Annotated in this window: 458 protein-coding genes, 1 tRNA gene and 1 pseudogene (2 of these 460 running past the window's edge); 249 read left to right on the top strand and 211 right to left on the bottom strand. The window is 43.7% G+C overall.

The window, feature by feature from the left end; all coding sequences use genetic code 11:
* Both ACVW2L_RS06435 and ACVW2L_RS06430 read right to left on the bottom strand, forming a co-directional pair.
* Positions 1-510, bottom strand: partial view of a family 43 glycosylhydrolase gene (locus ACVW2L_RS06435; RefSeq protein ID WP_457127141.1) — the start only. It extends 1,452 nt beyond the left edge of the window; the window shows 510 of its 1,962 coding nt (coding positions 1-510); its start codon is at positions 508-510; its stop codon lies off the left edge, out of view.
* A 185-nt stretch (positions 511-695) separates the two neighbouring features.
* The gene (locus tag ACVW2L_RS06430; RefSeq protein WP_457127140.1) at positions 696-3,416 is read right to left on the bottom strand and encodes a ThuA domain-containing protein; all 2,721 of its coding nucleotides are present in this window, start codon (positions 3,414-3,416) and stop codon (positions 696-698) included.
* 129 nt (positions 3,417-3,545) lie between these two features.
* Between ACVW2L_RS06430 and ACVW2L_RS06425 the strand changes: the two genes are divergently transcribed.
* Positions 3,546-4,340 carry an NAD(P)H-binding protein gene (locus ACVW2L_RS06425; protein WP_457127139.1) on the top strand — a complete coding sequence of 265 codons (795 nt, stop codon included), beginning with the start codon at positions 3,546-3,548 and terminating at the stop codon, positions 4,338-4,340.
* 34 nt (positions 4,341-4,374) lie between these two features.
* Here ACVW2L_RS06425 and ACVW2L_RS06420 read toward each other — a convergent pair whose 3' ends face one another.
* Positions 4,375-5,034, bottom strand: a complete 660-nt coding sequence (locus ACVW2L_RS06420) for a bifunctional 4-hydroxy-2-oxoglutarate aldolase/2-dehydro-3-deoxy-phosphogluconate aldolase (protein WP_457127138.1) — start codon at positions 5,032-5,034, stop codon at positions 4,375-4,377.
* 188 nt (positions 5,035-5,222) lie between these two features.
* Between ACVW2L_RS06420 and ACVW2L_RS06415 the strand changes: the two genes are divergently transcribed.
* Entirely contained in the window at positions 5,223-6,236 is a 1,014-nt protein-coding gene (locus ACVW2L_RS06415; RefSeq protein WP_457127137.1) for a PfkB family carbohydrate kinase, read from the top strand.
* Positions 6,237-6,341: 105 nt separating this feature from the next.
* Complete coding sequence (locus ACVW2L_RS06410; protein ID WP_457127136.1) at positions 6,342-6,794, top strand: YhcH/YjgK/YiaL family protein; 453 nt, start codon at positions 6,342-6,344, stop codon at positions 6,792-6,794.
* Between the two features lie 384 nt (positions 6,795-7,178).
* On the opposite strand, the gene yidC is transcribed toward ACVW2L_RS06410, so the two are convergent.
* The 6 genes from yidC to trpS all read right to left on the bottom strand — a co-directional run bounded on the left by yidC (position 7,179) and on the right by trpS (position 13,810).
* Positions 7,179-8,984, bottom strand: a complete 1,806-nt coding sequence (gene yidC / locus ACVW2L_RS06405) for a membrane protein insertase YidC (protein ID WP_457127135.1) — start codon at positions 8,982-8,984, stop codon at positions 7,179-7,181.
* 23 nt (positions 8,985-9,007) lie between these two features.
* Entirely contained in the window at positions 9,008-10,618 is a 1,611-nt protein-coding gene (locus ACVW2L_RS06400; protein ID WP_457127134.1) for a CTP synthase, read from the bottom strand.
* Positions 10,619-10,848: 230 nt separating this feature from the next.
* Positions 10,849-11,574, bottom strand: coding sequence for a 3-deoxy-manno-octulosonate cytidylyltransferase (gene kdsB, locus ACVW2L_RS06395; RefSeq protein WP_457127133.1), 726 nt, complete (start codon positions 11,572-11,574; stop codon positions 10,849-10,851).
* A 61-nt stretch (positions 11,575-11,635) separates the two neighbouring features.
* Entirely contained in the window at positions 11,636-11,944 is a 309-nt protein-coding gene (locus ACVW2L_RS06390) for a hypothetical protein (RefSeq protein ID WP_457127132.1), read from the bottom strand.
* A gap of 85 nt (positions 11,945-12,029) precedes the next feature.
* The gene (locus tag ACVW2L_RS06385) at positions 12,030-12,644 is read right to left on the bottom strand and encodes a deoxynucleoside kinase (protein ID WP_457127131.1); all 615 of its coding nucleotides are present in this window, start codon (positions 12,642-12,644) and stop codon (positions 12,030-12,032) included.
* A 170-nt stretch (positions 12,645-12,814) separates the two neighbouring features.
* Positions 12,815-13,810: a tryptophan--tRNA ligase gene (trpS, locus tag ACVW2L_RS06380; RefSeq protein ID WP_457127130.1), complete on the bottom strand. Its 996-nt coding sequence runs from the start codon at positions 13,808-13,810 to the stop codon at positions 12,815-12,817.
* Between the two features lie 38 nt (positions 13,811-13,848).
* Between trpS and ACVW2L_RS06375 the strand changes: the two genes are divergently transcribed.
* The 4 genes from ACVW2L_RS06375 (at position 13,849) to ACVW2L_RS06360 (ending at position 16,401) form a co-directional block, all read left to right on the top strand.
* Positions 13,849-14,577, top strand: a complete 729-nt coding sequence (locus ACVW2L_RS06375) for a lysophospholipid acyltransferase family protein (protein WP_457127129.1) — start codon at positions 13,849-13,851, stop codon at positions 14,575-14,577.
* Between the two features lie 3 nt (positions 14,578-14,580).
* Positions 14,581-14,868: an Asp-tRNA(Asn)/Glu-tRNA(Gln) amidotransferase subunit GatC gene (gene gatC, locus ACVW2L_RS06370; protein ID WP_457127128.1), complete on the top strand. Its 288-nt coding sequence runs from the start codon at positions 14,581-14,583 to the stop codon at positions 14,866-14,868.
* A 66-nt stretch (positions 14,869-14,934) separates the two neighbouring features.
* Positions 14,935-15,726, top strand: a complete 792-nt coding sequence (locus tag ACVW2L_RS06365; RefSeq protein ID WP_457127127.1) for an ABC transporter ATP-binding protein — start codon at positions 14,935-14,937, stop codon at positions 15,724-15,726.
* A gap of 51 nt (positions 15,727-15,777) precedes the next feature.
* The gene (locus ACVW2L_RS06360; RefSeq protein WP_457127126.1) at positions 15,778-16,401 is read left to right on the top strand and encodes a hypothetical protein; all 624 of its coding nucleotides are present in this window, start codon (positions 15,778-15,780) and stop codon (positions 16,399-16,401) included.
* On the opposite strand, the gene ACVW2L_RS06355 is transcribed toward ACVW2L_RS06360, so the two are convergent.
* Complete coding sequence (locus tag ACVW2L_RS06355; protein ID WP_457127125.1) at positions 16,398-17,402, bottom strand: chitinase; 1,005 nt, start codon at positions 17,400-17,402, stop codon at positions 16,398-16,400. The genes ACVW2L_RS06360 and ACVW2L_RS06355 overlap by 4 nt on opposite strands.
* A 102-nt stretch (positions 17,403-17,504) precedes the next feature.
* Between ACVW2L_RS06355 and ACVW2L_RS06350 the strand changes: the two genes are divergently transcribed.
* From ACVW2L_RS06350 to ACVW2L_RS06340, 3 genes are all read left to right on the top strand, one after another.
* Complete coding sequence (locus ACVW2L_RS06350) at positions 17,505-18,062, top strand: cob(I)yrinic acid a,c-diamide adenosyltransferase (protein WP_457127124.1); 558 nt, start codon at positions 17,505-17,507, stop codon at positions 18,060-18,062.
* A gap of 83 nt (positions 18,063-18,145) precedes the next feature.
* Positions 18,146-18,367 (top strand): DUF2795 domain-containing protein, encoded by a 222-nt coding sequence (locus ACVW2L_RS06345; RefSeq protein ID WP_002996718.1) that lies wholly within the window; start codon positions 18,146-18,148, stop codon positions 18,365-18,367.
* Between the two features lie 120 nt (positions 18,368-18,487).
* A complete protein-coding gene (locus ACVW2L_RS06340; protein WP_457127123.1) occupies positions 18,488-18,637 on the top strand; it encodes a lmo0937 family membrane protein in 150 nt (49 codons plus the stop codon).
* A gap of 114 nt (positions 18,638-18,751) precedes the next feature.
* Here the strand turns inward: ACVW2L_RS06340 and dprA are convergent, their stop codons facing one another.
* On the bottom strand, positions 18,752-19,849 hold the full coding sequence (gene dprA / locus ACVW2L_RS06335) for a DNA-processing protein DprA (RefSeq protein WP_457127122.1): 1,098 nt from the start codon (positions 19,847-19,849) through the stop codon (positions 18,752-18,754).
* Positions 19,850-20,009: 160 nt separating this feature from the next.
* Here dprA and ACVW2L_RS06330 point away from each other — a divergent pair, with 160 nt between their 5' ends.
* From ACVW2L_RS06330 to ACVW2L_RS06320, 3 genes are all read left to right on the top strand, one after another.
* Positions 20,010-20,387 carry a BlaI/MecI/CopY family transcriptional regulator gene (locus ACVW2L_RS06330; protein WP_457127121.1) on the top strand — a complete coding sequence of 126 codons (378 nt, stop codon included), beginning with the start codon at positions 20,010-20,012 and terminating at the stop codon, positions 20,385-20,387.
* 108 nt (positions 20,388-20,495) lie between these two features.
* The gene (locus ACVW2L_RS06325; protein ID WP_457127120.1) at positions 20,496-22,295 is read left to right on the top strand and encodes a M56 family metallopeptidase; all 1,800 of its coding nucleotides are present in this window, start codon (positions 20,496-20,498) and stop codon (positions 22,293-22,295) included.
* A gap of 6 nt (positions 22,296-22,301) precedes the next feature.
* Positions 22,302-23,093 (top strand): hypothetical protein, encoded by a 792-nt coding sequence (locus ACVW2L_RS06320; protein WP_457127119.1) that lies wholly within the window; start codon positions 22,302-22,304, stop codon positions 23,091-23,093.
* Positions 23,094-23,191: 98 nt separating this feature from the next.
* Here the strand turns inward: ACVW2L_RS06320 and ACVW2L_RS06315 are convergent, their stop codons facing one another.
* Together ACVW2L_RS06315 and ACVW2L_RS06310 are read right to left on the bottom strand one after the other, a co-directional pair.
* The gene (locus tag ACVW2L_RS06315; protein ID WP_457127118.1) at positions 23,192-23,548 is read right to left on the bottom strand and encodes a hypothetical protein; all 357 of its coding nucleotides are present in this window, start codon (positions 23,546-23,548) and stop codon (positions 23,192-23,194) included.
* A complete protein-coding gene (locus tag ACVW2L_RS06310) occupies positions 23,526-24,224 on the bottom strand; it encodes a hypothetical protein (protein WP_457127117.1) in 699 nt (232 codons plus the stop codon). The genes ACVW2L_RS06315 and ACVW2L_RS06310 overlap by 23 nt, the downstream gene beginning before the upstream one ends.
* A gap of 73 nt (positions 24,225-24,297) precedes the next feature.
* Between ACVW2L_RS06310 and ACVW2L_RS06305 the strand changes: the two genes are divergently transcribed.
* From ACVW2L_RS06305 to ACVW2L_RS06255, 11 genes are all read left to right on the top strand, one after another.
* Positions 24,298-24,867 carry an acyl-CoA thioesterase gene (locus tag ACVW2L_RS06305; protein ID WP_457127116.1) on the top strand — a complete coding sequence of 190 codons (570 nt, stop codon included), beginning with the start codon at positions 24,298-24,300 and terminating at the stop codon, positions 24,865-24,867.
* 127 nt (positions 24,868-24,994) lie between these two features.
* Positions 24,995-26,083: a fatty acid desaturase gene (locus ACVW2L_RS06300; protein WP_457127115.1), complete on the top strand. Its 1,089-nt coding sequence runs from the start codon at positions 24,995-24,997 to the stop codon at positions 26,081-26,083.
* A gap of 146 nt (positions 26,084-26,229) precedes the next feature.
* A complete protein-coding gene (locus ACVW2L_RS06295; RefSeq protein ID WP_457127114.1) occupies positions 26,230-27,774 on the top strand; it encodes a hypothetical protein in 1,545 nt (514 codons plus the stop codon).
* Positions 27,775-27,873: 99 nt separating this feature from the next.
* Positions 27,874-29,025 carry a Gfo/Idh/MocA family protein gene (locus ACVW2L_RS06290; RefSeq protein ID WP_457127113.1) on the top strand — a complete coding sequence of 384 codons (1,152 nt, stop codon included), beginning with the start codon at positions 27,874-27,876 and terminating at the stop codon, positions 29,023-29,025.
* A gap of 6 nt (positions 29,026-29,031) precedes the next feature.
* Entirely contained in the window at positions 29,032-30,087 is a 1,056-nt protein-coding gene (locus tag ACVW2L_RS06285; protein WP_457127112.1) for a sugar phosphate isomerase/epimerase family protein, read from the top strand.
* Positions 30,088-30,236: 149 nt separating this feature from the next.
* On the top strand, positions 30,237-31,445 hold the full coding sequence (locus ACVW2L_RS06280) for an MFS transporter (protein WP_457127111.1): 1,209 nt from the start codon (positions 30,237-30,239) through the stop codon (positions 31,443-31,445).
* A gap of 338 nt (positions 31,446-31,783) precedes the next feature.
* Positions 31,784-32,542 carry an ABC transporter ATP-binding protein gene (locus tag ACVW2L_RS06275; RefSeq protein ID WP_457127110.1) on the top strand — a complete coding sequence of 253 codons (759 nt, stop codon included), beginning with the start codon at positions 31,784-31,786 and terminating at the stop codon, positions 32,540-32,542.
* Positions 32,543-32,627: 85 nt separating this feature from the next.
* Positions 32,628-34,586, top strand: coding sequence for a M1 family metallopeptidase (locus ACVW2L_RS06270; protein ID WP_457127109.1), 1,959 nt, complete (start codon positions 32,628-32,630; stop codon positions 34,584-34,586).
* Positions 34,587-34,645: 59 nt separating this feature from the next.
* The gene (locus ACVW2L_RS06265) at positions 34,646-34,882 is read left to right on the top strand and encodes a hypothetical protein (RefSeq protein WP_457127108.1); all 237 of its coding nucleotides are present in this window, start codon (positions 34,646-34,648) and stop codon (positions 34,880-34,882) included.
* A gap of 96 nt (positions 34,883-34,978) precedes the next feature.
* Positions 34,979-35,497, top strand: coding sequence for a hypothetical protein (locus ACVW2L_RS06260; RefSeq protein ID WP_457127107.1), 519 nt, complete (start codon positions 34,979-34,981; stop codon positions 35,495-35,497).
* Between the two features lie 31 nt (positions 35,498-35,528).
* Positions 35,529-35,897 carry a chorismate mutase gene (locus ACVW2L_RS06255; protein ID WP_457127106.1) on the top strand — a complete coding sequence of 123 codons (369 nt, stop codon included), beginning with the start codon at positions 35,529-35,531 and terminating at the stop codon, positions 35,895-35,897.
* On the opposite strand, the gene ACVW2L_RS06250 is transcribed toward ACVW2L_RS06255, so the two are convergent.
* Positions 35,894-36,286, bottom strand: coding sequence for a DUF2784 domain-containing protein (locus ACVW2L_RS06250; protein WP_457127105.1), 393 nt, complete (start codon positions 36,284-36,286; stop codon positions 35,894-35,896). The genes ACVW2L_RS06255 and ACVW2L_RS06250 overlap by 4 nt on opposite strands.
* Before the next feature lie 121 nt (positions 36,287-36,407).
* On the opposite strand from ACVW2L_RS06250, the gene ACVW2L_RS06245 reads away from it, so the two are divergent.
* The 9 genes from ACVW2L_RS06245 (at position 36,408) to ACVW2L_RS06205 (ending at position 45,328) form a co-directional block, all read left to right on the top strand.
* Positions 36,408-37,967, top strand: a complete 1,560-nt coding sequence (locus ACVW2L_RS06245; protein ID WP_457127104.1) for a M20/M25/M40 family metallo-hydrolase — start codon at positions 36,408-36,410, stop codon at positions 37,965-37,967.
* A 100-nt stretch (positions 37,968-38,067) separates the two neighbouring features.
* Entirely contained in the window at positions 38,068-38,895 is an 828-nt protein-coding gene (locus ACVW2L_RS06240; RefSeq protein WP_457127103.1) for an MOSC domain-containing protein, read from the top strand.
* 3 nt (positions 38,896-38,898) lie between these two features.
* Positions 38,899-39,189, top strand: coding sequence for a SelT/SelW/SelH family protein (locus ACVW2L_RS06235; protein WP_457127102.1), 291 nt, complete (start codon positions 38,899-38,901; stop codon positions 39,187-39,189).
* A gap of 63 nt (positions 39,190-39,252) precedes the next feature.
* Positions 39,253-39,684: an RrF2 family transcriptional regulator gene (locus tag ACVW2L_RS06230; protein WP_457127101.1), complete on the top strand. Its 432-nt coding sequence runs from the start codon at positions 39,253-39,255 to the stop codon at positions 39,682-39,684.
* 202 nt (positions 39,685-39,886) lie between these two features.
* Positions 39,887-41,980, top strand: coding sequence for a nitrite reductase (locus ACVW2L_RS06225; RefSeq protein WP_457127100.1), 2,094 nt, complete (start codon positions 39,887-39,889; stop codon positions 41,978-41,980).
* 6 nt (positions 41,981-41,986) lie between these two features.
* A complete protein-coding gene (locus ACVW2L_RS06220; protein ID WP_457127099.1) occupies positions 41,987-42,658 on the top strand; it encodes a precorrin-2 dehydrogenase/sirohydrochlorin ferrochelatase family protein in 672 nt (223 codons plus the stop codon).
* Between the two features lie 32 nt (positions 42,659-42,690).
* Positions 42,691-43,404 carry a phosphoadenylyl-sulfate reductase gene (locus tag ACVW2L_RS06215; protein ID WP_457127098.1) on the top strand — a complete coding sequence of 238 codons (714 nt, stop codon included), beginning with the start codon at positions 42,691-42,693 and terminating at the stop codon, positions 43,402-43,404.
* A gap of 164 nt (positions 43,405-43,568) precedes the next feature.
* Complete coding sequence (locus tag ACVW2L_RS06210) at positions 43,569-44,492, top strand: Nif3-like dinuclear metal center hexameric protein (protein ID WP_457127097.1); 924 nt, start codon at positions 43,569-43,571, stop codon at positions 44,490-44,492.
* Positions 44,493-44,509: 17 nt separating this feature from the next.
* Entirely contained in the window at positions 44,510-45,328 is an 819-nt protein-coding gene (locus tag ACVW2L_RS06205; RefSeq protein WP_457127096.1) for a Nif3-like dinuclear metal center hexameric protein, read from the top strand.
* A 486-nt stretch (positions 45,329-45,814) separates the two neighbouring features.
* Here the strand turns inward: ACVW2L_RS06205 and ACVW2L_RS06200 are convergent, their stop codons facing one another.
* The gene (locus ACVW2L_RS06200) at positions 45,815-48,421 is read right to left on the bottom strand and encodes a M1 family metallopeptidase (protein ID WP_457127095.1); all 2,607 of its coding nucleotides are present in this window, start codon (positions 48,419-48,421) and stop codon (positions 45,815-45,817) included.
* A gap of 290 nt (positions 48,422-48,711) precedes the next feature.
* Here ACVW2L_RS06200 and ACVW2L_RS06195 point away from each other — a divergent pair, with 290 nt between their 5' ends.
* Both ACVW2L_RS06195 and ACVW2L_RS06190 read left to right on the top strand, forming a co-directional pair.
* Complete coding sequence (locus ACVW2L_RS06195) at positions 48,712-50,025, top strand: cytochrome ubiquinol oxidase subunit I (RefSeq protein WP_457127094.1); 1,314 nt, start codon at positions 48,712-48,714, stop codon at positions 50,023-50,025.
* A 158-nt stretch (positions 50,026-50,183) separates the two neighbouring features.
* Positions 50,184-51,197, top strand: coding sequence for a cytochrome d ubiquinol oxidase subunit II (locus ACVW2L_RS06190; protein WP_457127093.1), 1,014 nt, complete (start codon positions 50,184-50,186; stop codon positions 51,195-51,197).
* Between the two features lie 55 nt (positions 51,198-51,252).
* Here ACVW2L_RS06190 and ACVW2L_RS06185 read toward each other — a convergent pair whose 3' ends face one another.
* The 7 genes from ACVW2L_RS06185 to ACVW2L_RS06155 all read right to left on the bottom strand — a co-directional run bounded on the left by ACVW2L_RS06185 (position 51,253) and on the right by ACVW2L_RS06155 (position 62,237).
* Positions 51,253-52,737, bottom strand: a complete 1,485-nt coding sequence (locus ACVW2L_RS06185) for a TonB-dependent receptor (protein ID WP_457127092.1) — start codon at positions 52,735-52,737, stop codon at positions 51,253-51,255.
* A 298-nt stretch (positions 52,738-53,035) separates the two neighbouring features.
* Positions 53,036-55,381, bottom strand: a complete 2,346-nt coding sequence (locus tag ACVW2L_RS06180; RefSeq protein ID WP_457127091.1) for a hypothetical protein — start codon at positions 55,379-55,381, stop codon at positions 53,036-53,038.
* Between the two features lie 151 nt (positions 55,382-55,532).
* Complete coding sequence (locus ACVW2L_RS06175) at positions 55,533-56,738, bottom strand: DUF4249 domain-containing protein (protein ID WP_457127090.1); 1,206 nt, start codon at positions 56,736-56,738, stop codon at positions 55,533-55,535.
* A 71-nt stretch (positions 56,739-56,809) separates the two neighbouring features.
* Positions 56,810-59,575 (bottom strand): TonB-dependent receptor, encoded by a 2,766-nt coding sequence (locus ACVW2L_RS06170; protein ID WP_457127089.1) that lies wholly within the window; start codon positions 59,573-59,575, stop codon positions 56,810-56,812.
* Positions 59,572-60,294, bottom strand: coding sequence for a hypothetical protein (locus ACVW2L_RS06165; protein ID WP_457127088.1), 723 nt, complete (start codon positions 60,292-60,294; stop codon positions 59,572-59,574). The genes ACVW2L_RS06170 and ACVW2L_RS06165 overlap by 4 nt, the downstream gene beginning before the upstream one ends.
* A gap of 349 nt (positions 60,295-60,643) precedes the next feature.
* On the bottom strand, positions 60,644-60,964 hold the full coding sequence (locus ACVW2L_RS06160) for a hypothetical protein (protein WP_457127087.1): 321 nt from the start codon (positions 60,962-60,964) through the stop codon (positions 60,644-60,646).
* Between the two features lies 1 nt (position 60,965).
* Positions 60,966-62,237 (bottom strand): serine hydrolase domain-containing protein, encoded by a 1,272-nt coding sequence (locus ACVW2L_RS06155; RefSeq protein ID WP_457127086.1) that lies wholly within the window; start codon positions 62,235-62,237, stop codon positions 60,966-60,968.
* A gap of 192 nt (positions 62,238-62,429) precedes the next feature.
* On the opposite strand from ACVW2L_RS06155, the gene ACVW2L_RS06150 reads away from it, so the two are divergent.
* Entirely contained in the window at positions 62,430-63,032 is a 603-nt protein-coding gene (locus ACVW2L_RS06150) for a class I SAM-dependent methyltransferase (RefSeq protein ID WP_457127085.1), read from the top strand.
* Here the strand turns inward: ACVW2L_RS06150 and ACVW2L_RS06145 are convergent.
* Positions 63,029-64,090: an LLM class flavin-dependent oxidoreductase gene (locus ACVW2L_RS06145; RefSeq protein ID WP_457127084.1), complete on the bottom strand. Its 1,062-nt coding sequence runs from the start codon at positions 64,088-64,090 to the stop codon at positions 63,029-63,031. The genes ACVW2L_RS06150 and ACVW2L_RS06145 overlap by 4 nt on opposite strands.
* 171 nt (positions 64,091-64,261) lie before the next feature.
* On the opposite strand from ACVW2L_RS06145, the gene ACVW2L_RS06140 reads away from it, so the two are divergent.
* Positions 64,262-66,079, top strand: coding sequence for an AAA domain-containing protein (locus ACVW2L_RS06140; RefSeq protein WP_457127083.1), 1,818 nt, complete (start codon positions 64,262-64,264; stop codon positions 66,077-66,079).
* Between the two features lie 48 nt (positions 66,080-66,127).
* Positions 66,128-66,448, top strand: coding sequence for an RNA recognition motif domain-containing protein (locus ACVW2L_RS06135; protein ID WP_457127082.1), 321 nt, complete (start codon positions 66,128-66,130; stop codon positions 66,446-66,448).
* A 62-nt stretch (positions 66,449-66,510) separates the two neighbouring features.
* Here the strand turns inward: ACVW2L_RS06135 and ACVW2L_RS06130 are convergent, their stop codons facing one another.
* Positions 66,511-68,943 (bottom strand): TonB-dependent receptor, encoded by a 2,433-nt coding sequence (locus ACVW2L_RS06130; protein WP_457127081.1) that lies wholly within the window; start codon positions 68,941-68,943, stop codon positions 66,511-66,513.
* A 113-nt stretch (positions 68,944-69,056) separates the two neighbouring features.
* On the opposite strand from ACVW2L_RS06130, the gene ACVW2L_RS06125 reads away from it, so the two are divergent.
* A complete protein-coding gene (locus ACVW2L_RS06125) occupies positions 69,057-69,710 on the top strand; it encodes a metal-dependent transcriptional regulator (protein ID WP_457127080.1) in 654 nt (217 codons plus the stop codon).
* A gap of 27 nt (positions 69,711-69,737) precedes the next feature.
* Here ACVW2L_RS06125 and ACVW2L_RS06120 read toward each other — a convergent pair whose 3' ends face one another.
* Positions 69,738-72,098 carry an endonuclease MutS2 gene (locus ACVW2L_RS06120; protein ID WP_457127079.1) on the bottom strand — a complete coding sequence of 787 codons (2,361 nt, stop codon included), beginning with the start codon at positions 72,096-72,098 and terminating at the stop codon, positions 69,738-69,740.
* A gap of 6 nt (positions 72,099-72,104) precedes the next feature.
* On the bottom strand, positions 72,105-72,590 hold the full coding sequence (locus tag ACVW2L_RS06115) for a DUF4296 domain-containing protein (RefSeq protein WP_457127078.1): 486 nt from the start codon (positions 72,588-72,590) through the stop codon (positions 72,105-72,107).
* 40 nt (positions 72,591-72,630) lie between these two features.
* On the opposite strand from ACVW2L_RS06115, the gene ACVW2L_RS06110 reads away from it, so the two are divergent.
* The 4 genes from ACVW2L_RS06110 (at position 72,631) to ACVW2L_RS06095 (ending at position 75,920) form a co-directional block, all read left to right on the top strand.
* Complete coding sequence (locus tag ACVW2L_RS06110; protein WP_457127077.1) at positions 72,631-73,320, top strand: YggS family pyridoxal phosphate-dependent enzyme; 690 nt, start codon at positions 72,631-72,633, stop codon at positions 73,318-73,320.
* 67 nt (positions 73,321-73,387) lie between these two features.
* Entirely contained in the window at positions 73,388-73,861 is a 474-nt protein-coding gene (locus ACVW2L_RS06105; protein ID WP_457127076.1) for an N-acetyltransferase family protein, read from the top strand.
* A complete protein-coding gene (locus ACVW2L_RS06100) occupies positions 73,858-74,664 on the top strand; it encodes a DUF3298 domain-containing protein (protein WP_457127075.1) in 807 nt (268 codons plus the stop codon). Before ACVW2L_RS06105 ends, ACVW2L_RS06100 begins: the two co-directional genes overlap by 4 nt.
* A complete protein-coding gene (locus ACVW2L_RS06095) occupies positions 74,664-75,920 on the top strand; it encodes an aspartate kinase (RefSeq protein ID WP_457127074.1) in 1,257 nt (418 codons plus the stop codon). Before ACVW2L_RS06100 ends, ACVW2L_RS06095 begins: the two co-directional genes overlap by 1 nt.
* Positions 75,921-75,927: 7 nt before the next feature.
* Here the strand turns inward: ACVW2L_RS06095 and ACVW2L_RS06090 are convergent, their stop codons facing one another.
* The 6 genes from ACVW2L_RS06090 to ACVW2L_RS06065 all read right to left on the bottom strand — a co-directional run bounded on the left by ACVW2L_RS06090 (position 75,928) and on the right by ACVW2L_RS06065 (position 84,164).
* A complete protein-coding gene (locus tag ACVW2L_RS06090; RefSeq protein ID WP_457127073.1) occupies positions 75,928-76,905 on the bottom strand; it encodes a Kelch repeat-containing protein in 978 nt (325 codons plus the stop codon).
* 145 nt (positions 76,906-77,050) lie between these two features.
* On the bottom strand, positions 77,051-77,509 hold the full coding sequence (locus ACVW2L_RS06085; RefSeq protein ID WP_457127072.1) for a hypothetical protein: 459 nt from the start codon (positions 77,507-77,509) through the stop codon (positions 77,051-77,053).
* 115 nt (positions 77,510-77,624) lie between these two features.
* The gene (locus ACVW2L_RS06080) at positions 77,625-78,152 is read right to left on the bottom strand and encodes a hypothetical protein (protein WP_457127071.1); all 528 of its coding nucleotides are present in this window, start codon (positions 78,150-78,152) and stop codon (positions 77,625-77,627) included.
* Positions 78,153-78,467: 315 nt separating this feature from the next.
* A complete protein-coding gene (locus tag ACVW2L_RS06075) occupies positions 78,468-81,638 on the bottom strand; it encodes an efflux RND transporter permease subunit (protein WP_457127070.1) in 3,171 nt (1,056 codons plus the stop codon).
* A gap of 21 nt (positions 81,639-81,659) precedes the next feature.
* On the bottom strand, positions 81,660-82,802 hold the full coding sequence (locus ACVW2L_RS06070) for an efflux RND transporter periplasmic adaptor subunit (protein ID WP_457127069.1): 1,143 nt from the start codon (positions 82,800-82,802) through the stop codon (positions 81,660-81,662).
* Positions 82,803-82,838: 36 nt separating this feature from the next.
* A complete protein-coding gene (locus tag ACVW2L_RS06065; RefSeq protein WP_457127068.1) occupies positions 82,839-84,164 on the bottom strand; it encodes a TolC family protein in 1,326 nt (441 codons plus the stop codon).
* A 355-nt stretch (positions 84,165-84,519) separates the two neighbouring features.
* On the opposite strand from ACVW2L_RS06065, the gene spt reads away from it, so the two are divergent.
* From spt to ACVW2L_RS06010, 11 genes are all read left to right on the top strand, one after another.
* Entirely contained in the window at positions 84,520-85,731 is a 1,212-nt protein-coding gene (gene spt, locus ACVW2L_RS06060; RefSeq protein WP_457127067.1) for a serine palmitoyltransferase, read from the top strand.
* Between the two features lie 86 nt (positions 85,732-85,817).
* Complete coding sequence (locus ACVW2L_RS06055; protein WP_457127066.1) at positions 85,818-86,936, top strand: hypothetical protein; 1,119 nt, start codon at positions 85,818-85,820, stop codon at positions 86,934-86,936.
* Positions 86,933-87,919 (top strand): NAD-dependent epimerase/dehydratase family protein, encoded by a 987-nt coding sequence (locus ACVW2L_RS06050; protein ID WP_457127065.1) that lies wholly within the window; start codon positions 86,933-86,935, stop codon positions 87,917-87,919. The genes ACVW2L_RS06055 and ACVW2L_RS06050 overlap by 4 nt, the downstream gene beginning before the upstream one ends.
* A 27-nt stretch (positions 87,920-87,946) precedes the next feature.
* Positions 87,947-89,269: an inositol-3-phosphate synthase gene (locus ACVW2L_RS06045; RefSeq protein WP_457127064.1), complete on the top strand. Its 1,323-nt coding sequence runs from the start codon at positions 87,947-87,949 to the stop codon at positions 89,267-89,269.
* 318 nt (positions 89,270-89,587) lie between these two features.
* Positions 89,588-92,140, top strand: a complete 2,553-nt coding sequence (locus ACVW2L_RS06040; RefSeq protein ID WP_457127063.1) for a DUF5686 family protein — start codon at positions 89,588-89,590, stop codon at positions 92,138-92,140.
* Positions 92,141-92,155: 15 nt separating this feature from the next.
* Positions 92,156-92,884 (top strand): CDP-alcohol phosphatidyltransferase family protein, encoded by a 729-nt coding sequence (locus ACVW2L_RS06035; protein ID WP_457127062.1) that lies wholly within the window; start codon positions 92,156-92,158, stop codon positions 92,882-92,884.
* A 38-nt stretch (positions 92,885-92,922) separates the two neighbouring features.
* Positions 92,923-93,453, top strand: a complete 531-nt coding sequence (locus ACVW2L_RS06030) for a DUF4833 domain-containing protein (RefSeq protein ID WP_457127061.1) — start codon at positions 92,923-92,925, stop codon at positions 93,451-93,453.
* A 7-nt stretch (positions 93,454-93,460) separates the two neighbouring features.
* Positions 93,461-94,081, top strand: a complete 621-nt coding sequence (locus tag ACVW2L_RS06025) for a sterol desaturase family protein (RefSeq protein WP_457127060.1) — start codon at positions 93,461-93,463, stop codon at positions 94,079-94,081.
* Positions 94,082-95,020, top strand: coding sequence for a phosphatase PAP2 family protein (locus ACVW2L_RS06020; RefSeq protein ID WP_457127059.1), 939 nt, complete (start codon positions 94,082-94,084; stop codon positions 95,018-95,020).
* 170 nt (positions 95,021-95,190) lie between these two features.
* A complete protein-coding gene (locus tag ACVW2L_RS06015) occupies positions 95,191-95,979 on the top strand; it encodes a hypothetical protein (RefSeq protein WP_457127058.1) in 789 nt (262 codons plus the stop codon).
* Positions 95,980-96,082: 103 nt separating this feature from the next.
* Positions 96,083-96,634, top strand: coding sequence for a CAP domain-containing protein (locus ACVW2L_RS06010; RefSeq protein WP_457127057.1), 552 nt, complete (start codon positions 96,083-96,085; stop codon positions 96,632-96,634).
* A 129-nt stretch (positions 96,635-96,763) separates the two neighbouring features.
* Here the strand turns inward: ACVW2L_RS06010 and ACVW2L_RS06005 are convergent, their stop codons facing one another.
* The 6 genes from ACVW2L_RS06005 to ACVW2L_RS05980 form a co-directional block, all read right to left on the bottom strand.
* On the bottom strand, positions 96,764-97,015 hold the full coding sequence (locus tag ACVW2L_RS06005; protein ID WP_457127056.1) for a DUF1456 family protein: 252 nt from the start codon (positions 97,013-97,015) through the stop codon (positions 96,764-96,766).
* A 19-nt stretch (positions 97,016-97,034) separates the two neighbouring features.
* Positions 97,035-97,298 carry a hypothetical protein gene (locus tag ACVW2L_RS06000; protein ID WP_457127055.1) on the bottom strand — a complete coding sequence of 88 codons (264 nt, stop codon included), beginning with the start codon at positions 97,296-97,298 and terminating at the stop codon, positions 97,035-97,037.
* An 828-nt stretch (positions 97,299-98,126) separates the two neighbouring features.
* Positions 98,127-98,804: a pseudouridine synthase gene (locus tag ACVW2L_RS05995; RefSeq protein ID WP_457127054.1), complete on the bottom strand. Its 678-nt coding sequence runs from the start codon at positions 98,802-98,804 to the stop codon at positions 98,127-98,129.
* 3 nt (positions 98,805-98,807) lie between these two features.
* The gene (locus ACVW2L_RS05990; RefSeq protein ID WP_457127053.1) at positions 98,808-99,287 is read right to left on the bottom strand and encodes a pyrophosphohydrolase domain-containing protein; all 480 of its coding nucleotides are present in this window, start codon (positions 99,285-99,287) and stop codon (positions 98,808-98,810) included.
* Positions 99,288-99,365: 78 nt separating this feature from the next.
* Positions 99,366-100,559 (bottom strand): chromate efflux transporter, encoded by a 1,194-nt coding sequence (chrA, locus tag ACVW2L_RS05985; protein WP_457127052.1) that lies wholly within the window; start codon positions 100,557-100,559, stop codon positions 99,366-99,368.
* A gap of 9 nt (positions 100,560-100,568) precedes the next feature.
* Positions 100,569-100,907: a tetratricopeptide repeat protein gene (locus tag ACVW2L_RS05980; RefSeq protein WP_457127051.1), complete on the bottom strand. Its 339-nt coding sequence runs from the start codon at positions 100,905-100,907 to the stop codon at positions 100,569-100,571.
* 48 nt (positions 100,908-100,955) lie between these two features.
* Between ACVW2L_RS05980 and ACVW2L_RS05975 the strand changes: the two genes are divergently transcribed.
* The 5 genes from ACVW2L_RS05975 to ACVW2L_RS05955 all read left to right on the top strand — a co-directional run bounded on the left by ACVW2L_RS05975 (position 100,956) and on the right by ACVW2L_RS05955 (position 105,998).
* Entirely contained in the window at positions 100,956-101,693 is a 738-nt protein-coding gene (locus tag ACVW2L_RS05975) for an electron transfer flavoprotein subunit beta/FixA family protein (RefSeq protein WP_457127050.1), read from the top strand.
* 17 nt (positions 101,694-101,710) lie between these two features.
* Positions 101,711-102,688, top strand: a complete 978-nt coding sequence (locus ACVW2L_RS05970) for an electron transfer flavoprotein subunit alpha/FixB family protein (RefSeq protein WP_457127049.1) — start codon at positions 101,711-101,713, stop codon at positions 102,686-102,688.
* A gap of 30 nt (positions 102,689-102,718) precedes the next feature.
* Positions 102,719-103,318 carry a bifunctional nuclease domain-containing protein gene (locus tag ACVW2L_RS05965; RefSeq protein ID WP_457127048.1) on the top strand — a complete coding sequence of 200 codons (600 nt, stop codon included), beginning with the start codon at positions 102,719-102,721 and terminating at the stop codon, positions 103,316-103,318.
* 198 nt (positions 103,319-103,516) lie between these two features.
* On the top strand, positions 103,517-104,776 hold the full coding sequence (locus ACVW2L_RS05960) for a nucleoside permease (RefSeq protein WP_457127047.1): 1,260 nt from the start codon (positions 103,517-103,519) through the stop codon (positions 104,774-104,776).
* A 49-nt stretch (positions 104,777-104,825) separates the two neighbouring features.
* Positions 104,826-105,998 carry a DUF3667 domain-containing protein gene (locus ACVW2L_RS05955; RefSeq protein ID WP_457127046.1) on the top strand — a complete coding sequence of 391 codons (1,173 nt, stop codon included), beginning with the start codon at positions 104,826-104,828 and terminating at the stop codon, positions 105,996-105,998.
* Here the strand turns inward: ACVW2L_RS05955 and ACVW2L_RS05950 are convergent.
* The 3 genes from ACVW2L_RS05950 to ACVW2L_RS05940 all read right to left on the bottom strand — a co-directional run bounded on the left by ACVW2L_RS05950 (position 105,995) and on the right by ACVW2L_RS05940 (position 109,053).
* Complete coding sequence (locus tag ACVW2L_RS05950) at positions 105,995-106,567, bottom strand: outer membrane beta-barrel protein (RefSeq protein ID WP_457127045.1); 573 nt, start codon at positions 106,565-106,567, stop codon at positions 105,995-105,997. The two genes, ACVW2L_RS05955 and ACVW2L_RS05950, sit on opposite strands and share 4 nt — an antisense overlap.
* A gap of 95 nt (positions 106,568-106,662) precedes the next feature.
* Complete coding sequence (locus ACVW2L_RS05945; protein WP_457127044.1) at positions 106,663-107,700, bottom strand: LacI family DNA-binding transcriptional regulator; 1,038 nt, start codon at positions 107,698-107,700, stop codon at positions 106,663-106,665.
* Positions 107,701-107,742: 42 nt separating this feature from the next.
* Positions 107,743-109,053 carry an MFS transporter gene (locus ACVW2L_RS05940; protein WP_457127043.1) on the bottom strand — a complete coding sequence of 437 codons (1,311 nt, stop codon included), beginning with the start codon at positions 109,051-109,053 and terminating at the stop codon, positions 107,743-107,745.
* Positions 109,054-109,377: 324 nt separating this feature from the next.
* On the opposite strand from ACVW2L_RS05940, the gene ACVW2L_RS05935 reads away from it, so the two are divergent.
* The 8 genes from ACVW2L_RS05935 to ACVW2L_RS05900 all read left to right on the top strand — a co-directional run bounded on the left by ACVW2L_RS05935 (position 109,378) and on the right by ACVW2L_RS05900 (position 118,605).
* The gene (locus ACVW2L_RS05935) at positions 109,378-110,001 is read left to right on the top strand and encodes a YhcH/YjgK/YiaL family protein (protein WP_457127042.1); all 624 of its coding nucleotides are present in this window, start codon (positions 109,378-109,380) and stop codon (positions 109,999-110,001) included.
* A 129-nt stretch (positions 110,002-110,130) separates the two neighbouring features.
* Entirely contained in the window at positions 110,131-110,838 is a 708-nt protein-coding gene (locus ACVW2L_RS05930; protein WP_457127041.1) for a 3'-5' exonuclease, read from the top strand.
* On the top strand, positions 110,838-112,529 hold the full coding sequence (locus ACVW2L_RS05925; RefSeq protein ID WP_457127040.1) for an ABC transporter ATP-binding protein: 1,692 nt from the start codon (positions 110,838-110,840) through the stop codon (positions 112,527-112,529). The genes ACVW2L_RS05930 and ACVW2L_RS05925 overlap by 1 nt, the downstream gene beginning before the upstream one ends.
* Before the next feature lie 80 nt (positions 112,530-112,609).
* Positions 112,610-114,748: a ribonuclease R gene (rnr, locus tag ACVW2L_RS05920; protein ID WP_457127039.1), complete on the top strand. Its 2,139-nt coding sequence runs from the start codon at positions 112,610-112,612 to the stop codon at positions 114,746-114,748.
* 20 nt (positions 114,749-114,768) lie between these two features.
* A complete protein-coding gene (locus tag ACVW2L_RS05915) occupies positions 114,769-115,743 on the top strand; it encodes a polyprenyl synthetase family protein (protein ID WP_457127038.1) in 975 nt (324 codons plus the stop codon).
* 12 nt (positions 115,744-115,755) lie between these two features.
* On the top strand, positions 115,756-116,169 hold the full coding sequence (locus ACVW2L_RS05910) for an energy transducer TonB (protein ID WP_457127037.1): 414 nt from the start codon (positions 115,756-115,758) through the stop codon (positions 116,167-116,169).
* 56 nt (positions 116,170-116,225) lie between these two features.
* Positions 116,226-116,660 carry an energy transducer TonB gene (locus ACVW2L_RS05905; RefSeq protein WP_457127036.1) on the top strand — a complete coding sequence of 145 codons (435 nt, stop codon included), beginning with the start codon at positions 116,226-116,228 and terminating at the stop codon, positions 116,658-116,660.
* 76 nt (positions 116,661-116,736) lie between these two features.
* Positions 116,737-118,605, top strand: coding sequence for a M1 family metallopeptidase (locus ACVW2L_RS05900; RefSeq protein WP_457127035.1), 1,869 nt, complete (start codon positions 116,737-116,739; stop codon positions 118,603-118,605).
* A gap of 85 nt (positions 118,606-118,690) precedes the next feature.
* Here ACVW2L_RS05900 and rpmA read toward each other — a convergent pair whose 3' ends face one another.
* The 5 genes from rpmA to ACVW2L_RS05875 form a co-directional block, all read right to left on the bottom strand.
* On the bottom strand, positions 118,691-119,116 hold the full coding sequence (gene rpmA, locus ACVW2L_RS05895) for a 50S ribosomal protein L27 (RefSeq protein ID WP_457127034.1): 426 nt from the start codon (positions 119,114-119,116) through the stop codon (positions 118,691-118,693).
* 48 nt (positions 119,117-119,164) lie between these two features.
* Positions 119,165-119,473, bottom strand: a complete 309-nt coding sequence (gene rplU, locus ACVW2L_RS05890) for a 50S ribosomal protein L21 (RefSeq protein ID WP_457127033.1) — start codon at positions 119,471-119,473, stop codon at positions 119,165-119,167.
* Between the two features lie 72 nt (positions 119,474-119,545).
* Entirely contained in the window at positions 119,546-120,232 is a 687-nt protein-coding gene (locus tag ACVW2L_RS05885; RefSeq protein ID WP_457127032.1) for a tetratricopeptide repeat protein, read from the bottom strand.
* A gap of 7 nt (positions 120,233-120,239) precedes the next feature.
* A complete protein-coding gene (locus ACVW2L_RS05880; RefSeq protein WP_457127031.1) occupies positions 120,240-120,662 on the bottom strand; it encodes a hypothetical protein in 423 nt (140 codons plus the stop codon).
* A gap of 303 nt (positions 120,663-120,965) precedes the next feature.
* Positions 120,966-122,357, bottom strand: coding sequence for a dicarboxylate/amino acid:cation symporter (locus tag ACVW2L_RS05875; RefSeq protein ID WP_457127030.1), 1,392 nt, complete (start codon positions 122,355-122,357; stop codon positions 120,966-120,968).
* 63 nt (positions 122,358-122,420) lie between these two features.
* On the opposite strand from ACVW2L_RS05875, the gene ACVW2L_RS05870 reads away from it, so the two are divergent.
* From ACVW2L_RS05870 to ACVW2L_RS05835, 8 genes are all read left to right on the top strand, one after another.
* Positions 122,421-122,948 (top strand): hypothetical protein, encoded by a 528-nt coding sequence (locus ACVW2L_RS05870; protein WP_457127029.1) that lies wholly within the window; start codon positions 122,421-122,423, stop codon positions 122,946-122,948.
* Positions 122,949-122,995: 47 nt separating this feature from the next.
* A complete protein-coding gene (locus ACVW2L_RS05865) occupies positions 122,996-123,493 on the top strand; it encodes an RNA polymerase sigma factor (RefSeq protein ID WP_457127028.1) in 498 nt (165 codons plus the stop codon).
* On the top strand, positions 123,480-124,070 hold the full coding sequence (locus ACVW2L_RS05860; protein WP_457127027.1) for a hypothetical protein: 591 nt from the start codon (positions 123,480-123,482) through the stop codon (positions 124,068-124,070). The genes ACVW2L_RS05865 and ACVW2L_RS05860 overlap by 14 nt, the downstream gene beginning before the upstream one ends.
* Positions 124,071-124,302: 232 nt before the next feature.
* Positions 124,303-125,715, top strand: a complete 1,413-nt coding sequence (locus ACVW2L_RS05855) for a glycoside hydrolase family 27 protein (RefSeq protein ID WP_457127026.1) — start codon at positions 124,303-124,305, stop codon at positions 125,713-125,715.
* 94 nt (positions 125,716-125,809) lie between these two features.
* Positions 125,810-126,217, top strand: coding sequence for a Dabb family protein (locus tag ACVW2L_RS05850; RefSeq protein ID WP_457127025.1), 408 nt, complete (start codon positions 125,810-125,812; stop codon positions 126,215-126,217).
* A 243-nt stretch (positions 126,218-126,460) separates the two neighbouring features.
* Positions 126,461-129,070 (top strand): DNA mismatch repair protein MutS, encoded by a 2,610-nt coding sequence (mutS, locus tag ACVW2L_RS05845; protein ID WP_457127024.1) that lies wholly within the window; start codon positions 126,461-126,463, stop codon positions 129,068-129,070.
* A gap of 111 nt (positions 129,071-129,181) precedes the next feature.
* Positions 129,182-129,763 carry a C40 family peptidase gene (locus ACVW2L_RS05840; RefSeq protein WP_457127023.1) on the top strand — a complete coding sequence of 194 codons (582 nt, stop codon included), beginning with the start codon at positions 129,182-129,184 and terminating at the stop codon, positions 129,761-129,763.
* Positions 129,756-130,178 (top strand): DinB family protein, encoded by a 423-nt coding sequence (locus ACVW2L_RS05835; protein WP_457127022.1) that lies wholly within the window; start codon positions 129,756-129,758, stop codon positions 130,176-130,178. Before ACVW2L_RS05840 ends, ACVW2L_RS05835 begins: the two co-directional genes overlap by 8 nt.
* Before the next feature lie 26 nt (positions 130,179-130,204).
* On the opposite strand, the gene ACVW2L_RS05830 is transcribed toward ACVW2L_RS05835, so the two are convergent.
* The 3 genes from ACVW2L_RS05830 to ACVW2L_RS05820 form a co-directional block, all read right to left on the bottom strand.
* Entirely contained in the window at positions 130,205-130,918 is a 714-nt protein-coding gene (locus tag ACVW2L_RS05830; protein WP_457127021.1) for a TMEM175 family protein, read from the bottom strand.
* 142 nt (positions 130,919-131,060) lie between these two features.
* Positions 131,061-132,974 carry a DUF3857 domain-containing transglutaminase family protein gene (locus tag ACVW2L_RS05825; protein ID WP_457127020.1) on the bottom strand — a complete coding sequence of 638 codons (1,914 nt, stop codon included), beginning with the start codon at positions 132,972-132,974 and terminating at the stop codon, positions 131,061-131,063.
* Complete coding sequence (locus ACVW2L_RS05820) at positions 132,971-134,947, bottom strand: transglutaminase domain-containing protein (RefSeq protein WP_457127019.1); 1,977 nt, start codon at positions 134,945-134,947, stop codon at positions 132,971-132,973. The genes ACVW2L_RS05825 and ACVW2L_RS05820 overlap by 4 nt, the downstream gene beginning before the upstream one ends.
* Positions 134,948-135,070: 123 nt before the next feature.
* Between ACVW2L_RS05820 and ACVW2L_RS05815 the strand changes: the two genes are divergently transcribed.
* The 3 genes from ACVW2L_RS05815 to ACVW2L_RS05805 all read left to right on the top strand — a co-directional run bounded on the left by ACVW2L_RS05815 (position 135,071) and on the right by ACVW2L_RS05805 (position 137,897).
* Entirely contained in the window at positions 135,071-136,096 is a 1,026-nt protein-coding gene (locus tag ACVW2L_RS05815) for an exonuclease domain-containing protein (protein ID WP_457127018.1), read from the top strand.
* Between the two features lie 68 nt (positions 136,097-136,164).
* Positions 136,165-137,418: a nucleoside recognition domain-containing protein gene (locus ACVW2L_RS05810; protein ID WP_457127017.1), complete on the top strand. Its 1,254-nt coding sequence runs from the start codon at positions 136,165-136,167 to the stop codon at positions 137,416-137,418.
* A gap of 80 nt (positions 137,419-137,498) precedes the next feature.
* Entirely contained in the window at positions 137,499-137,897 is a 399-nt protein-coding gene (locus ACVW2L_RS05805; RefSeq protein ID WP_457127016.1) for a hypothetical protein, read from the top strand.
* A 197-nt stretch (positions 137,898-138,094) separates the two neighbouring features.
* On the opposite strand, the gene ACVW2L_RS05800 is transcribed toward ACVW2L_RS05805, so the two are convergent.
* The 6 genes from ACVW2L_RS05800 to ACVW2L_RS05775 form a co-directional block, all read right to left on the bottom strand.
* A complete protein-coding gene (locus ACVW2L_RS05800) occupies positions 138,095-138,709 on the bottom strand; it encodes a TetR/AcrR family transcriptional regulator (protein ID WP_457127015.1) in 615 nt (204 codons plus the stop codon).
* Positions 138,710-138,807: 98 nt separating this feature from the next.
* Entirely contained in the window at positions 138,808-139,293 is a 486-nt protein-coding gene (locus ACVW2L_RS05795; RefSeq protein ID WP_457127014.1) for a DUF4126 family protein, read from the bottom strand.
* A gap of 103 nt (positions 139,294-139,396) precedes the next feature.
* Positions 139,397-142,813, bottom strand: a complete 3,417-nt coding sequence (locus ACVW2L_RS05790) for an efflux RND transporter permease subunit (RefSeq protein WP_457127013.1) — start codon at positions 142,811-142,813, stop codon at positions 139,397-139,399.
* Between the two features lie 24 nt (positions 142,814-142,837).
* The gene (locus ACVW2L_RS05785; protein WP_457127012.1) at positions 142,838-143,938 is read right to left on the bottom strand and encodes an efflux RND transporter periplasmic adaptor subunit; all 1,101 of its coding nucleotides are present in this window, start codon (positions 143,936-143,938) and stop codon (positions 142,838-142,840) included.
* 28 nt (positions 143,939-143,966) lie between these two features.
* Positions 143,967-145,322 carry a TolC family protein gene (locus ACVW2L_RS05780; RefSeq protein WP_457127011.1) on the bottom strand — a complete coding sequence of 452 codons (1,356 nt, stop codon included), beginning with the start codon at positions 145,320-145,322 and terminating at the stop codon, positions 143,967-143,969.
* Between the two features lie 72 nt (positions 145,323-145,394).
* Positions 145,395-146,006 (bottom strand): TetR/AcrR family transcriptional regulator, encoded by a 612-nt coding sequence (locus ACVW2L_RS05775; RefSeq protein WP_457127010.1) that lies wholly within the window; start codon positions 146,004-146,006, stop codon positions 145,395-145,397.
* A gap of 146 nt (positions 146,007-146,152) precedes the next feature.
* Here ACVW2L_RS05775 and purB point away from each other — a divergent pair, with 146 nt between their 5' ends.
* Both purB and ACVW2L_RS05765 read left to right on the top strand, forming a co-directional pair.
* Positions 146,153-147,496, top strand: a complete 1,344-nt coding sequence (gene purB / locus ACVW2L_RS05770; RefSeq protein ID WP_457127009.1) for an adenylosuccinate lyase — start codon at positions 146,153-146,155, stop codon at positions 147,494-147,496.
* 187 nt (positions 147,497-147,683) lie between these two features.
* On the top strand, positions 147,684-148,232 hold the full coding sequence (locus tag ACVW2L_RS05765; RefSeq protein ID WP_457127008.1) for a NifU family protein: 549 nt from the start codon (positions 147,684-147,686) through the stop codon (positions 148,230-148,232).
* 65 nt (positions 148,233-148,297) lie between these two features.
* Here ACVW2L_RS05765 and ACVW2L_RS05760 read toward each other — a convergent pair whose 3' ends face one another.
* Genes ACVW2L_RS05760 through mtaB form a run of 4 tightly spaced genes read right to left on the bottom strand, consistent with a single transcriptional unit; the run spans position 148,298 to position 152,055 of the window.
* Positions 148,298-149,092, bottom strand: coding sequence for an inositol monophosphatase family protein (locus ACVW2L_RS05760; protein ID WP_457127007.1), 795 nt, complete (start codon positions 149,090-149,092; stop codon positions 148,298-148,300).
* Positions 149,058-149,543 (bottom strand): GtrA family protein, encoded by a 486-nt coding sequence (locus tag ACVW2L_RS05755; protein ID WP_457127006.1) that lies wholly within the window; start codon positions 149,541-149,543, stop codon positions 149,058-149,060. The genes ACVW2L_RS05760 and ACVW2L_RS05755 overlap by 35 nt, the downstream gene beginning before the upstream one ends.
* The gene (locus tag ACVW2L_RS05750) at positions 149,536-150,708 is read right to left on the bottom strand and encodes a prolipoprotein diacylglyceryl transferase (protein WP_457127005.1); all 1,173 of its coding nucleotides are present in this window, start codon (positions 150,706-150,708) and stop codon (positions 149,536-149,538) included. The genes ACVW2L_RS05755 and ACVW2L_RS05750 overlap by 8 nt, the downstream gene beginning before the upstream one ends.
* A gap of 27 nt (positions 150,709-150,735) precedes the next feature.
* The gene (gene mtaB, locus ACVW2L_RS05745; protein ID WP_457127004.1) at positions 150,736-152,055 is read right to left on the bottom strand and encodes a tRNA (N(6)-L-threonylcarbamoyladenosine(37)-C(2))-methylthiotransferase MtaB; all 1,320 of its coding nucleotides are present in this window, start codon (positions 152,053-152,055) and stop codon (positions 150,736-150,738) included.
* Positions 152,056-152,259: 204 nt separating this feature from the next.
* Here mtaB and ACVW2L_RS05740 point away from each other — a divergent pair, with 204 nt between their 5' ends.
* Positions 152,260-154,497: an ATP-binding protein gene (locus ACVW2L_RS05740; protein WP_457127003.1), complete on the top strand. Its 2,238-nt coding sequence runs from the start codon at positions 152,260-152,262 to the stop codon at positions 154,495-154,497.
* Between the two features lie 3 nt (positions 154,498-154,500).
* Here the strand turns inward: ACVW2L_RS05740 and ACVW2L_RS05735 are convergent, their stop codons facing one another.
* The 3 genes from ACVW2L_RS05735 to ppk1 all read right to left on the bottom strand — a co-directional run bounded on the left by ACVW2L_RS05735 (position 154,501) and on the right by ppk1 (position 158,165).
* Positions 154,501-155,061: a UbiX family flavin prenyltransferase gene (locus ACVW2L_RS05735; protein ID WP_457127002.1), complete on the bottom strand. Its 561-nt coding sequence runs from the start codon at positions 155,059-155,061 to the stop codon at positions 154,501-154,503.
* A gap of 168 nt (positions 155,062-155,229) precedes the next feature.
* Positions 155,230-156,114, bottom strand: coding sequence for a Ppx/GppA phosphatase family protein (locus ACVW2L_RS05730; RefSeq protein WP_457127001.1), 885 nt, complete (start codon positions 156,112-156,114; stop codon positions 155,230-155,232).
* Positions 156,111-158,165, bottom strand: a complete 2,055-nt coding sequence (gene ppk1, locus ACVW2L_RS05725) for a polyphosphate kinase 1 (protein ID WP_457127000.1) — start codon at positions 158,163-158,165, stop codon at positions 156,111-156,113. The genes ACVW2L_RS05730 and ppk1 overlap by 4 nt, the downstream gene beginning before the upstream one ends.
* 166 nt (positions 158,166-158,331) lie before the next feature.
* Here ppk1 and ACVW2L_RS05720 point away from each other — a divergent pair, with 166 nt between their 5' ends.
* The gene (locus ACVW2L_RS05720) at positions 158,332-158,823 is read left to right on the top strand and encodes a YajQ family cyclic di-GMP-binding protein (RefSeq protein WP_457126999.1); all 492 of its coding nucleotides are present in this window, start codon (positions 158,332-158,334) and stop codon (positions 158,821-158,823) included.
* 113 nt (positions 158,824-158,936) lie between these two features.
* Here ACVW2L_RS05720 and recQ (ACVW2L_RS05715) read toward each other — a convergent pair whose 3' ends face one another.
* Entirely contained in the window at positions 158,937-161,129 is a 2,193-nt protein-coding gene (gene recQ, locus ACVW2L_RS05715; RefSeq protein WP_457130180.1) for a DNA helicase RecQ, read from the bottom strand.
* Between the two features lie 337 nt (positions 161,130-161,466).
* Here recQ (ACVW2L_RS05715) and ACVW2L_RS05710 point away from each other — a divergent pair, with 337 nt between their 5' ends.
* Both ACVW2L_RS05710 and ACVW2L_RS05705 read left to right on the top strand, forming a co-directional pair.
* Entirely contained in the window at positions 161,467-162,552 is a 1,086-nt protein-coding gene (locus tag ACVW2L_RS05710) for a mannose-1-phosphate guanylyltransferase (protein WP_457126998.1), read from the top strand.
* Between the two features lie 229 nt (positions 162,553-162,781).
* Positions 162,782-163,126, top strand: a complete 345-nt coding sequence (locus tag ACVW2L_RS05705) for a DUF1761 domain-containing protein (RefSeq protein ID WP_457126997.1) — start codon at positions 162,782-162,784, stop codon at positions 163,124-163,126.
* A gap of 153 nt (positions 163,127-163,279) precedes the next feature.
* Here ACVW2L_RS05705 and ACVW2L_RS05700 read toward each other — a convergent pair whose 3' ends face one another.
* Together ACVW2L_RS05700 and gltB are read right to left on the bottom strand one after the other, a co-directional pair.
* A complete protein-coding gene (locus ACVW2L_RS05700; RefSeq protein WP_457126996.1) occupies positions 163,280-164,764 on the bottom strand; it encodes a glutamate synthase subunit beta in 1,485 nt (494 codons plus the stop codon).
* 3 nt (positions 164,765-164,767) lie between these two features.
* Positions 164,768-169,285 carry a glutamate synthase large subunit gene (gene gltB, locus ACVW2L_RS05695; RefSeq protein ID WP_457126995.1) on the bottom strand — a complete coding sequence of 1,506 codons (4,518 nt, stop codon included), beginning with the start codon at positions 169,283-169,285 and terminating at the stop codon, positions 164,768-164,770.
* 353 nt (positions 169,286-169,638) lie between these two features.
* On the opposite strand from gltB, the gene ACVW2L_RS05690 reads away from it, so the two are divergent.
* From ACVW2L_RS05690 to ACVW2L_RS05680, 3 genes are all read left to right on the top strand, one after another.
* The gene (locus ACVW2L_RS05690) at positions 169,639-170,130 is read left to right on the top strand and encodes a D-glycero-alpha-D-manno-heptose-1,7-bisphosphate 7-phosphatase (RefSeq protein ID WP_457126994.1); all 492 of its coding nucleotides are present in this window, start codon (positions 169,639-169,641) and stop codon (positions 170,128-170,130) included.
* A gap of 93 nt (positions 170,131-170,223) precedes the next feature.
* A complete protein-coding gene (locus tag ACVW2L_RS05685) occupies positions 170,224-171,753 on the top strand; it encodes a hypothetical protein (RefSeq protein WP_457126993.1) in 1,530 nt (509 codons plus the stop codon).
* A gap of 135 nt (positions 171,754-171,888) precedes the next feature.
* Positions 171,889-172,350 (top strand): hypothetical protein, encoded by a 462-nt coding sequence (locus ACVW2L_RS05680; protein WP_457126992.1) that lies wholly within the window; start codon positions 171,889-171,891, stop codon positions 172,348-172,350.
* Positions 172,351-172,659: 309 nt separating this feature from the next.
* On the opposite strand, the gene ACVW2L_RS05675 is transcribed toward ACVW2L_RS05680, so the two are convergent.
* Both ACVW2L_RS05675 and ACVW2L_RS05670 read right to left on the bottom strand, forming a co-directional pair.
* Complete coding sequence (locus ACVW2L_RS05675; RefSeq protein ID WP_457126991.1) at positions 172,660-174,357, bottom strand: GH39 family glycosyl hydrolase; 1,698 nt, start codon at positions 174,355-174,357, stop codon at positions 172,660-172,662.
* A gap of 136 nt (positions 174,358-174,493) precedes the next feature.
* Positions 174,494-176,083 (bottom strand): aldehyde dehydrogenase (NADP(+)), encoded by a 1,590-nt coding sequence (locus tag ACVW2L_RS05670; protein WP_457126990.1) that lies wholly within the window; start codon positions 176,081-176,083, stop codon positions 174,494-174,496.
* A 210-nt stretch (positions 176,084-176,293) separates the two neighbouring features.
* On the opposite strand from ACVW2L_RS05670, the gene ACVW2L_RS05665 reads away from it, so the two are divergent.
* A complete protein-coding gene (locus ACVW2L_RS05665; protein ID WP_457126989.1) occupies positions 176,294-177,178 on the top strand; it encodes a hydroxypyruvate isomerase family protein in 885 nt (294 codons plus the stop codon).
* 9 nt (positions 177,179-177,187) lie between these two features.
* Here ACVW2L_RS05665 and ACVW2L_RS05660 read toward each other — a convergent pair whose 3' ends face one another.
* From ACVW2L_RS05660 to ACVW2L_RS05650, 3 genes are read right to left on the bottom strand one after another with little or no spacing between them, the layout of a single operon-like run.
* Positions 177,188-177,886 carry a LytR/AlgR family response regulator transcription factor gene (locus ACVW2L_RS05660; protein ID WP_457126988.1) on the bottom strand — a complete coding sequence of 233 codons (699 nt, stop codon included), beginning with the start codon at positions 177,884-177,886 and terminating at the stop codon, positions 177,188-177,190.
* Entirely contained in the window at positions 177,883-178,734 is an 852-nt protein-coding gene (locus tag ACVW2L_RS05655; protein WP_457126987.1) for a TlpA family protein disulfide reductase, read from the bottom strand. The genes ACVW2L_RS05660 and ACVW2L_RS05655 overlap by 4 nt, the downstream gene beginning before the upstream one ends.
* A gap of 21 nt (positions 178,735-178,755) precedes the next feature.
* A complete protein-coding gene (locus ACVW2L_RS05650) occupies positions 178,756-179,805 on the bottom strand; it encodes a sensor histidine kinase (protein ID WP_457126986.1) in 1,050 nt (349 codons plus the stop codon).
* Between the two features lie 338 nt (positions 179,806-180,143).
* Here ACVW2L_RS05650 and hisG point away from each other — a divergent pair, with 338 nt between their 5' ends.
* From hisG to ACVW2L_RS05595, 11 genes and pseudogenes are all read left to right on the top strand, one after another.
* Complete coding sequence (hisG, locus tag ACVW2L_RS05645) at positions 180,144-180,995, top strand: ATP phosphoribosyltransferase (RefSeq protein WP_457126985.1); 852 nt, start codon at positions 180,144-180,146, stop codon at positions 180,993-180,995.
* 71 nt (positions 180,996-181,066) lie between these two features.
* Positions 181,067-182,368, top strand: coding sequence for a histidinol dehydrogenase (hisD, locus tag ACVW2L_RS05640; protein WP_457126984.1), 1,302 nt, complete (start codon positions 181,067-181,069; stop codon positions 182,366-182,368).
* 83 nt (positions 182,369-182,451) lie between these two features.
* Entirely contained in the window at positions 182,452-183,498 is a 1,047-nt protein-coding gene (gene hisC / locus ACVW2L_RS05635; RefSeq protein ID WP_457126983.1) for a histidinol-phosphate transaminase, read from the top strand.
* Complete coding sequence (gene hisB, locus ACVW2L_RS05630) at positions 183,495-184,643, top strand: bifunctional histidinol-phosphatase/imidazoleglycerol-phosphate dehydratase HisB (protein ID WP_457126982.1); 1,149 nt, start codon at positions 183,495-183,497, stop codon at positions 184,641-184,643. Before hisC ends, hisB begins: the two co-directional genes overlap by 4 nt.
* Positions 184,644-184,730: 87 nt before the next feature.
* Positions 184,731-185,321, top strand: a complete 591-nt coding sequence (hisH, locus tag ACVW2L_RS05625; protein ID WP_457126981.1) for an imidazole glycerol phosphate synthase subunit HisH — start codon at positions 184,731-184,733, stop codon at positions 185,319-185,321.
* 5 nt (positions 185,322-185,326) lie between these two features.
* Positions 185,327-186,076, top strand: a complete 750-nt coding sequence (locus ACVW2L_RS05620) for a 1-(5-phosphoribosyl)-5-[(5-phosphoribosylamino)methylideneamino]imidazole-4-carboxamide isomerase (RefSeq protein ID WP_457126980.1) — start codon at positions 185,327-185,329, stop codon at positions 186,074-186,076.
* A 40-nt stretch (positions 186,077-186,116) separates the two neighbouring features.
* A pseudogene (locus tag ACVW2L_RS05615) lies at positions 186,117-186,458 on the top strand (endonuclease domain-containing protein); the annotation flags it as partial.
* A gap of 66 nt (positions 186,459-186,524) precedes the next feature.
* Complete coding sequence (hisF, locus tag ACVW2L_RS05610; protein ID WP_457130179.1) at positions 186,525-187,274, top strand: imidazole glycerol phosphate synthase subunit HisF; 750 nt, start codon at positions 186,525-186,527, stop codon at positions 187,272-187,274.
* A 106-nt stretch (positions 187,275-187,380) separates the two neighbouring features.
* Positions 187,381-187,968, top strand: a complete 588-nt coding sequence (gene hisIE, locus ACVW2L_RS05605; RefSeq protein WP_457126979.1) for a bifunctional phosphoribosyl-AMP cyclohydrolase/phosphoribosyl-ATP diphosphatase HisIE — start codon at positions 187,381-187,383, stop codon at positions 187,966-187,968.
* Between the two features lie 71 nt (positions 187,969-188,039).
* Positions 188,040-188,942 (top strand): WD40 repeat domain-containing protein, encoded by a 903-nt coding sequence (locus tag ACVW2L_RS05600; protein ID WP_457126978.1) that lies wholly within the window; start codon positions 188,040-188,042, stop codon positions 188,940-188,942.
* A gap of 69 nt (positions 188,943-189,011) precedes the next feature.
* A complete protein-coding gene (locus ACVW2L_RS05595) occupies positions 189,012-190,001 on the top strand; it encodes a hypothetical protein (protein WP_457126977.1) in 990 nt (329 codons plus the stop codon).
* On the opposite strand, the gene ACVW2L_RS05590 is transcribed toward ACVW2L_RS05595, so the two are convergent.
* Complete coding sequence (locus ACVW2L_RS05590) at positions 189,998-190,759, bottom strand: C40 family peptidase (RefSeq protein WP_457126976.1); 762 nt, start codon at positions 190,757-190,759, stop codon at positions 189,998-190,000. The genes ACVW2L_RS05595 and ACVW2L_RS05590 overlap by 4 nt on opposite strands.
* 120 nt (positions 190,760-190,879) lie before the next feature.
* Positions 190,880-191,233: a 4Fe-4S dicluster domain-containing protein gene (locus ACVW2L_RS05585; RefSeq protein WP_100341686.1), complete on the bottom strand. Its 354-nt coding sequence runs from the start codon at positions 191,231-191,233 to the stop codon at positions 190,880-190,882.
* 99 nt (positions 191,234-191,332) lie between these two features.
* On the opposite strand from ACVW2L_RS05585, the gene ACVW2L_RS05580 reads away from it, so the two are divergent.
* The 6 genes from ACVW2L_RS05580 to ACVW2L_RS05555 all read left to right on the top strand — a co-directional run bounded on the left by ACVW2L_RS05580 (position 191,333) and on the right by ACVW2L_RS05555 (position 196,146).
* On the top strand, positions 191,333-192,358 hold the full coding sequence (locus tag ACVW2L_RS05580) for an acyl-CoA reductase (RefSeq protein ID WP_457126975.1): 1,026 nt from the start codon (positions 191,333-191,335) through the stop codon (positions 192,356-192,358).
* 92 nt (positions 192,359-192,450) lie between these two features.
* Positions 192,451-192,654, top strand: coding sequence for a fructose-6-phosphate aldolase (locus ACVW2L_RS05575; protein ID WP_457126974.1), 204 nt, complete (start codon positions 192,451-192,453; stop codon positions 192,652-192,654).
* Positions 192,655-192,660: 6 nt separating this feature from the next.
* A complete protein-coding gene (locus tag ACVW2L_RS05570; RefSeq protein WP_457126973.1) occupies positions 192,661-193,350 on the top strand; it encodes a cell division ATP-binding protein FtsE in 690 nt (229 codons plus the stop codon).
* Between the two features lie 203 nt (positions 193,351-193,553).
* Complete coding sequence (locus ACVW2L_RS05565) at positions 193,554-194,126, top strand: nucleotide exchange factor GrpE (protein WP_457126972.1); 573 nt, start codon at positions 193,554-193,556, stop codon at positions 194,124-194,126.
* 131 nt (positions 194,127-194,257) lie between these two features.
* Positions 194,258-195,421, top strand: coding sequence for a molecular chaperone DnaJ (gene dnaJ / locus ACVW2L_RS05560; protein ID WP_457126971.1), 1,164 nt, complete (start codon positions 194,258-194,260; stop codon positions 195,419-195,421).
* Between the two features lie 89 nt (positions 195,422-195,510).
* Complete coding sequence (locus ACVW2L_RS05555; RefSeq protein ID WP_457126970.1) at positions 195,511-196,146, top strand: hypothetical protein; 636 nt, start codon at positions 195,511-195,513, stop codon at positions 196,144-196,146.
* A gap of 38 nt (positions 196,147-196,184) precedes the next feature.
* On the opposite strand, the gene ACVW2L_RS05550 is transcribed toward ACVW2L_RS05555, so the two are convergent.
* The 5 genes from ACVW2L_RS05550 to ACVW2L_RS05530 form a co-directional block, all read right to left on the bottom strand.
* A complete protein-coding gene (locus tag ACVW2L_RS05550) occupies positions 196,185-196,685 on the bottom strand; it encodes a DinB family protein (RefSeq protein WP_457126969.1) in 501 nt (166 codons plus the stop codon).
* 79 nt (positions 196,686-196,764) lie between these two features.
* Positions 196,765-197,904 (bottom strand): glycerate kinase, encoded by a 1,140-nt coding sequence (locus ACVW2L_RS05545; protein ID WP_457126968.1) that lies wholly within the window; start codon positions 197,902-197,904, stop codon positions 196,765-196,767.
* A 3-nt stretch (positions 197,905-197,907) separates the two neighbouring features.
* Positions 197,908-199,254, bottom strand: coding sequence for a GntP family permease (locus tag ACVW2L_RS05540; RefSeq protein WP_457126967.1), 1,347 nt, complete (start codon positions 199,252-199,254; stop codon positions 197,908-197,910).
* Positions 199,251-201,398, bottom strand: coding sequence for a glycoside hydrolase family 20 zincin-like fold domain-containing protein (locus ACVW2L_RS05535; RefSeq protein ID WP_457126966.1), 2,148 nt, complete (start codon positions 201,396-201,398; stop codon positions 199,251-199,253). Before ACVW2L_RS05535 ends, ACVW2L_RS05540 begins: the two co-directional genes overlap by 4 nt.
* Before the next feature lie 191 nt (positions 201,399-201,589).
* Positions 201,590-202,603 (bottom strand): amidohydrolase family protein, encoded by a 1,014-nt coding sequence (locus tag ACVW2L_RS05530; RefSeq protein WP_457126965.1) that lies wholly within the window; start codon positions 202,601-202,603, stop codon positions 201,590-201,592.
* A 206-nt stretch (positions 202,604-202,809) separates the two neighbouring features.
* Here ACVW2L_RS05530 and ACVW2L_RS05525 point away from each other — a divergent pair, with 206 nt between their 5' ends.
* Positions 202,810-203,397, top strand: a complete 588-nt coding sequence (locus tag ACVW2L_RS05525; RefSeq protein ID WP_457126964.1) for an REP-associated tyrosine transposase — start codon at positions 202,810-202,812, stop codon at positions 203,395-203,397.
* A gap of 263 nt (positions 203,398-203,660) precedes the next feature.
* Here the strand turns inward: ACVW2L_RS05525 and ACVW2L_RS05520 are convergent, their stop codons facing one another.
* Both ACVW2L_RS05520 and ACVW2L_RS05515 read right to left on the bottom strand, forming a co-directional pair.
* Positions 203,661-203,864: a winged helix-turn-helix transcriptional regulator gene (locus ACVW2L_RS05520; protein WP_457126963.1), complete on the bottom strand. Its 204-nt coding sequence runs from the start codon at positions 203,862-203,864 to the stop codon at positions 203,661-203,663.
* Positions 203,865-204,986 (bottom strand): AAA family ATPase, encoded by a 1,122-nt coding sequence (locus ACVW2L_RS05515; protein ID WP_457126962.1) that lies wholly within the window; start codon positions 204,984-204,986, stop codon positions 203,865-203,867.
* A gap of 366 nt (positions 204,987-205,352) precedes the next feature.
* On the opposite strand from ACVW2L_RS05515, the gene ACVW2L_RS05510 reads away from it, so the two are divergent.
* From ACVW2L_RS05510 to recQ (ACVW2L_RS05500), 3 genes are all read left to right on the top strand, one after another.
* Positions 205,353-206,054: a 3'-5' exonuclease gene (locus ACVW2L_RS05510; protein ID WP_457126961.1), complete on the top strand. Its 702-nt coding sequence runs from the start codon at positions 205,353-205,355 to the stop codon at positions 206,052-206,054.
* Positions 206,051-207,958 carry a DUF294 nucleotidyltransferase-like domain-containing protein gene (locus tag ACVW2L_RS05505; protein ID WP_457126960.1) on the top strand — a complete coding sequence of 636 codons (1,908 nt, stop codon included), beginning with the start codon at positions 206,051-206,053 and terminating at the stop codon, positions 207,956-207,958. The genes ACVW2L_RS05510 and ACVW2L_RS05505 overlap by 4 nt, the downstream gene beginning before the upstream one ends.
* A 77-nt stretch (positions 207,959-208,035) precedes the next feature.
* The gene (recQ, locus tag ACVW2L_RS05500; protein ID WP_457126959.1) at positions 208,036-210,201 is read left to right on the top strand and encodes a DNA helicase RecQ; all 2,166 of its coding nucleotides are present in this window, start codon (positions 208,036-208,038) and stop codon (positions 210,199-210,201) included.
* An 87-nt stretch (positions 210,202-210,288) separates the two neighbouring features.
* Here the strand turns inward: recQ (ACVW2L_RS05500) and ACVW2L_RS05495 are convergent, their stop codons facing one another.
* The 8 genes from ACVW2L_RS05495 to ACVW2L_RS05460 form a co-directional block, all read right to left on the bottom strand.
* The gene (locus tag ACVW2L_RS05495; RefSeq protein ID WP_457126958.1) at positions 210,289-211,095 is read right to left on the bottom strand and encodes a 3-keto-disaccharide hydrolase; all 807 of its coding nucleotides are present in this window, start codon (positions 211,093-211,095) and stop codon (positions 210,289-210,291) included.
* Positions 211,096-211,159: 64 nt separating this feature from the next.
* Positions 211,160-213,109, bottom strand: a complete 1,950-nt coding sequence (locus ACVW2L_RS05490) for a c-type cytochrome (protein WP_457126957.1) — start codon at positions 213,107-213,109, stop codon at positions 211,160-211,162.
* Between the two features lie 11 nt (positions 213,110-213,120).
* Complete coding sequence (locus ACVW2L_RS05485; protein WP_457126956.1) at positions 213,121-213,861, bottom strand: hypothetical protein; 741 nt, start codon at positions 213,859-213,861, stop codon at positions 213,121-213,123.
* A 265-nt stretch (positions 213,862-214,126) separates the two neighbouring features.
* Positions 214,127-215,644: a tagaturonate reductase gene (locus tag ACVW2L_RS05480; RefSeq protein ID WP_457126955.1), complete on the bottom strand. Its 1,518-nt coding sequence runs from the start codon at positions 215,642-215,644 to the stop codon at positions 214,127-214,129.
* A gap of 12 nt (positions 215,645-215,656) precedes the next feature.
* Positions 215,657-216,667 (bottom strand): zinc-binding alcohol dehydrogenase family protein, encoded by a 1,011-nt coding sequence (locus ACVW2L_RS05475; RefSeq protein WP_457126954.1) that lies wholly within the window; start codon positions 216,665-216,667, stop codon positions 215,657-215,659.
* A 5-nt stretch (positions 216,668-216,672) separates the two neighbouring features.
* Positions 216,673-217,509 carry an amidohydrolase family protein gene (locus ACVW2L_RS05470; protein WP_457126953.1) on the bottom strand — a complete coding sequence of 279 codons (837 nt, stop codon included), beginning with the start codon at positions 217,507-217,509 and terminating at the stop codon, positions 216,673-216,675.
* Between the two features lie 10 nt (positions 217,510-217,519).
* On the bottom strand, positions 217,520-218,548 hold the full coding sequence (locus ACVW2L_RS05465; protein ID WP_457126952.1) for an aldo/keto reductase: 1,029 nt from the start codon (positions 218,546-218,548) through the stop codon (positions 217,520-217,522).
* A 209-nt stretch (positions 218,549-218,757) separates the two neighbouring features.
* Positions 218,758-219,642, bottom strand: a complete 885-nt coding sequence (locus ACVW2L_RS05460; protein ID WP_457126951.1) for an AraC family transcriptional regulator — start codon at positions 219,640-219,642, stop codon at positions 218,758-218,760.
* 267 nt (positions 219,643-219,909) lie between these two features.
* On the opposite strand from ACVW2L_RS05460, the gene ACVW2L_RS05455 reads away from it, so the two are divergent.
* The 4 genes from ACVW2L_RS05455 (at position 219,910) to ACVW2L_RS05440 (ending at position 226,101) form a co-directional block, all read left to right on the top strand.
* Positions 219,910-223,026 carry a SusC/RagA family TonB-linked outer membrane protein gene (locus ACVW2L_RS05455; protein ID WP_457126950.1) on the top strand — a complete coding sequence of 1,039 codons (3,117 nt, stop codon included), beginning with the start codon at positions 219,910-219,912 and terminating at the stop codon, positions 223,024-223,026.
* Between the two features lie 10 nt (positions 223,027-223,036).
* Positions 223,037-224,734: a RagB/SusD family nutrient uptake outer membrane protein gene (locus ACVW2L_RS05450; RefSeq protein ID WP_457126949.1), complete on the top strand. Its 1,698-nt coding sequence runs from the start codon at positions 223,037-223,039 to the stop codon at positions 224,732-224,734.
* A 704-nt stretch (positions 224,735-225,438) separates the two neighbouring features.
* On the top strand, positions 225,439-225,798 hold the full coding sequence (locus ACVW2L_RS05445) for a nuclear transport factor 2 family protein (protein WP_457126948.1): 360 nt from the start codon (positions 225,439-225,441) through the stop codon (positions 225,796-225,798).
* Between the two features lie 90 nt (positions 225,799-225,888).
* Complete coding sequence (locus ACVW2L_RS05440; RefSeq protein ID WP_457126947.1) at positions 225,889-226,101, top strand: ATP-binding protein; 213 nt, start codon at positions 225,889-225,891, stop codon at positions 226,099-226,101.
* A gap of 157 nt (positions 226,102-226,258) precedes the next feature.
* Here the strand turns inward: ACVW2L_RS05440 and ACVW2L_RS05435 are convergent, their stop codons facing one another.
* Entirely contained in the window at positions 226,259-227,113 is an 855-nt protein-coding gene (locus tag ACVW2L_RS05435; RefSeq protein ID WP_457126946.1) for a PAS domain-containing protein, read from the bottom strand.
* A gap of 144 nt (positions 227,114-227,257) precedes the next feature.
* On the bottom strand, positions 227,258-227,839 hold the full coding sequence (locus ACVW2L_RS05430; RefSeq protein ID WP_457126945.1) for a DUF892 family protein: 582 nt from the start codon (positions 227,837-227,839) through the stop codon (positions 227,258-227,260).
* 243 nt (positions 227,840-228,082) lie between these two features.
* Here ACVW2L_RS05430 and ACVW2L_RS05425 point away from each other — a divergent pair, with 243 nt between their 5' ends.
* From ACVW2L_RS05425 to ACVW2L_RS05395, 7 genes are all read left to right on the top strand, one after another.
* Positions 228,083-228,448 carry a response regulator transcription factor gene (locus ACVW2L_RS05425; RefSeq protein ID WP_457126944.1) on the top strand — a complete coding sequence of 122 codons (366 nt, stop codon included), beginning with the start codon at positions 228,083-228,085 and terminating at the stop codon, positions 228,446-228,448.
* 10 nt (positions 228,449-228,458) lie between these two features.
* A complete protein-coding gene (locus ACVW2L_RS05420; RefSeq protein WP_457126943.1) occupies positions 228,459-228,974 on the top strand; it encodes a DUF892 family protein in 516 nt (171 codons plus the stop codon).
* 11 nt (positions 228,975-228,985) lie between these two features.
* Positions 228,986-229,315: a hypothetical protein gene (locus tag ACVW2L_RS05415; protein WP_457126942.1), complete on the top strand. Its 330-nt coding sequence runs from the start codon at positions 228,986-228,988 to the stop codon at positions 229,313-229,315.
* Between the two features lie 153 nt (positions 229,316-229,468).
* Positions 229,469-229,831 carry a response regulator gene (locus ACVW2L_RS05410; RefSeq protein ID WP_457126941.1) on the top strand — a complete coding sequence of 121 codons (363 nt, stop codon included), beginning with the start codon at positions 229,469-229,471 and terminating at the stop codon, positions 229,829-229,831.
* An 18-nt stretch (positions 229,832-229,849) separates the two neighbouring features.
* A complete protein-coding gene (locus tag ACVW2L_RS05405) occupies positions 229,850-230,386 on the top strand; it encodes a DUF892 family protein (protein WP_457126940.1) in 537 nt (178 codons plus the stop codon).
* A 210-nt stretch (positions 230,387-230,596) separates the two neighbouring features.
* Positions 230,597-230,896, top strand: coding sequence for a type II toxin-antitoxin system TacA family antitoxin (locus tag ACVW2L_RS05400; protein WP_457126939.1), 300 nt, complete (start codon positions 230,597-230,599; stop codon positions 230,894-230,896).
* Positions 230,896-231,393: a GNAT family N-acetyltransferase gene (locus tag ACVW2L_RS05395; RefSeq protein ID WP_457126938.1), complete on the top strand. Its 498-nt coding sequence runs from the start codon at positions 230,896-230,898 to the stop codon at positions 231,391-231,393. The genes ACVW2L_RS05400 and ACVW2L_RS05395 overlap by 1 nt, the downstream gene beginning before the upstream one ends.
* Positions 231,394-231,714: 321 nt before the next feature.
* On the opposite strand, the gene ACVW2L_RS05390 is transcribed toward ACVW2L_RS05395, so the two are convergent.
* The 6 genes from ACVW2L_RS05390 to ACVW2L_RS05365 form a co-directional block, all read right to left on the bottom strand.
* Complete coding sequence (locus ACVW2L_RS05390; protein ID WP_457126937.1) at positions 231,715-232,638, bottom strand: helix-turn-helix domain-containing protein; 924 nt, start codon at positions 232,636-232,638, stop codon at positions 231,715-231,717.
* A gap of 16 nt (positions 232,639-232,654) precedes the next feature.
* Positions 232,655-233,581, bottom strand: coding sequence for an NAD(P)H-binding protein (locus tag ACVW2L_RS05385; protein ID WP_457126936.1), 927 nt, complete (start codon positions 233,579-233,581; stop codon positions 232,655-232,657).
* Positions 233,582-233,584: 3 nt separating this feature from the next.
* A complete protein-coding gene (locus tag ACVW2L_RS05380) occupies positions 233,585-234,475 on the bottom strand; it encodes an SDR family oxidoreductase (RefSeq protein ID WP_457126935.1) in 891 nt (296 codons plus the stop codon).
* A gap of 153 nt (positions 234,476-234,628) precedes the next feature.
* Positions 234,629-235,570, bottom strand: a complete 942-nt coding sequence (locus tag ACVW2L_RS05375) for an NAD(P)-dependent alcohol dehydrogenase (RefSeq protein ID WP_457126934.1) — start codon at positions 235,568-235,570, stop codon at positions 234,629-234,631.
* Between the two features lie 22 nt (positions 235,571-235,592).
* Complete coding sequence (locus ACVW2L_RS05370) at positions 235,593-236,660, bottom strand: alkene reductase (protein WP_457126933.1); 1,068 nt, start codon at positions 236,658-236,660, stop codon at positions 235,593-235,595.
* Between the two features lie 76 nt (positions 236,661-236,736).
* On the bottom strand, positions 236,737-237,720 hold the full coding sequence (locus ACVW2L_RS05365; RefSeq protein ID WP_457126932.1) for a helix-turn-helix transcriptional regulator: 984 nt from the start codon (positions 237,718-237,720) through the stop codon (positions 236,737-236,739).
* A gap of 138 nt (positions 237,721-237,858) precedes the next feature.
* Here ACVW2L_RS05365 and ACVW2L_RS05360 point away from each other — a divergent pair, with 138 nt between their 5' ends.
* Both ACVW2L_RS05360 and ACVW2L_RS05355 read left to right on the top strand, forming a co-directional pair.
* Complete coding sequence (locus ACVW2L_RS05360) at positions 237,859-238,308, top strand: MarR family winged helix-turn-helix transcriptional regulator (protein ID WP_457126931.1); 450 nt, start codon at positions 237,859-237,861, stop codon at positions 238,306-238,308.
* Between the two features lie 36 nt (positions 238,309-238,344).
* Entirely contained in the window at positions 238,345-239,211 is an 867-nt protein-coding gene (locus ACVW2L_RS05355) for an alpha/beta fold hydrolase (RefSeq protein WP_457126930.1), read from the top strand.
* Between the two features lie 103 nt (positions 239,212-239,314).
* On the opposite strand, the gene ACVW2L_RS05350 is transcribed toward ACVW2L_RS05355, so the two are convergent.
* The 8 genes from ACVW2L_RS05350 to ACVW2L_RS05315 form a co-directional block, all read right to left on the bottom strand.
* Complete coding sequence (locus tag ACVW2L_RS05350; protein WP_457126929.1) at positions 239,315-240,085, bottom strand: type 1 glutamine amidotransferase domain-containing protein; 771 nt, start codon at positions 240,083-240,085, stop codon at positions 239,315-239,317.
* 152 nt (positions 240,086-240,237) lie between these two features.
* The gene (locus tag ACVW2L_RS05345) at positions 240,238-240,603 is read right to left on the bottom strand and encodes a winged helix-turn-helix transcriptional regulator (protein ID WP_457126928.1); all 366 of its coding nucleotides are present in this window, start codon (positions 240,601-240,603) and stop codon (positions 240,238-240,240) included.
* A gap of 29 nt (positions 240,604-240,632) precedes the next feature.
* The gene (locus ACVW2L_RS05340; RefSeq protein WP_457126927.1) at positions 240,633-242,444 is read right to left on the bottom strand and encodes a CDGSH iron-sulfur domain-containing protein; all 1,812 of its coding nucleotides are present in this window, start codon (positions 242,442-242,444) and stop codon (positions 240,633-240,635) included.
* Positions 242,445-242,696: 252 nt separating this feature from the next.
* Positions 242,697-243,002 (bottom strand): putative quinol monooxygenase, encoded by a 306-nt coding sequence (locus tag ACVW2L_RS05335; protein ID WP_457126926.1) that lies wholly within the window; start codon positions 243,000-243,002, stop codon positions 242,697-242,699.
* Between the two features lie 276 nt (positions 243,003-243,278).
* The gene (budA, locus tag ACVW2L_RS05330) at positions 243,279-244,127 is read right to left on the bottom strand and encodes an acetolactate decarboxylase (protein ID WP_457126925.1); all 849 of its coding nucleotides are present in this window, start codon (positions 244,125-244,127) and stop codon (positions 243,279-243,281) included.
* Between the two features lie 4 nt (positions 244,128-244,131).
* The gene (locus ACVW2L_RS05325; RefSeq protein WP_457126924.1) at positions 244,132-245,139 is read right to left on the bottom strand and encodes a zinc-dependent alcohol dehydrogenase family protein; all 1,008 of its coding nucleotides are present in this window, start codon (positions 245,137-245,139) and stop codon (positions 244,132-244,134) included.
* Between the two features lie 68 nt (positions 245,140-245,207).
* The gene (locus ACVW2L_RS05320) at positions 245,208-246,113 is read right to left on the bottom strand and encodes an AraC family transcriptional regulator (RefSeq protein WP_457126923.1); all 906 of its coding nucleotides are present in this window, start codon (positions 246,111-246,113) and stop codon (positions 245,208-245,210) included.
* A 97-nt stretch (positions 246,114-246,210) separates the two neighbouring features.
* Complete coding sequence (locus tag ACVW2L_RS05315; protein ID WP_457126922.1) at positions 246,211-247,455, bottom strand: hypothetical protein; 1,245 nt, start codon at positions 247,453-247,455, stop codon at positions 246,211-246,213.
* A gap of 109 nt (positions 247,456-247,564) precedes the next feature.
* Between ACVW2L_RS05315 and ACVW2L_RS05310 the strand changes: the two genes are divergently transcribed.
* The 10 genes from ACVW2L_RS05310 (at position 247,565) to ACVW2L_RS05265 (ending at position 260,133) form a co-directional block, all read left to right on the top strand.
* Positions 247,565-248,566: a sensor histidine kinase gene (locus ACVW2L_RS05310; protein WP_457126921.1), complete on the top strand. Its 1,002-nt coding sequence runs from the start codon at positions 247,565-247,567 to the stop codon at positions 248,564-248,566.
* Positions 248,551-249,243 (top strand): LytR/AlgR family response regulator transcription factor, encoded by a 693-nt coding sequence (locus tag ACVW2L_RS05305; RefSeq protein ID WP_457126920.1) that lies wholly within the window; start codon positions 248,551-248,553, stop codon positions 249,241-249,243. The genes ACVW2L_RS05310 and ACVW2L_RS05305 overlap by 16 nt, the downstream gene beginning before the upstream one ends.
* 267 nt (positions 249,244-249,510) lie before the next feature.
* Positions 249,511-249,855: a YciI family protein gene (locus tag ACVW2L_RS05300; RefSeq protein ID WP_457126919.1), complete on the top strand. Its 345-nt coding sequence runs from the start codon at positions 249,511-249,513 to the stop codon at positions 249,853-249,855.
* A 5-nt stretch (positions 249,856-249,860) separates the two neighbouring features.
* Entirely contained in the window at positions 249,861-250,433 is a 573-nt protein-coding gene (locus ACVW2L_RS05295) for a dihydrofolate reductase family protein (protein ID WP_457126918.1), read from the top strand.
* 71 nt (positions 250,434-250,504) lie between these two features.
* On the top strand, positions 250,505-250,978 hold the full coding sequence (locus tag ACVW2L_RS05290; RefSeq protein ID WP_457126917.1) for a DinB family protein: 474 nt from the start codon (positions 250,505-250,507) through the stop codon (positions 250,976-250,978).
* A 29-nt stretch (positions 250,979-251,007) separates the two neighbouring features.
* On the top strand, positions 251,008-251,475 hold the full coding sequence (locus ACVW2L_RS05285; RefSeq protein ID WP_457126916.1) for a YybH family protein: 468 nt from the start codon (positions 251,008-251,010) through the stop codon (positions 251,473-251,475).
* 77 nt (positions 251,476-251,552) lie between these two features.
* Positions 251,553-251,909, top strand: a complete 357-nt coding sequence (locus ACVW2L_RS05280) for a YciI family protein (RefSeq protein ID WP_457126915.1) — start codon at positions 251,553-251,555, stop codon at positions 251,907-251,909.
* Positions 251,910-251,939: 30 nt separating this feature from the next.
* Positions 251,940-253,214 carry an RNA polymerase sigma factor gene (locus ACVW2L_RS05275; RefSeq protein ID WP_457126914.1) on the top strand — a complete coding sequence of 425 codons (1,275 nt, stop codon included), beginning with the start codon at positions 251,940-251,942 and terminating at the stop codon, positions 253,212-253,214.
* A 245-nt stretch (positions 253,215-253,459) separates the two neighbouring features.
* Positions 253,460-254,347: an ion transporter gene (locus ACVW2L_RS05270; protein ID WP_457126913.1), complete on the top strand. Its 888-nt coding sequence runs from the start codon at positions 253,460-253,462 to the stop codon at positions 254,345-254,347.
* A gap of 14 nt (positions 254,348-254,361) precedes the next feature.
* Positions 254,362-260,133: a DUF3320 domain-containing protein gene (locus ACVW2L_RS05265; RefSeq protein ID WP_457126912.1), complete on the top strand. Its 5,772-nt coding sequence runs from the start codon at positions 254,362-254,364 to the stop codon at positions 260,131-260,133.
* Positions 260,134-260,320: 187 nt separating this feature from the next.
* Here the strand turns inward: ACVW2L_RS05265 and ACVW2L_RS05260 are convergent, their stop codons facing one another.
* Positions 260,321-260,782 (bottom strand): Lrp/AsnC family transcriptional regulator, encoded by a 462-nt coding sequence (locus ACVW2L_RS05260; RefSeq protein WP_457126911.1) that lies wholly within the window; start codon positions 260,780-260,782, stop codon positions 260,321-260,323.
* Between the two features lie 111 nt (positions 260,783-260,893).
* Between ACVW2L_RS05260 and ACVW2L_RS05255 the strand changes: the two genes are divergently transcribed.
* From ACVW2L_RS05255 to ACVW2L_RS05245, 3 genes are all read left to right on the top strand, one after another.
* The gene (locus tag ACVW2L_RS05255; RefSeq protein ID WP_457126910.1) at positions 260,894-261,283 is read left to right on the top strand and encodes a RidA family protein; all 390 of its coding nucleotides are present in this window, start codon (positions 260,894-260,896) and stop codon (positions 261,281-261,283) included.
* A gap of 4 nt (positions 261,284-261,287) precedes the next feature.
* Positions 261,288-262,535 (top strand): aminotransferase class V-fold PLP-dependent enzyme, encoded by a 1,248-nt coding sequence (locus tag ACVW2L_RS05250; RefSeq protein WP_457126909.1) that lies wholly within the window; start codon positions 261,288-261,290, stop codon positions 262,533-262,535.
* Between the two features lie 344 nt (positions 262,536-262,879).
* The gene (locus tag ACVW2L_RS05245; RefSeq protein WP_457126908.1) at positions 262,880-263,323 is read left to right on the top strand and encodes a GNAT family N-acetyltransferase; all 444 of its coding nucleotides are present in this window, start codon (positions 262,880-262,882) and stop codon (positions 263,321-263,323) included.
* A 113-nt stretch (positions 263,324-263,436) separates the two neighbouring features.
* On the opposite strand, the gene ACVW2L_RS05240 is transcribed toward ACVW2L_RS05245, so the two are convergent.
* The 9 genes from ACVW2L_RS05240 to ACVW2L_RS05200 all read right to left on the bottom strand — a co-directional run bounded on the left by ACVW2L_RS05240 (position 263,437) and on the right by ACVW2L_RS05200 (position 270,082).
* Positions 263,437-264,363, bottom strand: a complete 927-nt coding sequence (locus ACVW2L_RS05240) for an alpha/beta hydrolase family esterase (protein WP_457126907.1) — start codon at positions 264,361-264,363, stop codon at positions 263,437-263,439.
* A 91-nt stretch (positions 264,364-264,454) separates the two neighbouring features.
* A complete protein-coding gene (locus ACVW2L_RS05235; RefSeq protein WP_457126906.1) occupies positions 264,455-265,225 on the bottom strand; it encodes a LytR/AlgR family response regulator transcription factor in 771 nt (256 codons plus the stop codon).
* Positions 265,226-265,239: 14 nt separating this feature from the next.
* Entirely contained in the window at positions 265,240-266,307 is a 1,068-nt protein-coding gene (locus ACVW2L_RS05230) for a sensor histidine kinase (RefSeq protein ID WP_457126905.1), read from the bottom strand.
* A 64-nt stretch (positions 266,308-266,371) separates the two neighbouring features.
* A complete protein-coding gene (locus ACVW2L_RS05225) occupies positions 266,372-266,746 on the bottom strand; it encodes a hypothetical protein (protein WP_457126904.1) in 375 nt (124 codons plus the stop codon).
* 37 nt (positions 266,747-266,783) lie between these two features.
* A complete protein-coding gene (locus tag ACVW2L_RS05220; RefSeq protein ID WP_457126903.1) occupies positions 266,784-267,014 on the bottom strand; it encodes a hypothetical protein in 231 nt (76 codons plus the stop codon).
* Between the two features lie 194 nt (positions 267,015-267,208).
* A complete protein-coding gene (locus ACVW2L_RS05215; protein ID WP_457126902.1) occupies positions 267,209-267,811 on the bottom strand; it encodes a short chain dehydrogenase in 603 nt (200 codons plus the stop codon).
* 56 nt (positions 267,812-267,867) lie between these two features.
* Entirely contained in the window at positions 267,868-268,731 is an 864-nt protein-coding gene (locus ACVW2L_RS05210) for a helix-turn-helix domain-containing protein (RefSeq protein ID WP_457126901.1), read from the bottom strand.
* A 113-nt stretch (positions 268,732-268,844) separates the two neighbouring features.
* Complete coding sequence (locus ACVW2L_RS05205; protein ID WP_457126900.1) at positions 268,845-269,243, bottom strand: nuclear transport factor 2 family protein; 399 nt, start codon at positions 269,241-269,243, stop codon at positions 268,845-268,847.
* 14 nt (positions 269,244-269,257) lie between these two features.
* Positions 269,258-270,082, bottom strand: a complete 825-nt coding sequence (locus tag ACVW2L_RS05200; RefSeq protein WP_457126899.1) for an alpha/beta fold hydrolase — start codon at positions 270,080-270,082, stop codon at positions 269,258-269,260.
* 67 nt (positions 270,083-270,149) lie between these two features.
* On the opposite strand from ACVW2L_RS05200, the gene ACVW2L_RS05195 reads away from it, so the two are divergent.
* Positions 270,150-271,136, top strand: a complete 987-nt coding sequence (locus ACVW2L_RS05195) for a helix-turn-helix domain-containing protein (RefSeq protein ID WP_457130178.1) — start codon at positions 270,150-270,152, stop codon at positions 271,134-271,136.
* A gap of 55 nt (positions 271,137-271,191) precedes the next feature.
* Here ACVW2L_RS05195 and ACVW2L_RS05190 read toward each other — a convergent pair whose 3' ends face one another.
* The 3 genes from ACVW2L_RS05190 to ACVW2L_RS05180 form a co-directional block, all read right to left on the bottom strand.
* The gene (locus ACVW2L_RS05190; RefSeq protein ID WP_457126898.1) at positions 271,192-271,479 is read right to left on the bottom strand and encodes a putative quinol monooxygenase; all 288 of its coding nucleotides are present in this window, start codon (positions 271,477-271,479) and stop codon (positions 271,192-271,194) included.
* 8 nt (positions 271,480-271,487) lie between these two features.
* Positions 271,488-272,489 (bottom strand): aldo/keto reductase, encoded by a 1,002-nt coding sequence (locus ACVW2L_RS05185; RefSeq protein ID WP_457126897.1) that lies wholly within the window; start codon positions 272,487-272,489, stop codon positions 271,488-271,490.
* Between the two features lie 77 nt (positions 272,490-272,566).
* The gene (locus ACVW2L_RS05180) at positions 272,567-273,436 is read right to left on the bottom strand and encodes a helix-turn-helix domain-containing protein (protein ID WP_457126896.1); all 870 of its coding nucleotides are present in this window, start codon (positions 273,434-273,436) and stop codon (positions 272,567-272,569) included.
* A gap of 190 nt (positions 273,437-273,626) precedes the next feature.
* Here ACVW2L_RS05180 and ACVW2L_RS05175 point away from each other — a divergent pair, with 190 nt between their 5' ends.
* From ACVW2L_RS05175 to ACVW2L_RS05160, 4 genes are all read left to right on the top strand, one after another.
* Positions 273,627-274,637, top strand: coding sequence for a GlxA family transcriptional regulator (locus ACVW2L_RS05175; protein WP_457126895.1), 1,011 nt, complete (start codon positions 273,627-273,629; stop codon positions 274,635-274,637).
* Positions 274,638-274,655: 18 nt separating this feature from the next.
* The gene (gene gap, locus ACVW2L_RS05170; RefSeq protein ID WP_457126894.1) at positions 274,656-275,633 is read left to right on the top strand and encodes a type I glyceraldehyde-3-phosphate dehydrogenase; all 978 of its coding nucleotides are present in this window, start codon (positions 274,656-274,658) and stop codon (positions 275,631-275,633) included.
* Between the two features lie 443 nt (positions 275,634-276,076).
* A complete protein-coding gene (locus ACVW2L_RS05165; protein ID WP_457126893.1) occupies positions 276,077-276,922 on the top strand; it encodes an amidohydrolase family protein in 846 nt (281 codons plus the stop codon).
* 84 nt (positions 276,923-277,006) lie between these two features.
* Positions 277,007-277,993, top strand: coding sequence for an NAD-dependent epimerase/dehydratase family protein (locus ACVW2L_RS05160; RefSeq protein WP_457126892.1), 987 nt, complete (start codon positions 277,007-277,009; stop codon positions 277,991-277,993).
* On the opposite strand, the gene ACVW2L_RS05155 is transcribed toward ACVW2L_RS05160, so the two are convergent.
* A complete protein-coding gene (locus tag ACVW2L_RS05155) occupies positions 277,990-278,883 on the bottom strand; it encodes a helix-turn-helix domain-containing protein (protein ID WP_457126891.1) in 894 nt (297 codons plus the stop codon). The genes ACVW2L_RS05160 and ACVW2L_RS05155 overlap by 4 nt on opposite strands.
* Before the next feature lie 86 nt (positions 278,884-278,969).
* On the opposite strand from ACVW2L_RS05155, the gene ACVW2L_RS05150 reads away from it, so the two are divergent.
* The 3 genes from ACVW2L_RS05150 to ACVW2L_RS05140 all read left to right on the top strand — a co-directional run bounded on the left by ACVW2L_RS05150 (position 278,970) and on the right by ACVW2L_RS05140 (position 281,052).
* Positions 278,970-280,049: an alkene reductase gene (locus tag ACVW2L_RS05150; RefSeq protein ID WP_457126890.1), complete on the top strand. Its 1,080-nt coding sequence runs from the start codon at positions 278,970-278,972 to the stop codon at positions 280,047-280,049.
* A gap of 151 nt (positions 280,050-280,200) precedes the next feature.
* Positions 280,201-280,551, top strand: coding sequence for a SnoaL-like domain-containing protein (locus tag ACVW2L_RS05145; protein WP_457126889.1), 351 nt, complete (start codon positions 280,201-280,203; stop codon positions 280,549-280,551).
* A gap of 24 nt (positions 280,552-280,575) precedes the next feature.
* Entirely contained in the window at positions 280,576-281,052 is a 477-nt protein-coding gene (locus ACVW2L_RS05140; protein WP_457126888.1) for an acyl-CoA thioesterase, read from the top strand.
* Between the two features lie 23 nt (positions 281,053-281,075).
* Here ACVW2L_RS05140 and ACVW2L_RS05135 read toward each other — a convergent pair whose 3' ends face one another.
* The 5 genes from ACVW2L_RS05135 to ACVW2L_RS05115 are packed head-to-tail and all read right to left on the bottom strand — an operon-like array spanning position 281,076 to position 284,210.
* Entirely contained in the window at positions 281,076-282,197 is a 1,122-nt protein-coding gene (locus ACVW2L_RS05135) for a serine hydrolase domain-containing protein (protein ID WP_457126887.1), read from the bottom strand.
* A gap of 25 nt (positions 282,198-282,222) precedes the next feature.
* Positions 282,223-282,516: an isochorismate lyase gene (locus tag ACVW2L_RS05130; RefSeq protein WP_457126886.1), complete on the bottom strand. Its 294-nt coding sequence runs from the start codon at positions 282,514-282,516 to the stop codon at positions 282,223-282,225.
* Between the two features lies 1 nt (position 282,517).
* On the bottom strand, positions 282,518-283,033 hold the full coding sequence (locus tag ACVW2L_RS05125) for an anthrone oxygenase family protein (RefSeq protein WP_457126885.1): 516 nt from the start codon (positions 283,031-283,033) through the stop codon (positions 282,518-282,520).
* Positions 283,033-283,347 carry a c-type cytochrome gene (locus ACVW2L_RS05120; protein ID WP_457126884.1) on the bottom strand — a complete coding sequence of 105 codons (315 nt, stop codon included), beginning with the start codon at positions 283,345-283,347 and terminating at the stop codon, positions 283,033-283,035. The genes ACVW2L_RS05125 and ACVW2L_RS05120 overlap by 1 nt, the downstream gene beginning before the upstream one ends.
* A gap of 53 nt (positions 283,348-283,400) precedes the next feature.
* Positions 283,401-284,210 carry a DUF6597 domain-containing transcriptional factor gene (locus ACVW2L_RS05115; RefSeq protein ID WP_457126883.1) on the bottom strand — a complete coding sequence of 270 codons (810 nt, stop codon included), beginning with the start codon at positions 284,208-284,210 and terminating at the stop codon, positions 283,401-283,403.
* Positions 284,211-284,666: 456 nt separating this feature from the next.
* On the opposite strand from ACVW2L_RS05115, the gene ACVW2L_RS05110 reads away from it, so the two are divergent.
* A complete protein-coding gene (locus ACVW2L_RS05110; protein ID WP_457126882.1) occupies positions 284,667-287,117 on the top strand; it encodes a TonB-dependent receptor domain-containing protein in 2,451 nt (816 codons plus the stop codon).
* Between the two features lie 70 nt (positions 287,118-287,187).
* Here ACVW2L_RS05110 and ACVW2L_RS05105 read toward each other — a convergent pair whose 3' ends face one another.
* Complete coding sequence (locus tag ACVW2L_RS05105; protein WP_457126881.1) at positions 287,188-287,988, bottom strand: DUF6597 domain-containing transcriptional factor; 801 nt, start codon at positions 287,986-287,988, stop codon at positions 287,188-287,190.
* 120 nt (positions 287,989-288,108) lie between these two features.
* Between ACVW2L_RS05105 and ACVW2L_RS05100 the strand changes: the two genes are divergently transcribed.
* Entirely contained in the window at positions 288,109-288,741 is a 633-nt protein-coding gene (locus tag ACVW2L_RS05100) for a TetR/AcrR family transcriptional regulator (protein ID WP_457126880.1), read from the top strand.
* Positions 288,742-288,931: 190 nt separating this feature from the next.
* On the opposite strand, the gene ACVW2L_RS05095 is transcribed toward ACVW2L_RS05100, so the two are convergent.
* Together ACVW2L_RS05095 and ACVW2L_RS05090 are read right to left on the bottom strand one after the other, a co-directional pair.
* Positions 288,932-292,546, bottom strand: a complete 3,615-nt coding sequence (locus ACVW2L_RS05095) for a hypothetical protein (RefSeq protein ID WP_457126879.1) — start codon at positions 292,544-292,546, stop codon at positions 288,932-288,934.
* On the bottom strand, positions 292,515-293,438 hold the full coding sequence (locus tag ACVW2L_RS05090; protein ID WP_457126878.1) for an ABC transporter ATP-binding protein: 924 nt from the start codon (positions 293,436-293,438) through the stop codon (positions 292,515-292,517). The genes ACVW2L_RS05095 and ACVW2L_RS05090 overlap by 32 nt, the downstream gene beginning before the upstream one ends.
* A 245-nt stretch (positions 293,439-293,683) precedes the next feature.
* Between ACVW2L_RS05090 and ACVW2L_RS05085 the strand changes: the two genes are divergently transcribed.
* Both ACVW2L_RS05085 and ACVW2L_RS05080 read left to right on the top strand, forming a co-directional pair.
* Positions 293,684-294,700 (top strand): sensor histidine kinase, encoded by a 1,017-nt coding sequence (locus ACVW2L_RS05085; RefSeq protein ID WP_457126877.1) that lies wholly within the window; start codon positions 293,684-293,686, stop codon positions 294,698-294,700.
* On the top strand, positions 294,693-295,421 hold the full coding sequence (locus ACVW2L_RS05080; RefSeq protein ID WP_457126876.1) for a LytR/AlgR family response regulator transcription factor: 729 nt from the start codon (positions 294,693-294,695) through the stop codon (positions 295,419-295,421). Before ACVW2L_RS05085 ends, ACVW2L_RS05080 begins: the two co-directional genes overlap by 8 nt.
* 169 nt (positions 295,422-295,590) lie before the next feature.
* Here ACVW2L_RS05080 and ACVW2L_RS05075 read toward each other — a convergent pair whose 3' ends face one another.
* Genes ACVW2L_RS05075 through ACVW2L_RS05060 form a run of 4 tightly spaced genes read right to left on the bottom strand, consistent with a single transcriptional unit; the run spans position 295,591 to position 297,679 of the window.
* On the bottom strand, positions 295,591-295,827 hold the full coding sequence (locus ACVW2L_RS05075; RefSeq protein ID WP_457126875.1) for a hypothetical protein: 237 nt from the start codon (positions 295,825-295,827) through the stop codon (positions 295,591-295,593).
* Position 295,828: 1 nt separating this feature from the next.
* Positions 295,829-296,203 (bottom strand): hypothetical protein, encoded by a 375-nt coding sequence (locus ACVW2L_RS05070; protein ID WP_457126874.1) that lies wholly within the window; start codon positions 296,201-296,203, stop codon positions 295,829-295,831.
* A gap of 4 nt (positions 296,204-296,207) precedes the next feature.
* Positions 296,208-297,281: a DUF932 domain-containing protein gene (locus tag ACVW2L_RS05065; protein ID WP_457126873.1), complete on the bottom strand. Its 1,074-nt coding sequence runs from the start codon at positions 297,279-297,281 to the stop codon at positions 296,208-296,210.
* Between the two features lie 38 nt (positions 297,282-297,319).
* Positions 297,320-297,679: a single-stranded DNA-binding protein gene (locus ACVW2L_RS05060; RefSeq protein WP_457126872.1), complete on the bottom strand. Its 360-nt coding sequence runs from the start codon at positions 297,677-297,679 to the stop codon at positions 297,320-297,322.
* Between the two features lie 471 nt (positions 297,680-298,150).
* On the opposite strand from ACVW2L_RS05060, the gene ACVW2L_RS05055 reads away from it, so the two are divergent.
* The 7 genes from ACVW2L_RS05055 (at position 298,151) to ligD (ACVW2L_RS05025) (ending at position 304,049) form a co-directional block, all read left to right on the top strand.
* The gene (locus tag ACVW2L_RS05055) at positions 298,151-298,477 is read left to right on the top strand and encodes an ArsR/SmtB family transcription factor (protein WP_457126871.1); all 327 of its coding nucleotides are present in this window, start codon (positions 298,151-298,153) and stop codon (positions 298,475-298,477) included.
* On the top strand, positions 298,474-298,953 hold the full coding sequence (locus ACVW2L_RS05050) for an SRPBCC family protein (protein WP_457126870.1): 480 nt from the start codon (positions 298,474-298,476) through the stop codon (positions 298,951-298,953). The genes ACVW2L_RS05055 and ACVW2L_RS05050 overlap by 4 nt, the downstream gene beginning before the upstream one ends.
* The gene (locus ACVW2L_RS05045; protein ID WP_457126869.1) at positions 298,950-299,789 is read left to right on the top strand and encodes an alpha/beta fold hydrolase; all 840 of its coding nucleotides are present in this window, start codon (positions 298,950-298,952) and stop codon (positions 299,787-299,789) included. The genes ACVW2L_RS05050 and ACVW2L_RS05045 overlap by 4 nt, the downstream gene beginning before the upstream one ends.
* 104 nt (positions 299,790-299,893) lie before the next feature.
* The gene (locus tag ACVW2L_RS05040) at positions 299,894-300,289 is read left to right on the top strand and encodes a TraR/DksA family transcriptional regulator (protein WP_457126868.1); all 396 of its coding nucleotides are present in this window, start codon (positions 299,894-299,896) and stop codon (positions 300,287-300,289) included.
* Between the two features lie 4 nt (positions 300,290-300,293).
* A complete protein-coding gene (locus ACVW2L_RS05035) occupies positions 300,294-301,055 on the top strand; it encodes an HAD-IIB family hydrolase (RefSeq protein WP_457126867.1) in 762 nt (253 codons plus the stop codon).
* A gap of 145 nt (positions 301,056-301,200) precedes the next feature.
* Positions 301,201-301,368 (top strand): hypothetical protein, encoded by a 168-nt coding sequence (locus ACVW2L_RS05030; RefSeq protein ID WP_457126866.1) that lies wholly within the window; start codon positions 301,201-301,203, stop codon positions 301,366-301,368.
* Positions 301,369-301,421: 53 nt separating this feature from the next.
* A complete protein-coding gene (gene ligD / locus ACVW2L_RS05025; protein WP_457126865.1) occupies positions 301,422-304,049 on the top strand; it encodes a DNA ligase D in 2,628 nt (875 codons plus the stop codon).
* Here the strand turns inward: ligD (ACVW2L_RS05025) and ACVW2L_RS05020 are convergent.
* Positions 304,044-304,469: a hypothetical protein gene (locus ACVW2L_RS05020; RefSeq protein WP_457126864.1), complete on the bottom strand. Its 426-nt coding sequence runs from the start codon at positions 304,467-304,469 to the stop codon at positions 304,044-304,046. The genes ligD (ACVW2L_RS05025) and ACVW2L_RS05020 overlap by 6 nt on opposite strands.
* A gap of 69 nt (positions 304,470-304,538) precedes the next feature.
* Between ACVW2L_RS05020 and ACVW2L_RS05015 the strand changes: the two genes are divergently transcribed.
* Genes ACVW2L_RS05015 through ACVW2L_RS05005 form a run of 3 tightly spaced genes read left to right on the top strand, consistent with a single transcriptional unit; the run spans position 304,539 to position 307,274 of the window.
* Positions 304,539-304,730: a hypothetical protein gene (locus tag ACVW2L_RS05015; protein ID WP_457126863.1), complete on the top strand. Its 192-nt coding sequence runs from the start codon at positions 304,539-304,541 to the stop codon at positions 304,728-304,730.
* Complete coding sequence (gene ligD / locus ACVW2L_RS05010) at positions 304,730-306,484, top strand: non-homologous end-joining DNA ligase (protein WP_457126862.1); 1,755 nt, start codon at positions 304,730-304,732, stop codon at positions 306,482-306,484. The genes ACVW2L_RS05015 and ligD (ACVW2L_RS05010) overlap by 1 nt, the downstream gene beginning before the upstream one ends.
* Positions 306,485-306,497: 13 nt before the next feature.
* Positions 306,498-307,274 (top strand): HAD-IIA family hydrolase, encoded by a 777-nt coding sequence (locus tag ACVW2L_RS05005; RefSeq protein ID WP_457126861.1) that lies wholly within the window; start codon positions 306,498-306,500, stop codon positions 307,272-307,274.
* A 16-nt stretch (positions 307,275-307,290) separates the two neighbouring features.
* Here ACVW2L_RS05005 and ku read toward each other — a convergent pair whose 3' ends face one another.
* Positions 307,291-308,061, bottom strand: coding sequence for a non-homologous end joining protein Ku (gene ku / locus ACVW2L_RS05000; protein ID WP_457126860.1), 771 nt, complete (start codon positions 308,059-308,061; stop codon positions 307,291-307,293).
* Positions 308,058-308,330: a hypothetical protein gene (locus tag ACVW2L_RS04995; RefSeq protein ID WP_457126859.1), complete on the bottom strand. Its 273-nt coding sequence runs from the start codon at positions 308,328-308,330 to the stop codon at positions 308,058-308,060. The genes ku and ACVW2L_RS04995 overlap by 4 nt, the downstream gene beginning before the upstream one ends.
* A gap of 348 nt (positions 308,331-308,678) precedes the next feature.
* On the opposite strand from ACVW2L_RS04995, the gene ACVW2L_RS04990 reads away from it, so the two are divergent.
* Positions 308,679-309,092, top strand: coding sequence for a VOC family protein (locus ACVW2L_RS04990; protein WP_457126858.1), 414 nt, complete (start codon positions 308,679-308,681; stop codon positions 309,090-309,092).
* 409 nt (positions 309,093-309,501) lie between these two features.
* Positions 309,502-309,711, top strand: a complete 210-nt coding sequence (locus tag ACVW2L_RS04985; RefSeq protein ID WP_457126857.1) for a helix-turn-helix transcriptional regulator — start codon at positions 309,502-309,504, stop codon at positions 309,709-309,711.
* Positions 309,712-310,193: 482 nt separating this feature from the next.
* Here the strand turns inward: ACVW2L_RS04985 and ACVW2L_RS04980 are convergent, their stop codons facing one another.
* Positions 310,194-310,916: a LytR/AlgR family response regulator transcription factor gene (locus ACVW2L_RS04980; protein WP_457126856.1), complete on the bottom strand. Its 723-nt coding sequence runs from the start codon at positions 310,914-310,916 to the stop codon at positions 310,194-310,196.
* On the bottom strand, positions 310,913-312,019 hold the full coding sequence (locus ACVW2L_RS04975) for a sensor histidine kinase (RefSeq protein ID WP_457126855.1): 1,107 nt from the start codon (positions 312,017-312,019) through the stop codon (positions 310,913-310,915). Before ACVW2L_RS04975 ends, ACVW2L_RS04980 begins: the two co-directional genes overlap by 4 nt.
* A 195-nt stretch (positions 312,020-312,214) precedes the next feature.
* Here ACVW2L_RS04975 and ACVW2L_RS04970 point away from each other — a divergent pair, with 195 nt between their 5' ends.
* Genes ACVW2L_RS04970 through ACVW2L_RS04960 form a run of 3 tightly spaced genes read left to right on the top strand, consistent with a single transcriptional unit; the run spans position 312,215 to position 314,497 of the window.
* Positions 312,215-313,060: an ABC transporter ATP-binding protein gene (locus ACVW2L_RS04970; protein ID WP_457126854.1), complete on the top strand. Its 846-nt coding sequence runs from the start codon at positions 312,215-312,217 to the stop codon at positions 313,058-313,060.
* A complete protein-coding gene (locus ACVW2L_RS04965) occupies positions 313,057-313,818 on the top strand; it encodes a hypothetical protein (RefSeq protein WP_457126853.1) in 762 nt (253 codons plus the stop codon). The genes ACVW2L_RS04970 and ACVW2L_RS04965 overlap by 4 nt, the downstream gene beginning before the upstream one ends.
* 1 nt (position 313,819) lies before the next feature.
* Positions 313,820-314,497, top strand: a complete 678-nt coding sequence (locus tag ACVW2L_RS04960; protein ID WP_457126852.1) for a hypothetical protein — start codon at positions 313,820-313,822, stop codon at positions 314,495-314,497.
* A gap of 176 nt (positions 314,498-314,673) precedes the next feature.
* On the opposite strand, the gene ACVW2L_RS04955 is transcribed toward ACVW2L_RS04960, so the two are convergent.
* Positions 314,674-315,186: a lipocalin-like domain-containing protein gene (locus tag ACVW2L_RS04955; protein WP_457126851.1), complete on the bottom strand. Its 513-nt coding sequence runs from the start codon at positions 315,184-315,186 to the stop codon at positions 314,674-314,676.
* A gap of 93 nt (positions 315,187-315,279) precedes the next feature.
* On the opposite strand from ACVW2L_RS04955, the gene ACVW2L_RS04950 reads away from it, so the two are divergent.
* Together ACVW2L_RS04950 and ACVW2L_RS04945 are read left to right on the top strand one after the other, a co-directional pair.
* Entirely contained in the window at positions 315,280-316,119 is an 840-nt protein-coding gene (locus ACVW2L_RS04950) for an AraC family transcriptional regulator (protein ID WP_457126850.1), read from the top strand.
* 116 nt (positions 316,120-316,235) lie between these two features.
* A complete protein-coding gene (locus ACVW2L_RS04945; RefSeq protein ID WP_457126849.1) occupies positions 316,236-319,382 on the top strand; it encodes a DUF3427 domain-containing protein in 3,147 nt (1,048 codons plus the stop codon).
* 18 nt (positions 319,383-319,400) lie between these two features.
* On the opposite strand, the gene ACVW2L_RS04940 is transcribed toward ACVW2L_RS04945, so the two are convergent.
* Positions 319,401-319,781 (bottom strand): (deoxy)nucleoside triphosphate pyrophosphohydrolase, encoded by a 381-nt coding sequence (locus ACVW2L_RS04940; RefSeq protein WP_457126848.1) that lies wholly within the window; start codon positions 319,779-319,781, stop codon positions 319,401-319,403.
* Positions 319,782-319,838: 57 nt separating this feature from the next.
* On the opposite strand from ACVW2L_RS04940, the gene ACVW2L_RS04935 reads away from it, so the two are divergent.
* The gene (locus tag ACVW2L_RS04935) at positions 319,839-320,936 is read left to right on the top strand and encodes an HNH endonuclease domain-containing protein (protein ID WP_457126847.1); all 1,098 of its coding nucleotides are present in this window, start codon (positions 319,839-319,841) and stop codon (positions 320,934-320,936) included.
* A gap of 132 nt (positions 320,937-321,068) precedes the next feature.
* Entirely contained in the window at positions 321,069-321,326 is a 258-nt protein-coding gene (locus tag ACVW2L_RS04930; protein ID WP_457126846.1) for a hypothetical protein, read from the top strand.
* A gap of 9 nt (positions 321,327-321,335) precedes the next feature.
* Here the strand turns inward: ACVW2L_RS04930 and ACVW2L_RS04925 are convergent, their stop codons facing one another.
* Genes ACVW2L_RS04925 through ACVW2L_RS04890 form a run of 8 tightly spaced genes read right to left on the bottom strand, consistent with a single transcriptional unit; the run spans position 321,336 to position 332,176 of the window.
* Positions 321,336-323,969 (bottom strand): GAP1-N1 domain-containing protein, encoded by a 2,634-nt coding sequence (locus tag ACVW2L_RS04925; RefSeq protein WP_457126845.1) that lies wholly within the window; start codon positions 323,967-323,969, stop codon positions 321,336-321,338.
* A 4-nt stretch (positions 323,970-323,973) separates the two neighbouring features.
* Positions 323,974-324,816, bottom strand: a complete 843-nt coding sequence (locus ACVW2L_RS04920; protein WP_457126844.1) for a TRAFAC clade GTPase domain-containing protein — start codon at positions 324,814-324,816, stop codon at positions 323,974-323,976.
* Positions 324,813-325,832, bottom strand: a complete 1,020-nt coding sequence (locus ACVW2L_RS04915; protein WP_457126843.1) for a TRAFAC clade GTPase domain-containing protein — start codon at positions 325,830-325,832, stop codon at positions 324,813-324,815. Before ACVW2L_RS04915 ends, ACVW2L_RS04920 begins: the two co-directional genes overlap by 4 nt.
* A complete protein-coding gene (locus ACVW2L_RS04910; protein ID WP_457126842.1) occupies positions 325,832-326,860 on the bottom strand; it encodes a GTPase-associated system all-helical protein GASH in 1,029 nt (342 codons plus the stop codon). Before ACVW2L_RS04910 ends, ACVW2L_RS04915 begins: the two co-directional genes overlap by 1 nt.
* Before the next feature lie 4 nt (positions 326,861-326,864).
* Entirely contained in the window at positions 326,865-328,181 is a 1,317-nt protein-coding gene (locus ACVW2L_RS04905; RefSeq protein WP_457126841.1) for a metallophosphoesterase, read from the bottom strand.
* Positions 328,182-328,240: 59 nt separating this feature from the next.
* Entirely contained in the window at positions 328,241-330,466 is a 2,226-nt protein-coding gene (locus ACVW2L_RS04900) for an nSTAND3 domain-containing NTPase (RefSeq protein WP_457126840.1), read from the bottom strand.
* A 16-nt stretch (positions 330,467-330,482) separates the two neighbouring features.
* Positions 330,483-330,962 (bottom strand): hypothetical protein, encoded by a 480-nt coding sequence (locus ACVW2L_RS04895; protein ID WP_457126839.1) that lies wholly within the window; start codon positions 330,960-330,962, stop codon positions 330,483-330,485.
* A gap of 5 nt (positions 330,963-330,967) precedes the next feature.
* Positions 330,968-332,176 carry an ImmA/IrrE family metallo-endopeptidase gene (locus ACVW2L_RS04890; RefSeq protein WP_457126838.1) on the bottom strand — a complete coding sequence of 403 codons (1,209 nt, stop codon included), beginning with the start codon at positions 332,174-332,176 and terminating at the stop codon, positions 330,968-330,970.
* 91 nt (positions 332,177-332,267) lie between these two features.
* On the opposite strand from ACVW2L_RS04890, the gene ACVW2L_RS04885 reads away from it, so the two are divergent.
* Together ACVW2L_RS04885 and ACVW2L_RS04880 are read left to right on the top strand one after the other, a co-directional pair.
* Positions 332,268-333,953 carry a hypothetical protein gene (locus ACVW2L_RS04885; protein ID WP_457126837.1) on the top strand — a complete coding sequence of 562 codons (1,686 nt, stop codon included), beginning with the start codon at positions 332,268-332,270 and terminating at the stop codon, positions 333,951-333,953.
* Between the two features lie 449 nt (positions 333,954-334,402).
* Entirely contained in the window at positions 334,403-335,065 is a 663-nt protein-coding gene (locus ACVW2L_RS04880) for a TetR/AcrR family transcriptional regulator (protein WP_457126836.1), read from the top strand.
* A gap of 7 nt (positions 335,066-335,072) precedes the next feature.
* Here the strand turns inward: ACVW2L_RS04880 and ACVW2L_RS04875 are convergent, their stop codons facing one another.
* A complete protein-coding gene (locus ACVW2L_RS04875) occupies positions 335,073-335,462 on the bottom strand; it encodes a helix-turn-helix domain-containing protein (protein WP_457126835.1) in 390 nt (129 codons plus the stop codon).
* A 4-nt stretch (positions 335,463-335,466) separates the two neighbouring features.
* Positions 335,467-335,877, bottom strand: a complete 411-nt coding sequence (locus ACVW2L_RS04870; RefSeq protein ID WP_457126834.1) for a helix-turn-helix domain-containing protein — start codon at positions 335,875-335,877, stop codon at positions 335,467-335,469.
* Positions 335,878-336,023: 146 nt separating this feature from the next.
* Here ACVW2L_RS04870 and ACVW2L_RS04865 point away from each other — a divergent pair, with 146 nt between their 5' ends.
* The 4 genes from ACVW2L_RS04865 to ACVW2L_RS04850 all read left to right on the top strand — a co-directional run bounded on the left by ACVW2L_RS04865 (position 336,024) and on the right by ACVW2L_RS04850 (position 342,207).
* The gene (locus ACVW2L_RS04865; protein WP_457126833.1) at positions 336,024-336,305 is read left to right on the top strand and encodes a hypothetical protein; all 282 of its coding nucleotides are present in this window, start codon (positions 336,024-336,026) and stop codon (positions 336,303-336,305) included.
* A gap of 140 nt (positions 336,306-336,445) precedes the next feature.
* Positions 336,446-337,738 (top strand): TlpA family protein disulfide reductase, encoded by a 1,293-nt coding sequence (locus ACVW2L_RS04860; RefSeq protein ID WP_457126832.1) that lies wholly within the window; start codon positions 336,446-336,448, stop codon positions 337,736-337,738.
* A 19-nt stretch (positions 337,739-337,757) separates the two neighbouring features.
* Positions 337,758-340,829: a SusC/RagA family TonB-linked outer membrane protein gene (locus tag ACVW2L_RS04855; RefSeq protein ID WP_457126831.1), complete on the top strand. Its 3,072-nt coding sequence runs from the start codon at positions 337,758-337,760 to the stop codon at positions 340,827-340,829.
* Between the two features lie 10 nt (positions 340,830-340,839).
* Positions 340,840-342,207: a RagB/SusD family nutrient uptake outer membrane protein gene (locus ACVW2L_RS04850; protein ID WP_457126830.1), complete on the top strand. Its 1,368-nt coding sequence runs from the start codon at positions 340,840-340,842 to the stop codon at positions 342,205-342,207.
* 215 nt (positions 342,208-342,422) lie between these two features.
* Here ACVW2L_RS04850 and ACVW2L_RS04845 read toward each other — a convergent pair whose 3' ends face one another.
* The 6 genes from ACVW2L_RS04845 to ACVW2L_RS04820 all read right to left on the bottom strand — a co-directional run bounded on the left by ACVW2L_RS04845 (position 342,423) and on the right by ACVW2L_RS04820 (position 348,238).
* Positions 342,423-342,986: a DUF1572 domain-containing protein gene (locus ACVW2L_RS04845; RefSeq protein WP_457126829.1), complete on the bottom strand. Its 564-nt coding sequence runs from the start codon at positions 342,984-342,986 to the stop codon at positions 342,423-342,425.
* Entirely contained in the window at positions 342,983-344,443 is a 1,461-nt protein-coding gene (locus tag ACVW2L_RS04840) for an amino acid permease (protein ID WP_457126828.1), read from the bottom strand. The genes ACVW2L_RS04845 and ACVW2L_RS04840 overlap by 4 nt, the downstream gene beginning before the upstream one ends.
* 12 nt (positions 344,444-344,455) lie before the next feature.
* Entirely contained in the window at positions 344,456-345,367 is a 912-nt protein-coding gene (locus tag ACVW2L_RS04835) for a ketopantoate reductase family protein (protein WP_457126827.1), read from the bottom strand.
* 3 nt (positions 345,368-345,370) lie between these two features.
* Positions 345,371-345,880: a YbhB/YbcL family Raf kinase inhibitor-like protein gene (locus ACVW2L_RS04830; protein WP_457126826.1), complete on the bottom strand. Its 510-nt coding sequence runs from the start codon at positions 345,878-345,880 to the stop codon at positions 345,371-345,373.
* 80 nt (positions 345,881-345,960) lie between these two features.
* Entirely contained in the window at positions 345,961-346,803 is an 843-nt protein-coding gene (locus ACVW2L_RS04825; protein WP_457126825.1) for a helix-turn-helix transcriptional regulator, read from the bottom strand.
* 10 nt (positions 346,804-346,813) lie between these two features.
* A complete protein-coding gene (locus ACVW2L_RS04820; RefSeq protein WP_457126824.1) occupies positions 346,814-348,238 on the bottom strand; it encodes an aminotransferase-like domain-containing protein in 1,425 nt (474 codons plus the stop codon).
* A 66-nt stretch (positions 348,239-348,304) separates the two neighbouring features.
* Here ACVW2L_RS04820 and ACVW2L_RS04815 point away from each other — a divergent pair, with 66 nt between their 5' ends.
* The 3 genes from ACVW2L_RS04815 (at position 348,305) to ACVW2L_RS04805 (ending at position 350,384) form a co-directional block, all read left to right on the top strand.
* Positions 348,305-348,754 carry a DinB family protein gene (locus tag ACVW2L_RS04815; RefSeq protein ID WP_457126823.1) on the top strand — a complete coding sequence of 150 codons (450 nt, stop codon included), beginning with the start codon at positions 348,305-348,307 and terminating at the stop codon, positions 348,752-348,754.
* A gap of 95 nt (positions 348,755-348,849) precedes the next feature.
* On the top strand, positions 348,850-349,302 hold the full coding sequence (locus tag ACVW2L_RS04810) for a GNAT family N-acetyltransferase (RefSeq protein WP_457126822.1): 453 nt from the start codon (positions 348,850-348,852) through the stop codon (positions 349,300-349,302).
* Positions 349,299-350,384, top strand: coding sequence for a branched-chain amino acid aminotransferase (locus tag ACVW2L_RS04805; RefSeq protein ID WP_457126821.1), 1,086 nt, complete (start codon positions 349,299-349,301; stop codon positions 350,382-350,384). Before ACVW2L_RS04810 ends, ACVW2L_RS04805 begins: the two co-directional genes overlap by 4 nt.
* Positions 350,385-350,574: 190 nt before the next feature.
* Here ACVW2L_RS04805 and ACVW2L_RS04800 read toward each other — a convergent pair whose 3' ends face one another.
* The 3 genes from ACVW2L_RS04800 to ACVW2L_RS04790 all read right to left on the bottom strand — a co-directional run bounded on the left by ACVW2L_RS04800 (position 350,575) and on the right by ACVW2L_RS04790 (position 352,129).
* Entirely contained in the window at positions 350,575-350,895 is a 321-nt protein-coding gene (locus tag ACVW2L_RS04800; RefSeq protein WP_457126820.1) for a hypothetical protein, read from the bottom strand.
* A gap of 140 nt (positions 350,896-351,035) precedes the next feature.
* Positions 351,036-351,464: a MauE/DoxX family redox-associated membrane protein gene (locus tag ACVW2L_RS04795; RefSeq protein WP_457126819.1), complete on the bottom strand. Its 429-nt coding sequence runs from the start codon at positions 351,462-351,464 to the stop codon at positions 351,036-351,038.
* 95 nt (positions 351,465-351,559) lie between these two features.
* On the bottom strand, positions 351,560-352,129 hold the full coding sequence (locus tag ACVW2L_RS04790; protein WP_457126818.1) for a Crp/Fnr family transcriptional regulator: 570 nt from the start codon (positions 352,127-352,129) through the stop codon (positions 351,560-351,562).
* A 206-nt stretch (positions 352,130-352,335) separates the two neighbouring features.
* On the opposite strand from ACVW2L_RS04790, the gene ACVW2L_RS04785 reads away from it, so the two are divergent.
* The 17 genes from ACVW2L_RS04785 (at position 352,336) to ACVW2L_RS04705 (ending at position 365,520) form a co-directional block, all read left to right on the top strand.
* A complete protein-coding gene (locus ACVW2L_RS04785; protein ID WP_457126817.1) occupies positions 352,336-353,592 on the top strand; it encodes an aminotransferase class I/II-fold pyridoxal phosphate-dependent enzyme in 1,257 nt (418 codons plus the stop codon).
* Positions 353,589-354,446 (top strand): RteC domain-containing protein, encoded by an 858-nt coding sequence (locus ACVW2L_RS04780; protein WP_457126816.1) that lies wholly within the window; start codon positions 353,589-353,591, stop codon positions 354,444-354,446. Before ACVW2L_RS04785 ends, ACVW2L_RS04780 begins: the two co-directional genes overlap by 4 nt.
* A gap of 55 nt (positions 354,447-354,501) precedes the next feature.
* On the top strand, positions 354,502-354,822 hold the full coding sequence (locus ACVW2L_RS04775; protein WP_457126815.1) for a hypothetical protein: 321 nt from the start codon (positions 354,502-354,504) through the stop codon (positions 354,820-354,822).
* A gap of 211 nt (positions 354,823-355,033) precedes the next feature.
* The gene (locus tag ACVW2L_RS04770) at positions 355,034-355,543 is read left to right on the top strand and encodes a hypothetical protein (RefSeq protein ID WP_457126814.1); all 510 of its coding nucleotides are present in this window, start codon (positions 355,034-355,036) and stop codon (positions 355,541-355,543) included.
* Positions 355,540-355,833, top strand: a complete 294-nt coding sequence (locus ACVW2L_RS04765) for a DUF4134 domain-containing protein (RefSeq protein ID WP_457126813.1) — start codon at positions 355,540-355,542, stop codon at positions 355,831-355,833. Before ACVW2L_RS04770 ends, ACVW2L_RS04765 begins: the two co-directional genes overlap by 4 nt.
* Positions 355,830-356,138 carry a DUF4133 domain-containing protein gene (locus ACVW2L_RS04760; RefSeq protein ID WP_457126812.1) on the top strand — a complete coding sequence of 103 codons (309 nt, stop codon included), beginning with the start codon at positions 355,830-355,832 and terminating at the stop codon, positions 356,136-356,138. The genes ACVW2L_RS04765 and ACVW2L_RS04760 overlap by 4 nt, the downstream gene beginning before the upstream one ends.
* Entirely contained in the window at positions 356,125-358,584 is a 2,460-nt protein-coding gene (locus ACVW2L_RS04755) for a TraG family conjugative transposon ATPase (RefSeq protein ID WP_457126811.1), read from the top strand. Before ACVW2L_RS04760 ends, ACVW2L_RS04755 begins: the two co-directional genes overlap by 14 nt.
* Entirely contained in the window at positions 358,581-358,877 is a 297-nt protein-coding gene (locus ACVW2L_RS04750; RefSeq protein WP_457126810.1) for a hypothetical protein, read from the top strand. The genes ACVW2L_RS04755 and ACVW2L_RS04750 overlap by 4 nt, the downstream gene beginning before the upstream one ends.
* Positions 358,878-358,935: 58 nt before the next feature.
* Complete coding sequence (locus ACVW2L_RS04745) at positions 358,936-359,538, top strand: conjugal transfer protein TraI (protein WP_457126809.1); 603 nt, start codon at positions 358,936-358,938, stop codon at positions 359,536-359,538.
* Positions 359,498-360,196, top strand: a complete 699-nt coding sequence (locus tag ACVW2L_RS04740) for a hypothetical protein (protein WP_457126808.1) — start codon at positions 359,498-359,500, stop codon at positions 360,194-360,196. Before ACVW2L_RS04745 ends, ACVW2L_RS04740 begins: the two co-directional genes overlap by 41 nt.
* Positions 360,183-360,827 carry a TerB family tellurite resistance protein gene (locus ACVW2L_RS04735; protein ID WP_457126807.1) on the top strand — a complete coding sequence of 215 codons (645 nt, stop codon included), beginning with the start codon at positions 360,183-360,185 and terminating at the stop codon, positions 360,825-360,827. Before ACVW2L_RS04740 ends, ACVW2L_RS04735 begins: the two co-directional genes overlap by 14 nt.
* Positions 360,828-360,833: 6 nt before the next feature.
* A complete protein-coding gene (gene traJ, locus ACVW2L_RS04730) occupies positions 360,834-362,039 on the top strand; it encodes a conjugative transposon protein TraJ (RefSeq protein WP_457126806.1) in 1,206 nt (401 codons plus the stop codon).
* A gap of 4 nt (positions 362,040-362,043) precedes the next feature.
* Positions 362,044-362,658, top strand: a complete 615-nt coding sequence (gene traK, locus ACVW2L_RS04725; protein WP_457126805.1) for a conjugative transposon protein TraK — start codon at positions 362,044-362,046, stop codon at positions 362,656-362,658.
* A complete protein-coding gene (locus ACVW2L_RS04720) occupies positions 362,655-362,837 on the top strand; it encodes a hypothetical protein (protein ID WP_457126804.1) in 183 nt (60 codons plus the stop codon). The genes traK and ACVW2L_RS04720 overlap by 4 nt, the downstream gene beginning before the upstream one ends.
* A 2-nt stretch (positions 362,838-362,839) precedes the next feature.
* Positions 362,840-363,859, top strand: coding sequence for a conjugative transposon protein TraM (traM, locus tag ACVW2L_RS04715; protein WP_457126803.1), 1,020 nt, complete (start codon positions 362,840-362,842; stop codon positions 363,857-363,859).
* 16 nt (positions 363,860-363,875) lie between these two features.
* On the top strand, positions 363,876-364,634 hold the full coding sequence (locus ACVW2L_RS04710) for a hypothetical protein (protein ID WP_457126802.1): 759 nt from the start codon (positions 363,876-363,878) through the stop codon (positions 364,632-364,634).
* Positions 364,635-364,767: 133 nt separating this feature from the next.
* The gene (locus ACVW2L_RS04705) at positions 364,768-365,520 is read left to right on the top strand and encodes a DNA/RNA non-specific endonuclease (RefSeq protein ID WP_457126801.1); all 753 of its coding nucleotides are present in this window, start codon (positions 364,768-364,770) and stop codon (positions 365,518-365,520) included.
* A 1-nt stretch (position 365,521) separates the two neighbouring features.
* Here ACVW2L_RS04705 and ACVW2L_RS04700 read toward each other — a convergent pair whose 3' ends face one another.
* From ACVW2L_RS04700 to ACVW2L_RS04680, 5 genes are all read right to left on the bottom strand, one after another.
* Entirely contained in the window at positions 365,522-365,746 is a 225-nt protein-coding gene (locus ACVW2L_RS04700; RefSeq protein ID WP_457126800.1) for a hypothetical protein, read from the bottom strand.
* Complete coding sequence (locus ACVW2L_RS04695) at positions 365,743-366,144, bottom strand: DUF5655 domain-containing protein (RefSeq protein WP_457126799.1); 402 nt, start codon at positions 366,142-366,144, stop codon at positions 365,743-365,745. The genes ACVW2L_RS04700 and ACVW2L_RS04695 overlap by 4 nt, the downstream gene beginning before the upstream one ends.
* Before the next feature lie 160 nt (positions 366,145-366,304).
* Entirely contained in the window at positions 366,305-366,574 is a 270-nt protein-coding gene (locus ACVW2L_RS04690) for a DUF3072 domain-containing protein (protein WP_457126798.1), read from the bottom strand.
* 133 nt (positions 366,575-366,707) lie between these two features.
* On the bottom strand, positions 366,708-367,286 hold the full coding sequence (locus ACVW2L_RS04685; protein ID WP_457126797.1) for a YdeI/OmpD-associated family protein: 579 nt from the start codon (positions 367,284-367,286) through the stop codon (positions 366,708-366,710).
* A gap of 351 nt (positions 367,287-367,637) precedes the next feature.
* Positions 367,638-367,832: a hypothetical protein gene (locus ACVW2L_RS04680; protein WP_457126796.1), complete on the bottom strand. Its 195-nt coding sequence runs from the start codon at positions 367,830-367,832 to the stop codon at positions 367,638-367,640.
* A 389-nt stretch (positions 367,833-368,221) separates the two neighbouring features.
* Between ACVW2L_RS04680 and ACVW2L_RS04675 the strand changes: the two genes are divergently transcribed.
* The 6 genes from ACVW2L_RS04675 (at position 368,222) to ACVW2L_RS04650 (ending at position 375,138) form a co-directional block, all read left to right on the top strand.
* On the top strand, positions 368,222-368,605 hold the full coding sequence (locus ACVW2L_RS04675; protein ID WP_457126795.1) for a DUF4267 domain-containing protein: 384 nt from the start codon (positions 368,222-368,224) through the stop codon (positions 368,603-368,605).
* On the top strand, positions 368,583-369,080 hold the full coding sequence (locus ACVW2L_RS04670) for a hypothetical protein (RefSeq protein ID WP_457126794.1): 498 nt from the start codon (positions 368,583-368,585) through the stop codon (positions 369,078-369,080). The genes ACVW2L_RS04675 and ACVW2L_RS04670 overlap by 23 nt, the downstream gene beginning before the upstream one ends.
* A gap of 113 nt (positions 369,081-369,193) precedes the next feature.
* Entirely contained in the window at positions 369,194-369,775 is a 582-nt protein-coding gene (locus tag ACVW2L_RS04665) for a Crp/Fnr family transcriptional regulator (protein ID WP_457126793.1), read from the top strand.
* An 86-nt stretch (positions 369,776-369,861) separates the two neighbouring features.
* A complete protein-coding gene (locus ACVW2L_RS04660) occupies positions 369,862-370,239 on the top strand; it encodes a response regulator (protein WP_457126792.1) in 378 nt (125 codons plus the stop codon).
* Between the two features lie 249 nt (positions 370,240-370,488).
* Positions 370,489-373,470 (top strand): PAS domain-containing protein, encoded by a 2,982-nt coding sequence (locus tag ACVW2L_RS04655; protein WP_457126791.1) that lies wholly within the window; start codon positions 370,489-370,491, stop codon positions 373,468-373,470.
* Positions 373,471-373,731: 261 nt separating this feature from the next.
* Positions 373,732-375,138, top strand: a complete 1,407-nt coding sequence (locus ACVW2L_RS04650; RefSeq protein ID WP_457126790.1) for an ATP-binding protein — start codon at positions 373,732-373,734, stop codon at positions 375,136-375,138.
* A gap of 66 nt (positions 375,139-375,204) precedes the next feature.
* On the opposite strand, the gene ACVW2L_RS04645 is transcribed toward ACVW2L_RS04650, so the two are convergent.
* The 8 genes from ACVW2L_RS04645 to ACVW2L_RS04610 all read right to left on the bottom strand — a co-directional run bounded on the left by ACVW2L_RS04645 (position 375,205) and on the right by ACVW2L_RS04610 (position 380,756).
* On the bottom strand, positions 375,205-375,795 hold the full coding sequence (locus ACVW2L_RS04645; RefSeq protein ID WP_457126789.1) for an SOS response-associated peptidase: 591 nt from the start codon (positions 375,793-375,795) through the stop codon (positions 375,205-375,207).
* 53 nt (positions 375,796-375,848) lie between these two features.
* Positions 375,849-376,379: a YceI family protein gene (locus ACVW2L_RS04640; RefSeq protein WP_457126788.1), complete on the bottom strand. Its 531-nt coding sequence runs from the start codon at positions 376,377-376,379 to the stop codon at positions 375,849-375,851.
* Positions 376,376-377,287, bottom strand: coding sequence for a hypothetical protein (locus ACVW2L_RS04635; RefSeq protein WP_457126787.1), 912 nt, complete (start codon positions 377,285-377,287; stop codon positions 376,376-376,378). Before ACVW2L_RS04635 ends, ACVW2L_RS04640 begins: the two co-directional genes overlap by 4 nt.
* A gap of 68 nt (positions 377,288-377,355) precedes the next feature.
* The gene (locus ACVW2L_RS04630; RefSeq protein ID WP_457126786.1) at positions 377,356-378,444 is read right to left on the bottom strand and encodes a helix-turn-helix domain-containing protein; all 1,089 of its coding nucleotides are present in this window, start codon (positions 378,442-378,444) and stop codon (positions 377,356-377,358) included.
* A 42-nt stretch (positions 378,445-378,486) separates the two neighbouring features.
* A complete protein-coding gene (locus ACVW2L_RS04625; RefSeq protein ID WP_457126785.1) occupies positions 378,487-378,912 on the bottom strand; it encodes a hypothetical protein in 426 nt (141 codons plus the stop codon).
* Positions 378,909-380,129, bottom strand: a complete 1,221-nt coding sequence (locus ACVW2L_RS04620; RefSeq protein ID WP_457126784.1) for a Y-family DNA polymerase — start codon at positions 380,127-380,129, stop codon at positions 378,909-378,911. Before ACVW2L_RS04620 ends, ACVW2L_RS04625 begins: the two co-directional genes overlap by 4 nt.
* A 16-nt stretch (positions 380,130-380,145) precedes the next feature.
* Positions 380,146-380,577 carry a LexA family protein gene (locus ACVW2L_RS04615; RefSeq protein ID WP_457126783.1) on the bottom strand — a complete coding sequence of 144 codons (432 nt, stop codon included), beginning with the start codon at positions 380,575-380,577 and terminating at the stop codon, positions 380,146-380,148.
* On the bottom strand, positions 380,571-380,756 hold the full coding sequence (locus ACVW2L_RS04610; RefSeq protein WP_457126782.1) for a hypothetical protein: 186 nt from the start codon (positions 380,754-380,756) through the stop codon (positions 380,571-380,573). Before ACVW2L_RS04610 ends, ACVW2L_RS04615 begins: the two co-directional genes overlap by 7 nt.
* Positions 380,757-380,832: 76 nt before the next feature.
* Here ACVW2L_RS04610 and ACVW2L_RS04605 point away from each other — a divergent pair, with 76 nt between their 5' ends.
* Genes ACVW2L_RS04605 through ACVW2L_RS04595 form a run of 3 tightly spaced genes read left to right on the top strand, consistent with a single transcriptional unit; the run spans position 380,833 to position 381,943 of the window.
* A complete protein-coding gene (locus ACVW2L_RS04605) occupies positions 380,833-381,120 on the top strand; it encodes a hypothetical protein (protein WP_457126781.1) in 288 nt (95 codons plus the stop codon).
* Positions 381,080-381,667, top strand: a complete 588-nt coding sequence (locus tag ACVW2L_RS04600; RefSeq protein ID WP_457126780.1) for an alpha-ketoglutarate-dependent dioxygenase AlkB family protein — start codon at positions 381,080-381,082, stop codon at positions 381,665-381,667. The genes ACVW2L_RS04605 and ACVW2L_RS04600 overlap by 41 nt, the downstream gene beginning before the upstream one ends.
* Positions 381,668-381,694: 27 nt before the next feature.
* Positions 381,695-381,943 carry a hypothetical protein gene (locus tag ACVW2L_RS04595; RefSeq protein WP_457126779.1) on the top strand — a complete coding sequence of 83 codons (249 nt, stop codon included), beginning with the start codon at positions 381,695-381,697 and terminating at the stop codon, positions 381,941-381,943.
* A gap of 51 nt (positions 381,944-381,994) precedes the next feature.
* Here ACVW2L_RS04595 and ACVW2L_RS04590 read toward each other — a convergent pair whose 3' ends face one another.
* The 5 genes from ACVW2L_RS04590 to ACVW2L_RS04570 all read right to left on the bottom strand — a co-directional run bounded on the left by ACVW2L_RS04590 (position 381,995) and on the right by ACVW2L_RS04570 (position 385,917).
* The gene (locus ACVW2L_RS04590; protein ID WP_457126778.1) at positions 381,995-382,609 is read right to left on the bottom strand and encodes a YdeI/OmpD-associated family protein; all 615 of its coding nucleotides are present in this window, start codon (positions 382,607-382,609) and stop codon (positions 381,995-381,997) included.
* A 63-nt stretch (positions 382,610-382,672) separates the two neighbouring features.
* Positions 382,673-383,563 carry a helix-turn-helix domain-containing protein gene (locus tag ACVW2L_RS04585; protein ID WP_457126777.1) on the bottom strand — a complete coding sequence of 297 codons (891 nt, stop codon included), beginning with the start codon at positions 383,561-383,563 and terminating at the stop codon, positions 382,673-382,675.
* Positions 383,564-383,638: 75 nt separating this feature from the next.
* A complete protein-coding gene (locus ACVW2L_RS04580; protein WP_457126776.1) occupies positions 383,639-384,622 on the bottom strand; it encodes a hypothetical protein in 984 nt (327 codons plus the stop codon).
* A gap of 97 nt (positions 384,623-384,719) precedes the next feature.
* Positions 384,720-385,124 (bottom strand): nuclear transport factor 2 family protein, encoded by a 405-nt coding sequence (locus tag ACVW2L_RS04575; RefSeq protein WP_457126775.1) that lies wholly within the window; start codon positions 385,122-385,124, stop codon positions 384,720-384,722.
* Between the two features lie 259 nt (positions 385,125-385,383).
* Complete coding sequence (locus ACVW2L_RS04570) at positions 385,384-385,917, bottom strand: YceI family protein (RefSeq protein ID WP_457126774.1); 534 nt, start codon at positions 385,915-385,917, stop codon at positions 385,384-385,386.
* A gap of 240 nt (positions 385,918-386,157) precedes the next feature.
* Here ACVW2L_RS04570 and ACVW2L_RS04565 point away from each other — a divergent pair, with 240 nt between their 5' ends.
* From ACVW2L_RS04565 to ACVW2L_RS04545, 5 genes are all read left to right on the top strand, one after another.
* A complete protein-coding gene (locus ACVW2L_RS04565; RefSeq protein ID WP_457126773.1) occupies positions 386,158-386,736 on the top strand; it encodes a Crp/Fnr family transcriptional regulator in 579 nt (192 codons plus the stop codon).
* Between the two features lie 161 nt (positions 386,737-386,897).
* Positions 386,898-387,290, top strand: coding sequence for a hypothetical protein (locus tag ACVW2L_RS04560; protein WP_457126772.1), 393 nt, complete (start codon positions 386,898-386,900; stop codon positions 387,288-387,290).
* A gap of 102 nt (positions 387,291-387,392) precedes the next feature.
* On the top strand, positions 387,393-388,463 hold the full coding sequence (locus ACVW2L_RS04555) for a SphA family protein (RefSeq protein WP_457126771.1): 1,071 nt from the start codon (positions 387,393-387,395) through the stop codon (positions 388,461-388,463).
* Between the two features lie 181 nt (positions 388,464-388,644).
* A complete protein-coding gene (locus ACVW2L_RS04550; protein ID WP_457126770.1) occupies positions 388,645-389,547 on the top strand; it encodes an NmrA family NAD(P)-binding protein in 903 nt (300 codons plus the stop codon).
* 3 nt (positions 389,548-389,550) lie between these two features.
* Positions 389,551-390,468, top strand: a complete 918-nt coding sequence (locus tag ACVW2L_RS04545) for a helix-turn-helix domain-containing protein (protein WP_457126769.1) — start codon at positions 389,551-389,553, stop codon at positions 390,466-390,468.
* An 88-nt stretch (positions 390,469-390,556) separates the two neighbouring features.
* Here the strand turns inward: ACVW2L_RS04545 and ACVW2L_RS04540 are convergent, their stop codons facing one another.
* Both ACVW2L_RS04540 and ACVW2L_RS04535 read right to left on the bottom strand, forming a co-directional pair.
* Positions 390,557-391,357, bottom strand: a complete 801-nt coding sequence (locus ACVW2L_RS04540; RefSeq protein ID WP_457126768.1) for a helix-turn-helix domain-containing protein — start codon at positions 391,355-391,357, stop codon at positions 390,557-390,559.
* A 52-nt stretch (positions 391,358-391,409) separates the two neighbouring features.
* Positions 391,410-392,444 carry an SDR family oxidoreductase gene (locus ACVW2L_RS04535; protein WP_457126767.1) on the bottom strand — a complete coding sequence of 345 codons (1,035 nt, stop codon included), beginning with the start codon at positions 392,442-392,444 and terminating at the stop codon, positions 391,410-391,412.
* Between the two features lie 265 nt (positions 392,445-392,709).
* Here ACVW2L_RS04535 and ACVW2L_RS04530 point away from each other — a divergent pair, with 265 nt between their 5' ends.
* The 6 genes from ACVW2L_RS04530 (at position 392,710) to ACVW2L_RS04505 (ending at position 399,888) form a co-directional block, all read left to right on the top strand.
* On the top strand, positions 392,710-393,567 hold the full coding sequence (locus ACVW2L_RS04530) for an SDR family oxidoreductase (RefSeq protein ID WP_457126766.1): 858 nt from the start codon (positions 392,710-392,712) through the stop codon (positions 393,565-393,567).
* A 67-nt stretch (positions 393,568-393,634) separates the two neighbouring features.
* Positions 393,635-394,894: an epoxide hydrolase family protein gene (locus ACVW2L_RS04525; protein ID WP_457126765.1), complete on the top strand. Its 1,260-nt coding sequence runs from the start codon at positions 393,635-393,637 to the stop codon at positions 394,892-394,894.
* Positions 394,895-395,176: 282 nt separating this feature from the next.
* A complete protein-coding gene (locus ACVW2L_RS04520; RefSeq protein ID WP_457126764.1) occupies positions 395,177-396,043 on the top strand; it encodes a helix-turn-helix domain-containing protein in 867 nt (288 codons plus the stop codon).
* A 58-nt stretch (positions 396,044-396,101) separates the two neighbouring features.
* Positions 396,102-396,989, top strand: coding sequence for a hypothetical protein (locus tag ACVW2L_RS04515; protein ID WP_457126763.1), 888 nt, complete (start codon positions 396,102-396,104; stop codon positions 396,987-396,989).
* Between the two features lie 276 nt (positions 396,990-397,265).
* A complete protein-coding gene (locus tag ACVW2L_RS04510; protein WP_457126762.1) occupies positions 397,266-398,357 on the top strand; it encodes a hypothetical protein in 1,092 nt (363 codons plus the stop codon).
* A 112-nt stretch (positions 398,358-398,469) separates the two neighbouring features.
* Positions 398,470-399,888, top strand: coding sequence for a hypothetical protein (locus tag ACVW2L_RS04505; protein ID WP_457126761.1), 1,419 nt, complete (start codon positions 398,470-398,472; stop codon positions 399,886-399,888).
* Positions 399,889-400,160: 272 nt separating this feature from the next.
* On the opposite strand, the gene ACVW2L_RS04500 is transcribed toward ACVW2L_RS04505, so the two are convergent.
* On the bottom strand, positions 400,161-400,790 hold the full coding sequence (locus tag ACVW2L_RS04500; protein ID WP_457126760.1) for an FMN-dependent NADH-azoreductase: 630 nt from the start codon (positions 400,788-400,790) through the stop codon (positions 400,161-400,163).
* A 113-nt stretch (positions 400,791-400,903) separates the two neighbouring features.
* Between ACVW2L_RS04500 and ACVW2L_RS04495 the strand changes: the two genes are divergently transcribed.
* Entirely contained in the window at positions 400,904-401,272 is a 369-nt protein-coding gene (locus tag ACVW2L_RS04495; RefSeq protein WP_457126759.1) for a winged helix-turn-helix transcriptional regulator, read from the top strand.
* A 184-nt stretch (positions 401,273-401,456) separates the two neighbouring features.
* Here the strand turns inward: ACVW2L_RS04495 and ACVW2L_RS04490 are convergent, their stop codons facing one another.
* Positions 401,457-401,852, bottom strand: a complete 396-nt coding sequence (locus ACVW2L_RS04490) for a winged helix-turn-helix transcriptional regulator (protein ID WP_457126758.1) — start codon at positions 401,850-401,852, stop codon at positions 401,457-401,459.
* 96 nt (positions 401,853-401,948) lie between these two features.
* Between ACVW2L_RS04490 and ACVW2L_RS04485 the strand changes: the two genes are divergently transcribed.
* Together ACVW2L_RS04485 and ACVW2L_RS04480 are read left to right on the top strand one after the other, a co-directional pair.
* Positions 401,949-402,569 (top strand): NAD(P)-dependent oxidoreductase, encoded by a 621-nt coding sequence (locus ACVW2L_RS04485; protein WP_457126757.1) that lies wholly within the window; start codon positions 401,949-401,951, stop codon positions 402,567-402,569.
* Positions 402,570-402,678: 109 nt separating this feature from the next.
* Positions 402,679-403,482, top strand: a complete 804-nt coding sequence (locus ACVW2L_RS04480; protein ID WP_457126756.1) for a GNAT family N-acetyltransferase — start codon at positions 402,679-402,681, stop codon at positions 403,480-403,482.
* A 157-nt stretch (positions 403,483-403,639) separates the two neighbouring features.
* Here ACVW2L_RS04480 and ACVW2L_RS04475 read toward each other — a convergent pair whose 3' ends face one another.
* Both ACVW2L_RS04475 and ACVW2L_RS04470 read right to left on the bottom strand, forming a co-directional pair.
* The gene (locus tag ACVW2L_RS04475; RefSeq protein ID WP_457126755.1) at positions 403,640-404,971 is read right to left on the bottom strand and encodes a hypothetical protein; all 1,332 of its coding nucleotides are present in this window, start codon (positions 404,969-404,971) and stop codon (positions 403,640-403,642) included.
* 105 nt (positions 404,972-405,076) lie between these two features.
* Positions 405,077-405,997 (bottom strand): EamA family transporter, encoded by a 921-nt coding sequence (locus ACVW2L_RS04470; RefSeq protein ID WP_457126754.1) that lies wholly within the window; start codon positions 405,995-405,997, stop codon positions 405,077-405,079.
* A gap of 119 nt (positions 405,998-406,116) precedes the next feature.
* Here ACVW2L_RS04470 and ACVW2L_RS04465 point away from each other — a divergent pair, with 119 nt between their 5' ends.
* Positions 406,117-406,710, top strand: a complete 594-nt coding sequence (locus tag ACVW2L_RS04465) for a CGNR zinc finger domain-containing protein (RefSeq protein ID WP_457126753.1) — start codon at positions 406,117-406,119, stop codon at positions 406,708-406,710.
* A gap of 169 nt (positions 406,711-406,879) precedes the next feature.
* Here the strand turns inward: ACVW2L_RS04465 and ACVW2L_RS04460 are convergent, their stop codons facing one another.
* Positions 406,880-407,464, bottom strand: coding sequence for a MarR family winged helix-turn-helix transcriptional regulator (locus ACVW2L_RS04460; protein WP_457126752.1), 585 nt, complete (start codon positions 407,462-407,464; stop codon positions 406,880-406,882).
* Positions 407,465-407,583: 119 nt separating this feature from the next.
* Here ACVW2L_RS04460 and ACVW2L_RS04455 point away from each other — a divergent pair, with 119 nt between their 5' ends.
* The 4 genes from ACVW2L_RS04455 (at position 407,584) to ACVW2L_RS04440 (ending at position 409,719) form a co-directional block, all read left to right on the top strand.
* Complete coding sequence (locus ACVW2L_RS04455; RefSeq protein ID WP_457126751.1) at positions 407,584-407,964, top strand: nuclear transport factor 2 family protein; 381 nt, start codon at positions 407,584-407,586, stop codon at positions 407,962-407,964.
* Between the two features lie 11 nt (positions 407,965-407,975).
* Positions 407,976-409,034: an alpha/beta fold hydrolase gene (locus ACVW2L_RS04450; RefSeq protein ID WP_457126750.1), complete on the top strand. Its 1,059-nt coding sequence runs from the start codon at positions 407,976-407,978 to the stop codon at positions 409,032-409,034.
* A gap of 2 nt (positions 409,035-409,036) precedes the next feature.
* On the top strand, positions 409,037-409,354 hold the full coding sequence (locus ACVW2L_RS04445; RefSeq protein WP_457126749.1) for a DUF1330 domain-containing protein: 318 nt from the start codon (positions 409,037-409,039) through the stop codon (positions 409,352-409,354).
* An 86-nt stretch (positions 409,355-409,440) separates the two neighbouring features.
* Entirely contained in the window at positions 409,441-409,719 is a 279-nt protein-coding gene (locus ACVW2L_RS04440; protein WP_457126748.1) for a hypothetical protein, read from the top strand.
* Between the two features lie 18 nt (positions 409,720-409,737).
* Here the strand turns inward: ACVW2L_RS04440 and ACVW2L_RS04435 are convergent, their stop codons facing one another.
* A complete protein-coding gene (locus ACVW2L_RS04435; RefSeq protein WP_457126747.1) occupies positions 409,738-410,637 on the bottom strand; it encodes a glycoside hydrolase family 43 protein in 900 nt (299 codons plus the stop codon).
* 67 nt (positions 410,638-410,704) lie between these two features.
* Here ACVW2L_RS04435 and ACVW2L_RS04430 point away from each other — a divergent pair, with 67 nt between their 5' ends.
* A complete protein-coding gene (locus ACVW2L_RS04430; RefSeq protein WP_457126746.1) occupies positions 410,705-411,058 on the top strand; it encodes a cupin domain-containing protein in 354 nt (117 codons plus the stop codon).
* A 196-nt stretch (positions 411,059-411,254) separates the two neighbouring features.
* Here the strand turns inward: ACVW2L_RS04430 and ACVW2L_RS04425 are convergent, their stop codons facing one another.
* On the bottom strand, positions 411,255-411,377 hold the full coding sequence (locus ACVW2L_RS04425) for a hypothetical protein (RefSeq protein ID WP_457126745.1): 123 nt from the start codon (positions 411,375-411,377) through the stop codon (positions 411,255-411,257).
* A 91-nt stretch (positions 411,378-411,468) separates the two neighbouring features.
* Here ACVW2L_RS04425 and ACVW2L_RS04420 point away from each other — a divergent pair, with 91 nt between their 5' ends.
* The 6 genes from ACVW2L_RS04420 to ACVW2L_RS04395 all read left to right on the top strand — a co-directional run bounded on the left by ACVW2L_RS04420 (position 411,469) and on the right by ACVW2L_RS04395 (position 417,228).
* Positions 411,469-412,032 carry a Crp/Fnr family transcriptional regulator gene (locus tag ACVW2L_RS04420; protein ID WP_457126744.1) on the top strand — a complete coding sequence of 188 codons (564 nt, stop codon included), beginning with the start codon at positions 411,469-411,471 and terminating at the stop codon, positions 412,030-412,032.
* A gap of 92 nt (positions 412,033-412,124) precedes the next feature.
* Complete coding sequence (locus tag ACVW2L_RS04415) at positions 412,125-413,510, top strand: DJ-1/PfpI family protein (RefSeq protein ID WP_457126743.1); 1,386 nt, start codon at positions 412,125-412,127, stop codon at positions 413,508-413,510.
* A gap of 250 nt (positions 413,511-413,760) precedes the next feature.
* The gene (locus ACVW2L_RS04410; RefSeq protein ID WP_457126742.1) at positions 413,761-414,744 is read left to right on the top strand and encodes a haloalkane dehalogenase; all 984 of its coding nucleotides are present in this window, start codon (positions 413,761-413,763) and stop codon (positions 414,742-414,744) included.
* Between the two features lie 5 nt (positions 414,745-414,749).
* Complete coding sequence (locus ACVW2L_RS04405; protein WP_457126741.1) at positions 414,750-415,313, top strand: ester cyclase; 564 nt, start codon at positions 414,750-414,752, stop codon at positions 415,311-415,313.
* A gap of 235 nt (positions 415,314-415,548) precedes the next feature.
* On the top strand, positions 415,549-416,319 hold the full coding sequence (locus ACVW2L_RS04400) for a helix-turn-helix domain-containing protein (protein WP_457126740.1): 771 nt from the start codon (positions 415,549-415,551) through the stop codon (positions 416,317-416,319).
* Between the two features lie 249 nt (positions 416,320-416,568).
* Positions 416,569-417,228, top strand: coding sequence for an NAD(P)-dependent oxidoreductase (locus tag ACVW2L_RS04395; protein ID WP_457126739.1), 660 nt, complete (start codon positions 416,569-416,571; stop codon positions 417,226-417,228).
* Positions 417,229-417,382: 154 nt separating this feature from the next.
* Here the strand turns inward: ACVW2L_RS04395 and ACVW2L_RS04390 are convergent, their stop codons facing one another.
* Positions 417,383-418,291, bottom strand: coding sequence for an NAD-dependent epimerase/dehydratase family protein (locus tag ACVW2L_RS04390; RefSeq protein WP_457126738.1), 909 nt, complete (start codon positions 418,289-418,291; stop codon positions 417,383-417,385).
* 107 nt (positions 418,292-418,398) lie between these two features.
* On the opposite strand from ACVW2L_RS04390, the gene ACVW2L_RS04385 reads away from it, so the two are divergent.
* Complete coding sequence (locus ACVW2L_RS04385) at positions 418,399-419,268, top strand: sigma-70 family RNA polymerase sigma factor (RefSeq protein WP_457126737.1); 870 nt, start codon at positions 418,399-418,401, stop codon at positions 419,266-419,268.
* A complete protein-coding gene (locus ACVW2L_RS04380) occupies positions 419,240-419,674 on the top strand; it encodes a GNAT family N-acetyltransferase (RefSeq protein ID WP_457126736.1) in 435 nt (144 codons plus the stop codon). Before ACVW2L_RS04385 ends, ACVW2L_RS04380 begins: the two co-directional genes overlap by 29 nt.
* Before the next feature lie 138 nt (positions 419,675-419,812).
* On the opposite strand, the gene ACVW2L_RS04375 is transcribed toward ACVW2L_RS04380, so the two are convergent.
* On the bottom strand, positions 419,813-420,565 hold the full coding sequence (locus ACVW2L_RS04375) for an SDR family NAD(P)-dependent oxidoreductase (protein WP_457126735.1): 753 nt from the start codon (positions 420,563-420,565) through the stop codon (positions 419,813-419,815).
* Positions 420,566-420,660: 95 nt separating this feature from the next.
* Between ACVW2L_RS04375 and ACVW2L_RS04370 the strand changes: the two genes are divergently transcribed.
* The 3 genes from ACVW2L_RS04370 to ACVW2L_RS04360 all read left to right on the top strand — a co-directional run bounded on the left by ACVW2L_RS04370 (position 420,661) and on the right by ACVW2L_RS04360 (position 422,746).
* Positions 420,661-421,017, top strand: coding sequence for a winged helix-turn-helix transcriptional regulator (locus ACVW2L_RS04370; RefSeq protein ID WP_457126734.1), 357 nt, complete (start codon positions 420,661-420,663; stop codon positions 421,015-421,017).
* A 20-nt stretch (positions 421,018-421,037) separates the two neighbouring features.
* Positions 421,038-421,961, top strand: coding sequence for a helix-turn-helix domain-containing protein (locus ACVW2L_RS04365; protein WP_457126733.1), 924 nt, complete (start codon positions 421,038-421,040; stop codon positions 421,959-421,961).
* A 74-nt stretch (positions 421,962-422,035) separates the two neighbouring features.
* Positions 422,036-422,746, top strand: a complete 711-nt coding sequence (locus ACVW2L_RS04360; protein ID WP_457126732.1) for an SDR family oxidoreductase — start codon at positions 422,036-422,038, stop codon at positions 422,744-422,746.
* Between the two features lie 52 nt (positions 422,747-422,798).
* Here the strand turns inward: ACVW2L_RS04360 and ACVW2L_RS04355 are convergent, their stop codons facing one another.
* From ACVW2L_RS04355 to ACVW2L_RS04345, 3 genes are all read right to left on the bottom strand, one after another.
* Positions 422,799-423,602, bottom strand: a complete 804-nt coding sequence (locus tag ACVW2L_RS04355) for a helix-turn-helix domain-containing protein (RefSeq protein WP_457126731.1) — start codon at positions 423,600-423,602, stop codon at positions 422,799-422,801.
* 1 nt (position 423,603) lies between these two features.
* A complete protein-coding gene (locus ACVW2L_RS04350; protein ID WP_457126730.1) occupies positions 423,604-424,485 on the bottom strand; it encodes an oxidoreductase in 882 nt (293 codons plus the stop codon).
* A gap of 457 nt (positions 424,486-424,942) precedes the next feature.
* Complete coding sequence (locus tag ACVW2L_RS04345; RefSeq protein ID WP_457126729.1) at positions 424,943-425,983, bottom strand: FAD-dependent oxidoreductase; 1,041 nt, start codon at positions 425,981-425,983, stop codon at positions 424,943-424,945.
* A gap of 72 nt (positions 425,984-426,055) precedes the next feature.
* On the opposite strand from ACVW2L_RS04345, the gene ACVW2L_RS04340 reads away from it, so the two are divergent.
* Complete coding sequence (locus ACVW2L_RS04340) at positions 426,056-426,949, top strand: helix-turn-helix domain-containing protein (protein WP_457126728.1); 894 nt, start codon at positions 426,056-426,058, stop codon at positions 426,947-426,949.
* Between the two features lie 158 nt (positions 426,950-427,107).
* Here the strand turns inward: ACVW2L_RS04340 and ACVW2L_RS04335 are convergent, their stop codons facing one another.
* Positions 427,108-428,007 carry a hypothetical protein gene (locus ACVW2L_RS04335; RefSeq protein ID WP_457126727.1) on the bottom strand — a complete coding sequence of 300 codons (900 nt, stop codon included), beginning with the start codon at positions 428,005-428,007 and terminating at the stop codon, positions 427,108-427,110.
* 112 nt (positions 428,008-428,119) lie between these two features.
* Between ACVW2L_RS04335 and ACVW2L_RS04330 the strand changes: the two genes are divergently transcribed.
* Together ACVW2L_RS04330 and ACVW2L_RS04325 are read left to right on the top strand one after the other, a co-directional pair.
* Positions 428,120-428,719 carry a hypothetical protein gene (locus tag ACVW2L_RS04330; RefSeq protein WP_457126726.1) on the top strand — a complete coding sequence of 200 codons (600 nt, stop codon included), beginning with the start codon at positions 428,120-428,122 and terminating at the stop codon, positions 428,717-428,719.
* 101 nt (positions 428,720-428,820) lie between these two features.
* Positions 428,821-429,279: a hypothetical protein gene (locus ACVW2L_RS04325; protein WP_457126725.1), complete on the top strand. Its 459-nt coding sequence runs from the start codon at positions 428,821-428,823 to the stop codon at positions 429,277-429,279.
* 12 nt (positions 429,280-429,291) lie between these two features.
* On the opposite strand, the gene ACVW2L_RS04320 is transcribed toward ACVW2L_RS04325, so the two are convergent.
* Both ACVW2L_RS04320 and ACVW2L_RS04315 read right to left on the bottom strand, forming a co-directional pair.
* Positions 429,292-429,666 carry a hypothetical protein gene (locus ACVW2L_RS04320; protein ID WP_457126724.1) on the bottom strand — a complete coding sequence of 125 codons (375 nt, stop codon included), beginning with the start codon at positions 429,664-429,666 and terminating at the stop codon, positions 429,292-429,294.
* Between the two features lie 22 nt (positions 429,667-429,688).
* On the bottom strand, positions 429,689-429,994 hold the full coding sequence (locus ACVW2L_RS04315) for a hypothetical protein (RefSeq protein WP_457126723.1): 306 nt from the start codon (positions 429,992-429,994) through the stop codon (positions 429,689-429,691).
* A gap of 131 nt (positions 429,995-430,125) precedes the next feature.
* Here ACVW2L_RS04315 and ACVW2L_RS04310 point away from each other — a divergent pair, with 131 nt between their 5' ends.
* From ACVW2L_RS04310 to ACVW2L_RS04275, 8 genes are all read left to right on the top strand, one after another.
* Positions 430,126-430,593, top strand: a complete 468-nt coding sequence (locus ACVW2L_RS04310; protein WP_457126722.1) for a hypothetical protein — start codon at positions 430,126-430,128, stop codon at positions 430,591-430,593.
* 193 nt (positions 430,594-430,786) lie between these two features.
* Positions 430,787-431,113 (top strand): hypothetical protein, encoded by a 327-nt coding sequence (locus ACVW2L_RS04305; RefSeq protein ID WP_457126721.1) that lies wholly within the window; start codon positions 430,787-430,789, stop codon positions 431,111-431,113.
* Between the two features lie 5 nt (positions 431,114-431,118).
* Positions 431,119-431,382 carry a hypothetical protein gene (locus tag ACVW2L_RS04300; protein WP_457126720.1) on the top strand — a complete coding sequence of 88 codons (264 nt, stop codon included), beginning with the start codon at positions 431,119-431,121 and terminating at the stop codon, positions 431,380-431,382.
* 61 nt (positions 431,383-431,443) lie between these two features.
* Positions 431,444-431,836 (top strand): hypothetical protein, encoded by a 393-nt coding sequence (locus tag ACVW2L_RS04295; RefSeq protein WP_457126719.1) that lies wholly within the window; start codon positions 431,444-431,446, stop codon positions 431,834-431,836.
* Between the two features lie 43 nt (positions 431,837-431,879).
* Positions 431,880-432,818, top strand: coding sequence for a hypothetical protein (locus ACVW2L_RS04290; protein ID WP_457126718.1), 939 nt, complete (start codon positions 431,880-431,882; stop codon positions 432,816-432,818).
* Positions 432,819-432,896: 78 nt separating this feature from the next.
* Positions 432,897-433,586 carry a hypothetical protein gene (locus ACVW2L_RS04285; protein WP_457126717.1) on the top strand — a complete coding sequence of 230 codons (690 nt, stop codon included), beginning with the start codon at positions 432,897-432,899 and terminating at the stop codon, positions 433,584-433,586.
* 17 nt (positions 433,587-433,603) lie between these two features.
* On the top strand, positions 433,604-433,996 hold the full coding sequence (locus ACVW2L_RS04280; protein WP_457126716.1) for a hypothetical protein: 393 nt from the start codon (positions 433,604-433,606) through the stop codon (positions 433,994-433,996).
* 16 nt (positions 433,997-434,012) lie between these two features.
* On the top strand, positions 434,013-434,540 hold the full coding sequence (locus ACVW2L_RS04275; RefSeq protein WP_457126715.1) for a hypothetical protein: 528 nt from the start codon (positions 434,013-434,015) through the stop codon (positions 434,538-434,540).
* A gap of 25 nt (positions 434,541-434,565) precedes the next feature.
* Here the strand turns inward: ACVW2L_RS04275 and ACVW2L_RS04270 are convergent, their stop codons facing one another.
* Both ACVW2L_RS04270 and ACVW2L_RS04265 read right to left on the bottom strand, forming a co-directional pair.
* On the bottom strand, positions 434,566-435,081 hold the full coding sequence (locus ACVW2L_RS04270) for a hypothetical protein (protein WP_457126714.1): 516 nt from the start codon (positions 435,079-435,081) through the stop codon (positions 434,566-434,568).
* 18 nt (positions 435,082-435,099) lie between these two features.
* Positions 435,100-435,927, bottom strand: coding sequence for a hypothetical protein (locus ACVW2L_RS04265; RefSeq protein WP_457126713.1), 828 nt, complete (start codon positions 435,925-435,927; stop codon positions 435,100-435,102).
* Positions 435,928-436,053: 126 nt separating this feature from the next.
* On the opposite strand from ACVW2L_RS04265, the gene ACVW2L_RS04260 reads away from it, so the two are divergent.
* Complete coding sequence (locus tag ACVW2L_RS04260) at positions 436,054-436,824, top strand: hypothetical protein (RefSeq protein ID WP_457126712.1); 771 nt, start codon at positions 436,054-436,056, stop codon at positions 436,822-436,824.
* 31 nt (positions 436,825-436,855) lie between these two features.
* Here the strand turns inward: ACVW2L_RS04260 and topB are convergent, their stop codons facing one another.
* Genes topB through ACVW2L_RS04240 form a run of 4 tightly spaced genes read right to left on the bottom strand, consistent with a single transcriptional unit; the run spans position 436,856 to position 442,193 of the window.
* Complete coding sequence (gene topB, locus ACVW2L_RS04255; RefSeq protein ID WP_457126711.1) at positions 436,856-438,643, bottom strand: DNA topoisomerase III; 1,788 nt, start codon at positions 438,641-438,643, stop codon at positions 436,856-436,858.
* Positions 438,644-438,699: 56 nt separating this feature from the next.
* The gene (mobC, locus tag ACVW2L_RS04250) at positions 438,700-440,595 is read right to left on the bottom strand and encodes a conjugal transfer protein MobC (protein WP_457126710.1); all 1,896 of its coding nucleotides are present in this window, start codon (positions 440,593-440,595) and stop codon (positions 438,700-438,702) included.
* Between the two features lie 3 nt (positions 440,596-440,598).
* Positions 440,599-441,816 carry a relaxase/mobilization nuclease domain-containing protein gene (locus ACVW2L_RS04245; protein WP_457126709.1) on the bottom strand — a complete coding sequence of 406 codons (1,218 nt, stop codon included), beginning with the start codon at positions 441,814-441,816 and terminating at the stop codon, positions 440,599-440,601.
* Complete coding sequence (locus ACVW2L_RS04240) at positions 441,783-442,193, bottom strand: plasmid mobilization protein (protein ID WP_457126708.1); 411 nt, start codon at positions 442,191-442,193, stop codon at positions 441,783-441,785. The genes ACVW2L_RS04245 and ACVW2L_RS04240 overlap by 34 nt, the downstream gene beginning before the upstream one ends.
* A gap of 380 nt (positions 442,194-442,573) precedes the next feature.
* Here ACVW2L_RS04240 and ACVW2L_RS04235 point away from each other — a divergent pair, with 380 nt between their 5' ends.
* Positions 442,574-443,572: an IS110 family RNA-guided transposase gene (locus ACVW2L_RS04235; protein ID WP_457126707.1), complete on the top strand. Its 999-nt coding sequence runs from the start codon at positions 442,574-442,576 to the stop codon at positions 443,570-443,572.
* Positions 443,573-443,755: 183 nt separating this feature from the next.
* Here the strand turns inward: ACVW2L_RS04235 and ACVW2L_RS04230 are convergent, their stop codons facing one another.
* The 11 genes from ACVW2L_RS04230 to ACVW2L_RS04180 form a co-directional block, all read right to left on the bottom strand.
* A complete protein-coding gene (locus ACVW2L_RS04230) occupies positions 443,756-444,034 on the bottom strand; it encodes a hypothetical protein (RefSeq protein ID WP_457126706.1) in 279 nt (92 codons plus the stop codon).
* A gap of 165 nt (positions 444,035-444,199) precedes the next feature.
* Entirely contained in the window at positions 444,200-444,817 is a 618-nt protein-coding gene (locus ACVW2L_RS04225; RefSeq protein WP_457126705.1) for an AAA family ATPase, read from the bottom strand.
* Between the two features lie 25 nt (positions 444,818-444,842).
* Entirely contained in the window at positions 444,843-445,157 is a 315-nt protein-coding gene (locus ACVW2L_RS04220; RefSeq protein WP_457126704.1) for a hypothetical protein, read from the bottom strand.
* Between the two features lie 50 nt (positions 445,158-445,207).
* Positions 445,208-445,525, bottom strand: coding sequence for a helix-turn-helix domain-containing protein (locus ACVW2L_RS04215; RefSeq protein WP_439697469.1), 318 nt, complete (start codon positions 445,523-445,525; stop codon positions 445,208-445,210).
* Positions 445,526-445,678: 153 nt separating this feature from the next.
* Positions 445,679-446,077 carry a helix-turn-helix domain-containing protein gene (locus ACVW2L_RS04210; RefSeq protein ID WP_457126703.1) on the bottom strand — a complete coding sequence of 133 codons (399 nt, stop codon included), beginning with the start codon at positions 446,075-446,077 and terminating at the stop codon, positions 445,679-445,681.
* An 82-nt stretch (positions 446,078-446,159) separates the two neighbouring features.
* Complete coding sequence (locus ACVW2L_RS04205; RefSeq protein WP_457126702.1) at positions 446,160-446,321, bottom strand: hypothetical protein; 162 nt, start codon at positions 446,319-446,321, stop codon at positions 446,160-446,162.
* Positions 446,322-446,354: 33 nt separating this feature from the next.
* Entirely contained in the window at positions 446,355-446,660 is a 306-nt protein-coding gene (locus ACVW2L_RS04200) for a helix-turn-helix domain-containing protein (RefSeq protein WP_457126701.1), read from the bottom strand.
* On the bottom strand, positions 446,644-446,982 hold the full coding sequence (locus ACVW2L_RS04195; RefSeq protein WP_457126700.1) for a type II toxin-antitoxin system RelE/ParE family toxin: 339 nt from the start codon (positions 446,980-446,982) through the stop codon (positions 446,644-446,646). The genes ACVW2L_RS04200 and ACVW2L_RS04195 overlap by 17 nt, the downstream gene beginning before the upstream one ends.
* Before the next feature lie 36 nt (positions 446,983-447,018).
* On the bottom strand, positions 447,019-447,384 hold the full coding sequence (locus ACVW2L_RS04190) for an ORF6N domain-containing protein (protein ID WP_457126699.1): 366 nt from the start codon (positions 447,382-447,384) through the stop codon (positions 447,019-447,021).
* Between the two features lie 2 nt (positions 447,385-447,386).
* Complete coding sequence (locus tag ACVW2L_RS04185) at positions 447,387-448,676, bottom strand: site-specific integrase (protein WP_457126698.1); 1,290 nt, start codon at positions 448,674-448,676, stop codon at positions 447,387-447,389.
* 302 nt (positions 448,677-448,978) lie between these two features.
* A tRNA-Pro gene (locus ACVW2L_RS04180) sits at positions 448,979-449,052 on the bottom strand.
* A gap of 249 nt (positions 449,053-449,301) precedes the next feature.
* Between ACVW2L_RS04180 and ACVW2L_RS04175 the strand changes: the two genes are divergently transcribed.
* The gene (locus ACVW2L_RS04175) at positions 449,302-450,348 is read left to right on the top strand and encodes a hypothetical protein (RefSeq protein WP_457126697.1); all 1,047 of its coding nucleotides are present in this window, start codon (positions 449,302-449,304) and stop codon (positions 450,346-450,348) included.
* Positions 450,349-450,458: 110 nt separating this feature from the next.
* Here the strand turns inward: ACVW2L_RS04175 and ACVW2L_RS04170 are convergent, their stop codons facing one another.
* From ACVW2L_RS04170 to ACVW2L_RS04155, 4 genes are all read right to left on the bottom strand, one after another.
* On the bottom strand, positions 450,459-451,043 hold the full coding sequence (locus tag ACVW2L_RS04170; protein ID WP_457126696.1) for an LOG family protein: 585 nt from the start codon (positions 451,041-451,043) through the stop codon (positions 450,459-450,461).
* Between the two features lie 74 nt (positions 451,044-451,117).
* Positions 451,118-452,587 (bottom strand): IMP dehydrogenase, encoded by a 1,470-nt coding sequence (gene guaB / locus ACVW2L_RS04165; RefSeq protein ID WP_457126695.1) that lies wholly within the window; start codon positions 452,585-452,587, stop codon positions 451,118-451,120.
* A 190-nt stretch (positions 452,588-452,777) separates the two neighbouring features.
* Positions 452,778-454,067 carry a M16 family metallopeptidase gene (locus ACVW2L_RS04160; protein ID WP_457126694.1) on the bottom strand — a complete coding sequence of 430 codons (1,290 nt, stop codon included), beginning with the start codon at positions 454,065-454,067 and terminating at the stop codon, positions 452,778-452,780.
* Complete coding sequence (locus tag ACVW2L_RS04155) at positions 454,060-455,304, bottom strand: M16 family metallopeptidase (protein WP_457126693.1); 1,245 nt, start codon at positions 455,302-455,304, stop codon at positions 454,060-454,062. Before ACVW2L_RS04155 ends, ACVW2L_RS04160 begins: the two co-directional genes overlap by 8 nt.
* 106 nt (positions 455,305-455,410) lie before the next feature.
* Between ACVW2L_RS04155 and ACVW2L_RS04150 the strand changes: the two genes are divergently transcribed.
* The 3 genes from ACVW2L_RS04150 to ACVW2L_RS04140 all read left to right on the top strand — a co-directional run.
* Positions 455,411-455,962, top strand: a complete 552-nt coding sequence (locus ACVW2L_RS04150; RefSeq protein ID WP_457126692.1) for a hypothetical protein — start codon at positions 455,411-455,413, stop codon at positions 455,960-455,962.
* A 57-nt stretch (positions 455,963-456,019) separates the two neighbouring features.
* Complete coding sequence (locus ACVW2L_RS04145) at positions 456,020-456,406, top strand: group III truncated hemoglobin (RefSeq protein ID WP_457126691.1); 387 nt, start codon at positions 456,020-456,022, stop codon at positions 456,404-456,406.
* A 312-nt stretch (positions 456,407-456,718) separates the two neighbouring features.
* A protein-coding gene (locus ACVW2L_RS04140) for an outer membrane protein assembly factor BamB family protein (RefSeq protein ID WP_457126690.1) crosses the window boundary here: on the top strand, positions 456,719-457,908 show its 5' portion. 1,147 nt of this gene lie beyond the right edge of the window; 1,190 of the gene's 2,337 nt are visible here — the first part of the coding sequence; it begins with the start codon at positions 456,719-456,721; the stop codon falls past the right edge of the window.

The raw sequence follows: 457,908 nt of genomic DNA, 5'->3' as shown, positions 1-457,908 counted from the left end.
CTTGCCGTCATCATCTACAAAAATAGAGTTGTCATACCCAAGGTTGCCTGTTTCAGGGTTAGTATTAACCTTTACAGGTGTTGACCATGGGCCTTTAGGCGAGCTTGCTTTTGAGAACCACTGCCCGTTTGCCGAGAAATAGATCCAGTAAGAGCCATAGAAATAAGTTATGGCGCCCTGCCATATTCCATTTGACGGACGATCGGTAACAAATCCTGCACCTGCGGCAGGTAAAACTCTGCTTATTATTTCCCAATTTACGAGATCTTTTGAATGATAAATTGGTAAATATGGGTTGAAATGAAAACTGGAACCGCAATGATAAAAATCATCACCAACTTTCAACAGCGTAGGATCGGGATGGTCTCCTGGTAATGCCGGATTAACGTAAGTTTGAACGGTTTGATAAAATAAGGCGGAATCGACCTTTGTCGCCTTTTGCGCTTGAGCAGACATTACGCCTGCCAGCACAATAACTGCAACTGCCGAAATCCGGTAAAACTGCTTCATGATGGGTTGTTTTATAATTGAGCTGCAAAATCGCATTTTTTTTAATTGTTTATATAACAATTAAAAAAAATGTTGCCGTAAAGGCCGAACGTATCTAAAAAGTTGCTAAGTACTCACCTACCCATAAATTCATCGTGTTGTAGAAACAAAAGGCTGAAACTTGTATTGTTTCAGCCTTTAAATATTTACTTTTTGGCGGGTGCTAATGAGAACACCCAATTTACTATTAACCTGGCTTGATCTGGCTTAAGCGCCGGATGCGGTGGCATCGCGACATCACCCCATACGCCACTTCCACCACTTATAATCTTTTGCGATAGCTTAGTAGTATTAGTTGCATTATGCGCATATTTTTTTGCCACCTCTGTAAAAGCAGGACCAATTGATTTTTCATCAGCTTTATGACATGCCGGGCAATCAAGACTCATCATTAATGTTCTGCCCGGAGCATTTAGTTTAGCCGTATTGGCGGCTGCAACAACAGCCTGGCTGCTGCCGGCAATAACATTGGTACTTTTGCTTTTTCCGGTCCCTGTGGCATCACTCGCGGTTACAAACACCGTATAGTTTCCTTTTGTAGTATAAGTATAAGTTAGGGTAGGCAACGTTGTTACGCGTTTAAGCCCATTACCCAAATTCCAGTTATAGCGCACTATTTTGTTATTTTCTGCATCGTTAGCTTTCACAGTGAAGGTTACTGTAAATGGTATATTTCCGGCAGTTTTGCTGGCACTTATAGCAGTTATTTGCGGCGCTAAGTTGCCCGTACTATAATCAATTCTGGAAAGTGCCGCATCCTGATTTTTAGCAAACCAGCCATTACCATATTCAAGTACATATAATTTACCATCTGGCCCAACCTCCATATCAACCGGAGCGTTAAACTTAGTGCTGTCCATAAAAGGTTCCATGTTATCATAATCCCCTTCCGGTGTTAATGTAACTGCTTTTATCCAGCCACGCATCCACTCGTATATAAGCAGCTTGCCGTTGTAATAGGCGGGCAGGCCGGGTTTTACATAACGGTCGCCATAATAAACCGGGCCGGCCATTGCGGTACGACCACCGGCTCCTGTTTGAGGGAAATCAGCCGAGGCGGTGTACGGATACCATATAAATGCCGGTTGCGCCGGTGGTAATTCGGTTAAACCTGTATTATTCCGCGAGTTATTAATAGGTTTTATAGGATCAAACGCTGCGCCCGATTTGCCCGTGCCGTAATCATAATCATGATAAGCCAGGTTAGGGCCGATAAATAGTGGCCAGCCAAAATTCCCGGCTTTACGTGCCTGGTTAACTTCATCATATCCTTTTGGACCGCGCGTTGCCATGCTGTCTGCCTGCGCATCAGGCCCAACTTCACCCCAATATAAATATCCGGTTTTAGCATCAATAGAAATACGGTACGGGTTTCTATTACCCATTACATAAATTTCAGGACGTGTTTTAGGTGTTCCATTGGCAAAAAGGTTGCCGTCTGGTATTTCGTAGGTTCCGTCAGGCATAATTTTTATACGAAGTATTTTTCCGCGTAGATCATTGGTATTACCCGCCGCTCTCCTATCATCATTGGTTTCAAAACCAGGGCGCTGATCCAGCGGAGCAAATGAATTGGTATTAGGCGCACCTTTAGGCACATTTTCCTCGTCAAATGGAGATGTATTGTCACCTGTAGATAAGAACAATTCGTGGTCTTTGCCAAATGCTATTGACCCACCTGTATGGCAGCAGGTTTCCCGATCTGTTTTAACTTCTAAAATTCGCTTTTCGCTTTTAAGATCAAATACATTGTTCTTAAAAGTAAAGCGCGATAAATAATTAACAGGTTTGTTTTCCGGGCTGGCGGGGCTATAATAAACGTATAAGTAATTATTGGTTTTAAAATCAGGATCAAGTTGTATACCCAATAAACCATCCTCTATAGGATGCGTGGCCTTTTTAAGTTCTTTAAAATATACATCCAGCTTTGCCACCTGGTTAAGGGTTTTTGTTGCCTGGCTGTATTTTAGTATTTCTCCTCTACGTTGTACTACCAAAATATCCAGATTAGGCAGTATTGCCATTTCTGTAGGTTCAGTAAATTTCCCTATTGAAAGTACATTTTTGTTAAAACGAGTTTCGTCAGGCGCATGTTGGGCTTTAACTTTTGTATAATCTAATGCCGGATGATCCATAGCATAGTTAATACCGCCTAATATGTGCTTCACCATCAGGTCTTCGGTATATGACTCTTTGGTGTGACCTAAACCAGTATAAAAAACCTTTCCACCATCAAACTGGTGATACCAGGCTATGGGGTGATTGGCGCCCATTTTAAAACGGGTAAAATTGGCGTTATAAGTCAGGCTCGATTCTTCCAGATTAATCAGCACTTTAACGTCTTTATTCAGTAATTTGTAATGATACCACTCATCCTTACGTTTCCATTCTGTTGGCAACATATTGGTTGATGGGTGATTTTTGTCAACCACTGACATTGTAGCCATCTGCTGGGCCGGATGGGCTGCAAAATAGGCCCCTATCATACGCCCATACCAGCGCCAGTCGTATAGAGCATCAGAAGTGGCGTGTATGCCTACAAAACCACCTCCTGCTTGTATATACCTTTGCAAGTCAATACGTTGGTACGGATCAAGAAAAGAACCCGTTGTGCTTACAAAAACAACAGCGGCGTATTTTTTAAGATTACTTTCTGCGATCTTATCGGCGTTTGAAGTAGTATCTACGCCGAAATTATTTTCCTTGCCCATTTTCATGATTGCTTCGGCTGCTGCCTGTCGCGAATCATGCGGAAAGGCCGCTACTTTAGTGAAAACCAGCACGCGTTTTTGTGCTGACGCGGTGAATGCTACAATAAACAGACAGATAAGCGTTAGCTTAACGGTGCCGAAAAATTTAAAGGTCATAATGTATTTGTTATAATCGGTTGAGCAAATTTTGCCTAAAACAAATATGCAACATTTTAGATATAATTCATTAACGCAAGTCAGCACTAAAAGTTTAAATTCTTACCTAAAAAGCGGCATATTTGTGCCATGGTGATAAGTATTTTAGGCTGCGGATGGTACGGTAAAGCGTTGGCTATTGAATTCTTAAAAAAAGGTATTATTGTAAAGGGTTCTACCACTTCGCCGCAAAAATTACAGGTGCTTGATGCTGACGGCATAATGCCTTATTTAATTGACCTGGCACCAGAGAACGAAATAATTGATCCTGATTTTTTTAAATGCGATATTTTGTGGGTATGCATCCCACCCAAAGCTCGAGCAGGTAAAGGTTTAGCATATATTGTTCAAATAAGGGAGTTGATCAACATTATAAAAGACCAACACATTAGCCAAGTTGTATTAATCAGTTCAACGGGCGTTTATGGTGATAGGAATACTGTCGTAACCGAAATGGATGAACCCATGCCAGACAGCGAGGCAGGTAAAATTCTGCTTGAGGCAGAAGAGTTACTGAAACAAGAAACGAGTTTTACCACCACCATTATCCGCTTTGCAGGTTTAATAGGCCCAGACAGGGACCCGGGCAGGTTTTTTGCAGGAAAAACTAATATTCCCAACGGTGATGCTCCTGTTAACCTTATACACTTACATGATTGCTTGAGCATAAGCTATTCAATAATAGAAAAGCAAGCTTTTGGCAATACTTATAATGCTGTCAGTCCGCAACACCCTACAAGGGCAGAATTTTACACCAAAGTAGCAGCGCGTTCCGGCTTAGAAAAGCCACAGTTTATTGATGAAAAGAATAGCTGGAAGATAATTGAAAGTGTAAATGTACCCAGCAGACTGGGTTATACATACAAGGTAAATTTAACAGAATAGCGGTCCCGAAAACCGAGGCCGCTATAATGCAATATTATCTGCTCGCGTTAACTATCGCGATAGCATATTTTGTAGACTCAGTTAGTTCGGTATATTTTTTACCATCCATCACATCTTTGCTTACTAACTGGCTGCCCATACCAACAGCGCATACGCCCGCTTTGAACCAACCGCCAATGCTTTCCTGAGTTAACTCAACCCCGCCGGTTGGCATAAACAATAAGTTAGGGAACAATACTTTTATGCTTGATAAAAACGCCGGACCCAATATATTGCCAGGAAACAACTTGATAAATTTTGCACCAAGGTTCTCGGCCCTGATAATTTCAGATGGCGTCATACAACCGGGCACCCAAAGCAAATCGTTTCTCTCTGAAGCTTCAACAACTTCTTCTACCAATCCAGGGCTAATGATATAATCGGCACCAGCATCAGCAAAGGCTTGTGCGGCTTTGGCATCTTTTATTGTGCCTACTCCAAGGTACATGCCACCTAATTCCCTGTTACAAACCTCGCGCAGCTTAGCAAAGTTTCTTAATGCGGCTTCGCCGCGGTTGGTGTACTCAATGGTTTTTATACCGGCCGCGTATAAGGCGCGTAAAATATTTACACTAACTTCTTCATCCTGATGAAAAAATAAAGGCAGTATACCCTGCTCCGGTATTAGTTTTAATATGGTAGCTTTCTTATCCATTGATTGGTATTATTGAAAGTGTAAAATTAACAAAAGATGTATCGATATAGGCACATCAACCACAAATAACCTATATCATTTACGCAAACGTTGGCGAAATTTTTAAAAAATCCGGCGTCATTTCTTAGCTTTAAACTGTAGCTTTGGCAAGCACATACACTACATTTAAAAAGAATTTACACACAAAGATGTCAAAAAAAGTGGTTACGCTTGGGGAGATAATGATGCGGCTATCAACCCCTGATTATAAGAGATTTGTACAGGCCGAAAGCTTTGATATAACTTATGGCGGCGGCGAAGCAAACGTTTCGGCAGCATTATGTAATTACGGACTTGACAGTTCATTTGTTTCAAAAGTGCCCGATAATCCGCTTGGGCAGGCTGCTATTAACCACTTACGCAGATTTGGTGTTGATACACAATTTGTAGTGCGTGGCGGCAACAAACTGGGTATATATTTTGTAGAACCCGGCGCTTCTATGCGACCCACTCAAGTAATTTATGACCGCGCAGGCTCGTCTATAACAGAAGCTGAGGTTACGGAATTTGATTTTGATAAGATATTTGAGGGCGCAGACTGGTTTCATACAAGTGGCATTACCCCAGCCATAAGCGATAAAGCCTTGGCGCTAACAGAAGCTGCACTTAAAGCAGCAAAAGCTAAAGGCATTACCATCAGCATAGATGTTAATTACCGCAAAAAGCTATGGAGCTCAGAGAAAGCTCAAGAGGTTATGACCCGCCTTTGTGCCTACGCCGATATATGCATAGGTGCCGAAACGACGCTTGGTTTTAAGAGCCTGACTAACAATTATATCGACGGTAGACTTGATCTTACCGAGTATCAAACTGCATTTGAGCAGATGACGGAAAAGTTTGATTTTAAATACATTGCCACTATTTTAAGGGAAAGCCACAGCGCATCTGATAACAGCATGAGTGCGCTTGTTTACGGTGGCACAGAAATGTACAAAACCAAAGAATACAACATTCGCATTGTTGACCGGGTTGGTACCGGTGATTCGTTTGCCAGCGGATTTATATATGGCTTGATAACGGGCATGGCAATGAAAGACGCCGCAGAGTTTGGCGCTGCCGCCGCCTCGCTTAAACACACCATCCCAGGCGATTTTAACCATGCCACAGTTGCAGAGATTGAGACGTTGGTTAGCGGCGACGGTACAGGTAAAGTGCAGCGGTAATTTAGTTGATGGGTGGTGGATCATAGATCATTGCTATTTATGTGAATAACCTCACCTACGAAAGAAAAACGCCCATGAACAATGATCTAAAAACTATGAACCAATATGATAATAGACACTTTAGATAACGCAGCAAGATACCACACCCTGCATCCCGGTTTTAAAACCGCCTTTGAGTACCTGGCTTCAGTAGATTTGAATAAGCTTGAGCCAGGCACAATTGATGTTGCCCCGGGCATTAAAATTATAGTGGCCCAAGGCGAGGCACGCACAGCCGAAGCGGCCGTTAAAACGTTTGAGTGCCATAACCAAAACATTGATATACAATTGCTGATTAACGGCACAGAAACAATGGGCTGGAAACCCCGCAAGGATTGCAGCAATGTACAGGGTGATGGCTACAATGAAGCCAACGACATCTTGTTTTTTGAGGAAGCCGCCGATACGTTTTTTACATTGAACCCACTCCAATTTGTGATCTTCTATCCGGAGGACGTACATGCACCTATGATAGGCGAAGGCCTTATCAAGAAGTTAGTGGTTAAAGTAACCATATAGTACCCTTAAAATATTAGGTTAATGGCTCGCTAATAGCAGGCTTTTTATGTTAGATGTGCAGGTGTTGCACAAAATATACATTCCACCTTTTCGTAAAATATAATTGTCTTATTTTCAACATTTTAATTTTTTAAGTACAATAACTTATTCGTAGGGACAATTAGCTGTAAAATACCTTTAATGTATTAATTATCAAACAATTGTGAATTGACAAAATTTGCCATTTTTAGCAAAATTCTGCAACAGAATAGCAACACAAAAGCAACAGTTTAGCAACACTTTTGCAACAGGCTAAAAAAGCTAATTGTGTAAATTTAACCAACAAAAAAGGGCTGCATTTGCAACCCTCTATTATTAATTTTATAATTAACTAATAATCAATCCCTACTTTTTCTTTTGAACTTGTTGCTGTGCGCGCATCATTTCTTCCATTTTAGCGCCGAAGCCTGATTTCTTTTTGGTGGACTCCGGTTTCTTTTTGTTTTCCTGTATTTGCGCGTGGATCTTCTTGTCATCAACCATTAAGCGAATTATGTATTGCTGTAAGAACGTAAACATGTTAGCCAGGAAGTAGTAATAGTTTAAGCCTGCCGGATAAGCATTCAGGGCGCCTAAGAAAATTATTGGCGTTATATAGCCTATGTACTTCATTTGACCTGTAACGCCCGAGATCTGGTTGTTAAAATATGTGTAGATCAATGTGGAAATGGTCATCAAAACACACATCAAACTCAAGTGGTTACCAATAAACGGAAGCGTGAAACCAAATTGGATAAAAGGATCATACGTTGACAGATCGTGCATCCACAAAAAGCTTTCACCTCTCAACTCAAACAAACTCGGGAAAAACCTGAAAAATGCAATAACTATCGGCATTTGCAGCACCAGTGGCAAACATCCGCCAAGCGGATTTACTCCCGCTTTTTTATAGAGCTTAAGATACTCCTGTTGTAACAAAGTTGGGTTGTCCTCTCCTACTTTCCCTTTTATTTCATCCATCTCCGGCTTAAGCACACGCATTTTAGCCATTGATAGATAAGATTTGTAGGTAAGCGGCGACAATACCAATTTCAATATCACTGTGAGGGCTAAAATGATCAAACCATAGCTCCAGTTAAACTTCTCCAGGAAATGGAACACAGGCAATACAGCAAAGCGGTTAATATATTTAAGCGGTCCCCAACCCAGGTTAACCTGTTTTTCAAGATCGTAACCTTGTTTTTGCAGCAGATCAAACTTGTTCGGGCCGAAATAAAACTCCATTGGGAAAGTGCCATCGGTTTCGCGGTTTACTGCAAGGGTAGCTTTCATGTTTTTAATATCAACATGATCTGCCGTATCCAAGCTCACCGCCAGGTTGGCTTTGCTAATACCTTTTTTAGCCACCAATACACTCGAAAAGAAATGCGCCTTAAAAGAAACCCATTGTATTTTATGGTCTGCTACTTCCTTCGCGTCGTCTTTGGTTTCACTTAACCAATCTACGCCATCATCAAACGTATTATAATAAACTGTTGTATACTGGCGCTCCAGGTTCATATCCATTTCCTGTTTACGAACGCTGGTTTCCCAATTTAAATTAAAGAGGTTGCTGTTGGCTACAACATTGTCTAACCCTACAGGTTTAACGGTAAAACCTACCTTATACCCCTCGGCAGCAATTGAGTAAACATAATCTATATACTGTGTTGGGCTATAACTTAAACGCAGGGTAACGGTATTTGAGCCCTGTGAAGCTATCTGTGTGAAGTACCTTTCATTAGTGTTAACAATGGTTGATCCGGCAGTTAAAGTGGTACCAAATTTGTTATCGGTGCCGTCAAATAACATTAAAGGCTTCTTGTCAAAAGTCTTAAAGTTCTTAAGCTCAGCAGAATAAATGCGGGCGCCACGGGTGCTTAATTTAAGGCGGACGTCCTTGTTCTCCAAAGTGATCAGTTGCTCGCTTCCTGCTAATGAGGCTCCGAAAGGGCTTTTTAATGCGGCAGAATCAATTGCTGGTTGCTTTGTTGTTGTTGTGTCTGCTTTTACAACCGCCGCTGCAGGTGCCTTACCCGCTTTTTTCAAAGAATCCAGATGTACCCTTAGTTTTTCTTTTTGGATCTCAGCGTCAGACGGTTTCATTAAATAAACCGAACCGGCAATGATGATCATGATCAGGAATAATCCTGTAAACGTATTTCTATCCATTATATCGTATCTCGTACAAATTCTTACTTCTTGCGGGCATAAGCCATTGAAGCGGCGACAAAGTTAATAAAAAGTGGATGCGGATTAGCAACCGTTGATTTTAATTCGGGATGGAACTGTGCACCCAAAAAAAACGGATGATTTTTTAACTCGACAATCTCCACTAAATTATTTTGAGGGTTAAAACCCGATGGTACCAAACCTGCAGTTTCGTATTGCTTTAAATATTCATTGTTAAATTCATATCTGTGGCGATGGCGTTCGGTTATATGTAATTTACCGTAGATGGCAGCAGCTTTGGTGCCTTTCTTTATATCGCAAGGATATGCGCCTAAACGCATGGTACCGCCTTTATTTACCACCTTTTTTTGTTCTTCCATCATAGCAATAACGGGGTTAGGGGTATTTGGGCTCATCTCGGTACTGCTTGCGCCTTCTAAGTTTAAAACATTACGGCCAAACTCTACCACCGCGCATTGCATACCCAAACAAATACCAAAAAACGGTATATTATTTTCGCGTACATATCTAATAGCGGCTATTTTACCTTCAAAACCGCGTTCGCCAAAACCGGGCGCTACCAATACGCCATGTAAGCCTTGTAGCTTTTCAATAGCGTTTTGAGGGGTTAACTCTTCTGATGGTATATACCTTACCTTTACCTTGCACTCGTTTTTAGCACCTGCGTGTATAAACGATTCTATTATTGATTTATAAGCATCGGGCAGTTCAACATATTTACCTACAAGGCCAATGCAAACATCAGAGGTAGGGTTCTTTAAACGCCCCAAAAAGTCCTTCCAGCTTTCCAGATCAGGCTCAACCTTATGTGGCAACTTTAATTTTGTTAATACCGTTTTATCCAATTGCTCTTTCAACATCAGCAACGGTACATCATAAATTGATGGTGCGTCTATAGATTCGACAACAGCATTGATGTTAACGTTACAAAATAATGCGATTTTTTTTCTGAGGTCAGCATTTAAATGATGCTCCGTACGGCAAACCAGTATATCCGGCTGAATACCGTATTCCAGTAACATTTTAACAGAGTGCTGGGTAGGCTTGGTTTTTAACTCGCCCGCTGCAGCCAGATAAGGTACCAAAGTAAGGTGAATAACAATTGAATTACCCGAACCGGCTTCCCATTTAAACTGACGAACAGCTTCGATATAAGGTAAGGATTCAATATCACCAACGGTACCACCTAATTCGGTTATTACAATATCATACTCACCGCTTTCGCCAAGTATGCGCATGTTTCTTTTTATCTCATCAGTAATGTGTGGCACCACCTGCACGGTTTTTCCTAAAAAGGCCCCTTCGCGTTCTTTGTTGATGACATTTTGATAGATGCGGCCGGTTGTAATATTATTAGCCTGAGAAGTTGGCGTATTTAAAAAGCGCTCATAATGACCAAGGTCCAGATCAGTTTCGGCACCATCCTCAGTAACATAACATTCACCGTGCTCGTAGGGATTTAATGTTCCCGGATCAATGTTAATATATGGATCGAACTTTTGGATGGTTACGCGATAACCGCGCGATTGAAGCAATTTAGCTAAGGAAGCTGATATAATACCTTTTCCTAACGAAGAGGTTACACCGCCCGTAACAAATATGTATTTGGTCATGTTTTTTGTTTGTGTACGGGATACAAAAGTAGAAATTTTTTCGGGAGTTTGGGACATTATAAAACATTTGCCAAACAGCCTGATAATGAATGGTTGCTGACGGTTTTTATTGTGTTTTCTAAAAATCGAAGTTATGCCGAACTTGTTTCGGCACCTCACAGAAAGGTATAAAGCGATAGGTTGGCCGGCTACTTAGTGCGTGGGGTGCCGAAATAAATTCGGCATGACGACTAAGGCAAAAGTTCCAAATCTGCCGGTGTATCTACTGCATACGTTTCAAACTCAGTTTCTGCCACTTTTATGCGATAACCATTCTCTATCCAACGCAATTGCTCTAATGCTTCGGCTTTTTCTAATTGGGAGACTTCCAACTTTGTTATCTGCTGCAAAACATCAGCGCGGTAAGCGTAAATGCCTATATGTTTATAATAAGTATAAAACTCCAACCAGTTTTCCGGCTGCTCTCCCCTTATATGTGGTAAAGCTGAGCGCGAAAAGTAAACAGCCTCATTCATTTTATTTACCACCACCTTAGGCGAGTTGGGATTATGCAGTTCCTGCTCGCTTTTAATACGTTTTATCAGTGTAGCTATCTGTACATCCGGCGAGTCAAAACAAGTGGCCAGTTTGCTTATCTGTTCAGGCTCAATATAAGGCTCGTCGCCCTGGATATTGATAATAACATCATAATCAATATGGATAGCAGCCACTTCGGCACAGCGGTCTGTACCGCTTTGGTGATTATCAGCTGTCATTAAAGCCTTGCCACCGAATTGGATAACATGGTCAAATATGCGGTCATCGTCTGTAGCCACCAAAACATCTGTAAGGTCGGCGCACTTAGCGGCCTGCTCATACACACGCTGTATCATACTTTTACCCGCAATATCTACCAAGGGCTTCCCGGGGAAACGAGACGATGCGTAACGTGCCGGTATAATGCCGAGAATATTCATTTTTTAAAAGTGATGGTTTTGAAAGCAGCTAAGGCTAACTTTTGATTTGCTTGCGATAGATTCATACATGCATTTGAAAATTAAAATATGACGAACGAGTATGAGCATATATGCCCGTAATACCTCTGCCTGTAACTTTAGGATAAATTAATTTTATAATATAACCTTGAGTAGTATCAACTTTTATTACATGGTATTTATCGTCCGCTTCATCAAGATGATTTGCATATCCTCTATCACTGCAGTCAAAACTCAAATCAACTTTGGGTCCAACAATCTCTCCAATAAATGAATCTTCACCTCGTTGTTTCTTATAACTCCAATTGCGAGGTACTTTGATAGAAAACTCACTTAAATCAAGTTTCTTCAAGTCAGGTTGAATGAAGCTAAGTAATATAATTTGCGACAGAACAACAATTAAGATTTTTATTGATCGCATATCCTTCACCTAAAACTCAAAATAGCCCATTTACTTCCCGCTCAATAGCCTCTACAATGGTGGCCATATCTTCAGTGTTATTGGCAAAATCCAGATTGTCTTTGTCCAATATCAACAGCTTGCCCAGGTTATAACCGGCTATCCATTTATCATACTTTTCGTTAAGCTTTGATAAATAATCTATACGGATACCTATCTCATACTCCCGCCCCCGGCGCTGAATATTGTTAACCAAAGTAGGTACGGATGCTTTAAGGTAAACCAGCAGATCGGGCGGTTTAATGTACTCAGTAATATTATCAAATATTGACGTGTAATTTTCGTAATCGCGGGTAGTCATCAGGCCCATATCATGCAGGTTCTCTGCAAAAATGTAGGCATCTTCATAAATGGTTCTGTCCTGTAAAATGTTGCGCCCGCTTTTTTGTATTTCTATGATCTGACGATAGCGGCTGTTGAGGAAATAGATCTGGAGATTAAAGCTCCAACGCTTCATATCGCTGTAAAAATCTTCCAGGTAAGGGTTATTGTCAACAGCTTCGTAAAGGGGATCCCAGCCATAGTTTTTGGCCAGCATTTCGGTGAGCGTGGTTTTGCCGGCTCCGATATTTCCAACAATAGCAATATGCATTTTAGTTCATGGTTGTTAGTTCATGGTTCATGGATGACAGTGATGAACAATGATAGCTTCTTAAATTAATTTCCGACTAATATACATTAACAACTACCAACTACCAACCAAGAACCAACAACTATCGGCACAAAAAACGCTATGAACTATGATCTATGAACCAATAACCATCAAAACCTACGAAAACCAATTATTTCGCGAACATCTTTAATAGTTCGCGATGCGCTTTCACGGGCCTTTTCAGCGCCCATTTTAGCCACTTTGCTTAAGTAATCTGTATCAGCGGCAATAGCATTTATACGGTCGCGGATGGGTGCGGTAGCAATGATCATATCCTCGGCCAGTTGCTTTTTAAGATCACCGTAACGTACCTGGCAAGTGTTATATAAGTTGTTAAAATGATCATAGGTATCCTGCGTGGACACCACTCTCATCAAGTCGAATAAGTTTTGAATCTCGTCGGGCTTTTGCTGATTTTCAACTGTAGGGCCGCTATCTGTAACGGCGCGCATTACCTTTTTGCGGATAACTTCGGGCGCATCACCTAAAAATATTGCGTTCCCCTCTCCTTCTGATTTGCCCATTTTTCCTTTACCATCCAGTCCGGGTATTTTAACCAGGTTATTGCTAAAGTTAAAAGCATAAGGCTCAGGGAAATATTTGTTGTTATATAACCTGTTAAATCTGTTACCAAAAGTGCGGGCCATTTCCAAATGCTGTTCCTGATCTTTACCTACCGGTACTTTGGTAGCTTTATGGATCAGTATATCTGCAGCCATTAACACCGGATAGGTTAACAAGCCCGCATTTACGTTTTCAGGATTTGCGCGTACTTTATCTTTAAATGATGTGCTGCGCTCCAATTCGCCCAAATAGGCGTTCATGTTAAGATATAAGTACAACTCGGCAATTTCGGGCACGTCAGACTGTACATATATAGTAGCTTTCTCCGGATCAATTCCCGCAGCAAGGTATTCAATCAGCACACTTTTAACATTGGTGTGCAGGCTGGCAGGTGTTGGATGCGTTGTAAGCGAGTGCAGATCAGCAATAAAGAAAAAGCAATTGTATTCGTGCTGCATTTTCACGAAGTTTTGTATCGCACCGTAGTAATTTCCAAGGTGCAGATTTCCGGTAGAGCGAATACCACTTACAACAATTTCCATAGCGGCGAAAGTAAGTATTTTTTCTATTTTTGGTGGCGATGAAAATAATATTGAGGAGGTTTCACTGCTTTTTATACGCAGTATCGGTGGGCCTCACCTACGCCTTATGTTTTCCATTTATTTACCTTTTATCGCGCAATCCCGGCAATTACAAATACATGAATGCCATTAGGCGTACATGGGGTTTTGTAAGTTCAATGTTAGTGGGTATAGTTTATAGTTTTAAATACCAAATAGGTATTGATTGGAGTCGCACTTATATCATTTGCCCCAACCATACCTCTAATCTGGATATTACCGCCATGACCATACTGGTTAAAAACAACCACCATTGTTTTATGGGCAAAGAGGAATTGTTAAATCATTTTGTAACCCGCCTGTTTTTTAAAACAGTAGATATCCCGGTTAACCGCGAAAGCAAAATGTCGTCGTACCGCGCCTTTAAAAAAGCATCAGAAGCGCTGGCAAATGGTACATCTGTTATTATTTTTCCGGAAGGAAAAATTGCCGACGAGTATCCGCCTCGGTTACAAGAGTTTAAAAATGGCCCTTTCAGGTTGGCAATTGAATTAAAAGTGCCCATAATTCCGGTTACATCTTTAAATACCTGGAAAGTTTTATGGGATACCGGCTTACAGTATGGCAGCAAACCAGGTATTTGTAATATATTTGTACATGAGCCGATAGAAACGGCGAATTTAACATTAGATGATGCTGACGCTTTACGCGATAAGGTACACGGCATGATCAAACAAAAATTTGAATAAAAAATGAATATTGATAAGGAAACCGTTGACAAGATAGCCCACCTGGCCCGATTGGATCTGCATGAGAACGACAAACAGGAAATGATTGGCGATATGAACCGGATACTTGATTTTATGGCCAAATTGAATGAGGTGGATACGTCGGGCGTGGAGCCTTTGGTATATATGTCAAACGAGATAAATGTTGTAAGGGAGGATGTAGCAAGACAAGACATAACCACACAGCAAGCACTTGAAAACGCACCTAAACATAATGATCAATACTTTTTGGTGGCTAAGGTTATTGGATAGCAATACAATTTATCAGCACGCGTAACATTTTTAACTATTCGCCGTCAAAGCAATAAAACATAATATATGAAGCCACTCATCACCATTAAGGACATCGGAAGAAAATATGTAATAGGCTCCGAAGTAATTCATGCCATAAAATCTGTGTCCTTAACTATAAATAAAGGTGAATTTGTGGCGCTAATGGGACCTTCAGGCTCCGGCAAATCAACCCTGATGAACATATTGGGCTGTTTGGATACGCCTACCAAAGGAGAATACATCCTGAATGGGATTAATGCCAGCCACATGACCGATAACGAATTGGCAGAAGTGCGTAACACCGAGATAGGCTTCGTTTTTCAAACTTTTAACTTATTACCCCGTAACAGCGCTTTAGATAACGTTGCTTTACCATTGGTTTATGCCGGTATAAACAAGGAGGGCCGAATAGAACGGGCACGCCAGGCATTAATTAATGTTGGGCTGGGCAACCGTATTGACCACAGGCCTAATGAGCTTTCGGGCGGGCAGCGCCAGCGTGTTGCTGTGGCAAGGGCGCTGATAAACAACCCTTCAATAATTTTGGCTGATGAGCCTACAGGTAACTTAGATACAAAAACCTCAATAGAAATAATGGGGCTTATTGAAGATATACATGCTAAGGGCAATACCATTATATTGGTTACGCACGAGGAGGATATTGCACAGCACGCCCACCGCATTGTACGTATGCGCGACGGTTTAGTTGAAAAAGACTACATAAACCCCAATATAGTTACTGTAGACAGAAGCAAAATAGTTAAACCCGGGGCAGAGACGGAGGAAGTTAAAGAGACCGCGGCCGAACCTAAATCAAAGGTAAAGCTAAGCAAATAGGTCTTGCGGAGAGCTCCCAGACATATGGCTTCGTTAATTTTGTTACGCTAAATGGAGAATTTACCTTTTGATGATAGCGGGCTCAATAGCGCAACTATTGATAATTTTAAAGCCATTTACTCAACCGTTAAAAGCCGTTTTAACCTGCAATTTACCGGGCATATTAATTTTCATCTGGAAGATTTCGAAGCTTTCAGAAATTGCATTGAAATTAACCAGCGGGCATCATACGTTATCAAACATGAGCGCAGCGACTCGTATTTATTGTTTATAGAAACCAAACATGCAGATAGTTCAAGCAGAGGCCACGTTACAGAAGAGCATTATCTGTATCATACCTGGGCCTTAGCTTACCTGAAAAAAGATTTTGGAAGAATCGTAATTCGCCCGGAAACGCTGAGGGATAAAATCATTGAGCTTATACATCCCCTTGAGCTTGATTTTGACGATGACAAGGCTTTTAGTAATACGTTTTACGTAATTGTTAGTGATGTGCAAAAAGCTAAAATATGCATGGATCGTAAATTCAGAAATGCGGTGATGGATATCCGCGATAACGATTTTATTATAGAGATAGTAAACCATACCCTGATAATTGGCAGCCACCACCCCATGCAACCAGAAAAGGCCATTGAAATAGCCGATTTTGTTAACCAATTGGCCGGTTTTTGTTAATTGGTATAAGTATAAAACTGCATCTTCCCGCAAGAGCAGGCGCAATCCGCATCAGTAACACTAAGTTTAGTTAGAAAATGCTGATAAAAGCCTATCCTGTCGTTCATTCCTTCATTTTCCCCTTTACTACACTCCACCGCGCCATTAATGATGTTTATGGTCATGCCAAAACCGGGTGTGCGGTTGTTTGCATTATCAACTGCGTTGGGCTGCCATTTGCCTATCATAACATCATGTGCCGATGGTTTATGCGTTTCGGGCATCATCCAAAACCATATGGCAACTTTAAAGGCTACAACGGGGTCGTTCTCCACTTTGTCCGGATCATTAAGCAAAACTTTCTTATCACCAAAAATACAGTCAGAAGCCTTACCATAATTGCCGTTATAGCTTAACTGCATGGGCCCGCGACCGTAATACTTTTTCCCCTGCACCTGCGGATACTCGTCACTCTCGCCGTAGTAATCCAGTGATGTATTGTCCTCATGGCGCAGCATTAAACCGTCAGTGTAAGTTCCGTTTTCGCCATGTCTTGTTTCGTGCGCTATATGCGCAAAAAAGGCTGCCAGTTCTTTTTTATTTGTTGATGAATCGGCAGCGGTGCAAAAGTCGCCATAGTCAACAGTGAAAATGCTATCGGGTTTTACCTTGGCCCACGGCTCTTCCCAATCTATATCCTGTCTTACAATTGATGCCTTATTTGTTTTTTTATCTGTGCGAACTATTTGGTAAACCGACAAGGATCTGCGCGACACCTGTACTTTTATATCTGCCAATTGTTTAACAGCCTGCATAAAAGCAGCGTATGTATAAAATTTATCCCGTTGCGGAAAAAGTTGGTTAAACTGTTTTTCTGTGATTAGATCAAATTGCTGTTGAGAAGGAGATATTGTATTGGACTTTTCTTTAGTTTCTGTAGCGCTACCACATTTAAAGCTTAATAAGGTTAAAGCAAATATGATGACTAAGAATAATCTGGTAGAAAACAACACAGGCTTCATAACTGATGCAGAATTTAATTTGACGGTAAAAATACCGTTGTTTATTTTACATATAAAATATTGTACCAATTATTACCTAAGTTTAGCTGCGACATTAAACACATGAAGATATATACCAAAACAGGCGACAAAGGCTTTACTTCTCTTATTGGCGGAACGCGTGTACCTAAACATGACATCCGAATAGAAAGTTACGGGACAGTTGATGAGCTGAACTCATGGATAGGTTTGATACGCGACCAACAAATAGATGCCGACCATAAAGAAATATTAAAACAAATACAGGAAACGTTGTTTGTAATAGGCTCGCACCTGGCAGCGGATCCTGAACGTTCTAAAATGACGCTCCCGGACCTAAGCAGTAACGAAGCAGAATTATTAGAAAAGACAATTGATAAAATGAACGAACAATTGCCGGCCTTAACTCATTTTATATTACCTGGAGGTAGTACAGTTATCTCCTATTGCCACTTGGCCCGTTGCGTTTGCCGCCGGGCAGAACGTACGGTAACTCATCTGGCCGAAATTAGTATAGTAGATGAGCGGATAATTATTTATCTGAACAGGCTTAGTGATTACATTTTTGTTTTAGGCCGAAAGCTAGCAAACGAACATAACATTACTGAAAATCAATGGATTCCGCAGGTTAAAAAAAATTAAAAAAATATCTTGATAAACGATATAAAAATGTTATACTTTTGCGAAAATTGAAAATCATTCAAAAACTAAAATATCTATAGAATATGTACTGGACACTTGAATTGGCATCTCACCTGGAGGATGCACCCTGGCCTGCCACAAAAGACGAATTAATTGACTATGCTATACGCTCAGGCGCACCTGTTGAGGTTATTGAGAACCTGCAGGCATTAGAAGACGACGGCGAGCCATATGAGAATATTGAAGAAATATGGCCTGATTACCCTACAAAAGATGACTTCTTTTTTAACGAAGACGAATATTAAAAGGTAATAATGCAATAAAAAAGCCGCTTTGATAGCTATCAAAGCGGCTTTTTTTGTTTACTGCATAGTTTGGAATGGTTTTAGTGTACAGTGACATTATTCACTAAAAAACTTACAACCATGAGAAGCTTACTTTACATTATTGCCGTTATTTTGGTAATTGGCTGGATATTAGGATTTTTTGTATACCCTACGGGAGGAAGTATAATACACGTACTATTAGTTATAGCAATTATTGCCCTGCTATTAGGTGTTATTAGAAGAGCTTAGTTTTTTTAAGAGACAAGAATCAAGAGCCAAGAGTTAAGACTCTTTTTTGACGATTGACTTTGGTTTTTTTTAATTAAACTATCGTCTTGGTTCTTAACTCTTGATTCTTGGCTCTTATAAAATTTTATACGTCTTGCCCGGTAACGAGCGGATGTAGCCCTGCATTTCCATATTTAATAAGCCCATGGCTATCTGGCTCATGGGCATATTTATTTTAAGGCTAAGGTCATCAATGGCAACAGGCGTTTTATGTTGCTGTATTACATTAAATATGGTCTGCTCATCTGCCGATAGATCAAATGGCAGCATAAATTGCTCCACCACTTTGTTTTCTTCACTCCGTTCCCAGCCCATGCTATAAGCCAGATCTGGGGCGCAGGTTAGTAATGCGGCTTTATTGTTGCGAATAAGGAAGTTGCATCCTTCAGAATAAACATCGTCTACCCTACCCGGGAAGGCAAAAACATCACGATTGTATGAGTTAGCAATTTCTGCAGTAATTAAGGCGCCGCCTTTTATACCGGCTTCAATTACTACTGTGGCATCAGCCATACCGGCCACAATACGGTTACGCTGCGGAAAATTTTCCCTGTCTGGTATGGTTCCGGATGGATATTCTGTTAACAAGCCACCGTTGTTCAGCATTTTATCTGCGGTTGTTCGGTTGGCCGCAGGATACAACCTGTCTAACCCGTGCCCAACCACTCCAACTGTTGGTACGTTGTTTTTTAGGCAGTCTTTATGTGCTGCAACATCAATGCCCAGGGCCAGGCCGCTTAATACTAATACATTATACTGCGTTAAATCTTCTACTAATTGGCGGCAAAGGTTTTTTCCATATTCGGTAGCGTTGCGTGTGCCAACAATACTTACCACGCGCTTATTATTTAAATCTGCATTACCCTTACTATATAATAACACAGGGGCATCTACACAATTCTTTAAACGCTTAGGGTAACGCGTGTCTGTATAAAAAATAACATCGATCGCGTTTTTCTCTACAAATTTCAATTCAACCTCTGCTCTTCGCAAAGCCTCATCAAAATTTAGCGTTGAAATTCTTTTTTCCCCAATGCCGGGCACTTTCAATATTTTACTTACCGGTGCTTTAAATACGGCTTCTGCGTCGCCAAAATAACTCATAAGCGCCCTTGCATACGCGGTGCCAATATTCTTTAAAAAAGTTAATGCTATTTGATGTTGCTGTGACATGGTGTAAATGTGCAGATATGCGGATGGGCAAATGTGCGGATGTGAATATATAAAAATGTGCAGATTATAGGGTCAAAAAAATAATTTTAGAAAACTACTAAAATAGTTTGCAAACTATTAAAATAGTTCTACCTTTATTCAACTACATAAATAGTTTGTGATGAATGTTAAAGAATTAACCAAAGCCGAAGAACAGATAATGCAGATCCTATGGACCTTAAAGGAAGGGATAGTAAAAGATATCCTGGAACAAATGCCCGAGCCCAAGCCCGCCTACAACACCGTATCTACGGTTGTAAGGGTATTGGAGGGCAAAGGTTTTATTGATCATAAGGCATATGGCAACTCGCATGTTTATTTCCCAGTCATTAGCGAAGCTGCTTACCGAAAGTTCACATTTGATAAAATGATGACCAATTATTTCAGCAACTCTTACCAAAGCCTGGTATCGTTTATTGCCAATGAAAAGAAATTAGGTGTAAATGAACTGGATGAACTGACCAAATTAATTGAGGACCTAAAAAACAAAAAGAAATGAACTGGCTGTATTACCTGGCAGAAGCTAATTTATACCTGTGCGTATTTTATCTGGCCTACTGCATCTTATTGGTTAAAGAAACTCATTATCAATTATAACCGCGCCTACTTGCTGTTAAGCTGCGTAATGGCTTTTGTGCTGCCTGTTTTACAGGTGGGGGTGTTACGCCCGGCCCTGGTTGATAGTGGCCCGGTGGCTTCCTATGTGGTCACCCACCCGGATCAATATATGCAACCCTCAAACATTATAAGTACACCTGTCGAGGCCACCGCTCCGGCTTTTAGTATTGATGATTATTTGTGGTTGGTTTATGTGGCCGGTACAGTAGTAGTGTTGTTGTTACTAACGCTGAAATTATACTCGGTATTTAAGCTGACACGGAATAATAAAGCCAAACTGGGTAGCTACAAAATGGTATATCTGATAGATACCGATGTGGCTTTCTCGTTTTTTAACTACCTGTTTATAGGTACACGTGCCGCAGGCGCTGATACCATTATTACACATGAGCTTGTGCATATCCGCCAAAAACACTCTGCAGATATTATGTTTTTAGAATTGCTTAAAGTGATTTGCTGGTTTAATCCCTGTATTTATCTATTGCAAAACAGCCTGAAAACAGTACACGAATATATTGCCGATGAGCAAACCGCCGCTACCGAGGTTGATGCGCTAACCTATTCATCTTTTTTAGTGAATAACGCTTATGGTGCGGGTGGCTCTTCTATAACTCATTCATTTTTCAATTATAACCTGTTAAAAAAGAGAATTATCATGTTAAACCAACAACGCTCGGGTAAATTAACCAGGCTAAAATACCTTATTGCGGTTCCTGTTTGCGCAGGCTTGCTTTGTGCCTCAACGCTGGCGTTTAGTAAAAGCTACGGATGGATAGTTATTGCCCCTGCTGAAAAAGCGATTTCATTACCGGATACTTTAACAACCTCAAAGGGCTTTAAGTACAAAGAAAAAATCTATTCAAAAAATGGCTATAAGTATTGTGATGTTATTTTTTTTGAAGCTGATGGACAAACCAAGACCTTTAAGTCTGACCCAATGACCGCGAATAAGCTGAATCTGTTAAAACAACACTACGGTTATGAGTTCCCTGAAGGAACCGTCCCTCCTCCTCCGCCCCCAATGCCTCCTAAACCTAAAGTAGATCAGGTTAAGTTTCCGCCGGTTGTTAAGCCTAAAAAAACTGATGTGGTTAAATTTCAGCCAAAGCCTAAGGTAGATCAGGTTAAATTTCCTTCACCAGCAGTAAAATGGCAAAAAAGTAAACTTTCGCCCCCGCCGCCAGAACCACCTAAACCTAAGGTAGATCAAGTTAGATTTCCTCCATTGGTAGTAAAACCGGATGCTGGGAACACTGTTACGGGCCAAACAAAAGTAACACCTAAGGGCTACATTTATGAAGAAGGCGCGTTCATAGCTGATAAAAAGGGAGACATGTTTGTTATAATATATGAAAAGGGCGAGGGTCAGCAACCTATTTATCGAAGTTCGGCTACAGCAAAGCAGATCAGTACGTTGAAGAATAAATACGGGTATAAGTTTCCGGATCTGAAAGTATATCCAGGAATGCCGCCACCGCCGCCGCCTATGGCCCCTGTTGAACAGCCCGCTAAACCTACAAGTAGTTTGTTAAATAAAAGAACCAGTACGAAAAATACCGCAGCCAACCGCGTCAATGCAAGGCAGTTGCTAATAGTAAACGGTAAACCTTTTATACCAAGCCAACAACAAAGAGATAGGTTAAAGTCAGGAGGTGATGTTTTAACTACGGCTTCGGATTCGATAATTACTTATGGCAAAAACGACCCTTACGCGTTATCTAAATGGGGACCTGACGCCGCCAATGGAGTAGTTGTGCTTTTTGGAAAAACATCTGTTACTGTTAAATAGATAAACATGAGCATCACAGCAAAAACAATATCACTGAGTTTGATCATAATGTTTGTGGCAGCATTAGCTTATGCCCAAAAACTTCCCAACATTCAAAAAGAAAGCGTTAGGGCACCTGCCAATATTAAAGTAGACGGCAAAGCCACAGAATGGGACAATAAGTTTAAAGCGCAGAACAATGCCACCGAGCTGTTTTACACCCTGTCTAACGATGATGAAAACTTGTATTTTACGGCAAACACAGGGCTAAAGGATATAATGATCAAGATTATGCGGGGAGGAATAACGCTGAGCATTAACCCAACGCACAATAAGAAAACCGACGGGGCGATGGCTTTCACTTATCCTTCATTTGAACTGGAAGGGATGTCAAGGGTGGCTAACATGATAGTGTTAACAGACAAGCGTAATCTGGAAAAAAACCCAGGCAAGGAGCTTGTTACTGCCGCAGAATTAACAAAAGTGTTTAGTGGAAATGCCAAGACCATTAGTTTATCAGGAATTAAAGAGATAACCAATAAAGAGCTCGCAATATATAACGAAAACGGAATACAGGTAGCAGCGCAATTTGACGACAAGTTAGGTTACATATATGAATTAGCGGTTCCTTTAAAATACCTTTCCTTACCTGATGGAGGTACTGAAGCCTTCAGCTATCAGATTAAAGTAAACGAACCTAAGCCATTGGCACCAAAATTTGATGGCAAGGGCCTTCCGCCACCACCACCGCCGCCAATGGGTATTAATACGGTAGCAACTACTGATGTTTGGGGTGAATACACGCTGGCAAAAAAATAATTAAAATGGAGGTTGACATTTGTTAAACTCCATTTTTCAATGCTCAAAACTTGTATACAACAAAACCGTTAAAAACTTGTTATAGTAGTATTGCTTAATTAAAAACATAAAGCTATGCCATCATCCAACAAAAAAAGTGGTAAGAAAATCTTAAGATATATTGCAGCAGGAGTGCTGTCTTTTGGTTTGGTACATGCAACCAACATCGTAAAAGCACAGGGTCCGCCACCACCACCGCCGCCACCTGGTGAATTGTTTAAAAAAGCAGGCGATGGGTTAAAGAAAATAAATCCGTTTAAGAAAAGCCGGAAAACAGTACGCAGGCGTAACAACGCCGGCCTGCCTGCTCCAGGAACGCCACCACCGGCGCCAGGTGGTCCGTTAAATTTAAAACGACCACCAGCTCCACCAAAACCACCCGGATTATAGCGTTTAGTTTCCAGTGTCCATATCAAGCTCGCCGTGTTTATTTATATAACAAGATATAAAAATGTGGCTTGATATGGGCTCATTGTTGTAAGTGGCCGGCTTAAACGTTCTATCTTCGGGATATAACTTTTCCGGATCAACTGAAAAAGCTTCATTGTAATAAGACGCTATTACATGTATCTTAAATTCGGCCAATTGCCCCATTGAGCTTATAAAAAGTTCAATTACTACTTTTACGTCGTCGGTATTATAACCCTGCAGCTCTGAGGGTAATTTAAAAAATCGTAGATAAGGTAAATATCCAAAGTAACGCCCACCTTGCTTTATGGGCTTTGTTATTGTTATTGAATCAGTAATTTTGGATTCTATTTGATATTTAAAGTTTGAGGTTTCATCTTCAGGTGCTTCAAAAACCAACTTGCCTGTGTCATAATTAAATATCTGCGTAGGTCTTTGCTTTTTATCAAAAAAACGCCATAGCCCCACGCGCTTGTCATTAGCGTATTTACCCTGCGCCAAAACAACCTTTTTGTTATACAGGGCTTGATACGGTCCTTCTTTTAACTGCCTGTCGGCGGTAATAACGGTGTTGTATTTTTCCGTTACAACAGATGTTATTTTGTTTTTGCGTATCACTTCTGTTTGCGCCAGGCAAACCTTCACACCGCAAAACATCATTGCTAAAATAAAAAACTTGCTCACTTCACTAATTTTTCACAATATTATAAATTATTATGCAACACTACGAACACCTGGCCCGAAACTAAACGCTATAATGTCTGCCTTAAACAACAACGACCAGCCCTATAAATCAGTTACTTTCTCTGAAACGGTCATTACCGAACTGATGATACCCTCCTATTCTAATTTTGGCGGCAAGATACACGGGGGAATTTTGCTTTCGTTAATGGATAAGGTGGCCTACGTTTGCGCAGCAAAGCACGCAGGTAATTATTGTGTAACAGCCTCTATTGACACTGTAGATTTTTTGCAGCCTGTAGAAGTTGGCGAATTGGTATCATTAATGGCATCAGTAAATTATGTAGGTAAAACATCATTGGTGATTGGCATACGGGTAATATCCGAAAATATAAAAACCAATACTGTACAGCACACCAATACCAGTTACTTTACCATGGTTGCCAAAGATGATGACAATAAACCTGTTATGATACCTGGGTTAATTTTGGAGAACCGCGATCAGGTGCGGCGTTTTATTGAGGCGAAGCGTCGTAAAGAAATAAAACAGAGTTACAAGCAAGAGGTAAACAATATAACCGTCCCCGAAAATTATGAGCAATGCCAGGCCCTCCTAATAGGTGAGCGCTGCCAGATTACGCAATAGTGTTAATTTAAAAATCAATAAAAAAAGTTTCCTTAACATTAAAAAAGCACTCAATTTAATTAATTTGCATATATTACACTCCGATTACAAAACCTAATTATTCAAATTAATTTTTAAGACGATCTTAATGGCTTTTTTAAATACTGTACTGGAACCACCTGCGTATGGCTGGAGTGATGAGCGTGGTGACCTGGCGAAGCCAACCCCAAAACAAATTTTTTCCGAGTTTTTTTCAAGACTGAATGTTTTTCGGGATAAAAAGAACTGGCTTTCTTTTTTAAGCTGGATGATGATAGTGGTGCTTGCGCCGTTCCTTTTTATTTTCATTTTTAAATATTTTTCATTCAAATTATTACTGGCAGCCTTTTTTTACAGCATGATTGTAATGGGCACGCACGGTACTATTTGGCATCACAGGTATTGCACACATGGGGCTTATCAGTTCAGCAATAAATTCTGGCGTTTTTTTACGCAAAATCTTACCCTTAAAATAATTCCCGAGGAGATCTATGCCGTATCGCACCACGTGCATCATGCCTTGTCTGATCAGCCGGGCGACCCGTACAATGCAGGCGGTGGCTTTTTATATTGCTTTTTGGCAGATGTAAATCACCAACCCATTAACCGCAACATGAGCGAAGCTGACTATGCCAAATGCGTAAATTTAATGAAGCATACAGGGGTAAACGTTAATACTTATGCGCAATATAAAAAATGGGGTACGCTGGCTAACCCAACCCGTACGCTAATTAGCGTTGCTTTAAGCTGGGGATTTTGGTTTACTGCTTTTTACCTCATGGGCGGTATAGGTTTGGCTTGTGCCCTATTTGGTGCTGCGGGCTTTTGGGCCGTAGGTGTACGTACCTTTAACTACGAGGGCCACGGTAAAGGGGAAGATAAGCGTAAAGATGGTGTTGATTACAATCGCAGTGATATGTCTATCAATCAGCTATGGCCTGGTATTGTTGCCGGCGAATGGCACAACAATCACCACTTGTTTCCAAAAAGCGCCCGCTCGGGTTTCAAACCACATCAGGTAGATAGCGCATGGTATTATATAAAATTTATGAGCATGATAGGCGCTGTAAAATCGTATAACGATTCAAAAAAACAGTTCTACCTGCAATATTGCGATGCTCCTGCTATTGTATGCAATACTGAGATAAAGGAAGAAGTAAAAGAAGAACAAACAGAGGAAGTTGCAGTACCTGCTTAACTCGGAAATAACGACGATTGATATTATCATATTAAAAAAAGGAGGCAAAGGAAACTTTGTCTCCTTTTTAATTGATTAGTAGCCTGTTTATTAGTAGAATTTTTACCTTTAGTGAACCGATTATTTCTAAAAAAATCATAATCATCATGATCAGGAAAGTATTTTATTTTTCCGCGTTCGTAATTTGTCTAAGTTACAACGCGAACGCACAAGGTATTGGCATATTTGAGGGTCAGGGCGATGTAGGCAATGTAAAACCCAGAGGTACGGCCACCTATAACCCACAAACGCAGCAATATACGGTAACAGCATCTGGTGCAAATGTGTGGGGCACTACAGATGCATTTCACTTTTTGTGGCGAAAAATAAAAGGCGACTTTATTTTAACTGCAAACGTGCGCTTTTTGCCACGCAAAGGTGCCAGCGAATACCGTAAGGTGGGCGTAATGGTACGTTCCAATTTAAATGCCGGTTCAAAACATGTGGATGTGGCTACGCATGGCGGCAAATTGGTTGCCATGCAGTATCGCTTAGCCGAAAATGACAGCACTAAACAGCTCATATCAAAAGTAGAGAACGCCAACGTTATACAATTAGAGCGCAGGGGTAATGTGTACAGAATGTGGGTAGCAAAACAAGGTGATCCTTTTACGCTGGACACCTTAAAAATTACCGACATGGATGATGATGCTTATGTGGGCATATTTTTATGCGCTCACAACGCACAGGCAGTTGAAAAGGCAATATTCAGCAACGTCAGAATTACTGTTCCTAACAAAGTTGATTTTAAACCTTACACTGACTACATAGGCAGTAACATTGAATTACTGGATCTGGCTACCAAAAACAGGCGGGTAATTTACCAGTATAATAAATCCATACAAGCGCCAAACTGGACAAGAGACGGGAAAAAACTGCTATACAACCAAGATGACCTGCTTTATACATATGAACTGGCTACCAATAAACCTACCCTTTTAAACACCGGTGATGTTAAACGAAATAATAACGACCACGTTATATCTTTTGATGGTAAAAGATTAGCGATAAGCAGTTTTGGTGTGCGAGGCGGACCGGACAATGGCCGCTCTATAGGCTATGTAGTGCCTATTACCGGTGGGCAGCCTAAGCGTATTACTACTGTCGCTCCTTCCTATATTCATAGCTGGTCGCCCGATGATAAAGCCATTGTATTTATGAGCACACGCGACGGAAATTCTGACATTTACAGCGTTTCGCCGGATGGTGGTACAGAAACCAGGCTAACCACAGATCCTGCTTACGATGATGGTTGTGAATATACCCCGGATGGCAAATACATTTACTTTAACTCGGTACGCACGGGGCACATGCAAATTTGGCGTATGAAACCGGACGGCAGCGAACAAACTCAGATCACGCACAGCGATTTTAATGATTGGTTCCCCCACATATCGCCGGATGGAAAATTTATAGTCTATATCTCCTTCCTGCTAAACGAGGTAGGCCCTCAAGATCACCCTTTTTACAGGCACGTTTATCTGCAACGCATGCCTATAAGCGGAGGCAAACCCGAGGTTATTGCTTATTTATATGGCGGCCAGGGCACCATCAATACACCTTCGTTTTCTCCTGATGGTAAACAAGTAGCATTTGTAAGCAATACGGATCTTTTGTTTCCATTATTTCCTATTGAGTATCAAAAAAAATAGTATAATTGTTACCTTGCATTGCAATGGCTGAGCTTACACTTTAAACAAAGTGCAGGCTTTGCCATTGTTACCAATTAAACTAAAAATCAGAACTAAAAAATGAAATTAAGACTTGGAATGGTGGGTGGCGGACAAGGTGCCTTTATTGGTGCAGTACACCGTATTGCCGCCCGCATTGATGACGACTATGAACTGGTTTGCGGAGCGTTTAGCAGCAACGCAGAAAAATCTAAAGCAAGTGGTGTTGCGCTTGGTATTGCAGCCGACAGAGCTTATGGGTCATACGAGGAAATGATCGAAAAAGAAAAGCAGCTTGCGGAAGACGAACGCGTACAAGTGATAAGTATTGTTACACCAAATCACGCCCACTTCGGCCCTACCAAGTTGGCTTTAGAAAACGGTTTCCATGTTATTTTAGATAAGCCAATGACTTTCTCTTTAGCTGAAGCCAAAGAACTGGAGCAAGTAGTTGCCGCAAGCGATAAATTATTTTGTCTTACCCATACCTACACAGGCTATCCTATGGTTAAAGAGGCCCGTCAGCTGGCGCTTACCGGTAAATTAGGTACCATTCGTAAAATATATGTTGAATACCCGCAGGGTTGGTTAAGCAGCTTCCTTGAGGGCGAAGATAATAAGCAAGCTTCATGGCGCACTGATCCGGGTAAAAGTGGCATAGCGGGTTGTATGGGCGATATTGGCACCCATGCCTTTAACCTTTGCGAATATGTTACCGGCTTACAGGTTACCCAACTTTGTGCTGATTTAAACATAGTAGTTGAAGGCCGTAAATTAGATGATGACGGTTCTGTTTTAATGAAACTTAACAACGGCGCAAGTGCTGTTTTAACAGCGTCGCAGATAGCTATTGGCGAAGAAAACAACGTTAAGATAAGAGTGTATGGCGATAAGGCGGGTTTAGAGTGGGAACAATGGGATGCCAACACTCTTAAAGTGAAATATGCTGATAAGCCAACCGAAATTTGGCGCACAGGCGCAGGTTATTTAAGCTCGTGCGCCAGCCATAATACCCGCACACCTGGTGGCCACCCCGAAGGTTATCTGGAAGCCTTTGCCAACCTTTATCACAACTTCGCTTTAACCATTAAAGCCGGCATTGAAGGCAAAGAAGCTCCGGCAGAAGCAAAAGACTTTCCGGGTATTAGCGACGGGTTAAGAGGTATGGCATTTATTGAGAATGTTATAGCCTCAGGTAAATCAGATCTTAAATGGACTAAATTCACTGTATAAAATTCTATGAAAACTATTAAAGGACCTGCTATATTTTTAGCACAGTTTTTAGGTGATAAACCACCTTTTGATACTTTAGATGATATTTGCAAATGGGCTGCTGGCCTGGGCTTTAAGGGTGTACAAATACCTACCTGGGCAGGTAATTATTTTGACCTTAAACAAGCAGCTGAAAGTAAAACATATGCTGACGAGATAAAAGGCAAAGTTGCAAGTTACGGATTAGAAATTACCGAATTATCTACCCACTTACAAGGTCAATTAGTAGCAGTGCACCCGGCTTACGATGACTTGTTTGATGGCTTTGCTCCTTCAGGATATCATAAAAATCCAAAAGCACGCCAGGAATGGGCAGTGCAGCAATTGAAGTATGCCGCACAGGCGTCAAAAAACTTAGGTTTGAATGCCCACGTAACCTTTAGCGGTGCCTTGCTTTGGCCTACTGTTTATCCATGGCCACAACGCCCCGCAGGTTTAGTTGAAACAGGTTTTACCGAGTTAGCAAACCGCTGGAAACCGATACTGGATGTATTTGATGAGAATGGCGTTGACGTTTGTTACGAAATTCACCCGGGCGAAGATCTGCACGATGGCATAAGCTACGAGATGTTTTTAGAAAAGGTAAACAATCATAAACGTGCATGTTTATTGTATGATCCATCGCACTTTGTATTGCAATGCCTTAACTACCTGGAATTTATTGACATTTACCACGAACGTATAAAAATGTTTCACGTTAAAGATGCTGAGTTTAACCCAACCGGCCGCCAGGGAGTATACGGCGGTTACCAGAACTGGGTTGAACGCGCGGGTCGTTTCCGTTCTTTAGGCGATGGTCAGGTTGATTTTAAATCTATCTTTAGCAAAATGGCACAATACGACTTTGACGGATGGGCCGTTATGGAGTGGGAATGCGCTTTGAAACATCCTGAGGATGGCGCAAGAGAAGGCGCTACCTTTATTAAGGATCATATTATCCGCGTAACAGAAAAAGCCTTTGATGACTTTGCAGGCACAGGCTCTGACGAGGAATTTAATAAAAAAGTATTGGGAATTAGTTGATTAGGTGAATGGTTGCTTAAGGAGTAGTTGGTTTTTAAGAAAAAACTGCTCACTTAAGCAACCATTCACCAAAAAAACTTAATCACCTAATAAACTACCCACCTAATCAACTAAACAAAACCGATTATAAACCTAAAATTAAAAGAAGAATGCAAATTAACCGACCACAATTATTTACGGCAAGCTGCCTTGCCTTAATGGTAACCGGCCTTTCCTTTGGCATAAGGGCAGGTACCTTAGAAACTATGGGGGCGCAGTTTAGCCTTGATAAATCTCAGCTGGCATCAATTGCTTCTACAGCTTTCACCGCCTTTTCGGCCGTAATAGTATTAGGCGCATTTATTGTGGACCTTATTGGCATGAAACGCCTGCTTGTTTTTGCTTTTTTGTTCCACATTGCGGGTATAGCGCTTACTATCTTTGCTAAAGATTTTACGCAGTTATACATTGGCACTTTACTGGTAGGTTTTGCCAACGGCACAATTGAAGCTGCATGTAATCCATTGGTTGCTGGTATGTATACTGATAATAAAACAACCAAGCTTAACCATTTTCACTTGTGGTTTCCCAGCGGTATAGTAATTGGTACGCTGATAGTGGTATTGCTTAACAAATTGGGCGTTACAAGCTGGCAGATACAAGTTGGTACCATGTTAATACCGACTGTAATCTACGGATTCTTATTTTCTAAGCTTGATTTCCCTGTTACTGAGCGCGTTGCATCAGGAGTTAGCTATTCAGGCATGTTTAAAGCAGTTCTTAACCCGCTGTTTATTTTCATGATAATTTGCATGGTGGGTACTGCCACAACCGAGTTGTTTACCGGTACATTTATAGACGTACTTTTAAGAAACGTATCAGACAACGCTTTGCTATTGTTAACTTTAGAAACAGGCGTAATGATACTTGGAAGGGCTTTTGCCAAGCCAATACTTAAAAAGGTTAGTCCTGAAATATTGTTACTGACATCTGCAATATTAGCTGCTTTAGGATTGTATATGTTTACTACCGTGAGCGGCCCAATGTTGTACCTTGCCGCGGTGATATTTGGCATGGGTGTAACCTTTTTCTGGCCTACCATGCTTGGTTTTGTAAATACGCATATCCCGGAAACAGGCGCGTTAGGCTTAAACCTGATGGGTGGCGCAGGCATGTTTTCAGTGGGTATATTCATGTTATTTATGGGCAGTTACTATGATAAAGTTCAGAAAAGTGCCGGTGATGATCCACTTGCTGCCGGGCAGGCCGTATTAAATGCCACGCTAATAATACCCATTGTATTGATAGCAGCGTTCACGGGCTTATTATTTTATATGCGTGGCCGCAGCAAAAAAACAGCGGCCGCAGTGCAGGTTTAATACACTATTAATTAAATATGAGACGCGATGGGTTTGAAGTCCATCGCGTTTTTTGCTAGATCATGTTCTGAATTTGTGTTTCATTTATTGCCAAAAATACCCGTTTTCACAATTGACCTACTATCAATTGGTTAATAGTATATTAAAGCTAAAAAAACTTACTTAAAAGTAGTTTCATACTGTTTCATACCACATTGGTAATGTCATGATAGTAAACACAATAGCAAAATATTCGTTTCACACGTTTCGCCTGTGTGTATATTATTGTGAAACAGCACGCCCACATCTTTCTAACACTTAAGGTTTGAAACCCACCGCTATTTTTGCTTAATTGCAACATGCAAACAGCTATCAAGCTCTCTAATATTTCCAAAACCTTTAACCACGGCAAACCCACCCAGGTTGACGCTGTTAAAAAAGTTAGTTTGGATATAAAAAGCGGCGAGTTTGTTGTTATTGTTGGTTCAAATGGCTCCGGTAAAACCACTTTGCTTAACCTTGTATCGGGCAGTGCCTCTCCCTCTTCGGGCACTGTCAGTATAAGCGGTACCGACGTTACCAACCTTGCAGACCATGAGCGAAGCAAATGGATAGCACGCGTTTTTCAAAACCCATTGAGCGGCACCGCATCAGAGTTAAGTATTTTAGATAATTTTCGCCTGGCAGCAATACGCACCAAGGCAAAAGGGCTAACTATCGGTGTTAACAAGGCATTTAAGGGCATCGTGCAGAATAAAGTGGCAACACTCGGCATGGGTTTAGAAAGTAAAATAGAACAGCCTATGGGTACCTTGTCGGGCGGACAGCGGCAGGCCTTAACATTGCTAATGAGCGTTATGGATGAGTGCAAGGTGCTTTTACTTGACGAACCTACCGCAGCGCTTGATCCCCGCTCTGCAGAAATTGTGATGCAAACTGCCCATAAAATAAGCATGGAGTTCAATTTGACAACCATATTGGTTACCCACAATCTGAAGGATGCCTTTAATTACGGCAACCGGATCATCCAAATGGCCGAAGGGCAAATAATAAAAGACCATAGTGCAGAAGTTAAAAGCAAGTTAACACAAAATGACCTTTTTGACTGGTTTAGCTAATCCATTTGTCAACGCACTGATAGTCAACGTTGGCAGTCTATAGATTTTTGCTTAATTTGCAATAAATTAATATTGATTAAACTGAATGTTGTCTTTTAGAATATCTTTTATAGCAGCTTTTTCCTTGGCTGCTTCGTTTTGTTATGCTCAGCCTGCGGCCAATACAGAATACAATCACCAGGAGCTTTTTGGCCCAATAAACTGGCCGGTACCGGGCGAAACCCGGACAGCGAGCGGCAAGCCATCTGACCGCTACTGGCAAAACCGTGCTGATTATCAAATACGCGCCACCCTTTATGAGGGCCAACGCGACACTACCATCACGGGTGAGACAACTATCAGCTACACTAATAATAGTCCTGATGAGTTAGAATATCTTTGGTTACAATTGGATCAGAACCTCTTCAGGCCTGATTCCCGGGGTGCGGCGACCACTCCTGTAACGGGAGATCGTTTTGACGTAAAGGGTTTCAACCGCGGTGGCATCCGCATAACGTCAGTAACCATTAATTACAAAGGGCAAACGTACACGGTAAATCCATTAATCACTGACGCACGCATGCAACTACGCCTTAATAAGCCCCTTGGGTCTAAAGGCGACAAAATACAGATCAAGATAGATTACAATTTTTCCATTCCGTTATATGGGGCCGACCGTATGGGTCGTAAAAAATTCAGTCAGGGTTATGTTTATGAAATAGCCCAGTGGTATCCGCGCATGTGTGTTTATGATGATGTCGAGGGATGGAATACGCTTCCGTATATGGGTTTGGGAGAATTTTATTGCGACTATGGCGATTTTGACTATTACATTACTGTTCCCGGCGATATGGTAGTTGTAGGATCGGGTGATCTGCAAAATGCTTCAGAAGTGTTAACTCCCTTGCAATTAAAACGTCTTGCTGATGCTAAAAACAGCGATAAAACGGTTACGCTGATAACAGAAAGGGAGGTTGGTGATGAATCAACACATTTGGGTAAGCAATCCCTGACGTGGCACTTCAAAATGGAAAACAGTCGTGATATTGCATGGGCCGCGTCAAAAGCATTTATTTGGGATGCTGCCAGGGTAAACTTGCCATCGGGACGTAGAGTGATAGCCATGTCAGCTTATCCAAAAGAGAGTGCGGGTAACAATGGCTGGGGCCGCTCAACCGAGTATTTGAAAAACAGCATGGAGATCTATTCTAAAAAATATTTTGAATATCCATGGAATTCGGCAGTAAACGTTTCGGGTGTAGCTTTAGGAATGGAGTATCCGGGCATTATATTTTGCCTTAGCAACTACAAAAACGGCAAATTATGGGGTGATGTTACGCACGAGATAGGCCATAACTGGTTCCCGATGATAGTTGGCTCAAACGAACGTAAATACATGTGGCAGGATGAGGGCTTTAACACTTTTGTTAATGACTACGCCGCTAAGGAATTTAACAACGGAGAATATTTTAATGAAACTGAACTTAATGCACAGGGAATTTTGCAACAATACAAAAACAGCAAGGATCCGTTGATGACACCTCCCGAGGCGATAGGCTTAAATGACTACGGACAATACTATGTTAAAACCGCGCTTGGGCTAAAAATGCTAAGAAATGTAGTGCTTGGATCTGACAGGTTTGATTATGCTTTTAATCAATACATTAAAAACTGGGCCATGAAACACCCTACGCCGTATGATTTTTTCAGGGCGATAAATAACGCGGCTGGCGAAGATCTTAACTGGTTTTGGAAAGAGTGGTTTTTTACCACATGGAAGTTAGATCAGGCTGTTGGTGGTGTTAAATATGAAAATGATGATCCGGCGGACGGCGCGTTTATAACCATCTTTAATAAAGAAAAAATGGCTATGCCCGTTAGCTTAAAAATTACATTAACTAATGGCAGATCGGAAATTGTAGAGTTACCTGTAAACATTTGGCAACGAGGCGGCACATGGACTTTTAAATACGCATCTAAACTGCCTGTAAAAAGCATAATTATAGACCCAAATGGTGCGCTGCCCGACTCAGACCTGCGAAATAACGAATGGAAAGCAAATTAAAATCCTGCAACAATATACCCGGATAATAGTTTAGTTTTAAAAGCAAGCTATTATCAGGTATGGAAAAATTTGAAATATCGGTCAAAACCGCGGATGGAACCCACCACTTTGAAATTAAGGACTATATGCACCACGATGGAGAAAGCTGCAAATATGAAGTATTTGAGAATGGGCAATTTATTGGCAGTTTTGAACCTGATGGTCATCACCATTTGCACATATGTAAAAATGCGGGGATACTTAAACCCGATGTGCTGCACACAATAGCAGAACAACTGGAACGGTATAACATTTAGCAGGTATTGTTATTTTTCAATTAGAACAGGCAGCAATTGTTTTTATTAAGGATTTTACATAAATTTAGTAATCCTTTCACTTTTAACGTAGCTGCCATGCCTAATCATCTTTCTACGCTGGGTATCATCCATACCGCTGTAAGTATTCTCGCCTTGTTCGCTGCCTTTTATTGTCTTTTTAAAGACGGCCGTATATTACCCTCAAATGATCGGGGAAAGTTGTACATAGTGCTTACTACCGTAACATGTTTAACTGCCTTCCCCATTATGAAAACTGGCCATTTTACAGGCGCACATGGCTTAGGCGTTTTTGTTTTGGTTTTAATACCACTGGGAATGTATGCTACTTACATCAGGTTTTTTGGCAAGGCTGCAGAATATTTTCGAACAGTTATTATGTCAACCACGCTTTTTCTCTCGTTTATACCTGCCATTGTTGAAACGCTAACCCGCCTGCCAATTAGCCACCCCATAGCTGCCGACCCTAATGATAATATTATAAAGACCGGTCTGTTAACCTTATTTTTATTATTTGTATTAGGGGTAGTGTATCAATTAAGAAAATTAAAACAAGCTCAAAAAACAGTAATTCCTGTTGACGGCGCTATGTCTTAGGTTAAAAACTATAATTTAACTTTTAATATTCATGAAAAGCAGTTTTTTGTCAGTTCTTTTTGGAATTTTATTAAAAGGCGCCGGAGTTGCCTATAGCCAAAGCGCCCCCGCTCCTGCCGTTGATGCAGCCTTAAAAATTCATCGCCAAAAAATTGATAGTCTTGATAATCAGTTATTAAAAATAATTGGGTTAAGGGAAAAAATTGTAAAGGAGGTAGGCATTTACAAAGCTCAAAATAATGTTCCTCCTTTACAGGCCGCACGCTTTCAGCAGATATTGGAGAAAAACATTGCACTTGGCAAGCAAATGGGCCTATCTGCGGAGTTTATTACTGAGTTAATGAACGCCATTCACAAAGAAAGTTTGCGAATTGAAGAGTCAGTAAAGGCGCATAATTAAGTTTTACCAGCGGCGTTTTTCTTCCGCTTCGCAAAAAAATTAAGATATATCGCTATGAGTAATGCGGCGGCAAAGCAAACCGCAGTTAAAACATCTATAAACTGAGTATTTACATTGGTACCGGTTAACTTATCTGCCCAGTATTTAATAAATGAGTTTGGCAAATTGCGCTCCCCTAATTTTTCTTTGATCTGCCATTGCCAGTCGGTAACGGGGCAATAACCTATACCGTACCAAATTCCTAAAATAAACCAGCATGCCGCTGTTATCATTATTCCAACAAAATGGGCAAGGCGGGTCTTTCGCCATATCCAGCCAAAAAGGTTAAACCCCACAATTAGCAAGTGGCAGATTGTAAGCAAAAAGTCGAGCAACCACAGGCCTGTCATAAAATAATATTAATCGAAATGAAGGTAAGATTTTTATGTAAATCATAACAGGTTATTCAAATTCTTACGCTATTTTAAAAATTGATTAGCTATTGCCGAGCGCTTTTTTTAAATTGGGGTCATGAAATTAACTGATATATTGATTCGATTAAAAGCTGGATACAAAGCTACTACCTTTGTTGCCGGCGTAGTGCTATGCAACAGCATGGCTATGGCACAAACACCCAATAAGGCCGTGATTGATGCTATAATGAAAGAAGGCACCCAAAACTCTCAACTGGAAAAGTTGGGGCACGAACTGATGGACGGTGTTGGCCCTCGCCTGATAGGAACACCTCAAATGAAAAACGCGCATGACTGGGCTGTAGCCAAATACGCTGGTTGGGGTATTTCTGCACGTAATGAGCAATGGGGAACCTGGCGGGGCTGGGAACGCGGCGTTTCGCATATAGATATGATTTCCCCGCGTGTAAAATCTTTAGAGGGTACACAATTGGCCTGGAGCCCGGGCATGGGTAAAAAAACCGCTACCGCACAAGTAGTGATATTGCCTGACTTGGCAGATTCTGTTGCTTTTAAAAATTGGCTGCCCACCGTTAAAGGAAAATTTGTTATGGTATCAGTTTGTCAGCCTACCGGGCGCGACGAAAACAATCTGAAAACTTTCGCACTACCATCAACCTACACAAAAATAAAAGCTACCAGAGACACGCTGGTAAAACAATGGGCGGCCCGCATAAAAAAAACAGGATTGACCGCACGCACGCTCCCGGTAGCTTTAGAAAAGGCTGGAGCGCTCGCAGTACTCACCAACAATTGGTCCAGCGGTTTTGGTGTGGATAAGATATTTGAGGCCTACACAAAAAAGATACCTACGGTAGACATCGGCATGGAAGACTATACGTTGGTTTATCGTTTAACCGAAGGTGGAAATCCACCCACATTAAAGATTCACACTGAATCAAAAGAATTAGGCGAAGTGCCAACATTCAATACTATTGCAGAAATAAAAGGGACTGAAAAGCCAAACGAATATGTGATGCTATCTGCACATTTTGATTCATGGGACGGCGGTACGGGAGCTACTGATAACGGCACCGGAACGTTAACCATGATGGAAGCTATGCGGATATTAAAAAAGGTATACCCTAACCCAAAACGCACCATATTGGTGGGTCATTGGAGCAGCGAAGAGCAGGGGCTTAACGGATCGCGCGCGTTTGTTGAAGATCATCCTGAAATTGTGGCTAATTTGCAAGCTCTGTTTAACCAGGATAATGGCACTGGCCGTGTAGTCAATCTTGCCGGCCAAGGCTTTGTTGAACCCAAAGATTATTTAACGCGCTGGCTGGCAGCTGCTCCTGATACAATTAAAAACGGGGTAAAAACCAGCTTCCCGGGGCAACCAGGCAGTGGTGGTTCAGACTTTGCTTCATTTGTAGCGGTGGGCGCGCCTGGTTTTTCAATAAGTTCGTTAAGCTGGGATTACAGCACGTATACCTGGCATACCAATCGGGATACTTACGACAAGATAATTTTCGACGACGTGCGTAACAACGCTTTGCTGGCGGCAATCCTTGCTTATATGGCAAGTGAAGACCCAGCTAAAACAATAAACACCAAAACCCCCGGAATAAAATGGCCCGCCCAAACTAAAGCAACAAGAAGAGGTGGGTTTTGATTGATGATATTATTTAAAACAATAAAGCCATCTTTTTAAAAAGGATGGCTTTATTGTTTTTATTTTGTGAAGAATCCTATCCACCATTAAAACAGTAGTTATGCTTAACGTAAGCGAATTATATATCTATCCTATAAAATCATTAGCCGGTGTAAAATTAAACCGCGCCGAGATAAGCGACCGTGGCTTTAAACATGATCGCAGGTGGATGCTTATTGACGAGCATAACCGCTTTATTTCACAAAGAGAAGTTGCTTTAATGGCACTATTTAAAGTGGAAATTGATGAAGACAGTTTGTTAGTTACATACAATAACACTTCAATATATGTACCATTTGTATTTGAAAATAAGGATATTATAAAAGTTACAATCTGGGACGACACATGCGAGGCGCTTCTGGTTGACGAGAAAATAGATCTGTGGTTTAGCGAGCATATGAATATGAACTGCCGACTTGCTTATATGCCTGACTCATCATTAAGAGTTATAGATGCAAGGTACGCGCCCGAGGGTTCCGTTACGTCTTTTGCTGATGTTTATCCTTTCCTGTTGATAAGTCAGGCATCACTTGATGATGTGAACAGTCGTCTGGAATTAACGATGTCGATGGACAGATTCAGACCGAATATTGTGATATCAGGTGGCGAACCCTACCAGGAAGACCTGATGAATGAATTCACTATTAACGATATTACTTTTTTTGGCGTTAAGTTGTGTGCCCGGTGTAATATTCCAACTATTGATCAGCAAACTGCAAAGAAGGGAAAAGAACCTTCAAAAACTATGGCCAGATATCGATTTAAAAACAATAAGATATATTTTGGTCAAAATTTAATCCATTCAGGCATCGGATTCATTTCCGTAGGTGCCGAGGTTAATGTGTTATCACAACATACCGAAGAACGGTTTTTTATCCCCAAGAAATAATTTATGAAACCAATTATTACTATTGAATATTGCCCCAAATGCCATTGGCTATTGCGCGCAGCTTATATGGCCCAGGAGCTGCTAACAACTTTTGAGGAGGATCTGCATGGTGTTACGCTAAAACCCAGCGAGATATCCGGAAGATACACTATCACCATAGATGATAAAACTCTGTTCGATAGAAAACGAGAGGGAAGGTTTCCTGAAATTAAAGAATTAAAACAGTTGGTACGGGATATTGTTCATCCCGGAAAAAGCCTTGGGCACTCGGATAAACCAACCGCCAAAGTATAGTAAATAGGTATTTTTTATTGATTTACAATTCTTTACTATATTTGTTGTTATTAACTGTAAAACATGCTGTCTAAAAAAACCAAATATGCCATTAAGGCATTAGTTATTCTTGGAAAACACATGGATCAGCCTCCTATGCAGATCTCAAAGATAGCAGAGCTTGAAAAGATCCCGAAGAAATTTCTTGAACAAATACTCCTTGATATGCGTAACGCTGGCTTTTTATATAGTAAAAAGGGCGCAGGCGGTGGTTACGCTTTAAATAAAGATCCTAAAGACATTTACCTGGTTAGCATTATGCGCATAACTGACGGGCCTATTGCTATGGTTCCGTGCGCAAGCCTTAACTTTTATCACCGTTGCGACGAATGCCATCAGGAAACAACCTGCGGTATTCGCGATGTTTTTATTGAAGTACGCGATGCGACGCTTAAAATACTTACCGAGACCAGCATTGCCGATGTGATAGCAAGGGAAGGCCATCTTATAATTTAAATCTCATTTTTAGGTAACACTGTCAAGTTTTTTAACCTAAATTCTACTACTTCCGTATAGTATGTATATCTTTGGGTAATAAATAAAGCGACAGAACTGCTGGTTTATCGATCGAAAAAAAGGTAAATTCGGTTAATACCATTTAATATACTTCTTAGGTTACCAAAAAGAGGTTTTTTTGAATATATAATTTATAACGCCCATGCAAAGCTTCAGAACAGAACTGGAGAATCCAATTGTTGAGAAGGATATCATTGACCTTGAAAAAAAGATACGTGCTTTTAGGGAAGGTAAGATACACGATGAGAAATTTAGAAGCCTGCGTTTGGCACGTGGAGTTTACGGACAGCGCCAGCCGGGCGTGCAAATGGTGCGTATTAAGTTACCGTTTGGAAAAGTAACCTTTAAACAATTGCTACGCATAGCTGATGTTTCAGACGAGTATGCGAGCAGAAATTTGCATTTAACCACACGCCAGGATATACAGATACACTATGTAAGCTTGGATAGAACGCCCCAACTTTGGGCAGATCTGGAAAAAGATGATGTTACCTTACGCGAAGCGTGCGGAAATACTGTACGGAATGTTACGGCCTCTCCTACTGCAGGCATTGATCCCAAAGAACTTTTCGATGTATCCCCCTATGCTCAGGGTGTTTTTGAATACTTGCTGCGCAACCCGGTAAATCAGGATATGCCGCGTAAATTCAAGATCGCTTTTTCAGCTTCAGAAGAGGACACCGCTTTTTCATTCGCACATGATCTTGGTTTTATTCCGAAAGTGAACGCCAACGGCGAACGAGGTTTTAAGGTAATGCTTGGAGGCGGATTAGGTGCTCAACCTATATTGGCATTTATTGTAGACGAGTTTTTACCTGAAGATCAGTTAGTTCCTTATATCGAATCAACGTTACGTGTATTTGATCGTTACGGCGAACGTAATAACCGCAACAAGGCCAGGTTTAAATACATTATACAAAAGCTTGGCATTGACGAGGTGTTACAGTTGATCAAGACAGAACGCACTGCCAACAAAGTAAAATCATATAAAATAGATACTAATAATGTACCTGTACCTACTTTGCCGCAGCCAATAGCATTTGGTGATGTAATGATAAGCAATCCGTTAGGTTACGAGCAATGGTTAGCAACCAATATATTTGAGCAAAAGCAAAAAGGTTTCTTTGGCGTGTACATCAAAGTATTAACCGGCGATATACCTACTGATAAGGCGCGCAAATTGGTTGCTTTATTACAGCCATTAGCAGGCGATGAGATACGTATCACACAAAATCAGGGTCTGTTGCTGAAGTATGTACGCCCGGAAGCTTTCCCTACCCTATACAACGGGCTGGCAGAGATTGGTATGGCAGCACCAGGTTTTGATAGCGTTGCTGATGTTACAACCTGCCCGGGCACAGATACCTGTAATTTAGGTATATCAAACAGCATGACGTTTGCACGTGTATTGGAAGACCTGATATATAACGAATACGAGGACCTGATATATAACCGCGATATTAAGATCAAAATAAGCGGCTGTATGAATTCATGCGGACAACATAGTATGGCGCATATTGGGTTTCACGGCAGTTCATTAAAGGCCGGGGCAAAAGTATTACCCTCAATGCAGGTTATGCTGGGTGGTGGAGTTGTTGGCGATGGCGTTGGCCGTGCCGGCGATAGAGTAATAAAGATCCCTGCCAAACGTGCTACCAATGTTTTAAGGATGTTGTTAGACGATTATAAAACCAATTCTATCGCGGACGAAGTTTTCCATAACTACTATGACAGGCAGGGTAAAGATTATTTTTACCAGATGTTAAAGCCACTGGCTGACTTGACCACCTTAACCGATGAAGATTTTGTTGATTGGGGTCACGTAGAAGATTACGAAAAGGCGATTGGCGTTGGTGAGTGCGCAGGTGTTGTGATTGACCTGGTAGCTACGTTGTTGTTTGAGAGTGATGAGAAAATGGAATGGGCAAATGAGTCGTTTAACGGCGGAGCATGGGCAGATGCAATTTATCATTCATATAATGTGTTCATCAACTCGGCTAAGGCCTTGTTGCTGGATAAAGGCATAAATAGCAGCACACAAGCCGGAATTATCCGCGAGTTTGATGCGCAATATATAAACACCGGCGAAATGCTATTAGATGGTAGTTTTAATGATCTGGTTTTAGAGATCAACAAAAATGAACCATCAGAAGAGTTTGCGGCGATGTATAAAGCCAAGGCGACAGTATTTCTTGAAGCAGTAAAAGTAAAAAGAGAGGCTGTATTGCAGTCGTAATTTATAATGACATCAGTTAGCGGCACCGGTAAAAGCTCTGTTGAGAATAAGGAAAACTTAGGGAATCAATTATTTCCGGTTTTTCTTAAACTGAATGAATTGCATACGGTGTTAGTTGGAGCGGGCAACGTTGGTTTGGAGAAGTTAACAGCTATTTTGATTAACAGCAACAGCGCAAAAATTACAGTTATAGCTCGTGAGGTTTCGCCCGATGTTTTCGGGTTGACTGAAAGCTATGCTGGAGTAACCATCCTTCAGAAATCATTTGAAGCAACTGATTTGGACGTAGCGGATATTGTTGTTGCCGCCACTGATGATAGCGAACTAAACAAGCAAATAAGACAAGCGGCAAAGGCACGTAAACTACTTATAAACGTTGCCGACAAACCCGAGCTGTGTGATTTCTATTTAGGATCAGTAGTCAAAAAAGGTGATCTTAAATTGGGGATCTCAACCAACGGAAAATCGCCGACAGTTGCCAAACGGATAAAGGAAGTATTAAACACTGCCCTACCTGACGAATTAGATACCACCTTGCAACAGTTAAATAATTTACGAAACACCCTTATCGGCGATTTTGCATACAAAGTGAAAGAACTGAACAGAATAACGGCTGTGTTGTCGGCTAAAGATAACGGTAACCAACAAGACACATCCTTGCCGGAAAGTACAACATAATAAAGACATTAATTTTTGAGAGATTTATAACGATGGATCTGTTTAGCGACGAAGTAAAATCATTAACCAACGGCCTTAATCCGGTTGAAGCATTAACAGCACTGGCTAACCGCTTTCCGGGTAAGGTTATTTTTTCTACCAGTTTTGGCTGGGAAGATCAGGTTATCTCTCATATGATATTTGAAAACAACCTGGACATAAAGGTTTTCACTTTAGAAACCGGCAGATTGTTCCCGGAAACTTATTATGTGTGGAACCGCACAATGGAAAAATACGGCAAAACTATACATGCTTATTATCCTCAACATGAATTGGTTGAGCAGATGGTTACCACTAAAGGCCCTAGCAGCTTTTACGAGTCTGTAGAGAACAGAAAAGAATGCTGCTACATCCGTAAAATAGAACCGCTTAAACGTGCTTTACAGGGCAACGATGTTTGGATAACCGGCATACGGGCAGAGCAATCAGCCAACAGGCAGTTTATGGACAATGTTGAGTGGGACGAATCGAACGACCTTGTTAAATATCACCCCATATTTAGCTGGAGCCTGGACAGTGTAAAAGAATACATACGTCAGTACAATATCCCTTATAACCCGCTTCACGATAAAGGCTTTCCAAGCATAGGCTGTATGCCTTGCACACGTGCCGTTGCAGAAGGCGAAGATTTCCGTGCCGGACGCTGGTGGTGGGAAGATCAATCTAAAAAAGAGTGCGGCCTGCACGAGGTGGCAAAACAAGACTAATTACCACGCTTTCTTAACGTAAATTTCTTCTATTCATCTTGTTGCGGCGTCATACGGCATACTTTTTTTCTGTGTAACAATTGCGTTTACGCAAACGTGTGAGGTGATTGTTGTTTGTTAATTGCAAGGCAATTAGTTACTTTTAGCATAACCGATTATACACTATGCAGAAAGACAAATCTAACCTATCCGGCAGGCGGGAGTTCCTTGCCGGCGTTGGCGTACTGGCGGGTGCGTCAATAATTACCGGCTTACCCGGTATCAGCTTTGCTAAGAATTTTGGGGCGACCCCTGCTACTTTCACAGTGAAGCAGGTGATAGACATCGCCCTTAGCGAAACGCCTGGTGCACCCCTGGCCAGAACAGTAGATCAAATACGAGCGGGCAGTGTAGACCAAGAGGTTACCGGCATTGTAACTACTACCTTCCCTACTATTGATGTTATCAACAAGGCTATTAAAGCGGGTGCTAATATGATCATTAGTCATGAGGCAGCGTTTTACAACAATGATGATAACCTTGCCCGCGTAAAGGACGACGACATTATCAAATACAAAACCGAATTGCTTGAAAAGAATAAGATAGCCATATGGCGTTTTCACGATAGCTGGCATGCCCAAAAGCCCGATGGTATAACCTGGGGAACTTTGGTTAAGTTAGGTTGGGAAAAATACTACAATCCGGCCACACCGAAGATTATAACGCTGCCTACCCCTATCACTTTACAACAGGCCGTTACGCTTACCAAGACAAAGTTGGGCGCTCCGCAGGTACGTGTTATAGGCGATCTGAAAAAGCCTGTTAAAACCGTTTATCTCGCTTTAGGTTCGGCAGTGAGCGCTGAATTGATACCGCTTATACAGAGTGAGAAGCCCGACCTGATATTAAGCGGCGAATCTCGCGAGTGGGAAGTTGGGCTGCGCGTGCAGGATGCTGCTTATATGGGCAAAAACACCAAGCTTATTGTACTGGGCCACGCCATAAGCGAAGAAGCTGGCATGGAATACGCAGCCAACTGGCTGGCGCCGAAGGTACAGGGACTTAAAGTGACCCACTTTGCCGCCGGCACTCCTTTTAAATACGTTTAACGTTTTACATTACTCAAATGGAAATCACCACTTACTATATAGAACCAAATGCTCCTGCCACTTTCACGGTGCAGGACGTAATAAAACTGGCCCTAAGCGAAAATGAGCGGGTATCTGAACGCACAGTCGACAAGATACGCTCTGGTAGTCCAGACCAGGTGGTTACCGGCATTGTTACTACTATGTTCCCAACGCTGGATGTTATTAACAAGACCGCCCAGGCCGGTGCCAATATGATAATAGCGCACGAAACTCCTTATTTTAACCAGGCTGACGAGACCGAGTGGCTTAAAGACGATGAGGTTTATAAATACAAAAGGGAATTGTTAGATAAGTATAAAATAGCCATATGGCGCTTTCACGACCACTGGCACAGCCACCGCCCCGACGGTATTATCTATGGCTGTTTGTTAAAAATGGGCTGGGAGAAATTCTATAAAAATGATGACCGCCAGCTGCTTACCTTGCCCCAACCCGAAAAGCTAAGTTCAATCGTAGCAAGATTAAAAAAAGCGCTGGATATCCCTTCTATACGCCTGGTGGGTAATATGGACGCCGAGATTAAAACCGTATACTTTTGCCTGGGCTTCACCGGCATTGGCAACATATCAACGCTCAAACCCGACCTGGTTATAAACGGCGAGACCCGCGAAACCGAAAACACTGAGCAAATACGCGATGGTTTAAGTATTGGGCAAAAAACCAACCTGTTAACCCTGAGCCACTCTGTAAGTGAGGAGCCGGGCATGGTTTATTGCGCCCAGTGGTTAGCGCCAAAAGTACCTGGTGTTAAAGTAACCAGCATACCCAGCGGTACGCCTTTTCAGTATTTGTAAGTTAATCTTAAGGCACGAAGACCCTATTTTTACAGGCAATGTACGAGTGTTGCAAAAAATACGCGTTACCCTGCAACAAAAATATATTTAATTGACTATTAGGTGGTTAACTTTTTATAGTTCACTACTTAATAGTCAGAAAAAATAGCTGTGAGTTAGGCGTAAATTTTTGATTATGAAAGTGTTGTAAAAGTACATATTTAGCTGTTTTTTGCCATTTTTTGCAACAGAATAACAACACATTAGCAACATGGGAGGCATTGTTGTGCCAGCCTATAGATCCGCAATCTATTTACTATCCTCTGTCGTCATCACGAGCGCAGCCTGGTGATTTCCTGTGGAGATTCCCAGCGGACCGAGGATATGGCTCAGCTTAAAGAGATATCCACACATCGCTCTTTATAACGTGTAATCGCACTACAGCGAACGTTCTCCGTGCGATTGCTTCTGACCTGCTAATGACAATTAAATCATGGACACCTTAACCTACTTAAACACCTCTGCCCCAACCCCACTATTCACCTTCACCTCTTTCACCTCAAAATCTACCGGCTGGCCCATTAGACTGGTGCTTACTTTATAAGGCACTTTAATCCCCGCCGGTGTGTCGCGGTAATCGGTCCACTCGGTTATGCTGGCGCCCTCAACATCGGTGTATTGCCTTACCTTTAAGCCTGTTTTCTGATCAAAATAAGCTTTAACCACTGTGCCGCCAGGATAGGCGATATTTACCAGATAAGCCAGGTCTTTACCTACCACCTGCATTGCCGGATCAAGCGTTACACTGTAACCGGGTTTATCAAATTGCAATTCGGGAAAAAATGAATAGCGCGCTTTTACCTGTTCGGCTGTAGCATTGTCAACAGGGTATTCTTTTCCTGTCTGGCTTACCTTCAAGCTATCGCGGTTGTTGGCAATTTGCAGCACGGGCGCATTATTATAAGCAGGTACCGTTACATTATAAACATATTGGGCAGGCGCATTATAAATGCTTACCAGTTTTAAGGCAGCGCCTTGTAAGCTTCCTTCGGCGGTAATACTTATGTCTTTCAGCGCTTTAACCTTTTCTGTACCACCAACGGCATCCAAATATTTTTTTATTACGGCGGCAGCGGTAACTCCGGCTTCAACTGTTTGTCCGCTAAAATAGTTGTTGTTGGTGTTGATGTCGGGTAAAGTGTGTTCCGGATCTATAGTAACCATTTTAAGCTTGGCGGTTGACGGATATAAAAACGTCCAGATGCCGCCGCGCTGCCAAATTTCTGCCGGCAGATTTATAGTACCCGTCTTACCATTATCCTCAACTACTTCAATCGTTACGGGCAGGGCCATTTCTTCAGCGTTTTCAATCGTTATCAACGCTCCTTTTTTAGGATCTTCTTCCACATAATCTATTTGCCGCACCGCCTGATCCAATTTCCATGTCGTTAAAAACCACTCGTTCCAAAACCAGCTCAAGTCCTCGCCTGCGGCGTTATCCATCGTATGGAAAAAATCCCAGGGTGTAGGGTGCTTAAAGGCCCAGCGCTTTATGTATGTATTAAAGGCGTAATCGAAGCGTTTCTCACCTAATATCTGTTCGCGTAAGATGGTAAGGCCCAAAGCAGGTTTATTGTACGCGGCATTGCCTAAGTAACTCTCCTGTATCACATCAGGTAAACTCATAATAGGCTCTGCCTCTTCGCCGAACATACCCGGAGCTTGTTTCTGAACATCTTCCTTTTCAAAATATTCTCCCTTATTAAACTGTTTGGTATCTAAATTATTAATAAAGGTGTTAAAGCCTTCGTCCATCCAGGCATACTTGCGCTCGTTAGAACCAACTATCATCGGGAACCAGTTATGCCCAAACTCATGGTTGGTTACGTTCCACAACGAGCTTCCTAAGCTCCCGGCGCCGCAAAACACAATGCCCGGGTACTCCATACCGCCTACAACGCCAGCTACATTGGTAGCAACCGGGTAACTATATTCAAACCATCTTTTTGATGACTGCTCTATGGTGGCCTTTACATATTCGGTAGACCGGCCCCAACTCTCCTGCTTACCATTCTCCGCCGGGTAAACAGATTGCGCCAAAGCTTTTCTTCCGCTTGGCAGATTAATCCGTGCCGCATCCCATACAAAAGCCTTTGATGCTGCCCAGGCCACATCGCGGGCGTTTTTGCATACAAAGTGCCAGGTAAGGTTAGATTTAGCAAGGCCGAACTTAGCGCCGCTGTTAATATCTGCCTCGCTGCGTATCATCAGCGTTTTGTCGCTGCCTTTTGCAGCGTTTAGTTTAGCAATAGTGACTGGTGTATAAACCTCGGCCGGATTAACCAACTCGCCTGATCCGACTACCAGCATGTTGCCCGGTGCGGTTATGGTATAGTCAAAATCGCCATACTCCAGGTAAAACTCTCCGGCCCCTAAATAGGGCAGGGTGTTCCAACCGCTTACATCGTCATAAACTTCCATGCGCGGGTACCACTGCGCAACCTCGTAAAGCCAGCCGTTAACAGTTTCCATGCGGCCCATCCTATCTGTACCGTACTCGGGTATTTCAAAAGCGTAATCAATTTTTATCTGGATCTTCGCGCCGGTAGGTTTTAGTGCCGATGCCAGTTTTATCTGCATACGGGTATCGGTAACTATATAATCAACTTTCGTAACCTTGCCGTCTGCAATAATGCTTACGGCCTTAATTTCGTCGCCCTGAGTATAAGTTCGGTTAGCAAATCTGCCACCATTAACATTACTTGTTTCCTGCGCGCGCGAATCCTCGCGGAAAATATTCTGATCCAGCTGCAACCATAAAAATGGCAAAGCATCGGGGCTGTTATTGGTGTAGGTTATTAACGCACTACCGCTGACGCGATTTTTAGCCGTATCCAGCGTAATGTTCAAATTATAATCGGCGCGGTTTTGCCAGTATTTAACGCCGGGTGCGCCACCCGCGGTGCGATACTCGTTTGCCTTATCAGGATAAAACAAAGGTTTAAAAACCTGATGCTGATCGTACTTTGGTGCTGCCGGTGCAGGGGTTTGGGCATTTGCTGCAAAAGTGGGCGCGGTAAGCGTTATGGCTAAAAGGATTTTGTTAAACTTCATATTGTGGACTATTTGTCTGAACTATTATTTGAACCAGGATTCGTGGGATTAAAAGACTACAGGATTAACTTTTATACCGGTATAATATTATGCTAAATATTGCAATTTAATATCAAGGTTCCATTTTCTAATAGACAAATTCACCAATTTCTATGATCTTTAAATTATATAAATCCTACAAATCGTAGTTTAAAATCATTATATATTATCTGTAATAGACGCAGAATAATATTACGTGTAACAGTGTTTATACACTTTGGCCTATCTTAGCACTGTTTATTCGCCTTTAAATGGATGATTTTTTAGCCGCCCGTTCACAAATGGCCCTGTCGCTGGGCTTCCACATCATCTACTCGTGCATCGGGATGGTGATGCCTGTTTTTATGGCAATTGCGCATTACAAATACATTAAAACAGGCAACATAGTTTATAAAAACATTACCCAGGCCTGGAGCAAAGGCGTGGCTATCTTCTTCGCAACCGGTGCCGTATCCGGTACTATGCTATCTTTTGAGTTGGGCCTTTTATGGCCCAAATTTATGCTGCACGCGGGGCCTATATTCGGTATGCCCTTCTCTTTAGAGGGTGTAGCGTTTTTTATTGAAGCAATAGCTTTAGGTTTCTTTTTATACGGATGGAACAAGTTTAATAAATGGTTTCACTGGCTTACGGGTGTATTGGTTGGCGTAAGCGGGATACTATCCGGCATATTAGTGGTATCTGCCAATGCGTGGATGAATAGTCCGTCGGGTTTCGATTACAAGGACGGCAAATACACCAATATAGACCCTATAAAAGCCATGTTCAATGGCGCCTGGTTCAGCGAGTCGCTGCACATGACGATTGCAGCCTTTGCGGCAACAGGCTTTGCGGTTGCGGGTATACACGCGCTAATGATCTACCGTAAACAAAACATATCTTTCCATACGCGGGCTTTTAAAATTGCTATTGTGTTTGGCGCTGTTGCCGCGCTGTTACAACCTATAAGCGGCGATATATCTGCCAAGCATGCTGCAAAACGTCAGCCTGCTAAACTGGCCGCTATGGAAGCCTATTTTCATACACAGGAATACGCGCCCCTTGTTATTGGCGGTATACCAGATACTGCTACTAAGAAGGTAAACTATGGTATTGAAATACCCGGTATGCTTAGTTTTTTGGTGCATGATGATTTTAAAACAGCGGTTAAGGGTTTAGACCAGATCCCTGTTAATGAGCAGCCGCCGGTAGCAATTACCCACTATGCCTTCCAGATAATGGTGGGTTTAGGAATGATAATGATGGCGATGGGTATCACCTACCTGTTTGCCATTTGGAAAAAGCATAATTGGCTGTTTAAGCCCTGGTTTTTAAGGTTATTTATCTTTGCTACACCATTGGGATTTATCGCGCTTGAGGCCGGATGGACAGTGACAGAAGTTGGCCGCCAACCCTGGATAATTCAGGATATAATGCGCACTGCCGACGCGGTTACACCAATGCCCGGCATTCAGTATTCGTTTTACCTGTTCACCTTTATTTATTTTACCTTAAGCGTGGCGGTAATTGTATTACTGCAAAGGCAAATAAAAATGGTGCCGGTGGTGTATGACGTGAAGGAATGAGTGAATTAGCGAATGGGTGATTGGGTGAACTATTGATTGGCTTTAAAGATTGACGATTAAAGATTAGTAAATAAATACAAAACAACTATGGTATGGGCCATCGACTATGGACTAAACAACCCCATGATCTATGAACCATCAACCATAAACTAAAAAAGATGCTAACTATTGTAATCCTTTTTCTGTGTCTCGCTATCCTGCTATACTTTTTGTTGGGCGGGGCCGATTTTGGCGCGGGTATAATTGAGCTGTTTACGTCCGAGGCTAACAGGCAGCGTACGCGCTCTACCAGTTACCAGGCTATCGGCCCGGTTTGGGAGGCTAACCACATGTGGTTAATTATTGCAGTGGTAATTTTGTTTGTTGGCTTTCCCGAGATCTACAGTGCCATGTGTACCTATCTGCATATACCAATTTTAGCTATGCTTATGGGTATTATTGCACGCGGTACAGCCTTTACTTTTAGGCACTACGATGCTATTAAAGGTTATCGTACCCAAACGCTTTATAACAGGATCTTTGTTTACTCCAGCTTTTTAACGCCACTGTTTTTAGGCATTATCGCCGGAAGTGCGTTATCGCGAAAAATAGATCCCGGCGCAACCAATTTTGCCGACGCGTATGTTTTTAGCTGGTTAAACTGGTTCTCAGTAGCCGTGGGTTTATTTACCGTTGCGCTCTGCGGATTCCTGGCCGCCATTTATTTAATAGGCGAGGCTGAAGATGATTTTGACATAAAGCGCTTCATTAAAAAGGCCAAAGTGCTAAACATAGTGGCGTTCTTCTGTGGCGGATTGGTGTTCCTTGCCGCAGAAACAAACGATATCCGCATGGCTAAATGGATCTTTGGAAACCCGGTTAGTTTAACGGCGGTTATCCTGGCGTCAATTTCTCTCGTGTTGCTGTGGGTCAGCATTAATAAGGGTAAAAAAAACATTGTTCGTGTTTACGCAGCATTTCAAGTAAGCATGATATTGCTATCCGTGGGCTTTACACACTACCCCTCTTTTATCACAGTAAAAAACGGCGAACATTTATCATTGCTATCCAATCACGCACCTGCCGGCACTATCAATACACTGGGCGGTGCCTTACTAATTGGCAGTCTGTTTATTCTTCCCGCTTTGGGCTACCTGTTTTACAGCTTCCGCGGCCATACAGACCACGATTGACCACCTGGATAACACCGGTAGCTAACCGGCCATAACTGTCGTTATATTACGGCAATTATTTAATCGTTTCCTGGCCGGAACCTTCTGCAATTATAGTCGCAGCAGTTTTAGGCGCATCGCAGGCAAAACCAAAAAGACATCTATCCTTTATCATTACAGCAACCTCGGCCGGGACATATTCTTCCCAACCTGCTGCGCCCTGCTTTATCATTTGAAGCACCTTGTCGGTTTGCACATTAAGGTTGCTCTCTTTGTAATGTCTTATATCTTCTATTTTATTGTTGGCTATAAGGTAGCGATACAAGTCTATCAAATGCGGAGGCGGATAAAACCGAAGGCAGTTGTATATAACACCATCGCGCAAAGTGGGATAAATAAACAATTTTACCTTACGACTGAACAATGTAGCAAACGACTCCAATATCCCGCCTTGCAGGTCCTGGTAGTGCTCCTCAGCAAAAATATACTCCAGGTTAGGATAACCTAATACAACGCCCAATTTAAGCTTGGTTATTTTAGATAAGTAGGCCACCAATTTATAGTACTCATGAAAATTGGATATCATAACGGTTTGCCCAAGCGAGCAAAGTATATCAACCCTATCCAAAAAATCTTTTTCATCAATTTCTGCCAGCGGATCGGCATCACGTTCTTTTAGCGACTGCAGCGTAAGTTCGGCAACTACCATCACATTATCTTTATCAACATCGGCTTCCTGCATAAACTGCTTTACACCAGTATTAAGCATGTCCAGGTGGACATTAATAACCGGCCTGAAACGCCCCCTGATAACTACTGCATGTTTTTTATACAGCGCTTCTGATGGTTGCATGTTTTTACCATCCGCGCCAAATACTGCCGCATCAGAAAAACCATATTTTACCAAATGAAGACTCATTAACCGGTTATCTACCTTAACAAAATCAGGCCCCTCAAAACGGATCATGTCAATCTGAATCCGATCAGGCGAGAGGTCATCCATAAGAGATAACAGGAACAATGGCGGATTTTCGTGATAATAAAAACAGGCGTAAAGCAAGTTTACACCCAAAACACCAACCGCTTGCTGCTGCAAATTATTATCATTATCCAATAATTTTACGTGCATTATAACATCATTAGAAGGACCATTAGGTTTCAATTGAAATCTAAGACCCATCCATCCATGCCCCTCATTGGTTTTGTGATAATTAAGAGCCGATATTGTATCGCATAAGGCAAAGAAGGTAGTGTTATCACCACGTTGCGCTGCCAATCGCTCAACAATTAAACCATATTCGTGCTGCAGCATGGCCATTAAACGCGGCTCACTGACATACCTGCGCACTTTCTGAGTGCCGTATATGGCATCAGAAACCACCATATCATAAGCCGACATAGTTTTAGCTATGGTACCAGAAGAGGCCCCTGCTTTAAAAAAATTAGCCGCAACATCCTGTCCCGCCCCTATTTCGGCAAATGACCCGTATATGCGCGAGTCTAAATTTACAGCCAGGGCTTTTTGTTTGGTTCCGAGGTCTTTGTTGTAACTAACAGCCATATTTTCAGGGGTTTTTAAAGAATGCCGTTAACGTATCTTCTTTTAGATGAATATAAAAATACGATTTTTTTAATATTGAACAGCCTAAATTAAAAAAAACGCAAAGAAATAAATCCTTTTATATAATAAAGGCACTAACCATAAAATTGTTTTTATGTGCCGTAATGCCGCGTGTTTCATTTGATATGCAAAGGCGTAAATGGTTTATTCAAAACGCTTTAAAAAGCAAAACCGGCTTTAATTGCTGCTCAATTAAAACCGGCTATTTATTATGATCCTTTTTAGGAAATATTCATTACTATTTTACATCGAACGAGAAATAAGCAGATCCGGTGCGGCCATTGTTGCTAATACCTTGTAATACGCCAATGTATTTGCCTGTTACATCAGATGTAAAATAGCTCACACCCGCTTTACCATCCGGCCCTGTGGGTAAGTCCGGGTTCCAATAAAGCGCATTTCTAAAATCAGGCAAGCGCGATACCCTCTCGTCACTGCTATCATATACAGGAGAATAAAATTGCCTTTGCTGTTGCAAACCCTCATAATCAAGCAAAACAGCTTTAGGGTTTAGCTCAAAGCTGGCCATGTCGCCTTTGTAAGTAGAAAAATTTATCAGTCCTTCAAACACAGTGGCGCCTTTAAATACACGTTCAGGTAATACCTCAACCGTTTTTATTTTCAAAGGATCCACCTCAAAAATTTTATTATTGTCAAACAAAGGCACCCCATCAACCATAACTAAGGGGTCATTATTAAGCACCCTACGCTCATTAAAGGCCTTCAGGTATAGTTTTTTGTCCTTTCTCACTAAAAAAATCTGGGATATAAATTCCCGTATCACTTCCTCCATAGTTGTAAAACGGGTAAACTGATCTAATGCGAATGTTGCCGCAGGCGCACCATAAAACGATGTAGAATCGGTGTCTGTGGAATAAAAGCGCTTCATACCTGCTGTTTGATAAGTGTTCTGAACCTGCATACTCAAGCTATGTTCTGTTAACAATGGCTTATGCGCTGTGCTTATATTAAATGCGGGTATTTGCGTAGTGGAGAACTTATCAGAAAACGGACTTACCAGGTCTATTTTGTAGGCTGTACTATCTATATAATGGTTAGCCTGCAATACTACCTCACTGGTGCCATATATAAAGCCTGAGTTGAAGCTAAAATGTCCCTTAGCATCAGAACGAGCTGCGAATAACCTTGCCTTTTTACCCGGAAACGAAATATAAGTTATAGTGTTAGGTGCAGGGAGTCCGGAAATACTATTGCTAATGGTTCCGGACAGAATTTGACCGTCATATTCTGGAGGAAATTTAAATGTAGGTTTTTGACCGGAAGTTGCGTCAGTCCAGTTAAAGGCCCGCCATCCCTGCGCGAGTAAAAGATTGTCAATCGCGGTATTTGTTTCTTTGCTATCGTCTTTAAAATAGTAATCGGGCGATTCCACTATACCTTTTATATCAGCGCTTAACCACAAAAAGCTGTTAATGCCGGCTTCATCCGTTCTCTGGAGCGAATCGAGGCGGTAAACCGAAATTGAAAGCGAAGCCGCCTCAGCTTTTGATGCCTCATCAAGCGTACTTACATCAAGACTTACCTTTTGGCGCTTATCATAAGATGCAGCATCCGGTTTTGCGTCTATCTTTAACAGCTTGCCCGGTCGCTTAAATATAAGTCGCTCACAAACCGGCTGGCGTTGCGCGTTAAATACCGTAAGCTGATTAACACCTTCTGTAAGTTTACTTTTTTCGATAGAATAGCGCCCTAAGCTATTAGTCATCACTAATTCTGTAGCAGCTTGCACACTCGTACTGGTATGCAGTAAAGCGTATAAATTCTCTGACGGGTTGCCGCCTCTCGTACTTACAGTTACGTCCCACGCTGCGCCTTTGTCTTCTGCCTGTAAAACGTATCCATTAGTATTTACAGCGGGTAAGATTTTAGTTACCGTCTTATTGCCAACTTTTACTATTGCTTTATAAGTTTTGCCGGCAGCCGGCGTAAAAAGGAACGTTCCTATCCCCATTTTTAATGGACTAAACCTGGCTACCGTATCATTATTTTGATCTACTATTTCGCCCCTGTAATTTACACCTCTTCCATGATGGTCGCTAACTTTTACGGCCACTTTGCTGCTCAGATTCGCCACCAGATTGCCCCCTTCAGGCATAAACTGCACATCAAAATCTGAGGCTGATAAAGTTGCCCTTTCAGGCTGTTGAGATAGATTTACTACTGTTATGGCCTTTTCAAAAAAACTATCAGCATCAAAATTTTTCATCCAGGCCGTATAAGCCCTGATCAGATAGTTTCCGTTCGCTATAGATGCTGGGAGATAAACAGAACCGCTGCCTTGCCCGTTTTTAAGGGTAACCTTTGTTTGCAATACTGATACATGCTTACTGTCTAAAAGTTCTATATAAGCAACTTTGCTCAAATCAAGCGGAACATGCGATGCTCCCTCAACATTATACACTTTAAACCATAGTATCTCGCCTGTAATAAAAAAGTCTTTGTTTACGTGCAGGTATAATTTTTCATGTAAAACATTTTTCTTGTAATTTTCAATGTTGGTTTTAAGTTCAATTAAGCCTTGTGCTTTGGCCCCAAGAGTTGCGATAATTGAAAATACTATCATAAGAATTCTCTTTGATAAAAGGCATTGGTTCACTCTTCTCATATTTTAATACCAATAAAATGGTGTTACATTCATTTTGTTCTGCGCAGTTCTATTTTTAAACATATTGCAATCATTTTTCCGTTATCACCAAGCACATTTTTTCAACGTTTTATCTCCAGTAAGATGGCCGTTTATTAGTTCCCCCCTGTGTACGGCAATCTACACACGGAAGCACGTCTGTAGCTTTGTAACCAATCAAACCAACCATTGGGGCATAAATCTCTTCAATAGGTGTAAAAACAGGCCTATCGGGGCCTGTTAAAAATTCTTTCACCGGCGCTCCCAACAGAATACTTCTAGTTGCTTTAATACAGGTTGAATCAATATTACGTCGAATATAGAAATCTGTCGGTATATCTTGTGTGCTGATGAAAATCCGCTTTTCTGCTACTGTGCCTGCGCTTATAAAACCAATAACAACTGCTGTTGGATTTGTAGTTGACCGGATGTTACCGAACAATTGCGACGGTTGGGCATCAAAAATGCTTCCTACACTCTCTGTATTTTTTTTCAGCGCATCCCAAAATTCAAATCCTTCTTTTGTTAAAACGGTTTGCCTGATTAATAAACTATACCCTAGATAGAGTTTAGTATTACCTTTTGCTAAAGAATATACTGGTTTATCTGCCACCCTATCCTCTGTTAGTTTGGTTGTAGAAGCTAAAACTATATCCTTCGAGTTTGCTGTTTGATAACAATTAAAAAGATCGTCTTCCGGATAAACCCTTTGCTTGATCTGATGGTTTTCCACCTTAAAATCAGAAAGCAAATCTGCCCTGTATTGCCAGGTTTCTATATAATTATAACGGTAATAGCGACTTTTAGCTGATGGGTCATGGGCATTCACATATATATTTACCGCCTCATTTTTATAATCAAAAGTAACGTTATCAATAGGTGGTGCAGTGCGACTTTCTACGAAGTCAGACAGATACTCTTTATTGTCCTTGGTGCGTATGCGTAGCCGGTATTTTTTTGTTTGATCAAGGTTTAGCGCTGGCCTGCCGTATGTTCCGCTTTTAACAAGTTCGGGCAGCACATAGGTAATACCTGCCTCGCTTTCTACTTGTAAAACAGCTCCCTTTTCGGGGGTAACAACTGCATTTTTTTCTAATTTAAATGTACGGCTTATAGTAAATATTGTTGAATCGGTACCGGTGTTTATCAGGCCCTCAACAACAATATAATTGGGATTTACGTCATCTAATACAGGCGTGAACTGTTGTTTACAACCATATAGCGTTATAAAACCAAATAAAGCTGCAACCAATAAATATTTGCCTGTTTTTATACTATTTACAATATGTTTCATCATAGTTGTGTTGGTAATAATTGCTTTCTCCGATAGGTGATATGTTTTTCTCGTAATCTCATGTACAGATTCATCTAAAATCGTATGTTATAATTTACAAAAGGTATAGCTGAAGCAAAAATTGAAAGTTGATAACCGTTTACTTTACCACCTTCTGATACGTAATAAGTAGAATATGGATTGTGCCTGCCGGTAACATTATATACACCCACTGTCCATGAACTGTGGAAACGCTGGTTAATACGGTGGTTAGGCTCAAATGTAGCAGATAAGTCAAACCTGAAATAATCAGGTATGCGGTATTGATTACGATCAGAATAAAAAATACGATCAGAACCCGCATAGGAAAAACGGGTGATGGGCAAAGTTATTGGCCTGCCCGTGCTGTACACTCCGTTAAAAGATATACTATAACGGTGCGAAAATCTGTAGTTACCGATAAGATTAACAGCGTGGGGCTTGTCGTAATTAGCCGGATACCATTCTCCCCGGTTAATTAGTTCGCCTAAATTTTTATCGTTTTGCTGAAGTAAAATGCGCGAATAGGTATAGCTTATCCAACCATTCAATTTGCCCGTGGTTTTCTTTAAAAATAACTCAACACCATATGATTTTCCTTTAACCGGTAACACATCATTTTCAATATTATGATTTAATACCAGTTTGGCACCGCTGCGGTAATCTAAATAGTTATCAAGCGTTTTGTAATAAACCTCTACAGAAGTTTCTATCGTGTTTGATTTGAAGTTGCGATAAAGCCCCAACGATACCTGACTTCCCTTTTGCGGTTTTATATTGGGGTCGCTAAGTTTCCAAACGTCTGTAGGCGATATCGCTGTGGTGTTTGATAATAGGTGAATATATTGCCTTAAGGTGTTGTAGCTGGCTTTAACAGAAAAATCATCGCCAAGTGTATAACGCGCCGATGTGCGTATTTCGGGATTAACGTAGGTTTTGATAAAGCTTCCGCTGCCATAAGTATTGGTGCCTATAATATTGTATTGCGTTGTTGGCAGTCCGGGTGCATAGGTATTTACAGCTTGCGGGCCCATGTAATTAAACATAGAGAAGCGCATACCTAAATTGAATGATAAATTCGAGGTAACATCCATCTTATCGCCAATATAAAGTGCACTCTCAAGCGCCTGCTCTGCCGGTACAACGTCTGGCTTTATAATTGATTTTTGACCCAACGGTTGATTGCTACCTGGGTTAAGTTTGTACAAAATACTATTAAACCCTATATTAAGTGTATTTTTAGGGTTTAGGTAATAGTTAAAATCAGTACGCAAGTTTAATTGCCGTATATTAAAATCAAAACTATAGGCATTAGCAGGGCTTACATCACTTTGTATACCATATCTGTAATAATCATATCCACCTGTAAAAACGCCGTATAACTTATTACTAAATGTGTGCCTCCATTTAAGTGATAGGTTACTGTTTCCGTATTTATAACTGGTATCCCCATTCAACTTAAAACCGTCATTACTCAGGTAAGCCGATAGATATAATTGGTTCTTCTCATTTATTTGATGGTTAATGCCAAGGTTCAGATCGTAAAAAGAAGCGCTACTGTTTTTATATGATGGTTGCTTAAGACTTTTTAGCAGCCAGTCTGCGTATGTTGTGCGGCCACCAAAAATAAACGACGTTCTGTTGCTATCAATAGGCCCTTCTACATAAAGACGACTGGTAAGTAAACCCACTGCTGCAGATCCGGTATATTTCTTTCGGTTGCCTTCGCGGTTGGTAACTTCCAATACAGATGATAAACGACCTCCATATTTTTCGGGTATGGTACTCTTGTATAACTCTACGTCTTTAACAAGATCCGGGTCAAAAGCCGAAAAGAAACCGAAGAAGTGAGCAGGGTTGTATATAGTGGCATCATTAAACAAAATCAAATTCTGATCTGCTGCACCGCCACGCACGTTAAAGCCTGTACTGGCTTCGCCCACGCTTTGTACGCCGGGTAAGGTTAAAACTACCCGCAAAACATCTGTTTCGCCAAAAACAGTTGGCACTTGCTTTATAGTTTTAATATCCAGCCGCGTTACACCCATATCTGTGCTGCGAACGTTGGCCACTTTTTCGGCAGATATTTTCACCTCTTTTAAGGCTGTTACCTGTTCCTGCATTTCAATATTTAGTCGCCCATCGCCATACACCATTAGCTGTCGCTTGGTATCGCGCATACCTAGGCCCTTTATTTGCATTGTAGTAGCGCCTTTAGGCAGGGTTACCGTATAAAACCCAAAGGTATTGGTAGCTACACCCTGCTGTGTTGAGGGTATATAAATACTTGCGCCCACAACAGGTTCGCCAGATGTAACATCTCTTAAATAGCCCGTGAGTGTGGCCTTACCCGGGGTAATGTTGTTTGTAGGTAAGCCAATAACGTATACCTTATTCTCAGACACTGCCTCTACGGCTTTCTCTGTTGTGTTATCTTTTACAGTAGCAGGATCATTTAAAACGGCCGCAGCCGGCGAGTTGCTTACCGTCCCGGCGAAATATTGGTCAACTATTGTTGCGTCAATAATCCTGGCCTTGGTTAAGAAAACCTGCTTATTGGTAATAGTATATTTATAGGCTGTATTTTTAAAGGCCTCGTCTAATATGGCAGTAAGCGGTTTCCGCTCGGCTGTCATGGTTACGCGCAGGCTATCAAACTGAGCGGCATCGTAATAAAAATAGTAGTCGCTCTTACTTTCAATATCGGTTACTACCTGCTTAATGCCGGCTTGTTGAAAGTTAACCGTGATAAGTCTATCCTGCGCAAACGATGGCGCTATGAAAAATAAAGTACTTGTGACAAGGAGATAAAATAGCTTCATAGCGAAAGTTGATCGTAATAAGTTGCGAGTTTTACTATAGCCTGTTCGTTGCCATCCTTGAAACTGACAGCCCCGGATTTGATATAGTTATTTAAGGCTTCGGCTTTATCTTTAAACAATTTCAATACGTCTCCGCGGCTTTTTACCGGGTTATAGATGTTATTGTTTTTTATGTAAACTGTATTTACGTCTTCAAATACTACTTTTAGGCCTTCCCCGCTATATATAGTTTCAGAACGTCCTTTACCTCTTTTAGCTATAACGCTGCTTTGCCCGTTGTAAAGTTCTTCGTAATACCCGTCTTTGGCGGCGTTTTTCACATCAGCAGAGGCTACGCGGGCAAAGTTGTGGTTACCTAAACTAAATCGAGTAGCTTTATCCGGCCTTAAAACGTACTTTGTTTGGGCATCACTGCGTCGGGCAACGACTAAATCGCTAAAACTGTCATACAAAACCGGCACATTTTTATACGTACTTCCATCATAAACAATAGTTGCCATTGTCCATTGCTTATTGTCCATAAAAAAAATGCTGCCCCTATCGGCACGTATATCAACGTATTCATAACCGTTAAATATCACAGATTGGTCGCCAGAAATGTTGGTGTAATAAGCTAATGCCACATTATAAGCGGTGCTATCGGGTAATTGCTGGGCCAGAGCACACCGGTAAAATATACCTAAAAATAAAATAGTTAAGGCCAAGGGTTTATTGGTCATAAAGCAGGTTATTGATCAAACATACAACTTTTAGTTTATAGAAATAATCTTTAACTAATTTTTTAATATATAACTAAAATGCTGAATATAAGGGCATAATATATAGCACGTGCTTGCTATAAACGGATCTTTAAACCCGAAGTTATTACTTTGAATTTTGCGTTTTACGTTAAAAACAATCATGGTTTAATGGCGCGATAAGGAATAACCTTTTAATAATGATAGGAGCATCATAAAGGCTTCGAACCCTAGTGTCCGCTAAAATTAAATTTTTAGTTGACACTGGGGTTCGATTATTAATATCTGTCAGAAAGGTATTATAGAACTGTTAAAAACCCGATCAATTTTGCTATCCCAATTTGCCGGTAAGTTCCGGGCGCGGGTCTTTTTGCTTTCTTGCTTCCACTACACTATTTAATAGCGCGATTTTTACATTGCTGCCATCAAAAGTAACAGTGAGCGAGTCACTGTTCACCGTTTCAACGGGGCGGTCCACCAGATAAAGGGTATTGGCATCCTTCCAAGTGGCTATTCCGGCAACCTCTGTACTCACGTCTGGCAGGCCCGGTACCGGGAAAGGCAGCTGCTTATACATCACTTTACCATTTTTAGACAGTTCCCATTTACCAAAGGCATAATTAAGCTTGCGGTCGCCGCTATCAAACTGCACACTAAGCTCGCAGTTGCCCGTTACTGATATTGAATGTTACTGCTTTTGCACCTAATGTATTACTGTCTAAAACAAATTTTTTACCGGATATAGTACCAGCCATAGGCGATGAGGTTTGCCCCGCCGCAAAGTTTACTTTTAGGCCCACCTGTTTAGCTTTCAAGGTTGCAAGCGCAGCATTGTTGGCAGATAGTTTACCTTTAGTTAGGCCCGGCAAAAGGATATCCCATACAAAATCAAGCGTTTGCTGGGTTTTAAAACTTTCTTCGGTTATGGCAACAACTAAATTTTCATCAGGTAATATAATACCGAATTGCCCGTAAAGCCCGTCAGACCGAAAGCCGTTATGTTTGGTGCGCCAAAACTGGTAACCATAGCCTTGCTGCCAGTCGTCCTTTTCTTTAGGCGAAGAGCCGCCAAACGGATTGGTTTTAAAGTCCCAATAACTTGTGCTTGATGCTTCAACCCATGATGCAGGCACCAATTGTTTGCCGTTCCATTTGCCTTTGTTCAAATAAAGCTGACTAAAACTTGCGATATCTTCCGTGCGAACCCGAAGTCCTACCCCACCGGAGTTAATACCCTGCGGACTAACTTCCCAATCAGCGCCTTCAATTTTTAATGGCTCCAATATCCTCGGCCGTAAAAACTCCAACGCGGTTTTGCCCGTGGTTTTGGTTACGATGGCAGATAGCATATACGTTGCCGATGTATTGTACACGTAATTGGTTCCCGGCTCAAAATCTACAGGTGTATCAATAAAGGTTTTGGCCCAGTTAACCCCACTTAAACCCGGTGCGGTTTTATGCCCGGTATTCATGGTTAACAAATGTTTAACCTTTATGGCAGCCAAATTTGGGCTGATCTGAGCAGGCAACAGCTCGGGGAAGAATTTTATAACGTTGTCTTCAACTGTAAAATGGCCTTCGTTGATGGCTAACCCTACCGCGCACGACGTAAAGCTTTTACTTAACGAGTATAGACTATGTTTGTATTGAGGTGCATAAGGTGCCCACCATCCCTCGCCAATAACAAAGCCGTTGCGCATTACCATAATGCTGTGGAAATCAATTTCGCTGGCATCCATGGCATCAAACAATTTGCTTAACGCTTCTGATGACACACCCTGAGCTTCGGGTGTGCTGCGCGGCAGATTATTAACTCTTTTTGCTGATGTTGGAAATGCCGACAACAGCGATGGTACAATAACCAAACCAGCTGTACTTAAGCCAACTTGTTTAATAAATTTTCTTCTTGTGTTAACTTCTATCATACTGTAAACTATTAATTAATACTATCCACTTTGCCTTTGGCTGGCCGTTAATACTTAAAATGGATGTGGCTATAATTGGAAAACCTATCAAATATATATAATAAGCAAGCACAATAATTGCTATGTATTTAATTAGCAAGCTATGACAGAGGACCGCCTATTCTACATCTTTACTTTTAGTAAGTTTGGAGCGTGAACTCCTTAGACGACTCTGGTGCGGTATTTAACTACCATCGTAATATGGCTGCTTTACACGGCTCTGACAGCAGCCTGGCGCTGGGTTGGTTAACCCATAATGATCAGCAAATACGCTTTAAAGCCTTAGCCGGCATAGCTGACCTGAAAGGTAAAACCATTTTAGATGCCGGATGTGGTTATGCTGATCTTTTTGCATTTCTATCGCCAAATAATAAGCCTGCCCATTACTATGGTGTTGAGCAAATACCCGAACTGATAGAAGAGGCTAAGATCCGGTACGGACACCTAAGCTATGTCACGTTTATCGCTCGTAATTTTATAACTGCAGATTTGCCTACCGTTGATTATGTTTTTGCCAGCGGCTCACTTAACTATGGCAGCAGCGATGCCGGTTATATTTTTAAAGCAATTAGCAAACTGTTTGAATGCTGTAGATCAGGCTTGGCTTTTAACCTGTTACGGCATGTATCAAACACCGGTTTAATAGTTGCTTATGAACCCGAAATGATATTGGCGCATTGCCGCACCTTAAGCAACAACGTTATACTTAAAGATGATTACGACGAACAGGATTTTACTGTTTGGATGTATCGTTAAGCATTAACAAGCGGAATCACTTTCTCACCTATCAACTCAATTGATTTCATCAGCTGCGCATGGCTTAATCCCGCGTTGTCCATCTGGAAAGTAAAACGATCAACACCACCCAATGCATCGCTGTGGCGCAAAAGTTTTTCAGCAACCCGCTCGGGGCCACCAACAACCAAAACGCCTGTTGGAGCAATAAGCGAATCAAAATGTGGCCGGGTAACAGGTGGCCAGCCACGCTCTTTGCCCAGTCTTGTCCAAAGCTCAGCATAGCCTGGATAATACTCCTCAACCGCCTGCTCGTTTGTGTGGGATACATAGCCCGGCGAGTGCAAGCCTACTTTTAATTGCTCTGGGGTAAAGCCCGCACGTTGGCCCGCCTCGCGGTAAAGGTCAACCAACGGTCTAAAGCGATGGGTATCGCCGCCAATAATTGCCACCATCAAAGGTAAGCCTAATGTACCGGCCCGTATAAATGATGCCGGTGTGCCCCCCACGCCCAACCATATTGGCAACTTAGGTTGTAAAGCCCGTGGATAAACAGGCAGGTTGTGCAATGGTGCCCTGAACTTGCCTTGCCAAGTAATAAATTCGTTGTCTCTTATTTGTAAAAGCAGATCCAGTTTCTCTTTAAAAAGCGCATCGTAATTATTTAAATTAAAACCGAATAAGGGATAGGCTTCTATAGAAGACCCACGCCCCACTACGAGTTCGGCGCGACCCTTGGATATCAGATCAAGCGTAGCAAAATTTTGATAAACGCGCACAGGGTCGGCGGCGCTTAGTACGGCTACTGCACTTGCCAGGCGTATATTTTTTGTACGTGCGGCGGCGGCGGCAAGGATAACAACCGTGGCAGAATCCAGGAATTCCTTTTTATGATGCTCGCCAATTCCAAACACTGCAAGGCCCGCCTGATCGGCCAGTTCAATACGTTCCAACAGTTGCTCCATAGCATCAACGCTGCTTAATTGGTTGGAGCCGTACATGGCCGATGCAAAGCTGTCTATCCCTATTTCCATATTAGTTAAAGGTAAAAACTCAAAATTACACAATAAAGTATCCATTTTATTTATTAATGTTATTATAGATATGATCTACATATTAATTTGATTATTAAATATTTAATATATTCTCATTTACCCAATTACAAATATATCAACGATTTTAGAGGCGCTTTAAAAATTTCTGTATTTAATACAGAACTGATTTTTTACCTATACTTGCGCCCTTATTTTATGAGTTATTTTAAGGAGCTTTTAAATTTACTGACCATTGAACGCGCTGCTGACGAAGCAGCCTTTAGCGGCCTTACAGCCGGCACCGGGGCGGCTCAGCGACGAGCATCTGGTCTGTGCTGGTACCCTATCGCCATCCGCAATACTGAAACAACACGCGGAGATTATCTAAGCGTTGAAGTTGAACGCACTACCCATAATGATATCCAGCATCAGATCCGTTTTGGCAGTTCGGTTGCTTTGTTTTCCAATCATGATACTGCCGACCGGCTGAATGGTACGGTAACATATATTGGCGCTGACCGCATGAGGATAACGCTACTAACCGAAGAGTTACCCGATTGGGCAAGCGACGGTAAACTGGGGATAGATCTGTTGTTTGACAATCACAGTTACAACGAAATGCAGGCGGCCGTTAAGCTGGCTGAAAAAACTGACAGTCATTTAATCAGGGTACTTACCGGAAGTGAAAGTGCTGTTGTAAACAAGTTAACTTATGCTGACCCTGCTTTAAATACCTCACAACAAAATGCCGTTGCAAATATCTTAGGGGCTCAAAGACTGGCCATTGTACACGGGCCACCGGGTACAGGTAAAACTACTACCCTTGTGGCAGCTATAAGTGCTTTAATTGAACGCGGAGAACCACAGATATTGGTCGTAGCGCCAAGTAATACTGCTGTTGATCTGTTAAGCGAAAAATTGGACGAGAAAGGCTTAAACGTGCTGCGCATTGGCAATCCGGTTAGGGTTACTGAGCGTTTACAGCGCCTTACCCTGGAGAGCCGCATGGCTGAGCATAGTCAGATCAAAGACGTTAAAAAGCTGAAGAAAAACGCCTCGGAGTTTAAAAACATGGCGCATAAGTACAAACGCAATTTTGGCAAAGCTGAGCGTGAACAACGCAAGGTCCTGTTTGACGAGGCGCACCGAATTACCCGCGACGCAACAAAAATAGAGGAATTTATTAGCGATGACGTGATAAGTACGGCACAAGTTATTACAGCTACGTTGGTTGGGGCCAATCATTATACCATAAAAAACATAAAGTTTAACACTGTTATTATTGACGAGGCCGGCCAGGCGCTTGAACCCGCGGCCTGGATACCGATTTTAAAGGCCCAGCGCCTTATTATGGCGGGGGACCATATGCAACTACCTCCTACTGTAAAGTCGCGACAGCAGGGCCTTACCACTACCCTACTGGAAAAATGCGTAGCCTTGCAACCTCAAGCCGTTGCCTTATTAGAAGAACAATACCGGATGAATAGCCAGATTATGGGTTTTTCGTCGTTAAAGTTTTATAAAAACAGACTTATTGCACACGAAAGCGTAGCCAACCGCGTTTTGAGTGAAACTGATGAGCCATTTACTTTTATAGATACCGCAGGCGCGGGTTACGAAGAACAAAGCGAAGGCACCAGCACGATTAACCCCGACGAGGCGGCATTTGTAGGACGCCATATTGAAGCAATGAATTATGCCGATAATTTAAGCATAGCTGTTATTGCGCCTTATAAAGAGCAGGTTAATTTATTGAAAAACATTTTAACCGAAACCTCCGTTGAAGTAAATACGGTTGATGGATTTCAGGGTCAGGAACGCGACGTGGTTTACATTTCGCTTACCCGTAGTAATAGTGAAGGTGTTATTGGCTTTTTAAGTGACTATCGCCGCATGAATGTTGCCATGACACGCGCCAGGCTTAAACTTATAATAATTGGAGATAGCGCTACATTAGGCCAAACTCCATTTTACACCGACCTTATTGCCTATGCAGAAGGTTTGGCCGGCTATAAAAGTGTATGGGAATATTAATAAAACAAAATGTATACCTTTAGGTTATAAATTTTTCAAACAATCACAATGATTAAATTATTTATAGGCGGCTTTCCACTTGATATGACGGAGTTGGAAATTGTGCAACGGGTTGCTCTTTATGCTGATGTACAGACCATAAAAATAGTGCGCGACAAAAAAACCAAGATTTGTAAGGGTTACGCTTTTTTAGAAGTTACTGACCGCGCCGGTGCCGAACAAGCTATGGATGCGCTAAACGGAACCCTGATAGCCGGTCGCGAATTACTGTTAAATATTGTAGAAGAAGACCAGCCGAAAAAGACCGCAAGCCGTCCAAAATTTGCACCTAAAACATTTAATAAGCGCCCTCGGCTACAGCGCAATTAATTAAGTTATATAACGTAATAAAGAACCTCGGACGTAAGCAATTTGCAACGTCTCTCGTTTTTTTAAAACGGAACAGTAAGCCTGAAACTAATATTCCTCCCCATATTGTAAATACCGTAACGCCCATTAGGCGATGTTTGGTAATATTCAAAATATTTTAACCGGTTAAGGTGCGATTGGTAGGCTTTGTCAAAAATATTATCAGCCATTACAGACAGATCAAAAACCGTTTTATTCGCCTTATTCTTTACAGTGACGCCGGTACCTAAGCTAAATAAGCTATAACCTGGTGTGGCAGTTTCTGTATCGTCGGCAGCGTAAAAGTGATTTTGGGTTGCATACATATCAGCCGCAACCTTTACATAAAAGTTATTAATAATAGCTTTTACTTCAGACCGGGCATGCAGTGGCGGAATAAGTGGCAAATATTCTGCAGCTGTACCTTTTGCGCCGTTTTTTACCCCTTTTATATAAGCAAGACTGTTAGTAAAGTTAAGCCACTTTAGCTGTTGCGGATGCAGGTTGACTGTCAACTCAGCCCCATAAAGCCGTGCTGCGGCCTGTTGGTATTGGTAGGTGGTATTGCCCGGCACAATAATAACCGGGTTACCGGCTGCGTCCGTAAGTTTAGATTGAAATATGTAATTGGTAATGTTGTTGTTAAACACTTCGGCAGATATGTCCATATCTTTCAGATAAGCGGCAAAGCCCAGATCTTGCTGTAAGCTAAACTCCGGCGCAAAACTGCGGTTACCCAGATAAACAATATGGGCACCAGGGTCAAGGCCGTTTGAGCCTATTTCGGTTATATTAGGCGCACGATATCCCCTTGCTATGTTGGCTTTTAGCAAAACCCGCTCAGTTATATTATAGGTTACACCCGCACTACCCGAAATGCCATGAAAAACTTTGGAAAATGATGGAAATTGCAAGTTACCGCCTGCGGCAATATCTGCTGCGGTACCTTTGCGTTCAAAGCCGGTAGCAGGATCTGTTCCAACATAAAAATCGTTCCAGTTAATATTCCGGCTATCATAACGCAGGCCGCCCAAAACGTTAAAATTGCCAATCTTCTTCTTAACTAACACATAAGTGCCGGCATCAAAAAGATTATAATCGGGTATTGGGAAAGCTGTACCATTCTTGCTCCGGTTACCCTGAAACATACCGTTTAACCCTATAGTAGCTTCCCAACGATTCAGTTCGGGAAGGTTATATTTAATATCATAATTTAGCGTATTAAGCACTACATACAAGCCCGGTTGCGCAGTAGCGGTTGGATGGTTGTACTCCCTACGAACGCTTTGCTGCACGGCAAAAAGCGCATCGATATTACCCTCACCTACATTTAAAGCGGCATGTGTATAAATGCGGTAGTGTTGAATGTGCTGGTATAAGGGAGAAAGTTTATATGAGTTTAATTCGGCATCACTCACAACAGGGCGGTTGGTGATATCGTCGATATTTGCTTCACTTACCTGTTTTGTAAAGCGCCGGCTATTTTGCTCGCGACTACCATCCGGTATTTCCTGCTGGTTGTTGTATAAGTTGGCCGCTATTTTAAACTCTCCCCATTGCTTATTAACCCTGGCCATTGCCGATAAGTTGAGCTCGTTAAAGCCCGTGTTGTAAACCAGGCCATCAATACTGTTACGATAATCATGCGCCCGTTTCATAGAGCTCCTTACGTTATACTTCCAATCGCCGTTTTTATAATTAAGGCCCAACGATGCACCTAAACTACCATTGTTGGTGTGCGCCTCCGTGCTTAAATCACCGTGCAGTTGCTTATCATCTTTGTAAACCAGCTCAGGCAGCATATTAATTACTCCCGCCAAAGCATCTGATCCGTAGGTTAAACTGGCAGGGCCTTTAATTACTTCTACCCTGCTTATACCGAACTGGTCTATCTCAATGCCATGCTCATCGCCCCATTGCTGGCCCTCCTGCCTGATGCCATCATATAAAGTTAAAACACGGTTATACCCCAATCCTCTTATAAAAGGTTTAGAGATATTGGGGCCTGTAGTTACGGCACTAACACCCGGAATGCTGCGGGTTATGGCATCAACTATATTGGTATTGGCCTGGCTGTTGATAGCCTTGCTGTTCATTACAGCAATAGGTACCGGATTGCTCCTTATTGAGGTGGCGCGTGTTACACCGGTTATAACAACCTCGTTAAGGTTTGTTTCTACGGGCGTTAATGCGATGGTTATCTCCCGCGACGCTTCGGCAGTTACTGTTATAAGCTGCTTTTGCAACGCGTAACCTATTGCCGAAACCTGTAATTCATGTTGCCCTACCGGTATGTTAACTAACCGGAACTGTCCGTTCTCATCTGTTTTTGTACCGATTGCGGTACCTTTTACTTTCACAGATGCAGATGCAAGTTGTTGGTTGTTAGCAATGACCTTACCGCTTATACTGCCAGTTTGCGCTTTTAACAAAGCCGGGCACATTATGAACAGAACAAAACAAAAACGAAACAGCATATTAAACATTTCTAAAATAAATTATACCACAAAGCAAATAAATAAAATTAGGTATACCTAATTTTATTTTACTAAAATTATTTTACTTAGTTTTGGGTAAACCGAAAAAAGAGATGAATACATTATCGGAAGAAAACTATCTTAAGGCTATTCTCAGGCTTTCGCAAAAGTCTAACGAGAAAATTACAGCTACTGCTATTGCCGAAGCGCTTGGCAACAACGCGGCATCAGTAATTGATATGATAAAAAAGCTGACAGATAAAAACCTGATAGAGTATGATAAGAAAAAAGGCGCGCGCCTAACGCCACAAGGTTTAAAGGATTCTATATTAATAATGCGTAAGCATCGTTTATGGGAAGTTTTTTTGCTGGAAAAACTGGGCTATCATTGGGATGAGATACACGAAATAGCTGAAGAACTGGAGCACATAAGCGATGCGACTCTTGCGGACAGATTAGATAAATTTTTGGGCTTCCCGGAATACGACCCGCATGGTGATCCCATCCCTACTGCCGCAGGCAAGCTGCCTAAAACTTACACTGTAAGCTTAGCTGATGCTAAAACAAGCGCCAGCTGTAGGGTTGCGGCAGTGAGAGATACGAGCGCTGCTTTTTTACAATACCTGGTTAAGCTTGGTATCGGCATAAACACCCAAATAAAAGTAATTGAAAAGATCAGCTACGACGGTTCGCTGGTGATTAAAATCAACAACGGTGAAAATGTTACCGTTTCGCAAAAATTCAGCGAAAATATATTGATAAGTTAATTACGGTTGCAGTTTAACATCGCTTGCTTATTTCAAATACACATAGGTTATTCCGTCCCCGCCCCTGTCGGCATGTTCGTCCTCCAGCCTGTCAACCTGATCATACTTTTTAAGGTATTGCCTTATCATTTTGCGTAGTATACCATCACCCTTGCCGTGCAGTATTTTCAAACTTCCGTAACCCATCATCAGGGCGCGATCAAATAGGCGTTCTATAGCAGCAATAGCGTCTTCGGTACGCATGCCACGCACATCTATCTCCGGATTAAATCCTGCTATATCACTTGTTTGGGTGCTAAAATTACGGCGTATCTCTTTCGGCACCGATGATTTGGAAATCTTTTGCACCTTCTTGCTTTTCGCTACTGTGCGAAGATCACCAATAGCAATGATTACGTTATCCCTGGCTATTTCCATTACCTGGCCGGTAGTTTCTGAATCTGTTAGTTTTACCCAGTCGCCAACCTTTAACTCGTCGGCAGATGGTGCAACTTTTACTGCTGCCGGTTTAATAACATTCTTTTCAAGTTCGCGGCTCAGGTTATCGCGCAACACACGCGTTTTCTCCTTATCGGCATTATTGCTTTTAATTTCTGCTATAGTGTTTTCCACCAATTTATTGGCGCTGAGGATGATGTTTTTGGCCTCGTCTTTAGCCTTGCGCATCAACTCCTTTTTGTTCTCTTCCAAATAGCTTTTCAGCTTTTCATTCTCGGCTAACAAAAGGTTAACATGCTTTTGCTGCCTATCCAACTTAACGCGTGTATCTAAAATCTCCTTTTTCTCACGCTCCAACCCAACTAATAAGGTATCTACATTTTTTTGCCCGGCGCTTATTTTGGTTTTTGCCAGATCAAGTACTTGCTTTGGCAAACCAATTTTTTGCGCAATCTCAAAAGCGTATGAACTGCCCGGCTTACCAACTTCTAAAATATACAGCGGCTGCATTTCCACATTGTTAAACAACATAGAGGCATTTTCTATTCCCTCGGTATTGCCCGCAAATATTTTAAGATTGGAGTAGTGCGTGGTTACCATCCCGCGTACTTTTTTGCTATTGAGCGATTCCAGCACGGCTTCGGCAATTGGCCCGCCAAATTGCGGATCAGTGCCTGTACCAAACTCGTCAATCAATATCATCGACTTGCCATTGGCCTGCTCAACAAAGGTTTTCATTTTTGAAAGATGCGCGCTGTAAGTACTCAAATCGCTTTCAATAGACTGGTCATCACCTATATCCACGAAAAACTGCTTAAATACACCTACCTCGCTTATATCATCCGCAGGTATCAGCAAACCTGATTGCGCCATTAAAAGCAATAAACCAACCGTTTTCATGCATACCGACTTACCACCGGCATTCGGGCCCGATACTACCACAATACGCGTTCCCTCGTCAATTTTCACATTAAGCGGGACAACGGTTTTGCCTTCCTTTTTAAAATTTAAAAACAGTAAAGGGTGGCGCGCATTAGTTAGTTTAAGCGTTGCATCATTCACAACTTGCGGCATTTCACCTTCAATATCAATAGCAAAAAGCGCTTTGGCCCTAACAAAATCAAGCTTGGTAAGCAAACCATGATAGGATAGCAGAAGTGGCACATATGGCCTTAACTCGGTAGTTAAGGCGGTAAGTATCTTTACAATTTCGCGCCGCCGCTCAAATTCCAGGTCGCGGATAAGGTTATTTAGCGTGAATACCTCCTCGGGTTCCATGTAAACCGTTTGCCCGGACGCAGATTCATCATGAATAAAACCCTTTAGTTTGCGCTTGTTTTCGGCAAGCAATGGGATACACAATCGCCCGTCTCTAACGGTTAATGAGCCATCAGCCGTCCATCCGTTTGATGAAGCGCTTTTAAATATCTGGTCAATTTTTTTGCGGGCGTCTTGTTCAGCTTTAGCTATTCCCGATGTGATATCAGCCAGATCGCGCGAGGCGTTGGGTTTTATTTTTCCTTTCGGGTCAATTACCTGGTCTATTTTTTTTATGATGGCTTTTTCAATAGGCAAATGCTCAAATAAAGCTTCAAGATTAGGGTATTGCCCCTCCCGTTCATTAAAATATGCTATTACCGCAAATACGGTAGAAAGCGACGACTGAACCTGAAAGAACTCTTCTTCAGTTAAAAACGCACCCTCCAGTTTGGCTTTATTGGCTAATGATTTTAGATCAAAAAAATGATGAATAGGTAAGGCTGCATCATTCAGTAAAATATTTTTGAATTCGGCTGCCTGACTCAGAAACTTCTTTATCAGGTCATAATTGCTCATCACCTGTATCTTGTCAACCATTTGCTGACCCATAACACTCAGGCAATGTGCTTTTATCAGTTCCTTTACCTCGGTAAAACCCAGCTTATCAATACTATTATTGGGGTAAAGCATTATATTTTATTGAATTCGTGTGTGTAATTTTAACTTGATGGCTTTACTTGCTTTTGTTGTTGAGTCAAGCCTTAATGAGTCAGCTTTCCTCTTTTTTTCAGCTTCGAATTTTGCCCTTAGTTTTTTAGTTTCCTTCTCGGCTATTTTGGCATTAACTTCACTCAATGAATCGATTTTAAATTGCAATACTACAGTTACACTATCGTATAACTCCGTCATTTCATCGGGCCTGCCGGCATAATACGCTACGCTTTTGTTAAACAGAGCAGAGTCAACGCCATATTTTTTAAAAAGAAGCCCATAACGATTGGTGCCATATTTATAAAGGCTATCTTTCGCAACGTGCGAAGACAACGATCCATTAATTATATGAACATCAGATAGCATATGCACCATTTTATCTTTTTCGATAATATCGCCGGGGGTTTTATCCTGCTTACATGACATGAATAAAAACAAAGCCGAAAAAAACAAGATGAGATGTCTGCGCATTATTTAATTTAGCGGTTTTAAAAGAACAAAATTACGATAAATGAGCATTGCCGATAACATTAATAATTTAAAAAGCCAAACTGCCGGGCAAAATGTAACTTTAGTGGCTGTATCAAAAACAAAAACTGTAGCCGAAGTTATGGAAGCCTATCAAGCCGGGCAACGTGTTTTTGGCGAGAATATGGTACAGGAACTTGTTGAAAAACAAGAGCAATTACCTAATGACATTGAATGGCATTTAATAGGCCACCTGCAAAGTAATAAGGTAAAGTACATAGCGCCGTTTATAGCAATGATACAATCTGTTGATAGTATTAAACTATTGCAGGAGATAAATAAACAGGCGCTAAAAAACAACCGCGTAATAGATTGCCTGCTACAGATCTATATAGCGGACGAGGAAACAAAATTTGGTTTGGGTTTTGACGAAGCGATTGAGTTGCTGCGTGCCGATGACTTTTCGGCATTGAAGAACATCCGGATACGTGGGGTTATGGGCATTGCTACCAATACAGATAAAGAGAAACAGCTTAAAGATGAGTTTTACGAACTTAAGACCTTTTTTGACGGCCTTAAGCAAAGCTTTTTCAGAAAAGAGGATAGCTTTAATACCATATCAATGGGTATGTCTGCTGATTATGAAATTGCTATAGAACAGGGCAGTAACATGATACGCGTAGGCAGCACTATTTTTGGCGGCCGGGTAATTAAACACTGGAAAAACAATTGATTTTTTGATTTCGGATTTGTTTTATTTAGAATTTACAATGGTCTAATGACCAATGAGATAATAACCAATGACTATTGAACTAAGAGTTGCTGTAAAAGAAGATTGCGTACGGTTATTAGAACTGGTTAATGAGCTTGCCCTTTACGAACGGGCACCACAGGAAGTAACCGTTACTTTGCAGGAGTTTGAAGAAGCTGGCTTTGGGGAAAGACCGGTGTGGCGGGCCTTTGTAGCGCAGGTGGATGGGCTTATTGTTGGCTTCGCGTTGTATTATATTCGTTTTTCTACCTGGAAAGGCTGCCGTATGTACCTGGAGGACTTTTTAGTTACCGAAACCATGCGCGGCAAGGGCATTGGCAAAATGTTATTTGAACGGGTGCTAAGCGAGGCTAAGGAAAAGGGATACAGTGGCGTGGTTTGGCAGGTGCTTGACTGGAATGAACCAGCTATCAATTTTTATAACAAGTACGCTGCAAGCTATGATGCGGGTTGGCTAAATGCATCCGTATCCAAAGAACAAATGCAAGGTTTGAGCTTATGAAGGTTTATGTATTAATATTGATAGTGGCGTTAGGATTAAGCGCCTGCCAATGGGGCGAGACCAGCCACCAAAAGCCGGATTTTAATAAAGATACCCTTGCTTTTACTTACGATACAATTAAAGTCCGTGCTTCGGACTGTGGGAATAAAGCTGACAGTTTATGCAGCGTTGCATCAATTATCTACCCAAGGTTTAAGAACGAAAAAGCGCTTACCGACGCTATAACGCAAAAACTTATTTCAAGCGGTTTTAACAACCCTGATAAAAAGCGGGATACAAGTTTACATTCATTTGCCGAAGATTTTATAGCTGGATATGTTAAGGACAATCCTAAACAATATAGCCCTGAGATGTTTTATACCCTCAATTTAAAGGCAATGGTTGTTAGACAGGATTCAAGCTTAACCACATTGCAACTTGAAGGATATACTTATGAGGGAGGTGCACATGGAGCAAGCTCCACCACATTTATTAATTGGAACCCAAAAAGCAAAAGCAATATAACACTGGCAGCTGTTTTGACCGACGACTATTACGCAAAACTTACGGCCGTGGCCGATACTATTTTCAGGCGACAGGAGCAGCTAAGCGATACTTCATCGTTGGCTCGGGACTATTTTTTTAAGGATAACAAGTTTGCGCTCAATGATAACTATATGTTCACCCCCATCGGCATAAGGTTTTTATATAATCAATATGAAATAAAACCTTATGCAGCGGGTACAACAGACCTGTTTGTACCTTACACCAGGATCAGATCACTTTTACGCCCTAACACGGTGATAACTCAATATATCAAATAATGCTTGTTTTTAAATTCGGCGGCGCATCTGTTAAAGATGCAAACGGTATTACCAACCTGGCAAATGTGGTTAACCAATACAAAGAAAATCAGCTGCTCATTGTAGTTTCGGCAATGGGTAAAACTACCAACGCTTTAGAGACACTTACCAAGGCATATGTAGATGGATCTGAAAATATGCATACCATATTTGAGGATATTAAACAATACCATTACAACATAATGGCTGAACTTTTTGAAGCATCGCATCCTGTTTTTAACGAAGTGGCAAACACTTTTGTTGAGATAGATTGGATGGTAGAAGAAGAACCGCAGGATGATTATGATTTTATTTATGATCAGATAGTATCCATTGGCGAATTGGTGTCAACGCGTATAGTTGGTGCTTATTTAAATAAAGCAGGCCTGCAAACACAATGGGTAGACGTTCGCGGATATATTCATACTGATAATACCTACCGCGAAGGAACGGTGTTATGGGATAAAACACGGGAGAGTATTAGTAAAAGCATACCCCATTTGCTTGAAAAAAGTTTTATAATTACCCAAGGCTTTTTAGGGGGCACATCTGAGAATTTTACAACTACGCTTGGGCGAGAGGGATCTGACTATACTGCATCTATTTTCGCTTCGTGCCTGGGTGCAGAATCTGTTACTACCTGGAAGGATGTACCGGGGGTATTAAATGCGGATCCGAAATACTTTGAAGATACCGTGAAATTTGATGTACTAAGCTATAACGAAGCCATAGAGATGACCTATTATGGCGCGACAGTAATCCATCCAAAAACGATTAAACCGCTACAGAATGCCAATATCCCGCTGCTGGTTAAGCCGTTTGGCGACCCCACCGCACCGGGCACAATTATAAGCGGCCATATTAAGCCAGTGTTTGCAAAACCGGTAATTATATTAAAACAAAACCAGGTATTGCTTTCGCTCTCTACAAAGGATTACTCTTTTATAACCGAAAATCATTTAAGCGATATATTCGGACGGTTTGCCGCAAATAACGTAAAGGTAAACACCATGCAAACATCTGCACTTAGTTTCAGCTTTTGTGTTGATTATAAAGAAGAGAGCTTTGAAAAGTTTGTGGAAGCTTTTAACGGCGCTTATAAAGTGCGCTACAATACCGGTCTTACCTTAATAACAGTTAGGCATTATGGCGAAACAACACTTAAAGAATTAAGCAGTGGTAGAACCGTTTTATTGGAGCAAGTAAGCAGGAATACGGCGCAGGTAGTTTTGAAATAGATCAAAACTACTCGCTGAAAACCTCTATTGATTTTAACAAAGGCGAGCCCCCTGCGTTACCAACTCCGGCTACCGTATAAATTTTGCCTTTGTAGAAAACTGCGCCTGCGGCGTGGCGGCCCTCAACAATGGGTGCAAGCGTACGGAAAGCCCCTGTTTTCACATTATAAACTTCTACTTCGCTGTGGGCTTTGCGTTGCTTAGCGCTTTCCCCGGCTATAATAAACAGATCATTTTTAACAGCAATTGTGGTGTTTCCCGCCCGCAACGTTGGTAATTTAGCAGGCGCCGTGCTCCATTGTTTAGTTTTAAAATCGTATACATCAACCGCGTCTATCACGTTGGCAAGACCTTTCTTTTCCAGCGCATTTGATTGCACGCCAGCTATTAAATATAATTTATCGCCAACAAGCCCTGCCCTTACATGGTCGCGCGCACTGGGTGCATCTGTTAGCTTTGTCCATTTTCCGGTTTTAGGGTCATATTCATCAAACCAGGTTACGTTGCCGGTCCAGTGTCCGTCTACTATACCTGTAACAACATAAAATTTGTCTTTGTAAACCACTACCCCACCCGAGCCGCGTCGTCTGTCTGCAGGTATCTCGTCGCCAACCCGCCAGGTATCTGTTTTAGGGTTGTAGATATAAATGTTTGCAACGGGTTTTTCGTGCGGGTAACTGCCCGTCATAGCGCATACAAGATAAATCTCATCCTTATAAACCACCCCCTGAAAGTGGTTAAGTTCGATAGGTGATTTTGCCCCATTTGTCCATGTATCTGTTTTCGGATCAAAAATATTTACCTCATTTATACCACGCCCGCCAAGCAGATAGAACTTGTCTTTAACTGCAACAAAATCACATTCCTCTCGAGGTTTATAGTTTCCGGTCGTTTGAATTATTTTCCACGAATATTTCTCAAACTGCGCATAAGCAGTGCTAATGAAAATACAGGGTAGTAATACTAAAAGCTTAATTTGTTTCATAGCTATAATTAATTCGGCTGGTATAAGAGTATACAGAAAGCCTAATTGGTTTAAGCATTAAATGTATCATATTCTAATAAATAACACAAACGTGCCGCGTATAAATAGTAAACGCTACTGAGTAGTCAATAGCGTTTTACTTATATCATTGTTTTACCGGCGGGCCCTGTGGTGGCGGACCTTGAGGCGGCGGACCCTGCGGACCTCCCCTGCCATCTGCTAGGCCCCCGGGTCGGTGCATGCGCATATCTTTTTTTATTTGCTGATATTTTTTAAACTGAGTGGCGGTAAGTATACTTTTCACTTTACTATCCCGTGCCGCAACTAATTTATCAACTTCTTCCTTTTTTCCCGGTGGCGGTGGTGGAGGCGGGGGCGGTCCATCGCCGCGAAGTTTTTCCATACTTGCGAAGAAATCTTTGTAAGCTGCCTCAAGCTTTTGTTTTTGGGCAGGTTTAAGGGTCAGTTCTTTTCCTAAATGCTCCGATGTGCGTTTAAGTCTTTCTTCGGGAGATGGACGCCTATCCGGCAGTGGTGGTTGCTGTGCTTTTAAAGCCGATGCAAACAATAAGGCTACTGCAAATAATCCGATTCTATTTTTCATCTATTTAAATTTACAGATTTAGACGGCTTATTCAGTAAAATCCTTCGCAACCCCTTAAAACAAAAAACGCCCCCCGAAAAAATTCGGGAGGCGTAAACTTAATTGTTAATGATTATTAAAGTTTGAAGCCGTAAGCTACACGTAAACCTACTAAACCGTAGTTATTGCTTTGACCTGAGAAATTCTCATAACGTGCAGATATGTCCCATTTTTCATTTGCAAAACCCAAACCCGGAGCCACAATTAACTTTGTGTTACCACCTGAGTTTGTTTCAAAACCAGCACCTGCTTCTGCACCAAAATAAAAGTTCTCAGCAAAAAAACCTTTGATACCCAATTTTACCGGCACCAAACCTCCATCTTTACCGTTAACAGTAGTGTTACCCACCGTATAGTTTTTTCCAAAGAAATTATAAAAGCCAGAGGTTAGTGTCCAGGCTAAGCCTTCGTCGGCACCATATTGTAAACGCGGTGTAATACCTGCATAAATATTTGAGCCATTTGAAGCGTCACCTGTTGGTGCACCAACTTCAGCGCCTATACCAAAACGTAGTCTGCTATCTGATTGTGCATTTGCATTTGTCCCGATAAATAGTGCTACACCTGCTATAGCTGCAGCAGCTAATTTTGTTAACTTTTTCATTGTTGTGTCTATCTTTTAAGTAAATATATTGCTGCAATCAATTCAAATACTTTGCCACAAGCACCAAAAACAGCATAATTTAACATTTAAAAAACCCCGCTTTTCTTCGTTTTTACCGTAAAACAGGTAGTTTATTGGCTGATAGCCACATGGATTAGTTGTAAATCAAAACATACTGCTAAAACAAGCAGCCCTGCGCACAACTAATTTAAAAAAGTGCCTTGTTTTTAGTTCAGTTTGTATGGAAAACTCGGCTTAATAAAACAAAAAAGGCCCCCAATATTCACTGAGAGCCTTTTTTATACTAATAACTTATCAGGTCTGCGGGTCGTGCTCCGGATCAGGTTTATAATTTTTTTGCAGTTCTGCCAGTTTTTCCTTGCCGTATGCCAGGCGTGTTATCAGGAAAAACAGAACAGGTACAATAAAAATAGCCAGCAATGTTGCGGCAAGCATACCACCAAATACAGTAAAGCCTATTGTTTTACGTGCAATGGCACCGGCACCTGATGCAAAGAGCAACGGTAATACACCCAGAATAAACGCAAGCGATGTCATTATAATGGGCCGCAAGCGTAATCTTACCGCCTCCAGTATGGATTTCTCCAATTCCATTCCACTATCCACCCGCTCTTTTGCAAACTCTACAATCAATATAGCATTTTTAGCGGCGAGGCCTATCAGCGTTATTAATCCTATTTGGGCATAAACGTTATTATCAAGTCCTTTGTTAAAGGTAAGGAAGAGGATAGCACCCATTGCACCCAACGGCACTGCTAATAGCACCGAGAATGGTACAGACCAACTTTCGTACAAAGCAGCCAGGAACAAGAATACAAATCCTACAGATAACATAAAGATATATACCGTTTTTGATCCGGATAACTTCTCTTCGCGACTTAAACCTGTAAACTCATAACCGTACCCTTGTGGCAGGGTTTGCGCAGCCACCTCTTCCAGGGCGTTTAATGCATCTCCACTACTATAGCCCGGCTTGGCTGTGCCATCAATTTCGGCAGCTCTAAACAGGTTAAAATGCGTTATCAGCGGCGCATTCTCCATCATCTTATAGGTTGTAACCGTACTTAACGGCACCATATTACCGGCCTGGTTACGTACAAAATACTGCCCTATGTTGGCTATGCTTGTGCGGTAATTAGTATCGGCTTGTGCTAAAACTCTAAAAGTACGGCCATATAAAGTCATGTCATTTATGTACGAACTGCCCATATAAACCTGCAGCGCGTTGTTTATATCGCTTATTTGCACACCCAGGCGTTTCGCCTTTTCCCGGTCTATTGTAAGTTGATAAGCCGGCGTACGTGCTGTAAAGAAACTATAAGCCTTAGCTATCTCAGGGCGTTTATTCACCTCGGCAACGAAGTTATTTAACACGGTTTGGAAACTTGTAATATCGCCACCGGCTTCTTTTTCTTCCAGCATAAATGCAAAACCAGAGCTGTTACCCAAACCCGGTATTGCCGGTGGCGGAATAACAGTTACATTGGCTTCTTTGTACTTCGCCAGCTTTTGCTGCAAATAACCAACCAGTTCAAGCGAGGTTTTCTTGCGCTCATCCCATGGTTTAAGCTGAACGAATACCGTGGCACTGCTTGATTTTGTAGCAAAATTCACTACGTTAAGGCCGCCCAGCGCAGCGTAATGGCCAACTTCGGGCACACTGTCCAGGGTTTTCATTACATCAGTCAGCACAGCTACGGTTCTTTCTGTTGATGATGCCTCGGGTAGGTCATATGTAACATATATACGGCCCTCGTCCTCCACCGGGATAAAGCCGGTAGATTTTTTCATGAACATAAACACCGTACCTACAATTATGCAGATCAAAATAACAACCACAAATTTGGAGTTTTTTATACCCCGGTGTACGCCATTACGGTATTTGCCGGTAACACGGTCAAACCAGGTGTTAAACTTGTAAAATAACTTATCCAGACCAGTAGACTTATCGTCAATTTTATGTGGTTTAAGTATTAGTATACACAATGCAGGTGTTAAAGAGAGGGCCACAAATGCTGATATCATTACTGATATAGCTATGGTTATAGCAAATTGCTGATACAGCCTGCCCACTATACCCGGTATAAAACCAACCGGCACGAACACTGCCGCCAGTATGAGCGCTATCGCTATAACAGGTGCAGAGATATCTTTCATGGCCTGGCGGGTTGCATCAACGGGCGACATGTTTTTCTCGTCCATATAATGTTGTACAGCTTCAACCACTACAATGGCATCATCTACCACAATCCCTATCGCCAATACAAAACCAAATAGTGTAAGTGTGTTTATGGTAAAGTGCAGCGGTATAAAGAAAATGAATGTGCCTATAATAGATACAGGGATGGCCAACACCGGAATAAGCGTTGTGCGCCAGCTTTGCAAGAACAGAAACACCACGATAATAACCAACACAAGCGCAATTACCAGTGTTTCAACCACCTCGTGCACAGAGACTTTTATAACCGTTACCGCCTCAAAAGGTACCATGTATGCAATATCATTAGGGAAGCTTTTTTTCATTTGCTCCATAGTGGCATATACATTCTCGGCTGTTTCAAGCGCGTTGCTGTTAGGGGCCTGGTATACTAATAAATACGATGCCCGTTTACCATCAACAAAAGAGTTACCTGCGTAGTTAAACTTGCCCAGCTCAACACGCGCCACATCTTTTAAATGTACTATAGCTCCGTTGGCGGGCTGGGTGCGTACCACTATATTTTCAAACTCGGCCTTGCTGGTTAGACGCCCTTTTACTAAAACACTATATTCAAAGGTTTGCCCTTTTAGCTGCGGTGTGGCACCAACGGTTCCGGCCGCTACCTGGGCGTTCTGCTCTTGCAGAGCCTGGGTTATATCGGCGGCTGTCATGCCTAAAGCTGCTAACTTATCCGGCTTTAGCCAGATACGCATACTAAAGTCATCAGCACGGCTAATTACATCACCTACCCCCTTGGTACGTAAAAGCGCATCTCTAACAAATATATTCGCGTAGTTATCTGTAAACGTTACGTTGTGCGTCGCTTTAGGCGAGTACATAGCCACCAGCATTAAAATACTTGGGTTACGTTTACGCACGGTTAGGCCAAGGCGTTGTACTTCCTGTGGTAAGGTCGGCGTAGCTATACCTACCCTGTTCTGCACATCAAGCGCGGCTATGTTAATATCAGTACCCAACTCAAAGTTAACGGTCATGCTCATGGCGCCATTATTGGTGCTGTTACTTTGCAGGTAGGTCATTCCGGGTGTACCGTTTACCTGTATTTCTACCGGGGTGGCTACCGTTTGTTCAACAGTTTGCGCATCTGCACCTACATAGTTGCCTGAAATTTGTACGGTTGGCGGCGTTATATCAGGGTACTGCCCTACGGCGAGCGTACTGATAGCCAGTATGCCCACAATAACTATCACCAGCGATATTACGATGGCCGTAACCGGCCTTCGGATAAAAGTTTCTGCTATCATTCTATATTATATTAACCGCCCTTACTTTGCCTGTGGTTTAGCTTGTCCCGCAGGTGCACCTTGCGGCGCCCCGCTGCTTAATGTTATTTTACCGCCATCGCGCAGCTTTTGAAAACCGTCTGTTATTACCTTGTCACCGGGGTTAATTCCATCCATCACCACTATGTTGCTACCTATCCGTGGGCCTAGCGTCACTTTTTGTTGCTTAGCGATGGTATCCTGCGATACAAACACAAAAAACTCTCCCATTTGCTCTGATACCGCCTTGTAAGGTATCTGCAAACGATTCCCCGAATCGTTATTTAAAACTTTCAAAACGCAGCTCATACCGTCTTTCAATAACCCATCCGGATTAGAGAATTCTACCCTTACTTTTATTGTACCGGTAAGGTTATTCACGCCACGATCCACCGCCAGTATCTTGCCGGTTTTGTTATATACGGTACCATCTGATAATTGAAGTCTGAAAGTTGAATCGGTAACCTTGCGCTGCAGTTCATAAAACCTGTTTATATCCTGCTCGTTCACCACTACATCAACTGCGATAGGGTTTTCGCTCGATACGGTATTCAACAAAGTGGTACCGGGAGTAACCTGCGAGCCCAGCCTTACCTGCGAGATCCCGATGCGACCGGTAACAGGTGCCGTAATTAAGGAATAGGAAAGATCTGTTTTTGCGCTTGCTATAACTGCTTTAGCCACTTCAACCTGGCTTTTGGTCATCTCGTAGTTAGCAGTGGCCTGGTCAACAGTCTGGCGGGCAACGGCATCATTCTTTAACAGCATATTATACCGGTCAATGTCCTTTTGCGCTTTAGTCAGATTGGCTTCTGCACTTACCAATTGCGCGTTGGCCTGCGCGTATGCGGCCTGATATTTACGGCGGTCTATTTCGTAAAGTGTTTTACCTTTTTGTACAATGTCCCCCTCTTTAAAAAATATACCGGTTATAAACCCTGTTACTGCGCTGCGAAGCTCTACGTTATTGGTAGATACTACCGTGCCCTGGTACTGGTCATAATAAGTGGCATCGGCATTCTGAGCTTCTGCAACCGACACAGGTATTGGCGGCGGTGCAGCATTTTGCGCGGCCTGCTGATCTTTGCATGATGTAAGCGCCAAAGCAATAATTGCAGTAAACAATAAAGAGTGATATTTTTTCATTGGTATAATTATAAAAGACGAATTTTTAATTTAATGTTATTCAAGCGGCAGTGTTCCTAAGGCCCTTTGCATATCTATTTTGCTGGCCAGTACCTGGAACAACGCGTTGTAATAATTTAATTGCGAGGTACGCAGATCTGCCTGCGCCACTATTACATCCAGGTAAGTTTTTACCCCTTCGCGATATTGTAAGCTCACTACATTATAAACATCGGCAGCAAGTGTTACATTCTCCTTAAGTGTTTGCCAGTTGGTGTAATTACTTTTATATGCCGCAAGCGCCTGCACATATTGTGTGCTGATAACGTTTTGTTGATTTACTATATCCAGATCAGTGCGCTCAACCTGTAAACGTGCCTTGCTCAAATTTTTCAATCTGCGCCCGCCTTGAAATATGGGTATGGTTAAAGACAGCCCCGCATAAGCGTTAGTGAAAGACTTACTGTACAAATTAGCAAGGTTGTTATTTAAAAACAAAAGGTTATAAGAGCCAATGGCAGAAAGCGATGGCAGAAAACCATATTTATAGTAGCTTACATTAACATTTTGCAGATTTTTTTGCGTTTGCAGCAACTGATACTCTACGCGGCTATTATAATTTAAAACCTGGTTGGTATCAATATAGGCCTCTTGTTCATAGCGGGTAGAATCATAGGTGAGCGCAAAATCTTTATTTGCCTGTACGCCCATTATTTGCTTTAAAGTGGCCGTTTTACTTTTTATCGCCTCGATTGTTTGCTTGCGCGATGCCAGCTCATTATTTAACGCTATGGTAGCTTGCTTATAATCAATTTTATCAACCACACCTGCCTGGTAGCGGCTGGTGGCGTCTTTTAAGCTGCGTTGCAGCCTGGTGATATTTTCATTGATAATGTTAAGGCGTTTTTGCGATAGCAATACATCAAAAAAAGCTTTGCTCACGTCAGAAACAACATCTATTTGTGTGCTTACCTCGTTCTGACGATATAGTAAGCGCGAATAATTAGAAGCTTTTGACGCTTGCAATACTTCATTATTATAAATGGTTTGAGTGATCTGTGCTCCCAAACTTGAAAATTCGTGAAAAGCACTACCCCCCGCGTTAACCTGAGCTGCGTTTACCGGCCCGCCTTTAAAATAATGCTGATATTGATTGGTAGAATTGATCTGCGGCAACCATGATGATAAAGATATGTCAATATCCCTTTCGTTTATCAGTTTATCAATACTGGCTTGCTTTATTGCCGGTTGGTTACGCAATGCAAATGCAATACTTTGTTTAAGTGATATAACCGCAGGTAAACTGTCAACAGGTGCTTGGGCAAACAATATTAACGGAAAGCAGTATATTAATAGAATTAATAAGAAGTACTTCTTTTTCATAAATGCAGAATAACAAAAACCCTTTGCCCGAATGAGCATTAAAACTTACCGAGGGCCTAATTAATTAAGAACTGCGAAGATGAGAGATTTGGATTTACAGAAAAAGTGATATAAATAATTTTACCTAAATTATACATTACAAGTACAATCAATGGTGTTTTCAACACTTTTAGGTGCTTTTTTAAAAAAAATTGAAAATTGACCACTCAAATAAATAAAAAAATTAATTAATTTGCCGAGTGGGAAAATACGTCGTGTGCAGAATATAACGCGATGTTAAAAAAATTTACATACTAAATATAGGTTATAAGCTTATTCGTGGTATTTTTACAAAAAATTTAAGCAGGGTTAATACATGGTTAAAAAACTACATGAGAAAATTGCTCAATTTAAAGATGCAGCAATGATCAGGGAGAAGGGCTTGTATCCTTATTTTAGGCCTATCGAGTCCGGCCAGGATACGGAGGTGATAATTGAGGGGAAGCGCGTTCTAATGTTTGGTTCAAACTCATACCTTGGTCTTACCAATCATCCTAAAATAAAAGAAGCATCAAAAAGAGCGATTGACAAGTATGGTACAGGCTGTGCAGGTTCAAGATTTTTGAACGGCACACTTGATATACATATCGAGTTGGAAGATAGATTGGCCAGGTATGTAGGCAAAGAAGCGGCAGTTTTATTCAGCACAGGCTTTCAGGTAAATTTAGGAGTGCTATCCTGCGTTACCGGTCGTAACGACTATTTAATATTAGATGAGTACGATCATGCATCATTAATTGATGGTAGCCGTTTATCATTTTCAAAAGTTATAAAATACGCGCACAATGATATGGCTGATCTTCAGCGGAAGTTAAGTATACTTCCTGAAGAGGCTGTTAAAGTAATTGCTGTTGATGGTATATTCAGCATGGAAGGCGACATTGTAAAACTGCCGGAGATTGTTGAGATAGCAGCGCAATACGGCGCCAATATAATGGTTGATGACGCGCATAGCCTGGGTGTTATAGGCCATAATGGAGCCGGTACTGCTTCGCACTTTAACCTTACTGATGACGTGGATCTTATAATGGGAACGTTCAGTAAGTCATTAGCTTCGTTAGGTGGCTTTATAGCTGCCGATGCTGACGTGATTGACTACATGAAACACAGGGCCCGCTCACTAATGTTCAGCGCGAGCATGACGCCCGGAGCAGTTGCCAGCGTAATTGCTGCCTTAGATATTATAGAATCTGAGCCTGAGCGTATACAGAAACTTTGGGACAACACCAATTATGCTATGAAGCTTTTACTGGACGAAGGGTTTGACCTTGGCCCTACTGAAAGCCCTATCCTACCCATATTTGTACGCGATAATGATAAAACTTTCCTGGTTACAAAACACCTGCAATCATCAGGCGTATTTGTTAATCCAGTTGTATCACCTGCTGTACCGTCAGACTCATCTTTACTTCGTTTTTCTTTAATGGCTACTCACACCTTTGAGCAGATTGACGAAGCTGTTGAAAAAATAACAAAAGCGTTTAAAGACGTTGGTGTGCCATTGATGGGTGTAAAAGAGCGAATTTAAATATTCACAATATTTTTTGCAGATGTGCGGCTATTAAAAGTAGCCGCACATTTTATATAGACCAATTTTATCTTTTAGTTGTCTTCATGAGAAAAATAATTCCGGTAGTTTCAAAAACAGAGCTTGCTGCTTTTATTGATTTTCCGCATGACCTGTATAAAGATGATCCTTACTACGTGCCCGAGCTTTTTATAGCCCAGCGCGATCTGTTAACCAAGCACCCCTTTCATAAACACAATAAACTACAAGGATTTTTAGTTTATCAGGACGGTAAAATTACCGGCCGCATTGCCGCTATTTTAAACAACGCCCATAACGAGTATAATAAAGCCAACGATGGTTTTTTTGGTTTTTTTGATTGTATAAACGACCAGGAAACCGCCGACATATTATTTAAAGTTGCGGCAGATTGGTTGAAAGATAAAGGCGTTACGGGTCGCTTTTTAGGGCCGGTAAACTTTTCAACCAATGAGCCTTGCGGATTGCTGGTAAAGGGCTTTGATAGCTCGCCTGTTTTAATGCAAACATACAACTTCCCTTACTATGCTGACCTGATAGATAAAGCAGGTTTTGATAAGGATGTTGACCTGATTGCCTGGCATTGGGATGGTAATAATTACGACGACAAATCTGTACGCTTGCTTAATGCATTGCAGGAGCGTTTAAAACGCAATAACATCGTTATTCGTAAAGTAGATGTTAAAAACTTTAAGGCCGAAACCGCTAAACTGCGCGAAGTTTACAATTCTGCCTGGGATCAGAATACGGGTTTTGTGCCATTAACGGACGACGAGTTTGATTACCTCGCTAATGATCTGAAGTTAATATTAGACGGCGACTTTGCCTTAGTTGCAGAGCAGGACGGTAAGATTGTGGCATTTGGTTTAGCGCTATTAAATTATAACGAGATATTTAAAACCATAAAGCGCGGGCGTTTGCTACCTACAGGCATCTTCAAACTATTATTTGGCAAAAAGAAAATACAGAGCCTACGTATTTACGCCTTAGGCGTTATTGATGGTTACCGTAAAATGGGTATTGAAGCTGTATTATACGGCACAATTATAAAAAACTATACCGCCAGAGGATTAAAATGGGCCGAGGCCGGATGGACATTGGAAAACAACACTCTGATAAACGAAGCCATTATAGCCATTAAAGGCGATCCTTATAAAACATACCGCTTGTATCAAAAACAGATATGAGAGAAAGGGTTTTAATAACCGGCGCAAGTGGCTTTGTTGGTTATCATCTGATAAAGGAGGCACTCAGTAATGAGTTGGAAGTATTTGCTGCCGTTAGAAAAAGCAGCAACATTAGCCATTTAAGCCAATTTGATATACAATACACAGATCTGGCCTACAACGATCCCGAATTGTTAAAAAAGGAGATAGGAGAAAAAAAATACGATTATATAATTCATGCTGCAGGGGTTACCCGCGCACGCACCATTGAGGAATACAATAGCATAAACGCGCAGTACACCTTCAACCTGGCAAAAGCAGCGGTTGACTCTGGCATTGATTTAAAAAAATTTGTGTTAGTGAGCAGTTTGGCAGCAATTGGACCTTTGAATGATATTGAAGGTATTATTGATGAACATACGGTGCCCAACCCGGTAACGGCATATGGTGCCAGCAAATTACTTGCCGAGCAAAAGTTAAAAACAATATCAGGCTTAAAGTACACCACACTTAGGCCAACAGCTGTATACGGCCCCAGAGACACCGGTATTTTTATTTTTTTTAAACAATTTAGTAAACGTATAGAAGGTTATATAGGCCGGGCCGACCAAAGGCTTAGCTTTATATACGTAACTGATTTAGCCCGGGCATGTTTAAACGCGTTAAAAAGCGGTGAGCAAAAAGCTTATAATTTAAGCGATGGTAAAAGTTATACCAAGTATGATTTAGGTAATGAGACGAGAAAAATTTTAACAGAAAAGACATTTAAGTTTCACATTTCGGTAAATTTTATGAAATTGATAGCCACCTTAGCCGAAAAAGTCAGTAATTTGAAAGGTGAAGCGCCGATACTGAACAGAGAAAAACTAAATGAGCTTACAGCCGTTAACTGGATATGCAGTATTGAACAGGCCGAAAAAGACATGGCGTTTAAACCTCAGTTTGATTTGAACAAAGGCGTAGAACAGACTGTTAATTGGTACAAACAAAACAACTGGCTATAACATTAATATAATTTACATTTACAAATAATGAAGAGTAACATTCAACCTGCTAACGGCAAACTGGGTATATTGATCCCGGGTTTGGGGGCCGTGGCAACTACACTAATTGCCGGCGTTGAGGCCGTAAGAAAAGGAATATCACAACCAATAGGTTCTGTAAGCCAGATGGGTACTATCCGTTTAGGTAAAAGAACAGAGAACAGACGTCCTAAAATAAAAGATTTTGTTCCGTTGGCCAGTTTAAACGATGTAGTTTTTGGTGGTTGGGACGTATTTTCAGATAACGTTTATGACGCTGCTACCAATGCAGCAGTGCTTGACAAAGACCTGCTTGCTAAATTAAAGCCTGAGCTGGAAGCCATAGTACCAATGAAAGCGGCCTTTGATAAAAACTACGCAAAGAACCTTACCGGTACTCACGTAAAAGAAGGAACCCGTTATGGGTTGGCGCAACAAGTAATTGAAGATATACAAAACTTTAAAGAAGCTAATGGCTGTGACCGTATTGTATTGGTTTGGTGCGGGTCAACCGAAACGTACTACGAAGCATCAGACGTGCACAGCACTTTAGATAAGTTTGAAGCAGGCTTAAAGGCTGACGATAAATTGATATCGCCAAGTATGATATACGCTTATGCGGCTTTAAAACAAGGCATACCATTTGCAAATGGCGCCCCGAACCTTACTGTTGACATCCCGGCGCTTATTGAACTGGCCAAAATTACACAAACCCCTATAGCAGGTAAAGACTTTAAAACCGGTCAAACTTTAATGAAAACCATTTTGGCTCCGGGCCTTGCGGCGCGTTCTTTAGGCGTTAATGGCTGGTTCTCTGACAATATTTTGGGTAATCGCGATGGTTTGGTACTGGATGATCCGGATAACTTTAAAACCAAAGAGGTGTCAAAATTAGGTGTGTTGGAAGACATTTTTAAACCTGAAGACAACCCTGAGCTTTACGGAAATATCTATCACAAAATACGCATCAACTACTATCCGCCGCACGGCGATAATAAAGAGAGCTGGGACAACATTGACATTTTTGGCTGGTTAGGCTACAAAATGCAGATCAAGATCAATTTTCTGTGCCGTGATTCTATCTTGGCTGCCCCTATTGCGCTTGACCTCGCGCTGTTCTGCGATCTGGCTAAACGTGCCGGTATGAGTGGTGTGCAGGAATGGCTTTCATTCTATCTTAAATCGCCGCAAACTGCGCCTGGTTTACATGCGGAGAATGACATTTTTAAACAATTAATAAAGTTAGAAAATACACTGCGCCATATGATGGGCGAAGACCTGATAACTCACCTTGGTTTAGATTACTACGAAGAACTGGCTGAGGTACAATAGGTATCAAACACTGTTACAGAAGTCGTTATTGCTTGAGTTTATTTAAGCAATAATGACTTTTTTATTACACAACGTTGCTGTATAATACTGTAGTAACAAATAAAACATTAACAATCTAATATTCCGTTAAATGCGTATGGTGATTATGCCGTAGAACAAATTACTATTTGACTTTTTGACCACAGAAGTCTGCTGCATTTTTACATATCTTTGCAACTTGATTTAAACTGGTTTGCGGCGTCGGATACTAATAAGATGATGTCCTTCAGAGGATTTCAATGTAGCAAGGGCGGTTACAAATTGGTTATATAGTATTACATGAATTTTAGATTATTGTTTAAAAAGCTTTCGTTAGCGGCTTTCTTTTTATTGTATTCAACTTTTTTGTTTGCACAGGCTACTGTAGTAACAGGAAAGGTTATTGACGCTACCGATAAAGAAACCTTGCCTTTTGTTACCGTATCGTTTCCGGGTACTACCATTGGCGTTACCACAGATGTAGATGGTAAATTTACTTTAAGTACGAGCAGACAATTTTCGCAGATAAAGATCTCTTTTCTTGGGTATAAAGATCTGTTGCTCAATATCCAGCCAGGCAAAACGCAATCGTTAAATACCATTAGCCTGCCGCGTTCGGCTCAGGAATTAACAGAAGTAGAGATAAAATCCGGCGGAAAGGTTAGGTACCGTAATCGTGACAACCCCGCTGTTGAACTTATCCGCAAGGTTATAGCTAACAAAGAAAAAAACAGCCCCGAAAGATATAATTTTGTTGAATATCGCGAATATGACAGGCTGCAGTTTGCATTAAGCAACCTATCCACCACCCTTACTGATAAAAAGTTTTTCAGAAAATACGCCTTTCTGCTTGACAACCGGGATAGCACAACCGTACCCGGAAAAACATTGACGCCATTTTATCTGGATGAAAAACTTTCGCAGTACTATTATAAGAAGAATCCGGAAAGCGAGAACACCATATTACTGGGTCAGAAAAAAACAGACCTTGGCGCCTTTATAGATGCCGATGGTTTTGGCGACTATTTAAAAAACATGTATGCCAAAGTTGATATTTATGAAAACAATATTTTCCTGGTAACTAAGAATTTCTTAAGTCCGATATCTAACAATTCGCCTAATTACTATAAATTTTTTATTACAGATACCATAGTAACTGCTGACAGCAGCAAACTTGTTGAACTAAGTTTTACCCCGCGTAACACTGCAGACATTCTATTTGAAGGCAAAATATATGTTACCATTGATAGTAACTATGCTGTACAAAAAGTTAAACTGGGCGTTAATAATCATATAAACGTTAACTATCTGGAGTGGATGAATATTAGTCAGGACTTTGAAAAAAATCCTGACGGCCGTTATCACTTGGTTAAAAGTACTACCATGGCCGAGTTTAAGACCGCCAAAAAACGAAATGGGGGCCTGGTTGGTATCAGAACGTTTAGTTACGGCGATTATCATATCAACCAACCCCGGCAGGATAGTGTCTTTACCAGAAAGCAGAGCGAAGAAGAAGTTGATGCACTGAAAAAACGCCCGGACGAGTTTTGGGAGAACAACAGGTTAGATCAACTTACCACAGCTGAGTCAAAAGTATACTCAAATATAGACAGCTTAACCAACATGAAATCGTTTAAACGATTGGCAGACATTGCCACACTTGTGTTGGCCGGCTATAAATCATTTGGTGCGTTTGAGATGGGGCCTGCAAACAGCTTTTATAGTTTTAACCCTGTTGAAGGTTTAAAACTGCGTTTAGGCGGCCGTACCACTACTGAGTTAAGCAAGCGCTATTATTTTGAAACTTATTTGGCCTATGGTTTTAAGGATGAAAAATGGAAGTACTTTTTAAGCGGAACTTATTCACTCAATAATAAATCCATTTATAAATTCCCGCAGCACTATGTCAGGTTAAGCTTTAACCGCGATACAAAAGTACCGGGCGCGCAGTTGCAGTTTGTACAGCGTGATAACATCCTTTTGTCGTTTACCAGGGGTACTAATGATAAGTATCTGTACAATGACCTGTATCGTTTTGATTATGTAAGAGAGTTTCAGAACCATCTTAGCTACTCGTTCACATTTAGAAAATTAACGCAAACACCTGCCGGTTCATTATATTATCAGAACAATACCGGCCGCGTTGCCGATCTTACAACCAGCGACGCTACGTTCACTTTCAGGTATGCGCCTAATGAGAAGTTTTACCCTACCAAGTTATACCGTATACCCATACCTAATAAGTATCCTATTTTTTCTGTGGATTATACTATGGGGATCAACAAGCTTTTTGGCGGCCAATTCGCCTATCATAACCTGCATGCACGTATTGATAAGCGGGTATATTTATCGCAATTGGGTTGGGCAGATACATTTATTGAAGGCGGACGGATGTTTAGCACAGTGCCTTATCCCTTACTTAACATATTCAGGGCAAACCAATCTTTCAATTACGATATATACTCCTATAACCTGATGAACTTTTTAGAGTTTGTAAGTGATAAATATGTCAGTGTAAATATTGATCAGCATTTTCAGGGTTTCTTTTTCAACAAAGTACCTTTGTTGAAAAAACTGCAATGGAGAGAAGTTGCATCATTTAAAGCAATTAAAGGTGGTCTGAGCGATTCAAACAACCCGGCTATAAATACTTCGCTGTTTCAGTTCCCGGTTGGTTCTAATGGCGCGCCAATAACATATGCGTTGGGCAATCAGCCTTACATGGAGGGAAGTGTTGGTATAGAAAATATTTTTAAACTTTTACGCGTAGATTTCGTTAGGCGTTTTAGTTATCTTGATCATCCGCAGGTATCACCATACGGTGTTCGCGCAAGGGTTAAATTTGAATTTTAATTGCGAATTTGGGCAATGGAGCAACAAACATCTATCAGAACAAGTTTACAATTAGGCATTTACAAGGTTATTGACCCATTTGTTAAGCTTTTAATAAAACTTGGCCTTACACCCAATGCCGTTACAACCATAGGGTTTGTATTAAACATTGGTGTTGCTGTTATTTTTATAGTTGGAGCCGAGGAGGGCCATCGTGGTGATTTAACCTATGTAGGTTGGGCCGGGGGCCTGATACTCTTTGCCGGGCTTTTTGATATGCTGGATGGGCAGGTTGCACGCCTGGGGAACATGAAATCGACATTTGGGGCATTGTACGATTCTGTGCTTGACAGATACAGTGAATTGATAATGTTTTTAGGAATTTGTTACTATCTGGTGGCACACCATTATTTTCTAAGTTCTATTTTTGCCTTTATTGCTTTAATAGGATCGATGATGGTGAGTTACGTAAGGGCGCGCGCTGAAGGTTTGGGTGTTGAGTGCAAAGGTGGCGTTATGCAACGGCCGGAACGGGTGGTAACCATAGGTGTTTGCGCAATGTTGTGCGGCGTTTCGTCGCTTTATATAGGCGGCGACTATAAGTTGTATGCTTTCGGGTTAAAGTTTCATGTTTTTGAAACCATGTCTATATTTACTATCCCTATTACTTTACTTGCGGTGCTAACCAATGTTACTGCATTTAATCGCCTTAGAGAAGCAAAAAGGAATTTGTTGGAAAAAGAAAGAGGCGCTGATAGCTTATGAAGTTAATTTTTACACTACTATTATTTGTTTTTTATATAATGCCGCATAACGCGGGCGTTTTACAGGAGAAAAAAACTAAAAAAGCAAAGCTTGAATCAACTGAGGAGAAGTTTCCGGCTCCGCCTGATAATCCTAACACGCTGTTTTACGTACAACGCGATCCCAATACAAATACTATTATGTATGATCTTAACGTTGATAAAAACGGTAAGCTTGTTGCAGATGAGCCAATGCATGTTTACTGGATAAAGTATGCAGAGAAGGGTCAAAAAGAGGACCTGAATTATATACAGCGCAAATTTGCTTATGGTGTTAATTTTAAAAAGATAGCGGACGAGCAGTACGACGTTAGGTTTGTATCCTACAAAAAGCTTCCGTTGCTGCTAAAAAAGGCCGAGGATAATAAATATCATATTTTCGTTTCGGCAGATCAAAAGCAAATCATGCTTAATCGTATCTTTGTAAAAGTTGAAGGCGGATCTTTCTGGTTGCCGAATATTGTTTATGTTGAGCTAAAAGGCACAGAACAATTAACCGGCAAAGAGATAGCTTACCGCTTTAAGCCTTGATTTCATTATGAAAAAGAAATATATATCAAATTCACAGGAGTCGGTAAGAATGTTTAAAAACGACTTGCTTGAAGTGCTGTCAAAGGTGCACTACACTGTTCCCTTGTTCATATTTGTTCCGGTTATTCTGATCTCCACCTACCTGGCGCTTTTTGTTAAAGGTCTTGGCATGTTAACTTATTTTGAATTTTTCCTGATAGGCCTTGCCGTATGGACGTTTACGGAGTACATTATGCACCGTTTTGTGTTCCATTATGTGCCTAAAAATAAGTTAGGTTTACGTTTACATTTTATCTTTCATGGCGTACACCACGATTATCCCAGCGATGCAAAACGTTTGGTTTTACCCCCATCTGTAAGTATCCCTTTGGCAACTGCATTCTACTTTTTGTTTAACGCCATTTTGCCCGAAAATTATGTATTTGCGTTTTTTCCCGGGTTTATATTAGGGTATCTTTTTTATGATATCTCTCATTACGCCATCCACCATTTTAACTTTAAAGGAAGCATCTGGAAAAAAATTAAGCAGCACCACATGTTGCATCATTACCAGGACCCCGATAAAGGATATGGCGTAACCTCTCCCCTTTGGGATAAAATTTTCCGCTCAGATTTTATTAAGAAATAAATGAACGGTACTGTTAATCACAACTTAGCAGTTAATAGCCGTTCAATAATAACTGTATCGCTATTATCTATAGCGTATTTGCTGCTATCGGCCTGGGTTGTTGGCTTTAAATCAGATCAACTGGTACTGGTAGGTATATTCAATACTTGCTTTTATGTATCTGATCTAACGCGCAAATTTATTATTGGCTTTTCGGTTTTTATAGTATACTGGATTCTTTTTGATTACATGAAGGCCATCCCCAACTATACGTTTAACAACGTACACATGGCAGACCTATATAATTTTGAAAAAAAGCTATTTGGTATCAATGTTAATGGCCAGGTGCTTACCCCCAATGAATACTTAAAGATCAACTCAAAACACATGCTCGACATTATTGGCGGCTTGTTTTACTTGTGTTGGATACCTGTACCGCTTGGTTTTGGCACCTATCTGTTTTTTAAGAACAGGCGGCAGTTTCTGTGCTTCGCCATGACTTTTTTTGTGGTTAACCTTTTAGGCTTTGTTATTTATTATTCCTTCCCGGCGGCACCACCCTGGTATATACAGGAGCACGGCTTTGTTTTTCACGCCAATACGCCGGGCAATACAGGCGGCCTTGCCCGCTTTGACAATTATTTCAATATTAATTTGTTCAGATCCATTTACCAAAAAGGATCAAATGTGTTTGCTGCAATGCCCTCACTGCACTCTGCTTACCCGGTAATTGTTATATATTACGGCTTAAAAAACAAGCTGGGTTTTGTTAATATTATCCTGGCTACAGTTATGGTTGGCATATGGCTCACGGCTATTTATACAAGCCACCACTATATTTTAGATGTGATGGCCGGCATAATTTGCGCTATTGCAGGCATAAGCCTTTTTAACTTAATCTTAGCCAAAGTAAAGCCCTTCCGCAAGTTTGTAGACAGGTACGAAACCGTAATTCAATAATTTTTGATTGATTGCATTCTGTAAGGTTTTGTATACACTTATTTTTCGTTACATTCATACACTGATACTTTAAGTGCCTTTATTCTGTCGTAATGCGCCTTTTTCTTTTTTGAAAAAAGCGGGCACATTATTTGAATACTATTTTTTGCCGTTACCAACGTGTGTTTTTTATGAAGAAGCTATACCTTTTTATTTTTGCACTTATAACTGTGTCCACATCGTTTGCGGCAGGTTTTGATATTGATAGCATTAAGCAAACACCAACATCGGTTACCGAAGACAGAATTGCTATATTAAAATTACAGGTAGATTCTACACAAAATGATTCGGTTAAAGCTTTTTTATATGCTGAAATAGCTGTACAATATTTAAAGTATGACACTATCTCCAACAAAAAAGTAAAGCTCAAATACCAAAACGATGCTTTGGATTATAGTTACAAAGCGTTGCATCTTTTTTCAAAATATAACGATACTGTTGGTCTGCGCAATTGCTTTGATAACCTGGCCACCGTTTATCACTCCAAAAAAGTATATCCGCAGGCTAAATGGTTTATTCTGCAATCCAACTCACTGTCAAGGGCTATCAATGACGTTCCGAACATTATGAAGTCGCTTATAAAGCTGGCCGCCATAAAAATGGATATAAAAGATTATTCGCTGGCCATGGGCGATTTGAACGAGGCTTTGAAATTATCTGTAGATAACCACGATCCGCGTACTGAATCAAATGTACAATTGAATTTTGCGCTGCTTTATAACCGCATGAAGAACTTTAAAAAAGGAAAGATAGCGTTAGATCGTCATAACTTTATTGATGACAGTCTTGGTAAAGCAGAACTGGCAATAGCCGCCCGCAACGCGGCAGCAGATTCTGCCGAAATTAAAAAAAAAGCACCAATCAAGCTGGTCAGAAAGACAGATCGCGTAACTTCTTCCAAAAGAATAGCATCTTTATAATATCAGCAATAGTTTTTATTTTGTTAATTGTATTTTGGGTACGTAAGCGATTGTAAAATACTTTACAAATTAAACCACCCCATCAGTACACTGTCTTACCGGCATGAAGTTTTTGATCTTAACATTTTCTGCCCTGCTATTTTTCAGCAACGGCGCAAAACAGGATGTCCCTTCCGGTAATAAATTTAAAAAGGAATTTCTGGAGCGCATAAATAAAGTGCGTGCAAAAGGATGTAAGTGCGGAACGCAATATATGCCGCCGGCACCGCCACTGGTATGGAACGATCAGTTAGCAGACGCTGCTATTGGGCACGCCAAAGACATGTATAAAAAGGATTATTTTAGCCATGACAGTAAGGATGGCCGCAAGATAGTTAACAGAATTGAAGCTGCAGGCTATGGCCGCAAAGGCTACAGAACTTACCAGGTTGGTGAGAACATTGCCCAGGGACAGCGGAGTATTGCAGAAGTTACCGATGGCTGGTTTAAAAGCGAAGGGCACTGCTACAATTTAATGCAACCGGGTTTTAAAGAAATTGGAATTGCCTATTACAACACCTACTGGGTACAGGATTTTGGTGGTCGCGAAGAATTTTCTGATGAAGTAAAGCAGCTTATAAAAAGCGGCAAAGCAAAGATAATTGAGCGGAATTAGCGATAAGTGCTATGCAGTTTTGTAAACTTTTTTACCCAAGTTGTCATTGCGGGGTACGAAGCAATCGCACGGAGAAAAGCAGCTATGCAAAGTCCGCGATTGCTAGCACCTCGCAATGACATAGATTTTTTAACCAGGACTATCCGTTTTAGGATTTGCCGCCGGCCTTGGCCCGCGTTGATGGATAATCAATCCATTAAGGAAATTACGCAAGATCTGGTCGCCGCAGGGTTTAAAGTTAGGATGATCATCCGCTCTGAAAATAGCACCCAACTCGGTTTTGGTTATCCTGAAGTTAACCAACTCCATCACCTTTATTATATCATCATCAGTAAACTTAAGTGCTACCCTAAGCTTTTTCATTACATCGTTATTACTCATATTCTGTGTGGGATCCTGCTTATACTGATTTTGCTTTTACTTTGTCTTTTATAAAAGTAGCCACTATTGCAGCTTCTTTATGGGTAAGATCGCCCAAGGCCGTATACTCCCACTGGTTCATAGCATCGTCAAATACAATATTACCCAAATTAGTTTTTCCCTGTGTAAGCTTAAAAACCCCGCTAACAAAGTTTTTCCCCGGTATAAGCCCTTTAACTTCCGCAATAGTAATAACGTGTACGTCGCTATCGCGGTAAAGTTTAAATGTTAAATTATCTGCCATGCTGTATCACTACAAAGGTATAATAAGTTTGTTTGAAAGGATAATTTGAAAGCATTGTGTAAGCATTGCTAAAATCAATTATATTTATTGTCCAGTTTAAAGCGACCATGATTGTAGATCCTAAAAAGATTGTCACAAATAAAAGATTCGAATCAATAACTTCAATCAGTTAAAAATGGGTTGGACTGTAATATTAGAAAAAGAAAATAAAGATATAATTAAACGCATAAACAGCGAATTAGTAATAACACAACCTCTCCATTTGTTTAAACTACTAAGGTATCTGGACCCTTATGGCAATACCATTTTTAACAACATACAAATGGGTTATTTAATAGAGGATTTGAAAATATTGCAGCAAGATTGTCATGTAGTGATACTAAATGTAATAATCGAAATTTCTTTAGTGTGTAAATCATCCCACATACATATGTTGTGTTTTATGGAGATTAATCCTGTTAGTCCGAATATCCCGTTAGTCCGGATGTTCCATCCCCGACTTAAAGAGCAGCGGATTTGCAATCCGTTTGAGTTAGTTATCAATTTGCAGTCCGCAATACCTTTTTAAATAGCAGAAAAAGCCAAAAAATACTGTTGCAAAAGTGTTGCTAAACTGTTGCTATTGTGTTGCTAAACCGTTGCAAATTGTTGCTGAAAACGGTTTATTTTGAAGATTTACAATTGTTTGATAATTAACACATTAAGACTACTTTACAGCAGCTTGTCCTGACGAATATGTATTTGCGATGCAAAACATCAATCTTCTGTAAATCAAATAATTATATTTTTCCTGTATAGGGAACATTTATTTTTTGCAACACCCGTAAATTACCAACCCATCAGCCTCATTACATCCAAAAACTTAGGCTGCAATTCAGCATTGATGGTAACCGGTTCACGGGTAACCGGGTGCGTAAACGAGAGGTGCGAAGCGTGCAGCAACATGGTGGTCATCTCCCACTTCTCTTTAAACAGCTTGTTCTGTTTATTGCAACCATGGGTACGGTCGCCAATTATTGGGTGAAAGATGTGCGCAAAATGCTTGCGGAGCTGGTGCATGCGCCCTGTAGTAGGCTCAGCTTCAACAAGCGAATATCTTGAAGTTTCATGTTTACCAAGAGGAACCTGTAGCTCAGCGCGTTGGAGTGTACGGTATGCCGTGAAGGCATCTTGCAGCGTGCCGTTCTCTTTTCTTAGCGGATAGTCTATCTCGCCGTTATCGGGTGTGTGCCCCCTAACTATAGCCAGATACTTTTTATGCACCTGGTTGTTCATAAACTGCTGCTGCATGGCTTTCTCTACCTCTTTGCTAAGCGCAAACAGCAAAACCCCACCTGTTTTACGGTCAATACGGTGAGCAGGGTATACCTTCGCCCCTATCTGGTCGCGCAGGATCTGCATAGCAAATTCTTCTACATCCGCAGCTATGGGCGATCGGTGCACCAACAGATCGTGGGGCTTATTGATAGCGATCAGGTGCTCGTCGCGGTAAATAATTTCGAGCATCAGCTATCCCAATATACTCCGCAGATCCGCCGGCGAATAGTTGACTGATTTAAGCGTTTTATTATCAGGTGTACGGTAAACCAGGAACAGGTCCTCCACTTGCTGATGGTAGGATTCGGTATTATTATTTAATTTGTAGTGAGCTACGGTTGCATCAGCTTCCTCCTGGCTTTTGCATGCCTTGCTCATGTTAGAGCGATGTACCTCATCAAAAAGATCTTTGAACTTTTCGGCCAAACCAAACTCCAGCACAGCGCCTGCCAGTACGTATTGCAGATCGCAAAGGGCATCAGCAACCTCAACAATATCGTTGTTATCAACGGCTTCTTGTAGTTCCTTAAGCTCCTCAGTTAAAAGCTCAATGCGCAGCTTGCATCTTTCTATTGCCGGGATGGTTGGCTTGGCCAGCACCGGGTGTTTAAAGGTGGTATGAAACTCGGCTACCTGGGTGAGCGGGTTAGGGTCTTTTATTGAAATGTCCATGTCAGTTTTTATTGAGCCTACTAATTTAAATATTGAGCCGCTTAAACAATGGGGTGTTGGTAAGTTTGATCGGGTATGTTAAAAAACAAGACCCAATACTACCCCAATAAGAATAATCACCGGTGTCTTTATTTTGGTGAAATGCAGAAGTAAAAAGGTAGCCAGCATTAAGCCATAAGCCATCCAATTGCCCGCAAAGGGTTTCATCAGCAAAATAAAGGCAGTAGCCATAAAACCAACAGCGACCGCGTTAATACCGCTCATGGAGTTTTTTATGCGCGTTATCTTTTTTAGGTCGTTCCAAAATGGTACGATAAAGGTTATGAGGATAAAGCCGGGAAGGTTTATGCCTATTACCGCTATAATACTGCCAATGATCTGCCCCCCCACACCATACTTAGCCATGGCAATACCCCCCAAAAATGATGTAAAAGAGAAGGTTGGCCCCGGCAAACCCTGTTGCAGCGCATAGCCCGATAAGAATTCGGCGCCGGTTAGGTAGTGCTTCAGCTCAACAAATTCTGTGTACATCAAGGGGATCAATACCTGGCCGCCGCCAAATATCAAAATGCCGTTACGGTAAAAGTTCTCAAACAGCCTTATGGGCAAGCTAAAAGGCGACGTGCGGTTAATAACAGCACCTAAAGCAGCAAAAGCCAGCAGTATGCCAATAAAGTAGGCTACTTTGTTTGGGTTAACATTAGCAAATAATTTCACCCGTAGTTCGCTTTCCTGTGGTGGTGCATCTAACGCTGATGATATGATCCCTCCTATCAAAATAAGTATAGGGAACGCGTAGGGAGATTGAAGTATGAGCGTTGCTAACATTGAGCCCGCTGCCAGCATGGTACTTGTGCGGGTTTTCAAAAACCGTTGCGCAAAACTGAACGTAGCGTAAGCAACAATCCCAATAGCCATAGGTTGCATATAACGCAATACCGAAGCTACTTTTTCGTGATTAGAGAACATACTGTAGCTGATAGCCGCAAAGCACATAATAGCCGCCGACGGGAATACCCATATCAGAAAAGTAATGATGGCCATACGCAGGCCGCCCACTTTCCAGGCTATCCCAATAAGTGTTTGTGTTGATGAGGGCCCGGGCAATAGCTGCGATAGCGCGTTTAACTCAACCAACTCTTCCTCGGTTATGTACCTGCGTTTTTGAACAAACTCCCGTAGCAAAATAGCTATATGCGCCTGCGGCCCGCCGAAGGCGGTAAGCGTATAAAAAATTATGTCGCGTATAAAAAGGAGCTTGCGTTTATTCATAGCCGGGTTCTACCAATCTTCGTCATCATCCTCGCCAATGGCTTCACGGTAAACGGCCTGTAATTCAGAGAAAGCGTGATTGTCGCGTTTTGCCTTGGTTATTGTCATGCCGGTTTGGTAAGTATAAATTGCATCATCCTTGCGCCCCAGTGCTTCATAAAGCTTACCTAAATGATAATATGTACCGGTATAATTTGGATGATTGTTTATCAGATCCTCATAATAATGCAATGCCTTATCTGCCTCATTTAAACGCAGATACTCGGTTGCAAGAGCATATTTCAAAAATTCATCATTGGGTTCGCTCTTGTAAAACTCCAGTAGCTTGTCTAATCTGCTTATCTCCATTTTTAAAACTATGCCTTTTTTGTCTAAATTTGTAAAAACCGTTTGTCTATGAAAGTACTGGTATGCATAAGTAGTGTCCCTGATACCACCACAAAAATAACTTTTACCAACAACAACACCCAATTTAATACAAGTGGTGTGCAGTTCATACTTAATCCGTATGATGAGATAGCCCTTGTGCGCGCTGTTGAACTTACAGAAACGAGCGGCGGATCGGTTACAGTTATTAACGTGGGCGAAGCAAGTACCGAGCCTACCATGCGCAAAGCTTTGGCAGTTGGCGCTACTGATGCTGTGCGGATTAACGCTTTGCCGCAGGACGCGTTTTTCGTTGCCAGCCAGATAGCTAATTATGTAAAAGAAAACGCTTATGATCTGATATTGACGGGTCGCGAATCAATTGATTACAATGGATCAAAAGTAGCGGGTATGTTGGGTGAATTATTAGATATTCCATCCGTTTCTATCATAAAAAAAATAGATATTGAAGGCACTAACGCCATCGTTGAACGCGAAATTGAAGGCGGAAAAGAGATATCAACCATACCCCTGCCCTTAGTTGCGGGTTGTGCAGAAGGCGTTACCGAACCTAAAATACCTAACATGAGGGGTATCATGTCGGCGCGTAGCAAGCCATTAACAGTTGTTGAGCCTGTAAACGTGGAAACAAATTCTACCATTGTAGGTTATGAAACACCGGCACCGCGCGGCCAGGTTAAATTAGTTGCAGTAAGTACGCCCGAACAACTGGTAGAGTTATTGCATGATGAAGCGCGTGTTATCTAAATAACCAAAATTCTAATATGTCAATTTTAGTATACGTGGAAAACGCCGGTGGCAGCTTTAAAAAATCAGCTTTTGAAGTTGTGAGTTATGCCCGCGCCGTTGCCGACCAAAATAATACCACATTAACAGCTCTCTCTGTAGGTGATGTTGATGCGGCCGAGCTTAAAATACTTGCGCAATATGGCGCAGAAAAAACCCTTATAGTATCTAATAACAAGCTTAAAAATTTCGTCAACCAAGCTTATGCATCGGTAATTGCTGAAGTCGCTAAAAGCGAAGCTGCAACAATTGTTGTGCTATCCAACTCTTTTTCGGGCCGGGGTTTAGCACCGAGAATAGGTGTTAAGTTGCATGCAGGAGTAGCCGATGGTGTAGTTGCCTTACCAACCCAGGATGGCGGGAAGTTCATTGTTAAAAAAACAGCGTTTTCGGGCAAAGCATTTGCTATGGTTGAATTATCGTCAGCCAATAAAGTGATCTCGCTTACACCTAACTCTTACAAAATTGTTGAAAAAGTAAAGCCAGAAAACATAGAAGAGTTTAATGCCACATTAAATGAATCTGACTTTAAGGCGATGCTAAAAGAGATTGTTCAGAACACCGATAAAGTTCCGCTACCCGAGGCAGAGATCATTGTTTCGGGCGGACGCGGCCTTAAAGGGCCGGAAAATTGGGGCATTTTAGAAGAGCTGGCTGAAGTGTTGGGCGCTGCGTTGGCCTGTTCAAAACCGGTATCAGACGCAGGTTGGCGACCGCATAGCGAACATGTTGGACAAACAGGCATAGCTGTAAGCCCAAATTTGTATATTGCGGTGGGAATTTCGGGAGCCATACAGCACCTTGCAGGTGTTAGCTCATCCAAAACAATTGTGGTTATTAATAAAGACCCTGATGCACCTTTTTTTAAAGTTGCTGATTATGGCATTGTTGGCGATGCCTTTGAAGTGGTACCAAAATTGATAGCAGCTATTAAAAATTATAAAAAGACAGCATAAAACAGGAATTAGGTTGTGATGGGTAATAATATGAAAAAAATAGAGCTCGATATTGTTGGGCTATCTTATAGCCAAACGCAATCGGGCGCTTATGCGCTGGTTTTGGGCGAAATTAATGGCAGAAGAAGGTTGCCCATAATAATTGGCAGTTTTGAAGCGCAAGCCATTGCCATTGAAATTGAAAAAATGACGCCCAGTCGTCCGCTTACTCATGATCTTTTTAAAAGTTTTGCCGAAGCCTACCACATATCCATTCAGGAAGTGATCATATATAACCTGGTAGACGGTATATTTTATTCAAAGTTGATTTGTACAGACGGTAAAAAAAGTTTAGAGATAGACGCCCGAACTTCAGATGCTATTGCGTTGGCTGTAAGGTTTGACTGCCCCATTTATACTTACGAGTTTATTCTTTCAAGCGCAGGCATTGTTATAGAGGGCAACGAGTTTGTTTATCTTGAAAATATTTCCGAAACTCCGGAAGAGTCCGCCCCTGTAAACCCTGTAGCCGGTTTTTCAGCCTTAAGTACCGACGAGTTAAAAACTAAACTACAGGAGGCCCTTACAGAAGAATCCTACGAGAAAGCTGCCAAAATACGCGATGAATTAAATCGCCGTAAAGCCTCTTGATATCGGATTTTAGATGTTCGATCTCGGATTTTTATATTGGCGCTATTATCTCGTTTTAGCTTAGTCTTTATGTATGAGGCGGATCACGATAAAACTTCGATTTCTGTAAATCCGAAATCGAGCCTCAGAAATCCGAAATAATTACTTATTTTCCGCTCATAATTAACTGTTTTATTATCTGTAATCCCTGGCAGCCATATGAATATTAAGTTCCGCTTAATAGCGATGAATTTTTTGCAATTTTTTATCTGGGGGGCTTGGTTGCTTACTGTTGGTGCGTATTGGTTTCAAAATAAAGGTTGGTCTGGTGCTCAATTTGGGGCCATCTTCTCTACCATGGGCATCTCGTCCATTTTTGTGCCCACTATTGCCGGCATCATTGCAGATCGATACGTAAACGCCGAGAGGCTTTATGGTATTCTTCATTTGTGCGGCGCTGCGGTACTCTTTACAATCCCGTTGATCAATGATCCTAATGTTTTCTTTTGGGTGATATTATTGAACATGGTGTTTTACATGCCTACTCTTTCTTTATCTATTACAGTTTGTTATTCGGCATTAAAAAACAGCAATATGGATGTAGTAAAGGTATTCCCACCTATCCGCACCTGGGGCACTGTAGGTTTCATTGCTGCTTTATGGGCGGTAAGCTTAACCAATAACGAAAAAACCGCCAATCAATTCTATATAGCCTCGGGGGTATCATTACTATTAGGTTTATACGCATTCACGCTACCTAAAACCAGGCCGCTGTTTAACAAGGCCACAGGCGTATTAGCATCAGGTGATCTGGGCCTTAATGCGTTTAAATTGTTCAGAGATTCACGATTTTTTTTATTCTTCCTGTTCTCGCTTTTGTTGGGAGCCGCGTTGCAGTTAACCAATGCCTACGGCGACACTTACATCCATGATTTTGATACAAACCCGGCCTATAAAGACACTATAGCTGTTAAATACCCGGCTATTATTATGTCTATATCACAGATATCCGAAACCTTGTTTATCCTTGCTATACCTTTCTTCCTGCGTAAATTCGGAATAAAGTATGTAATGCTGTTCAGCATGTTGGCATGGGTGTTACGGTTCGGTTTGTTTGCTTTTGGCAACCCTGCAGATGGCCTTTGGATGATCGTACTATCTTGTATAGTTTACGGTATGGCTTTCGATTTCTTTAACATATCAGGATCATTGTTTGTAGAGACCCAAACCACCCCCGAAATAAGAGGAAGCGCACAGGGTCTATTTATGATGATGGTGAATGGCTTTGGTGCATTATTTGGCAGCTTAATTAGCGGTGTAGTGATAGATGAATACTTTACACTTGCTGACGGCAGTAAAAACTGGCACGGCATATGGCTGGCTTTTGCCGGTTATGCATTGGTTATCGCAGTTATATTTCCTTTTGTATTTAAATACAAGCACAATGCGGCCCTTAAACATGCTATAAAGCATGCATAGGATGAAAAAGATTTATTTGAATTTAAATACCTAAAAAGTATCATTTTTAATGAGAAAACATTATCGCCACGAGAATGATTGCTTAAACTGCGGAAGTGAATTACATGGTAAATATTGCCATTCGTGCGGACAAGAAAATCTGCAAATAAAAGAGAGTTTCGGCCACATGATAACTCATGCGGTAAGCGACTATTTTCATTTCGATCATCAATTTTTCCATACACTTAAGCCTTTATTTTTTTTTCCGGGAAAGTTAACCAACGAGTACATGGCAGGCAGGCGCGTGCAGTATCTTCACCCGGTTAAAATGTACATTTTTATAAGTTTGGTCTATTTTGTTTTGTTATTTAGTGGCACCGATCATGAAGAGAAAGATAAAGACAGCGGTAAAAAAGTGACTGCAACAGAATGGGCCGACGCAGCAAACGATATTAAAAGCGACTCCTCGCTCACCCCCTCACAAAAAAGAATAATACAATCAGGTCTAAACAGAATAAGCGCCTTAAAAGGCCGTAAAACTGACTCTGGCCAAGTTGTTCAGAGTATAAAAGTCAAGACGGATAAGAACGGCAAAAACGATACAACTTTTGTATATGACACCTTTACGATTAAGAAAAATCCGAAAGGCGATTTGGACACAACCTACACTTACGATGGCTTGTCTGACCTCGTTATAGCAACCACAGACGATGATACTTACGATCAATATTTAGTTAATCAGCAAAAGTTACCCGCCAACAAACGCGATAATTTGGTAGAAAGGTATTACAACAAAAAAGCTTACGCCTGGAAAAAGAAAGGTGGATCAAACTCTAAAAAAATGATTGAAGACGGCGTTAAACACAACGCACCCAAAATGATGTTTTTATTACTGCCGCTGTTTGCATTGATGCTTAAGGTTTGGTTTTATAAAAACAAAAAGTTTTACGTTGAACATTTAATATTCTCGTTCCACTTTCATTGTTTTATGTTTCTATTTCTGACAGTACTAATGCTTTTGAAAAGGGTAATACCACAAGATTGGACACAGATAGACCATTATCTTGATGTAGCAGGGTTTTTCGGTGTGTTTTGGTACCTATACAGATCGTTACGCGTAGTTTACCACCGTGGCGTAATGCGTACTGTAAGTAAAACTATCGGCCTGTCGTTCAGCTACATGATCACGCTAAGCATCTCGTTACTATTGCTTGTTGTGATAACGGCTATAGTTGAGGTTTAAAATAAACGGTAGCCAAGGCTAAGATTAAACAAGTTAATTTTAGTTGAGCCCGTGCCATATTCCTGTTTACTAAGGCCTTTTTCGTAGCGTAGGTCTATTGATATTTTCTGTATGTCCACACCTGCCCCTAATTGCCATGCAAAATTTTGATCTTTATAATTAAGTTTAGCCGCGTTTGCAGCAGCTGTACCAAAACTTTGTTCTTTGTTAATAGCAAATGATACAACCGGGCCTGTATAAAACCTGGTACCGAAGCCTAAGGCTCCCACCTTACCGCCGAATAATACCGGCATATCTAAACTTGTGAACTTGGCACTACTGCCGTCTATAACAACGCTTTTACTGGTTACGTAGGCCTCGGGTTGAACATTAAAACCTAATGCCCCAAACCGCATCCAGATACCGCCTAAATAACCGGCCTGATTATCGCTATTGAAAGTACCCGATTTTGAAAGGCTGGTTAAGTTTACTCCTCCTTTAACACCAAACTGAAATTTAGGTGATAACTGCGCAGACGCAGAAAAGCAAACTACTGCACTAAGCAGTAATGTAGTTGTAATCTTTTTCATAATATAGATTATCATTATGTTTATAATGGAAGGTATTTGCAACGCTTTTTGTTTTTAGCGTGCAAAAATATTGTATAAAATGATCCACACCAATTTTACTTCTTTGGCGGACAGGAGTCTCGCACAACCAATTCGGTAGGCAGTACAATGGTTTCGAACTTAGTTACGGCATGTTCGTCCTTAATTAAGTGGATAAGCATCCTGGTAGCTTCTTTGCCCATTTCAAAACCGGGTTGAGTAATACTCGTAAGCGGCGGATTTAAAATATCGGCCAGTATGGTGTTAGTAAAACCAAGCAGGGCCACATCCTCCGGCACCGATTTCTTCATTTCATGAAGCAGGGACAACGCAACAGTGGTTATCTTATCAAATGCCGAGAAAATAACATCGGGAGCATCAGCTAAAGCAAACAGCTCATCTAAAGCTTCTTTCAATTTAGCCCTATCACGCCCGGTACCAAAACAATGTTTGATAAGGTCCTCGTCTACTTCAAACCCCTTATCAATCAACGCTTTCTCATAGCCTGCTAAACGCTCGCGCATAACAGATGTATCATCAAAGGATGTGATATGCGCTATTCTTTTATAGCCTAAGCTGATAAGATAAGCAGTAGAATCATAAGCACTCTTAAAATTCTCAACCGTAACTTTATGAGTATCCATATCGTCTGTTACGCGATCAAAAAATATAATAGGCAGGCCTTGCTGTTGCAGTTTTTTAAGGTGTTCTATATTTTGAGTTTCGGTTGATATCGCAACCAGCATACCATCAACAGAACGGTGGGCCAGGTGGTTTACGTTCTGTACTTCCAGCTCATGCGATTCATGGGTCTGCGTAATTATAATATTGTAACCCTCGTTATATGCAACAGATTCTATCCCGTTTATTATCTGCGAAAAGAACGGATTATCAACCGACGCTACAACAACCCCAATGGAATTGCTATGCCCCTGTTTAAGGCTTTGGGCAATTAAATTAGGGCGATAATTGTTTTGCTTAGCGTAGTCGTTAACCAATTGCTTGGTTTTTTCACTGATCTCGTAGCTATCGCTAAGCGCTTTTGAAACCGTAGACGCAGAAAGATTTAATGCTTTCGCAATATCATTCATTGTTAGGGCTTTGTAACTACTCATAATCTGTGCTGTTAATACGGTACAAATATATAATACTAATATCTAATCTAAGTCAACCTGTTTCATCTTGGGCACCAAGAAATGCATAACGCACCAGGCTAGTAAATAGGCGGCCCCGCATACAAAAAACATAATATAATATGCGGTTTCTATTTGACCTATTTCGCGGTAGTGCAAAAACATTTTCTTCTGCACCAGCCATGATAGCAATACACCACCAGCAGAGCCAAACATACCGCCAATGCCGGTAATTGAACCTACCGCCTTTTTAGGAAACATGTCTGAAACAGTAGTGAATATATTGGCACTCCAGGCTTGATGAGCTGATGCGGCAAAACCAATTATTAGTACAGCCAGCCACATATTTATATTGCCTAATACCTGTGCAAATATTATTGGAATAACTGCAATGGCATAGATGAGCATAGAAGTTTTACGCGCTTTAAACACAGGCCAGTTATTATCAATAAGTTTTTTTGGAAGATATCCGCCAAGCACACTGCCAAATGTAGATATTGTGTAAACAAGGGCAACTGGTATGGCTATTTGAGTTCCCTTTAAACCATACTGACTTTCTAAAAAATCAGGTAACCAAAAAAGGTAGAACCACCATATAGGGTCAGTTAAAAACTTACCCAGAGAGAAAGCCCAGGTTTGCTTGTATTTAAGCAATTGAAACCACGATACTTTGTTGTCTTCCTTTAACTTATCAGATCTGTCTTTCTCGTCCATATCACTACTGATAAAGTCTAACTCAGCCTGTGTTACACGCTTTTGCTTAGCAGGAATTTCATAAAAAATCAACCATAATACTAACCATATAAAACCAATGGAACCTGTAATAACAAAAGCCCATTTCCATCCCCACGCCACCGCAATGAATGGAACGGTTAACGGCGCTATAATAGCACCAATGTTGGCACCCGAATTAAATATGCCTGTTGCAAGCGCTCGCTCTTTTTTAGGGAACCACTCTGCGGTTGTTTTTATAGCTGCTGGAAAATTACCCGACTCGCTTAAACCTAATGCGCCACGCACCACAGCAAAACCCAAAGTACTGTTTGCGAAAGCGTGACAAACTGCTGATACGCTCCACAGAAATGTCGCCCAAAAATATCCCATTTTTGTGCCGAGCTTGTCAATAAGCCTACCTGAAATAAGCAAGCCAATGGCATACGATATTTTAAATGCTATCTCAATATTTGCATAATCGCCGTCATTCCAGTTAAATTGGGTAGTCAGGTCTGACTTTAACAAACTAATTACCTGCCGATCAAGATAGTTAACAGTTGTAGCAAAGAAAAGCAGAGAGCAAATAGTCCAGCGATAATTACCTGTTTTTGTTTGGTTCATTTTGGTTTGATGATGTCGCCTAAAGCGCAGTATACAGTTTAAATAAATTCACCTCAATACTATTTGGCAACTTACAATAATATTAATTGGTTTATAGGTATTGTTGATTGTATAAATATTGGCAATTTTACAATTACTTGCCATAATTAAAAAGCATAAAGGGGCTTAATTTTTACGAAATCGAAATAGGCCAAAAGTTTTGAACAATAGTATTATAGCATAAATTTTACCCTATTGCCTCCCTATTTTAAACTAATACTCGTATAATTGGTCTATAAATCCAATTATTTCACGTTAAGTGAGCTTTTAACAGAATTTTAAAACATGAGAAGATCATTCATCTACAAGCTGGTTTGCCTTATTATTTTAGGTGTAGCCGCTAACACAGCGTTTTCGCAAACCAAATGGACAGAAAAGACAGCTAAGGCATGGGCCGATAAAGGCGAATGGCGTAATGGCTTTAAACCAAAACTTTCTCCAAGTGTGGATTATGTTCAGTTTGCTGCGCAATATCATGCTAACAAACCTTTGTGGGATAGTGTATTTGTATATTTAGCAACTACTAACCTGCAAGATCTGCCTACAGGCACCAAACCGGTTAGCGGAAGTAATGCCTATGGCATCACAACCGATGGACCCTTAAAAACTTTTGAAGTTAGCAGATGGGAAGTGCACGAAAAATATATCGATTTGCAAATGGTGATACGTGGTAAAGAAAAAATGGGTAAGATGGCTCCGCCGGCTGATGCTAAATGGGCCACTCCGTTTAATGCCGGAAGCGATATTGGTTTTTATGAAAGTTCTCTTCCCGGCGAATACTTTGAAGGCGACCCGGATACTTTGCTAATATTTTTTCCTAAAACATCACACCGCCCGGCAATTAAAACCGATGACGGCCCCGATAGAGATAAAAAAATAGTGGTAAAGGTAAAAGCCGCTCAATTGTAATAAGTCAAAGCATTAACTAAATGAAAAGGGGCGTCATTTTATGATGCCCTTTTTTATTTATAGCTGTTTGGGTTAAAGCAACAATCTATACAATTGCTATATTGCCATTGATAAATTTCCGTTTTATTTATGCTTGAGCAATACGATCTGAATAATTTAATGGTGCTTGATATTGAGACTGTTCCGCAATACAGTACTTACAACCAGGTACCCGATAATTTGAAACTCCTTTGGGATAAAAAAACGCTATACAACAGAAAAGAGGAAAGCGCAGAGAATTTTTATAAAAGTGCAGGCATATGGGCGGAGTTCGGCAAAATAATTTGTATTTCTGTAGGCATTTTTACGGGTGGCAAAAATACCGGCTTACGCATAAAATCCTTCGCAGGCGATGACGAACGCGAAGTATTGATCAGCTTTTCAAAAATGCTTAAAGGACAGCCTAATACACTTGTATTATGCGCCCACAATGGCAAAGAGTTTGATTTTCCGTATCTGTGCCGCCGCATGCTGATACATGGACTCCCGTTGCCATCGCAGTTGGAAATAGCTGGCAAAAAGCCCTGGGAAATAAATCATCTGGATACAATGGAACTCTGGAAATTTGGCGATTATAAAAGCTATACTTCCCTTAACCTGCTCACTACGATATTTAATATCCCAACACCTAAGGATGATATAGACGGAAGCATGGTTGGCGATGTTTACTGGAAAGACAATCAGTTGGACCGTATAAGCACTTATTGCCAAAAGGATGTTGTGGCAACCGCACAATTGTTAAGGCGCTACCGTGGCGAAGAACTTATTGAAGAAGAGAACATAACTATAGTTGGCTAATGCTTAATATAACCAATTTAACAGTTGAATTTGATACACAAAACGGTGTTTTTAAAGCTGTTAATGGCATCAATTTCACCCTTAATAAAGGCGAAACTTTAGGTATTGTAGGCGAATCGGGCTCGGGTAAATCTGTCACTTCGCTTGCATTAATGAGGCTGCTCAGCGCCTCCGGTGCATCTATATCAGGCAGCGCCGTATTAGAAAACATCAATTTATTTGAGTTAAGCGAGGAGCAAATGCGTAGCATTCGTGGTAACAGGATGGCAATGATCTTCCAGGAGCCCATGACTTCGTTAAATCCTGTATTAACTTGTGGTTATCAGCTAATTGAAGCTATTCAGTTACATATTGGCTTAAATAAATCAGACTCAAAAGTTAAAGCGATACAATTATTCAACGAGGTACAGCTACCACGCCCCGAAGCCATATTTGATAGCTATCCCCATCAATTATCAGGAGGGCAGAAACAGCGTGTTATGATAGCTATGGCGCTTGCCTGCGACCCGGAGATATTAATTGCCGATGAGCCGACCACCGCACTGGACGTAACCGTACAAAAAACAATATTGGCCTTGTTGCACAAATTGAAGGAGCAGCGCGAGATGAGTTTGATATTCATATCGCATGATCTGGGAGTTGTTAGTGAAATAGCTGATCGTTTATTGGTAATGTATAAAGGCGAAATTGTTGAACAGGGAGACGTTGAAGTTTTATTTAACAACCCGCAACACCCTTATACAAAAGGCCTGTTGGCTTGCAGGCCGTCTGTATACGTGAGATTAAAACGCCTTCCGGTTATTGCTGATTTTTTGGCAGATACATCTGCCACTATTCATACCATGCGCCAATTGAATAGTTATAAGCCCGGGGAAGTTGCTGAAAGGCAAAAAAAGCTTTACGCGGCAGAGCCTATTTTAAAAGTAAACAACTTAAGCACATGGTTTGGCCAAAGCGCGGGCCTTTTCAGTCGTGATAAAACAGTTATAAAAGCCGTCAACGACGTAAGTTTTGAAGTATACCCCGGCGAAACACTTGGTTTGGTTGGCGAATCGGGCTGCGGTAAAACAACCTTAGGTCGAAGCATATTGCGCCTGATAGAGCCTACTGCAGGCGATATTGTTTTTGACGGTACTAATGTTAGAGGTTTAAAAGGTGAAGCGCTCCGAGAAATGAGACGGGACATGCAGATCATTTTTCAGGATCCTTATTCTTCGTTAAACCCGCAGCAAACCATTGGGCAGTCAATAATGGAACCATTAACCGTACATGGCCTCTATAGCAACAACACCCAACGCAGGCAAAAAGTGATGAACCTGTTGGAACGTGTCAACCTCTCCCCAGATCATTTTAACCGTTATCCGCACGAATTTTCGGGCGGGCAGCGGCAGCGTATAGTTATTGCGCGTGCCCTTGCACTACAGCCTAAATTTATCATCTGTGATGAATCTGTATCTGCCTTGGATGTATCAGTACAAGCTCAGGTTTTGAATTTGATCCGCGAGTTACAGCAGGAGTTTGGCCTCTCCTATATCTTCATTTCGCACGATTTGGCTGTTATAAGGCACATTTCGGATAGAATGATGGTGATGAACAAAGGCGAGATAGTCGAGAAAGGTTATCCGGATGATATTTACTCGTCTCCGAAAAATGAGTACACGCAGAAATTGATCGATGCTATACTGGGCTAATGGCAAAACTTCTTTGTATCTATAATTGATTATCTTTGATGAAAATGATGCGTTACGCAGGCATTTAACGTTATCTACCTATGTCAAAAAAAAAGAATACCAACTCATCTATAAATAAAGTGCTCACCCAGCTGGTGCTGGATGTTTTTGAGCAGAACGGAAATACCCCTTTAAACTATAAACAAGTATCGGCTAAATTAAACATCCGCGATCCTGAATCGCGGGATGTGATTGGTGATATACTAAAGGACGAAGCCTTTAAGCAAGTTTTAAAAGAAGTGTCCCCAGGTAAATTCCAGTTGCTTGAATTAAAAACTTTTGTGGAAGGGAAAGTCGACCTTACTAATGATGGTTCTGCCTTTATCGTTACAGATGATGAAAGCGAAAGCGACATTTTTGTTGCTCCGCGAAAATTGCGCAATGCACTTAACGGCGACCGCGTAAAGGTGTATGTATACGCCAAAAGCAAGGGCCGCCGCCAGGAGGGCGAGGTAATAGAAATAATACAACGTGCCAAAACAGAATTTACAGGCGTTTTAAAAATGTCTGAACGTTATGCCTTTTTAATACCTGATGACCGCAAAATGATGCACGACATTTTTATCCCGATGAGCGAGCTCAATTCAGCAAAAAATGGCATTAAAGCGGTGGCAGAGATAACCGATTGGCCGGCAGGTGCCCGTAATCCCGTGGGGCGTATTAAGCATGTGTTAGGCGAGCAAGGCGAGAACGACACCGAAATGAACGCCATTCTGGCTGAGTACGGTTTCCCGCTTTCGTTTCCGGCAGAGGTTGAGCATGATGCAGAACAGATATCAGCAGACATCACCCCTACAGAAATAGCTAAACGGCGCGACTTTAGAGATACCATAACTTTTACTATTGACCCATTTGATGCTAAGGATTTTGATGATGCCCTATCATTCAAAAAGCTGGAAAATGGCAATTACGAAGTAGGCGTACATATTGCAGATGTTGCACATTATATAATTCCCGATTCGGCTTTAGATAAAGAAGCTTTTGAGCGCGGAACATCTGTTTACCTGGTAGACCGGGTGATACCCATGCTGCCGGAGCGCTTGTCTAACGGCTTGTGCTCATTACGCGCTAACGAGGATAAACTATGTTTCGCAGCAGTTTTTGAACTGGATGAGCAAGCCAACATCATTACTGAATGGTTCGGTAAAACCGTCATTCACTCTAACAGGCGCTTTACGTATGAAGAAGTACAAGAAGTTATTGAGGCAAAAGAAGGCGACTTTACGGCTGAGATATTAAAGCTTAATGAGTTAGCCTATATTCTTCGCGACCGCAAGTTTAAGAACGGAGCTATAAGTTTTGAAACTACCGAGGTTAAATTTAAGCTCGACGAAAAAGGCAAACCCACAGGTGTTTATATAAAAGAACGCAAGGATGCACATAAGCTAATAGAAGATTTTATGCTGTTGGCCAACCGCAAAGTTGCTGAATTTATAGCCAAGAAAGGCAAAGGCAAGCATAGATATACCTTTGTATACCGTGCGCACGATTCGCCTAAGCCCGATGCCCTAGCGAGTTTCGCGCAATTTGCTTCGCGCTTTGGCTATAAGATCAACACAAAATCTGACAAAGACATAGCACGCTCTCTTAACCACCTCATGGAAGATGTAGAGGGCAAGAAAGAGCAGAATGTGCTCACTCATTTAGCCATACGCTCAATGGCCAAGGCTATTTATACCACTAAAACCAGCAGTCATTACGGTTTAGCGTTCGATTATTACACTCACTTTACCTCGCCTATACGGCGCTACCCGGATGTTATGGTGCATCGGTTGCTGCTGCATTACCTTAACGGGGGGCAATCTGTCAGCGAGGATATGTACGAAAAAATGAGTCAGCACAGCTCGCAAATGGAAAAGAGAGCTGCCGACGCCGAACGTGCTTCAGTTAAATACAAACAGGCAGAATATCTTCAGGATCAGGTAGGCAATATCTTCGAAGGTGTTATTTCGGGTGTTACTGAATGGGGTATGTATGTTGAGATAATAGAAAATAAGTGCGAGGGCATGATCCGTTTGCGCGATATTTCTGATGATTTTTATACTTTAGATGAGAAAAACTACGCCATCATCGGTCAGCGGAAAAAGAAGACTTACCGTCTGGGCGATGAAGTAAAGATCCGCGTTAAAAACGTAGACCTTACTAAAAAACAGATAGACTTTTCTTTAGTTCAGGATTAATAACAGCCTGACAATTACACATGAGAGACATACAAGAATTACAGGTACTGATACAAAAGGCTGTTGAAAAAATAGACTTCCCCCCCTATCCGGCCGCACTATACGAACCCATAAGCTACATACTTGACCTTGGCGGCAAACGCATGCGCCCTGCACTGTTGCTTATGGCCTGCGATCTTTTTGACGGCGATGTAGACAAAGCCATGCCACCCGCCCTTGCCATTGAAGTGTTCCATAACTTTACGCTGATGCATGATGACATTATGGATAAAGCACCCCTGCGCAGAGGTAAAACTACGGTACACGAGCGCTGGAACGCCAATACAGCCATTCTCTCGGGTGATGTGATGCTGATTGAAGGTTACAAGCTTATTATGCAGGTAGAGGACCGGTTACTGCGTACTATTTTAACTATTTTTAATAATACGGCGGTTGGTGTATGCGAGGGACAGCAGCTGGATATGGAGTTTGAAGAACGCGACGATGTAAAGATTGATGAGTACATTGAAATGATTCGCCTTAAAACTGCTGTAGTATTAGGTGGGGCTTTAAAAATAGGCGCATTGGTTGGTGGTGCCGACATAAAAAATGCTGATCTGCTGTTAGAATTTGGTGAAAACCTGGGGCTGGCTTTTCAGTTACAAGATGATATACTTGACGTTTATGGCGATCCCGAAAAATTTGGAAAACAGGTTGGCGGTGACATCTTGTCCAACAAAAAAACTTACCTGCTAATAAAAGCTACTGAACTGGCAAACGCCGAAAACAAGACAGAGCTAAATAATTGGCTTACTTTAACCCAATACGATGCGGCTAAAAAAGTAAAAGCTGTAACCGGTATCTACAATGCAGTTAATGTAAGGCATTATGCCGAAGCTGAGATGCATAAATACGCTGATAAAGCGTTTAAGGCTTTGGATGAATTATCGCTCCCGATAGAGAAAAAGGAATATTTGAAAAGTTTTGCAGATAGCTTGATGGTTAGAGAATATTAGTAAATTAGTTCTATGAAAAAAGCTTTTTTTACGATATTCATTACGCTTTTTGCATTTACAGTCAATGCGCAAAGTGATACCAGTGCAAATAGAATATACCTTGCTTTTGATAAAGCACCGGAGTTTCCGGGCGGTACAGGCGCATTCGTTTCATTCCTCGAAAAGACTATCCGGTACCCTATTAAAGCCAGAACGAGGGGGAAAGATGGCAAGGTATTAGTTACTTTTGTAATTGAAAAAGATGGTAGCATCACTAATGGTAAAATACTTCGTTCGGTAGACGACGATATAGATGCTGAAGTGCTGCGGGTTGTTAACCTTTCGCCGAAATGGAACCCTGGGACTGTTAATGGAGTACCCGTGCGCTCACAATTTACTTATCCTATTAATTTTAAACGTCCGATTAACATTGATTTTACACATTAATAATATTACTTTGTTTAACTAATTAGCTTTTATAAACTAAGCTTAGCCATTAGCGCATGAAAAAGATAACTCTTACTTTAATTGCTCTTGTTTTTGCGTTAAGCGCGTGGTCGCAGCAAACTTCCACATCCAACACAAGTGTTACTGTTGCATTAAATGATGTAAATGTTATGCCACAGTTTGAAGGTGGAATGGAGAAGTTTTATAACCGTTTAAAACGCATTCCGTATACTTACTGGGACAGAATGAATCTGCGAAAAGGCAAGGTTTATTTGCTAATGGTTATTGAAAGCGATGGCCGCCTGAGTGACTTGAAGGTAGTACGTGGGCTATCTGTTATTCAGGATAAAGAAATCTTAAGAGTAGCTAAAAAACTCGATCGCTGGAAACCGGCAACTAAAAACGGTATACCTGTGCGCATGATATGCTCCATACCTATCAACTTCGAGTTATTGGATGATTGGCCGGACAGAAAGTTCAGCCAGTTGTAAAAAAGCGTGTTAAATTGTAGTTAAAAAGCCAGTTTTTTTTTAACTTATGCAATATTAAACAAACTCAAATTTTGGTATGATAAAGTCTCTATTCCTGCCTGTATTGCTTTGCCTTTTTTTATTAAACGCTGAAGCGCAAACCCTAACAATCCCTGCGCGTATTGCGCCAAGTTATGCTAACGGCACGCGACTTAAAAATGGTAAACCGGGAAAAAATTGGTGGCAAAATCGCGCCCGTTATGAAATTAACGTGCAGGTGGCTCCGCCCAATAAGCTGGTGAGCGGCACAGAACGCATAACCTATTTTAACAATAGTCCCGATAAATTAGACAGCCTGAATATGAAACTGATAGTTAATATTCACCGTGCCGCGCGGCGCAACGCGGGGCAGGCGGATAATTCTGCACAAGGGGTTACAGTAGATGAACTAAAAATAAACGGCGCCATTGCTAAATGGGATAATGCCGCAGCAACCACTACCAATTACATGCTGCCGCTACCAAAGCCCTTAATGCCCAAGGATTCTATCAAAATGGACATTACCTGGCATTTTGAGATAGCCGACGGAAAAGACCGCGACGGCGCTATAGATCCCAGCACTTATTTCCTGGCGTATTTTTATCCACGCATATCTGTTTACGATGATTACCAGGGTTGGGACACACAACCTCACACCGGTTCTTTAGAATTTTATAATGATTTTAACGATTATACCCTTAACGTTACTGCACCAAAAAATTTCATTGTTTGGGCTACCGGCACACTAAAAAATGCCGATCAGGTATTAAAGCCAGAGTATGCTAAAAAATTGCAAACTTCTTTCACGAGCGATTCTACCATTCATATCGCCTCTACCAAAGATCTTTCTGAAAAAAATATCACCGCGCAGAATGCTTTCAACACCTGGACATTCACATCAAAAAATATTACAGATGTAGTTGCTGCCATAAGTGATCATTACGTTTGGGACGGCGCAAGTGTTGAGATAGACAGCATAAGCCACCGCCGTGTAAGCGCCCAGGCCGCCTATGACGATGTTGCTGAGGATTTTCGTCATTCTGTACAGTTCAGTCGCTATTCACTAAAATGGTTCTCTAATAAATGGCCAGGCGTACCGTATCCGTTTGAAAAAAGTACAGCCGTGCTTGGATTTGCAGATATGGAGTACCCCATGATGATGAATGACAGCCGCCAAACCGACTTAAGTTTTGCCGAGCTTGTTCAGGATCATGAGCAAGCGCATACCTTTATGCCTTTTTATATGGGTATTAATGAGAGCCGTTACGCTTTTATGGACGAAGGATGGGCGACCACTTTTGAGTACCTTATTGGCATAAGCACCAAAGGACAAAAAGCGGCAGATGAGTTTTACAAAAGCTTCCGTGTCAACCGCTGGATCCGCGGTAAACATGATCAGGAAAACCCTATTATTACACCATCGCCACAGGTTACTTTTGGCGCAGGTAACAATGCTTACGGCAAACCATCATTAAGCTATCTGGCTCTTAAAGATTATTTGGGCGATGATCTGTTTAAAAAAGCGCTGCATACTTACATGGATAACTGGAACGGTAAACACCCTATACCGTGGGATTACTTTAACTCCATGGCAGCCGGTTCTGGTAAAAATCTCGATTGGTTCTTTTACAATTGGTTTCACACACCTTTTTATATCGATCTTTCTTTAGACGGGGTTGATGAGAGCGGAAGTGGTTACAACCTAATGGTGAGAAACGTTGGAGGATTTGCCGTTCCATTTGATGTGATTGTAACTTATGCGGATAAAACAACAACAACTTTCCATCAAACCCCTGCTGTTTGGGAGAAAAATCAGAAGAGTATTACCATAAAGGTAAGGCCGGCCAAAGCGGTTAAAGAAATAACACTTGACGGAGGAATATTTGTGGACGCCAACGCAGCGGATAACAGGTGGACGGCCAGGTAGATCAATAAAAACATACATACTCAAACTAAAAAAGGCCCGTATCTAACGATACGGGCCTTTTAAATATATGTTGCTTAAGAATATTTTACTCAGCAGCAGCTTCTTCAGCAGGAGCAGCAGTTTCAGCTTCTTCAGCTTTCTTTTTTGCAGGTGCTTTCTTTGCTTTTGGAGCTTCTTCTGCTACAGGTGCTTCAACAGATACAGCCTCAACTTTTGCAGCTGCTTTAGGAGCAGCGTCTTCTGCAACAGGTGCAGTTTCAAATGGAACAACAGAAACGTATGAACGGTTGTCTGCTTTCTTTTTGAAAATTACCTGGCCATTTGCTAAAGCAAATAAGGTATGATCTTTACCGATGCCTACATTAAGGCCCGGATTGTGTTTGGTACCACGCTGACGAACGATGATGTTACCGGCAATTGCTGGTTGACCACCAAATATCTTGATACCTAAGCGTTTGCTATGCGACTCACGGCCGTTTCTTGAACTACCGGCTCCTTTTTTGTGTGCCATTTCTAAATATCTTTATGATCTGATAAACAGATCGGTGTTAAACTTAAATTATAATGTTATACCAGTGATCTCTATCTTGGTAAATTGCTGACGATGACCGTTTTTCTTTTTGTAACCTTTTCTTCTTTTCTTTTTGAAGATAATTACTTTATCACCTTTTAAATGAGACAAGATCTTAGCTGATACTTTAGCGCCACTCAAATCAGAACCTAATTTGAAGCTACCTTCGTTTTCTGCTAACAACACACTGTCAAATTCAATACTAGCGCCCTCGTCACCTTGTAATCTGTGTACAAAGATCTGCTGGTCTTTAGCAACTTTAAATTGCTGTCCGGCTATACTTACTATTGCGTACATGGTTTGTTAATTATTGTTTTAAAATTCGAGGTGCAAATATAGAAATAACTTTCTAAATAAACAACCATAATATTACTTATTACATAGCTGCTTTAATGCAGCAGCATAACCATCAGGAATGGCGTTGCCGCCTATTTTATTATGCTCATCATAATACTTAAGCGCATTCACACAGTCTTTTTTATAGAAATATGCTACTGATAACTTAAAAAGCGTGTTCTGATTACGAGGATCTATGCTATAAGATTTGTTAAACAAATCAATTGCTTTGTTCAGATCATCCATCTTTTGGGTATTAGCATAATAACCCGTATAAATGGTAGCTTTATCTGTCAGGATATTAGAACTATTTGGATTTATAATCAAGCCTTTATCTAATTGAGCCAATGCCTCAGTGTAATCATTAAAAGAAAAATAAACAGCTGAAAAACCCCAATAAGCGTTTTCGTTTTTATTGTCAAGCAACCAAGCCTGGTTGAATCGTTTTATGGCAGTAACTAAATCTCCTTTATATAAATAGTCAAAACCCAGCTTCACCATATGCTCAGATCCTTTACGATTAGTTCCATCTTGCTGTAGTACCAGTTTTACAAAGTCTTGATCCGCCTTAACTTGTTCTTCCGTTTTGCGCACATTGCCATACTCCGGACACAAATTAATGTCTTCTTTAGCCTGCTTCTTAAAGTCGGCATAACTAATATTTTGTGCAAATGAGGCTAACGCCGTTAATGCTAATATAAACGCAAAAAAGTATTTCATAATTAATTTATTTTTTCTGCCTTGCCTCAGCTTGCGACATTACCAGCTCAATTTCTTTTATCATTTTCTCGTTGGCATCAATCAGCTTTGGGTCGGTTTCATAATTTTTATCAAACGTTACGCGCTTGCTTTTCCGTTGATATTTAAACTCTATAACATACCTGAGCGGCTGCCTGCCGGTTGTAACGCTATCGCCGGTCTCATTAACCGGAAAATCCCAAAAACCCAACATGGCTGCTTTACGGTGCAGATAAAGCAGGTCATCTTTATTTAATTTAAGCTGTGTTTTAACAACCGAATCACGGTCGTTAACAAACTGATACGCGCCTGTTTTTGAATTATAAGTATTCAGCAAACTACCCCGAGGCCCAAATTGATAGGAGAATGATTCAAACTCTGCAAATTTATAGGGTGCATTCTTTATCATCATACTATAATAATATACACAGTATATTACAAACGGCAGAATGATGCATAGCGCAAGGAATATTCTTTTAGTCTTAGATAATTGAATCATGGAGTTATAATGAGTGAATAAGCGATTGAGTGAATTAGTAATTAATTTCACAACTACACTTCAATCAGTCGGCAAAGATACAAATAGTGAAATAATGAGCGAATTAGTGGATGACTGATTTAGCGATTAATTGGAAAATGGCAGTACAAATACATTGACATAGCCTATTCACTTATTGATTATTCAACTCAATAAGTAAATGACTTATTCATTAATTCACTCAATCAGTCCTTCGCTTCCTTGCAACTCTCCCTCCCATTTACTCACTACTGCCGTTGCCATAGCATTACCCAATACGTTGGTGGCAGAGCGGCCCATATCTAACAGTGGATCTATACCTATTAACAATGCTAAACCTGCTTCGGGGATGTTGAACATGGCAATGGTACCTGCTATAACCACCAAAGAAGCCCGTGGCACACCTGCAATACCTTTACTGGTTAACATCAGCACTAACAACATTGATAATTGCTGCGCAAATGAAAGGTGGATATTATAAGCCTGCGCCAAAAATATAGAGGCAAACGTCATATACATCATAGAGCCATCCAAGTTAAATGAATAGCCTAACGGTAAAACAAAGCTGGCTATTCTGTTGCTACAGCCAAAACGTTCCAGTTCTATCAGCAATTTGGGGTAAGCCGCCTCGCTGGTTGATGTGCCGAAAGCTATTAACATGGCATCTTTTATTTTACCTACCAGCGTAAACACCCGCGTTTTTAATACTATAAAACCGGCTAGGACTATCACCAGCCATAACACCAATAGCGAAAAATAAAACTCGCCTATAAATACTGCGTAGGTTGATATAATACCCAGGCCCTGTTTGGCTACAATAGCCGTTATTGCACCAAACACAGCAAAGGGTGCAACACCCATTACAGATGTGGTTATCTTCATTATTACATGCGCAATGGCATCCATCGCTTTTATCACAATTTCACCCTTCTCGCCTATTGATGCTGTGGCAACGCCGAAAAACAATGCGAATACAACTATCTGCAATATCTCGTTAGTTACCATTGCTTCAAAGAAACTTTTGGGAACGACGTGAGTAATAAAGTCTTTTAATGAAAGTGCTGTTTTTTGTATGCCGGTACTCATATGGCTGTCTGGCAGCATAATATTCATGTGAGCGCCGGGCGCAAAAAAGTTTACCAACACCATTCCCAGCAGTAACGATACCAGCGTAGCACTGATAAACCACAGCAGCGTTTTGCCACCAATGCGCCCAACGGCCTTAATATCGCCAACTTTAGCTACACCAACAACCAAGGTAGTAAACACCAATGGCGCCACTATCATTTTTATCAGCCGCAGAAAAATATCGCTTAAAATGGTAAAATATTCTACCTTGCTTTCGCGCAATTGGTTGTTTTCTGTGCGAATTTTGTTTTGTTCAACGCGTTCTGCCTTTAGCTGACTATAGGCTGTAGTAGTTGTATCTGTAGATGCCGCAACTTCAATATCAATTGCTTTTATCGCTGTTTCGGCGGCACTAATTTTGTTGTTATAGGTGCTTAACACCTGGGTGTTATAAATATAGCCAACGGCAATACCGGCTATCAACGCTATAAATATATATAGGGTGAGTTTGTTTTTTTTCATATTTTAATACATCAGTTAACGGGCGAAGCACCTGCGATAAAATTAAATAAATTAATTACATAAATGAGTACAAGTACTTACGGCTTACAGGATATTAAAAAAGAGCTGCAACATTTATCTGCCTTGCAGCTAACAGATCTGTGCCTGCGGCTTGCGCGCCATAAAAAAGAGAATAAGGAGCTGATGGCCTATATGCTTTTTGAAGCAAACAACCAGGCCGCTTTTATTGAAAAAGTAAAGGCCGAAGTTGGCTTTATGTTTAGCCAACTGCCCGTACAAAGCTATAATGCCGCAAAGTATATGCGTAAAATTTTGCGCCTTATTGGTAAGTATGTAAAGTTTATGGCAGATAAAGAGGCAGAGATTGACCTGCTTATCAACTTCTGTGATAACTACTTACAATACGCCGACCGCAAAAGCAGCTATAAACCATTGCGGTTAATATTAACACGGCAGATAGAAAAAATAAAAGCCACTATAAGCAAACTGCACGAGGATGTGCAGGCTGATTATATTAATGAGTATGAGATATTACTGGAGAACGCTGAAAAAAAACATCCCTGGTTTAACAAGAATGTTTATGTGTTGTAACATACTGCTTATATTCGCGTCTGAATAATAAAATCCATTAACTGAACGTGTCAGACAAAGAAGCTGTTTTTAAGCAGATTTTTCAAGCCAATTCAAAAAAGATATACCATTTATGCTATGGTTATACCGGCGACGACGATGCGGCGAATGATTTGCTACAGGAAACTTTTTTAAAGGTGTGGCAAAATCTGGATAAGTTTCGCAACCAGGCCATGATATCTACATGGATATACCGGATTGCTGTAAACACGTGCCTAACCTATTTACGGTCAGAAAAAAGACAAGCCAAGGATGAATTAACCCCAGAGATTGCCGACAGCAAACCCGAGGATTATTCGCCCAAAAATGAGCAGGTTGCCCTGCTTTATAAATGTATATCAAAATTAGAGGAGTCGGAAAGGATCATCATTACCATGGTGTTGGATGAGCTGCCTTATCCGGAGATTGCAGACATATCAGGTATATCCGAAGGCAATCTGCGGGTGAAGATATTTCGTATAAAACAAAAGTTAACAGAATTATATAATCAGTATGAAAGACTTTGATCATTTAATGTCGGTTTGGCAGGAACAGCCAAAGCGAGATCAGCTTTCAGTAGAGGATGTGCTGAAGCAGGTGAAGAGGGGAATTAGCGGGATGAGCAGCAAGCTGTTTTGGAACATAACAGGCATGGGTGTATGCCTGGCAGGGCTGTTTGCGGCCATGCTGTTTCTTGTTTTTACGTCATGGATAACTTACGCGGGGATGATCATTATATTAATGACCATGGCTTTATATATTACAATGATGATTAGGGACTACCGCATCATCAGCAAGCAGGATGTTACCATTAACCCTGCCGAGTATCTGCAAAGTCTTAAAGAATACCAGAAAAACCGCACCGAGGTTTACGGATGGTTATATTATTTGTATGTAATCTTAATGAGCACCGGTTTACTGCTTTATTTCTTTGAGGTATTGCAAAGCACCTCTGCCGCTTTTAAAACTTTAGCCTACGGCGGCTATATAGCGTTTATATTGTTTTGCAGCTTTTATATCCGGTCGCACTTTGTAAAAACCGAACAGGAAAAACTGAATTTACTGATTGACAGGCTGGTTAGGCTGCAAGAGCAGTTTGATTAAGAAAAATTTAGCCTCGCTTAGCGCTTCCTCTATAGCTATTTGTTCCAAACCAGTAATGTTTGAAATATTTGAAAAAATTTTTTGTCATTCTGAACGCAGTGAAGAATCTTATACGTTTTGTAAGCCGAGCGCTTGGTGTAGCGTTATTTAGAGGATTCTTCGGTATCGCTCAGAATGACAATCTATATTTCGAACACCTGTTGTTTCTGCCCCTTTTATCAGGTCAGGTCTGTTGTCAAAACAACATTTAATATTTAGTTTTGATGATAACCAATCTGATTACCTGATGATCTCATCTTTTCTGAAAAAATCTATAATAGCGGTATTGCTTTCTGCGGCTACGTTTGCAGCCAACGCGCAGTCAAAATCATCATTTAAAAGCTGGGCGCAAACGCCGCCAATGGGCTGGAACAGCTGGGACTGCTATGGGCCAACCGTTACCGAAGCCGAAGTAAAATCCAATGCAGATTATATGGCTGCCAATCTTAAAAAATATGGTTGGGAGTATATTGTGGTAGATATAAGATGGTTTGTTGAGAACGATAAAGCCGGTGGTTATAACCAAACCGATCCAATATATGCAATGGATGAATTTGGCAGATATCTGCCATCAGTTAAAAAATTCCCGTCATCAGCTAATGGTAAAGGCTTTAAACCACTGGCTGATTATATGCACAGCAAGGGATTAAAATTCGGAATACACATTATGCGCGGTGTACCGGTAAAGGCGGTTAACGAAAAGCTGCCGATAAAAGGCGCCAATGGCATTACTGCCGATAAAATATATACTACCGAGTTACAGTGTAAATGGTTAAGGGATAACTATACAGTATTAGCCGATAAACCGGGCGCTCAGGAATACTATAACTCTATTATGGAGTTATATGCATCGTGGGGTGTAGATTTTATTAAGATAGACGACCTTTCCCGCCCCTATCACCAGGGCGAAATAGAACTTATCCGCAACGCTATTGACCGCACAGGCCGGCCTATTGTATTAAGTACATCGCCGGGCGAAACACCAATAGCCAAAGCAGATCACGTAAAAGAACATGCTAACATGTGGCGCATGGTTGATGACGTATGGGATATATGGAAGGATTTGGTGCATTTGATGAATGTTGCTAAAGGATGGTACTCTTATATCAGTCCAGGCACCTGGCCCGATTGTGATATGATACCGCTTGGCCGTATTGCCGTACGTGGCGAACGCGGCGTTGACCGCATGACCCGCTTAACCAAAGACGAGCAGATTTCGTTAATGAGTTTCTTTACCATTTTTCGTTCGCCGTTAATGTTTGGTGGCGATATGCCATCTAACGATGCCTTTACCCTATCGCTGCTTAATAATAAGGCTGTGTTAAAAATGCATCGCGAAGGCACCGATGTAAAACAACTGTTTATGGAGAACGGACAAGCGGCCGTTACATCGCGCAACAGCAAAACTGGTGAGCGTTATATAGCGCTCTTTAATATTGGCGATAAAGATGCGAGCACCATATCTGTAAACCTGAAAGACCTGGGCTTAACCGGAAAAGTTAAAGTAACCGACCTGTGGAGTGGTAAAGCCGTTACGCAAACAGACGCTACCTTGTCCCGCTTAATTGCACCGCACGCGAGTGTGTTGGTAAGTGTGGTAAGATAAACTTTTTTTTTCTACTTACTGCTTTTAAATCAGACGACACACTTTAGTTTTTTTGACTCCGAATAAAGTAAATTAGTAGATTAATTGAGACCTCATGAAATCAACCAATAGAAGAAAATTTTTAACAACCACAGCCGTTTTGGCCGCGGGTACAGCAGCATCAGCCATGTCAACAAACAATGCCGCGGATAAATATCCCGTAGTTCACCACGTATTATTTTGGTTAAAAAACCCAAACTCAAAAGCCGATCGTGATAAATTGATTGCCGGGGTAAAAGGTCTTGGCAAAATTAAAACGGTACGCGAACTGCACGTGGGTGTGGCAGCCAGTACAGAAAAACGCGATGTGATTGATAATAGTTGGGCAGTTTCAGAACTGATGCGCTTCAGTGACCTAGCAGGACAGAAAGCCTACCAGGACGACCCCATCCACCTAAAATTTGTTGAAGAATGCAGCCCGCTTTGGGATAAGGTGATAGTGTATGATGCGGTAGAAGTTTAGCAACTCATTTTACCCATGTCACATTCTATAAAGCATGTCGTTTTATGTTTGCGTGAGATGACAGGTGATAAGTTATCTTAAAGCTTGCGCTATTTATAACAATCTAAAAATAAAGTCATTAAAAAATATGGCTTGTAAGTGTTGCCCCACCCTCTTTCCACAATAATGCAACTTTTCAACATTGCCGTTAAAGCAGCGGCAATGCATTAACTTTACCCCTTAAGTTAAAAAGGAGTATACCGATTGGCCAAAGACGCTACCAAAGAAACACCCTTAATGCAGCAGTACAATGCCATTAAGACCAAATACCCAGGCGCGTTGCTGCTTTTTCGTGTAGGCGATTTTTACGAAACGTTTGGAGAGGATGCCATTAAAGCCGCGGGCATTTTAGGCATTACGCTAACCCGTCGGGGTAATGGTGCTGCCACATTTATTGAGCTCGCTGGCTTTCCGCATCATTCATTGGATACTTATTTGCCTAAACTGGTGCGGGCAGGTCAGCGGGTGGCTATTTGCGACCAGCTGGAAGACCCAAAAACTACCAAAACTATTGTAAAACGAGGCGTTACAGAGCTTGTTACTCCTGGGGTTTCAACCAACGATAATATCCTGCAGCAAAAAAGCAATAATTACCTCGCATCGCTTTATTTTGAAAAAAACAGCATTGGCGCGGCTTTTATTGATATTTCAACCGGTGAATTCCTAACCGCGCAGGGCAACAGCGATTACATTGACAAGCTTTTGCAGGGCTTTAACCCGAGCGAAATAATTTACCAGAAAACCCGCCAAAGCGATTTTAAAGAGCACTACGGCGACCGCTATTACACCTATACCCTTGATGAATGGCCCTACACCGGCGATTACGCTTACGAGACCATGCTTAAGCACTTTGGTGTAAAATCATTAAAGGGATTTGGTATTGATAAGCTTAATTTGGGCATTGTGGCTGCCGGGGTGGCCTTGCACTACCTGAATGAGACCGAACACCGCAACCTTCAGCATATATCCTCTATAAGCCGCATTGAGGAGGATAGATACCTCTGGCTTGATCGCTTCAGTGTACGTAATCTTGAGCTGATAGGATCGGCAAACGAGAATGCGCATACACTGGTCGAGGTGTTGGATCACACATGCTCGCCTATGGGTGCCCGCTTGCTGCGCCGCTGGATAGTAATGCCGCTAAAGGAATTAAAGCCGATTAACGACCGCCTTGGTGTGGTGGAACATCTGATAAGTCAGGAAGAATTGCGCGAAACGTTACAACAGCATATCAGGCAAATTGGAGACCTTGAGAGGCTGATATCTAAAATTGGCCTTCAAAAAGCCAACCCACGCGAGGTTTGTCAGCTTAAAAAGGCGTTGACGGCCATTTCCGACATTAAGAAGATCTGCGAAACTTCTGATAGCCTGCCGTTAAAGGCAATTGGCGAACAGCTGAACCCCTGCGGTATTATTTGTGAGAAGATAGCCAGGGAGTTGCACCCCGAGCCGCCTGTGATGCTGATAAAAGGCTCGGTGATGAATGACGGCATTGATGAAGAGCTTGACCGCCTGCGTAAAATAGCCTTCGGCGGAAAAGGTTACTTACTTGAAATACAGAAGCGTGAAGCAGAAAGCACAAGTATACCATCGCTTAAAGTTTCGTTCAACAATGTGTTCGGTTATTACCTGGAGGTTACTCACTCCCACCGCGACAAGGTGCCTACGGATTGGATCCGCAAACAAACGTTGGTAAATGCGGAGCGCTATATTACCCCCGAGCTTAAAGAATACGAAGAGCAGATATTGGGTGCAGAAGAAAAAATCCTGGCGCTTGAGACCCGCCTATACAACGAGTTGCTATATGCTGTTGCTGAGTTTATTAAACCCGTACAGCTAAATGCACAATTAATAGCGCATTTGGATGTGCTGCTTAACTTTGCGGATATCTCCATAAAAAACTACTACGTAAAGCCGGAACTGAACGAAAGTCGCATAATTGACATCAAAGGTGGCCGCCACCCGGTTATTGAAAAGACGTTGCCTGTGGGCGAGGATTATATCACTAATGATGTCTTCCTTGATTCTGAAAGCCAGCAGATCATTATTATTACAGGCCCTAACATGGCTGGTAAATCTGCCCTGCTGCGCCAAACCGGATTGATTGTGCTGATGGCGCAGATGGGTTGCTTTGTACCGGCTAAATCGGCTACGTTGGGTATTATTGATAAGATCTTTACCCGTGTGGGCGCATCGGATAACCTGTCGTCAGGCGAATCAACTTTTATGGTGGAGATGAATGAAACCGCAAGCATCCTTAACAACATATCTGATAGAAGTTTGATATTATTAGATGAGATCGGTCGCGGCACTTCTACTTACGATGGAATCTCCATTGCGTGGTCTATAGCAGAGTACCTGCATAATCACCCCACGGCGAAAGCAAAAACGCTATTTGCCACGCACTACCACGAGTTGAATGAATTGAGTAACAGCTTTAACCGCATCAAAAACTATAACGTTACGGTTAAGGAAATCGGTCACCAGATCATTTTCCTGCGCAAACTGGTGCCTGGCGGCAGCGAACATAGCTTTGGTATTCACGTGGCCAAACTGGCCGGTATGCCGCCCAAGGTACTAAGTCGCGCTAACGAGATCTTGAAAAAGTTGGAACACGAGCGCACGGGCGGCGAACACATCAAGGAAAGCATCCGTAAGGTGCAAAAGCAGGCCGTACAAATGCAGATGTTCAGTATTGACGATCCTGTTTTGGTTAAGATCCGCGATACCCTTAACAACCTTGATGTTAATACTCTCACTCCTGTTGAAGCCTTGATGAAGTTAGATGAGATACATCGGTTGATAAAGAGCTGATTTTGATTTCTAATGTCGGATTTTTGATTTCGGATTTATCGTCTTTAGAAAATGTGAATATGTTAAAAACATCTGCGCTTCCGTTTCTCGCATAGCCTTTACTTTTATGGCATGATCCTGCATCGTCACCTTAAACAGTCCTTAATTTTATTTGCGGTAATTTTTATCCTGTCTTCCTGCCATACCCGCAAAGCAGCTATGAAGGGTGAGCCGGGCGAAATGGTAAAACCACAGGCCAGTATTGCCCAAAAATACTCGGAAATAATGGGCGTGAAAGAGCGGGATATTCAAAATGGCCGTTTATATGCTTTTATTGAGCAGTGGACCGGCACCCCCTACAAATTTGGTGGCCAAAATAAAGATGGTATTGATTGCTCGGGTTTAACACAGCTGTTACAGCAAGAGGTTTACGGCTTAAAGGTTCCTCGGATGACATCGCAACAAATCAGCGTGATAAAGCGGAAATACGAAGAGGATTTAAAAGAAGGCGATTTAGTTTTCTTTGATTTCGATGGTAAACAGTTCAGTCATGTTGGTGTATACCTGCAAAACGGCTGGTTTGTGCATGCAAGCACACGTAAAGGGGTTATGGTAGCCAGGCTGCACGATAATGGTATCTATAAGTATTTTTCGCGCGGGGGAACGGTCATTAATCAAACCATGGCGGCGCAGTTGATAAAATTAAATGAATAATACAGCAGTAGAATTATCAAATACTGTTAACGATTTTATTACCCGTTATTCATCACAAATCAATTGGATGCAACGCACTGCGTCAGAAAAATGGGCGGCAATAGAAATACTGGGCCACTTAACTGATAGTGCTGTTGTTAACCTGCACAGGTTTGTTCGCTGCACCTATGAAAGCGATTTTACATTGACATATGCGCAGGATGAATGGGTAATTGCACAACATTATAAGGATGCAGATGTAAACGAATTGCTTACATTATGGCAATTACTAAACAAACAAATTATATCAGTATTGAACAACTACCCTCCTCAAAGTTGGCAGGCAAAGTGTAATGATCAAACTGTGGAGTTTTTGGCAGCAGACTATGTTGATCATATGCGCCACCATTTAGATCAGATAATTGCGCTTTTGTAAAGACGCTTTAAAATTACCAACAATTATTACTGTATTTTTCGTTTAAACAACCTGGCTATCAACGGGCCATTATTTGCGTGCGTAGTATCTGGATAAAGTTTCTTACGGATAAAAACCATGATAAGGGCCCATGCAATGAAGCCATAATTAAATACCTGTACCGACAGATTAGCTATGGAAGCTATCACCATAAAAACCAACATAGCCGGAATAGTTAAATAGTTTAAGCGTTGTGCCTTCCATTGCAATTCTGATTCAATACTTGTTGGGTTCAGTGCAATATCCCCGGCATTTTTCACAATATAGCCTGTTAATACGGTTTGGCTAAACAATGCGCACACGGTAACCGAAAAATAGATGTACAAGCCGCCCAGATTCTTTGGTGTGATGGTCTCTGTAAGCAGGGCAACCGCAAAAGGAAACAAAGAGATAAAGAATAGAAAAATAAGGTTAAGAATAATCAGTCTTTGGGTATAATCCTTTAAATAGCTAAACAATTTAAGGTGTTTTATCCAGAATGCGCCAACTATAAAAAAGGAAAGTATATAACCACCAAATTTACGCAGCAGCTCAATTATCATTTCATGTAAACGCTCACCATCGGCATGTTTTATTCCTTCGGGTACGCGCATTTCCAACACCATAATGGTAATAATGATGGCAAATACCGCATCGCTAAAAAGTATCATACGCTCCAACTGGAACTCGCGTTTTATTTCTTCCTTTTCGTTAACATTCATAGCTAAATATAGATTAATTTTGCTTATGGCTAAACATGATTACTCCTTTTGGACAAAATACAAACGCTATGCAGCAAACGAGATACTATTATATGTAATTATGATAGTTGGTATAGTGCTGGGCATTTGGATTTTTAGCTGATCACTTTTTAACAAGCGCTATACTGTAAGCATCTGCATCGCCTACCTTCCGGTAAAATTCAACCAGGTCCGCATAAAGTGATTTATCATATGTTCCGGCTAACAGCTGTATCTTTCGCTTGTAAACTAACTGATTCCCCGTTAGCTCCATTGTAGCACTGTAGCTGCCAAACGGCTTGCTTATCGCAATATTAAGTGGTATTTTTTCAGTCCGATAATTATCGAAAGGTAAAGTATAAACAATCTCGTCCTCATCAGCATAACCGTCGTTAATATAAACGTCAGTCGTTCGGTTTCTTAATTCGGCAGGCACGTTGTTACTACGGTTTGCTGCATTCAATAAAAAAAACATTTTGCTATCTGATACAGAAGCGTAAGATGGTGCAGAAAACTTTAGTGTCTCTGTCATCAATAGCTTGTCAGTTTTATTTTGCGTAAGTCCGTATTGCGTTATATCAAGATTATTAATGGTGTATATTCTTGCAACTCCCTTTAACTTTTCTGTCTCTGATTTATCTATCAACAGCTCACGGTTCTCGTACTGAGTTCCGCTGAATAGTGTTTCAATTTGACCGGACAGTTCCCCTTTATCACTGAGGTTAAAATTTGCCTTGCGTACTTGTAAATTATTGGTACTTAAATATTGGGCTGTACGCAACAATTTACCACCGTTAGATGTACAGGCCAGTACATTACGGTCATCAGTAAAATTGCCTAAAAACCCAAAGGGAATTTCCTGGCTGGTACATTCGAGCCATGTAGTATCATTGGTGAAGGGTATGCACAAAATAACATGATTGGCCTGTCCCATGCTGGCAAAGTCGGGCATCAGGCTTGTCTTATAATCATAGCCCGCAGCTACCGCGCAATACCACGAATCGATGTTTACGATGCGCAATAGCGCCTGCATATAATTTACCAGCGCTTTACAATCGCCATAATTAAGCTTATCTACTTCGCTTGCCGAAAAAGGTTGATAGCCGCCAATGCCGACCTGAACACTTATATAGTGTGTTTTTTTCTGCATGTAGTCATATATCTTGCGCGCCTTTTCTTTTGGGTCCTGAATATTAGCGGTAAGTTGTTTTATAAATTCCACAGTTTCCGGTTGGATTTCCTGCCGACCTTTTAACATTTTATCATATATCCATTTTCCTAAATCATTCCAGTTAGTGGCGGTACCTTCCATGCCGCCGTAAGAGAATTTTTCGGCAGCTATTTTTACGCTTATTCTATAAAGATTAGGATCAGGACTATATGGTTCAGATCTTAGGGCTTTTATCGCTTCAGCTTTCCATGTGTAAACTTTGCCACCGTCTTCGCCACTGGTGATAAAGACATCGCCAGAAGTATTAAGTGATTTATAACGGATGTTAATGCCCGGCTTGCTGATAAAAATAAAAGTGCTTTTCTCCACAGCTACTCCTGTTGAACGTACCGGATGCCAATCGTGAAAATTAAGGGATTGCTTTGAGCGGATCTCATAGTCATACTCCACCGTGTAAGGATATAACAAAGATTGTGGTTGATAATGCTTTACGCGGGAATCTTCAAATAAAGAAAAATCAGATGCAGCGCTTTGATCCTGAAAGTTACCGGGAGTAATTTTGCTCACCTGTTGCCCAAACTCATTGTATACGGCGCCGCGGATATCTTTTATTGAATTGGCTTTATCATAAAACACGTTTACTTCGGCTTCATCATCTCCATTTTTATTAAGTATCGTCACAACCCGTTTAACATGGTAAATAACGTTATCAACAGCTTTAACTTCTGTAGAAATAACCTCATTTCTTACCACCGCGCTTGCATACGGCATTAGTTCTTTGGGGATGGAAGCGGCTGTATAAACTCCTTGCGCCTTGGAGCTAATGGAAGCAATGATGATAACTGATATCAAAAAAAATGATCTCATATCTTCTTTTTAAACACCATCTCGTTTTTTTCTGATAGGATGATCTTGTTATAAAGTTCCTTTAGGTAAGGATACTCATCAGGCACGTAAATTGATTTTTTAAATTGAGTAACGTGCGATAAAGAAAAAGAATTGCCTAACTCTGTATAAGCAACAATAAACATCCCACCCTGGTTAGGCAGCGCCGCGCTTGTGTTCTGCGGTGGGTTTTCAATCACAAATCCTTCGGGCAACTTCATGTTTAATATAAAACGTTCCTCTGATGGCATACCCCAGTCAACCGGGTAGCTGCGCGAGTTAAGTTTAAATGGGTTTGTTGTTATCTGATTAAAAATAAATGGATTAAAGCTCAATCGTTCATTACCCACTCCTTCATACCCATCCATTTCAACTTCGTAAATTTCGGTGAGAGTAGCGTCAAGACTGTCAATGCCGTTTATTTCGAACTTTTTAATCTTTGTTTTAGTGAGCCTTTCGTCCAAATTCTCCACAAACTCATCAAGCGTATTGAATTTTTTTATTGCCTGCCTTTTTTGATAGGCTGAATAACCTCTTGAATAATTGGTCATCTTACCGATCAACTTTCCTTCAACGGATAAAGTGAGATCAAACACACGTGTAGTATTTTGGGTATTTGGTGTTGTAATATCAACCCAGTAAGATGCTTTATCAAGACTCATTACACGGCCCTGGTCGTTTAGACAGCGCATAGGCAACATACCAAATGAAAGCAGAGGATCAGTGGCGTCAAGCAGATAGCTTTTACCACCAATATTAGCCTTTGCTATCACGTAGTTAAACTCTGTTATAACAGGGTATAATTTATTAACAATGCCATGGCTGCGGGTTGATATTAAAACTGCCTCTACATTAATACCCGCAGACGAAAGCGCAGTAACAAGGGCAAGGTTTATATCGCCCGAAGTCCCGGTATGACTTTCAAATGCTTTACGCACATTCTCACTTCCGAAAGCGATAAACTCATTCCACTTCATATTCTTCTGAATAAAAGCGTATATAGCTTTTGCCTTTTGTAGTTCGTCCGTCTTTCCGGCAATGACCGGTGCAATCCTATCTTTAAACTGGTCGCGCTTTTTAATTTGGATACCAAAATACTCATCGCGTTTAAGTTGGTTATCCACATCCTTCCACTCGTTGGCCAGTTTGGTTTTTACTCCGGTATAAGGATTTGAATATTCGGCGAGTTCAAAATAGATGGCTGATATAAAATTTCGACGAGCAGTCATGTAATCTTCTTCGATAAAAGCCGGAATATTATTCATGCCATAAGTTAAATGCGCACAATCGGCCTTTGCACCTCCTGTTGAAAAGCATTCGCTCTCAACTTCTGATACGTTCTTGTCCAGATTAAGTGCTCCCATTTTTACGGCATTAAACTGCCAAAAACCCGGAATATGCACCTCATATAAAGATTGAATTTTAGGTATATCGCTTTGAAACTGCCAGTTATGCAAATCTTCAAAATATGGGGTAGTTATAGTATACCTGTACTCTATAACGCAACCATTTTTTAACCCGGGGAGGGCAAACTTAACCAACTTGTGCGTTTTATTTACATCCACTGTAAATATCTGCGATGGTTGTAATTCTATCCTTGTGGTGCTGCCTCTGGCATCGGCTGCAAATGTTACGCCTGTTATATCGTCTACTTCTTCTTCAACCTCCTTCCCAATATATAATGGTATCTCCACTGCCCCTTCATTAAAAGCTTCTTTATCAATAATTTTTATTCTAACATGGTACTTGTATATAAGTCTTATTTTATCGCCGTTAACATTTGTAATACGCGCGTCGCCATGTTCATTCAATACTACTGCGTGGGACGAAGGGTCATCAGCATAACTGATCATACTTGTTTCTTCCTGCGTAATATTCCCAAACGCGAAATCCTGGGCGCCTGCACTATACGCTAACGAAAGAAGCATTACTATACAAAAAAAAGGAAGCTTCATATTGTGATGTAAATATTTAAGTGAGGTTAAGATAAATCTTTTTAATATAATAATATAAACAGCATGATTTATTTTGCCGTTTTTTTTTGATTTTTGCAGTGCGGCAGTGCCGTACATCAATTTATGAAATTAAACCTTACACGCCCCCTTGCATTCTTCGATCTCGAAGCAACCGGAATAAATATTGGTGCAGACCGTATTGTAGAAATATCAGTTATAAAACTGTATCCCGACGGTAGCGAAGAAGTAAAAACCTGGCGAGTTAATCCCGGCATACCCATTCCGGCTGAAGTATCAATGATACACGGCATTTACGACCACGATATTAAGGATGAACCTTTATTTGAAGCGTTAGCTGCGGATATAGCGGCGTTTATTGGCGAAAGTGATCTGGCCGGGTTTAATTCAAACAAGTTTGACATCCCGATGCTAATGGAAGAATTTTTACGAGGCGGGGTATCGTTTGATCTGGATAATCGGCATTTTATTGATGTGCAAAACATCTTCCATCAAATGGAGCAGCGTACCTTGAAAGCGGCCTACCGCTTTTATTGCGACAAGGACATCATCAATGCCCACTCGGCCGAAGCAGATACACGCGCAACTATGGAGGTTTTACTTGCCCAGATAGAGCGCTATTCAGATGTGGAATGGGAGGACAAAAAGGGCAACAAAAGCATTCCTGTGGTTAACGATGTGGCTGGTCTGCACAAATTCACCAACCTTCATCGCCCGGTTGATTTTGCGGGCCGCTTGGCTTATAACGACGCAGGTGACGAGGTATTTAACTTTGGTAAGCATAAAGGCAAAAAAGTAGAGGATGTTTTTAACCTGGAACCGAGCTATTATTCATGGATGATGCAAGGTGATTTTCCGCTTTACACTAAGCGGAAACTGGAGGAAATATATGCGCGCATGAATGCCAAAAAACAGGCAGAGCGGCAGCAAAAAGCTATACAAAACAAATCTGCAGAGCGGGCAACACCACAATCTGATAACAATACACAACAAGCACCTGCACAAACCATTAAAAGACCAGACAACCAACGCCCTGCTTATAACCAGCCTTTTAAGAAAAAAGAAGAACCTGCAAAACCTGTTGATGAAGATATGCTGAAGCAATTGGCCGAAAGATTTAAAAAGCATTAGGCTTATAATTCTTTAGTGCTGAATTAAAAATTAAAAATCATTACTTACTTTCACTTCAGCAAAACAGCATGGCGTTAAATTATATCTGGGTATCTTTTTTTATAATAGCTTTTGTTATAGGGCTTGTTAAGCTGATATTTTTCGGTGATACCGAGATATTTAAATTAATGGCCGAGGGTACTTTTGATACTACAAAGGCCGCTGTAATGGATATTGCCCTGCCCTTGGTAGGCATCATGTCGCTTTGGCTAGGTATTATGAAAATAGGCGAAAAAGCCGGTGCCATCAATTTTCTTTCGCGCATTGTAGGGCCATTTTTTAATCGTTTATTTCCCGAAGTACCAAAAGATCACCCTGCTACGGGCCAAATGATGATGAACTTTTCGGCTAACCTGCTGGGCCTGGATAATGCTGCTACTCCATTTGGTTTAAAAGCCATGGCGGGTTTACAGGAGATAAATAAAGACAAAAACGGCAATGAAAGTGATACCGCCTCAAACGCTCAGATCATGTTTCTTACGCTGCATGCATCCGGGTTAACCTTGTTGCCTATTGCCATTATAGCTCAACGGGCTATATATGATTCTGCCGATCCCACGGATGTTTTTATACCCTGTGTAGTTGCCAGCTATGTTGCAACCCTGGCAGCGCTTATTATAGTGAGTATTAAACAAGGTATTAATCTTTTTGACAGGGTAGTTATTACATGGCTGGGCGGAATAACGGCGATGGTAGCTGGTTTGGTTTGTTACCTTACTTTATTCTTAACTAAATCTCAGATATCAGAATTCTCAAAGGTGTTCAGCAATTTGGTATTGCTATCTATACCCGTGTTATTCATCATAGGTGGCTTACGTAAAAAAATAAACGTTTTTGAGGCCTTTATTGATGGCGCAAAAGAAGGCTTTGAAGTATCAGTTAAAATTATACCCTACCTGGTTGGTTTGCTTGCAGCGGTAAGTTTGTTCAGAACTTGTGGGGCACTTACTTATTTAGGCGATGGATTTAAGTGGGTTTTCAGTCATTTTAACATGGACACGCGCTTTACAGATGTATTGCCCATTGCTTTTCTTCGCCCCTTAAGTGGTTCTGGGGCGCGGGCGCTGATGCTGGATAACTTAAAAACATTCGGCGTTGATAGCTTTATAGGGCATTTATCAAGTGTTTTATACGGAACAGCTGATACTACTTTCTACATTGTTGCGCTTTATTTTGGCGCGGTAAATGTCAAAAAAACGCGATACGCCATCCCCGCCATGCTTATTGCAGATGTATTCGGTATCGTCACCGCGATACTTATTTCCTACCTCTTTTTTGCGTAACTAATAATGCATTTAATTGATTCGTCACGTTGCATTCTTGAGATTTAATTTTAATTTTAAAGAAATTTTCTCCTCCAAAAATGGCCGAAAACGAATTCCTAAAAGAAAAATCTGTAAGAAAAAAATCTGCTAATAAAGCCGTGTGGGTTTTACTGTTTTTTTGTGCAATTGTAATTGCCATGATGGTAAAAATATCATTAACAGGATCTTTAAAGCCTCAGTTTTTTAGCGGCTTGCCCAGCAATAAGGAGGCCTACGAAATTGCAAAAGAATATGTAAGACCTGCGCTAAAATCACAGAGCGTGAATTTTTCTGACGATGGATATCAATTTGCTAAAACCTCCGATTCGATTTATGTGATAAAATCAAGTGTTGAAACTGAAGGAACTACAACAGAATTCAAGATAAAATTACAATATAAAGGCGGCCAGCCCGACAAGCAAAAAAACTGGTCGGTTATTGATCTGAGTATATTTTAAACAAAAAAACAGGCTAGCCATAAGGCTAACCTGCTAATCACTCTAAAACAATCACCTCTTAACTTTAGAAGTATTTTTAAATATGTGCTGATTAGAAATATCTTATCAGCATTATATTCACCTACAAATATAGGTGTCATCTGTGTGTTTAAACACCCTTTAAGCTTTTTTTACTAAAACCTGACAGAGGAAAATGCTTAGTTAAGTCCCCTAATAAAAATTTCTGCCAGAAGCAGTCTTTTTCCTCTTATTTCCTCCAAATGTTCTTTTTTGGGAAACATTGCCTTTTTATATGATACCGATCTTACCCTTACACCATGTAACGCATCAAGCAACAAGTCTATTATTACTTCGGGATTCACTACGGGTTTTATTCTGCCCTTGTCAACTTCGTTTTTTATTGCTGATGTCAATAAGGCTGTTTCGGTTTCGTGTATCTCTCCTATTATCTCCCAAATGCTTTCAGGTAAATTCTGTTCGTTTAGCCTGAAATAATCAAAGAAATTATAGTTCTCTACAATAAAATCGTGCTGGGTATTTATCTGGAAAATAAACGCCTCTTTCAGATTATCAAAGCCGGCAATTTCCTTGCCCAATCTGTTTAAATAATCGTTAGCCAATTTGCGCATAACTGCGATATATAGCTGGCTCTTATCCGGGAAATAGTAATATAGCAGTGCTTTTGAAAACGAGAGGTCGCCCGCTATTTCATTCATGGTTGTTTTTGAATAACCGTAATGCAAAAACCTTTGATAAGCCGCCTCTAAAATCTTTTCCCGTTTTATATCCTGCTGATCAATAACTGAACTCATGAATACTATTTATTAAAACTGACTTTTTTAACAAAAGTATCAAAAATTCTATATTTTCACTTGGTTGTGGGTAGCAACGCGCAAATGTTACGTTTAGATTATACAGTTTGCGCCAGTTTGATGCCTGCCCCTACTACAAATGCATCCTCAATCACTCCGGATATAATATTACCCAGGCCAGAACCGGACAAAGCTTTACGCAAATAAAAGCTGGTAAAGGTTGATGCACCGGCAACCAGGCCGCCTAACAACGCACCTGTTAAAGGCTTCTTGCCGGCAGCGCTATATATAGCTGCTCCGGCCAGGGCACCCGATAAACAGCGTACAGTTACCGATATAGGTTTTGTGCGATTTGGCGTAAAAGGTAACTTGTCTGCCAAAAACTCTCCCACAGCCATTACTTTCAGCATATCCGCTACAGTAATAGATGATAAAAATCCTATCGGATGACGGCGGAATACAGGCCCTTTGTGGTCGCTTAAAATGTGGCTGGCCAATGCAGGCGCGGCAGCAGAGCGCATGCCCGCTAATAATCCCATTCCTAAAACCTGCTTAAACGGCTTTATGTTGTTATGTTTCGCCATGGTTGATGTTTTTGTCCTTTTTAAATACAATAATCATTCCCAAACAAAAGAGCCGCCTCGTAATCAAGTTACGAGGCGGCTCTTTAAAAAAACATCAGATGTATTAAACAGTCTTTAACTCAAGTTTCTCTGCGTTCTTTTTGCCAGAAAAGCGTTGCTTTAAATTATAATGCAAAATGTACATACATGGTACCAATATCAACGTTATAATGGTAGCAAAACCCAAACCAAATATCATTGTCCATGATAATGGGCCCCAGAATGCAACGTTGTCACCACCGAAGTGGATGTGTGGTTTAAATGATGTAAACAAGCCCACAAAATCAATATTGAAACCAACAGCCAAGGGTATTAAACCTAATATAGCTGCGAGGGCTGTTAGTATAACCGGGGTCATACGTGTACGCCCTGCTTCTACAACTGCATCATGCAAATTCTGGCCTTGCTCCATTAGCAGATCGGTAAACTCAACTAACAAAATACCGTTACGAACAACTACGCCTGCCAACGCCACTATACCAATACCTGTCATTAATACAGAGAAAGTCATTCCGAAAATACTTACCCCCAAAAGCACGCCTATTATACTAAACAAGATCTCGCTGATGATGATAAAGGTTTTACCAATTGAGTTAAACTGCATCATCAGGATGATAAGAATCAGCATAAATGACACGCCTAAAGCAGATAAAAGGAACACAGCTGCTTCAGTTTGATCCTCCTGGCCCCCACCCATGCGGAGTGTAATGCCCTCAGGCGTTTTAAAATCAGTTAACACCTGTGCTATTTCAGCATTTACATCATTCGCATTAAAACCTCCTGTTTTTAATACGTTTGATCCTAAGGTGATAACACGGATCTGTTGCTTGTGCTTAATGTTACTGTAAGTATTAGCATACCGGATATCGCTGAAAGCAGAAATAGGTACCTGCCTCACCGCGCCGCCAGTAGCCATATCCCGGTAGGTTATTTTAAGGTTGCGTATCGCATCCAGATCATAACGCTGATCTTCTTTACCGCGGACATTGATCTCATAATCTTCTTCAGTAGTATTTCTGAAATCTGCAGCTTTAAAACCATACAATGTAGTAGCCAATGCCTGACTTATCTGGGCACTGCTTACGCCTTCGCGATTGGCACGTTCCCTGTCAATATCAAATACTATCTGAGGCTTATCGTCCTGAACATCTGCTGTAAGTTCCTCAATACCCCCTATGTTTTGTTTGTCTATAAACTTCTTCAGGTTATTGGCTGCTTTCACTAATGAATCCAGATTATCACCGGCAATTTCAATACTGATATCTTTCTGCGTTGGCGGGCCGCCGCTTTCCTGGTCAACCGATATCTTAACACCTGGTATAACGCCTGTTACCGCTTTACGGATTCTTAGCATAATTGCCCTTGTGTCTTTGCCATTCCGCTCACCGAACTTAACAAAGGCCACAGCTATTTTAGCTTTGTTTGGATAATTACCCTGATCCTCGTCTTGCGGGTCTGTAACACTCACAGTTACATTAGATATAATTGAAGAAACAACATCCTTATCCGGCTCAACAGCTTTAGCAACGCGTTTTTCTAAAACTTCTGTAACCTGATTGGTATAAGCCTGATCTGTACCCTTAGGCAATGTTATATAAACAAACGCAAAGTTAGGATCAGCTTGCGGAAAGAACTCTACTTTAGGGCTGCGTGCAACCATAAAGAAAATACTAAAAATAAACAGACCAATGGTGCCTAATAAAATCCATCCCGGAACCTTAACCGCTCTTTCAAGCAGATTTGCATAGGCAGTTTGAATTTTAGGCCAGACTTTGTTTTGAAAAGAATCTATCCAGTGTACAAATACAAAATGATTTAGCAGATACAATACTGCCGCTAAAACCACAAAATTACCTACACCAAAACTTACCAGATAAGCTATAACGGCAACAATTCCAAACCCTATCATTACTTTTCTGGTAGCCTTATCAAATTTAGGATTGTCATGCTCGCCTTTAATATGTGGTTTCATAAAATCAACTGCGAAAACCGGGTTGAATATATATGCAACTACTAAAGAGGCCAATAAAGTAATTATTAATGTTATTGGCAAAAAGAACATAAACTTACCTATAAGGCTGTTCCAAAATGCCAATGGCACAAAGGGTGCAAGGGTGGTCATGGTACCAGAAAACACCGGAAGGAATACCTCACCTGCAGCCATTTTAGCTGCTTGCTTAATAGGCACCTTACCGTTATCAAATATCCGGTGCGTGTTTTCAATTACTACAATAGCATCATCCACCACAATACCCAGCGCTAACAGGAACGAGAACAGCACAATCATGTTTAACGTAAAGCCAATAGCTGGCATCACCAAAAACGCTATAAAGCAAGATAATGGTACAGACAAAGCAACAAACAAAGCGTTGGTAGTGCCCATAAAGAACATCAGAATGATGGTTACCAAAACGAAACCAATTATGATGGTATTTATAAGGTCATCAACTGTTGTCCGTGTTTTATCGCTTTGGTCACCGGTAACAGTAACGTCTAAGCCTTTGGGGAACTCATTAGCTTGTTTAGCTTTTATTAACGCAAAGATTTTATCCGATGCGCCTATCAGGTTTTCGCCGGTACGTTTACTTACATTCAGGGTGATAACGTTTTTAAAAACTTTATCACCCTTGGTTTTCATACGTGCGTAGCTCTCCTGCTCGTGGAAAGCATCTTTTACATCGGCAATATCACGTAAGTACACCGCTTTACCGCTTGGGTTACGTATAACCATATCAGCTACTTCATCAGCACTTTTGAAATCCTGGCGGATATCAACACTACGGCGAACACCATCAACACGCAAACCACCGGCAGACATGATTATGTTTTCGTAACCCACAGCATTTACTATGTCGGTATAGCTTACCTGTGCAGCGCCCATTTTATTCAAATCAACATTGATCTGAATCTCCGGTTTCAATGCGCCTACCATATCTACTTTAGATATCTCTTTCATGCTTTCAATAGCATCTTTCAGATTATCGGCGTATTCCTTCAGTTTCTTCAGGTCATAATTACCGGATATATTAACATAAAGGATAGGTAGGTCGGCTACGTTAATATCAGATACCGTTGGCTCTTTAAGGTTGTTGTCGTTTTGCGGCAGATCCGGCTTAGCCTTATCAACTGCTTCCTTAACATCATCCTTAGCATCTTTTATCAATATGTTACCGTTAAACTCGGCAGTTATGATAGATACGTTATCATAAGAGTTGGATGTTACCTTTTTTAAGCCTTTAAGAGATTTTAATCTCTTTTCTATCTGACGGGTAACCAATATTTCAATGTTTTGAGGCGATTGCCCCAAGTATTGCGTTGTAACAAATACCTTTGACTGTGCTATATCCGGAAAATTCTCCTTTGGCAAATTGTTATAGCTTACCAAACCTAATATGGTAAGAAGCACAATAAATGCATATATAGCCGTTTTATTATCTATGGCCCAACTTGAGGGGCCAAACTCTTTTTGCAAATCTTTCATGAAGTGATTAGTTTAAATCGCCATTTATTTTACACCTTGCAATACGCGCACTTTATCACCCTCATCCACATCAGCAACGCCATCTACTATAACCTGATCGCCCGCTTTTAATCCTGAGGTTACCTCTACTGAGCCACCAGAAATTGCACCTTGTTTTATTGGCGCGCGTTTAGCCATACCGTTAACATTGATGTACACATAATCGCCTGATTCTGATTGCTGAACCGCCTTAACTGGTACGGTAATAGCATTTTTATTAGTGTAGTCTGCAATTCGAAGTACCGCCGTCATGTTGGGGCGTAATGTTGCGCGTGATGGTAATTTAACCTCGACAGGGAAACTCCGCGAAACAGGATCAATTGCTTTTGCTGCAAAGTTTATGGTGGCTGTTACAGAATCTTTTGCATCAGGTACCACAACTTTAACGGTATTACCTACACGTACGCTTGCAGCATATGATTCGGGAACGTTGGCTTTTATTTTAAGGCTGTTATCGTTAACAATATTAATACCAGTAACTCCGGGGCCAGCAACCTGACCTAACTTAAGGTCCATCGTTTCAACGGTACCGTTGATAGGGGATTTGATGCTGTAAAACGCAGACTGTTGTTTAAGGGCATCCTGTTGTTTTTGGGTGCTTTGCAAGTTTGTTTTGGCCTGTAAAAATTGCACTTCGGTACCAATTTTTTGATCCCAAAGATTTTTCTGACGCTCATAGAGTGTAGTCATCAATTCAACCTGGGCTTCACCTTGCGCTAATTGTTGTTTTAAAACACTGTTATCTAATTGAACAAGTATTTGCCCTTTGCTAACACGTTGCCCGGCTTTTACATAAATAGCTGTAATTGTACCTTGGGCCTGTGGGTATGCAGTAACATTTTCTTCTGCGTCAATTTTGCCTTGCACTTCAACATAGTTGCTAAAGCTGCCTGTCTCAATTTTGTATACTGAAACATCCAATGTTTTTACAGAATCGGTAGCACCCATCTCTGATTGTAACTTGGCTATTTTCTCGTTAAGCTCAGACTGCTGTTTTTTTAGGTCAGCTAATTCAGCTTTTTTATCTTTAGGCTTTGAGCATGCGGCTAAAAGCAATAAGGCGGGTATGTATATAAGTTTTTTCATTTTTATGATTGTATAATGTGAGTTTAGTTTAATTAAGACGTGCGTAAGCTTTATCCGCGTCGACTTTGCTTATTAGTGCTGTATATAAAGCCTGTATATATTGGTTGTCGGCGTTTTCCAGTTCTGTTTGCGCTTGGGTAACTTCTACGCTGGAGCCTACACCCTGTTCGTATTTTATTTTTGAAACCCTTAACACTTCCTGCGCCAATGTGCGGCTACGTTTTTGGTTATTAAGCGATTGCAAACTATTTAAATAAGTTATGTTAGCAGCATTTGCCTGTAGCTTAAATCCGTTTGCAGCATTAACCAGATCATTTTTTGATTTTAAAACAGTTATTTGCGACTGACGTAATCGAGCTACGCGTTGCCCCCCGCTAAAAATTGGAACGTTTAAGCTTAAACCTATAAAACTGTTGTAATAGATGTTATTATATAAAAATCTGGTGTGATTCTCTTGGAATACGCCGCCCAAACCTGCATTAAATGATAACGTTGGTAAAAACTCAGCTTTTTTGCTTTTAACTTCTAATTCATTAAGGGTGATGTTGGTTTGCAGCAATTTATATTCTATTCTGTTATTATAGAACCCTGTATCAACAGCGTTTTGCCCTACTTGCTGGTTTATGTTAATATCCTCAAGTCTATCAGTTAAGGCAAGATCTTCTTCAATTGGCATTCCCATTTGAAATTTTAGCATTTGGTTAGATAACACTAATGTTCTCACAACATTTTCTCTGTTGGTTATCAGGTTGTTATACTGTACATCTAAACGGTCTACATCAATTTTCTCAACAAAACCTTGCTTGTTACGTTGCACAGTCTGGTCAAATTGCTGTTTTAATTGAGCGATATTAGCATCAAGCAACTTCACCTGTTCTCCGCTTACCAAAACCTGGTAGTAAGCTTTAGTAACATTTGCATTGGTTTGAATTTTTGAGCGTACCATGTTTCTCTCAGACAGTTCACGAAACGTTTTAACTGCTTGCAAGCCTACTATGAAAGTGCCGCTGAATAGCAATTGGTTCATTTGCAAGGCGTAAGTGTTGTTATATTTTATCGGACCAAATGGAAGGGCTACTAAGGGGTCGTTAAAATTTGGATTTCCTGTGAAAACGCCAGCCGGAGCAACAGAAACAGGAGTTTTGATATAATCCTGAAAAGTAACAGAGCCGTTTATCTGCGGCAAACCTGTTCCAATTGTTTCCTTTACTTTATAATCAGCGCTTTGTACATCAAGCTGGGCATTTTTTACCGAGTCCTGGTGCTCATAGGCGTATGTAATAGCATCCGCGAGCGAAAAACTGTGCGATGCAGGTGCCTGCTGCGCAAAGCCCGTGAGGGTTATGGCGCAGAAGAACGATGTAATTATTAGGATATGTTTCATGTATATATATTGTGTGTTGGTTTTCGTTTACAAAATAAGCACCGGCAGATGACAACGGTATGTCAGCAGTGTTTATTCATCATTAATATTTTTGTATTGATTTAATAGCTTATAACCTTTTAGCGTACAAATACCGTAATTAAAATGCTCTAAAAACTGGCTTTGCACTTTCCATGGATTAAACTCGGCCAATGGAAAGAGTTTTGTATTGAAGCCCATTTCCACCTGATTAACCCGCATGCGGGCCATTATTTTCACGTCAATTTCAGGACGTATATAACCTTGATTTATACCTTTTATCAGCAACTCTTCCAACGTATGTATTATCACATCTGCTTTAAAATTTTGGAATATTTCCCAAGCTTCTGGATGATATTTCTGCATATCGTGGATCACAATAGGATTAATACGCGAAAAAACCTCTTCAGAGCATTTCATCATATTGATCATTTCATCTATCACATTGCTTGACTTACTTATGATATCCTTAATCTGGCATTCGTCTTCGTGAAGTTTTCTTTTTACCAGGGCAATCACAAGTTCGTTCTTGTCTTTAAAAAACTGATAGATTGTTTTTTTTGACATACCCATATGTTTGGCTATATCATCCATCGTAACGCTTTTAATTCCTGCCTTTAAAAACAGGTCCTCGCCGCCTTGAATTATTCTTTCTATTTGAACCATTGAATTAATTGGTCAAAACTATGGAAACATTTTTAGATTTTAAAGTTTCCAAATAGAAATATTTATCCACTAATGTCAGCACGCGGTCAAAAAGTAAATTTCAGCCCAAAATGATTACCTTTGCAGAAAATTTCAGACTACACTAAATGGATCTTACCGCACTTTCAGCCATATCACCTATTGACGGACGCTACCGGAATACAACTGCATCATTAGCCGCTTATTTTTCGGAATTTGCACTGATCAAATACCGCGTATTTGTTGAAATTGAGTACTTTATAGCTTTATACCAGCACCCACTGCCCCAATTACTAAGTTTAGATAAAAGCGCAGCAAATAAGTTACGAGGCATTTACCAAAACTTTACCGAAGCAGAGGCGCAAAACATTAAGGACATTGAAAAAATCACTAACCACGATGTAAAGGCAGTTGAGTACTTCATAAAACAAAAGTTTGATGAGCTTGACTTACAGGCCTACAAAGAGTTTATACACTTTGGCTTAACATCGCAAGACATAAATAATACAGCTGTCCCTTATTCATTTAAACTGGCGCTTGATGATGTTTACTATCCGGCACTTGGTGAGTTAATAACTATTCTTAAAAAATACGCAGCCGATTGGGCTAATATTCCAATGCTGGCTCACACGCACGGGCAACCTGCATCGCCTACCCGCCTGGGTAAAGAGTTACAGGTTTTTGTTGAGCGGATTGAAAAGCAGCTGGCGCAACTAAAACAAGTACCTCATGCTGCCAAATTTGGCGGTGCCACCGGTAACTTTAACGCGCACGTTATTGCCTACCCTGCCATTAATTGGGTTGATTTTGGCAATAGTTTTGTAAACGACACACTGGGTCTTAGCCGCTCACAAGCTACTACGCAAATAGAGCACTATGATAACTTTGCGGCTCAATGCGATGCATTAAAACGCATAAATAATATATTAATTGATTTGGACAGGGATATATGGACCTATATCTCCATGAATTACTTTAAGCAGAAGATAAAAGCGGGAGAAATAGGGTCATCAGCCATGCCGCATAAGGTAAACCCGATAGATTTTGAAAACTCTGAAGGTAACTTAGGTATTGCCAATGCCCTCTTTGAACACCTGGCGGCCAAATTGCCTATCTCTCGTTTGCAACGCGACCTTACTGATTCAACCGTTTTACGTAACGTTGGTGTACCGGTATCGCATACGCTTATCGCTATAAAATCAACAATAAAAGGCTTAAATAAACTGCTGCTTAACGAGGCTGTTATAAATAGCCACCTTGATGCTAACTGGGCCGTGGTTGCTGAAGCAATACAAACTATTTTACGTAGAGAAGGCTATCCTAACCCTTACGAAGCGCTAAAAGAACTTACCCGCACTAATACACACGTAAACGCTGATACGATTGCTGAGTTTGTAGAAACACTGCAGGTTGCTGACGTTATTAAGGAAGAGATAAAGAAAATTAGCCCGGCTAACTATACCGGAGTTTAGTGATGAGAAGATATGTAAATGTGCAGATGCTATTGGCAATTTATATCTGCACATGCACTCATTTGCATATCTACACATCCGCACGTTTGCACATCCTCCCGTCATCTATCAGTCAAAAGCAGTTAACATGGTGTTTTAATTGAAAAACCTGTTTAACTTTGTTTATTCAATTTAAATAAGAATAGAAATGACCATCAACGTATATACCGAAAGCACCCCGAACCCGGCAACCATGAAGTTTATAGTTAACAAGTTGCTGATAAACGGCAGTGTTGACTATGCAACTAAAGAAAGCGCCGAGAAATCGCCCTTTGCTAAAGAGTTGTATAAATTCTCGTTTGTTAACGGTGTATTCTTTGCAAGTAACTTTGTTACGGTAACAAAAACTGAGGATGCTGAATGGAACGATATTGAGCCGATACTAAAAGAATTTGTAAAAGGCGCTGTAGAATCTGAATATAAAGTTCAGTTAGAAGAGCAGGACGAAGTTGCATTTGAAGGGACTGATACAGAGATCAAAATACAACAAATATTAAATGATTACGTTCGCCCGGCTGTTGAGCAGGATGGCGGTGCTATAACTTACCGTTCATTTAACGAGGGTGTTGTAACTGTAGAGCTTCGCGGGTCATGCAGTGGCTGCCCATCGTCAACGGTTACGCTTAAGTCAGGCATTGAGAATTTGCTTAAACGTATGGTACCAGAAGTTACTGAAGTAGTATCGGAAGCATTGTAGTTGAAGATTGGTTATTGAAGGTTAAAGATTAGTAAGCAAATCCACCAATCTTTAATCTTCATTCTTTAATCTTTAAAGTAAGTATTTATAGCCTCCAGCATCTCCCCTGTCAGCTTACCATTTGTAGCCAGCAATTCCCTTGAATTTAATATTTCATCACCGCCGCTATAGTTAACCACGTGGCCACCGGCCTGTCGCACAATTACAATTCCGGCAGCTACGTCCCACGGATTTAAGTTATACTCATAGTAGGCATCAAACCTGCCACAGGCTGTGTAAGCCAGATCAACCGCTGCCGATCCTAATCTGCGCAGGCCATGACAGCTTTTCATTAAGTGGGTAAATAAGGCTATATATTGCTGCTGCTTATTAAAATCATAATAAGGGAAACCGGTAGCCAGCAGGCTGTCGCCAATGGTTGCAGCGCTGCTAACCTTAATTTCTTTGCCGTTTAAATAAGCCGGGGCACCTTTGCAGGCGTAAAAGCACTCATCAAGATTCACCTCGTAAACCACCCCTGCTACCAACTCATCATATTCTTTAAGTGCAATACTTACAGAAAATACGGGCAAGCCATGTATAAAATTGGTTGTGCCATCCAACGGATCAATTATCCAGTTGTAACGCTCGCCTAATTTGGTGGTGGTTTGCTCCTCGGTAATAAAACCGGCTTCGGATATTACACTTTCAAGGCCTTTCACAATCATCTCCTCCGCAGTTTTATCTACGTACGATACCAGGTCATTCAGGCCTTTGTACTCTATTTTTTCGGCGGCGAAAGTTTTACGTTCCTCTAGTATGAATGCTCCGGCTTGTTTGGCAACCTCAATTACTTTCGCTGTTATTTCTTCCAGATGCATGGTGACGTAGGGATAGACTAAATGAGAAAACTTTATGTACAAAAAAGCTTGCAAAAAACAAGTTTAAAGCTGCTGTTATACGTGCTACAGGGGGATACATACCCACTGTTTGAACAAAAAAATCAAGCAGGGCCAGGTTGGCAAAAAAACCAATTACGGCTACAGCAGAGAAGCGTAAAAACTGCTTTGCAGGAGTTGATGCCGATTGATTAAAAACAAAATATCGTGTAATTAAAAAATTAACTATTACGCCCATAAAAAATGAAACGCCTAATGATAATTTATAGTTATTAAACCCATACCCTAAAAAGATGTAAACCGGCTTTTCAAAAAAATTGTGGTAAAACAGATAGAAAGCGCAGATATCCACCAAAAAACCAGCTCCGGCAGAGAGTACAAACCTTACTACCTGGTTCTTTAGAAATTTATTTGCTGCAATTACATTAGCCATGCTTAACCGCGGGTGACGTTTTCTTACTTTTTGCTGTTACAATAAGGGCAATTCCTAACATAACCAAACAAAGCGATATTAATTCAGCCTGGGTAAAAGGTATACCAAACAGGTGATATTTTGTGTTTACACGAATACGTTCAATTAAAAAACGCTCTACGCCATTTAAAATTAAATAGATGCCGAACATTACGCCTGGTAGTTTTATGCGATGCCGTATGCTCCATAAAAAAGCAAATAAAAGCAAGCATACCACACATTCGTAAAACGGTGTAGGGTAAGCAGGTAATTTCAGTTCGTTACAGAATTTGCCAACGCAAGCCGGTATTGGATTGTCATAATCCATGTGGCTTACATTATGGGGGTATTTAAAAGCCCACATCCAATCTGGCGCCCAGCTTAACCAGCCTGGCTTTGGATGAGTGTTTGATATTCCCCAATCACCGTCACCTGCCATCTGGCAGCCTATCCTACCAACAGCATATGCTAACATCATCCCCGGGCCGCCAATATCCAGCATGGTGCGCCAATGTACACCGTGTTTATTGGCAACGTAAAGCACTGCGGCTCCACCGCATATTAACCCGCCATAAAAAGTAAGCCCCTCAAAGCCTATCAACATCCCTACCGGGTCGTTCATAAAGTCATCCCAGTTCTCTAAAGCGTTAAATAATTTTGCGCCGGCAAAACCAAATACAGCTGCCCAGAGTAACAGAGAGCCCATTATTTCGTGAGGATGCGCTTTTACTTTCTTTGTTACCGGCTTAGCTAAAATCTGCTTTTTATTTTCGGCATAGGCCCAATAAACAAATATTGCTGCCGCTGCAATTCCGCCTAACAAATTGCCGCGCGTTGACAAGATGAAACCCTGTGTATCGTCAACAAAAGCGCGGTAGTTCAGCACCATATCAACTACCTTAAAGCCAAATACAAAACCGAATACGGCGTTACCTGCCAGTTCAAGCGGAGATGCTTTTTCGCCTATGGTTACCTCCCTTTCAAACGTATGGACCTGCCCCAGCTTTTCTTTCCGCTTAAATTCTGATAAAAAAGCCTGGTAACCCGCCAAAAAAGCAAGAGCGACAAAAAAGCCGAATGTTTGTATAGGCAGGACGATATTCCAACCAAAAAGGTATTCAATAAGCGAACTCAGGCTTGGAAACATAGGTTTATATTTGAAGCGAATATAGCTTTAATGCACTAAAATTTCTTCGCTTTCGGTTATTTCAACATCACCGTCGGGTGAGATTTGTGTTAATTGGATGGTTTTTAATTCGTTAACAAGTACCGGATCAAACTTGGTTTTAACCTTCACATAATTGCGGGTAAAGCCGTGCATATAGCCTTCCTTAACGTCGCCTTCAAACAATACCTCAGCGGTTTTGCCTAACTGACCCTCATAAAATGCGCGGCGCTTTTTATCAGAAAGAATATGCAGCATTTTGCTCCTATCGGCGCGGGCTGAACCCGGAACAACTCCATTCATTTCGGCAGCAAGCGTATTTTCTCGTTCCGAATAAGTAAATACGTGGAGATAAGATACATCAAGTTCATTAAGAAAATTATAAGTATCAATAAAATCCTCACGGGTTTCGCCCGGGAAGCCTACAATTACGTCTACTCCTATGCAGCAATCGGGCATTACTTGTTTTATCTTCTCTACCCTATCCACATATAACTCTCGCTTATAACGGCGGCGCATTAAACCAAGTATTTTATTTGAGCCTGATTGCAGCGGTATATGAAAATGTGGTACAAACTTTTTTGATGTAGCTACAAACTCAATTATTTCGTCGGTTAGTAAATTAGGTTCAATTGACGAAATGCGAATGCGGTCAATGCCCGTTACTTCATCCAGAGCCTGCACCAGGTCAAAGAATTTATTTTGGCGCTCCCCCTTAATTATACCAAAGTCGCCAAGATTTACACCAGTCAGTACAATCTCGCGAACACCCGATGCAGCAATTCTTTCTGCTTGTTGTAAAACACTTTCAATTGTATCGCTGCGGCTTGCTCCACGTGCCAAGGGGATAGTGCAAAAAGTACATGAATAATCACAACCATCCTGAACTTTCAAAAAAGTACGTGTGCGGTCGCCGATGGAAAAAGCAGGTACAAACTCATTCGCTTCAGACACCGGTTGATTAAGAACCACCGCCTTTTCTTTCTTGGCAAGGTCGGTGATATGATCAACTATAAGAAATTTTTCGGCGGCACCCAAAACCATATCAACGCCCGGTATTTCTGCAATCTCCTTAGGCTTAAGCTGCGCATAACAGCCAACTATGGTAACGTATGCGTTAGGCGATATTTTAAGCGCCTCTTTTACAACCTTTTTGCATTTCTTATCGGCATTGTCTGTTACAGAACAGGTGTTGATAACATACACATCAGGTGTATCCGTAAAATCTACCGTATCAAAACCAGCTTGGTTAAACAATCGACCGATGGTTGACGTCTCGGAATAATTGAGTTTGCAGCCCAATGTATAAAAAGCAACTTTTTTGTTCATTTTCAATCTGCAAAGATAAACTTTTTAAATCGACCATAAAAATCCGTTAATCAGGGATTGAGCAATCAAAACGCATGGATATCGCAGTAAATCGTTAAGCCACAAGCCCTACAACCATGGCGAATGTTTTTTTTGCGAACTTTTAAGTCAGTATGGTGTTACATCTGTAAATATAATACCCCTTGCGAATAACAAACCTTACTTATGACTCCCCTTATCAAGCAAAAAATTCCCGTATTAAGGTACGGCCTTGTAGTACTATTATTTATTGTGCTCTTTGTAAGCACGGAATATTTGCTGCTACACTACCAAAAGGCTGACGTATTAAAGAACAATATAGATAAACTTATTTCGGCACGCGAAAACGCTGCACTTATTGACAGTTGCATTATTAAACTGAACAGTGCCGATAATTATACCCGACTTTACACTGTTACAGGAGATAAAGGATATTTGACGCGTTCATCCAGGGAAATCGGGGAAGTATTAACTATAAGCAACAAAATAAGTTCAGCTGTGGCCAATCAGAAGGAAAATAAGGCTTCGGCTAAAAAACTGAAAGAGCTTATTAAACAGAAAAAAGCCAGGAGTAGTGAGTACGTTACGCTAAAATTGCTAAATGATAGCCTTATCAATAATTCAAAAACTATAGTCAGATCATTTGATCAGATTCAAAAGCAAATGGAAAAACCCGCCGTAAAGGTGCAACACACAGTTGGTTTTGACACTGTCAGGGTTGCCCAGCCTGAACAACTTGCTGGTTCTGCAGGATCTGACCGCTCAAATAAAAGATTTTTAGGGAAACTGATTTCGTCTTTAAATCCTAAAAACAGATTAAAAGACGCCGATAAAAACGATGGCACAGTACCTGCAGAAAAGGAGGTCATTATTAAAAGAGATACCATTGTTTATAAACAAATAGTTAACAAAGCCGCTGTGGCGCATCATAACAGCGCATATAAAGCCTACTCAAATAGCCTAAATTCTGTCAATGATAAGCTACGGGATAAAGAAGAACAATTGCTGCTGTTGAACAATCATCTAACCGAACAAATAATTACAGGCTTAACAAGCTACCGGTCAGCAGAGGTATCTTACGCTGAAAACAGTAAAAATTTTCTACAGAAAAATTTAGCAAGCATTTTTTGGGAGTTTAAAAAAGTATCCGTAGTAAACTTCGCCTTCGTGATTTTTTTATTAACTCTGGTTTTTTATAACATCTGGAAAATATTCAGGAACGAGCAGCTGATAATTGAATATAGTGAAAAGGCAGAGGAATATGCTCAAGCGAAAAGTAATTTTTTGGCAGGTATGAGTCATGAGATCCGTACACCGCTTAACTCCGTTATCGGTTTCTCTGAACAATTGGCTAAAAGCGACCTGACGGGGACACAAAAACAACAGGTTGTTGCTATCCGCAACTCGTCTGAAATGTTGTTGGACCTTGTAAATGAGATATTAGATTTCTCTAAATACGAAACAGGCAAAATGAACTTTGATAGTCAGCCCTTTTTCCCCGGCAATGCTGTTGAGGATATATGTACCACCATGCACATTCATGCAAAAAAGAAAGGCCTAGCGCTTGAAAATTTCAACAACATTCCTGGTAATTTTTGCTGCGATGGTGATAAAACCCGCCTAAAGCAAGTAATAATGAATTTGATGGGTAATGCAATTAAGTTTACAGTTAAAGGAAAGGTTAGTTTGTACGCCGATATAGATCAAACTAATCTTAACAACCTAAAGTTAAAAGTTAGGGTTGTTGATACAGGTTTAGGAATTGATAAAGATGACTTGCCGCACATATTCGAAGAGTTCTCGCAGGTAGAAAAAGCCCAAAAAGTTACCCGCCATAAAGGCACGGGCTTAGGTTTGGCCATTTGCAAAAAGATAATAGAGTTACAGGGTGGTACTATCAAAGTAAGCAGCACGCCCGGCGTAGGTTCCATTTTTAGTTTTGAATTACCTTTAACCGTAACTGAAAATGAATGTGGGTCTGTTGATGCCGTACTCAGCTCAGACCTGATGGCAGAAATAGTAGCGGGTAAACATGCGCTTATAGTGGATGATAACCGTTTTAACGTATTGCTGGCCACAACCATTTTGAAAAAATGGAAAATAACTTATGATGAAGCCTACAACGGGTTGGAAGCTGCAAGGTTGATAGATCGAAATGACTACGACATTGTTTTAACTGACATTGAGATGCCGGAGTTTGACGGACTGCAATTGATGGAATACATTCGCACTCATAACGACGCATCAAAAGCAAATACGCTGCTAATGGCACTTACTGCCAATGTTTTAAAAGAGGACAGAGACAAATACATAAAAGGCGGGGCGAATGACGTAATAGTAAAACCCTTTTTGGAATACGATCTGGTAGAGAAGATAGCCGCCAATATTCAGAATAACATAAGTGCGGTAAGGTTTATCGCGTAACAGCTACTCGCCCCAACGATAACTTTGGTTCTGTAAGCCTGCAAGGTCTATTACCCTGTCTACAACCGTTGCGGCAACATCCCTGATAGTTTGAGGTTTGCTATAAAAAGATGGCATAGCCGGACAAATAATGCCTCCAGCTTCTGTTACCGTAAGCATGTTTTTTATGTGGATGAGACTTAAGGGTGTGTCGCGAGCCACCAATATCAATTTCCTTCGCTCCTTAAGTATCACATCAGCAGCGCGGGCTATCAGATCATCTGATGTTCCTGCGGCGATGCGGCCTAATGTTCCCATAGAGCAGGGAATGATGATCATGGTATCAAATTTTGCAGAACCCGATGCGAAGGGGGCCATAAAATCGCTCTTACTATAAAAATTATACGGTAGATTTTCGTAGCCATCGTTATCCAACTCAAACCGCCACACCTGCTTGGCGTTATCGCTCATAACCACAGCCACCTCTTGTATTTGCTCACTTAATTGTGCCAATTTTTTAAAAAGCAGATCAGCATAAACAGATCCGCTTGCGCCGGTAACTGCAACTACAAGCTTTTTTTTCATAACCGTTAAAGAATATTGTGGCAAAGATGGCGAAAGTTAGGGGCATAAAAAAGGGTCGAATACAAGTACCCGACCCCACATCTACCTATGAAAAACATGCCCTTTAGAAGGGCAACACAAATATAATAAGAGTTTTTATTAATTTAATAACAATAATTAAAAATTAATTTAACGTTCAGGTAAGTTCTTATCTATAAGTGTCTGTATTATACCGTCAACCATACCAACGCTTGGCACATAAATATGCTTTATGCCACCCCATTTCATAACGGCCAGATATATCTCGCTCGCCGGAATAATTACGTCTGCCCTATCTTGTGTAAGACCCAAAACATTAATGCGATCCTTAAGCGAAAACGACTCCAGATAATTATAAAGTGCCTTTAATTTGGCAAAGCTTAGCGGCTGTTTATCTTTCTCATCAGACAAGCGGTAAAGCTTGTTAATATTACCACCGGTGCCAATGCCAGATATTGATTTATGATGGCGGGTATGTTCGCGCAAAAATTCGCGCATGTCGTTCCAGGTCTCTTCCGTGTCCTGATTATCTAATATGCGAATGGTACCAATATTAAAAGACCGCGATGCCACCAGCGTGCCCGCCGAAAATAGTGACAATTCCGTACTACCACCGCCAACGTCAATATATAAGTAATTTTTAGTTTTGTCTATTTCTTGCTCGGCATGGCTGGCATAAATTATTTTCGCCTCTACCTCGCCATGTATAATTTCAAGGTCCAGGTCTGCCTCTTCCTTAATACGTTTTACTACCTCGGCGCCATTTTTTGCCTCGCGCATGGCAGAAGTTGCACAGGCGCGGTAATCTACAACCTTGTATACGTCCATCAGGCTGCGAAACGCATGCATGGTTTTAACAAGGTCGTCGGCCTTTTTATCAGACAAGTGCTTGTTTAAAAACGCATCATCGCCTAAGCGCAGTGGCACACGGATAAGCGTGGTCTTTTTAAACGAAACAGACTCGTTGTTTTCTATAATATCTGCAATAAGCATTCTTACTGCGTTTGAACCTATGTCAATTGCTGCGTATCTCAACTTGCTGTGTTTTTAAATTTCAAATAATTGTAGATGTCTATTTGTGCCCGGCACGGAATTTCTGACCGGGTTTTATGGTATTTATTACTGTTGTGGCTGTTGATTTCGCGCGCCTTGGTATTATCAGCCAACTGAATATCAATTATATCACGTATCTCTTTTTTAACAGCCTTATCGTATATCGGGAAACCCACTTCAACCCTGCTGTCAATGTTTCTGCTCATAAAATCAGCAGATGTAAGGTAAATAAGCTCATCGCCCTTGTTGCAGAAAATGTGTACGCGCGCATGTTCCAGATATTTATCAACAATGCTTACCACCTCAATGTTCTCGCTGTAGTTTTTTACGCCGGGCACTAAACAACACATACCGCGCACAATCATTTTGATTTTAACACCCGCATTACTTGCCTGATACAACTTGGTTATTAACTGCTCATCAGCAAGGCTGTTCATTTTTAATATCATATAAGCCGGCTTTTTAGCTTTGGCCTGCTTTATCTCATTGTCTATAAGCTTGTATATAGCCGGTCTCGAATCAATCGGCGATACTATTAAATGTTTTAAACCTTTTGGTAAAATGCCTTTATTAAGCGCTTTAAAAACATCCGCCATATCAGCAGTAATTTTCTTGTTGGCCGTAAGCAGCGTATGATCCGCATAAATGCGGGCCGTTTTTTCGTTATAGTTGCCGGTTGAAAGGCAAGCGTAGTACACAGTTTTATCTTTCTCTGTGCGGCCTACCAAGCATATTTTTGAATGTACTTTGTATCCATCAAAACCGTAAATTACATTAACACCCTCTTCTTCCAGCTTACGGCTCCAGGCTATATTGTTCCGCTCATCAAAACGGGCGCGAAGCTCTACCAGGCAATTTACTTTTTTTCCATTTTTAGCCGCGTTAATCAGTGCGTGCATTATCCTTGAGTTTTCGGCAAGGCGATATACGGCTATGTTGATCTCTTTAACCATTGGATCAATGGCAGCCTCGCGCAAAAAATGTATCACATAATCATACATCTGGTAAGGCGTGTTGATCAAATAATCGCGCTTGGCAATCATTGCAATCAGGCTTTTATCAAACGTTAATCCATCCAATGGCAGTGGCGGGTATTTTACATATTCCAGTTCGGGCCTGCCCACGTTAGGGAAAGAGATAAAATCTTTAAAATTATGATAGCGGTTGCCTGGGATAAGACTTTCGCCATGTACCCCCATTTTACCAACAAGGTGTTTCAACATTTCCAAAGGCATATCCGCATCATACAGCAAACGCATGGGTCTACCTTTTTTTCTCTTATCCAAACTTTTAGATAAAGCATCAATAAACTTCTCGCTAACTACCTTATCCAGATCAAGCTCTGCATCGCGGGTTAATTGTATGGAATATGCCTCTATGGAATCATGCTCAAAAATAAAAAATATGTCCTCAAGACTGTACCTTATAACATCATCCAACAAGATAATGAACTTAAGGTTATTTGTGTCTGGCAGTACTATGAATCTGGAAAGATTATCCGGGATCTCTATTAAGGCGTAATTTACCTTGCCGTTATGGGTCAGTTTAACAAAAAAGTAAATAGCGCGGTCGCGCAGCTCAGGCAACGGCTTGCTGCTATCTAACATAACCGGTACAAGCATTGCCAGCAACTTTTCGCGAAAGTAATTTTTAACGAACATACCACGGGCAACGTTGAGCTGCTTGTCATTCAGCAGGAATATCTTTTCTTCGGCAAGCTGCTTTATTATTATGTTCTCATAAAGGTTATGGAACTTGCGCTCCTGCTTTACAACAACAGTTTTTATCTGACTGAGTAGCTTTTTTGGGTTATAACCTAATATCTCTTTGGCTTTTATGTTAAGATTGGTAAGCCTGGTTAACGTTGCTACCCTTACACGGTAAAATTCGTCAAGATTAGATGAAAATATCGCCAAAAATTTAATCCTTTCAATAAGCGGAACAGTCGGGTCGGCAGCTTCCTGCAAAACGCGCTCATTAAAAAACAACCAACTTATTTCCCTGTTAACTAAAGGTATATGTTTAATATCCATAGAATCATTGTCTGCCAACGGGCATTAAATGCAAAGCTGCTTATTTATTTGTTAACTTAATATTAATAGATTGGTATATTGAATGTTTTGTTTAATATACACTTTGCTATTTTTCAACAATTGAAAGCTTATATACATTATCTTTACAGCGTTTAAATAAACCATTATGCCAACTTTTGATATTGTAAGCAAAATTGACGGACAAACGTTAGATAACGCCATTAATACTGCTAAAAAAGAAATATTGAACCGTTATGATTTTAACGGATCGCAAAGCTCTATTGAGCTGGATAAGAAAACCAATGTGGTAACTATTGTTACCGAAAATGATATGCGTGTTAAAGCCATTCAGGATGCTATCATCAGCCGTATGGTTAAACAGCAGCTTGACCCCAAAGCGCTTGATTTTGGTAAGGAGCATTACGCATCAGGTAATATGATCCGCAAGGAGATACAAATAAAAGAAGGCATTGATAAAGAAGCGGCTAAAAAAATCGTTAAAAAAATAAAGGACAGTGGCTTAAAAGTTCAGGCATCAATTATGGAAGATCAGGTAAGGGTGCAGGCAAAAAAGATAGATGATTTGCAAGCCGTTATTGCCTTATGCAGAAAAGACGATTTCGGCCAACCATTGCAGTATATTAATATGCGCGATTAGACCTTGATTTATAGCATTTAAGGAATAGCATGGATTAAAAAACCGATGAGCAAGCTCATCGGTTTTTTAGTTTATTAGTATCAGGGCAATCTTTAGATCTTATAGAGCAAGCTCTAGTTTCCTAACTCAGACATGAACTTAATCCGCATTAATTGTACTTCTTCCCGGGTATAATCGTCAGATCCTAGTTCAACCAAAGCATCGTCAATAGAGTCTATTTCGGCCTTGCGGAAATAATCAAATACTTCCTCCTGCTTATCCTCATCTATAACCTCATCAATATAATAGTTAAGGTTAAGCTTGGTGCCCGAGTTAACTATAGTTTCCACCTCTTTTAAAACCTCTTCGTAAGTAAGGCCTTTTGAGGCAGCTATATCATCCAAATTTAAATGGCGGTCTATGTTTTGAATAATAAATACTTTAAGCGCCGATTTATTGGCAGCACTTTTTATCACCATATCAACGGGGCGGTCGATATCATTATCCTCAACATATTTCTTTATCAGGTCAATAAACGGGGCCCCAAATTTCATGGCCTTGCCTGCTCCAACACCCGATATCTGGCGTAGCTCATCCTGGGTTATTGGGTAATGTGTGCACATTTCCTCCAAAGACGGGTCCTGAAACAGCACAAATGGCGGCAGATTTTTTTGCTTAGCCATTTTTTTGCGCAGGTCCTTCAGCATTTGCAGCAACTGCGAATCAAGCGCTCCGCCGCCTTGCTTTGGCCCGTCCTCGCTATCGTCATCATCTGCCGGCTCAATAACGCGGTTCATAACAAAGCGTATGCTGTGCGGGTTTTCTAAAAAAGAATGTCCTTGCTTAGTTAAGCGCAATAAACCGTATTGGTCAATATCTTTTGATAAATAATTATTCAACAAGGCCTGGCGTAATAACGAGTGCCATAGCATATCACCATCTGCCTTACCAGAGCCGAACAGATCAAGCAAATGATGCTCGTAATTATGTATCTGCGGCCCGTCAATGCCCATCAAAATATTAAATATATGATGATCGTCAAATTTCTCGCCTGTTTGCTTTATAATGCTAAGTGCTTTATGCAGATGCTCCTCACCGTCAAAATGTTGTTTTGACGCGCAGCAATTGTCGCACATATTGTTACAGCCTGCTTCATTAAAGTTTTCGCCAAAATAATGCAGTAATTGCTTGCGCCTGCAAACCGAAGATTCAGCGTAATCAATAACCTCTTTCAATATCTGTGTTCCAATTTCGCGTTCGGCAACAGGCTTATCCTTCATAAACTTTTGTAGTTTATCAATATCCTTTTGCGAATAAAAGGCCACGCAAACACCCTCGCCACCATCGCGCCCTGCACGGCCGGTTTCCTGGTAATAGCCCTCCATGCTTTTAGGCACATCATGGTGTATCACATAACGCACATCGGGTTTATCAATACCCATCCCGAAGGCTATGGTAGCAACAATAACGTCAACATCTTCCATCAGGAACTTGTCCTGCGTATCCGCACGTACTTTAGCATCAAGGCCGGCATGGTAAGGCAACGCTTTTATACCATTTAACGCAAGCACTTCTGCAACCTCCTCCACCTTTTTACGGCTAAGGCAATATATAATGCCAGATTTACCTATATTCTGCTTAACGTATTTAACTATCTCTTTATTTACATTGCGTTTTGCACGCACTTCATAAAACAAGTTAGAGCGGTTAAACGATGATTTATAGACTGTCGCATTGTTCATTTGCAGGTTTTTTTGAATATCCTGCTGAACTTTAGGTGTGGCTGTAGCGGTTAGGGCAATAATAGGAATATCATCGCCTATGTTGCTGATAACCTGGCGTATTTTACGATACTCGGGCCTGAAATCGTGTCCCCATTCAGATATACAATGCGCCTCATCAACCGCTACAAAGGATACCTGATTAAGGCGAAGAAAGTCAACATTTTCTTGTTTTGTAAGCGATTCGGGGGCAACGTATAACAATTTTGTTTTTCCGCTCAGCACATCCTCTTTAACACGTATTATATCTGATTTTGTAAGCGATGAATTAAGAAAATGCGCAATGCTGTCTGATCCGCCAAATGCACGTAACTGGTCTACCTGGTTTTTCATCAATGCTATCAGTGGCGATATTACAATAGCTGTACCCTCACTCATCAAGGCTGGTAACTGATAACACATTGATTTGCCGCCGCCGGTAGGCATGATAACAAAAGTATCGTTACCAGCCAATATGTTGGTAATGATCGCCTCTTGTTCTCCTTTGAAATTATCAAACCCAAAAAAGTTTTGAAGATTATCAAAAAGCGACTTTTTGGTTTCTATCATTATGGTATTCTGTATTAGTTATAAAAGTTTAAAGTAACAAAATTTTATCAATAAACGATAGTTTTACTTAGAAATTTTATACTGAAATGATTATTTATGACAATTGTATACAACTGATGATAAATTGATAATGTGGCATTATTCCACCCTTATTTTACACGGCTAACAAGCCGATAATAATTTTATTAAAACTAAAAACTGTTGCCTTAATCAAAAACAATTCGTTTATTTATTGCTTTATTACCGCAAAGATTAAAGCCACTTTTTTGCAGTTGCTTTGAATTATTATTTCCACTTTTGCAGCTTGAATGCTTAAACTATTTCCACATAAAAAATGAACAAAAATTATTACGCCATTATAATGGCAGGCGGGATTGGAAGCCGCTTCTGGCCCATCAGCAGAACGTCGCACCCAAAACAATTTATCGACATATTAGGTACAGGTAAAACCCTGATACAAAACACTTACGATAGATTTTTAAAGGTTTGCCCCAAAGAGAATATTTATGTGGTGACTAACGAAAGCTATACATCGTTAGTAAAGGCGCAATTGCCAGACATGGCCGATAACCAGATATTAACTGAGCCGGTAATGCGTAATACAGCGCCTTGCGTAGCCTACGGATGTTTTAAAATTGAAAGCCTTAATCCGGATGCTGCCATTGTGGTTGCCCCATCAGACCATTTGATACTGGATGAGCAGGGATTTGTTAATACTATTGAAAAATCATTAAAGGTAGCGTCAGAGAAAGATTGCCTCATAACTTTAGGCATTAAACCTTCGCGCCCGGACACCGGCTACGGCTATATTCAGTTTACCAATACCACTATTGACGAAGATTTTCATAAAGTAAAAACCTTTACCGAAAAACCTACGTTGGACATTGCAAAAACTTTTATGCAAAGCGGCGACTTTTTATGGAACGCAGGCATCTTTGTTTGGTCTGCGAAAGCGATAGTTAAGGCATTTGGACAGTACTTACCGGATATGAACGATATTTTTGCAGATGCTCGCCCTTATTACAATACAGATAACGAACGCAGCCACGTTAACCAGGCTTACATGCAGTGTACCAATATTTCTATAGACTACGGCATTATGGAGAAAGCGGATAATGTGTATGTGCTACCATCAGAGTTTGGATGGTCTGATCTGGGCACATGGGCGTCTATTTACGACCTGTCTGAAAAAGATTACGTAGGCAACGCCGTTATTCCTTCTGAAAAGGTGATCATGTACGATTCATCAAACTGTATGGTCAATGTTCCGGAAGATAAATTGGTGATATTACAAGGGCTGCATGATTTCATTGTTGTAGAATCAAACAACACACTTTTGATCTGCCCGCGCGACCAGGAACAAAATGTTAAAAAAGTAGTTGCCGATGTAAAACAGCAGTTTGGCACTAAATATATTTAACCTCCTCCGCCCCCTGAAGGGGGAACTCTTAAAAGCAGAAAAGCACTTTTAATAAAGGTGCTTTTCTGCTTTATATCAATTGGTTATGCTTATTATTTTTATTTATCTTTAACCATAAACCGCCATCTTTCTCCCTTTAGGGGCCAAGGGGCATAACCTTTACAATTTATGGATCCATCGTTAATTAATTGGCCAGCCGTTTTAGTGGCGGCACTATCATCATTTATGGTTGGCGGCATTTGGTACAACCCCAAAGTATTTTGGCAACACCTGGATGAAAGAAAGCAAACTAAAAGAAGAGGAGCTTAAAGCCGCCAGTCAGGCTAAGATATTTGGTTTTACGGGGCTTTTCTCGCTTATTATGGCAGCTAACCTTGCGGCATTCCTTGCAGAGCCAACAACCGATGTGTCCTGGGGAGCAACCGCGGGCTTCTTAGCCGGCATATGGGGTTTTTCAGCCATAGCTGTACACAGCCTGTTTGAGTTGCGCAGCTGGAAACATATTTTCATTAACGGGCTCTATAGCATTGTATCGCTTGCTATAATGGGCGCTATTTTGGGAGCGTGGAGGTAAGCTAACTACCGTTTCGGCAACAACAATAGCGATGGGTTTGAAACCCATCGCTATTGTTGTTGCTTGTCCATCGGATGGGGCACAAAAAATCCTCTTTCGCCTAAACAAAAGAGGATTCATTATTTATAATACCCTTAGGGTTTCAGGGGTCAGTTAGGAATTAAAAACCTGGTCAAATTGGTTAATTGAGTCTTTGCTCTCCAACACCGAATGTCCCATTAAAAACTCGTCAACCTTGCGTGCACATTCGCGGCCTTCGGATATAGCCCAAACAACCAATGATTGTCCGCGGCGCATATCTCCAGCTGCAAACACTTTGCTTACATTGGTGCGGTACACACCTTCTTTAGCGTTTACATTTTTACGGGCATCAACGTCAACACTTAAATTTTGCAGCATGCCCTCAAATTGAGGATTTAGGAAACCCATTGCCAGGAATACCCTTTGACATGGAATCTCGCGTTCTGAGCCTTCCACCTCGGCAAATTTTACCGGACGGCCCATTAGATCCAACTCCCAGCTTACATCGCTAACTTTTAACGCTCTTAACTCGCCGTTCTCGTCACCTAAAAATTCTTTAGTGTTAACTCCCCAGAAACGCTCAACGCCTTCCTCGTGCGATGTAGTTGTTTTTAACACCATTGGGTAGGTTGGCCACGGCATGTTGGGCGTACGCTCGGTAGGTGGCTGCACCATCACCTCAAATTGCTTTACAGAGTTAGCACCCTGGCGGTTTGATGTACCGACACAGTCAGAACCTGTATCGCCACCGCCGATAACTACTACATCTTTACCTGTAGCTAAAATATCTTCTGCAGTTACAGGCGAGTTACCTACACGTTTGTTTTGCTGTTTCAAAAACTCCATGGCAAAATAAACACCTTTTAACTCGCGCCCCGGAACGGGCAGGTTACGCGGTATAGTAGAGCCACCGGCCAAAACTACCGCATCACTGTTACGCACCAAATCCTCGGCAGAAATATCTTTGCCTACTTCAATATTGGTTTTAAAGATAATGCCATCTTTCTCCATAACCTCCATACGGCGGTCAATTACATTCTTTTCCAGTTTAAAATCAGGGATACCGTAACGTAACAAGCCGCCAATTTTATCGTCGCGCTCAAAAACTGTTACTTCATGGCCGGCTTTTGCCAGTTGTGCAGCAGCAGCAAGCCCAGCAGGGCCAGAACCAACAACCGATACCTTTTTACCTGTTTTAATAAGCGGAGCAGTTGGCTTAACCATCCCTTTTTGATAGGCAATCTCAATGATGTGCTTTTCTATCTCCTCAATAGCTACCGCTGGCTTGTTAATACCCAACACGCAAGCCGACTCGCACGGAGCAGGGCAAATACGGCCGGTAAACTCAGGGAAGTTATTGGTTGATGAAAGGATCTGATAAGCTTCTTCCCAATCCTTATTATAAACGGCATCGTTAAACTCCGGAATGATGTTACCCAGCGGGCAACCACTATGACAAAAAGGAATGCCACAGTTCATGCAACGGGCCGATTGTTTGTTTAATTCCTCGTCAGAATATAAACTTTCAAATTCGTTATAATTCTTAATACGTTCCGCAGGTGGTAATTTGGCAGGAAGCTTCCTGTCATACTCCTGAAAACCTGTAACTTTTCCCATCTATTAATTAACTGATTGTAATTCTAATTTTTCAATAACTTTCTTATACTCTCTCGGGAACACCTTAATGAAACGTTCAGAAACAACATTCCAGTTTTTAAGGATATCCTGCGCCAGCTTGCTGCCGGTTAAGCTAACGTGCTTACGCAATAGTTCACCTATCTGTAGTTCATCTTTGGCGCTCAGCGGATCAAGATCAACCATTTCTGTATTGCAGTTTTCGGCAAAAGTACCGTCAACGTCATATACCCAGGCTATGCCACCGCTCATACCGGCTGCAAAGTTGCGGCCTGTTTTACCTAATATAAGCGCTATACCGCCGGTCATATACTCGCAACCATGATCTCCTACGCCTTCTACAACAGTTGTTGCACCAGAGTTCCGTACTGCGAAACGTTCGCCGGCCATACCTCTTACAAACAACTCGCCTGCTGTTGCACCGTAAAGCGCTACGTTACCAATGATGATGTTGTCTTCGGGTACAAAAGTTGCGGTAGCGTCAGGATAGATAGCTAACTGAGCTCCAGAAAGGCCCTTACCTACATAGTCGTTAGCTTCACCCTCCAACTCGAAAGAAACTCCTTTGGTTGAGAACGCGCCAAAGCTCTGGCCTGCAGAACCTTTAAATTTATAATTGATGGTATTATCCGGCAAACCGGGTGAACCATAAATTTTTGAGATCTCGTTTGATAACAGCGCGCCAATGGTACGATCTGTATTTTTCACATCATAAGCACCAAATACCGGTGTTTTATCAGCTAATGCCGGTTTTGCATCTTCCCACAGCTTCCAGTCGATGATATGGGCCATGCCGTGATCCTGCTGCTCGCTGTTATAAAGCGTAGAGTTTTTATCGAAAGTAACCGGATGTAAAATGCCCGAAAGATCAATTTTACCGGCTTTCCAGCTCTTGATACCATCTTTCACTTTCAGGAACTGAACACGGCCCACCATTTCATTAATGGTACGGAAGCCCAATTCAGCCATTATCTCGCGCATTTCCTCGGCCATAAACTTGAAGAGGTTAACCACGTGTTCAGGTTTGCCCGAGAACAGCTTACGCAAGTCAGGATCCTGGGTAGCGACACCAACCGGGCAGGTGTTTAAATGGCATTTACGCATCATTATACAACCGCCTGCAACAAGGGCCGCAGTTGCAACACCCCATTCTTCAGCGCCTATTAAACAAGCAATGGCTAAATCGCGACCGGTTTTTAACTGCCCGTCTGTTTGCAGCACAACCCGGCTGCGCAATTTATTCTTCACCAACGTTTGGTGAGCTTCTGCTAAGCCAAGTTCCCAGGGTAAGCCTGCGTGTTTTATAGAGCTTATTGGCGATGCACCTGTACCACCATCATATCCGGCTATCAAAATAACGTCAGCGTGTGCTTTTGCCACACCTGCGGCAATTGTACCTACACCTGCCTTTGATACCAGCTTAACGTTGATACGCGCCTGGCGGTTAGCATTTTTCAGGTCGAAGATCAGCTGTGCTAAATCCTCAATAGAATAAATATCGTGGTGCGGCGGAGGTGATATCAAACCAACGCCGGGAGTTGAGTGACGGGTTTTAGCAATCCAGTCGTCAACCTTATGGCCCGGTAACTGGCCACCTTCGCCAGGTTTTGCACCCTGCGCCATTTTTATCTGTAACTCATCAGCATTGGTAAGGTAGTTTGATGTTACACCAAACCGCCCAGACGCTACCTGTTTAATAGCAGAACGCATTGAGTCGCCGTTTTCAAGCGGGGTGTAGCGCATTTCGTCTTCCCCACCCTCGCCGGTATTGCTTTTGCCGCCAATGCGGTTCATGGCAATGGCAAGGGTGCTGTGTGCCTCGTGCGAAATTGATCCGAACGACATGGCACCTGTAGCAAAACGCTTCATAATGCTCTCAGCAGATTCTACCTCATCAATTGAAATAGATTCGCGGTGATGAACAAAATCAAGCAAACCACGGATGGTATAGTGTTTATCGCTTTGCTCATTAACCGCCTTAGCGTAGTTTTTATAAACATTGTAATCACCACTGCGGGTTGCATGTTGCAGCAGGTGCACCGTAGTGGGATTGAACAAGTGTTCCTCTCCACGGCGTTTCCATTGGTAAATACCGCCTTCGGGCAGCAACGTACTTTCTGTTTGCTTGGTAAAGCCAAAACGGTGTTTGCACAGCGCTTCGCGCGCAATTTCGTCTAAACCAAGGCCACCTATGCGCGTAACCGCACCGCAGAAGTATTTATTAACTACATCCTTGTTTAAACCTAATATTTCAAATACCTGCGAACCGTGGTATGATTGCAATGTAGAGATCCCCATTTTTGAGAAGATCTTTAACAATCCATCATTTATAGACTTAACGTAGTTCTTTAACAGGTAGTTTTTATCTAATTTGGTGTCAAGCGCACCGGTTGCTTTTAAATTTTCAATCGTAGCCTGCGCCATGTATGGGTTAATAGCGGTAGCGCCAAAGGCCAGCAAACAGGCAAAATGGTGTACTTCCCAAACATCACCGGCTTCGGCAACAATACCTATTGCGCCGCGCAAACCTTTTTTAATCAAATGGTGATGCACGGCAGATACAGCAAGCAATGAAGGTATAGGCGCATGTTCAGAGTCAAGCGCACGGTCTGATAATATCAGTACTTCAAAACCATCCGCAACAGCATCTTCGGCATAGCGGCAAACCCGCTCAATACCTTTTTGCAGCGATCCAGGATTACCATCTGCGTTAAAATAAGTTTGCAGCGTTTTTGCATGGAACATGCCGGTATCAATACTGCGCAGTTTTTCCAGCTGATGGTTTTTAAGTATCGGATGTTTAAGCGTTACGCAATGGCAATGCATTTTATCCTCATCAAGCAAGTTGCCGTTATTACCTATAAAGGTTGATAGGCTCATTACCAAACGCTCACGTATCGGGTCGATAGGCGGATTGGTAACCTGCGCAAAGAATTGCTTGAAATAGCTTGACAGGTGTTGAGGCTTGTCTGACAAAATAGCCAGCGGAACATCAGTACCCATAGAACCGATAGGCTCTTTACCATCAAGCGCCATTGGTTTAATAATGGTCTCCACATCCTCGCGGGTGTAGCCAAACACCTGCTGATACTTAAATATCGCATCGGCGCTTAGGTCGCTAAACGCTATACGCGGCTCGGCAAGGTCTTCCAGTTTAATTTTATAGTTCTCTAACCAACGGCCATAAGGCTGACGTGAAGCTATTTGTTGTTTAATTTCTTCATCGGTAATGATCATACCTTTTTCGGTATCGATCAATAACATCTTGCCTGGCTGTAAACGGCCGTTCTTAATGATTGTCTTTGGGTCTATCTTAATAGCGCCGGTTTCTGATGCTGCAATTACACGTCCATCGCTGGTAATAGAATAACGCAGCGGACGCAGGCCATTTCGGTCTAACACCGCGCCAACCAACTTACCATCTGTAAAGCTGATAGCGGCCGGGCCATCCCATGGCTCCATTAATGTAGCGTGAAATTCATAGAACGCCTTTTTAATGGGGTCCATTTGCTCGTTACCATCCCATGCTTCGGGGATCAACATCATCATAACATGCGGCAATGAGCGGCCGGTATGTTGCAAGATCTCTATAATGTTATCTAAACAGGCAGAATCCGATTGGTTGTTGTCAATAACAGGCAGCAACATCTCCATTTCTTCTGCACTGAAATAGTTAGAAGCGTATGATTTAAGGCCCGAATAGAACCAGTTAAGGTTGCCTGTAAGTGTATTGATCTCGCCATTGTGCGCAATCAGGCGGAACGGCTGAGCCAGTTTCCAAGAAGGGAAAGTATTGGTAGAAAAGCGTGAGTGAACCACAGCCAAACCTGATGCAATACGCGGATCGCGCAGATCAGCATAGTACTGGCGCACCTGGTAAGTAGTTAACTGGCCCTTATATATAATAACCTTACATGAAAATGAAGGGAAATAAAAGCTGTTACGTGCGCCGGGGAGCGTTTCGGTAACTATTTTATTAATGTAGCGGCGCAGTACATAAAGCTTTCGCTCAAAGTCGTCAACATTGGTAACGGAGTGTGGCCTTGCAACAAATATTTGCTCAACGTCGGGCTCAGCACTGCGGGCCGTTTCGCCAATTACAGACGAATCTACAACAGGTTTGCGGAAACCTAATTTTTGGAAACCTAATTTCTCAATGGCATTGTCAACAACGGTTCTGCATGCTTTTTTTAGCACCGAATCTTTTGGCAAGAAAAGCATTCCTACGCCATATTCGCCGGGTTGCGGCAAACTGATCTCAAGGTCTGAGCATTCTTCCATAAAAAATTCATGCGGTATCTGCATTAAAATACCAGCACCGTCGCCAGAGTCGGGGTCACATCCGCAGGCACCACGATGCTCCATGTTTTCTAACATGGTAAGCGCATCATCAATTATCTGGTGGTTTTTGTGTCCGTCAATATTGGTTATAAATCCCGTCCCGCACGAGTCGTGTTCAAATTCTGGTCTATACAGGCCCTGGTCGCAATCAGTTTGATTCATCTCAAAAATTAAACCGTTAAAAAATGGTTATATGGTGTATTACGAAAATACAGAAATTAACAGGCAATTTAAAACATTACTAAACTTTTTTGATAATGTTAAATAATATTACATCTATAAGCTCTATAATTATTATATTTTTAATAAATTGTTAAAATTATTATAAATAATTAAAAACAATTTATAATTCAAAATTGTAGAAGTGCAGTTAATATGTGGCTTAAACCTATCCTAAATTAATAAAATAAAGGCAAAAAAAACAATTATGCCTTATTTTTTATGGTTTTAATACGATTGCAATGTTTGAACCGGCGCGCGTACAATTATTGCTAACTTTGCAAAAAATTAAAGAAATGCCCAAAAAGAATAAAGCTGTTTTTTTAGATCGCGATGGCGTGTTGAACCATGAAATGGGCGACTATATACGCAGAATTGAAGATTTTGAGGTTTTGGACAATTTTGCCGCGCTAAAAGAGCTACAGGACAGGGGCTACCTGCTTATTGTGGCCACTAACCAGGGTGGTTTGGCAAAAGGCTGGTATAGCGAAGATGAGTTAGGAAAAATGCATCAAAAGTTAAAAGATGATTATAACGCTCATGGTGTGCAGTTTACCGATGTTTTTTACTGCCCGCACCACCCCGATTTTACCGGAGATTGCGATTGCCGCAAACCTAAACCCGGTTTATTGGTTAAAGGGATTGAAAAATATAACATAGATCCGGCGCGTTCTTATTTTATTGGCGACCGCGAACGCGATGTGGTGGCAGGTACTGCTGCCGGCGTAAAAGGTATTTTAATTGACAGCGATCAGCCTATAAGTACTGTGTTGGGTCTGATAGCATAGGGCCAGCCCCACCCAACCCTCCCCGGAGGGGGAGGGCTTTAAAAAGTCTCCCCAACCGGGGGGAGATTTAGAGGGGGCTAATTTTTAATATTTATGCCAAATTCCCGCTCATTTAAAAATATCGACTCCCTCTTAGCTGCAATTGCAGGTTTTTTCGTCATACAACTTTATACCAGGTACAGCGGCATAGGCGTGTCGCCAGATTCTATAATGTATACCAGCGCCGCACGCAGTTTGGGGGACGAAGGTGCACTTATCACCTTTAATGGCCTGCCCTTGGTTGATTTCCCGGTATTTTATCCTTCGTTTTTAGCGGCGGTTATGTTTATTACCGGGGTTGACCCATTTACTTATGGCCCGGTTTTAAACGGGGTTATGTTTGCTTTGCTGCTTTATTTATGCGGATGGATAATGCAGCGTTTTATATCGACATCGCATTTATATAAGTGCATGGTATTGGCTGCCATAATGCTGAGCCCCGCTCTGCTGCAGATCTACACCTATTTATGGTCTGAAACACTGTTTATTCTGTTGAGCATTGTTTTTATCGTAGCGTTTAGAAAATATATGGTGTCGCGAAGTATTGCGTGGCTTTTAATTGCAGCTTTTATAGCGGCCATAAGCACCATAACGCGTTACGCTGGAGTTACCATAATAGGTACAGGTGGCTTTATTTTATTGTTTGACCGCAACCTGGAGATCAAAAAGAAGATCATCCATATTTTAAACTATGGGCTGGTGGCGTGCTCGCTGCTGGTGTTGAACCTTATGCGTAACGCCCTGCTTACCAAAACCATGACGGGGCCGCGCGAACCGTCGTTAACACCGTTTAGCGAAAACGTATATTATTTTGGCACCGTGATAGCAGAGTGGCTCAACTTTTCTCCCAACCTTTATTCAACGGTATCTGCTCCCCTTGCGTGGATAGTTTTGCTTACGCTTATAGGCATGTTAGTATATCAACTTATAAAAGGGCAAATGTCGGCTTATGAGAGTATAGCGCTTACTTTCGGCCTGATCTATGGTTTGTTTATTATTGTATCATCCACTTTTTCCAGATACGAACGTATTAATCCAAGGTTGCTATCGCCCATGGTCATCCCGCTGATATGGAGCCTTACAAGTTGGGCGCTTACAGCGTTTAAGAACATTAGGTTAGATCAGCAACAACGCCGGATAATTAATTGGGCATTTAGTCTTATCATGGTTATTTTTATAGCTAACGAGGCGTATGCAGATTGGGATCGCCACCATGACCAGAAAGATTATGGCAATCCGGGTTATACCGACGATACGTGGAACCATTCAAAATTTGTTACTTTTTTAGAGAACAATAAGCACATCTACAAACCCGGCATACCTATTTATTCTGATGCCAACGAAGCTGCCTACTTTACATCAGGCATACGCTGTAAAAACCTGCCGCACCGCTTTTTCCCTAACAAAATTGCAGAGTTTTATAAAGTGCCGCACTATTACCTCATCTGGTTTGAACAACTGGAAAACCCTGAACTTATTAATCTTGATCATGTTATGCAAAGGCGAAAACTGATAAAGCTTTATGATTTTGGAGAGGAAGGCGCTATTTACGAGATGAAACCAGAGATGAACGCCGGCAAATAGCAGGGTTGATGTCAATTTGATTTAGTATTTACCAAACTGTGCACCATCCTCAAACGGTAAAATTTTGCTCAAAAAAAAATTCTGACAACCGATTTGATGTTTATTCCGTAAAACATCAAATACCCTTGTTAATTTATGGACAATAAAGTTTACCAAACAGCTTTTAAAACAGTATCGGGCATAAGTATATTTATCTACGCAATATCTTTAACACAAGAAGGATTTTGCACAGTAAGCAGGTGCGGCGACAATTGGACCGGCCTTTCCATAGTGGCGTTAGGCGCAATAGGTGGCATTTTAAGTGTTGCCGGCATGGCATGGTACGCTAACCCTTTACTTTGGGCATCGTGGTGGTTTTTAAATAAAGAACCAAAAAAGTCAGTTTATTTTAGCGCGGCATCTACAGCATTAGCTTTGTCTTTTTTATTTTTTACAGAAATATCAGATATGCAGCCAGGGAAACTATCTTATATAACTGCATACCAAGCCGGGTATTGGCTTTGGGTAACCAGTAATATATACACACTTATTGGCAGCTTTGCTTTAACCTACTTGAAACGTAAATATCCCGTGGAAGAAAGGTATTATCCGTATTAGGATTTACACTGTTGCTATGGTGTTGCTAAACTGTTGCTATTTTGTTGCAAAAAAGTGTGAAATTCCTTTTATTTCAATAAACTGATAAACAGCCAATTAAGACAGATTTACAGTTCTTTTTACTGACGAATAAGTAGTTGAACAAAATTCAACACAAATTGTATAATTTACTTATAGTCAATAAGTTATATAAATCTTTTCACACTTTTTTAGGGGAACACATATTTTATGCAACACCCCAAATAAAACAGCCAATAGGGCTTCGAAATTAGAAGTCCTATTGGCTGTTTGTCTTTTATTAAGTATTACTTACCAGTCCAGTTTTAACAAGGCTACCCCCTGCCGGGCCAGCGATGTATTTATGGTGAGATTGCCATTCTTTACAGCCAGTTTTTGCGGTTTGCCCACTGTTTCAAGCATGCCTGCCTTTTCTAATATGGCAATCTGCTCTTTAGTTGGGGTTTGCGGCGATCCCATTTTTTTCCATACTTCGTAGGAGTTACTGTGCGTGGCGTCAACCAGGTACTGGGTCAAGGTAACATTAGTTGCCTTTAAACCGGTGAATGATACTGCAATAGGCTCGGGCGCTGCCTGTATATCCATGTCGTGATAGTTCCAGATCATTACCGAAGCTGCTTTGACATCCTTGGCAGCCAAACCGCCGACATCCGTTTGCTGCCCACGGGCGCTTGAATCTACAAAGGTTCTTAGCGGGTACATGCGGCTACCCAAAACCTCCACCCTCTTGCCCGACATCTTACCAAACATACGGAATACATTGAGCACCGGCTTATCTACGCCATTGGTAGCCAAGTCCCGGAAACCATAGAACCATGGCTGATCCTCAAACTCAAAGGCCCAGGTAACAGCTCCCTTAAAGTTTATACCTATCTGATCAGCCAGCGCATACTTACGCGCAAAAGAAGCCGCGGTATAGCTTGGATACATAGTACCGTTACGGTAAGCATTCTGAGGGCTGGTTACCATACCACATGCCGCGCAACCCTCAGGGTCAGATTCGCCTATTATAATAGGTAAATTCTTAAGTGTAGGGAAAGATGCAACTATATTAAAGCCTTTCTGTATATCGCGCATTTGAGTGCCTACGTTCATGCGTACAACGCCGTCAACTAAACTTGGTGCACCCTTGGCATGAAAACTGATCAGGTCAATGGGCGTACCTATCTTGCCCGTAACGTAATTGGTACCCGATACGCAATGGGTTAAAAAGTCGGTTAAAAATTTAGTGCCGCTTCTACCGCCGGTGCCGGCTACATCGGCTCCTCCAATTCTTGCGGTTGGCAATGCACGTTTAAGGGCATCAACAGTGTAATCGTATAACTTAAAATATTCTTCAGGGGTTCCTTTCCAGTATTCAATGTTGGGCTCGTTCCAAAGCTCCCAATACCAGCTTTCCACCTCAGTTTTACCATAACGGTCAACAGAGTGCTTAACCCATTGGTAAACCAGTTCTGCCCATTTGTTATAGTCCTTTGGTGGATAGGCCCAACCCGTTGCAATAGAAGACTTGCCGCCCGGCGTCCAGCTGTGCTTATACGGCTGCGGATTGGTTGACATTGCCTCGGGCATAAAACCTATCTGCGCAAAGGGTTTCATTTTGCGTTTTACATAAGTATCAAAAATACTGTCTACAAGCGTCCAGTTATAAATGGGTTTACCATTGGCATCCTCTGTATAAGCGTTAGTTGATCCCCACTTTAGTTTGGCTACGCCATCGCCGGTAACCAGCATGCTGTGGGCACGTACATAAACAGGTACAGGGCTCAACGCAGCAAGTTCGCTTAGCAGCTTTTTACCATCCTTCATATAAGTATAGTTTGGCTCATCATAACCAAACCATGCCCACATAGGGTGCATAGTGCCAACCTCTTTTTCAAGGTTAACCTGGATTGTGGCAGGTGTAGCTTTAGTTTGCGCTATACTAAAATTACACCATACAGCACAAAGTGCAAGCAAAGTACAGCATGCTTTTAATGATCTTAACATAAAAACGGAATTTGGTATACATGTCAAATATAATTAAACATTGTTGAATTTGCGTAAACAAACAAATAACAAAAAAGCGGTATATCTAACCTAAGTTAAATATACCGCTGAATGTAGCAGTAACAATGTAGACCGCTTATGCTTTATCTTTTGTCCAGTTGCCGTCAACCAGGCGAAGGATATTTAAAGGGTTGCCTTTTTTCAATGGCTCAGGAAGCAGATCATCAGGGAAATCCTGGAAAGCAACCGGGCGCACAAAACGCAAGATAGCACCTGTACCTACCGAAGTAGAAGCGGCGTTACTGGTTGATGGGAACGGCCCGCCGTGTACCATTGAATGGCAAACCTCAACACCAGTTGGGTATCCACCATAAATAACACGACCTGCTTTTTGTGTAATGATACTTACAACAGGCAATAAAGCTTCTTTATCACCATCGGCAGCATGAACAGTTGCGGTTAACTGTCCTTCTAATGACTCTAACACTTTCGCCAATTCAGCAGCGTCTTTACAAACTACAAATAATGTAGCCGGGCCAAACACTTCTTCAGAAAGGGCTTTGTTGGTTAAGAACTCAGCAGCAGTAGTACTGAATGCTGACGGGCGTGCTTCTGCTTTATCAGCATTGGCGGCTGTAGCAGCTTCTGCTATCATTGTAGTGTTGGCAGCACCTTTAAGTGTATCTATACCACCTGCGTATGCTTTGCAAATGTTTTTGTTAAGCATAGTGCCGGGTGCAGTGTTTACAAACTCGCCTGCAAATGATGTAAGGAAATCCTGAGCAGCAGGGCTATCAACTAATAAAATTAAACCCGGGTTGGTACAAAACTGACCAACACCCATCACTACAGAACCAGAAAGCGCCTTAGCTATTTTCTCTTTTTGAGTGACCAATGCATTCTCCATTAACACAACGGGGTTAATAGCACTCATTTCTGCATAAACAGGGATAGGCTCAGGACGACTAACTGCTGCGTTAAACAAAGTCATGCCTACGTGGCGAGAACCTGTAAAACCAACCGCTTTAATAACCGGATGTTGAACCAATTTAACTGAATGTTCATGAGAAAGATATATCGATGAAAAAACACCTTCTGGCATACCGGTAGCTTGCGCTGCTTTAGCAATTGCAGAACTTACCAAAGCATTTGTGCCCGGGTGAGATGAGTGAGATTTTACTACAACAGGGCAACCGGCAGCTAAAGCTGATGCAGTATCACCACCTGCAGTTGAGAATGCTAACGGGAAGTTACTTGCTCCGTAAACGGCAACAGGGCCCAGCGGGATCAACATTCTTCTGATATCTGATTTAGGTAATGGCTGACGATCTGGCTGAGCTGTATCAACACGGGCATCTAACCACCAACCGTCTCTCAGCAATTGAGCGAATAATTTTAACTGGCCGCAAGTTCTACCGCGCTCGCCCGTAATACGTGCAAGTGGTAAACCAGACTCGGCACTGCATCTTTCTAAAAGTGCATCGCCTAAAGCCATTATCTCATCTGCAATTGCGTCAAGAAACTGCGCGCGTTTTTCGTAAGTTAACTCGCGGTAAGCAGGGAACGCCTGTTGAGCCAAAGCAATAGCAGCTTCAAACTCTTCTTCGGTAGCCTGTGTAAATTTCTCAGGCAGGTATTCATTTTTTGCAGGTGCAAAAGACTGGAAGGTTTTCTCGCCTTTAGCGCTGTTTTTAAATCCTATAAAATTATCAGCTATCAGTGTCATAAAAGTTTTTGGGTATATGTTAAGCTTTAATATTTTTTACGCAAATATGGGTTTTTCTATTTAATATCCGAGCCTGCTTAAGCCTGCCAATAGTCATTTTTTGTAAAAGTACTGATAGATTTGAAAACGTTTGCGTTGGTTCCAAAATCTATTTACATTAGTACAACCAATTAAACAAGCCGGGGGCCTCCGCCCTATAGTCAACTTACCATGAAATTAAACCGAAGAGCAACAATAAAACATATGCTTACAGGAGCTGCCGTACTTTCTGCCAACAATTTATTGGGCTCGTCCATACCACAAGCCGACTCAGACAGGCCACTTTTACCGTTAAAGGGCAATATTAACCATTCCGTTTGCAGATGGTGTTACAAAGAAATTGAGCTGGATATGCTTTGTATTGAAGGAAAAAAAATGGGACTTAAAGGGATTGATCTGGTTGGCCCTGCTGACTGGCCTACCCTAAAAAAGCATGGCCTGCACTCTTCAATGTGTAATGGTGCTGAAATTAATCTGGTCGACGGCTTTAATGACAAAAAGTTTCATACTGAATTAATAAAAAGGTATAGCGAAATGATCCCCCTGGTTGCTAATGCCGGCTATACCAACCTGATCTGTTTTAGCGGTAATAAGCGGGGAAAAACGGACGAAGAAGGCTGGCAAAACTGTGTTGAGGGCCTAAAGCAGTTAATTCCGCTTGCTGAGAAACATAAAGTAATTTTAATAATGGAATTATTAAATAGCAGGGTTGACCACAAAGATTACCAGTGTGATAACACAAAATGGGGGGTTGAACTTTGCAACAGGGTAGGCTCTGAAAATTTTAAGCTGCTATATGACATCTATCATATGCAAATTGATGAAGGCGACGTAATAGCTACCATCAAAAAACACAACAAGTACTTTGCCCATTATCATACCGGCGGTGTACCCGGTCGCCACGAGATTGATGAAACGCAGGAATTGTACTATCCGGCAATTATGAAAGCAATAATAGACACCGGTTATAAAGGCTTTGTAGCCCAGGAATTCATCCCGAAGGAAAAAGCGCAATTAGTAACGCTAAATAAGTGCGTGCAGATATGTGATGTATAAGCGGTGTTGTCAGGCACCGCTTGTTAAAATCTTCTTTACTTGGTCGGTAAAGGTTTTTGATATGGGGATAATCCCATCGCCAATTACAAGCGTATTGTTTTGAAGCCCTTCAATATAGGCCAGGTTTACCGCGTACGATTTGTGGACCCTTATAAAGCTACCCACAGGTACCTTGCTTAAAAATTCCTGCACCGTCATACGCACCAGCGTTTGCCGCTCGGCCTCAACCATGTTGATATAGTTATCTTCTGCCTTTACATAAAGCAGGTCTTTTATATATACCCGCACCCAGTTGTAGCCATCTTTTACAAACAGGCTTTGGTTTTCCCGCGTACCTGGTTCCAAGTCATTTTTGTCGATATTTTTCTGCACCCGTTCACAAGCCTGCAAAAAACGTGGGTAGGTTATAGGTTTTAACAGAAAATCGGCAATATCAATATCAAAACCCTTAACCGCATGCTGGCTGTGGGCAGTTGTAAATACTATCTGTATGGCAGGATCTACCAAAGCGGCAAATTCTAGCCCGCCCATATTGGGCATATTGACGTCCAAAAAAATCAAGTCTACAGCCTCTTTTGCCAGGTAGTCAAGTGCCGCCCTCGCGCTGCTGAATAGGTATTCTAAGCTGACAAACGGCACCTTTTGCGCGTGCATCTCAATAATATTGAGCGCTACGGGTTCATCATCTATGGCTATGGCCCTAATCATTTATTAGCTGCTAACAGGTTTCTGTCTATTAAGGTAAATAATTTATCCTTATCACTTGGGCGGGGCGCATTTTTGTCGGTTATCTTGCCAGATCTATCGGTTATAACGTACCATGGTATAAGTGTATTATCGTTGTTATTGCCCGTTAACTGGTTATAAAGTTTAATATATTCTTCGTCATTTAAAAAAATATGATTGCCCTCCAGTTTATATTTTTTTATCTGCTCTCTCCACATGTATTTATGCCTTTGCTCACGACCGCTGCAGATGTAGAGAAATTCTACATCTTTACCCGCATAACGCTTTTTCAACTTGGCTGTAAAATGCTGAAACTCGTAAACGCAGGGGCCGCAGGTGGTACCCCAAAAATCAACATACACAGCCTTTCCCTTAAAGTTGGCGTTATAAAAACTTTGGAAAGTTTGGTTTTTAGGTTCATAATCAAGTAGGTGTACATTGGGGTTAAACATCATCCTCGGCATAACAAAAACCTTCACACATAGAAAAACCACAACTACTGCAACAAGTATCGGCGACGATTTTAATACAGTACTATTTTGCTGCTTAAAGTATCGGCGTAAAAAATATATGCAGCTAAATAATAAGCCCGCTGCCAGTACAGACTTTAAAATAAATTGCACGCCCAGACTTTGGTTTTGATCAAAAATGTTGTCCAGAATATTGGCTTTTTCGGAGGTATTAAATGCTCCCTGGTTATATGCAAGATGGATAATTTCGTCATGCACGTCCTTAGTCCAATCAACATAATGATGGCCTAAATCAATTAGCAGTATGGGTATAATAGCGAGGGATAAAGTTCCTATCCAAAAGTTTTTAGATGTGATCATGAGTTGATAAGGTTTTAGTGATTAATTTTTGTTTAAAGGTTGGAGTGTTAAAGTAAGCAGCGCCGTGTAGGTATCTGCCCCTGGCTTTATATTGAGTGTGTGTTTATCAGGGTAAAGCAGTTGTAACCTACGCCGGGTAATTTGCAGGCCTTGGTTAGTGCCTTTAACTATATTTTCTGAATAAACAGTGTTGGATAACTGCATGGTTAGAGTGTTTCCGCGTGATGTTATATCGATATTGATGTCAACCGGCTCATCATTGCTTACCCCATACTTAAAAGCGTTTTCAATTAAAGGGATTAAAAGCATAGGCGCTATAACATAGTTTCCGTTGGCTACATTGATACCAACTTGAACGCCTTTAGCGCTTTTTTGAGGCATGCGCACCCGCTGCAGATATAAATACTGCTCAATGAAATTAATTTCGGCTGCCAACGGCACGAGGGACTCCTGCATACCTTCTACGCTGTACCGCATCATGCCAGACATTACTTCAATACCCTCCGCAGTTTTATCAGCTTTTTCACGAAGGGCAGTTCCGTACAGATAATTAAGCGTGTTGAACAAAAAATGCGGATCAAGCTGTTGTTTAAGCAGTTGCAATTCGTTCTCTGACCGCCCTAATCTTACATTAAGCAGGTATAGTTTATGATGAAAGAATTCGCGCAGCAAAGCGTAACCAATTATGTAACCCATTAGCACAAAAAGGGGCTGCCATATTCCCATAAGGTCTCTTTGCCACAATAGTGCGTGCGCGCCCAGCACTATGGCGCAACAAAGTAAAGAGGCGGCAATAAAAACCGGCCACCGGTATTTTTTAAAGACGAAATGGTACAAAGCCTCCACCAACATAGTGAATGCAGCCATTTCAAATATCTCGGCGTTTTGAAAGGTGTGGCGTATTATTCTTTGCCAGACAGTTTCTGCCGATCCATCATTGTTAAAATAGAACTGGCCAGAGCGAGAAATCTTACCCAAATAGTCTATACTATCAAAAAAGTTAAAAAGGAACACAAGCGATGCGAAGTGCAACAGCCATTCTTTTATAAATGAAATTATTTTAATTCTCATGCCTCAAATAAACGGGCATTACATCAGCCTAAAAAATAATTGTGGTAAGGCGTTAATAAAATGGGGTGAAATGCTCCTGAGATACTAACCTTGTATCGTTTAATTCTAAAAATGGTGGTCAGATTTTGTTTTTTTAAATAACTGTCTATATTTGCAGCGCATATCCGTTAACTGATACGGCTATATTTTACTACTCGTAATAATAAAAATGGGATCATACAACCTACATCATCTGCAAATGCATCATCACCGCCTGGTGATGAATAGATAATGTATGTTTCTACGCGAAATAAAAGCCCCGGTTTATATTTTTATTATAGTACTTAATTACCTTTTTTGTGAAAACACTTAAAATAGCGATCCAGAAATCGGGTCGGCTCAACGAAAAATCTGTTGAATTATTAAAAAATTGCGGCCTTAGTTTTGAAAACTATAAAAGCTCGCTTATATCTCCTGTTTCTAACTTTCCGCTCGAAATACTTTTCCTTCGTGATGATGATATTCCCGAATATGTGCAGGATGGAATTGCCGATCTGGGGATAGTTGGCGAAAATGTTATTGAAGAAACAGAAGTAGCTGTTAGCTACCTGCAACGCCTTGGCTTTGGTAAATGCTCACTTAAAATTGCAATTACCAATAACAGCGATATCACGGATTTACAAGGTCTTAATGGCAAATCTATAGCCACCACTTACCCCGTAATTTTAGGCAAGTTTCTTCATAAACAAAACATCGAAGCTGATATTCGTACTATTTCCGGTTCGGTTGAAATATCGCCGGGTCTTGGACTGAGCGATGCTATTTGCGATCTGGTATCAACAGGTGGCACTTTAAAAAGCAATGGTTTAAAACCTTTTGCGGATGTAATGTCATCAGAAGCGGTATTGATAGGCTCAAAAGGTAGCGAAAACGACGATCTGATACAGGAGCTGATCCAGCGTATCCAATCTGTACTACGCGCCAAAGAAACCAAGTACGTAGTACTCAACGTTGAAAAAGCTAACTTGCCTGATATATTGAAGTTATTACCTGGCGTTAAAAGCCCATCTGTACTACCATTGGCCGAAGAGGGCTGGGTAGCCGTGCATACTGTAATACCGGAGCGCGACTTCTGGAGCCGCATAAGTCAGCTTAAACAGGCCGGCGCGCAGGGCATAGTTGTAATGCCAATAGAGAAGATTATTTTATAGTAGGCAGTTTGCGGCAGGCAGTTTGTAGTAATTGCATCTTGCCAGCTGCAAACTGAAAACTGCCAACTGAAATGAAGATTTACAATTATTCCGAATTAAACACATCCGACATAGCCACGCTGGTGCAACGCAACGTTGACCCGGCTAACGAGATCCGCGCGATTGTTGAAGAGGTATTAGCGAACGTAAAACAACATGGTGATAGCGCCCTGCTTGATTATGCTAAAAAGTTTGATAAGGTTGATCTTGACAAACTTTATCTTGACAAAAACGAACTGGCCGAAATTGCATCAGCTATAACAGAAGATCAAAAAGCCGCCTTGCAGACCGCCTATAATAACATTTACAAGTTCCATCAAACACAGGTAAAAACCGAGGACAAGGTTGAAACCATGCCCGGTGTTACCTGCTGGCGCGAATTAAGAGCCATTGAAAAAGTAGGGTTATACATCCCCGGCGGTTCTGCCGTATTGCCAAGTACGTTTTTGATGCTGGGCATACCTGCCCGGATTGCTGGCTGCAAAGAAATTATTGTTTGTTCGCCGCCGCAGAAAAATGGTAAGGTAAACGCTTTTATAGCTTACGTGGCGCAATTACTCGGTGTTGAAAAAATTTACCTGGCGGGTGGTGCGCAAGCTATTGGCGCAATGGCTTACGGTACAGAAAGCATTGTTAAGGTTGATAAGATATTTGGCCCGGGCAACCAGTTTGTAACCAAAGCTAAAACCATTATCCAGTCTACTACCACCACGGCTATTGATATGCCTGCAGGCCCATCAGAAGTATTGGTAATAGCTGATGAAACAGCCAAATCTGAGTTTATTGCCGCCGACTTGTTAGCACAAGCTGAGCATGGTAGTGACAGTCAGGCTATATTAGTTACTACATCAGCGCAAATTGCAGAGGCCACTTTAGCCGAGGTGGAAAGGCAAACAGAAGTACTGCCACGGGCGGAAATTGTTAGGCAGGCGCTGGCTAACTCTTATGTTGTGATAACCGATACGCTGGATGAGGCGATGGATTTCAGCAACCAATACGCACCCGAACACCTGATATTGGCAACTGATAACTGGCAGCAGCTAACAGACAAGATCGTTAACGCCGGTTCCGTTTTCCTTGGCAATTTAACGCCGGAGAGTGTAGGCGATTACGCATCGGGCACTAACCACACCCTGCCAACCAGCAGTTATGCAAGGGCTTATTCGGGTGTATCGGTTGATTCGTTTGTTAAAAAGATAACATTTCAGCATATAACGCCGGAGGGTATTAGCAATATAGGGACTACTGTGGAGGTGCTGGCCGAACTGGAAGGCTTGCACGCGCATAAAAATGCAGTAAGTGTTAGAATGAAGGAACACGGTTTACGTGATTGAAAGATTTTAGGATTACATTCTTAAATAATATCCAACAATCATTAAATCCTAAAAATCATAGTCCAGACAAAAAGAAAAAGACAATGTTCGATATAAATAACATAATCAGAGACAACATAAAAAACCTCACCCCCTACTCCTCAGCACGAGATGAGTTCCAGGGCGAGGCCAGCGTTTATCTGGATGCCAATGAGAATGCTTACGGTTCGCCCTTAGACGAAAACTACAACCGCTATCCCGACCCGCTGCAATACAACGTTAAAAAGCGCCTCAGCGAAATTAAAGGTGTACCTATCCGCAACATATTTTTAGGCAACGGTAGTGATGAAGCAATTGATATTCTTTTTCGTGCTTTCTGTAATCCGGGTGTTGACAATGTTATAATTGTACCGCCTACTTACGGCATGTACCAGGTATCAGCAAACATCAACGATGTGGCCCTTAAACGGGTTCCGCTTACTGCTGAATACCAATTAGATTTGGAGGGCATAGCCGAAGCAATTGATGAGCGCACCAAGCTTATTTTTATCTGCTCACCGAACAACCCTACGGGAAACTCTATTAATCGCGATGATGTGGAAACGCTGTCAGCTAATTTCAACGGACTGATAGTGGTTGACGAAGCGTATATCAACTTCAGCCGTCAAAAAACTTTTATACAGGAACTTACTGAATATGCCAACCTGGTAGTGTTGCAAACGCTATCAAAAGCATGGGGTTTGGCCGGCTTGCGCGTAGGTATGGCATTTGCCAGCGAAGAGATAATTGAGGTGATGAACAGGGTTAAACCGCCTTACAATATTAATGAAGCATCGCAACAACTGGCGCTAAAGGCGCTCGAAAATGTAGATCAGGTTAATGAATGGATAAAGGAAACGCTTAAAGAAAGGGACAATTTAGTCCTTCAGCTTAAAAACTTTGATTTTGTGCTGGATATATACCCATCAGATGCTAACTTTATCCTCGTAAAAACAACTGACCCCAAAGCAATTTACAATTTCCTTGTACAACGCGGAATTATTGTGCGCGACCGGTCGAAAGTTGAACTTTGCGAAGGCTCGCTGCGCATAACGGTTGGCACCCCTAACGAAAATAACATATTGATAAAAAGCTTACAGGACTATAAATGAGCAACCTGCAGAAGATACTTTTTGTTGACCGCGACGGTACAATGATCCTGGAGACTGCCGATGAGCAGATAGATTCGTTTGCCAAGCTGGAATTTTATCCCGGCGCTTTACAATACCTGCCAAAAATTGCAACCGAACTGGATTACCAACTGGTAATGGTTACTAATCAGGACGGTTTGGGCACGGCGTCTTATCCTGAAGATACTTTTTGGCCCGTACATAACTTTATTCTTAAAACTTTTGAGAATGAGGGGGTAAAATTTTCAGATCAGATTATAGACCGCACTTTTGCTAAGGACAATGCCCCTACCCGCAAGCCCGGCACCGCATTGCTTGGAGAGTATAAAAATACAGAAAAATACGATCTTAAAAATTCTTATACCATAGGCGACCGTCGTAATGATGTGTTACTGGCTAAAAATCTGGGAGCGAAAGCCATCTGGCTTAATAACCATTCTAATTTGGGTGGCGCTGAATTTACTGCCGAACAAAACGCTGAAATAAAGGATGTTGTAGCATTAGAAACAACTGATTGGAAAGCTATTTATGAGTTCTTAAAACTGGGTGAGCGTGTTTTTGAAAACAAGCGCACCACCAAAGAAACCGATATATCTGTTAAAATAAACCTGGATGGTACTGGCGAAGCTAAAGTATCTACAGGGCTGCATTTTTTCGACCACATGCTGGATCAGATAGCACGACATGGCAGCATGGACCTGGAAATAATAGCCAAAGGCGACCTCCATATTGATGAGCACCATACAATAGAAGATACAGGAATAGCTTTAGGCGAGGTTTTTGCGGCAGCTTTGGGCGATAAAAAAGGCATTGAACGTTATGGCTTTTGCCTGCCAATGGATGATTGCCTGGCACAAGCGGCTATTGACTTTGGCGGACGTGCATGGTTAGTATGGGATGCTGATTTTAAACGTGAGAAAGTTGGCGATATGCCAACAGAAATGTTTTATCACTTTTTTAAATCGTTCAGCGATGCCGCAAAATGCAACCTGAACATTAAAGCAGAAGGACAAAATGAGCATCATAAAATTGAAGCAATATTTAAGGCCTTTGCCAAAGCCATAAAAATGGCGGTAAAAAGGGATGTAGATAAGATGGTTTTACCTTCAACTAAAGGAATGTTATAAAAGAGTCAAGAACCAAGAGCCAAGAATCAAGACAATTTGTCTACACTCTTGGTTCTTGACTCTTGGCTCTTGATTCTAAAAAAAAAAATGATCGGAATAATAAGATACGGAGCCGGCAACATATTTTCGCTCACTGCAGCTTTAGACAGGCTGGGCGTGGAATATGGCATGGTATATACCGAAGCTGATCTGGCAAATTACGACCGTTATATTATCCCAGGCGTTGGCCATGCCGGCGCTGCTATGCAAAAACTACAGCACACCGGTTTAGTGCCTAAAATAAAGGAGCTTAACAGGCCTACGCTAGGCATTTGCGTAGGTATGCAAATGCTTTCGTCCTACTCTGAAGAGGGAGATGCAGAGATGCTGAACCTTTTCCCCATGAAAACAATTAAGTTCAGCAGCGATACAGAGCACAAAGTACCACACACTGGCTGGAACCGGGTTTTCTCTGAAAAGGAAAATCCACTTTTTGAAAATATTCCTTACGGTTCACACTTTTACTTTGTACATTCATACTTTATTGAGTATGATAGCGTATTTACTTTAGCCGCAACGGATTACAGCACAAAGTTTTCGGCATCAATTTGGCGGGATAACTTTTATGGCGTACAATTTCACCCCGAAAAGTCGGGCGTGTATGGCGAAACATTATTATCAAATTTTTCAAAAATATAAGAGACATGTATATTATCCCCGCTATCGATATTTTAAACAAAAAAGTTGTCCGCCTTCGCGAGGGCGATTATAACCAGGTTACAGAATATGATGTAACGCTGGAAGAAATGATAGAAAAATATCAGTCAAACGGCACCAACCTCATCCACGTGGTTGACCTTAACGGTGCCAAAAACGATTTCTCTAACCAGCAGTACCTGTTTGATGTGATCAAAAAGACAGACATGCAGGTGCAGTACGGGGGGGGTATTCGCAGTATTGATAAGGTAAAAGAACTGATAGATGCTGGTATCCATCGCGTTATAGTTGGTACGCAGGCTATTACCAATCCAATGTTTTTGGATGAATTAAGCAAAGCCATTTGCGGCAGAGATAAATGCTCTCATCAGGTAGTTATAGCTATAGATGTTTTAGACGAAGTAATAAAATATTCTGGCTGGATGGAAAGCTCTCCCATTAAATTAATGGATTACGTTGATAAATGTTTGGCATTAGGCTTTTTCCGCTTTCTGTGTACAGACATTGGTAAAGACGGTAAATTAGGCGGTGCAGGTGTTGATCTGTATGCTAAATTACTTGATCATTCACCATTTATTAAATTAATTGCTTCTGGCGGCGTAAGTTCAATGCAGGACGTCGAAGATCTGAGTCGCTTAAAGGTAGAATCATGCGTAGTAGGTAAAGCTATTTATGAGGACCGGATCAGCATTGACGATGTTAAAAACTGGAATTTGGAGTCATTAATGTCAATCTAACCCCCCAACCCCCTAAAGGGGGAGCTTTTGAATAGCATATTTGAAAAAGAAACTTTTCTTTAATGCCGGACCTGAGATTTTTGCAAATGCAAAGTCTTTGCGATACAATATGACACCGGCAGAAAACGCGCTTTGGAGTCATTTAAACGTTCAGGTAAACGCAAAAGTCAGAAGGCAACATCCGCTTGGAAATTACATCGCAGATTTTTATTGTCACAAACATAAATTGGTAATCGAAGTCGACGGAAGTATTCACAATCTTCCGGAGGTTAAGATTAATGATATTGAAAAGCAACTCTTCCTCGAAGAACAGGGGCTGAAAGTAATAAGGTTTACAAATACACAGGTTTTCAATCAACTCGAAAGCGTTTTGAGAAATATACAAAATGAAATAAATTCATCCGCGACAACCAGCGGCGAAGGCTCCCCCTTCAGGGGGCGGGGGGGGTTGGCTAAGCGTATTATCCCCTGCCTTGACGTAAAAGATGGTCGCACTGTAAAGGGTGTGAACTTTGTTGATCTGCGTGATGCCGGCGACCCTGTCGAACTTGCTTGGAACTACTCTAACCAGGGTGCTGATGAACTGGTGTTTTTAGATATTACGGCTACGCATGAGCGCCGTAAAACAATGGTTGAGCTGGTAAAGTCCGTGGCTCGGCAAATTAACATTCCGTTCACTATAGGGGGTGGCATCAATGAAATTGCCGATGCTGACGCGCTTTTAAACGCGGGGGCTGATAAAATATCCATCAATTCGGCCGCTGTTCGTAACCCGGCTTTAATTGATGAGTTGGCCAGGGCCTTCGGTGTTCAGTTTGTTATTGTTGCTGTTGATACGCGCAGCATGGGTGGCAAAAACATTGTACATTTGAATGGCGGCCGCATCCCAACGGAAAACGAAACACTTAACTGGATACGTGAAGCAGAAAGCCGTGGGGCTGGCGAGATATTACTTACCTCTATGGATCATGATGGCACAAAGGCTGGTTTCGATAATAGTTTTTTAAAACAGGTTAATGATGCGGTAAATATTCCGGTTATCGCCTCGGGAGGTGCCGGATCAGTGCAACATTTTGTAGACGTATTTGAGCAAACCAATGTAGATGCGGCTTTAGCAGCATCGGTATTTCATTATGGTGAGATATTGATACCTGATTTGAAGGATATTTTAAGAGCGAAGGGTATTGAGGTAAGATAAACCCCATAGTCATGCTGAACTTGTTTCAGCAACCCACGAGACATGCAAAGCGGACAAGCATATGAGATGCCGAAACAAATTCGGCATGACATTACGACATAAAACAATGAATATAGATTTCAATAAAACTGATGGCCTGGTGCCGGTAATAATTCAGGACGATAAAACGCTTGAAGTACTGATGCTGGGTTACATGAACCAGGAGGCATACGATAAAACCGTTACGGAAAACATCGTTACGTTTTTCTCTCGTTCAAAAAACCGCCTTTGGACAAAAGGCGAAACCAGCAATAACTTTTTGCACGTAAAAAGCATGCACATTGATTGCGATAACGATACTATCCTGATCAAAGCATCGCCAGACGGGCCAACCTGTCACACCGGTAATCGCAGCTGTTTTAATACAGACTATAATCAGAATTTTATACTCCAGTTAGAGCAAATAATTGCCGATAGGTACGAAAATCCGCAGGAAGGCTCATACATCAATAAATTACGCGGCAAAGGCTTAAATAAAATAGCCCAAAAAGTTGGAGAAGAGGGTGTTGAAACCGTTATTGCGGCTTTAGCCGAAACAGAAACCGACCTGATAAACGAATCGTCAGATCTGATTTTTCACCTGTTGGTTTTGCTCCGTGAAAAAGGCGTATCGCTTGAAACTATTGCAAAAAATTTAGAGGGAAGACATAAGTAAGTTTGCAGTGGGCAGCTTGCAGTAAGCAGTTATCATCTGCCCACCGCCCACTCTCAACTGCCAACTAAAACATGACCGTAGAAAAAATAGCCGAACTTACAGGGCACAGCAATCCAATTTTTGCTTTGGCGCTTTCGCAAAAGCCTGGTATATTATTCTCTGGCGGTAATGATAAGGGTGTGGTGGAATGGAGCTTAAAAACCAACTCATTTATCAAAGTAATGTTCCCGGTGGCTGCATCGGTATATGCTATTCATTGCCCTGAAAATTTTCCTTACCTCATAGCTGGTTTGCGTAGCGGCCAGGTTCTAGTGTTTGATTTTATTGAGCAAAAGGTTATCAAATCTTTAAATCATCACCTTAAGCCGGTGTTTGATGTAAAATCAGTAAACGGCAAAAAAGAACTATTGATAGCATCAGAAGATGGAACAGTTTCTATATGGAGTCTTGAAAATCTTGAACTGCTACACACCATTAAAGTATCGCATGATACTGTACGCTGCATCAGCATATCACCTGACGAAAAACAGGTTGCATTCGGTTGTCGCGATAGCTCTATAAACATTTACGATCTTGAAGATTACACGCAAATAAAAACGCTTAAGGGCCACACTATGGCTGTTTTTTCATTGCAGTACTCTCCTCTTGGAGATTACTTGGTATCTGGCAGTAGAGATGCACAAGTGAAGATATGGGATATGCATGCGCTGGAATTGAAAGAGAACATTGCTGCTCACTTGTTTGCCGTAAACCATATTGCTTTCCATCCTACCCAGCCTTATTTTGCTACAGCCAGCATGGATAAAACCATTAAGATTTGGGGATCAGACGATTTTAAACTTTACAAGATCATCAGCCGCGAAAAAGGCTATGCCTCGCATCAGTTATCCATTAATAAAATAGCGTGGAACGGTAATGAACTAATTTCATTAAGTGATGATAAGCGCATCATTATTTGGCATGTAGAATTTTAGTTAAGCCTTAACTAAAACCTTGGGAGCTTTGTAAAGTTTTTTTAACTTAGTGGAATAAACCTCGCCACTATGCACTTTTCTATTCACAAAAACCTGAGATACAGTTTGATCTTTGCCTTTACATTTTTAATGGGTTGCGAATCAGCGCCTATTAAAACCGGCATATGGAAAGACAAGGATATCCCTGCCGATAAAGCCGAAAAGCTGCGACAGCTAAATACCGACTTTTTCAAAGCAATAAATACAGACCGTAATGATGCCGAAATACTTTGTTCTAAAGAGCTACTGGAGCAAAAAAATATAATAGTGCAGTTGGATCACGTTAAAAAGTTGCGTAGCGAAAAAGAGTACACTTTGTTAAAAGACTACTATGTGGTAAATAAAGGTGGTTTTGATGACAATGTTTTAAAAATGATTGAACATCCAGAAATTAACTACGTACCGCTGGCAAAGGAAATGTACCTGGCCTTTTTTATACCAAAAGACACCAAAAATAAAGTAATGCTAACCTTGGTTTATGCCAAATACGACATTGGGTGGAAGGTAAACAACATAGCTGTAGGTTATTATACACAACAGGGCAAAACCGCCACGGAGTTGTTTGAAATTGCAAAAAAAGATTATGCCCATGGTTATTTGGTTAACGCTATTAATAATATTGTGCTTGCAACAAACTGCTTATCAGGAAGCGCCTATTTAAAAGCAGCTAATGGCGAGGAGATAAAGGGTTTTGCGAAAAAAATTATTGACGAGGCAAATTCAAAGATCACCTATCCTGTTGTGCTGAACAATATAAAATCAAAACCGGCAATATTTACCATCTCAAGCGACTCTAAGGAAGACAGATTTGTGCAGTATGTATACTACATAACCACGTTAAAATTAGCAGATACTGCCGCGCTTAGAAAAGAAAATGACCAGGTTAAACAACAGCTACCAAAAGTTTTTCCGGGTATTGATAAGGGCAACAAAATTATGTTTTACTCGGCTATGCGAGAAAAACCCAAAGTTGGTGAATCAATTGGCCACGCCGATTTTGAAGAGAAAATTAACAATTAAAAATAGCGTCGTATGGAGGCTAACTGGTGGGTATAACGTTTTAGATCTTCAGCGTAAATGCCGGTGTTATCAATACTGTCAACTTTAACTTTACCCGATGCATGGATGATCTTCTCTTTACCAAGCAGTATGCCAACATGCACTATTTTGCCAGACTTGTTATGAAAAAAAGCAAGGTCGCCCAGGCGTGCTTCGGCAAGTGAGCCAACCGCTTGTCCTTGCTCAGCCTGCAAACTTGCATCCCGTTTTAAAGATATGCCTTTCATACGGTAAACTATTTGGGTTAAGCCCGAACAGTCAATACCAAAATGCGTTCGGCCTCCCCAAAGGTAGGGTGTGTTGATATAGGTTTTGGCTAAGGCATCAATGTTTTCGTTCTCTCCTATTTGCCCTATTATTTCAAACTTTTCTCTGTCCATATAACAGGTAGAACCATTTAAAAAAGCAAGCGAACTCCCGGCAGGCAAATAGAGTACGCTATTATCTTTAATTTTCCAGGCCTGCGTTATAGGGCGATATGTTAATTTTGGCGGGTTACTAACTAACTGCTGATACGCCATATGGCCCAGCATTACAAACTGCAAGCGCGCTATCCATCCTTGGTACCCATCATGAGCGGCTACAACGCGAACCCAATTTTCCTGCCACTCCAATATCTCAAAAGCCTCTCCAAACAGTAACTGCGATACCTGCTCGCTGCGCTCATCGGCACCGGCCCTCATGGGTATTACTGCTAAATTGCAAATTCCGTATTCCATAACGTAAAATTCAGGTAGGATGTTCTTGTCTGCTTGTACGTTAACTTTTTATAAATGTTTCAACACAAAAAAAGGGAATACATAACGTATTCCCTTTACTAAAAATAAATATCGTAAATTTTATTCATTCATATGCAGCCAATCTTTCTTGGCCAATAGTTCTTCACGTGTTTCGCGTACATTTTCGTCGTCTACACAGCAATCAACCGGACAAACCGCAGCACATTGTGGTTCATCATGAAAACCTACACACTCTGTACATTTATCTGGAACTATATAGTAGATATCGTCAGACAGGGCCGCTTGTGTTTCTTCAGCATTTAAAGTAACACCGTCGCCAAAATCAATAACTCCCCTTAAACCAGTGCCATCAGAAAAACGCCAGGCAGCACCCGCATCATATATCGCGTTATTTGGGCATTCCGGCTCACAGGCCCCACAGTTTATACATTCATCGGTGATTATAATCGCCATATTTAAAAAAAATCTTAAATTCTAATTTACCTTTGCAAGACTAAATATTTGCAAATATAAACAAAAAAAGAATTGGAGAGTTTCAATACTAACATATATATGTCAAAAATCCACCCTGCCGAACTGATTACAATATTTTCTGAACTGGGTGCCCAGCTGCAAAAACCTAACGAGCAGCTTCAAATGCTTATTCAACAGGAACAATTTCACAACGCATGGTTTACTCCCGCAAGTGTAGAAAAAGCCATTTTATCAATCGGCCAAATGTTAAATGCCAATGCTTTAAAAAAATGGCTGGAAACGTATGAATTGAGTAATACAAAGGAAGAAAGAAAAGTAGGTTTGATCTTAGCGGGGAACATTCCGTTAGTTGGCTTTCATGATGTACTTTGTGTGCTGGCTACCGGCAACCATGCCCTAATTAAAGCGTCTACACAGGATGCCAGGTTGATAACGCACGTGTTAAATATGCTTGTAGCCATTGATGCGCGTTTTTTGGGTAAGTACACCTTTGTTGACAGGCTTAAAGATTTTGATGCTATTATAGCCACGGGCAGCGATAACTCATCCCGCTATTTTGAGTATTACTTTGGCAAAGTGCCGCACATTATCCGCAAAAACCGCAATAGCGTAGCCGTTATTACAGGCGATGAAACCACCGATGAACTCAACTCGCTTGGGCATGACATTTTTGATTATTTTGGTTTAGGCTGCCGCAATGTATCAAAATTACTCATTCCGCAAGGGTATGATATCGGTACGTTCTTCAGGCCGATAGAAACTTATCAGCCCGTTATAAATCATCATAAATATCACAACAACTACGATTACAATAAGTCTATTTATTTGGTTAACAGCGAAAAGCATTTTGATAACGGATTTTTGTTGTTGAAAGAAAGTGAAAGCCTGGCATCGCCATTGGCGGTATTACATTACGAATATTATGATACTGTTGTTGATGCCGAAGCCATAATAAATACCGATAGCGAAAAAGTACAATGCGTGGTTTGCATATCGCCCCTAAAGTTAAATACCCAGGTAGTTAAGCCGGGCGAAAGCCAGCAGCCACAACTATGGGATTATGCCGATGGAGTGGATACGATGGAATTTTTGTTGAAACTGTAAAATAACAATACCTTTGGATTAGATTATGGTTGATGGTTCATAGTAAGCGATATCTACGAACGATGATCATCAACTATGAACCATGAACCAGCATGTATATTATAAAAGTAAAAGGCGTTGCCAAAATACCGGATTACGTACAACTGCGAGACGATGAGTTTACGCTGTTGGCTTACTTTAGGGTTGACAGGCCAGAGAAATCATTGGATAAAGTAGGATTGGCGCACAAAGCCGAATACATAATGAATGTAGTAAGAGAACTGCCTTTCGGGCAGATCTTAAAATTAGATTTCTGAGACATCATGATAGGAAAATCAATTATCAAACTGAATAACGTTGATATTTTTCAGCAAAAAAACAAAGTACTCTCTAAAGTAAACCTGCACATTGATAAGGGCGATTTTGTTTGGCTGATTGGGCAAACAGGGTCTGGAAAAAGCAGCTTGCTAAAAGTGATATATGGCGATCTTCCGCTTATGGAGGGCGAGGGCCATGCATGTGGTTACAGCTTGTTTAAACTTGCAGAAAGAGATATTCCATTTTTGCGCCGTAAACTGGGCATAGTTTTCCAGGATTTCCAATTACTTACGGATCGCTCGGTTGAGCAAAACTTGCAATTTGTAATGCGCGCCACCGGTTGGACGGACGCCAAATTAATTACAGACCGTACGCTTGATGTTTTAGAGAAAGTTGGCTTACGCTCAAAACTTAAAAAAATGCCGCATGAGCTTTCAGGCGGCGAACAACAACGCGTTGTTATTGCACGTGCCTTGCTAAATGATCCTGAAATTATACTGGCCGATGAACCAACAGGTAACCTTGACCCTGAAACATCTGAAGAAATAGTTTTACTACTAAAACAGATCAGCCAATCGGGCACTGCCGTGGTAGTTGCTACACACGACTATCACATCATCCGTGCTTTCCCATCACGCATTATAAAGTGCGAAGGCGGCAAAGTGCTGGAGGATGTACAGTTGGCACAGGTATAATATCCACGAAGTAAGTTGGCAGTTTTTAGTTAGCAGTTTGCATCGGATCGCTATCAAATCAGCAATTACGACTTCATACTAATAACTTTTACCGCTAACGGCGAAATAAGCACTGCCAACTGCGTACTGCAAACTGCCAACTATCCCCTGTCACCTTGTCGGTTTTTAACTAATGGCAAGGTACTTGTTTGGCACTGTTAGCTATGAATTTTAACGACATGTTGAAGAAAAAGAAGACAGATAACCCGGAAACGCCTGAGGTTACCCAGGAGGGTATTGACAATAATGCAATTGAGTTTGAACAACAGGCAGACGAAAACGCGACATCTGCCGAAGATGTTCTGAAAGAAGAACTGGCATTGGCTAATGATAAATACCTGCGCTTATTTGCCGAGTTTGACAATTTTAGACGCCGTACCATAAAGGAACGCGAAGAAGCGCGCAAAACTGAGGGTAAAGATGTAATAACCGCTTTATTACCTGTGTTGGATGATTTTGAACGCGCTTTAAAGGCTACTGAAAATGCTACTGATGTAGCCCCGGTTAGAGAAGGCGTTACGCTGATACAAAATAAGCTTAGAAATCTGCTTGTACAAAAAGGCCTTGTAGCTATGGAATCAATAGGTACACCGTTTGATGCCGATATACATGAAGCTATAACCAATATACCTGCCCCTACTGACGATATGAAAGGAAAGGTAATTGACGAAATGGAAAAAGGTTACTATCTTAACGACAAAGTTATACGCTTTGCTAAGGTAATTGTAGGAGCTTAGATTAATGTCGGATTTCGGATGTTCAATTTCGAATTTTTGAACTCCGGCTATGAAAACACGCTAAACAAAAAAATAAATTCGAAATCGAAATAAATCCGAAATCGAAAATTCGAAATACGAAATAAATAAAGATGTCTAAAAGAGATTATTACGATATACTTGGCGTTTCAAAAGGTGCCGATGCGGAAGAGATAAAGAAAGCCTATCGTAAAATGGCTATCAAATATCACCCCGATAAAAACGAGGGTGATAAAGAGGCTGAAGAGAAATTTAAGGAAGCTGCCGAAGCTTACGAGGTTTTAAGCAACCCCGAAAAGCGCCAGCGCTATAACCAGTTTGGGCACGCGGCCAATGCGCAATCGGCCAGTGGCGGTGGCTACGGCGGCGGGGGTATGAATATGGAAGACATATTCAGTCAGTTTGGCGACATTTTTGGCGGCGGTGGCAGTCCGTTTGATGGGTTTTTTGGCGGCGGCGGACAGCAGCGCGGTGGCCGCAGGGTAGCGCGGGGCAGTAACCTGCGTATTAAGGTGCGCTTAAGCTTAGAAGAAATAGCAAACGGCACCGAAAAGAAGATAAAGGTTAACAAACAGGTACATTGCAATACTTGCGACGGTACCGGCGCTAAAGACAAATCATCTTTCCAAACCTGTAAAACCTGCGGTGGTCAGGGCGCGGTGCGCAGGGTAACCAATACCATATTGGGCCAGATGCAAACCACCAGCACTTGCCCCACCTGTAATGGCGAGGGCAGTGTGATCACCTCAAAATGTAACGTTTGCCATGGCGACGGTGTTGTACGCGGTGAGGAAACCATTACATTAAACGTACCGGCGGGTGTTAGCGAAGGTATGCAGTTAAGCATGAGCGGCAAAGGTAATGCAGCGCCGCGCGGTGGTGTACCCGGCGATCTGATCATACTTATTGAAGAGATACCGCACGAGACTTTAAAACGTGATGGCAGCAACGTAATTTATGATCTGCACATTACGTTTATTGATGCAGCCTTGGGTACAAGCATTGAAGTGCCAACTATTGATGGTAAAGCTAAAATAAAGATAGATCCGGGAACACAGGGCGGCAGAATACTCCGTTTAAAAGGCAAAGGCGTGCCCGAGGTGAACTCTTATCACCGCGGGGATCAGTTGATCCACATCAACATTTGGACGCCTAAAGCGCTCAGCAATGAGGAACGTGCCTTGTTAGAGAAATTACAGAACTCACCAAACTTTAAACCCAACCCGGGCAAGAACGAGAAAAGTTTCTTTGAACGGATGAAGGAATATTTTGAATAGGTTTTAGTCCGGATAATATATTTGAAGCCTGAGATCATTTGATTTCAGGCTTTTTTGTATCTTCATTTCAGCAACCTACCTTAATATTTATGAAAATAACTCCCAAACATACTTATACAGTTATTTTACTAAATGCGTTGAGTATTATTATCACAATAATAATTATCGCAGCTAACAGGAGCGCTATAATTCTAAGTGACATCACATACAAAACACTCTCCTATGTCTCCGCAATTACAGTGTTGTATATCTTGCTTTACCTGCTATTTGCCTTTAAACATTTTGATAATAGAAAACGATTCGTTGGGTTTGGACTTTTTATTGTGTTTACATCAGCTTTACCTTTTTTATTGCCTTCCGTTCCAAGTTTTATAAAAACGAGTTGGGGGGTGGTATTCGCTTTTTTGGCTATATTATTGTTTATAGACATTTGCTATCTCGCTATTATCTCTTTAAAAATCACCTATCATTCGCTGGCCATAGCTTATTTTATATTTTTTTTAAGTTTGATAATAGTTACTCTACTTCCAATGGTAATGCCATTAATAATGGTTTATCTTGAGCGACAACCCGATGGTTATCTCTATATTATGCACTTCGTCACTTTTGTGCCGCCACTTATGCGCTTTGTCGTCCTTTATCAGATTAATATGGGTTTAAAACGCCTTGATCATAAAGAACCGGGATCAATATTTATAGAAATTGAAAGGCCCGAAATCCAGTAAATTCCGAGCCTTCCAATTAGTAATAATAATATTTCGATTTATTGGCTAATCACCTCTTCCGTCAAAAACACCAGCTGCCCGCGGTGGTAATTTTCATGACTGGCACGGCTCAACAGTACATTTAATTTATTGCGGTGAGGTTCCTTAGCAAAATCTTCCGGGGAAACACTCATGTGGCGGTCTAACCACCAGGCGTTGTCTTTAGTAGCAAATTCGGCAGTTAATAAAGCGTTAATGTTGTCCCATTTTGCTTTTAGCTCGTTAATATCAACCTGGTAATTAATGGCGGTTTCGCTTTCGCCAACGAATTGTTGCAGCTCAGGGAATTTCTTGTCGCCTAAACCTAATATGGTAAACAACCCATCAGATACGGCTACTAAGTGCGCTAGCAAATATAAGCCACTGTTACGGCCCGGCGCTACTTTACCAGCGTAAACATGGTCGGGGTATTTATTAAACAGTTGGGTGATCTGCTTGTTATTGCTTTCCCAAAACTGAATGATCAGTTGTATTGGTTGTGATATTTCTTGATTTTCCATGATACAATATTAGGCACCTTAATGTTAAATGCAAGCAAGTGGCGTTTATTTGATGTAGCGGTGACGAAACAAACTATTATCACCTTTTGCCGGATATAGCGAGCATCTGCCCTATCTCCGCGCCAACACGAACTAAGTTGGCATGTGTATGATGTATAGCAGTTGGCATATCAGCCGGACCATTACCAATAGCCAATAATACATTGAAGTATTTGCGAAGTTCCTTATCATTATCAATGGGTACTTTACCCGCTACACCTATAACGGGCAAATTGTATCTCTTAGCCGCCGCGGCCACCCCAAACGGACCTTTGCCCTGCAAGGTTTGCGCATCAATGCTGCCCTCTCCCGTTATTACCAAATCGGCTTTTTGAAGCGATTGCTCAAAACCGGTTAGCTGTAAAAAATATTCAATGCCATTTACCAGCCGTGCATTTAAGTAGGCGTATATACCTGCTGTTGCGCCACCTGCTGCGCCACCGTATCTAATTTCGGCGATGTTTCTGCCAGTGTGCTTTAATGTTATCGTGCTAAAATTTGCAAGGAAATTGTCTAATAGACCTACATGCTCCTGTGTTGCTCCTTTCTGCGGACCGAACACGGCAGCGGCACCCTGCTCGCCTAAAAGTTTATTATCAACGTCACAAATCACTACAATTTCGCAAGCGGCTATACGCGGATCTAATCCGCTTGCATCAATAGCTGACATGCGCTGTAGCTCTTCGGGTTTCGGCGCTAAACTATTGCCCGCTGCATCTAAAAAACTTACCCCTAAAGCATTCAAAATCCCGCAACCGCCATCCACCGTTGCAGAACCACCCATAGCCAGAATAATCCTGCTTACGCCTCGGTCCAAAGCTAATTTCATCATTTGCCCTGTACCAAAAGAAGATGTTTGCATAGGGTTTAGTTCGCTAACATCCAACAACCGCAATCCGGATGCATTGGCCATTTCTATAATTGCTGTTTTACCATTATCTATTAAACCAAAAGTGGCGTTAACAGGTCGGCCCAGCGGATCGTTTACCGTCACATCAACTAAATTCCCGTTACATTTTTTGATAATAAGTTCGCCGGTTCCGTCGCCGCCGTCAGCAATCGGGAAACATTCTGTAGTGCATAGCAGGCTGCTTTGCGCTAATCCCTGTTGTATAGCTTCGGCCACCGCTGTTGCGGTAGCACTGTTTTTAAAAGCATTGGGAGCGATAAGTATATGCATAACCTAAGCCATTACCATTGATAGGACGTAAACCATTATAAAGGATGTTATACCCATTAGCACAGTAGCAACCGAATAGACCCGTAACATGGTTTTAAGTTCGAGCCCTGAAAATTTGGCTATTACCCAAAAGTAGGCATCGTTAGCATGCGATATCATCATAGAGCCCGCACCCATAGCCAAAACAGTTAATAGGTGACCATTAGGCGTGTTCAGCTCTAAAGCGGGCAATAAGGGCAACACGATAGATGCAGCAGTGATAATAGCTACCGTTGATGAGCCCTGCGCTGTTTTTAAAACAAACGTAACCAGGAAAGGAAACAGCAGGCCCAAACTTCCCAATGCAAATGCGCCGCTTAAGTGGTCGCCTATTTTGGTGGCTGCCAGCACAGCACCAAATGCGCCGCCCGCTCCTATTATCACCAATATGCCGCCTGCCTTTTCGGCGCCGTCTGTTAACAATCTCCCAAGGGTGGCTCTGTCCCAACCGCGTTTGCAGTTAAGGGCCAACAAAACACCTGTAGCCAGCGCCAGAACAGGATCGCCGAAAGCTAATACGCTGCCTAACCATGGTGCATTAATGGCGGGATCAATTACAACGAAAGATTTTAAGGAGATCAACAAAATAGGAACAACAACCGGCAAAAAAGCTTTTATGGCCGATGGTAAATGGGCGTTTTCTGTGGCGATATCTATATCATTATCCATTACATCTTCTACCTTTTTGCCCATGTAATTAGCCCACAAATAACCCACTGCCGATGCCGGTATCGCTATAATGATGCCCATCAGTATCAGCTTGCCAAAATCCACGCCTATAATGCCTGCCGCAGCAGAAGCGCCGGGATGTGGCGGGATCAAACAATGCACAGAATATAAACCGGTAGCCAATGAAACTGCCATTACCGCCATATGGATTTGGGTGCGCCGCGCTAACGAACGATTTAGTCCGCTTAAAACGATATAGCCTGAGTCGCAAAATATGGGGAGGCCAACAATAAAGCCGGTTAGCGTCATGGCCAGTGCAGAGCGTTTCTCGCCCACTTTGCGCATAATAAATGATGCCATTACCTGTGTGCTGCCGGTATGCTCTAACAAAACGCCCAGCGTAGTACCCAGTACAATAATAACAGCCAGCGATTTCATTACATTGCCGAAGCCATCTTTTACTGCTGTAATCACGTCAACAACAGGCAGACCAACGCCCAGGCCTACAACAAACGAGGCAAGTAAAAGCGCAAAGAACGCGTGTACGCGGTACCTTGAAGTAAGTATTACAATAAGCCCTATGCCAATAAGCAAACAAATAACTATTTGTACTAATGACGTGTGTAACGGAGTTGTCATCATTTTCCGGCCACTGCTTTTTTGGCAAAGTCAACATCTGCAGCAACCTGAGGCGTAAGCTTTGCCCAGTGAAACGTATCGTTATAATTTTGCTTCCAGGTTCTGCCGCCGTCCTCCATCAGGTGGGTTAACGGCATATCGTTATAAATTGGGCGTGTTATTGCCGCCACATTTTTCCAGTAAGTCAGGGCCTTCTCTAAATGTGCAATAGCTTTCTGTTTATTGTCTTCGCCGCCTTTGGTACGGTACATTTGTAAAGCTACACCGCCACGCATTCGTTCTGCCATGTTAAGACCCAGATTGGCCCATGTTTTAATATCTGCTACCTCATACATTAAGCCCGTGTTGGCGCTGGTGTTAATTGCCTTAACCAAGGCCAGTGCCCTGTTACAATCTTGCGTTAACGAGTCGGCAATCATTAAGGGTGTGGTTAGTTTTGGGTCAACCTTTTGGCCGTTGTTTATGGCCTTAACATAATCGGCAATGGATATAGTCGCTGTAGAATCAAGAACAGGCCGTTTTATTTGATTATCAACATCAATATACCTCATGTCTTTATTGCGGCCAAATTGCCCCATCATGCCTTCGCTGTACAGGGTAAGGTCATAAGTAGAATCAAAAAATCTGCCTGTAGCCAGCATTGTTTTTCCGGCGAGTGATGAAGCCTCTAACAGGTTTTTACCCGCCGCTCCGTACCTGCGAACAAACTCATCGCTAAATATTTTATCGGGTGTGTTAGCATCATACAATAACCTGCCCCAGATCTTGTAATACATCCACTGCCGCTGAAAGGCGTATTTCCAGTTTACTTTTATAGCCGGGTTGGTAAAATAATCCTTGCCGGGGATATAACTTTCTGAGCCTATAAAATAACCACCTGTGGAGGGCTGACTATTTGCCTTAACGTGCTCGCGGATGAACTGAGGTACACCCCAGCGCAGGCAAAAAACATCTTCGTTGCGGGCGGTCCAGGTAACTTTAAATTTAGCCGGCAGCTTAAAATAAGTGTCGAATAATTTGCCGCCGTGTACTTTTATCAATTTAGTTGTAGAGAACGGATGCGACCAGTTATATTTCAGATCAGCCCAGATAGGTCCGTTAATAAATGGCATGTTATTCTGTTCCTCAATGGTTTTACGCGTCATTACTTCCGTTTGTATTGAAGTTACGCCGAGTGACCCAGTGGTGCTCGAGAAGGGTATACGATGGATCAGTTTTCCCGGTCGGCCTGCATCGCGCATACCGGCTATATAGGTCTCGGTCATCCAGTCTTCCCGTTGTTCAGGCGTCATGCCACCCATGCCCTCGCCTAAGGTAAAGCCTATACCGTCCAAATCAGGGTATTCCTGCAGCACCTGTGTAACGCATTCGCGGGTGTATTTTTTTACGATGGCTGATGTATCACCATCCACAAAAAAATCATGATCAAGGTTCGGCTTTTTAACCGGGTAGTTCTTTGCAAACTCCGGACTGAAAAATATATTGAACGGCACCAAATATGTATCTATGCCCCGCTCCTTAGCCATTTTAAATATGCCTTTAAACAGGGTTTGCCATTCTTTTAATTCTTTATCATTAAAAGGTGTTGCAAGCGGATAATTATTTGGCCGTATCATGTAAGTGAACGGATGAAGGTTCCATAAGCTCAAAGCGTTCAGCCTATTATCTGCCATCATATCTAAAAAAGCTTCCCAGTATTTTATATCACGGCAGGTTTCGTAATGCTGATCAAGTGATAAGTGGTGCCTATAGGTATCCCATGGCATATCAAACTTTACCGCCCTTAGCTGCATTTGAGGTGTGCCTTTACCCGCTTTTATTGCTTGAAGTTTAATGCCATTAGCCAGATCCTCTGCTACTGACAAGGCGCCGTAAACAACGCCGGTTCCATCGCCGCCTTCAATTTTTATTGCTTTACCCTGAGCGACTACACTGTAGCCCTCTTTGCCCAACTCACTATTAAAGCTGATAGAAATATTATATCCGCCCGAACCCATAGCGTAATGTTTTGAGGCAAGCACTTTTTGTAAACGAGCAGCGGCGTAACTGGCCTGCGGCGATGTTTTATCGAAACTGAGCTTTACACTTTGAGCAAAGCTATAGCCAATACTTGCAGTTAGTACTAACGCGCAGATAAACTTCTTCATAAATGGTTTGCAGTGTCTTTAATCGGGTAGTGCAAATTAGGGATAATTTTTAAAAAGCCTTTACTAACCTTTTAATTGGCGAAATCCCCCATGATTGACTGTGGTCTGTTATAAACACTACTCCATTACTGCTGTGCAGTTGCAACTCATCGCATATACGAACGTCTATAAATAGTAATGCAATTTAAATCTTACTGCATGGCGGCGATTTCTTTAGCGCTCAACTTTAAAAATTGTGCAGCATTATTAAATAGAATATCACGCTTTTGTTCTATAGTTAAATAGTTGGCGTTCTCTATCCGTTTAATACCAATCTTTATGGCACCGGGCCAGACCATTTGGTCTGAACCATACATTACTCTTTTGCCAAACCCGGCATTTACCAGTCGTTGTAGATAAAAATCGAACTCTTTTTGCGGCAGCACATAGTTGATTACGCCAAGATCCACGTATAATTGCGGGTAAGCATATAACATTGCAACCATATCATCTATCATAGGCCAACCGGCGTGCATGGCATAAATTCTTAATTTAGGATGTTTAACTAATACATCTTCAAGTATTAGTGCGCTACCCAACCGGGCTTTGGACTTACTTAGTAATGAAATACCCGGTGGCCCGGTGCCAATATGTATGCCTACCGGAATACTGAGGTCTTCTGCCATTTTAAAATAAGGCTCCATAGCCGGGTCGGCTGCAGATATACCTTCGTATTGGATAGCTACTTCTCCAAACACTTTAAACTCTCCGGTTTTAAACAATTTGGTTAGCGAGTCTACGTTAAGTTTGTTACGTTTTAAGATACCGAAATCCCAATAGACCGCGTTTATAATTCTGTTAGGCAAGGCGGCTTTCCAGGCACGTACTTTTTCCATATCCCCGCTCAACACGCCATACATGTTTCTTTCTTTCAAAATGGCTAATGTTTGTTGCTTTAATTCCTCATCAGTTAGTGGCGAAGAGATAGAAACCTTATTCCAGGCGCCTGTTTTTAGAGCACCAATAAATGTTTCCTCGTAACTCACATTAGGGTCGGCATACCCAAAGTAAGCAAATGGCGCACCTACTTTTACCGGTGCAGGTCCTTGGTCATTGGCACCAACAGCGTGCAGATGCATATCAATAACGGGTAGCGGTCGCTTGCTTTGCGCCAAAGTGTTTACGGCCTGCGGCAATGCAAGCATTAAAAACAGGTATTTCTTCATTGTGCAGGTTTTTACTAAAAATACGAATAAATATTACAACCTGCGTTATGTAAACATTTCCTAAAAACCTCGCTGTCCGAAGTTTATAACTTCGGACGAATATGCATGTAGTTTGCAACTACACAGTATGCTCTCCTAACCCACTTTCGCTGTTCGAAGTTTGTAACTTCGAACGACTATGCACGTAGTTTGCAACTACAGGCAAAATGTCTACTTTTAGCAAAAACCTAAATCAAATGGCACGCAAGGGCTACATTATCAGAGACCAACAGGCAATTTATTACATAACATTTACTGTTGTTGGATGGATAGATATTTTTTCCAGACAGATCTATCGCGATATGGTAATTGAGTCGTTAAAATATTGCCAGCAAAACAAGGGTATGCATTTACACGCTTATGTTATAATGACTAATCATGTGCATTTAATTGTTTCTGTTGATGAAGGGCTTAGTGTTAGCAACTTTGTGCGCGACTGTAAAAAGTTCACGTCCAAGCAGATTATTGCCGATGTTGAAACGAATACTACCGAAAGCCGGAGGGAATGGATGTTGCATCAATTTAAGTACTATGCATCCAGGCACAGTCGTAACGAACGTTATCAACTTTGGGAACACGATAATCACTTTGTAGAGTTGAGTTCGCGTGTCTTTACGCAACAAAAAATTGACTATATTCATAATAATCCTGTTAAAGCGGGCTGGGTTTATAAGGCCGAAGATTACGTTTACTCAAGCGCCTCAAACTATGCGGATATTGATAAGATAATTGATGTGGATTGTTTGTTTTTTTGACGGTAGTCTGAAGACTACAAGCATAGTCGTCCGAAGTTACAAACTTCGGACAGTGGGGAGCTTCTGGAATTTTATAATCAGCTGAAAGCAATTGAAAACGACATAACTCTACTGGACTAAGAAGCTTACACCGCCATAAAGCTAATTTGCAATTCTTCCCTACAAAATGGCAATAAGCTTTACTATAAAAAAAACGCTCGCTGTCTGAAGTTTATAACTTCAGACGAATATGCATGTAGTTTGCAACTACATAGTATAATCTCCTAGCCAATCGTTTTCACTGCTCTTTCACTCTTCTCCAACCGCTTAACCATCCTAAAAACCGTAGCCAGCGAAACAGCGGTCTGCTCGGCTATGTTACGGAAACTTACACCCTGCTTATGCAAGCGCTCCACCTTTTCTTCGGTATAGCGGCGCCCCGCTGTCCGAAGTTTGTAACTTCGGACGACTATGCCTGTAGTTTGCAACTACAGTATAGCCGCTTGCTCACTCCTCACCCCCTTCTCCAACCGCTTAACCATTCTGAACACCGTAGCCAGCGAAACAGCGGTCTGCTCGGCTATGTTACGGAAACTTACACCCTGCTTATGCAAGCGCTCCACCTTTTCTTCAGTATAGCGGCGCTGATCTTCGGAGTAATGAAGCAGGTGGGCCGTTTCGTGGTCAAAGCCCTCTACTTCAAATTGTAAAAAGTTGCCCGGCTTTGTTATGCGGCACAGGCATACATTAGCTGCTCCATAGTATTCGTTGCCGCTGCGCTGCTTTATTTGTTTAATATAACGCTGGCCGTTGGCTGTTTTACTTTCGCCGAGGGCAAAAGCGCTGTCGGCAAAATTGATCAGCATTTTACTGCCCTGCAAATCGTTGCGGGTAATGGGCTTGGCCGGGTTACGTTTAGGTGTATGTGCTAATACCAATATAGACAGGTTGTACTTGTTCTTTATCGCTTGCAAATTGCGCATTAGGCTAATAGCGCTCTCGGCAGCATGCGTACCGCTACGCAGGCAGGTAATGTTATCTAATATCAGTGTGCGGGCCTTTGTGGTTATAATAATATTTTCCAGGGCGTTGTTCATGTAGTCCGCATAATTTTTAAACCGCTCTATACCCTGTGCATCGGGGTTTAATACAACGCGGTAAAAGTTTTTATTAAACGGATAACGGCTCTGCATTCTGCTGCTGTAACGGCCCTCAAACTGCGCCGTACTTAATTCAAAATCAAAATACAAAACCGGTTCGGCAGGTAATGTGGCCCCCAGCACAGGTATAGGTTCGCCGCTGCTTAGGGCGTTGCCAATTTGCACTGCCAGTATAGATTTACCCACATTGGTATCGGCAAACAGGATGCACAGCTCTCCACGGTACCAAAAATCGCCAAACAGCTTATCGGGCGCGTGGGCATCAGCACCAGCTGATACCCACGCGGCAGCGGGCTTTATAATAAAAGCGTCTTTAGTATTGAGCGGGGTATAGCACTCGTCATTTAACTTTTTCTTTTGTTTGGGTGTTAAGGCTCCCCGGGCCATATCGCGGATAAGCTCTATTTCAGCTGGTCGCGATGGGTAAAGTGCGGCGTAGTGATGATCCATAATTTTGTTTTTATGCAAGATACGAGGCCTAAATTGGATAAACGGTGACACAAGTGTGTCAGTAACCTCAGAATAATAAGCAGAAGCGTTTCACTAAACACAGTGAAATTCTATGATGTACAACCATTTGAAAAACAAATAATTACATTGAACGTGAACCTAAATTTACTGACATATAAGTAGTTTCATTTTGTTTCACATCATATTAATAATCGGTTGATAACAAGCATAATAACAAAAAATTCGTTCCGCGCGTTTCGTTTGTATGATATATTTTGTGAAACGCTGCACGATGAAAACAAGTAAAAATTTAGCCGCTAACAGCTAACAAATGTGTTTATATTTAGCCCACACAAACGCAATTGAGTGAGTAAATACCTGCTGTTTATTGATACCGAAGCATCCGGCCTGCCGGTTAACTGGACCTTGCCATACAGTGCCGAAGGTAACTGGCCCCATATAGTGCAGATAGCCTGGTTAGTGTATGATGAGCAACATAATTTAGTTAAAGAGCAAAATCATTACATTAATGACGACGGTGTAACCATAACCGATTCCGCCATTGCCACGCATCATATCACTCCTGATTTTTTACTATCGCATGGCGAGCCGCTGATCAAAGTGATGGAAATCCTGGCTAATGATCTGGTAGAATATGAGCCGACCATCATAGGGCATTTTATGCAGTTGGATTATTACCTGATGGGGGCCGCATTTTACCGCAGCGGGGTTTATAATCCCTTAGGCAAACTACCGGTTTTTTGTACGATGGTTGCCACCACGCAGCTACTGCGCAGTCCATCAACCCGGCAACTGCGCCTGGGCGACCTGTATTATATGCTTTTTAAGATAGATCTGCAACATGAGCATAATGCACTGCACGATGCGCGCGCTACTGCTGAATCTTTTTTTGAATTACGTAAGCGGGGAGAAATATCCGAGGCCGGCATCATCCAACAAAATAAAGACTTTGAATTACAGCGCGAACCGGCTAAAAAATCAAATGGTTGTTTTTTACCCATGTTAGTTATTATATTGTTATTGCTATTTACCATCTACAGCTTATGAGTAACCGACTGGAGTTTCTAAAAACCGTCACCCCGTTTAATACACTCCCTGAAGATGTATTAGCAGGTGTGGCTGAAGAGTTAAAAGAGGTTAGCTATAAAAAAGATACAACTATCTATCAGCAGGATGTTACCATGATGAAGGGTGTTGACATTATTGCGGACGGTAGTTACGAGTCTTTTTTTTACGATAGTACCGGCAACAAGCGCGTGGTAGAGACGCACGAGCCCGGCTTTTGCTATGGCGGTGTATCGGTATTGCTTAACAGGAGACGTTCCTTACGTACCGTCATTGCAAAAAAAGGCACTAAAGTTTATTTTCTGCACAGAAAAGAGTTTAGAGTACTTTGTAAGGCGTATGAGGAGTTCTTTTTGCACTTTACAGCCGAGTTTGGCAAGCGTATGCAAAATGAAGAATTTGTTCACTTCTTTAAGCAGCCCGCTTCGTTTACCGAAAGCTATGTAGCGTCAGAGCAAATGTATTCGCGCCGCATAGACAGTGTTGAATTCAGAGCTGTGGTATCTTGTTATCATCAAACACCCATATTTAAAGTTGCTCAGCTAATGGCGGCCCAAAAAACCAGCTGTCTGTTTGTAACGGACGATGCACAAAAGATCATTGGCTACGTAACTGATATTACACTACGCGATAAAGTAATTGCACAACAACACAACACAGCCGATGCGGTGCAAACGGTAATCGCCACTCCTATTATCAGCATAAGCGCCAATGCATTTGTTTATGAGGCTTTGCTAATGATGTTTCAAACCAAAACACGTTATATTCTGATTGAAAAGGATAGCCGCCATGTTGGTTTTATCAGCAGGAATAAATTATTAAGCGAACAGGCGCAATCACCTCTGGTATTCATCCAGTCGGTTAAACTGGCTAACTCAACCGATGAGTTAAAGCGTAAGTGGCAGGGCGTTCCGCAATTTGTAACGCAATTACTGGGGCGCGGCGTTAACGCAGAAATTGTAAATCAGATAATTACTACAGTTGCCGATACCATTGCGCAAAAAGTTATAGAAAACATAATTGCCGAGGTTGGCGAACCGCCAGCCAAGTTTGTATTCATGGTGTTAGGCAGCGAGGGCCGTAAAGAGCAAACTTTTAAAACAGACCAGGACAACGCTATTATTTACGAAGATAAGGCCAACGAGCATCGCGAAGAAGTGCGGGCCTATTTTTTGGATATGGCTACACGTGTATCGGCAGATCTTGATCGGATAGGTTTTGTTTACTGCACCGGCGATTTCATGGCGCAGAACCCAAAATGGACACATTCCCTTTCTCATTGGAAACGTAACTATGAGTATTGGATGGATGAGTCCATCCCCGAAACCGTGATCAATTTCTCTACATTTTTTGATTGCCGCACCATTTATGGCGATAACACCATAATGGATGAATTGCATGAATTTTTGGATGAGAAGTTACAACAGCCCATGGAGAAACTATTCCACTATATGGCACAAAACGCATTGCAGTACGAGCCGCCTTTAACATTCTTCAACAATATCCGCACTTTTAAAAAAGGCACCCGCGAGGTTTTTGATATTAAACGGGCAATGAGCCCTATTGTTGATTTGGTGCGCGTTTACGCTTTAAAGAACCGGATTTTTGAGGTAAATACCGGCGAGCGCATGAAAGCCTTACGTGCCAACGAGATCTTCTCAGACACGGAGTATCATGAGTTAAGCCAATCGTATTATTTCCTGATGAACTTGAGACTTAAAAAGCAAACCGAGCAAATAATGCAGGATCATTCTGCCCCTGACAATTACATTGACATTGACCAACTTTCTAAATTGGAGCAGGTTACTTTAAAAGAGATCTTTAAGATCATTGCCAACTTTCAATCTAAGATCAAAGTATCCTTCACCGGGAGTTTAATGAGTTAAGCATTCACACTTATATTAAGTTTTTAAAAAAAGCTGAAAGATGGCAAATCAACATGCTAAAATTATTAGCTTTGCATATGACGCCTAACCAAGCCTTACAAAAATATTTTGGATACACCGATTTCAGGCATAGCCAGGAAGAGATAATAACGCACATATTAAACGGTAAGGATGTACTGGCGCTGATGCCTACCGGTGGCGGCAAATCATTATGTTACCAACTGCCTGCAGTGTTATTAGATGGTCTTACTATTGTAATATCGCCCCTTATTGCCTTGATGAAAGACCAGGTTGACAGCCTGAACATTAATGGTATCCCAGCCACATTTTTAAATTCTTCACAAAGTCCGGATGAGCAGGGGAAGTTAATTGAAAAATTACGCAGTAATCAAATAAAGTTGCTGTACATGGCACCTGAACGTTTGTTTGGCGCCGAAAATAAATTGGTTGAGTTTTTACAATCATTACCGGTTGTGCAGATAGCAATTGATGAGGCGCATTGTATATCGCATTGGGGGCATGATTTTAGGCCCGAATACTTAATGCTTGCCGGTTTAAAACAATACTTTCCGCAGGTACCTGTTATCGCGCTTACCGCAACCGCTGATAAACTTACTCAAAAGGATATTCTTGAGAAACTTGACCTTAAAGATCCTGCGGTATTTATATCCTCTTTTAACCGCGAAAATATTACCTACACCGTTGCAGCTAAACGAAAAAGCTTTGACCAGTTGCTGGCGTTTTTGGATAAGCGTAAAGATGAGTCCGGTATAATTTACTGTCTTTCGAGAAAATCCACTGAAGCATTAGCCGCCGATTTAAAAGCCGAAGGTTTCCTGGCAGAAGCTTATCATGCCGGGTTGGATAACGCAACCAAAGCGCGTAACCAGGAGGCTTTTTTACGCGACGACGTAAGGATAATAGTAGCAACCATTGCGTTTGGTATGGGCATTAATAAATCAAACGTGCGTTACGTTGTGCACATAGATCTACCCAAAAATATTGAGGGCTACTACCAGGAAACAGGCCGGGCTGGTCGCGATGGATTACCTTCAGATGCGATGTTATATTATTCGCCCGGTGACGCGCAAAAATTAAAAGAGTTTGCAAGGATTGAGAATAATCCTGACCAGAGCCGTATTATGCTTAAAAAGCTGGACGATATGGTGCGCTACAGCGAACTGCAAACCTGTAGAAGACAGTTTCTATTGCGATATTTTGACGAGCAGGCTCCGGATTATTGTGGATCATGCGATGTATGCCTGACGGAGATTGAACGCTTCGATGGTACGCTGATTGCTCAAAAGGCACTATCTGCAGTGGCCCGGTTAAAGGAAAGGTTTGGAGCAGGTTACGTTATTGAATTTTTGAGAGGATCTAAAAGCGAACGGATACGTGAAGAACATAAACAGCTTAAAACTTATGGCGTAGCTGCCGATATCAGCAAAGCAGATTGGCAGCGTTATATGCGTGAGTTAGTTGCCACCGGTTACTTGCAGGCATCGGAAGGCGAATACCCGGTGTTGCAGCTAACAGAAAAAAGTGAGGCTGTATTAAAAGGGTTTGAGAAAGTGCAATTTATCGCTTCTAAAGTTACTGAAGAACGTGAAAATGATATTGAGCTGCCATTTGAAATGAATTTGCTGAATGAGTTAAAAAGCGTAAGGAGGGAAATTGGCCAAAACGATAATGTACCACCTTATATCATACTCGCAGACAACACATTATTGGAAATGGCCACTTACCTGCCGCAAAGCATGGATGAGTTGCGGCTCATTTCGGGTTTTGGCGATATAAAACTGGCGCGTTATGGTAGGGAGTTTTTGGTACCGGTAAAAAGCTACAGTGCACAACGCGGCCTTTCATCAAAAATAGATCAAAAGAAAACAAAGCGCGAGCGTAAAGCGACCACTAACCGAACTGGAAAAAAAACTGCAGGTACCCAACGCGAGAGTTTTACGCTATATCAGGAAGGTAAAACAGTTGTGGAGATAGCTGCTGGCCGCGGTTTGGCTACCACTACAATTGAAGGTCATTTAGCTTATTTTATAGAGCAGGGGGAATTGGAGATAACATCCATTGTCAACCCTGAAAAGATACCAGCTATACAGGATGTTGTTGAAAAGTATGGCGATGATAAGCTGTCGCCCCTAAAAGAAATTTTAGGTGAAAATTACAGCTATGGCGAAATAAAGTCGGTTGTTAGCTGGATGAGAGCAGGGAAACCTGATTATAAAAGTTAGCGGATTAAACAATAATATTAATTGCAACAAATAAGGCTGCGCATTGATGATGCGCAGCCTTATGTTATATCAGCACTTACTAATCACTTATAATTCACGTAACCACACATTACGATAACTTACCGGCTCACTTTTATCGCCATGTGCCTGCAATTTTATTGGCGCCGGGCCATGTTTTACATAATCGTGCTTGCCAATGTAGTTGGTTTCGCCCTGCACTTCAAAATTATTTTGCACCAGCACACCATTTAAAAAAGCCGTTACACGGGCTTTAGTTTTAACGGTGCCGTCGGCATTAAACGTCGGGGCTGTCCAAACAATATCGTAAGCGTTCCATTCACCTGCCTTGCGCGCAGGGTTGGCCAAGGGAACAACCTCTTTATAGATACTTCCCACCATACCGTTAACATAAGTCTTGTTTTCATTGTTATACCCGTCAAGCACCTGTATTTCGTAACCACCGGCTTTTCCGTTGGTTGCTGCCAGAAAGATGCCGCTGTTGCCACGCGACTGGCCTTCGCCGGTTATGTTAGCAGGAATCCTGTATTCAATATGCAACTGGTAGTTGGTGAAGTTGCGTTTTGTCTCCATATCGCCCGATGGTTTATTAACGGTAAAGGCTCCGTCTGCCAACGTCCATTTTGCGGGTGTTTTACCTCTTGAAGACACCCATTCATCAAGGTTTTTGCCGTCAAATAATACAATAGCGTCAGACGGTGGCGCTTCAAAAGATGCAGTCGCCTTAACCACTTTAGGCAACGCTGCCTGCGGCGGATAAACTTCTGTTTCCTCGGGTTTATTGGTAAGTGGTTTGGTTGGGTCCACTATCATCTGTGCGTTAGCTCCTAAAGTGAGGAACAATGAAGCGGCAGAACACATTAAAACTTTTTTCATAATCAATATCGTTGTTGGTTCAGTTTTTTTATTTGTATATGCGGCAGCCATCATAGCTTAATCATCATTTTTTTGCCAATGAATTTATCCATTGGGCAATTTTAGTAGCTTCTGCTGCGGTTACCTGTGGCATAGGAGGCATTGGCGTTGAATAATCGGGCCAATGCTCGGGTTTCGGATTTTTTATAAGCGCGATGATCTGAGCTACGCTGTAATTACGTTTAGCCACATCAATGTAAGCTGGCCCTACCACCTTCTTATCTGCGCTATGGCATGCTAAGCAAGTGTTTTTTGCCAATAGCGGTTGTATCTCTGCATAAGTTGGAGCTTTGTTAACCGCTACCGCTTTTTTAGGTGTAGTTGTTGCTGTAACAGCTGGTTTGGTAACCGAAGCACCCACTAAAGAAGAATTTTTATTGCTTATGCCTACACCGGTAAGTTTTGCACCGGTAGGAATATTGTTGAGCGTGTAATAAGCTGTCGGGTGTACCAGGCTGAAAAAGTGTTCCTTTTCGCGCACGCCATCAATTGTTATGGTGTGTATGTATGATTTGCGCATATTATTAACTATTAAACGCGCTTTTAAACCATCGGCAGACAGTTTAATGCCAACAACCGGACAATTTTCTACCGCTACCGGAGGGCTGCCGTACACGCCATGATATTTATAAGCAAACCCTTCAATTTTATATGAAGCAATGTCCTCTGCGGATTTTCTGTCGACAGGTTGGGTAAACTCAATTTCAAATCCATCGGGTTTTGCGCGTATAGCTTTCATTTCAAATGGTACGTTATTGTTCCATTCCAAACGTTGTAAGCCCATAGTAGCTTCACCTGCCGATCCCCAGCCGCGATTACTTTCACCAACTGCCAGTGAGCCATCCTGTAACCAGGATAACCTGATAACACCCGACTGAAAGCCGCTTCTGAATGCCATTGCGGCGCCCTGGTATTCTCCGTTAACTTTCTCTAAAAACACGCGGCTCAGCATACTCTGCCCCTGGTCGCCTACCAATAGTTGTCCTTCAAATGGCCCAAACGAGCCTTTAGGGATCTTTACAATTTCAGTATTGGAGATACCCAAAATAGCGTGTGGCAACCATACGGCAGGCATTTGTAACTCCGGGAATGTTTTCTTTTCATCAAATTTGGTTTTGTAAACTTCGTTCACAATATTTTCAGGTTTAAATGGTTTTCCTTTGGCATCCCTTTCAACGCGAGGGTTATTTATGGCGTAAAACTGCTCCTGAGTAAGCTTAAGGGGTGAGTTTGGCTGGTTAGTCCAAACTAAACTGGCCGGGTGCCCCATAAAGCCGCCTTTAGGTACCCTCATTAAACTTCCTGATCCTACCCAATCGCCCTGATTATCTGTATACCATAATTCACCGTCTATCATGCTAATGCCACATGGCGAACGCATACCAGCTGCCCATGGGGTTACTTTACCGTCTTTGGTGATGTTCAGGGTCCATCCTCTCCAAGGTGCCATGCTTTGCGGATGCCACCACTCATCAGGGAAGCCAAGATTAAGCGTCACAAAGAAAGTTCCGTCAGGTGCCAATTTGGGGCCAAAACTGTATTCGTGGTAGTTTCCGGTTATGGGCCATGCGTAAACGGTTTCAAACAAATCGGCTTTGCCGTCCTTGTTCGTATCGGTAATCTTGGTTAGTTCGCCGCGCTGTGCTACGTATAATGAACCATCCACATATTCTGCACCTAAAACCTCATGTAAACCCGAGGCAAACTTTTTGAATACAGGATTTTGTGTATGTGGGTTCTCTATCATATAAATATCGCCGCGACGGGTTGTAGCAGCCAGCGTACCGTTTGGCAAGGTACATAAGCCGCCTATTTCTAAAATACTGCCTGCCGGAGCTACAACATTTTTTATTTTAAAGTAATCGTCTTCCTTCGGAGACTCGGCCTGTGCAAAAGCATGATTACCAGCCGCCAAAAGCCACGCGCCCGCCAATGCTGTTAACAGATTTCTGTATGTTTTAGATATCATATTCATGTACAATCAGCTTAAAAAATAATTGAATAAGTTAGTTTAGATTGGAAAGGCACCAGCAATTCCTGTCCGTCGGCCAAAGTACGTATGATAGGTTTAGCTTGTGAATCATCTAAGCGTATTTGGTAGGCTTTATCGTTAATTGAAAATAACGAATCGCTAAGCTTTATAATTTGTTTGCCTGCTGCTAAACGTGCGTACATGCCGGTTGTTGCGCTCTGCGCGGTTACCTGACGCTGGATACCTTCACCATTTGCTAATACTTTACTGGCATCACTAATTTTAGCGCCATTTAACTGGTACATAAACGTTGGAAGACCTGCGTCATCCAACTTATAGCCTTTTGGTTTGTAGCCTGTACCAGCTGTGTCGGCTATCCAGGTAGCTTGATCAGAAGATAATTTAGCCAGCGTTAAAGCAGGTTTGCCAAAGTAAGTTGCTTTACCCCGCACGCGCGAAGAACCATCGCCGCGCTCAATCCACATACTGGACGCATTTAAAAAGTCACCGCGCCAAACCACAACTATAGCTCCTTTATCCATATCATAAGTATAATGTACGGTGGTTGGGCTCCCCACATTTACACTATGAGTTACCCTGCCACCTACGGGCAGGTCAATAAAGCTGCGCACCAGGATATTCTCGGTGGCATCAATATAAACAGGATCGGGGCGCTTTCGCTGTTGCGCATAAGACACGAACGTCGATACGATAAAAATCATCATCGAGCAAATTGTAAGAAATACTTTTTTCATTTTATTATGGATAAACACTTCAGGTGTGTTAAATTGGTTGGTTCAAGGTACAAAAAATATTAGACTCAGATTGATTTCAAAACACTCTAAAATTGGAAACATACGCGGATGACGATATTTTTGCAAGAGAAGGCTAGCGTTCGAGTAGACTCCTTAATAGGGTATTCGTGTGTAAGCTTTTTATCCTTTGGAGTTGAAGTTAAAGTGGTGTTAACCGTCGGGTAAAAAGGGTTCTGAAAAAAGCTTTCATTTAAATTCCTTTAATTTATTTTTCCAAGTCGTTCGCCACTAAATTATTCAAATGATGTTGAACAGTATCCGCAAAACCTTGTAGTTGCGACAAATCTTCGCCCCATATTTCGCTATCAGACAAAATCTGAAACGCAATATCAGCTGGGGTATAAGAAGCCCACTTATCTACCAATAGACCGGCCTTTTCGTCTTTTAAAACATGCCGCTCGTTTTTATGAACTAAATAATACCCGCCATTGTCTTTTACAATCTTGCTCATCAATAACAAATATGCCGCGAAGCCTTTTGTAATATTTTGAGGCGCCTGGTTACTTAACCTGTAATGTTCTTTTAGTACAGGAAGTACCCTTGTAATAATTTTAGCGGTGTATTGCTGCGCGATAGCCACCCATTGATGCGCTATAAATGGGTTCCTGAACCTATCCAAAACTCCTTCAGAAAAAGCTGTCATAAGCGCAGCATCTGCTTTATAAGGCATGGCCGATCTTATTTCTTCCATCAGACCTTGCTGAAAGGATGAAAATACCGCGTCATTTGTTGCGGTGTTTACCAGATCAAAGCCCATAACCAGCGCAAGAGCGCAACTCATTGTATGCGTACCGTTCAAAAGACGCAGTTTTAACTCACGGTGAACTTCAATATCTGGTATAACAACAACACCGGGATCTGCCTGTTCAAAACTTAATATTGATTTTACTTTTTCATCGCCTTCAATTGCCCATAACAGATATGGCTCTGATACAATTAATAATTCATCGCGATAACCATTTTTCTCCTGAAACAGGCGTTGCTCTTCCGCTGATGGTTTTCCGGTTACTATCCTATCCACTAATGAATTGCAGAAAAAATTACTTTTATCTACCCAACTCTCAAAATCAGCGCTTAGCTTGTTAAAGGCAATAAGTTGTTTTATAATTGACTTGAGTATAGTTGCATTTTCGGGCAAAAGCTCTGTGGGTATAATTACCAGGCCACTTTCGGCACTGCCGTTAAAAGTTTTATAACGATGATGCAACACTGCTAATAGTTTTGCAGGGAATGATGAAGGTGGCGTTTGTTGAATATCTTCTTCTACTAACTGTAGGCCAACCTCTGTTGTATTTGAAATAACAACGCTAAGTTCAGCGTTTTCGGCTTCCTTTAACACCAAATCCCATTCGTCGGTAGCCGATAAAACTTTGGCTATCGAAGTGTTTATGATTGTTTCTTCCGTAAGGCTTTTATTTTCAATACCTTTCATCTGCAACGTGTACAGATTATCCTGGTCAGCAAAGGCATCAGTACTGCCTGCACTAGTCGACTTTACAACGGCTATCCGCCCATTAAATACACCTGCTCTGTTAGCTTTATCAATAATATGATCTGTTAATCCGCGCAACAGCACTCCGGTGCCAAACTGTAAAACCTTAACCGGAAGGTCCAAATAATTTATAGTAGGTGTTATAACACCAGGAGCACTAATACCCGCTACTGTTTTATTTGAAAGATTAATTGGTTTAACGCCTGTCTCGGTTACATTCTCTCCATTCATGCCTATTCTGTTTTATAATGTAGCAACTGCCTTAATTACATTGGATGCCGGATCTAACCAGCTTTGAAATTCAACACTAAGCGTGTTAAAATCTGTACGATGTGTTATATAGGACAGCGGATCAATGAGTCCTTTTTTTACACAATCAATAACGTGTTCAAAATCTTCCCTTGTGGCATTTCTGCTGCTCATTAGGGTAGCCTCGCGCTTGTGAAACTCGGGGTGGCTAAATGAGATCTCTTCTTTCTGCAAACCTATCAGTACTAACCGCGCACTATGGGCCATAAATTGCAACGCAGAATTGATAGCTTTCTGACTACCGGTGGCATCTATCACTACCGTCGGCATGTCTCCGCTGGTAATTTTACTGATCTGCTCTTTTGCGTCTTCCAATGCGTTAACTGTGTAATGTATGCCTAACTTTTCCTTACAAAAAGCAAGGCGGTTATCATTTATATCCATGGCAATAACCTGGGCACCTGCTATGCGGGCAAACTCCATGGTACCTAAACCAATTGGACCCGCGCCAATTACCAATACAAATTCGCCTGGCGTAACGCTGGCACGTCTAATTCCATGCGCACCTATTGCCAAAGGCTCAATTAATGCCAATTCATCATAACTTAATCCTTCGCCATGTACTAATAATCTGGAAGGGATAGAATAATATTCCGCCATTCCCCCATCGATATGCACTCCGCATACCTTGATATTTACACAACAGTTAGGCTTGCCAGATCTGCATGCAATGCATTGCTGGCAATTAATGTAAGGTATAAAAGTAACACGTTCCCCTATTTCAAATCCGGGCGCGTCATCGGCTTCAACCAAATCGCCAGAAAGTTCGTGTCCTAACACACGCGGGTAGTTAAAATAGGGCTGCGTGCCTCTAAAAGCGTGAAGGTCTGTTCCGCAAATGCCTATTCTTCTTATTTTTATAATGGCATTTCCCGGTGTTAACACCGGGCGCTCAGATTGCTTATATTCAAATTTTCCCGGATGGGCACAAACCAACGAATTCATTTTTTCTATTCAGATAAACTATAAAACTTAATTGCATTTTCTCCAAAAACCTTTGCTTTTTCGCTTTCGCTATAGCCGGAGAAATAATTTTTAACTATACCGTACACTTCTTCATACGTGGCAGCAACTTTACAAACAGGCCAGTCAGATCCAAACATTATCTTATCAGTTCCGAAGGCTTCAACTACAACATCCATATATGGATCAAAATCTTCGGGTGTCCAGGTATGCCAGTTGTTTTCGGTAACCATGCCCGAAATTTTACAAAAAACGTTATCAAATTTACCAAGCGCCGCGATATCTACATCCCAGTCTGATATTATTTTGTCTTTAATATAGGGTTTGCCAATATGATCTAAAACAAATTTTTGCTTCGGAAACTTTGCAACCATTTCACTAACAAATTTTAACTGATCAGGAAAAACCAGAATGTCATACGTAAATCCATATTTTTCAAGCAGCGATATGCCGTTTAAAAATTCAGGACGGAGCATAAAATCGCGCTGCGGCTCGCCTTGTAACACATGCCTAAAACCTTTCAGTTTCTCAAACTGGCTGTAATACTCCAGCCTCTGCTCAACATTAGCTGACGAAAGATCAACCCAGCCCACAACTCCCTTTATAAAGTTATACCCTGCTGCGTTTTGTAACTGAAAATGATTTTCTTCCTCAGACTGATCAGATTGAACAATTACGCAACCATTAATGGCATTATTCTTAAGTACCGGCTCCAGGTCCTCTGGAAAAAAATCCCTCTGAATTACCGCCATTTCATCATTTATCCATGAATCCCTTATGGGATCATATTTCCAAAAATGCTGATGCGAGTCAATTTGCGTCATATTGCTTTTTCTAATTAAAGGGGCTATCCAGCAACCCTCTTTCAACCATTTTTATCCAAAAGTCAGTTGGAATAACTGTATGGGCCATATTTACATTATCCTTAACCCGCAAAGGGTTGGTAGTACTCAAAGCAACACTTTTAACACCCGGCACGTTTAGTGCATAGGCCACGCAGGCGGAAGCAGGGGTTATATCAAACTCTTTACAGGTGGTAAAAAAATCTTCCCGCCATTTTAAAAGCTCCTTATGCCCCGGAAAGTTTTCATCCACCAATTTATAATCGTAATGGCTACCGCCAATTAAAAATCCTGAATGAAACACAGCCGAATTAATAATAGGAACGCCTTTCTTCCCCATATCTGCCATAAATGTCAATAATTCAGCCGGGTGGCTTTTAATGGTCATACTATTGGCCACCATTATCCAATCAAGCTCAACATCTTTGGCTATCCTTACAATTGTTCGCCAATCCTTCGCGCCTATTCCAACTGATTTAGCCTTGCCACTAGCCTTTAAATCTGCCAAAGCTCGGTAAGCGTCCATTACATCACTATATCTTTTTACTTCGTCTTCAGCGGAGGTAGCCGCAGCCAGGTACTCGTCGGGGTCGTGTACGGAAACCATTTCAGACGACCAGCCATTTAACAACTGGTTACCTTGCTCAAAGCACTTCATCATCCCGTCGTAGCTTATCATTTGAACGGCGTCATGCTTAATATCGATCCACACCCCTTTCTCAAATGTTGGTTCGGGAGTTTTCAGTTCGGTTCTGAACCAGCCCAGTTTGTTACTGATCACTACCTTTTCCGGGTTTACGTTTAAATCGCTCAATGCCTTACCTATCGACTCAAGTGACAAACCGGCGCCATATTTACCGGCCGAATCAAACACCACTTTACCCGGCGAATGTTTAACACACTCGGCAATTATATCCCGCTTCACAGTATCGCTAAGGGCAACAAATAAATTTCCAAGACTGCTTGTGCCAAAAACTATTTTTGGCAAATCCGGAGTTAACTGATTTAAGGTATTGGTCATAATTTGTTCAGCATTATTTGCAGCTTAAAATACTGACCGCATATAATCTTGTAAGTAAATTTAAAGATATCAATTTATTAATAAGCCTTATTTTAGGGGTATTATTTATTATTGGCAATGATTGATCGGGCTTCAAATTAACTGTATAAAATTTGTTACCGATTACAGGAAATTAACCTGTTATTAAGCAAAATTAACATTACAGACCGCTAATTATCAAGCGCCGAGCTTGGAATAATATGTTGTTTATAAGTAAGCGGCGTTTTCCCGGTAATTTGTTTAAAAACAGCATGAAACGAAGAAAAGTTGTTAAAGCCGCTTTCGTAACATATTTGCTTTATACTAACCTCGTCCTCAATAAGTAGTTTACATGCGTGGCTTACGCGTATCTCATTAACAAATTGAAAATAAGTTTTTCTGGTTTTAGCCTTAAAATACCGACAAAATGAGTTAGGTGCCAGGTTAGCTATCTGGGCTATTTTTTGTAATGAGATCTTGTCTTTAAAATTAGCAAATGAATACTCATAAATAAGGTTGATCCGGTATTTATCAGATTCTTCAAAATTGTATTTAAAACCTATAGACGACAGTAGTTTTCCGCTACTGCTGGAACCGATTAATGCAAGCGCTTCCATTAATAATACTATACGTGAGTGGCCTTCAGAAACTGACAATTGCTTTATTAAATTTGAGATTATAGGCTCCTTTCTGGCTGAAATCAAAATGCCTCTTTTTGCCTTCTCCAAAGCGCGTTTAATAATTGCGTTTTCCGGTAGTTCAAGGAATGGTTTACCCCAAAAATCTTCGTAAAAATGGACTACGGTTGAATAGGGATTATCATTGTTGCTATTCAACTGCTTTTCTTTATCAAATTTAAAGTAATGCGGTAGATTCGATCCGATCAAGATTATATCCCCCTCATGAAACCTTTTTATACTATCACCAATAAATTGCATTCCCGAACTACGGTGAAGGTATATCAGCTCAACTTCCGGGTGAAAATGCCATCTGCTGTTTACGTTTGGTACACGGTCTAACCTTATACTAAACGAAAACGCAGATTGATTAGAAACTTTTAATAGTTCGGCTTCCATATATAACTCAGGTAAACATACCCATTTTAAGCATTATGTTTCGTGTGATGGTAATATTCCTTAATAAAATGGTAATTATGTATAATGCTATCTGATTAATTAAAGGTTAAATTTGGGATACCAAGTATAAAGTCGTTCAACCCAGTTTACGGCGACAACCTATGAATTATGTAATTATAATGCCTATGAGAAAATCAAACTGATCTCCTATTGGCTTCGAGCCAGCATGTTTTTATTAACCAACTAATAAACTAAAACCAAAAAATTATGACATTAAATTCGAAGGTCATGCTTCGAGCATGGACGGTATTGTCCAAAAATTTGCTGATAACTACATCGATTGCGACTGTAATTTTGGCTAATGTCACCAAAGCGCATGCAAATGCACCGGTGATAAGGATCAATACCATCATCTTGCTGCCACAGCAAAATGTTACGATAACCGGTACAGTTACAGATGAAACTAACCAACCCATGCCGGGTGTTTCGGTAACTGTTAAGGGAACCAGTATCGGGATAGTTACTGATGGAAGTGGAAAATATTCTATAGCAGTACCCAGTAACGCTACCATAACCTTTAATGTTCTGGGGTATCAACCCCAGGATATCCCGGTTATGAACGGAAATGCAGTAAACGTAAAGCTTGTGCCTGTACAAACTCAACTAGATGAAGTTGTTGTTGTTGGTTATGGCGAGCAAAAGAAAGCCACTGTTACGGGATCTATAGCATCAGTACAGGGCGCAGAAATTGCTAAAAACCCTTCGCCAAACGTTACCGCTACGCTAGCGGGCAGACTACCGGGCCTTGTTGTTAACCAACGTAGCGGAGAACCGGGACGGGATGACCCAAGTATCGTTATACGGGGTGGGGCGTCTTTAGGTCCCAATGGCCCGCTGATAGTAATTGATGGCGTGCCGGGTCGTGGCAGTTTTAGCCGTTTAAATGCGGAAGATATTGAAAGTGTAACTGTGTTAAAAGATGGTTCTGCTGCTATTTATGGTAACCGTGGTGCAAACGGCGTTATTTTGGTGACGACAAAAAAAGGCACCAAAGGAAAACCAACATTTGATTTTACCTACAATTATGGGTTTCAAAGCCCTACCAAGGTGCCGCAGATGTTAGACGCGGTAACTTATGCTGAAGTTTATAATGAAGGTGTAGCCTATCGTGGTGGCACAACGCCATTTTACAGCGCTGACGTTATCCAAAAACTACGTGATGGATCTGATCTGGTAAACTATCCAAATACAAATTGGGCAAAACTGGTATCAAAACCATATGCAGCCCAGGAACGCATTAACCTGCAGGTTAATGGTGGTAACGATGCAGCCCGTTATTTACTTTCTTTCGGAAGCACGTTTCAGGATGGCTACTTTAAATATAACCCTACCAGCAACAGGCAATATAACTTCCGTGCAAGGTTAGATGTTGATATTAGCAAATACTTATCAATAGGTGCAAATATCAATGCTATTATTACTAACGGAACATACGCACCGGTTAATACGGGTACTAACTTTGTAAATATATTACAAGCAAACCCTACACTTGTTGGTTTTTATCCCAATGGTTTACCGGCTGGCGGCAGGTTGGGCGAAACACCGCTATTGCTTGATAAGCGCGGATCAAACACCAGCGATAATTTGCCCATACAAACCACCTTTACAGCCTCATTCAAAGTACCATGGGTACCAGGATTAAGGTTTGATGCCAGTTTTAACTATGATGTTAGTAACACATTCAGTAAATCGTTCTCTGTTCCTTACTTCTATTACCAATATAATGTTAATACAGGCGCCTATGATAAAAAGAGCGGTATAGTTGGTTCCACAGAATTAACAGACAGCTGGGGGAAATCAAACCTGACATTATATAATTACAGGGTATCATACGACATGAACTTTGGAAAACACCACGTTTTGGCAATGGTAGGCGGTGAGCAACAACAATCATACAGCAGGTCGGGCTCCGCATATCGTAAAAACTTTGTTTCTACCGATTTCCCTCAAATTGACTACGGCAGCGCAGCAGGTGCAGACGTAAGAAACGGTGGTAATGCTCAATTGGGTGCATATAACAATGTATTTGGCCGCGCCACATACGACTGGGCATCTAAGTACATTTTCGATTTCAATTTCAGGTATGACGGTTCGCCAACCTTCCCTCCCGGAAAACGCTACGGTTTCTTTCCTTCGTTCCAGGGAGCATGGCGTGTATCGGAAGAAGATTTCATAAAAAACAGTTTTCCGTTTATTGATCAGTTAAAACTTAGGGCCACTTACGGCGAGCTGGGTAGCGACAGCCCTGCCAGCGGAGGTCTTTATCAGTATGGTCAGTATTTTGGTTTTGGTGGTAATTACGTATTTGGCACAGCAGACGTTCAAGGGGTAAATACCCTAACTTTGCCCAACCCTAATTTTACCTGGGAAATTGCCAAAAAAACAGACTTTGGTATAGATGCTTCATTGTGGAAGGGTTTGTTAGGATTTGAGTTTACCCTATTCAAAGAAAATCGCTCAGGAATTCTTATTCAGCGTAACTTTTCCGCTTCAAGGGTTTATGGTTATCCGGGCTTGCCACCTCAAAACCTTGGCGAAGTTAATAATAAGGGCTATGAGCTGACATTGACTCACAGAAACAAGATCGGCAAGTTTTTCTACAATGTACGTGCAAACCTGCAATACAATATAAGCAAGGTAATATATATGGACGAAGTTCCGAATACCTATGCTTATAGAGACCAAACAGGACGCCCGCTCGGCGCAACCCTGCTTTATCAAGCAGACGGTATTTTCAATACGCAGGCTGAGTTAGATAGCTACCCGCATCAGGCAAACCAAAAAGTTGGTGATATTAAGATTATTGACGTAAATGACGACAAAATTATTAACCAGAACGACCAGGTTAGGTTTGATTACAATAACACGCCTAAATATGTATTTGGTTTAAATCTTGACTTCCAATACAGCAATTTTGATATGAATATCTTCCTGTACGGGCAAACAAAAGCCTATAACTACGATGGTGCATTCGCATCATTAGGTAACCAGGACTTTTCTAATGCTTCTGTATATCGCGCTGCCGATCGTTGGACACCTTCAAATCCAAATGGCACAATGCCGCGAACTGATTTTTATCAGCCAGGCAACAGTACGTTCTTTATGAATGACCAAACCTTCTTTAGGCTCAGAACATTAGAGGTTGGTTACACTGTACCTAAAAGCCTTATCAGCAAGATCAAGATCGCTAACGTGAGGATATTTGCGAGCGCATATAATTTGTTTACTTATTCGCCTAAGATCAAATGGTCTGATCCGGAAGTTAACCTGGTTGGCTATCCGCCATTGAAAGTGATCAATTTAGGTGCTAGTGTTAGATTTTAAAAAATTAATCATGAAAAAAATTATTTTATGCTTATTGGTCTTCAGCTGTTTTTCTTGTAAGAAAAACATACTGGACATTGCTCCCACCGACAGAATAGAAGAAGCTGTGGTGTGGACGGACGAAAATGTTGTAAGAGCCTATCAGGTAGAACTTTACAATGCCATCCCTCATGGTTTTGGTGTACACGGTATGTTGGGCAAACATACTGATGAAGCAATAAACACAACGCCAAACGGACAGCCGCCTAACCTGTTTGCCAGAGGTACCTGGAATGGTGATAATATTACCCAACTCGGTAATAATGACAATCAATGGCTATATTTCTGGGACCGCGGCTATCAGTACATCAGAAAAATCAATGTATTTCTGGAAGAGATGGCATTAAACAAAGTTGCCATGACAGATAAGGCTAAACTAATTGCGGAGGTCAAATTTATAAGGGCATACGTCTACTTTTGTATGTTAGAGAGATTTGGGGGTGTTCCGATTGTTGAAAAATCTTATGGATTGAGCGATGATGTTAAATTTAAAAGAGCCACCATTGACGAAGTTGTTAATTATATAGATAAAAATATAACCGAAGCCATCACAGATCTCCCGGACAAATACGCCGCAAGTGAAGGTAACTTTGGTAGAGCTACCAAAGATGCATGCCGGGCGCTTCGTTCTCGCGTGTTCTTGTACGCCGCTTCTCCTCTGTATACTCCAACAAAGGACATAGCTAAATGGCAGAAAGCAGCTGACGCGGCAGAAGCATTATTAAATCGCGGTTATGCACTGTATCCAGATTATAGATTGGCCTTTAACCGCAAAAGTGGCGAGTTTAATGACGAGTTGATATTTGGCAGAAACTTCACTACTGCCAATGGACATCAAACACCTTCGAATAATTTAGGCAGAAGGTATGAAGGTTATGGTGGTTGGTGGGCAAGTAATGGCCCGTCGCAAAACCTGGTTGACGATTATGAAATGACGAATGGCCAGCCGCCATTTATTGTTACCGGTACTGGCCTTACTGCTACAAAAACCATTAATCCGCTATCCGGGTATGATCCCAAGAAACCATACCTTAATCGCGATCCGAGGCTTGAAGCAACTGTTATTCACGATCAAACTGTATTCCGGGGTGATCTGTTCGAAATGTGGGTATCATCTGATGGGAAAACCTGGGGAGTAGACTCTTATAAACAAACAAGCGATAATCCGCGTGGGAACTATCAGCTTAAAAAATATATGCCTGATGCCGATTTGCCAATAAACTGGCAAACCATTTATACTACACCATGGCAAATATTCCGTTTGGCCGAGATCTACCTAAACTATGCGGAAGCAAAATTTGAATTGGGTGATGAAGCCACGGCGAGAGACTATCTTAACAAAGTAAGAGCAAGGGCAAGTGTTAACATGCCACCAATACCTGCCACGGTTACCGGCGAGGCATTAAGACAGCGTATTTATAACGAAAGAAGAGTTGAGCTTGCCTTTGAATCTCACAGATTCTGGGATGTAAGGCGCTGGAAAATTGCAATTGACATTGAAAACAGACCCGTATATGGCATGGACGTTATTAAAAACGTTACAACAGGCGAAAAAACATATACACCGGTTAAAATGATCGAGCGCAAATACGAAGATAAAATGAATTGGATTCCGATTGAGACCAATGAGCTACGTCGTAACCCGGATATTACCTCAGCTCCGTGGTAGTATAAAAGTGTCAATCTTAAACAGTAAGAGGCCGTATCCAATTCATGCGGCCTCTTTTTTTATATGCCGGGGCAATGGCTATAAAAAACAAAAGCCTTAAGTTGAAAAACTTAAGGCTTTATGGTATCGCTTGTTGTCGGGATGGCAGGAAGACAACCCAACTATGTAAATATCTATATTTCAGTAATTTATAAGCACTACTCCAAGCTGTTCACCTTTTTGTTCGCGGGAATGCCTTGGTTTTCGTAAAAATACGGTTTTTAGCTCAAAATCAAAGATTTTTTTTTCTCGGTGACAGGTTCAAGGGCAACCACGACGACAACCTGGGCTACTATCATTATGTTTGTATTCGCTGATTATCAATTGTACTCGCTCAAAAAAGGTAACACGCACCTGATTACCGTCGCTGATTATGGTGATATAATTTATTTTATCACGGCGAACCCGCAATTGAAAACGGTTGACCTCTAGATCATCAGATGAAAAAAATAAAACGGGAGGAATTGCAGAAGAGAGAACAGAAGCGGGTTAGGAATTTAAAACAACGCGAGTGATTCTGAAAAAAAGCAATCGCGAAAAGCCAAAGTATACATTTAACTTTAATTATTCAGAAACAGGTTAGCTGAATGACCTGTTTCTTTAAGAAAATCTCGAAACCTTTTTTTAACACCGACGTTTTTAAAAAAGAACAAAAAATAATTTTTATGAAAAGCGAAATTCTTGAGATCGAAAAAAAATATTGGGACGCTATGACCACTAAAGATTATGAAACTGTTAAAAATTTGACAAAGTTTCCGTGCATCGTAGCGAGCAGGCGGGGCGTGATGAGCGTCGATGAGCCAGGTTTTAAAAAAATGTTTGATCAGGGCAGCGGTAAAACAATGAAAGTCAAAAATATTACAAATGACCAGGTTCAAACAGGCGCGGATCATGCGGTAATCGGCTATGTCATAGAGTTAGATTATGACGGAGTTGAAATGAAATGTGCCTGTACCTCTACGTGGTTGAAAGAGAATGGCACTTGGGCATGCGCCATGCATACAGAAAGTGATATGGAAAAATAAATTGTTCGAGCTAAAAATATCCAGGTTGATAAAATGTACAGGTAAATCAAGCTTATCTGTACATTTTCATTTAGGAAGAGTAATGTATCGGTGTCAGATCAGGGACCTGGTATACCAGCGGAAAAACAGCGATTTCTTTTTGACCGTTATTATCGCTTGGATAACAGCGGCAGCCAATACACCGGCTTGGGTCTTGGGCTATTTATTTGTTCCGAGATCATCAAAGCACATCACGGCAATATTGGTGTGATTAGTGAGGTTGGTAAAGGCAGTAGCTTTTGGTTCAGTCTGCCGGCGGCTTAAATCCGCAGCATGAATTCATCAGAGTTGAATTAGGTTGATGATAACGAGTCTTTGTGAATTTCGTGTTCAGGCAGGTGTTGGTCACAAATTCACCGGCCCTTTTATCCGAAAAATATACTTGTAATACAATTGCCATTAAACCAGCTTAGGAAAATTTTCAATGCGATGTTAACTCAAGTTTAGGCTTGTGCTCATTATAGTCGAACTCACACCGAATCTTTACCAGGATCAGGTCTTTGGCTATACCTTCTACCTGAAGCTTACTGGCGGAGACTTTGACCTCCCTGCATTTATCGTTGGGTTTAGAAAGATGGAAATGGAATCCTTCGAAAGATTTATTCTTAAAGTAAGCGTCAATTAGTAATGTATGGAGGCCGGGATCATTCCACTGGCCCATTTGGATCTGTTCGAATGAACGCCCGATAACATCGCCTTCAGTTTCTTCAAAAATATCATAAAAATTCCCATTGGCTTTAACGATCATAAAATCCTGATCAAGTACAACCAGGCATTCACGGCTGGCGTGCATGATGCCAAAAAGTATCTCTTCTATCTTGCTGATGTATTTCGCCTGCTTTTCAAGCCTGTTGTTAAGAAGATCGATCTGTTCCATGAGATCGGTCTGCATCATTTTCTTTCTTGAGATATCAGTTTGTATACCAATAAAATGCGTTAATGCACCTTCAAAATCTCTAACCGGAGCAATGGACAATTCATTCCAAAACATCGTACCATTCTTTTGGTAGTTGCGTAATTCAACTGTAATAGCCACCCCATTCGTTACTGCGTCTTGCAGCCGGGTCAGTTCGTCCTGCATAAGATCATTTCCCTGAAGGAAACGGCAATTCCTGCCGATCACTTCTTCCCTTGAATAGCCGGTAAGGTTCTCGAACGCATGATTGCAAAAAATGATCGGGTTATCTGCCTGGCGATAGTCGGTGATCACTACACCGGAATTAGTAGATTCCAAGGCCATGGCGAGAATGTTAAAATCCTCCGGCAAAGCAGCCATAATGCTGGCTAGATTTTTATTCAATAAGTATCTAAAGTCCATGAAAATCAATCCCGTTCAAAGTTTCCCTTTTATGTGACATTAAATATAAACAGCTTTTTTTAATTAATCAATGCAATATTAATTCTGTTTTAAATTAAAATTTTAACTGGTCAGGTATTTGGCGGTGATCAGCCGCAGCAGTGTTCTTTCGGTTTTTGCCTCATCAAAATTATCCTTTAATAAGGCGTTGATGTCTTCATTTTTGAATTTTACCGCAGCCATTTGCAGGGCATGAAAGGAGGCCATTTCCAGGCTCTCAATATTCTGTAAATAATAAATGATGGACATGTCGCGCAGTTCTGAACTGGTCGCTTCCTGTTCCGCGCCGCGAAACAGATCGCTGATGAGGCCTTCAAACATCTGGCAGGTACCCGGTTCATATTTTTCCTTCATGATCTCGAAGATCTCCCGCATCCGGGCGATCTGGTTTCGCAGGTCATTAATGCCGTCTTCGATAGCGCCGCGCAGATCTGTAAACGTTGCCAGTTTGAGCACCGCCGGAAAATTTTCAACTAAGTGATTTTTTGCACAGTAGATCTTATTCAGATGTCCAAGAAAATACTGTTTGAGGTCGGCAGGCTGAAGATTCATCTGCGGCTGCCTTGATTGATTTTTGTTTTCCATTTCGCAATCATTAATAGTGCGTTGAACTTTAAAAATAATCAATAACAAATTTTCTGCCATTACATCCGTTAACTGCGCTCATAAGGCCGGATGAAAATGACCTTACCATCACATCAGACCATTGTTGACTTTGTCAAATTCTTTGTACACAATAAAATACAAGTTTTTGCAATTCTTTTCGATCAGCATGTTTTTTATTAGCTTAGGCGTAAAAATTCCTTGATTTATTAATCTTTAGTTATTATTGGAACAGGTATTGTTACCCAATTGACAAAACCTGGTATTTGCAGAAAAATCTTTAGTATGCCGAAGCGGATTTTAGTTATAGACGATGATGAGGATATTTTAGAGATCCTTAATATCATTTTTCAGAATGAAGGTTTTGAGGTTGTGGTTTCGAATACTGGCGAAACTGCGGAGCACCTGGAGCTGATACATCCCGATCTTATTTTACTTGACGTGCGCATTGAGGGCTATCGAAAGCGCGGAAACGAGATCTGTGCCGAGATCAGGAAACACTATCCGCCGGAAAAATTACCCGTTATTTTACTTTCTGCCGAAACAGATCTAGATTCATTAGCTGCGGGTTGCGGAGCGAACAGTTTTATTAAAAAACCGTTCGATATTGCCCAGTTAGCTGACACAGTGAAACATTTGTTAATGACTTAATTTAAAAGATATGCAGCGATCAAATCCTTCCATTGATATCAACCTGGGTGGTGATGAACTGAAAGAGTATTTTTTACTGCACCTGAACAAGGTCTTTTGTGCCAAACAACATCTGCTGTTACAACTTCCACGTTTGGCAGCACTTGCAGCTTTCCAGGATCTCAAAGACGCGCTAGCCGAAACTACGGTGGAGATCAAGCGGCAGCTAGCGCGCATGAAGGATATCTTTGGCAGCCTGAACGCGGAGCAGGCGCCCGATGATTGTAAAGGAATCAAGCGCCTGATCGATGATGTCTTCGAAGACATCGATCTCCAACGCGGTAGCCAGCGCTTGCAGGATATGTCGATCATTTACTACCTCCAAAATATTGAAAGCCTGCAAATTGCCTCGTTTCAGGCGCTAAAAATGGCGGCTGTAAAATTTAATAATAAAGAGGTGAACTCGTTGCTAGACGAAAACTTCAAGGAAGCGCAGGCAGAACGTGAGCTCCTATTATTGTTATCGGCCAAATATTTGATCAATTAAACATATGGATCATGGAAGAGGAATTGATCGGGTACGTTTATGAAGCTGTGAAATCCGGGCTGATCGAACGTTTAGGCCATCACAGTTACCTGGTTATTGAAGAAACGGCAAATGATATGATATATGGCAGCCGCTTGGTTACCTGGTCTAATAACGCCGACCTGGTACGTTTTACCTGGGACGGGAAAGAAAGATCATTTTTGATCGAAGTAACCGCTGACCTGCCGCTTACGGCGAAAAGCAATTGGGTAAGACTCAGCGTGACGTCATTTGATCCGGCTTATAAAAACAAAGAATACCTCGAAGAGATCATAACCCGCGTGATACAAAGCCTCAATTGACCCTGACAGACGTTTATTTTTAACTACACCTTTTAACTATTTCTTCGGCTTTAATGCCCTTTTGCGCGAAAAAACAAGAACTTTTTCAGATTTTATTGCGTAAAAGGCAAATTGGTTAACATTTTGTTTGCATTTGTCTGAGGTCATAATCAGATGAGAAAAAGGATACTTGTTATTGACGATGATGAAGATATTTTAGAAATTCTACACATCATCTTTCAGGACGAAGGTTATAACGTGGTCATTTCGAACAGTTCGGACGCTGTTGATCGTATTCATGAGATTTCACCCGATCTGATTCTGCTCGATATCAATATTAAGGGTTCGGCAAAGAACGGCGCTGAGATATGCGCCGAAGTGAAGGAGCATTACCCCAAACGGCAAACACCAGTGATCCTGATCTCAGCGGAATCAGATATCAGTATCATTGCGAAAGAATGTGGAGCCGATTCATTTGTCAGAAAGCCATTTGATATCTATCAGCTTTTAATGCAAGTGAAAGATTTTATAAATTAGCGCTATCAACACTTTACCATGGAAGAAAGTCCCAAAAAACCAAAGTCATCGGACAAGATCAAATTAGGTTCAGAAAAAATAAAGACATTTTTCATCAGCCATCTTAACCGTATATATGCTGCCAAAACCCATTTGGTAACCCGTTTGCCGAAATTAGCCGCTGAAGTGCAATATGTCGATCTTCATGAGGCCATACAGGAAACTACGAACGATGTAGAAAAGCAGATTGCACGGATGGAACTTGTTTACGAATTGCTCGATACAGCGCCTTCAACAGAAAGCTGCCTGGGCATTACGGGACTGGTAGACGATGCATTTGAGGCGATCGATCAGCACAAAAATCCGGCATTGCGCGATCTTTCGATCATTTTCTACATGCAAAACATCGAAAGTGTTGAAATGGCTTCGTTCCAGATCTTGCAAATGGCTGCCGTTAAACTTAAAAATAAGCAGATCAAACAGCTTTTGAAAGAAAACTACGAAGAAGCGAAAGCGGATCGTACCCTGATGCTGCTCATTGCTGCAAAATATGTAACCGCAGGTTCAGGCGATTAATATGGTGATCGGTCTTATAAAAGATGACTTTGAAGCCTCAAAATGCGAACGGCGCGTATTTAAAAACACCCTCAAAAATATATTGAACATCTATCTTAAAAGTTGCTGGTAGCTGTTTCTTCTTCCATAAAACATTGGAAAAATTCCCTCGTGAGTTGCATTTATTTTTGTACGGAATTTTTCCGTATATTTGCGGTGTTATTTGATGTTATGGAAAGAACACTTAAAGTTGAGAAAACAAGGTTTGATACCAAACTCACCAAGGTTCAGAAAGAACTTTTTGAATTGGCGACTAAAATTGGCGGCTATCGTACATTGACTGATTTTATGCTGTCAACCGCTGAAGAAAAGGCAAAAAGCATTGTTCAGCAGCATGAAGCCATATTGGCTTCTGAAAGAGATAAAAAAATATTCTTTGATGCGATCATGAACCCTCCAAAGCCTGATCAACGTTTGCAAAATGCAGCTAAAAGGTACAAGAAGTTTAATAAAGAGTCTTCCGAAGCTTAATGAGTTATCCGATATTACCGCTACAGTCCGGATTTAATAAGAAAGACTTCAGCTGCGGCAAGGAGATGCTGGATAACTACATCCAAAAACAAGCGGGTCAGGATCTGAAAAGGCGCTTGAGCGCGGTATTCGCGATGGTAGACGATGGCCGTGTTATTGGTTATTATACTTTATCAAGTACAAGCGTTTCCCGTGAACTTGTGCCGGAGGAAGTTCAGAAGAAAATGCCCCCATCTTACCATGATTTGCCTGCTACTTTATTGGGCCGTCTGGCAGTAGATCAAGAATATAAAGGTCAACGGCTGGGTGAATATTTGTTAATGGATGCGTTAAAGGTGGCTTTCGATGCCTCGGAAAAAAACGTAGGTTCCATGGCCCTGATCGTAGATCCCCTCGATGTAGATGCAGAAGCATTTTACTGCAAATACGGCTTTATCAAACTGGATTCCGGTAAAATGTTTTTACCAATGCAAACCATAGCAGCGCTCTTTAAATAGTAAATTAACTGGTTTAAAAGGACACGACTGTCCTTGCAACTTCCACCATATTTTACGAAAAAGGTTTACGCCCAATCTTCAACAGTCAACCAAGCGGTTGTCGTTTATATCTGCTTTTACGTGTTCTCCCAGCAAGTTGTAACCTCTCCCTGCGATAGGCTGATATTTTAGTAAACCGGTGCCGAAAATAAAGCACATCGTTAAAAGCGATTCCTAAAATACTGATATTCACTGGGACTTTCACCGAATGACTATGATTTTCAGGGATTGTCTCTTGTACGCGTTGAGGTTAATTTATACCACTACCAATCAGCATGTTAGTTAATTAAAGGAATGACGAAACTCCAATGGCGAAAGGCTGGTTTTGGTCTTAAACAATTTGCTAAAGGATTGAAGGTGCTCAAAACCTAATTCATAAGCGATCTCGCTTACGGAAAGACTGGTAGTGGAAAGCTTTTCTTTAGCCAGATCTATCAACTTGTTATGCAGGTGCTGCTGTGTATTTTGCCCGGTAAGGGATTTGAGCAAGCCGCTTAGATAACCCGGTGAAATATTCAGGTTTTCGGCTACATAGGTAACGCTTGGCAGGCCCTTTTGCGCAAGCGACCCGCTGTTAAAGTAGGCGGAGAGTAAATCTTCCAATTTGATCAGGATCTCGTGGCTTGTGATTTTACGGGTAATAAACTGGCGCTGATAAAACCTTTCTGAATAGGTTAGCAGTAACTCCAGCTGCGCAATGATCACGCTCTGGCTGAAGCGGTCAATATTGGCCTGGTATTCCTGCTCGATGTTTTGCGCGATGGTGGTCAGCATAGTTTCTTCCCTATCAGACAGGTACAGTGCTTCATACACGGAGTAGTTAAAGAACTCGTATTGTTTGATGGTTTTAGCCAGCGGGGTATTCCACAAAAAGTCAGGGTGGATCAGGATCATCCAGCCCTCCGGCCGGTGCCTCATGCTTCCTTTCTCCATTTCTATCCCAAAAACCTGACCGGGTGACATAAAGAACAATACGCCCTCATCAAAATCATGGGCCTGCTGGCCATATTTGAATTTAGCGTCCTTTACCCTCTTCATAGCGATCGAATAAAAGTCGTAAACCACGCCGAAAGAGCTATCCGCCAACGGCCGGCTGAGATCGTCCATGTGCACCAGGCTAATAAGTGGGTGTGCTGGTTTTGGCAGACCTGCGGCCCGGTGATATTCGGTAATTGTATGAAAATGAAAAAGCTGGTTACTGCTCATAAGTTAAATATAATGATTATTTCTGATGATATACCGCCGCAAATTCCCGGGCAAAATCAGTGAGTTTTACTTTGCCCATTTTGGGTTTATTACGGTGAAAGTTTTCCAGGGTCTTGCCGCTGTGCATAGCTGCCTGCATTTCCACCAGGGTCGCCGCCAGTTTTTCAGGAAGTTTGGCCATCTTCAATCCCTGCAGCATTGCCTGATCTGAAAGCAATACCCATTTCAACCAGGGTTTACCTATGGCTGTACCAATGATCTTAGCTGCCTCGTTGCAGGTCATTTCCTCGCTGCCTACATACCTGATGGTTTTTTGATCAGGCATGAGCAACAGTTCTTCAGCAACTGCATCGGCAATATCTTTAGTCGATACGAAAACGATCCGGTCATCACCGCCATAGTTTCCCATTAGCAGCCCTGTTTTGCCGGTTAACAAAGACCACGCTCCTGAATAGCGAAGCGTCAGAAACTTACCAATGAGGCCCTTGCCTTTGATCAGGTCTATCGACTGGTAAAAGTTGGTATAAAAAGCAGCGGGCCGCATGATCGTTAAGGAGGCTTCCAGTCCATCAAACAAGTGTTCTACATTCTCGGCTTTGACCAGATCAGCAGACCAACCGCTCAACAGCACTACACGTTTGATACCGGCAGCTTTGAAGGCCTGCGCATATTTTTGTGCTACGTTGTGCATGTAAGCGCCAAGATCAGGCTCCGTAAAACTCAACGGAATCATGGCATATACGGCATCTGCACCTTTAAAGGTGCGCGTTAAAAACTCCAGATCGGTGATCGAACCAATGGCCGGTGTTGCGCCTGATGCGGCTATAGAGGTTTGTTTTTTGAGATCGCTGCTTATTACAATGACATCATGGCGATCGGCAACCAAAGTTTCTGTCAGCGGCTTGCTGATGTTCCCTAAGGAACCCGTTACTATTATTTTCATCGCCTATTTGTTGTAGATGCCATTCCCGATATCAGCCAGCAAAGTTGGCTCCGCCGGCTGCCATTTCAATTGTTTTTGTGTCCAGCTACTGGATGCCGGGCAGTCGATAGCGGCCATCTGCGCAAACCAGCCAAAATGTGCGGCAGCGGCTTCAGGCGCCACTGATGTTACTGGTAAATTCAATTGCTTACCGATCGCTTCGGCAATAGATTTAACGGTAATGGCTTCTTCGGCAGAAGCATGATAGCGAGTTTTTGGCGTAGCATTTTCCAAAGCTAAACGGAACAAACGGGCAGCATCTAAACGGTGCACGGCATTCCAACGGTTATGGCCTTCGCCGATGTATGCAGAGGTGCCCTTATCCCTGGCGATATTAACCATTATCGGTATAAATCCGTGTTTATCCTCGTCCCCGTGTACTGATGGCGATAAGCGGACTACGGCCGCACGAACTCCCCTATCGGCAACGACATCTGCTGCCTGCTCCGATGCGCGGGGCCAGGCAGGGTTAAACGGGGGAATGATATCTTCAGTGGCCAGCTTACCGGGGCTTACCAGCGCCGAACCCGAGGTAACGATAAAAGGTCGGTCAGAGCCGGACAGTACCCCGCCAATGGTTTCGATGGCGATCTTATCTACTTCACAAACTTCGGCAAATCGGGTAAAGTCATGGATAAAGCCGGCGTGGATCACGCCTTCTGCCTGTGCAGCCCCGCTGCGCAGGCTATCCAGGTCTTCCAGGTCGCCCCGGTGAACTGCTGCACCCGCATCGATCAGCTTTTGGGCCGATGCGTCCGAGCGGGCCAATCCCAGTACCTGGTGCCCCGCACCTATTAATTCCTGCACGATGGCAGTTCCGATGAAGCCTGTGGCTCCTGTTACAAATACACGCATAATTGATTCTTTTTTGTTGATACAAAGATGCGGTGCTTTACCGGGCCGGATTTATCCGTATCTGCGTTTGATTTAGCCAAAACCATGAAAAAGTAATTGATTCGACATAGCTGAATAAAATTCAGCCAAATTTCCTTCTGCTATGCAGCTTTGTCAATTAACGCTGATTACCATTTTTCCAACCATATGCGCATTAGGAGCTTCAGTATAAGCTGTTTTAAATGAATCAAAAGAATAAGCTTTGCCGACCACTACAGAAAGCCCGTCTTCAATATATTTTTTAAGCTCTTTTAAATATACCGGTGAAGGTTTAAGCATAAGCACCTTATATTTTTTTGCTGAAAACAAGCTGATGAAAAAGGAGCTGATGATCTCTTTTGGTCCGGGAGCCGTATGTACATAGGCTGATGAGGGCTTCATGATCTTTTTCGCCGCGCTATAGGACATCTGATTAGACAGATCAATAACAACATCGTAAAGCTTTCCCGCTTTCAAAACATCTACTTTGCGGTAGTTGATGACCGCGACGCTTCCCCAGTCCTTTACTGCTGCTAAGCCGGTATCGCTGGCCACGGCGGTAACTATGGCTGCCTTCATTTTCGCTATTTGTATGGCAAACATGCCAATTCCACCCGAAGCGCCGTTGATCAGCACTTCTGTACCCGCTTCAATATTTAATAAAGTATCAAAAAGCTGGAGTGCCGCAGAACCTACCACAGGTGCGGCAGCAGCTTGTTCAAAAGAAATATGTTGAGGTTTAATTGCGATATCTTTTTCTTCGGCCAGGATATATTCCGCCAAAGCCGCACCTTTAAAAACGTCCAACAGACCAAATACCTCATCGCCTTTCTTGTAATTTTTAACTGAACTACCTGTGGCCTCAACGATCCCCGAAAAGTCAATACCGGTCCCTCTCGGGAATTTACTGCCCGACATTAATTTCATTTCCCCGTTCCTGATCTTCCAGTCCAGGGGATTAATAGACACTGCTTTGACCTTGATCAAAAGTGATGTTTCACCGACTACAGGCAGTTCTACATCAGCCATTTCTAATACACCAGCATCGCCGAATTTATTATAAATTACCTTTTTCATTTTTTGAGTTGTTAGGAGTTAATTAAAATAAGACCGGATAATCAGTATAACCTTTAGCGCCCGGGGTGTAAAGTGTGGTAAAGTCCGGAGCATTCAATTGTGAGCCATTGATAATACGCTGCTCCAGATCAGGATTGGCCAGGAAGCCCCGTCCGAAAGCGATCAGGTCGGCATCCCCTTTTTCCAGTTCGGCCTCAGCTTTCTCGGCGGTAAAGTTATTACAATAGATCAGCGTACCTTCAAACTCTGTACGGATAGCATTTAAGGTTGTAACAGGCAACTGCGGGCTCAAACTGATGTGGATATAGGCCAGGCCGATCCTGTTGAATTCCCTGCTTAAATGTATATAAGTTTCCTCAGTGGCATCATTATCATAAGCCTGCAGATCGCCGAGGGTTGAGTTAGGTGATATTCTTACACCCACCTTTTCTTTACCAATCGCATCAGCTACCTGCTGTGCAACGTCTATGGCAAACCTGGCCCGGTTTTCTATATTTCCTCCATAGTTATCTGTACGGTCATTAACGTTCGGGTTAAGGAATTGCTCGATCAGGTAGCCATTGGCCGCATGCAGTTCCACACCATCAAAACCCGCGGCTATCGCATTTTTTGCGGCGGTGACATATTCGCCGATCACTTTTTTTACGCCTTGGGTTGATAAAGCTATCGGAACGGGATAATCCTGCATACCGGCAGCATCGGTATGCATTTGCCCGGCCGCTGCAATGGCGGATACGCCAACTACCTGAACACCCGCTGGCAGGTTAGCCTCGTGTCCAATACGGCCGGTATGCATTAGTTGCAGGAATATTTTGGTATTGTTCTGATGCACGGCTGTAGTGGTTAATTTCCAGCCTTCAATTTGTTCATTGGAAAATATGCCGGGAATACGGGCATAACCCAGGCCTTCCGGTGCAGGGGCCGTTCCTTCCGTGATGATCAACCCAGCGCCGCGGCGCTGGCTGTAATATTCGGCCATCAGCGCGTTAGGTAAGTTGTCAATTGCACGACTGCGGGTCATCGGCGCCATCACTAAGTGATTCTTTAAATTAAGGGCCTCGCTTTTATAAGGCATTAATAACTTTTTCATATCGTTTGTTTTTTGATATGTCAAAGGTCAGCAGGATATGAAAGTTAAAATAGCGGCGCGGGCCCGAAAAATAGTCCTATCCGACAAGCGTGTATTTTTTTGGAGTGGCCCCAAAGTGTTTTTCGAAAAGCCTGGAGAAATGACTGAGGTTGGAAAACCCGAGCCGGTAGCCTGCCTCAGAAACGGAGTAGCCCGCATGTTTCAATAGAAACCCTGCTTGCTGCATCCTTTCATTCTGGTAAAAGTTATAAATCGTATCACCAAAGGTCTGCTTAAACAGCTGCTTCATTTTCGTTTCGCTCATACCAGCCATAACAGCGAGTTCGCTCAAATGAGGAGGCTGACCCAGATCGGCCAGCACAGCGGTCCGGATCAGGTATAATTTATCGATGTCAGACTTGTTCACCGGGCTTTGTTTGTCACTGTCCCGGTCAAGCAGCTTACTAAACAACAGGTACACCATTTCGTGGGCCTTGATGCTGTAAAACAGATCACTCAATTTATTTAGTTCATTGATCTCGGAAACAAGCTTTAAAACCCTTGCCACTTCGGGATGCATTTTTTCGTGATAAAAGAACAGGCTATCGCTGTGCAAAATTGTTTCCAAAGGGCCATTGGCCTGGTTTACCCGCAGGATTTCGGCAAGCAGCTGCCTGCTAATGCCGATCACGCCAAAATAGACCTCAACATTAGCAGGAAAAATGGTTTCAGTAGAGATAGCGGTGGATGCAACCTGGATGGACGAACCGTTCTTCTTTAAAAAATCAACTGCGGTTTCCCGGTCGATGGCAGATCCTGCGGGCAATTCATTGCTATTGAACACAATGGAGATCAAATCACTAACTTCGGCTGGCGCCTTGCGTTTCAAATGAAACTCCTCCTTCAAAGTATAATGGTGCAGGACGAATTTAAAGCCCGGTGCTACATCAACCATCTTGATATGGCCTTCGCCCATGTGCGGCGGGATCTTCAATTCATTGTTAAATACGGGAATGTTAAAGTACTCGCCAAAGCTTTGAACGAAATTAAAACCAGGCTGCACTGTAAATTCAAAAGTCATCTTTAAAAATATAGTTTTAATTCTAATTTCCAGCTTTCAGAATAATGTCATCAGCGCCGCACGTCGAAATAACCAAAAGCAGTAAAAAATAAATCCTGCTAAATACTTGTATGTACAAGTATTTATTTAGCTTTGAATATGCATCAGGAAGAAATCACCAAATTGTTTGCCGAGATCAATCCGATGGTTTGTTTTAACAGCCGGGTCAAAATGCTTAACCGGATGCTGACAACTATTTATGACAAGGCGTTCAAACCGTTTGGGTTAAATGGAAATCAGTTTACGCTGCTTTTGTTTATAGGAAAAACACGCATAACCAACCAGAAAAAGATCGCAGACATGTTAATGATCAATTTTAGTACGGTTAGCCGCGATATCAGTAAACTCCAGGATACTGGCTGGGTCATCTGTGATAAGGGCTCAGATGCCCGTAATGCTCAAATTTCTTTATCGGATACCGGACTTTCATTATTGAAAAGAGCCTTGCCCGTCTGGCAAGCGATCAATAACAAGTTAGATCAACTGATTGGGGCAACAGCCTCAGGCAATTTAAATCTCATGATCAAAGCAGTTAAGAACGATAAATAAAAAAAATTTAAAAAAATACTTGTAGATACAATTAATATGAAAAAAATAAAAGAGCTAGACTTTACACCACACTACATCAGTTTGGCGGAGGATAAAATTATTTATGCACAGGAATACGCCGGTAACGGGCCGACGCTGATGCTGTTACACGGGTTCCCCGACAATATTCAGTTATATGATTATCTGATCCCCTACATTGCCGGTCAGTTTCATATTATCACTTTTGATTTTTTGGGCTGGCATAAGTCTTCCAAACCTATTGCTTATCACTACACTGCGGCTGATCAACGTGCCGAACTTGAAGCTGTTATCCAATATTTTGAAGTGACGAATGTTTGGCTTGTAGCGCATGATGCATCTGGGCCACCCGCCATTAACATGGCACTTGACCATCCTGAGCTGATTGCCAAACTTATCTTATTAAACACTTATTACTCAAAAATGCCGACTACACGTAAGCCGGAAGCGATATGGATGTTTTCGACCCCAGTTGTGCGCATTGTTACAGGTTGGGTAGCCCGGAATTTTAAACTGATCAACCGGCTGACCTATTATCGGCAGATTGGAAAATTCATTACGAACAAAATTCGCCGGGACGAACTTGTTCCGCAGCTCTATCAGTCGTTTGCTGACCCGAAAAATTTTAGGGCATTTTTAAAATTGAATAAGGATTTAGATTCCGCTGTTTACCAGAATACCCTGAGGGTACCCGAACTCAAAAATCTCGCCTTACCGGTGCATATTATTTTTGGTGCCGATGATCCTTATCTTAATGCCGGCGTGGCCAAATCATTTCATGAAATCATGCCAACATCTACCTTTAAGCTGATCGAAAGTGCTGGGCACTATGTTCAGGTCGATCAACCTGAACAAATCGCAGAGTGCCTGGTAGAACTTTTATGATCACATTCGCACTTCATTTAAAACCTATAATGATGAAAAAACGGAAGTATGACAGGCATAATAATGAAATACCTGTCAAAATGATTTTCGCTCTTCCAGTCATTTATTCACCCAATGCCTGGATCATTACGTCCGCCGTTTCGCTTCCGCTGAAGTTTTGCTGACCCGTGACCAAGTTTCCGTCCCGAATGGCAAATCCTTTCCATAATCCCGCCTGGATAAAGTTCGCCCCTAATGCACGCAGCTCATCTTCAATCCGCCATGGCATGACGCGTGTGCCTTCGGGTAGCAGATTCATACTCCATACGGCATTATCTGCGAAATCTTCTTCCCAGTTAGAGAACCCGGTCAATGTTTTGCCCCTGGCTAAATACTCGCCATTAGAAAGTCGGGCGTATTTCAAGATCGCTACCCCGTGACAAAGTGCACATGTTAACTTCCCGCTTTCATAAAATTCAACGAACTTTTCTATCGTATCTGTTGCATTTTCCAGGGTAAACATGGGTCCCTGCCCGCCAGCGATGATGACCGCATCAAACTTGTCTACATCAATTTCCTTCGCGGCTTTGGTGTTCTCTAATAATTTCAGAAAGTTAGGATCATGCAGGTAACCCCGGCTGATGACATCCTCTGCCTGCCATTGGGAAATATCTTCTGGATTACTCATCGCATCAGCTTCGCACTTTCCACCGAAATAACTAAAGATCTCTACCTCATAGCCTTTCTCTGTAAATTTAAAATAAGGATGGGTTAGCTCCGACCACCAAAAGCCGACAGGCCAGCCGGTAGTTGTAGACACCCCTGGATTTGATAAAATTATGGCAACTCTCTTCGGATGTACCGGGTTGACCGGATTTAAATTTTTGTGACTCATAGGTTTTTAGATTGATGTATTAGGTCTTATCACATGTTGAATTATGCAGTCTTTTACTATAAGCGACACCGTGTTCGAAGGTAACGGGTGTTATCTTATGAATCAATAACTTACCGATAAGTAGGCCGGAACACTAGTTTAGTTAAGTCTGTTTATTTATAAAGATGCTGGTCTTTAATATAATCAATATGATATTCCTTTAGATAGTCAATTCCCCATGCGCTGATAAACTCGTACAATGGGCCAAGAGACTTGCCTCTTTCGGTGAGAAAATACTCCACCCGGTTAGGCTTAACGGACAATTGGTTCTTGGCGATCAATTGATCACGCTCCAGTTCTTTTAGCTGCTGAGACAACATTTTCTCTGAGATACCCGGCAGGTTAGCTTTAAAATCGCTGTAGCCTTTTTTGGTAAAATAGTGCAGGTGAAATAAGATCAGCAATTTCCATTTGCCACCGATAAGGCCTAAAGTTACATCGACTGGACAAGTGTACATTTTATCGTTTAATGCTATCATAGCGTAATTTTATACAATTCCGTGCCATTTTAATTGTGCATCCCTGTTTCTTTCCATTGTAGAAACAGATTCAGTTTTTCTTTTTCCCAGGCTCCATCACATGGCATGGAACCATTCTCGAGCCGCCTATGTATTTCATCAGCATATTTCTTGACATCTTCAGCTTTCCATAGGTCAAAAATGAAGCTCATGGATTGCCTGTCTTTCGTTCGAAACAATTGTTTGATGTGTTTTTCAAAGCTGATGTTTTCACCATTAGCTGGGTACAAGATTTCATTTTGTTCTTCAGGCGTGGCCAAGGCGGATGTTCTGGAACCTGGCGGACCGGCTGATGTGTTCCAGTCCCAATGTGGCATGGGCATATTTTCCGGTGGTGTCGAATGGGTTTGCGAATTTTCTACCGCAAGCCGGGAGCCCCATTCAATATAACTGCCGAATGCAGACCTGAATTCAGCATCATTTGGCAACATCGCATCTTTAGCCGATTGCAGCAACAACTTTACCCATCTCGCCCTTTGTTCTTCTGTTAACTGTTTGCTGATGTGTTGAGAGAGCATACGATTATAACCGCCATATTCTTTGCTGTAATCGGGAGGTCCGCAGAAGATTTCAGCTAGCCATTTTGCAACACGCTCCGGATGGTCGCCCTCCATAGCAGCAAACAGCGGTGCTAAAATATCGTCCTGGGGGACATATTTTTCATAAAATAATCTGGTCATCCGCAAAAATGCAGGGTAGCCCCCGGCCCACTCAAAGATGGTTGGCTGTGCATCTTCTTTTTCTACCGGATCATTAAAGCCAACATACCAGTGCATACCGCTGCAGAATGGCTTGTTTTGAGATTTGCCACAGCGGCACAACGCATAGTGCTCGTAAGATGAACCTTCATTTTTCGCTACTTCAGCAAGGTCTCCATGAACCAGCCCTATGCCCCCTGTAATGCGATAAGGGCCGTCCTTTGTCACCTCGATTTCCGCCTCCCTGCTATGGTGGTGATCTACCTGGTCTCTGGCTTCAACCCCGTCAATCGCATAACTCAGCGCGCCGGAAGGGCAATCCCTGACGGCGCGGATAATTTCGTCCATACGCCCACCACTGGGCGCCACAAACGGCTCTTTACCTAACCGAAATACGTTTGCAAGTCTGTCGGTACATAAACCGGAGTGCTGGCAAATGCCACGGTTGTCTAATACGGTCACTTGCAATCCCACATATGCGTCACGATGATCCGGAACACGGTTGGGATCTTTGGAATCGGTAAAGTTATTTACTGCGTGCGTGCCATCGCAAAAAGGTTTTATGGCCGACGCCCCGCACCTGCATAGCGCCATCTGAGGTGCCTCATGAAGCTTTTCTCCAAGCCAATTGTAAAAGGCGGATAAGTTAGTCACCAGATACGGCCCATTATGCGCTGTTAGGATCCGCGTTGTTAATCCGTTTTGCAGGGTTTGCAAGGTTAGTAAGCGCTCGTGCGAAGCATCGGCGTCTGCTTGACGGAGGCTTAAACGTTGTAAAGCTCCTACTGCTTCCAGCAGTTCAGACTCATCAGGATGCTCCGCCATATAAACAGTCGCATTAAGCGTGATCTGCCATAGATAACTGTCCAGGTTGTCTTTAAGATGGCCAGCCTCAGACGATTCATATTGCGTTACGGAGTTGACCGAAGCACTTTTAATGATGTCGGGGCGCTTTTGAATTGCCGCCTCCAATGGTCTGACAACGCTGTTCAACAGTCCGATTTTAATATCGGCAAAATCACCGGTTTGATTCTGCTCGAGCGTATCCAAAACACTTTGCACCGCAACTTTAATAGCTGAAAGAGACGAAAATTTTGTGATCATTGGTAGGTAGCTGTTAGTATTTTGTCGTTAAGTCATTTTGAAATATTCCTGCTTTTTTAACAATTCGATCAGGCGGTGAGAGATGGCTGTTACTATTCTTATGGTAACCTTTTGATTTTATTACCTGCAAAAGTAAAAGCAGCCCTATCGGATGTTTTGTAAAAAAGCGACAATATCAATTCATTGCTATACCGCCAATTAAATAAAGACGAACCTTTTATTTCCATTTGAATGGGCGTTGCATATGATTGTTCATCGCCTCCAATAGATTTCCGTTAATTCATAATGCTTCATTTCCTGAATATTATTAAAATAAGGAGCTACTTCTTTAAAAAAACTCTTGAACCCTTCGCTTCGACGGAACCCATTCAAATGCCCTTCCATGGAATCCCATTTAATTCTGAGCATATAATTTTCGGGCTCTTCATTCCCTTGTGTCAGTTCATACCCTAAACAGTTTGCTGAGGACCTCAGGGAGTCCGCTGCTTTGGTATAACTTTCCATAAAAGCTTGTTGCAGTTCCACTGGTATGCTGTATCTGATGTATTCTATGATCATTAAATTATTTTTTAGTTATTCAGTTAATTAAGTGTGACGATTTATTCCAATATGATCAGACTATGCGTCGGCGCAAGCAGCCTGCACCCTGGCCTTTTGAGAAGATGACGGGTGAGTAATATGATCAGGTCTTTACCAGATCCAACCGTCGCCAAAAATATTTTTTGTGTAGTTAAAAATCAATAACTTACTAAAAAGTAGGCCGTTACATACTCCACCTATCAAAGCTATTCGCCAAATAGCTATAAATCGGTAAAACGTCCCGAGTTGATGCCGTCACTGTTTACCCGTTTCAACTTTTTCTAAGGATTCGTTTTTATTTTTAGGAAAATCAAAATTCTGGAAGGAATTATCCGACGGTATTTTAATCGCTACCGCTTTTATTTCTGCAATTTCGATTTTTAATGAACTTGATAAGAAATCTAATACGTGACCTCCTTTCGTCTTGTCCTGCGAAAGATAATGGAAATGATATCCTGCTATATTTAATCCGTTCAGGTATTCGGGAAAGTAATAGCCCACCAAAAAACCACTGCAATTTTTGTAGTTAAAAATCCTTTGTTTATCCATGAATGTAATCAATGGCGCAGATGTCACAGCGTCTACAGCAGGAAAGGCCCTTGTTTTCATATCTTTAAATTCACCGGTGATCTTCAAGGCATAAACAGAATTTTTATGCTGTAAAAAACGGGATATTTTCTCTGATACAGCGGCTTTGTCAGACGATGTCGAAAGGTAGAAAACGGTATCTGCTTTGAAGAAAGTTGTAAAAGCAAATGAGGTCGTGAAATCCTCTTTCGGTGTAGTCGTTTCGCCGTTCGCCCTGGTCTGATATACAATACCGTTAAGTATCGTAAGTTCGCCATCCAACAGATCTGGCGCTCCTAAACCGAAGTCGCCCATGGCTTTTATCTCTTTGACGGGAAGACTACCCTGATATACTCCGCCGATAAAAGCACTGGCTATTCCATACTGGAACAGGTGATTATAGGAATTTTTGGAATCTTTTAACGAAGATCTTTCGCTGGTCATGCTTTCCTGTGAATGAAGACCTTTGATTTGCTGAGCAAACCCAACTAAAGACGAAACGGTTAAAAAAAACGTAATGGTGATTTCTGATTTCATGCTATCAAAATTTGATGACGATCTTTCCAAATGAAAGTCCGGACTTTAGCCGCTTAAAGGCGTCCTTAGTTTTTTCTAAGGAATATATGCTGTCAATGACCGGTTTGATATTATTTATTTCAATAGCATTCACTAACTCGGCCATTTCTTCCGAATTACCAACAGAATAGCCTTGCAGCCGGATATAGTTCATGATGAGCGGAAATACGTCGATTTCCAGCTTGCCACCTGACAGGAATCCGGTTAAGCCTATAAAACCATTTAATTTACAGGCCAGTATACTTTGGCGGATACTTTCCGTCCCCGCCACATCCAGCGTTACATCAACACCAACACCATTATTGAACAGGAGCACTTCCCGGCTCCACTCCGGCGTTTCTCTGTAATTGATCACTTTGATGGCACCTAACTCCCGGAGTTTTTCCTCTTTCTCTTTACTGCCGGTAGTGGCAATTATTCGTAACCCGAATGCTTTAGCGATCTGGAGCGCAAACAGGGATACGCCGCCACTTCCCTGTATGAGGATGGTTTGACCCGCTTTAATGTTTGCCTGGGATACCAGTGCAGCCCAGGCGGTAAGGCCGGCTACCGGTAGTGAAGCAGCTTCTTCATCCGTAAGATTGTCTGGCGCACGGACCAGTGTATTTTCCGGCTGAACAGAATACTCGGCCAGGGTGCCGGGGAGTTGCATTCCTGTTCGTAACTCGTTGCTGTAGGGCGTGATCTTACCGGCTTCCCATCTCGAAATAAATGGAATTAATACACGATCCCCTGTTTTCCAACGGGTCACGCTTTTACCAACACGCTCGACCACTCCCATACCCTCGGAAACCGGAATGTGAGGCAGCGCCAGGTCCGGGACTACAGTGCCATCAACTACAATAAGATCCAGGTATTGAAGCGCAGCAGCTTTCGTTCTAACTAACACTTCCAGATCTCCAGGTTCAGGAGTCGGGCAGTCAACTAATTCAAGATTTTCTATTCCGAATTTTTTAAATTGAATTGCTCTCATAAATGTATTTTATGGAAGCAAAATTAGCGGGCTATAGACTTCTTAAATTATGCCAATCAAATCAATACCTATGAATTGGAAACAGATGCACGTTTGTAATCCAACGGTGTCCGGCCTGTATTTTTTTTAAAGAAAATATGAAAATTAGAAGGATGGTCAAAACCCAGGCAATAACTGATCTCAGCGACGTCCCAACGGCCTTGGTGCAGAAGCGCTTTAGCTTCCTTAACCATCCGCTCAGCGATCCACCTGGTCGTTGTTTTGCCGGTGATCTCTTTTAATGCTCTGTTGAGATAATTAGTATGAATGTTCAACTGAAAAGCGAATTCATTGGCATTCTTTAAGCTGACAATACGGGCGGACGAGTCAACAGGAAATTGCCTTTCTAATAACTCTAAAAATAAGATAGTGACCTTCTGAAGGGCATTTACGGGCTGATAATAAGTTTCGGGCGGATCCAGTTTCAAAGCTTCATGCATAACGATCTGAACATAGCTTCTTAAAAGATCTTGCTTATGAATATAGCTGGATGAGGCTTCAGCAATCATGTTTTCAAAAATTCCACTCAGCAGCTTTATTTTATTTTCATCAAGAAAAAAAATATGGTTATTACCGACCTTAAACAAAGGCGATTGTGAAAGACTTTCGGTCTTCAGTTCTCTGGTCACAAAATCATCAGTGAAAAGACAAAAGTAGCCGGTTTGATTATCGGTCAGCGGCTCCCAGGAATAAGGTACCAGCGGAGCCATAAAAGTTATCGCGTTTCCGGTAATCTTAATGGCTTTATCACCTGATGAAACAATGCCCTCACCATTAACGATCAAAGAAATTTTATAAAAATCTCTTCTGTTCGGCGGTAAGGATGTAGAATCGCAGGCAAAATCCTCCCTTCTGTAGACGTTGAATTGCCCCGCGTTCATTTTATCCTGACCATGGAGTTCATAAAAGTCCGCTACATCATCAGCTGTTTTCATTCTTTAAATTTATAAAATTCAATAGGATCATTCAGCAAAATAACAAACTTTTAACCATTGATTGACGTAGGGATTTCGGTGAAGAGATCTCTACCCCTTAAGGTAGTAATTTGAGCGTATAATTCAGCGTATCTGTCTTGATGACCTGCCAGCCCTCCGCCAGTTCCAGCGTCCATCCATCGCCGGCCAAATGCCGCGCCGGCAGATCCGGAACGCCGGTTAACGGTACGGTCACGATATGCCAATCTTTAAGGAGCATGCCGCCCTTCGTTACTTTCAGATGTCCCCAGTTATCCCTGACCTCTCCGGTTGGGTAGATCGTACCGTTACTGCTCAGGTCAAAAAGCGTATTGGGGTTGAAAATCACACTCATTTTGATCAAAGTGATACTTAATACCGGTTTTCGGGTGAAGGTTTCCAGGTAGTCGGCTGCAGTCTTTAAACGCACGGTCTCTTTTTGCTGTTCAACTGCACGAATGACAGCTCCGCTGTAAGTGGATTCCTCCGGCGATTGGTTGGCTTTTACTTCATAATATTGGCTGATCAGATCCGGAAAGTTAGCATTGGAATCGAGCTGAGCTGTCCAGTTGCTGGCTTTTTCCTGTAAGAGCAGTCCGTAAACCGGTCCGGTTAAATAAGCGCAGGACCGGATAAGCGATTTGCGGTTACCGGCGGTATCGATCTGAGCGTAAAGGTGCGGGCGCAGGTCATTGCGCCCGAGAATTGCGCCGGTAAATTCCGCCAATCCTTCGTTCATTTCCAGGATGCGTTCATTTTCCACTGTTTTCGGGAAAAGCTGAACTCTTTTTTGACGAAAAGCTAAAGCATTAGCCAGGTCGGCCTGCCGGTTGCTGACTGGTTTTTGGAGCGCTGCTTTGAGCGCCTGTAATTCTAAAAAGAAGTAAATGCGGCCGTCCATCGTGCTCAAGTGATCAGCGGTCGGGCTTTTAGCGGGGAAGCCAAGCTGATCCTGGATGCGGTGGAAGGATTCATGAAGGAGCAGGTTAACCCGTTCATTCCGGTTGTCGGACAAGGGCCATAATAATACTGACCAGGTGCGGCCACCCCAGCGGATAGCCGTATTAGCCACCATGACCGTTGATGGTAGTTGGCCGGTATAAATGCCACCTTCTGATTTAAGTAGGCCTGCACTGTCGGGCATGTTGGCGTAGGTCTGCCGGCTTTGCTGATCCACAAAAAGCATCGGGCCGTAAAGCGGCGCCTTCCATAATTGCTGTTTTTGTGCAGCTGTCTCCGCCTCTTTAAAATAGGATGCGGCCAGGGGCACTTGTGCGCTCGCAGTACCCGCCATAACGAATAAGCACATTAGGATCTTTTTCATAGTGCCAAAGTAAATATTACCAAAAACCAGCCTGGCGCTATTATACCAATGGTCTTAAAATTTATATGAGCGGTAGCGCCGCTTTGACTGATGATATGTACTTTAGGCTATGCGTAAAGTTTTGGTGCATGCGGGCTTTTGGCTGGTGTTCTTTTTAACGTGGGACCGGCTGCTATATTTTTATGTCAGCAATGAATGGAATCGCCTGTACTTTTCAGCTTTGGATACGGGTTTGATCATGGTAACATTTTATGCATTGTACGCCTACCTGATGCCGGATTATTTCAGACATAAGCGCCTGGGCAGACTGATAGCAGGATCGGTCTTGCTGGTACTGGCTTTGTCGAGCCTGGCGGCCTGGATCATGGGCTTGCTGCTGCAAAAAATGATCGTACCGATTCATTTTGATTTTAGCTGGACCTATAAGGACATGCAGTATAACCGGCTATTTATGGCTGTATTGGGAGTTTTAGGCGGTATTTTTGTTAAGCTGGCGCTGGACCGCTTTGAGTTACGGCGAAATTTGGCCGCACTGGAAAAAGAGCACAAGGAGGCAGAACTGACATATTTGAAAGCACAGCTTAACCCGCATTTCCTGTTCAATTCACTCAATAGTTTATATAGCCAGTTAGAACTGAATACTGGCGACCCTAAGCAAACGCTCTCGGCGCTGGCGGACATGCTCCGTTACCAGCTTTATGATTCCGGTAATTCCTTGGTTTCCTTGGGCAAAGAATTGTCCTATTTGAATGATTATGTCGCTTTGCAAAAGCTGCGCATGGATAATTGCGCCGTTACTTTTATAGTAGATGGTGACCCTATCGGTCAGGAAATTGCACCGCTTGTGTTGATTACATTTGTCGAGAATGCATTCAAGCATGTTTCCGATAATTTGTCGAAAAATTTTATTGCTATTCAGGTCCAGATAACGAACGATCAATTACATTTCAACTGCCGCAATAGTTATGAGCTCCATACGATAAGCAAAGGTATAGGACTGGAGAATGTAGGGAGGCGGTTGTCATTGATCTATCCCGAGAATCATCAATTACGCATTAAGGCTGATCACCCTGTTTACGACGTTAAATTATCCCTATGCTTAAAGTACTGATTGTCGATGATGAACCTTTGGCGCGGCAGCAATTGGAAGCTTATGTCAGCCGGCTGCCTTACCTGAAACTGGCGGCGACTGCGCGTAACCCTATAGCCGCTAGGGCAATTTTAGACAGTACGCCGGTCGACCTGATCTTATTAGATATTGAGATGCCGCAGATGAGCGGGCTTGAATTTTTGAAAACCGGGGCGGTGGCACAGCAGGTCATCCTCGTGACGGCTTTCCCGGAATATGCGATTGAAGGCTTTGAGCTCGCAGTCACTGATTACCTGCTGAAACCGGTGACCTTTGAACGTTTCGCAAAGGCTTGCGAACGGGCCCTGGCGAATGTCAGCGGGGAAGCTGCGGTTAGCTTGTTAAAGCAGCAACCGGGCTATTTGTATGTGAGATGTGATCAGCGTCTTCAAAAGATACGTATTGACGATATCTTGTTTATTGAGGCGCTGGCAAATTATGTCCAAATTATCCTGTCAGACCAAAAATACGTAGTCTATTCCAGTTTGAAGGGACTGGAGACGCAATTGCCCGCAGCTTTGTTTGTTCGTACGCACAAATCTTATCTCGTGGCGATCAACCATATTGATAGTGTCGGATCGCAGGAAGTACGAATCAATGCACATTATGTGCCACTTAGCCGCTCGCGCCGTAAATTCCTGCAGTCGTTCCCTTTTTGATCTTATCAGTTTTTCTTGTCGCATTGCCATCATAAGCGTGATGCGTGAAATAATTAAAGCCGCACATTCTGCTTTACCCTGCCTGCTCTGTAGGCCAGCTTCCGGTTAACTTAGAACACAGTGGATTATATTTTTGCTTTTATATGGGTGGCACATCAATTTGACCTGCTGGAATGAAACGACGTTCAGGCTGAATTTATTTTCACGTTTTTGTCCAATTCCATCTCCTGGATCGTCATTAGTTTTTAATCATCAAAAACAGAAATAATGGAAAAATTCATGCTCCTGTTCAGAGGTAGCGACGTCTATCAACCAGATCAGTCTCCCGAAGATCTACAGGCCCTTAAAGAAAAAATGATGAACTGGGTTATGGACCTGGTGAATCAAGAGATCCACGTGTCCAGTGAACCTTTAGAGCAAACCGGGAAGCAAGTTAATGGCAATAAAAAAATCGTCATTGATCAGCCTTTCGGCGAAGGGAAAGCAGTGATCGGGGGTTGCACAATTATACAAGTCAAAAACATCGACGAAGCCATAGCAATCGCCCAAAGCTGTCCTATCCTGGAAACAAACGCCAATATTGAAGTCCGGGCCATACAAAGTTTTAATTAATCGATATGGGAAAAGTAATCGTTCTGATCAGCGTAACCCCGGATGGGTTCGCTGACGCTGAAAACGTGATCGTAGATCCTGATTTCTTCGACTTCACCCTTGCATTAATGTCGGAATCCGACATTGCCGCCTTTGGACGCCACACATTTGAAATGTTTCAGGATCGCTGGCCAAAACGGTTAGTAGATGAGGAAACCCCCGACTGGGTGAGAAAAATGGCCCAGGCATTGCATGATATAGCCAAGGTCGTTTTTTCCTCTACGTTAACAAATACAACCTGGCACAATTCAACAATCAGTAATCAACTGTATGCAGATTACATCAGAACATTCAAGCAAGAGAACAGCGGTGCGTTGATCACTTTCGGCAGCCTAAGCCTGGTAGAAGAATTAACGCGGATGAACCTGGTAGATGATTATTATTTTAACATCCTGCCTTTGTTGTCGGGTAAAGGCGAGGCACGGTTTTTTAATCGGCTAAACCTGGAAATGCCCCAGGCACTTAAATACATTGAAAGCAAGACTCTCGCTTCGGGTTCACATGTCATTCACTATCAAAATGCTACAGTCAACACGTAAGTATTATCCTGAAGCAGGTGGCGTAGCTGACTATCTGAGGTTAATCAAAGATCATTGTAAGAATAACGGCGATGGACAAACGAATCGATAAAATAAAGAAGATCAGAGAGTTTCTTCTCCGGGAAATTGCCGGCCTTTCCGAAGGTCAACTAAATACTATTCCAGCAGGTTATAACAATAATATCATCTGGAATATTAATCACCTGATCTCTGCGCAGCAGGGTATTTGTTACCGGCGGATGGGACAAACACCGGTACTTCCGGACAAATACCTCGCGCCCTTCGGAACCAATACCAAGCCGGACCGGATACTCGAGGTTAGAGAAATTGACGAAGTGAAAGGTTTTTTCCTTACGACGATTGACCGGCTGCAGGAAGACTTTGGAAAAAAAATCTTTACCAGCCGCCCGGCGGCGAGCAACTACAAAGTTTACGAAATAGATATGTACGACATTGATGACGCTTTAGATATCCTGCTCTACCATGAAGGCTACCATGCTGGTCAAATATTACGTCTAAAGAAACTTGTGGAACATATCTCCTGAACCAATTGAACTTTAATTAATTATTAAAAATGAAAAAGTCATCTCTTTTATTGCTCTTGCTGATCACGTTGCAGGTATATCATGCCAAGGCACAGCGATCTCAAGCGGCAGATCTGTCTGACGCCAAAAAACAGATCGAAACGGTCAATCATAATTTTTTCAGGGCTTTTGCGAAAGGGGATTCGTCGTTGCTGATCACTTGTTATACAGAGGATTGCTGGATCATGCGGCCAAATGCTGCTTCGCTTTGCGGCGTCGATGCGCCGCTGGAATTTTTCAGGTCAGCCTACAAAAATTCCGGTATCAGGAATGGTGAATTCATTTCAGTAGACCTGTTTGGCAACGGCGATGACTTTATTACAGAAGAAGGCTTCTGGAGGACGTTTGATGCTAAAAATCAACCGCTGGATAACGGTAAATTCCTGGTGCTGTGGAAAAGAACCTCCGGTGGTTGGAAAAGATTCCGGGATTCCTTTAATAGTGATCAGAATAAATAGATTTGTGAGACATTGGTCTGCTTTTACATCTACGATGCAGAACTGTAAGATAAAAGTGACAGCTAAAAATCAAGTGCATGAAAGATTATTTATTGGTATACAGGACTGACGAGCGTACAATGCAGGCCTTACCCGAACGCACGCCCGAGGAAATGCAGGCGAATACCAAGCGCTGGATGGACTGGATAGGCGGCATTGCAGCCCAAAACAAACTGGCTGACCGCGGCAACCGGCTGATTCCGTCAGGCAAGGTAGTAAGCGCCGGAAATGTAATTGCAGACGGGCCATATACGGAAATCAAAGAGTGCCTTATCGGTTATACCATTGTCAGGGCAGCATCCCTTGACGATGCCACAGAACTGGCCAAAGATTGCCCCGTGCTGGCTATCGGCGGTAACGTTGAGGTTAGGGAGATCGGAACCTTTCGAGATTAAAGCGAAGGTCGCGGTAAATTCGATCCAACTATGCAACCGACAGAAATTATCCCCCACCTGTTCAGGTCAGAATACAGAAAAATCGTTTCTGTACTCTGCAGGCTGTTTGGGATCGAGTATATCGAGATCGCTCAGGATATCGTCAGCGACACGTTTCTTTCGGCAACAGAAGTCTGGGGCTTCAAAGGAGTGCCCGAGAACCCCACCGCGTGGCTTTATACGGTTGCCAAAAATAAGACCCGGGACTATTTAAAACGCCATGCGCTTTTTTCGAAAAATATTGCGCATGACATTCAATACCAGGCGCAAGTAGCTGAAGAACATGAGGTCGACCTGTCCGTAAAAAATATCAATGATAGCCAGCTGGCCATGATCTTTGTTGTTTGCCACCCTTGCAACCCGGCGGATGTCCAGATCAGCCTTGCATTGAACCTGCTTTGTGGATTTAGCGCAGCTGAGATTGCCAACGCCTTTCTAACCAATAAAGAAGTTATTTATAAACGTCTTCAACGAGCTAAGGCCAAACTCAGGGATGAACGGGTCAAAATTGAACAACCGACCAGGTCTGAGATAAACAAACGCCTGCCCACTGTTTTGATGACCTTATACTTACTTTTTAACGAAGGGTATTATTCGTCCAACGAAGATATTACCCTGCGGAAAGACCTTTGCCAGGAAGCGATGCGGTTAACCGCTCTGCTGGTGGAGAATGTACAAACGAACCACCCGTTTACCAATGCTTTACTATCGTTAATATGTTTCCATTCCTCCAGATTCGATGCCAGGCTCAACCGGTATGGTGAAATAATTTTGTATGAAGACCAGGATACCAGTTTATGGGACCAACAACTGATCAGCAAGGGAGAATACTTTTTAAATCAGGCTGCTGTAGGCAATGAACTTTCTAAATATCATTTAGAAGCCGCCATCGCTTTTTGGCATACCACCAAAGGCGATTCCAAGCAAAAATGGGAGAATATCCTGCAATTGTACAACCAACTGCTCATCATTGAATATTCGCCAATAGCAGCCTTGAACAGAACCTATGCGCTTGCCAAAGCAAACGGCAAGACAGAAGCCATTGTGGAAGCAAAAAAGATAGCACTTTCAGAAAACCATTTGTACCACATCCTTTTGGGAGAATTATACACAGGTGTAGATAATGCTGAAGCAATAGCACACTTCCAAAAAGCGCTGGCACTCGCCAGGTCAGCAACAGATCAGCAATTTATTTCAAAAAAGTTAACCGCTTGTAGTGCAGCCTCGTGTTCATTTCGCGCAAGCCATCTTGGCGATACAAGATAAAACTAGTGGAAAAGCCCCGATGTTCGAGTGGCCTGAGGTTGATAGCGACAGAGTAAATAAACTTAAATGATGAAGCAAATGGGCGATCCTACGAAGGAAAAAGCGAAAATCCTCTAAGGAATTAAAAGACTGTTCAGGCGGTTTAAGCATCAGAGTTTTACCGTTGCAAGATCTTATATGATCCACAGTAATGCGGATGTTCGTTACTGGCTGATAATGGTTAGCTTTGGTAAAACCTTTTCATCATGTCAACTATTGGCCGTCCCATCTGTGCTTATTATAGTTTTAAGAATCAAGTGTACTTATTGCTCGATCCGGGTGAGGGCGGTACGGTCTGGGATAAGGTGGTCAATAGTGTGATCGTGCTGATGATCCTACTAAACCTGCTGGCTGTCTGCCTGGAGACGGTAGAAAGCTTGTATCTGACCTACCGTTCCTGGTTTAACTATTTCGAGTTAGGCTCGGTGGTAATATTTTCACTGGAGTACCTATTGCGAGTCTGGTCTTGTACGAGTATGTCGAGATACCGGCACCCTTTGTACGGGCGCTTGAAATATGTGACCTCGCCGGGCATGCTGGTGGACCTAGCGGCGATATTGCCTTTCTATTTACCGTTATCCGGTCTAGACCTGCGATCATTGCGTTTACTCCGAATCATACGTTTCATGCGTTTTTTTAAGCTGGCGCGTTTTCTGAATGCTTCTCGGGTGATTCGGCGCGTTTTTACCTCAAAAAAGGAGGAACTCCTTATCAGTGTACTGATGGTATTCGCGCTGATCATCTTGGCGGCGAGTTTGATGTATTTCGTGGAGCATGATACGCAGCCGGATAAGTTTTCGAGTATCCCGGAAACGATGTGGTGGAGCGTAGCGACGCTAACGACAGTGGGCTATGGTGATGTTTATCCGGTCACCCCTATCGGGAAAACGCTGACGGCTTGTATCTCGATATTGGGGATCGGGATGTTCGCGCTGCCGGCGGGTATCCTGGCTTCAGGTTTTTCCGAAGAATTTAAAAAGAAGGAACTGGCAGTGGTGACCGGATCGTCGATAGTAACGGATAGGGTGGTGATGGCTAATGGAGCTGTATTGTCAGAAGCGAAATGCTGCCCGCATTGCGGTAAAATATTGTAAATTGACCTTTAATTATGACGACTGAAACCTTAACACCGCTACAGATAGACCTTACCTTGGCACCGGCGATCAATTTCGCGATGCAACAGAACCATGTACCGGTGGTGAAGCGCCTGGTACTGATGAATACGGGGGATGTGGATTATGAGCACCTGACGGTGGAGATCAGCTCGGAACATGCATTCGCGATTGTGTGGAAAGCCAGTCTGGATAGTTTGAAGGCCGGCGAGAGTTATACGTTCGGCGCTATCCCTTTGCGGATATCGGCGGGCTTCCTCGCGGAACTGACCGAGCGGTTGAGCGGCCATTTGACCTTAAAGGTGTGTTCCGGGACTGAAGTGCTGACTTCGGCCGTTTATGATATTGATTTGCTGGCTTATGACCAGTGGAATGGCGCAGGTTCGGTACCGGAACTGATCGCGGCCTTTGTAACGCCGAACCATCCGGAGATCCCGTCGATCCTCCGGAACGCTTCGGTGTTATTACAGCAATGGACGGGGGACCCATCTTTTAATGCTTACCAGACGCGTAACCCTGACCGGGTAAAAAAACAAATGGCGGCCATCTATGAAGCGATCGCCGGCTTGAATTTGATCTATTGCGCGGTACCGGCCAGTTTTGAGGAGACGGGACAGCGCGTGCGTTTGAGTGACGCGATATTGGCGCAGCGGCTGGCGAATTGCCTGGACCTTTCCCTGCTGTATGCGGCCTGCCTGGAAGCAGTGAGCATAAATGCTCTGATCGTGATGATCAAGGGACATGCTTTTGCCGGTGCCTGGCTATCGGATGAATCTTTCCCGGATGCGGTCAATGATGACCCTTCGCTGATAACGAAGCGGACGGCCGCCGGGATCAATGATATTGTGGTGGTCGAATCGACCTGTATGAACGCGGGTAACCATCCACCTTTTGATGAGGCGGTGCGTTCCGCGGATGCCCGGATGCTGGAAACGCAGAATTTCCAGTTGTTCGTGGATGTAAAGCGGGCGCGCTTTGGTGGTGTCCGGCCACTTCCTTTAAGGCTGGCGGGCGCGCAGGGCTGGGAGATCAAATACGAGGAACAGGCGGTAACCACGGGTTATACGCCGGAAACCGTTACGGTTGACCATAAACCCTTGCAGGTCGATAAGATCGGGGTATCCAAACAGCAGGTCTGGGAACGCAAGCTATTAGATCTGACGTTACGTAATTCCTTGCTGAACGTCCGCATGACCAAAAGTGTGCTCCAGTTCATCACGATCAATTCAGGTAAATTGGAGGATGCGCTGGCGGCGGGTAAGGAGTTCCAGATCCTGGGGAAACCGACAGATTGGAGCAATTCTCCACGGGACGCTGGGATCTACCAGGCGGTCAATACCTCGGACCCGATTTCAGATCTGGTCAACCATGAACTTTCGCACCAGCGGTTGAGGACCTATCTGACGGAGAACGAACTGAACCTGAACCTGACCCACTTGTTCCGGGCCTCGCGTTTATCTTTAGAAGAGAACGGGGCCAATACCTTATTCGTAGGCATCGGTCTGTTAAAATGGTATGAAACGCCGGCGAGCGAACGGCCAAGGTTCGCTCCCATCCTGCTGATCCCGGTAGAGATCGTGCGGAAATCGGCGCAAAAGGGTTTTGTGATCCGTTCTCGGGAAGAGGAAACGATCCTGAACATTACACTGCTGGAAATGATGCGGCAGGATTTCGGGATCGGGATCGGCGGGCTGGAAACATTACCGAAGGATGAGAGCGGCGTCGATGTCCGCGGCATCCTCAATATCGTGCGGCAAGCGATCATGTCGCAGTCGCGCTGGGATGTCGAGGACCAGGCTTTACTGGGTATATTTTCGTTCAATAAGTTCATTCTTTGGAATGATATCCATAATAATTCGGCGCAACTAGCGCAGAACAAGGTGGTGGCCAGCCTGATCTCGGGCCGCTTAGCAATCGGGGAACTTTCCAAGGTAACCAACCTGGATATCCATCCGGGGGAACTGGCTTTGCCGATCAGTACAGATTCTTCCCAGTTACAGGCGATCATCAGTTCGGGCAAGGGCGAAAGTTTCGTTTTACACGGGCCGCCGGGTACGGGGAAATCGCAAACGATTACCAATATCATCGCTAACGCGCTTTATATCGGGAAGAAGGTTTTATTCGTTTCGGCTAAAAAGGCGGCGCTGGAAGTGGTGCAGAAAAGGTTGGATGCAATTGGTATCGGGGACTTTTGCCTGGAACTGCATTCCAATAAATCCAAGAAGTCCGATGTGTTGGACCAGCTGAAGAAAGCCACGGAGGTGGTCAAAAAAGACAGCCCGCAACATTTCCTGGATACGGCTGAGCGGCTGCTGGCGGTACGCAATGAACTGAATGTTTATGTGAACGCGTTGCACCGGCAACGGCCGGGCGGCTATTCGCTGTTCGAGTTGTTCTGCAAATACGCGGCGCTCTCGGATACGGCTTATACGGTATTCTTTCCAGGCGCAGAAGTGACGCGTTTATCGGCCGGGGAACTGACCGTCTGGGATGATCTGGCGGCGGAGCTGGAAGTAGTGGCGGCGATTATCCCGGCACCGGGTACCCATCCTTTAAGAGAATTCAGGTTAGGCAATTACAGCCAGCAGTTAAAGGCGGAGATCCGGCAAACGCTGGAGGAGGTCATTGAACTGGCTGCTGAACTGGACCTCACCCGTTCCTTGGTAACAGCGGCGCTTGGTTTGGAGCCTGGTCCAGTCGATCAGACGGATGTGCTGAGCGAGATGATCGGGATTTTGTTGCAGTTACCCGACTCCCCTGCCGGTTTTTTAACGACCGAATCTCTGGAACAAACTTTGGCGCAGGTCATCGGTATCGCGGGCCATGGTCAACAGCGTAATACCTTGCGTGCGGACCTTATGCAGGTCTTTAACAAAACGATCCTGGAGTTTCCGGCGGAACAGGTGCTGGCCAGTTGGGAGATCGCGGGTGAAAAATGGTTCCTGCCTAAATGGCTGAAGCAACGCGCGATCGTCAAGTCGCTGAAGTCGAAGTCGCTGTCAGGTAACTTTGTCAATGAAGAGATCCCGGGCCTGTTAACGAAGATCATGGCTTACCAGGCGGAGCAGGCGATCATTAGCGGCGCAGCTTATTTACCGGCACTAACAAGATTCTTATGGAATAACGGCGAACCGGACTGGGCAATGCTCATTCAGGTGAGTCAAAGTTATATTGCGCTTAACCGGGCGGCTGGTCAAAGCACGGGCTTGGATGGGTTAAAACGCTGGCGTGACCGTTTCGCCCTTAAATTGAGCGAAGGCAGCAGCGCTTATCTGCGGGCCAATGAAAAGGAGTTCCGTCATTTTATTGGTTTGGGCGGGCGCTTAAAAACAGCCCGTGAACGCCTGGGTCAACTTACGGGCGCGGAGATCGTTGACCTGCAGGTGCAGGCCCAACAATGGCTGCGGCATATTGAAGGACTGAAGGATTGGTTCACTTATACGGCTACGCGGGAACGCGTGATTGCGGGTGGCCTTCAGCCATTGATAACGGCATTTGAGGAACAGCCGATACCGGCGGGTGTGCTTTTTAAGAGTTATCAAAAAGGTTTATATAAAGCGATCGCGGATCAGCTCATCGAGAATAACCCGGTGCTGTCTGGTTTCCACGGCCAATTGTTCGAGGGCAAGATTCGTAAGTTCCGGGAGTTGAGCGACCAGTTCGAGAAACTGACCCGCGAAGAATTGTACGCGCGGCTCGCGGCCAAAACGCCGTCATTTACGCAGGAAGCGGCGCAAAGCTCGGAGATAGGCTTGCTGCAGCGTACGCTGCGCAACAACGGGCGGGCGATGCCGATCCGCAAACTGTTCGACCAGATACCGAATGTTTTACCGCGTTTGACGCCTTGTATGCTGATGAGCCCGATCTCTGTAGCGCAATATTTCGATGCGAGCGCGGCCAAGTTCGACCTGGTGGTATTTGACGAGGCTTCGCAGATGCCGACCTGTGAGGCGGTGGGTGCGATCGCCCGCGGTACGAGCGTGATCGTGGTGGGCGATCCGAAGCAAATGCCGCCGACGAGTTTCTTTGCGACCAATACCTTTGATGAGGATAATGTGGAGCAGGAAGACCTGGAGAGTATTTTGGATGATTGCCTGGCTTTGTCGATGCCGTCCTATCATTTGTTATGGCATTACCGGAGTAAGCATGAAAGCCTGATTGCGTTCAGTAACGCGATGTATTATGATAATAATCTGCTGACCTTCCCTTCTACAGATGATCTGGCAACCAAGGTCAAGCTGATTAAAGTCAAAGGTTTTTATGACCGGGGTAAGACCAAACAGAACCGTGCGGAAGCCAGGGCTATTGTGGATTATATCGTTTACCGTTTATCTACACCTGCGCTGAGTAAGCGGTCGATGGGTGTAGTGACCTTTAGTTCCGTGCAGCAATCGCTGATCGATGACCTGCTTACGGAGACCTTCCTGTTGCGGCCCGACCTGGAAAGGCTGGCATATGAGGCGGAGGAACCACTTTTTGTCAAGAACCTGGAAAATGTACAGGGTGATGAGCGGGACATCATTCTCTTTTCTGTGGGTTATGGGCCGGATGAAACGGGCAAGGTGGGGCTGAATTTCGGGCCGATCAACCGGGAAGGCGGCTGGCGTCGATTGAACGTGGCGGTCTCAAGGGCACGTTATGAGATGCAGGTCTTTTCTACATTGCGGGCAGATCATATTGATCTGAACCGTACGAACTCTGAAGGTGTTGCTGGTCTAAAAGCCTTTTTGTCGTACGCGGAAAAAGGACGGCAGGGATTACCGAGCAATCTGCTGAGTGCCGGGAAACATGCGCCGGGCCTGGAGGAAGCGATCGCTGCGGAGATCCGCAAGCATGGTTACCAGGTAAATACGAGTATTGGCTGTTCGGCTTATAAGATAGATATCGGGGTGGTTCATCCGGAACACCCGAATCAATATATTTTGGCGATCCTTTGTGACGGCCGTACTTATCAGGCAGCTAGAACGCCGGGTGACCGGGAGATCGTGCAGCCGGGTGTGCTGAAGGCTTTGGGCTGGCATTTGATGAAGGTATGGTCGGCGGAATGGTGGGAGAATCCAGACAAGGTTTTGCAGGAGATCCTTTCGGCGATCCACCGGTCGGAGCAGGGAATCAAAGTGGAGCCGGAGCCGGAGCCGCTGCCGGAACCGGTGGTGGAGGAAAATGTGCCCTTCAACTTCCAGGCTACGCGCTCAGTCGTTTCGGCTTTGGCATATTACGAAGGTGCCGAGCTGGAAGCGGTTCGCAGTAGCAGTTCGGAAGATTTCTTTCAGTATGGTTATAAGGAGACGATCAGGTCGCAGATCCAACAGGTGCTCGCTGCGGAAGCGCCGGTGAGCAAGAACCTGTTATGTAAGCGAGTGCTGGCCGCATGGGGTATCGCCCGTATGGGTTCCCGGATCTCGGTTCATTTCGAGACCATTTTCAGGGAACTGAATTTGCAGCAAACGAGTGATAACGGCAATGTGATGTTTTGGCGCGCAGATCAGCAACCGGATGATTACGCCTTATATCGTCTACCGCCAAACGAAACATTGAAACGGGATGCGGACGAACTGCCTTCGCATGAGATCGCCAACGGTATTAAAGCGGTATTGCAAAACCAGATCAGTTTGACCAAAGATGACCTGGTTCGCGAAACGGCCAAGCTTTTTGGTTATGCGCGCTTAGGTACGAATGTAGATATCGCGATGCAACTGGGTATCCGGGTGGCTTTAGCTAAAGGTATTGCTAAAATGGAGGGTAACCGCGTGGTGCTGGTCGGTTAGCATTGTATCTCGATCGGAATTAGCAAATAACTATGCCACCTAGCGAATCGCTAAGCGGCATAGTTATTTATAGCCGTTTACACTACAGGCAGTTACCACCGTCGATGATATCATAAGTGTGGATAAGCACGTGTTATATGCGGTATGTAATTTAAGCGTTCAGAAACTCAGGTCACTTTTATGGGTATTAAATCGCGATTCCGTAACCAACCTTGACCTTGTCCATCACCACATGGGTATAAAAGTGCTTCAGGTTAGGGTTGTCCATTAAATGTATTGTCGAAAAAGCTTCAAAATGGCTCATATCCCTGGTATTGACGATCAGCACAAAATCATATGTGCCGGTCACATAATAGCAATGTGCCACCTCGGCACAACCGCGCATCGCCTGTTTGAACTTCTCAATATTTTTGGAGCTGCCCTCATGCAGGACAACATCGACGATGCAGGTTATGTTCATACCGATAGCGGATGCCGATATGATCGCAACATCGGCCTCGATGATCTTCTCATTCCTCAGTTTGGTTAACCTGCGCTGTACCGCGCTCTGGCTCAAACTGACCTCCGCGCTGAGTTCTTCCGCAGTCAGCCGGTTATTCTGCTGCAGCAAGCGCAGCAATTTTTTATCGTACTCATCAAGCGTATGCATAATTTACCCGTTTTTTTTATAAATATAGATTAATATCAGCGGCTCTTCCAGATAAGCGGGAAAATCAGTCAGACAAACGCCCATAATTTTGCACTAATCAAATTAAAACACATGAAACAAATATTCGCTGACACAGCGCCAAAGGCTATCGGGCCATATGCCCATGCCATCAGCACGGGTAACCTATTGTACTGCTCCGGCCAGACGCCGATAGATCCGCTCACCATGAAAATAGAATCGGACCTTATGGAGGAGCAAACCAAACGGGTAATTAAAAACCTGGAACTGGTGTTGGAGGCGGCAGGGCTAACCCTGAATCACATCATCAAAACCAATGTCTTTATTACCGACATGGAGCTGTTTACCCGGATGAACGCAGCTTACGCAGAATGTTTCGGAACCCACCGGCCGGCCAGAACTACGGTTGCCGTCAGAGGCCTGCCTTATGCTGCGCTGGTAGAAATCGAATGTATCGCCGAATTTAATCAACCTGCTATTTAAAAATATGAATACGAATAAGACCACAATCATGCTACCGGATAATAGTGCTTTCACGGCAGCAGAAATCCAACGGTTTAGGAATGAAACTGCGGGGACAAAAAATGTGATCCACCTCAACAATGCCGGTTCCGGCTTGATGCCTGATGTAGTCACACAGGTGCAACTGGATCATATCAGGCTGGAATCTGAGATCGGCGGCTATGAAGCTGCGGCACTACGTGCTTCGGCTGTTCAAAATTTCTATATCCAGGCGGGAATACTATTTAATTGTAAGCCTGCGAACATTGCCTTTACGGCCAGCGCTACGGATGCCTATACCCGTGCGCTATCTTCCATTCCTTTTCAACCCGGCGATATTATCCTGACAGATAACGATGATTTCGTATCGAACCAGATCCAGTTCCTTTCGCTGCAAAAAAGATTAGGCGTCAAAATCGTCAGGATCAATAATGCCGTGGTCGGTGGTGTAGATCTTAGCGATCTCGAAGAAAAGCTGTTTAAGCACCGGCCCCGGCTATTGGCAATCACCCATATTCCTACCAATTCCGGTTTGGTACAGCCGGTTGAGAAGATCGCAAAGATCTATCAGCAATACCTACAGCAGCATGAAGCTCAGACCTGGTATATCCTTGATGCCTGTCAGTCGGCCGGACAAATGAAATTAGATGTGGAAGCCTTGCGCTGCGATTTTCTCAGCATTACCTGCCGGAAATTCCTGCGGGGGCCGCGCGGCACAGGTGCGCTGTATATCTCGGACAAAGCCTTGAACGCCGGACTGGAGCCAATGTTTATTGACATGCGGGGTGCTGAATGGAAAAACAAAGACGAATACCAACAACAGCCGACGGCGATCAGGTACGAAGACTGGGAATTCGCTTATTCGACTGTCCTTGGCACAGCATCCGCCATTGAATATTGTTTAAATATCGGTGTAGACCGCATCTGTCAGCAGGTAAAACTACTGTCAGGCAGGTTAAGGGAGCAGCTGGCTCAGCTGGAGAAGGTAAGAGTGCTGGACAAAGGGCCGGAACTGGGTGGCCTGGTGACCTTTCACGTACAGGGGGCAGACCCGAAATTAATGGTCAGCGAACTATTGAAAAATAAGATCAATGTGGTGCCGAGTTACCGCGCATTCGGCATCATCGATTTTGATGAAAAAGGCGTGGACTGGGCGATCCGGGCATCACCTCATTATTACAACACCTTGGACGAGCTTGATATTTTCATCGGGAACATCAAGAACATCATTTAACGATCTGGCTGCATAAGAGATATACTTCGCTAATGGGATAGTGCACGAAATTTCTGACTATGAATTTTCATTGTAGTGGCCGGATACGCTACTGCAATGAAAATTACGCTTTTAAGAGTCGCCCGTTAATCAGTAAGGAAGAATTATCTTGCCGGTCACTCAACTAAATAATTTTTTAATATTACACCCAACTTAAGTGGCCGGATACGGGATTCTCCTATTCCCTGATGAGCAAAGAGGTTGTTAGACTTTTTTGTTGTGTGGGATCAAATGGAGCAAGGCTGCAGTCAGCGACTTGAGATACACCGGCATGATCTTTTATATTAAATTTGCGCCTAACAGCTATGAAAGACGCAACGCTTATCGTAATAACAGATGCTAATGTCTCATTGGTCGATGATCTGGTTGAGGACCCAGAAAGGGATGGCTACCATTTTATTGAAAGGACGATAACCGATTGGCACAGCGGCAAAAACAAATTTTCCGGCCCAGGCGAAAATTTATGGGGGCTAATTTCGGGATCAACCTTAATCGCAATCGGAGGGCTTAACCAGGATCCTTATACCGAGGATATGAAAGTCGGACGCGTTCGCCATTTATACGTCGCAAGCGCGCACCGACGTCAAGGTTGTGCAAGCTCGTTAATGAATCATATCCTTCATCAAGGCCCGCTCCATTTTAAGAGACTCCGGCTATTTACCGACAATCCCGGCGCCGGTGAATTCTACAAAAAAATGGGTTTTGCAGAGATAGCCTCACCGAAAGCCAGCCACCAGTTGATTTTCTGACAATCAAGCTGTTCTGGTCAATTGAAACTGCTCCTGCAATGACAGTTACCTTGAGCAAGCTTATTTCAGTGCGGCTTCGTCATTTATCGTCATCACCGTCGATAAAAAAACCACTAAGGCAATGTATACTGATTACAAAAATCCCAGATCAGATTCGTTGCATTGACCACGGTTGACGGGGTATCACCCATCCGGCCCTGCACCGTTGAAGACGGCCAGGCATGACCTCCATCCTCGGTTAAATAGTATTGAATAAGGATATTGCCTGCGCTGTTTTTCCAACTCTTTAAGTCGTAGCCCTGATGCTGCTCTGTCAAGGGATCTGTCAGGCAATGATCTCGTTCCACCCAGTAATTGATCCCTTCCATAACCGGCGGGAAGTTATAATCGCCAATACCGGTACCGCCCGCAACCGGCACTTTGGTGTCCAGCGCACTATGTATGTGAATGATTGGCACAATACCTTGTTTGGAGGCTTCCTTCGGCGCGACCATGGTAGCGCTGACAATCCCTACCGCGGCGATCTTGGACGGCAATTCGGAGGCCAGCCGGTAAGCCATCATGCCGCCATTGGACATACCTGTCACATAAATTTTTTTGCGGTTGATATGAAAGCGGCTGCTGATGTTGTCGATCAATGTGCTGATGAATTTCACGTCGTCAACATGGGTATACATGGCAAAGTCGCAACAGGTGCCGGCGTTCCAGGTACGGACCTTGAATATACCCAGACCGTCCTCTTTCTGCACCCCGTCGGGGTAAACTGCAATAAAACCGGCCTGGTCGGCCTTCTGGTCGAATCCATAAGCTTTTTCAAACTGATCGGCGCTGCCACCGGTACCATGCAGTCCGATGACCATGGCCCGCGTACTGTCATTCTGATAATAGTTTTGTGGAAGCTTGATCATGTACGTCCGGCGGATGCCGTCCACAACTACTTGTTCGCTAAAGTGGTATTCAGCGGGCTTGGGGTCGTCCTTACCACAGGAAAGCATCGTTAAGCAGATGCAGAGGCTGATAAAATTTGTGATCATTTTCATGGTGTTAACTTTATAATTATGATGACACAAAGAAAGGTCGGGAAAGAATGAGATCGGGGATAAAATACAGCCAGGCAGCTGAATCAGCGGTTTAAGCGGTAACCCATGATTTGAATTGGGTCACTTTTTCCCGGCTGATAATGACCTTTTCCGTTGGCTCGGGCTGCAGCCGAACGATTAATTTCCCATTGAAGTAGTGGACAACTTCCTTCAGAGCGGCTTTGTTGATCAGGAACTGGCGATTGGCACGATAGAACTGACGGGGATCAAGCGTTTTTGTCAGCTCATCGAGGGAGCGCTCTTCCAGCAGGTGAAACGTGCCATCTAACCTGGTCCCGCTGATCACCCCTTCCTTAATTTCAAACCAGGCAAAATCCTTTACCTGTACCGGCAGTAATTTGTCTTTGTAAGGGATGAGGAAACTTTGCCGGTAACTACTATTACCAGACAACAGGTTTTGCAGTAGTCCGAGGTAGGTTTCGTCTAATTGACCGGGTTGCCGGCTGGCGCTATGCTGGTCAAATTTATCCAGCGCTTTGCGCACCCGTTCCTCTGTCATCGGTTTTAAGAGGTAATCAAGACCGCTCACCTCAAACGCCTTAACCGCGTACTGGTCGTAGGCAGTGGTAAAGATCACCGGGCATGGCAGGTCAATCTGGTCAAAAAGATCGAAGGCATGGCCATCGGCCAGGTGAATGTCGAGAAAGATCAGGTCAGGTGAATTGCCTTCGCTAAAGTAGCTTACCGCCTCGCGAAGGCTGTCGATCAACGGGGCAAACCGCGCCAGCGGCCGGCAGGTGGTGATCAGTTCCTGTAACTGCCTGGCCGCATTCGGTTCATCTTCTATGAGCAAAACATCCATGGTCTGCAATTTAACTATATCGGTACATACTTGTCATCAGCTAACTTCAAAAGCGGCAAAGCAACCGTGAAAACACCATCCTTATTACTGATGTCTATTGTGCCGCCGCAAAGGTGACGGTAGCGCTGATCCAGGTTCCACAGGCCGGTCCCTGTACAAGCCGCTTTATGGTTCCTTTCATTGACCCGATTACTTACCATTAGGCGGCCTTCTTTTTCGAAAATAGTGATCTTAAGCGGGCTGCTGAGGGAAACTATATTATGTTTGACCGCATTTTCGATCAGTAACTGCAAAGCTACCGGTGGCAAATATAGCGAGCTGTATCTTTCGGGCAGTTCTATCTCGATAAACAGACTTTTCGAATGGCGTTCCAGCAACATATGAATATAAGCATTCGTGAATTCCATTTCCTCGGCCAACGTGATGACCGGCCTGCTGGCGCTGTTCAAAATATGGCGGTAAACCTGCGACATATTGGTAACAAATTTCTTTGCTGCCGCTGCATCCTTATCGATCATCGCATTAATGGTGTTCAGAGAGTTGAATAAAAAATGCGGGTTGACCTGGTTCTTTAAAACCTCAAACGTCGCTTCAGCATTGGCTTTCAGCAGCATCTCATTCCGGAGCCGTTGCTCCTGGTTCTTCCGGAACAAGCGATAGAGCTCAGCGATTAAAATGCATAAGCTGATCTCCAGCACCAGACTGATATTAAAAAGAAACACAGCTCCTCTTCCCGGTCTTAATGCACTTTCTGCGGCGATGCCAGATATCCGGAACATCCACCTGAGCGACAGAAATACTAAAATATTGATCAACAGGCGGTGACTGAACCGCGACGTCCTGATGGTCTTAAACCCGGCATTGATATTACCGTCGGTCGTATTGAGCCACAGAAATAACCAGGCCACCAGAAAACTATACAGGAATTTATTGCCCCAATCCAGCCAGCTTACTTCAATGGCGCCCACATGCGGGTTAACCTGTAAATAGTTAACCATCATCATCCGCGGCAGCGTCAGAAACAAAGCGATAACCAGCGCCGATAAAGGCAATAATTTTCTTGTATTAATGGAGCGGTTCATTCATTATAGCGCATTGAAAAGGTGTTCTCTTATTAATAGCCATCAGTATTATCGTTTCCCTGAATTATTGTGACCGGAGCGATTTTAACTCGTCTTTCATGTCTTTTTGATGGTTCTTAAAGATCTTATATTGTTCAGCGGTCAGCAGGTCTTTTATTTTCTTGTTCCTCTCGCTGCTGGCGGCTTTTAATTTGCGGTATTTGCTGAATTTGGAGCCGTTATCCTGTTTTAATTTAGCTAAGTCTTCGACGAACTGCAAATTTATTTCTTCAAATTTCGGCTGCTGTTCAGGGGTTAGTTTCAGTTCGGCTTTAAAAGCGTCCATCTTTGTTTTCAATTCTTTCTTCTGGTCCTCTGTCAATTTAGTCCGGGTAGTCTGCGCTGAAGCAGTTAATGACAAACTGAGGATCAGGGTTAGCGATACAATTATGTTTTTCATATTGGTATTTATTAATGGTTAAGCAATTTAAGAGTTATTAGTAAATGATAACTTTTCTACGGGGCCTTAGTGGCGCAACCCTAACAATGGGTGCCGGTTTCACGATCACAACGCGACGGGCCGGCAATAATACAGGTGCCGGCTTTACGACCACTACCCTGTGCGGGCGATAAATTACCGGTTTTCTGGTGATCACCACCTGCGCATGAGCCGCCTCGAACTGCAGGCAGCCTGCGATCAAAATAATTAAAAGCAATCTGGTCTTCATCTGTTTTTGTTTTAAAATGGTAAATCTAATTCCCTGCAAAACAATTCAATTGAAGCGCTGTAAACAGAAAATAATCAGCGAAGCGGGAAATGCCGGGTGTGAAACGGCAATTCGGACAGCTAAGCAATGCGTCAATTAAAACCCATGAGTATCGACACCAAGGTTACCTTTGGTCAGCTACTACCGCTGACTGATCAGGAATAAACCTTTAATATTTTCCCATTGACAGCTCCTTCCACACTCAGCAGGTAAGCGTTGACAAGCTTTTCCATCGGTACCAGATTATAGCCCGGAAACAAAGCACCATACCGTTCCTTACTATCGGCTACGAGCCCCGGACTTACCGCGTTGATCCTTTGATCATTCTTTAGTTCCTGCGAAGCAGCTAAAACGAAGCTGTTGATGGCACCGTTGATCATGGCGACTGCCGCACCATTCCGGGCGGGATGAACAGCCGCGATGCCTGTTGTCAGGGTGATCGAGCCTTCGGGGTTTAGAAGCTCTTTACCCAATAAAACCAGATTGATCTGTCCCATCAGCTTACCGTTGATACCGGGCATCATATCTTCCCCGGTCATGCCGTAAAAAGGCCCGTAGTAACCCGTTCCGGCCGTGCAGATAATACTATCTACCTTACCGGTCTCTTTAAACATTGCGGAGATAGACGAAGACGATGCAATATCCACCGTAACATCACCCGAACTTCGTCCGCCAATGATCACTTCATGTTTTTGCGAAAGCCTTTCCGCTACTTTTTTCCCGATGGTGCCGTTTCCACCAATTAATAAAATTTTCATATGCTTTTTTTGAAGCAAATCTACCGGGTTGTGCAGGACGGTATTGTCCAAACGGCTCATTCGATAGCAACAACGGCTCTTATTGCCTGCGGCGTCATTCCAAATTCGCGCTTAAAAGCCCGGGCAAAATAAGAAGTACTTTCAAAAGCACAATCGAAGGCGATGTCGGAAATGCGCTTGGGGGTTGTTTGCAACAACATCCGGGCATGCAGCAGCCTTTGCCGGTTAATATAAATTCTGGGCGGGCAGTCATATTGTTTTTTGAAATCCCGTTTAAAGGCGGCGAGACTGCGGTTGCAAAGCCGGGCCAGTTCGGCTACAGTGATCGGTTGTAAAATATGTTCCGCGATAATTGCCCTCATGTTCGATGGGTCTCTGCTTACGGCACTTTGAATAAACTCGGTCATCTCCTGACGGTAGCCGGAAGAAAATAATAAGGTTAATATTTCCTGTTGCTTGAGTGGAATCAACTGCCGGTAATCAAATAACTGATGGTCGAAATATTGGCGAAACTGTGCTTTAAAATCCTGTATTAACCTGTTTGCAGTCAGAACAACGCAGGGTCCATTTTCTTTAGCTGCCGGTTGCACTGCCGAAGGAACTAAAAAACTTTTCAGCATGCTTTCCGGCAAGAATAACATCAACGCTTCAAAATCCATTCCTTCCTCGAGATATTCGGCCATGACGTAAATGCCTTTTCTTAACAGAAAAACACTGTCTGGCGTAACGCTAAGTGTTTGATCGGCGAAATGGAGCAGCTTCACACCGCTGATGACAAAGATCAGCGTGTTTTCCGTCAGAAAAACCGTACGCTTACCGGCCTTGGACTCTATCTTCAGCTTGGCAAAAATATTCTGGTCAGCAGTTAGAAAAGTAGGGTCATTGGCGGGTGATTCACTTGGAGGAAAGCGGAAAAGCATCGGCGAACGTTTTAATTTGATCCGAATTTATCAATTTTATATGAATGGTATTCGCTGATCACGCCCCGTGATCCGGAAATGAGCAGGCTAATCAGCCTGCTCATACACTTGTTTTATTTGCCCCAGAAATCATCCTCCAGTGCTGCGTCTTCCGTGAATATCTCCACATTAACAATATGACCGTTGTTTACGGAATAGACATCAATATTATTAACGTTCAGTTCCTTTCCTCCGGCGTTGGTCGCCTGCCAGTTAAGCGTACAAGCCACCCGGTCGCCATTCACACTTATCGGGCTGAAGTTGGTCAGCTTCAGGCTATTGTCAGACAGTTCAAACATCTTACCGACCATTTCAAATACTTCGGGGCTGGATGTTTTGATGCCTGAAAGCTGGTTTGCACCTGGTTGGTTCCAGTTGACCTCCGGGTGCAACAGCATTCCTACAGTATCCAGATCCATTTCTTTTACGGCGGTTAAAAAATTAAATACAAGTTGTTTTGCGTTATTTTCCATGATTACGTTTTAGTTTATGCTTTTTGCTCAGATTGGATAAAATCAAGGATATCCTGGTTGAGCTGATCAAAATGGGTCAGAAAGATGCCGTGGGGTGCGCCTTTATACTCTTTATAAGTGCAATTCGGGATGATCTCTGCGGCCATTCTTCCGAAGTGCACGGGTATAGAAGCATCGGCAGTACCGTGGACAAGCAAAGTTGGTAAGGTTACCTTCTTAAGTTCTTCTCTGAAGTCGGTTTCAGACACCTGGTGGGTACCTTCTATCGCCGCTTTTAAAGAGGTGGTCAGAATCATATTTCGTGTCCAGGTGATGACGGCCTCAGATACGCCGGTGTATTCCGGCACATAGAATGCATTGCCGTTTTCCGTTAACCAGTTGGGAAAATCTTTCCGAATGGCCTTACGTGTGGCTTCAAAACAGCCAAAATCGACGCCCTGCGGATTATCCTCGGTTTGGAGTAAGTAAGGCAAGGTCGGCGCGATAAGCACGATATTGCTGATACGATCCGTGCCGTACCGGGTTAGGTAGCGAATGATGGTGCCACAACCCATTGAGTGACCAACAAGCGTGACATCGCGCAGGTCGAGCTCCGAAACCAGTCTTTCCAGTTCTTCAGAATAGGTATCATAGTTATAAGGGGCTCCATCCCTGTCTGAACGGCCGTGACCCCGGCTGTCAAATGCGATACAACGCATTTTTTGTTCATTAAAGTGAAGCATGTGCAGCTCCCACATATCTGAATTCATGGCCCAGGCATGAAGAAATACGATTGGTTTGCCGGTTCCCCAGTCCTGGTAGAAAAGGCGGGCTTTGTTTTTCGTTTTGATAAATGACATATTATTTTTCTTTTATGATGACAAAATTATTTGGTAGCGATAAAGAGAAATTGATATTTTGCGACAAATGAAAATTGCAGCGATACATCTCAATGGCTACATGGATTATGCACGGGTGCGCGGAATAGCGGTTCCGGAGCTGATCCAATTGCTAAAAAATGCGCCGTCCGATTTCTCCGATGAAGCCGCACAAATTGACGTGGAAGACTTTTACCGGGTACTTAAATTTATTGACGGCCGCTTAAAGGATGAGCTTTGGGGCATTAAAGCCGGAAATTTCCTCACGCTTAAATTGCTCGGTATCATTTACCAGTTATCACTTCAGGCAACGACGATCGAAGAAGCCCTCCATTATCTGCAGTCTTACCTTGACGCCACGCTCCCACTGGTGAAAGCGCAGATCGATGGTTCCGAAAAAGCGGTGGTCATTCAGTTTGAAATACCAAACGACGACGACGCGATCAACCGGGTGATCTTAGAAAACATGCTGGCGATCATTTCCCGGGAGATCACTTTCATGTCCAGAAAGCACTTGTCCATCAGCTTAACCTCTCCATTTTTCAATACCGCTTACCCGGCAGGTTGGGAAAAAAGCGGATCGTTTGGGATCAGCTTTGAACCCGGGATTTTAAAAGCGGCGCTGAGGCCTTATGATCAATTCAAGTTGGATGTACTGATTCCAGCATATTTGCAACTGGTTGAACAATGGAAACCCAGTGATAGCTTCGGAAGCGCGGTAAAGGTGACCATGCTTTCCATGTCTGATCTCCAATTACCCGGTATACAGACCATTGCTGATGCGCTGTTTCTAACGCCACGAACGCTGCAAAGGCGCTTAGGCGAAGAGAACTTAACTTTCCGAAAGGTCACCGAGGAACTGAAAAAAAAAGTAAGCACCTTACTTTTGCAGCATGATAAATATCCGGTAGCTGTGATCGCCGGGATCCTGGGTTACAGTGAGCCGGCGTCCTTTATCCATGCCTTTAAAAAATGGCATGGCGATGCTCCTTTAAAAACCAGGGCCAGATGGAAAGCGGCACCATTTGATATTTAGTTCAGCAACGGATGCCAATTACCTTTTGGCATCCGCTATTCCCCACCCTACCCTATTAAGCCAGCTCATCGATGATAACTTCCGGCTCGTTTTTCAGCAACGGGGTCACTTTGGATAGAAAAGCCCCAAGATGCCCGGAGCCAAAATGTTTATCCAGCGCCTCCTGATCCCGGTATAACTCCAGAAAAAGAAACGAAGTGCTTTGGGAAGTATCCTGATAAAGATCATAAGCGATATTTCCATCTTCGGCCCGGCTTTCCGCAATAACATCTGCGGTGTACTGCTGAAATAACTCCAGCGACGCTGCTTCATTAAGCAGCAGTTTAGCGATAACTCTCTTCATATTGACTGTTATTTATCGATTAACCGCATAGCCCCTTCACTGTACCTGGCCCCGGTATTTGAAAACCGGCGAAGCAAATTGTCTATCGCCAGCAGATCAGCTTCGTCGAGTGAGACATCTATAGCACCCACATTTTCTTCGAGATAGCGTCTCCGCTTGGTGCCTGGGATAGGAATGATATGCTCCCCTTGTGCCAGCAGCCAGGCTAAAGACAGCTGCGCCGCGCTGCAATCTTTAGTTCTTGCCATATCGGCCAGGCTGGCTGTCAGTTGTTTATTGTTCTCGGCGTATTCAGCCTGATATCTCGGCAGGGTTTTCCGGAAATCATCCGCCGATAAATTGGCTGGATCCAATGTGTTAGTGGTCATTCCGCGCCCTAAGGGCGAATAAGCGACCAGTGATATGCCCAGCTCCCGCGTAGTTGCCAGGATATCACCTTCTACATCCCGCGTTAATAAAGAATATTCAGATTGCAGCGCGGATATAGGATGAATGGCATGCGCTTTACGGATAGTTGCCGGGGAAGCTTCACTTAAGCCCAGATAGCGCACCTTGCCCGCCTTCACCAGTTCAGCCATCGCACCAACAGTTTCCTCAATGGGTACTTTAGGGTCAACCCGGTGGGCATAATAAAGGTCAATGGTATCAATCCCCAGTCGTTTCAGGCTGAGATCGACTGCCGTTTTTACCCAGGTTGCGGACCCGTCGGCGTAAACATTACCGGTCCCGGCGTAGCCCGCTGCTCCCTCCCGAAAACGAAAACCAAACTTGGTCGCTAAAAAAACCTTGTCCCGGTTTCCTTTCAGCACTTTAGCGATCAGTTCTTCATTTTTCCCGTTGGCATACATGTCGGCGGTATCCCAAAAATTAACGCCCAGCTCCAGCGCACGGTGTAAAGTAGCCAGGCTTTCTTTTTCATCTGTCGGGCCATAAGCATAGCTCATGCCCATACAACCCAGGCCAATTGCCGAAAGTTGTTCTGTTGTTTTTCCTAGATTTCTGTATTGCATTACCTTTTCTTTTTAAGCAAAGGTAATTTGACCCGCAACCAACCAGTTTATACGTATCAAGCAAAAGCGTATAATAATCAAACAATTGGTTTGCGAAAATCATTGGGCGCGCCGCCTGACAGTTTCTTAAAGAAAATAGAAAAGTAAGACGGGTATTCAAAACCCAGGCTATAGGCTATTTCAGCGATGGTCCAGTCGGTATGCTGTAAAAGAGCTTTACCTTCCAACAGCAATCTTGCTGCAATGTGCTCGGTAGTCGGTTTGCCGGTAATGGTCTTAACGGCACGATTGAGATGATTTACATGGATCGAAAGGCTGCGCGCGAAATCGGCGGCGGTTTTCAGTTTTAACTGCATGCCGGGGTTGTCTATCGGGAACTGCCGCTCCAGCAGTTCAAAGAAAAGGGTACAGATACGCGATGAGGCGTTTTTAGGTTTTTTAAAGTTTTCGCCCGGCTCCATCTTCATGGCCTCGTGAATAAGGAGGTGCAGCTGGTGGCGCAGCACTTCGTATTTATGACTATAATCAGAATGCATTTCCTGCAGCATTTTTTGATAGATCGCTGCAATATCCTGATGTTGCTGGGAGTCCATAAAAAACACCGGATTGCCGCCGACGCGAAAGAGCGGAGATTCCTGCAATGCGCCGATACGGTCATTAGGCTGAATAAAGGCTTCGGTAAAAAGGCAGAACCAGCCTGTCTGCATTTCCGATTCAGGCTCCCAGGCATACGGTATAAGTGGATTGGAAAAAAAGAGCGCCGGCTGGTCTATGCGGATCCACTTATCGGCATAGTGCAGTGTTCCCGTACCTATGACAAAGCTGATCTTATAAAAGTCGCGACGGCTGTAGGGTGTTGTTACAGAACACGCGTTGCGTTCAAAAACATTGAAATGCCCCATGCCCGACACCTGCATTGACCGTGCCTGAGGTGTAGGAAACGACATGCGTTCGTAAAAGGCTTCGACACTTTCTGAATTTACCATCGATTAAATTTATAAAAATCAAATCAAAACTAACTAATTGACCCATTCCTGGCGACTGGCTGAAGGCGACTTGGCCTGAATTGTATAATTTATGTCTTTCCGGCTATCGTATTAAGGTTTAATTTTGTTGTTCACCAGGCTGATCATACTCATGGAGGATCAAAAAAAGAAAAGAGTGGTTATCGTCGCGATGACCGGCCATCTGTTACTGGACTTTGCCGGACCGGTTGATGTCTTCAATGCGGCTAACAAAATTCTGGAATTCAGGGGTCTGGCGCCGGGCTACGAGGTAGCGGTTGTGTCACCTAGAAAAGATAAAAGCATCAGTAATTCTGCCGGAATGGAACTGATCTGTGCACACTCGGCAATGGATATCCAGGGCCCGGTCGATACGTTACTGATCGCCGGAAGCAACGATATCCAAAATCTGGATACGCCGATGTATCAGGACCTGTTCACCTGGCTAGCGGAGATCAACCCGCTAAGCCGCCGCATCGGATCAGTCTGTGCGGGTGCCTTTGTGTTGGCAAAGGCCGGCATATTGAACGGGGTCCGGGCCACTACGCATTGGGACCGCAGCGATCTTCTAAAGAAAAATTACCCGCTCATCAAGGTCGATAGCAACCCCTTTTACATCAGCGATCAAAATGTTTACACCTCTGGTGGCGTGTCAGCCGGAATTGACCTGGCCCTGGCCTTAGTCGAAGAAGACTATGGTAAAAACATCGCCTTGCAGGTAGCGCGGAGGCTGGTGTTCTATCTTAACAGGCCCGGCTTCCAGGTGCAGTTTGGTAATTTATTACCGAACTATGATACCGGCAGCATCACCGAAAAACTGAACGAGTGGCTGAAAGAGCATTTGCACGAACCCTTAAATAATGTGCGGCTGGCCGATCACATCAACATGAGCCCCAGAAATTTCACCCGGGTTTTCCAAAAACAAACCGGTATGTCGCCCGCTAAATATGTAGAAAAGTTAAGGTTGGAAGCGGCAAGAAAATATCTGGAGGATACTGACCTTTCACTCGAACAAATCGCCGATAAATGCGGCCTGGGAGGCCTGGTATCAATGCGGAGAACTTTCCTCAGACATTTAATGGTCACGCCATCCGATTACAGGCGGGCTTTTAAAACGTCTATAGCAGACCTGGTAAATGGATAAAATCAAAAAAGTAACAATATGAAAATAGCAATCAATGGATTCGGCCGGATCGGCCGGATGACGCTTCGTGCCCTGCAAGCCCATCCTGAAGTGGAAGTCGTGGCCATCAATGACCTGACGGACATTAAGACGTTAACGCACTTATTTAAATATGACACCGCCCATGGGCGTTTTCCCGGTGAAGTATCGGAAGACGGGGATAACATCATTGTCAACGGCAAACAGATCCGCTTGCTGAGCGAAAAAGATCCGCTCAAATTACCCTGGGAATCGCTGAACATCGACGCGGTGATAGAATCTACCGGCAGGTTTACCGATAAATCCACCGCACAGGCGCATATCACTGCCGGTGCTAAAAAAGTATTGATTACGGCACCTGCCACGGGCGGCGTCAAAACGATCGTCTACGGCGTGAACAACGAATTGATCGGCGGAGATGAAATTTATTCTACCGCTTCCTGTACGACGGGCTGCATCGCACCGATACTTTACATCCTTGACAAAGAATTTGGCGTCGAATCCGGCTACATGGTAACCGTACATGCCTTCACCGCAGATCAGAACTTACAGGATGCTCCGCATAAAGATCTGCGCCGGGCGCGAGCGGCTTCGCATTCAATCATACCTACTTCGACTGGCGCGGCGAAAGCGATTGGCGATGTACTTCCTGCCCTGAAAGGAAAATTAGATGGTTATTCTTACCGGGTTCCGGTCATAGACGCTTCTATTGTTGACCTTTCCATTAACCTGAAGAAGGAAGTACCGGCTTTGGAGTTGAATCGCATTTTTAAACACTACGCTGAAAACTCGTTGAAAGGCATTTTAGCTTATACGGAGGAGCAGTTCGTGTCATCCGATATTCTGGGGAATACCCATTCTTCGATCCTGGATAGCAGCCTGACCAAAAACATCGGTAAAATGGTGAAAGTGGTTTCCTGGTATGATAACGAAGTGGGGATTTCTAACCGGATAGCCGAGATGATCAGCAAACTATAAAGAACGGCTTCCGGTGATCAAAGTAATTGTTTGCCAAGACAAATCGAGGCGTTTTGGCTTCAATTGCAGAATGTAAATGCACAAATACAAAACGATGGATAAGTTTGATCATATTCTCCTGTTTAAAACCAACATTGTAAACAAGACAGATAAAAGGATAATTAAGTTGCTCAAAGACGCAGGTGTAAGCAAGTGGCACGTTGACTGCGAAGATTGTGATAAAGTTTTACGAATCGAATCCAGCACTTTACACCATCAGACTATTATAAATCTGCTGAAAAACCAAGGCTACGAATGTTCTGAATTGACGTAGCACTACATTGTTAACTAAATAATTCGAACGCTTGCTGCTTCACTATCGAGGCGAATGCATGTTTGAAAATTAAACATTTGAACTTTTTATTATGAATAGCATTATGAATAACTTCTCAACACGATTAAACATGAAAATGGCGAAAGCTAACCTAATAATCCTGGTAGCAATCTTTTTTGGGCACTGCGCTAAGGCCCAGCAACTCGTCTATGATAATCATGTTCATATTTGGGAAGGTGATAAATCTGTACAGAGCTATTTGGCTCAATTGAAAAGCACCGGACAGACCGCTACCAGATTTGGTGCCATACTGATCGCCAAAAGGGGTGAACCGCTAAGAACGAAAGCTAAGAATGACGAACTGATAGCGCTGTCGAAAAAATACACGCAACTGCTGCCCATTTGCTCTGTGCATCCCCTGGATGGCGACGAAGCCATCAACGAATTGAGACGGATCGGTAAATTAGGCGTGAAAGTGATCAAGATCCATCCGCACACCCAGGACTTCGATGTTACCGATGCTAAAGTAAAGGCACTTTGCCAGGAAGCCGGCAAACTGGGGATCATTGTGCTCATGGATAATGCCAATATCAAGCCAGGTGACAGCGAAAATCTATTTAACCTGGCCATTAACTGTTCCGGCACCAAATTCATTTTTGCACATATGGGGGCGTTCAATTTCCGCTTTTGGAATATTTTGAATTCCATTCGCACGGCCGAAGATTTTTACAAGAACAATATCTATTTTGATATTTCAGCCACGGTTGTCGCTTTAGCGGACTCCCCTGTTGAAGCAGAATTTGTTTGGACAATGCGAAATGCCGGAATCGACCATATCCTGCTGGGTTCAGACTATCCGCAATTCAGCCTTAAAGATAATGCAGACGCGCTGGACAAGCTGGATCTACGGCAAGAAGAGAAAGACAATATTCGTTACAATAATGCCAGAACGCTGCTTTTTCCTGAATCAAAATAGGTGGGATTATTGATTGCTGCCCGCCGGCAAATGATGTTGATTTAGCCTTAAAAGGTGAGATCGTAAATAAAAAAATATAATAGCATGAATATTCTGGTTACCGGAAGCAGCGGCCACCTTGGCGAAGCACTCATCAGAACACTTAGGAAAGATGGTCATAGGGTGCAAGGTATTGATGCGAAACCTTCTGATTATACTGATATCACAGGCGATATCGCTGATCACAATCTGAGCAGGCAGGCTGTCGCAGGTAAAGATGCGGTGATTCATACTGCCTCCCTGCATAAACCGCATGTCGCTACACACACCAAGCAGCAATTTGTAGATACGAATATCACCGGGACTTTGAACCTGTTAGAAGAATGCAAAAATCACAACGTTCGGCGTTTTATAATGACCAGTACGACCAGCGCGTTCGGCGACGCACTAACCAGTGACAACGGTTCAGGCGCTGTGTGGATAGATGAAGAAGTAATTCCACGACCAAAAAACATTTATGGCGTTACCAAACTTGCTGCGGAAAACTTATGTGAATTATACCATCGGAACTCCGGCCTGAATTGTATCGTCTTAAGGACCTCGCGTTTTTTTCCCGAAGAAGACGATCAAAAAAAACGCAGAACCATGTTTAGTGATGATAATCTCAAAGCCAATGAACTGCTGTACAGACGGGCTGATATTGAAGATATGGTTAGCGCACATCTGGCCGCGCTCCAGCGGGCCGATGCTATCGGATTTGGTAAATATGTAGTGAGCAGTAACACACCATTCACCAAAAGTGATTTAGCTGACCTTGGGAAAAATGCCGGGGATGTACTGAGCCGGTATTTTCCATCTTACCGGGAGATCTACAAAAAGGTAAACTGGCAGATGCTTGATACGATCGACAGGGTATATTGCAACGAAAAGGCAAAGAAGGCACTACAATGGTCGCCGAAGTACGATTTCGCTTATGTACTTGATCAGCTCGAAAACGGTCGCCCAATTAAAAGCCCCCTTGCCAGGGAAATAGGTTTTAAAGGTTATCACGACGTCACCTTCACTGAAGGTCCCTACCCCGTTGAGAGTTAGCTAACATGGTTCTCGTCAATAATGGCTGTGGACGCTGCACGCACAGCTCTCCTGAAATTTGACGGGCTTGTCCCGGTATGTTTTCTGAACAGATTACTCATATGGCTTTCGTCACTGAAACTTAATTCGTGGGCGATCTCTGATAGGGACAGATCCGTATATTCCAAACGGACCTTGATGAGCTGCAGGCGATGTTCCGTGATATACTGCCGGACGCTCTTGCCGGTCTGTGTTTTAAAAAATTCACCGACATAAGATGCAGCAACTCCGGCTACTCCAGCCAGATGGGCGATCGTTAATCGGTCCGGCGCGTAAATGTTTCTCCGGATGTAGGCAGTTAATTTAGCGATCAGATTGTTTTGGTCATCCGGGCGATTTGAACCATCAACGGCCGTTACATTTCTTGTAAATATGTTCAGCAGTACTTCCAGCAAATGCTGAACATTATCCCGGTAGTGAAGCTGCGGTTTGGCGGATTCCTGCGCAATTGCAGCCATGACGTTCTTAATCAATCCGCAATCTTCCGGCGTGTTAACCGGGTTTTTGCCCTCGCGATTATGACTGAGGAACAGATACTCCAGGTCTTTTAACCACTTTTCCTTTTTGTTTCTTTCCTGGTCAGACAGGCAGTTAGCAAAAAGCACATCAGAAAAACGGATGAATAAAAACCGGGTAGGCTCATTGATGATAAATGAACGACAGTCCTGCGGCGTATAGATCAAGAGCTGACCCGGACGGTAAGGCTGCCGCATGTGGTTAAAATAACGCTCGCCCTGTCCGTCTATGATATGAATGATCTCAAAGAAATTATAAACCTTCGCGGATAGATTCCACGAACTCATTTCTTCTGTCCGGATATCAAAAGCATGGAAATCAGGCTGTGCGATCATCCTCTAAATTTACATAAACATCCCCTTTCTATACAAGCCGGACGCGAATTTCAGCCCTAATTTTGACGCCAGCAAAACACTTCCAAATGAATACGACAAAAAAATTATTACTGCCGGTAAGCATCCCGGGCCTGTCCCTGAATAACCGGGTGGTGATGGCACCGATGAACAGGCGGCGCGCTGAAGCGGGCATTCCGGGGCCATCTGCCGTGGATTACTACCGGCAAAGAGCCGGCGCCGGCCTGATCATCACCGATAATACAGCCATCACGCCTAACGGGAAAGGTTATCTGAACACTCCGGGCATCTACACCAAAGAACAGCAATCGGCCTGGAAAGAAATAGCTTCCGCTGTTCACGAAGCCGGCGGCCGGATCTTCATGCAACTGGTACATACCGGGCGCATTGGTCACCCCTTAAATAATGAGGACGGCTCACAATTGGTAGCACCCTCAATTGTCCGGGCGGAAGGAAAAATCAGGGTCAGTGGAAATCACCATTTACCGATGCCCGACCCCATTGAATTGAACATCCAAGAGATTGGCCATTTGATCAGTAAACATGCGGAGGCCGCGCGATACGCCATCGATGCGGGTTTTGACGGCGTGGAGGTCCATGGCGCCCATGGCTTTCTGGCCGAACAATTTTTACATCCGGTAACCAACCTGCGAACCGATCAGTATGGTGGTAGCCTAAGCAACCGCTGCAGTTTTTTGCTGGAGACTGTAGCGGCAGTTGCAGAGGCGATCGGGCCTGAACGGACGGGCGTACGCCTGTCCCCCTTTTTCAAGATCAATGACCTGGTACCCTATGATGAGGAACTAGCAACGCACCAGTATTTAATAACCGAGCTCAATAAGGCAGGGATACTGTATATCCACCTCAATAACGTACAGGAAATGCCCCTGGAATTTTTGCAGGACGTCCGAAAACGGTTCAACCATATCATCATCCTGGCGGGCGGCTTTACTGCTGTTACGGCAGAAAAAGCCCTGCAAGAGGATTTAGCCGACCTGATCGCTTTTGGGAAACCCTTTATTGCCAACCCGGACCTGGTAGAACGTTTCAAAAAAGATTGGCCGCTTGCCGACGGCGATGAATCCACTTTTTACGACGGAGGCGACTCCGGCTATGCGGACTATCCTGTATACAGTCAGCCGCTGTGATCCGGATATAATAGTACTTTTCCTTAAATAAAAATACAGATGTCTGGACTCTCAAATTTGGCCTATAGCCTTAAATAACATTGTCGCGTTTTTACAAAACGTCCGGCAGGCCTGCTGCTACTTTTGCAGGTAATTAAATTAAAAGTCTATCATGCGAACCGTAAGAGCCATATCTCACCGTCTGATCGAATTGCTAAGAAAGCAGGAGTTTGTACAAGCCTACAACGAACTATTTAATGCAGAAGCAGAGAGCATTGACCCGCTCAATCCCAGGCCCGGGGGATTGAAAGGTTTACTACAACTTATAAAAGCAGAAGAACTGTTTCTCTCCAAAGTGCAGATCCATACTATTGAAATATCCGAAGCAATCCACGCCGGCAATTACTTCAGCATCAGCCTGTTCATGCGATTCCATTTGGAAGGCGAAGACAGGAGCATCGATGAACTCTGCGTTTACAAGGTGAAAGAGGGTGAGATCGTCAGCCAGCAATTCTTTATATAATCTCGTTTTTACTAATTTAACAACATGCAAACCATACTTCAGTCTGAGGCTAAAGTCCGTTTCCAGGACTGTGACCCGTTTAACCACCTTTACAGCACCCGGTATCTCGATTATTTCCTGAATGCGCGGGAAGACCAGCTGCTAGCTGCCTATCAATTGAATGTTTTCCAGGATATGATGGAAAAAGGGCTGGTCTGGGTGATCGCCGGAAGCCAAATCTGTTATTTAAAACCGGTATTAATGGGAGAAACTGTGCAGATAGAGTCCCAACTGATCGCCTTCACGCCGCGGACGCTGGCCGTAGAAATGCGCATGTGGGACGAAAGCAAGGCAGTGTTAAAGTCCATGATGTGGACTAACTTTACTTACTTTAATATTCAAACACAGAGAACTGCGCTGCATTCAGATGAGTTGACGCAGCTATTTGAGACGATCCATTTGCCTGTAGAACAAAAAGATTTCGAAGAACGGAAAAAAGAGCTGATCCGCCAAAACCGGTGAGATCAATAAAATTTATCCGTAAGCTAATTGTGTTCAGCCAGTAGCAATGCAGCTATTTTCTTCAATTCCTGTTCCGTACCCGGGCTGGCATCGTTGGCCAGCAGCACGATACCGGATTTTTCACCCGGGCGTATCTCGCAATAGCTGGTTGTCCCGAAGCTGCCCCCCGCGTGGTAAATAATTCGCTGATTTGAAGCCGGCTTTTTAATAAACCAAAACAAGCCAATACTATCCGCACCTTCTTCTTTCACTTGAACTATGGGCCGGTGCGCCAATGCAATCGCCGGATCTTTTTCGTTCAGATTTAATTTGAGATAGTTCAGCATGTCGGCGATGTCTGATTTGATATACCCGGCGGCAGGCACATTTTTCCACCAGGTCAGCCGCGGCATTGGGTTTCCGTTGTGATTATAGCCTACTGCCAGACGCGGTTTATCCCATTCAGTAATTTCTAATTTGGTGTCGGCCATCCGCTGCGGATCAGTGATGTATTGCTTTAAAATCTCTGCAAAGCGCTGATGATAGACCTTTTCTAAAATAATCCCGATCAACTGTGCATCGGCATTGGAATAAATGAATCTCTTTCCCGGCAACTCAGTTAACCGGAATTTAGCTAAACTATCCAGAAACTGTGCAGTTGAAAAGTTGCTGTAGCGGGCCATCATTTGCCCGGGTGAGCGGTCTTTTTCAAGAGCCGGAATGAACTTTGGCAAACCGGAAGTGTGGGTAACCAGATCCCGGAGCCTGACGGGCACGCCCCGGAAGGTTAAGTTGGAAGACATTTGCGGCAGAAATTTACGCACTTCATCATTTAAGGAAATTCTTTTCTCCAAGATGGCATGTGCCAGCAAAATTCCGGTAAAGCTTTTCGTTACCGACGCGATCTCGTACATCGTCCGATCAGTCGGTTGAATGCCTTTGTTCTTTTCTGTGCTGCCAAAATGGTAGCTAAAAGGTTTACCGTACTTAATGATACCGACAGATAGCCCGATATGCCCGGGTGTTTGTATAAAACGACGACCAATAATTTCCATACTGGTTGCAGCCCTGCCTGTGCGGGGCTGCCCAAAAGCGCTGTTGCAATGCCATAAAAAAAGTGCACTGGTTGAACTGATGGCTAACATGGCGTTCAGCAATTTCTTCATATCTCCATCAATATACGAAATCAACTTAATGTTTCTTCCACAGACTCAACTCTTCCTGTATAAAATAGTTCACCATATCGGTATATAGTTTTGCGATCATATCCTCGCTCAAACCTTGCTTCGCTGCCCATGCCCTGCGCTGGATCAGCAAAGCGGCGAAACGTTCAGGGGCTTTAACCGACGTTTCGCTTGTTTTGAACTTTGCCGCTGACTTGACGTATTGGTAGCGTTTACCAATCAAAGCGATAATTTCCTGATCAATGTTGTCGATTGCCGTTCTGATCTCCAGCATGTTTTCGCATTCTTCTGGTTTCTTCATTTTATGTTGCTTTAGTGTGGGGTTGAAGGCAGGAGGCGATTACCAATATCAGCGTCATGATCGCTGCTAAGGTACGGATCAAATGATAATGCAGCCACGGACTTTCAAAGGCAGTTCTTAAATCTGCCAGGGCCTGACCCGTCAGCGTAGGGAGATCAGCAACGGCTAAACGGTCATTTAGCGGAACATTGCCAAAAGCCGTTATCCCAAACACGCCGATTATATAAATAATTGTCGCAGCGAGTAAGAGGTAAAAACGAAGGTAATTATCCGCAGAGAACTGCTCCCAGGTGCTTAATGGCAGCAACACCAGGCTGCCCATAAAGCTGGCGAAGAACCATGGATTTAAAATGGCTTTATTAATGGCCTGCATCGCATTCAGATATTCCCGGTCAGGTAATTGGCCTAAACCTATGTTTACAGAACAACTGTAAGCATAAAACAGACCGGCGATCAGTGCAACGGCTAACGCCGTCAATAGCAAAAGGTATTCGCTCATTTTCTTCGTAGTTTTCATTAGTCCCGCAAAGTTTTAACATAATTGCCCACTGCCTCAATTTCGGCTTGACTGAAGGTTTTGCGCCATTGCGGCATGATCCACCCACCCGCCGAGATCTTATTGAATAACTCTTCGGGGCCGAGTTTGCTTTTACGCAGATCTTTCGCACCCCATTGGCCCTTGCTGCCATTCTCTCCATGACATTTTGTGCAATGCTTTACATACAAAGTTTTACCATTAATGGCGTTTGGCGAATTCTGGGCCTGGCTGGTACAGGTAATAACAGCACCTGCAAAAATCCCTGTTATAAAAGATGCGCTCTTAGTAATCATGCCACAAAATTGCAGCCTGTCTATAAAAGAAAATAGAACAAAACGGACAGGTTTTATTTGATCACTTCAGCCAAATTATCAATGACTCCCTGCGTTTGTTTTTGAAACTGCATGGGAGACATGCCTGAAAACTCTTTGAACGACCGGATAAAATGCGATTGGTCGGCATATTCATGACTGTAAGCCAGGTCCGATAATTTGTGATAATCAGTCGCGGCCAACTGTTTTAGCGACGCCTGAAAGCGGATGATGCGGGTGAACAGCTTGGGCGCTATACCGGTATGTTCTTTAAACTTACGGTGAAAGCTCCGCTCGGTCAGCTGTAACTCGTTTTGTAATTTTGCAAGGGCAATTTGCCCTTCAGACCTGATCATTTGATTCAACGCAAAGTCCATAGCGGGATCCTGCCTTTTGACATTGATCTCCAGTTGACGAGTTAAATAAGCACTGATTAACGCGACCCTTTCGCCGGCCTGATCTGTGTTTGTTAATTCTTCAGAAAGGGTTTCACCTGATTTCGCGAACAAGCTCAGGTTCAGACAAGCGTCCGTAAATTCTTCGGCTTTTAAACGAAATAGTGCTTTAAGGGCATTGGGTTGCAGGTATACCCCTACCGTACTAAACTTGCCCGATAAATTAAGTTCGGCGTAGCGGGTGGTTTGTCCGAACAGGAAAGCATCCGGCAGTTTTTTGCTTTCCTGAAAAAAGTTGCCGCTATCCGGGTGCTGAAAAATGATACCGGGACATCCGTCGGCCATCGTACGAAAATTTTTTTCGGACGCGTCTTCTTCCGACTCCAGTATCCAGAAATACCGGACGTATGGTTGTAAAGCTGCGGGCGGATGTATAACCTTAAAAGACACTTTGGTGATTATAAAGCACTAATGTAATGAACACGGCCACTAAAACAAAATTAGGCTCATGGACCCGGGCCGGATAATCTGCGCGTTCTGTCCATTGCGTTTATATCAAATAATGAAAGAAAGTGTAAAATAAGCATTTTTTTCGCCATCAGTCCGCTTGCAAATATCTATTAACCAATCGTTTATAATAAAGGAGCTTCCGGCCGTGCCGGCTAGGCTTTATACCATCATTCGTCATAACCCCGATATGATGATTTTGTGTCCTTTGATGATGCCGGGCTGCGCTAACTCGGTCCCGCCTTAAAATGACATTGTCGCATTTTTACAAAACCGGCGGAATGCGTCCTTTTACCTTTGCATGTAACTAACTAGAGGTCTACGATGCGGGCAATGACAGCCATCTCTCACCGTCTGATCGAATAATTACGAAACCAGGAATTTGTAAAAGCCTAATCTATGAAACTAACCCTTATCAAAACATTTTATACGCTGATGCTGATGATCACCTGCACGGGTGCAGCATTTGCGCAAACTCAACCTGCAACGGCAAAAGTAACCGGATCATTAACGGACGAACAAAACAAACCTATCAGCTATGCCACCGTAAGTTTGTTAAGAGCCAGAGACTCGTCTTTAGTTAAAGGCGCTTTAAGTAACGATGCCGGAAACTACTCATTTGATCGGGTTGGGCCAGGGAACTACCTTATAAAAGCCACCAATGTGGGCTATGGCCAAACACTAAGTAAAGGCTTTGCGGTAACCAATGATGATGTTGCCGTACCTGTTATTACCATGAAAGAAAGCGCTCAAAACTTAAATGCGGTTAATATCACATCTGCCAGGCCCTTAATTGAACGTAAAATCGACCGTGTGGTTATGAATGTCGAAAATAGCGTGCTGGCAGCCGGCAATTCGGCAATGGATATTTTAGAGCGTGCGCCGGGCGTTACCATAGATAAGGATGATAATATAAGCCTTAAAGGCAAACAGGGTGTTACGGTTATGATCAATGATAAACTTACCTATTTAACATCAGCCCAGCTGGCTAACCTGCTGCGTTCAACTGATGGCAACAGCATACAAGCTATCGAGATCATCACTAACCCATCTGCCAAATATGATGCTTCGGGCAATTCCGGTATTTTGAACATCAAACTGAAAAAAAACAACCAAACCGGCACTAACGGCTCTTTAACATTAACAGGTGGTTATGGCACTTATGCCAAGAACAATACCAGCCTGTCCTTAAATCATAAACAAGGAAACCTCAATCTATTCGGTAATATCAGCCGGGGCGACAATCAGCGTTTCCAGTCGTTGGGTATTCAACGTACGGTTACGGACGCTTCAAATAACAGCACTTATTTCGATCAATATTCGTTCATTCCCCGTACCATTCATAGCAATAGCTACCGTATTGGTGCCGATTATGACCTGTCGCCTAAACACAGCCTGGGTTTTGTTGTGAATGGCTATTTTAATTCATTCCTGGAAAGTGTAAATAATGTGAACCACATTGGTACCACACCTGCCGCCAGTGATTCCTACCAAAATACACTTACGACCAATAGAGGATCATTTAAAAACTTTGCGGTTAACATCAATGACCGTTATAAAATAGATACTTCAGGCCAGGCCATCAGTTTTGATGTTGATTATTCCAAATTTAATAATAATACGATATCCCAGTTAAACACCGACTTCTTTGCAGGCAATGGTGCGCCCGGAGCAACATCAATAGGTTTGCGCAGCCAGGCGCCGTCAACTATCCGGGTGTTTACCGCTAAAACTGATTACACCTATCCGCTGACAAAAACCTTAAAGTTAGATGCGGGATTAAAATATAGCGATGTGCAAACGGATAACGACTTTAAAGCACAGAAATTAGCCGGGGCTGATTATATCAATGATCCTGCACGTGCAAACCATTTTGTTTATAACGAAACCGTAAGCGCGGGTTATTTAAATGTAAGAAAAAGCTTTAAAACCACCTCGGTTCAGCTGGGCCTGAGGGCGGAGCACACCAGCTCAACAGGCAACTTATTAAATACCGGCCAGGTTGTACCGCGCGATTATTTAAACTTTTTTCCAAGTTTATTTATCAACCAAAGCTTATCTGCCAAAAATGACATCGGCTTCACGTACAGCCGCCGCATTAACCGCCCGAGTTATGACAACCTGAATCCGTTCGTTTTCTACCTGGATCAATATACTTATGGTAAAGGCAACCCGTTTTTGAACCCCGAATACACGAACAACTTTGAGTTTAGCTATACCTATAATAAAACAGTGAATTTAACCCTGGGCTACAGTGTTACCAAAGACGTAATGACCCAGATCTTACTAACGGATGTACCCACAAAAGTTACTTATCAAACCTTTTTGAATTTACAAACGCAGAAGAATTACAACGCCAGTATCAACACACCCTATACGATTGCGAAATGGTTTACCGGTAATATTAACCTGATAGGTTTTTATATGGGGTTCAAATCTGATAACCTGTTAGGCGGAAATTATAACAAAGGCCGTTTGGCCTACCAGGCAAAAATAACCCAGAACATCAGTTTTGCAGGTTTTAAGGCCGAAATTGCTGAAAACTATCAATCATCATTCATATTTGGCTTATTTGAACTAAAACCTCAATATGCGGTTGATGCAGGTTTAAGCCGCGCATCTAAAGACAAAAAGTGGAATGTTAAACTCAGTGTGAGTGATATCTTCAATATACGCACCAATGATGTAAACGGCAATTACCAGGCAAATCATTTCCAGATCAAACAAAAGAATGAGACCCGCGTAGCACGTCTTACATTTACTTATAATTTTGGTAGCAGCAAGATCAAAGCCGTTAATCACCAAACAGGTAGCAGCGATGAAAGCCGCAGGGTAAATTCAGGTAATTAGCCTCTTATCCCATAAACGGGTAATAAAAAGGGACGGTTATATAATTATAATAGTCCCTTTTTGAGTTTGTTCAGGGGTGCCAGTTCACGAGGCCGATATCCGACGGGTTGAGCCCGGTATAGCGCTTGACCTCTTTAGTTAAATGCGCATGATCGTAATAGCCCTGTTCATGGGCAATTCGCAGGAGGCTGTCCTTCCCCTTGTTATACTCGATCCGCTTGCTCGCATGCATAAATTTGACGATCCCGATGAACAACTTCGGGGAGATCCCGATCTCCCTTTTAAAAGACCGTTCCAGCGTGCGGGGGGTGATATGATGTTCGCGGGCCAGAAAATCGACGGTGAGCAATCCTTTAAACCGGGTTACGGTCCCCGTGATCGGGATCAGCGCAGAGGTCGATGTTTTGAGCTTGCTTTTGAAAAATTCGTCTAAGCGTGCGCCGAGACCCGGATCCAGGTCGATCAGGCTCATCAGGTGCCTGTCCGGAAACTCAATGGTTTTATCAACCAGCTCTTCCGCAGGTACCTGATAAAAATGCGCAAAGCCAGCCGGTTTAAAACGGATCCCCACAAAAATGGAATCCGGGTGACTCGTTACCACGCCGGAGCACGACATGGTACCGCCGAGATAACTATGGCCCGGTTTGAGTTCGGTCAGGTGATTAAAGAGCGGTTTAGAGCTGCCGACATTAATAAAAATTTCCATGCAGCCGTCCGCAAAGATCCGCCGCTGGGGTGCGCTCACGACCGCACCCGTTTGCAGCACCCAATACGTCTCGATGTAAGGGCTCAATTGTTCACAGGGTGCAAATTCGGCGTATTTCATCAAAATCAATTTTGTCGCTTTTTTACAAAAATCACGGACAGCCATGGGGCTACTTTTGTAAATATATCTATCCTGCCGTTTCCTATCAACATTAAATCGCAATGTTCCGAAATTTATGATCGATCCTACTGCCTGTTAAAACGCCTGCAAAGCACGCTTACCAAATTGACCACCAACCTAACCCCCAAAAATAAAGAGCTTACGAAGCGTAGACTGATCGCCGCGGTGGCTTTTATATTTAAAAATGAAGGCTATGCCGGGCTCGGTGTGAACAAAGTTGCCCGGCAGGCAGAGGTCAACAAAAAACTCATTTACCGGTATTTTGGCAGCTTCGAGCGATTGATCGAAGCGTATGTCGTCGAAACGGATTACTGGATGCGGTTTGCCGATCATATGCGGGACCTCAGCATTCCGCAGAACGCGCCGGATATGCAGCGTTTACTCAGCCAGGTGCTCCAAAATCAATTCATCTATTTTCTGGAAGACCGGGAAATGCAGCAACTGATCCTTTGGGAGCTGTCCGCGAAGAGTGATCTCATGCGTAGCATTCACAATACACGGGAAGCCATGGGCGCGCAATTCCTGGAAATGAGCGATACTTATCTCGAAAAAAAAGCGGTGAACTTCCGGGCGATCGCGGCCCTGCTCGTCGGCGGGATCTATTACATGATCCTGCATATGCGGCATAACGGGGGCATGTTCTCCGATGTCAACCTGGCGAGTGATCGCGGCAAGCAGGATATTTTAAAGGCGATCGACCAGGTGGTGAATATGGCCTTTTCAGCGGAGGACAAGTAGCTTATTCCGGTTGCAGGTTGAACTCCCCGATAAATGACGCAGTTCACTAGTTTATGGCTGGTAACATATCCTCAACATCAAAGGCCATCACGCTTCGTGATGACCTTTGATGTTTATAACTCCATACGCTTGGTATTAAAAAATGGCAAAAACGCCGTGTCTCCTCATCTCTTTGTTTTCCTGCTATAGCTTAGTCTATCTTTACTATACCAGCCGCTTCCTTAATTCGAGCGTATATAAGCAGTAATCTGGGATCAACGCCTGCATGACCCGGTTTTCTCTTAGTTACTATGGTGACTAATTGCTTTCCGGCACGCAAGCGGTGCTTCTGCAGGTATATCCTTTCATTTGGATCTCCTTTGCCCGTAAATAGACCCAATTCCACCCAATCATCCATCGGGGCTTTGCGCTGCGTGCCTTTTTGATCATAAACATTTTTTTCGGCGTTCAACTCTAACTCGGTTTGCCAGGTCCCATCTTTAGCTCTCGTTGTCTTAGCATTTTCAATTTTAAATTTCCAGTAGGTATTTACCTCGAAAAGGTCATGCAAAAAGTATCTCAGCGAATCCGGCGTTACTTTTTTCAGTTCGCGATAAAGGTCGAGCGTTGTAGTGAGCTTAGCACCGGGCAGATTACCTTGTTCCTTCAGCTTACGAAAAGCTGAGTTTACCTGAGCATGTCCGATGTATTCGCCCAGTGCATAGAAGGCGAAAGGCCCTTTACGGTAAGCCAGATAAGGGTCAACCGCTCGCAACAGGGACTCGCCCCGCTTGATCGGCGGATAGGGAAAAGGTTCCCGCATGAAGGTACGTAATAGTTCCAGCTGGCTTTCGCCCCGGCTTGCTTTAGAAACCTGCATAGCCGCATACCAGGCAAAGCTTTCACTTAACAGCGGCGCCCCTTCCGCAAAGGCATAATCAACCGAAAATTGATGGCCCATCTCGTGCGCCATGACGGCATACGGCTGATCGAGATCTGCACGTTCTTTTGCGTGCCAAAATGGATACCCTTGCCCGTACGAGATCATGCCCGGCTCTGAGTGCAGACTGGAACCTAAAGCCTGCGGATGTTCTAGGACGCTTAAGTAGGCATATGGGTAAACCCCAAACTGCTTGTTACTATAAGCTAAAGACGCTTTGATGCTTTGCATGGTCGATCTCAGGCTTTGGGTATGACCGGGGAAATGAAAGATCCGGATCTGCACCTTGTTGAACGTTTCTGTATATACCGCGTATCGTCCGGAATAGAATGCAAAACTGTTAGCGATGGGCACGGACGAAGTGTATTGAAAATAACGCCGGCTCCCGTGATACCAGGATTTTTGCAAAGCGCCGGGCGCAATGGCCACCTGGCTGCTGTCAGTGCTTACTACCGCCTCAAAAAAAGTTTTGCCGTTGCGGGCCATCGCTTCGCTTTGTGCGGGATCATCTAAGGCGGGTATAGCGGACCGCGGTGGCAAACCTGCATCACGCCGGTCTGATGCGTTCGCCAGTTCACGCCGTGGTTGATAACCTATCGCCGGGCACCAGTCATTACTTTCAAATACGGCAGCGCGTGGCGTTATGGCCGGGTCTGCTCCACGGTTTGTGAATCCCCGGCGTTGTATCTCCACTTCGAAGCTCAGTTTAATACTATCACCCGGCAGGAGGGCATTGTGGAGCCCGTAGATCCGGTAACCTTGCTGCTGATCATTAACCTCCAGATTTGCCTGGCGGTCGAACTTTAATGCACGGAAAGTTACACCGTTGGCTGCGCTGGTCAGATGAATATCGGTTATAGGTGCTTGGGTAGTATTGGTTAAAAGATAGCTCCCGTTTATATTCACCAGCCTGACAGCAGGATATATGTCAACTTTTAACCGGGTATGTGTTATTTGCGGTTGTGGTACTTTCGTATACCGCTGATACCGCCGCTCGTAATCCGCCTGCTGACCTTTGATGCTGGCAGCTGACTGATATTTATTTAAAACATGCAGGTTATAAAGGATATAGCCTCCGATACCCGCCACTAGCAAAATGCTAATAACGCCGACGATCTTAGTTGCCCTGGTCGTGCGAAGAACAGCATATTTAAAACGCGCAAGATAGCTGCCTTCTCTGCCCCTTACCCATAGTTGCTGCCCGATCACTGCAAGCACCAGGGCGAAGGCTACCCAGTACAACTTAAACCAAAGCCAGGGCGCCAGCGAATTGCCGAAGCCGCTCATGGTGGTATATGACCATTCAGGTGATGCTGCATAGATTAGTAACGAATGCGCAATGCCGAGCATGCCTGCCAGCATGGCGATATAAGCAAAAACCAAAATATTAACCAGGTAGCCGATATATTTATGATTTACTACGGTATGAACTACGATGGCTAGCAAGGCGAACAGTAGATACTCGGGCAATTGCAGGCCGAACATTATCTTTATATACAATCCGATCTCCAGATTTTGATAGCCGAGGATGAGTTGCGCGCCTACACCGGCGAGCAGCAGGCAGGCAAGAAACGAAATCAGCACCAGGCTTAAGCCTAAAAACTTACCGGCAAACTGTGCCCAGGAAGAGCCGGGCAATGCACCGGTGATATCGTCCATGCGGTGGTCACGCTCCCGCCAGACCAGCTCGCCAGCGAAAAAGATCGTCAGCAGCGGCACGATCGCCCAACGGCTCAATGCGTTCGAGACTGGTGTAGTCAATTCCTGGAGCACACGGATGGTGACCGGTGCTAAGGGTGTCCCCAAAGCCTGCATCTGGTCGACAATGATAAACAGGGCAAATAAGGGAATGAAGATCAGCAGCGCCAGGCCTGTCCGACTTTTAACCAGCGTGCGAAAAGAAGTTAAAGTAATGGCCAGGGTTTGCCTGTAACTGAACTGCCAGCCAAACGTGCGCTCAACAACAGGCAAAGGCGTATCCCGCGCATTTTGCCCGGAAACCGCTGCTACATTTTCTGGTTTGGACTCTTCGTTTTTTTGCTTGGCTTTCCGCTCTTTACTTGCCTGGTATACGAAGCGAAAACGTAAATACGTAACTACCAGGGTAAGTGAGCCGATACCCAGCCAAAAAAGCCGGTTAGCTAATATAATGCCTTCCAGGCTGATTAACCGCCATTTTTTCTCATAAGCTGTCCAGTCGGCGCCGAGATTCTCCAGGAAGACGTGTACACCCAGGGGATCCAGTAACATGCCTTGCTCACGAAAGACATAAAACCGCACTAGCGTCGCCACGAAATAACTCATGAATACCAGGATGATACTCCCCAGGTAGGCGGCCATCGGTTTTCCTTTACGCAGCGCAATGCAAAACTGTATGGCGGTGGCAAAAAAAGCATTTGGCAGGCTGAAGTAGGCGAAAGAAGTCAGGTAAGCTGCCGGCCGGAACGGCCCGATCACCTCAGGCTGCATGCCTGGGAGATAAACGCCGAGCAGGCCACCAATGGGTATGGCCAGCAGGATCAGCAGATTTATGGCTAATGCTGCCCCGAATTTACCAAACAGAAAAGACCTCGTATCAATGCCGGTCGTGTAGACCAGCGAATGCATCCGGGTCTGTACGTCCCTTGCGGCTGCGTCACCCGCCACAGCAGCGGCCATGACCAGCCAGAGCATGCCCGCAACTGCCTCCGTTTTTATGATCAGGTAAGGTGAATTGACGAACAGCGTATGGTAAAGCGCGTCTTCCAGGGAACTATCCCGTGTAAGCAGGAACGCAATTAATAGCAATACGCCAAAAAATAACCAGGTATATGGCTTGCGCAGCTGGTAGCGCAGCTCGAACAAAAATATAGCTTTAAGCTGCATCTCCTGCCCTCCTTTTTCCATAGTGGCCGGCCATGGTCGTGAAATAAACGTCTTCCAGGCTGGACTCAACGGCCTCAAAACCGGCGCCCGGCTGCCCGTTTGCATAGACGTGCACCACTGTGCGGCCGCTGAACAATTTAGTGGATATCACCGGGTATTGCGCCTCCACCGCGGCCAAGCTATGTTTGTCAATGACCTTGCGCCAGACCTTGCCCTTGATCTCAGCAATGGCCTGTTGGGGATCGCCCTCAAGTAAGATCTGCCCCTTATTGATAATGGCCATTCGTGTGCACAGCTCCGCCACATCCTCGACGATGTGGGTAGAAAGGATGACGACGCTGTTTTCGCCAAGTTCGCTTAGCAGGTTCAGGAACCTGACGCGTTCAGCAGGATCAAGACCTGCCGTTGGTTCGTCCACGATCAGCAATTGCGGGTCTCCAAGCAGTGCGACCGCCACGCCGAAGCGCTGACGCATGCCGCCTGAATAGCCTCCTAATTTTTGTTTGCGCACATCCCAGAGATTGGTTTTCTTCAGCAAAGCTTCCGTGATCTCACGCCGGGCTGCACGGCCGGTGATCCCTTTTAAAATGGCAAAGTGATCAAGCAGATCATAGGCTTTGGCACCGGGATATACCCCGAACTCCTGTGGCAGATAGCCCAGCGTGCGACGCAACAGGTCTTTCTCCAGCAAAACGTCCAGATCGCCCAGCGTGATGCTGCCCTCGTCTGGTTCCTGCAAAGTGGCCAGCGTGCGCATCAGGGTGGATTTCCCGGCGCCGTTCGGGCCTAACAGGCCATACATACCTTGCGGAATAGTAAGTGATATATCGTTGAGCGCCTGCACACCGTTGGCATAGGTTTTCGACAGGTTGCGGATGCGCAGGGCATTTTGAAGGTTATCCATTTCTTTCATTGTTCGTATTTTCATTAAGCTCAGAATACCAGGCATTACACCTCATTGTCTTACTATTCTATGTAAAAGAACTGTCTTGGATCAACGCAGCAAAAAGCGATATGCCGTTGCTGTAAACTAATCGACCAAACCCTGGTTTTGATCGCCTGGAGCGTCCAGGGGTCAGATCGCGGTATTCGTAGACCGATCAGGTCAACTCGTCGAGTAGCCATCCCGGGAAGGCCGAAAAAAAATATCTTTGTTTTATGGAACGGATCAAAAAGCTGTTCGTGCTCATTCATATCGTTGTGTGGATGCTATTCAGCGCGTTCGTAGCCCTTCAATTAAAAGAGGACAAAAGTTTTGAATGGCTGAACGCGACCTTTGTTTTCCTACTAACCGACCTGTACGTTTTTTACAGCCACTTTTTTATTTTGACCCGTTACGCTGATAAGCGAGACCGGAAGGCTTATTTCCTCCGCCTGGCAGGGATCGTCCTGACCGGGCCATTTGTCTTTGCGCTGCTTCATTATGCCGACGGGAAAGCGGACCACCTGTTCTATGAGTACTACGGTATGGCATTGTTCACCATCGTACCTATATTTATTTTCCTGAGCTGGTTGGCCCGTGTGACAGAAAATCTCGTGCTCAATACCATTAAAAAGGAACAATTGGAGAAACAGGCCATCGAGGCCGAACTGTATTATTTAAAATCGCAGATCAATCCTCATTTTTTGTTCAATACTTTAAACAACATCCATACCCTTGTTTACAAGCAAGCTCCGGCCGCACCCGAAGCAGTCATGCGCCTGGCCTCCCTGATGCGCTATATGATCTATGAATCTAATGCGCCGATGGTGCCGCTTTCGAGAGAAATAGACTATCTGAAAGATTACGTGAGTTTGCAGCAATTGCGGTATAAAATGAGCCCGGTGGTCGATCTGGAGATCAAAGGGGATTTGAATTCCTGCAGTGTAGCCCCGCTCCTGTTCATTCATCTGATTGAGAACGCTTATAAGCACAGTCCTGCCCGGCTGGAGCCCGGTGATATTAAGGTCAGCATAGCCGTTAATAAAAAATCCCTTACCTTCGAAATCCGGAACCCGGTCAATAAACAACCGGGTAACAGCCTTGAGGGGCCGGGCGGCATTGGTTTGCAAAATGTCCGCAAAAGGCTGGCCTTGCTTTACCCGGACCAGCATACACTGGAGATCGACGGAGCGGGCGAAACCTTTGTTATTAGCTTAATTATCAATGGACCTCAGTTAAAGGCACATGAGTGAAAAATTGACCTGCTATATCATCGACGACGAGTACCTGGCTCAGGAAATACTGGAGGCGTACATCGCTAAAGTTCCTTTCCTGGAGCTGAAAGGCACGTTCATGAGTCCGCTGGAAGCAGCCGGTCAGTTAGCGCAGGAAAAACCCGACCTGCTTTTCCTCGACATCAATATGCCGGATCTCGATGGGCTGAGCTTTATACCGATGCTGAAATATAAGCCAATGATCATTCTGACAACGGCTTATGATCAATATGCTCTGAAAGCTTACGAACTGGAAGTAAAGGACTACCTGGTGAAGCCATTTCCTTTCGAAAAATTTTATAAAGTGGTACTGCGCCTTTACCAGGAGCAAAACACCAGACCGGTATCTGCCCGGGAAGATGAGACCGTAAAGATCAAAAATGAACCGGAGTACCTGTTCCTGAAAGTGGGCCATCGCATACAAAAAATTGCGATCGGCGACATTCTTTTTATCGAAGCCATGAAGGATTATCTGCGGATCCATATGGTTAAAGAAAACGTCATGGCCCTGTTGAGCTTCGCTAAACTGGAGGAATTGCTGCCAGCGGCCAATTTTGTGCGGGTGCACCGTTCCTTTATGGTAGCCGTTAACAAGATCGACCATATCGAAAAAAACAGGATCAAAATTGGGGAAGACGTTATTCCGGTAAGTGAGAGTTACGCCGACCAGTTCTACAGCAGGCTAAAGGGACTTTCCTGATCGATCCTATAATTAAGCTGACAAAACTGCAACTACCCGAAAAATTCGAGTAGTTCAGTATGAATGCGCCTATCAAAAAAATAACTGATAGGTAAGCCTTTGTTTAAGTTGGTAGAATGCAGGATAACAGTTGTTCTAAAAGAACATTTTACAGCAGTCACATTTTTATTTAGGCGAGGCCCGCGATCAAAAGCAAAAACAAACCGGTCAGACCCAAGATATTAGCGATCAGCAGCAGCAGACATTCCAAAAATCTAATGACGAGCGCGCTGCTGTAACTGCCAAAGTGCTCCACCCCACCAAATCCCCTGCGGTTGAATCTGCGCCTGCCTACCCAATAGCGGATAAACAGGCACGCGGCTACTAACAGCAAACCGCAGGGGATGATCATTTGATGAGTTTTCATATCAGCCGAATAAGAGTGCCACTGCCGGCTTAAATTTCGGTTCGGCCTGCTTGTCCTGTTGGGTATACTGCAGCAGCGCGTGCGCGGTAAACAAGGCCATAAATCCGCCGAAGAGCTGGTCCGCGAACACGGGCGCACTATTAGCGAGGTCAGCCGGGTATTTGGCGAGCACGTCTTTGGTCTCCTGCGCCAGTACAAACCACATTTCAACGGCGAATAACTGGTCTTTCCACTCGGCACCGATCCGCTCCCGATCGTTCAATACCGTTTCGGTCAACTCCGCGAGATACCCCAAAAACTGGGGTATCTCGTTGCTGAGTAAGCTGTGCAAAAGCCTTGCTTTCTGCACATTGTTCAATATTTTTAATGGCTGCATATTCTTAGTTTTTAATGAAGTTTAAAGCATCAGCGCCCTGACTGGCAAAGTTCCGGCAAAGATCAAAAGCGACCTGCGCGCGCTGCTTGGCGGTGCCATCCATGATGGACTTAAATTTGGCGTCCCCGTCCTTGAAGCTGCGCACGTTCTGGTAGTAGCCCGTGATCGCGTTGTAAGCGCCGAACACCGTTCCGGCTGTCGTGTCCATCTGCTGAGTCGGGTTGCCCATCGCATAAGCGAAGGCATTGTCGACGATGTTGGTATAGGTAGTGGAAAGCTTATCCGCCAAACCCAGCTCCAGATTGCTGATCACTTCTTTATTCGGCGCCATAGCCAGCTGGATCAGTTTTTTTACCTGAACATCAGTAATGCGCACCTTCGCCCAATGATTAAAGAGTTCTTCCAGTTCGCCGGCCATCACCTGCGAGATGCCCATTAAGGTATGCGCTTGCTTTAAGCGGTCGTTCGCCGAGGCGGTGTGCCTGATCTTGATCCCGTTGGAGTGGTTCCGTAAAGCGGCATTTAAGGTGTTGTTACAAACGATGCGGGTCGGCGTAAACGCGGCGGTGATGCTGCCAAAGCCGTCATGCGAGGTGGTCAGGAACAAATATTGCTCGATCAGGTCCTGTTTACCGACCTTGATATAATCCGGCAGCTTGGCCGTGATAAATATCCGCTCCCCCTTGCCTAATGCGCCGGCGGTCTCATATTTGATCCCGCTGCCGCCACCTACGATCGCATCAAAGAACTGGAAGGCATCCGCGTTCTGTACCACGGCATAATCTTTACCCACTACCCCCAGCACCGCGTCGTTATCCGTGCGCACGGTCGCGTAAAAATCAGGGACGTCAATAGAAGGAAAAGCCAGATCGGTGTCGATATTGTCCAGCCCGAGGGCGGCGCCATTGGTAAACAGGGGCCGCTTCTCTACGAAATAATCCAAACCGGCATAGCTGATCGCTTCCGCGCTGGTGGCGTGATCTTCCACGATCTGCCCCAGTCCATGCCATGCTTTTTCCTTTACACTAAAAAAACTGTGTTTTGCTGTCTGCTCGTTATAAAAAATGTTGTGCGCCATGATCTTAAATTTTAAATGTTTTTAACTCAATGAATTCCTTAGGCTGCTGCCTGATTCTTCCGGTTTCCCTTAACCTTCACCGCTTCCGCCTTACGTGAAGCACCTAAAAAGGTGATCTCGTTGGTATGAAAGTTCAGGCTCGCCATGGGCTCGCCGTCCCGGCTTACCCAAGGTTTCGCGCTGATATGGCCGAACAGCTGCACCAATAAGCCTTTGGTTAAATAAGGCGCTACGGCCGCCGAACGCCAGTAAGCGCAATCAATAAAGGTGGTCTCTTCCCTTTGCTCGCCACCCGATACATACCGGCGGTTCACCGCCACCCTGAAATTGGTTACTGATTTGTCCCCTTCGATGTTCCTTACGGCAGCGTCTGCTACCAGTCTTCCTGTGATTTCCATGACCTTAAATTTTAGTCGTTTAAATTTGTTAATTAATGAATTACGCTGCTTTCCCTTTACCTCAGCGACCCTCCCGGATAGCTATTTTTCAAAAGAAAAAACGGTAAAAAAGAAAGTCAAAAGAGCGGTCGTAAAGCCGGAGCGGGAGAACTATAAGTCCCGGAGGGTGGCCAGAACAAGGTGGAGGACATTATGCGTTCGTACGAAACGACTGACCGAGATTGACGCCGCTTTTGTCCGTTTTCTTTGGAAAATAGCGTAAGTGGCTACTTACTCCAAGCAGTCCATCCCTTAAAGTGGTCCCGCAAATACGGGAACCGTTTTTGCACAAACTGCGCAGGCTTTTGCAGCGCAGCAAAAATGCCGGAAGTATAACCGGATGTCGGCAGCTGATTTACCAAATAAAAATTTTGATTTAAAATTTGCACAACCAAATGGTTGTATTATATTTGGCAACCATTTGGTTGTATAATGATAGAAAGAAGAGACGTATTCCAGGCCATTGCTGATCCTACCCGGCGCATGATCATCCAGAAATTATCGGCCGGCCCTTTAAACATCGGGCAGATCATCGAAGATTTTGACATCAGCCGGCAAGGTATTGCCAAGCACATCAAGGTACTCCAGGAATGCGGTATCCTTACGGTTACCCAAAAAGGCAGGGAACAATACTGCGAGGCCCGGCTGGAGCAACTGGACGAAGTGGTCGATTGGGTGAGTGCATCCCGCAAACTCTGGAACCAACGCTTCGCCAAACTTGACCAATTTCTGGCCGCAACAAAAAACGAACAAAAATGAGCACTACACCAAAAGAACTATTAATTAGTCACCTTTTCGACGCCCCGCAGGAGGCGGTTTTCCAGGCCTGGACAGATCCGGAACAATTAAAACACTGGTATGCACCCGATGGCTGTACCATTGAATATAAGTCCATCGATGTTAAACCCGGCGGACACTTTCATTCCTGCATCCACGACCCAGAACATGGCGATTGCTGGATCACCGGCACTTACGTGGAGGTGTCCCCACCAGACAAACTGGTGCTGACCATGGCACTTTCCAATGAACACGGACAAGCCACGAACGCGCTGGAAGCCGGTAAACCCGAAGACTGGCCTGCCGAGATCCTGACAACGGTTACCTTCCGAACAATAGCGGGGCAAACCCAGGTAACCATTCATCAAACGGTTGCCGAAGCAGAAGCGAAGAAAACCGGGGCTTATCAAAGCTGGATCAAAATGTTCCATAAATTGAATCAGCTGCTAACCCAATGAAAAAGTCACTCGCTTTCATCGGAACCGCCATCCTCTTATTATTATCGCTCATGAGTCAAAATTCCATCGCTCAAAGTGGCTACGCCAAGGTTAACGGCCTTGACCTATACTACGAGATCTATGGAAAGGGAAAACCGCTTATCCTGATCCACGGCGGCGGTTCCACTATGGAAACGACCTTTGGCCGCGTGATCCCGCTGTTTGCCAAACACCGCAAAGTGATAGCGGTGGAATTACAGGCCCACGGCCGGGCCGGCGACCGGGACCAGGATCTTTCTTTTGAGCAGGACGCTGATGATGTTGCTGCGCTTCTGAAGATATTAGAAATCGACAAAGCTGATTTTTTCGGATTCAGCAATGGCGGGACCACTGCCGTCCAGATCGCCATCCGTCACCCGGAGCTGGTCAATAAGCTGGTTTTAGGTTCGGCGTTATGCAAGCGTACTGGTGTTTCGCCGCAGTTCTGGGACTTTATGAAACAGGCCAGTTTAGCCAATATGCCCGCGGAACTAAAAGCAGCCTATTTAAAAGTTGTACCCGATAAAGTCCGCCTGCAAACCATGCATGACCGGGATGTGAAAAGAATGCTCAACTTTAAAGACATACCTGACCAGCAGATCGAAGCCATTAAGGCACCAACACTCATCATTAACGGCGACCAGGACGTGATCAGGACTGAGCATGCCCTAGAACTGCATAAACAAATTGCAGGTTCGCAATTGATGGTCATCCCCGGTGTTCACGGCGAATATATCGGGGAGATCACTACGCTGGGATCGCATAGCCATGAGGCCGTGTACGTCGTGCCTATGGTCGAAACCTTCCTGGATAAATAGCTGCTGATAACGGCATCAGTCCAGCGCTAGAACACATGACCGTCATCTCCTCTAGCAGTACGAAATTCTTATCAACCTTTTAACAGGATCGTTGTTAGGAACACATGCAAACAGAAAACATCACCCATAGCGATAAAACCAAATACAGCGACGCCGAACTGAACGAGTTCAGGGAACTGATCACCGGAAAGATCAAAGTAGCCAGAGAAGAGCTGAACGACCTTGCGAGCACCCTGAGCGCTTCCAACACCAATGGTGATGATGCGGCTATCGCCGGAAAAACACTGGAAGACGGCTCCGCTACTATGGAGAAAGAGCAAACCAATCAACTAGCCGCACGACAAAAGAAATTCATTGAGCAACTGGAAGCCGCGATGATGCGCATCGACAACAAGACCTACGGCATCTGCCGCACCACCGGTAAACTGATCCCCAAAGAGCGGCTGCGCGCAGTACCCCACACCACCCAAACGATGGAAGCCAAATTAAAACAAGCCTAACCGGATGAAAAAGCTGGTCATTTTTGATCTGGACGGCACCCTGGCCGAAAGTAAGGCCGCGATCGACGACGAAATGGCGTCGATCCTGTCCAACCTACTGACCGTGGCCCAGGTAGCGATCATCTCCGGTGGTGACTGGCCGCAGTTTCAAAAACAGGTGCTGGCGCACCTGCCGCATACCGATCTCAACAAGCTATCGATCCTGCCCACCTGCGGTACCAAGTATTTCAACTACGAGCATGGCTGGCAGCAGCTGTATGCAGAAAACTTTACCGCCGATGAAAAAGAACTGATCACAACAGAACTATCAAATGCAGTAAAAGCCTCCGGCTTTGAAGCGAAGAAGACCTGGGGCGAACAGATCGAAGACCGCGACAGCCAGATCACCTACTCAGCCCTGGGACAAGCCGCTCCTATCGAAGAAAAAAAGAAATGGGACCCTGATTTTGCCAAGCGCAGGCAGATCAAAAAAACACTGGATAAAACGCTGAAAGGCTTTGCCGTCAACATGGGCGGCGCTACCTCCATCGACATCACCAAACCCGGCATCGATAAGGCCTACGGCATCAAAAAATTGAAAAAAGTCCTGAACATCAAAATTGCCGACATGATCTTTATCGGCGACGCCCTCATGGAAGGCGGCAACGACCACCCCGCCTACAAAACAGGCGTCGCCTGCATCAAAGTGCGCGGTCCTGAAGACACCAAGCGTGTGATCGAAGGGATTATGGTTTGCCTGGGCTTCAAGCCGCCACAGCTCATTTAAACCGTTATTTGTCGTTTCCTCCATATACCGTTACAAATTTCATTCCTGGCGTAACGCACGCTAAATGTCTTTGCCTCAGCAATTCATCTTAAAACCCTTTGGCCAAGTTCTTGTTATCATTAAAACATTACCTGATAACGAAAATATGTCAACAAGAGGAGCAAAAGTGGAAAGAAGTTCCGTATCGGAACAGCCGCACGAATTAAAATACGAAGCAAAAAAAACCGGAACGTCTGCTGACAAAGTAGCAACTGCAAAAAGATCAACCGGCTCTAACCAGCGTGAAACCGTTGAGAAAAAACTGAAGAAATGATAGCTGTTTCGTTGTAAACTGATTATCCAGCCCCGTAAGGGGCTTTGTTGTCTATGGCAGAACTTGAAAAATACAAAGCCAAGCGGAATTTTAAAAAGACCGCGGAACCGTCCGGAGGAGAACCCGGTACGGACAAACTGTTGTTTGTCGTTCAAAAGCATGATGCTTCGCATTTACATTATGATTTCCGGCTGGAGGTTAAAGGCGTTTTGAAAAGCTGGGCGGTACCCCGCGGGCCGTCGATGGATCCTGAGGAAAGGCGGCTTGCCATGCCCGTTGAAGACCATCCTTACGATTATAAGGATTTTGAGGGAATCATTCCCAAAGGACAATACGGCGGCGGCACGGTCATTGTCTGGGACGAAGGCTGGTATGAACCGGCTGTGGAGGAAAAGCTGAAAGACAAGGCAGCAAAGGAACATTGGATGATGTCCAATTATTACAGGAATGCTTTAAAGATCACCCTGCATGGGCATAAACTTAAAGGTGATTTCATCCTGATCAAATTCAAAGAAGATAAATACGAAGGCGGGTGGCGGCTGATCAAAGCAGATGACGAATATGCCAGTAAAGCAGATATCCTCCTTAAAGATAAGTCGGTGATATCAAAAAAAACGATTGAGCAGATGGCCGGAACTGAAGACGCAGCTATCTGGGAGAGTAACCGTGCACAGGATAACACGGAAAATAAACCAACGAAAGAAGAAAACACAGCAGATCTGAAAAGGCAAGGCATCAAAAAGGCTATGCCCAGATCGGTGAAGCCCATGCTATGTACGCTTACCAAAGAAGTAGTGCCGGATGAAGATTACCTATACGAGGTGAAATGGGATGGCTACAGAATCATTTCCTACGTCGCCGATGGTAAGGTCCGCATGGATTCCCGAAGTGCCCTCGATTACACTAAAAAATATCCGCCGGTTGCCAAAGCCCTGAAAGAGCTTGGCCATGATGCGGTACTGGATGGCGAGGTTGTTGTATTTAACGAGGAAGGCAAGCCCGACTTCGATGCCCTGCAACTGTACAACGGCCACTACACGCCTATTAATTATTGTGTGTTCGACATCCTGTGGTTGGACGGTTACAATTTAATGGACCTGCCGCTCAGTGACCGCAAAGCCATCCTGAAAGAACTGGTAGCTGATCATGAAGTGTTACGCTACAGCGAATCGTTTGATGACGGCGAAGCCTTATACCAGCAGGCCCTCGACCTGGATCTGGAAGGCATTGTAGCTAAAAGGAAAGACAGCGCGTATAGTCCTGACGCCCGCGATAGCAGGTGGCTGAAGACCCCAACGCGAAAACGCCAGGAATTTGTGATTGGCGGTTGGGCGGAATCCGATAAGGTGCGTTCTTTCAGGTCGCTGCTTTTTGGTGCCTATAATGCTAAAGGCGACTTCGAATGGATCGGCCGCTCGGGTGGCGGCTATAAACAAAGCGAGATGGCGGGCATTCTTAATCAGCTTCAACAACTCGAAACGGATCAAACCCCTTTCGTCAATAAAGTGCTGGATACTAAAGGCGCGAAGATCCATTGGGTCAACCCGGAACTGGTGGCAAATTTTGAATTTGCGACCTGGACGAAAACGGGTCGTATCCGTAAACCGGCGACCTTTCTGGGCTGGCGGCTCGATAAAAAGGCAAAAGATGTGGTGCGGGAAGTCCCCTTAAGTGCTGAACAGGAGCAAGAAATCCAGCAGGAACCCGAAGTAACCAAACTGGTTGTACCGGCTGCCGACAGCAACTGGCCAAAAATTCACCATAAGAAAATTCATTCCGAGCGTGACTTTGAATTTGGCGGCCATACGCTGACCATGAATAATATTGAGCAGGACCTCTGGCGGGGTATTACCAAAGCCCGGCTGATCCTATATTATCATAGTATCTGCAGTTATATATTGCCGCATCTGAAAGACAGGCCCTTATCCCTGCATATCAAACAGGATGGCGCAAACGCGCCCGGCTTCTATATCAAGGATATGGAAGGGAATGAGCCAGACTACCTGGATATATTTGCAGATCAGCGGCGGCATAAAAAGAAGGGTAAGCGCGATCAGATTGATTACGCCGTCTGCAACAACGAAGCCGCTTTGCTCTACCTCGTTAACCTCGGCAATATTGATCTGAATCCCTGGAGTTCACGGACTGATCACCCTCAGCATCCTGATTTCATCAGCATTGACCTGGATCCATCGGATGAAGACTTCGGGAAAGCGATCAAAACCGCTCAGGCGGCAAAAAAGGTATTTGACCAATTGAAGCTGCAAAGCCTGGTCAAAACTTCCGGGAAAACAGGGATCCACTTATTTCTGCCCTGCGAAGGCTTTACCTATCCGCAGGCGCGCACGTTAGCGGAGAAGATCTGTGAAATGGTATGTGCGGAAGTCCCCGATATTGCCACCACAGATGTCACGATCGAGCATCGCGGCACTAAGCTGTTTGTTGACCCCAGCCAAAATGATTATGCCGATACCCTGGCCAGCGTTTATTCCGTCAGACCCTATAAACATCCGACCGTTTCGACGCCGCTGGAATGGAAAGAAGTTAAGGATAAGCTCGATCCCGGCAAATTTACCATGGACACGGTCCCGGACAGGCTGGAGAAAAAGGGAGACCTTTTCAAAAACCTGAATGATCCAAAGATCAAAGCGGCAAACGCGAAAGCGCTAAAGAAACTATAAACTCACTTCTCCGTCCTCATCATAAAGATGACGCAGGTTATCATTCAATAGCACGCCCTGGTGTTTAATAAGGACATCGTTATACCACCGGCAGTAAAAGTTAGCGGTAGCGGACTGCGCCGTCGGGCCCTCGGCGGTAACGCCTTCCGCCAGGTTCCGACCATATTCAATGAAGATCAGGTCATCTTCCAGCCAGCTGCATAGTTCCGTCAGCGGAACGTTCAAACGTTCAGAGATCGCCTTTAAGTCGACCAAATTTTCTTCCGCTTTCACGATATCTTCACGCTCCGGACTATGGTCGTCCGGATGCTCCGTATCCAACACTTCGGCTACTGCATCATTGGCCAGGCCGGTCAGCTCGCTCGCTTCGTCGCGGCTGATATTCATCTGCCGCGCTACATAACTTAACACATCTTCCATATTTCTATAACCCTCCCGCACCACGTCAAGTTTTAAAAACTTGAAGCAAATAAAATTTGTTATCTATTTATGAACGAGGAGCAAATACCAAAAGATGAAGCCGATGAGATCGGTGGTACGCTGGAAAGCGAGAACGAAGTGAACAGCGCGATTGAAGAGCAGGGCGATGATGCTGCTGCAGGTATCCTGCGGGATACCGATGCGGCCAAACAGGAGCAAAAGAGGGAATCTCCTAACCGTGATCTGGAAGGCGCACCTTAATGAAGATCGCCAGTTATAATATCAACGGAATTAACGGCCGGCTGGACAATCTGCTCCGTTGGCTGAAAGAAGCCGACCCGGATATTGTTTGCCTGCAAGAGCTGAAATGCGAGGATAAGAAGTTTCCTGAAACACAGTTAAGGGATGCCGGATATCATGCGATCTGGCATGGCCAAAAGAGCTGGAATGGTGTAGCGATACTTTCCAAAACGGAAATTAAGGAGCTCATGCGCGACCTGCCCGGTGAGGATCATGAATTTACGCACAGTCGTTACATCGAGGCGTTTACCCATGATCTGGTGATCGGCTGCATCTACCTGCCTAACGGCAATCCCTGGCCTGGCCCAAAGTTCGACTACAAACTGCGCTGGTTCGAGCGGCTGGCCGAACACGCGAAGGATCTGGTTAACCGGGAATTGCCGGTACTGCTCATCGGCGACTACAACGTCATGCCGACTGACCTGGACACCTACAAGCCCGAAAAATACATGACCAATGCGCTATTCCGGCCTGAAAGCAAAGCTGCCTATCAAGCGCTGGTCGGCCAGGGCTGGACAGATGCCATCCGGACTTTACATCCGGGCGAGCGTATCTATACGTTTTGGGATTATTTACGCAAGGCTTATGACCGGAACGCCGGTTTGCGTTTAGACCATTTTTTGCTGAATAAAGCGGTCTCGCCGCAATTACTGGAAGCGAAAGTAGATAAGCACGTGCGCGGCTGGGAAGGCAGTAGCGATCATGCGCCGGTCTGGATAAGATTAGCTGGCAGTGAATCACCAGCACCAAAAAACAAGGCGATGAAAAAAATAACGTTACCCAAAAGTTTCCTGGCAGAAGGCAGGGACAGCCAAACGGTCAAGGTTGACGGCTGCCCGCTCACCTTTAACCATTTAAGCAAAGTCTACTGGCCGGAAGACGGCATTACCAAACGGGACATGTTCAACTACTACGACCAGGTCGCTGAATATATGGTGCCCTATCTGAAAGACCGGCCCATGTCGCTCAACCGGTTTCCGAACGGCATACACGGACCTAGTTTTTACCAGAAGAATGTAAAAGACAAAGCGCCGGACTGCATGGCCACGATGCCGCATACGAATGATAAAGGCGAGGAAAAGGAATACCTGGTTGCCACCAATAAAGCCAGCCTGCTCTGGATGGCTTCCCTCGGCTGTATTGAGATCAACCCCTGGTTTTCACGGGTGCAATCGCCCGATAACCCGGATTTTTGCGTTATCGACCTCGACCCGGATAAACAACATTTTGATCAGGTGATCAGTGCCGCGCAGGAAGTTAAAAAGGTCCTGGATGCCATCGGTGTAACTGCTTACCCAAAAACCTCCGGTTCTACCGGCATGCACATTTATATCCCGATGGGCGCTGAATATAGTTATGACCAAAGCCAGATGTTTGCCAAGATCATCGTTACGCTGGTACACAAACAGATCCCCGGGTATACCAGTCTGGAACGCATGGTCAAAAATCGCGGAGGTAAGATGTATCTCGATTTCCTGCAAAACCGGCCGGATGCCACCATTGCGGGTGTTTATTCGCTGCGCCCTAAGCCCGGCGCAACCGTTTCTATGCCGCTGAGCTGGGACGAGGTTAAACCGGGACTGACCATGCGGGACTTCACCATCCATAATGCCATGGATCGGCTGAGGGAAACCGGCGACCTCTTTGAGGGCGTGCTCGGCACGGGAATTGACCTGATGTCTACGATACAAAAAGCACAAAGTATATTTTCTTAATTAAGAAGCGGATATGAAATACGGGTTAATGATCGATATGGACGGCGTGATCTACGCCGGTGAAGAACTGATCAAGGGTGCGGATGAGTTTGTTAAAAAGCTGCTCGACCAAAATATTCCATTTACTTTTCTTTCCAATAATAGTTCGAAAAGCCGGGGGGATGCCGTAGAGAAGCTGGCCAAAATGGGCATTGAGGTTACTGAAGATCATATTTATAGCAGCGCCATGGCTACAGCGACATTTCTAACCGAATATTATCCCGGTTGTAAAGTGCATGTACTTGGGGAAGGTGGTTTACTAAAAAGCCTGAAAAACGCGGGTATAGCGATGGTCGATCAAAAGCCGGACATCGTGCTTTTAGGTGAGGGCCATGAATTCAGTTTGGATAAGGTACACGCGGCGGTGGATATGATTCTTGACGGGGCCAGGTTTATCGCCACCAACCGTGATCCCTCGCCGCGTCGCTCAGGCTGGAATAACCTCGGTATCGCGGCAACCGCCGCCATGATCGAAGAGGCCAGCGGCCGTCAGCCCTTTGTGATCGGCAAACCCAGCCCGGTCATGATGCGGTCAGCCGCTGCCTACATGAAATTAAAGCCGGAAAATATTACCGTTATCGGGGATACGATGGAAACGGATATTATCGGCGGTATCTATATGGGTTTTAAAACCGTCCTCGTTTTATCCGGCATTGCAGATGAAGACCAGCTGATCCGTTATGGTTACCGTCCGAATCTCGTCATACGGTCGGTAAGTGAAATTGAGTTTCCGTTCAAGTGGTGGAAGTAAGGCATAACAATTATCCTCAAGCCCCTTTTTTTGCGGTTAAACTACTCATCAACTGATCGTAAAGGTCATCGCTTTTAGCCGCTTTCGGTTTAAGCTTCTTGATCGTTGGACGTTTGCCTTTCGCCTTCTGTTCGATGATATTCATCAACTCCGTATGATACTCATCCTTATATTTGGATAGATCGAGCGGTTCAGCGTATTGGTCGATCAACGCCAAACCCATTTTTAATTCTTTTTCACTGACTTTAATCCCGTCATCCAGCTTCAGTTCGTCCTGCTCGCGAATTTGCTGCGCAAAACGGATGCGTGTTACTACGGTGGCTTTATCTACCGGGTGCACAATGCACAGGCTTTCCGTACTTCGTAAAACAAAGCGCGCAAGGCCCGCTTTTTTTGACTTTTTTAGTGCTTCCAGCAAAAGTGCGTAAGCTTTATTGTTTTTGGTGGCAGGCTCGGTATAGTAAGAGGTCTCGTAATACATAGGATTTACAGAGGCCACATCTACAAAGCTTTCAATCTCGATGACCTTCGTCTTTTCTGGCGCTGCTGCTTCAAAATCTGCGTCCTCAATAATCACATAGTCATCATCATATTTATAGCCTTTGACGATCTTATCGTAAGGAACTTCCTTTTTCGTGTTCTCATTTACCCGCTGAAACTTGATATGCGCATGGTCACGGCTGTCCAGCATGTCCAGGTCAAGCCTGGTTTCCTGTACGGCTGAAAATAATTTAATGGGGATGCTTACCAAGCCGAAACCAATCGACCCCGTCCAGATACTTCTCATAGCTTTATTTTTCTAATGTTATCGTTCAGGCCATGCGGATGATGCGCTTCAATCTGATCAGCCAGGAGATGAAGAATCTCCTCATTAACGTTACCGGGATTTTGGCAGATCTGCAGGAAATCGTGTCCGTCGGGCGTAAAACTGGCTACATAAGCACCATTCTCGTAAACGCGGTATTTACATTTATCTTCGTCATGATGCACATACTCCCCCACCTCAAAGTGGTGAATTTCATTGTCCTTATTGATCGTGATCGGGTAATTATCCATATGTATAACAACTACTACAGACCCGTTTTGTTTAAAACGGGTGACGTGGATATTACGGAGATACTTACGTTTTATAGCATTAGTCAATAGTCGTCATCAACGTGTTCGGCTCTGAGCATAAAAGAAGTCTAATCGCCTGAAAAGGCAGGTCAGGCTCAATGTTGATTAAACAATAAAAAAACAAACAAACAAATAATAATGAGCGGTTATTCAATAAGGCCGTCATTTAACAAACCAATCGCTACCGGCCAAATAAGGTCTGTATGCGGTTGCCCCCCCGTTACTGGATGCATTAGCCGCTATGTTAGCAACTTAAATGACGGAATTCTCTGAATAATTAACTAATTTGTGGATCAAGCATCGAACGTGAAACAATCAATTATCCATATCGCTCTTTTAGTTCAGGATTATGATCACGCTATTGAGTTTTATATCAACAAACTGCAATTTACCCTCCTGGAGGATACGCAGCTTCCAGATGATAAGCGATGGGTATTAGTTAAACCTCCCGGCGAAAGCGCCTGTAGCCTTTTGCTTGCAAAAGCCGCAAACCAAGAGCAATTACTTTCCGTTGGTAACCAGAGCGGTGGCAGGGTTTTCCTGTTTTTAGAAACGGACGACTTTTACCGCGATTATAGCCAAATGAAAACTAAAGGTATCCATTGTGTGCGCGAGCCCAAAATTGAAAGCTATGGTACTGTTGCCGTTTTTGAAGACCTGTACGGAAACCTATGGGATCTTATTCAACGAAATAACTCGTAAGAATGCGATAATATCCCTGATCTTCTCTAAACAGACAGCTTTAATGCCACGCCCTATTCCTCTCCATCTGATTGGCCCTACTTTTGCAATCACTCAGCAGGCATTTTGATACCCCACCCATTTTAAGGTATAGAGCTGTTATTTGTCGCAAAAGGTCAACTCCCCTCCTGCTATTCCTGATAATATTGTGAACAGGAAATCTACATATCGTCTATAGCGAAACAACACCGCCGGCCTTAAACCTTAGAGGACTGGAAAACCGGAGTCAACTTTTAAACAACCAGGAAGCGTAATTGATCTTCAACGAATACTAACCCCGATAGGGTATAATACTCACGTCACTAGGCATAATCCCGTTAGGGTATAATTAATAAATTTAATTTACGTTTGTACCCGAAAGGGTATAAATATGTTATCGGAGTATTTAAAGAAAAAGAGGAAATCGTTAAATCTTACACAGGAAGACCTGGCGGCAAAGGCAGGTGTTGGGCTTAGGGTTGTTCGTGAGATGGAACAGGGAAAACCAACATTACGTATGGATAAAGTGAATCAAGTCTTAAGCTTATTTGGCTCAGAACTCGGGGTGGTATTAAAAGCAAAAAACGATGAGTATTGCTAATTGTTTTTTCTCTTTTATCTTGTATCCCGGCATTAAACGCAATAATAGCTGCTTTACGTAAGAAAATCAGTTGGGCCAGAGTTCCAGTAATGGTTTTACCAATGATTAGCCTCATGTGCTTAATTTGGGCTTCTACAAGCTTCTTCAAAGTGCTAAATTCGACTTAATTGATGTATAGTTTTAGCGTTATGAGTTCTATTTCTCTTGGTATATATTTTGGAACGTTGCTGTTCGGCGCTTTATCTACCTTTAATTTGTTTTTGCTTTTCAAAAATCTTAAAAATATGCCAAGCCGCTTACAACCTGGTATATGCTCATTACTGCAATATCGCTGTTTAGGCTCACAATAATTTTATTATCAAATGGTTGGATTGGTCTTAGAACATGGGCCATGTGATTTATCCAAATTACAACAAAACAATAAACGGTTACTAGCAGTTTAAGGTCATTTACTTGACTTTCAAAGTCCGAGCATTGAAAACTTATATACGCAAAGCCGACAGTAAATTATCCCGGTAATTGAGACTTATCGGAATTGCTACTTCACCCAATTCCGCCGTGTTTCCTTTGATTGACAATATCTTCGAAAGGTTAACGATATAGGAACGATGAACGCGCAGAAACTTTTCTTTTGGCAGGGTATCTTCAAAAAGCTTAAGGTGCATACTGGCTAAAAGGCGTTTATCTTCCAAGTATACTGAACTGTAATCCTTTTCTGCCTGTATATAACTGATCTGATCATAGTTAACGCGAACCAACCTGGTATCCTGCTTAATAAAAAGGTAATCTGCAGCGGCTACTGGAGGGTGTCGCGGTGATTGGTCTGCGGCCTTAAAAGTAAGTCGTTCCTTTGCCTTTTGTACGGCTTGGCAAAAACGTTCGTAAGTAACCGGTTTTAATAAATAATCAACAGAGTTAAGTTCAAAGCCTTCTATCGCATATTCCTGATAAGCGGTTGTAAAGATCACCAATGGCGGTTGGCGCAAAGAGCGCAGAAAATCAGTGCCCGTTATAACAGGCATCTGGATATCCAGAAAGATCAGGTCAACCTGGTGCTGATACAAACCTTCATAGGCCTCCGTTGCGTTCATGCAACTTTTGAGCAGTTTTAAACCCGGCGTTTTTTCTAAGTAGCCGGTCAGGATGTCCCGTGCGATGGGTTCGTCATCAACCACCATGCAGTTAATTTGCGTGTTATTGGTCATAAACTGATCTCCAGGTTAACTGCGTAAAATTGTGCATTTTTTTTTACCTCGTAAGTGTATTTACCGGCATAGTACAGATCTAGCCTTTTCTTTAAATTTTTCAGGCCGATCCCGCCGCCTGCATTGAGCTGGCGGTTTTCATCCAAAGCGTTGGTTACCTTAAAGGTTAGCCTCTCAGCCTGAGTATAAAGTTGAATTGTGATCGTGGCTCCAGGCTCATCGGCGCTGTATTTGAAAGCGTTTTCAATCAGCGGAACCAGTAATAATGACGGTAAAACGTGATTATCTTCATGGATGTCGAGGTTAGCCGTCACCGTTGTATGATTAAGCCTGATTTTTTCCAGCTCGATGTAATCCCGTAAAAGATCTACCTCCTTTCGCAGCGGCATTTGATCAGTACCCGGACTATGAAGTGTATAACGCATAAATTCAGCTAACCGGGCTACAATACCGGCTGCTTTATTGTTCTCATTTTTCAGGATCAACCCATAAATATTATTGAGTGAATTGAATAGAAAATGCGGATTCACCTGCGATTTTAGAAAGTTAAATTCCAGTTCTACATTTTCTTTAGCCAGTTGAACAGCCGCCAGTTGCTGCCGGAATGCCCCCAGGGCTATCTTGATGGCTACCGGCACGCTGAGCGAAAAGAGGAGTGATATAAGGACGCCCATACTGGCTATTTTGGCAAACAAACGGTTCAACAAGTCGCTCTGCAAAAAATGATAATAGCCGTTGTTATGCGCCTTTAACTCAGCCATGCAAGCAGCACAGTTCAGCAGCATGGCATTTTCAGATAAGGTAATTCCCAACGTATACAGGATCAATAAAACAATAATCCCAATGATACCCGACCCATACTTTTTTGCTTTAAGCAAAGGAACACACCAATAAATCAAAGGATAATATACCAGTATAAGATTTATGGTATTTACACCTGCCAACTGCCACATGAACAAATTGGCGAAATTATCATAAGTATTAAATGAAATTGAATTGTTATACCAATTTAACAAAAGGCAGCCTAACCAAAAAAGTACATGCACCATTATTCGTAAGCGGGTGTAACTGTGCAGCCTGGTTATTACATATTCAAAATTCATTCACTAATTTCCATTAAAATAAGTTACAAGAATAAACTTTCCGACCAACCTGCCTTTTTTAACAATGAAAGCGCCTGCTCAAGCAATGAAATAAAAAAAATTGTACTACTTGCTGGAAAAGTCCAAATAGACCTGTCTGTTTGCCCACTCGTCGATTTTATTTTTCCCGATACCAGATTAAGCGTCCATTTGATCATGATCACGATCAACAATTTAAGCTACCGTTATAGCAAACATAAAAAATTATTCAACGGGCTCAACCTGCAAATGCAGGCCGGTAAGATTTATGGACTGCTCGGAAAAAACGGTGCGGGTAAATCTACACTGATGAAAACCATTACAGGTTTGCTTTTACCTTATGAAGGAACTTGTACCGTAAACGGTCTGTTTCCTTTTAAACGGGAGGCGGGATTTTTGGAGCAATTGTTTTTTATACCGGAGGAGTGCTATCTGCCGCCATTAAGTATTGAGCGTTTCTTAGCTATTTATGCGCCGTTCTATCCCGCATTCAGTTACCTGGCTTTTGAGGACTATTTGAAAGAGTTCAACATTTCTCCCGACGGAAGTCTTCACCAACTGTCGTTTGGTCAAAAAAAAAAGACCTTCATTGCCTTCGGACTGGCGGCCAATACCCGTTTACTGGTAATGGACGAACCCACCAACGGGCTCGATATCCCCTCGAAAGCACAGTTCCGTAATATCATGAGCCGGGCCAGCAGGCCCGATCAGGTAATTCTGCTTTCTACCCATCAGGTGCGTGATCTGGATGATCTGATCAGCTCCGTAATAATAATGGATGACAGCCGGATCTTGTTACATGAAGAAAAGGACCGAATAATGGCATTGCTGAGTTTTTACAATAAGCACCAGCATACCATACAGGACGATATTTTATATGAAGAACAAACGCCCAATGGTTTGGTTGCCATGTGCCGCAACAGCCATAACGCGGCAACTTACGTAGACCTGGAAATATTATTCAATGCCACCTTAAGTAACCCTTTTCTTATCAATTCCATTTTCAATTCCAAGCTATCATGAAATTTATCCATTTCACCCTGTTACTTAAACGGCAGTGGTTCGAGAACCGTAAAGCCTGGCTGGTCGGTTCAGCCGCCATAGCGGCTATCCTCGCTTTTCTATTCCTGCTGGCCTGGCAATGGCAAACCAGTTTTAACGGCGATACGCCACATGGCATTTTCCTGATCTTGTTATTTGGAGGGGGCGGCGTCTTTATGTCCTCGCTGTTAAAAGATTTAGGCAATAAACAAAAGGGCATCTGGTTGCTGATCCTTCCCGCCTCTTCCGCCGCCAAACTGGGCATTGCCCTGTTGTATGGTATCCTCGCCTACCTGGCGGCCTATTTTATTTTGTTTCTTGGTGTTAAGGCGTTAATAGTAGCTATCGTAGCGCCCAGCGGATCGTCCTGGGGCAATTTTGACCTGTTTAAAAACGGCTTTTATCAGTTCCTGTTTACATTTATCACTTTTCAGTCTATTATCTTATGGGGCAGTGTTTTCTTTAACAAAAGCCAGTTCTTAAAAACATTGGTACTGATCCTAGCGGGGCTGTTCATTAGTTTTAATGGAAACGCCCTGTTCCTGAGATTATTGACCGGTGAAAAGAACATAGGCGCTACCATGCCCTTGGATAGTTTTCAGTTTACTTATAAAGGCGAAAATATTTATGTCTATCCGCCAGACGCAGCGTTTTTTGCGTCATCACTGTTGTTGTGGGTTGTGGTTCCGGTCTGTCTATGGGTAATCACCTGGTACCTTTTAAAAGAAAAAGAATTATAACATGAAAGCCAGTACAAAATTATTAGCCGCCCTTTTGTTGGTGTTGCTTGCAGCAACCATTTTTATTGACGTTTTGCTCGGAAAGGCTTATTCCAAAATCAATTTGGCCGACCCATTCAAAAGTTATCAGCCCGTGGCCATAAAACCCTTTAAATATCTGCTCATAACAGGTGGAAACGGCTATGCTATTGAAATAAAGCAAGCTGCTCAATTGGATATGAAGGTAATGAACACGAGGAAAAATTTTCTTTCGGTCCGCCAAAGTGGCGATACACTTTTGCTCGGCTTTACCGTACCAAACGGACAATCCATGCGGGACCCGGAAAATATACCGCTGGGGATCATCATCGGCAGCCCGCAGATCACATCGATCATTGCAGATGGCACCAATAATATCCTGACCGGTTGGAAAGCGGATAGTTTAAACTTAACACTTAAAGGCAACGCATCAGTTAATATCAATAGTGCAGCTATTGGTAATTTAACAGCTATCGGCAATCAAAATAGCATCTTTAATTTTCGATCGGCAAGCAAAATTGGACTCCTTAATATAAGGCTTAATAACAATGCCAACGCCTTTTTGAAAGAAATAGATTATTCAACTATAAACCCACAGTTAACAGATAATAGCCAGATCATATTTGGTGCGAAGAGTGCGGGAAAACTTTATTTAAAATAGCAAGCTCACAAATTCAAGTAGGCTTGACCAATGGATACTGGTAGATTTCTCCTAATAGCACCTATACGAATACGGTTCGAATCCAATACAATCTTTCCTATCTGTAAAGTAAAGATTATATTTTTCCGAACCGCTTTTCATCGTAAAACAGGAATGGCGCATTTCAGCGTATACTTTTAAAGCTTTCTCCACACCACTTCGGCAATTACTGCCTTTCCGCCTTGCGTGGTGTGGGTAACAACATAACTAATCTGATTACCGGTATACGTATAGGTTCGTTCCTGATCGATTCCCTCCCAGTTAGGAAACGACGCATGATCTACTTTAAAGGTAATGGTGTGTTTAGCCTCATCCACTGTGTAGGTGCCAAAGTGCGCATTACTGCCTTGTATCAGCGCTTTACTTTCCTCGGGCGTGCAGATATTCTTATCGCCCGACGCGACCTTGGGTCGCACCGCCTTATAGATCTGAATAGCATAGTTTGACCGGTCGTCGAATACCAGCAGGCCTTTTGGATTTTCACCGTAAGGATGTACCCTGCTGCTATCCGGGTAGATATTATCAACCGATACCAGCGTCCAGGTGCCGATCAGCAGTTCTTTTAATGGTTTGTTAGATTTCGTTTTAGTTTGCGCAACTACAATAGGTAAAGTGCCAAACAGTAACAGGGCAGTGATCAGGATTTTCATATGTTTTCATGTTAGTTTTATGGATGTAAAATTATACAGATAGCGGCACCTGTTACTTGTACAAAATTTCACTAAATCTGTATATTAGCCCTGATGAGGAAAGAGAATTTATACCAGCCTTTTGAAATAGAAATTAAAGAGCTGGACCGGTTCCCAAAAACGCCGCGGGCAAATAATTTTTTCGAACTGATCTATATTGTTGATGGCACCGGTGTCCAGTATATCAATAAGAACAGGTTTAATTATCGTAAAGGCAATCTCTTTTTGCTTACGCCTCAGGATGTGCATTCGTTTGAGGTCAACACGGTCACTCAGTTTTTCTTCCTGCGGTTCAATGAATACTTTGTTCAGAACAATGCTTCGAAAGATAAAGCGCTTGTGCAGCGCATGGAATATATCCTGCAAAATGCCAGCCACCGGCCGGGCTGCATTTTAAAGAACAAGGTGGACAAACCGCTTATCGCTTCGCTGATTGAAAGCATCATCCAGGAACAACGTAACCGGCAGATTTACTGCGACACCATCATTACCCAGATGGTGAATACCATCATCACCATTGTGGCCCGTAACATTGCCTTAAAACTCCCCAAGAACATCAAAGAAAACACCGGGGAACCCGTATTGGAAATATTGCACTATATCCAGCAAAATATTTTTGAGCCGCACCTGCTCCGGGCCGAATGTCTGAGTAAAAAGTTTGCGATATCTTTAAGCTACCTGGGCCGCTATTTTAAAAGTCAAACAGGTGAGACGTTGCAGCACTATATTGCGATGTATAAAATGCGTTTAGTAGAGATCCGCCTTCTGCATAGTGATATGCGCATCAATGAGATCGTTAACGAATTAAATTTTACCGATGAAAGTCACCTGAACCGCTCTTTTAAAAAGTACAAAGGCATGGCTCCGTCGGAATTCAGAAAGCTTAATAGTTAATCATCAGATAGGTTTTCGCCATATAAGTCATACTCTAATAATAGAAAATCTCAGAATAAAAAATTCGGGGCTTAATGCTTAGTTTAGGTGATTGCTAAACAAGCATTATCACACTAATGGATCAAAGCCTAGGCCTGTACGAACAACTTATGAATAAGCTTATTTACAATAAGCTTCAATTGCTTAATACTGACCATTTTTTTATCAAAACTTCTTTATTGGATAGAGAAGAAGCTGCTCGCTACTTGAGCGGCTACTTGTCAGAACTGATCAAATTTTCCCTTGCCTCATTAAAGGGTGATGACCGTGTGTTTAAGCAAGTTGAACTATCCAATAAGATCATTCAGTTATTGGTAGAACAACTTCCTGACTTAGATCTGTCGAATGACCTTTTAGAAAGTGATGGACGCTTATTGCAGGCTATATTCTCGAAGCTGGATTCCCCTTACAACGATTTAGAAGAAAGGCTAAAGCAAATCACCCCTTATACTCGTCTAAGTCAAAGTGAATTGTTCACCGGAAATAATGTCGGCATCTCGCTGGAAAGTGAGCTTCGTAAAGAAATTCTTTCCGCTGATGAAATATACTGGCTGGTTTCTTTCATTAGGTACTCAGGGATCAGGATATTTAAAAATGAATTGGAGGAGTTTACCAGTAGTGGCAGGAAATTAAAAATCATTACCACGACTTATATGGGTGCCACTGATCCCAAAGCCATCGAGTTCTTATCCAAATTGCCCAATACCGAAATTAAAATTTCCTATAATACCGATCATGAACGCCTCCACGCAAAAGCCTATCTTTTTATTCGAAACTCAGGTTTCCATACTGGATATATCGGCTCATCCAATCTTTCCAGATCCGCGTTAACGAATGGACTTGAATGGAATCTTAAGGTGACCACCAAAGAGATCAGTCATATTATAGATAAATTCAAGAAAACTTTCGAGACGTACTGGGTAGATAAGGAATTCGAACGCTATCAGCCGGGAATTGACCGCGAAAAATTAAGTCAAGCTTTGCAAATGCAACATGTTGGTCAGACAAATGGCATCATGACCTTTTTTCATTTGAAGCCTTTCCCCTACCAAACAGAGATCTTGGACAGACTTGAATCGGAGCGGGTAGTGCATAATAGGTATAAAAACCTGGTGGTTGCTGCGACAGGTACTGGTAAAACGGTTATCTCAGCGTTTGATTACAAAAGGTTTAAAGATGGCGCATCAAGAGCAAGGTTATTGTTTGTGGCTCACCGTAAGGAGATCCTGGAACAGGCGCAAGCTACTTTTAGACAAGTTCTGCAAGATGCCAACTTTGGAGAACTTTGGGGAGACGGCCAGGAACCTCAAAACTATGAGTATGTGTTCGCATCTGTTTTAACACTTAAAAACCGGCTTACTGATCTACAATTGTCTTCAGACTTTTATGATTTTGTGATCATTGATGAAGTGCACCACTTAAGCGCATCAAGTTATAGACCCATCTTAGAAAGATTCAACCCAAAGGTTTTGCTGGGGTTAACGGCAACTCCGGAACGTATGGATGGAGAAGATATTTTGAAGGACTTTTGCAATACCATTGCTGCAGAAATTCGTCTTCCGGAAGCCCTTAACAGAAAGCTTCTTTGCCCTTTTCAATATTTTGCGGTGTCTGATTCAGTGGATCTGACCAAGGTAAGCTGGCGTAATGGCCGTTATGATATTAATGAACTTACCCGGCTTTATACTTCGGAAGATCGAAGAGTTGGTGAGGTCTTAAACAATTGTGAGAAGTATTTGACGGATGTCCATCAAGTAACGGCACTCGGCTTTTGTGTTAGCCAGGAACACGCCAGGTATATGGCGGAAAAGTTTGCTATTGCTGGGCTAAAAGCAGCATACCTCACGAGCGCTAACGCTCATCAGCGGGACGAGATCCGTCATCAACTGCGAAACAAGCTCATCAATTATGTTTTTGTGGTAGATATCTTTAACGAAGGTGTGGATATTCCGGAGATCGATACGGTATTATTTCTAAGGCCAACCGAAAGCTTAACCGTTTTTCTGCAACAATTAGGGCGTGGTCTGCGCCTGGCTAATGGCAAAGACTGCCTGACCGTATTGGATTTTGTTGGTATGGCGCGTGCGGAATACGACTTCGAGCATAAGTTTCGGGCGCTGATCGGCAAAACACATACTTCCATCCAAAAAGAAGTGGAGAACGAGTTTCCTCATCTTCCGCTGGGCTGCTCCATCGTTTTGGAAAAGAAAGCGCAAGAGATTATTTTACGTAATATCAAGCAAGCATTAGCCCTGAATCGCAATCAGCTCTTAGCACGGATTCGCAGCTTTAAATTGAATTCCACGCTACCTTTCAACTTGCAAAACTTTATCAGCTTCAGCAATTTGGACATCTATCGGATTTACAAAAGAGGCAATTGGAAACGGCTTTGTGCAGATGCAGGGATTATCGAAAACTTTAGCGAGCCATTAGAAGAACGGTTGTATAGTTTTATCTATCGGAGGCTGATTCAAAGTAATTCTTTGAGCTATCTCCAATTCGTCAAAAGTTTCATTGCAAGTGGCTTCCGCTTATCGAATATCACAATAGCAGAACGAGAGCTGCCCTTGTTACTGTACTACGACATCTGGCAAGAATCCGGTGCAAAGATGGGATTTAAGAACTTAGAGGAAAGTTTTAATGCCTTATTGCAGAATACCACAATGCTGGCAGAACTTTTGGAGGTCGTAGATTATTTAATCGAGCAAGTTGACTTTTTAGAAAAAGACATTAACCTCGGTTTTCCATTTCCACTTAAGGTTCATGCCCGCTATAGCCGAGATCAAATTCTGACTGCGATAGGACTTCACACTTTTGACAAAGCAGCCTCTAACCGTGAAGGGGTGGCTGAAAATAAGGCCCTAAAAGTGGAGGCTCTCTTTGTAACTCTTAAAAAATCAGAAAAAGAATATTCCCCGACAACCTTATACGATGACTATGCCATCAACGAAGAACTGTTTCACTGGCAATCTCAAAACAGTACGACTCCAGAGTCCATAAAAGGTAAATCCTACATTAATCATAGAGAGCTGGGAAAACGAATATTATTATTTGTTCGGGAGCAAAACGATAATGAATACGGCTTAACCATGTCCTATGTTTTTCTTGGAGAAGCGGTTTATGTTCAATCTTCCGGAGCGAGGCCAATGAATATTACCTGGCGACTCAAGGAACTTATGCCAGCATCCATATGGAAAGAAAGTGCTAAACTGGCTATCGGTTAATATAGTTGGAATGTACGATCAAGTTTTTGTCAAAGTGGCAATAAACGGAATATCTGCTGGTGCCAATCGATATTCAGATAACCGCTCAGGTAATACCCAATGCACATCGTCGTGATCTGAAAGTGTGATACCTCCATGAAGATAAGTGCAGCGATAAGCTTTTAATGAGACCGTCTTATGGCCATAATCGTAAATGCTTTCCATCAAAAAGTCATCGACCTGGATATGAATACCAAGTTCTTCCTCGATTTCACGCAGCAAACAGGCTTCTGGCGTTTCACCTAATTCAATTTTACCACCAGGAAACTCCCAGTAACCAGCTAAATGCTTTTCGGGGCCTCTTCTCGCAATTAAAACATGCTCATCTTTATAGATAACAGCAGCAGTAACAGGGATCATAATGCAAGGTAATAATTTTGAAGTGCTGTAGAGCGATTACGTTTCTTATATTTAGCCATGGACCAGCAAACCTTCAGGAACATCAATCAAATCCTGGCAAGAGACAATAAGTCATCCACCTATAAGTTCGCTTTACTAAGGGGAACGATAGATTTAATTGAAGACAACTCACCTTTTATTTTACTCAAAGAAAATCGAGCTCATTTTCCCTTAGGACTATTGATCGAAAAGTGGCTGGTTTATTATTACCCACTGGCAAGTGTGCCGCAGATCAACCGGTCTACGCAACTGGCATTTGCAGCGTCGCTAAATGGCATAGTGAATTTTTATGAAATGCGTGGCGGATTTTCAGCGTTTTATAACGATTTGAAAAGCAAAGGAATTCCACAAGAGATACAGCTAGTGTTTATTGAATTGGTAAAAAAGCTTGCAGCAACGATTACCGCAATGCCAATGAAATACCTTGGAACATCGATCTATGGAAAGTACTACGGAATTTATCAATATGAACGCAGTCGAACTAGGCTAACTGACAATATCGACGCAGAATTCCTGATCCACAACTTCGGTGTGTTTTCCATACCCGAGGAGTACTACGAAGCTTTTCAAGTATTAGGCAGTTTTGTGAATGGCCAAGACTCCATTCTATTTAAGTGGGCCGAATTCTCTGTTCAGGCGTCCGGTCAAACTTTAACTACCGCCCAAGTCCTTAATGAAGTTCTGAAAAGCCCGGTAACCGAACGCGATGTACTCGAATCCAAAGCTCTTTACCGCTACATCTTGCAAACACATGGCAAGGTCCGCTGTGTATGGAGCGGGGACACCATTAGCAGGTACGATGTTGATCACATTATACCTTTTACGATCTGGAAAAACAACGACCTTTGGAACTTGCTTCCTGCAAGGGCTGATTTAAATAACAAAAAGCGTGACAAAATCCCCAGCCCAGCTTTAATTCACGAGCGCAGGGAACTCATTATGCACTACTGGGAACTCATACATCAGCATAAACAACAACGCTTTCGCAAAGAGCTGCAGACGGCTTTGTTGGGTTACGATAACTCAACAGACTGGTATGAACCTGCCATAGCTCAACTTGCAAAAAGTTGCAATTATTTGATTTCAACCAGAGGATTTGAACATTGGAATGGTTAAAATTACAGTGCATCCATGAATTGGAGCCAAGCATCACCCATATTTAATTAATGATAATAAATAGTTATCTATTGTTCGGCAACGGAAACCTAACTAGTATAATGATATATTAGGAATATATATTTTTGACCCATGGCAACCAAATTGAAAATTCCTTTTACAGGGAACATTGATCTCATATATAATAAAGCCTTGCAGGAAGCACAGAATCATGAAGGCAAATTCTCTGGGAATAAGTATAAAGGGGATTTTGATTTTAAAGCCTTGGGTGGTCAGTTTACAGGAAATTATCAGGTTAGCGGTAATTTAGTAGAAGTAATCTTTACCAATAAACCGTTCTTAGTACCAAGTATTGTTATCGAAACTTTTCTTAAACAGCATGTTAAGTAACACAGATTGTTATCTATTTGCGAGTTTGTGCAGCTGTTTCAGCAATGCTTTATCCACTTGGCCCGAAGCTTCTTCCGACTTCTCTATCACTTCTGTGATAAATCTTCTTCCTCTTTTACTGTCCGATAGAATAGATATGACATCCTTGGTGATTCCTGCTTTTTTTGCAACTTGGAATAGACCAATGCGCGACCAATCTGACTTCAAGTACCGATCTACCAAGTCGTGACGAATTGTTTTACACTTATCCCAGTCATCGAAAAACCAAGATACGATCACTCGTCCCAATGATCGCCCTTCTTTGAAAACTTGATAAACAATCGGAAATGTCGGTATAATTAAAAAAGTTGGATCGGAAGTATAACGTTCAAAGGCAAATTCTAGAATATAGACCGCGGTTCGGCGCTGCTTATCCAGATTAGAAGAAGTGCGTAGTAAACTGAGCCAGTTGTCCAAGGTGATTTTATTTGCCTGTCCGCTAATTTCGTGGCTCAACCGGTCGCTGATAAGATCTACATTATTGACCAGAGAACGTTTGATGTTAGCGCCACAAGCACTTAATAATTCAAATGTTAGTTCTGCGGATGCGTTTTTACCTCGATCGCTTAATACGTAATCAGCAAAAGCCTCACTATGAAATTGATCAAGTTTATTAATAATTTTTACAAGCATCGGCCATGAGGTCCTTGTAGCTATAGCGATGCTCAGCAAGGCATACAAAGATGCTTGTGCTTGTTTATTGATTGTTGCCGGTGTTAACTGTACCAGAACCTCTAGTCGTTCTTGAATGGTTAATGAAGCTGTCAATACCAAACGGAACAGCAGGTCTTTGTTGGATTTTTTATTTTCTTTTAATACGCTTATGATATCTAAAATCAAATCCTTGTCTTTTGAAAAAGATTCGATGATTTCGTCGGCGTTGCTTAATAATGTGTCATTTACAATCTGATCTCTGACGCTATTGCTAAGTGCACTATTGTAATAAAATGTTCTAAAGAGTTGAGGTTGCTCTTGTATTATATTAACGATCAATTCGCTGGTTTTACCAAATTCATTGTCAATGATCGCAAAATTCAGCAACGTCGGAAAGGCTTTAAATTTCGCTGACTTTTTAAGCAGCAACTGATCAAATTCGCGAATCGCCAGATGGGTATTCTCTTCGATTTTTATAAGGCTACGATAAAAAAAATCAAAGGTAAGTGGTTCGTTCAAAATAAGAGCCAAGGCATCTTTATGTGATGGCGATCGAACAAATTGCAACAGGTTGCTTTTTGCGCGCTTGACCGGCTTTTGATCTTTAGATACAAAGTACTTCCGCAGGTATTCATTAAGATAAGTTTGTTTATCACCGATTGCTGACATGATCTCCCGCGCGTATGATTGACTGGTAGAAAGCAACAACAAACCTAATTTTTCAGGAACTTGCCCGGAGATCTGCATCCCATTTTTTCTGGCATAAATAGCTAAGCCATCACCAATACTAGCGTACAATACCGCTGGGATCTTTTCCGGAGCCGGATCAAACTTCAATATAAAATTGATTGCCAGTTGAGGTTCATGTTGGGCCAATACTGTGCAGGCATTTTTTACATCCAACAGCATCGCTCTGCCCATTAGCTTTCGACTATGTTTAACCAATAAGGCCGCAAAGAACTTCCAGTTATCTTCCGCGCTTAGTTTTGCCATACCATGATCGATAGCTCGTTTGATCAACGGACGTAAGTCGAAATATAAACGCTCGCTAAAGATCTGTTGGGCATTTATGATGTCTAGCAAACCCAAGATCGCCGTTGGCGAAGATTCCTCGGACGCTTTCGTTATCAGTTCTTCCCAAAGCAGGCTCAATCTTAATGTACTTTCATTAGCATCACTTACCATATGAAGCAATGAATTTTCATTACGGTCATATAAGACTGGCTGGTCATTTCCGAAAATGCGAAATGAAAGGTTGTTGGTCCATCGGTGTCGGGCAGGTTTCCGGTTGTTTTTTAAACCTTCGATCCGGCGGCCTTTCCAATCCGAAAATCTGGTACGCAGGTCGGTCCTTGAAAATAAAAGATCAAAAGGTCTGCTGTTTACGGAGCGGGGAGCGAGTGCGAAGGTACAACTGGCGAATTTTCGTCTGAGATTTGGCCAAAATACGGTGTATAACCGCATGATGATCTCAGTTTCGTGGTTGCCATCGAAGATCACGATGGGTTGTCTTGGCTCCAGGAACAGAGCCTCAACCAGCTCTTCAAATGGTCCATCTGAAATCCGCTTGTGTCTAAAACGGTCGATCACATTTTGATCCGGAAACCGCTCGTCAAATGTGGACGCCAGCAATAGCTGGAAGATCTCTGTTATATCAGCGGCGCTTTCCCATTCTCGTATAGGTACAAGTATGCTTTTCGTCAATACACAACCAGCCCTTGCCGCTTTAGTATCCTGCCAAGTTCGCGCAATCACAAAATCTTTTTCGGATGGTAACGGATAGCAAGTGAAATAGGGTTCAAATGTTTCGCCGGGACGCACCTGTCCTGAAATATCTGAAAGGCGGTCTACGGTATCTTGGTCGGTCCGTGCCAAAGATATGGTCGATGCGATCAGTTGATGCCCGCTTTTGTAACGATGAATTTGATAATTGAGCCTATTGAGATCCATGTAGTTATTCTAGCAGCCAATTAATCGGACGGGTAAGATCTTTATTTTCAATTATCGCTTGTTGTGGGTCCGACTCGATGATGTAACCAGATTGATCGATATCTCCATTCAAGAATGCATCTACAAAATCCTGAACGAGGAGGTCACCGCCAACAATACTACATCCAAATATCTTGACATTTAAACTATTGATGTCAGACAGCCTGCCGGCAAACATTGGAAATTGGCGTTGCAAGTAACCTTCAGGGCCTTCATTAGCTTCCTCTTGGTGCAACATATCCCAGGCCGTAACCATTACGGCGACTTTGGGTTTACCGGTTTTAGGCCTACTGATGTTTTCGTCTATAAAACGCAAAAGTTCCAAAAGCGCGATCTGTGTTGGTATCTCATGGTCTTTTTCGCTGCCTAATCCGGCTTTTAACAGTCCTTGAGTTGTTACCCAATTCAGTGGGTCAACATTGTTTTCAGAAGCAACCCGTACAAATAACACAGCAGCAGTGGAGCGTTTTATCGCGGTCAACCATTTTTGTGGGATCTCTAATGTGGAAACGGCTTTGTGCCAAATTTCCCCGTGCATGTCGGGTACGATAATGTTCGCTTGATGATCCCCTTTTTTGGAAGTTACTGAGCCCTGAAACTCACGGCTTTCTTCAACCTGGTCTGACCTCGGCACAAATTTCCCCTGCAGCAAATGGGCGGCGATATCCTCGATGTAACTCAGATCGTCTGGCGTGGTCGTAGCAACGAGATCAAATTGTTGACTTTGAACCGCTAACCAGAAACGGGCAAGGTAATTTGATTTGCCAGAATCAGGACCTCCGACTAATATAAGTGACTTACCTTTCATGATGCTTTGCGATTGTTATCATATTTCAACATGTGACGAGTAAATTCATCGTTATTGGTGAGATCTGGCCAAAATTCCGGTCTGGTGATTTCCCTTTTTTCAACCAGATCATCGATCAACTCCTGTATACCCATTCCTGCAGCGACCTCATCGTTGGCAGAAAATGATGCAATCTCTACCATTTTTATGGTAAATCCCTCAGCGAGATTATTCAGAGCTGACAGGTACTGTTTGACTGACCCTACTTTATCGGAATGGGTGATGACGATGGTCATATCCGGGACAGCATTGCCAAGAAATGCTTTGATTCGATCGATTAACAATTTGATGCGATGGATGGTATGGTGCCGGGTGGTTAGGCGATGGATGTCTTCGGCGCTTACGGTTAGCCAAATGCGCTCCGAGGCTTTTAAGAACATGAGCCGATCTGTACGATTCGTATCGATCAAAGTGGTCGTCCATTCGCCTGGAAGATCGGTGAGCAGCAAATCGATTTTACAATGGTCTGCCACTCGCTGTAATCTTAAATGAAGATAACCTGCGATTCGTTCATCCTGAAGTTCCGTATGGGAAGTGAGTTGCTCCGGTAAATGAGTCGTATTCCACTTCCGGGCACCCTTACTGATTTCTTCCAAGGCCATCACCGTTTTGGAGTCTAAAAACTTAAAATTCTCCAATTTACTATGTGCTAATAGTAGGTAAAGACTAACCAAGCTTGCAGTTTTACCGGTGCCTGGCACTCCTAGTATGCCTACAATTTTGCAGTACTTGTTCCGCATCATTTTTTGGGCATCACGTACGGTCATCGATAAACTCGATGAAAATCGTTCCATTTCCTCCGGTGGTGAAAGTACCGTGTCTTTGATAATTTCATTTACGGAGGGTTGGGCAAGCAAATCCGCGATGGATGCCAATCGCTCGGGGCAGGTTAATGGCGGATTATTGAAAGCGCACGATTTCGTTTCAGAATAAGTGCATCCTTCTTTTTGGCAAATAAAATCTAGACCCTCCTCCATTATTCAGCAAACTTATTGATATTCAGCAGTGAGATCTCAAGTAATAAACGCGCCCCCCACTCATTCAAGGGTCTTTTTATGTCTGCGACCGGCAATTCATTGGGACGTAACAAAAGGCCACTTACCGGAAATATTTGAGGAAAATGAATAGTGACGTCTTTATTATCATAATTGACAATCAGCTTTTCACGTAAAGCTCCAAGTTGTTCTATTACTTCTTGCGCTTTATATTCATCGCCTTGCGCAAGTCCTTTGCAGACCAAATGGGTATGCGCGGTCGAAGGGAACCGCTGTAATAATTTTCCGATCTCAATGCTGGACACCAAGACGCTTTGTACCGGATTTAAGGAACCGACCTGCAGGTTGCATAAGCTGCTCCAGCCGCCAAGAATCCACCATAGGATGTCGATTTCTTCACGGTCCAATAAAGCGTTTGTACGATAAGCATCAATCAGTTTGCCATAGGATGCTTCAAGATCGGTTACAAATGCTGCAAATGTATTCGCTGCCGGAGCGGTTATCGGTGTTCGGGGTTTAGTTTCTTTTCGGTTTCTGGAAGTATGGGCAATATCTTGGGCAATTTTAGTAGCTGTTTGCAATACTTCCAAACGCAGGCTCTCCAGTTTTTCTTGATTTTGTATAGGTTTTTGGAAGGACAATCCACTCCATAGCGCCACGGCAAGTATAAATTCCGGATTTGGTTTCTGTGCATAAGCCTTCGCTTTTTCGAGATGCTGAATGACAGCGAGTAAGGTACAGGTCAGTAATTGTAACTGCTCGTCATCCGGAACAAATGCAGCGCTGTTTTTTTTCAGTGCCGCCACCGATACACCGTTAACCACAGAATTGGTTTGCTCGGGTTGTTCCATGGCCGACACCAGACCATTGGCAAATTCCAAGATCTCGTTAGCGGAAACTTTTTTCTTGATAGCCGCTTCGATTGCATTGACTGCTAAAACTCGTTTCGCAACAAAATCATCTGCGGGATTGGCGTTAAATATTCTTACGTATTTTGCGATCTCGGCCATAGGTTTATTTTGTTTGATTTAATTGGTTTATAAAATTATGAATCTCTTGCAATTTACCGTTCTGAACTAATTTATCGAAAGCATTTCTTTCCAGACTATGCGTAAGCGACCCCGACCATTCTTTAGGGATAGCGCCCAGTTCTACTAAAACAGCTAATCTTTGAGCGCTGGAGAGATCTCTGAAAAATTTAAGTAAAACCAAATGAAATTCTTTTTCTTCCAAAACACCTCCTTTTAAATCCGTCACCGCAAACTCCATGGTTGAGGTTTCGATAACTGTTTGTTCTTTTTCACTTTCAACGATATTTTCTAGTGGCAGCTTCTTAAAGTTCGGGCTCTTTAACACATAAGTTACCGTTCCGTTATCTTTAAAATGCGCTGTATCACCTGTAAAACGTTTATGCTCATCATCCCAGGTTCTGCCATGTATTTTTAGAACAAGCGCGTCTTGCTGCTCCAGCCAACTAAATTCCAATACATTATAGCAATAGTTAAAACCTGGCTCATTTCCGGGAGGAACGGCCGCTCCTGAAGCTAGCATCAACAAATCAGTTTCCGCATCTACATTTTCACATTTATGCGCCGGAGCATGCTCGTGACCGGAGATAAATACCCTCGCCCGGTTCCGGATATAGCGAAGTGCGTCATCCGAATCCTGAAGCCAATTCATGGGATGATGTGCAATCACGATCGTCTCTAATCCTGGTTCTGTACGAATCACCCGCTGCCTTTTCCCTAAAATCAATCCTCCATACTCGGCTTTACTTTTCGAACAGATTAATGCGGTGTTCATCCCCAGAAACTTAATTCTTCGTCCCGGTGCAATCTCCATTACCCGATGTTTACTAATCCGGCCTTCATTGTCCAAAGGGCAATCATAACCTTCGGCAAACTTTCGATAGCCGATAAACTGTTTGTAAAGAAATTCCCTGTCATCTTCATTATCCAGATACTTATCTAAGGCATTATCGCCATTTTTGATAATATCGTCTATGATCTGTTGGGTAATGGCAGTAATCTTGTCACGGTCAATATCGTGATTGCCAGGAACTAGCTGAACAGCAGTGACTTCGCAGCCGACCGCAGAGGTTAAACGATCCAGCCATTGGCCGGCCGTTTCGTACTCTGACGGTTTGCCGGCATACGCGATGTCACCGGATATGATTACGCCGTCCGCCTTTTTTGCGGGTATGGAATTGGCGATATAATCATGCGCGTCGGCTAGTAACTCTTCTTTGATATCATCATGGACAACCATATCGCCACCAAGTTTTTCTTGGCCGAAATGAATATCAGATAAATGGACAAAGATCAACGACATATTAAGCTAATTTTATTGCTAATTTATTAATAAAAGAACGAATACCGGCATTTTATTGATTAGGTGTCTTTATCATTATTGTAGGAATGCCGGAACTGATTGTGCGAAATCGCCTCGAACCAATCCTTGATGTCAAAGCTATTCTCAAACCAGGTGATCTTTATACCAAACTCTTCCAAATGCATTGCGTAATCAATATATTTCCGTTTCATTTCATCCAGTTCGTCTTCACCCGTGATGTATCCTTTGAGATCCTCCAGATCATTTTCCATTTCCTGGAAGAATTGTTCTTCAATACGGTTTTTGAAATCCTGGCTTTCTCTTAGGAGCAAACCGGATGGATCAACGGCATATTTATTTTTGATCATCTGGCAAACTTTGATAATATCCTCCAAGGTATACTCATCATCGATGATAGGTATGAATATTTTAGTTCCGATTTCTGAAATGGCTTTTATTAGTCTCGGTTCCGATTGGTGCTCCAGGAATAGTTTTAACTTGGCCAGCGCGGCAGGGTCATCAGCAGGCTCTATGAAATCTTGAATTGTCTTAAGGTTCTCGATCATAAGATCTACCACTGCTGAATTTTCGACATAATTGTAAAGTAGAAAAACCAAATCGATGCGGTCAGCATCTTCCAACTCAGGATTGGAATTGAACTGGAGTAATTTGGCTTTTATCGATTCAATAAGCTTTGGATCGCCATCCTTGTCTAACAAGTGCAGGAATCGTTTGCTAATCTGTTCCAGGGAAACGGCTGCCCCGATGATCCTTTTGATCTCATCACGATTTTGAAAAATGACCCCGTTTAGAAAGTCTACCAATGATGGACTGTCGAAACGGTATCGAACGATATTTGAGGGATTATTTTGCGGAAAAATATAACTATCCAGCAGATTTTTAAACGTGCGTTCGAAAGCGAACATTTTTTTCTGAAAGTTGTGATACTCCACTTCATAGGCTATTCTGCTGTCAAAAGCTTCTTCTAATTCGTCCCTGCTGATCGAATCGCCCAAGCTGTACATGGTATTTAACAAGAGTCGTTCTGCTTCGCCGATCTGTTCAAAATAGGCATGGTGCCAGATATCATCCGGATTGCCAAAATTATTAATGATGAAATTTCGGTATTGCGCCTCGTCCAAGCCAGCGATACGGTGCGGAGTAATGATATATTCGATCGACCTGGGATTGAAATTCGGATGTGCAACAATGAAGTTCTGTATGCTTGTTTCCCGGAGCATATCCTTCAGGTCCTCCGTAATATCCGCATACTCGATGTGGTTTAACAGGATTTGCCTTTTAATGTCATCGGTGTAGGCCGAAAGATGAATAGGATTCTTAAAGCCATCCAGATTAAAATCTTTTAATTTTTGCGATTGTACCAACGCGCTGGCGAATATAGATGAGCGTGTCGTGAAGATGATGAATTTGTTGTTTAAGCGCAGAATTTTATTCATGACCATCAATAAAGCGGAATCTGCGCCTTTTGACCTTTCTATTTCGGCAGCATTGTGGCCAAGAAAATCATCAAAATAAAAGATCTGTTTACTATCATCGTTCCGAATAGCTTTACCAGCATCGCGAATATCATCGATTAAATAGGTCAATTCGTAATCGTCCTTAATAAACTCATATACTAATAGTTCTGCCAGTGTGGTTTTACCGCAGCCCGGGTCGCCGGTGATAACCACAAGCTTCTTATTCAGTAAATGTCTCCGCGCTTGATCAAATAGCGGTGTTTTTACATATAGGTTTAACTTCCGCTTCAGGTAGTCTTCCGTAAATTCCAAGGCCCGGCCAAATATCTCGTAGTGAACGATCTTTTTCAACACCTCGCTACTGGAATACCATAATTTAAAATGCCGGTCAATGACATCCTTATAAGTTCCTAGAAGTTGATTAAGGTCTTTTGTACCGTAAACGTCACCATTCTTTTTTAAAAATGGGGTAAATATAGCTACGATCTTGTCCACGTCGCCAACGGCGAGGTCGACAGAAGTGGCGAATATGTAACGGTCCGGTTTTAGGTTTGCCACCTTGTTTTTTTCCTTTTTCTCCAAATCTGATAACAACAGATCGATCCCGCTTTTCAAATAATGCTTCACTTGCCCGACGATCCAATTCTCGTTGGTATCAGTAGAATAACGAAAATCAATACCTTTGTCTTTACCATCTTTGTAAGTATGGTAGAAAATGCCATTACGTTCAGCCTTATTTATTTCATTTAGCAGGTCACAGACCAAGTCTTCCAAATCGGAACTGTTAAGCGTAGAGAAATCGTACATATCAAATAATACACTTTTAAAATTGTCTGGTACCGTAACCTTTACTGATGTTCAATTCGCGCAGCCTGGTATAGAGGTCTACCATGGAACCGTTCGCTAAGATCCAGTCCATGACGATCTGAAATATTTCGTCGGCGTCGGCTAAGTAACCCATGCGACCATCGGCGCCGCGGATACCCGCTTTGTTGATGCGTTTACCGCGTGATAAATAGGTATTCTTCTCCTCGTAGATGTAGTCACGGGCGACTTTGTTCTGCTTGCCTGAAGGCAGGTGCTTCATCAACAGTCGCTGTATGCCTTTATAATAAACTTCGTATTTGCGCTCCGGGTCTTCTATACTGCCGAGTGCGAACTGGCGAAGCTCATTTTCTTTTTCGATCGAGCCGGTTTCGGTAATGGTCAGTTGTTCACCTTTCACCGCATCCGTTTCTGCCAGAATGCGTAGTTTCTCTTCGTTGTTTTTTCGTTGTTGCTCGGTTAATATTTGGTCAGCCATAAGATCTAGATATTAAAAATGTGGGTATTCAGGTATGCTACGGTTTCATCGATCTTTTCATGATCAAATGGATTCACGTTGATGTCTTTTAATGCGATATTGACATCTGGCAAGAGGTGCTTGTATTTGCCCCAGAAATTACCTTTGCCAGCTACGTCCATCTCATAACAATAGAAGTTATAGATTAGGGATGGATGGATCTGGCTTTCTTTGGCCAGGTTATTTACGACCAAGGTATTGTCAATGAACTTATAGACGAATTTCGCGCGATCGGCGGGCAGGAAATAATCACGCGAGAACTTGTTAGCTTCATCTTCCAATAAGAATAGATCGGGTTCGCCCGTCAGGTGAAAAACCTGGCCTTCGATCTTACTATAGTCATAAAGCACATGGTGGATCTCGTGCATAAGGGCGAACCACACCGTTGCATAATTTTTATTTAGGTTGGTCAATACGATGCAGGGTTTGTCATTGATAATGAAGGTCGCGCCCCTAACGGATGTGGTCGGAAGATAAGGTTGGTAGATCACCGTGATCCCCAGATTGAACAGGGCACGGGTCACAGTACGTAATCCTTCACTTACGTTCATACTGTATGGCCTGATCTTGGGGATCAGTTTGACCAACTCGTCCCGGTCGTAAGGATGCGGATTCTTGATGCTTTCCAAAAGCGAATAAGCTGACCTAACCCAAAACTCCAGCATCGGCGTGTTCTCGCCCCGTTTGGTCTTACTAAACGCAGGGATATATTGACGGTTGGCGTATTGAAAGATAGATTCCAAACCGAAGTAACTCGTGATCCGTTGCTCGATCTCCGCAAAGTCATTTTTGGATTTAATAAAACCGGCCTTACTGAGGTTTTTGATATCGAAGTTCGCTAATATAAAGGTCTTTTTCCGGGCATCTTCGAGTTCGGCCACCATATCCTGCGGCAATTCGCTAATATATAAACGCAATAATGCTTCGGTTTCCAAACCAAGAAACTGACCCAGCTTCAATAAGTTGATCACATCGACCCGTTTTGCGGTACCGTCCAGAATGCCATCTAATGAACGCTTCTGCATCGCCAGCAGGTTCTCGGCCTGGTTCTGCGTGATACCATGTTTGGAAAGTTTAAGTTCAAATAAGGCTTTGATCGAATCGATATCACCATTCCATGCGTCTACCGGCTTTAACAATTTATAAAACTCATTTAAGAAGTTGTCTTTACTCATTGATGTAAATTTACATCACAAATATAAATAAAATTTGCTTCTTAAAATTATTCTTATGTAAATTTACATAACTTTTATAGACACATGAACTATGCCTGCTTTTCCAACCAATGAATCAGATGCGCACCATGATTATGCGCGTTATGTAAAGTTAGCGAAAAATATTCACATTTCTGAAGCACCGGAACGTGGCCGAAAGGGCTACTTATGTATTGGTTGCGGACGCGAAATGCAGGCGGTATTCCCTAACACCCAAAACCATCGCAAATATTTCAGGCATGATGCTAAGTTCATCAAGCCCGGCCAGCAATGCACTTTCAAAGACGAAGAATACCGGCGTAAACTGGCTATAGAAACCTTGCAATTAAATAAGCAGGTCAAGGTTCCCATCCTGTATAAATATCCGCCCAAAGGCGAGACCGGTTTGGCACTCTTCTTATTGCCAGGTGCGTTGATCAGCGCTGAGCGGGTAGCCAAAGACATTTACTTTTATGAAGGGTTAAACGGTAGCATTGAATCAGGCTTTGTATTTGATGGTTCGCCGGAAGAACTATTATTCAACGCAGATGTGGTATTTTATGATGAGAATGACGAGCCGATCTTATTTATTCAGATCGGTAAACGAAAAAAATTGACTGTTGCCGAGTTCGCGGGTTTAAAACGCCTGAGCGTCAACACCATCAACTTAACAATACCCCAAGAATCAGCCGCAGCAATAGAAATTTCACAAACAACAGGCGACCGCGCCAAATGGTTATATCATGACGACGAACAACAAATCGCTTACTTTCAGGTACCCACCGATCTTGGAGAAGGAATACCTGCAATTGATGGAGACCCGGACCGACTTTCTGAAGAAACTTACGACTGCCGAAAGGTACAAGTTAACAATCTCCTACGAGCACTTAGGCGATGTCTGGATGGAGAACCGTACCGAGCATCAGAATGCGCAGTACGAACAGCTATCGGAACAACTGAACTCGCTATTAAGCGAGCTGGAGAACGACGCGCCGGACTTGAAACACAATATCGAAACGACGCTGAAAGAACACATCGCGGAGCGCTTGATGAAATTGAGCGACGAGGAGTCGAGCTTCGAACAGGAAGAGCAAGACTTAATCGAAGTTTCAAAAATCTGGAAGACGCATATCGATCAACTAAAAGCGACTTTGAACGAGCGCAAAGAATACTTGAAGCAGACATCCGACAGCAAGAGATCGCACTTGGTGGCACAGGAAAAACAATTGAGCAACTTCAGGGAGAGCTTGAACAAGAGGACGAACGCGTACGAAACCGAATGGATGAGCAATTTGGAGGAACGCTCGAATCAATTGGAAGCGAGCAAGAACGAGTGGAACGAGCTATTGCAACTGCAAGAGCAACTATCGAACGAATACGACTTAATATCGACAGCGCACCAGCAGACCTTGCTCGAAAGCAGCTTGGTCAACGAAACTATCATGAACGAATTGAGCGCGAAGAAAAAGAAGCTATCGCCGACCTTGAAAAAATACGAGATGGAAGACAAGAGCGCCTTGAGGGAGCACGAGCTGAGCTTACAACGCGGTTTGACGGACTACGAGAACGAACTGCTCTTGCCTTTCAAGAACGAGATGCTGAAGGACCAACAGACCTTTCCAAAAGACTTAAAGCACTTGGTGATGCAAGAGGAATGGCACTGGCTATCCAAAATGCCCAAGCTCATAACCGAAGAATCCGAACAGCGAAAGAATTCATTGGAACACCTGCTTTCCAAACTTGGCTATCCCAACATTAACCTCGAAGTGCTTATTGAAGCGGCCAATACAAAAATATAATGAAATTGAAGTGCCCAATAAGGTTGCGCACTGGATTAAAGTACAAGATGCCTTGGACATCATGTCTTAGTATCACTCTGTCACCGGCGATGGGATTCCTTAAAATAATAGCTAAAGTGATCAACAAACCGATACCTGAATTACATCTGAACAAGAGACGTGTTTAAGGATGTAGCGGCCTCTTGGCAACGGCCAGGTGACTAAAAGATAACTGAACATTATCCATTGCAGTATTTTCCAAGAATTATTCGCCTAAAAAGATAAAGACAAATTCCATCATTTTTTAATAAGCTATAGGGATCACAGCGGCATCCTGCAGAGCAGATAAAGCGCAGAGCCCGGGCCGAAGGCATCGCCCTGATTTCTCAATTCCACTAGAGAAACGCATATTTGGGTATAAACGAAGTTTATGGCAAAAAAAACATATCAAGGTACCAGTAATAACAAAGAGCGATCCATGCAACGATTGATTGACGCAGTCGGTGACATTATCAAAACGAAAGGCTATACCGGCCTGAGTGCCTCATCTATCGCCAAAGCAGCCGGTTTAGACCGTAAGCTAATTAGTTTATATTTCGATAGCACAGATCAGTTAATAGAAACCTATGTCCGTCAAAAAGATTACTGGGTATCAGCAGCCAATAGCGCGAAAAGCGAGATCGATAAACTGGAGAACGCAGGGATCAAAGAAATCATCACTACACTCTTACACAAGCAACTGGACTTTTTCCACAATGAAGAAGAGATGCAAAAGCTCGTAATCTGGCAGATCAGTGAGCAAAGCGACATCATGTTCAAAATTGCAGAAGAAAGAGAGAAATTAGGAACCGACCTTTTCGTCATCGCGGATGCGGAATTAGATAAGACCACTGTGGATATACGGGCAGTAGGTGCATTGATGGTGGCCGGTATTTATTACCTGGTACTGCATTCCGCTTCAAACAATACATTGTTTTGCGAAATAGATATCAGTACAGAGGCCGGAAGAACACGCATCAAAAATGCGATCACAATGATCATCGCCGATACGTTCAAGCACGCGAATGCGCCCGCAAAAAAGCAATCATCCTAACCCTTTTCTATCTTTTCAAAAGAATTTCTACTTTCTCCCGTTCACTTTTAAGCAAGCTCTCATATAATTCAATAATCTTCTCCACCGGATTATTCACGTTTTCGACGAAAGTATAAATTGAGTTTACAGTCACACCACAGTTCTCATTGAAGTTTGTATTTACATTAAGAACACGTTCTTCATCAAAATTGATCAGGCCATCTTTAGTCACCCCCAATACTTTAGCAATATTATCCAACCGCTCATCGTCAATTGATTCACTTTGCTCTAATTTAGAAACCGCTTGTTTAGTTATGCCCAAACCTACACCTATCTCATCCTGGGTTAAGCCCCTTAACCGTCGTACACGTTCTATTTTCTTTCCTATATGTAATGGTTTATAATTGGTGGTTTCCATATTATCAGTTAGCTTTCTTTTCGTTTAAAAGTTCAATCTTTTCCCGTTCACTTTTTAACAACCGCTCATACAATTCAGTTATTTTTTCAATAGGATTGAACTGTTGTGCCACAAAATTACTTGAAGCGTTGTCCTTGATTTCAATATCATGGATATCGTAAAAATTATTAATTGTGTAGGTTATCTTATCATCATCAAAATTCTTTATCGTCTCCGGTGTAACGCCTAATATATCGGCGATTTGCTTAAGTAATTCATCTTCAATTTCGGTTTGCTGCTCAATCTTAGAAAACTGTGGCTGAGAGATGCCAAGGCGATTTGCCAAATACTCCTGTTTTACTCCCCTGAACAACCTAATTCGTTCAATTTTTTGTCCTATAGTCAGTTCCTGCATATGGTTCAAATTACTTTCCATGATATTGAGTTAAAGATATAAAAATCAACCTAATTATAATAATTGTCAACCGACTAATTTTCACAGGGGGTGCGAAAATTATGTTAATTAGTGATCCAGCTGCAAATCAACATTGATGACCATGCAGTTAGGAGAATACCCAACGTATGGACATTGAAAATAACTCAGCTTCGCCACCATCCTTCACCTCCCTCACCACCATCATGGAACATTTCCAAACCGTTCCTTATGATCAATTCCAGGAGGAACTGCAAAGCTGGTTCGAGCGAAATCTGGCCCGGCAAAAAGGTCTGCGCACCGCGGAAGAGATCAAAAACTCCCCGGACTTCATCACCCTGGAAAAACTGATCGGCCAGATCTACCACCAGGCCGAAGTCTATCAAACCCTGGCCGATAACCAAATCACCCGAGCACATGACCACCAGTAAAGCCAGTATCTGGGTGCTGCTTATCTGCCCGCCCGAATGACCTTCCGGTAAGGGGCGGCCCGCGACCAGTTAATAGTTAAACCTGGCGGGCTGCCGTTACCGCCCCACCCCCATTCCGCTTCATTTAAATTAAAACACCCATGAAAAAAATGATACCCACCCGTGTCCTGGCCGCGCTTTGCCTTTTTTTAAGCGCCGGCGCAGCAGCCCAAAGCCCGGTCCGGCCGCTTCAACCAGGCGACGCAATCCCGGCACTCACCTTCACCCGGCTGGTCAACAGCCGCGTCAAAGCGATCAACACCCAGGACTACAAAGACCAGCTGCTGATCATCGACTTCTGGTCCACCTGGTGCACCTCCTGCATCAAAATGTTCCCGGCGGTTGAAGAGCTCCAGCAACAATTTAAAGGCAAGGTCACATTCCTGGCGATCGACAGCTGGCCCGGCGATACCCAACCAAAGCTCAAAGCCCTGTTCGCCCGTCACCCCGAATGGCACTTCCCCACGGTCTACGGCGATAGCCTGGCCACCCGGCTGTTCCCGCACCAGGCCGTACCCTTTTATGTCTGGATCAAAAACAACCAGTTGCTGGGCACGACCGGCACCGAGGCCATTGATGCCGATACGATCACCGCCGTGCTGGCCGGCCGGTCCAAAACCAATGCCCCCCAGACCATCACCGTCCAGATGAATCGCCCGCTCTACCAGGCCGGCAACGGCGGCGAGCCGGCGAGTTATACCTACCGCTCGCTGCTGACGCCCTACGCCCCCCAACTCCGGCCCTATATCTGGCGCGATCAGAACAGCGCCGGGCAGATCGAACGCCTGGCCTTCGTCAACCAGAGCGCCTATACGCTGATCACGGCCGCCTTCCCCGAAACCGGGAATGTCAGCCAAAACCGGATCATGACCGGTACGGGCGTGGACAGCGGACTGCTGCATCCCGGCAGCACCCCAGCCTGGAAAGCCGCCCACCTCTTTACCTACGAGGCGATCTTTCCCCCGCGTTCACCCGAATCTGCGCTGGCGCTGCTGCAGGAAGACCTGCGCCGCTACTTCAACCTGAAGGTTGACAGTACCACCGTCGAGCGCGAATGCCTGGTCTTTACAACCAGCGCCGCGGCCACAACAAAAACCACCAGACCGGACACCGCCCAAGCGCAGACCAACTGGTATACCCCCGAGCTCAACATCCCGATCACCCTTACCCATTGCCCGCTCAGCGAAGCGCTGCAGCTGTTTGATGAAGTCTCCGCGCTGCCCGTGCTGAACGAAACCACAAGCAACCCGGTGATCGATCTCCGGCTGAAGAAAGCCGCCGCCAATGAGGCGGAACTGCGCCCCTTACTCCAACCATACGGCATCACCTTCCGGCGGGAAAAAAGAAAGATCCTAACCTACGTCATCCGTCAGGCCACCGAAACCGTCCACTAAAAAAACCAACCCAACTAACATGAAAATCCTATACTATCTTCTATTCCTCTGGCTGCTGCCGCTGGTCGCCAGCGCGCAGCAGATCAGCGGCACGGTGCTGGATGAACAGCGGCAGCCGCTGCCCGCCATTACCGTCAGCATTAAAGGCACTAATATCGTCCGCTTTACGGATGAACAGGGCCATTTCACCCTCCCCGCCCCCACAGGCCCGGCCACCCTGCGTTTTACCGGTGTCGGCGTTGAACTGCTCGACCTCAACTGGACCGGCGCAACCACGCTGACCGTCAGCCTGCGCGGGAGCCGCAGCCAGCTGGACGAGGTCCAGGTGATCGCCTACGGGACCAACACCCAGCGCTTCAATACCGGCTCGGTGACCAAGGTCACGGCCGAGGAGATCGCCCGGCAGCCGGTGAGCAACCCGCTCAGCGCCTTACAGGGCCGGGTGCCCGGCCTGGTGGTCACCTCCAGCAGCGGCCTGCCCGGCGCATCGGTCAACCTGCAGATCCGCGGCCAGAACACCCTGCGCCCGACCAACAGCATCCTGGCGCCGCGGGATAACCCGCTCTATATCGTCGACGGCGTCCCCTTCGCCACCCAGAACGGCAATGTCAATCAATACCAGTCGGCCCAGTCACCCGGTAATGCGGGCATGTACAACAACAGCTATGGCGGGCTGAGCCCCTTCAGCAGCCTTAACCCGCAGGATATCGAGAGCATCGAAGTGCTCCGCGATGCGGATGCCACGGCGATCTACGGCTCCCGCGGCGGCAACGGCGTGATCCTGATCACCACCAAAAAAGGCAAAGCCGGCCAGACCCGGATCGACCTTAACCTGAACAGCGGCCTGAGCTTTACCGGCCAGACCCTGCCGCTGATGAATACCGGCGAGTACCTGGCCATGCGGCGGGAAGCCCTGGCCAATGACGGGCTGCAGCCCAACCTGACGCCTTATGACGAAGCCTATGCGCCGGACCTGCTGCTGTTCGACCCGCAGAAAAACACCGACTGGCGGAAATATTTTACCGGCAACAAAGCCGCGATGACGAATGCCAACCTTTCCATTTCCGGCGGCAATGCCCAGACGACCTTCCACCTGAGCGGCGGCTATAACCGGGAAAGCTCGATCTTCCCGGGGCCTTTTGCCGCCCAGCGCGGCAATATGGCTTTGAGCCTGCACCACAGCAGCCCCGACAGCCGCCTGAACCTCGACCTTTCGGCCAGCTATTCGGCCAACCGGAACAACAGCAGCGGCGCCCGCGAACTACTGGGCGCTTTCGGCCTCGACCCGAACTACCCCGACCTGCTGGACGGCAGCGGCCACCTGGTCTGGAACTACAAGGGCGAACAACTGAACAATTATCCCTCCGGCAACAACGTGCTGGCCTACCTGCAGCAGCCTTACCGTGTGAGCAACAACCTGCTGAGCAGCAGCCTGCTGGCCGGCTACAAGCTGACGAAAGGACTGACGCTGCGTTCCAGCTTTGGCTATACTACTTTCAACGGCAGTGAATACAAGGGCACACCCAAAAGCACGCTCAGCCCCTATAACAACCCGCAGGCGACCGCCAGTTTCGGCACCAACAACTACCGCACCTGGATCATCGAGCCGCAGCTGGAATACCGCGGCAGCGCCGGCAAACATCAATACAGCGCGCTCCTGGGCGGCACCTTCCAGCAGAATAACAATGAGCGGACCGATGCCACCGGCACCGGCTACCTGAGCGACGAACTGATCGGCGCGATCGCCGGTGCGCCGAACCGCAGCATCAGCGATGCCTACAGCCTGTACAAATACGAGGCGGTCTTCGGACGGCTGACTTACCGCTATGATGAGAAATACCTGCTGAACGTCAATGTCCGCCGGGACGGCTCCAGCCGCTTCGGCCCGGACCGGCGCTTCGGCAGTTTCGGTTCGATCGGCGCCGGCTGGCTGTTTGCCGAAGAACGCCTGATCAAAGAACACCTGCCCCTCATCAGCTACGGCAAGCTGCGGGGCAGCTACGGCATCACCGGCAGCGACCAGATCGGTGACTACGGTTATCTTTCCCGCTGGGCACCCGGCAATTATGCTTACGACGGCGCCCTGGGCTACCTGCCGCGGAACCTTTTTAACAACCGCTTCGGCTGGGCCAGCACCAAAAAGCTGGAAGCAGGCCTGGAGCTGGGCTTCCTGCGCGAGCGGATCCTGCTCAACGCGACCTGGTACCGCAACCGCACCGGCAACCAGCTGGTCAGCTATACCCTGCCTTCGCAAACCGGTTTCAGCTCTGTGATCGAAAACCTGGACGCGCTGGTCGAAAACACGGGCTGGGAGTTCACGCTGCAGGGCTCACCCGTCAAAACCAGCGGGTTCAGCTGGACCGCGGCCATGAACCTGAGCATTCCTAAGAACCGGCTCGTGTCCTTTCCCGGCCTGGCCACCTCGGCCTACAGCACGCAGTATTTTCTCGGGCAGTCCACCAATGTGGTGCGGGGCTACCGCTACGCCGGCGTCAACCCGCAGACCGGCTTATTCGAATTCTATAAAGCCAACGGGGAGCGGACCAGCAACCCGGTTTCGCCCTCCAATGGCAACCTGAATGACCAGGCGCTGATCGGCAACCCCGACCCCAAATGGTTCGGCGGGCTGCAGAACAGTTTCCGCTACCGCAGCCTGCAGCTGGATGTGTTCCTGGAATTCCGCAAGCAATGGGGCGTGACCTACCTGCAGCAGATCTACAGCAACCTGCCCGGCTTCGAGCAGAACCTGCCGGCGGCCTTCAACCAGCGCTGGCAAAAGCCGGGCGACCAGGCGCAGTTCCAGCGGCTGTCCGTACAATATGGCGAAGCCTACGATGCCGGATCGAACTTTTACCAGTCCAGCGGGGTCTACGGCGACGCCTCCTACCTGCGCCTGAAGAATGTCGCCCTTTCGTGGCAGCTGCCCGACAGGTGGCTGACCCGCCTGCATATCCAAAACCTACGCTTATACGCCAATGCGCAGAACCTGCTGACGATCACCAACTACCTGGGCAATGACCCGGAAACGCAAAATTTCTTTGGTGTGCCGCCCCTGAAGACGGTGGTCCTTGGCTTACAACTTACCCTTTAATTTCCCTGACATGAAACACCCCATCTCCTACCAGATCCTGATCCTGCTGCTGCTCTGCAGCGGCGTCTTTACCTCCTGTAAGAAATTCGTAGAGGCCGGATCGCCTAAAAATGAACTGACCACGGACAAAGTATTCGCCGACAGCGCCGATGCGGCCGCGGCGGTGACCGGGATCTATATCAATATGAACCAGTCCTTCGGGCAGGGCTTCAGTTCCGGCGGCATCACGGTGACGGCCGGCCTTTCCGCCGATGAGCTCAGCACGGCCGCCGCCGGTGCCAATACCGAGTTCTATGCCAATAACATCAGCACCCGCAATGCCAATAACGCCTCGCTGTGGCGCAATGCCTACCAGCAGCTTTACCCGGCGAACGCCTGTATCGAAGGCATCGCGGCCTCCCCCGGAATCACTCCGACCCGGAAAAGTGCGCTGACCGCCGAGGCGCGCTTTGTGCGGGCCTTCCTGCTGTTTAACCTGGTCAACCTGTACGGGCCGGTGCCGCTGGTGACCATGACCAGTTACCAGCAAAGCCGGTCCCTGCCCCGGGCCACTGCGGACGAAGTTTATGGCCAGATCAGCAGCGACCTGCAATTCGCGCAGGCCAACCTGGCCCCCGAAGCGACCGACACCCGCCGCGCCAATTATTATGCCGCTACCGCGCTGCTGGCCCGGGTCTACCTCTATCGCAGCCAGCCTGCCCAGGCGATCACGGAGGCCAGCAAAGTGATCAGCGCCAGCCGCTTCGGCCTGGCCGATCAGCCCGGCCAGGTGTTCCTGGCCGGCAGCCGGGAGACCCTCTGGCGACTGGTACCTGTTTACCCCGGCCGGGAGACCTGGGAAGCTTCGCTGTTTGTCCCTTCCTCCACGAGTGCCGTACCGCCCTTTGTGCTCAGCAGCGGGCTGGAATCCGCCTTTGCCACCAGCGATAAGCGCCTCAGCCAATGGATCAGCGCCAATACGGTGAGCGGCAAACGCTACAGCTACCCGGCTAAATACAAAAAGGTCTTCAGCAGCGGTACGATCACGGAAAACTACGTCATGCTCCGCCTGGCCGAACAATACCTGATCCGGGCCGAAGCGCGCAGCCAAACCGGCGATATCACCGGCGCCACCGCCGACCTGCAGGCCGTGCAGCGCCGGGCCGGTGCCGCCTTATACACCGGCGATGCCGCCGGCCTGCCAGCGGCCATCGAAGCCGAGCGCCGCAAAGAACTGTTCTGCGAATGGGGACACCGCTGGTTCGACCTGAAACGAACCAACCGGGCCACCGCCGTACTCGGCACAAAGCCCGGCTGGAAAGCCAACGCCGTGTTGTTCCCGGTACCGCAGCCCGAGCTGGATGCCAACCCGGCACTCAGCCAGAACACGGGCTATTAAAATCAAAGCGGCTGTACCGAAACCCGATACAGCCGCTTTTTTTATCGCTAAATATGATCCCTGACGGATCCGCAGCGCAGCTTTCTGCAATAAGGCTGATTGCTGCCGCCCACCAGGCTGTCTGTCCGGCGCTTTAGTTTCAGGCGCGCCGCTAAAGCCGGTCAATTGATCCATTTTGATTGGCAGCCCTTAGCCAGCTCATTCCGCCAACGCGGTCAGGGCTTTTTTAAGAATTCGTCCGTAAAATGCTGTCTTTGCGGCGGCTCCGCAAATTTACCGGCATTGTAGGCTTGTGAACCGCCGCGCGGGATGGACAGCGATTGCCAGCCGCTACTGGCCATTTTGCCGATAAACACAATTTGCCCGATATGGTAAGGATAATGCGCCAGCTGCCGGTTGATCGCTTCCATCACGGTATGCCCCTGATTGCGGATATAGATGATCCTGTCCAGGTCGTCCTCCTGCAATGAGCGCAAGGTATCCAGCAGGATCTGCCAGCCCTTGTCCCATAACGCCAGCACGGCAATTTTAGTTGACAAGTCATTTTCAAATTCCCGGTCGCGGTCCCTCCATTCTTTCTCGCCATCGCTCGTCAGGAAATCGGTCCAGCGGCTTTGCATGTTCCCGCTCAGGTGTTTCACGATCGTCGCGATACTATTGCTTTCTTCATTGTATTGCCAGAAAAGCCGGTCTTCCGGCACTTGGGCAAACGTCTGCTCGCCTAATAATTTATAGTATTCAAACTGTTTGATCGCGCTGTCCAGATATCCCGTTTTCATAACTTACTGTGTTTTTTACCATAACAAAAATAGATCACAAAACCCAAAATCAGCCAGACAAACAGGCGCAGCCAGTTGGCCCAGCCCAGGCCGTAGACCATGGCGCTGCAAAAGGCAATGCCTAAGAGCGGCACCACCGGTACCCAGGGCGTGCGGAACTGCCGCTCCAGGTTAGGCTCTCTTTTCCGCAGGATAATAACGGAGAGGCAGACCAAGATAAAGGCGAATAAGGTACCTATGCTGCTCATATGCCCTACCACGTTGCCCGGTACAAAAGCCGCAAACAAGCCCACCAGCACCATGATCGCCAGGTTGGCTTTATAAGGCGTGTTAAACTTGGGATGAAGTTTGGCGAAATAGCCTGGCAGCAGGCCGTCATTGCCCATGGCATAAAAAACCCGGGACTGCCCCATCAGCATGGCTAATATCACCGAAGAGAATCCAGCCAGCAAGGCAACGGTCACCAGCTGCGCCAGCCACTCATAACCGGGCATGTAATGCCGGATGGCAAAGGCGACCGAGGCCTCGCGGCCGCCCGTGCGGAAATCGTTAACGCTGCCCAGGCCGGACAGCACATGGCCGAACAGGATATACAGTACCGTACAAAAGGCCAGTGTCCCCAAAATCCCGATCGGCATGGTGCGTTTGGGGTTGACCGTTTCCTGCGCCGTGGTACTCACCGCATCAAAGCCGATAAAAGCGAAAAACACCGTGCCGGCCGCCGCCAGGATGCCACCGATACCACCGAAAGGATGCGCAAAACCTTGCTCGTCGGTATAGACGCTTACGGCCGGGATATAGGGTGTGTGATTGGCGGGGTTAATAAAGCCCCAGCCGGTGCCGATGATGATCAGCACGATGGCTACTTTGACGATCACGATCAGGCCGTTCACCCAGGCCGATTCCCGGGTGCCTTTGATCAATAACAAACTAATGAGCACAATAATGACCAGTGCGGGCAGGTTGATCAGGCCACGTTCGCCGCCCGCCGAGACCTGGAAGGGCGAATGACAAAAAGCAAACGGTATGGGGGCGGTATGCAGCACATTGACCAGCAGGTTATTAAGGTACTGGCTCCAGGATATGGCTACGGTGGCCGCACCCACGGCATATTCCAGGATCAGGTCCCAGCCAATGATCCAGGCCATCAGTTCGCCCATGGTCGCGTAGGTATAGGTATAAGCGCTGCCTGAGATCGGGATAGCCGAGGCGAGCTCGGCGTAGCAAAAGCCGCTGAAGGCGCAACCGATGGCGGCGATCACAAAAGCGATCGTAACCGATGCGCCGGCGTCATCGGCAATGGCAGCAGCAGTGCTTACAAACAGGCCGGAACCGATCACGGCGCCAATGCCCAGCCCGATGAGCGACCAGACACCGAGCGTTCTTTGCAAGTGATTGCCTTCCTGCCGGCTTTCACTCAGGAGGCTGGCGACAGATTTTTTCTTCCAGATAGACATGATAATGGTGGTTTAACGGTTTAATTGTGATTTGATCGTGGTCAGCTCGCCCAGCAAACGGGTTTCAGCGACGAGGGCAGCCAGGCCGCCGGCCTCTGCCATCTGTACGATCTCCTGGTTAAGGGTGCTGATCTCGGTGGGGCGATGGTTCCTGATATCCTGCAAGGTGGAGATCAACTGTCCATCCGAGGAGCGGCTGATCGCTAATAGTGTTTCTTCTACTTCATCCGCAGTTAAAGCGATCTCCTGGCATTCGGCCACGCGGATGCACTCGGCAATCACCCGCCTTGCCACCTCTAAGGTCGCAGGGTCCCGCTGGAAAATACCATTGTCTGTTTCCAATAAGGGACAAATGGAATTGAACACACAATTAATGATCGCCTTTTTCCAGATCAGCGGCTGGATGTCCGCTTCCGCCTTAAAACGGAACCAGGAATTATCCAGTTGCGTTACCAAAGGCAACAGCTCATCAGCCTTTCCAAGAACCAGCCCCAACGGACAGGCATTAACGGGCTTGAAACTGAGCGCATCATCCGTGGTAAACTGGCTGGTCACCATCAGCACGCAACGGTATAAAGCCGGGAAGCGATGCGCCAAAAACGGCCGTTCAATATTCAAGCCGTTTTGCAGTAAAACGATCGCGCCCACGCGGTCCAGCCCGGCCAGTTTCGCGGCAATAGCTTCATTACCGTAGGATTTGGTCGTGACCAGTACCGGTCCGTCAAGTTCGCTGAACTGGCTCAAGGTTTTGACCGGGACATCCGCGCTCAGTTCATTCCCGCTCGGTAGTTGTAACCGGATGCTTTGAATGGTTTCCGGCTGATCATCCACGCTTCCCCTGATCAGGGTGACCTCTTTTAATACGTTCTTAAGGCAAACAGCCAGTGCCTGGCCGATCGCACCCGCTCCAATGATATAGATCATGACTTAGCGTTTAGCGTAAACAATCAACGAGGCTTTGGCTATGGTGGCCTGATGCAATAGAAAGCCGGTTAATGCCGCCGTGGTATTCGCGCTGGTACCTAATTTATCGGTATTGAGCGCGTAAATGGTAATGATATAACGGTGAGGCGCATCCCCCTCCGGCGGACAAGGACCCTGGTAACCCGTGGCACCGGTATCATTGCTGCTTTGCAAACTGCCGGCGGGGGCAAGCTTCGCCTGGGTGTTGCCGGTGCCACGTTTCAGCTGTGTGGTACTTGCCGGAATATTAACGATCACCCAATGCCAGAAACCACTGCCCGTCGGCGCGTCCGGATCATACATGGTGACCGCAAAGCTTTTAGTATCGGCGGGCGCGTTCGCCCAATGCAGTTCGGGTGATAGATTGTTACCGCTGCAGCCAAAGTTACCGGCTACAAATTCGTTGGTGAACTGCCCGCCCAGGTCGGCGCTGGAAAGCGTGAACGTTTGGGCGGAAGCGCGCTGGAAAATCAATACAAAACAAAGGATGGTCAGGATATTTTTCATCCCACAAATATGGCGGCTGCCTGTCCCGGGCGATTACTGCAAAAAGCTCAAAGTTGATTGCGAAAAGTCCAATCTGCCGGCGTCAAACCAAATTTGCGTTTAAAGGCCGTATTGAAATTGGGCAGGTGCTGGTAGCCATAGTTCAAATAGATCTCGCCGGCCAGCTTGCCACGGGCTAGGTCAGTCGCGGCCATCTCCAGCCGCCTGTCCCGGATATAACGCTGGGGCGACAAGCCGTACGCCTTCTCAAAATCTCTTTTAAAAGAAGACAGGCTGCGGTTTGCCAGGAAGGCCAGTTCCTCCAGGGTCAGCGGGTTAAGCAAATTATTCTCGACCAGTTTTTTCAGGGAGGTGTTGCCGTCATTGCTAAACATCGCCCGCATGATCCCAGGCGCCAACTCAAACATAGCGGTGAGCAGTTCCTGTACTTTTAGCCGGGCCATCTCCGCCGAAAGCTGTTGCCGTTCCCGGATCAGCGCGCGGAGCTGGCGCACGTATTCCCTGAGATAGGTATTGCATTCAAAGTAGCTGTAAGGAGTAGCGGTTTTTGCCGCCGCCTCGGCAGGTTTAGCGGCCAGAAAGTCCCGGCCCAGCTGACCCGGAAAAAAGACGACAAAGCTCTGATAAGGTTCCGTCGTCCCGCTGTGTTCCGCAATAATGGAATTGCCTGAAGGAATGAGCAAGCCGAAACCGGGTGTCAGTATCGTCTGACCTTCAGCCAGGAAGATCCGTTTTTGGCCGTGCTGTACAAAACTGAGTGCATAACAGTCGAAGATCACCCGGTTGCGAACGGGCGGGCCACCCGGGTGGCTATAATCAACGAAAGCAATATCCCCGGCGGCAAGCTGCGGCTGCTCTCGGGTCGCTTCGGGAACACGTATAATTTTCATCGGTTCTGCATTAAATTTTATGGTTGGTGATCATACGGCCGAGCTGGCGCAGCGCGGTTTCTATAGTGTCATTCCAGGGTATGCCGTAACTCAGCCGCAAACAGTTTCGGTACTGATCCTGCAAGGAGAACATGCTGCCCGGTGCAATGCTGATCTTTTGTTTCATCGCCAGTTCATACAGCTGGAGGGTGTCCAGTCGCTGGCTTAATTCCACCCACAGCATGAAACCGCCCTGCGGCCGGCTAACCCTTGTATCATCAGGGAAATACTCCGCAATGGCACGGCTGTAGCGCAGCGCATTGGCATGTAGGACATGCCGCAAGCCGCGCAGGTGATGCGCGTACCGGCCCGTTTCTAAAAACCCGGCGATCACTTCCTGGGTGATGGTCGTGCCGGCAATACTATGATAAAGTTTTAATCTTAAAACCTGCTCTTTAAATCTGCCCGGCGCTACCCAGCCGACGCGATAACCCGGCGCCAGCGTTTTGGAGACCGAACTGCACCATAACACCAGTCCGCTTTCATCATAGGAACGGCAAGATCGCGGGCGTTCTGCGCCAAAGTAAACTTCGCCGTATATATCATCCTCGATCAGCGGAATACCATAATGCTCGATCAGACGCACCACTTCCTGTTTATGCGCGTTAGGCATCAGACTGCCCAGCGGATTGTTGAAATTGCTTACCAGTAAACAGGCATTGATCTTTCCGGTAGCCATTACTTTTTTAAAAGCCTCTAACTCGATACCGGTTTGCGGATGGGTCGGCAGTTCAATGACTTTCAAACCCAGGCTTTGGGCCAGTTGTAAAATTCCAAAGTAGACCGGACTCTCTACCGCCAGCGTATCCCCCCGTTGGGTTACCGCCATCAAAGACAGTGACAGCGCATCCATGCAGCCGGCGCTGATCACCAGCGCTTCACTTCGCAGCGGCTGCCCTTCACCGGTGTAAAAACGGGCGACCTGCCGCCGCAGGTTTTCATTACCCTGCACTTGTTCGTATTCCACACCGCTGCCTTTGAGCGAGCGGGTAGCGCGTAACAGGCCTTTGTTCAGCTTGGCTATCGGTAACAATTCGAGCGCCGGCGCGCCAAGGGATAAGGGCACCGCGCCATCGCGGCCCATATCGCTGTAGACCCGGCTGATGATCTCATGCAGTTCGCCGGAGGCCGAAAGCCCCGGTGTGCTGACCGATGGTAATGATAAATGATGTTTGGGTGAGCGGTAAACAAAATAGCCGGAACGCGGCCGCGATTCGATCAGCGACTTGGCTTCCAGCTGATAATAGGCCTGCAGCGCTGTGCTCTGGCTAACCCCGTAACGCTCGCAGATCACCCGCAACGAAGGTAATTTATCGCCCACACGTAATACCTGACGTGCGATCTGCTGCTCCAGATCTGTAGCGATCTTATCGTATAATAGCGGTTTGGCACTCATCTGCTATGGTAGTAAATTCAATTTCTGCATCTGTACAGGTTCGCAATTTTACGACAATTTTGTGTCATGACAAAAAAAGAACTGGAGACACTGCATCTGATCCATCCCCGGCACGAGCGTTATATCCGCCTGACGGACGAATTGCCCCCAATACCCGCATTGGAAAAACATCGGCAGTTATTCACCGATAACGAAAAAAAGCAATTAGAACAATTGGGCGCCCAGACCTACGCGCCCGGAAAATGGACCGTGCGGGATACCCTGCAACACCTGATCGATATTGAACGGATCTTAAGTTACCGGGCACTTTGCATCGCCCGTAACGAGCAGGCGCACTTACCCGGTTTTGATGAAGCCGCTTACAGTCATTATACGACTGCCAGCCAGCGAAGCATCGCTGATCTGCTGGATGAATTCGATCTGGTGCGGCAAGCGACGATAACGCTATACCGGAATTTCACTGAGGACATGCTGCGCCGTACGGCATTTGTGCGGACATCCGGGTTTCCGTTTTAGCCCTGGCTTATATCATAGCCGGTCATCCGGTGTCCCATGCGCAGCTTTTACGGACTGCTTATTTCCCTTTATTACAACCCAGCGATATCAAAGTAGTGCTGGACCAACCGGATTACCTGCCGTATTTCGAAAGCTTAAATAAAGCCTGGATCGAAAAGGATTTTGTGCTGGAACCCGATGACCGCTATGTCCTGGAACATGCGCAGGAAGCCATACTGGATAAAGGCGGCGTAATTCTCTACGCCCTCGTAACTCATCAGGTGGCCGGCACCGTTGCTTTGCAGCCGGGACCCGATGGTGAAGTGGAGCTGATCAAAATGGCGGTGGATGAAGCGCGGCGTGGTTTGGGAATTGGCCGGTTACTGATCTTATCTGCTATAGCGCAGGCCAAAAAAATGGGGATCGGACGCCTGATATTACATTCAAACAGCCTTTCAAACGCTGCGGCGGTCAGCCTTTATCGTCGGCTCGGGTTTATTGAAATTCCCCTCGGCGAAAGCCGCTATCAACGTGCTAACATTAAAATGGAGATCAATTTAACAACATGAAATATCACATAAACATAGAACGCAGCACCTGCAGCAGGTTGGCGGCGTATGACTTTACCAATATCCAGTTCGGGCCTAATCCAACGGACCATTTATTCAGCGCCAATTACCGTGACGGCCAATGGCAGGACGCTGTTGTCAAACCATTCGGCGACTTTGCCATCAGCCCATTGGCGCTTTGCCTGCATTATGGGCAGACCGTCTTTGAGGGTATGAAAGCATTTCGTCTGGCAGATGGCGGTGTCAGTATTTTCCGGCCGGATAAGCATTTGGTGAGGTTGAACCGTTCGCTGGAACGGATGTGTATGCCGGCCATACCCGAAGAATTGTTTACAGCTGCATTGGAAACGCTGGTCTCCACCGATGAAGGCTGGGTTTCCGGATTGCCCGGCAACTCGCTTTATCTGCGACCGATGGTGATCGCTACCGAGGCGCGCCTGGGAGTTATGGAAGCCAGGGAATACCGGTTCCTGATCGTAGCCTTGCCGATGGCCAATTATTATGAAGGTACCGTAAAGGTCAAGGTAGAAACGCAATATACCCGGGCGGCGAAAGGCGGTGCGGGATCTGCGAAATGCGGCGGCAATTACGGCGGTGCCTTTTTACCTACGCGGCTGGCCAGGCAAGGCGGGTTTGACCAGGTGTTATGGACCGATGCCGAAACGCATAATTATATCGAAGAGTCGGGTACCATGAATGTGATGTTCGTTATTGACGGCACGCTGATTACCCCTCCCCTAACGGATACCATTTTGGATGGCGTTAACCGTGATTCGTTCCTGACGCTGGCCCGTTCTTTTCAGATCCCGACGGAAGAAAGGCCGATCGGTATTAAAGAATTAACAGAGGCCTTTGACCAGGGCGCAAAGATCGAAGCTTTCGGCGTAGGTACTGCCGCTGTTTTAACGCAGATCAGAGAAATAGATGTTAATGGTCAAAGTTATTTCCCCGGGGTAGTTGATAACGGAGTAGCGGCGACGTTGCGGAACGCATTGCAAGCGATACGCACGGGTAAACAGCCGGACGATCACAGTTGGAACCATTTGGTGCACTTAGGAAAATATGAACAAGTTGCCCAGTAGAAATAGCGCCAGGATATCCGGGGCAAAAGCGCAGTCGCCAGGCGCTGGTATGAGCAGGCTCAAGCCCTGCAGAACATTTTTCAAAAAGAAAACGAATTTTTGGCTGCTGAAATCCCGGCAGTCTTTCTAATGAAGTTAACGCAAAAAGCCGGCGCAGGGTTAAATGCGCCGGCTTATAGCAGGCAGGTCCTTAGTTGCGGGTAGCTGCCACTACTTTCGGCATTTGCGTGCCGTTCAGCTGATTCGAGCTGTTGACCTGGGTTGCCGCTTCAAAACCCGATACGCATTGCAGATCAGTGCCGCCGCAGCCTTCACCGATCGGCGGGGTCTCACTTTCGCCAAGATAGGTCGCGCCGGACTGCGGAACAGACTGTGACGGGGTACGGTTAGCGGTGATCTGAAACCATTTGTACGAGATCAGTTTAGCGCCTGCAGGTTTCACAGGAGCAGTAAAAGCGCTGGCGGCCAATGCGATCAGCACAGCGGCAAAGCCTAAGATATTTTTACGCATATTGTAGAAAGCTTTATTGGATCAAAAAGCTGACGAAAAACTTTAAGTTTAAAAATAAAATCTATCAATTGCCGGTCTTATACAGGCTACCGGAAGTCCATTCCACAGCGGATCTGATCGGCTGTGAACTCGTTTGAGCATTAGGCGCGGGCGTTCCTCCTTTCCCTGTTCGCGAGTACTATACCGGTGACACTTAACAGCAAAAAGAAAAGATTGAAGAACAAATGCGCTTTCCAGCCCAGTGACCGGATCACGCCGCCGCAGGAACAGGGCGTCCGGCCAAAGAAGTTGGCCATCACCAGCGCGATATAGCCGGTAAAGACCAGCATCAGCCCGGCGGAAAGGTACAGGCCAAAAGACCTCGTCCTTTCGAACAGCAGCAGCAAGGCGGTGATTATCTCTATCCCGGGAAGGGTCCAGATCAGTTCGGTTGCGAGGACACGCGGCAGCGCCTGACTGTATAACTGCATTTTGAATTGTTCGAAATCCAGCCATTTGCTCACCGCGGTGTACACGAACAGCAGGATGAGCAGCGCAGCAATGAAAGCCAGGAGTTGTTTTGTTTTCATGGCAACTAAGCTAGAATGCCCGGCTTTCCGGCGAAGTGACCTGCATCACCGGTTCAGCGGAATCCGGTCACCAGTTTTTGTGAAGCTAAGCACGCTCAAAGATCCCGGGCCATCAGCCGGCTCAGGTTCTCGCGGGTCATGTTCAGGTAGCTGGCCAGCAGGCGGACCGAGACCCGCCTGAAAAGTTCCGGCAGGGTTTTACGGAGCTGCAGGTAACGTTCCTCAGCCGGCAAGGCCAGTAACCTGTTCCGGCTGAGTTCCTGATGATACTGCTGCCGGGTCAGGGCCTGCACCAATGAGCCGGTCTGCGGAAAGGTCGCCGTCAGCTCGTTAAACGAGCGGTAAGGCAGTGCAAACCATACGGCCGGCTCCAGCACTTCCAGGTAATAATCGGCCGGTTCATTCCAAAAGCCCTGCACGGACCAGATCATCTGCCCTTCCCGGTAAAAAGCCAGGGTGTGTTCCTTGCCGGCCTGATCCAGGTAGTAGGTCCTGGCCAGTCCGGAGGTGACATACCAACAGCGGTTCTCCGTATGCCCGGCCGCATGCACGATCTGGTGCGGTTTATAGACTTCCCGAACCACGCGCTTTTCTATTGCTTCCTGTAACGGCGCGGGAAGCGTTGTCAGCGCAGACAGAAATGGAATGATGGGCGTTGTACTCATGGGTCTGAAATGAAAGTGACACCAAAAAACTATAAGTTTCAGGGATCATCGCGACAGATTGCCGGAACCGGCAAAGCAAAAGTTTTTTTTGGGCCCAAGTGGTGACATGGGACTTTAAAACCTAAAAATTAACACCGAATTAATTTTTAGGTCATGTCACCACTTTCGTGTTTTTTGGAACCTAAGTTTAGGTTTAAAATTTACCGATGAACATAGACTTTACCACCGCCAGCTTCAAAGATTTCGAAAATATCCCGGGCCAGGATATTTTCGCTACCGCCAATGAATTCCAGCGCTACCTGGATTTCCTGAAAGATAACGGTCATTTGAATTACCGCATACAATCCCTGAGCCCGGTCGGGCCGGAAATGGACCTGATGCTTCCCGGTCATGCCGAACCTAAGCGGTCAGTTTGCCTGGTTTCCAACGACTACCTGGGTTTCAGCCAGCATCCGAAGATCAAAGAGGCGGTCATTAATGCCACGCGGCAGTTCGGCACGGGTTCCGGCGCATCCCCGGCGATCGGCGGTCATTTCTCTTATCATGCAGAACTGGAAAAGAAGATCGCGCAATTTTACACGAAGGAAGATGCGATCCTTTACACGACCGGCTATACGGCCAACAGCGCCACCCTGCAATGCCTGCTGCATAAAGAAGACCTGGCCATACTCGATATGGCCGTTCATGCCAGCGTATACGAAGGCGTGCTCACCACTACCGTAAAAACCTTCCTGCACAATAACCTGGAAATGCTGGAGCAGGTACTGCGCAATGCGCAAACCCAATACCGGACAAAAATGGTGATCATTGACGGTGTGTACAGCCAGGATGGCGACCTGGCACCGATCAGCCAGATCGCGGAACTCACGCACCGTTATGGCGCTTACCTGGTGGTCGACGATGCGCATGGCGTCGGCGTGGTTGGCAGCAACGGCCGGGGCGTGATCGAACTGTTCAACGCTTTTGACCAGGTGGATATCATTACCGGCACCTTCAGCAAAGCTTTGGGTAATATCGGCGGTTATGTGGTCGCTAAACCGGAGATCATCAATTATCTCAAGTATCAATCCAAACAGCACCTCTTTTCCACAACCGCAACGCCCGCCATCCTGGGCATCACGAGGGCGATCGCGCTGATCGATGAAGAGCCGCAATGGCGAACGAAACTGTGGGATAATATCAATTACCTGAAAAACGGTCTGACCGGCCTGGGCCTGGATATCGGCACCACGGCCTCCGCAGTGATCCCAGTCAAGATCGGGGACATTCCCAAAACTTTGGAAGCCGGGCGCCTATTGTTGAAAGCCGGCATCTACACCAACCCGATTATGTACCCGGCCGTGTCCAAAAAGAATGCGCGGATCCGTATGAATATTATGGCGACCCATACCCGCGCGCACCTGGATGACGTGCTTAACGCCTTTGATACGATCAATAGACAACTACAAATCTCCAGGGCATGAGAAGTACCGCCGAACGTTTCCACGCCGCCATGGAAAGCCAATTAGCAGAGGTGATCATTAATAGTCCGACGGCTACCGAGCAATACCGGAGGTCGATCATCATCTGCAAAAAAGCGATGACCAAGCTCAAACGCTATATTTCCAGCTACTCGTTTGAAAACACCGCCGACGAGATTCATTTTTTTAAAGAGGTCAAGCCTTTGTTTTACAGTAAGTATATCTATTTCATCAATGTATATAATTACCTCATTCAGCTGCCGGCCGGCGGTGAGGAGGCGCTCCGGAGCTACATCAATTTCCAGCTGAGGGACCTGCAGCGCTTCTTTGACAGTAACAAGGCTTTCTATCAGTACTATCGTTCGGGCGGCACTCAGATGGATGCAGTTTACTTTACGCGCGGAGGCTTTGATGTGCAAATGGAACTCGAGGATTTCGAAGAAGATGAACAGTATTCCACCAGTCATGACTATAAACTCTCCAAGATCATGGCCAACGAGAAGTTCCAGGAGTACCTTAATATTGAACTGGCCAGGCTCGGCAATCCTGAGCTGGTCATCCGTAAGATTTTTCCGTTTAACCACCCCCAATGGACCGCCAGCCACACGGATGCCGCAGAATTGCTTTACGGCCTGCAGACGGCCTGCGCCATCAATAACGGCAATATCGATATTACGGAGCTCGTAGCGATATGGGAATTCATTTTCCAAATGGAGATCAAGGAACCCTATCACAAGCTGCTGGATATCACCAAACGTCAAAAAGAAATGTTCGTATTTCTGACCCGCTTAAGAAACAGCCTTTGGAATTTTATTAAACAAAAATTCAGTAAAGGACTGCCACCTGATATCAATTGAGTATACCTTGCAGGTTTACAAAAACGACCAAGAGCTAATTCTTATCTTTGATAAAATGGAAGATTATTCAGACCAAGATTTAACACAAGCAGCTATCGTAATTACTTCGCTAACTACTAAATGCGAAAAATCTTTAATTAAATTGACGGAGAGAAATTCCCAACAAACTTTGCTTATAAACAGAATTAGAGGTTTAAGAATTGCTTTAGATTTAATTAGAAAAGAAATAGAGGTTCGCACAAAAAACGCTAACCAAATAGAAAATCCAACAAAAAACAAAAGCGGCGAAAAGCCGGTACCACCGCCATCCCTCATCATCCGTGAAGGACATATCAATACAACAGATGCCCCGGCTGTAGTCAGTACCAAAAAATAAATCCTTTTGGGGAGTAGCGAAGGCTTGCAGTATTCAGCAAGCCTTTTTTGTTGGTCGATAATTACGTTTAATCCACCGGCTGAAAATATATTTCAGTTCATTTCCTGCCATATCGATCCTTCTTTCCGGATATAACACCCCACGCGGCGCCACATGGGGTAGTATCCTTTTAAGACCGATGCAACTTTGCTTTCAACAAAAACGAAAGCATATGTTAAACATGATCTCCTGGCAGCAATACATGACTGCCGTCATCTTAATCTCCGCAGCCTGGTACGCTTATGTCGGTCTGCGTTACTACCGTCCGGAGCTTCAGGCTGTCCTGAAAATCAAGTCCGCCGCACCGACTGCGGTCCCGTCGGTGGCTAATCAACTGACCGCGGTGATGGGGGCTGTCAAACCCGATGCTGATACCGGTATTTATGAACCGGAGGAACTGCTGTTCAGCAATTCCTCCGTGGATGACATCAGCGACCAGACCATTCCTAAAGGGCCGGCCGACGACCTGCTGGCTGAAGCCATGGCACTGGTAAGCGCTTACAGCGAAAATGACAATAAAGCTGAGTTCCTTTCCCTTTTTAAAATTTTACTGGACAAATACGAAGTCTTTGCTGATGAGATCAGCCTGCCAGCAATCATCAAAAGCCTGAGCGACTTCGCCGCGACCAAACTCCCATTTCAAATCCAGGCCGCTGAATGGCCGTTAACCTTCGCATCATGAAAAAGATCAAAGCAATTATCGCACTGCTGTTCATCGCAACAGTCAGTGTAGCACAAGACGGCAACGCCGGTATCAACGAAGCCACCAATCAGGTCAAAAGCTATTTTTCAACCGGCACCAATCTCATGTACGCGATCGGTGCCATCATCGGTCTGGTCGGCGCGATCAAAGTTTATAAAAAATGGAATGACGGCGAGCATGACACCGGCAAGGTCGCTTCCAGCTGGTTTGGTTCCTGCATCTTTTTAGTTGTGGTCGCTACGGTCCTTAAATCATTTTTCGGGGTATGAGCTATCAGATCAACAAAGGCATTAACCGTCCCATTGAGTTCAAGGGATTGAAAGCCCAATACATTGGTTATTTAGGCGGCGGCCTGGTCGGTCTGCTGGTGCTGTTCGCGGTAATGTATCTCATCGGCCTGGCGATTTATCTCTGTATCCTGATCATTTGCGGCTTAGGCAGCCTGCTTTTTTATAAAGTATTCGGCCTGAGCCATAAATACGGCGAACATGGCCTGATGAAACGCAATGCGCGCCGGTACCTGCCCACGTATTTAAAATTCAAATCAAGGAGACTATTTTATGAAAAGCGCTGAACAAATATTTCCGATCTACAAAGTGGAGCATGACGCGCTGTTATCCATGCAGGGTGAATTGAGCATCGCCTATGAACTCCGTTTGCCAGAATTGTTTACGCTGTCTAACGATGAGTACCTGGCTTTTCATCAGACCTGGGTCAAAGCCATTAAACTGCTTCCCAGGAATAGCATTCTGCACAAACAGGATTGGTTCGTAGAAAGCAAATACAGCGCAAGCTTTGGCGATCAGACCTTTCTGAGCCATGCCAGTGAGCGATTCTTTAATGAGCGGCCATTTCTGGCGCATCATTGCTACCTGATCCTGACCAAAAGGCCGGAGAATTACAAGCCGGTGAGCAGCGCCGCCAGCAGTCTGATGCGCAAACACCTGACGCCGGCGCAAAGTACGGATGGTGAACTGTTCCGGGATTTCCTGGACAGCGCAGGTCAATTTAAACGCGTGATGGAAGACAGCGGCCTTGTCAATTTGCGCAGATTAAACGATAACGAACTGTCCGGCACGCTGGTCAAACCAGGCATTTTAGAACAATATTGTTTTTTGCTCGACCAACAGGCAGCGCCGGAATTAAAGGATATCCATTTACAGGAAGAGATCCGTATCGGTGATAACCGCTGCCAGCTCTACACCCTCGCCGATCCCGAAAACCTGCCCGCGTTATGCGGACCACGTATTACCTATGATCAGTACAGTACCGATAAAACGAAGTTCAGTACCGGATTTGCCAGCCCTGTCGGCGCGCTGCTGAACTGCAACCATATTTACAACCAGTATCTATTTATTGAAGACAGTGCCAAAACCCTTAAAAAACTGGAAGCCAAAAAGCTGCGCCTGCAGTCGCTGTCGGCATACTCCCGCGAAAACGCAATCGGCCGTGATGCCACCCAGGAGTTCCTGCACGAAGCGATCAGCCAGCAACGGCTTCCGGTCAAGGCACATTTCAATATCCTGGCCTGGACCGATGATAAGGCCAAGCTTAAAGACGTTAAAAATAAAGTAAGCTCGGCGCTGGCCCAGCTGGATGCGCAGCCCAAACAGGAAACGGATGGTGCACCGCAGATCTGGTGGGCCGGCCTGCCCGGCAACAGCGGGAATTTCCCGATGAATGACACCTTTGATACGTTCGCTGAACAGGCCGCTTGTTTCTTTAACCTGGAAACGAATTACCGTTCATCTTTATCACCCTGCGGCATCCGCCTGGGCGACCGGCTTTCCGGTAAGCCGCTGCATGTGGACCTGAGTGATGAGCCGATGAAGAATGGTATCACGACCAACCGTAATAAATTCATTCTCGGGCCTTCCGGCAGCGGCAAATCGTTTTTTACCAATCACCTGCTGCGGAGCTATTATGAACAGGATGCCCACATCGTACTGGTAGACGTTGGCCATAGTTATGAAGGGCTTTGCGAATTCGTAGGCGGTTATTATTTCACCTACAGTGAAGACAGCCCGATCAGTTTCAACCCCTTTTATGTCGGCGAGGGTGACACACTCGATACCGAGAAGCGCGAAAGTATCAAGGCTATGATTTTGGCGCTCTGGAAAAAAGAAGATGAGGGCGTATTACGTTCGGAATATATTGCCATCTCCGACGCTTTGTACCATTATTATGAAAGCGAGCCCGAGTTTGCCTGCTTCAACTCCTTTTATGAATTTTTGAAAGGTCCTTTTTTCGAAACCATGAAGCAAAGCAAGGTAAAGGACCAGCATTTCGATATCGACAACCTGCTGTTCGTGCTCAAACCTTATTACCGGGGCGGTGAGTATGATTATTTGCTGAATGCGACCGAGAACCTGGACCTGCTTCAACGCCGCTTTATTGTTTTTGAGCTCGATAATATTAAGGATCATCCCATTCTGTTCCCGGTCGTTACCCTGATCATCATGGAAACCTTCGTCTCGAAAATGCGGAAACTATCGAAAGAGACCCGCAAAATGATCCTGATAGAGGAAGCGTGGAAAGCCATTGCACGCGAAGGCATGGCCGAATATATCAAGTACTTGTTTAAAACGGTGCGGAAGTACTTTGGTGAAGCGCTGGTGGTTACACAAGATATTGAGGACATCATTTCCTCCCCTGTTGTAAAACAAGCCATCATTAATAACAGCGACTGTAAAATCCTGCTCGACCAGCGGAAATATCAGAATGACTTTCCCAAGATCCAGCAGCTCTTGGGGATCACTGATAAGGAGACGGCGCTCATTATGAGTATGAACCGGGCTAATGATGAACGCTACAAATACAAAGAAGTATTTATCAGCCTGAATGGCCAGTTATCCCGGGTCTACCGCACGGAGGTTAGCCGGGAAGAATACTGGACCTATACCACCGAGTCAGCCGAGAAGGCTAAGGTGAAAGCCTACAAAAAGAAATATGGCGATATCCGCAAAGCGATAGCGGTCATCGTTCAGGAAGAACAACAAACTAAAAATGACGCCGCATGAGAAAGTTGATTATCGTTTGCATCGTATTGATTGTTTCTTGCGGTCAAGTAAAGCAAGAAGGACTGTTTGTGTATCATGGAAAAAATGAGTTTACGATTGGTGATGATACTTTGATCATAAAAGATGGAATAGTCACAAATAAAGTCGGTTATAACAGAATTCGGAATGGTCAGATAAAACCTAGACAGTTCATTACAAAGCAATGGCGATTAAATGAACCCGGAACACCAATTATCATTTTCAAAAACAATGGGGTAACTGCCAACAGTAACTTTTATAGAAAGGTATATTAAGATGAAACTTTTCAAGATTACAATCATAACTGTGCTTTTAATTCATGCACAAATTGCAATGGCTCAATATCAAGTCGTCACTTCGGTGGTAAAAAAAGTAATTAAAGCCATTGACCTGAAAGTTCAGCGGATGCAAAACCAAACCATCTGGCTGCAGAACGCCCAAAAGACGATAGAGAATGAGCTATCGAAATTTCGGCTTACTGAGATTTCAAACTGGTCAGAGAAGCAAAAGACCCTGTACAATGACTATTACCAGGAATTGTGGAAGGTCAAGTCAACGATCGCCTATTACCAACGCATCAAGGACCTGACGTTTAGACAGGTAGCTTTAGTCGGTGAATATCAAAGGGCCTGGAAGCTTTTTCTATCGGACAAGCATTTCAGGCCAGAAGAGATCTTGCAAATGCAACGGGTTTACACCGGCATTTTGGATGCGAGTGCCAAAAACCTTGATCAGATCATAATGGTGATCAATCCCAGCAAAACCCAGATGAGCGACCAGCAGCGGCTGGACGCCATTAACAGGTCTGGGGACCTCCTGGATGAGAATTACAGTGACCTGAAACAATATAATAATCAGAATATGATCCTGAGCTTGCACCGGAGCAAGGACCTGAATGAATTACAAACGATCAGAAACTATTATGGATTGCATTAAAAGAGCGACAAATCTTCGCAGTAAAGCCAGGAGTTTGCTGGCCTTCGTTTTAGTGACGGCGGCAATGAGCCATTGTGCCCAGGCGCAGACTTTTGCCGAATGGTTCAGTCAAAAGAAAACGCAAAAAAAGTATCTGTTACAGCAGATCGCAGCACTTCAGGTTTATAGCGGCTATCTGAAGACGGGCTACAGCATCGCCAAAGGCGGCCTGAGTTCCATTGGAGGTTATGTCGGCAATGAATACGGCTTGCATGGCAGTTATTATACCCACCTCAAAACGGTCAATACAGCCGTCAAAAGTAATCCGCAAGTAAATAATATCATGCGATGGCAGCAGGATATATTGAAGCAAACAGCAGCCATCAGGAAACAAACCGGTTTGACGGCTACAGAAAACGCCTACACCGGCAAAGTTTGCCGGGCCTTATTAAGTGATTGCGATGCCCGTCTCGAGGATCTCCAAGCGATCTTATCCGATAGTAAAGTAGCAATGAGCGATGAGGAACGCATCAGGCAGGTCGCCAGACTTCATCAGGCCATGCAAGATAACTACCGTTTCGCGGCCAACTTCAGATCGCAGTTACAGCTCTACGTCCGGAACAGAGAGCAAGAGAAAAATGATCAAAACACTTTAAAGAATTTATATGCAAACCGTTAGAAAACTAGTACGCTGTGCGGCTATCCTATTAGCCGTCATGCTCATGGCCTATAACACAAAAGCACAAAGCGACGAACTGCAGCAGTTGCTATTGAATGTCGAAAAACTCACGCAGTTTAAAGCCATTTTATCAGATATGAAGCAGGGTTATCAGATCTATCAGCAAGGCTATGGCACGATATCCAATTTGTCGAAAGGCAACTTCAACCTGCACAATGTTTACCTGACCGGCTTGATGGCGGTAAATCCTGCGGTACGGAACAATCCCAGGGTCGCGCAAATCGTAGGCCAGCAGAGTGACATCCTCAGCGAATACCGCAGATACGCCGGCCTGTTCCGGCAAAGCGGCAGCTTCAATATTCAAGAGCTGAGCTACTTTAATAATGTTTATCAGCAGCTTGTGAAGCAAAGCGATAACAATATCGATGAACTCGCCAATGTCACGACCGCCGGGAAATTAAGAATGTCCGATGACGACCGGCTCCGGGCGATCGACCGGATCTATAACAACAGTACGGAACAGTTGCAATTCCTCCGGTACTTTAACCGCAAAGCCGTGCAGGTCAGCTTGCAACGCAGCAAAGAACGGCATGACACCGCGACGCTCAAAAGCCTTTACGGCATAAACTAAATAATCATGAAAAAGAAAACTTCATTGATCGCTTTACTGGCGATTGCAGCCACTGCTTTGCCGCAAATTGTGCGGGCCGACGGCCTGGCGGATAATATTCATGGCCTGCAGGGCGTGCTAAATAACGTTTATACCGAAATGCTGCCCATGTGCAGCCAGCTGATCGGCGTGGCCCGGGCGATAGCCGGATTTGGCGCACTCTGGTACATCGCCGCCCGGGTGTGGCGGCACATCGCCAATGCTGAAGCCGTTGACTTTTATCCTTTGCTACGGCCTTTTGCCTTAGGTATGGCCATACTATTATTTCCAACAGTGATCGCGGTTATCAACGGCATTATGAGCCCGGTGGTCACCGTAACCGGTGGCATGGTCAAAAACTCCGACGCCGCTATAGAACGATTGTTGGCACAAAAACAAGCGGCCATCGAAAAAACGGACACCTGGCAAATATACGTCGGTGATGACGGCGAGGGCGACCGTGATAAATGGTATAAATACACCCATCCAGATGATTTGCAACATAAGAAAGAAGGGATAATTGACGGGCTTGGTAACGACGTCAAATTCGCCATGGATAAAGCCAGCTATAAATTCCGTAACAGCGTGAAGCAATGGATGTCGGAAATATTACAGGTGGTCTACGAAGCTGCGGCGCTTTGCATCAACACCATCCGCACCTTTTACCTGATCGTACTGGCGATACTCGGCCCGCTGGTGTTTGGCCTATCGGTTTTCGACGGTTTCCAGCATACCCTCACGACCTGGCTGGCTAAATATCTGAACGTTTTCCTCTGGTTACCTGTGGCCAATATCTTCGGCAGTATCATCGGTAAAGTGCAGGAAAATATGCTGAAGCTGGATATCCAGCAGGTGCAAAGCGCCGGCGATACTTTCTTTAATTCGACCGATACGGCCTACCTGATCTTTTTATTGATCGGCATCGTCGGCTATTTCACCGTGCCTGCGGTCGCAGGTTACATCATCAATCCCGGCGGTGGCAACGGTTTACTAAATAAAGTCACCAACCTCACCTCCATTAGTCTCAGCTCGGTTAAATCTTCCTCCTATGCCGCCGGTATGGCAGCCGGAGGCCGGATGGCGCAAGGGGCAACCAACATCATCCAGGCACCCGGCCGTATTGCCGAAGGCTACCGCTCGGCAGGTTCAAACGAAGTGCAGGCGGAAAAACTAAACAAAAACGCTAAAAAATAACATCATGTTCACACACCTCAGAAATATCGAAACTGCTTTTCAGCAGAACAAACGCATCGTCGCGCTGGTCATTATCAGCAGCGCATTGGTATCTATCGCGGCCATCTATTTTTCGTTCGCGGCCTACCAGAAAGCCTCCGGCCATATTTACGTTTTGGCCAACGGTAAAGCGTTGGAAGCTTTTGCCGCCGACCGCAAAGACAATATTCCGGTGGAAGCCCGTGATCATATCAAAATGTTTCATCATTATTTTTTCACCCTGGATCCCGACGAAAAAGTTATTCAAAGCAACATCACCAAAGCCTTGTATCTCGCTGACGAGAGTGCGAGCAATCAGTATAATGGGCTCAAAGAAAAAAGCTATTACAATAACCTGATCTCCGGCAATATCAGCCAGCAGATCACGGTAGACAGCATACAGCTGAACATCAACCGTGTGCCCTACTATTTTAAGTGCTTTGCGACCGAAAAACTGATCCGCGCAACGTCGACGATCAACAAGGTACTGGTCACCCAGGGCTATCTGCGCAATGTCAGCCGCTCGGATAATAATCCGCACGGTTTCCTGATCGAACGCTGGGAAACCATCACTAACCGCGACACCACGCTGGCACCATGAAAAAGTTTCAGCAATGGTTTAACCAGTTAAGACCGGCACAGCAAAAACGAATGCTGGTGATGTTTTGCCTGCTGTTTCTGATCCTGCTTTTGCTGAGCATCGGCTACCAGCAAATGCGCCTGGATACCGGAACAATCGCACAACCCCGGTTCAAAACAGATACAATTAAACACAGATAATTATGGAAAAGCAACGAAAATTCCTGTTGGTACTGCCGCTATTGGTGCTACCATTTATGACCATGGCCTTCTGGGCTTTAGGCGGCGGCAAAACTCCAGATCAGCAAGTGGTGAACAGCCGCGGCCTCGATACGGACCTGCCGGAAGCACAATTCCGGGACAAGGATAAACAAGATAAAATGGCCGTCTACCAGGCCGCCCAGCACGATTCCACGCAAGACGGCGTAAGTCCGGCATTTTTAAAATCGATGGGGCTGGACAAATCTGCTCCGAACACCGATTCCATAGCCACACCCGATGATCAGGCGCAAAAGATCCAGGCAAAACTTGCCCAACTGAACCGGCAGCTCAGCCAGCCTCAGCCAACACCGCCGGGCAGCAGCTTTGATGAACCCGAGCCGCAACAGGTGAAGCAATTAAAGAAAATGATGCACAGTATGAACAGTGGCGGCAGCCGGCCGGATCCCGAAATGCAGCAACTCAATAACATGCTGGATAAGATACAGGCTATTCAAAATCCTTCATCGCTTGCTGTTCCGGCACCTAAGCCGGAAGCCGGGAAGCCTTTCCGCGCCATCCCGGCCATTATTGCCGGGAAGCAAAAGGTAGCTGATGGTGCCGCTGTCAGGTTGCAGTTAACGGATACGGTTACGATCAAGAAGCAGCTGTTGCCCAAAGGTCAGGAGCTCTTCGGCGTGTGCCAGGTGACCAACCAGCGCCTGCTGCTCACGATCCAGAACATCCGGTTAGACAAACAGATCATTCCGGTCAGCCTGACCGTCTTTAGTTTAGATGGCATGCCCGGCATTCCGGCACCGGAAGCAGAACTGGGCGGCGCCGCAGGTAACGGTGCCGACAATGCTATCCAAAGTATGCAGTTCCTTTCTATGGATCAAAGTCTCGGGGCGCAGGCTGCTGCCGGCGGCATTAATGCCGCTAAGGGCTTATTCAATAAAAAGATCAAGAAAATCAAAGTCAAGCTGAAGGACGAATTTCCCGTCCTTCTAAAAATCAATCGTTAATTAAAAATCAAGTATTATGAACACAGAAAATTTAAGTTATCTGCAAAAGCAATTGCTCAACCTGGGGTTTGGCGAGAAAGCAAATGAAGAATTAGAAAAGAACATGCAAGCCGGTAAGAAGGAATTCACCCTGACGACGGAACAGGAGTACAACAAACAGCCTGTTGACTACATCCTGCATTATAAGGCCGGTGACCAGAATGACAGGTACTTCTTTAACAAGTACGATGCTTCATTAAGAGACCAGGAAATGCAGCAGACCTTTTACATCAACAAGGGCAGCGGTATCACTGCGAAGGAAGCCTATAACCTGATGGAAGGGCGCGCCGTCCACAAAGAACTGGAGAATCTGGAAGGCCAGAAATACAATGCCTGGATCGTTTTGGATAAAGAAAATAAAACCGAGAATGGTAACTATAAACTGCGCCCATTCACGGATGGCTGGAATTACAAACCCGAACGGGCCATCGACAAACTGGACATCGTGGGGATCAACGAAGAAGGTGCGCGCGAAAAGCTGTTAAAGTCTTTGGAAAAAGGTAACCGCCACCAGGTTACGGCGATGAAGGATGGCAAGGAAGTAAAACTGTACCTGGAGGCCAACCCCGCTGAGCACCGCGTTAACCTGACCAACTGGAAAGGCGAAGCGCAGCAACTGGAGCATTATAAGAAGCCTGAAGTGAAGAAAGAGCAAAAGCAAGCCAATAAACAAGCGCAGAATCAGGAGGATGCGCCGGCAAAAAAGCAAGGTAAAGGCGCTAAAATAAAAATTTAAAATTAAATTTACCGCATCTTAAAAAACTGGCATTCTTGCCGGTTTTATTGTGATAAGGTTTAGGTTGAAAGTCCCCGGCAGCGAGTGTTTAGGGGACTTTTATTATTATCTTGCCGCCGCCTGACACGAATCCATGAAAAAGCTGCTGACTATTCTGTTATTTATCGTTTCCGCCAGCCCCATCAGGGCGCAAACCATCAACGCGGCTTATGTCAAAGCGCTGTACCAACAATACCCGACTCAAAAATCCGATCTGTGCCCGGCCTGTAAATTATGGGTCAATCCTTATTACAAATCTGTCGCAGATACGGCCCGGCACCTGCCCCTGGTCACGTATTATATTTATACCCAGGCGCACCGGATCGAACAGGAAACGGCCAACGTGCCCCGTACCGGTATTTACGCCGCCTGGCATCCCGCCTTCGGCCAGCCCGATGAAACCAAAGTCTATAAACAGGCTAACGTGGAATCGCCGGACATGATCGCCAAAGGTCACTGCCAGGCCTGGATCTTACTGGCCTGGTGTGCAGATGCCGCAATTCTATCGGACACCTATACTTTCAATGCCGCCGCTGAATACCAGGGGCAGAACATCGGCACGGAGATCGCCACGGAAGAACTGACCCGGAAACTCACGGATCACACAGATAGTATCCGCATCTGGTGCGGTACGTTTGGTAGTAAACAAACCTATACCAAAAACAGCGTGACCATTACGGTCCCGAGCCATTACTATAAGATCATTCAATATGATCAGGAACTCTTGTGTTACTGGATGCCTAACCTGCCGACGGAAAAGCGGGCGCTGCTGCCTCAGCGGCAAGTTAGCCACGCCCAACTGGTCAGCAATTTAGGATTTGACCCCATGGAGATTTTCCAGGAATAAGTTAATTGAGCTTGATGTAGGCGGCCAATTGACTCGCCGACTTAAACGCCCGGCAACGAACCACCTGATTTGATTGGCCGTCATAATACACTTCGGTATAAAATTCAGGGTGACTGTAAAGCGCAACCTTTAATCCCTCCTCCCCTCGCACATCTACAAAATTACCCTGCATGGCAAAGGCGGCCTGGTCTCCGGCACTTAAAGCATTAAATTCGTATAGCGTCATTTTAATTCGTAGGATTCCCGAATATAAGTAAACAAAGCCGGCCGCAAATCATCCAGGGATGAAACCCGGATATGATTCTCAAATTTCTTGCCTGAAGCCACACTTTTTTTGACCGGCTTTTCCGGGTGCGACACGCTGGAATAGAATTTGATGTCCAGTTCTTTCTTCATCGGCCGGATGATCAGGAAGCCTACGCGACGGGTAAAAACGATGCAGTTAGGGGTTACACCGATCAATACTTTTGGCCAGTCTGCGACCTCGGCGAGTATTTTATCAAAGGTCAGGATCAGTTCCGGGGAACGGCCTTCGAACAAGCTGTCCAGGCTCACCCGCGCACAATAATGCCGGTATTCTGCCCAGGGCAGTTCGCGATCACATTTCGGACATGTCCAGCTCATAAAATTTAAACCACCTGTACGGGTACTTGTTTCTCCCCCTGTCAAAGTTATAGCATTGAATATGATTTATGCGCGTCTAACACCCTTTCAACGTATGGCGGGTACGCATAAAAAAGCAGCCCTGAAGCTGCTCTCTTATCCAATAATAAATGGCCGCTCTTTAGTCATTTTCCCAACCGCGACCAGTTTTTTGTTGTAATTCTTCGATACGTTTTGACGCCTCCGCCTTGGTCAGGTTTTCATCGAATGTTTCGCCGGCTTCCGTGCTCAGGGTCGTTAAATAGGAATGTTGGGCGCCTGTCATGGCCTCGTCGCCGGTTGTCCAGTCATCCGGATCTTTAATCGTATTCGAACCTTTATTCCCGGTTTCACTGTTGACCTCTTCGTCTCCACGAAAAAGTTTTTCCTCGTTATCATTGCTCGGTATCATATGCTTACTAATTTATTTAGTAACAACAGGGTATTGATTTAGTTTTAGATAGGGTTCACTGATTTGCGTCTTGAGCTTATCAGGGCTGCGCAGAAAAACCACTCAAAGTAATTTTCGCCTTGCCTAAACGCTGTTAATGAAATTTCTGACCGTTGCTCAGCATTTCCAGGATAATGTTCATGCGCTTTTCACGGGTTTCGGGTTTTTTTGCCGTTTGCAATCTCCAGGTGATCGCGTATTTATTGGTTTTATTAAGCGAATCGAAAAAAGCTTTTGCCTTTTTGTTCTTTTTAAGCAGCTTAAGAAAATCGTCTGGCGTTTCCGCATTGGATGGCGAATCATAGGCCGCGTCAAGTCGCCCGTCCGCTTTGGCTTCATTAAAGGCTTTCAATCCTGCAGCCTTCATTCTGTTTTCGCTTATAAGGCGTTCAACATGTTCGATATTCCGCTTCGACCAGATGCTTCGCGCCCGGCGCGGCGTGAACTTTTGCACCCAGGAATCCTTGTCAAATTTATTCTTTTGTCCGTCGATCCAACCGTAACAAAGTGCTTCGTCAAGAGCTTCGGCATAGGTCACGGTTTCTTCACCGGATTCTTTGTTGAATATACGCAGTCCTATCCCGTCTGAAGCTGCATGATTAGCCGCCAGCCATTGCTCCCAGGTACTTGCTGAATCGAACGATATGGTAATCATATCCGCCTTAGTTTTCATAACACTCATTTATCCCTTTACATTTAATACTGACCGCTAAAACTAAGTTAACCAAATGTTCTGATCGATCAACAAACTGCAGCAAGTCGTTTATTAATCGTCCCAAGAACCGATAGCGGAAACTGTTTTCAAAAGAAAAAACGATAAAAAAGAAAGTCAAAAGTGCGGTCGAAAACCCGGCCGGGAGAACGATAAGTCCCGGAGGGTTGCCGTAGCGAAGCGCAGACTATTATGCGTTCGTACGAACGGGCTGACCGATCTTGACGCCGCTTCGATTCGTTTTAATTCAGATCACAAAGATGACAGCAGCTAATACGAGGCCCAAAAATCAGATCAAGTTAAATCCTGCCTTTAAAACTCATATTCGTCATGATGGCCAACCGCACCGCTGTGAAAGGCCTCAGTCATCAGATCATATTCACTACACAGTGACATATAGTGATCAAATAATTCCAGGTACCTGTCGCATTGATCAATACTCAGAAAACCTTTGTCACCTTTTAAGGAATAATAAAGCACGCGGGCATTTAGTCCGGCTTGATACAATTGAACTGAGAGGCTTTGATATTTTTCGAAGAAGGTCACCGGGCGCTGAGAGAGTTGGTAAACTATGCTTAAATGACATTTAATAAAAAGAAATGTTTTAGTTAGAAGAACGCTCTTTTAGCATTTCCAGCAGGAAATGAAGTGCGGCAGGAAGGTAAGCGATGTAACAAAGCGGGTAAACAAGTGAAGCCATTGTCATATAGCTGTATATAAATCCAAGGGGAATTACCGCAGGACAACAGTAAAACCTATCATATAATTATTTTTCTGGTGAATGCATTTATTAACCCAAGTGAATCACTCGGGAGCCTACAAGACCTAATTTTGGGTAATTAAATATTTATATCATGAAATTACAAAATAGTCATTCCCAGTGGGGCTTCAGGTCGGTGTCTTACTGGAACGTCCTGATCATAGCTTTAGGGATCCTGTTCATAGGCGTACGTTTTATCATTCACCCGCTGGCGGGCGCAACCGGGTTTGGGATCTCGCTTGCCAATGACAGCGACGCGGTATACGGACAGATCAAAGGCATACGTGACGCATTCTCGGGGCTTTTACTTTTGCCCCTGCTCTGGCTGCGGCTGCGAAAAGCTACCGCCTGGGTGTTTACCGCCGCCGTTGTGGTACCATCCTTTGATTTTCTGATGATCCTGTTTCACAAAGGTTCCGGCAATACGCTGCACCTCGCGGTTCACGGTGGCACAGCGCTGTTCATGCTGATCACCAGCTTTCTGCTCTTCCGGGAAAATGATAAACCGCTTAACGCTTAATCTGATGAACACCTTATTGATCACAGACATATTGCTGCCTATTTCTATTTTGTCCGCTGGCGTCATCTACGGAACAGACATGTTCCACGCGGTGGCGGGCAAAAAGGCGACCGCTATGAGCAAAGACAGTTCCATTGCTGATGTTTATGGCCATACGCATTACATAGCCGACCAGCGTATGCCGTTCATCGGCATTACCGGCCTGGTATCGACGGCATTGATGACGGCCATCAATTACACGCATACGTCTGTCGCAATTTTGTCCGGCTTTGCACTGCTCATGCTTTTGGCGCACCTGGCACTTTACATGATCCTGGCCAAACCTATTAACAAAATGATGTCTGAAGCCGCGCTGAAGAACGTTGTTCCTGATGACATCCGGATCCTGCAGCAAAAGTGGGAAAGTGCGATTTATTACCGTGCCGGAATTCTGTCCATGGCTATGCTGTCATTAATAATGGCGGCCATGCGATAAGCACTTATACAGAGCGTTTCTGCAGCGTCGTATTGCTTCAAATGTAGAGAATGGCTTTCCGCAAAGTTTTAACGATACTATTTTATTGGCAGGAAAGTTGGTAATTTGGTCGTGTGGAAAAGCTGATAAGATCGATCGAAAATATTATTCCGTTATCATCCAATGATCGTTTAGTCATAAGGGAGCTCTTTCAAAGCCATATCTATACAAAAGGTGAACATTTGCTCGAAATTGGAAATGTTTGCAAATATGTATTCTTCATAGAAACCGGCCTTGTACGGTATTATATGATCAATGACGGAGAAGAACGCACTAATTATTTCAACAAAGAGGATGAGTTCGTATGTAATTACCGGAGTTTTCTGCCGAAGCTGCCTTCTGAAATCGGTATCCAGGCTTTGGAAGAAACGGTAGCCTACCGGATAAGCAGCGACCATATAGCGCAACTTTACAAGAACGTGGAACACGGCGAAAGATTTGGCCGGCTGGCGATAGAGCAGGTTTTTCTAAGTGCTATCAACCAGTTATCATCATTTTATACCGATACCCCGGAGCAGCGTTACAGCAAATTTATAGATCAATCTCCCGATATCGTTCAAAGAGTGCCACAATATTATATCGCTTCGTTTATAGGCGTAAAACCTCCATCCCTAAGCCGTATTCGCCAACGGTTATTTCAGCGCCCAAACGATTAACAGCCAAATACATTCCCGTCAGCCAGCAATGCTATCACTTTCTGTGAAAACATTTTTATTTATGACCTGTTCTTTTGCTACCAATTATGAAAAGAATTATGATCATCGATGATGATCCCGACATTTTAGCGATACTTCAGGAGATACTTAACGAGGAGGGCTACCGGGTGATAACCTTCCCCGATAAAAATTCTGTGAAAGGCATTATCATCAACCGTCCGGACCTGGTTTTATTAGATAACCGGCTGAAAGACGGCCTCGGCTATGAACTTTGCCGGGAGATCAAGTCCAACAGTATGACCAGTCATATACCGGTCGTCCTGATGTCCGCTCATCAAGACCTTGCTGAGTTGGCCAGGTTGTCCGGTGCCGACAGTTATATGTCGAAACCTTTTGATATTTCGGCATTATTGTCCATTATAGAGCACTTAATAAAAATATCAAAGGAACCGCAGTCCTTTTGATCTTTATTCATTTTTATAGCCATTCAGCTTTGATCATTCATTTACCGCTTGATCAGTACTTGTCTACGTGAAGGCATCTTACCACACAGGCGGCCTGACCAGCATCTTTAAACGCATTTCAAAATCATCTGATCGCTGTAATCCATCCCTGCCGCATCAACTCACACACTCCCACAGGTTGTGGATTGACCGGAAAACAAAAAGCAGCCAAACTTTGTTTAAACCGTGTTTTACTCCGTCAACTATCACATGCTTGCTACTGAACAGCAGGGGCCAAGCGCCCTGGATCTACTTGTTTTTGAATCGATGCCAGGCAATTACTTGCTGCTGTCGCCTAAATTGCATATCCTGGCTGCTAGCGATTCCTACCTTGAACTCACTGGCAAACAACGCGCCGAATTGACGAACCGTTACCTCTTTGATATTTTTCCCGAAACAGCGGGCTGGGCGCCGGAACAGCGGGGTGGCATTTTGGATTCATTGAAACGGGTGTTGCAAACCAAAAAATGTGATGTGATGCCCATTATCCGCTTTGATACTCCGGGCAATAATTTAACACTGCAGGAACGCTATTGGAAAACCGTTCATCAGCCGGTGATGAACGCTATGGGAGAAATGCGCTATATCATTCATGAAACGGCAGACGTTAGCGCGGCGATCATTAAAGAGAAACAACTTCAGGAAACGGCGCAAACTGCCCATCTTCAAGCGGAACAAATGGAACGGCTTTTCCATGATATCCCAGCCCAGATCGCCATCGTGCGCGGGCCTGAGCTCATTTTTGATTATGTCAATCCGCGTTACCAACAGGAACTGTTTCCGGGCCGCGAAATACTGGGTTTACCCTTGCTGCAAGCTTTACCGGAAATTGAAGGCCAGCCGATCTGGGAGATCCTGCAAACCGTATATCGAACAGGGCAGCCATTTATCAAAGACGAATTACATGTACCGCTGGCGCCCTTAATCGGCGCACCGGTAGCGGATCATTACTTTAACACGGTTTATCAACCATTATATGATCGCAATGGACAGGTGGATGCCGTATTAAGTTTCAAATATGAAGTTACCGGTCATGTAGCCACGCGCCTGGCACTCAGTAATTCTTTAACGGAACTGCAGGCGATCCATGAAGAACTGCAGGCGGCCAACGAAGAATTAACCGCAACCAATGAACAATTTCATCAGTTGAACCTCGAGTTGGAAAAGCGTGTCAGCGAACGAACGAGTCAATTAGCAGAAAGTTTTGAAGAACAGCAGGCGCTTAATGAAGAGATCAGTGCGGCCAATAAAGAAATGCTGGCAGCCAATGAAGAACTGATCGCGACAAACGAAGAGTTAAGTGATACGCAAGGGCGGTTACAACAAACGCTCGACGGCTTAGCGGAAAGTGAACAACGCTTCCGCAATCTGGTACGCGATGCCACAGTTGGCATTATCTTACTCACAGGACCAGACCTTCAGGTAACCATCGTTAACGACCAGTATGGCAAACTGATTGGCCGTACTGCCGGTGAATTAGAAGGTCGCCGGCTTTTCGAGGTCATACCCGAAACCGAGGCGGTTTTCCGCCCGATCATTGAACGGGTCAGAGATAGCGGGGAGCCGCTTTATTTATATGACCAGCCCTACTTCGTTTATAAAGATGGGCGCACGATCGAAGGGTTTCTCGACCTCGTTTATCAACCTTACCGGGAAGCCGATGGTACGGTGTCGGGCGTGATGGTCTTATGCCAGGATGTAAGTGAGCAGATGCTGGCACGTCAATTACTGGAAAGTAGTGAGGGTCGTTTCCGCTTTCTCCTGGATGCCATGCCGCAGCAGGTCTGGACGGCGAAACCGGATGGCACCTTGGATTACGTCAATCAGGTCATCAGCGAGGATTTCGGGCACACGGCTGACTCGGTAGTAGGTCATGGCTGGCAGGAGTTCGTTCACCCGGAGGATCTGCCTGGCGCGGTGCATAAGTGGCGCCGGGCATTGAGCACCGGCCACCAATACCTTACCGAATTTCGTTTAAAATTTGCGGATGGCGATTATTACTGGCATTTGGCGCGCGCGCTTCCGCTCGTCGAGGACGGCAAAGTGAAGTTGTGGATCGGGACGAATACCAATATACACCAGCAAAAAACCAATGAGCAGCAAAAAGACGAATTTATCAGTATTGCCAGCCATGAGTTAAAAACGCCGCTCACCACGATCAAAGCCTTTTTCCAGTTAACTAAACGGGAAGTCGGCGAACAAAAGGTCGCCGGACAGTTTGTCGGGAAAGCCGAACGTCAACTCGAAAGACTGGGCCGCCTTATCGAAGACCTGTTGGATGTGTCTAAGATAAATGCCGGTAAGATGATCTATAACATGGAGGATTTCAACTTCGGTCAGGCGCTGAGCGAAACCGTTGAAAGCATGCAGCAGACGATGGCTCATCAAATTGTATTGCAGACTGATTGCAACATCGTCTACCGCGGCGACCGGCACCGGCTTGAGCAGGTGCTCATCAATTTACTAAATAACGCGATCAAATATTCGCCGCAGGCGGAACGTATCCTGGTAAATTGTACCCTGGAGCAACAGAACCTGATCGTCGCGGTGCAAGATTTTGGAATTGGAATTGCCGAAGAACATCTTAAAGACCTTTTTGACCGCTTTTACCGCGTCGACAATACTTCGGCCCGTTTCCAGGGCCTGGGCCTGGGTTTATTTATTTCAGCGGAGATCGTGAAAAGGCACGGCGGCAGTTTTTGGATCGAAAGCGAACCGGGGACAGGCTCTACTTTTTATTACCTGTTGCCGCTGACCGGCAAACAACAGTTTACCGACATCAGCACCGATCAGCATACTTATTATGAAGGCAGCTTTATTACCATCCGTTACCAGCCGGATAGTGAATACCTGGATGTGGACTGGTTCGGTTATCAAAACTATGATTCGGTCGTTAAAGGCTGTGAAATCATGCTTGACCTGATGCAAAAAAACAACTGCACTAAAGTATTGAACGACAATACGCGTGTCAAAGGCAATTGGTCGGAAGCCTCGGACTGGGGTGCCGAAGTTTGGTTCCCGGCTATGGCGGCGGCAGGCTTGAAGAAATTCGCCTGGATCTATTCACCAAGCACTTTCAGCAGGATCGCAGCCGACAAAAGCTTACCTTCTGCCTACGATGCGGTACAGGTCGCTTTTTTCAATAATAGATCTGCTGCAGCTGATTGGCTAACCGGTCGTGTGATCAGCTAACCTACTTCAGCTGTCCGCCCAGCTTTCATTTTATCCCCGGCCGCGTTTTAATTAGCTCATTACGAGTGCTGCCACCTTACGTTATGAAAATGAAGTAGGTGCCTTTCCGCGCTGTAGCTTTTTTATTGATTAATATACTGCACATCTATTGCTTTAAACGGATAGCTAAATAGGGAGTAAATATATCAGTTGCACCGGCCTGCTGTCCAATTGTTTCATTTGGCTAAAACCGGCTCGAAGGTTTACCTGTTATTTAAGGCAATGGAAACAGACTACAAACATAAGTTTAAAGAATGTAACGCACGCTTTGAGGCCATTTTCGGCCTGACCTCGGCGGCGAGTAAGGTCATTGACAGCGAACTCACCATTTTAAAAGTTAACGAGGCGCTGACGGAACTAATGGGTTATTCTGAGGATGAACTTATTGGTACCCAGATCATGGACTATGCCTTTGAAGAAGATAAACCGCACTGGCAGGAATTGCAGCACGCCATGTGGCAGGAAGGTAAGCCTAACTTTAAGCTGGACGCCCGCCTATGGAAAAAGGACAAAACGCTTATTTGGGTACACGTAACGACCATCGCCTTCGAGGCCAACGGCGTATCCTATGCACATACGGTCCTGGACGATTTTACCGCCTGGAAGAAGTTGCAGGAAAGTGAACAGCGGCTCAGCATGGCGCTGGCGTATTCCAAAATGGCCGTTTGGGAACTGAACCTTCTCGATCGTACCATCACCAGTTCGGAGGGTTTCGATCACCTGTTCGGTATCAACCAATCACGAGACTGGACGGAGGAAATGCTGGTAAAGCTCTTTTTTGCGGAAGATCAAATCAAATTAAAAACGATCCTTCAGCAGCTCAAGCCGGAAGATAATTTCGACTTCCAGGGCCGTATTGAAACCAACGAAGGAATAGTCAAATGGATTAACTTGCAGGGCCGTGCTGAAAACCAACGCGTATTAGGGACGCTTTATGATATCACCCGGGACAAACTTGCTGAACGCGAAAAAGATGATTTTATCAGCATCGCCAGCCACGAGCTCAAAACGCCGCTGACGGCCTTGAAAGGCAGCCTGCAGGTGATCGGCCGAATGAAAGACGCACCTACTGGCATGTTGCCGAAATTAGTGGACCAGGCGAACAAAAGCATGGACAAGGTGACGGTCCTGGTAGACGAACTGCTGAACGCCGGCCGCTTGGCTGAAGGCCAGTTGCAGCTGAAAAAAACAAAGTTCAACTTGTCAAAAGCGATCGATGAATGCTGCCTGCATGTGACGGCGACAGGAGTTCACCACATCGTGAAAGATGGCCTGAAAGATAAACTGGTTAAAGCTGACTCTGAGCGTATACAACGCGTGATTGTCAATTTTGTCAACAATGCCGTTAAGTATGCCACCAACTCGAAAACCATCACCATACGAGTTGATGAGGAGCCTGGCTACTTTAAAGTATCCGTCATTGATCAGGGACCCGGCATCGCCAAGGAAAAAATTCCGCATTTATTCAACCGTTATTTCCGCGGTGAGCAGCAGGGCGGGCAGTATGCCGGCTTAGGTCTTGGTTTATACATTTCCGCAGAGATCATTAAAAAACATGGCGGGAAAATCGGCGTCGACAGCGAACCTGGTCAGGGCAGCATATTTTGGTTTACGCTACCGGAAGCTTAAACGCCTCTCCTTCTGCAGCGGGACAAGGCAGACGAAAAATCTGATCCGGCAGACTTGTGTCTTAGCTTATTGCCCGGTGATCTTAAGCGTTTCCGGCAAACAGGGTTTACCGATTAAAAGAGCCGTGCGCTGTTGTCCGGTCAAATTTCCGTTGAGCCATGTCTTGATATCGCTGCGCTCCAGGATAGCTGGCATGCGGTCATGAATTTCCGCCATCGCCCGGTTCGGCGGCATAGTGATCATCAAACAAGTCGGCAGTAAGACATTCGTCTCCACATCCATCCAGATGTCCCAGAGCCCGGCGATATAAAAAGGCTTGCCATCCACGCGCTCGATCCGGTAAGATTTCTTTTGGTCTTTATTGTATTCAAAAAAAGCCTGTATCCTGATCACGCAATGCTTCCGCCCCAACTGCCTGCGCCAAACCGTATGCAGATTCTCAATCTTCGCATGCTTATGCTTCGTATGGATCTTCTCGTCATCCGCGGTCAATAAACCCCAGCGGTACTGCTGTACTTTATCCGGCAACGCATCGGTCACGACAGTCAGCATGCTTCCCGGGCTCCCGGCAGCATTCGGTTTGGGTTTAAACTGACGGCCGTCCCGCCCAGTGATCACAATATCTTTTTGTTCGCCTATTAAAACTCTTCCGCACATAGTCTATTTAAACGGACGAAAATACTAATTATTTTAGTAATTAATAAATTTACTTACAACGTAACGAGGGTAATGTCGATCTCAAAAGTATTCCGGATCGCGTAACTACCCAGATCCTGAAAGTAAGACGCTGAATTATATTTGATCCCGTAAAGCGTGCGGTCAATAGTGGCAGTAGCATGGACAGTTCCTTTACCAAGTTGCAAATCAAATACAATGGGTTGCGTGATACCCTTGATCGTCAATGTCCCTTTAGCCGCATTTCCGCTGACTGATTTTAAGGCGAGTGTGGCCTCCGGGAATTTTTCAACATCAAAGAAATCTTTGTTGCGCAAATGTTCCTGCATCTCAGCATTGTCTGTTTTCAGGCTGGTCATATTTACGGTAACCGTTCCACCCGTCAGTTCACTCCCTGAAAATGTTAGCGTCCCTGACTTGATCGCTAAAGTACCCTTGGGTGAATATACGCCGGTCTGGGCATGACCGGTCCAGGTCAGCGAACTGTTTTTGGCATCAACGGTATGTTTTTGACTAAAAGCCGTGAAGCTAAGTAAGCTCAAAATAGCCATGAATAACTTTTTCATTTGGCCTCCAACTTTAATTCGTTACGAACAAACCATGCGGCCTGTCCCTGATAGCAAACTTCCTTTTTTTGGGAGAATGTCTTTGGGCTGATCAGGTAGGTGTAGCGAAAACGCGCCGGTTTATTATTGTCGCTGCCGGTTTTCTCAGTTACGATCTTGAGGCTGCCGTTAGCAAAACTACGCTCTTTGACGGCTTCATCATCCAGCACATTACCGCCATTGGTAATTTTGATCGTATCAATACTATTGTGGCTTTTTTCTTTAGGATAAGCGGTGATCCATTCATAAACACCCAGTCGTTTAGTGGCAACGGTCAGTTCGGTCGGTATCGGAGTCAATTTGTTCGTGCCATAATCCAAATAAGTTAACGTGCCGCTCCAAGCCTTGCCAGACAGGCTTTCCAGGTCACGCGGGTTCATCACACCTTCGGTTTCTACGACTGCGATACCTTTGTATAATTTACCGGTTTGGTCTTTAGCCAGGACAAACCAAAGCGCATCGCCTGCGTAAACCTGGTCACCATAGCGCCAGTTCTTTTCAAAAGTATAATGCTGCCCCGATCTGATCTTGCCCCCAGCGCATCTGAAGCGTTCGGCAAAACCTGCCTTATCCAGTTCTATATTTTTGATCCATCCTTTATCACCATACCAGATATAGCTACCGGCGGCAACGACCTCCAACTCCTGAGTTGCACTTACCGTAGTGCGATGTTTCCAAATGAATTTGCCAGGGTAGTTTACGGTGTCGGCATTTCGCTCGGGGTAAACCGGTGTAGGGTCATGAAATATCGCTATAGCCGTTGGGATATTTCGCAACTGGTCAGGTAACAAACGCGAATGATCGGTCCATACCTGCTGGGCGCTGACCCTTCCGGCCAGCAACAATAATACGATGATGATTTTTTTCATACCCCAAAGATGCGCGCAGGGATCATGGCAAAACAAACCGGCTACGTGCCAAAAACTGTTTTTGGCACCTATGATTTATAGTCAGACGGCGGCATACCGGTCATTTCCTTAAAGGTGCGGTTGAAACTGGTCTTGGAATTAAAGCCGCAATCCGTAGCGATGGCCAGCAAGGTAAACTTTTGCAGGTCACCGGCGTCGATCCGTGCTTTCACCGCTTCCACCCGGTAACTGTTGACATAATCGTTGAAGGATAGTTCAAAACAACTATTGATATGCCGCGATACCAGGCGGCTGTTGATTTTAAGGTGCGCCGCCAATTCGGTCAGGGTCAGTGCGGGGTTCAGGTACAATTGATCGGATTCCATCGCCGCCGTGATCTTTTGCAGGATGGCGGGCTCGGGCGTAAACACTTCTTTTTCCGCAACCGGCTCTACATATTGAATTCCTTTCAAACTCGACTGGCGCAATCCGCCGATTGCCAGGATCAGCAATAGCACACCCAGGAACTGCACGGTAAAATCATAGTTGAAATAGTAATTGAATCCATCCCGCATAACGATCTCCGCCAACCACTGCAGGCAAAGCAGCAATAAAGCCGCCAAAATGATCATCAGCCAGTTCAACCGGATATTCGCCACCGCGGAAAAGTTATTGCTGACCCACATCTGGTAATGCCGCACAAGGCGCAGCGACAAATAGCCATAGATCAGCAGCGAAAGCCAGGTGCCGTCAAATTCCAGCCGGTAAGTATACGGTTGGTGAATATGCTCCCAATACCAGGCCTTGGTCTGGTACGAAGTGAACGTCAATGACCAGTAAAGCAGGGCCTGGCACATCACCGGCAAAAAATGCAGCAAGTGCAGCCACCTAAAACGAAAGATCTCTTGGGTCAGGCTTTGCACATAGAACCAAATGAGCGGTGCGAACGCGAAAGAATAAAAGATAGGCAGAAAATACAGGTTAGGCTGCTGACGGTAGATGCGCCCTATACGCATCAGATCATCGCAAAGCCATAGTACCAGTAAAAAGATCAGCAATGCCAGGATACGATTAGACCGCCGGTTATCCCGAGCGAAAAACAAGAGGCCGGATGCCAGTAATGACTGAGAAATGATCAACGCGAGCAATACGGTGATCCAGTTAAGTACCAAGTGCATGGTTTAAAGTTAAACAATCCCTTAAATTATACAACCCGGTACCTATCGAAAACGATAATGCCAATCAGTTTCCTTTTCGGCCAGCGATTTTAAAGGGTCCGGATCAAAACGCTCACTGATATAAAAGGTCTTCCAATGGCTAATTTCGGAGATCATATGTCGCACAGTAATGGTGATCGTTAGATCAGCCCGACCGGCAACCTTTAAATTTTGATGGATAATGATACAGACCTTACGCACAAATTCATCGATATGCTTTTTCTTTTCCTCGGGTGGGTAAAAAGCAGCTTTATAGAAATCCAGCTCAAAACGGCGCAGATCGATGGACAATCCACGCTGCGGGTCGAACTCGAAAAGTAACTCCAGGTTGCGTTTGGTGATCTTATGCAGCAAACGCGGATTGTTCCAGACCCAGTTCATCAATGCCTGTTTCAGCATGCCGTAGAATTTTTCCTGTCCGTAACTCATTTGACCACGATGATATCATTCCAGTTGGTGGTGTACTGTTTGCTCAGGAATTCCTGTTTCATCTTCCAGGTTTTGTCGTAACCTTCAGCGGCGACGCGTAAAGCCCCCCGCCCGTAACGGGCATTGATGTCATCCATTAGCCCGCTCAGGGCCTGCTGCCGGCTGTTATCATAATCGCTGAACAGGTTGAACTGTCCCTCGCCGGCAGGGATGATCCCGGTAGCCCTCACGCCGGTCTTTAAGTAATTGTAACCCGGCTGATAAATTGCGCGCAGCGCCTGCACACAAATGCGGGTAAGTTCCTGCGTGCTGTTCGTCGCAAACGGCACTTTAACGGTGATACTCGGATAATGCTGGTCATGGGACACGTTATGTTTATTGGTGCGCAGGTAAATGGTCAGGGTGAGCGCCATGCTTTGCTGCTGCCGCAGTTTGACGGCGACCGTCGCCGCATGCATAGCAGCCGCTTCCTCGATCTTTTCCAGTTCGGTCTGGTACGTGTTGAAACTCTGGCTGGATTCAATACCCTTCGAACGATCCGCCACATCTTTAATGACATTGCAGGGTTTGCCCCATAATTCCTGGTGCAGCCGCCAGCCCTGCACCGTCATCTGCTGCCGGACAAAGTCAGCTTTAAGCTGTCGGAAATCCCCTGCAGTAACCACGCCCTGTTCCTTTAACTTCTCATAATACTGCCGCCCAACACCCCACACATCTTCGATCGGAAAATCTTTAACGACCTCATCTATCTTTTCTGCAGTATCCAATACCAAAAAATCGCGCTTCATTTTTTTGGACGCCTTATTGGCCAGTTTGGCCAGCGCCATGGTCGGCCCGACACCGACGGTGATCGACAGGCCGGTATCCCGCATCACGTTCCGGCTGATGGTCGTCACATGCCCTTCGAGGTCGACTCCGGCCAAATTCCCTAAAGCCAGAAATGCTTCGTCAATACTGTAGACCATCAGCATATACGTGTAGCGGGCCAGGTTATTCATCATCCGCGCGCTCATGTCTGCATAAAGCGCGTAGTTACTGCTGAAGATCACCGCATCGAGTTCCCTCAATCGTTGCCGGACAATAAATTCAGCGTCGGCCATTTTGATGCCGGCAGCTTTCGCCTCGTTACTCCGGGCGATCACGCAGCCATCGTTATTCGACAGCACCACGACGACCCGGCCGCGAAGCGTCGGGTTGAACAGCGCCTCGCAGCTCACATAGCAATTATTGATATCAACATGCGCAAACACGGCCGTACCTTCCTGTCTTTTGTGCCGGTTGTAAAAGCGGGTTAAGGGTGAGCATCACCACGCCCCAGCATTCCCACCTGTCTGCTGCTATTATGATCGTCTCCGCCCGGGTATTCGCCTTCAGGGACAACTGACCATGCTCCGGGCAATATTCCCGCACATAAAAATCACCTTCATGGAAAAACACCACAATGCAGCCCGGGACGGGTGCCAGTGAGCGGTCGATCACCAGTACATGATCCTCCAGGATATGATACCCGGTCATCGACCCGCTGCCCATCCGCATATAATAGGTGTTGTCCGGGTCAACCACGGTAATATCTGAAATATCCAGGGCCGGCTCTTCATGCGTAAGCATGGGTAACCGGAAGCCCAGTACATCCCTTTTCGTCGCCTGTTTTTTTATCCTCAACATATCTCGTTCAGCGCTTTTCTTAGATCCACAGTTAATGCCTCATGCTGTTCCACCCGCTTTTTCAGTTCCATAAAATGCTGCCGTTCAAACATGCCCAGCTTAGGATAAAGATCTTCGAGCAGTTCCATCGCTTCGCGCAGCAATTCTTCCGTATACTTAACATCGGCGGGCTTTTCCATCGCATCAAAATTATTTAAACATATTTTAAAATGCTAATAATTTTAGCATAAATTTGTCAACATAAAAGGAGGAACGATGGTACGGATATATGAGAAGACGGGGCAACCGCCGGCAAATACCGCTTATTGCCTGGTCACGCAATACATCATCAAAGGCGGTTTCATACCAGAAAAAATGTATGTATTTGAGACCGAAGAGTGCGATCTCGAAAAATTGAAACGGGTCGTAGATGACTACTTTGCCACTGTGGTAAAGACCGATCTGTATGTAAAAGAGATACCGAAGGATTCTACCCTATTTGAACAGGAAGCAGAAAGATTATATGGAACAGTTAACGTTCTTTGCGGAAGCCGGGCAGAGTAAAGATCTGCCGAAACATTTATTGGATTATCAGCCGGGCCTGCTTCCTGTGGCGGAGAGTGACCGGTTATTGCAGCACTTTATAGCCAATACCCCCTGGAAGCAAACCAGGCAAAAGCTGTGGGATAAAGAATACCTCACACCGAGATTAACCTGCTGGTATGGCGAAACGGAACGGATCGCCGGTGCTTTGCCCTGGATACCGGAATTGCAGATGATCCGTGAACTGGTAGAACCGCTCGCCGGTATCCAATTCAATAGTGTGCTGCTGAACTATTATCGCGACGGCAACGATTCGGTAGCCTGGCATAGCGATAAGGAAAGCATCATGGGCAGCCAGCCCGTCATTGCTTCGGTCAGTTTCGGGCAGGTACGCAGCTTCGATATCCGCCGCAAGCAGGAACATGCCGAGCAGTATTCCATCAAACTGGAACATGGTTCTTTCTTACTGATGAAACGCGGGCTGCAGGAAAAATGGGAACACCGCATTGCCAAATCTGCCAAAACGATGAAGCCCCGGGTGAATTTAACATTCCGGTTGGTGATCTGACCGGCAGGTATTATTTTAGTAACGATTATGACAGAGACGTTTATTCTTCCGGTTGATTTTCTGGGAACAGCACACGAGTTCAAAGCGCGGTTCGAACGTTATGGCTACACGCACCGGATCGCCGTACTGGTGGATGAGCATACCTTTACCTTCGAGCCTGATGAAGAAGGAAGTTACCGGGCCATCAATACGCCGGAAAATCCGGTTACGTCCAATGTCATCAGTATCAGTTTACTGAAAGCCGTGGCCGACAAACTCGCTAAATTAAGTGCCTGAGCGATCTGCCAAGGCACAAACGATATCGATAGCTGGTTTCCCGTTGGCTAACTACTTCTGGTGCTTCCAGAAACGGCCTTTACCCTCGGTGATCCATTCCAGTGCTTCGCTGATCCTTTTTTGACGGGTTTCTTCGGTTTTGGCATCAGTGATCCAAATAATGTAATCTTTACGGAAGGAATTAGATTTACTTTCAAAGACCTCTTTTGCCGCTGGCACAGCATCAAGCGCAGCCTGCAAATAATCCGGGGTTTCCAATACCTTGGGTTTATCGGATACGGGCCTCTCCCGTTTGATCTTCACACCGCTTTCGTTCAGCGCCATGGCTTCTTTGATCATGGCAATAAATTCTTCATCCGACGGTAACTGCTCCAGTTTGGTGACCTTGCCAAAAAAACGTTGAATCGGTTTCAGGTCCTTATCGGCGCGCAAACGCGCGTCGCTCATGAGCTCTGCTTTTAAAAAGGAAAAGGAACAATGCTTGCTGTAAGCCGCCATCATGCACATATGGTCACCTTTGTAGTCGAAATGCGGAAAACTCCATTTAATAGCTTCTACGGCATCAGGACAGTTCTCATTGATCAGGTGGCGCCAGTACGCCAGGATGGGCCGGGCAAATTCAGCGGCATTAGCGATATAAGCGTCGGTGGCAGGGTCTTGGTTCATCACACAAAGAAAGCGGTTGCGATCAAAAAACAAGTGTCGAAAACCTGGAAATACCGGTAAATTTCACGGTTTCCGCAGCTGAGATGGCGTTTTACCGGTCTGCTTTTTAAAAAATTTGCTAAAGTTAGCTGAATCGGAAAAGTTAAGCTGGTAAGCGATCTCAGCAATGTGGAGATGGGTATGCAGTACCAGCGACCGGGCTTCGGTAGCCACCCGGGCAGCGATAAAGCTCAGCGCGTTCTTACCCGAGGCCTGTTTGACGGCCTGGGAAAGATAGTTGGCGGAAACTGAAAGCAGGGCGGCATATTCCCCCACTGTGCGCTTGTCCAGATAATGATGATCGATCAGCCGCAGATAGCTGCGCAGCAAAGTATGCTGGCTGCTGACCGGCTTAGCAGCCGGCGCCAGCAGCGGCGAACTATGCAGATGGTAAAGCAGGCCCAGTAATTTGACCCGGGCCTCCATATGCTGTGCGCTGTCCGGGCGTTCATAGGCCAAAAATACGTCTTCAAAATGCGGGGCTAACCTTTCAAAGGCCTCTTTCCCGAACTTAAATAAGTTGGTATGCAGGATATCGAACAACGGAAACTCCCCGTTGAAGTCGGGTTTGAAGAAGGTGAAACACTCCGGTTTAAAGTAAATGACATAACCCTTTAAAGCGTTATTATGCGCAAAACTGTAGACCAGATCAGGCGAATGAAAAACCAGATAAGCATCCGGATCCTGCACGGTTCGTTCGCCATAATTTACTTCGATCTTCCCCGAATTAAGAAATAACGCGAAGAAATAAAACGATCTTTTAAAAGGGGGCCGGTATACCTGTACGGCTTGTTCAAGCGGCTTTAAGCGTAAACAGTAAAAATCCGGGTCCGTTGTCCGGTCGGGCCAGGGAATAGAAGCCAGGAATTCGTTGATGTCCGTGTAATAAGGAAGCTTTGATCTGGGTGGCGCCACGAGTCTAAAGTAAAAAAAATATTTGTATAGGCGGAGAACAGCCAGGTTTGGTGCAAATTGTTAAATACTTTAAACCTACAGGTAAAATCTGCGCAACAATTCCAGTCGATGCTTTACAAAAGTTGAACTCATGGGTTTATATTCCTCGACCACCGTTCCGGAACGTTTTATGGTAATACGAAAAGGCTGTTTGTACACTTTTGTCAGATGGTATACTGTTAAAAGTTCCGCCAGGTCTTCATGCCAGCTTGCTGTACTGTATATTGAAACAAAGGGTGTTTTAACCAATTCAGCATATACCTGTGAAGCTTCTATATTGAGAAATTGTCGACCTCCCCGCCTGAACCTGCTTTTAAAAACTAAGGAATCTTTGACAGGCCATTGAAGTGTATTAATGTTGCTCCATATTCCATTTGAAAACTTCCGGGTAAAATCATTCATATGTGGTTTACCGGCTTCGGAGTCTGCTGAGATCAGATGCATTGAGCCATCTACAACGTGTGTTCCTTCGTGAAGCAAAACGTAGGTCAATGCTTCTAACTTGCCTGCCTGGATAGAAACTAAAAGTGTGGAGTCGCCTCCTGAAAAACAGGTGGCCTCTTTTTCATTTACCCATTCAGTTATGTTTTGATGCAATATACCAGCTCGGAAAGTGATATGGTAAAGGTTAACGCTTCCATCTGTAGTGATCGTTGAGGTTAGTGCCGTATTTGGCATGTTATCTAAAAAGCTGATGCTTTTTAAATGTTGTTTCAAAACCCGCTGATGCAATGGTGGAAGCGCCGAAATTTCCGAAGCAACAATGATTTCTTCTTCATTGGTCAGTTGGTGTTCAGTTGGTAACATGCCTGCGTCCTGGAACATTTTAATAACCTTATCTGGTGTCCTGGAAATACGTTTTAACAAAGGACGGGAAGGATCGAGGTCATATTTTTTCTGCACTTCGAGTAAAGTCATTGAAGTGCCTTTTTTTATATTTTGCTGAGCAAAACTGTTCAGTGATACAAACAAACACAAGATATTCAGGAAGGAGAAATTAAGTACAGGACGTTTTTTCATGACGATAAAGATTAAAATAATTTTAAAACGTTTGATACCAAAGACCTCCTGCACAAATGGTTTATTTCACGACTGGTGCAGGAGGCTTTATTATTGTTTAGTTAATAGCGATGCCTTTAATATCTCTAACGACCGGTACCATATTCAAAGCTTCGCGGATCAATTTGATCTTACCGTTTTCGGCTACCACACGGCCCATATAGTGCTGAGCGTAATCTTTGCCATTTGACGCTATAACAGCAGTTGCCTCGTATTCTCCAAAAGCCTGATCAGGCGTATCAATATGGATCTGAATGTTCTTGAATTTGAATCCGGGGAAAGTCTTTGGCAGGTTACCTAAGAAGTTGTACAGTACTTCACGGCCTTCCCAACGGGCCGGTATGCCAAGGCTGGCAAGGTATGGCAGCTCAAATACCGCATCGTCAGCAAATAATTCGATCTGAAAATCAGGGTTACCTACGTTTTCCAGATAGTCCAGTAATAATTCTTTTGCAGTTTTCATGTCTTTATTTTTTAAATGTTTTATGTTGTTTTAACAATACAAAGATGGCTTGTTCACAGTCGGCCTCCATTGACCTATCGTAAGAAATAGGATTGATTTATATCAATTCCCTGAGGCTTTTTAATAACAGAACTGTAGCGGTTCAGCAAACGCTACCGGTCGGGTCGTCATGTTTTGATGAATGTGTTCATCCCATCCGAACAAACGAAAAAACCCGGACTATTTTAAAGTCCGGGTTTAATACTCATATTTTGAAATTTTAAGCTTGTTTTGCAAACTGTACGTTGATCAGCAGTTTAATATCTTCGCCTACTACGATCGAACCGGCTTCGGTGACGCCATCCCAGGTCAATCCGAACTCTTTGCGGTTAATTTTGCCTGTTATTTCGAACCCGGCTTTGGTATTGCCGTAAAAATCTCCGGCAAGGCCACCATGTTCTACTGCAAGGGTTACGGTTTTGGTCACGTCTTTTATGGTCAGGTCGCCGGTTAAAGTGTAATCCTCTCCGTCTTTGGTGAATGCTGTTGAGACGAAGGTGATCTTCGGATATTGCTCCGCGTCGAAAAAGTCAGGAGACTTGAGGTGGGCGTCGCGTTGTTCCTGGTTGGTGTCAAGGCTGCTTACGTCTAAACTGAATTGAATTTTTGCACCTGTAAAATCTTCATTATCGGTTTCCAGGTTACTTTCAAAAGATTTAAAAGAACCGGTCACTGTGGAAATCACCAGGTGTTTCACTTTAAATTGTACTTCTGAGTGCATGGGGTCTAAAACCCATTTGGTTAATGTTGACATGGTTTTAATGATTAAAGAATTTGTGATTAATTTATTTTGTTTTTTGTGTTTGTCGTTTGAACAATACAAAGATGAGTTGTGCGCTCCGGATCACAATTGATGTATCGTAAGAAATGAAATTGACTTAAATCAATTGTTTACAAATGACTTATGCGCGCCGATGCCAATCCTTCATTACAACTCTTTATATAGTGAAATTTCTTCTTTATCTTTAATCGTTAACTCACCAAAAAACAGCTAGTGATCGAGGTATTTAAAACTTATTTACAAGGAAAAGGCAACTATACTGCCGAGGAACTGGAAACAGTTGCGGCGGCGGCAGTTATAAAGAAGGTTAGAAAACGACAATATCTCAGCCAGGAAGGAGATGTTGTCAAAAACCACTCATTTGTCACCAAGGGATGCCTACGCACCTACACAGTTGATGAAAAAGGGGTTGAACACATTTTAAATTTTGCTATAGAGAATTGGTGGATCGGCGACCGGGAAAGCATTCAAACGGGGCAGCCGTCGATCTATAATATTGATGCTATAGAAGATTCAGAAGTAGCCCTGATCAGCAAGGAAAAATTTGACCGGCTATGTGCCGAGGTGCCCGCATTCAACAATATGATCAATGCCATATTACAAAAAAGCTTCCTCGTTGCTCAAAACAGGATCCATACCTTTATCAGCCTCAGCGCTGAAGATAAATATTTAAGTTTTCTGGAAAAATTTCCCCATCTCACTATGCGCGTTCCGCAGAGCATGATCGCCTCTTATTTAGGCATTACCGCAGAGACGTTAAGCCGGGTCAGAAAACAGATCGTTAAACGCTGATTTAAGTTCCGCAATATTGATAACACTTGACATTTATCAAGTGCTATTTTATTTTATATCAATTTTTTACTGGTTCCGATCTTTCAATTTTGTTTGCCGGAAAAGGCCGAGTGCAATCTTAACGCTGCGGCTGGCCAATCCCGGTTTAAATGAAGTTGAATATGAAAAAGACAAAAACGATAACCCGGATCTCGGTTAAAACGGGTACCGCCGATGGTGACCTGTTTAAAATATTGTTATCCGGGGGGCTTAAACTGAAGAAAATTCCGGTTCAGCCGGGATTAACAGTTTATAGCATGGATGATGGAACAATAATGGAGTTTTACGGACCCGGAGCCTGCTATCCGGAATATCTGTTTAAAAACACGAATGTGGTTGTAGGCTTTAAAGTTGACAATCTGGACGAAATGGTATCATTGATGCAAAATGCGGGAGCTGAACTTTTGGGTAACATCGAAACGGTATGTAATGCATTTATTTATTGTCATTTGCTGTTGAGCAATGAAACTGTAATTGGTTTGTACCAGAATCTGAACCCAGCAAACGTAAGTTGAATTACCTGATCACTGATGGCAATAGCGCCAATTGATATTTATCAATCCAATTTCTTGCCTTACATCATTCGGGAGTTTTCCCTCCACCAGTAGGTTTGCTGTATGAAAACACCATCTCTAAATCATAAAAATGCCGAAGATCTCAAGGAAATCTTTGAGCATAATACGACAGTTAATAATCTGGGTTCGACCATCGAGCCGTTTAGTTCTTTAGCTTCCCGATCAGGTGGGTTTGCCTACCGGGTATTTTTTGCAGCCATACTTATCGGCTTATTGGTCAATATAGATTATGCATTTGCCCAGGACCCGGTATTACCACCAACCAATCTCGGCTTGTCCAATGTATATGACGGCTTTGCCGGTAAACCAGGCTGGGTTTATCAGGGCTACCTACAAGCTTTTGAAACTAAACATTTTGCAGATGGATCAGGTCACAGGACTTCATCAGATCTAAAGATCAATTCGGTAGTTTCTCTAAACCAACTGATCTATCTGACGCCTGTGAAATTACTGGGCGGGAACCTGGGATTCACGGTAATTGTACCTGTAGTACAGATCAACTCATCCAACCTGAACGGGCCGGCACCAACTGTAAACCCTGGCGCGCTTGGGGATATCGTGCAGGGAACAGCGATACAGTGGTCGAATAAGAAACTATTTGGAAAACCCTTCTCCCATCGTGCTGAGTTTGATGTAACGCTTCCGACCGGATCATATGACAGCAGGTATAATATAAATGCATCTTCACATCTTTACGCCTTTGGGGCTTATCATGCTTTTACTTTATTCGTGAGCGATAAGCTTAGCTTAAGCTCACGAAACCAGTTCAATTATAATGCGCATATTATCGGTCAGCAAAATAAACCGGGGATCTATTATAATGGAAACTATTCTGTTGACTATAATGTGGCTAAAGGCTTCAAAGTTGAAGCGGCTGCGTACTTTTTAAACCAGCTAAACCAGGACAGTTATGCCGGGAACCGTCATTATTATGCAGACCAATTTGGTATCGGAAGCACTAAAGAACGCGTCCTGGGCGTTGGCCCGGGACTGGCTTACTTTGCCCCGAACGGTGTACTGATCGAAGCGAAAATGTTCTTTGAGACTGGTGCCAGAAACCGTTTTGAAGGAAACAGGCCAACATTACGCATTGCTATTCCCTTATCAAAATAGTTCGCTTTGAAGTATCAAATTTGTTTAGTGGTTTTAATAAATTAGCGATGAGGTGATAACGCCGATCACTAGCTAAATTGTTTTAAATGAACAACTGAGATATTGACACGACAAGGATAGATTTGGTTAAGTATGCGGTTAATGATACACAGACCTTTGTGTTATATTAAAACATATCGAAATGAAGATCATTGTAACAGGCTCTTTAGGGCACATTAGCAAACCGCTTACAGAAACACTGGTAGATAAAGGCCATAAAGTGGTCGTAGTCAGCAGGGATGCCGGAAAGCAGGTAGAGATCGAAAACCTGGGAGCAGAAGCTGCCTTAGGTTCCGTTAAGGACACCCTGTTTTTGAGCAAGATATTTGCAGGTGCTGACGCTGTTTATACCATGGTGCCACCTGTAAATTACATGGACACGGATATTGACCCGATAAAGCAATTCAGCGAAACCGCACGAACCTATGTCGATGCTATCAGGCAGGCAGGCGTTAAACGTGTTGTGAACCTGAGCAGCTGGGGTGCGCACCGTGATAACGGAACGGGCGGAATTGTCGGAACTTATTATTACGAACGGATAATGAACAGTTTATCTACCGATGTAAGCATTACCCATATTCGCCCGGCTTCGTTCTATTACAATCTTTTAAGTTTCATCCCGGCTATAAGATATAAGGGCAAAATAACAGCCGGTTATGGCGGCGAAGATCACACCGTACTTGTTGCACCTGAAGACATTGCTGTGGCTGTAGCTGAAGAATTGGAAAAAACCGATGTTGGCAGAAATATTAGATATGTTGCCAGCGACGAATTGACCTGCAACGAGATTGCAAGGGCTTTAGGTGAGGCAATCGGTAAACCCGACCTGCAATGGGAATTGATCTCTGCCGAAAAAGCGCGGCAAGATCTTGAAGCGGCAGGCTTACCTCCGCAATCTGCATCTTTGTTGGTAGAGTTGCAGGAGGGTCACCATAAAGGCTTGATCGCTGAAGACTATTTAAAAAATAGGCCGGTGTTGGGTAAGATCAAGATTGACGATTTTGCCAAAGATTTTGCCTTAGCCTATCAAAAACAGGTATCTTAGCGCATGCCCGATAGCAAACCTCAACATATCAAAAGCATTACCGAGTTTCACCGGCTCCGGAGTTTACCTGGGCCGGTGCATCCGCTGGTTAGTGTAGTACGGTTTGAAGATATGAGATGCACCCCTGAGCACCCGGCGAGTTGGGTGCTTGATTTTTATGCCATTGCGCTGAAACATGATTTTCATGCTAAGTTGAAGTATGGCCAACAGTTCTATGATTTCGACGAAGGTATTATGACTTTTATGTCTCCCGGGCAGAAGATCGGAATCGAGTCAGACGCTGATGCGCCTATCCAACATTCCGGATGGTTGCTCGTTTTTCATCCCGATTTTTTATGGAATACCCATTTGGCTACAGGTATTAAACAATACGAGTATTTTGATTACGCTGTTAACGAAGCGCTTTTTCTTTCAGAACAGGAAGAAGCGATCATTACCGGCATCATACATAATATAGCGGCCGAATATACCCGGAGTGTCGATCAATTCACACAAAACGTTATTGTGGGTCAATTAGACGTGATATTTGCTTATGCCCAACGTTTCTATCAGCGCCAGTTTTTAACCCGTAGTGTTAGCAGTCACAATATGGTTAGCCGTCTTGAAGTTGTTCTTAATGAATGTTTCAATCCTGCAAATCTTGTAAATAAAGGTTTGCCGACTGTAATCTCTGTTGCAGATGCGCTTCATGTTTCTCCAAATTACCTCAGCGGATTACTGAAAACGCTTACCGGCAAAAGCACACAGCAGCACATCCATGACAAGCTGATTGATCTTGCAAAGGAAATGCTATCAAATACCGGATTATCGGTTAGCGAAGTTGCTTATTCCCTCGGATTTGATTACCCGCAATCATTTAGTAAACTATTTAAAAGTAAAACTCAGCTGTCACCTATAGCGTTTCGGCAAGCAGTTTGTTAAACCGTTCCGTCAGCCTATGGTCCCAGTTCTTTCCTGTGCGCTGCAACGTTAAAGAGGTGGCTGCTCCTTTTGAGACAGCTTTTGCGGTTCAGGAAATACTGGAGGGATTGATTCCAAAATGTTTCTTGAACACAAATGAAAAATGAGACAGGTCTTCAAATCCCACTTCCGAATAGACATCAGTGGTTTTAAACTTTTCCTCTTTCAGCAAATAATAAGCTTCGTCTAACCTTTTCTGCTGCAGCCATTTTGCCGGTGTCATTGAAAACTCCCCTAAAAAATCACGTTTGAAGGTCGAAATGCTCCGGCCGGTGAGATAGGCAAACCGCGCCAGGCTTAAATTAAAGCGGAAATTCCGCTCCATAAAAGCCTTAATGTTGATCTTGCCCGGAGTTTGAAAGTTGAAAAGTATATCTTTTAATTCAGGCTGCACTTTAAGCAGAACGATCAAAGCCTCTTTTAACTTTATTTTCATCAGGTCGTTATTTCCTTCACTAAAATAAGGTAGTGACTGCTGCAGTGAATCCACAAAATTCTGAAGAAGCGGGTGCTTTTTGAGTTGGAACGAGGGTGGAACATAAGATGTCGCTTCAGCCGTCAGATGGTGCTCATCGGCAAACTCCCGCAGCGTTCCTTCGTCAAACTGTAGTGAAAGTGATCTAAAAGGATCACTCTCACCAGGTTGTTTCACAAATTTGGCCAACCTGTTCCGGACATTGAAGCGAAAGTCACCCGGCTGAAAGATCACTTTCTCGCGTCCGTCCTGAACGGTCAGGCTTCCGGTGATCTGATAAGCAAAAGCATGCCGGTTAACGATATCCTCACCATTTACAGATTTCTTGTAGTAGCAAGAGATCAGTATTTGAGGGTTTTCATGCGCTGGTATCATATGATCAAATTTCGCAAATGAAATGTTAAAAGCCTATAATAAAAGAGAACTCTTATACGATCTTAAATTTGACCAGGCTTTCTGCCGTCTCTTTAATGGTCGTTTCTTTGGGTCGTGGGCTCCAGTTCAGAACAGATTTAGCTTTTGCGTTTGACAGCGTTTTCACCACACCCAATTGCGGGACAATAGGTTTCAATTCCGGCTTAAACCATGAACTGACCTTTACCACCCAGTTCGGCAGCACTTTAGACGGCACTTTGTCAACAGGTAAATTACGATCAGCTTTTAAAACTTTGGCAATTCCCGGAAATGAGATCATTCCGTCTGAAGTTGCCAGGAACCGCTGGCCGCTGGCTGCCGGATTTTTCATTGCCTTGATATGGATATCGGCTACATCACGAACATCCACGATGCCGAAAGATAATTTCGGCGTTCCAGGCATATTTCCTGAAAGTAACTGTACGATCATGCCGATCGAACTGCTAAAAGTTTTTCCTAAAACCGGTCCGAAGATACCAACAGGATTAATGACAACCAATTCCATAGCACCGGCGTTGTTTTCCATAAAATCCCAAGCAGCATGTTCTGCGATCGTCTTGGATTTGATATAGGCCGGTAATTTTACATTGGGGTCTGTCCAGTCGGCCTCTGTAAAAACATGGTTCTTAGGATCAATGGTATAGCCTATAGCTGCAAACGACGAGGTTAAAACCACACGTTTTACCTTTGCGGCTTGCGCTGCGCGCAAAACCCTTAAAGCGCCGTCCCGTGCCGGTATAATGATCTCATTCTCGTCTTTAGGCTCTCCTGCCGGAAAAGGGGAAGCCACATGAAGAACGTAATCACATCCTTCGACAGCCTGATCCCAATTCTCGTCGCTCGTGAGGTTAGCTGCTATAAAGGTCAGATTCTGCATATTTTCAGCCTTGCCGACCAAAAGTGTTTCTTTTAATGAATCTATTTTATCTAATGACCGGATCGTCGTTCTGACCGTATATCCTTCCTTTAGTAACTGTATAATGCAGTAACTGCCCACGAAGCCGGATCCTCCGGTAACCAATACTGTTTCTTTTTTCGATTGTTCCATTGCTGTTGTAATTAATTAAGCAAATCTCCGGCTAATTTATCTATTGGACTTTGCTGTGGTGTTCAATTTTTATTTGTTGTAACGTCCATATTTAAATATATCGATTTGACTGACCGATGAATTTCAACCTGTCTGCCCGTCTTTTTTACAACTTTCCCGGCGCTTTCGATTGACATATATCAATGCTCCTTTTTATCATACATCAATGTGGGGCTAACCACTTGTACGCAATTTTGAGTAATCAAAAACAAATAAAAATAAGATCATGGAAAAGATAATTTTCATCACAGGAACAAGTACAGGTTTTGGCAAATTGACAACCATTACCTTATCAAAAGCGGGTTATACCGTAATTGCAGGCATGCGTGACATTGCCGGAAAAAATGCAGCTGCTGCAAAAGAACTATCCGCATTACCTAAAGTAGATGTGGTTGAGATAGATGTAACCAATGACGATTCGGTTAAAAATGCCTTTGCCGGGGTGCTGGCTAAATACGGACGTGTTGATGTGCTGATCAACAACGCCGCGGTAACAGGATTCGGCCTTTTGGAAGCTTACAGCATCGATCAGATCAAACAAATGTTCGAGGTTAATTTCTATGGCGTCATCAGGACTTACCAGGAAGTGCTGCCCGCCATGCGCCGGGCTCAGAAAGGCCTCATAATCAACATTACTTCCGGCGCAAGCGGCCATACGCTGCCATTCATGGTCCCTTATCTGGCCTCTAAATTCGGTGTTGAAACCATATCGGAAGGCTTGCAGGATGAATTGGCTGAATATAATATAGAGAATGTAACTATTCAGCCGGGAGTTTATCCTACAGAAATGACCAACGGATCAAAGGCCGGCGTGCATTCGGATAAGCCGGAGATCACCGCTGCCTACGGCGACGCCGCGACAGAGAAATTCAATGCCATCGGTACCGCGCTTTTCGGTAAGATGGCGCAGTACAACATGGATCCGCAAACTATTGCAGACGGTATCCTGAAACTGGTGAACATGCAGGACGGAACCCGCCCCTTACGTTTCCCACTGGACGCTATTGCCGAGGGAACTGACCAGGAGTTCATCGACGCAAGAGCCGCTACTAAGGCTAAATGGCTGGCAAAATACACAGCCTGATCAACCCGCCGGCCCGACTACCATTGGCAGCCGGGCCGCTTTTTTATCGACCTCTAAAAAAATCATTATGAAAAAGCTCATGATATTAACGACGTTATTAAATACATCAGCAGCTGTGTTATCAGCTCAAACTTCAGCCAGCAAGGCTGATTTTGCCCAGCCTGAATTAGTTAAACCTTTTCAAATTAAAGTTTCCCAAGCCCGTCTGGATTCTGTTATGGAACGGGTTAAAAATGCGCGGATACCTAAACAAATGCCTGCCTCCGAAGGTGCGGAATCCAACTGGGAAACCGGCATGGATATGAAATGGCTTGCCGGACTTCACGACTACTGGATCAAGCAATATGACTGGCGCAAGCAGGAGAAACTGCTGAACAGCTACCCGCTTTACAAAGCACATGTCGAAGACATGGATATTCAGTTCTATTATATCAAAGGTGAAGGCAAGAACCCTTTGCCATTGGTCATTACGCACGGCTGGCCTGGTTCCACCTTTGAATTCTTTGATGTGATCGGCCCGCTTACCCATCCCTCTAAATATGGCGGCAAAGCGGATGACGCTTTCACGCTGATCATCCCTGCCTTGCCTGGCTTCGGATTTTCTTCCATGCCGAGTAAACCGGTTAACGGTATTACGACCGCCCGTTTATGGAATAAACTGGTGACCGAAGTGATCGGGTACAAGAACTATTACGCCCAGGGCGGTGACTGGGGAGCAGGCGCGACCATTCTGCTGGCCCACAACTACCCGGAAAACGTAAAAGGTATTCATCTTAACTTCTTCCCCGGTGTTCCTGTACCTGAAAAAGAACAAACAGCAGAGGAAAAGGCATACTTCAAAGCAGGTCACGATTTCAGAACGGCCAGTATGGACTATTGGCGGATGCAGGCCCGTAAACCGATGATGCCGGCAGTGGCGCTTAATGATAGCCCGCTGGGAACAGCAGCATGGATCGCGGAAAAGTTCTGGACCTGGTCAGATAATAAAGGTGATCTGGATGCAGTAATATCGAAAGACCGCCTGTTGACTGATATCATGCTTTATATCATCAATGAGAATGGCATTGACGGCAGCTTCTGGTATTATCGTGGAGCAATGACAGAAATGAAATCATCCTGGCCTGGCTATGTCAGCGTTCCTACAATGATCTCTAAATACCCTTACGACTTCGCTTTTACACATGCACCTATATCAGTGGCCAGGCGTGGCTACAATGTAGTTCGCTTTAAGGAAATGCCAAAAGGCGGGCATTTTGCAGCGATGGAACAACCGGAATTGTACACTGAGGACTTGAGAGAAGCATTCAGGCCTTTTCGTAAAAACTAAATGAGGCGTCCTATCTTTTCTATAAATTCATTATAGCTGTGAGTGATTACAACTATTTAAACGATATAAAGCAAAATTCCAGTCATCGAGTAATTCGTAAAATAATGTCCAGAAAGGTAAGTAAAATGATCTGCTGAAACTTCTATTAAGGTAACTTGAATTTTCTAAACCAATGCATCCGTAGAAGTCTGTTTCTGCATTCAACCAGGTCATAAGAGCAAGTAATTGGCTTTAGATACGAGCAATCAAATACAATTCACCGCTAATTAACTAACTTTAGCCATGGTTACAAAGTTTCCGGAGATGTTTGAGCGCGCGGCCAGTGCAGAATTGCAATTCGGGGAGGTGCCTTTTGCGCTCTTCAAAACGGAAAAGAATATTCAGCAGCGCTCCATATTTCTGACGGAACACATGCTGATATTTGTTTTAAAGGGTCATAAAAAGCTGCATTTTCCAGATCGTGTGATCGAGGTCGACCTTAAACAGGTCATATTATTAAAACGCGGGGTGCATGTATTGTCCGAATGTGTGGCCGGTAACCAGCCTTATGAATGCATCGTGATCTTTGTTAAGGATAGTTTTATCCGACGGTTTTTACATGACCATGTTAACGGGAAGCAAAGTCCGCAATTACCTGTCACGGATTATTTGATTATCCCATCCAGTCCCCTCTTAGACAGTTTTAAGGCCCAATACAAGTGTTACTTTGATCAGGACGTAACTCACCTCAAGGAAATAATGGACGTAAAACTCCAGGAACTGTTTTTATTACTATCAGGTTCATCTTTAAAGAAGCAGGTCTTGTCATTTTTGCATTCTGCCCTGGCCGAACATCAGCTTTCGCTCGATTATCTCATGAGAAGATATTTGCTGCAACAATTAAGTATCGGGCAACTGGCCCGGGTATCGGGACGCAGCCTTGCCAAGTTTAAGCGCGACTTTCAGCGGGAATTCCAATGTACGCCGCGTCAATGGATCAACCAGGAACGTTTAGCTTATTCGTCCATATTGCTGCATAACACTAATGACAGTGTCGCCGAGATTGCTTATGCTGCCGGCTTCGATAATGTGTCTCATTTCATCAAGCTATTTAAAAGGCAATTCGGGTTCACACCCAATGCCGCACGAACGGAAAGTGTTATAATCTGAGCTTTCTGCGCTATCTTGCCATAACCGGCTAAGCTAACTTTGTATAAAAAACAGAGTTATGAAATTAGTCTCCTTTTTATTCTGCCTGGTAGGCACAGGTTTGAGCGCTTTTGCACAGTTGCCCGTCCTATCAAAAAACATGCAGTATCCCGAAAGTGTGATCACGGACGGAAAATTCATTTATGTAGCCAATATCGGTAAAACGCTGGAGCCATCAGCCAAAGATGGCAATGGCAGTATCCGGAAATTGTCCTTAACAGGCAAATTATTAACCGCCAACTTTGCGAAAACAATACTGCATGCGCCAAAGGGTATGGCAATTGTTAAAAATGTCTTGTATACCGCCGATGTTGATCGCATTGTGGGCATCTCCTTAGGTGATGGCAAACTGGTTAGGGAGATCAGCTTCGCCTCATTTAAAACGCAGCTAGTGAATGATATCGTTAGTGTCGACGACACTACACTTTACGCGACGGCAACAGATATCCATCAGGTTTTCAAGGTGAATATCGGAACGGATATCAGCGTTACGCCCCTTGAAATTTCACCGGTAATTGGTGCCAACGGCATTTGTTATGACCGGGGATCAAAACGACTCTATATTGTTGGCTTAGGTTTGTTTACCGATCAGCGCCCAACGGGCAAAATTGGTTACATCGATTTAAGCAAACCTGCGGCTGAATATGTTCCCATCCCGGTTAAGCCAGGTTTTTACGACGGCGTTGCGGTAACGGACGATCGTCATCTCATCGTTTCCGACTGGGGATCTTTGCAGTCGCCTATCGGCGCACTTTATGAAATTGACATTAAAACGGGCAGATCGACCAGATTGAAATTGCCAGGTGCGATCGCCGGGCCGGCTGATATTTGGTTAGACCATGCCCGGAAAAGGCTGCTGATACCTGAAACGCTCAAAGGAAAGCTATTGACCTATCAAATTAAATAAAGTACCTATGAGCTGGCATAATTACGCTCGGAATCAGGACAGAAATGAAGGTCTCCCTAGCCGGTGTATGAGTTGCAGAGGCAAGCGGAACGGCCATCAATGATGTCCGGATGAACTGGTTGTTTATCGCTGAAATGAGACTTTTATTTTGTCGTAAATTTACAAAGATCCGATCATGAGCAAAGCTAAATTAGCGGATCAGTGCACGCGTCTGCTCCTTTTTAAATGTTGGCACCTCCGTTGAACTAACGTGGATCGGCGTATTAAAACTCAGTAATGAAAACAAAACATTTTTTGATAGCCATCGTGCTGTTAAACGCGATCACATTTCATCAGGCAGCAGCGCAAAAAAAAGACAGTGTCTCCATCAATTTTCCGTTAGCCGTCAATCATATTTTAAATGGAAATATGCCGGAAGCATTAAAAATAATGAATGCCAGCCCCGATTCCTTGCTGATTAAAAGGCATTTGATCTTAAAAAACGAAATCAACAACCGGTTTACCTATGCAACGGATCGCAGCGATTTTACCCGCGCTCACCATTCAGCCGTCGATCCGCTGCTGCTTAAATTTATAGCCTACTGGAGAAGATCCCTCAAAGAATTTCCTGCGAATCAGGATGCTCAGCTCAAACAAGAGCTGAGCCGTTTTTTCAAGATCGAAAAGAAGAGCCAGCTCAATGATTCCACCTTAGAAAAGGAGATCGATCGCCGAATGAAAGCTTATACTCTTAGCAAGGGCTATCATAGTTTAGGTTTTTCGAAAACAGGGAAGTACTATGATCTGCAGGTCTGGAAAACGGAACGAGATACGCTCTATCATTTCAAGCTTAAGGACGAAACGATCGACTGCCCTGTTGTATTTATGGAAGATTTTGTAACGAACGGCTGGCAAGCCTATGCTACTGCGGACAAGATCCATCCCGGGGGATGGGCCGGAGATCAAAGCATTTATTGCATCAAAGCCTCTTATGATCTGACCAGCGAAAAGTTTTTATTAAGCTTCCTATCCCATGAAGGCAGACACCTCAAGGATTATCATGATTTTCCTGGCTTATCCAACCCCGATCTCGAGTACCGGGCGAAGCTCACGGAACTGAGTATGGTGGACCTTACTTTACACGACGTCATTTATTCCTTTATGTTCAATTCAAATAAAAATTCAAAAGACGGACATCAATTGAGTAACTATTACATCATCCGCGACCTGTCAAGGGAAATTTTTCACAAGGAGTTCGAAAATGATCTGGAAAAATGGAAAGCCGTTGATAAAGTATCGATCAGAGAAACGAGTTATAAAATCTTAGAGGGAAACAATACTTTATTAAGGCAAAACAATTATAAATACATTGCAATTCCAGGTAACTGAATGCTGTTGATAGGTGTCCAAACTACGAACGGGCAGATTTTACATAAGATTTAAATATCAAAGTCAAACTCTTCCTACTTTTGTAAGACGCGAATCATTTTTACGATTATCTATGAAGATCAAGGTTCTAATCAATTTGTTTACCTTTTTTGCCATAACAGGCACTTATGCGCAGCATGCACCGGAAGTCCTTCAGCGTGCAATTGATAAACAAGGGAACTGGGCTTCTGTCAGCAACCTGAGTTTGCGCACCAACCGTTTAAATGCCGATCAATGGCAAGGTTACGATTATGATCACCTGGTGCTTCAAAAAGATATTTTCGAGATAAAGTTCGACCTTTCTGCCGGCAACTTTGAAAATCATACTGTAAATCACTACCCGGGAGGATATGTGTTTGATACCAACCGATTGGGTTTGGATTCGGTTTACTGGGTATATGATGGCGCCCGGTCAAGGACCGGGAATGCCCTGCTTGATCTCGGAAAGGATCTTTATCGCAGCAAAAGCAAGAGCTTGCTGTCAGGGTCGTTGCCTTATTACCTGTTAAAGGACGCCTCCAATCTCAAAGACCTGGTGTTAGACACGACGCAAAGCTGGCTGGTGCTAAAGTCATCCGGCCGCGAATATTGGTTAAACCGGTCAAATCTGTTATTGGAAAAGTATGTCATAGTGAACAATGGGGCGAGCAGCGTGCAGACTTTTGAGGATTACCAAACACAATACGAATTAGCGGTTCCACAGCTGACTTCCCTGTCGGTTAACCGGCAGCTGGTCTATAGAGATACCTTAAAAGATTTCAGGATTAATGCAGGCAGTGTTGCGTCAGGATTGAAACTGCCTGCAAAGTATGTCCGGACAAAAGAATATGATGGCGCTTTACTTGTCAGAAAACTAGCCGGGCACACTTTTATCATCGAGAAAATAGATGGTGACCGGAATGTTATTTTCAGGGATATGGGGGATCACATTGTACTTACGGAAGCTCCGGTATCACCCGGAGCTGTTAAGGAGATCATCGCTAAGATCGCTTCCGTATTTCCGGATAAACCGATCAAATATGTACACTTGTCTCATTTTCATAAGGACCATATTGCCGGGATCACTGAACTGGTTGCTCTTGGAGCGACCATTATTTGTACGCCTGAAACAGGTAAGCCGGTGATGGATCTGATCAGTCAAACCTTTTCCGGCACGGATAAAAAATACATTCCAAAATTTCTTTATATCAAAAAAACCCTGCAATTGGGGCGTGCAGGGAATTGTGTTCAATTTTATGCTATCGACAATACCCACGCAAAGGGTATGTCTTTCGCCTACCTGCCTACAGAGAAAATCATCTATCAGGGCGACTTGCTTTCACTTCCCGAGGATCACACGACAACTGCGGCAATTCCGGTAAACATCAATTTTTTCAAAATGCTCCGTTCGCAAAAGCTTAACTATCAATTGGTAGTAGGCCACCACGGATTGCCGGAAATAACGGCATTCAGGATCCATCAAATGGAGGCTAATGCTAAGAATCATTTGTAGTTCCAGAAAAAAATATACAGAATAGCATTTCTGCTTCCCTATTTTCCTGAAGACTTTCCTTAAAGGTATTTCAAAAGAAAAAACGGTAAAAAAGAAAGTCAAAAGAGCGGTCGTAAAGCCGGAGCGGGAGAACTATAAGTCCCGGAGGGTGACCGGAACAACGTGACGGGCATTATGCGTTCGCACAAAACGGCTGACCGAGATTGACGCCTCTTTTATCCGCTTTTTCCGGAAACATTCATTGTTAGAGCGATTTTTATTTATCAGAGGTCTCAGCGATTAACTATTTCATTAATCAAGCCCGCTGCTTCGACCTGCTGTTCCGCTTTAGCTCTGGCAGTAGTTATTCCGCCCGGGATCGCCGTTCCCTCGATTCTGAAAGTTTTAATATCATTTATACCAATGAAGTTTAAAACTGACACCAGGTACGACTCCGTGAAATCAAAGGCCTGCAGCGGGCCGTCAGTATAATTGCCGCCTGTCGATATCGCTAAGAGAACTGATTTGCCCCTGACTAAGCCTTCCACACCTTTCTCCGTGTAATTGAAGGTTTTCCCTGGGCGGACAATATGATCCAGCCAGGACTTGAGCGCGGCGGGTATCCCGAAATTGTACATAGGCAAGCCTATAATGATGACCTCGGCAGACATCAGCTCCGCGATCAGACTTGACGACAACTGCAAAGACGCCCGGTGTGTTTCGGAATGCAGATCTTCGGGAAGAAAGATAGCGTTGACCATGCCCGCGTTCAAATAAGGCAAAGGGTCTGTTCCTACCGCCCGGGCGGTGATAGCCAGGTCTTCATAGCCTGCGGATAATTTTTCTACCAATAACGAAGCGAGCCAGTTACTGTTGGAATTCTCCCCTGATGCACTGGATGTTACCATTAAGATGTTTTTCATATTTTGTTGTATTTAATGACCCAAAGATATGTACCTTCACTATTGAAAAGTAAGTACTATACTATTGTATAGTGCTATCAATGAGTATAGTAACTAAAATTTTTATCTTAAAAATGAAGCATAAAACCCAGGAGCATTTTTCCGGTTGTATGGGAAAAATCAGGCCGGTTGCGGATACGATGTACGTGCTTAATGGCAAATGGAAAGTGCCGATCCTGATCGCTTTGTCTTTCGGTCCTAAAAGGTTCGGTGAGCTGTCAAAAGATATCCCGAAAATAACGGACAGGATGCTTTCCAAAGAACTACGGGAACTAGAAGCAAATGATTTGGTAAAGAGAACGGTGCAGGATACGATCCCTGTAATTGTCGAGTATACCATCACCGAATATGGGCACTCCCTTGATTTTATTATCAGCGAACTCAGTAAATGGGGAATAAAACATCGTGAACATATTTTGAATAAGGTCGCCCCGTCGAAGTAAAAATCAACCGGCTATAACCAGCCAAAGTAAGTACAACTTAAAAACGGTGCTTACCCTATTTTCCTTAATCCTATCCGGCTTCGATCAGTTCCCGCATCTGCGGTTGCCGGAACGAAGGTGTGATGATATTGTTAGATAGCTCAACGAGTGCCCGTTACATTTACAAAATAAGTTGAAATTTTGCTTAACCCGGGAATTCCGCAATATTGCCGAAAAGCGGTTCTTCCATTTTTTGTCCCTCGGCGATGGCCCAGTTGGCCATGGCCAGCAGTACAGGCCGCAAGCGCTGACCGGCGTCGGTAAGGCTATAGGTCACATGCGGCGGCACCACATTCATTGACTTTCGCAGTACAAGGTCATCAGCTTCCAGCTGCTTTAAATGCTGGGCGAGCATCTTTTCCGTGATATGCGGCATCGCCTTCTTAAGTTCACTATATCGCTTGGTTCCGGATAACAGATGGAACAAAATGATCGGCTTCCAGTAATTGCCGATCTTTTCCATGACAAAGGTGACCGGGCAAAGCTTAAAAACATTATTCCTGTTGAACTGGAAAGTGGAGGTTTCTTTGACGTCTTTCATTTTTACACTTACTTTTCGGTGCGTACTTGCAATAAAGTAAGTTCAAATATAACTTTGATTTCAAACAAAATCAAAAGCTGTATGAAGAAAATTATAGTGTTCGGTGCGACGGGTGGTACGGGTCAACAAGTGGTGGCCATGGCCCTGCAAAAAGGTATTAAGGTGACTGCTATCGTCCGGAACCCCGCTGCCTTAGGTATAAAAGAACCCAATTTAAAAATTGTTAAGGGCGATGTATTAATACCATCAACTTTCAGCGATGAACTGGAAGGACAGGACGCTGTCATCTCCTGTCTGGGCATCCCAAAAATCCAGCAGACTACGCTCTATTCCGCCGGGATGCGTAACATCGTAGAAGCCATGCAGCAAACCAGGGTAAAACGGATTCTGTGCATCTCCTCCGGTGCGCTGGACATCCCGCCGGGCAGTTCCTTTATCATGAGTTTCCTGCTTAAGAATGTGCTCCAGCGCGTATACAAACCCATCTATTCGGACATGCGGTTGATGGAAAACAGGCTGAAAGCCTCGGATTTGGACTGGACGATTGTACGCGCCCCTAAACTATCAGATGGGAAGTTTACGGGCAAGTTCAGGGATATTACCGGATTGCCGCTAAAGGGGATCCCCAAAATATCAAGGGCCGATCTCGCCGCTTACCTGCTTGCTCATATAGAAGATCGGGCAGTAGTAAAAAAGACGGTAGATCTTGCCTATTGATCCTTCCAAACAGCACCATATCTGAGCGTTTGTCGATGAGGAGTTGACTGACGATCTGGATATGATTTGAACAGATCAATTTTATAACTTGAGCAAAATTTTATTAACGATGACCGAATTACTTTTCTCTTACGGCACCCTGAGATCAACGCAAGTTCAGCTGGCTTCCTTCGGAAGAATTCTGAATGGCGAACAGGACTGCCTGAACAGGTATCGTATCACCAAGGTGGAGATCACAGATGCGGATGTGCTGGCCAAAAGCGGCGAGCGGTACCACCCTGCTGCCATTCCTTCCGGGGACGAAAAGGATAAGATCGAAGGAATGGTCTTTGAGATCAGCCCGGAGGAGCTGGCGCTTGCAGATGCATATGAAGTAGATGATTATATCCGTACAAGCGTTCGTTTAGCATCTGGTAAGAAAGCCTGGATGTATATTTTAAAAACCTATGCTTTGCAAACAAGGCGCGCGGAACAAGCAGATGCCAAAATATTAAGTGACCTGATTTGCGAAACCGCGCACGCCTTATTAAGACCGCACTACACGGAGCAGCAATGGGCAATCTTTATCAAATATTATTCTGAACAGGTACTGAAAGAGAAGATAGCCAAACAGGTCGTGTTCTGCGCTGTTCAGGGCGATGTAATTTTGGGTACAGCAGCCCTTGACGGAAACTTCGTTGTTGGTTTTTATACGCGGCTGCAATATATCAATCAAGGTATCGGCAAATTCATCATGAGCAGCCTGGAGTCCTATGCAGAAAGCCAGGGACTATCCGAACTTCAATTAGCAGCTTCCCCTGAAGGGCTTTCATTTTATTACAAAAATGGCTGGGAAAAGGTGAAAGACTTTACTGTCGAGCACTATGGTGTGGGTTTTGACGAAACATTGATGACTAAAAAATTGCAACACTAATACAATTTTTGAACCCCTTTTAATTAAACTTTTTCCACCCATAAATACGCGCGCTTATTCGGATACGCTCCATTTTCATATAGGAAGCGTTCAATCGCGTTGACGATCCTGAATCGGGAGGCGCGAGGTCCAAAAGGCAAATATTCGTTTTCACTTGTTAAGCTATTTCCACTATTCTATTTTTTCGGATCAATACTGCATACATCACTAAAACAAAAAATACGTAAAAAAACTGCCCGCGCGATACGCCTACCCCATAAGGGAACCAAATGCCTGGAATAACATGCAAGGCTGATACCTCGGCTGGAAATAAAGCTATAGTCAGGAACAATAATGCCGCTGAAACCAACCTATCCTTTATGCCCTGTTTACGAATCCCGAGGCATGCGATCACAAGCAATATAGCCAAAAGCAATAATCTGATATAACCTGCAATTGCCTCATAATGTAAATGAATTGTGCTATTTGAGACCCAGGAAATCCCGAGCACCTGGATTGTCATATATAATGAAGTAAGTATTGCAATAATTATAGGCAGCCATTTCGGCTGACGCAGTCCGAACCATTCCAGCCAAGCCATCAGCCAGCTTCCAAGCATCAACGGCCTGAGTATAGCTGTTCCAAGAATAACTGCGAGATCTGCACTCTCAAACTGAAACCAATAGTAAGTAGCCTGGTTCAGTCGGACCAGCCCTAACAAAACCAAAGCGGTGATAAACCATTTACATGACCTTGTTTGATTACTGTTTTTGTTCACCAAATAAACTGTTGCCGCCAGCAGGATGAACATCACCGGCAAAATAACCTCTACGATATAACCTTTGATGGTTTGATTCCATTGAAAGCTGTATTTTTTTTCCATATGAGTTTTTTCGCCAAGCGCCGGGGCGATATGGATCCCGCCTGTACCGGGGCCTAAGTTAGCCGGACTCATCCATACCCTGAAAGCAATTGTGACGTCTTTGCCTTTTTTCACATTTTCGGGCAAGACGAACATATGGGGCCGGATACTGTAAATCTTCGGGACATTACCGGAGAAATCACCGGCATTACCTAATAGTGAGCCGTTAATAAATAGCTGATAGGCATCATCAACAGCAGGCGGCGCGGCTAAAGCCAAATTGTTTCGGGTTAAACTATCCAGCCGGACTTTCAGGCGGTACCAGGCGTAACCAGCATAGTTAGCATGTCCTTGGGTTGTCCAGCCCTGTATAAAGCCTGAAAGCCCCACATCATCATCATGTACGCCCGCGGGCGCAGTAAGATCCATGGTTTGCCAATCCGAATCATCATAGCCGGGCCTGGAATATTCCATACTATCCCCAATTTTAAATTTCCATGGCCCGTTCAACAGAACGATATGCTTATCGTTTAGCAACGTTTGCTCCGTAGTTTCAGAATAGGATAGATAGAACGTTGTACCTGCTATTAAAAGAAGGGTGATAAATAGCATGACATATGGAACGTAGGATATGTGTCTGGTATTCATGATCGGTTTCAATTTTGCTTTTAATCTCTCAAATATTATTAATGCAGGGAATATAAGGGAGGTCAGCGCCACCTCCATCTGCCCCCTGATACACGTTAACCCCGTTTAGCTCTTTGCTAATTGCTTTTTGCCTAACTGTGTAAGTAAAACGCCCGCAAGCACGATCACTAAGGCCAGCAATTGCAAACCCGCTATTTTTTCAGATGCCAGCAGCCAGCCAGCAAAGATCGCGATCACCGGGTTCACATAAGTATGGGTACTGACGATGGCGGGAGGCTGCACGCTCAGCAGCCAGGCGTAGGCGAGATAAGCGATCAAAGACCCCATGACGACCAGGTAAAGTAATCCCAGGTAAGCCGGAACGCTGATGTTCCCCGGATGGAAACCGGCCAGCTCCCCCGTTCCTGCAGCGATCATTACGGAGACCAGGCCAGCCGCCAGCAACTGTACAAGTGCCCGGTTAAAGGTCGAGCCACCCGCGCGAAGATGCCGGTCGCCGTACAATGCGCCGGTCACCCAAAGGAGTGCGCTTAGAAGGACTAATAAGGTACCTAAGAGCTGATGCCCGTTGGTAGCGCTTGCTGAAGGGGCGAAATGGGTGAACATCATGATCCCGCAGAAACCAAGGACGATACCGCTGATGATCAGTTTACCGGTAAAGTATAGCGCCCAGCGTTTCCGGTCCAGTAAAATGAAAAGCAGAGGCTCGGTCGCCATCAATACGGCCGCATAACCGGAGTCCACGTATTGTTCTGCCAGTACGACCAAACCCGAACCGCCAACCAGCATTAATATCCCGCTAACCGCCATCGGCCATAGCTCGCGCTTGTCCGGCCAGCCCTGTTTTGTACAGATCGCCCAAACTCCCAGGATCAGTCCCGCTGAAAGATAACGGAACGCAGAAAGAAGAAATGACGGAAATCCCTGTAACGCGTAACGATTGGCCAGGTAGGTGGTGCCCCAGACCACATATATGGCGGCAAAGGCGAAGATCAGCAATAACGATGAAACCTTTTTCTTTTCCATAACACAACCAGTAAAAATATCTTTGGCGGTGTGAAATTAATAATAAACCAGCAATAATTGTTTTGATGGTGTGAATATTTTTATATTTGAGCATGCATGGTTTATCAACAGTTCATACAATGACATTGGACGGAGGGGCGCCCTGCCTGGATTTTGTTAATTCGGGCTATGACAGGGAAAAGGATACCATTCAGGAACGCTTGCACGATTACAGCGACCTGCTGGCACTTGTTTCCCGAATGGAAATTGTTGCTCCTGCCCTATTAAAGCAATTGACGGAACTCGCTTCTGTTGATGGGGAGGCAGCTGAAGATGCACTGGTAGAAGCCAGAAACGTCAGGCTTACACTTTACCGGGTGTTTTCAGCTTTAGCGCATGATCCCACAGGCGCGCTTGAATCAGAAATATTGGGCGAACTGAACAGGCTAATGAAAAGATATCTGCCCGCACAAACTTTCAAGTTAACTGATGGCCAGTTAACGTACGACTTCGAGCAGACGATGACGGATCTGTCATTACCCGTACGAACGCTGTTGCTATCTGCCTTCCTTATACTAAAAAATGCCGACGAGGTTTATATCAAACAATGCGCAGGCTGTGAATGGCTATTTATCGATAAGACCAAAAACCACCAAAAAAGGTGGTGTTCGATGAGGTCTTGCGGCAACGCGGAAAAGACCAAACGTTACTATCGAAAATCAACAAAGATTTAAACCTTTGAAAAGTTTTGGATAATCCGCAAGTTCCGGGTTGGTAGTCTTAATATAAAAAATCAGGTTTGACATATGGCTAATGATTTGACTACAAATTGCTACGGCCATTTCTAAAAAGCCGGGGTAAATATCTTTTAGGTTATTTACCAATGCCTCCCCTGCCTGGCCGCTACGTAATCTGGTGGCGAACCGGCAGCTTCGCTATTATTTCCTCCAGCGGCTCTAAAACTTCAATCACTGCTTTTATTTCATCCCTGTTCGTATGCCCGAATAAGTATGACCTGATTTCGGCAGCTCTTTTCAAACATGGAATGATCACCGTTTGGCCTTTTTCGCTGATCGCCACGATTTTGGCTCGTTTATCGTTCTCATCCTGCATCTCAGTGATCAGCCCCTGCTTCTTTAATCTGCTCATTATTTCAGAACCGGTGGAGAATTCGACCAGTACAAAACTGATCAGGTCAGTCTTACGCATTTTCCCGTAATGATGCAAACTGGCCAAAAACGGAAACCCTTCAGGCACTTTCATGTCCAATCCTTTAAGCGCCGCCCGCAGATGGATCTGATACAGGCTGCTTATCCTTCCCATCGCCTTCGTCAGCCGTGCCGAATCATCAGGAGGCGTTTTCGGTTGCCTGGCGTTATTCGTTTTTTGATTCGCCATGTGCCAATAAAAATCCTCCAGGCTGGCCCCCGGATGCTGTTCCTCAAATACGGCATGAGCTTGCAAAAGCGTCAGGTAAGTTTTTTCCATATTACTTCAATTCCGAACCTAATTTATAAAAAATTATTACAATAAAAACATAATAACTTCAATATTGTAATATATATTTGAATGTTAATTCGTAATTGAAATAATTAAACTACTTAGCTATGAATGACGTTAAAGACAACACCCTCCTTAAACATTGGGCGTCAGGCGAGCGAAAACGGGATATCGCTCAATTAAATGTGCTACTATCAAATCATTTTCTGGCTGTCGGTCCCCGGGGATTTGTGCTGACCAAACAACAATGGCTGGAACGATTTGAACATCAGGAATACAGCGCTTTCGATCTTTCGGAACCCCGGCTGATCAGCAGTCAGAACACCGTGGTGATCGTAGCTAAGCTGAGCCAAACCGGTACTTTCCAGGGCCATAACGCGGACGGTGTTTTCAGGATCAGTCAAACCTGGGTGGAAACTCCGGATGGCTGGAAACTCCTTCTGCTCCATTATACAGCAGATAACACACAACTGCCCATTGAAAAGTAGCACCTACAGGTATGAAGCAATTAATTCTTATGGTGGTCACCGGTATGATCCTGTCGACGCCGATCCGCTCATTAAGCCAAACTCCTATGAAAGAAGTTAAAGAATCATTAGGCGGTGTAGAGCTATTCCACCGCTTTAAACTGGTAAATGGCATCAATATGCACTATGTTGAAGCCGGTCAGGGGCCGCTGGTTATTCTTATCCACGGCTTTCCCGAATTATGGTATTCGTGGCGGTCACAAATCCCTGCAATTGCAAAAGCGGGTTTTCACGTGGTAGCAGTTGACCTCCGTGGTTACGGGCAAAGCACCGTGACAGCTGATGTAAGTAGCTATAGTATAGTCAACCAGGTTAAAGACATCAATGACCTGATAGATGGCCTGCATAAGCGACAAGCGATACTGATCGGTCATGACTGGGGAGCCAATATCGCCTATGCCATGACCATGCTTAATCCGGAAAAGGTTAAAGCATTGGTGACTTTAAGTGTACCTTTTTATCCCCAGCCTATCGGGCCGGTTGCCAGGATCAAAGAATTTTCTAAAGATAAATTCAATTTTGTTGTTTACTTCCAGCAACCCGGTCTCGCCGAAAAGGAGATCAATGCAGATGTCAGTCATTTTTTTAAGCGGTTTTTCTATGCGCTTTCCGGAACTGCGCCAGATACACTTGTCAATACGTTATTTACCAAAAAGTCGGCGACTACAAAACTGCTCGATGAAATGCCGGAACCGAAAGTATTGCCTGCGTGGCTGACCGAAAAGGAACTGGCTTATTATACCAACAGCTTTAAAAAGACAGGATTTACCGGCGCTTTAAATATTTATAGAAATATTGACCGGGATTTTGCTGCACTACAAGGCAGGTATAAACCGGAGATCAGCCAGCCATCACTCTTCATTGCCGGCCAAAATGATGCGGCCATCAAATTCGGCAGTTTAGAGGCTACCAAAAAAGGTTTGAGCAATTTAAAAGGTTTGGTCATCCTGCCGCATACCGGGCATTGGGTTCAACAGGAACAGCCAAAGGAAGTCAACGATGCTATTGTCGGATTCTTAAAACAGCTTTGATTATGTCTGCATACGTAATATCTGAAGTGGAATTTATGGATGCCGCAGCAACCGATAAGTACAGGACGCTTGCCGCAGCAGCTATCGCCAAATATGGCGGAAAATATCTCGTTCGTGGCGCCACTCCAACAGTGGCGGAAGGCGAAACAAACGATCGCCTGTTCGTCATCGTCGAATTTGCTTCTATGGTCGTGATCCAGGAATGGTATAACTCGGAAGATTATGCGAAGGCACTCGTTTATAAAGAGCAGGCGCTGAAACGCCGCCTGGTATTTGCGGAAGGAGTGGCGAAAATCGAACCGGAAAGTACGGATGGTTAAGGCACCGTTCACCCGGCAAACCATTTATTGACAAACAGGTTATGTACTAAACAAGGATCAATACAACCAAAAAATATAATAAGGCTATGGAAGGTTTGGATCAGGACTTGTTCTCCCTTTCACGGGCTGAACTTATAAAGGAAGTGAAAAAACTAAGGGATGCGATAAGGTCGCACCGCGACAGTAGCGGCCATGAATTATGCTGGCACCACCCTGCGCTATGGGGCCTTCTGCCTGAAAAAACCGAACCCGATATTGCGGTCCCGGAATGGCCAAAGTTTTTGGAAGGCTGTATCCATTACCGCAGATCATTAGACGAACAGCTGCCTGATGCAAAACGGATTAGCGAAGATTTCCATAAATGAAGCCCGGCCTGTGGGCCGCTAGCCAACAGGTTCAATAGCGTCCACGCCTTCAGAGGTCATTACTATTCGCTTTAAGGTGCCATCGGAATTGTAAAACAGATCGTCTACACAAACCGACCTGCGGTGGCTTCCGCCATTCTGCAAAGCGCCGTTGTGATAGAAAAAATACGACTTGCCTTTAAATCTTACGATCGCCGGCCGGTTCGTCTCACAGTTACCGGCGATCTCATTGAGGATACCCATATAATCCCAGGGACCTTCGATCTTTCGGCTCCTGGCATAAGATACCTTTTCCGGCATGCCCTGGCCATAGCATAAGTAATACCAGCCGTTATTTTTGTGAATATGCGCACCTTCCTGGAATCCGGGCAGATCTAAGGTTATTATGGTTCCAGTCAGTCCCTGCAACGTTTCATCCAGTTGCGCGAAATAGCATTGGCCGTTCCCCCAAAATATATAAGCTTTACCGTCATCATCTATGAGTACACTGGGATCCAGATTCGCTTTTTCGTTGTCAGTTGGCGGTAGCATATTATGGGTAATGAGTGCCGACCCTTTCGCATCCTGAAAGGGCCCTTCCGGTTTTGATGCGACGGCTACACCAATCGCCTTACCGGGTAGATGAGCATGTGTCACCGCGACGAACCAGTAAAACTTATCGTTATGCTTTACGACACAAGAGGCATAAGCATCGCCCTTTGCCCAGCTAAAGTCGGTTGCTTTTAATAACGAACCGTGATCTTGCCAGGTGACCATTTCCCGGGAAGAAAAACACAGCCAGTCTCTCATGAAGTAGTTTTCTGTACCAACCGGCGCCTCGTCATGGCCGGTATATAAATATACCGTATCCTCAAAGGCCAGCACAGTGGGATCGGCAGTGTAAAGGTTTGTTATGATAGGATTACCTGATTTCTTCACGAGGTACAACAAAAATTAGTAAAGGTCTTACGCTAAAACAAAATTTCCAGACAGCAGTTTTTAAAACATGAACGCTTCGCCGCTAACTGTTATAGATATTGCCAAAAACACGTCCACCGAGGACAACTACCAAAATATACCGGTTGCCGCTGTAAATGATCATGTAGTAAGACTGAGTATCATGACGGAGCCCTATTTCTGGCATTTGCATCCCGATTCTGACGAAACTTTCCTGGTCGTTGAAGGAATAGTTATTATTGAACTGGAAGATCGCGTGATCGAACTTTTACCCAATCAACTCTTCACTATTCCTAAAAATGTAATTCACCGTACGCTGCCAAAGGGCAGCAGGTCAGTTAATATAACGTTTGAGCGCGCGGAACTGACGACCACAATAGTCGAACGGCCAACACCATCATAAACGGCAACGCATTTAGCTGCCTGTCTAACCAAGCGTTAATGCGGCATTGACGTTCACGTTTTACGCCAATGCCGAGCAGAAAAAAACCGTGTGGTTCTGCGATCAACCCTTAAAAAATGAAGCTCGGGGCAGAGCAAAGCGATTGCACAATTGCTAACCTTTCTGTATTTCATTGCCTATTGATAATGTTTTTTGCCTATAACAATCCGGATGCATCAAAAAAAGAACTGATGCGACCTATTTTGCCATCCTGGTTAAACTGAAAAAGATCAACAGCCTTCATTTCGAATGATTTTTGTGTGGCTTTAATTTTTCCCATTATAACCAACAAACAGTGAAGCGGGAAAAGCTGATGGCGAAACGGTAATTTGGGCTTGTCGGGCAATGTGGCAATTTTATATATTTGATCAATGAGTTTGGCATTAAGGCAACATATAGAAAAGATCACCCCGCTCACGGATCAGGAGTTCGACTATATTCTTTCGCACTTCACCACACGGAAACTTAAAAAGCACCAGTTTTTAGTTCAGCAGGATGATCTGGTAAACAACGATCATTTCGTTACCAAAGGACTTTTAAAAGCGTATTACGTCAATCATACAGGTAAGGAGCACATTATGCAATTTGCTTTTGAGGACTGGTGGGTTAGTGATTACCAGGCTTACTTCAGCCAAACACCCGCTTCGCTTTATATTGATTGCCTGGAAGATGTGGAATTGCTCTGCTTGTCGCTGCAAAACCGGGATAAGATCTGTTCGGAGTTGCATCAAATGGAACACTTTTTCCGCCGGAAGGGTAACTGGGGTTACGTCGCCCTGCAGCGCCGCATTTTGTCCTTACTCAATGACAAACCTAAAGAGCGCTATGAGCAGCTTTTTACTTTATATCCATCCTTATTTCAAAGGGTGCCCAAAACCCTTCTTGCTGCTTACCTGGGCGTTTCAAGGGAAACCCTCAGCCGGTTATCTTCTTAGCTATGTGATTTTTGTCACAGCAAACCTGTGATTTGCCTCCTGTGTCGTTGGTTCAGCTATATGGAATTTTGGATCAACAAAAAGGAAATGATATGCAAAAGAAAATCTTATTCGTAATTACCAGCCACGACAAAAAAGGATCTACCGGGCACCCTACCGGTTTTTATTTAGCAGAAGTGAGTCATCCATGGGAAGTAATCACCAATGCAGGTTATGAAATCGACTTCGTTAGTCCACAGGGCGGTAAAGCACCGGTCGACGGTTTTAATTTAAGCGATCCTGTTAATAAAAGTTTCTGGGAAGATGCAAACTACCGGAACAAAGTGGAACACACGATGAAGCCGGAGGAGGTAAAACCTGAGGACTACGTCGCCATTTTTTATGCGGGCGGACACGGCAGCATGTGGGATTTCCCTGAGAATGCCGCGCTGGCAAATATCGCTGCAACCATTTATGAAAATAACGGCGTAATTGCTGCTGTTTGTCATGGTCCTGCCGCACTGGTGAACATTAAGCTGAGCAATGGTCAATATCTGGTGGAGGGCAAAAAGGTGAATGCTTTTACCAATGAGGAAGAAGCTGCGGTGGCCCTCGACAAAGTAGTGCCATTCTTATTGGAGAACAAACTGATTGAACGCGGGGCTATATTTGAAAAGTCAGGGCTTTGGCAAAATCATGTGGTGACCGACAAGCGCTTAGTGACCGGACAAAACCCGGCCTCAGCAAAAGGTGTCGGCGAAGCAGTGGCGAGCGAGATTCAAAAACTGGAGCTTCAAAAACTGGCCGTCAACCTGCCTGCGGATGATGTAATGGGTGTTAAAGTCGAGTGGCTGGTCAACGCCGGCGCAACACCGAATAGAGAATTAAAGAAACTTTTGAATGAAACACCGGATATCAGTCAGTTAGAAGGGAAAAAAGTGGCCATCGTGGTAACTGACGGCGTGGAGGAAATTGAGCTGACGCTGGTACAGCGAATTTTACAGGAGCGCGGTGCAACGGTCGACATTATATCGCCCCGAAAACCCAATTATCCGCCGATGTTCGGAGCCTATGTGCCGGCCAAACGCGCCACGCATATCAGCACAGTCAACTGGATGCAAAATGCCAATTACATCAAGATTGACAAATTTCTTGACGAAGCCGATTCGACAGGTTATCAGCTGGTTTATATCCCGGGAGGTGCGTGGAACCCGGATGCTTTACGTGCCGATAAAGACGCGTTGAAGTTTATTAAAAAGGCCAGTCTAAATAACATCCCGGTAGCCTCCATCTGCCACGGGCCTTGGGTGCTGATCAGTGCGGGTTTGGTAAAAGACCGTAAAGTAACGGCCTGGTGGGCGATGCACGAAGACCTGAGCAACGCCGGCGGCATCGTGTTGGACCAAGCAGTTGTTGTCGACCAAAACGTGATCACTGCAAGGGGTCCGGTTGACTTGGCGCCTTTTACCAGAACACTGATCGACATATTGATGAATTAACATTTAAAGAGGCTGGGTCATGAGCAGCCTCTTTTATGACGAAATTTATCAATTCTTTGCCTGACTCGTCATCCTATTTCAGAAATATTGCTTGCAATTTCCTTCCAATTGCAAACCCATCGTCTGTTCGTCTGCAAATATGACTTATTGCCACTAACCTAACAATTAGCACATCGCCATTTAATAGTTGATTTTTTACAATTTCGGGGAGACCGTGCCAGGTAATTTTGTCTTTATAAAATTAGAACGCATGAAAAAATTATCGGCAATTGTTAGTGTGCTATCTCTGTTTTTCACCACTATGGTGAATGCACAGCAAAGCAGCCCGATTCCCATCAAAAAAATCAATCCAATGATCAGCTCGAAATTCAATTATCCTAAAAAACACACCGTGGTGCTTGGTAAAGATATGGCGTATGTGGAAACCGGTAGTGGCGATCCGATAGTTTTCCTGCACGGAAACCCAACCTCATCCTATCTCTGGCGCAACGTTATACCTTATCTTGAAAAACAAGGCCGATGTATCGCACCCGATCTAATAGGGATGGGCGATTCCCAAAAACTTCAGGAAACCGGCCCTGAAGCGTATTCATTCCTGGAGCAAAGTAAATACCTAGATGCATTGCTGGAAAAACTTGGAGTAAATAAAAAAATCACATTTGTTGCACATGACTGGGGATCGGCATTAGCATTTTACTGGGCGTATCGTCATCCTGCCGCGGTTAAAGGTATCGTTTATATGGAAGCGATTGTAACTCCGCTAAGTTGGGAAGGCATGCCGGAAATGGGCAGAAATATTTTTAAAATGCTACGCTCCCCAGCCGGAGAAAAGTTAGTGCTTGAGCAAAACTCTTTTATAGAGGTTAATTTACCAAATACCATTCAACGGGCGCTTACAAAGGAAGAAATGGATGAGTATCGTCGTCCGTTTTTGCAGCCGGGCGAAGGCAGGCGCGTAATGTTATCCTGGGCAAGACAATTGCCATTTGAGGGAGATACTTCGAACGTTGTTACCATCGTCAACAATTATTCGAACTGGCTAAGCAAAAGCCAAATACCGAAATTATTTATCGAGAGTGATCCTGGTACCATGCAACCGAATGCGAGGACATTGTGCAATACCTGGCCGGCGCAAATGAAAATTACGGTAAAAGGGATCCACTACGTTCAGGAAGATTCCCCTGGTGAAATAGGTGCAGCGATAGCCGCCTGGTACAAAAAGATTAAAAAATAAGCAGCATGGGACTAATATTTAAAATGGCTTTACCTATGATCCTTTTATCATGGTTCAGCACGGAGCTAACAGCGCAGCAGAAGATTAAAAACAACAATTTAAAATTTAAAAAAACGACAAAAATGAGCACAGAAACATTGAAAAAAAATAAAGCCAGCATCCGTCATCTTTATCATGACCTGCTAAACGCAAGGAACTTCGATAAGTTAAATACCGTTATCTCTGAAGATTATACAGGAATTCGCGGCGAAAAGGGAGTAAACGGATTTAAGGAATCTGTAATTTCTATAATCTCCGGCTTCCCCGATATGAAATGGAATATTGAAGACCTGTTGGCTGACGGAGATAAAGTTGTTGTTAGGTGGACATGGAAAGGTACCAATACGCAACCTTTTCGCGGTATCCCGGCAAGTAACAACCCGGTGAACGATAATGCAATCGTTATCTATCAATTTAATGATGAAGGAAAAATCATTCATGCCTGGCTGCAGGGTGATCGATTGGGCGTACTCATTCAGATTGGCGCTATCCCCGCAAGTTTGGTTCCCGCGCCCCCTGCATCAAAATAGCTTATAATTTTAAAATTGATGTATAAGTTGTAATTAACCTGGAATCAATTGATAAGGATAAAAGGACTAAAAATCAAGAACTTTTAGTAACTTGATTTTTAGTGTACCCAATTGTCCTTTAGCTGCAAAGTTTTTAATATGATGGCTTTTCAGTTAATAATATGTCTATTCTAGCTAAATTCAATCAGGTTATTGAATGGCTGTACAAGCTGGTAGTATAAAAGCATCCAATGATATGAAGATCGAAAAGTTTTCCCCAGATAAGATTCTAAGACCATATATCGAAAGTTTCATGATCATTGAAAGCGACGATCAGATTACGAACCGTATACTACCGGAACCCATTTTAACTATTGGATTTCGTTTTAAAGGAAATACCTTCGGAGGATTGTCTGCAGATGAAAAAATGCCGGCCGCCTCTATCACAGGCGTTTCAAAAACACTACGTCTTATCCGTTACGAGGCCAATAGCGGGGTGTTGATCGTCCGGTTTAAAGAAGGCGGCGCCCTGGCTTTCTGTAAGGAGCCGCTCAATGAGCTTTCCGGATTAAGTGTTAGCCTTGATGAAGTTATGGATACGGCTTCAATCATGAAAACGGAGGATTTGCTGGGGAGTACTTCAACTAATGCAGAGCGTATCAGCGTTATCGAACAATTCCTTTTGTCCAATCTGCATCCTTCAGTTTTCGACCCCAGGGTTAGCGCGGCAGTAAACCTGATCAAATCACTTAACGGCAATCTGAGAATAAAGGAGCTGGCCTCTAATCTGAGCACGAATGTCAACTCGCTGGAGAAGCATTTCAGAGCGCAGATGGGTATTTCTCCAAAGCAGTATGCCTCTATTTCCAGGTTAAAAGCGGTTATCAAGGACTACCGGGCAGAAGCGGACCTGACAGAAATTTCCTATAACGCCGGTTTTTTTGATCAATCACATTTTATAAAAGAGTTCAAAGCATTCACTGGGGAAAATCCGCTTCGCTTTTTTAGAAACGGCATATACTGGTAGCGACAATTCATTACTTAGTTGCTTTCTGGTCAGCAAAAGCCGGAGGACCAGGACATATATCACATTTATCTTAAAGTTGCGGATTAATTTAAAACGGCACCTATGGAAAACAGGAAGTGGCGTCAATTAAAACTTTTTATCCACACACCAATGGTAATTCATTGGTGTATGTTGAATTTAGTTATTCGCTTGATTAAGCGTAGCGAGAACTCAATTATAAAATAAATGCTGTTAAAAACACAACACAACATGGAACAACATAAAGAATCTGATCATCGACATATTGCAGTTTTGGGCGCCAACGGTGGCATCGGAAAACAAGTCGTGATGCAGGCTTTAATCGCCGGTTATGATGTATCCGCTATTTTAAGAACACCAGATAATTTAACTATTCAGCATCCGAATTTAAAAGTCATTCAAGGTGATATAATGCGGGCCGGTACATTAGACGAACATTTAAAGGGTAAAGACGTCATTATTTCTGCAATCGGCAAAAACTCATTTAAGAAGACCACACTTTATTCCCAGGGCAGTAAAAACCTGATCGAGTCGATGGAAAGAACAGGCGTTAAACGCGCTTTCTTTATTTCAGCGTCAGGACTGGATGTCAACCCGAAACATCCGTTATTGGTCAGGCTGGCTACTAAATATATCCTACAATTAATCTTACGAAACCCCTATGCGGATCAACGCAGTATGGAAAATATCATCAAACAAAGTAATATTGACTGGACAATCGTGCGTCCTCCTAGGTTATTAGATAAATCGTTAACCGGTAATTACAGAATGTCGACAAACGGATTCCTGGAAAATGGTCTTTCAATTTCTCGTGCTGACGTAGCGCATTTCATTGTTAACAATTTAGGTAATGAAGTAATCATTAAAAAGACCGTGGAGGTCGCCTATTAAGTTATAAAGAAGAGCGTTTTCTATTTCAAAACCAACTTTAAACGGCTGTCACCAAGACAGCCGTTTTTGATACAGTATGGTTTGAATACCCCGCAGTGAGTGTTTGGAGATTCAGGCTAAAAGCCCCTATATGCTGATTGTGGAATTCCTTAATTCAGGACATATCTTTTATCGTCTTAACAAAGTCTGTAAACACCGGTTTCCAGTCCTTCAAAAGGGGGTCTGGTTTTAACCTGTAGGAATTTGTCAGATAAGCAAAGGTATTTTTTCCTAGAATTAATTTTGCTAACCAGCCGGGCAAATAGAAAGGACGTTTATTTCGAAAATGTTTAGAAAGTTCAGTCAGCATTTCAGCATATAACAATGGTTGTCCGTCAGACACATCGATTGTTTTGCCTTTCAAAACTTCGGCATGTTGAATGCTGAATACAATTGCGCTCGCTGCATCCTGCAGGTGAATCCAATTGGTATAAAAATCACCGCTTCCGATCATCGGCATTTGACCTTTGGAAATACTTGCGATCAGATTATCAGTTATAAAATCGTTCTCTGAATAAAAGCCGGCAAAGCGCAAAATAATATACTTACCCGGAAATTCTTTGACAATCATTTTTTCCATTTCAATAACTGACGCAACCATGCCAGGTTGCTTCTCAGGCAATGAGGTTGCAGTATTCACCCAGTTGCCATTTTGTTGTCCGTAAATAGCAGTTATACTTTGTCCAACAAAAAGTTTAATTTGGTTAGTAGCGGCGGCTTCCAGCAAATTTTTGGTCCCCTCTGTTCGGATGCGATCATTCATTTCCCAATCGCGGGGTTTGGAAAGTGACTTTTTAGGAATATTTGTTGCCAAATGTAATATCACGTCACAGCCCCGGGTTGCTGCTACCATATCTTCCTTTACAAAAAGATTTCCTGCTCTAACCTCTATACCAAGTTGACCAAGATCATTTTGATTTTGTGTGGAGCGCGCCAATGCTACCACGGTATGATTTTGTGCCTTCAATAGCGGAATGATGCGCTGGCCGAGTACGCCTGTTGCGCCTGTTAAGAATACTTTCATACTTTATCTAGTTAAATAAACAGAAGAGTAGCCGATCGATATTTTGTGACAGATTATGTCACAAAAGCTAATCGAACTACTCTTATATTTGAATTAAAGACCATCAAATGGACATTTATCAGTACCGGCGTACCCTTTTTTCCATTGCATACAATATGCTCGGTAGCATTAGTGATGCAGAAGATATGGTGCAAGACACCTATGTAAGCTGGTTGCAAACCGACCAATCCAACGTAATTAACCCTAAGTTTTACCTGATCCGAATTGTCAGCAATAAATGTATTGCCCATTTGAATAAGGTTAAAAAAGAACGGGAGGCCCAACTCCGATTATGGTTACCGGAAGCTGACTTATCTGATTCACAGATTGACGGTGATCCTGATAAGTTAACATTTGGTTTCATGTACCTCTTAGAAAAACTTACACCGCTGGAGCGGGGTATTATCATTCTTAAAGAAGCATTTGATCTGAAACACCAGGAAATTGCTACGAACTTCGATATTTCTTATGAGAACTGCCGCCAGTGTTTGAGCAGGGCAAAAAAGAAGTTAATAGTAGAAAACGCAGGATATCGAATTAACACGCTGGAGCATAAAGAAATCCTGCTGGAATTTTTAAACGCTTGCGGCACTAAAAACACGGAAAAATTGATCGCCTTATTGCGGGAAGACATAGTGGTCTACTCAGAAGGTGGCGGTGCGCTCAATGGAGGTTTGAAACCTATTTTTGGTAAGGAAAATATTTCAAGATTATTTAGCCATGGTATGGATCAATGGGATGGTTTCGAAAAGGTAGAAGTTGTTTCGATAAACGGTGTTTCAGGCGCGGCATTTTACAAGTTTACAAGTGATAGTTTACCTCACCTTTTAGTATCCATCGAAGTGGATGAGGATAAAAAAATCGGCCGGGTTTTTTTTATGGCCAATCCGACTAAAATTAAAAATAGCTATGGCAATAATTTCATTATTAAGTCATAAGGACTTAACCTTATTCAAAGCCCTCATCGTACTTTTTAACAAAGTATTTGAAAACCCTGATTCAATTGCGGGTGATGAACAATTAAGTCACTTACTCAAAAGCAACACTTTTAAAGTATTCGCAGCCCAGGAGGGTGACCTAATTGTCGGTGGGATAACTGCCTATATTTTGCCTCAATATTATAGCAATACCCCGTCAATTTATATTTACGATGTTGCAGTAGATAGCCATTATCAGCGTCGGCAAATAGGTTCTCAATTACTGGATGCTGTCAAGGTTTATGCGGAGGAAAAAGGATATGGAGATGTTTACGTGCAAGCTGAAGCAAACGATCCGGAAGCACTTTCTTTTTACGAAGCTAATGGCGGACTGAAAGTTGCTACCGCTCAATTTACTTTTAGATAACTTGTATTTCACATCAGCCGTCCAAGACCGGTTAACCAATCGCCTGCTACAAGCGTACTGAATGATAAACTATCTAATTATATCGCTAACAAGCGGCTGGTCGTAACCCCGACCGTCCGCTTGTATATTCATTCGCTATCAAAAAGCATAGCGCCTGGCGCCACCATCTACCAACGCAACGGTTCCGGTTACGTAACCCGCACGCGGGGAAACCAGAAAGGCAGCCATATTGGCCATATCCTGAGGCTCGCCGAAATCTCCTAAAGGAATTTCGCTAGCAGAGTATACTTTGCGCTCTTCAGGGGTAAAGATCCTCCGGGTGTTTTCGGTATCGATCAGTCCCGGCTGCAGGCAGTTTACTCTTACCCCGTATTGCCCCAACTGTCCTGCCAGTTGCTTGGACCACATGACAATGGCGGCTTTGGCGATAGAAGAAACATTAAGAAAGCGCAATTCATAGGTGCTGGTGATGTTGAGTATCGTCCCGGTTTTTCGCGCGATCATATCCGGCAGCAACGCCTCCGTTAATTGCCTGTGACAATCGAAATCCAGCCGCATGGATGCTATCCAGGGTTCCTCCGGACCAACAACTTCTACCGGCTGACTTTTTCCCGCGTTATTAATGATGATGTCTACCTGTCCAAGGGCCGACATCGCCTCGGTTGCGATCTTTTGCGGTCCGTCGGTAGCCAGCAGGTCCTGAACGAAAGTCACGGGGATAACGCCCCCCGAGGCTTCCACCTCCTGCTGTAATGTTTGCAGCAAGTTTTCGTTTCTGGCTACGGCGAAAACTTTCACGCCCTCCAAGGCTAATTCCTTCGCTATAGCTTTGCCTATACCCTGGCTGGCGCCTGTTATTACCGCTGTTTTTCCATTTAAGTGTAAGTCCATTGTAGTATTTATTTGATGTGCTTTCAAAATTAAGCAGCAACATTTATTTTTAACTGCTGGCAACGAATTGTGGGGTACAAACAAAAATGTAAGTAATGGGAAAACGTAAATTAAACTCAACATTTACCTTAAATGAAAGCTTTCTGACAGAATGCGATCTGACCTACGCGGTTAATAAGATCGGCGGCAGGTGGAAGATCCTGATCATTGACAAATTAGCGGATCGCAAGCTCCGCTTCGGTGAATTAAGCAAGATCTTTCCATTGATCACAGAGCGCATGCTGACGCTGCAACTGCGTGCTTTGGAAAGCGACGGGCTGGTTAAACGTACCGTGTACGCTGAAGTACCGCCACGTGTGGAATACGAATTAACACCCATGGCTTTGGAATTTTTACCCATATTCAAGCAATTGAGTGCCTGGGGCAACAAGCATAAAAGTTTAGTCCAATAGCTCATGTATTGCTATAAGAGATGAAGAACAACAAAGACATTCCCTTATATGATCTGACGAAGTTCCGGCATGTGCACCGGGAACAAACCGACTCCAGATTTGGTTATGACAACCTCGACGCGGCTTACCATGTTCCCGGTTTCGAGCTTTATTCCAGTAAAGGCCTGGTCGGTTCCGTCGGGCCATTAAAGTCCGACTTTTACCGGATGAGCATTACCTGCCGCGGGACACTCGATATGCAGATCGGCCTGGAGCATTATCAGCACCAGCCGGGCACCGTATCCTTTACCCATCCCCAGCAGCTTTTCGCTAAAAACAATATCAGCAAAGACGCTTTTGGCTATTATATGCTTTTCAGCCGCGACTTCCTGAACGATCTGGTGCCTCCGGTTAAGTTTGGCGAAGAATTTCCCTTTTACAGCCTTTCCGGATTACCTGTATTTGTGCTTGCTCAGGAGGAACTCACGAAGGTTATCGAATTGGTTAAGCAGATAGACCAGGAACTGCGACGAACGCAGATTGAAAAGATTAAAGCCGTGCAAATGTATCTGTACCTCATCCTGCTGGAAGCTAAACGGAGTTACCAATGGCAGCAGCTGCATTTAACTATCGCTGAAAATGACAGCAACAGGCTGGTGGCCGGGTTTACCAGACTGGTTGGCCACCATTATCTTTCTCTGCGCCAGGTAGCCGATTACGCGGACCTTTTATCGGTGACACCGAACTATCTGAACAGGGTGGTCAAAACCATCACGGGCAAAACCGCTTCTGATACCATTAAAGATATGCTCTTACTCGAAGCCAAATCACAACTCAGGTATACGGAACAAACGGTTGCTGAAATTGCCTATGGTTTAAGTTTTAGTGATCCGGCTTCCTTTAACCGGTTTTTTAAAGCAAGCAGCGGGGAAACACCAGTAAATTATCGCAATAAGGCTAATTAGGTCTATACAAGGGCGAATCGGGTAAATTGAATCGGGCGTCATGCACTGCACTTTTGTACAAACAAAAAGCAGTTATGACAGCAACATTCAATAATCAGCAAATTATCGTTGCCGGCGGAGCATCCGGCATTGGTCTTGCCTCAGCGCTTCAATTCAAAGCTCAAGGTGGTACAGTAACAGTTACCGGCAGAAATACAGAAAAATTAATTCATGCAGAAAAGCAGGGACTGGTAACTGCAAAAGTGGACAGCACCGACCGGAATGCATTGGATACCTTCTTTAAAAATTACGGACCGATACAACACCTTGTCATATCCCTGAGCGGCAGCAAAGGCATGGGAAACTTTTCCGAGCTGTCACTTCAGGTTTTAAGGGAAGGCTTTGAGGAAAAATTCTGGGCTAACCTCCATACGGTACAAGCCGCACTCCCCTATATCGACAAAGGCGGCAGTGTTACCTTGGTAACCGCGATATCCGGCATCGCTAAATTGCCCGGCACATCCGGGCTGGGCGCTATCAATGGTGCTTTAGAAATTATGGTACAAACCTGGGCGAAAGAATTTGACCAGATTCGTGTCAACGCGGTATCTCCCGGCGTTGTGGATACCGGTTGGTGGAATTTCCTGCCCGCAGATAAAAAGGACGAAACCTTTGCGGCATTTTCCAAGCAGATCAAAGTTGGACGCGTTGGCCAGCCGGAGGAAATCGCTGATGCCATCCTGTTTGCAGCAGGCAATCCCTACATGACCGGTAAAGTGATCGCTTGTGACGGCGGGCTTTCGTAAGGGCCGAAACCGCGTAATTTCAGCCCATAAAAGGATCTGTTCAAAAAATGGATCATATCACTTTTGACGGTGCTACACCAAACTTATTTTTAAACGCGAACGAAAAGTGGGACAGGTTCTCAAAACCGAGATCAAGATAGACATCAGAGGGTGACCGTCCCTTTTCTTTAATGAGATAAAACGCTTCCTGTAGCCGCCGCTGCAGCAACCATTGTCCGGGCGTAGTCTTGAATGCTTTTTCAAAGTCCCGTTTAAAAGTTGCCAGGCTACGTCCTGTCAGGTAAGCGAATCTTTTCATCTGTACATTAAATTGGAAGTTTTTTTCCATAAAGCTTTCCAGTTCAATTTTGCCGGGTTCGCTGAAGTCAAATAACGAACCCGATAACCCGGGATTCGTTTGGAGCAAAACCAGTATGGCCTCATTGACCTTCAGTTGTTGCAATTCTTCACCAATTAATGGCTCATCCTGACCATAAGGCTGAAGCGAATTCATAAGACTTGCAAAAAGGGCGTTTGAGCTTAACTTAATTATTATTTCAGGTGAAGTTGCCGTAAGTTCTTTGCCTGGATGCTGTAAACTAAAGTTGCGAAGGCTTTGCTGGTCGAGATAGATAGAGACAGATCTGAACTCCCCTCCGGGCGGAGGTTCCTTGATGTATTTGACAAAATTGTTACGCCTGATCAACCTGAAATCGCCCTCATCGAAAATGTGCGTTTGCCCGAGATTGTCCGTTAACGTAAGCCTGCCGGATATCTGGTAACTGAATACATGCTCAGGGACGAACTGTTCTCCGTCCCTGCTCCTGGTATAATAACAGGAATACCCGATCTTCGGTCTTTCACTAACAGCCATCATATTATTTCTTTAAAGTCAGGAAGCGTTTCCCTGCTTCGGTTTCCAAAAAATTCTCTGCATCATCACTATCCGTTGAAAGACTCATCTTTTCCCATTTTTCCAATTCACGCAATTTTGCGGCCTCTGAGTGTTTGACTATAGCCACAGCTTCGCTGCCCAAAAGCAAATGCAATGGCGGCTCAGGATGATTTACTATATCCACCATCACCTGGGCAGCCTTATCAGGATCACCGATCGGTTTAAAGCCACCACTTTTAAAAAGCTGGATGCGTTTGTTGACCATGTCGTACCCGTCTATTTCATGCGCATAGGTCATGGAGTCACCGGCCCAATCTGTACGAAAACCACCAGGTTCAACACAGGTGACTTTAATGCCCAGGTCAGCCACTTCTATAGCAAGTCCTTCACTAAATCCGCTCAAGCCGAATTTCGCTGCCTGGTAAACGGAAACACCGCCGCTGCCGGTACGGCCGCCCATTGAACTTACCTGCAGAATGTGACCTGAACGTTGCCGCCGCATATAAGGCAGTACCGCACGGGTGATCTCGATGGGACCATAAAGATTAGTCTCCAGTTGGCTGCGAACCTGCTCTGTACTCAGTGCTTCGACAGCCCCCGTTATCCCAAAGCCAGCATTGTTCACCAATACATCTATCCGGCCATAATGCGCGACCGTATCAGCAACTGCTTTCAGCACCTGATCCTTGTCGGTAACATCAAGTTGCAAAGGATAGATTGCGTCCTTGTATTTCGCAACAAGGTCGTTTAAGCTTTCAATATTCCGGGCTGTTGCCGCTACTTTGTCACCATTGGCTAATACTGCTTCTGTCAGGCTTCGTCCCAATCCCCGGGAGCTACCTGTAATGAACCAAATTTTTGTCATGTTTCTGATTTTAAATATAGACAAAAGTAGCACAGTTTACGGGTAAACGTTTTGTTGTGAAGCTCAACTTGCTTTGTTGTAAAGCTCAATCTATAATATATAGATATGACAAAGCCCCGCATTGCAGGAACTTGCTCCATTGAGAGGATATAATTTAAAACTTAAGACAAGGCACTACTACAGCAGGCATTTTATTTTTGATTTTCCTTAAAAGGTGTTTTCAAAAGAAAAAACGGTAAAAAAGAAAGTCGAGAAGGCGGTCTCGAAGCCCGGCCGGGAGAACTACAAGTCCCTAAGGGTGGCCGCAGCGGAGGACATTATGCGTTCGTACGAACGAGCTGACCGATCTTGACGTCGCTTTAGTCCGTTTAGCTAACGATCGCTTTGATGGGTGCTGGTCGCATTGGTAGCCGTTGCTGCATATATAATGGCAAGCTGGCAGAAGGCGCAGCATTTGCTATTTCATTAATTGCCTGAATGAAAAGCCTGGCGCAAGCATTTCGAGCTCATTTTCGCTGGAGGCATGTTGTGCTTCGCTTGCATAAAACCTCATGCGCCTTTCATAATCGCTGATAGCCAAGGGTAAGGTTTTGAACCGGCTGCTAATCAGGTTTTCAGCTAAAAGCATAGCGTCGATAAAACCAGTATTTACACCCTGCCCGGCGAAAGGCGGCATGAGGTGTGCAGCATCACCAATCAGCGTGATCGGTAATGGGCGCTCCGTTTTCCAGGATTGTGCCAAAGGCAATTTACGCGTTGGCAGTCCAACAAAGCCGGTAGTAGCGCGGAATAACTCCTTGTAGATCTGGTGCCAGTGGGCGAACCTTTGCGTCAGGAAACTTTGATAATCATCAGGGATAAACTCAGGTTTTTTGATAATTATACCATAGGTCAAAGCGCCATTATTCTTAGGATTGGCAACCAATAAGTCACCGTTATGGGCGGCCATTAGTCTTTTGCCGTCGCATAGCGCATAAAAATCAGCGCAATTGCGCTCGGGATCAGGCACATCTCCCTGAATGATGAAGGTGCCTGTTTCTTCCGGCTGGCTATCTGTCACTAAGGACCGGAGTTTGGACATACCGCCGTTAGCAATTACGACGAGATCAGCCTTTGGTATTTCCGTAATGTGCCTGCTCCAAATAACGGTACCGGGTTTTAAACTGTTCAATATTAGGGTCCGCAGTTCATTGCGGTTGATCTCGGGGTTGTCATACCGTGGCGGGTGGGTAGCTAAAATATGAGCATAATGGTCAGCAAAGGCGATACCCATTGGCAAGGCGAGTTCATAATACTTTTCTAACAAACCGGCTTTTTCCAACGCCTGCTGCCCCGAGTCTTGATGAAGATCAAGTGTACCGCCCCATATCCGCGCCTGCGGGTCTTTATCCCGTTCGTAAACCGTCACGTTGACCCCTTCTTGTTGTAATAATTTCGCCATGATCAGGCCTACCGGCCCGGCGCCAATGATGGCGACTTGTTTATCCTGTAATAACATGATACAAAGTTGCCGTGTATCCAGAAGATAAAATAGCTACATTTGACCATAAATTAGTCGCATCAGACCCTTATGGTACCTGGCATTTTAATCAAGTTGGCGGAACTGTTGGACACGACAGTCGTAGGACACCGGCTAAACATTCCAGAAAAATTTGGAAGGGGTTACTGCGCCGGCTTTATTTTTAACCCCCATCTCCGGCTGCTGATAAGTGATTATGAATTGCATCAGGATCTCTCGGTTGAAAACCCCGAGCTGAATCGGTCTAAACAAATGATCTTTTTTAAATTGCGGTATAGCGGTGTACCAGCCGTACTGATCGCGACCAGCCGTCTGAATACGGATGAACTGATTGGTATCCACTCTAATATAGCTACCATAAATATAGAAGTGGATGCCGACTACCTGAAAGGACTTTTGCAGCCCGAATCACGGCTCTTAAAGGAATTGTTATTGAATGCGCAGCCATTGCTGTTTGAACTAGTCATTCAGCCGGCATTACAAAAAATCGCCGACGAGATGGTATTGGCGCAAGGCGCTACGTCTTTTGACCTACTGTTGCTGCGGATCAAAGCCGAGGAACTGATATGCCGCTTACTTATGGAACTGGATAAGCGGGCAGAACAACAAGTTTATCCTGTACTTAGCGAGGACGTAAGGACGCTATACCGGGTACGGGACCACTTGCTGGCAAACCTGGAACGACCAACGCCTATTGCAGAATTGGCGTCACTCGCCGCAATGAGCCCAACCAAGCTCAAACGTTTATTTAGTCAGGTTTTCGGTAACAGCATTTTCAGCTATTATCAGGAAGTCCGTATGAAGGAAGCCACCCGCTTATTAAAGGACGAGCGGCTTTCCGTTTCCACCGTAGGCTACAGGCTTGGCTTTACCAACCTCAGCCATTTTTCGAGGGTTTTCCAGGCGCATATAGGCCTGAAGCCCAAACAATACAGTCGATCATAGCATATCAAGGTCGCGTGCCACATAAAAAATGGGCACAAGTGGACGGTAGCCGAGCTTTCTGATCGTTGAGAGATCCATAATGCCTTCGAAGGGATCAGTTAATGGACCTTGCAAAATTATTGTCTTTTGAAAATAAGTAAACCGGATATTTATGAACCTCAACTGCCGTACCGCCCCTTGTACACGCGTACCAGTCTTTCCAAGCGGCCTTTACTGATGTTAAAATCGCTGATATCGATATTAACAATGCCTCCGGGATGCTGAAAGCTAAAAGTAAATTTAACCCCTCTTTTTCCCTGATCTACCCGGGTCACTTTTTCGTTAAAGATCAGATCCCAGTTCAGAAAACCTGTCTGCTCGGAGTAAAGACCCTGGTTATCGAGCACCAGTTCAGGCTGTTTCTTGATCATTCGTTGAACGGACCTAAATACCAAGAAAGTCGGAACCAGGGCGATCACCGCAGCTATTATTTTCAAACTTGTCGGGCCATCATGCTTTATTGTCAAATGTTCGATGACCGATCCAATTGCTACAAATAGCAACGCGAACAGAATATTTATAATAAGATGGAGCTTTGAATAGAAGACCTCTATTCTGGCCGGGATGTCAGGATCATCTTTGAAGGCGCTCCTAAAATTAAAGCGATCTTGTAAATTTCGCCATTGTTCTCTTTCTTCAGTAGACTGGAACTGCAACTTGTCCATCACCGTGCCATAAGCGGGACAAAGATGTGCTTCCGTTGCCATAATCTTCAATTCGTGTACGTCATCCACGTTGTCAAAGGCCCACAACTTCCAGCGGGTTGTTCTTTTACTCCAGAACAGATACGGCAGATAAAAAAACACCACAAAACAAAACACGGTAACTGCAGTGCAGACCAGCCAAACGTTGGTGGTGAAAGGAGGTCCTTCAAAAATGCCTATTAAGATCAGTGTTATTGGGAACAAAAACAAAAACAGGCCGACGACCATGACGATACGCGGCAGCAGCAACATTTGCCGTCCTTTTGTGATGGCTTCGTCAACGGATATTAAGCTTGTTTTTTGGTAGGTGGTCATTTTTGATGCACTTATAACTATTGATTTATCAAAAGAGTTTGGTATGATCACTTATTGTTGCCCCTAAACAAAACTTTGGACAGTGAATGCCGTTGCTATCATAGCACATCTTATGAGCTTAACTATATTCCGAATACTTTTCTTTTGTTTGGTACCGGTAGGCATATTTATACTTGTCAAAGCCATCCGTATGCTAAAGAACGTATTTAACGGAGAGGTGATCGCGGAAAAGCCATTTACCGATAAAGAGATCCATTTTGAAATTAATAATGCAGGCGTCTATGCTGTTTGGCACAGGGGCCGGTTATTTCAGCGTACAGCGGTTGATAAATTCATTTTAAAGCTTTTTCACGAACCATCCGGTGAGTTAGTTTCCATGGGACCATCTATTTTCCGCCCTTATCTTAACAGTCTCGATACCGCACGGGTGGAAACCAACCGGTTCTATGCTGAACCCGGAAAGTACAGAATTCAAATCGTAGAGGGATCGGGTGTATCTATTTTTGAGCGACTGTTCTTAAAATTATTCCCCGATACACCGGTAGACTACAGCCAGTATTTTATACAAGTGCGGGAAAGCCGACCAACATATTACATGATAGGTGCTATTCCCTTGTTCGCACTTTGTGGGTTTTGCATTATCGGTGGTTTTGTCGCGGGATTTATGGCTCCATATATCTTATCAGATTTGGGTATACCGTTTAATAAGTAAGGATAAGCTTGGCATTCCATATGTATGACCTAATCGAAAAAAGACCAGACGGTACGACCGTCGTTTACATCGCTTTTTGGCGCTATTGCTTTTTTGGGCTGTTGTTCGCCGGAGCGTTTTACATACTCCTATGGACGATCGTTAATTTATACGATGAGCGCCCTCCGGACTTTTGGCAGCACTGGAGTCAAACGGCGAAGTTCATATTGGGCGCGTCCGCTGGGGCGCTTGCAGTTCCATTCTTCGCCTATTGGATGTTCAAGGGCCTTTATAAAAAAGTACAGTTAGAGATCAACCGCTCAGGCCTGCGTTATCTGCCTGGCGGCGTACGTGGCGGAATTATGCTTTCCGAAAATTACGGCAACATCAGTTACAGTGACGTGACCGATATGGATATGGAGCAACAATTCCTGGTGAACCGGGTGATCAGTATACGCACGGGGTCGGAAACACATAAGATTGTTTTGCTACTATCTGAAAATGAAAAAATGCGCTGTTTTGAAGCCATTCAGGAGGCCGTAGCGGCAGCGAAGAAACGCAGATCCGAAACACTGAATTAGCGAGTGATAAAACTAATCGGTTAAATTGAATTTGATGATCTCATCACTATATACCAGCACCAATACGTCATTATCGAAATAATTCTCTATAAATGTTAAGGTCGACAAGGATTTATAAGGCAGCTGAATTTTGTTCAATGTGTTCGTGTCAATTAAAAAACCACCTGACTCGGCGGGAATGTAAACATATCTTTTATCAGGAGAATCAAATCTGAGCTTATCCAATCGCTGATCAAGCCGGTTCCAGTTTTCAAAATATTTGTCGTTTTCGAGTTTCCCATTTATTTTCAGATCACAGGTTCGTAACAGTCGCCCGTTATTCGGCTCATCCCACCCGGTTAACTCCAGCACGATATCGTGAAACTGCGATTTGATAACTTTATTCATAATGTTGCGATTACTTGTTGAGTTATTTTCGCCTTCTGCGGGTCTTATCTTTTTTAGCTGATAACAGGTCATTGGTAGTTAAATACCCATGCCCGGTCATAATATAGATGAGCTTAAGCTCGTCCTGGTCATTCAAATAAATAAACGCATCTTCTTCCTGAAAAACCATATAGGTATAATTGACTACCCAGACATCCATTACCGGAGCGCCGGTTTGATGTTGATAGCCGGCCTTGGGTTCAGGTGTGCCAATACCGGTATGTTTGATCTCATATCGCTTAAGGATTTCCCGGGCTGCTTCCAAGGCTTGTTCACTGGTGTGTATCATGCTGGTTAATGAACAATACAAACCTGTTTATGTTGTAAATTATGATGAATGAAATACTCCGGGGATTATTGGGGAAAACTTAGTTTGCATGGCGTTTAGTTTGAAATAATCCCTGGCAAACAGTAACGGATATGAATGAACTTAAAATTACCAACTCGAATACAATATTCAACAATTTGCAAATAAACTGGAAACAGCTTTCAGTAGACGAATTCCTAAAAGGAATCAACAGCGGTTATCGGATGATTAAGCTGGAAAAGGAAATCGTTTTGTACATTGTTGATGAGCAAGGCATTAGATTTTGGGTGTCAAATAACAAAATCGAGCAAGCTCAACTATTTATAAAAAAACAAGAAGCGAATCCTAAAGATTATAAGATCCCTGAAAACGTATATAATGGGACAATTACAATTAATGATGAGGAATTTAAGGCTCCGATCATCATTGATAACTTAAAGAATAATCAAGCTATCAAAATTGTAAAAGATCCTGATAGCATACAATATGGTTTAAACATTTATCTCGTTTATTTAAGTGAAAGGAAGTACACATTATGGGTAGATAAAAATGATAAAGAAGTAACCTCTTTTTATTTTTAATGCAGGTTGATTCTCATCGTCAAATAGTGAGATGTTCTTACCTTACCGTTGTCGTGAAGGTTAGGCTTAAGAGAAGAATCGGATAGCTATATATCATTAGTTTCCAGGCTTTCACGCTGCTTTGAGTGCTTTTTTATCGGCTATGGATATCTTACCTAATGAACAATAGAAATAGATTTATGTTATTGGCATAATGAACGAAGTACACCGCAACTATTGGACAGCATTTAACCGGGTAGGCAATGAAACGCTTCACCAGCACGGCTTTTCTTTTGAAATGCTGCCTGAGCAATCAGAATCTCCGTCGTTATTCCGGATAAAACTCAACAGGGGGAAAGACCAATACTTGCTTTCTTTTTCCTCGCATCACCTGGATTTTCAGGATGGCGTAAGCATTGAAGAAGATGGAAAGCTAGTGCTTCCGCGGCCAGAACTGAAAAGGATAGGCCAGGGTTTATATGGCTATACTGATCAATCCATCAAAGAAATGATCGACGAATTGTGTCGGTTGAAAAACTAAACCCTATGGATGAAGGACCTTTATATTCAATTAGCTGGACAGATTTCATTACTGAAGAACCGCGTAGCCTGAAAATTTGGGGCAATGTCGATAAAACGGACAGTCAGGTATATTACACTTGTTTACTGGACAGCCAAACTATTGTGATTACCAATTCCAATGGACAATGGGTGGACAACGGTGGCAAAGAAAACGCAATGGCGGTTAATTTAGGTCGTTTGCTGGAAAGTTGTGATTTCCTGTTGAAGATTGGCGAAGAGAATAACTGAAAATAGTTATGAATATATTGTTATTCATAAGTCCTTATAGCATCAAAATAAACGGCATTGCATGACAAAAATGATCTTTCTGCTTTATATATTAATCACAGGTCTAATACAAACAACAGTTCCTTTGGAGGAAGTCTCAAAATATACAGACAAGATCATCAAGGTGAACTGTCTGCGCTATCATACTATAGACAATGGCCGGACAATAACCTTCAAGTTGGATTCCAAGCACCCGGCGAAATCGTTAGTCATCAGCTTAACTGGTACAGCCAGGAAAAAGATCCTGACTGCAATGCAGGCTCGCAGAGACCTAAACCGGCAGGTAGAATCACCCTTGGACACCAGCCTGACCGCTACCGGGAAGATCATTCTGATCAATGGCCGCCTTACAATGATTGTCCGCCGTCCAGCAGATATCTCTCTCGGCGCTGATCTTCAGATAGAGCGACCTTAGCGCTTAATCAAACTATAATCTGTTTAGGAGGTTGTGATATTATATGCTGTTAAAATTCTGCCTCCTGGCTTGCCTTGTTTGTTTTACCTCCATTAGCTTTTGCCAAACGAATGATAGTTCCTACGGAATTGTCATAACCAAAATTCAACTGGGGTCCACAGGCCGTGATACGAGCCGGTATCTATATGTCAGGAACCAGGGTGACGATCGCCTTACCGTGTACACCATAGCTGGCGGCGTGGTTTCGGAGGGAACCGCTTACCGGCTGGGTGCAGCCGGCAGCGGCTTATGGTTGTACAGTCGTCCCGTATTGTCCGATGGGTCCACTACAGACAGTATTCGCGTAGATTTTCAGGACAAAACAACTACTGTCATCATCAATGAGCAGGATCGTTATGAGCTGTTTGTCGATTCTTATGCTCGTTTTAGAGAAGAAACGGCCGCAAAACATTCCATCATGGCTTTATTAAATTTGCTTTCAGACGGTTTAGGAGACTACCCGATCTCTGCAACTTTACCATTGGTCAATTATAGACCGGTTGTAGCGAAACAGATCAAGCAGGCTATCATCAAGTCACAACGCAGCCAAGCGGATATGATCGATACTTGGACCTGCCGATACTTTTACAACAGATCACAAAAACTCGATTCGATTGTCGCCAGATCGGCCGAAGAGATCCGATTCACTAAAAAGATACATTATTTAAGAGACAGATCATTACGAGTTGATACCTATCTGAATATCGAGAGCAGGCAAACCACTAACAGATCTATATTGTACGACCATAATGAACGTGCTCCGGTGAAGTGGCGTGAAAGTTATTTAGAAACAGGCAAAAATCGCGAGACGTCATATAGTATAAAACTGACCTGGAATGACCTGGGCATGCTGCGTAATCAGGAACCCACTAATGCGGAAATTATCAAAATGTTAAAACCGCCAACAAAAACAGGTTACACAAAAAGCATGTCGGGTAACTGATCCTCAAATTGTCAAACCAAACAAAAGGTGGTTCCGGAAGTTGATAGATCAATTTACCAATCAAATCGAAATTAGGATATGAAATATATAGTACCAGTTCTCTTCTTGATACCGCTGTTGTTATCCTGTAATGCCAAGCCTAAATCCCAGGCTGATGCCGATTCTTCAAAGATCAAAGCTGCACCGCTTTCTTATAGCGGGCCATTTGACCTGGCTAAACTGGAATTAAAAGAAAATATTCCAGCTATTGTAAAGGAACAGCAAATAAAACTGGAAGCGGTGACAGACACCGACAAAACTTTGATGGGATATGAGCGTGTAAAAAGTTGCGATTCAAAAGCACTGAAATACGGGAGCGCACGATTATCCGGGGCTGATGGAAATAACAAAAATTATGTATTACTCCACTACGATGAAAAAACGAATAAACTGGCCTTTTTTGAGGTGATATTGTATACCCGGGATCAGGCGAATGCGCTTCATCAAGAACTTAATGAGCTGGGAAAACCAAGCTTTAAGAAAAAATGGCCGGACGGATCATTGACTATTGACGAGAACGGCAATGCTGTCCCCCCCAAGCCGGATGAAAAGCAAATTGTTCAGGTTTGGGATAATCAGCCTAACGGTATCAGTTATCTCTATTCACAAAAGGAAAACCGTAAAAGTTTTGGGGCGACGCTAACGGTGCTCAAAGAGTCCGGCCCGTCGGGTAAAGACTGGATGACCTTATCCGGTTTTGATTGGTACAAAAACACAAAAAGTGATTGATTCCATCTTAATAAATAATGAAACTTATCTTATTTCAAATTATCCTTTTTTGCAGCCTTTGTTATTCTTCAAGCACGGCAATGGCTCAGCAGGCCAAAGCGTATGAAACCGTTAAATATACCGCAAGAATCAAAAATGGCGTATTTCATTTAGATTACGCGGATGGATATATAGGTGCCAGCAAGATCAGGTTGGTTAGCAACTGGCAAAAAACAAAGGTATTCACCCCTGATGGTGGTACACTCGAAGCTAACGGGAACTTTGTGTTGAGCTCAAGTTCGGGATCTAATAAGTGGGAACTCATATTAACTGGCATCGACGAAGGAACAGAAGCGCCTAATACCATCCGTGCAAAGTACCGGGAAAAGGGCCGGGTAGTTGCTTTGCTGTTTCATAAAAATAAACCTTAAAGCATTTTCTGTTCAAATGAAAAACGGGGAAACATCAAAGAGCTATTATTTGCCACCCTGGCGCTCCTTAACCATTGGCGTCATTCTGATCATCGTCGGGCTTGCTTTTACCTTTATGGGGGTTGATATTAAAAATTCATTTTGGAATAATGTTCAATGGGTCCTGCTCAGTTTTGAAGGTGTAGTTGAATTTTTGGGATCGTTATTAATGCTTGCGTTTAAATTAGGCTTTTTGCTGGGAGGCTACTTCTTCATCAAATACGCAGATGGCGTGGAACGCGCCAGGCTCGATAATGAAGGGCTTTATTACCGGGAAATACCTAAAGGCAGTGGTGCGAGTAAATTGGCAATGGACGCCGGTCCGCTTACTTTTGTGCCATACAAAAGCATTCGGGATATTGCGCTCAAAAAAACGTTTTGGGCGGGCTGGCAGCTTTATATTACATTAGACTCGGGGATACTGCCATTAACGGCCTTAGGCGTACTAAAACAAGCTGAAAAACAAGAGATTTTGGAATGGGTTAAGCAAAGTATAACACGTTAGCTTATTACTAATTTGTCTTTGGCGACTATGGTACTGAGACCGTATCAACCACCTCCTTCTTAAGTTTATCTTTATCGTAAACGATCTTTTGTAACGACATTTTTCGGGGATCATCTTTTAGCCGTTCAAAGGTTATACTCGCTAATAACTCATCACCGTAATCATATAACCGCCTGGTGTCATTATCTCTTGCTGATTCATACAAATGATCACGGTAATCAACAAACAGCTTCTTTTCATAAAATAATAAAGTTAGCGTTTGAATATCAGCTAGTTTGCTTGGCGGATAGCTCGCTATGGAAAACTCATTTAAGTTGCCAAGGATCTGATCAGCCGTCAAACCACCATAATTGGACACCTGATAATATTGCATCACGTCAGTGTTATTAAAAAAATTTGTATCTAAGCCTTTGCCGGTGAGGTATTCCTTGTTGAATTCTTCGCTTATTGGCTCAATAACCATTTTCTTTGGTTGATCACAGCTGTGAAGTAAAATTAGCAGCGTGATAGCCAGGCAAATTTTTAATGTTCTTTTCTGCATTATCATCAAATATTTAATTTAAACACCGAAATTCCGTCCGCGATACACCCGTAATAATTTTTGCAATTGCATAAAACTCACCTCTAAATCATTCAAGTGAAATTTAGTACTTCTCTTTTGATGATCATAACAGAGATAGTACATCGCGTATTTTCCAGTCCCTTCCCTGATCGTTTTTTCGTTCGCAATATCGTTCCATTTGTAAAAAGATGTGCCGGTAGTGCTCATACCATCATTATTCAGGATGATCTGTGGCTCACGATTAAACATCTTTGTGATCCTCATATAGCTATTCACGGCACCTATCAAAATAAGCAGGATCCCAATGATGTAAGATATTACTTGACCGAGGGTGCATAGGTAGAATCCAAAGATTGTCATTAATAGGTACATGATGGTCCAGATCAAGTATTTTACCACGGAATACCGGATCACCGTTTCTGCAGGCACCGACTGGTCGTCAATAAATATATCCGGATGTTGAAACTTTGCCTGAAGTTGCTCCCATTGTTCCTCCTGCCTTTTTGAATTGTAATTGATAATGCCAAAACCAGGCCTGTTCTTAAGATACATTAGCTTCTCTGACAATGCACGCTCGCGCAATTCGTGCACGTTACGCACCTTATCGAACGCCCAGATGCGCCATTTTGCGGCCATAATTGCGCGATAAGCCGTCGCCAGTGCATAACTAACAACCATTCCGAATATCATTCCATACGGTCGGAATAGTATAAATGCCATGGAAAAAGAAGCGATCAGTCCGATCATTAAGATCAATAGCGCCGGCAGATTTACTGTATAAATGCCTTTTTTGATTGCTTCATCTACAGAAATGGTTTCGTGCATAATCAGTAAGTGCTTAACATTTATCAGGCATTATCTGAAAACAATATCAGCGCCAGGATCGTTAGCCTCCAGATAAGAAGGTGTTTCATTGCTGCAAACGTTCAAGTAGATATTACCTTAAGAAAAATGAATATAACCGGTAACACGCATTTAAAGATTTTGTTGTTGGCTATGCTAAGCATTGCTTTCGCGACTGGTTGTGGCAACTCCGCAAAAAAACAGGACACAGGCGCAGACAGCACGCAAGCTATCCTCGCTGAAGCCGAACCTGAGGCAGCGTCAAAAAGCGCCCCAACTATCGGCGATTGTCAGTCAACTGACACGCTTCTTTACTCTCAAGAAGGCGTTTTTAGCAGTTACACGGAAAATAAAATGCGCGGTGTTGGAGTGATATCATTCCACCTCAGCATTAATAACCGCCTGGATATTTATGACGAAGATGGCTCTAAATTCGGCTTCCTTGTTTATAATGATGATCAAACTTATTACATGCTGGATATGCCTATAAAAACAATTGCCAGGGCGGTAATACCGATAGCTGACCAGGCACAATTTGACTTTGATGCGGAAGCTACCAATACCGATAAAGATTACTTTATTATTTACGTGAACAAGGAAAAACGAAAAGTAAAAAAGGCAGACGTGAAATTTACTTTTAGCAGTTGGGACGACTACCTGAAACTCCAGGAAATACGCCTTAAACCTTGCAATATGTTACCGGCTGCGGGAACTAATCAAGAGATGCTTTATACCGTAACACAAGTAAAAGGCGACGAGATAAAGATCAGATCAGTACAAAACTGTTCAGGTGAAGACGAGGGTTTCAAACAAGTTGAGGGATGGATAAAGTGGAAAAATGGTGACGTGCTAACTGTGGATCTTACAAATTGCGATTAATTTTAACAAACGTCCATTGAGTTGAGCAGGCTTAAGCTTTCATGGCTTTGCCCGACTCCAATAATTCCTGGGTAATACTCCGGGTGTATATTTTAATCTCTTCCTGGAACTCATTGACTGAAGCACCCGTTCGAATCTCTTCCAGCCGTTTTTCCCAGTTGCCGGTCAGTTCCGCCTGCGCGATGCGCTGGTTTTTGACGATCTCATAAACAGAGAGGCCGGTCTCGGTAGGTACCAAATTCTTTTTCTCGCGCACGATATATTTTCGGGTTAATAGCGTTTCGATGATCGCCGCACGTGTGGCTGGCGTTCCCAGGCCGCTTTCTTTCATGGCTTCCCGCAATTCTTCGTCTTCAATTTCTTTGCCGGCGGTTTCCAGCGCTTTTAACAAGCTGGCTTCGTTATATAGGGCTTTGGGCTTGGTTTGCTTTTCGAGTACTGCTTTGTTCAGGATAGGCAGGTTTTCGCCCTGCACAACTTTCGGTAAAGTTGCGTTTTCTTCATCCTGCTTTTCTTCGTCCTTGTCGTTGAAGACCGCACGCCAACCGGGTGTTTTGATCACCGTGCCGCTGGCCATGAACCTGGAACCGGATTGGACCGTAATTTTCGTGATCTCCTTGATACAATCCTGGTGGAAAGCTTCGAGCATGCGTCCGGCGACCATGTCGTAAATGGCCTGCTGATCGGGTGTGAGTTGATATGGCGCAACGCCCGTGGTCAATACGGCGTGGTGATCCGTCACCTTTTTGGCGTTCACACTGCGCTTGTTGAGTTTGGCGCTGGTTAACACAGTGGCCTGTTTACCAAATGTCGGATGCTCGGTTAATTTGGCGATGAGATTTGGTACTTCCGCAAAAACATCATCCCCGATATAGCGGCTGCCGGTACGCGGATAGGTCACCAATTTACTTTCGTACAGATTCTGTAATAAGCCCAGCGTCTGATCGGCGGTAAAGCCTTTACGTTTATTGGCTTCCTGCTGCAAACTACTCAGGTCATGCAGTAAGGGCGGTGGTTCCTTACGTGGCTTGGCCTCCACTGCTGAAATATTGCCGGTTGCTTCCACCGCATCCAATATCGCTTGCGCTTCTTCTTTGGACTTATAACTTTTCTCCGAGATCGCCCGGAAAGCTTGCCCGTCTTTGTCCGGCTGTATGGCGACCTGGTAATACAATTGCGGCACGAAATTCTTGTTTTCCAAATAGCGCGCACAGATCATGGCAAGCGTTGGGGTTTGCACCCGGCCTAATGACAAAACGCCTTTATTACCCGAGGCCAGACTCAGCGCCTGCGTCGCGTTCATGCCAACCAGCCAGTCCGACTGCGAGCGGCAATGCGCCGAATTAAACAAAGTATCGTAATCACTGCCTGGCTTCAAGTTCCGGAAGCCCTCTTTGATTGCCTCATCGGTTTGAGATGAGATCCATAGCCGTTTAAAAGGCTTTTTACACTTTAAAAAGTAATAAATATAGCGAAATATCAGTTCGCCCTCCCGTCCCGCATCCGTTGCAACGATGATCTCGGTCGCCTCATCAAATAACTTTTTAATAATGTCCAGCTGCTTTTTAGCCCCCAGATCCTCCTTGCCATCCTTTTTGCGCAGGGACAATTTAAATTTTGACGGCAGCATCGGCAGGTTCTGCACACTCCAGCCATAATAGCCATATTCCTGCGGCGCTGCTAATTGCAGTAAATGTCCGAAAGCCCAGGTGAAGGTATAACCCTTGCCTTCCAAATAGCCCTCATGCTTGGTAGTTGCACCAAATACCTTGGCGATCTCACGTCCTACGGATGGTTTCTCGGCTATAATAACTTTCATAATGGTCGGGCGAAAATAGTGAACGTTATAAGGTGCTGCAATGGGTGTGGATAAGTCTACCGGTTTGTGATCGTATCCACTAAGTTTCGAATGTCTTCCTTGATACGCTGGTAATTCATCAGCACTTCGTTTGAGCTGATATCTCGTGCAGCCGGTATTTCCTGATAGCTGGCTTCTTCCTGTGCAATCGCATCATGGTCGTTCTGTATCTGACAATGAAAGGTTTTTAATTCGATCTTATTCGTAGGGTCGTCAGCGACCATGCCAACAAACTCACCAGAGGATAGACCGGCTATTTTAGAGGCCGGTATCGCATAGTCTAATTGGGTAGAACGGCTGATCGAGGTGTCGGAGGAATTGATCGACACGCTTTCCTTCTGCTGGTTGATCTTTCCAAAGCGCTCCGAAAGCTGTTTAGCTGTATCGCCGGTGACCTGCCCGCAAATGATGTTGCCCACAATATTCATAATGACTTCCGCCTGTTCCCGGCCGTAGTCTTTTTTGAGCTGACTGTAATCCTGTACCGCAAGCGTTACCGCCACTTTATTGGAGCGTGCCGTAGCGATGAGATTGTCGATGCCATTGAAATAAATGGTCGGGAACTCATCAAAGATCAGGCTGCACTTCTGCTGTTGCTTGCGGTTGACCAGTTTATTGATGCGGTTAACATACAGTGAAAGTACGGCACCGTAAACCTGTGATTTTTGCGGATTATTAGCCAGACAAACGATCTTGGGATCATCCGGGTTATTGATGTCTAATGAAAAATCATTGCCGCTTAATACATAATAGAGTTGTGGTGAGGACAATCTAGCCAGACTGATTTTTGCACTGGCAATTTGACCTTCGAGTTGTTCGTAGGCTTCATTTTTCCAGGCTGAGATAAATGGATTGATCAGCACTTCGATCTCCGGCTCAGTCGTGAGCACAGCGAATAAATCTTTGTAGTCCACCAGCGAGAGTTCGATGACGTGGGGCAACGTGCAATATTTGCCACCCTGATACTTTTTAAGGAACCACATCAGGCCCGTGACGAAGTTGATCGGCGATTCGACAAAGAAGTCGCCCTGCTTCTTGATCCATTCGCGGTTCAACCCGAGCATGACTGTCCGGCTGGATTCTATTGCATCGGTGATATCAGCCATGGTTTCCGGCTCCAGGGGATTGCAGCGGTGCATGATCTTTTCAAAATTAATGACGAAATATTTCCGCCCGCCATGTTTCAATAGCGCATTATAGGCGATGCGGGACAGGTCATCATATTTAAAGTCATAGATCAGCATACTGAAACCCTTTTTGATATGCTGCGTAATGATGTGCCGGATTACAAAATAAGATTTACCGGCACCGGGGCTGCCCCCGACCAGGGTGGCCCTGAAGGGGTTGATGATATTGATCCAGCTATTGTAGGTTTTGCTCCTGAAAATGTATTGAGCAGGCAGATTGATGGAGTACTCATTTTCAAGCAAACGCTGCTCCTGCGGAAAGGATTCGTTTTCCTTGTTAAAGATATCGGCGCCTAGCTTAAGTTTCAGCATCCGGAACAATAATCCGCCGCCAGTCATAAAGAGCAGGTAACCAAATGAGGTTGCGGCGATATACAGCCATGGAACCTCTAACACATAGTTGCTGAAAAAATAGATCATCAAACCAGTTATACAGTAAGTAACAATCGTTTTAATCCTGATCTTTTCATCGCGTTTGCCTTTCGATCCGATGAGCGACACGATCAGCAATGTCAGGGCACTCAATTTAGCGATTAGCAACGTTCTGAATATACCCATTTTGGAAAGCGGGAGTATCACATGGTCAACGATTTTATGCGTTAAATGAAGCTGTTGAAAAAGCGCATAACAGCATAAATAGAAATGTATTGCCAATATGGCGATGCTTAATAACCTGGTAAAATCGATGATCTTACGCAGGGCCTGTTCGTTTTCTCCGGTTTGCATAATCTATAGATTTTGTCCTTTACGTTTTTTCTTTTTGAATTTGTTAAGCGCCGCCAGGTCGTCACGCTCTGCGGCAAACAACACCTGTAAAATTTCATTGCCTGCTGAGGACTGACTGAATTCTTGAGCCGGCTGTACTTCATTTTGATGTTGAAACTTGACTTTAACTTTAACAGGCTCGGATAGAAATTGCGGGCTGAGTTGATTAGCGCTGTAAGCTTTACCCAGGTCACTCCCATTAAAAACCGTTTTGTTTTTCTGATCGATAAAGGTCACGCCATAAATGCGACCTTCCTCATTTTGCCGGAGGATGCAGTGAATTCCTTTTTCGCTTAGGGCTTTTTGAAAGTCCCTTTTGGTTAGCGGCTTCGTCAATATGCCATTCAATATTTTGATGAGTTCATCTTTAAATGGCTTGCGTAATTGTGCGTTCAGCTTAAACTTTTCCTCCAGCGTTTTGAGCGTTGGTTTGCCATAAATCGTACTGGCCTTGATCGGTACACCGGTTTTGTTGCCTTCCTTATCCAGTATCCAATAAACCAGACCCTCGCGGGCATACATGAGGGAGTCTTTGGAACCCCGGTCTGCCTGAATATTATATAGACCGAGGACGGCATTGAGTTCGGGAACGCTGGTGAATTTGTAAGCCCTTATGACAAAACCCAGGATGTTAGTGATGGCCCGTTTGGTTTCAGCTTTTCCATAATCAGCGGCCGAAACGTCGCCTTTCAGATTTGGTTTTTGTTTGGCCTGCTCATCAGCCTTAACCAGGCCGTACTTGATTTCAATCGCTTTGCGTGTCTTCTCCGATTCATTTTGGCCAAGGTGGTGCAAACTGATCCGTTCACCATCCCGTTTGATATTGGTAGTGACGATGTGAATATGCGGGTGCCCGGCATCTTCGTGACGATACACCAGATACGGTTGCGTGGCAAAGCCAACACCCGCCAAATAATCTTTGGCTATTTCGGTTAACTTTTCGTCAACAAGCTTTTCCCCGCTTGGAAAATTCAGAGAGATATGAACCGTATTGGTTTTGGCGCGCTGATTCATTGCGGCGAGATCGGTCAGCCGCAAAAGCTTGTCATCAAAGGACAGGTCTTCCTTATCTTTAAAATATTTGACCGCTGCGATCAATGTTGCTTTGCCCTGTTTCACTTTGTTCTCATTGTAGTTTAGCGCGCCGATCAGGCTTTTACCGCTCTTAATTTTTGCGACCATATATCCGCGTATTGGTCCATCCGTTCCTTGATCTTTGAGATGGATGGTTCGAGTTTGGTATTAATGACTCCCAGTAGATTCATCCAAAGCCGCGTATCAGCATTACCGTGAGCGCTGTTAATACTCCGCATCGCCTGGTTCAGGTTATTGCCGATAGCATTCAATTCCTGCCGCAGCAGGATCATTTCCTCCAGCACATCATCCATAGCTTTGTCCCGGTAATTGACCGTTACCGGCTTATTCAATAAGATACTCCGGACATATTCACTTAGCTTTCGGAAGCGTGTGTTTTTGAATCTCTTGTTGAGTTGGTCGTATTCGGCCTGCTTGAATCTGGTCAGCAGGACACGCGTTAATTTTTCTGCATCTGTTCCCATAACTTCTTTAAAAAAGCCGACTTAGGAGGCTTTTTGCCTGGACCGCGCCGACTGCGGAGGGCGGGGCAAGATTCGTTTGTAATACAAACGTACATCTTGCTATTACCTTCGACGGTAATTAATCGGCACCTCAAAGCCATCCTTTAAGTCCGTTTTTGAGTATTGTATTAAACTCTATTAGTGCGTTGTTTTTGGTTGTCGATTGAATAAGCTTTGTATGCGGAGCAGGGTGAACTTTACATCTTGCCAGGTAAGACCTTTAGTCAGTATGAGTCCCTGTTCTTGCGTACACGTTGCTAGTGACCAGTTAGAATTTTAGGCACGGGCCTTATAATAGTTTTAGTCGGGCAACATTTTTATTAACCTTAAACAACTTATTTATGCAGTACAAAATCTTCGTCGGTATCGATGTCTCGAAGTCAACTTTTGATGCTTTCATTCATGGTACTAATCATCACAAACAATTCCCCAATCTCAGCAGGGGATTCGACGCCCTCTGTAAATGGATAGTGCTTTTAACACCCGGTGCTGAACTAAAAGATGTTCATATAAGCTTTGAACACACCGGGCTTTATTCACTGCCGTTGGCCATCTATCTTGAAGATAGACAGGTCCCCTTCTCCATGATCAATGCCTTACAGATCAAACGGTCCTTAGGGCTGGTTAGAGGCAAAAATGACAAGGTTGATGCGAAACGTATTGCTGAATATGCTTACCTGTACCGTGAGAAACTGGCTCTTACAAAGATGCCCTCACGGGAGATGATGCAACTACAGCCGCTATTAGCTTTACGTGACCGCCTGGTTCGTCAAAGGGCTGGCATGGAAGCTACCCAGTATGAACAGGCCCGGTTTCTGTGTAAAACGCATTCAATAGACCTGTCAGATGTATATGGCCATGTGATTAATACTTTAAAAGAACAAATTCAGCGGGTTGATGCATCGATGAAGCTGATCATTGAACTTGATCCGGAACTGAAGCAAACGTTTGACCTGATCACCGGTATTAAGGGCATTGGTAAAACAGTTGCCATTTATCTTATCGTTTACACTCATAACTTTACGCGGTTTGCTACGTGGCGCAAATTTGCCTGTTATGCAGGTGTGGCTCCGTTTGAAAATCAATCTGGAGTTACCTACCTGGGAAAAACGAAAGTTAGTTCACTCGCTAATAAGCAGATCAAAAAAATGCTTCATCTAGCAGCCTTAAGCGCTTCGAGAACTGATGCGGAATTGAACGCATACTTCGTTAAACGTGTTCAGGGCGGGAAAAGCAAGATGGCAACATTAAACATCATCCGTAATAAGATCCTTTCCAGGGCATTTGCGGTCGCAACACGCAAAAGCCCGTATGTTGACATTGCTAAATATGCAGCATAGCTAAACAGCTTAAAATGCGCTTGTAACGCTGCGTTAAAATTCGGCGTAGGCCTTTGTTTTGCCCTAGCATTCTGGTTTTTGAAGCTATTTTCGATCATTTTTTTATATTTTATTTTTTTGTTGTTAAAGTCTTAGAATACTGACTGCCGCGAAGCGGGCGGTCTAATCCTGCTATCAGTGATTTTAATCTGCCTTTTTTGTTGTGTCCTCCGGCTTCGCCTGATGGCTGAGATAAAGTTCAAGCGCCTGTATATTGATGTCTTTAAGAGATTCATCATACTCCAATCCAAATGTTTTAAGCCGTTTTAAAAGGCCTTTGGGTATTCGGTTATTGAACTGCACTTCGGGCTCTTTTGAAAGGGGTGCAGTCTTAACCGGGATCACCTCCTGGATAGGGGTAGCGGGCCTTTCCTGTTTGAGTTTGTAGGCCAGATTGCCGAGCTTATTTTTATAATTTTCCATTTGCTATCATGATAGTTTGTTAGCAATTACTGCCAGTTTGCTAGCTTGATAGTTTCCTATCAACGATAGCTAGTTTGATAGCTTGCTATGACCTTAGCTTACTAAAATGCTACGATCATAGTTTGCGATCTTGCTAGCTGCTTAGCTAAATAAAAAGCTAGTTTACTATATTACTATTTCAGTGCTGATGTGCTCAACGACTTCTTCCGTCAGTGCCATGATTTCTTCTTTTGCCCGCCTGTCGTTACCATTTAAAATGCCTGCCGTCATCGGCGAACGTGCAATGCTTACCCGGTCATGCACCCTTGTTTTCAGCAAGGGTGTATCCATGCTTTGCAGCAGTTCGGCCACATCCCGGGTGATGCCTGATCGCGGCTTGATCATATTGAGTACGATGCCGGCTTTAAGCTGCGGTGCCTTTTGCTGTGCTTCTTTGATCAGTGCCAGCGTTGAACGAATGGCCATCACGTCGAAGAAACCTGCCTTGGTCGGCACCAAAATAAAATCAGAGTAAATGAATAATTCGGGTAAGCGATTGGAGAGATAAGGCGGCGTATCTATGATGATCAGGTCATAAGCTAATTGCTGAACATCCTGTAAGCTATCGACCCCGATAATAGCCAGATCGGGAAAATCCTCGCGGATGTGGTATAAACTTCCCTGTAAGTCGGTATCTACAAGGGCTACTGATAATTGATCCTGGAAACATAAAGCCAGGTTGATCGCTAGGGTGCTTTTACCTACGCCACCTTTTTGGTGGGCTATGGTGATGATCTTTGCCATGATAGTTTGATATTTTTATAGTTTACTAGGATGATAGCAGCGCGTTTTCCCGCTGCCGTTTTTTGAGTTTCTGTTCCTGCTCGTAATTGAAGATCCATTCACCGGCTAACAACTTCCAGTTACGGTAAGGTGTTCCTTTAGGACTGCTCCAATTCGCTTTCTCGTAATGGGTATAAAACACGTCTGCCTCGGCGGCAAGCCCTTTTTGATCAAAATAGATATCAACCAGGATCTTTTGCGGCGGCATGTCGGTGCCAAACCCTTTTTGCAAAACGGGTTCGGATTTCCTGCGCTCTGCAGGCACCCTTTTAGCTTTACGTTTGGGTGTTTGAAATAACATAGGAATAAGATATGGCCGGACACTGGCGGGCAGGCCCGGCCGGTAAAACATCAGGCGCTTTTGTTGGTTGACATCATGAAGGTGATATCTTCATAATCATAATAGATCGAGCCGCCTATTTTAGTAAAGGGTAATACGCCGCTATCCCGCAGGGATTGCAGGAACCCGTGTGATATACCCAGCAGCTTTTTGACTTCGGCAGATTTAAGCCATTTTTTGCCGGGCACCCCGCTGGCGCATTCTTTAATGATACGTTTAACCTCCTGGAGCATATCATTCTTGAAATCCTCCAGGTCACCGAGGGTCAATATCTGGTTCCGCGTCGGAACCATCCCCATTCTCGATCTTTGTTCAGTTGCTTTTTCCATAACTTGATTTTTTAAGGACTTCAAAATTCGGAAGCTTAAAAATCATAAAATGACAACTTTTGAAAGGGTGGCGTTATTTTTAGGTGGAAAAGGATTAAAATAAACTAAAACGAACAGCAATAAAAAAGGTGCCGCAATTTGCGACACCTTCTACTAAGCATTTATAGAGCTTGCTGTGACCAGATCATATGGCCTGTTAAAGGCTTCTTGCCTCACTTTAAAGTGGTCAGCCAATTTTCGGATCACTTCTTTGGACAATCCTTTTTTATAATTCAAAATATCAGAAACATATCCTTTGCTTACATGTAGCAAGTCAACCAGTTGTTGTGCCTTTAAATGATGTTCAGTCATGAAAGACCGCAACAAAGCGATAGGGTCAAGTTCTTTAAATGAATTATGCGCATCATCATAGGTTTCGATCAACAATGTAAGCAGGTCGATCTCATCCTGGATCATGGCATCGATTTCTGAATCTAAAAGATCGTCCAATATCATGCAGTATGCGTTATACTGCTCTGTGTCCTTAATGACCTTATATTTTAATTCAACCATTCGCTCAATTTTCAAATGAAGCAAAAATAACAAAAGTTCACATTATGTGAACTTTTGTTTATTAAAATCGGATAGACGGATTTTATTTGGGTAATTTGGAAAAATCTATTTTGCTTACCATGGCTTTGGCCCGCTCTAACTGTTTAAGAAAAGTGGGATCGTTTGCATAGTTTTTCATATGCTTCACTACGGTGACATGCCCATCACATTTAATATTGTTATCGGATTTCTTTTCTTTCTTCATGGTAAATTTTTACGATGAATATTTTCATTTTGATTATAACAGAACTGATAATTTTAAATGGCCATTTAAACCGTTTTCAACGATATTTTGAAGTGTAGACAAGCGCACATCTTTCAGATTGTTTTCGACTTTTGAAATGTAGGCTTTGGTTGTCCCGCATTTTATCGCCAGTTGCTCCTGTGTCATTCCTTTAGAAAGCCGGGCCTCTTTCAGCATCACACCAAGAATAAACTCTTCCGATTCTCTCTCGTACTGATTACGGGATGGACTACCCAACGGTCCGTACTCACGATCTTTTAATTCATCAAATGTGGTGATATCCTTATTTACTGTTTTCATAATCTTTTTTGATTTTTAATGCTTTTTCAATTTCCTTAGGCGGTGTTTTTCCGGTCTTTTTCTGAAAGCCATTCATTAGAATTATTAATTTCCCTTTGTCAAAAAAACAGAATATTCTGAAAATATTGCTGCCCGCCTGAACGCGGACCTCGTATAAGCCATCGGTTCCTTCGAGATGTTTCAGATATTGCTCTGGGACCAGGTAATGGGTTTCAATCAGATCGAGTGTCCAGTTTATTTTTTTCCTAACTGTCGGACTCAACGCTTCATAAAAGTCCAGAAAGTATCGTTTGTGAAAAATTGTTTTTCTAATTCGTTCCATACAAATTTAGATAAAGTTGCCAAATTGGGCAACTTGTTAAATGATTTTTTTATAGGAAAATAGCGACTCAATAATGAGCACACTCACTTGTGCAGCACGTGGCCCCTTTAGCACACTGGATAACATGAACAACCCGCTGTTCGTGAAAGCCAGCGGCGGCAGCGGTTTTGAAACCGACAAGCCAGGAGATATTTGTTCAGCAATATCTTGCCATTCATCAAGCGTTAGCCAAAACATGAAGTCCGCTGGGAAGCGTTTTGAATTCTTGCTTACCGTTCGGTGTAATGTGCCAATATTTACTTCATATAAGGCTGCGGCATCAAAATCGAGTACCACGGCCTGGCCGCGGACTTTGCACACTTTGCCACTCAATAATTCTATTAATTTTGTTGGTGTTGACATGGCTAAGAGGCTTTTTTGAGGTTATTTTTTTCAATTGATTTGCCTTTGGCCGCTCTTGCTGTTACTGGCTTAGGTGCCAGTTTATCCCGCAATACATTCATATCGTCACTAACCTTGCGCTCAACCACCTTAGCATAGATCTGTGTGGTTCTGATGGTGGTATGGCCAAGCATTTTGCTGACCGTTTCAATAGGGACGCCGTTAGAGAGCGTTACCGCAGTCGCAAAAGTGTGGCGGGCTACGTGATAGGTCAGGGTTTTATTAATATCGCAGAGGTCCGCTATCTCCTTTAAATAGCTATTTAATTTTTGATTTGATATATGGGGTAATAGAGTACCACCAGCAACGGCCTTTGGATGGGTTTTATATTTTGCGATGATCTTTGCAGCCTGGGGCAGCAGGGGTACGTTCACCGGTATCCTGGTTTTCTCGCGGGTTGTTTTGATCCACTGGTTACCGTCCAAACCATGGACTAAATTATCGGAGGTCAATTCCATTACGTCTATATAAGCCAGGCCTGTATAACAGGCAAATACAAACAGGTCACGGACGTATGCAATGCGTTCGATGCGCAGTTTTTTAGTTTCGATTTTGTTCAATTCAGCGATTGTCAGATAACCTCGCTCTGTTTTATCGAATTTTAACTGGAACATGGTAAAGGGATCTTTATCAAGCCATCCCATTTTAACCGCAAGTCTGATTATCTTATGGAAGCGTTCCAGATGTTTCATTAATCCATTGTTCTCTAATTTCTTTTGATGGTCATCCGGCTGGCGCTTTCTTAAAAAATGCTCCAGTTTACTTATGAAACCGTAATCAAGTTCCGATAGGTAAATGTCAGAGCGTTTATAGTGCAGCTTGACAAACTCTTTCAGATAGCCGGCAGTTGTATAATAGTTTTTCATCGTGCCCGGAGCCAATACCTCCACCATAGTGGTATTATGGTACTCAACAATCGTATGAAGTGTATGCTCCGAATCTTTTACACCGGCAAAAAGATTCTTAAGAACCTCGGCGGTGATGACTTTTTTTTGCAGTTGCAGGTCCTGGTAATGGCTGGCCATCATGCCACGAAGCTGCTCCAGGTGCGTATTCAATTTACGCAGTTCATCATTTTTTGGCCTCGCCAATCCTTTGGCTTCGCTCCAGTCACTGGCAGCGACCTGGCGTTTCAACGCTACTTCTGAGCGGCTTTTGTTAACGACTATCCGCATGTAAATTGCCGATAGCCCATTCTTTCCACGGTTTTCCCTCAGTACAAAGTGAATTCCGAATGTGTTACTTGTCCTCATCTTTTCCAGATTTTTAGATTAATAAAAAAATTGTTTTGAACTCTTATAGCCAAAACTGTTCACCGGAAAGAAAAAAAAGCGATCTAAATGCGTCCTTTTTAGTCTAAGTTTAAATGATGCAAGTATTTGTACATCAGTAGGTTAGACCCCTTCTGGTGAACAAATCTAAAAATCTAAATCTGTTCACCTCTTTGTTCACATAAAGCATGGAATAGTATGTACTGAAAAGGATTTGAATAAAACAAAAAACCCTGTAAATGAGACATTTACAGGGTCAGGGATCGTTAAAAATCCGACTTTCGTCGGGATGGCAGGATTCGAACCTGCGGCCTCCACATCCCAAATGTGGCGCGATACCGGGCTACGCTACATCCCGAAAGGGAACGCAAAGGTAAGCTTTAAAATTACTGTTGCAAATAATTTTTTAAAGAAGTTTGCATCAGCTTTACCCTTAGCATTTTATATTTTTTTTTGCCGCAAAAACTAAACTATTTTAAAAACATGGTGTCTATTTATGCAACAATTGCATGACACGAGACTAACATTTTTATTACAAATAACTATTGAACAAACTTCGTTGTAATTTCACATAAAAATCAGCTCACCGAAGCTTAACCTAAAAAAAATGAAAAAAGCAGTTTATTTATTTTTATCCATAATTATAACCGGCCTGAGCGTAAAAGCACAGGAAAAGCTAAAAGATGTGCAGGAAACCCCGCAATGGGCGGCTACGGGCCTTAAAATTGACGGCAAGCTCACTGAACTAAATAATTCATTTAAAGCTTATAATAAAACAGTCAAATCTTTTTATACCATTAGTAACGACGCTCGATTTATTTACTTACAGCTAAAAACGACAGATCAAACCACTATAGCCAAGATACAGGCTGGTGCCATAACCTTCGCGTTAAATACTTCTGATAAAAAGAAAGAGGAAGACGCCTTTCTGGTGACATTCCCTGTTATTACGAGAGCTGCGCGCGGACAACGTGGAGCGGGTGGCCCTGGTGGTGGCGCAGCTGGCGGCGGCAGAGGCGGATTTGGCGGGGCAGGTGGCTTTGGTGGTGGCGGCGGTGGAATTCCGGGATTTGGTGCTACAACTGATTCTGCAAGGAAAGAAAATGAAAAGAGGTTTTTAATTGCAGCGAAAGAAATAAAAGTATCAGGGTTTAAAGACATCGCCGATTCATTAATTTCTGTCTATAACGAATATAGCATTAAAGCAGCCATGGATTTTGACGCTGAGGGTAATTTTACTTATGAAATAGCAATCCCGCTGAAACAAATAGGTTTAACCCCGGGCGATGGTAAAGAAATTGCCTACAACGTTAAACTTAACGGGTTACAAATAGCTGGACGTGGTGGCCCGGGTGGCGGTAACTTCGGCGGCGGTGGCGATCGCGAAATTGTTGTTGGCGGTGGCGGCGGTGGTGGGAACATTGGCGGCGGCGGTGGTGGTGCCGGCGGCGGCGGATTTGGTGGAGGCGGCGGTGGCGGCGCACGTGGCGGTGGCGGATTTGGTGGCGGCGGCGGTGGCGCACGCGGCGGTGGTGGATTTGGTGGCGGCGGCGCGCGTCCTGGTGGCGCCGGCGGCGCACGTGGCAACATTAACTTTGCTGAATTAGCCGCTCCTACAGATTTTTGGGGTAAATATACTTTGGCTAAGCAATAGACCAAGAAAATATACAACAACAAAAAAAGCAGTTCCAGAGAACTGCTTTTTTGTTTAACCGGTATAACTTTTTTTTATTTGCCGAACTTTCGCCCCATGTTTTACAAAATTCAAGATAGATTCTTGTCTTTGAACCACACTTCATCCGGTTTTATGTCGATAGTATTCATCATGCTGATCAACTCTATGGGATCGCCCGAAGACAATACCAACTTGCGATTGGCTGGTTTTAAGAAACGCTGCTCTACCATCAGGTCCATTTGCTTTAGCAACAGATCGTAAAAACCATTTATATTTAATATACCTACAGGGTTGTTGTGTAAACCCAGTTGCAGCCAGGTTAACACTTCAAAAAACTCTTCCAGTGTGCCAAAACCACCTGGTAGCATAATAATGCCCTCGCATAGGTCATTCATTACCTGTTTGCGTTGATGCATATTCTCAACAACACGCAATTCGGTCAAACCAGTATGGCCTACTTCCTTATCCATTAAAAATTGTGGGATAACACCTATCGCATTACCGCCGCGCTGCAAAACAGCATCTGCTAAAATACCCATTACGCCTACCCTGCCGCCGCCATAAATAAGCGTAATACCCTGGCTTACCATAGTCTCGGCCAATAGTTCAACTGTATCTTTTAAAATCGGATCGCCGTTAAAATTGGCTCCGCAGAAAATGCAAATTGATTTCATGTTGATTTGTGAGTAGTTGATTGGGATGATTAAGTTACAACTACTAACTTAATCAACCTAATTCAACATATAACCTACCTTGTATAATTAGGTGCTTCTTTAGTTATGGTAATATCATGCGGATGTGATTCGCGGATCCCTGATGCTGTTATCCTTACAAATCGCGCCTGTTGTAATGCCTCAATATTTTTAGCGCCGCAGTAACCCATGCTGGCACGCAAACCACCAACAAACTGGTAGATCACTTCGGCCAATGTACCTTTATAGGGCACCCGGCCTACAATACCCTCCGGAACCAGCTTTTTAATATCATCCTCTACATCCTGAAAATAACGGTCTTTTGAGCCTTGCTCCATAGCCTCAATTGAGCCCATACCACGATACGATTTAAAACGACGTCCCTCGTAAATAATGCTTTCGCCCGGGGATTCTTCAACGCCTGCAAATAGAGAACCTGCCATTATGGTACCAGCGCCTGCTGCTATCGCTTTAGCAATATCTCCGGTGTGTTTTATGCCACCATCGGCAATCACCGGAACTCCGGTACCTTTTAACGCTTCGGCGCACTCATATACCGCATATAGTTGCGGTACGCCTACACCCGCAATAATACGTGTAGTACAAATAGAACCTGGACCAATACCTACTTTAACGCCATCTGCACCTGCATTGGCCAGATCAATAGCAGCCTGGCCGGTTGCTACGTTACCTGCAATAACCTGCAGATCCGGATATGCTGCTTTTACTTCTTTCAATTTATCAATAACACCTTTTGAATGGCCATGTGCCGTATCAATTGCAATAACGTCAACGCCGGCTTTAACCAAGGCGTCTACCCTCTCCATCGTATCGGCAGTAACACCCACAGCGGCACCTACACGCAAACGGCCCAGTTCGTCTTTACAGGCGTTAGGGAAGTTTTTGAATTTTTGGATATCTTTAAACGTGATAAGCCCAATCAATACGCCATTATCATCAACAACGGGCAGTTTTTCAATTTTATAGTTTTGCAGTATCTCTTCGGCTTGTGTAAGGGTGGTTCCTTTTGGAGCAGTAATAAGGTCCTCCTTGGTCATTACATCACGTACCGGGCGCTTCATGTCTTTTTGAAAACGCAGGTCGCGATTGGTTACTATACCTTTAAGCGTCTTTTTATCATCAACCACCGGGATGCCGCCAATTTTGTACTCCTTCATTATCTTAAACGCATCCGCTACAATGGCATTCTCGTTCAGCGTAACCGGGTCCTGTATCATGCCACTTTCAGAGCGTTTAACTTTACGTACTTCGTCAGCCTGGCGCTGTATACTCATGTTTTTATGCAGCATACCTAAACCACCGGCCTGTGCAATGGCAATAGCCATTTGGGCCTCGGTTACAGTATCCATTGCTGCGGATACCAATGGAATGTTAAGCCTGATCTTTTTGGTTAAAAAAGAACCGGTGTCAACATCGCGCGGTAAAACTTCTGAATAAGCGGGGAGTAGTAAAACGTCGTCGTAAGTTAATCCTTCGGCAACAAATTTGGAGTTGTAAGACTGCATAGCAAACAATGATTTTGGAGATATTATTTGCCGGGCAAAGCTAATGATTATTTCGGATTTCGGATGTTCAATTTCGAATTTTGTTTTAATTTACTGTTGCATGGCATATGTATTTCGGATTTGAATGCTTTATAAGTTTTAATTTACCAACCTTTTAAATTCGAAATTGAACATCCGAAATTCGAAATCCTTAATACTTGCCTACTATTACCTTATAAAAATCATCAAAATTAAAATACTGCTTAGCCAGTTGTTGTAACTTATCTGCGGTAATGGCTTTTACCGTTTCAGCATAATGATCGTAATACTCATAACCCACGCCAGAGAAATGAAGATTTTTGAATTTATCGGCATGAGAGAACACGTTCTCTAAACTGCCCAAAAGTGATCCGAGCATATAATTTTGCACCAACGAGATCTCCTCTTGAGGGATAAGGTCGCTCTTTAACAGGTTAACTTCTTTCTCAATTTCAGCCACGGCATCGCGGCAAACGTCCGCACCAACCTCTGTAGCTATAAAAAATGCCGCACCGTGTTTTAAAGAGCTCATACCCGAGCCTATGCCATAGGTATAGCCTTTCTCCTCGCGGATATTGGTCATCAGTCTTGAACCAAAATAACCACCTAATACAGTGTTAAGCACCTGCATAGCCGCAAAATCGGGATGATCCCGTTTAATAAATGGTATGCCAATACGTATGGCCGATTGTAATGCTTCGGGCTTCTCAATAAAATAAAATTTTTCCTCAGTGGGTGCAACTTCAGGTTGCGTGGTGAGGGCGACATCTGTGGCATTTTGCCAATCATTACCAAAAACCTGTGTAAGCTGTTGCAAAGTGGCATCATCTATTTTACCTGCTACAATAAGTGTACAGTTAGCCGGCTGATACATTTGTTTAAAGTGCGCTAACAGATCATCACGCCTTAAAGCATTGTACTCTTCAGGCTCTACAGCCAATCCGTATAAAGTATCGCCATATACAGCTTTGTTAAAGGCACGACGGGCCACCACATCGTTCTTTTGCAGATTTACCTGTAACTTTTGCTGTTGATTGCGCACATAGGTCTCTAATTCGTTTTCAGGGAAGACAGAATCGCTTAAAACATCCTTAACAATGGGTAAAACTTCTTTAAGATGTTTGTTAAGACTGTGCAATGTTACCTGCGAATGGTCAAAACCATACTCTGTAGAAAAGAAAGCGCCATAAAAATCTATATTATCAGCAATTTCAGCAGCGCTTAAAGTACTTGTACCGTCAGTAAGCATGGTGTTTACCGCCATGTTTAACAAGGGTTTTGAAGGATCAAACCTTAGATTACCAAAAATCCACTCTATGCGCACCAGCTCTTGGTCGCCGGAGTTAAAACAATACAACTCGCAACCATTAGGGAGCCTGGTATGCTCCGGTTTTATTAGGTGGATATTTTCTATAGCCTTAGAATCAGGCGCAATACCTCTGTTTAATATTTCGTTAGTCATTGGTTTCAGCGTAATAGATTAAGGTAGATGAATTGTCCTTACGGAACAATTTATTGGCTTGCTCCTTTATTTGAGCGGCGGTTACAGCCAAAAATTTATCTGTTTCGCTGTTTAAATTTTCCGCATCGCTCAGTAGTTCAAAATATGCCAAATTCATGGCTTTATCCAGTAAAGACATTTCTGAAAACACCATGGTCGATTCCATTTTGTTCTTCACTTTGTTCAACTCTTCTGCGGGCACTTCTTCGGTTTTTAATTTCTCAATCTCCCGCCATATTGCTGCCTCGGCATCTTCAACAGCAATACCTGTAAGTGGCTTGCCTTCTATTACAAACATGCCTTTATCTAAACTACCGGTAAGGTAAGCATGTATCTCGCTAAACAATTGCTGTTCTTTTACCAAGGCCCTGTATAAACGTGAGGATTTACCACGCGATAGGATATCACCCAACAGCTCAACAGCATGAAACTCCTCACTTCTGCGGTCCGGCATTTGTAAAGCGATGTAGACATCATTTAAAGGCACTTTGGCAGTAACGCTGTCGCGGCGCTCTTCGTGCTGCTCAGGTTCCTGTATCAGATTGCGGTTGTATCTTTCGCCCGCAGGTATGGGGCCGAACCACTTTTCGGCCATCAGCTTAACGTCTTCCGTTTTGATGTTGCCGCCTACTACCATTATGGCGTTTTGTGGATTATAATGTTTCTTAAAGAAGGCTTTTACATCGGCCATGCTGGCCTCGGCAATATGTTCAATGTTTTTGCCGATGGTATCCCAACGGTAGGAATGCTTTTTATAAACCATCGGACGCAGGCGAAGCCAAACATCGCCGTAAGGCTGATTCAGATAGCGTTGCTTAAATTCTTCTATCACTACGTTGCGCTGCACTTCAAGGCTTTTCTCACTAAAGGCCAGGCTCAACATACGATCGCTCTCCAGCCAGAATGCTGTCTCTAAATTAGCGGCCGGCAGGGTGATATAGTAGTTGGTAATATCATTACTGGTAAACGCGTTATTTTCGCCCCCTACCCTTTGTAAAGGCTCATCATAGCTTGGTATATTCACAGATCCGCCGAACATTAAATGCTCAAATAAATGGGCAAAGCCGGTGCGTTCGGGGTCCTCATCGCGCGATCCTACATCGTAAAGTATGTTCAGAACCGCCATGGGCGTAGTATTATCTTCGTGTACAATAACCCGCAGGCCATTGCTTAATGTAAATCGGTTGAATTTAACCATGTATTAATATTATTATAATAGCAGTTGGCAAATGTATAATTTTAGATAATTGCACCTAATCGTTTTTAAGTAATTTTTAATTTAGCTCGTAAATACCATCCAAAGTATGGACCAAACCGAACTTATCAAACAAATAGCTGATAATATTGGCAAAGTAAAAGTGCTTGGTTTGAGCAAAATATTGGTGGAGGGAAACTTTGATCTGCGCGACCTGATAGCCGTTACCTTCCACCACAATAAAGATGTTGCTTTTAGAGCTACCTGGTTGCTGGAAAATGTTTTTTTAGATAATCCGGAAGCTTATCTGCACGAGCTTGATTTTCTACTGAGCGGCATTACCCGCGTAAAACATCCTGGTCCGCAGCGGCATTATGCCAAAATTGTGATGCATATTACCGAGCCCTCTGCTCCGCAAATAATAAAAGAAAAAGTGCAGCAAATAGATCTGGAACCGGTTGTTGAACAATTGTTTGAATGGATAATAGCGCCTAAAATTAAAATTGCCGTTAAAGCTTTTGCGGCCGAAGCTTTATTTAATATGAAAGACCGTTACCCTTGGGTTAAGGATGAGCTTGCACAGCAACTCCGCTTTTTAATGCGCGATGGGACGGCTGCCATACAGGTGAAAGGGAAAAAGTTATTACAACAACTTGGCTAAATTAAATGATATATAGCACCATGTTTGCTGTAATTTTACCTTCGCAAAGTTTAGGCTATGAAAAATGATATAACACATCTGGATGATATAAAACTATTGGTTAACACTTTTTATGGAAAGGTGCAAACTGACGCGCTGATAGGGCCAATTTTCAATAATGTGATAAAGGATTGGCAGCCTCATCTGGCCAAAATGTATACTTTTTGGCAAACTGTTTTACTGCAGGAGCATACTTATTACGGCAACCCCTTTCCGCCGCATGCTAAGTTACCGGTAAGTGAGGCTCACTTTGAAAGCTGGTTATTGCTTTGGAGAACTACCGTTGATAGTTTCTTTGAAGGACCGATAGCCGAAGATGCCAAACGGCGCGGACAAGCCATGGCTGATATGTTTATGGCAAAAATTGAATATTTCAGAGAGCGGAATACCGAGCCATTGATATAAAACCCCCTTAATCAGCACTATTCGTTTTCTTATCAAGAGGTGATAGATTTGCTACTTTCCATCCGTTCCTGTAACATTTAAGTTATGCTTTATGATAATCTGCTCATATCTAATTTCTTTGTTATAAGCTAATTAATATATTAGTAGCGGTCAACTTTTGGCCATACTTAGTATATTTAAGCCAGCTATTATACCAATTACGTAAGCCACCAGCTTTGTTATTTTCTGTTTTTTAGAAAGGTGTTTTTAATGCCTTTTTTTGGCGTTCGGGTAAAATAGTGCTTGTTATTAACCAATTATACTAAACTCTATATGAATTCAAACTTTTACAAACAAGCATCCCGCCGAACGTGGAGAAAGATCGGTTTGGCTGCACTGGCGTGCACGATAGTCGTCGTAGGCTGTATGTCGCGCAAGGATGCGATGGTGAAAACCATAAACGGAATCGTCCCTTTTAAAACATGGACAACCTATGGCGGCAGCGTTGATATGTCAAGGTATACGGAGCTGGGCCAGATCACCAAAAAAAATGTAAACCAGCTACAGGTTGCATGGCACTACCCTACCATGGATAACGTTGAGTATACCTTTAATCCTATTGTTATAGATACCATAATGTATTTGATGGGTAAAAACAACTCCCTCATAGCTGTAAACGCTGTTAATGGCAAAGAACTATGGATCCACGCTAATTTGGCCGGCATTACCCGTAAAGGAGTAAATTACTGGGAAAGTAAGGACCGCACAGATCGCCGCCTTATCTTTTCATTAAATAATACCCTGCAAGAGATTGACGCGCTTACCGGTAAATCTATCCTCGGTTTTGGCAATAATGGCTATATCTCATTAAAAAACGATCTGAACCGCGATCCTGAAAGTGTTGGCCGAGCTGCTTCAGGCACACCTGGGCAGGTTTTTGAGGATGTTATCGTACTGGGCTCATCTCCCGGCGAAGGATTGTTTTCTGCTCCGGGCCATATCCGCGCTTATAATGTACTTACCGGGAAGCTGGCGTGGGTGTTCCATACTATCCCTGAGCCCGGCGAATTTGGCTATGAAACATGGCCAAAAGAAGCTTATAAATACATTGGCGGTGTTAATTGCTGGGGCGAAATGTCTATAGACGCCCAGCGCGGCATTGTTTACGTTCCGCTTGGTTCGCCAACTTATGATTATTATGGTGCCGACAGAATAGGCGCAAACTTGTTCAGCGATTGTATTGTGGCTTTGGATGCCCGTACAGGTAAACGCTTGTGGCATTATCAAACTGTGCATCATGATATATGGGACTATGATATTACTGCAGCCCCACAATTAATTACTGTAGATAAAAACGGCAAAAGTGTTGATGCTGTTGCCATTGCAACCAAGCAGGGCTTTTTATATGTGTTTGACCGTGTAACAGGCGAACCTTTGTTCCCGATTGAAGAACGCCCGGTACCAAAAAGCGATGTAGCAGGTGAGCAGGCCTGGCCAACTCAGCCGCACTCAACTTTACCTGC

This window comes from Mucilaginibacter sp. HD30 (assembly GCF_054061755.1).
This window is presented reverse-complemented; position numbering and strand designations above follow the sequence as displayed.

What these genes read in the sequence shown, in the direction of transcription:
- ACVW2L_RS05535 (WP_457126966.1), bottom strand. Translation starts at nt 201,398, where the DNA reads ATGAAGAAGTTTATCTGCGCGTTAGTACTAACTGCAAGTATTGGCTAT.
- ACVW2L_RS05815 (WP_457127018.1), top strand. Translation starts at nt 135,071, where the DNA reads ATGAAATTAAACCTTACACGCCCCCTTGCATTCTTCGATCTCGAAGCA.
- ACVW2L_RS05835 (WP_457127022.1), top strand. Translation starts at nt 129,756, where the DNA reads ATGAATAATACAGCAGTAGAATTATCAAATACTGTTAACGATTTTATT.
- ACVW2L_RS06175 (WP_457127090.1), bottom strand. Translation starts at nt 56,738, where the DNA reads ATGATGAAACATATTGTAAATAGTATAAAAACAGGCAAATATTTATTG.
- ACVW2L_RS04460 (WP_457126752.1), bottom strand. Translation starts at nt 407,464, where the DNA reads ATGGAAAAAACTTACCTGACGCTTTTGCAAGCTCATGCCGTATTTGAG.
- ACVW2L_RS05755 (WP_457127006.1), bottom strand. Translation starts at nt 149,543, where the DNA reads ATGGCTAATGTAATTGCAGCAAATAAATTTCTAAAGAACCAGGTAGTA.
- ACVW2L_RS05360 (WP_457126931.1), top strand. Translation starts at nt 237,859, where the DNA reads ATGCATCAGGAAGAAATCACCAAATTGTTTGCCGAGATCAATCCGATG.
- ACVW2L_RS05795 (WP_457127014.1), bottom strand. Translation starts at nt 139,293, where the DNA reads ATGGCGAAACATAACAACATAAAGCCGTTTAAGCAGGTTTTAGGAATG.
- ACVW2L_RS05145 (WP_457126889.1), top strand. Translation starts at nt 280,201, where the DNA reads ATGCGAACCGTAAGAGCCATATCTCACCGTCTGATCGAATTGCTAAGA.
- gltB (WP_457126995.1), bottom strand. Translation starts at nt 169,285, where the DNA reads ATGAATCAAACTGATTGCGACCAGGGCCTGTATAGACCAGAATTTGAA.
- ACVW2L_RS06210 (WP_457127097.1), top strand. Translation starts at nt 43,569, where the DNA reads ATGCAGAAAGACAAATCTAACCTATCCGGCAGGCGGGAGTTCCTTGCC.
- mtaB (WP_457127004.1), bottom strand. Translation starts at nt 152,055, where the DNA reads ATGAACAAAAAAGTTGCTTTTTATACATTGGGCTGCAAACTCAATTAT.
- trpS (WP_457127130.1), bottom strand. Translation starts at nt 13,810, where the DNA reads ATGGAAATTGTTGTAAGTGGTATTCGCTCTACCGGAAATCTGCACCTT.
- ACVW2L_RS05320 (WP_457126923.1), bottom strand. Translation starts at nt 246,113, where the DNA reads ATGAAAACAGCTGATGATGTAGCGGACTTTTATGAACTCCATGGTCAG.
- ACVW2L_RS05995 (WP_457127054.1), bottom strand. Translation starts at nt 98,804, where the DNA reads ATGCTCGAAATTATTTACCGCGACGAGCACCTGATCGCTATCAATAAG.
- ACVW2L_RS05165 (WP_457126893.1), top strand. Translation starts at nt 276,077, where the DNA reads ATGAAAATGGCGAAAGCTAACCTAATAATCCTGGTAGCAATCTTTTTT.
- ACVW2L_RS05325 (WP_457126924.1), bottom strand. Translation starts at nt 245,139, where the DNA reads ATGAGAGCAATTCAATTTAAAAAATTCGGAATAGAAAATCTTGAATTA.
- ACVW2L_RS04145 (WP_457126691.1), top strand. Translation starts at nt 456,020, where the DNA reads ATGAAAAATGATATAACACATCTGGATGATATAAAACTATTGGTTAAC.
- ACVW2L_RS05305 (WP_457126920.1), top strand. Translation starts at nt 248,551, where the DNA reads ATGCTTAAAGTACTGATTGTCGATGATGAACCTTTGGCGCGGCAGCAA.
- ACVW2L_RS05015 (WP_457126863.1), top strand. Translation starts at nt 304,539, where the DNA reads ATGAACGAGGAGCAAATACCAAAAGATGAAGCCGATGAGATCGGTGGT.
- ACVW2L_RS06125 (WP_457127080.1), top strand. Translation starts at nt 69,057, where the DNA reads ATGAATACATTATCGGAAGAAAACTATCTTAAGGCTATTCTCAGGCTT.
- ACVW2L_RS06275 (WP_457127110.1), top strand. Translation starts at nt 31,784, where the DNA reads ATGCAAACAGCTATCAAGCTCTCTAATATTTCCAAAACCTTTAACCAC.
- ACVW2L_RS05470 (WP_457126953.1), bottom strand. Translation starts at nt 217,509, where the DNA reads ATGACGCAAATTGACTCGCATCAGCATTTTTGGAAATATGATCCCATA.
- ACVW2L_RS04175 (WP_457126697.1), top strand. Translation starts at nt 449,302, where the DNA reads ATGAAAAAAGCAGTTTATTTATTTTTATCCATAATTATAACCGGCCTG.
- ACVW2L_RS06400 (WP_457127134.1), bottom strand. Translation starts at nt 10,618, where the DNA reads ATGACCAAATACATATTTGTTACGGGCGGTGTAACCTCTTCGTTAGGA.
- ACVW2L_RS05275 (WP_457126914.1), top strand. Translation starts at nt 251,940, where the DNA reads ATGCAACCGACAGAAATTATCCCCCACCTGTTCAGGTCAGAATACAGA.
- ACVW2L_RS06170 (WP_457127089.1), bottom strand. Translation starts at nt 59,575, where the DNA reads ATGAAGCTATTTTATCTCCTTGTCACAAGTACTTTATTTTTCATAGCG.
- ACVW2L_RS06375 (WP_457127129.1), top strand. Translation starts at nt 13,849, where the DNA reads ATGAAAATAATATTGAGGAGGTTTCACTGCTTTTTATACGCAGTATCG.
- ACVW2L_RS04925 (WP_457126845.1), bottom strand. Translation starts at nt 323,969, where the DNA reads ATGGATCTCAATAGGCTCAATTATCAAATTCATCGTTACAAAAGCGGG.
- ACVW2L_RS04745 (WP_457126809.1), top strand. Translation starts at nt 358,936, where the DNA reads ATGGCTCAATATCAAGTCGTCACTTCGGTGGTAAAAAAAGTAATTAAA.
- ACVW2L_RS04340 (WP_457126728.1), top strand. Translation starts at nt 426,056, where the DNA reads ATGGTACCTGGCATTTTAATCAAGTTGGCGGAACTGTTGGACACGACA.
- ACVW2L_RS05850 (WP_457127025.1), top strand. Translation starts at nt 125,810, where the DNA reads ATGAAATCAACCAATAGAAGAAAATTTTTAACAACCACAGCCGTTTTG.
- ACVW2L_RS04895 (WP_457126839.1), bottom strand. Translation starts at nt 330,962, where the DNA reads ATGGCTGACCAAATATTAACCGAGCAACAACGAAAAAACAACGAAGAG.
- ACVW2L_RS04945 (WP_457126849.1), top strand. Translation starts at nt 316,236, where the DNA reads ATGGATCAAAGCCTAGGCCTGTACGAACAACTTATGAATAAGCTTATT.
- ACVW2L_RS04260 (WP_457126712.1), top strand. Translation starts at nt 436,054, where the DNA reads ATGAATATAACCGGTAACACGCATTTAAAGATTTTGTTGTTGGCTATG.
- ACVW2L_RS05175 (WP_457126895.1), top strand. Translation starts at nt 273,627, where the DNA reads ATGGAGGATCAAAAAAAGAAAAGAGTGGTTATCGTCGCGATGACCGGC.
- ACVW2L_RS05505 (WP_457126960.1), top strand. Translation starts at nt 206,051, where the DNA reads ATGAGTAACCGACTGGAGTTTCTAAAAACCGTCACCCCGTTTAATACA.
- ACVW2L_RS04225 (WP_457126705.1), bottom strand. Translation starts at nt 444,817, where the DNA reads ATGGCAAAGATCATCACCATAGCCCACCAAAAAGGTGGCGTAGGTAAA.
- ACVW2L_RS04655 (WP_457126791.1), top strand. Translation starts at nt 370,489, where the DNA reads ATGCTTGCTACTGAACAGCAGGGGCCAAGCGCCCTGGATCTACTTGTT.
- ACVW2L_RS06415 (WP_457127137.1), top strand. Translation starts at nt 5,223, where the DNA reads ATGTCAAAAAAAGTGGTTACGCTTGGGGAGATAATGATGCGGCTATCA.
- ACVW2L_RS05195 (WP_457130178.1), top strand. Translation starts at nt 270,150, where the DNA reads ATGAAAATTGCAGCGATACATCTCAATGGCTACATGGATTATGCACGG.
- ACVW2L_RS05870 (WP_457127029.1), top strand. Translation starts at nt 122,421, where the DNA reads ATGAGTACAAGTACTTACGGCTTACAGGATATTAAAAAAGAGCTGCAA.
- ACVW2L_RS05970 (WP_457127049.1), top strand. Translation starts at nt 101,711, where the DNA reads ATGTCAATTTTAGTATACGTGGAAAACGCCGGTGGCAGCTTTAAAAAA.
- ACVW2L_RS05225 (WP_457126904.1), bottom strand. Translation starts at nt 266,746, where the DNA reads ATGAAAAACATAATTGTATCGCTAACCCTGATCCTCAGTTTGTCATTA.
- ACVW2L_RS06065 (WP_457127068.1), bottom strand. Translation starts at nt 84,164, where the DNA reads ATGAAAAAGAAGTACTTCTTATTAATTCTATTAATATACTGCTTTCCG.
- ACVW2L_RS05600 (WP_457126978.1), top strand. Translation starts at nt 188,040, where the DNA reads ATGACCGTAGAAAAAATAGCCGAACTTACAGGGCACAGCAATCCAATT.
- ACVW2L_RS05945 (WP_457127044.1), bottom strand. Translation starts at nt 107,700, where the DNA reads ATGAGTAGTTACAAAGCCCTAACAATGAATGATATTGCGAAAGCATTA.
- ACVW2L_RS06145 (WP_457127084.1), bottom strand. Translation starts at nt 64,090, where the DNA reads ATGGATACTTTATTGTGTAATTTTGAGTTTTTACCTTTAACTAATATG.
- ACVW2L_RS04465 (WP_457126753.1), top strand. Translation starts at nt 406,117, where the DNA reads ATGACATTGGACGGAGGGGCGCCCTGCCTGGATTTTGTTAATTCGGGC.
- ACVW2L_RS04915 (WP_457126843.1), bottom strand. Translation starts at nt 325,832, where the DNA reads ATGGAGGAGGGTCTAGATTTTATTTGCCAAAAAGAAGGATGCACTTAT.
- ACVW2L_RS05390 (WP_457126937.1), bottom strand. Translation starts at nt 232,638, where the DNA reads ATGAGCAGTAACCAGCTTTTTCATTTTCATACAATTACCGAATATCAC.
- ACVW2L_RS04740 (WP_457126808.1), top strand. Translation starts at nt 359,498, where the DNA reads ATGAATTACAAACGATCAGAAACTATTATGGATTGCATTAAAAGAGCG.
- ACVW2L_RS05905 (WP_457127036.1), top strand. Translation starts at nt 116,226, where the DNA reads ATGAAAAAGATAACTCTTACTTTAATTGCTCTTGTTTTTGCGTTAAGC.
- topB (WP_457126711.1), bottom strand. Translation starts at nt 438,643, where the DNA reads ATGAAAGTTATTATAGCCGAGAAACCATCCGTAGGACGTGAGATCGCC.
- purB (WP_457127009.1), top strand. Translation starts at nt 146,153, where the DNA reads ATGGATCTTACCGCACTTTCAGCCATATCACCTATTGACGGACGCTAC.
- ACVW2L_RS05735 (WP_457127002.1), bottom strand. Translation starts at nt 155,061, where the DNA reads ATGAAAAAAAAGCTTGTAGTTGCAGTTACCGGCGCAAGCGGATCTGTT.
- rpmA (WP_457127034.1), bottom strand. Translation starts at nt 119,116, where the DNA reads ATGGCACACAAAAAAGGAGCCGGTAGTTCAAGAAACGGCCGTGAGTCG.
- ACVW2L_RS04750 (WP_457126810.1), top strand. Translation starts at nt 358,581, where the DNA reads ATGAGAAAGTTGATTATCGTTTGCATCGTATTGATTGTTTCTTGCGGT.
- ACVW2L_RS04355 (WP_457126731.1), bottom strand. Translation starts at nt 423,602, where the DNA reads ATGATGGCTGTTAGTGAAAGACCGAAGATCGGGTATTCCTGTTATTAT.
- ACVW2L_RS04535 (WP_457126767.1), bottom strand. Translation starts at nt 392,444, where the DNA reads ATGGAACAATCGAAAAAAGAAACAGTATTGGTTACCGGAGGATCCGGC.
- ACVW2L_RS04930 (WP_457126846.1), top strand. Translation starts at nt 321,069, where the DNA reads ATGGCAACCAAATTGAAAATTCCTTTTACAGGGAACATTGATCTCATA.
- ACVW2L_RS05140 (WP_457126888.1), top strand. Translation starts at nt 280,576, where the DNA reads ATGCAAACCATACTTCAGTCTGAGGCTAAAGTCCGTTTCCAGGACTGT.
- ACVW2L_RS05030 (WP_457126866.1), top strand. Translation starts at nt 301,201, where the DNA reads ATGTCAACAAGAGGAGCAAAAGTGGAAAGAAGTTCCGTATCGGAACAG.
- ACVW2L_RS04310 (WP_457126722.1), top strand. Translation starts at nt 430,126, where the DNA reads ATGAATGAACTTAAAATTACCAACTCGAATACAATATTCAACAATTTG.
- recQ (WP_457126959.1), top strand. Translation starts at nt 208,036, where the DNA reads ATGACGCCTAACCAAGCCTTACAAAAATATTTTGGATACACCGATTTC.
- ACVW2L_RS05255 (WP_457126910.1), top strand. Translation starts at nt 260,894, where the DNA reads ATGAAACAAATATTCGCTGACACAGCGCCAAAGGCTATCGGGCCATAT.
- ACVW2L_RS05775 (WP_457127010.1), bottom strand. Translation starts at nt 146,006, where the DNA reads ATGGTTCAAATAGAAAGAATAATTCAAGGCGGCGAGGACCTGTTTTTA.
- ACVW2L_RS04210 (WP_457126703.1), bottom strand. Translation starts at nt 446,077, where the DNA reads ATGGTTGAATTAAAATATAAGGTCATTAAGGACACAGAGCAGTATAAC.
- ACVW2L_RS04590 (WP_457126778.1), bottom strand. Translation starts at nt 382,609, where the DNA reads ATGAACCAAGACCCTGCCACCGACGCTTATATCGCTAATGCCGCTGAA.
- ACVW2L_RS06035 (WP_457127062.1), top strand. Translation starts at nt 92,156, where the DNA reads ATGGAGCAACAAACATCTATCAGAACAAGTTTACAATTAGGCATTTAC.
- ACVW2L_RS05240 (WP_457126907.1), bottom strand. Translation starts at nt 264,363, where the DNA reads ATGAAAATGATCACAAATTTTATCAGCCTCTGCATCTGCTTAACGATG.
- ACVW2L_RS04630 (WP_457126786.1), bottom strand. Translation starts at nt 378,444, where the DNA reads ATGCACTTGGTACTTAACTGGATCACCGTATTGCTCGCGTTGATCATT.
- ACVW2L_RS05650 (WP_457126986.1), bottom strand. Translation starts at nt 179,805, where the DNA reads ATGAGAATTAAAATAATTTCATTTATAAAAGAATGGCTGTTGCACTTC.
- ACVW2L_RS05800 (WP_457127015.1), bottom strand. Translation starts at nt 138,709, where the DNA reads ATGAGTTCAGTTATTGATCAGCAGGATATAAAACGGGAAAAGATTTTA.
- ACVW2L_RS05435 (WP_457126946.1), bottom strand. Translation starts at nt 227,113, where the DNA reads ATGGCTGCTTTGCCGGAGGATTTTAACATTCTCGCCATGGCCTTGGAA.
- ACVW2L_RS04365 (WP_457126733.1), top strand. Translation starts at nt 421,038, where the DNA reads ATGAAGAACAACAAAGACATTCCCTTATATGATCTGACGAAGTTCCGG.
- ACVW2L_RS06260 (WP_457127107.1), top strand. Translation starts at nt 34,979, where the DNA reads ATGCCTAATCATCTTTCTACGCTGGGTATCATCCATACCGCTGTAAGT.
- ACVW2L_RS05070 (WP_457126874.1), bottom strand. Translation starts at nt 296,203, where the DNA reads ATGCAGCCATTAAAAATATTGAACAATGTGCAGAAAGCAAGGCTTTTG.
- ACVW2L_RS04985 (WP_457126857.1), top strand. Translation starts at nt 309,502, where the DNA reads ATGTTATCGGAGTATTTAAAGAAAAAGAGGAAATCGTTAAATCTTACA.
- ACVW2L_RS05565 (WP_457126972.1), top strand. Translation starts at nt 193,554, where the DNA reads ATGAATTTTAACGACATGTTGAAGAAAAAGAAGACAGATAACCCGGAA.
- ACVW2L_RS05260 (WP_457126911.1), bottom strand. Translation starts at nt 260,782, where the DNA reads ATGCATACGCTTGATGAGTACGATAAAAAATTGCTGCGCTTGCTGCAG.
- ACVW2L_RS05300 (WP_457126919.1), top strand. Translation starts at nt 249,511, where the DNA reads ATGGAAAAATTCATGCTCCTGTTCAGAGGTAGCGACGTCTATCAACCA.
- ACVW2L_RS05465 (WP_457126952.1), bottom strand. Translation starts at nt 218,548, where the DNA reads ATGACCAATACCTTAAATCAGTTAACTCCGGATTTGCCAAAAATAGTT.
- ACVW2L_RS04970 (WP_457126854.1), top strand. Translation starts at nt 312,215, where the DNA reads ATGATCACGATCAACAATTTAAGCTACCGTTATAGCAAACATAAAAAA.
- ACVW2L_RS04755 (WP_457126811.1), top strand. Translation starts at nt 356,125, where the DNA reads ATGAAAAGCGCTGAACAAATATTTCCGATCTACAAAGTGGAGCATGAC.
- ACVW2L_RS06165 (WP_457127088.1), bottom strand. Translation starts at nt 60,294, where the DNA reads ATGACCAATAAACCCTTGGCCTTAACTATTTTATTTTTAGGTATATTT.
- ACVW2L_RS05780 (WP_457127011.1), bottom strand. Translation starts at nt 145,322, where the DNA reads ATGAAACATATCCTAATAATTACATCGTTCTTCTGCGCCATAACCCTC.
- ACVW2L_RS05545 (WP_457126968.1), bottom strand. Translation starts at nt 197,904, where the DNA reads ATGCATATACTTATCGCTCCCAATGCTTTTAAAAACAGTGCTACCGCA.
- ACVW2L_RS04290 (WP_457126718.1), top strand. Translation starts at nt 431,880, where the DNA reads ATGCTGTTAAAATTCTGCCTCCTGGCTTGCCTTGTTTGTTTTACCTCC.
- ACVW2L_RS04515 (WP_457126763.1), top strand. Translation starts at nt 396,102, where the DNA reads ATGAAATTAGTCTCCTTTTTATTCTGCCTGGTAGGCACAGGTTTGAGC.
- ACVW2L_RS04525 (WP_457126765.1), top strand. Translation starts at nt 393,635, where the DNA reads ATGAAAAAGCTCATGATATTAACGACGTTATTAAATACATCAGCAGCT.
- ACVW2L_RS04420 (WP_457126744.1), top strand. Translation starts at nt 411,469, where the DNA reads ATGAGTTTGGCATTAAGGCAACATATAGAAAAGATCACCCCGCTCACG.
- ACVW2L_RS04690 (WP_457126798.1), bottom strand. Translation starts at nt 366,574, where the DNA reads ATGATACCGAGCAATGATAACGAGGAAAAACTTTTTCGTGGAGACGAA.
- rplU (WP_457127033.1), bottom strand. Translation starts at nt 119,473, where the DNA reads ATGTACGCAATAGTAAGTATAGCCGGACAGCAATTTAAAGTTGCTAAA.
- ACVW2L_RS06050 (WP_457127065.1), top strand. Translation starts at nt 86,933, where the DNA reads ATGAGAGAAAGGGTTTTAATAACCGGCGCAAGTGGCTTTGTTGGTTAT.
- ACVW2L_RS04410 (WP_457126742.1), top strand. Translation starts at nt 413,761, where the DNA reads ATGAAAAAATTATCGGCAATTGTTAGTGTGCTATCTCTGTTTTTCACC.
- kdsB (WP_457127133.1), bottom strand. Translation starts at nt 11,574, where the DNA reads ATGAATATTCTCGGCATTATACCGGCACGTTACGCATCGTCTCGTTTC.
- ACVW2L_RS04205 (WP_457126702.1), bottom strand. Translation starts at nt 446,321, where the DNA reads ATGAAGAAAGAAAAGAAATCCGATAACAATATTAAATGTGATGGGCAT.
- ACVW2L_RS05385 (WP_457126936.1), bottom strand. Translation starts at nt 233,581, where the DNA reads ATGAAAATAATAGTAACGGGTTCCTTAGGGAACATCAGCAAGCCGCTG.
- ACVW2L_RS04345 (WP_457126729.1), bottom strand. Translation starts at nt 425,983, where the DNA reads ATGTTATTACAGGATAAACAAGTCGCCATCATTGGCGCCGGGCCGGTA.
- ACVW2L_RS04270 (WP_457126714.1), bottom strand. Translation starts at nt 435,081, where the DNA reads ATGCAGAAAAGAACATTAAAAATTTGCCTGGCTATCACGCTGCTAATT.
- ACVW2L_RS05620 (WP_457126980.1), top strand. Translation starts at nt 185,327, where the DNA reads ATGTATATTATCCCCGCTATCGATATTTTAAACAAAAAAGTTGTCCGC.
- ACVW2L_RS04285 (WP_457126717.1), top strand. Translation starts at nt 432,897, where the DNA reads ATGAAATATATAGTACCAGTTCTCTTCTTGATACCGCTGTTGTTATCC.
- ACVW2L_RS05295 (WP_457126918.1), top strand. Translation starts at nt 249,861, where the DNA reads ATGGGAAAAGTAATCGTTCTGATCAGCGTAACCCCGGATGGGTTCGCT.
- traM (WP_457126803.1), top strand. Translation starts at nt 362,840, where the DNA reads ATGGAAAAGCAACGAAAATTCCTGTTGGTACTGCCGCTATTGGTGCTA.
- ACVW2L_RS04980 (WP_457126856.1), bottom strand. Translation starts at nt 310,916, where the DNA reads ATGACCAATAACACGCAAATTAACTGCATGGTGGTTGATGACGAACCC.
- ACVW2L_RS06090 (WP_457127073.1), bottom strand. Translation starts at nt 76,905, where the DNA reads ATGAAACAAATTAAGCTTTTAGTATTACTACCCTGTATTTTCATTAGC.
- ACVW2L_RS04405 (WP_457126741.1), top strand. Translation starts at nt 414,750, where the DNA reads ATGGGACTAATATTTAAAATGGCTTTACCTATGATCCTTTTATCATGG.
- ACVW2L_RS05005 (WP_457126861.1), top strand. Translation starts at nt 306,498, where the DNA reads ATGAAATACGGGTTAATGATCGATATGGACGGCGTGATCTACGCCGGT.
- ACVW2L_RS06085 (WP_457127072.1), bottom strand. Translation starts at nt 77,509, where the DNA reads ATGAAAAATAGAATCGGATTATTTGCAGTAGCCTTATTGTTTGCATCG.
- ACVW2L_RS05660 (WP_457126988.1), bottom strand. Translation starts at nt 177,886, where the DNA reads ATGATTAGGGCCATAGCCATAGATGATGAACCCGTAGCGCTCAATATT.
- ACVW2L_RS04505 (WP_457126761.1), top strand. Translation starts at nt 398,470, where the DNA reads ATGAAGATCAAGGTTCTAATCAATTTGTTTACCTTTTTTGCCATAACA.
- ACVW2L_RS06280 (WP_457127111.1), top strand. Translation starts at nt 30,237, where the DNA reads ATGCAAATTAACCGACCACAATTATTTACGGCAAGCTGCCTTGCCTTA.
- ACVW2L_RS05950 (WP_457127045.1), bottom strand. Translation starts at nt 106,567, where the DNA reads ATGAAAAAGATTACAACTACATTACTGCTTAGTGCAGTAGTTTGCTTT.
- ACVW2L_RS06270 (WP_457127109.1), top strand. Translation starts at nt 32,628, where the DNA reads ATGTTGTCTTTTAGAATATCTTTTATAGCAGCTTTTTCCTTGGCTGCT.
- hisD (WP_457126984.1), top strand. Translation starts at nt 181,067, where the DNA reads ATGAAGATTTACAATTATTCCGAATTAAACACATCCGACATAGCCACG.
- ACVW2L_RS06385 (WP_457127131.1), bottom strand. Translation starts at nt 12,644, where the DNA reads ATGCATATTGCTATTGTTGGAAATATCGGAGCCGGCAAAACCACGCTC.
- ACVW2L_RS05185 (WP_457126897.1), bottom strand. Translation starts at nt 272,489, where the DNA reads ATGCAATACAGAAATCTAGGAAAAACAACAGAACAACTTTCGGCAATT.
- ACVW2L_RS05110 (WP_457126882.1), top strand. Translation starts at nt 284,667, where the DNA reads ATGAAACTAACCCTTATCAAAACATTTTATACGCTGATGCTGATGATC.
- ACVW2L_RS05285 (WP_457126916.1), top strand. Translation starts at nt 251,008, where the DNA reads ATGAAAAAGTCATCTCTTTTATTGCTCTTGCTGATCACGTTGCAGGTA.
- ACVW2L_RS05880 (WP_457127031.1), bottom strand. Translation starts at nt 120,662, where the DNA reads ATGATGATAAAGAATGCACCCTATAAATTTGCAGAGTTTGAATCATTC.
- ACVW2L_RS06225 (WP_457127100.1), top strand. Translation starts at nt 39,887, where the DNA reads ATGCAAAGCTTCAGAACAGAACTGGAGAATCCAATTGTTGAGAAGGAT.
- ACVW2L_RS04450 (WP_457126750.1), top strand. Translation starts at nt 407,976, where the DNA reads ATGAAGCAATTAATTCTTATGGTGGTCACCGGTATGATCCTGTCGACG.
- ACVW2L_RS04320 (WP_457126724.1), bottom strand. Translation starts at nt 429,666, where the DNA reads ATGAATAAAGTTATCAAATCGCAGTTTCACGATATCGTGCTGGAGTTA.
- dnaJ (WP_457126971.1), top strand. Translation starts at nt 194,258, where the DNA reads ATGTCTAAAAGAGATTATTACGATATACTTGGCGTTTCAAAAGGTGCC.
- ACVW2L_RS04785 (WP_457126817.1), top strand. Translation starts at nt 352,336, where the DNA reads ATGAACATAGACTTTACCACCGCCAGCTTCAAAGATTTCGAAAATATC.
- ACVW2L_RS05590 (WP_457126976.1), bottom strand. Translation starts at nt 190,759, where the DNA reads ATGGAATACGGAATTTGCAATTTAGCAGTAATACCCATGAGGGCCGGT.
- ACVW2L_RS04380 (WP_457126736.1), top strand. Translation starts at nt 419,240, where the DNA reads ATGGCAATAATTTCATTATTAAGTCATAAGGACTTAACCTTATTCAAA.
- ACVW2L_RS04240 (WP_457126708.1), bottom strand. Translation starts at nt 442,193, where the DNA reads ATGGGAACAGATGCAGAAAAATTAACGCGTGTCCTGCTGACCAGATTC.
- ku (WP_457126860.1), bottom strand. Translation starts at nt 308,061, where the DNA reads ATGAGAAGTATCTGGACGGGGTCGATTGGTTTCGGCTTGGTAAGCATC.
- ACVW2L_RS05810 (WP_457127017.1), top strand. Translation starts at nt 136,165, where the DNA reads ATGGCGTTAAATTATATCTGGGTATCTTTTTTTATAATAGCTTTTGTT.
- ACVW2L_RS04480 (WP_457126756.1), top strand. Translation starts at nt 402,679, where the DNA reads ATGACCGAATTACTTTTCTCTTACGGCACCCTGAGATCAACGCAAGTT.
- ACVW2L_RS04235 (WP_457126707.1), top strand. Translation starts at nt 442,574, where the DNA reads ATGCAGTACAAAATCTTCGTCGGTATCGATGTCTCGAAGTCAACTTTT.
- chrA (WP_457127052.1), bottom strand. Translation starts at nt 100,559, where the DNA reads ATGAATAAACGCAAGCTCCTTTTTATACGCGACATAATTTTTTATACG.
- ACVW2L_RS04575 (WP_457126775.1), bottom strand. Translation starts at nt 385,124, where the DNA reads ATGAAAACTGCAAAAGAATTATTACTGGACTATCTGGAAAACGTAGGT.
- ACVW2L_RS05180 (WP_457126896.1), bottom strand. Translation starts at nt 273,436, where the DNA reads ATGTCGTTTCCTACACCTCAGGCACGGTCAATGCAGGTGTCGGGCATG.
- ACVW2L_RS05200 (WP_457126899.1), bottom strand. Translation starts at nt 270,082, where the DNA reads ATGTCATTTATCAAAACGAAAAACAAAGCCCGCCTTTTCTACCAGGAC.
- ACVW2L_RS06235 (WP_457127102.1), top strand. Translation starts at nt 38,899, where the DNA reads ATGAAACCAATTATTACTATTGAATATTGCCCCAAATGCCATTGGCTA.
- ACVW2L_RS05790 (WP_457127013.1), bottom strand. Translation starts at nt 142,813, where the DNA reads ATGAAAGATTTGCAAAAAGAGTTTGGCCCCTCAAGTTGGGCCATAGAT.
- ACVW2L_RS04805 (WP_457126821.1), top strand. Translation starts at nt 349,299, where the DNA reads ATGAAATATCACATAAACATAGAACGCAGCACCTGCAGCAGGTTGGCG.
- ACVW2L_RS04770 (WP_457126814.1), top strand. Translation starts at nt 355,034, where the DNA reads ATGTTAAACATGATCTCCTGGCAGCAATACATGACTGCCGTCATCTTA.
- ACVW2L_RS04735 (WP_457126807.1), top strand. Translation starts at nt 360,183, where the DNA reads ATGCAAACCGTTAGAAAACTAGTACGCTGTGCGGCTATCCTATTAGCC.
- ACVW2L_RS06240 (WP_457127103.1), top strand. Translation starts at nt 38,068, where the DNA reads ATGCTTAACGTAAGCGAATTATATATCTATCCTATAAAATCATTAGCC.
- ACVW2L_RS04935 (WP_457126847.1), top strand. Translation starts at nt 319,839, where the DNA reads ATGGACCAGCAAACCTTCAGGAACATCAATCAAATCCTGGCAAGAGAC.
- ACVW2L_RS05215 (WP_457126902.1), bottom strand. Translation starts at nt 267,811, where the DNA reads ATGAAAATTTTATTAATTGGTGGAAACGGCACCATCGGGAAAAAAGTA.
- ACVW2L_RS05515 (WP_457126962.1), bottom strand. Translation starts at nt 204,986, where the DNA reads ATGGATCATCACTACGCCGCACTTTACCCATCGCGACCAGCTGAAATA.
- ACVW2L_RS06355 (WP_457127125.1), bottom strand. Translation starts at nt 17,402, where the DNA reads ATGAAGCCTGTGTTGTTTTCTACCAGATTATTCTTAGTCATCATATTT.
- hisH (WP_457126981.1), top strand. Translation starts at nt 184,731, where the DNA reads ATGATCGGAATAATAAGATACGGAGCCGGCAACATATTTTCGCTCACT.
- ACVW2L_RS05265 (WP_457126912.1), top strand. Translation starts at nt 254,362, where the DNA reads ATGACGACTGAAACCTTAACACCGCTACAGATAGACCTTACCTTGGCA.
- ACVW2L_RS05885 (WP_457127032.1), bottom strand. Translation starts at nt 120,232, where the DNA reads ATGAAATACTTTTTTGCGTTTATATTAGCATTAACGGCGTTAGCCTCA.
- ACVW2L_RS04965 (WP_457126853.1), top strand. Translation starts at nt 313,057, where the DNA reads ATGAAATTTATCCATTTCACCCTGTTACTTAAACGGCAGTGGTTCGAG.
- ACVW2L_RS06425 (WP_457127139.1), top strand. Translation starts at nt 3,546, where the DNA reads ATGGTGATAAGTATTTTAGGCTGCGGATGGTACGGTAAAGCGTTGGCT.
- ACVW2L_RS04305 (WP_457126721.1), top strand. Translation starts at nt 430,787, where the DNA reads ATGAACGAAGTACACCGCAACTATTGGACAGCATTTAACCGGGTAGGC.
- ACVW2L_RS06320 (WP_457127119.1), top strand. Translation starts at nt 22,302, where the DNA reads ATGAGCATCACAGCAAAAACAATATCACTGAGTTTGATCATAATGTTT.
- ACVW2L_RS04400 (WP_457126740.1), top strand. Translation starts at nt 415,549, where the DNA reads ATGAAGATCGAAAAGTTTTCCCCAGATAAGATTCTAAGACCATATATC.
- ACVW2L_RS05860 (WP_457127027.1), top strand. Translation starts at nt 123,480, where the DNA reads ATGAAAGACTTTGATCATTTAATGTCGGTTTGGCAGGAACAGCCAAAG.
- ACVW2L_RS04275 (WP_457126715.1), top strand. Translation starts at nt 434,013, where the DNA reads ATGAAAAACGGGGAAACATCAAAGAGCTATTATTTGCCACCCTGGCGC.
- ACVW2L_RS06285 (WP_457127112.1), top strand. Translation starts at nt 29,032, where the DNA reads ATGAAAACTATTAAAGGACCTGCTATATTTTTAGCACAGTTTTTAGGT.
- ACVW2L_RS05135 (WP_457126887.1), bottom strand. Translation starts at nt 282,197, where the DNA reads ATGAAGAAATTGCTGAACGCCATGTTAGCCATCAGTTCAACCAGTGCA.
- ACVW2L_RS05940 (WP_457127043.1), bottom strand. Translation starts at nt 109,053, where the DNA reads ATGAACCAAACAAAAACAGGTAATTATCGCTGGACTATTTGCTCTCTG.
- gatC (WP_457127128.1), top strand. Translation starts at nt 14,581, where the DNA reads ATGAATATTGATAAGGAAACCGTTGACAAGATAGCCCACCTGGCCCGA.
- ACVW2L_RS05475 (WP_457126954.1), bottom strand. Translation starts at nt 216,667, where the DNA reads ATGAATTCGTTGGTTTGTGCCCATCCGGGAAAATTTGAATATAAGCAA.
- ACVW2L_RS06350 (WP_457127124.1), top strand. Translation starts at nt 17,505, where the DNA reads ATGAAGATATATACCAAAACAGGCGACAAAGGCTTTACTTCTCTTATT.
- ACVW2L_RS04245 (WP_457126709.1), bottom strand. Translation starts at nt 441,816, where the DNA reads ATGGTCGCAAAAATTAAGAGCGGTAAAAGCCTGATCGGCGCGCTAAAC.
- ACVW2L_RS06420 (WP_457127138.1), bottom strand. Translation starts at nt 5,034, where the DNA reads ATGGATAAGAAAGCTACCATATTAAAACTAATACCGGAGCAGGGTATA.
- ACVW2L_RS04545 (WP_457126769.1), top strand. Translation starts at nt 389,551, where the DNA reads ATGCCCGATAGCAAACCTCAACATATCAAAAGCATTACCGAGTTTCAC.
- ACVW2L_RS04495 (WP_457126759.1), top strand. Translation starts at nt 400,904, where the DNA reads ATGAAGCATAAAACCCAGGAGCATTTTTCCGGTTGTATGGGAAAAATC.
- ACVW2L_RS06300 (WP_457127115.1), top strand. Translation starts at nt 24,995, where the DNA reads ATGGCTTTTTTAAATACTGTACTGGAACCACCTGCGTATGGCTGGAGT.
- ACVW2L_RS04350 (WP_457126730.1), bottom strand. Translation starts at nt 424,485, where the DNA reads ATGACAAAAATTTGGTTCATTACAGGTAGCTCCCGGGGATTGGGACGA.
- ACVW2L_RS05105 (WP_457126881.1), bottom strand. Translation starts at nt 287,988, where the DNA reads ATGGCTGTCCGTGATTTTTGTAAAAAAGCGACAAAATTGATTTTGATG.
- ACVW2L_RS06070 (WP_457127069.1), bottom strand. Translation starts at nt 82,802, where the DNA reads ATGAAAAAATATCACTCTTTATTGTTTACTGCAATTATTGCTTTGGCG.
- ACVW2L_RS04530 (WP_457126766.1), top strand. Translation starts at nt 392,710, where the DNA reads ATGGAAAAGATAATTTTCATCACAGGAACAAGTACAGGTTTTGGCAAA.
- ACVW2L_RS04360 (WP_457126732.1), top strand. Translation starts at nt 422,036, where the DNA reads ATGACAGCAACATTCAATAATCAGCAAATTATCGTTGCCGGCGGAGCA.
- ACVW2L_RS05765 (WP_457127008.1), top strand. Translation starts at nt 147,684, where the DNA reads ATGACCATCAACGTATATACCGAAAGCACCCCGAACCCGGCAACCATG.
- ACVW2L_RS06200 (WP_457127095.1), bottom strand. Translation starts at nt 48,421, where the DNA reads ATGAAGTTTAACAAAATCCTTTTAGCCATAACGCTTACCGCGCCCACT.
- ACVW2L_RS06000 (WP_457127055.1), bottom strand. Translation starts at nt 97,298, where the DNA reads ATGGCAGATAATTTAACATTTAAACTTTACCGCGATAGCGACGTACAC.
- ACVW2L_RS04475 (WP_457126755.1), bottom strand. Translation starts at nt 404,971, where the DNA reads ATGAATACCAGACACATATCCTACGTTCCATATGTCATGCTATTTATC.
- traK (WP_457126805.1), top strand. Translation starts at nt 362,044, where the DNA reads ATGTTCACACACCTCAGAAATATCGAAACTGCTTTTCAGCAGAACAAA.
- ACVW2L_RS06095 (WP_457127074.1), top strand. Translation starts at nt 74,664, where the DNA reads ATGCTTGTTTTTAAATTCGGCGGCGCATCTGTTAAAGATGCAAACGGT.
- guaB (WP_457126695.1), bottom strand. Translation starts at nt 452,587, where the DNA reads ATGCAGTCTTACAACTCCAAATTTGTTGCCGAAGGATTAACTTACGAC.
- ppk1 (WP_457127000.1), bottom strand. Translation starts at nt 158,165, where the DNA reads ATGGATATTAAACATATACCTTTAGTTAACAGGGAAATAAGTTGGTTG.
- ACVW2L_RS05585 (WP_100341686.1), bottom strand. Translation starts at nt 191,233, where the DNA reads ATGGCGATTATAATCACCGATGAATGTATAAACTGTGGGGCCTGTGAG.
- ACVW2L_RS05965 (WP_457127048.1), top strand. Translation starts at nt 102,719, where the DNA reads ATGAAAAAAATAGAGCTCGATATTGTTGGGCTATCTTATAGCCAAACG.
- ACVW2L_RS05370 (WP_457126933.1), bottom strand. Translation starts at nt 236,660, where the DNA reads ATGAAAAAGTTATTAATGCCTTATAAAAGCGAGGCCCTTAATTTAAAG.
- ACVW2L_RS06005 (WP_457127056.1), bottom strand. Translation starts at nt 97,015, where the DNA reads ATGAGTAATAACGATGTAATGAAAAAGCTTAGGGTAGCACTTAAGTTT.
- ACVW2L_RS05095 (WP_457126879.1), bottom strand. Translation starts at nt 292,546, where the DNA reads ATGGAAAAAGGAGGGCAGGAGATGCAGCTTAAAGCTATATTTTTGTTC.
- ACVW2L_RS05050 (WP_457126870.1), top strand. Translation starts at nt 298,474, where the DNA reads ATGAGCACTACACCAAAAGAACTATTAATTAGTCACCTTTTCGACGCC.
- ACVW2L_RS05235 (WP_457126906.1), bottom strand. Translation starts at nt 265,225, where the DNA reads ATGGATGTTTTGCTCATAGAAGATGAACCGAATGCGGCCAGGCAGTTA.
- ACVW2L_RS06220 (WP_457127099.1), top strand. Translation starts at nt 41,987, where the DNA reads ATGACATCAGTTAGCGGCACCGGTAAAAGCTCTGTTGAGAATAAGGAA.
- hisIE (WP_457126979.1), top strand. Translation starts at nt 187,381, where the DNA reads ATGAATATAGATTTCAATAAAACTGATGGCCTGGTGCCGGTAATAATT.
- ACVW2L_RS06075 (WP_457127070.1), bottom strand. Translation starts at nt 81,638, where the DNA reads ATGATAGCAGAAACTTTTATCCGAAGGCCGGTTACGGCCATCGTAATA.
- ACVW2L_RS04765 (WP_457126813.1), top strand. Translation starts at nt 355,540, where the DNA reads ATGAAAAAGATCAAAGCAATTATCGCACTGCTGTTCATCGCAACAGTC.
- ACVW2L_RS05125 (WP_457126885.1), bottom strand. Translation starts at nt 283,033, where the DNA reads ATGAAAACTACGAAGAAAATGAGCGAATACCTTTTGCTATTGACGGCG.
- ACVW2L_RS04510 (WP_457126762.1), top strand. Translation starts at nt 397,266, where the DNA reads ATGAAAACAAAACATTTTTTGATAGCCATCGTGCTGTTAAACGCGATC.
- ACVW2L_RS06360 (WP_457127126.1), top strand. Translation starts at nt 15,778, where the DNA reads ATGGAGAATTTACCTTTTGATGATAGCGGGCTCAATAGCGCAACTATT.
- ACVW2L_RS04760 (WP_457126812.1), top strand. Translation starts at nt 355,830, where the DNA reads ATGAGCTATCAGATCAACAAAGGCATTAACCGTCCCATTGAGTTCAAG.
- ACVW2L_RS04720 (WP_457126804.1), top strand. Translation starts at nt 362,655, where the DNA reads ATGAAAAAGTTTCAGCAATGGTTTAACCAGTTAAGACCGGCACAGCAA.
- ACVW2L_RS05155 (WP_457126891.1), bottom strand. Translation starts at nt 278,883, where the DNA reads ATGATCGCACAGCCTGATTTCCATGCTTTTGATATCCGGACAGAAGAA.
- ligD (WP_457126862.1), top strand. Translation starts at nt 304,730, where the DNA reads ATGAAGATCGCCAGTTATAATATCAACGGAATTAACGGCCGGCTGGAC.
- ACVW2L_RS04610 (WP_457126782.1), bottom strand. Translation starts at nt 380,756, where the DNA reads ATGGAAAAGCCCGCCGATGTTAAGTATACGGAAGAATTGCTGCGCGAA.
- ACVW2L_RS04685 (WP_457126797.1), bottom strand. Translation starts at nt 367,286, where the DNA reads ATGAAAACTAAGGCGGATATGATTACCATATCGTTCGATTCAGCAAGT.
- ACVW2L_RS04330 (WP_457126726.1), top strand. Translation starts at nt 428,120, where the DNA reads ATGAGCTTAACTATATTCCGAATACTTTTCTTTTGTTTGGTACCGGTA.
- ACVW2L_RS04845 (WP_457126829.1), bottom strand. Translation starts at nt 342,986, where the DNA reads ATGAAAACGGGATATCTGGACAGCGCGATCAAACAGTTTGAATACTAT.
- ACVW2L_RS05915 (WP_457127038.1), top strand. Translation starts at nt 114,769, where the DNA reads ATGAGAGACATACAAGAATTACAGGTACTGATACAAAAGGCTGTTGAA.
- ACVW2L_RS05355 (WP_457126930.1), top strand. Translation starts at nt 238,345, where the DNA reads ATGAAAAAAATAAAAGAGCTAGACTTTACACCACACTACATCAGTTTG.
- ACVW2L_RS05740 (WP_457127003.1), top strand. Translation starts at nt 152,260, where the DNA reads ATGACTCCCCTTATCAAGCAAAAAATTCCCGTATTAAGGTACGGCCTT.
- ACVW2L_RS06215 (WP_457127098.1), top strand. Translation starts at nt 42,691, where the DNA reads ATGGATCTGTTTAGCGACGAAGTAAAATCATTAACCAACGGCCTTAAT.
- ACVW2L_RS06100 (WP_457127075.1), top strand. Translation starts at nt 73,858, where the DNA reads ATGAAGGTTTATGTATTAATATTGATAGTGGCGTTAGGATTAAGCGCC.
- ACVW2L_RS05900 (WP_457127035.1), top strand. Translation starts at nt 116,737, where the DNA reads ATGATAAAGTCTCTATTCCTGCCTGTATTGCTTTGCCTTTTTTTATTA.
- ACVW2L_RS05685 (WP_457126993.1), top strand. Translation starts at nt 170,224, where the DNA reads ATGCCAAATTCCCGCTCATTTAAAAATATCGACTCCCTCTTAGCTGCA.
- ACVW2L_RS06105 (WP_457127076.1), top strand. Translation starts at nt 73,388, where the DNA reads ATGACTATTGAACTAAGAGTTGCTGTAAAAGAAGATTGCGTACGGTTA.
- ACVW2L_RS05210 (WP_457126901.1), bottom strand. Translation starts at nt 268,731, where the DNA reads ATGCTTTTCCGCTTTCCTCCAAGTGAATCACCCGCCAATGACCCTACT.
- ACVW2L_RS05975 (WP_457127050.1), top strand. Translation starts at nt 100,956, where the DNA reads ATGAAAGTACTGGTATGCATAAGTAGTGTCCCTGATACCACCACAAAA.
- ACVW2L_RS06365 (WP_457127127.1), top strand. Translation starts at nt 14,935, where the DNA reads ATGAAGCCACTCATCACCATTAAGGACATCGGAAGAAAATATGTAATA.
- ACVW2L_RS05060 (WP_457126872.1), bottom strand. Translation starts at nt 297,679, where the DNA reads ATGGAAATCACAGGAAGACTGGTAGCAGACGCTGCCGTAAGGAACATC.
- ACVW2L_RS04570 (WP_457126774.1), bottom strand. Translation starts at nt 385,917, where the DNA reads ATGTCAACATTAACCAAATGGGTTTTAGACCCCATGCACTCAGAAGTA.
- ACVW2L_RS04975 (WP_457126855.1), bottom strand. Translation starts at nt 312,019, where the DNA reads ATGAATTTTGAATATGTAATAACCAGGCTGCACAGTTACACCCGCTTA.
- ACVW2L_RS05675 (WP_457126991.1), bottom strand. Translation starts at nt 174,357, where the DNA reads ATGTTAAGATCATTAAAAGCATGCTGTACTTTGCTTGCACTTTGTGCT.
- ACVW2L_RS05340 (WP_457126927.1), bottom strand. Translation starts at nt 242,444, where the DNA reads ATGATCACAAAATTTTCGTCTCTTTCAGCTATTAAAGTTGCGGTGCAA.
- ACVW2L_RS06295 (WP_457127114.1), top strand. Translation starts at nt 26,230, where the DNA reads ATGATCAGGAAAGTATTTTATTTTTCCGCGTTCGTAATTTGTCTAAGT.
- ACVW2L_RS05190 (WP_457126898.1), bottom strand. Translation starts at nt 271,479, where the DNA reads ATGAAGAGAGTTATCGCTAAACTGCTGCTTAATGAAGCAGCGTCGCTG.
- ACVW2L_RS05820 (WP_457127019.1), bottom strand. Translation starts at nt 134,947, where the DNA reads ATGAAGCTTCCTTTTTTTTGTATAGTAATGCTTCTTTCGTTAGCGTAT.
- ACVW2L_RS04910 (WP_457126842.1), bottom strand. Translation starts at nt 326,860, where the DNA reads ATGGCCGAGATCGCAAAATACGTAAGAATATTTAACGCCAATCCCGCA.
- ACVW2L_RS04595 (WP_457126779.1), top strand. Translation starts at nt 381,695, where the DNA reads ATGACAGAGACGTTTATTCTTCCGGTTGATTTTCTGGGAACAGCACAC.
- ACVW2L_RS06245 (WP_457127104.1), top strand. Translation starts at nt 36,408, where the DNA reads ATGAAATTAACTGATATATTGATTCGATTAAAAGCTGGATACAAAGCT.
- ACVW2L_RS05955 (WP_457127046.1), top strand. Translation starts at nt 104,826, where the DNA reads ATGAGAAAACATTATCGCCACGAGAATGATTGCTTAAACTGCGGAAGT.
- ACVW2L_RS04940 (WP_457126848.1), bottom strand. Translation starts at nt 319,781, where the DNA reads ATGATCCCTGTTACTGCTGCTGTTATCTATAAAGATGAGCATGTTTTA.
- ACVW2L_RS05840 (WP_457127023.1), top strand. Translation starts at nt 129,182, where the DNA reads ATGATCCTGCATCGTCACCTTAAACAGTCCTTAATTTTATTTGCGGTA.
- ACVW2L_RS04890 (WP_457126838.1), bottom strand. Translation starts at nt 332,176, where the DNA reads ATGAGTAAAGACAACTTCTTAAATGAGTTTTATAAATTGTTAAAGCCG.
- ACVW2L_RS05805 (WP_457127016.1), top strand. Translation starts at nt 137,499, where the DNA reads ATGGCCGAAAACGAATTCCTAAAAGAAAAATCTGTAAGAAAAAAATCT.
- ACVW2L_RS05485 (WP_457126956.1), bottom strand. Translation starts at nt 213,861, where the DNA reads ATGAAAAAAGTATTTCTTACAATTTGCTCGATGATGATTTTTATCGTA.
- ACVW2L_RS06290 (WP_457127113.1), top strand. Translation starts at nt 27,874, where the DNA reads ATGAAATTAAGACTTGGAATGGTGGGTGGCGGACAAGGTGCCTTTATT.
- ACVW2L_RS05575 (WP_457126974.1), top strand. Translation starts at nt 192,451, where the DNA reads ATGTATATTATAAAAGTAAAAGGCGTTGCCAAAATACCGGATTACGTA.
- ACVW2L_RS05750 (WP_457127005.1), bottom strand. Translation starts at nt 150,708, where the DNA reads ATGTTTCCAAGCCTGAGTTCGCTTATTGAATACCTTTTTGGTTGGAAT.
- ACVW2L_RS05250 (WP_457126909.1), top strand. Translation starts at nt 261,288, where the DNA reads ATGAATACGAATAAGACCACAATCATGCTACCGGATAATAGTGCTTTC.
- ACVW2L_RS04850 (WP_457126830.1), top strand. Translation starts at nt 340,840, where the DNA reads ATGAAACACCCCATCTCCTACCAGATCCTGATCCTGCTGCTGCTCTGC.
- ACVW2L_RS05700 (WP_457126996.1), bottom strand. Translation starts at nt 164,764, where the DNA reads ATGGGAAAAGTTACAGGTTTTCAGGAGTATGACAGGAAGCTTCCTGCC.
- ACVW2L_RS04265 (WP_457126713.1), bottom strand. Translation starts at nt 435,927, where the DNA reads ATGCACGAAACCATTTCTGTAGATGAAGCAATCAAAAAAGGCATTTAT.
- ACVW2L_RS05310 (WP_457126921.1), top strand. Translation starts at nt 247,565, where the DNA reads ATGCGTAAAGTTTTGGTGCATGCGGGCTTTTGGCTGGTGTTCTTTTTA.
- ACVW2L_RS06015 (WP_457127058.1), top strand. Translation starts at nt 95,191, where the DNA reads ATGAAGAAGCTATACCTTTTTATTTTTGCACTTATAACTGTGTCCACA.
- ACVW2L_RS05080 (WP_457126876.1), top strand. Translation starts at nt 294,693, where the DNA reads ATGAGTGAAAAATTGACCTGCTATATCATCGACGACGAGTACCTGGCT.
- ACVW2L_RS06255 (WP_457127106.1), top strand. Translation starts at nt 35,529, where the DNA reads ATGAAAAGCAGTTTTTTGTCAGTTCTTTTTGGAATTTTATTAAAAGGC.
- ACVW2L_RS04490 (WP_457126758.1), bottom strand. Translation starts at nt 401,852, where the DNA reads ATGAAAGACGTCAAAGAAACCTCCACTTTCCAGTTCAACAGGAATAAT.
- ACVW2L_RS05120 (WP_457126884.1), bottom strand. Translation starts at nt 283,347, where the DNA reads ATGATTACTAAGAGCGCATCTTTTATAACAGGGATTTTTGCAGGTGCT.
- ACVW2L_RS06250 (WP_457127105.1), bottom strand. Translation starts at nt 36,286, where the DNA reads ATGACAGGCCTGTGGTTGCTCGACTTTTTGCTTACAATCTGCCACTTG.
- ACVW2L_RS05490 (WP_457126957.1), bottom strand. Translation starts at nt 213,109, where the DNA reads ATGAATATGATATCTAAAACATACAGAAATCTGTTAACAGCATTGGCG.
- ACVW2L_RS04520 (WP_457126764.1), top strand. Translation starts at nt 395,177, where the DNA reads ATGGTTACAAAGTTTCCGGAGATGTTTGAGCGCGCGGCCAGTGCAGAA.
- ACVW2L_RS04920 (WP_457126844.1), bottom strand. Translation starts at nt 324,816, where the DNA reads ATGAAAGGTAAGTCACTTATATTAGTCGGAGGTCCTGATTCTGGCAAA.
- ACVW2L_RS05555 (WP_457126970.1), top strand. Translation starts at nt 195,511, where the DNA reads ATGAAAATAACTCCCAAACATACTTATACAGTTATTTTACTAAATGCG.
- ACVW2L_RS04995 (WP_457126859.1), bottom strand. Translation starts at nt 308,330, where the DNA reads ATGGATAATTACCCGATCACGATCAATAAGGACAATGAAATTCACCAC.
- ACVW2L_RS04705 (WP_457126801.1), top strand. Translation starts at nt 364,768, where the DNA reads ATGAAAAAGCTGCTGACTATTCTGTTATTTATCGTTTCCGCCAGCCCC.
- ACVW2L_RS04635 (WP_457126787.1), bottom strand. Translation starts at nt 377,287, where the DNA reads ATGAAAAAAATCATCATCGTATTATTGTTGCTGGCCGGAAGGGTCAGC.
- ACVW2L_RS05065 (WP_457126873.1), bottom strand. Translation starts at nt 297,281, where the DNA reads ATGGCGCACAACATTTTTTATAACGAGCAGACAGCAAAACACAGTTTT.
- ACVW2L_RS05595 (WP_457126977.1), top strand. Translation starts at nt 189,012, where the DNA reads ATGCACTTTTCTATTCACAAAAACCTGAGATACAGTTTGATCTTTGCC.
- ACVW2L_RS05450 (WP_457126949.1), top strand. Translation starts at nt 223,037, where the DNA reads ATGAAAAAAATTATTTTATGCTTATTGGTCTTCAGCTGTTTTTCTTGT.
- ACVW2L_RS05670 (WP_457126990.1), bottom strand. Translation starts at nt 176,083, where the DNA reads ATGACACTGATAGCTGATAATTTTATAGGATTTAAAAACAGCGCTAAA.
- ACVW2L_RS05085 (WP_457126877.1), top strand. Translation starts at nt 293,684, where the DNA reads ATGGAACGGATCAAAAAGCTGTTCGTGCTCATTCATATCGTTGTGTGG.
- ACVW2L_RS05445 (WP_457126948.1), top strand. Translation starts at nt 225,439, where the DNA reads ATGAAAAGCGAAATTCTTGAGATCGAAAAAAAATATTGGGACGCTATG.
- ACVW2L_RS05425 (WP_457126944.1), top strand. Translation starts at nt 228,083, where the DNA reads ATGCCGAAGCGGATTTTAGTTATAGACGATGATGAGGATATTTTAGAG.
- ACVW2L_RS04150 (WP_457126692.1), top strand. Translation starts at nt 455,411, where the DNA reads ATGGACCAAACCGAACTTATCAAACAAATAGCTGATAATATTGGCAAA.
- ACVW2L_RS04640 (WP_457126788.1), bottom strand. Translation starts at nt 376,379, where the DNA reads ATGAAAAAGTTATTCATGGCTATTTTGAGCTTACTTAGCTTCACGGCT.
- ACVW2L_RS04500 (WP_457126760.1), bottom strand. Translation starts at nt 400,790, where the DNA reads ATGAAAAACATCTTAATGGTAACATCCAGTGCATCAGGGGAGAATTCC.
- ACVW2L_RS04615 (WP_457126783.1), bottom strand. Translation starts at nt 380,577, where the DNA reads ATGTTGAGGATAAAAAAACAGGCGACGAAAAGGGATGTACTGGGCTTC.
- ACVW2L_RS05690 (WP_457126994.1), top strand. Translation starts at nt 169,639, where the DNA reads ATGCCCAAAAAGAATAAAGCTGTTTTTTTAGATCGCGATGGCGTGTTG.
- ACVW2L_RS05375 (WP_457126934.1), bottom strand. Translation starts at nt 235,570, where the DNA reads ATGAAAAAGGTAATTTATAATAAATTCGGCGATGCTGGTGTATTAGAA.
- ACVW2L_RS04780 (WP_457126816.1), top strand. Translation starts at nt 353,589, where the DNA reads ATGAGAAGTACCGCCGAACGTTTCCACGCCGCCATGGAAAGCCAATTA.
- ACVW2L_RS05350 (WP_457126929.1), bottom strand. Translation starts at nt 240,085, where the DNA reads ATGAGTCACAAAAATTTAAATCCGGTCAACCCGGTACATCCGAAGAGA.
- ACVW2L_RS04190 (WP_457126699.1), bottom strand. Translation starts at nt 447,384, where the DNA reads ATGTCAACACCAACAAAATTAATAGAATTATTGAGTGGCAAAGTGTGC.
- ACVW2L_RS06025 (WP_457127060.1), top strand. Translation starts at nt 93,461, where the DNA reads ATGAAAAAGAAATATATATCAAATTCACAGGAGTCGGTAAGAATGTTT.
- ACVW2L_RS05785 (WP_457127012.1), bottom strand. Translation starts at nt 143,938, where the DNA reads ATGAAAAAACTTATATACATACCCGCCTTATTGCTTTTAGCCGCATGC.
- ACVW2L_RS04870 (WP_457126834.1), bottom strand. Translation starts at nt 335,877, where the DNA reads ATGGAAAGTAATTTGAACCATATGCAGGAACTGACTATAGGACAAAAA.
- ACVW2L_RS05990 (WP_457127053.1), bottom strand. Translation starts at nt 99,287, where the DNA reads ATGGACATTTCAATAAAAGACCCTAACCCGCTCACCCAGGTAGCCGAG.
- ACVW2L_RS04295 (WP_457126719.1), top strand. Translation starts at nt 431,444, where the DNA reads ATGACAAAAATGATCTTTCTGCTTTATATATTAATCACAGGTCTAATA.
- hisC (WP_457126983.1), top strand. Translation starts at nt 182,452, where the DNA reads ATGTTCGATATAAATAACATAATCAGAGACAACATAAAAAACCTCACC.
- ACVW2L_RS04865 (WP_457126833.1), top strand. Translation starts at nt 336,024, where the DNA reads ATGGACATTGAAAATAACTCAGCTTCGCCACCATCCTTCACCTCCCTC.
- ACVW2L_RS04625 (WP_457126785.1), bottom strand. Translation starts at nt 378,912, where the DNA reads ATGAGTTACGGACAGGAAAAATTCTACGGCATGCTGAAACAGGCATTG.
- ACVW2L_RS04660 (WP_457126792.1), top strand. Translation starts at nt 369,862, where the DNA reads ATGAAAAGAATTATGATCATCGATGATGATCCCGACATTTTAGCGATA.
- dprA (WP_457127122.1), bottom strand. Translation starts at nt 19,849, where the DNA reads ATGTCACAGCAACATCAAATAGCATTAACTTTTTTAAAGAATATTGGC.
- ACVW2L_RS04445 (WP_457126749.1), top strand. Translation starts at nt 409,037, where the DNA reads ATGTCTGCATACGTAATATCTGAAGTGGAATTTATGGATGCCGCAGCA.
- ACVW2L_RS06305 (WP_457127116.1), top strand. Translation starts at nt 24,298, where the DNA reads ATGTCTGCCTTAAACAACAACGACCAGCCCTATAAATCAGTTACTTTC.
- gap (WP_457126894.1), top strand. Translation starts at nt 274,656, where the DNA reads ATGAAAATAGCAATCAATGGATTCGGCCGGATCGGCCGGATGACGCTT.
- ACVW2L_RS05665 (WP_457126989.1), top strand. Translation starts at nt 176,294, where the DNA reads ATGAAATTAAACCGAAGAGCAACAATAAAACATATGCTTACAGGAGCT.
- ACVW2L_RS05245 (WP_457126908.1), top strand. Translation starts at nt 262,880, where the DNA reads ATGAAAGACGCAACGCTTATCGTAATAACAGATGCTAATGTCTCATTG.
- ACVW2L_RS04155 (WP_457126693.1), bottom strand. Translation starts at nt 455,304, where the DNA reads ATGGTTAAATTCAACCGATTTACATTAAGCAATGGCCTGCGGGTTATT.
- ACVW2L_RS04820 (WP_457126824.1), bottom strand. Translation starts at nt 348,238, where the DNA reads ATGAGTGCCAAACCGCTATTATACGATAAGATCGCTACAGATCTGGAG.
- ACVW2L_RS04440 (WP_457126748.1), top strand. Translation starts at nt 409,441, where the DNA reads ATGGAAGGTTTGGATCAGGACTTGTTCTCCCTTTCACGGGCTGAACTT.
- ACVW2L_RS05825 (WP_457127020.1), bottom strand. Translation starts at nt 132,974, where the DNA reads ATGAGATCATTTTTTTTGATATCAGTTATCATCATTGCTTCCATTAGC.
- hisB (WP_457126982.1), top strand. Translation starts at nt 183,495, where the DNA reads ATGAGCAACCTGCAGAAGATACTTTTTGTTGACCGCGACGGTACAATG.
- ACVW2L_RS04170 (WP_457126696.1), bottom strand. Translation starts at nt 451,043, where the DNA reads ATGAAATCAATTTGCATTTTCTGCGGAGCCAATTTTAACGGCGATCCG.
- ACVW2L_RS05020 (WP_457126864.1), bottom strand. Translation starts at nt 304,469, where the DNA reads ATGGAAGATGTGTTAAGTTATGTAGCGCGGCAGATGAATATCAGCCGC.
- ACVW2L_RS05365 (WP_457126932.1), bottom strand. Translation starts at nt 237,720, where the DNA reads ATGACTTTTGAATTTACAGTGCAGCCTGGTTTTAATTTCGTTCAAAGC.
- ACVW2L_RS06045 (WP_457127064.1), top strand. Translation starts at nt 87,947, where the DNA reads ATGAAGAGTAACATTCAACCTGCTAACGGCAAACTGGGTATATTGATC.
- ACVW2L_RS04300 (WP_457126720.1), top strand. Translation starts at nt 431,119, where the DNA reads ATGGATGAAGGACCTTTATATTCAATTAGCTGGACAGATTTCATTACT.
- ACVW2L_RS04185 (WP_457126698.1), bottom strand. Translation starts at nt 448,676, where the DNA reads ATGAGGACAAGTAACACATTCGGAATTCACTTTGTACTGAGGGAAAAC.
- ACVW2L_RS04700 (WP_457126800.1), bottom strand. Translation starts at nt 365,746, where the DNA reads ATGACGCTATACGAATTTAATGCTTTAAGTGCCGGAGACCAGGCCGCC.
- ACVW2L_RS05280 (WP_457126915.1), top strand. Translation starts at nt 251,553, where the DNA reads ATGAAAGATTATTTATTGGTATACAGGACTGACGAGCGTACAATGCAG.
- ACVW2L_RS05530 (WP_457126965.1), bottom strand. Translation starts at nt 202,603, where the DNA reads ATGAAGAAATACCTGTTTTTAATGCTTGCATTGCCGCAGGCCGTAAAC.
- ACVW2L_RS05720 (WP_457126999.1), top strand. Translation starts at nt 158,332, where the DNA reads ATGCCAACTTTTGATATTGTAAGCAAAATTGACGGACAAACGTTAGAT.
- ACVW2L_RS05315 (WP_457126922.1), bottom strand. Translation starts at nt 247,455, where the DNA reads ATGAAAAAGATCCTAATGTGCTTATTCGTTATGGCGGGTACTGCGAGC.
- ACVW2L_RS04430 (WP_457126746.1), top strand. Translation starts at nt 410,705, where the DNA reads ATGAACGCTTCGCCGCTAACTGTTATAGATATTGCCAAAAACACGTCC.
- ACVW2L_RS06020 (WP_457127059.1), top strand. Translation starts at nt 94,082, where the DNA reads ATGAACGGTACTGTTAATCACAACTTAGCAGTTAATAGCCGTTCAATA.
- ACVW2L_RS04560 (WP_457126772.1), top strand. Translation starts at nt 386,898, where the DNA reads ATGAAAAAGACAAAAACGATAACCCGGATCTCGGTTAAAACGGGTACC.
- ACVW2L_RS04955 (WP_457126851.1), bottom strand. Translation starts at nt 315,186, where the DNA reads ATGAAAATCCTGATCACTGCCCTGTTACTGTTTGGCACTTTACCTATT.
- ACVW2L_RS05760 (WP_457127007.1), bottom strand. Translation starts at nt 149,092, where the DNA reads ATGCATCTGGAAGAAATAACAGCGAAAGTAATTGAGGTTGCCAAACAA.
- ACVW2L_RS04885 (WP_457126837.1), top strand. Translation starts at nt 332,268, where the DNA reads ATGCCTGCTTTTCCAACCAATGAATCAGATGCGCACCATGATTATGCG.
- ACVW2L_RS06135 (WP_457127082.1), top strand. Translation starts at nt 66,128, where the DNA reads ATGATTAAATTATTTATAGGCGGCTTTCCACTTGATATGACGGAGTTG.
- ACVW2L_RS04710 (WP_457126802.1), top strand. Translation starts at nt 363,876, where the DNA reads ATGAACACAGAAAATTTAAGTTATCTGCAAAAGCAATTGCTCAACCTG.
- ACVW2L_RS06080 (WP_457127071.1), bottom strand. Translation starts at nt 78,152, where the DNA reads ATGAAAAAGTTAACAAAATTAGCTGCTGCAGCTATAGCAGGTGTAGCA.
- ACVW2L_RS04195 (WP_457126700.1), bottom strand. Translation starts at nt 446,982, where the DNA reads ATGGAACGAATTAGAAAAACAATTTTTCACAAACGATACTTTCTGGAC.
- ACVW2L_RS05430 (WP_457126945.1), bottom strand. Translation starts at nt 227,839, where the DNA reads ATGGCAGAAAATTTGTTATTGATTATTTTTAAAGTTCAACGCACTATT.
- ACVW2L_RS04215 (WP_439697469.1), bottom strand. Translation starts at nt 445,525, where the DNA reads ATGGAAAAAGCAACTGAACAAAGATCGAGAATGGGGATGGTTCCGACG.
- ACVW2L_RS04835 (WP_457126827.1), bottom strand. Translation starts at nt 345,367, where the DNA reads ATGATCTATATCATTGGAGCGGGTGCGATCGGCCAGGCACTGGCTGTT.
- ACVW2L_RS05205 (WP_457126900.1), bottom strand. Translation starts at nt 269,243, where the DNA reads ATGGAAAATAACGCAAAACAACTTGTATTTAATTTTTTAACCGCCGTA.
- ACVW2L_RS04815 (WP_457126823.1), top strand. Translation starts at nt 348,305, where the DNA reads ATGACAAAAAAAGAACTGGAGACACTGCATCTGATCCATCCCCGGCAC.
- ACVW2L_RS05075 (WP_457126875.1), bottom strand. Translation starts at nt 295,827, where the DNA reads ATGAAAACTCATCAAATGATCATCCCCTGCGGTTTGCTGTTAGTAGCC.
- ACVW2L_RS05935 (WP_457127042.1), top strand. Translation starts at nt 109,378, where the DNA reads ATGAGAAGATCATTCATCTACAAGCTGGTTTGCCTTATTATTTTAGGT.
- ACVW2L_RS04200 (WP_457126701.1), bottom strand. Translation starts at nt 446,660, where the DNA reads ATGAAAACAGTAAATAAGGATATCACCACATTTGATGAATTAAAAGAT.
- ACVW2L_RS04230 (WP_457126706.1), bottom strand. Translation starts at nt 444,034, where the DNA reads ATGGAAAATTATAAAAATAAGCTCGGCAATCTGGCCTACAAACTCAAA.
- ACVW2L_RS05335 (WP_457126926.1), bottom strand. Translation starts at nt 243,002, where the DNA reads ATGATCATAGAATACATCAGATACAGCATACCAGTGGAACTGCAACAA.
- ACVW2L_RS05460 (WP_457126951.1), bottom strand. Translation starts at nt 219,642, where the DNA reads ATGGAAGCCGAACTATTAAAAGTTTCTAATCAATCTGCGTTTTCGTTT.
- ACVW2L_RS04160 (WP_457126694.1), bottom strand. Translation starts at nt 454,067, where the DNA reads ATGACTAACGAAATATTAAACAGAGGTATTGCGCCTGATTCTAAGGCT.
- ACVW2L_RS05400 (WP_457126939.1), top strand. Translation starts at nt 230,597, where the DNA reads ATGGAAAGAACACTTAAAGTTGAGAAAACAAGGTTTGATACCAAACTC.
- ACVW2L_RS04855 (WP_457126831.1), top strand. Translation starts at nt 337,758, where the DNA reads ATGAAAATCCTATACTATCTTCTATTCCTCTGGCTGCTGCCGCTGGTC.
- ACVW2L_RS05875 (WP_457127030.1), bottom strand. Translation starts at nt 122,357, where the DNA reads ATGAAAAAAAACAAACTCACCCTATATATATTTATAGCGTTGATAGCC.
- ACVW2L_RS05230 (WP_457126905.1), bottom strand. Translation starts at nt 266,307, where the DNA reads ATGAACCGCTCCATTAATACAAGAAAATTATTGCCTTTATCGGCGCTG.
- ACVW2L_RS05090 (WP_457126878.1), bottom strand. Translation starts at nt 293,438, where the DNA reads ATGAAAGAAATGGATAACCTTCAAAATGCCCTGCGCATCCGCAACCTG.
- ACVW2L_RS05150 (WP_457126890.1), top strand. Translation starts at nt 278,970, where the DNA reads ATGAATACGACAAAAAAATTATTACTGCCGGTAAGCATCCCGGGCCTG.
- ACVW2L_RS04800 (WP_457126820.1), bottom strand. Translation starts at nt 350,895, where the DNA reads ATGCGTAAAAATATCTTAGGCTTTGCCGCTGTGCTGATCGCATTGGCC.
- ACVW2L_RS04555 (WP_457126771.1), top strand. Translation starts at nt 387,393, where the DNA reads ATGAAAACACCATCTCTAAATCATAAAAATGCCGAAGATCTCAAGGAA.
- ACVW2L_RS05710 (WP_457126998.1), top strand. Translation starts at nt 161,467, where the DNA reads ATGAACAAAAATTATTACGCCATTATAATGGCAGGCGGGATTGGAAGC.
- ACVW2L_RS06230 (WP_457127101.1), top strand. Translation starts at nt 39,253, where the DNA reads ATGCTGTCTAAAAAAACCAAATATGCCATTAAGGCATTAGTTATTCTT.
- ligD (WP_457126865.1), top strand. Translation starts at nt 301,422, where the DNA reads ATGGCAGAACTTGAAAAATACAAAGCCAAGCGGAATTTTAAAAAGACC.
- ACVW2L_RS05380 (WP_457126935.1), bottom strand. Translation starts at nt 234,475, where the DNA reads ATGCGTGTATTTGTAACAGGAGCCACAGGCTTCATCGGAACTGCCATC.
- ACVW2L_RS05160 (WP_457126892.1), top strand. Translation starts at nt 277,007, where the DNA reads ATGAATATTCTGGTTACCGGAAGCAGCGGCCACCTTGGCGAAGCACTC.
- ACVW2L_RS05480 (WP_457126955.1), bottom strand. Translation starts at nt 215,644, where the DNA reads ATGAATGGAGAGAATGTAACCGAGACAGGCGTTAAACCAATTAATCTT.
- ACVW2L_RS06205 (WP_457127096.1), top strand. Translation starts at nt 44,510, where the DNA reads ATGGAAATCACCACTTACTATATAGAACCAAATGCTCCTGCCACTTTC.
- ACVW2L_RS05455 (WP_457126950.1), top strand. Translation starts at nt 219,910, where the DNA reads ATGACATTAAATTCGAAGGTCATGCTTCGAGCATGGACGGTATTGTCC.
- ACVW2L_RS04645 (WP_457126789.1), bottom strand. Translation starts at nt 375,795, where the DNA reads ATGTGCGGAAGAGTTTTAATAGGCGAACAAAAAGATATTGTGATCACT.
- ACVW2L_RS05960 (WP_457127047.1), top strand. Translation starts at nt 103,517, where the DNA reads ATGAATATTAAGTTCCGCTTAATAGCGATGAATTTTTTGCAATTTTTT.
- ACVW2L_RS06040 (WP_457127063.1), top strand. Translation starts at nt 89,588, where the DNA reads ATGAATTTTAGATTATTGTTTAAAAAGCTTTCGTTAGCGGCTTTCTTT.
- traJ (WP_457126806.1), top strand. Translation starts at nt 360,834, where the DNA reads ATGAAAAAGAAAACTTCATTGATCGCTTTACTGGCGATTGCAGCCACT.
- ACVW2L_RS04790 (WP_457126818.1), bottom strand. Translation starts at nt 352,129, where the DNA reads ATGAGTACAACGCCCATCATTCCATTTCTGTCTGCGCTGACAACGCTT.
- ACVW2L_RS06130 (WP_457127081.1), bottom strand. Translation starts at nt 68,943, where the DNA reads ATGCTGTTTCGTTTTTGTTTTGTTCTGTTCATAATGTGCCCGGCTTTG.
- ACVW2L_RS05410 (WP_457126941.1), top strand. Translation starts at nt 229,469, where the DNA reads ATGAGAAAAAGGATACTTGTTATTGACGATGATGAAGATATTTTAGAA.
- ACVW2L_RS04550 (WP_457126770.1), top strand. Translation starts at nt 388,645, where the DNA reads ATGAAGATCATTGTAACAGGCTCTTTAGGGCACATTAGCAAACCGCTT.
- ACVW2L_RS05655 (WP_457126987.1), bottom strand. Translation starts at nt 178,734, where the DNA reads ATGATCACATCTAAAAACTTTTGGATAGGAACTTTATCCCTCGCTATT.
- ACVW2L_RS05980 (WP_457127051.1), bottom strand. Translation starts at nt 100,907, where the DNA reads ATGGAGATAAGCAGATTAGACAAGCTACTGGAGTTTTACAAGAGCGAA.
- ACVW2L_RS06345 (WP_002996718.1), top strand. Translation starts at nt 18,146, where the DNA reads ATGTACTGGACACTTGAATTGGCATCTCACCTGGAGGATGCACCCTGG.
- ACVW2L_RS06055 (WP_457127066.1), top strand. Translation starts at nt 85,818, where the DNA reads ATGAGAAAAATAATTCCGGTAGTTTCAAAAACAGAGCTTGCTGCTTTT.
- ACVW2L_RS05395 (WP_457126938.1), top strand. Translation starts at nt 230,896, where the DNA reads ATGAGTTATCCGATATTACCGCTACAGTCCGGATTTAATAAGAAAGAC.
- ACVW2L_RS05290 (WP_457126917.1), top strand. Translation starts at nt 250,505, where the DNA reads ATGGACAAACGAATCGATAAAATAAAGAAGATCAGAGAGTTTCTTCTC.
- ACVW2L_RS04795 (WP_457126819.1), bottom strand. Translation starts at nt 351,464, where the DNA reads ATGAAAACAAAACAACTCCTGGCTTTCATTGCTGCGCTGCTCATCCTG.
- ACVW2L_RS05680 (WP_457126992.1), top strand. Translation starts at nt 171,889, where the DNA reads ATGGACAATAAAGTTTACCAAACAGCTTTTAAAACAGTATCGGGCATA.
- ACVW2L_RS05925 (WP_457127040.1), top strand. Translation starts at nt 110,838, where the DNA reads ATGCTTAATATAACCAATTTAACAGTTGAATTTGATACACAAAACGGT.
- ACVW2L_RS05220 (WP_457126903.1), bottom strand. Translation starts at nt 267,014, where the DNA reads ATGAAGACCAGATTGCTTTTAATTATTTTGATCGCAGGCTGCCTGCAG.
- ACVW2L_RS04875 (WP_457126835.1), bottom strand. Translation starts at nt 335,462, where the DNA reads ATGGAAACCACCAATTATAAACCATTACATATAGGAAAGAAAATAGAA.
- ACVW2L_RS04390 (WP_457126738.1), bottom strand. Translation starts at nt 418,291, where the DNA reads ATGAAAGTATTCTTAACAGGCGCAACAGGCGTACTCGGCCAGCGCATC.
- ACVW2L_RS04315 (WP_457126723.1), bottom strand. Translation starts at nt 429,994, where the DNA reads ATGATACACACCAGTGAACAAGCCTTGGAAGCAGCCCGGGAAATCCTT.
- ACVW2L_RS04335 (WP_457126727.1), bottom strand. Translation starts at nt 428,007, where the DNA reads ATGACCACCTACCAAAAAACAAGCTTAATATCCGTTGACGAAGCCATC.
- ACVW2L_RS04860 (WP_457126832.1), top strand. Translation starts at nt 336,446, where the DNA reads ATGAAAAAAATGATACCCACCCGTGTCCTGGCCGCGCTTTGCCTTTTT.
- ACVW2L_RS06010 (WP_457127057.1), top strand. Translation starts at nt 96,083, where the DNA reads ATGAAGTTTTTGATCTTAACATTTTCTGCCCTGCTATTTTTCAGCAAC.
- ACVW2L_RS06115 (WP_457127078.1), bottom strand. Translation starts at nt 72,590, where the DNA reads ATGCGCAGACATCTCATCTTGTTTTTTTCGGCTTTGTTTTTATTCATG.
- ACVW2L_RS06140 (WP_457127083.1), top strand. Translation starts at nt 64,262, where the DNA reads ATGAGTTATTTTAAGGAGCTTTTAAATTTACTGACCATTGAACGCGCT.
- ACVW2L_RS04370 (WP_457126734.1), top strand. Translation starts at nt 420,661, where the DNA reads ATGGGAAAACGTAAATTAAACTCAACATTTACCTTAAATGAAAGCTTT.
- ACVW2L_RS04825 (WP_457126825.1), bottom strand. Translation starts at nt 346,803, where the DNA reads ATGAAAATTATACGTGTTCCCGAAGCGACCCGAGAGCAGCCGCAGCTT.
- ACVW2L_RS06110 (WP_457127077.1), top strand. Translation starts at nt 72,631, where the DNA reads ATGAGCATTGCCGATAACATTAATAATTTAAAAAGCCAAACTGCCGGG.
- ACVW2L_RS04670 (WP_457126794.1), top strand. Translation starts at nt 368,583, where the DNA reads ATGATAAACCGCTTAACGCTTAATCTGATGAACACCTTATTGATCACA.
- ACVW2L_RS05405 (WP_457126940.1), top strand. Translation starts at nt 229,850, where the DNA reads ATGGAAGAAAGTCCCAAAAAACCAAAGTCATCGGACAAGATCAAATTA.
- ACVW2L_RS05270 (WP_457126913.1), top strand. Translation starts at nt 253,460, where the DNA reads ATGTCAACTATTGGCCGTCCCATCTGTGCTTATTATAGTTTTAAGAAT.
- ACVW2L_RS05040 (WP_457126868.1), top strand. Translation starts at nt 299,894, where the DNA reads ATGCAAACAGAAAACATCACCCATAGCGATAAAACCAAATACAGCGAC.
- ACVW2L_RS06030 (WP_457127061.1), top strand. Translation starts at nt 92,923, where the DNA reads ATGCCGCATAACGCGGGCGTTTTACAGGAGAAAAAAACTAAAAAAGCA.
- ACVW2L_RS05055 (WP_457126871.1), top strand. Translation starts at nt 298,151, where the DNA reads ATGATAGAAAGAAGAGACGTATTCCAGGCCATTGCTGATCCTACCCGG.
- ACVW2L_RS05035 (WP_457126867.1), top strand. Translation starts at nt 300,294, where the DNA reads ATGAAAAAGCTGGTCATTTTTGATCTGGACGGCACCCTGGCCGAAAGT.
- ACVW2L_RS04650 (WP_457126790.1), top strand. Translation starts at nt 373,732, where the DNA reads ATGGAAACAGACTACAAACATAAGTTTAAAGAATGTAACGCACGCTTT.
- ACVW2L_RS06195 (WP_457127094.1), top strand. Translation starts at nt 48,712, where the DNA reads ATGGATGATTTTTTAGCCGCCCGTTCACAAATGGCCCTGTCGCTGGGC.
- ACVW2L_RS04220 (WP_457126704.1), bottom strand. Translation starts at nt 445,157, where the DNA reads ATGTTATTTCAAACACCCAAACGTAAAGCTAAAAGGGTGCCTGCAGAG.
- ACVW2L_RS04280 (WP_457126716.1), top strand. Translation starts at nt 433,604, where the DNA reads ATGAAACTTATCTTATTTCAAATTATCCTTTTTTGCAGCCTTTGTTAT.
- ACVW2L_RS04415 (WP_457126743.1), top strand. Translation starts at nt 412,125, where the DNA reads ATGCAAAAGAAAATCTTATTCGTAATTACCAGCCACGACAAAAAAGGA.
- ACVW2L_RS04775 (WP_457126815.1), top strand. Translation starts at nt 354,502, where the DNA reads ATGGAAGATTATTCAGACCAAGATTTAACACAAGCAGCTATCGTAATT.
- ACVW2L_RS06340 (WP_457127123.1), top strand. Translation starts at nt 18,488, where the DNA reads ATGAGAAGCTTACTTTACATTATTGCCGTTATTTTGGTAATTGGCTGG.
- ACVW2L_RS04395 (WP_457126739.1), top strand. Translation starts at nt 416,569, where the DNA reads ATGGAACAACATAAAGAATCTGATCATCGACATATTGCAGTTTTGGGC.
- ACVW2L_RS04880 (WP_457126836.1), top strand. Translation starts at nt 334,403, where the DNA reads ATGGCAAAAAAAACATATCAAGGTACCAGTAATAACAAAGAGCGATCC.
- ACVW2L_RS04950 (WP_457126850.1), top strand. Translation starts at nt 315,280, where the DNA reads ATGAGGAAAGAGAATTTATACCAGCCTTTTGAAATAGAAATTAAAGAG.
- ACVW2L_RS05930 (WP_457127041.1), top strand. Translation starts at nt 110,131, where the DNA reads ATGCTTGAGCAATACGATCTGAATAATTTAATGGTGCTTGATATTGAG.
- ACVW2L_RS06120 (WP_457127079.1), bottom strand. Translation starts at nt 72,098, where the DNA reads ATGCTTTACCCCAATAATAGTATTGATAAGCTGGGTTTTACCGAGGTA.
- ACVW2L_RS04425 (WP_457126745.1), bottom strand. Translation starts at nt 411,377, where the DNA reads ATGGGAAAAATTAAAGCCACACAAAAATCATTCGAAATGAAGGCTGTT.
- ACVW2L_RS04540 (WP_457126768.1), bottom strand. Translation starts at nt 391,357, where the DNA reads ATGATACCAGCGCATGAAAACCCTCAAATACTGATCTCTTGCTACTAC.
- ACVW2L_RS05540 (WP_457126967.1), bottom strand. Translation starts at nt 199,254, where the DNA reads ATGATGACAACTCCGTTACACACGTCATTAGTACAAATAGTTATTTGT.
- ACVW2L_RS05550 (WP_457126969.1), bottom strand. Translation starts at nt 196,685, where the DNA reads ATGGAAAATCAAGAAATATCACAACCAATACAACTGATCATTCAGTTT.
- ACVW2L_RS05910 (WP_457127037.1), top strand. Translation starts at nt 115,756, where the DNA reads ATGAAAAAAGCTTTTTTTACGATATTCATTACGCTTTTTGCATTTACA.
- ACVW2L_RS05495 (WP_457126958.1), bottom strand. Translation starts at nt 211,095, where the DNA reads ATGAAAAAAGTTTTAATGTGTTCTGCCGCTTCATTGTTCCTCACTTTA.
- ACVW2L_RS06430 (WP_457127140.1), bottom strand. Translation starts at nt 3,416, where the DNA reads ATGACCTTTAAATTTTTCGGCACCGTTAAGCTAACGCTTATCTGTCTG.
- ACVW2L_RS04840 (WP_457126828.1), bottom strand. Translation starts at nt 344,443, where the DNA reads ATGTCTATCTGGAAGAAAAAATCTGTCGCCAGCCTCCTGAGTGAAAGC.
- ACVW2L_RS04695 (WP_457126799.1), bottom strand. Translation starts at nt 366,144, where the DNA reads ATGAGCTGGACATGTCCGAAATGTGATCGCGAACTGCCCTGGGCAGAA.
- spt (WP_457127067.1), top strand. Translation starts at nt 84,520, where the DNA reads ATGGTTAAAAAACTACATGAGAAAATTGCTCAATTTAAAGATGCAGCA.
- ACVW2L_RS06185 (WP_457127092.1), bottom strand. Translation starts at nt 52,737, where the DNA reads ATGGCTGTTAGTTACAACAAAGACCTCGGAACCAAACAAAAAGCCCTG.
- mobC (WP_457126710.1), bottom strand. Translation starts at nt 440,595, where the DNA reads ATGCAAACCGGAGAAAACGAACAGGCCCTGCGTAAGATCATCGATTTT.
- ACVW2L_RS05345 (WP_457126928.1), bottom strand. Translation starts at nt 240,603, where the DNA reads ATGATAGCATTAAACGATAAAATGTACACTTGTCCAGTCGATGTAACT.
- ACVW2L_RS04900 (WP_457126840.1), bottom strand. Translation starts at nt 330,466, where the DNA reads ATGTACGATTTCTCTACGCTTAACAGTTCCGATTTGGAAGACTTGGTC.
- ACVW2L_RS05525 (WP_457126964.1), top strand. Translation starts at nt 202,810, where the DNA reads ATGTCTACTTTTAGCAAAAACCTAAATCAAATGGCACGCAAGGGCTAC.
- ACVW2L_RS04385 (WP_457126737.1), top strand. Translation starts at nt 418,399, where the DNA reads ATGGACATTTATCAGTACCGGCGTACCCTTTTTTCCATTGCATACAAT.
- ACVW2L_RS06330 (WP_457127121.1), top strand. Translation starts at nt 20,010, where the DNA reads ATGAATGTTAAAGAATTAACCAAAGCCGAAGAACAGATAATGCAGATC.
- ACVW2L_RS06265 (WP_457127108.1), top strand. Translation starts at nt 34,646, where the DNA reads ATGGAAAAATTTGAAATATCGGTCAAAACCGCGGATGGAACCCACCAC.
- ACVW2L_RS06180 (WP_457127091.1), bottom strand. Translation starts at nt 55,381, where the DNA reads ATGATAGTATTTTCAATTATCGCAACTCTTGGGGCCAAAGCACAAGGC.
- yidC (WP_457127135.1), bottom strand. Translation starts at nt 8,984, where the DNA reads ATGGATAGAAATACGTTTACAGGATTATTCCTGATCATGATCATCATT.
- ACVW2L_RS05130 (WP_457126886.1), bottom strand. Translation starts at nt 282,516, where the DNA reads ATGAAGAAACCAGAAGAATGCGAAAACATGCTGGAGATCAGAACGGCA.
- ACVW2L_RS04960 (WP_457126852.1), top strand. Translation starts at nt 313,820, where the DNA reads ATGAAAGCCAGTACAAAATTATTAGCCGCCCTTTTGTTGGTGTTGCTT.
- ACVW2L_RS06410 (WP_457127136.1), top strand. Translation starts at nt 6,342, where the DNA reads ATGATAATAGACACTTTAGATAACGCAGCAAGATACCACACCCTGCAT.
- ACVW2L_RS04600 (WP_457126780.1), top strand. Translation starts at nt 381,080, where the DNA reads ATGGAACAGTTAACGTTCTTTGCGGAAGCCGGGCAGAGTAAAGATCTG.
- ACVW2L_RS06155 (WP_457127086.1), bottom strand. Translation starts at nt 62,237, where the DNA reads ATGATAGAAGTTAACACAAGAAGAAAATTTATTAAACAAGTTGGCTTA.
- ACVW2L_RS04455 (WP_457126751.1), top strand. Translation starts at nt 407,584, where the DNA reads ATGAATGACGTTAAAGACAACACCCTCCTTAAACATTGGGCGTCAGGC.
- rnr (WP_457127039.1), top strand. Translation starts at nt 112,610, where the DNA reads ATGTCAAAAAAAAAGAATACCAACTCATCTATAAATAAAGTGCTCACC.
- ACVW2L_RS05580 (WP_457126975.1), top strand. Translation starts at nt 191,333, where the DNA reads ATGTCAAAAATCCACCCTGCCGAACTGATTACAATATTTTCTGAACTG.
- budA (WP_457126925.1), bottom strand. Translation starts at nt 244,127, where the DNA reads ATGAAATCAGAAATCACCATTACGTTTTTTTTAACCGTTTCGTCTTTA.
- ACVW2L_RS04580 (WP_457126776.1), bottom strand. Translation starts at nt 384,622, where the DNA reads ATGAAAAAACGTCCTGTACTTAATTTCTCCTTCCTGAATATCTTGTGT.
- ACVW2L_RS05420 (WP_457126943.1), top strand. Translation starts at nt 228,459, where the DNA reads ATGCAGCGATCAAATCCTTCCATTGATATCAACCTGGGTGGTGATGAA.
- ACVW2L_RS05045 (WP_457126869.1), top strand. Translation starts at nt 298,950, where the DNA reads ATGAAAAAGTCACTCGCTTTCATCGGAACCGCCATCCTCTTATTATTA.
- ACVW2L_RS04905 (WP_457126841.1), bottom strand. Translation starts at nt 328,181, where the DNA reads ATGTCGTTGATCTTTGTCCATTTATCTGATATTCATTTCGGCCAAGAA.
- ACVW2L_RS05570 (WP_457126973.1), top strand. Translation starts at nt 192,661, where the DNA reads ATGATAGGAAAATCAATTATCAAACTGAATAACGTTGATATTTTTCAG.
- ACVW2L_RS04375 (WP_457126735.1), bottom strand. Translation starts at nt 420,565, where the DNA reads ATGGACTTACACTTAAATGGAAAAACAGCGGTAATAACAGGCGCCAGC.
- ACVW2L_RS04470 (WP_457126754.1), bottom strand. Translation starts at nt 405,997, where the DNA reads ATGGAAAAGAAAAAGGTTTCATCGTTATTGCTGATCTTCGCCTTTGCC.
- ACVW2L_RS05415 (WP_457126942.1), top strand. Translation starts at nt 228,986, where the DNA reads ATGGAAGAGGAATTGATCGGGTACGTTTATGAAGCTGTGAAATCCGGG.
- ACVW2L_RS05830 (WP_457127021.1), bottom strand. Translation starts at nt 130,918, where the DNA reads ATGAATGTTAACGAAAAGGAAGAAATAAAACGCGAGTTCCAGTTGGAG.
- ACVW2L_RS04605 (WP_457126781.1), top strand. Translation starts at nt 380,833, where the DNA reads ATGGTACGGATATATGAGAAGACGGGGCAACCGCCGGCAAATACCGCT.
- ACVW2L_RS06190 (WP_457127093.1), top strand. Translation starts at nt 50,184, where the DNA reads ATGCTAACTATTGTAATCCTTTTTCTGTGTCTCGCTATCCTGCTATAC.